This is a genomic window from Aeromonas sp. 2HA2 (assembly GCF_029237345.1).
GTDB lineage: Bacteria > Pseudomonadota > Gammaproteobacteria > Enterobacterales > Aeromonadaceae > Aeromonas > Aeromonas salmonicida.
Genome location: NZ_JAACGB010000001.1, coordinates 1 through 461,373, shown reverse-complemented (window position 1 = coordinate 461,373; position 461,373 = coordinate 1). Strand labels below are relative to the sequence as shown.

The following is a 461,373-nucleotide window of genomic DNA, read 5'->3' as shown; positions in this document are numbered from 1 at the left end:
GGGCTCTGGATTGGTCCATCCCGACCTGCGGTGGCGGGTACCTTGGCGGCCCGGCTTGAGGGGGCACATATTCCCGCCTTCCTCAACGCCATCTGGCTGGTTGAAGATAGAGACGCAGCGCTGGCCCGCCAGCCTGGCCTCCTGGCCGGTGAGTCGGTACTGACCCCGACCGGAGACTGGTTTGGCCCTAACTGGGCCGATCTCGGCCAGGGCGGGGCACTCGGCACTCTGGCCCTGCTCGGTGAACGTGAGCGGTTACACACAGAACTGGCGGCAGGCCAGCAGGCCCTTGGCCTGTTGGATGAACAACTGGGAACTGTCGATGCCGCGCGCGCTCAGCTGCACAGTGCCTTTGAGCTGAGCCAGCGCACAGTGCGCGAGCAGGAACAGCAGTGGCAGCAACTGCGTGAAGCCTGGAGCCTGCGGGAAGGCCAGCGTCAGGAGCGGTTGCAACGGCTCGGTCAGCTTGGCGAAGAGCTGATCCGGCTGGACAAGGAGCAGGCCGACGAGGCGCAGCGGCTGGCAGCGGCATTGCAGCAGCTTGAGCTCGATGAGGAGCGGCTTGGCGAATTGCAGGAACAGGGCGAGCCCTTGACCGAGTCGCTGCAGCTTGCTCAGGAGCGAGTCACCCATGCCGAGCGGGCGGTGGAAGAGGCGCGTCTGCGCCGTGAGCAGCAACAAGCCAGCTGCCAGCGCTGGCAGCTGGAGCAGCAGAATCAGAGCCAGCTCATCAGCCTGCGGGAGCAGGAACTGGCCCGACTCGGGCTGGAATTGGCCGAACTCAAGGAGCCGGGGGCCACGCCGGGTCAGGATCTGTCGCCCCTGCTGGTCGAGCAACGCAACCTCGAAGCATTGCAACTTGCCTGCCATCAAAGGCTGGCAGAGTTGGAGCGACAACTGACCGAACTGGAACAGGCACGCAGCGTTGATCACAAGCAGCTGCTGACCTTGCAGGAGAAGCTGGCGACCCTGAGGCTGGAGCGCGAGCGCAACCTGACCCGCCGTCAGGGGTTGCATGAGCAGTTCGAGGAGCTGGGGGTACGGCTGGTGGATCTCGATCAGGCTGTCTTGATCGCCGCCGATCGCGGCAAGTTGCGTCAGGAGATCCAGACGCTGGAGGCTCAGGTGGAGGCACTTGGCGCCATCAACCTTGCTGCGTTGGAGGAGTATGAAGAGGCGAAAACCCGCTCAACCTACCTGGAAAACCAGTGTCAGGATCTCGAGCAAGCGCTGGAAACCTTGAGCCAAGCCATTAAAAGAATTGATAAAGAAACACAAATACGCTTCCGTGACACTTTCGATAAGGTCAACGAAGATTTAAAATCCCTCTTTCCAAAAGTGTTTGGGGGAGGCAGTGCCTGGCTTGAGCTGACCTCGGATGATCTTTTGGAGGCCGGAGTGAGCATCATGGCAAGACCTCCGGGTAAGAAGAATGCTACCATTGCCCTGCTTTCCGGGGGGGAGAAGGCGTTAACCGCACTTGCGCTGGTTTTTGCCATCTTCAGACTCAACCCAGCACCATTTTGTCTGCTGGATGAGGTGGATGCACCGCTCGATGAAGTGAACGTCGGTCGCTTCTGTTCTCTTGTCAAAGAGATGTCGAGCACAGTACAGTTCGTTTACATCAGTCATAATAAGGTCTCCATGGAGATGGCTGAGCAGCTGGTTGGCGTTACGATGCAAGAGCCCGGGGTTTCTCGCATTGTGTCGGTCGATATCGGTGAAGCCGTCGCTTTGGCTGAGCAAAACTAGAAAGAGAAGCAGCTAATGCAGGAATTGCGTTACATCTTGGTTGCCCTGGGCGGTATTGCTATTGCGGCATTGCTCATTCACGGGTTGTGGAGCAACAGAAAGAATCGTCAGGCACCGATCAAAGAGAAACCTCTGGGCCGGATGGAATCCAAATCACGTGGTCGCGACAGTGACGCCTTCGACAACGATGGTGTCGGTCAGGTGCGTGTGGTCAGCGGTAGCCGTCGTGCCGAGCCCAAGCTCCACAGCGAGGAGGCTCGCCAGCCGGATGTCAGCCGCCGTGCGCCCGTCACCGCTTTCGATGACGAGGATGACGAGGTCGAGCTGCCAACCCCTGTGGTGCGCAAGCCTGTCGCTCGCCCGGTTGCCCCGCCCCCCGTCTACGAAGAAGACGAGGAGGAGTTCGAGGAGCCCATCGCCGAGACAGTAGAGGAAGTGCCTGCCGCCCCGGTGCGCAAGCCCGCCCAGGTGATCCGTCGTACCCCGGTACACCGTTCTCGTTCCCAGCGCGAGCCGCTGCTGCAACAGCTGGATGATGAACCTCTGGTCGAGCCGGCCTACGCGACCGCACCTACCTTCGGTGCCCGCGAACCTGCTCATGTGCCAGCGCCTGAGTACAAGCCGCAGCCCCGTTATGTGGCCCCCGAGCCTGCCTACGAGGAGCCTGTGTATGAGGAGCCCGTTGGTGAGCCGCTGATGGATACCCAGCCGGTCGAGAAGATTTGGCAGGATGTCTATGTCATCAACCTGATGGCGCGCCCCGGTCACGATCTGGAAGGGGCGACTCTGCTGGCTTCCCTGATGGCGCTGGGCTTCAAGTTTGGTGAAATGGATATTTTCCATCGCCACGAGGATCTCAACGGCAAGGGTGAAGTGCTCTTCTCCATGATCAACATGGTCAAGCCGGGCACTTTCAATCCGTACCGGATGGAGCAGTTCAATACCCCGGGTGTCTCCCTGTTCATGCAGCTGCCGCTGCGCAGCAATGCAGCCTTTGCCTTCGAGCACATGCTGCAGGCTGCCGACCAGCTGGCCAGCGATCTTGATGCCATGCTGACTGACATGGATCGCAGCCCGCTGAGCGACGAGACCATAGCCCGTTACCGGCACGAACTGGCCGCCTACGAGGCCAATCGAGACTAAGACTCCAAGGGGTCGAGTACATCAAAAGTGCGGTACCCAGGTGCCGCATTTTTGTTTGTGCGGTTAACTTATTATTCCAACCACAGTCCGAGACTTTTCCATGAGCGAAACCCTCTCCCGCCACCGTCAACTGTGTGATCTGCTGACCGAATACGGTCATCAGTACTATGTGCTGGATAACCCCACCGTCCCTGACGCCGAATACGATCGCCTGATGCGGGAACTGATCGCGATCGAGAACGAGCACCCAGAACTGAAAACCCCTGCCTCCCCCAGTGTTCGGGTTGGTGGTCAACCCTTGACTGCCTTCAGGCAGGTACGTCACGAGATCCCCATGCTGAGCCTGGACAACGTCTTCAGCAGCGAAGAGTTGCAGGCGTTCGAGCAGCGCATGAAGGATCGCCTGAAGCGGGAGGTGAGCTTCACCTTCTGCTGTGAGCCCAAGCTGGATGGCCTGGCGGTGAGCCTGCTCTATGTGGATGGCCAGCTGGTGCAGGCCGCTACCCGGGGCGATGGTGCGACCGGTGAGGAGATCACCGAGAACGTGCGCACCATCAAGGCGATCCCGCTCTCCCTGCGCGGCAGCGACTGGCCCGCCCGGCTGGAAGTACGTGGCGAGGTGTTTATGCCCAAGGCCGGTTTCGAGGCGATGAATGCCAAAGCACTGGCCGCTGGCGAGAAGGTGTTCGTCAACCCGCGCAATGCCGCGGCTGGCAGCCTGCGTCAGCTCGATTCCCGCATCACCGCCAGTCGTCCGCTGAACTTCTACGCCTATGGCGTCGGGGTGGGCGGCGATCAGCTGGGGGATTCCCATTTCGGTCGCTTGTGTCAGCTCAAAGCCTGGGGCCTGCCCATGAGCCCGGAGGTGAAACTCAAGGAAGGCGCGGCCGGATGCCAGGCCTTCCACGACGATATTCTGGCCCGCCGCGGCGAGCTGGCCTACGAGATAGACGGCGTGGTTTACAAGGTCGATGCCATCCCCGTGCAAGAAGAGCTGGGCTTTGTGGCCCGCGCTCCCCGTTGGGCCACTGCCCACAAGTTTCCGGCCCAGGAGGAGATGACACTGCTCGAGAATGTCGAGTTTCAGGTGGGTCGTACCGGCGCCGTGACCCCGGTTGCCAAGCTTAAACCCGTGTTTGTCGGTGGCGTCACCGTCTCCAACGCGACTCTCCACAATGCCGACGAGATTGAACGCCTTGGTGTCATGATCGGCGATACCGTGATCGTGCGCCGGGCAGGGGATGTGATCCCGCAAATCGTTGCCGTGGTGGAGGCCCAGCGCCCCGCGGATGCCCGCGAGATCCTCTTTCCTACCCAATGTCCGGTTTGTGGCTCGGCGCTGGAGCGGCTGGAAGGGGAAGTAGTCACCCGCTGCTCAGGCGGCCTGTTCTGCGAGGCGCAGCGCAAGGAGGCGATCAAGCACTTCGCCGCACGCCGTGCCATGGATGTGGATGGCCTCGGCGACAAAATTGTCGAGCAACTGGTAGACAAGGGGCTGGTGAAGACACCGGCAGACCTGTTCAGCCTCAACGCCATCCAGCTCGCCGGCCTTGAGCGGATGGGGCAGAAATCCGCGCTCAATCTGGTGGCGGCCATCGATGCGGCGCGCAGCACTACCCTGCCGCGTTTCCTGTTTGCCCTGGGTATTCGCGAGGTGGGGGAGGCGACAGCGCTGAACCTGGCCAACCATTTCCTCACCCTGGATGCCCTGCGTGCCGCCACAGTGGATCAGTTGCTGGCGGTGGCGGATGTGGGGGAAGTGGTGGCCAAGCACGTCTATTACTTCCTGCGTCAACCCCATAACGTCGAGGTACTGGAAGCCTTGCTGGCTGCCGGTATCCACTGGCCTGTCATCGAGAAGAAGGAAGCAAGCGAGCAGCCCTTTGCCGGCAAGACCTTTGTGCTGACCGGCACCCTCAACCTGCTCTCTCGCAACGATGCCAAGGCGGCGCTGCAGGCGCTGGGGGCCAAGGTCGCCGGGTCTGTGTCGGCCAAGACAGATGTGCTGGTGGCGGGGGAAGCGGCCGGTTCCAAGCTGGCCAAGGCCCAGGAGCTCGGCATCACCATCTGGACCGAAGAGCAGTTACAGGCAGCCCTTCAGTCATGATCTGGCGATGACGATACGCTGAAAACAACAAACCCGGCCATCCAGCCGGGTTTGTTGTTTCAGGGCGTTAGTCGCGCCACTGGGTTTTGCCTTGCCACTTTTCTGGCACCGTCAGCTGCCAGCGGGCCAGCTCGTGCTTGCTGAACACATACTCGCCCCGCACGGCGGCACGGGGTGCCAGCATTCTGGGCTGGGCGCCCGCCAGTATGGCGTTGACGAGCTCTGCTGCTTTCGCTCCCTGATCGCGGCCATCCAGCACCAGGCCGCCGATGGCCTTGCCTGTACCCACCGAAAATTCCCAGAAGCAGAACAGGGGCACAGGGCTGTGCACACTCGCCCAGGCCAGGACTGTCTGTTCGCTCACATGTTTGCCTGTATCGTCCACCAGCGTGTGGTAGAGACCGATGAAGATGGCGTCGTAGCCATTTTTTTTGGCGTTGAGCACAGCCTCCTGCCAGAGGCTGTAATCGCCGATGAGCTGGCTGTTGACCCGGGTCTGGCCGACCCGCAGATCGGTCTGGGTCTTGAATTCATCTTCAATGGCGGTGAGCGCCACGTTGCTGGAATCAAACAGCACCAGCGCTTTCTTGATGCCGCCCATCAGCTGGCTCATTTCGCTGATGTTGCGTTTGAGCAGGGGGCGCTCCAGCACGCCCGTGACCTTGGGATGGCCGACCAGTCCCTTGTGGCGCGGGTTTTCGTTCATGCCAAGAAACACCACGGGCGTACCGAGGGAGGCGATCTCGTTGGCCAGATAGTTGATGGCGTTGTCGTCGCCGAGCACCACCAGATCGGGCTTGAGCTGCCGGTAGAAGGCCAGTGCCTGCTCGGCCATCAGGTCGAACTCGTCATGGGGGCGGCGCTTGGTATCCATGTAGAAGTGGCTGATGTGATGCTTGCCGTTCAGATGGGTTTGCAGGCTGGCGTTGTAACTCTGATCCCACAGGTATTCGGCGTGATAGCTGCTGATCATCAGGATCTCGGCTGCCCACAACCGGCAGGGCAGGAGGCACAGCAGCAGTAGCAGGGTCTTGGCCATATCGGGTCCCGTCGATAGCAATGATATTCCACTCATTATGCCTGCTTTGTGCCATACGTGCCCTCGTCAGCCACTGTCGCAGGAGGGGATTTTTTTCTGTCACGGTCCCGTCGAACGCCAGCCCGCACCAGGCTTGGGAATGGCCTTGTATGGGGCTGTTTTTCACTGGTCGGGAACTGCGCCACTCGCCTCAAAACCTGTTCTGGATCAAGAAATGAGACCGCGCTTTGGTGCCTAATAGACACCACATATAGGGATGTATTCATATAAAACACCTATATGTTGTGTTATAAAGCTGTGTACAAGCTATTCTCTTCTCATCGTCAGCCTTGGCTTGTCAAGCCTCGGCTGAATTTATTTGCGCCCAGGACGAGGCGTGGAGAAGGGCACCAAACAAGGGTAAGCCGAAGGCGATAGCCTGGCCTTTTAAACGGGGAAAACGCATGAAACCGGTTGTGATCAAACGTGATGGATGTCGCGCACCATTCAATGCCCAGCTGATTGCCGAGGCAGTGGGCCGAGCGGCAGAGGCGGTCAGTCAGGCCAATCCGACCCTGGGTGAGCGCGTTGCCGCCGCCGTTACTCAGGAGCTGGAAGGGCGTGGCGAGGTGGATATCCACGAGATCCAGAACCGGGTCGAGAACCATCTGATGGCTTCCGACGACAAGGCCATCGCCCGTGCCTATATCGAGTATCGTCACGACCGGGATCAGGCTCGCGAGGCCCGCGGCCGGTTGGCTCAGGAGATCCGTGGTCTGGTGGAGCAGACCAACGCGGCCCTGCTCAACGAGAACGCCAACAAGGATTCCAAGGTGATACCGACTCAGCGCGATCTGCTGGCCGGTATCGTCGCCAAGCATTACGCCACCAGCCACATGCTGCCCCGCGACGTGGTGCAGGCCCACGAGAGCGGCGATCTGCACTTCCACGATCTCGACTACTCTCCCTTCTTCCCCATGTTCAACTGCATGCTGATCGACCTGAAGGGGATGCTGACCCACGGCTTCAAGATGGGCAATGCGGAGATAGATACCCCCAAATCCATCAGCACGGCCACCGCCGTGACCGCCCAGATCATCGCCCAGGTGGCGAGCCACATCTATGGCGGCACCACCATCAACCGCATTGACGAGGTGCTGGCTCCTTATGTGACCATCAGCTGGCAGAAACACAGGGAAGTGGCCGAGGAGTGGGGTATTGCCGATGTGGACGCCTACGCCATGGCCCGTACCGAGAAGGAGTGTTACGACGCCTTCCAGTCACTGGAGTACGAGGTCAATACCCTGCACACCGCCAACGGCCAGACCCCCTTCGTCACCTTCGGCTTCGGCCTTGGCGACAGTTGGGAGTCGCGCATGATCCAGGGCGCCATCCTCAGCAACCGCATCGCCGGCCTTGGCAAGAACAGAAAGACCGCCGTGTTCCCGAAACTGGTGTTCGCCATCAAGGATGGCCTCAACCACAAACAGGGCGATCCCAACTACGACATCAAGCAGCTGGCGCTGGAGTGTGCCTCCAAGCGCATGTATCCGGACATCCTCAACTACGACCAGGTGGTGAAAGTGACCGGTTCCTTCAAGACGCCTATGGGCTGTCGCTCCTTCCTCGGGGCTTATGAGGAAAATGGTGAACTGATCCATGAAGGGCGCAACAACTTAGGGGTAGTCAGCCTCAACTTGCCGCGCATCGCCCTGAAATCCCGCGACGAGGCGGATTTCTGGGACAAGCTGGATGCCGCCCTGCGCGTGGCCAAGACGGCACTCATGTACCGCATCAGCCGCCTCGACGGCGTCAAGGCGCGGGTCGCCCCCATCCTCTATATGGAAGGGGCCTGTGGCGTGCGTCTGAAGGCCGACGACAACGTCAGCGAGATCTTCAAGCACGGTCGCGCCTCCATCTCGCTCGGCTATATCGGGGTACACGAAACCATCAATGCCCTGTTTGGCACCGATGTCCATCTGTTCGACAGCGACACCCTGCGCCAGAAGGCCGTCGCCATCATAGCGCGGCTCAAGGCGGCCACCGACGAGTGGAAGGAGGAGACCGGCTACGGCTTCAGCCTCTACTCCACCCCGAGCGAGAACCTCTGCACCCGTTTCTGCCGCATCGATGCCAAGGAGTTTGGCGTGGTGGCTGGTGTGACCGACAAGGGTTACTACACCAACAGCTTCCACCTCGATGTGGAGAAGCAGGTGAACCCGTACGACAAGCTGGACTTTGAGGCGCCCTATCCGCCCATCGCCAGCGGCGGCTTCATCTGCTACGGCGAGTACCCCAATATCCAGCACAACCTGGAAGCGCTCGAAAACGTCTGGGACTACAGCTATGACAAGGTGCCCTACTACGGTACCAACACGCCCATTGACGAGTGCTACGACTGCGGCTTCACCGGCGAGTTCGAGTGCACCTCCAAGGGCTTCACCTGCCCGCGCTGCGGCAACCACGATCCGGCCAAGGTGTCTGTGACCCGCCGTGTCTGCGGCTACCTCGGCAGCCCGGATGCGCGCCCCTTCAATGCGGGCAAGCAGGAAGAAGTGAAACGCCGCGTCAAACATATGTAAAGGCAGCAGCGATAAAGCGCTGGCCCCTGACCCAAGGGGCCATTTTCATTGGAGGGTGGCAGACGTTGCCGTTGTCCCATGAACAAGGCAGGAAACAAGCGATGCACTACCACCAATACTACCCGGTCGATGTGATCAACGGGCCCGGCACCCGCGCCACCCTGTTTGTGTCGGGTTGCGAGCATCAGTGTCCGGGTTGCTACAACCAGAGCACTTGGCGGCTCGATGGCGGCAAGCCGTTTGATGAGGCCATGTGCGATCGCATCATCCAGGATCTCAACGACACCCGCATCAAACGGCGTGGTCTGTCGCTCTCCGGCGGCGATCCGCTCCACCCGGCCAACGTGCCCCAGGTGCTGGCGTTGGTGAAGCGGGTGCGGGCCGAGTGCCCCGGCAAGGACATCTGGTGCTGGACCGGCTATCTGCTCGGCGAACTGTCAGAGGCCCAGCGCGAGCTGGTCGCTCTGCTGGACGTGCTGGTGGATGGCAAGTTCGAGAAGGCGCTGGCAGATCCCGGTCTGCTCTGGCGTGGTAGCAGCAACCAGCAGATCCACGACCTCAAAGTCTGGCGCGAGCAGTTGGGGGAGCGGATCCCCTGTTTGACTCAGGTGTGAGAGCCGCGAGTGGGCCCTTGTTTCGTTTGCAGTTGAGGTCAAGGCTGTTTATGGTGAGTTCATCCCGAACCGTGAAACATCTTTGACGAGGAAGTGCGAGATGAACAATCTGCTCAAGATACTGCTGGCCATCTTTTTGCCTCCGGTATGCGCCTTTATCCAGGTAGGCTTCAGCCTGCACTTTTTGATCAACATAGTACTGACCCTGCTCGGCGGCTTGCCAGGTATGGTGCATGCGCTCTGGCTGGTGGTGAGCGACAAGCGCGCCTGAACGAGGAAAACGGACACAAGTTGCACACCATCGCTGTGCAGATGGTCTCTTGTCTGGATACAGAGGTTAAATAGCAAAATCCCGGCCAGGCCGGGATTTTTCATTACTGCTGTTTGCAGTCGTTGTAGACGCTCTGCCACTCGCCGTTCTTGTCGCGCATTTCGACGAAGCCTTCATTTCCCTTGTTCCACCAGACGGCCTCATGCTCATCGGTATAGCGGGCGCCGGAGGCTGAAATGGTTTGTGGCAGTGTGTAATCCTTGCCATCTGGCAGTGCCAGTTTGATGAAATTCAGGCTCTGGTCGGAAAGGGCAAAGTAGCTTACTTGCACCTTCTTGTTCTGCTCGCACTGATAGGTGATGGGCTCGCCGCCGGTCACGCTCAATGTGGAGGCTCCGCGTTCGCAACCGCTCAGCAGAGCCAGGGTCGTGATGCCCAGCAAGAATATATTGGCGTGTTTCATCTTGAATTCTCCATCGGTGTCATCCGGGCTCGAGCCTAACAGGTTGAGGAGAAGGTTCAATGCTCAATTGTCTCTATTGCGTCTATATGCGTCCCGAGGCGGCGCGCAGGGGGCGAAATACATTCAATGCAGGCCCAGGCTGTGCTCGAAGTCGCGTACCAGCGTCTCATAGGTGCCGTTGTTCTTGATCTTTTGCAGCCCTTCCTCGAAGCGTTTTGCCATGGCTTCTCCCTGGGGATGGGCACGGGAGAAGGCGAGCCAGAAGCCATCGGTGGAGATCTTGCCTACCTTGACGACACGGCCGGTCAGTGCTTTCTGCTGGATCTTGAGATAGCCAGGCATCTCGTTCATCAGTATGTAGTCGACCCGTCCGCGTACCAGCATCTCTATGATCTGGGCATCTGATTTGGCCTGAAAGCGGGTGATCCTGGGGTTATCCATGAAATCGGTGGGATAGGTGTAACCCAGGGTAATGCCCACCGTCTTGCCCTCCAGGGCGGTGAGTTTGAGGTCATGGTGCCCGCCGCCGGCGAGGGCGAAGATGGCGAGATCCTCCTCGAACATGGGGGTCTCGTGCCAGTGGTACTGATAGCGGTTCTCCTCTGTGATGGTGGCATTGAAACACGCCAGCACCTTGTCGCTCTTGGCTTCGTGCATGCAGCGGGCGAAGGGAATGGTACGAAACTCAAGCGCTATGCCCTCAATGGCGAAGACCGCTTTAACCAAGGCCGGTGCCAATCCCTGTGGCTGGCCGCTCTCCTTGTCCAGCGCGCAATAGGGGGCCCAGTCATCTTCGGCTGCGACAAGCACTGGATTGGCCCAGACGCTGCTCATCCCGAGCAAAAGACCAAACGCCAGCCAGCTTCCGGGTACTCGTGCCATTGTGTCTCTCCTGCTGCTATTGCGAACGGCTCTTGCAAGCATAGTGGCTGCAGTCACAAGACCCGCGGGGCCAGCTTGCAAAATGCAGACAAAAAAACGCCCCGGTAGGCATAACGGGGCGAAAAGCAGCACATCCTTGAGCTAACAACAGGGGGTCAATAGCCGAAACGAGTGGCCTCGAAACGGTTAAGCAGTCGGTGAATGAGGTAGCAGGCCAGCAGGGTGGCAACGATGGCAAACAGTATGCTGCTGACCCGGTAGAGTGCGCTGAATACCAGATCGTTGCCCGGCGTTAGGTACTGGCCAAACAGGATGCCGAGGGTGGTAAGGGCGCCAAAGCCGACGCCTGAGCCGCTGGCCTCCTTCACATGGGCGTAGCTGAACAGCATGGCCCCGAGCCAGAGCATGGGGGCGACCAGCAACAGCAAACCTGACCAGTCGTAGAGTACCAGCTGGCTGACGAGACCAAAGCTCACGCCGAGCAGTGTGCCCATGGCCCGTTTGCGGGCATAGCTCAAGGCTCCGTTCCAGTGCATGGGAAACAGCAGCAGCAGTGTGGTGGCCTGAGCAGACATGGAGTCACGCAAGTCGAAGATCTGGAACACCATGAAGGAGAGGGTGGCTATGCTGGCACCGAGCAGGGCCTCGTGTCGCATCCGGTGCGGTGCCTTGGGGGCCGCCGCAGGCTTGGGCCGATCCTCTACATCCGGGATCAGCGCCGTCATCAGGTAGGCGATGAGTACCGACAGTATGCTGGCCCACAGGTTGCTGAAGATGAGGTCGTTCAGATCGGTCTGCGGGTAGCTGGCAAAGTGCAGCATTATGCTCAGACTCAGCACACCGTTGGCCCCGAACAGAAACAGGCTGCCCCGGGACATGGCGGCGAAACGGTAGAGAAACAGCAAAAAGGCGATGGGGATCATCAGGCCGGGATGACTGCCAAACAGCCCGCCCAGCAGACCGACTTCCACCCCGCACATGACGGCGGCAGCGATCAGCTGGCGTGCCGCATGGCCGTTCATCACTGGCACCATGCCCAGCAGCAATACCGGTGTCACTGTGTAGAAGACGCCGTAGTTCCAGCCAAACAACTTGCAGAGCAAAAAGCCGGTGGTGCTGCCAAAGGCGATGCGCAGACATTGACGCAGCTCGTTGGCGGTGAGGGGTCTGTGCCACAGATTCATCGCTGCCACCTTAGTAGATATAGTGCAACAGGCTGAGCAGACGGATCTGGCCGCGGGCAAACAGCGCGCTTAGCGCGTTGTCCGGCAGCAGTTGCACCGTGGCGCGGGCGCCAGCCGGCAGGTGGGCTGGCAACTGCTCAAGGGTCAGATGCAGGCGCAGGCGCTGGGCATCCCGGACCCAGCGATCCGATTCGGTGGGGCTGGCCAGCAGGCCGTTGGCATCGAACTGGCCGGCGCTGACGCCGGCATCCAGGCTGGTGACCCGGGCTGGATAGAGCTTGCCCGGCTCGCCATCGAAGGCGACCAGTGCCTGGCTGTCCGTGTTGACGTGGCGCAGACTCTTCTCGCGAAAATCGGCGATGATGTCTACTTGCTCGGAAACCAGCGCCAGCAGCGGCGCCCCCGCCGCGGCGAAGCTGCCCGGCTTGAGTTGCAGGTTGGTGATGATGCCATCCTGGCTGGCGTGTACCTGGCTGTAGGCGAGGTTGAGCTTGGCCTGGGCCAGGTGATTGCGAGCCTGGCGCAGCAGCAGGTTGTCATCACCGTGCAGACCGCGGTTCACCTGGGCCTGAGTCATGCGGGCCTTGCTGGCCAACAAGTTGGCCTGGGCGGTGCGAAATGCGCTGTCGGCGTCGTCTTTTTGCTGCTCAGAGACCATGTGGCGACGATAGAGGGCGTCGATACGCTCCGCTTCCCGCAGCTTCAGGGAGGCTTGGGTTTGCAGCGAGCTGAAATCGGCGGCGGCGGCGTTGAGAGTGGCGTCGAGCTGGCGGTTCTGCTGCTCGGCCTGAGCCAGCGCGAGGCGGGCCTGCTCCACCGCCAGTTCAAACGGGGCGGGGTCGAGTGAGAACAGCAGATCCCCCTGTTTGACATGCTGGTTGTTGCCAACGGCAACCTGTATCACCTTGCCACTGACCTGGGGTGCCATCTTGGTCACGACACGGGTAGCCATGGCTTGCGGGGTGAGCGGCATCTTGATGTCAGCCAGCAGGAAGTAGCCAAAGACCAGAATAAAGGCGCCCATGGCCCATTTTATCCAGCGTTTGAATTGTTGATCCGGGGTCATCTTATTCTCTCTCTTCACTCTGTGAACCTATCTTGCCGAGGGCGTTGGCACAGATGCGGTGCACTATGTCTTCAAATTGTTCCAGCTCCCGCTGGCTGATGCCGGCGAGCAGGTCACGGCGTACATCCATGATGCGATCTTCTATCTTGTCGAGCAGCGCCTTGCCAGCCGGAGTCAGGGTGACGATGCGGGCCCGTTTGTCCTGGCTGCAGCAATGGCGTTCGACCAGTCCATGCTCCTCCAGCTGACCCAGAGTGCGCATCAGGGACGGCAGCTCTATCTCCAGCGCTTCGGCAAGGGTCTTCTGGCTGAGATGACCACCGAGGCGGCTGAGTTTCCAGAGCGCTGTCCAGCGTGGATGGGTCAGACCCAGGGGCGCCAGTTCCAGGTCTGCCACTGTGCGCCACAGTCGATGCAGTCGTCCGACCCGCTCGGCGAGGGACAACTCGCGCAACATTTCCAGATCCTTCATCATGAGGTGCTCTCCATTTACTTAGCCTGCTAAGCATTGTAGTTATTTAGCAGGCTAAGTAAATAGTGTGATCAAGATCTTGTTTATGAAAATGAGAAATGAGTTTCTTATGAGGCTTTACCTGGTCAGTGAAGGGGATCGCAAGGGGCTGTCTGTGGCCGAAAGACGCACAGGTGTGTCAAATCGGGTGAAATACTCTGGTTGGAGAAATAAACACCGGCTTGCTGGGGAGGCAAAAATAGGGAAGGGATCCTGTGTACTATTATTTTCTGGTCAGCAAGGTGTCATATAAATTCGGCAGTCTGTTTTTTATCCACTAATATTGATGGGTCAGCTAAACAGGGAGACGATAGCTGTGGAACGATATGAATCGGGTGACGCCCATTTCTCAATCGAGAGTCTGCTGGTCGATGTCGAATATAGTGCCGAAATCCATTATGGCTTCAGCCGGGAAGGAAGCGATATCTGTCATGAATTTGACCCTGCCAATATTCCATTGTTATTAGCAGAATAGGCCAACCGAACAGGTTTAAATGAGGCGCTGGCTGTCAAGGTGTGACTGACAGGTGGGCACTCTTTGCCCGTCTGCACAGTCTTGTCAGTTGAAAATACACGCTATGGCGCTGTGTTGATAGTGCATCCCCGTCATGACATACAAGTTGCCAGTCATCCTTGCCTGCCCTGTTATCCACCTGCATACGGGTGGGTCATGTCAGTTGTGCGATCGTCAGGATCATGGCCTCTCTGATATGAATGATCAGCATGAATATGACGCGACTGTCATCAGCCTGCTGCCCGTTTACGCCCTCTCTTTCCATGGATAACACTTAATCTGAGCCTCACCATTGCCAGCCAAGTGAGGATCAAACTTTGTCCGCATTCGTGTATTTCTGTGTGTACCCAATCTTTCAGATGCTGTAAATGGAGAGGCTGTCTTGTATTGAATGACAGCATCCTCGCCATAGCGTTTAAGATTTTAATGTTTTTATATGTCTTTGTAGCGGGGATAACCGACAGGCGAGGGGAGGATCACTAGAGTAGCGCCACCTCACACGCTGGAGCATAACAATGAAAAACCTCTCTACCCCGAAAGCCGCCCCCTGGGGCAGTCAACAAATAGCCGGCATGCCCATGATGATCTTCCTCGGGCTTGCCACCTGCGTGCTTTTCTCCGGCTGGAACGGCTCACTGCCGCTCGGCATGGTCGGGGCATTGGCACTGATGTTCGTGCTGGGCACCCTGCTCTGCGAGCTGGGCGAGCGCATCCCCCCCATACGTGAATACCTGGGGGGCGGTACCATACTCGCCATTTTCGGGGGTGCTGCTCTGTTTGAATACAGGATCCTGCCGGTCGAGGCGGGTCAGGTGATCATCGGCTTCATGAAGGAGGGAGGCTTTCTCAACTTCTTCATCGCCAGCTTGGTGACGGGTTCAGTGTTGGGCATGAGCAGTGCCCTGCTGAAAAATGCCGCCATGCGTTACCTGCCGGTGATCCTGGGCGGTGTTGCAGTGGCGCTGCTGAGTGTCGGTCTGGTCGGCTCCCTGATGGGTTATGGTTTCAAGAATGCCGTGCTGCTCATAGGTTTGCCCATCATGGGTGGCGGCATGGGGGCCGGTGCCGTGCCTCTGGTGGAGATCCTCTCTGGCCCGATGCAGATGTCCAGCGCCGACCTGCTGTCACGCATGGTGCCTGCCGTTGTGATCGCCAATACCCTGGCCATTCTGGTGGGCACTCTGCTGGTACGCCTGGGCCGCCGCTACCCTTCCCTGACTGGCAACGGCCAGCTGATGATCAATCAGAGCAGCCAGAATGTGGCCGAAGAGCAGGTCCAAGCGCCGACGCTGGAGAGTCTCGGCATGGGGCTCTTCATCAGCTCCAGCATGTTCGTGCTGGGTTCACTGCTGGGCAACTTCATCCCCATGCATCCCTTCGCGCTCATGATACTGGCGGTGGCCTTCATCAAGGTGAGTGGCGTGCTGCCACGTCGCTACGAGCAGGCGGCGGCCGACTGGTACCAGTTCGTCGTGACCAATCTGACGCCCTCCCTGCTGGTGGGCATAGGGGTCGCCTATACCAGCATCCCGGAACTCATCAGCGCCTTTTCCGTCAGTTACTTCGTGTTGGTGCTGGTGACTGTGGTCGGCGGCGCTCTGGGGGCGGCCCTGGTGGGGCGCATGATAGGTTTCTATCCCATAGAGGCGGCCATCACAGGCGGTCTGTGCATGGCCAACATGGGGGGCACGGGCGACGTGGCCGTGCTGTCGGCGGCCCAGCGTATGAAGCTGATGCCGTTTGCCCAGATATCTTCCCGTCTCGGGGGCGCCGTCATGTTGATCCTGGCCACCCTGCTCATCTCGCTGCTGGCATAAGGAATCGACAATGAACGACATCATGATGGGCACTAGCCTGCCCTATGCCGAACGCAAGCGACAGGGCCTGATGGGGCGCATGCCCCATAAAGAGGAGTCCCTGGCCCAGCAACGGCGCCGCATCTACCGTCTGGTCTCTGCCATGCAGAGCCCGTTCGACCAGCACCTGCTGTTGCGCCAGCTGCAAGAAGACAACCCTGTGCTGTTTTACGATCTGGTGCGCCACCACCTGCCGGAGCTCTTGCCCATCATTTACACCCCGGTAGTAGGGGAGGCATGCCAGCGCCACAGCGACCTCTATCTGCGCAGCCACGGGCTTTATCTTTCCTGGCATGACAGAGACGATCTGGACGCCATCTTCGCCGCGGTGGAGCAGGAGGTGGACGTCATCGTCATCTCCGACGGTGAGCGGGTGCTGGGGCTCGGCGATCTTGGCATCGGCGGCATGGGGATCTGCATCGGCAAACTGGCGCTCTATTCCGCTGCTGGCGGCATCAACCCGGCGCGCACCCTGCCGCTGTGCGTCGATGTGGGCACCAACAATCCCGAACTGCTGGAGGATGACTCCTATCTCGGCTGGCAGGCCAACCGGGTGGATGGTGAATCCTATTACCACTTCATGGACAAGGTGGTGGCAGCCATTCGCACGCGCTGGCCCCAGGTGGTGTTGCAGTTTGAAGACTTCGCTGGCAAGCATGCCGCCAATCTGCTGGCCCGTTATAGAGATGAGCTGTGCATGTTCAACGACGACATCCAGGGAACGGCTGCGGTGGCTTCGGCCTGCGTGCTGGCGGGCTTGCAGCAGGCGGGTACTACTCTGGCCGACACCCCCGTGCTCATCGTCGGCGCCGGCTCTGCGGGGTGCGGCATCGCCGCCATGCTGGCCCAGCTGGCGGGCAGCCCGGATCGGGTGCAACTGTTTGATCAAGATGGGCTGGTCTGCCTGGATCGCGCCAATCTGACCCAATCCCAACGACCTTTTGCCCGTCCGGCGCAAGAGGCTTGCGCCACCCTGCCCGAGCTCATTGAGCGGCTGCGCCCCGGGGTGCTAATTGGGGTGAGTGGCCAGGGCGGGCTCTTTACCGAGGCGGTGCTCGGGGCCATGGGGGGGGTATGCGAGCGCCCTGTGATCCTGCCGCTTTCCAACCCGACCCGCAGTGCCGAAGCGACGCCGGAGCAGGTGTGGCAGGCCACCGACGGGCGCGCCCTGCTCGCCACTGGCAGCCCCTTTGCCCCAGTCACTGTGGCGGGGGAGGCAAGGGTGGTCTCCCAGTGCAACAACGTCTATGTCTTCCCCGGCATTGGCCTGGGGGCCTGCGCCGTCAAGGCGCGCCGCATCAGTGACGGCATGCTGCAGGCGGCGGTGCGGGCAGTGGGCGCCTATCCGCTGGCAGAGGGGCGATTGTTGCCTCCCATCGAGCAGGTGGGGGAAGTGGCCCGCGCGGTCGCCAGGGCGGTGGCGCTGACTGCCCGTGACGAAGGGCTGGCGGATTTTGACGGCGATCCCGCGCCACTGATTGACCAGACCTGGTGGCGCCCGCACTATTGGTCCGCTTCCTGATGTTGCAAGGCTAATCGATGAAACTGCGCCACCAACTGGTCACCCTCTCTCTGGGGCTGTCACTGCTGCTGATCGTGATCCTGGGCAGTCTGCTCGCCCTCTTTATCCGCCACCTGCTGGAGAGCAATCTGCAGGAGAATGGCGCCGATCTGGCGCGGGTGCTGGCAGCGGACAGCCGGGTGGTGCAAGCCTTGCAGCAGGGCAGCGATCCCGGTTTACGCGACTATGTGGAGGGGATCAGCAATCGCACCGACGCCGCCTACATGGTGGTGACCGACGAACACGCCCACCGCCTCAGTCACCCCTCGCCCGAGCTCATCGGCGGTCTCTTCCGTGGTGAAGATATCTGGCCGGCCCTCCATGACCGGCTCAGCTACTGCTCAGAGGACGAGGGCACACTTGGCCCGGCCATCCGCTGCTTTGCTCCCGTGCTCGGGCCTGATGGCCGTGCCATGGGGGCGGTGGTGGTGGGTTACCTGATGCGGACTGTGGAAGGCATCTATCTGGAGCGGATCGCCCTGCTGGTCAGCGCCATCCTTGCCGTGCTGGGGTGTGGTCTCTTGCTGGCGCTCTGGGTGCAACACCTGTTGCGCCGCACCCTGCTGGACCTGGAGCCCGAGGCCATCGTCAATCGCTTCGTGCTGCAAGAGCTGGTGCTGGAGCATATCTCCGAGGGGGTGATAGCGCTCGACAACAGGGGCAACATCCGCATGCTCAACAGCGCTGCCTTCTATCAGTTGCGTCTGCCGGGCACAGGGCGTCATGCCCTGCTGGGGCAGCCGCTCGCCGAGTTGTCGCCGCCGCTGGCACCGGCCCTGACCCAGGTCGAGACCGAGCTCGGCTTCACGGTGCACGGGGAGTCGTTCGTGGGGCGCTGGCAGGCGGTGGAGGGCAAGGTGCCAGGGCGCCTGCTGATCTTCAGTCGCCCCGAGGTAACTGGCAGCCTCGGCATGCAGGTCACCCATCTGCGGCAGTATGCCGAGATGCTGCGGATGCAGACCCACGAGTTCGCCAACAAGCTGAGCAGCCTCTCCGGCCTGTTGCAACTCGGTCATGTGGATCAGGCGGTGGAGCTCATTCAGCAGGAGAGCGAGGCTTGCCAGACCATGCTGCAGGGGCTGCTGCGGGCCATCGAGGACAAGCCGGTGGCCGGGCTCATTCTCGGCAAGTTCAGCCGGGCGAGAGAGTTGGGGGTGGAGCTGGTGCTGGATCCCGACTCGGCGCTGGCGGAATATCCGGCGGCCGTGTCGGCGGATCTCATCACCCTCATCGGCAACCTGCTGGACAACGGCATTCGCGCCGCCTGGGCGCGGCGCAAGGTCTGTCCACCGCGGGTGCTGATTTCCCTCAACGATTTTGGCCGCCGGCTGGTGATAGAGGTGGAGGACAGCGGTGAAGGGGTGGACGAGGCGCTGGCGGATCATCTGTTTGATTACGGCATCAGCCGCCAGACCGGCGATCACGGGGTTGGCCTCTTCCTGGTCAAGGAGACGGTGGCCAGGCGAGGGGGTGTGATAGAATGGCGCCGCACCGCCGAACAGACAACCTTGTTCGGTATCTACTTGAATAAAAACCAATTGGTGTGATCTATGGAGCCCATTTTCACTCTGGTGATCGAGGATGACGAACGGATAGGATCCATTCTGGCCGAGCTGGTCTCCTCCACCCCCGGATTTTCCCTGCTGGGTCGGGCCGAAAGCCTGACCCAGGCCGATCTCATGATGCGTGCGACCGAACCACAGCTGCTGCTGGTGGATATCTCATTACCTGACGGCTCGGGCCTGGAGTGGGTGAACCGGCTGCGCAGCCACAATCGTGAGGCCTACGTCATCATGGTGACCGCCTCCTGCGACGTTGAGACCATACAGCAGGCCCTCAACCTGGGGGTGCAGGATTACATCATCAAGCCGCTGCGGCTGTTTCGCATCCAGCAGAGCCTGGACGAGACCCTTACCCTGCACAGGCGCATCTGCGAGCGCGGCTCTCTGGAGCAGAGCGATCTGGATCGGCTGATGGGCAAGGGGCGCCCCCAGGCCAGGGAGGTGCGCGATACCCCCAAGGGGATCGACGCCATCACCTTGCGCCAGGTGCTGGAGCTGCTGGCGGGCGAGCCGGATACCGCATTTTCCACCGATACGGTGGCGCTGCGGCTGTCGCTCAGCCGCACCACGGCGCGCCGTTATCTGGAGTATCTGGAGTCCGAAGACAGGGTCGATGTGGACCTCAACTACGGCCAGCGTGGCCGGCCCGAGCGGCGCTACCACTGGCGCCGGGGCAACTGAGCCGGTGGTTTTTGCGCTCAGATGCAAGCAAGAAGGGAGCCTGGGCTCCCTTCTTGCTGTCTGCCTGTCGCCACATGGATTGCAGCCTTTTCCATCCTCCCGGTTCACAGTGCGCCCAGAGGGAAAGGGTGGAGGGCTGATTCGGCCTCTTCAAACAGCTGGATCAGGTGATCCGCGACGGCCCGTACCCGTCTGGAGTGGGCGAGATCTGTGTGGATCACCAGCCAGATCGGCTGATCCACCCCCAGCTCGGGCAGGAGGCAGACGAGGTCCGTCTCTTTGGCCAGATAATGGGGCAGTACCGCCAGCCCGAGACCGGCGGTGGCAGCGGCCAGCTGGGCCGACAGGGTATTGGTCTCCACCCTGCAGGGGCGCCCACGCAGTATGCGCGCAATCCATTTGGCTGCGGGCAAATGGCTGTGGGATTCCCCCCAGCCGATAAAGGCATCCTCATCGAAGCTGGCGGCATCTGTTCCCGGATGACGGCTATCGACATAGCTGCTGGCCCCATAGAGGCCGAAGCCCAGGGTGCCCAGCCGCTTGATGGTGACGTTGCCGGCATCAGGTTTGACCATGCGCACGGCCAGATCGGCATCGCGCCTGTGCAGGTTCACCGTTTGCACGCCTGTGACCAGCTCCACCCTCAGATCGGGATGAATGGCAAACAGCCTGGCCAGGGAGGGAATAATGAGCGGATTGGCCAGATTGTCTGCGGTGGCGAGGCGCACGCATCCTGCCACTTGTCCCTGCTGCTGCCCGGCTTCGCCAAAGGCATGCCCGGCATGTTCCAGTGCCTCGGCCCGCGCCAGCAGGGCATCCCCATCATCGGTCAGTCGATAGCCGTGCTGATGACGACTGAACAGCGGCAGACCCAGTGCCGACTCCAGGCGATCCAGCCGTCGAGAGACAGTGGCAATGCCCATGTCAAGGGCGAGGGCGGCGCCACTCAAGGTACCGCTGCGGGCGATGGCCAGAAAGACCCGGGCGTCATCCCATAGCAAGAGAGCGTTCATGTATCTTCCAAAATCGGAAAGCTGACTACCAATCCAGTCTATACCTGAATCATATTCGGAAGACCATACTGACCTCCATCTTGTAAGGAGAAATGTATGAAACGACGAACACTGGGCACTGATCTGGATGTATCCGCCATGGGCCTCGGCTGCATGGGCATGAGTGAATTTTATGGCCCTCGGGATGATGAGCAGGCGCTGCGGGTGCTGGCCCGGGCCGTCGAGATGGGGATCGATTTTCTCGACACCGCCGACATGTATGGCCCGCACCACAATGAAGCCCTGATAGGCCGCTTCCTGGCGACCCACGGAGCCGGGGTCAAGGTCGCCACCAAGTTCGGCATAGTGCGTCAGAGCGGCGAGTACAGGCGCACCCTGGACAACAGCGTCCAGTATGCACGGCAGAGCTGTGAAGCCTCGTTGCGCCGGCTCGGGGTCGAGCAGATAGACCTCTACTATGTGCATCGTATCGACCCGGCTCACCCCATCGAAGAGACGATGGCAGGGCTGGCGCAGCTGGTGCAGGAGGGCAAGATTGCCCGTATCGGCCTGTGCGAGGTCAGCGCGGCCACCTTGAAGCGCGCCCATGTCGTGCATCCGGTGGCGGCGGTGCAGACGGAGTATTCCCTCTGGACGCGGGATGTCGAAGTCCAGGTGCTGCCAACCTGCCGCGAGCTGGGCATAGGTCTGGTGGCGTACTCCCCCTTGGGGCGCGGCTTTCTGACCGGACGTTTCCAGCAGGATACGGCGTTTGAAGAGGGTGACTTTCGGGCCAGCCTGCCGCGCTTTCAACAGGAAAACATCGCCACCAACCGCTCGCTGGTGGAGGTGATCATGGCCCTGGCGGCGCGCAAGCAGTGCACGACGGCGCAGATCGCCCTGGCATGGCTGCTGGCGCAGGGGGATGACATAGTGCCCATCCCCGGCACAAGGCGGATCCCCCATCTGCTGGACAATCTGGGCGCCCTGTCGGTGCGTCTGGAGGCCGGGGATCTCGCCGCGCTGGACAGTGCCATCAGGGCCTTGCCAGTGGCAGGGGATCGCTATGCCCGTGAAGGCATGAAGGGGGTGAACGCATGAGCGGCTTATCGTCCGAGCGGCGTGAACAGGCCTTCGCGCTGCTGGCCCGGCTCGACCCGCAGGCGCCGGATCAGGTCGCGGCGAACCTGGATGCCCTGTCGCCAGATTTTGCCGAACTGGTGTTGGGATTTGCCTTTGCCGATGTGCTCTCCCGTCCCGGTATTGATCTCTGCACCCGTGAGATGCTCACCGTTGCTGCGCTGATGGCGATGGGCAATGCGCCCGGGCAGCTCGAATTTCATATCCGGGCCGCGTTGAATGTGGGCGTCAGCCGGGAAACCATCATCGAAATCCTGCTCCAGATCGCCGTCTATGCCGGTGTCCCGGCCTGCATGAATGGCATCAGCGCGGCCCGAAAAGCCTTTGCTGCTCATGACAAGGCCCGGCGCGACCCGCACAAGGCGCACCACGAGCAAACCTGAATCACAGTTGTGTCGGGAGGGGGTTACCATTGGCGCCGGGATAACCGAGCCTGTGGTTTTTAGCGAGAAGATGCAAACAAGAAGGGAGCCGAGGCTCCCTTCTTGTTTTGTGCTGCAGTGGCTTGTCTCGCCGGTTTATGCCTCCTCCACAAGGGCGGGGCGTACCCTGGGCTTGAACTGGGAGAGCATGACGCCGCTCAGGATCAGGCCGCCACCCAGCAGGTGATAGCCGTGAATGGGCTCCCCCAGGGTGATGACGGCGATCAGCGCCGTGCACAGCGGCATCAGGTTCATGAACACAGAGGTGCGTTCCGCTCCCATGCAGGCGAGGCCGCGCATCCAGCAGTAGGCCGCCAGCAGGGAGGAGGCGAGCCCGGCAAACAGCACCAGGCCCCAGCCCTCGGCGGGTACCGCCAGGGAGTCTGCGGTGAGGGCGACCGGGATCAACAGCAACACAGCCAGCAGGATCTGCATGTAGAGGTTGAGCCAGGGGCCAAACGGCAGTTGCCAGCGGCGGATCAGCAGGCCATAGAGGGCGTAGCTGGCGGAGCCGAGCAGCATGAGCCCGTCCCCGGGGGTGATGCCGTCGTGCAGCAGGGCCAGCGGCTGGCCCTGGCTCAGCAGCCAGAACACCCCGAACAGGGAGATGCTCATGCCAAGCAGCGCCTGCTTGCCGGGGCGCTGGCCGAAGAAGAGGGCGCTCTGCAGCAGGGTCAGCAGCGGAATGAGCGAACCTATGACCCCCATGTTGGTGGCCGAGGTGGTGTGGGCGGCGTAGTAGGCGAGGCACTGGTAAAGCACCATGCCAAGGGCTGCCAGCACCAGCAGCTTGCCGAGCCAGGGGCGGATTTCGTGACGGCGGCGCCACAGTTGCGGCAGGCAGAAGGGGGTCAGCGCCAGGGCGGCGATCACCCAGCGGTAAAAGGAGATGGCGGCGGGATCCAGCACATCGGCGGCGGCCTTGGACACCACTGTATTGGTGGCCCAGATCAGTACGGCCATCAGCGGGAACATAAGCGGGAAGAAGATACGCATCAAAGGCTCCTTATTATCGAGATGGCCAGTCTACCCTTGTCTTTCTGTTATCAAGTAACGTAAAACTGACAATTCATCCCGCAGAAAGGACAAGTTGCCCTGATATGGCACTACATCACTATCACTCGACGGACATAGCCCTGCCCGAGCCCAACCCCCTCTATCTGCGCTATCAGCAGATCCAGGCCGAGAGCGCCTGCGCGCCCCACAGCCACCCCTGGGGCCAGCTCAGCCTGATAAGCCTGGGGGTGATGGAGATAGTGCTGGACCAGCACCGACTGGTGGCTCCCGCCGACTACCTCATCTGGGTGCCAGCGGATCTGGAGCACGCCTCCTACAACCAGCAGGCCCTCGATTATACCTCCATCTATGTCAATCACGCCCTGGCGGCCAGGCTGCCGGCCGAGCCCTGCCTGCTGGAGATGACGCCGCTCATCCGGGCCATGCTGGCGGATTTTTGCGAGCGCAAGCTGGGCCACATGCAGGATGAATGGGATGTGCGCCAGGCCGAGCTGCTGGTGGAGAAGCTGACTCGCACCCGCTGCCAGGACAGCTACCTGCCCATGAGCCAGGACAAGCTGCTGGCCCCCATGCTGGCGGCGCTGCGCAGCGACCCTGCCGATCCACGCACCCTGGCCCAGTGGGCCGAGCAGTTGCACAGCACGGAGCGCACCCTGGCCCGGCGCTGCGTGCGGGAATTGGGGATGAACTTCGGCCAGTGGCGGGCCCGGCTCAAGCTGCTCAAGGCGCTGGCTTGGCTCAAGGGGGAATTGCCAGTGCAGGAAATTGGCTGGCGGCTCGGTTACGCCTCCACCTCGGCCTTTATCGCCATGTTCAACCGTGAGCTGGGCTGCTCACCCCAGCGCTATCGTCAGCAGCTGGGAGGCATGGGAATAGAGCGGGAAGGGTCGCCTGGCGAACCATAACAACAAGGGCGCCCGCAGGCGCCCTTCTCATGAGTGTGATCGGACTAGAAGAAGCCGAGGGGGTTGATGTCGTGGCTCACCAGCAGGTTCTTGGTGTTCTGGTAGTGATCCAGCATCATCTTGTGGGTCTCGCGGCCTATCCCTGACTTCTTGTAGCCGCCAAATGCCGCGTGGGCCGGATAGGCGTGGTAGCAGTTGACCCAGACCCGGCCGGCCTGAATGCCGCGCCCCATGCGCCAGGCCAGGTTGCTGTCGCGGGTCCACAGGCCCGCCCCCAGGCCGTATTGGGTGTCGTTGGCAATGGCTAGCGCATCCGCCTCGTCCTTGAAGGTGGTGACCCCGAGCGCCGGCCCGAAGATCTCCTCCTGGAACACCCGCATCTTGTTCTGGCCCGAGAAGATGGTGGGCTGGATGTAGAAGCCCCCCTCCAGACCGCTCACCTTGGCCGGGCCGCCGCCTATCAGCATCTTGGCCCCTTCGCCACGGCCTATCTCCATGTAGCTCAGTATCTTGTCGAACTGCTCGCGGGACGCCTGCGCCCCGACCTGGGTGGCGGTGTCCAGAGGGTTGCCCTGCACGATTGTGCGCGCCCGGGCCAGCACCCTGTCCATAAAGTCGTCGTAGATCTTCTCGTGTACCAGCGCGCGGGAGGGGCAGGTGCATACCTCGCCCTGGTTGAAGAAGGTCATCAGCATGCCTTCCACCGCCTTGTCGATATACTGGCTCTCATGCTGCATCACATCGGCAAAATAGATGTTGGGGGACTTGCCGCCCAGCTCGACGGTGGAGGGGATCAGCTTGTCGGCGGCGCAGCGCAGTATATGGGCGCCGACTTCAGTCGAACCGGTAAAGGCCAGCTTCTGGATCCTGTCGCTGGTGGCCAGCGCCTGACCGGCCTCGGCGCCGAAGCCGTTGACCACGTTGACCACGCCGGGGGGCAGTATGTCCTTGATGAGATCCATCATCAACATGATGGTGACAGGGGTCTGTTCGGCGGGCTTGAGCACGCTGCAGCAGCCTGCCGCCAGCACAGGGGCCAGCTTCCAGGCCGCCATTAGCAGCGGGAAGTTCCAGGGGATGATCTGGCCGACCACGCCGATGGGCTCCTTGAAGTGGTAGCTGACGGTGTGCTGATCCAGCTCGGCGGCCGAGCCCTCCTGGGCACGGATGCAGCCAGCGAAGTAGCGGAAGTGATCCACCACCAGTGGCAGGTCGGCGGCCAGGGTCTCGCGCACCGCTTTGCCGTTCTCCCAGGTCTCGGCGATGGCGAGCACCTCTATGTTCTGCTCGATGCGATCGGCGATGCGCAGCAGCAGGTTGCTGCGCTCGGTGACGCTGGTCTTGCTCCAGCTGGCAAACGCCTTGTGGGCGGCATCCAGCGCCAGCTCTATGTCGGCGGCGTCGGATCGGGCCACCTCGCAGAACACCCGGCCATCCACCGGCGAGATGTTCTCGAAATAGCGACCGGCGCGGGGGGCCACCCAGTCGCCCCCGATGAAGTTGTCGTAACGGGACTTGAAGCTGACCAGGGCACCTGCCTGACCGGGAGCGGTATAAATCATCTCATCATCCTTATGTGTGTGAAGGTCCTGCCCGGCTGCACGTGTTGGCTGGCCGGGGTGGTACGCAGGGGGTATCGCAAGGGCCATGCCAAAGGGTCTGACCAGCGCACAAAAAGTTACAAAAATGTTATCAAACTGAGTGCGGCAGCGTATCTTGATTAACCAATGACCCCGGCCGTGACGATGATACTGTGCCGTTTCTGAACAGTGGCCGCGACAGTCGTGCCGTTTGTGAACAGGAGGCGTGATGAGCGAGTTGCCCACATTTGCCGGCCCCATGCGTACCGTTTGTGAACAGGAGGCATGATGAGCGAGTTACTTCAATCCAGCCCCAGTCCGATCCAGCGTTCCTGGCAGCGCTGCCTGCATCAGGGCCTGCTCCGCCAGCAGAGTGCCGAGCTGGATCTGCTGCCCCAGGGGGAGCTGTCGGCCCGCCAGGAGCAGCACAAGACGCTGATCGTCTGCTTCCAGCGCTTCGTGCTGCCGCTGTTTGCACAGTTGCTGGCGGGCAGGCCCTGTCGCCTGCTGCTGTGTGACGGCGAGGGGGCAATACTGGCCGCCAGCGGTGACGACGGCTTCGCCCGCCACGCCGAGCGCATCTTTTTGCGCAGCGGCGCCCGCTGGGGGGAGGCGAGCAAGGGCACCAACGCCATCGGCACTGCGCTGGCCGAGCAGAGCGAAGTGCAGGTGCTGGGGTCCGAGCATTTCTTCGCCCAGCACAGCTTCCTCAGTTGCAGCGCCTGCCCCCTGCTCGGGCCGGACGGGCAATTGCTCGGTGTGCTCGATATCTCCACAGATGCGGCCCACCACGATGGCGACATGCTGGGCACGGTTCGGCTCCTGGCCATGACGCTGGAAAACGCGCTGCTGGCGCGCCAGCCGGGCTGGCTGGTTGATCTCGACCCCCAGAGTCTCTGGTCCGCCCGTTTGCTGCTGGGGGAGGGGGGCGAGCTGCTCGGCGCCAACCGGGCCGGACGACTCTGGCTCGGCCAGCACAGGTTCGATGGCCAGCAGTTGCTGCGCGAACGCCGTGGCCTGCGGCTGGTGTCAGAGCCGGTTGTGGCGCCCCGGCAAACAGTGCAACAAGGGTCGGCACAGGTGCCGCTCAAGATGCTGGAGCGCGGCATCTCGCTGCTCATCGAGGGGGAGACCGGCAGCGGCAAGGAGCACCTGGTGCGTGCCCTGCATCGGGCGTCGAGCCGGCAGGACAAGCCCCTGGTGTGTGTCAACTGTGGCGCCCTGCCGGTAGATCTGGTGGAGGCCGAGCTGTTTGGCTATGTGGGCGGGGCCTTCAGCGGTGCCCGCAGCCAGGGCAGTCAGGGCTATCTGCGCGCTGCCCACGGCGGCATCCTGATGCTGGATGAAATTGGCGAGTTGCCGCTGTTGGCCCAGACCCGGCTGCTGCGGGTGCTGCAGGAGCGCAGCGTTACCCCGGTCGGCAGCCACAAGCCCGAAGTGGTGGATTTCTGGCTGGTCAGCGCCAGCCACCGGGATCTGGCGGCCATGGCGCAGGCCGGGACGTTTCGCGAGGACCTCTATTACCGAGTCTGCGGCTGGCGCCAGCAGCTGACACCGCTGCGGGCATGGCCACAGGGCGAGCGCTTGGGATTGATCCAGCGCCTGCTCTCGGAGATGGACCCGGCCCTGCAGTTGACGCCGGAGGCGGAGCAGCAACTGCTGGCCCATCCCTTGCCCGGCAACGTACGCCAGCTCAAGCAGGCGCTGGAGGTGGCCTGCGTGCTGGCGGAAGGGCTGGGCTGGATTGAGCCCGCTCACCTGCATCTGCCCGCCGCATCGGCAGCGGCCTCGTCGCAGGCGAGTACCGCCACCTTGCGTGAACAGAACCGGCTGCGGGTGCAGCAGACCCTGGCGGCGTGCGGGGGCAATGTGAGCGAGGCGGCGCGCCAGCTCGGCATCAGTCGCACCACCCTCTATCGGGCGCTGCGTGAGGGACCCTGAGGGCTTTGTTGCTCGCCATTCCCCTTGTGCAAGATGAGCCATCAGGGCCCTTTTTATTGATTTCTCTTTATTTTTCATGGCATGGCGTGTTCTATCCTGAGATTCACAATCTGATTGGCAAGCGCGTGGCTTTCCGGGGCGCCAACCTGGTGCCTCCCGCCTGGTGCAGTACGGCTGCGCCTGATCCTGGGGTTGGTCCGAGTCTGTCTGCCGGTACCCGGCTGAAGAAATACGGTATGGCGCCGGTGTCGGCGCGTGTAATAACCACGGGATCCGGGCGTGCGGATCTCGGGGTATGGATTCAGAGCACCTAGTCGGGTGGAGCCTATATGACCTTTTCCTATTCTCGTCTGGCCAATGTGTTGTTCTGGGTGTTGTTGGGGTTGAGTCTGCTGGCGATCCTGCTGTTTGAATTCGGGCCGGATCGGCGGCTCGACATGCTGGCCAATGCCCGCCTGTCGGTGGCGGTGCAGGATGACAGGATCCATGGTGGCGCCTCTGTCACTACCTTGCTGTCTGCCGCCGGCCAGCAAAGCGGTTATCCTGCGCCGACGGACAAGCCAGCCATCGACTGCCAGTTGCGCGAAGGCTATGAGTACCCCTTCTGTGAACTGATCCTGACGCTGAGTCTGCCGGAGCAGGGCATCGATCTCTCCCGCTTTGAGGGGGCGCGCATCCAGCTGCAGGTCGAGGGGCCAGAGCCCCAGTTCTGGCGCCTCTATCTGCGCAACTACCACCCGATTTACTCCCGGGCGGGTGATGCCACCTCCCACAAGTTCAACGAGGTGATCTTTCGTCCCGATGATTACGGGCGGCTGCAGGACGTGCCGCTGCGGGTCTTCACGCCGGCCACTTGGTGGATCCAGCAGTACCGCATTCCGCTGGCCCAGCAGGGGGAGGACCTGCGCCATGTCTATGCAGTGGAAATCGCCTCCGGCATCGGCATGCAGCCAGGCCACTACCGGCTGGTGCTGGAGCGGATGGAGTTCTATGGTCGCTGGGTGCAACCGGGAGCCTTCTATCGTCCCCTGCTGCTGAGCTGGCTGGTTTACGGCCTGCTGCTGTTCATGGTGCAGCACCTGCTGATGCGGGATCGATTGCGCAAGGCCCGTGAGGCCAGACAGGTGGCGGAGGCGCGCAGCCAGAGCCTCTGCGAGCAGACCCGGCGCACCGAGGAGGAGGCCAGGTACGATCCCCTGACCGGCGCCCTCAACCGGTTCGGTGGCAACAAGCTGCTGGCCGAGCTCGGCGATATGCCCCTCTCTTTCATCTATATCGACATAGACCACTTCAAGCTCGTCAACGATGGTCATGGTCACCCGGTTGGGGACGAGGTGCTCAAGCACATGGTGAGCGAAGTCCTGCGCCACTGCGATAGCCTGTGCCGGCTGGTGCGCTGGGGCGGGGAGGAGTTCGTGCTGGTCTGCCTGCACTACGAACAGGCCCGTGCCAAGGCACTGGCGGAGCAGCTGCGAGCAGCTCTGGTGGCTTATCCGCACTGGCCCCTGGCGCTGTCCATCACGGCCTCGTTCGGGGTGGCGGAGCGGCGCGGGGATCCCCTGGAGCAGGTTCTCAAGCGGGCTGATGAGGCGCTCTATCAGGCCAAAAAGCGGGGTCGCAACCGGGTCGAGGTGGAATAGGAGGTGGAATAGAACGCAGGTCTGGTGGCAGGGGAAGGGCTGCTCCTTCGAGCGGGGCATTGCTGCTGGAGCCCAAGACGCCAAGCCGCTATGATGCGCGCCAGCCGGGGCGTTGGCCCCCTTCATTCATCTGCTGAGGTATTCCCCATGGCACAACACATTGGCGCTTTGACCCTGCTGGTGGCCGACTATGACGAGGCCATCGCCTTCTTTACCCTGGGGTTGGGTTTTACATTGCTGGAAGATACTCCCCTCGATGAACCGGGTAAACCGGGCAAGCGCTGGGTGCGGGTTGCGCCTGCCGGCGCGCCCGGCTCGGCGCTCTTGTTGGCTCGCGCCGCCACGCCCGAGCAGCAGGCCGCCATCGGTCAGCAGGGCGGTGGCCGGGTATTTCTGTTCCTCGAAACCGACGATTTCTGGGCCGATTACCAGCGCATGCTGGACTACGGTGTTCATTTTTGTGAACAGCCACGTAGCGAGCCATACGGCATGGTGGTGGTGTTCGAGGATATCAGTGGCAACCGCTGGGACCTGCTGCAACTCACTGCTGCCAACTGAATCTGAAACGTTTATCATCTCGCCTGTCATAAAGTCATAAAAGTGTCACAGAAAATTCTAATAATTGGCGCACCCATCTTCACACAGGAGAGAGAAGGGATATGGCTAAGCGAATTCTGGTGGTCGAGGACGAAGCACCGATCCGCGAAATGCTCTGCTTCGTGCTTGAGCAAAAGGGATACGAAACAATCGAGGCGGAAGATTACGCCGATGGACTGGCGAAGGTGTGTGAACCCTACCCCGAACTCATAGTGCTGGACTGGATGATGCCCGGTGGCAGTGGCATTCAGTTCATCAAGCAACTCAAGCAGGATGAGGTGACCCGCCAGATCCCTGTGGTGATGCTGACCGCCCGTGGTGAGGAAGAGGACAAGGTACGCGGCCTGGAGGCCGGTGCCGATGACTACATCACCAAGCCCTTCTCCCCCAAGGAGTTGACCGCCCGCCTGCACGCCGTGATGCGCCGCGTCTCCCCCACCTCGGTGGACGAGGTGATCGAGGTGCAGGGGCTCAAGCTGGATCCGGTTTCCCATAGAGTCAGTGCCGAAGAGAGGGCGCTGGACATGGGACCGACCGAGTTCAAGTTGCTGCACTTCTTCATGACTCACCCCGAGCGGGTGTACAGCCGCGAGCAGTTGCTCAACAATGTCTGGGGTACCAATGTGTATGTCGAGGACAGAACCGTGGATGTGCATATTCGTCGCTTGCGCAAGGCCATTGAAGAGACGGGTCACGATCGATTGATTCAGACGGTGCGCGGCGCAGGCTATCGCTTCTCAACCCGTCTGTAGAGGAAGTTATGTTGCAACCTTATGCCTGGCGGCGACAGTTGTGGCGGATGGCGTTCTTCTATGCGCCCTTCGTTCTGGTCGGCTGGTTGACGAATACCCTCGCCTTTTGCCTGCTGGCAGCCACTGTGCTGCACCTGGGCTGGCACTATCGCTTCCTGAAGCGGCTGTCGGACTGGCTGTGGCACGATCGCAGCCTGGTTCCCCCCAATGGCAGCGGCAGCTGGGAGTATATTTTCAACGGCATCTACAAGTTGCAGCAGCGTCACCGGGCCCGTCGCCGCGAGTTGGCGGGTCTTATCCGCCGCTTTCGGGAGGGTGCCGAGGCACTGCCCGATGCCGCAGTAGTGTTTCGCACCGACGGCAGCATCCTCTGGTGCAATCGGCTGGCGGAGCAACTGCTTGGTTTTCGCTGGCCGGAAGATGCCGGTCAGCACATAGGCAACCTCATTCGCAGTCCGGCCTTTGGCGCCTATCTGGGCAAGGGGCAGTATGACGAACCGTTCGAGATGAACTCTCCCATCAATGAGGAGAAGTTTCTCGAGTTTCGCATCATGCCCTACGCCGAGGATCAGGCCATGCTGGTGGTGCGGGATGTCACCCGGCTGCGCAGCCTGGAGAAGACCCGCAAGCACTTCGTTTCCAACGTCTCCCACGAACTGCGTACCCCGCTCACAGTGCTCAAGGGTTATCTGGAGATGACGGAGGAGCCACCGCCGCCCGCCATGTGGGCCAAGGCCCACAAGGTGATGATGGAACAGACCATCCGCATGGACAATCTGGTGAATCAGCTGCTTACCTTGTCCCGTATCGAGGCGGCTCCAACCGTGGATCTCTCCCATCTGGTGGACATGCCCGCCATGCTGGGACTGCTGGAGCAGGAGGCACGGGCGCTGTCGGGGGAGCGGGCACACCAGATTGAATTTTTGGTGCAACCGAATCTTTTCGTGCGAGGAGATAATGATCAACTGCGCAGCGCCGTCTCCAACCTGGTCTACAACGCCATTCACTACACACCGGCGGGTCGCAAGATCAGTGTGGCGTGGCGCAAGCAGGGCGCCATGGCGCTGTTTGCGGTGGAGGATGAGGGGGAGGGGATCCCGGCCGAGCATCTGGCGCGGCTGACCGAACGTTTCTATCGGGTCGACAAGGCTCGCTCACGGCATACCGGTGGCTCCGGACTGGGGCTCGCCATCGTCAAACACGCCTTGAGCCATCACGACTGTCAGCTCGATATCGAGAGTCGGATCGGTGCTGGCAGCCGTTTCAGCTTTCTCATCCCTGCCCGTATGGTAGTGGTTAAATAGTCTTTACTGGCAATAAGTTAGCGAAAGAGAGGGCAGCAGACGCTGCCCTCTCTTCATTTGGTCAAAAGCCTTGCCATGTCATTAAAGTGTCACATTAAATCCATAAATTTGTCACTGCCAGGTCAGATACTGGCGCCGTCTTAAGAACGGACCTTCTGTAACTTTGGAGAGATTGGATGAAACTCAACAAACTGGCTGGTGTAATCGGATTTACCGCAGCAACCCTGTTTTCTGTCAGCGCCCTGGCTGCCGGTGTGGATAAAAATCTGCCGGATTACACTCCGACCAGCGGCATCTCGGGCAACCTGTCCTCTGTCGGCTCTGACACCCTGGCCAACATGATGACCTTGTGGGCCGAAGAATTTAAGCGGGTTTATCCCAATGTCAACGTGCAGATCCAGGCTGCCGGTTCCTCAACCGCGCCGACCGCGCTGACCGAGGGTGTTGCCCAGTTCGGCCCCATGAGCCGCGCCATGAAGTCAGGTGAAGAAGAGGCCTTCGAAAAGCGTTATGGCTACAAGCCAACCGCCATCCGCGTCGCGGTCGATGCCCTGGCCGTGTTCGTCAACAAGGACAACCCCATCAAGGGGCTGACCATGCAGCAAGTGGACTCTGTCTTCTCCAGCACCCTCAAGTGCGGCGAAGCCAAGGCTGCCACCAAGTGGTCTGATCTGGGTCTGGATGGCAACTGGTCGTCCAAGGATCTGCAACTGTTCGGTCGCAACTCAGTCTCCGGTACTTACGGTTACTTCAAGGAGCACGCCCTGTGTGATGGCGACTTCAAGAGCAGCGTGAACGAGCAGCCTGGTTCCGCTTCCGTGGTGCAGTCCGTTTCTGCTTCCCTCAACAGCATTGGCTACTCAGGTATCGGTTATGTCACCTCGGGTGTACGCGCCGTGCCGCTGTCCAAAGATGGCAAGACCTTCATCGAAGCGAGCGCTGATAATGCCATCACCGGCAAGTATCCGCTGTCCCGCTTCCTGTACGTTTACGTGAACAAGCACCCGAACAAGCCGCTGGCCCCGATGGAGCAGGAGTTCGTGAAGATGATGCTCTCCAAGGCGGGTCAAAGCATAGTCGCCAAAGATGGTTACGTACCTGTCCCGGCCAAAGTGGTCGAAGCCGACCTGAAGAAACTGGGCATTATGTAAGCCGGTTTTCTTCCTCTCAAAGACGGGCCCCAGCGGGGCCCGTTTTCTTTTTGAGCAAGACTGGAGGGACGCCATGTGACCGCTTTCGCCGAACCTGGCGATTTGTCGACTTGCGCCGGACGCCTGCATTTCCGAAAATAGGGCATCTTTATGGTGAAGGACACCTCCATGACATCTCCCCTGTTCAAGCTCGGCCTGGCGGCGCTCTGCTCTACCCTGCTGGCCAGCTGTGCCCAGTCTCCTACCGGTCGTAGCCAGATGCTGCTGTTTTCGCCCCAACAGATGAGCAAGCTGGGTGCCGACTCCTTCGAACAGATGAAAAAGCAGGAGAAGGTGAGCAAGGATGCCAAGCTCAATGCCTATGTCTCCTGTGTTGCCAAGGCGGTCACCGCCCAGGTGCCCGCCAGTTATGGCATCACCAGTTGGGAAGTGGTGGTGTTTGACTCCAAGCAGGTCAACGCCTTCGCCCTTCCCGGTGGCAAGATAGGGGTCTATAGCGGCCTGCTCAAGGTCGCCAAGAATCAGGATCAGCTCGCCACCGTCATCGGTCACGAGCTGACCCACGTGCTGGCCCAGCACTCCAACGAGCGACTCTCCCGCAGCCAGCTGACCGGTCTTGGTCTGGCGGCGGCGGATATCGCCATGGGCAGCAGCGAATATCGCGGTGCCACCATGACGGCGCTGGGGCTCGGGGTCGAGGTGGGCGTCATGCTGCCCTATGGCCGCGAGCAGGAGAGCGAAGCGGACAGGCTGGGCCTGGACTTGATGGCCCGTGCCGGTTTCAATCCTGCTGAAGCCGTTCACCTGTGGCAGAACATGAGCGCCGCCGCCGGTGGCAAGGCGCCGCCGCAGCTGCTCTCCACCCACCCCAGCAACGAAAACCGGATCGCCGAGTTGCAGGCCCAGCAGGCCGAGGCCCGGCCGCTCTATGAGCAGGCGCGCGCCTCCGGTCTGGTACCCCAATGCAAGGCATAAGCCTGCGCATGGCACGGCTTGATGATGCTCCCGCCATGACGGTGATGCAGCGAGCCAGCTGGCTCGCTGCCTACGGTGAGGTGCTTGGCAACGACATGCTGGCCCAGCTGGCGGTGACCGAGCATCTGCAAATCTGGCGCCGTCGGCTCGCCGAGCCGGGCCCAAGACCCATGCTGCTCTGTCTGGATGAGGTGGTCATCGGCCTGCTCTACTGGCAGCTGGCGCAAGAGGGTGAATATCCCACCGCCTGGATCCGGGCGTTTTACCTCCACCCCGATCATTGGCGCCTGGGTTATGGCAAGCGGCTGTGGCAGGCGGTGGCCATGCAGATGCGGCGCGCCGGTTGTGAAGGCGTCAGATTGTGGCTGCTCGATGGCAATCGGGTTGGCGAGGGGTTTTACCTGCGTCGCGGTTTCGCTTTCGACGGCCAGGAGCGCACCCTGATGAGCCTTGGCCAGGCTTGCCTGCAACGGCAAATGTTCCGTTTGCTTTGATCCGGCTCCCGTTTTTCGCCCTCGGTCACTTTATTTTTTTTGCGAATTAATACAATGTGCCCCTCTGGACAGGCTGAGGTGAGGCAACTCGCCGACAAGGGAGTGTGAGCATGTATTACGGCTTTGATATCGGTGGCACCAAGATAGCGTTCGCTGTGTATGACGGCGGCTTGAATCTCTGTCATGAGGAGCGCATGAGCACTCCCGGCAATGATTACGAGGGGCTGCAGCAGCTGATCTGCCAGCGGGTACTCGAGGCTGACGCCCGCTTCAGTGCAAGAGGCGCCGTGGGCATCGGCTTTCCCGGTATCCTCAATCGGCACGATCACAGCATAGTGGCGGCGAACCTGCCCTCCATCAATGGTCGCCATCTGGGCGCCGATCTGGCCGAGCGTTTGGGTCGTATGGTCAAGGTGGACAACGATGCCAACTGCTTTCTCTGGTCGGAGGTGCACCAGGGCGCGGCGGCAGGGGCCGAGAGTGCGCTGGGGGTCACCATAGGCACAGGCATAGGTGGTGCCTTCTATCTGGCTGGCAAACTCATTCAGGGCCGTAACTGGCTGGCGGGGGAGATAGGTCACTACCCCTTGCCTGCGACCATGCTGATGAAGTATCCCGACCTGCCTCGTCCCCGTTGCGGCTGTGGTCGCCTGGTCTGTTTTGAAACCTATGCGTCCGGCAGCGGGCTGGAGCGGCTCTACCACCATTTTCACGGTCAGCGTGCCAGCGGCCACCAGATAGTGGAACGCTTCGAGGCTCATGAGCCTGATGCGGTGGCCACGGTCGACTGCTGGCTCGAGATTATGGCTGCCGGACTCGCTACCGCCATCTCTGTGGTTGATCCCGAGGTGGTCGTGCTGGGGGGCGGCTTGAGTGGTCTGCCCGCCCTGTACCAACAGTTGCCGCTGCGTCTGCCCGGCCACCTGCTGCCCGGTGTCGCTCTGCCCGCGATCCACCAGGCCCGCTTCGGCGGTGCCGGTGGGGTGCGGGGTGCGGCCCTGCTCAATTTATGAGATCAGATGTGCTGTCTGATCTCTCCAATAAAGGAGTCATCATGACCCGTCTTGAAATTTGTATCGACAACCTGGAATCCCTGTTCACCGCCCAGCAAGCCGGCGCGGATCGCATCGAGCTCTGCTCTGCGCTGGGGCTGGGTGGTTTGACCCCCTCCTATGGTTTCATGCAGCTGGCCGCCCGCCACGCCAGCGTCCCTGTCTATGCCATGATCCGCCCCCGTGCCGGGGATTTCTGCTTCAGCGAAGGGGAGTTCGAGATGATGCTGCAGGATATCGCCGCCGCCCGCGCCGCCGGGTTGCAAGGTGTGGTGGTGGGGCTGCTGGATGAAGAGGGGCGGGTGCCTGCTGCCCAGCTCAGGCAACTGGTCGCGGCAGCCGGTCCCCTTGGCGTCACCTTCCATCGCGCCATCGATCTCTGCTCCGACTGGCGTGCCGATCTGGAGGTCATCATAGCGGCCGGTTGTGAGCGGATCCTCACGTCAGGCCATGCACCGACCGCACTGGCGGGGCTCGAGACCTTGCAGGCCATGCAACAGGCACTGGCAGGCCGAGCCACCCTGATGCCAGGTGCCGGTATCAATGCCGACAATGTGCGCACCATCATCGAATTTACCGGGGTGAACGAGGTGCACATGTCCGGCATGGGCTGGCGCGGCGGTATGGTGCCCCATGGCGTCAACATGGGTACCTCTGATGACGGCCGGGTCAATATCACCGACGGCGCCAAGGTGGCTGCGGTGCGGGCTCTGCTGGACAAGGCCTGATACGGGCCGCGCGGCGGCATGGTGCCTCTCTCTGTGACGCCAACATGGGCACCTCGGACGACGGCCGGGTCAATATCACCGACGGCGCCAAGGTAGCCGCAGTTCGAGCCCTGCTGGATCGCGCTGATGTCACAGCAAGTGAGGTTTGAGTCCAAAGGCTCACAGCGCCATTGTGCCTGACAAGATCGCCGCCGATGGGCGGCGTTCGTACCTGACTGGTGTGAACTCGCTCCCACGGGCGGGGAAATCAGGGCGACCGGCGGCAGCACCTGGCCAAAAAGTCTGATATTATTCCGCCTCTTTATTACTTGGATCTGGAGCAACATCTCAATGTCCCAATACGACTCTATCGAACAGAAGGCCAGCTATGGCATCGGCCGCAACATGGGCGAGCAACTGGCGCAGCAAGCGTTCGCCGGTCTGGATATCCCGGCCCTGCAACAAGGTCTGGCAGATGCCCTGAATGGTCTGGAGTTCGCGGTCAGCCGTGACGATATCAATGATGCCTTCCAGGTTATCACTGCACGCATGCAGGAAGAGCAGGAAGCCGTTGCCAAGGCGGCCGCCGCCGATGGCGAAGCCTTCCTGGCTGACAACGCCAAGCGTGCCGACGTCAAGGTGACCGACTCGGGTCTGCAATATGAAGTCATGGTAGAAGGCGATGGCGCCGTGCCGGTGGCCGGTCAGTCCGTGCGCGTGCACTACCACGGTACCTTCACCCACGGTGGCGTGTTTGACAGCTCGGTCGCCCGTGGCGAGCCGGCTGAATTCCCGGTGACTGGCGTCATCGCCGGTTGGGTTGAAGCCCTGCAACTGATGCCGGTTGGCTCCAAGTGGAAGCTCTATATTCCGCAGGATCTGGCCTATGGTGCTCGTGGTGCCGGTTCCATCCCGCCCTACTCTGCCCTGGTATTCGAAGTGGAGCTGCTGGACATTCTGTGATCCGGCTGGCTTGATGCAAACGGCGACTTACAAGTCGCCGTTTCTTTTTGATGCACCTCTGCCTGGCGGGCCCTTGTCGATAGACAATGTGCCTTTGCAAAAGATTTGGATATAGTCAGGGCTTCTCCTGGGAGACAAGTCATGGCAGTCATCATCGAAGTCGTCGATCTCATCAAGCACTTTCCCGGCGTCAAGGCGGTGGACGGGCTCAGCTTTGCCATTCCAGCCGGTTGCTGTTTCGGTCTGCTCGGCCCGAACGGGGCGGGCAAGACCACCACCATAGAGTTGCTGGAGGGAGTCCTCACCCCGGATAGCGGCCAGATCCTGTTCCATGGCGCCCCCCGCGGCCCCGATTACCGCTCCCGCATCGGCATCCAGTTCCAGCACACTGCGCTGCAGGATTTTCTGACTGTGCGCGATACCCTGCGCCTGTTTGCCAGCCTCTACCCCCATCCTTTGCCCCAGGCGCAGCTCATCGAGCTGTGCGCCCTGGGCGAATTCATCGACCGTGACAGCCGCAAGCTCTCCGGCGGTCAGCGTCAGCGCCTGCTGCTGGCGCTCGCTCTGCTCGGTGACCCCGAGTTGCTGTTTCTGGATGAACCCACTACCGGGCTGGATCCCCAGGCACGCCACCACTTCTGGCAGCGCATCGAAGCGATCAAGGCCCAGGGTAAGACGGTGGTGCTCACTACCCACTACATGGATGAGGCGCAACAGTTGTGCGATCTCATCGCCATCGTCGATCACGGCCACTTGCTCAGCCTGGATACCCCCACGGCCTTGCTGGCCCAGCATTTTGACGGTGTGCTGGTGCGATTGCCGGATCACCCGGCCCTCGCCAGCCTGGGCTATCCGCTCCTGCCCCACGGCGATCAGGTTGAGCTGACCTGTCCCGACGTGGCACTCCTGCTGCCGCAGTTGCTCAGCCTTGGCGTCCCGCTGACCGGCATGCAGGTACGCTCTCCCAATCTGGAGGATCTCTTTTTGCACCTGACCGGCCATAGCCTGAGGAGTGGCGCATGAGCAGCATGACAAGATACCGTGTTGGCACCCACCTCCATACGCGAGACTTGCGGTGGTCGCGCCGCTCGTCAGCTTGGTGCACAAGGAGCGGAGCATGAAAGGCGCCATAAAACGGATCGGTGCGCTTTTTTATGCCCGCAATCTGGAGTTTGTGCGGGACAGGGCGGCCCTGGTGTGGAATCTGGCCTTTCCGCTGTTGCTGGTGATAGGTTTCTCCCTCATCTTCTCCGGCCCGCCCAAGCCGCTGGTGCAGATAGGGGTAGTGGGGGACTTGCCTGCAGCCTATGCGCCCCTGAACGCCATTCCGCTGCTCAAACTCATTCCCTATGACGATGAGCAAAAGGGGCGACTCAAGGTACGCCACCATCAGCTGGATCTGCTGCTCTCGCCTGGTTCGGGTCGCTATTGGGTCAACCCGGATGCCGCCCAGGGGGCGCTGGCCGAATACCTGCTGCGCCAGGCGATTTTTCAGCCACTGGTGAAAGAGACTCTGAGCGGTCAGGCGATCCGTTATGGTGACTGGCTGTTGCCCGGGGTGATCGGCATGAACCTGATGTTTTCCGGCCTGTTCGGGGTCGGCTTCGTCATAGTCCGTTACCGCAAGAACGGTGTGCTCAAGCGATTGAGGGCAACGCCGCTCTCCGCCGCCGAGTTTCTCTGCGCCCAGTTGTTGTCGCGGATCCTGATTACCCTGGTGGTGAGCCTGCTGGTGTTTCTGGTGGCCTACGGCCTGCTTGGTGTGCCCCTGCTCGGCTCAGGCTGGTTGCTGCTTCTTATCGCCCTGGTGGGCGGGGCCGCCATGGCGTCACTGGGTCTGCTCATCGCCGCCCGCATTCAGAACGAAGAGCTGGCAAGCGGCCTGCTCAACGTCATCAGCATGCCCATGATGTTTCTCTCCGGGGTCTGGTTCTCGCTGGAAGGGGCGCCGGTCTGGCTGCAACAGCTGGCGGCCTGGCTACCGCTCAGCCAGATCATCACTGCGGCCCGTGCCGTCATGCTTGAGGGAGCTGGCTGGGCCGAGGTGGCCGCACCGCTGGGCTGGGTTGTGCTGTTTACCCTCTCTTGTCTCACCCTGGGCAGTGCCCTGTTTAAATGGAATAGCCAATGAAACGACCTCTGGATCTGGGAGTCGCCCTGGCCCTGCTGTTGCTGAGCATACCGGCCAGTGCCGATGCCATGCGTTGCAAGAACGCCCTCATCACAGAGGGGGACAGCACCGCCGAGATGCTGCTCAAGTGTGGCGAGCCCATGCTGCGTGAAACCTTGACCCGCAACGAGGTGAACCAGTTTGGCAATCTGGTGCAGGTCACATACGGTGAGCGCTGGACCTACAACTTTGGCAAGAATGCCTTCATGCGCTTCGTCACCGTGCGCAACGGTGTGGTCACCGACATAGAAAATGGCCCGCGCGGCGACTAGCCGGCGGGCAAAAACCAGTATGGAAGCAGACTACAAACAGAAAGGACTATGGAAGTTACCCCAACAGCAGGCTGGTGTGACGCAGGCCGCGAACCTCCAGATTGATCTGCCGGGCCAGACTCAGGGTCTGACGGCAGGTCAGGCTCTGCAGATTGATCTCTCCGCCGCTGAATTCGAATCGCCCCAGCGCCTCCACCATGAAGCTGCCGCGATGGAAGCTCTTGATGTAGCGGGCAATCTGGCGGGGAGACAAGTTCTTGAACACCTTCATCACAAAACACCTGTTGCTTGGACAGGGCACACTATGCCGTCCATGGGTGACACTAATGTGACATTTAATAAAGGTTTGTATGAATCCGTGTGACGGCGGGTATCCGGGGAGCGTGTCTGTACCCATGAGGTGAAAAAGTGCTGCCCTGACCCCTCCTTGCCCCGATATACTGCGGGCAATTGAACGACATGAGCGAAAGGGCCTGCGCGTGGAATGGGTGGATGTGGTTGATGCGGATAACAGGGTGATCGGGGTGGCCGAACGGGCCAGGGTGCGGCGGGAGAACCTGTGCCATCGCGCCAGTTATATTCTGGTGCTCGACCAGACGGATCGGATCCTGGTGCAGCGGCGCACCCTCAGCAAGGATTTCTGCCCCGGCATGCTGGATGCCTGCGCCGGCGGCGTGGTGACCACGGGCGAACAGATGGAGCCCTCTGCCCGCCGCGAGCTGGCCGAAGAGCTGGGCATCGAAGATGTGCCCCTGCAGGGGTTTGGTACCTTCTATGCCGAGGGGGAGGGCTACCGGGTCTGGGGCGGTCTCTACAGTTGCCGTTATCAGGGCCCGCTGCAGTTGCAGGCCGAGGAGGTGAGCGAGGTGCACTGGATGAGCCAGGCCGAGATCGCCGCCCGTGCCACCGAGTTTACCCCGGATTCCCTGCTTGCCATCGCCACCTGGCAGGCGAGGCGGTAAACCTCTTCTTCAGATATTCTCCTCGCCAAATACAAGACGGGCAGCCTGATGGCTGCCCGTTTGCATTTTTTGCATTGGTTACACCAGCCTGAGGCGCCGATTGGTGCGCCCGCACGGACTGGCCCCCGCCAGCCAGTGACCCTGCCATTCGGTGACCAGCCGCAACAGGGGATATTCCAGGTCGAGCCGGGTCACCACCAGCTGGCCGACCGCATCGCCGATGACTGGCTCCGAGGTGGCGAGGTCGATGATCTCGACGATGCAGCTTTCGTTGACGATAAAGCCCTGACCGAGCTGACTCTCGTAGGCGAGCACTCCCAGATCCTGCAACACCAGGCAGTTGAGCGCCCGGATACCGTGGACCGCCTGCAGTGGCGCCGTGTCGGGGTGGGAGGTTTCGCACAAAAGGGCGGAGCGCAGGCTGTCGCTCGGGATCCCGGCCAGCTCCGCCGCTTCCAGCAGATCCAGCAGCGCCGCCAGTGGCCCGACAAAGCCTGTCGGCTCGTAGCGCTGCAGGGCCTCCAATTGACGGCGGGTATCGTGGGGGCCACAAGGCACCACGGGGGCCCCCAGCTGGCGAGCGCCGTTGTCGAAGATGAAGGCGGTGGGGCTGATATGGTAATCGTGGCCGTTGAGCAGCACTTCCCCCGCCTTGAAACCGGCGGCAAACAGGGCCCGTGCCGCGCCCCACCAGTCCGCGCCCGCATATTCGGGAATGGCCAGCTGGCCCGGACAAGCGAAGACCCGCAGCGCCTGACTGGCCGGCCGACCCGTGAGGCCGGCGAAGGGCGGATGGGCCTGCTGGGCGGCAAACAGGTCGGCGGCATCGAGCAGGGGCAGTGTGGCCAGCTCGCCCAACGCCTGCAAACGGCGCTGGCGATAGGCGCTGGAGTAACCGGCGCAATACTGGCCGACATGGGTGAGCAGGTGATTGAGCTGCTCCAGTTGTTGTTGCTCTCGCAAGGGGGAGGGGCGAATTTCCAGTCCGTCGTAATAGTGCTGCATGAGGCCTCCTTGGTCGGCTGATCCTGCTCAAGGTTAGTTCAAATGGCGATGCAGATGGGGGTGTGTTGCCGGCTCACTGGCTGGGGTAGACTGTGGTTCCTTATCTTCATCACGGACGAGATATCATGATTGCCATTGGCCAGACCCTGCCTGCGGGCGAATTTACCTTTATCACCGCCGAGGGCAAGCAGGTGCAGGATAGCCAGGCCCTGTTTGCCGGCAAGACGGTGATACTGTTTGCGGTGCCCGGCGCTTTTACCCCCACCTGTTCCAATGCCCACCTGCCCGGTTACGTGGTAGTGGCCGACCAGTTCAAGGCCAAAGGGGTGGATGCCATCTATTGCCTGTCGGTGAACGATGCCTTTGTGATGAAGGCGTGGCAGGTGGCCCAGAACGCCGACGCCATCACCATGCTGGCGGACGGAGACGGCAGCTGGACGCAAGCCTTGGGCCTTGCCAAGGAGACTGGCGCCTTCGGTGGCTTGCGGGCCCAGCGCTTTGCCCTGATCGCCGTGAATGGTGTGGTCACCCGCCTGTTTGTTGAGGCGCCCGGCAAGTTCGAGGTCTCCGATGCCTCCAGTCTGCTGGCTGCACTTTGAAATCATCAGTCGACGTTTGATTTCCCCTTGAAAAGGCAAGTCGGACCGTTACACTGTGCCCAACTTGGAAGGGAGTCAGGTTCAAAACCTGGCTCCTGTTTTTTCATCTGATGAGATAGAGAAATTATGACTCTGGCTGTTGTTGCCCTGATTGCCGGACTGGCGCTGCTGGTCTGGAGTGCAGACAAGTTTGTGGACGGCGCTGCCGCGACCGCCCGTTATGCCGGCATGCCGCCGTTGCTTATCGGTATGGTGATCATAGGTTTTGGTACTTCGGCCCCTGAAATGGTGGTCTCGGCCTTGGCCTCCATGCAGGGTAATCCGGGTCTGGCCTTGGGCAATGCCTATGGCTCCAACATCACCAATATCGCCTTGATCCTGGGGCTTACCGCCCTCATCAGCCCCATCGCCGTCTCTTCCCAGGTGGTGCGCAAGGAGATCCCGATCCTGCTCGGCATTACCCTGCTCTCCGGTGCCCTGCTGATTGACGGCCATCTGGGGCGCACCGATGCCTTGATCCTGGGGCTGGTGTTTGTGGTGCTGATGGGCTGGTCCATCTGGGCCGGGATCACCGGTAAAGGTGACGCCCTTGACGCCGAAGTCAATGAAGATATCGACAGTGAGGCTATGCCGCTGAAGAAAGCCATCTTCTGGCTCATTGTCGGACTGGTGCTGCTGGTAGGGGCTTCCCGTTTGCTGGTGTGGGGCGCCGTCACCATAGCCCAGGCTTTTGGCATCAGCGATCTGGTGATTGGTTTGACCATAGTCGCCATAGGTACCTCCTTGCCCGAGCTGGCCTCCTCCTTGATGGCCATCAAGAAGAAGGAGCACGACCTGGCCCTTGGCAACGTGCTCGGCTCCAACCTGTTCAATACCCTGGCGGTGGTGGGGATTGCGGCGGGTATCCACCCGCTCGACGTGGCGCCGGAAGTGCTCTCCCGCGACTGGAGCATCATGATGGGGCTGACCCTGCTGCTGCTGGTGATGTGCCTGGGTCGCAAGGGACAGGGGCGGATCAACCGGTTGGAAGGGGGCATACTGCTCGCCATCTTTGTGGCTTACACCGGCTGGTTGCTGACCAGCCAATTTATCTAGCCAGTCTGGATAAAGCGAAATGAGAGAGGGGGAAGCATCGGCTTCCCCCTCTTGTTTTTGACAGGTGCAGGCTCAACAAGCACCCGCTTCCGTTGTTTTCCTCTGGTGCAGGCTCAGGCAGCTGCCACCAGCTTCTGACCTTGCAGGGCGCTGTCCAGGATCAGGATGCTCGCCTTGGGGAAGAAGTTGAAGGTCGAGGCCGACGCCCAGGTGTAGGCACCCATGACCCGGCCCACCACCAGTTCGCCGATCGCCAGATCCGGCAGCATGATCCCCTCGCGGATCACGTCCACGCTGTCACAGGTCGGGCCGGAGAGCACAGAGTTGTGCTGCTCGCCACGGGCATAGGGGGTCGAGACCGGATAGGTGACGTGATCATAGAGCTGACCGTTGTAGCTGCCGTAGAGGCCGTCATCCAGGTAGTACCAGATCTTGTCGCCGCGGTGGGCCTTGCCCATCACGCTGGAGATTGAAGTCATGGCTGGCGCACTGATGAAGCGGCCCGGCTCGGCAATCTTCTGCACTGTGGCGGGGAGCTTGGCAAGCGCCTCGCGGATCGGGGCGCAGAAGCCGTCGATGTCGAACTCGCCGCCATCATAATCCACCGGGAAACCTCCGCCGATATCCAGCACCCAGGGTTTGAGCCCCAGATCCCAGGCCTGCTCCATGATCTCGCGGCAGGCGTCGATGGCCTGCACATGGCGACGGGCGTGGGGCACCTGGGAGCCGACGTGGAACGACAGTCCCATCACCTTGATCCCCTTGGCGTGGGCCAGTTGCAGCAGCGGCAGCGCCTGCTCCGGGGTGCAGCCGAACTTTTTGGAAAGGTCGACCTTGGTCTCGGGGTTCGGGAAGCTGACCCGCAGCAGCAGCTTCACTTCGTCCTTGTAGGGAATGAACTTCTCCAGCTCCAGCGGATTGTCATAGACAAACACTGTGCAGCCGTACTCCAGCGCATAGCGGATATCGCTGTCGCGCTTGATGGGGTGGGTATGAATACAGCGTCCCGGGCGAACCCCCTGGCTGCGCACCAGATCCACTTCGCCATTGGTGGCGAGATCGAAACAGGCCCCCTCTTCCTTCAATACAGAGACCACAGCCTCATGGGGCAATGGCTTGAGTGCATAGTGCAATCGCACATCGGGCAGGGCGGCAACCAGGGCCCGATACTGTTTGCGAACGGCTTCCTTGTCGAGCAGCAGCAGGGGAGAGCCGAATTGTTCAACCAGTTGACGGTAATCTTGTGCGATCAGGGTCTCGTTCATTCTCTTTTGAAAGTCCTTAGGGGGCAGATTTGCCCTAGCCTTGGTTTGTTGAGACGGCAGCGGCCGGCTCAGGCGAGTGGTCCGGAGGGACCAACCAAACACTGTGCATAACTCCATCGCAAAGTGCTTAGTTATGCGCGGGATTATCGGCTTATTGCGTTTCTGTGCAAGCATTTTGATTGGATATGTCGGCAAGTTTTTCTGGTCGAGACGAAAGATCATCTTGATACGCGAGCCGGTCAATGATGTTGATCAGATTGATCCAGCATAGTGCGCGTTAAGCTATTGATAGTTAACGAACAAGTAACATTTATCCCGGAGATGGACTGAACGGAAAAAAAGCCGGGGCCAGGATGGCCGGGTGCGAGACAGCTCACATTTTTTGGATTAACATGCCCGCTTCCTAATCCAAACTAGTTCGGATGAAGGTAGCAGGAGAGCGATGGGGGACCATCCACCGAAGAAGTGAATCTTTCAGGTACCGGGCAACCGGTGTGGACTGCTACTGGACGATACTCTGGAGAGACCCGTTGAATCGGGCGCCGAAGGAGCAAGGCACCATGACTGCACGAAAGCGCAGGCTGGCGCCGGAAACTCTCAGGCAAAAGGACAGAGGGGATGGGATGGTTGTACCTGGGCTTGGCCCGCATCCGATCACCCTCTGGTGATCGCGACTATTTGGGAAGATCATCCTTCTCCTCCTTAATTTTTGTTTTTTAAGGAGGATGCATGTCATCAATTCAATCGGCGTTAACCGCCATCGATAATTTTATCTGGGGTCCGCCCCTGCTGATCCTGCTGGTCGGGACCGGTGTCTATCTCACTCTGCGTCTGGGTCTGCTTCAGGTGGTGCGTTTGCCGCTCGCCTTGCGGCTGGTCTTTGGTCGCGATCAGGGCCAGGGCAAGCAGGGGGACGTCTCCAGCTTCGGCGCTCTCTGTACCGCACTCTCCGCCACCATTGGCACAGGCAACATAGTCGGCGTTGCTACCGCCATCAAGCTCGGCGGCCCGGGGGCCCTGTTCTGGATGTGGATGGCGGCCCTGTTCGGCATGGCCACCAAGTACGCCGAGTGTCTGCTGGCGGTCAAATACCGCGAGCAGGATGCCAACGGCCAGATGGCCGGTGGCCCCATGTACTACCTGGAAAAGGGGCTCGGTTCCAAGCCGCTGGCCAAGCTGTTTGCCCTGTTCGGTATTGGCGTCGCCTTCTTCGGTATCGGTACTTTCCCCCAGGTCAACGCCATCTCCGACGCCATGAGTCTCTCCTTCTCGGTGCCCCGTGAAGCGACCGCCGTTGTACTGACCCTGACAGTGGCGCTGGTGACACTGGGAGGGATCAAGTCCATCTCCAGCGTGTCGAGCAAGGTGGTACCCTTCATGGCGATCTTTTACATCGTCGCCTGCCTCGGTGTGCTGGTGAACAACGCCGGGGCCCTGCCCGAGGCGATTGGTCTGGTGATAAGCAGCGCCTTTACCGGCCATGCGGCCACCGGCGGCTTTGTCGGCGCCAGCATCATGCTGGCGATCCAGTCCGGTGTGGCGCGGGGGGTCTTCTCCAATGAATCAGGCCTGGGCTCGGCCCCCATAGCGGCGGCGGCGGCCAAGACCAACTCCTGCGTGGAGCAGGGGCTGGTCTCCATGACGGGGACTTTCATCGACACCATCATCATCTGCACCATGACAGGTCTGACCCTGGTAGTGACAGGGGTGTGGGGCGGCGATCTCAGCGGCGCCGCCATGACCAGTGCCGCCTTTGCGCAAGGATTGGATGCCCACATCGGCCAGTATCTGGTGAGCATTGGCCTGCTGTTCTTCGCCTTTACCACCATCCTCGGCTGGAATTACTACGGCGAGCGCTGCACCGAGTATCTGTTCGGGGTCAAGGCGATCAAGCCCTATCGCCTCATCTATCTGGTGCTGGTGGCGAGCGGCGCCTTCCTCCATCTGGACATGATTTGGCTGCTGGCCGACATCGTCAACGGCCTGATGGCGGTGCCCAACCTCATCGGCCTCATCGGCCTGCGCCACGTGGTGATCGCCGAAACCCGCGCCTACTTTGGCCGCGACAGCGATACGGAGTCCGAGCCGCAGACGGCCTGACTTTCTGTGGGGCACAATGGCTTGATCGCCGAGTCCCGTGTCCATTGCTTCAGCCGGGACCAGGACAACGAAGCCTAGCCAGAGCCGCAGACGGCCTGATTTCATCTGTACCGAAAAAGCCAAAGCCACGACCCGGGTCGTGGCTTTGTTTTTGGTGCCCTAGTCGTTCTCAGCCTTGGTGAGTGAGATGCCTATTGCTCGGTCAGCAGGGTCTCCAGCCGTCCTCGCACCTTCTCCACCAACGCCTCATCGCTCCCCTGCCATGCAATGCAGCGAGCCAGGGTCGTCGAAGTGCCGGCCATAAAACGCAGCTCCCCGCCCGCCAGCTCGTAGAAACGGCTCGCCATCCGGGTGCCCTCATCCACATCTCCTGCCACCAGCAGCATGGCTTGCGCCAGCACGGCGCCGCCGTGATCCTGACCCGGTGCCAGCCAGCGCTGGGCTGTGCCGGTTATCTTGCGACCCCCGATCACCAGATTGTACTGGCCATCGCAAAAGGAACCGGGCACGAAGTCGTAGCCGCCACTCAGGCCATGGTCGGCCAGCAGGGTCAGCAGGGGGGCGCCCAGCAGCCGGTAGTAGTGGCCAAGATCCGTGGTGGTGCGGGGCAGCAACAGTGACAGGTTGAGAATGCCTGCGCCGTGGGGCACGGCGGTGCCACCGCTGTCGCGCACATGGACTGGCCAGCCTTCGCCGGCGAGCTGTTCGCAGGCGGCCTGATAGCGGGGGAGTCGCGTGTCCTTGCGGGTGACAATCAGGCATTGGGGGGCCTGCCAGAGGTGGGCTCGGGCTTGGCCGTCACGGGCACAGTCGCGCAGCCAGCGTTGCTCTTGCGCCAGTATCAGGTCGGGAGTGTGGGCATCAGCTTGAGGAGGGAGCAGGGCATAGGGCATGACGGCATCCTTGGAAAAAGGCTGCCCAGCACACTACCTGCGGGAACCGGCAAGGTAAAGCCCCGCAGTGCGGGGCCTGGATCATCTACCTGGGTTAGGCAATGTACAGCGTTATCAGCGAAAGGCCACTCATGGGTGAGCCATGCCGCGTTTGGGTAGCAGCAGGTTCATGATGATGGCGGTGAGGCCACCGGTGGCAACGCCATATGAGAGCACGCTTTTGGCCAGCTCAGGTAGATGTTGCAGCACTTCAGGCACCTGCGCGACCCCCAGTCCCATGGCCAGCGACACCGCCAGTATCATGAGGGCGCGCCTGTCCAGCTCCTCACGGGAGATGATGCGCACCCCGGCGGCGGCTATGGTGCCGAACATGACGATGGTGGCACCGCCCAGCACGGGTTCCGGGATCTGCTGCACCAGACTGGCGACAGCCGGGAATAGGCCGAGCAGGGCCAGCATGGCGGCGATAAAGAGGCCGACATGGCGACTGGCCACCCCGGTCAGCTGGATGACACCGTTGTTCTGGCTGAAGGTAGACATGGGAAAGGTAGCAAACAGGGCAGCCAGCATGGAGTTGCAGCCATCGGCCAGTACCCCGCCCTTGATACGTTCCAGATAGACAGGGCCACTGACAGGCTCACCCGAAATGTCCGAGGTGGCCGTCATGTCGCCGATGGCTTCAAGCGCCGTTACCACGAAGATGATGGCCAGCGGCACAAACAGTTGCCAGTCAAAGCCGAGGCCGTAGTGCAGGGGGATGGGCACCATCACCAGGGGACCGTCGAAGGTGGGGGCCGTGACCTTGCCCAGCATCAGTGCTGCCGCATAGCCCACCAGCATGGCGATCATGATGGCGGAGAGGCGCAGCCAGGGGTTGCGGCTGCGCTGCAGCAGCACGATAAGACCCAGCACCAGCAGGGAGAGGAAGAGGTTGCTGTGGCTGGCGAAGCTGCCGTCAGAGAGGGCGGCATAACCGCCTCCCATGCTGATGAGCCCCACCTTGATCAGGGTCAGACCGATCAGCAGCACCACTATGCCGGTCACCAGCGGGGTGATCACCCGCTTGACCAGATGGAGGAAGCGGCTCATCACCACCATGGTGAGGGCGGCCACCAGCATGGTGCCAAACAGGGTACCCAGCAGATCCTCGGTGGGCATGGCTGCCTGTTTGAGGGCTAGGCCACTGGCGATGATGGGGCCGAGGAAGTTGAAACTGGTGCCCTGTACCGAGAGCAGGCCGGAACCGATGGGGCCGAAGCGGTGGGTCTGGATGAAGGAGGCGATGCCGGACATGACCAGCGACATGGAGACGATATAACGGGTGTCGGCGGCAGGGAGGCCGAGGGCATTGGCGATGATGAGGGGCGGGGTAATGATGGCGACAAACATGGCGAGCATATGCTGCAGGGCGGCGAACAGGGTCTGGGGCAGGGGCGGGACATCGTCTATGCCGTAGACCAGTTCGCTATGGGCACGTCTGGGGGGATGGGCCTCTTGGGTTGCGCGCGCGGCGGCAGCCTGTTCCATAAATACCTCGAATGTGTGGGGGGAGGGGGGAGAAAATTGGGCGCTATTTTAGTGATTGAAATCAGACTGACCAGCGCTAATTCGGGCTGAAACCGGTTTATTTTTCCATGGGTTGAAACGTTTGCGCATGGCGTTTATGATCCGCCGGTTTGTGTGACGGTGCTCGCCCTGAAATGGCGTCTGTTACATAGGATTTTGTACTTTCACGGCGTAGAATGAGCCCTCTCTCGTGACTTGGAGGCTCTGGATGCTGAAGCTGTCGGAGTTCTGGAGTGCCCGTGCCCACTCCGAAGATTTTACCCTGACCCGCATGGGTTTTATGACGGTGCGTCTGCGTCTGCTCACTTGTTTACTGATGGTGGGGCTGCCCGCCTGGGCATTGGTGGACTGGTTGACCCTGCCTGCCGCCCAGTTTGATGCGCTCCTTCAGGCCCGGATTTTCTGCCTGCTGGCCCTCTCTCCGCTCATTCCTTTCTCCTATCTCATCCATTTCCAGCGCGAGCGCATGAAGTGGGCGCTGGGCTATCTGATGACGGTGATGCTGCTGTTTGCCCTTATCTGCCTGCACAGCTTTGGCGCGGATCAGGAGCTGCAAGCGGGCTACATGGCCTTTCCCTATCTGCTCATCAGCCTGTTTGCCATCTTCCCCATTCCGCTCTCCCTCAGTTTGCAGCTGACAGGGGGCATTATGGTGACCACGCTGGTGGGGAACTGGCTGCTGGTGGGGCAGCCGCTGTGGAGCATGCAGACCCTCAATCAGGTCTGGTTGCTGGGGTTGTTTGCCATGACCAGCGCCTGGGTGCAGTGTGGTCAGCTCAACATGCTGCTGCAGCTCTACCGGGAGTCCACCACGGACGAACTGACCGGCATGATGAACCGCCGCCTGCTGATGAAGCAGCTCGACCAAGCCAGGGTGACCATGGATCACAAGCACTCCCCCTTCGCCGTCATGCTGCTGGATCTGGACAGGTTCAAGCGCATCAATGACACCTTTGGTCATCTGGCGGGGGATGCGGTGCTGAAAGAGGTTGCGGCGACCCTGGCAGAACAGCTGGAGCCCGGCATGGTGCTGGGCCGCTATGGTGGCGAGGAGTTTGCCATCCTGTTGCCCCGTTGCGGCGAGCTGGCCCAGGCGAAGCGGGTGGCGGAGCGGCTGCGGGTGGCAGTAGAGGCGCGACTGGTGAAGAGCCCCACCTCGGATGAGCTGCTGGAGGTAACAGTGAGTATCGGTCTGACCCTGGCCCAGCGCGGCGAGAGCGTTGAAGATCTGCTCAATCGGGCTGACGAATGCCTCTACATGGCCAAGATGGCGGGGCGCAACTGCGTGGTCGGGGAGCTGGCGGGTGAGCCTGGTCTGAACCCGCCCGCAAAGACAGATGCCGCCTGAGGGCGGCATCTTGCTGGCAGCCTGGTTATCTCAGCTCAGCTGATATTTGCCAGAGAGCTGCTGGGCAAGCAGCTTGAACATGTTGAACACCGCCATTGTCTTGCCGGTTGGAGTGCCATCTTCGGCCAGGAAAAATTCCCCCTTGAACACCAGAATATCCCCTTTCTGTTCCACCGAATCGGCGCGCATGCCGTGGATGAAGTCTTCGTGGCTCTTGATGATGCCGTTGGCCATCTCCAGCAGGGCAGTCTCGGTGATCAGCTCTTTTTGTGGTTGCATGCTCGTCTCCTTAAACGACTACTGGACAGGGCATTGCACCACTTCACACAGTGGCGCCCTGTCTCTGATTGAAGAGGTGGAAAGCATACTGCAAACAGGGTTTTTCTGTCATTGATATGACCCCGTGTTTTGCCCCTTCCCGCTTTACCCCAGCACCAGATTTCTGAGCCAGTGACGCTGGCGGATCCTGCGCAGTACCAGCAACACCTTGCACAGCTCCTCCAGCAGCACCACGGCCACCACCCAGGAGAGGGGCCAGCCGAGCAGGCTGACAGCCACCCAGGCCAGCGGCAGGCCTATGCACCACATGGCGATGATGTCGATGAAGATGCTGTAGTTCACATCGCCGCCTGAACGCAGCACGCCTATGATGCCCACCATGTTGAACACCTTGAGCAGCATGCCCAGACACATGACGGCGAGCACCTGACTCGCTTCTCCCATCAGGGAGCCCGGCAGGTTGCCGACCCATTGCAGCAGATTGGTTTGCAGCAGCCAGACAGCTATCCCCACCAACAGAGCGCCTATGGGAGCCAGCAGCAGGAACAGCTGGGAGTGCTGCCAGGCGGCTTCGTACTCTTCCGCCCCGAGACGGTGGCCGAGCAGGGTGGAGCAGGCCACCGCCAGCCCGAAGAAGAGGGAGATGAGGATGCTCTCCAGCGTCCCCAGCGTGGTCATGATGGCGAGCGAATCCGTGCCAAGATGAGCGTAAAGAAAGCCGTAGATCAGCATGCCTAAGGCCCAGAGCCCGTCGTGAAACAGCAGTGGCAGGGCGATCAGGGTGAAACGCACCACCTCCTTGCGCCGAAAGGCGGCCCGCCAGTCGATTTTACGCGGGATCAGGCGGGGCTCCTGGCGCACCAGATAGAAGAGCAGCAGTGCTGTCTGCAGCAGGCGGGAAATCGTGGTGCCCCAGGCAGAGCCTGCCACGCCCATGGCCTCGAAGCCAAAATGGCCGAAGATGAGGGCATAGTTGAGGATGACGTTGGCAATGATGGCGATGATGCCGATACGGGTCGGCGCCGCCGCGTTGCCCACGGATCGCAGGGCTGCCTCCAGCGGCACTACGATGGCGGTGCAGAGTATGGTGGCGCCAGTGATCATCAGGAACTCATCGGCCAGCAGGCGCAGCTCGGTGTCCTGGCTGGCAAAGCCCAGTACGCTGCCCGGCGCGAGTACATAGATGAGCGCAAACGGCAGGCTCACCAGCAGGGCACCGACCAGCGCCAGCGCCAGGGAGCGGCGCACCCCGGCCAGCTCGCCGCGACCGTAATATTGGGCTGCCAATACAGAGACTCCCCCCGAGAGCCCCGCTATCACCAGCAGATTGAAGAAGAAGACCCGGTTACCCAAGCCGACCGCCGCCACTGCCGTGGTGCCAAGCTGGCTCACCATCATGATGTCGATGAGACCCAGCAGGGAGAACATCATGGACTGCAGTGACACTGGCAGGGCCAGTCGCCACAGTCGGGCCATGAAGTCGCGATCAGTGGTTTGTTTTAAAATCGCTTGCCAATAATTCATTTATGTTAGCCGGGTATGTGAAAAGCAAGGTTTGTCATGGTTATGATAGGGGCTGGTGAGAGATGGTTCACTGTGAGCATCTCTCGGTTTTTTTGTGCAAAACTATCTTGTTGAGGCGTTATGGCATTTGTCAGCGAGTGTCTGGAAATTGCCCCCGGTTGCGAGGAGCGGATGTTGGGGCGCGAAGGGCTGCCCCTGCTCGGTGAGGCGGGGATCTTCCTCAGCGGTCTCTCCCGGCTCAGGGATCACTACCTCATTCGCCGCAACCGGCCCGAGTTCCACATCCTGATGGTGAGCCACGACGAGGGAGGCGCCCTGCTCACCGACGCGGGGGAGCAAGCCATTCCGGCCGGGTCGCTGATTTTCCTGCCCGCCGCCGTGCCCGGTGGCCTCAAGCTGATTGGGGAGCGCTGGCAGATCAGCTGGATTTTGCTCGATGACGTGCCGCGCTGGCAGCACCTGCATCGGCTTGGTCACCGTATCTGGCAAGGGGATGGCGGCGATCAGCTCTACCATCTGCTCAGCCTGATGCAGGGGGAGGGAGTCCGTTCACCCCTGCAACCCCAGTTGCTCAGCCTGTTGTTGGCGCTGCTGGAACGCACTCTGCAAGGGGAAGTACGCGGCACCCCCGAGCTGAGGTTGCAGGCGCTGTTTCGCCGGGTGGAGGCGCGCCTTGACGAGCCCTGGAGCGTGGCCTTGCTCGCTGGCCAGATGGCCTGCTCTGTGCCCCATCTACATCGCCTCTGCCAGCAGGTGTTCGGCATGGGGCCCATGGCCTGGCTTACCCGATTGCGAATGAACAAGGCGCGCCAGTTGCTGCTCTACACCAACTGGCCCCTTGCCGAGCTTGCCAGCCGGGTCGGTTACAGCGATGGCGCCAACTTTGCGAACCGCTTTCGCCAGCTGACTGGTCAGACCCCCGGTGCCTTTCGCCGCCTGGGTCGCAAACCTTTTGCAACGAATGTGCAAACTCTTTGAAATTCGTGGCGCAAGCTCATAGGATCGGCAGGTTCCTTCGTCCAGGCCATCGTTTAGGTACCAGAAACATGTTTGAAGATAATAATCAGAAACGTCCCCTCTACATCCCCTATGCCGGTCCCGCCCTGCTGGAGACACCGCTGCTCAACAAGGGCAGCGCCTTCACCAGCGAGGAGCGCAGCAGCTTCAATCTGGAAGGGCTGCTGCCCCAGAATATCGAGACCATCGAAGAGCAAGCCGAGCGTGCCTACCGCCAGTTCATGGCGTTTGGCAACGATCTGGACAAGCACATCTATCTGCGCAATATCCAGGACACCAACGAGACGCTCTTTTACCGTCTGTTGCACAACCACCTGACCGAGATGCTGCCCGTCATCTACACCCCGACCGTGGGCAAGGCGTGCGAGGAGTTCTCCAACATCTATCGCCGCGCCCGCGGTCTCTTCATCTCCTATCCGGACAAGGACAGGATCGATGACATGCTGCAAAACGCCACCAAGCAGAACGTCAAGGTGATAGTGGTCACCGACGGCGAGCGGATCCTGGGTCTGGGGGATCAGGGGATCGGCGGCATGGGCATTCCCATCGGCAAGCTGTCGCTCTACACCGCCTGTGGCGGCATCTCGCCTGCTTACTGCTTGCCTGTGGTGCTGGACGTGGGTACCAACAACCAGCAGCTGCTCAGCGACCCCTTCTACATGGGCTGGCGCAATCCGCGCATCTCGGGGGAAGAGTATGCCGAGTTCGTCGATGCCTTCATCCAGGCGGTCAAGCGTCGCTGGCCCGATATCCTGCTGCAATTCGAGGATTTCGCCCAGAACAACGCCATGCCGCTGCTCAACCGCTACAAGAACGAGCTCTGCTGCTTCAACGACGATATTCAGGGCACGGCCGCCGTGACGCTCGGCAGCCTGATCGCCGCCTGCAAGGCCTCCGGTGCCAAGCTCTCCGAGAAGCGGGTCGCCTTCCTCGGTGCGGGCAGCGCTGGCTGCGGCATCGCCGAGCAGATAGTGGCGCAGATGAAGGCCGAGGGGCTGACGGATGCCCAGGCCCGTGGCCGGGTCTTCATGGTGGATCGTTTTGGTCTCATCACCGACAAGATCCCCAACCAGCTCGATTTCCAGCGCCGCCTCTCCCAGCCGGTGGATCGCATCGCTGACTGGCCGGTGGGGGACAATATCTCCCTGCTGGAGGTGATGGAGCATGGTCGTCCGGATATCCTGATCGGGGTTTCCGGTCAGCCGGGCCTGTTCACCGAAGAGGTGGTCAAGACGATGCACAAGCACTGCACCCGTCCCATCATATTCCCGCTCTCCAACCCCACCTCACGGGTGGAAGCGACACCGGCGGATCTCATTCGCTGGACTGACGGTCAGGCGCTGGTCGCCACCGGCAGCCCGTTTGCTCCCGTGGAGTACAAGGGTAAGCGTTACGTCATCGCCCAGTGCAACAACTCCTTTATATTCCCGGGGATAGGGCTTGGCGTCATCGCCTCCGGTGCCACCCGGGTGACTGATGCCATGCTGATGTCGGCCAGCCGCGCCCTGGCGGAGTGCTCGCCGCTGGTGAAGGGGGCTGAAGGTTCCTTGCTGCCGGATCTGGCAGACATCCATCAGGTCTCCCGCTACATCGCCAAGATGGTAGCCAAGACCGCCATGCTGCAGGGCAAGGCGGTACAGACCCCGGACGAGGTGATCGATCAGGCCATCGAAGCGAACTTCTGGCGACCCGAGTACCGGCGCTATCGCCGTACCTCCTTCTGATCCTCTCGCTGCGTGCAACAAGCGAAAATGTAAAAGGGATGCCTCGGCATCCCTTTTTTGTGCACGGCTGACGAGTCTGACCTGTTACATCTCGGCTTCTGCCTCCGGTGCTTCGGGAGTACCTTGTACCCCTGTCACCCTGACTTCGACCCGGCGATCCGGCCCAAGGCAATCGATGAGGGCCGCTCTGGCCTTGATGGCATTACACTGGCTGCCGGTGACCGGATTGCTCTCGCCATTGCCCTGAATGCTCACCTTGTCGGCGGGCAAACCTTTGCCGATCAGGAAGTTGGCCACAGTGCTTGCTCGGGCTTCCGACAGCGCCAGATTGTTGATATCCGAGCCGATGCGATCCGTGTAACCCATCACAAGGGCACTGCCATCCTTGGGCTGAACATCCACTATCTGCTGGTAGAGTGCATCCAGTGCCTGCATCCCTTCCGGTTTCAGCTCTGCCTTGCCGAACGCGAACAGCACATCCGAGCTCAGGTTGAAGGTCTGATCCACAGGTTCCGGGGCGGTGGGAGGCGGTGGTAGAACCAGGACGGGGGCGGGAGCTGGTGCGACCGTCTTGCTGCGATTGGGATGGATCACCAGCTCCAGCGTGGCGGTGCTGATGTTGCTCACCCAGCGCTGGGTGCCGCTGCCTACCTTGTCGTTGTCCGAGTCATCACCGACCCGGACCAGATAGCGGTAGCGCGCCTGGATATCGACCCAGTCGTGCAGTTTGGCCGTCAGCCCAAGGCCCGCCAGCGGAGCCAGGTTGTCATCACCACCGTTGATGGATTTGACGTGGTAAATGTAACCGCCGCCCTCGGCAAACACCGAGAAGACGTCACCCAGTGGCAGCCTGCCTATAACAGACAGGGTGGCCCCTTGGCTGCTGAAGTCGGTGCCTTGGACATCCCAGTCACCGGTCGACAGATAGCCGAGCTCCGCCCCCAGATTTTCGGTGAAGTTGTAGCCGCCAAACAAGGTGAGCGCTGTGGCGTCCTTGCTCGCATCCTTGCCAAAATCACCCAGATCGTGGGCGATGGCCCAGCCTCCACCAGCCCCGACATACCAGTCGTTGACCGGTGCCGCCAGCGCCCCCGTGCTCGCCAGTGCCAAAGCAATCCAAACAGGTTTCAGTTTTATGTTCATCGCGTATCCTCGTCGATGCATGGTGTCGTAGGGCTCCTGCCCTGTTATGTACAACCACCACTATTTATAGGCGATAAAGGGTGTTTGACCATGTTGGACGGCAAGGATGGGGAGAGGATCACGAAATGACGCCGGGATGGGGCTGAATGTAGTAAAAACACAATAAAAAAGGAGGCCGTCCGGCCTCCTTCATATGCCTTGAGGGCTTGTTACTGAGTCACTTCCTGAATGCCGGTGACGCGCACTTCAACACGACGATCTGGGGCCAGGCAGGCGATCAGCTGAGCCTTGGCCTTGATGCCGTCACACTGGGTGCCGGTGACGGGCTCGGCCTTGCCACGACCATCGATGGATACCTTGCCAGCTGGCAGACCCTTGCCGACCAGGAAGTCCGCCACAGTGCGGGCACGAGCTTCTGACAGCTTCAGGTTGTAGCCGTCAGAGCCGATGCGGTCGGTGTAACCGACGACCACGGCGCTGCCATCTTTGGGCTGCACGTCGACGATTTGCTGATACAGGGTGTTCAGCGATGCAACCCCTTCCGGCTTCAGAGTGGATTTGCCAAAGGCAAACAGCACGTCCGAGCTCAGGGAGAAGCTCTTGTCGACCACGACAGGCTCAGGTACCGGCTCGGGCGCAGGCGCAGCTACAGGGGCCACATAGGAGGTGCGATTCGGGTGCATCACCAGTTCCAGGGTGGCCACACTCATGTCGGTTTCCCAGGTCTTCTGCTCATCACCCAGGTTCCACATGTAGCGGTAGCGGGCTTGTACGTCGATGAGGTCGGAAAGCTTGGCAGTCAGACCAACACCCGCCAGCGGCGCTGTGCCGTTGTCGCTGTTGCCATTGCCGTTGACGTGGTTGAAGTAGGCACCGCCTTCAGCAAACACGGAGAAGATGTCGCTGAGGGGCAGACGGGCAAGGCCGGACAGGGTGGCACCCTGGGTCTTGAAGTCGACACCGTCGACGCCCGCTTTACCGGTATAGAGATAACCCAGCTCGGCAGCGTAGTAATCATTGAAGTTGTAGCCACCAAACAGGGAGAGCGCAGTGGCGTCCTTGTCGGCGTCTTTGCCAAAGTCGTTCAGGTCGTGGCCATAAGCCCAACCTGCACCGATACCTGTGTACCAATCGTCGGCTGCCTGAGCGGTAGAAGTTCCCATGGCCGCGATGGCCAGAGCAATCAGGGCGGGTGCCATTTTCATTTTCATCGTTTTATCCTCGTTGAGTTTGCCGTGCTAGGGCGTACTGCGCACTCTTCAGTTATACCGGTCGCAAGTGACATTTTTGCGGCGACCTCCGTGGCTGACCACGGGGGGTACGAAGTAAAAAATGGATGGTTCCTGGATACTCATGAAGCCTTGGCTTCATGGACAACTAACCGGGCAAGAAGCACTTTTAATAGTTCATCCAATGCCTTACAAGCGGGGTTACTGTATTCCTTTGACTCGTATTGATCAAGTTTCTGTACAGATATCCAGCGCTGGTGCGGGGTTGCACGAACAGGCGGGCAATGTGATGGGGGAAACGGTTTGACAGAAGGTGACGCGAATTGCTGCGTTCTTAATCAGACTGCGGAAAGTGGATAGACAAAGGGGATGCCGTGGCATCCCCTTTTCGCATTATCTGAACGGTGTCAGATTATTGCTGAACTACTTGTACACCGGATACGCGGATTTCAACGCGACGGTCCGGGGCCAGGCAGGAGATCAGCTGAGCTTTGGCTTTCACGCCATCACACTTGTTGCCGGTGACCGGGTTGGCTTCGCCACGACCTTCAACAGCAACTTTGCTGGCAGCCATACCCTTGCTGACCAGGAAGTTGGCAACGGTACGGGCACGGGCTTCAGACAGCTTCTGGTTGTAAGCGTCGGAACCGATGCGGTCGGTGTAACCAACAACAACGGCGCTGCCGTCTTTCGGCTGGAAGTCAACGATCTGCTGGTACAGGGAGTTGAGCGCTTCGACGCCTTCGGCCTTCAGGCTGTCTTTGCCAAAGGCAAACAGCACGTCGGAGTTCAGGGCAAAGTTCTTCTCAACAATCGGAGCCGGAGCCGGCGCTTCTTCAACAACAACCGGGGCAGGAGCCGGGGCTACGTAGGAAGAGCGGAACGGGTGGTATACGGCTTCCAGGGTCGCAACGCTCTGGTTGGACTTGTAGCGTACGTTGTCGGCGTGCAGATCAGCCACGTCCCACATGTAGCGGTAGCGAGCTTGCAGATCCAGCGCGTCGTTTACCTGGTAGGTCACGCCCAGGCCGGCCAGCGGGGATACTTTGGTATCGCTGGTGCCCATGCCATCGGTGTGAGCCCAGTAGGCGCCGCCTTCAGCGAAGGCAGAGAAGTCGCCGCCCAGCGGCAGACGAGCGATACCGGACAAGGTAGCGCCCTGGTTCTCGTAACGGTTGCCATCGGTGTTACCACGGCCGGCGTACTGGTAGCCCAGCTCGGAACCGAAGTACTCGTTGAAGTTGTAACCTACGAAGGCGTTGGCCGCCGCAGCGTTTTCTTCACCATTTTTCACGCCTTCGATCTTGTTCAGACCGTTGAAGTGAGCAGCACCGGCACCGGCACCGAAGTAGATATCATCAGCGGCGTGAGCTGCAGTTGCACCCATGGCAGCCATGGCGATGGCGATCAGGGAAGGAGCCATTTTCATCATAAAAAAATCCTCGTTGAGATGGCACGTTGGTTACGTGCTTCGCACTTTTTAATTTATGTAAGCTGCAGGCTCTGCCGAACAACAGTGTTGAAGCGGGCAGGGATCCCGGTTCCATCCGAGAGGCACTCATTCCTGGTGCACAAGCGAGCGGTTGGCATCACATGGGATGCAATCAACCCTTCACGAACAGCCAATGTCATTCCGATGACGAGGCGCACTCTATGCCGATTTCAAAACATGATCAAGCTCACAAATAGCCCATATGGCAAATTGTGTCGTGTGGATAACTGGCTGTTTATCCAAATTAATTAGTGATCCAAATAGGCTCTGTGCAGCTTCTTTTCGAGTTTCATATAGGACTGAACCCAGTCAGATTGCGCCATGGCGGTACATTCGCGCGCCTGGAACACCGCCAGATAGTCGGCGTCGGTTGCTTTGCACAGTAAAGGGGTAAAGCTGAGCAGGAAATGACGAGCCAGATAGGGGTCGAGAGGCCAGATATTGAGGATGGCCCGAGCTACGGGCTGCACCGCGGCTGAACAGCGAAAGTGCAGGTGACCCGATTCCAGCCATTGCCCCATTTCGGCGAGCCCGGAGGCGGGTACCAAGCCTCCATCTCCCGGCACCTTGGCAAGGGCGATGCGGTTGCCGTTGCCAAGCAGCAGAGTGTGCGCTTCTTGCACCATGCCATCGTGACTGCGCAGGGGGAGGTCCGCAACGGGCTGCTCAAGAAACAGACTGCATTTGTCATCGAGCGCAGTCAAAACCGCTGCCGCCTGTTCATGCATGCTGGCGGGTAACCAGAACGCTTCGGCGCGTGTCTGCTGGCCTTGCATCAGCTGGCGGGTGAGAGCTTCGGGATCTGAAACTGGGTGTAAACAGGAGATTATGCCGGGAAGCGCCATGAGTTCTTACTCTTTAGGGATAGCTGGCGGATTATACGAGTTATTCTGGCGGCAACAATAAAGGTTTCTTTTCGAGACTGTTTACCTGAGGCGGTTGAGCGATTACCATCCCCGAGGTTTACAAGGGTTGTCGTCGAAAGACGCTGATTAAAGATAGAGGCTCGACCATAACGAGTCCGTTCAAAACTGATACACTTGACTACGAGTCGTCGCGAAAAATAAAGGTGGAGTCAATCCGCCGTACGGAGTATGGAACAATATGAATTCAAATATCGTAACTGTTGGCAAGAAGATCCGTCAGATCCGTGAAGCGGTCGGCCTGAGCCGTCCTAAATTTGCCGATCTGCTGGGCGTTCCCCCCACCACCCTGAAGAACTATGAACTGGGTTATCGTGAAGTAGGTGGCGCCTTCCTGGTGGCACTGGCTCATCACCCGGAACTGCACAAGTTCACCCTCTGGCTGCTGGCTGACAAAAAAGTCGCAGAAATCGGCCAGATCGGTCCGGACGATATTGCCAAGGCTTGATTTAAGTGGGCTTTGACAAAAATGCCGCCTCAATGGCGGCATTTTTTTATCCATCAAATAATGACTCCAATTAATTAAATTTGGCTAATTGTGCTCTCGTCCGGGGTTTTAACGAAAACATCTTGGCAAGCCGGATTAATCCTCAGAAAATTCTGACCCTGAAATTAGGGGGTATCCCTTGCATGATGCGCACAGTGAGACAAGCATGAGTCAAATCCTTCCCAAGGCCAGAGATGGCTTTACCAGCAAATTCGGTGTCCTTGCCGCTACTTTGGGCTCTGCCGTCGGGCTAGGCAATATCTGGAAATTTCCCTACCTGACCGGTGAAAACGGCGGCGCCAGCTTCCTGCTGGTTTATGTCATAGCCACCCTGCTGGTGGGTCTGCCGGTGATGATTTCCGAGATCATGCTGGGCCGCAAGGGCAAAGCCGATGCGGTGACGACCTTGAGCAAGCTTGCACCCAGGGGCCAGCCCTGGTGGTTGATTGCCCTGATGGGGGTGGTTGCGGCCTTCCTCATCATGTCTTTCTATTCCGAGGTCGCGGCCTGGGTGTTTGCCTATATCTTCAAGGCGGCCAGCGGCGAGATACTGTCAACCGATCCTGCGGTCACGGGGGCAGCCTTCAATGCGCTTATCACCAATCCGCTACAGAGTCTGCTCTGGCAGTGGCTGGTGCTGGTGCTGATGGGGGGCATACTGCTGATGGGGGTCTCCAGAGGGATCGAGGCTGTTACCAAGAAGCTGATGCCCGTGCTCTTCATCCTGCTGCTGGTGATCGGCATTCGCAGTCTGACCCTGCCAGGGGCGAGTCAGGGGCTGCATTTTCTGTTCTCGCCGGACTTTTCCAAGATCACCGCCGGTGTGGTGCTGACCGCCATGGGGCTGGCGTTTTTCAAGCTCTCCATCGGCATGGGCTGCATGATGACCTATGGCAGCTATTTTCGGGATGATCAGAACATACCGCTGACTACCTTCCGGGTGATGTGCGCCGATCTGTTCGTCTCCATGCTGGCGGGGATCGCCATCTTCCCGGCTGTGTTTGCGTTCGGCTTCGAGCCAACGGCGGGTCCCTCCCTGCTGTTCATCACGATTCCGGCCGTGTTCGCCAGCATACCCTTCGGTCACCTGTTCATGGTGCTGTTCTTCGTGCTTTCCGCGATTGCGGCGACGGGCGCCATGCTCTCCATTCTGGAAGTCCCTGTGTCCGTGGTGTCCGAGCGTTTTCACATGAGCCGTCCCAAGGCGACCCTGCTCAACTTGCTGGTGCTGGGGGCCGTCGGGTCGACCTGCGCGCTCTCCAACAGCTCACTGGCAGAGGTGCAGATCGCCGGCAAGACCTTCTTCGATCTGTTCGACTTCGTCTCATCCAATGTGTTGATGCCCCTTGGCGGTATCTTCCTCTGCCTGTTCGTGGGCTGGGTATGGGGTTTCGAGCGGATGAAGGCGGCGTTGATCAACGACGGCGAACTGGAGCTGGCCATCCTCAAGCCGCTGTTTTTCATCATCCGTTATGTGTCACCGCTGCTGATCCTGATCGTGATGTTAAAGGGGCTGGGGCTGTTCTGATGGCTTGCCCGCCGCAAGAAAGCAAAAAGAGCGCCGCTGGCGCTCTTTTTTATGGGCTCGTCAGGTTGGCACCTGGCGTCAAATCAAGCCGAGGCGGGAAAGCTCATCCTTGAGTTGCTCCATGTTGCGTTCGACACAGGCTTCCCCTTCGTTGATGGCATCGGAGGCCCGGTGGAAGTCCATGATGGAGAAGCTGCCAAGGCGCGGGCAGAGCTGGATTTCGGGAGGATCCCCCGCCATACGGGCGCGGGTGATGCGTTCCTGCATTATGTTGATGGAACCCGTCATTACGCTCCACATCCCAGGGGTATTGGGGCCATCACCCCGGTTCAGCCACTGACTGAAGCGGTTGCCGGTGACGGGCTCGTCCGGTTCATCTGTCCAGGGCTGGTGCATGTCGGCGTTGAGGTTGACGGCGATCACCACCTCGGCCCCCATGGCGCGGGCCAGCGAAATGGGCACGGGGTTGACCACGGCGCCATCAACCAGCCAGCGATCCTCGACCAGGGTAGGGGTGAGTATGCCAGGCATGCCGCAGGAGGCGCGTACACACTGGCGCAGCGGCCCCTCTTTCAGCCAGATCTCGCGGCCGGTATCAAGCTCGGTGGCAACGCAGGCGAAGGGAAGGGGCAGGCTCTCGATGACGGGGTCGCCCAGGTGATTGGCGGCGATGCCAAACACCTTTTCCCCGCGAAACAGCCCGCCGGAGAGGGCGGGGTCAAGCAGGCTGACCACCTGCAACCGGCTGAAGCCGCGCACCCAGGACTCCAGCTTGTCCAGCTCGCCAGCAGCATAGGCGGCACCGACAAAGCTGCCAATGGAGCAACCCGCCACCAGATCCGGTTTGACGCCCAGGCGCTCCAGCGCCCGTATGATGCCGATATGGGCCCATCCTCGGGCAGCACCACTGCCCAGAGCCAATCCCACGCGGGGTTTTCGTGACACTTTGTCTCTCCTGAGGTGAGTGAGGCTCCCAGCTTACCCCGTGTTTTTGGCGCCGTCATCCTGCCAGCCTTCGCTTCGATTGCGTCCATTGGCTTTGGCTTGATAGAGGGCGAGATCCGCCCGGTGGATAGCCTCCTTCAGTGGAGTCCCGGCACGGCAATGGTGATAGCCCAGACTGATGGTGACCGCAAGATCTGGCGCTATCTCCTCCCATGGATGTTCTGCTATCTGCAGGCGCAGCCGCTCGGTCAGTTGATCCAGCGGCTCGGATCCCTTGGCAACCAGCAGCAAAAACTCCTCGCCACCCCAGCGGATCAGGGCATCCTCTTTCTTCAGCAGAGGCTGGCAGAGTGTGACCAGCCGGATCAGCACCTGATCTCCAACCTCGTGACCGAAGCGGTCGTTGACCTGTTTGAAGTGATCGCAATCGAACATGACAACCCCGACTTCACGGGCTTTGGCTCGCAAATGAAGGCGCTCGAATTCGTCGAAATAGTGGCGATTGTAGGTGCCGGTCAGGGCATCGTGACTGGATAAATAGTCGAGCTGCCGGTTCAGACGACGGGCTTTGAGGCTCGAGAGCGCCGCCCACATCATGAAGAGGATGGTGATCAGGGAAGGGAGTGAATGCCAGAACAGGGCCTGGGTGAGTGCGGTCAGCGGGATACGGTGGATCAGGGTGAGTTGCGTATCAGGAATAGTCTGGACCAGTTGGAGGGCTCCTTGCCGCCACTGGTAACCATGCCTGTCAGTCTGGAACTTTGGGACAAAGTCGGCCCCCTGCGCGCTGCTGGCCAGGATCTGCTGGTATTGGTTGACCAAAAACAGGCTGCCAATGGCGGGGGTGGACTCATGCAGCAGCCGATCGAGTCGCGTGAGCAGCACATCTATACTGATGACCCCCACCAGCGTTTGATCCTTCACTATGGGTTGTGACAGAGAAATCATCTGCCCCATACCGGCAAAATCTTCGTAGGGGCGCGATACGATGGCGCGCTGGCTGGGGTTTTGCTGTTTCAGGGCATCCTGCCAGTAAGATTTCAGATAGATGGCGCGATGAAAGCGAAACTCGTTGGAGGGGATCCAGGGGTAGAGATAGATAAAGTCATCTACCCCGGTGAAATAGACCCAGGCGACTTTGTCCCCCAGCAGCTTGCTGGCGGTGGAGAGCAGGGGTGACAGACTGAGCGCCAGATGCAGTCTGGCTTCTCGCTCGCTGCCCGGGGCGGGCAGTCGGCCCAGTCCGGTCAGATTGCCGCTGAGCCCGGCGGGCAGGTTGGCGGGAACCTTGTCCAGCGAGAATCCCAGCTCGGGATCTGTGTGCAGGGCTTGATAAAGCTGGCGAGTCAGCGCCGATTGCGGATTGCTGCGCAGCCGCTCCTCGGCCTGGCCACGCATGGCCTCGAGCACGGTTTCCATCTGCTGGAATTGGGATCGCAAACGGGCCGCGATGTTGAGGGTATCGCGCTCGTTGAGTTCGGTGACCTGTTTCAGAGTCTGATGGAAGGTGAGGGCAAGCAGCAGCATGACGAGGGAGCCCAGCAGCCATTGCAGGCGGCGTGTGACGATATGGATGCGTTTCTCTGGCATAGGCGGCCTGGCCTGATCTGGACTGGTTCGGTTCATCAGTTTAGGGCAGAACCATCAAGAACGTCTCCTGTGGCGACGATTTCGGTGATCTTCCACCGCTTCTGTTACGTTTTGTCACATTTATACATAGTCACGGCATAGTCAGGGGGTAACATGATGCCCATCATTGATGAAGTGCCTCCTTTTTCCCTAATTTCATGGATTGCTTGATGAAAATGCGTATGTGGCTGTCGATCGCCTGTCTCTCCCTGCTGATGCTGGGTGTCTGGTATTACCGTAACGGTGAAGCCGTCAGCAAACCCCAGCCCAAGCAGGTCAATATCAGGGCGAAAACGGTCAAGCAGAGTCTGGCTGAACCCTCCATCAAGCTGGTGAGCAAGCTGGCCGCCAATCGTTCCGTGGTGATAAGCCCCGAGGTGACAGGGCGTATCGTCAAGATAGCGGTGCGTTCCGGTCAGCAGGTCAAGCAGGGCGATACCCTGATAGCGCTGGATGCGGGCAAGCAGCAGGCGGAGCTCGCCGAGCAGAGTGCCAGTGCGCGCGATGAGGCTCGCAAGCTGCGGGACATGCGCCGGCTGGTGGCGCGCGGCGCCGTGACCCAGTCAGAGCTGGAAGGGCAGGAGGCCACAGTGGCGCAAGTCCAGGCAAGGGTGGATGCCGCACGTTACGAGCTCTCCTTGCGCACCCTGCAAGCGCCGTTTGACGGCTCCGTCAGCCTCATCGACTTGAGTGAAGGGGCCCTGGTCAACAGTGGTGACACCCTGCTCCATCTGGATGAGCTTGCCAGGCTGCGGCTCGATCTGGCGGTGCCCGAGCGATACCTCTCCCTGCTGCGTCCCGGCATGGCGGTGACCGCCACCAGCTCGGCCTGGCCGGAACAATCGTTTCATGGCGTGCTGGAGACCCTCGACAGCCGGGTGTCCAACGATACCCAGAACATCAAGGCCCGTGTCATCATTCCCAATCCTGACGGTCAGTTGCGGCCCGGCATGCTGCTCAATGTGGAGCTCTCCCTGCCGCCCCAGAAGATGACCCTGATCCCTGCCCAGTCGGTGGAGTACGCCGGTGAACAGCGTTTCGTCTATCGCCTCGAGCCCGATGGTCGGGTCAAGCGGGTGGCCGTGGTGCTGGGGGATACCCATGGTGAAGAGGTGTGGGTCACGGAGGGCTTGAAGGTCGGCGATCGCATAGTGGTAGAGGGGTTGGTCAATCTGCGTGACGGCATCAGTGTGCACGATCTGGCGGAGGTCAAAGGCTGATGTGGCTCTCCGATGTATCTGTCCGTCGCCCCTTGGTGGCTGTGGTATTGAGTGCCCTCTTGACCGTGTTCGGTCTGGTGGCTTTCAGCAAATTGACGGTGCGCGAGATGCCGGATGTGCAGACGCCATCCGTCTCCATCACCACCATGTACGAGGGGGCGGCACCCGCCGTCATGGAGAGCCAGGTCACCAAGCCCATCGAGGATCAGCTCTCCGGCATCAGCGGTATCAAGAACATCAACTCGGTGACCCGCAAGGGGCGTTCCGTCATCACGGTGGAGTTCAAGCTCGGCTGGAACATGGTGGAGGGCACCTCGGATGTGCGCGATGCCCTCTCCCGTGCCCGGCCCAGGCTGCCGGACGACGTGGATGAACCCATGGTCACCAAGGACAACGGCAACGGCGATGTCGCTGTCTGGCTGAACTTCAGCAGCACCCAGATGGACCGTACCGCCATGACCGACTACGCCAACCGCGTGCTGGTCGACCCCTTGAGTCTGGTGGACGGGGTGAGCGAGGTGGCCCTCTCCGGCGATCTGACCCAGGTGATGTACGTGCGGCTGCGCCCGGCGGACATGGCGGCCCGTGGCATCACGGTGGCGGACGTGCAGGATGCCCTCAAGCGGGAGAATATCGAGCTGCCGGGCGGCGAAATTCGCAACAACAGCATGACGATGGCGGTGCAGATTGCCCGCCTCTACCACACAGCCGCCGATTTCCAGGCCTTGCAGGTGCGCAGTGCCGACAACGGTCAGAGCATCTATCTGGCGGACATCGCCGATGTGGAGGTGGGCGCCAAGAACGAAGACAGCGCCTATCAGCGCAATGGTCGCGAGAGTCTGGGGATCGGCATAGTCGCCCAGTCCACCGCCAACCCCCTGGCGGTGGCCCAGGGCATCGAGCTGAAGGTCGCCGAGATGCAGCGCTTCCTGCCGGAAGGGGCCAAGCTCGAGGTCGACTATGACTCCACCATCTTCATCAAGCAGGCCATCGACGAGGTGTACGAGACGCTGGCCATCAGCGCCGTGCTGGTGGTGGCCGTGCTCTATCTGTTCCTGGGGCAGGGGCGCACTACCCTGATCCCGGCCATTACGGTCCCTGTGTCGCTGATCTCCGCCTTTATCGGTGCCTGGTATCTCGGTTTTTCCATCAACCTCATTACACTGCTCGCCCTTATTCTCGCCATCGGTCTGGTGGTGGATGACGCCATAGTGGTGGTGGAGAACATTCACCATCACCTGCAACGGGGTGAGCCACCGTTGATGGCGGCCTGGCACGGCACCCGTGAGGTGGGCTTTGCCGTGGTGGCGACCACGGCCGTGCTGGTGATGGTGTTTGTACCCATCGCCTTCATGGATGGCATGGTGGGGCGGCTCTTTACCGAGTTCGCCATCCTGCTCTCCCTGGCCGTGCTCTTCTCCTCCCTGGTGGCACTTACCCTGACGCCAGCCATGGGCTCCTGGCTGATGCGCTCCGTAGACAAACCCAATGTGCTGACGGCGGCGCTCGATCGCGGCCTCGGCTGGGTGGAGAAACACTACCGACGCCTGCTGGGCTGGGTGCTGCGTCGTTCGGCCTGGACGCCGCTGGTGCTCTTGCTCTGCCTTGGCGGCATCGGCGCCCTGTTTGGCCAGTTGCCCACCAGTCTGACCCCCACCGAAGACAGGGGTGTGCTCTATGTGTTCGTGAAGGGGGCCGAGGGCACCAGCATAGAGCGGATGAAGCGCAACATGCAGCAAGTGGAGGCCGCCATCATGCCGCTGCTGGGCAAGGGCGTGGTGCAGGCCATGAGCTTCAGTACCCCGGCCTTCGGTCGTGGCGGCGATCAGACCGGGATGGCGATCATTCAGCTCACCGACTGGGCCGAGCGGGACGAAACCGCCACCCAGTTTGCCCAGTCCCTGAGTGGACGACTGGCGGGGATCCCTGATGTGATGATCCGCACCTTCCAGCCGGGCTTTCGGGGCGGCTCCACCGCGGCCGTCCAGTTCGTGCTGCAGGGCTCCGACTATGCCGAGCTCTACCAGCAGGGGCTGGCTTTGAAAGAGGCGGCGGCCCAGAGCGGCCTGATGTCGATGCCGGATCTCGACTACGCCGAGAAGACCCCCGAGCTGCAAGTGACCATAGAGCGGGACAGGGCCAGCCAACTCGGCATTCCGGTGTCGACCGTAGCCAGCTCGTTGCAGGCCCTGCTCGGCGGCGTGAGCCAGACCACCTATGTGGACAGGGGCGAGGAGTATGACGTCTATCTGCGCGCCAATCAGCACGACTTCAACGGCGTGTCCGATCTCAGCCGTATCTATCTCAAGGCTGCCAGTGGCGAGATGGTGAGTCTCTCCACCCTGGCCACCGTCAAACAGGTGGCAAGCCCGCAGCGGCTCAACCACTACCAGCGGCAGAAGGCGGTGACTCTCACCGCCGATCTGGCGCCGGATCGCACCCTGGGCGAGGCGCTGGACTTCCTCGATGGCTGGGCCAATGCCAATCTGCCGAGCGGCATGACGGTGGATTACGCCGGTGAGTCCAAGGATTATCGCGACAACCAGGGCGAGATGGTGATGGTGTTCGGTCTGGCCCTGCTGGTGGTCTATCTGGTGCTGGTGGCCCAGTTCGAGAGCATGCTGACCCCGGCTGTGGTCATGGTGACGGTTCCCCTTGGCATCTTCGGTGGTCTGCTCGGCCTCTGGCTGACGGGACAGGAGCTGAGCATTTACAGCCAGATCGGCATGATCATGCTGATCGGCATGGTGACCAAGAACGGCATCTTGATCGTGGAGTTCATCAATCAGCTTCGCCAGCGTGGGGAAGCGTTCGATGAGGCCATCATTGCCGGCTCGGTGCGCCGCCTGCGGCCCATTCTGATGACGTCGCTGACCGCCATCATAGGGGCAGTGCCGCTGATGCTCTCCATGGGGGCAGGTTACGAGAGCCGGATGGCGGTGGGGACCGTGGTCTTCTTCGGGCTGTCTCTCGCGACCCTGGTGACTCTGGTGATGGTGCCTGCCATCTATCATCTGCTGGCCAAACGGGCGGGCATGACAGGGGCGCGGGATCTGCTGGTGGACGAGGCGCTGGCAGCCGAGTTGGCGGTGAAAGCCGAGGATAAACCGGCTGCCTGATACCTACACCCATATAGGTGCAAGCCGCAGAAAGCGGATGGTATCACTGCAGCCGGCGGTTAATATGTAACCAGTTTTAACCTTGAGGTGAGCTATGTTGCCATCTGCTATCTATGAGCCGCTGCCTTTTGCCTATATGGGCAGCGGTTTGCTGTTGCTGGGGGTTGCCGAGCAACCGGGTCTGCTGCTGGCCGGACTGGCGTTCTATCTGGCCGGTTCCCTGGCCTGGTTCAGACGTAGTGCCCATAGGCGCATCGACAAGCCACTCCCTGCCCGCAAGCAGGGCTGGCCGCTCTGGCTCTACGAGATCCGCCCGTTCGCGCTGATCCTGCTGGGTTTGCTGATGCTGCGCCTCGCGACCCACCCCATCTTCCTGGCGCCGGCTCTGGTCTGGTGTCTGCTCGGGGGTTATCAGCTGCTGCAGCGCCACTACAGCCGCATTGTGCTGGCCCGCGTCCTGGCCTGATCCCGTTCAACCCCGCGTTATTGAGGCGAGCCTGTCACTGGCTCGCCTTTCCCCCTTGCTCTGTAGGGGCAAAAAGCCATCGCTCCCGCTCTGCTCTGCCGGTATAATGCGCGACCCGAATTGTTCCAGGTGTTCAAAATGCAGCCGGTTACCCACCTTTTCTCCTATCCCCGCTACTGGGCCGAGTGCTACGGCACTGCGCCCTTCCTGCCCATGTCCAGAGCGGAGATGGACAAACTCGGCTGGGACAGCTGTGACATAGTCCTGGTGACCGGTGACGCTTATGTGGATCACCCGAGTTTCGGCATGGCGGTGATCGGCCGCATGCTGGAATCCCAGGGCTTTCGGGTCGGCATCATTGCCCAGCCGGACTGGTCATCGAAGGATGACTTCATGCGTCTGGGCAAACCCAACCTCTTCTACGGGGTGACGGCGGGTAACATGGACTCCATGATCAACCGCTACACCTCCGACAAGAAGCTGCGCCACGATGATGCCTACACACCGGGAGACATAGGCGGCAAGCGGCCCGACCGCGCCACCCTGGTCTATACCCAGCGCTGTAAAGAAGCCTTCAAGGAGGTGCCGGTTGTCATAGGTGGCATAGAGGCGTCGCTGCGCCGCATCGCCCACTACGACTACTGGTCCGAGACCATACGTCGCTCCATCCTGCTCGATGCCAAGGCCGACATCCTCATTTATGGCAACGCCGAGCGGCCGCTCATCGAGGTGGCGCACCGCATCGCGAATGGCGAGACCATCGACACCATGCAGGATATTCGCGGCACCGCCGTGATCCGCAAGGAGCCGCTGCCCGAGTGGCGCGGGGTGGATTCGAGCAAGCTGGATCAGATCGGCCGCATCGACCCCATCATGAACCCCTATATGGAAGGGGCGCCCTGCTCGGATGACGAAGGCACGGCGCCGGTGGAGCAAGAAGCCAAGCCGGTATTGGTGCAGCCGCCCAAGCAGAAGCCGTGGGAGAAAACCTATGTGAAGCTGCCGGCGTTCGAGCGGGTGAAGGAAGACAAGGTGCTCTACGCCCATGCGTCGCGCATCCTGCACCACGAGACCAACCCGGGCTGCGCCCGCGCGCTCTCCCAGGCTCACGGCGATCGCATCGTCTGGGTCAACCCGCCCGCCTTCCCGCTGGAAACCGACGAGATGGACGGCGTGTTCGGCCTGCCCTATCAGCGGGTGCCGCACCCGGCTTATGGCAAGGAGAAGATCCCGGCCTACGAGATGATCAAGACCTCGGTCAACATCATGCGTGGCTGCTTCGGCGGCTGCTCCTTCTGCTCCATCACGGAGCACGAGGGGCGCATCATCCAGAGCCGCTCGGAAGAGTCGATCATCAAAGAAATCGAAGAGATCCGCGACAAGGTGCCGGGCTTTACCGGCGTCATCTCGGATCTCGGCGGCCCCACCGCCAACATGTACAAGCTGCGCTGCAAGAGCCCCAAGGCCGAGCAGACCTGCCGCCGCGCCTCCTGTGTCTGGCCGACCATATGCCCGCACATGGATACCGACCATACCCCGACCATCAACCTCTATCGCAAGGCGCGGGATGTGAAGGGGATCAAGAAGATACTGATCGCCTCCGGGGTGCGTTACGACATAGCGGTGGAAGATCCGCGCTACATCAAGGAGCTGGCCAAGTACCACGTCGGCGGCTACCTCAAAATTGCCCCCGAGCACACCGAGGAGGGCCCCCTCTCCAAGATGATGAAGCCGGGCATGGGCAGCTACTACAGCTTCAAGGAGCTGTTCGACAAGTATTCCAAAGAGGCGGGCAAGCAGCAGTACCTGATCCCCTACTTCATCTCGGCCCACCCGGGCACCACGGATGAAGACATGGTGAACATGGCGCTCTGGGTCAAGACCAACAACTTCAAGCTGGATCAGGTGCAGAACTTCTACCCGTCGCCGCTCGCCAACGCCACCACCATGTATTACACCGAGAAAAACCCCCTCAACAAGGTGAGTCGCCAGGGCGGGGATGTGTTCGTGGTGAAAGGGGAGCGCCGTCGCCGCCTGCACAAGGCGCTGTTGCGCTACCACGATTCTGCCGGCTGGCCCATGATCCGCGAAGCCTTGCTGGAAATGGGCAAGGGTCACCTGATCGGCAACGGCCCCAACTGCCTGGTGCCGCCGGAAGGACGTGGCGAGGCAAAGGCCGAGCGCAGCATCAACAAGGGGCTGAAACCGGCCCTGACCCGCCACAGCAACATAGTCCATCAGCGTGGCAATGGGGCTGGCAACAAGGCGACTGGCGGCAAGCCGGTGGGCTCCCAGCTCAGCAAAGGTGCTGGCGCCAACGGCAAGCCCGCTTCCCAAGGCGCAGGTCAGGGCAAACCAGCAGGGCAGGGGAAACCTGTGCACAAGGGTAAAACCCCGACTCGCGCTGGCTCAGCCAAACCGGCAGCCCAGGGCGGCAAGCCTGCGGCCAAAGGGAATGGCGCCAAGCGACCGGCAAGGTGATATTTCCTGATTGGAAAGTGATAGAAAATAAAAAGGCGACCATCTGGTCGCCTTTGATTTAGTTAACTGAACTCTAATATAGAATTCCACCTCACTTGAGAAACTATGTGTAAACACTGTTGAGTAATAATCAACTTAGGCTATTACGTAAGTTAAATAATTTCCACAATAACATCAATGTATACATTGAAAGAATCGATGATAATATAGTTACAAAACAGTACGCGGTTTTAACTGCATTGTAATTAATAAGTTTTAAGTTATTTTCTTTGTATATTTCGTATGACTCGCTGGCAATTTTAAATGCATCAGGTAAAAATATTGCAGCTATTGAAAGAGCCATCAAACTGACAGGCAATGCCTTACTAAAAAGCACGGAAGTCACTGACTTTTTTGCTGCTACGTTATCCTCTTTATGAGGCTTTGGCTCTATTTCAAGGGCTTTTGAAATGTCGGCATACCAAAGACTGAAAAGAATTGCTGCAATAGCCATAAGCAAGCTTGACGCTGAAAGTAAATCACTCATTGGGGTCACGGATTCGGCTGAACGTTGAATTTTGTGCAAAGACGGTTGTAAGAAGATGGTGGAATTTCATATGTGGATACACTGCCTTTCTTCTTCTTAACTGAAGAGAGACTACCATCAATGTCGGCTAGAGCTTTATTTAATTCATCGACGACGTTCTGGCTATTAATAACTACGGTGTAGTCCTGAGTATTGTTTTGTCTAATCGCGGCAGTTAGCGATGAGCTAAGTGTTCTCTCAACATGAGATTTCAGTTGGTATTGATATTTAGTAATTACCGATCGAATAAGAGAGCGACTTTCCGTCAGTGTTGTTTGAAACAAGTTGCTGACTGTTCGTTCATCAGGGATGACGCCATTGAATGCAGTTTCAATGAGAAGAAGTAATCGGTATTCAAGCATATCGCTTCCTCGCTTGAAAACTTTCTGACCACGGAACATGGCCAAATATTCATTGATTGATGCACCAAGACATAAATTAAGATGATTGTTCAGGTCCGCAGCGTTACATCCTAGAATCGCAGATATTTCGGCTTCTTCAGCTGCTGTCAGAGTGAGGGTTGTGGTTATTTGCATAGTTATTTCCTTGTGGTGTCCGAGTTTATTAGACTACTACAGCCCAATAGGCGCCAATGGCTATAGTAATCCGAACGAAGCCGCTTACGCGAGCACCATAAATGACATAACCATCAGAAAGTTATCGTTTTTTGAACTGCGTCATCAAAGCGCGTAAGCAGGTGCGATAAAGGCGGGCAAGCAGGCGCGGCTTTGCTATCTTGTTCGGTCTATGGATAAGGGGAGGGGCTGAATGGCCGGCTCCCTTGCACAGGAGCAATAGATGGCGGTGAAAGCCAAATCCAGAAGAGAGAAGATTGGCAGCGGGCTGGGTCTGCTGCTCGGGATCCTCATTTTCAATCTCATTGCCTACCAGTTTGTTGAGACAAAAGCGCTCTCCGAGGCAAACCGGATGATAGGGGCCATTGTCAGCGCCCTTATCTGCTCCGAGCTGGGGGCCAGAGTGGGCAAATGGCTGGATCGCAGAGAGCAATCTTAGCGGGATTTCCCGAGTCACCCGGCAAACGGCTGTCACATGGCCATGGGGCAGCAAAGCGTTTCGCTTTATCGCCCCTTATTGCCACACTTCCTGCCCCTTGCCATTGAGCAGGGTGTGAAACAGATAGTGATCGTCCCGATCGTAATAGACGGTGAGGGTATGGCGCTGGGTGTAGTCCGCCGCGACGCCAGCCACCGTCATGGGGATCAGCACCAGCTCCCCCAGCCCCATTGTCACGGCGCTCGCCGTGGCCTGGCCATTGCCGTCACCGCGCTTGTGGATCTTGCCGAGCACGGTAAAGCGATCGCAATCCTGCACATTATCCTCGGTCAGAAAGGCGGCCTGCTGACAAAGCTGGGGATCTCCCAGTTCGGCGCGAATGGTCGTGCGTGTCTCCCCAGGTGCCAGGGTGTTGCGAAAGCGCCCCGAGTAGTGATCGATGGCAGCGGCACATCCACCCAGCAGCAATGGCAGCACGAGCAGTAACGGGCGACAGAAGCGCGTGAGTTGGTTCATAAGGGCAAGACTCCATTATCCCGCAAAGGGTGAGCCATATTCGCTGCGTCGCTCGGGTTCGCTGCGATGCAAAAAGGTGGTCAGGGTATCGCGCGGCGGCGTGATGCCGCACTGCACCAGCATTCGCCCGATCGCTCCCCTGTGATAGCCGCCGTGGGTCACCAGATGGAGCAGCATTTCCTCGCGGCTCATCTGCCCCCTGTCGCCATCGACAAAGCGAAATGAAAGCGAGGTTTCACCCTCTTGCGGGCTCATGGCGGTGACGTACTCTACCAGCCAGTTATCCAGTGCCGTGACCGAGCTGCGCAGCGATGCCAGGGGTGGCGTCTCCGGGGTATTGGTGGCATTGAAGCCGTGGGTCTCCCCCAGCAGATTGGCCTTGAAGATGGCATCGACCACATGGATATGGTTGAAGATCCGAAGGCAGGTGTGGTGGTCTTCGGTATATTGCTGCGAGTCCAGCGTGGCGATCGTATCCAGCAGCTCGCCATCGGCCCAACGTTTGTAGTGAAAGAGGGATTGCAGCGTCTTGTTGCTCATCGGTTCCTTGCCCCTGTGTCTCCTTGAAGTGGGGCATGTTAGCCAAAATGGGTGCAATACGAAACCCGTTTTGCTGGCGATACATATCAGTCCACCTTGTCTCTTGGCAGGGGAGGGAGTAAAGCCACTCCCGCTTGCTCCTCGCCCTTGCGAAGGGGAAGGCTGAGAGAGATGAGGCAGCCGCAGGTTGCGGCAAGGCTGGATCTGCGGGGGAAATCCTGAGATGGTGCGGGCAACTTAGCCGGTTATCCACTTATCCATTTATCCATTGCTCAAGTGACAAGGAGTTCCCATGCGCATTGCCCTGATTGGCCTTGGTGATATCGCCCAGAAGGCCTATCTGCCGCTGCTGGCCAGCGACGAGCGAGTCACCCCGCTGCTCTGCACCCGCAATCCGGCGGTGCTGGGCAAGCTCTCTCGCCAGTACCGGACCCCTGAATGCTTTACCGAGGTGGATGCGCTGCTAGGGAGCCGTCCGGATGCCGTGATGATCCATGCCGCCACCGCCGTGCACTTCGCTCTGGCCCGCCAGTGTCTGCACGCCGGCATCCCCACCTTTGTCGACAAGCCGCTGTGCGACAGCGCGGCCGAGGTGGAGGCGCTCGCCAACCTCGCCCTGGCGCAGGACTGTCCGCTGTTTGTGGGCTTCAACCGTCGCTATCTGCCCGCCATGCGCGCCACCCGTACAGATAATCAGCCGCTCACCGAGCTCAACTGGCAAAAGCACAGACACGCCCTGCCGGGGCAGCCACGCCAGTTCCTGTTCGACGACTTTATCCATGTGCTCGACAGCCTCTGTTTCTATGGCGGCCTGCCTACCGGGGATCTGCATGCTGTGCTGCGGCGCAGCAGTCAGCAGCCCGAGCTGCTGGCCGGAGTGAGCGTCGCCTGGCAAAGCGGGCAGACGGCGGTGAGCGGCAGCATGAACCGCAGTGCCGGCATCACGGAGGAGCGTGTCGATGCTTACGGCGACAACCTCTCCCTGCACCTTGAGAACTGCACCCGGGGCACGATTGCCCGGGACAAAACGCTGCAGACCCTGGCGCCGGATGACTGGCAGCCGGTGCTGGCCCAGCGGGGCTTCGTGGCGATGCTCGATCACTGGTATCGGCAAATCGAGGTGGGCAAGGCCGATGGGACTCTGATCGAGAGCTATCTGCACGGCCATCGACTGGCCGAGCGGCTGGTAGCGCTGGCGAACTGACCCTTTTCCTGCGCCTGCCGTGCCTGATTTGGCGGGCCCGCACGGGTGAAGGAACAGGCAGACCACTGTACAAGATGACGGATCCCTGCGCAGTCAGCCGGCGAGGGCGCCGCCGCGCGAGCCAAGCGGACGCATGTTTGCTATCTTGGCGGCCATGAACTGCCTTCAGAGCAACAGAGTGTCATGAGCATTATTTTGGGCATAGACCCGGGTTCCCGGATCACAGGTTACGGCGTTATCCGCATAGTCGCAGGCAAGGCGGAATACCTGGGCTCGGGCTGCATCCGCACCGACCTGGGCGAGCTGCCGTCGCGCCTCAAGCAGGTGTATGACGGGGTGAGCGAGATCATCACCCAGTTCAAACCCGACGAGTTCGCCATCGAGCGGGTCTTCATGGCCCGCAACGCCGATTCGGCCTTGAAGCTGGGTCAGGCCAGGGGCAGTGCCATAGTCGCGGCGGTCAACGCCCTGCTGCCGGTCAGCGAATACTCGGCGACCCAGATCAAGCAGGCGGTGGTGGGCACGGGTGGCGCCGCCAAGGAGCAGGTGCAGCACATGGTGACCCATCTGCTCAAGCTGTCGGCCACGCCCCAGGCGGATGCGGCGGATGCGCTGGGGGTGGCTATCTGCCACTTCCATACCCGCCAGAGCCTGATCAAGATGGCGGGGCGGGCCACCAGCTCGGTGCGCGGTCGCTATCGCTGAATCCTGCCGACGCTGACTGTGTCTGAGGACCAGTGTGAGAGAAGGGCGCCCGTGCGCCCTTCTCGTTTATCCGCGCCATTTATCCACTCGCATACTGACTTGTTGTCAAAAGAGTCAGCAGGGTCACAAGTTGTCGCATGGCATGGATAAGCTCCGTCTGGTGCAGTTTGCATCTTGACGGCAATCTCCCCAATTAATCAATAACTTGTGACTCTCATCACATTTCAGGAATAAGGCAGGCCCACTTCGCCTTGTTATTTCACACTCCCATAATGTGTCGCCCGTTTAATAACGGCGACCTCATGAGCCCTGGCTCATGTTCCATCCATCATTGGGAGATATAAATGTGAAACCTTTTGCAGCTGAGTTTATGGGCACCTTCTGGCTGGTGTTGGGGGGCTGTGGCAGTGCCGTCTTGGCCGCCGCCTTCCCGAACGTGGGGATTGGCCTGCTGGGCGTGGCGCTGGCATTTGGTCTGACTGTGCTGACCATGGCCTATGCCATCGGCCACATTTCAGGTTGTCACCTGAACCCGGCCGTGACACTGGGGCTGTGGGCCGGTGGTCGCTTCCCGGCATCCGCCGTCTTGTCTTACATAGTCGCTCAGGTCTTGGGCGGGATTGCTGCCGCGGCCGTGCTCTATGTGATTGCCAGCGGTCAGGCCGGCTTTGATGTGAGTGCCGGCTTTGCCTCCAACGGCTATGGCGAGCACTCACCAGGCGGTTACAGCCTGTTGGCGGCCCTGATGTGTGAAGTGGTCATGACCGGCTTCTTCCTGTTCGTCATCATGGGTGCCACCGACAGCCGTGCACCGGCCGGTTTTGCCCCCATCGCCATCGGCTTGTGCCTGACGCTTGTCCACCTCATCAGCATTCCGGTGACCAATACCTCGGTCAACCCGGCGCGCAGCACAGGGGTCGCCCTGTTTGTGGGGGATTGGGCCGTCAGCCAGCTGTGGCTGTTCTGGGTTGCTCCGATCGTCGGTGCCATTCTGGGTGCGTTGGCCTATCGCGTGATTGCAACGAAAGCGTGATCCGTGACGAAAAAGTGTGGTATCGACACGCCCCCGGGCGTGTTTTTTCGTTTCAGGGTGGAGGCATTCAAAGACCCCGAGCGCTCAGCATCTCCTTGTAGCGCAGGTGCAGCAGTTGCACCCGTTCCACATAAGCGCGGGTCTCGGCGTAAGGGGGGATCCCCCCATGCTTTTGTACCGCACCGGCCCCGGCGTTGTAGGCGGCGGTCGCCAGCGCTATGTTGCCGCCATATTGCTTGAGCAGACCTGCCAGGTATTTCACCCCGCCAAAGATATTCTGCTCCGCCATCAGGGCATCACCGACCCCCAGCTCACGGGCCGTGGCGGGCATCAGCTGGGTCAATCCCATGGCCCCCTTACGAGAGATGGCTTGCGGGTTGAAGGCAGACTCTGCGTGGATCAGCGCCCGTATGAGCGCGGGCTCCACCTGATAGGCCTTGGCCGCCGCCTGTATGGTGCTGGCATAGTCATAGAGAAAGAGACCCGTGGTGTGCCAGTTGACCCTGGAGGCTGGGTTGCAGGCGTAGCAGTCGTTGAACAGCAGCAACTCATAGTGACCCTGATCCGGCATCAGGTCGGAATAGCGCACCACGCCATTTTTTTGCACCGATTTGTAGACCTGGATCTGGCGAGTGCCGGATGGCTGCGTGATTTTTGCAGGCGCTGGCACCGGTGCAGAAACAGGGGAGGGTGACACGCCGGGGGCAGGTACCGCCTTGGGAATGTGAAGGGGAGCCTGGGTCTCGGCGGTCAGGATCACCACCTCCGCCGGTGGTGGCGTCCGGCTCCAGCCGGGCGGGGAAAACAGCGGGATCAGCCCCATCAACATCCATGCTTTCAACGGCTTGCTCCTTCAGCCTGATTGGCTTTGTTGAGTAAAGCATCCTGATGGTGGCAGAACAAGCCACCGATGAGCGCCGGGTTGAAATAGGCGGAGTAAACAAGCGGGGCCGCGCAGTGGCGGCCCCTGGCAGAGTGATACTCCTTATTCTTGCAGCCAGAGCCGGGCGCTGCGGGCGGGAATGGCGACCCGCACCCACTGACTCTGCACATTGATGACGGCGTTTTGATCGAGCACATCCCGGTAATTGCGATACCAGTTCATCTCGAATTTGGCGGTATCGAGCCAGTACTCCTGCTCGTACTCGCACTTGTTGACACCAACCAGCCCCTGCTTGCCCCGTTTGAACAGCACGAAGCAGTCGCCGCTGCCGACCAGTTGCATGGGCTGGCCCTGCAGCGCGTTATGGAAGCGGATCATGCCTTTGAGATCCGCGCGCTGGTAATAATCCTGCCAGCGCAGCCCATCCTTGGCCTGGGTCTCGCCGTGATCGGAATAGACCAGCGGCGAGCCACCATCGCGACCGAGCAGGTAGGCATAGGCCAGCTTCTCGTCGGTCTGGTTCAGGATCTGGTAGCGAAAGCCATCGTTGGTGGGAATGTCGTGGGTGATAGCGAAGGTGACGGCGCGGCTGCCCGGCAGGGCCTGACCGTAGGCACCGGGGTCGGCCAGCAGGTTCATGCTGCCGCCATAACCCAGTGCCCCGCGCAGGGAGGCAAACAGCGGAAAGTCATAGGCCCCCTGACCGCTGTTGTCGAGATAGGGTTTGAGGAAGCGCTCGTAATCCGTGCTGCCGGCGCCCCCCGTGGTGATCACCTCGCCAAAGACGTGCATGCCCTGTTTTATCTCGGGGGTGAACACGGCGTTGAGCTGGTAATCGCTCATGTGCTTGACCGCATCGACCCGAAAGCCCTTGATCCCCATCCCCTTGAGCGCCTTGAGATAGGCCTGCTGCTGGCTCACTACCCAGTTGTTGGGATCAAGATCCGGCAGCCCCTTGTCACCGGCGCCGCCACACAGGCGCCAGTACTGGACGTGACCCGGATCGCTCCAGTCGGTGATGCAGCCTTCGGGGTGAAAATCCGATCCGGCCAGCAAGTTCTGGCCCAGATCGCCGAACAGCTTCTGGCGCTCGAAGTAGGCGGGGTTGGCCGCATACTGGCCGAGCAGCTCGCTGCCGGGGTAGTTGAGGTCCTGGCGCTTCCAGCTCTCGTTGGCCATGTGGTTGAGCACAATATCGGCATAGACGGCTATGCCTCGTGCCTGCATGGCGGCAATCAGCTGCTCGAGATCCTGCTTGTTGCCAAGGGGGGTATCGATGAGGCGCAGATCCTGCGGTTGATAGCGTGCCCACCACTCGTTGCCCGATGATTTGAGGGGCGGCGAGATGAGCACCTGCTTGTAGCCGGCGGCCTTGATGAGATCGGCCTTGGCGGTGACTTCGCTGTATTGCCAGTTGAAGGCGTGCAGTATGACGTCGGCGTGTGCCAGAGGGGCGATCAGCATGCCTGCGATCACCCAGATTCCCGCTGTTTTTTTCATTATTGTCTGTCCTTGTTTGGGTGCCCATGTTGGCACCCAGAGCCTCACACCGGCCCTTCGGGCCGGCAATCTCCTTTTGACTGTTTTGTGAGCGTTTTCAAAGCAGACTGTGCGGATCTGTGACGGCTTGCATAAAACCGCCTGGCCCCGTCATTACTGACTTTCCCATCACTGCAGCGGTTGGCTGGCAACTCAGTCGAGGCCGTTGTTGTAGAGTGGCTGCCAGGCACAGAAGCGCTGGCCGTTGCGGCTGTTTTGCAGCCAGAAGCGGTTGCAGTTGTCGTCGTAGTTGCTGGCGCCGACGTTGACGGCATAGCTGCTCAGGCGTTGCCCCTGCAGGGACTGGAACACGCCGTTGTAGAGCAGGGAGAAGTGCAGGTGCGGACCGGTGGAGGAACCTCCCTCGCACAGCGCCTCGTTGCGATTGCTGGCGTAGGTGCCTATGGGGGTGTCGGCGGCCACGTAGTCGCCGCTGCGCACCGAGATGCCGCTCATGTGGTAGTAGTTGGTGGCCCAGCCGTTGGGGGCCGTGATCCGCACCTGGCAGCGGGAGAAGACGGTGACTGTGCCGCTGTTGGCGGCGGTGACCGTGTAGGTGGCACCGCCCCAGCCCGGCCAGTCGTAGGAGACGTCGATGGAGGAGTAGGGGTAGCCCGAACCGGTATGGGAGTGGGCGCCGTTCACCTTCCAGCTGTAGCCCTGGCGCCAGGGCAGCTGGAACTGGCCACCGGCTAGCCGGGCCGAGGGAACCGCAGCAGGGGCTTTGGGCGACGTCATGGCCTCCTTGCCAAACAGGGTCTGCCACTGCTCGCTCAACTGCTGCTGGTCGTGGGGAGTGAGCAGACTGCCCAGGGCGGCCTGATGCGCCGCCAGCGGGGGGAGGGCAGGGACGCTGCGCTGGCTCAGCCGCAGCTGGGCTTTGGCCTGGTAGAAGCGCTCGGAGAGCTGGCGAGCCATCTGTTCGAGCTGGTTATCGAATCCCCGGGCCTTGACCAGCTTGGCGAAGGGAGCCGCCATGGCCTGCTTGGAGGGGGCCGAGATGAGCTGGCTGTTTGCCTCCATCAGGGCCAGCAGCAGCTGGGGGTTGAGGCTGGTAATGCCGCTCCAGTGCAGGATCACCTCCTCCTTGGGCAGCAGGTGAGGCGCCTGTTGCAGCAAAAAATCGTGCAGATCGAACGCCATGGCTGCCTCGCCAAACACGAAGTGGGCCTCGTCCAGTGGCACAGTGATGCCGCCGGTGGCGTTGAGCTGCTGCTGGGTGAAGTGGTAGGGAGCAATCGGGATATGGATGTCGCCGGCCCAGCTGGCGGTGGGCAGCAGTGCCAGCATCAGCAGGGAGGGGATGGGCTTGAACATGGTATCTCCTTGGCAAAGTGGTGAGGTGACAGCGTGGGGGTTGTCCCACTCAGGCAACGACAGCGCTATGCTATGCCAAGGCTTCACCATAGGGTGAAACACCAAGATTGCTATTCGATTGAGGCTTTTTATGGCTGGGGGTAATTCATCTGGCTTGTTAATAAATGTTTACGAAGTGATTTTGATATTTTAAATCATAGGTTTACGTTCGATTAAATATTCCCTTGCCGTAAAATTAATCGCCGCGAGCAAGCCGTGCCCACATTGGGATACCGTGGTAGCATTGCCTGTGATTTATGCGGTCAGCAGTGTGTTAAAAAGTGTACAAACAGGCGCGGTTACTGGCTTTTTTGTTACTAAAAGGCGTGATATCTTGCTGACTTGTCTGGTCGGATCTCTTTCCGGGCAGCCACTGACATTTGAAGACTGGCCGAGCGGCCAAGGATGGAACGGGTGTGATAAGCAAGCGGGCGATGGAACTCACGTTCGAAGAGTACTGTGATGCGGATCTTTCCCTGATCAGGGACTACTACGAAACGACTTTCTCCCATTACGTGCCGGATTTGGCTGAGCGTATCTTCGTGGTGCGCGATGCGAACTGGCTGGTGGGCGCCGTACGCCTGCGCGACGAGCAGGATTACTACCACCTGTGCGGTTTTCGGTTGCTGCCCCACTATCAGTCACTGGGGCTGGGCTCCCGTTTGTTGCAACATGCCTGCAGTGATCTGGTGGACAAGCCAGTGGTGTGTCAGGCATTGCCATTCGAGAAGCCGTTTTACCTCAAGGCCGGTTTTGCTGACCTGCCCCTGCATGAGCTCGATGGCCCCCTCTTTTCTCTCTATGACCAGCAGCGCGAACAGGGTTACCAGATCGAGCTGCTGGTGCGTCAGGCAAACACTCCCGTCTACAACTGAAGACTCACTGCGGCTTGGTCAGCAGGTGGATCTTGCCCGGTGACAACTCAAGCCCCAGCAGATTCTCTTTCAGCCAGGCCTGGTTCGGGTCCTTGTCGTTCAGCCGATAGACGGGCTGGGTCTCCAGCCGTTTCTCCATGCTTTGCAACAGCATGCCCAGCATGAAGCCGAACTTCTGCTGCGCCGCTTCCGGTTCCAGCTTGTACTCAATCAACTTGATGTTGTCGAGGAAGAGGGCGCTCTGAGCCTTGTCATAGCGTGGTCTGGCCTCGTAGGTCATGTTCAGACGCGCATCGTATTCGGTCTGGTCCGGCAGGGCGATCCTCAGTTTTCCCTTGCCATAGACACGGGCGGTATCCGGGCTCTGACGCCCGATCTGGACGTCGCTCTGCTCGAGCTGTACGTGGGCCTTGATGATGCCGGGTAACTCCAGCTGTTTGTTCACTTGTACCTGGGATTGCAGGTACTGATTTATTTGTTGCTCATTGATGTCATATGAGCCTTGACCTAGCATGGCCAGACTGAGCAGCATAGATTGCAGGATCATGCTAACGACCTGATAGAATGGATGTGTTTCACAGCATACCATCCTGGCCCCGTGGGGTCTGCCCACTGCATTTACCCTGATGTAAAAGGAGTCCTCTTGATCAACGGTTTGGAGTACGACATCCAGCTGCTGTTTTCCCGGTTTCTTGGTTGGCTGCTGCTGCTATTTCACACCGTGATCGTGACAGGGATCTCCTTGCGGGTGGTGATGAAGCGGCGCCCCATCGGCGTCTCGCTGGCCTGGCTGGCGCTCATCTATGCCATCCCGTTTGCCGGGGTCGGCTTCTATGTGCTGTTTGGCGAGATCCGGCTCGGTCGCCGCCGCGCAGAACGGGCCAAGGCCATGTACCGCCCCTACGCTATCTGGATCCGGCAGCTGGCCAGGCTCTTTCCCCAGCATTGCTGCGAGGTGGGCAGCAAGGCCCAGCCATTGCACGATCTGATCCAGGGGCGGCTGGCCATGCCCATGCTCTCCGGCAACCGCATGACCCTGCTGAGCCAACCCGAATCGATACTGCGCGAGATAGCGCGCGACATCCGCCAATCCTCCCAGTCCTGCTATCTGGAGTACTACATCTGGCACCCCGGCGGCGATACCGACGATGTGTGCGACGCCTTGATGGAAGTGGCGGCGCGCGGCGTGGATTGTCGTCTGCTGCTCGATTCCATGGGCAGCAAGACGTTTTTCCGCTCGCACTGGCCCAAAAAGCTGCGCAAAGCCGGGGTCAAACTGGTGGAGGTGCTGCCGGTTGGTGCCTGGCGCATCCCGTTCCAGCGCCAGGATCTGCGAATGCACCGCAAGCTGGTGGTGATCGATGACAGGGTGGGTTACACCGGCTCCATGAACATGGTGGATCCCCGCTTCTTCAAGCAGAATGCCGGGGTAGGCCAGTGGGTCGATATCATGATCCGGGTGCAGGGGCCCGTGGTGCCGCTGATGTGGTCCATCTTCGTCTGGGATTGGGAGATGGAGACCGGCGAGCGGCTGCTCGACAGCCTGCAGCATGATCCGGAAGCCTGGCTCCAGAGCAACTACCGGGCCCAGCTGATCCCGTCCGGCCCCTTTGTTGGCGGTGACTGCATCCAGCAGAGCCTGTTGCTGGCCATCTACCAGGCCCGTCACCACCTGGTGCTGACCACCCCCTATTTCGTGCCGGACGATCCCCTGGCGGCGGCGCTCTCCTCGGCGGCGGCGCGAGGGGTGCAGGTGCAACTGGTGTTGCCCGCGCGCAATGACTCCATCATGGCCAACCATGCCTGCAATGCCTTCATGGAGGAGCTGCTGGAGGCCGGGGTTGAAGTCTATCGCTACGATGCCGGACTGCTCCACACCAAGAGCGTGCTGGTGGATGACGACTTCGCACTGGTGGGCACGGTAAACCTGGACAGACGCAGCCTCTGGCTCAACTTCGAGGTGACCCTGCTCATCGACAACCCGCTGTTTGTCGCCGAGATGACCCATCTGGTACAGGGTTATATGACGGAGGCGACACCCATGTCCTTGGCCAAGTGGCGCGATCGCCCCAGGTACAAGAAGGTAATGGAGAACATCTTCTATCTGTTCAGTCCCTTGCTGTGACATTACATAATTGCGATCGATGCTGAATTGGACTTGCCTAGCCCCGATATCGCCCCGTAGAGTGCGGCAATGAGCCTTTGGAGAATCATATAAAAATGCAGAAGCGAGTAACGCTGGCCGTGTGTGCGGCCTTGGTAGTGGGTGGGCTGGGTGCCTGCTGGTACACGGGCAATACGTTTGACCGCATCATGGACGAGCAGATCGCCAAGGTGAAGCAGGAGAGCGGCGTCGAGCTGAGCTGGGTGCCTGGCGCCAGCAACCTGTTCACCCGTGACGGCATCTTGAAGGTGGTGGTCACACCGCAAACTCTGGCCAGCCTGGATGGTCAGCTTGAAGGGAGCGAGCCGGTCGAGGCGCAGTTCATCGTCAACAGTCGCATTCTGCCGCTCTATATCAAGAGCAACATGCTGCTCGACACCAAGCAGGGCACGCTGGCCACTGTGTTCAGCGCCCTCAAGCTGGAGCAGTGGCAGTTTGGCATAGAGTCGGTCAGCAGCCTCTGGACCATGAGCAACAGCAGCCGCTTCTGGGCCAACGAGTTCAAGGTCAAGCAGGGGCTCGACGAGTTCAGTTTCCTGCCGATGACGGGCGACTACCGCGGCGATATGGATGGCAACGGTCACGTCACCTTCCACTGGCAGGGCATGACACTGCATGAAGAGCAAAGCAAGATGGACATGGTGCTGGCCGAGCTCAAGGGCAGCGCCGACATGGCCGAGATCAGCGGGATCTGGCTCTCTCCCCGTAGCGACATGACCCTCTCTGCGCTGTCGGTGCAACTGCCAGACAGCGTCAAGGTGTCACTGCAGGGGCTGACCACGGAAACCCAACTGGAAGGCGATGATGCCCAGACCCTCTCCAGCAGCTATCAGATGAAGGTGGATACTCTCAATCTGGAGAACGAGACCGATAATCTGGCGCTGACCCAGAGCAAGCTGGCCCTGAATCTGAAAGGGCTGGATCTGGAAGGTTATCAGGCACTGCAAGCCTCCAGCGGGCAAGGGGTGGAAGATGAAGCCATCCAGCAAGCCCTGGACAAGCTGCTCAAGCGCGGCGCGACCCTGGAGCTGGTGGACTTGAGCGCCCAGCTCAACGGCGAGCCTGTCTCCATGAAGGGGGACGTCAAGCTGGCATCGACTTCTCTGGAACAGCTGTTCAATAGCGAACAGGGAATGCATGCCCTCTCCGGCCTGATGCATGCCAATCTCAGTGACAAACTGGGCAAGGCGGTGCCGCAGCTGGCCCCCATGCTGGAACAGTTCGCCGCCATGGGGTATCTCAAAGCGGACAAGGCCCGGCTGACCGCCGAGCTGAAGCTCGACAAGGGTGCCATGACCATCAATGGCCTGCCGCTGTAAGTCGGTGGCAGAAACAACAAAGGCTCCCTCGGGAGCCTTTGTTGTTTCTGGCGTGGTGCGGCAGGTGGGTTACTTGAACACCACCGTCTTGTTGCCGTAGACGAACACCCGTTCGTTGAGCACTAGCTCCAGCGCGCGACTCAGTACGGATTTCTCCACGTCACGACCGGCTTTGGCCATGTCATCGGCACTGAAGGCGTGACCGACATGGATCACGTCCTGCTCGACGATGGGACCCTCATCCAGATCGTCGGTGACGAAGTGGGCGGTGGCGCCAATCAGCTTGACTCCGCGATCGAAGGCCTGACGGTAGGGACGGGCACCGATGAAGGCGGGCAGGAAGGAGTGGTGGATATTGAGGATCTTGCGCGGATAGGCTTCGACGAAGCTCGGGGTCAGCACTCGCATGTACTTGGCCAGGATCACATAGTCGGGCTGGTAGCCGTCTATGATGGCACGTACCTGCTCCTCGTGTTCGGTGCGGCTCAGATCCTCATGGCTGACGGTGTGGAACGGAATGTCGAACTTGCCCGTCAATTCGGCGAGCGTATCGTAGTTGCCGATCACCGCCACTATGTCCATGTCCAGCGCACCAGCATAGTTCTTCATCAATATGTCGCCGAGGCAGTGGGTCTCCTTGGTCACCAGGATGACGATGCGCTTCTTGCCCGCCTTGACCAGGCGGCGCTGGGCGCCGGCGGGCAGGGCATCATCCAGATCCGCCAGCAGGGTCTCGTCGTTGAAACGCCCCTCCAGCTCGGTGCGCATGAAGAAGCGTCCGTTTTCATGATCCACGAACTCGTCGTTCTTGTTGATGTTGAGCTGGTGCTTGTAGCAGATATTGGTGATCTTGGCGATGAGGCCCTTGGCGTCCGGACAGTCCGTCAGCAGTATTTTCTTTTCCATCTCTGTCATGATTCCGTTTGTGGTATTGGCGCCTGAGTCTGCGCAGGCAGCGCGTTTTTTCAGGCACTATGCCATAAACAAAATCAGAAAAGACAGCGCGCCGTGCGTCCTTGGGTCAAGTCGTTGTCTGCGGGCGCTGGTCGGTTCCATATTCATCTTTGATGGGTTTTGGGCTGGTATCCTGTGTTTTTTTTCTTTAGGCTGTCTGCGCTTATTCTCAGGGCGGGGTGCAATTCCCCACCGGCGGTATCCCGATCTGACTCGGGGAGCCCGCGAGCGCCCGACTTTGGTGTCACACCTGAGTCGGGGTCAGCAGATCCGGTGAGATGCCGGAGCCGACGGTCATAGTCCGGATGAAAGAGGATAAGACAGATATTGCAGGCATGCCCCCGTTGGGCCGGCCGCTGCATACCTATCTCTGTCTGCCTTTCCATGCCCTGATTCTGGTCCTTGTCTTATTTAGGAGTCTTACCATGAATCAGTCTCTACTCAGTGAATTTGGTGATCCCCTTGCGCGTGTCGAAGCGGCGCTCGCGGCCTTGCGCGCCGGTCGCGGCGTTTTGGTAGCCGATGATGAAGATCGGGAGAACGAGGGTGATCTCATTTTCGCCGCACAAACCATGACCAATGAACAGATGGCCATGATGATCCGCGAGTGTTCTGGCATCGTTTGCCTCTGTCTGACCGATGAGCGCGTTCGCCAGCTGGCGTTGCCCATGATGGTGGAGGCAAACTCCAGCCACTATCAGACCGCTTTCACCGTCACCATAGAGGCGGCGCAAGGGGTCACTACCGGGGTTTCTGCGGCCGATCGCATCACGACCATTCGCGCGGCCATCGCCGATGGTGCCAAACCGTCCGATCTGCATCGCCCAGGCCATGTCTTCCCGTTGCGGGCTCGTACCGGTGGTGTGCTGACGCGCCGCGGCCATACCGAAGCCACAGTCGATCTGATGCAGCTTGCCGGCCTCAAACCGTTCGGGGTTTTATGTGAGCTGACCAAAGAAGATGGCTCCATGGCTCGCCTGCCAGACCTGGTTGCCTTCGGCCGCCAGCATCAGATGCCGGTACTGACCATCGAAGACCTGGTGCAGTATCGTCAATTGCTGTCAGAACGTTCTGCCTGAGCCTCATACGAAATTGTAATAAGTACAAAATTTGGTTACGCTCTGTGCGAACCTCATCCAGAGGCACTCGTTTTTGCTTAAAGTTTGCACATAAAGTGTGCGGCTAAAAAAAAATGAGGGTTTTAATGCATTTATCTGTGATGAGGCCTATCCAAAGTATGATTCTTTTGTGCCATAATCACGCCGCTTGCTAAACGTCTGGCGAGTTAAAGGGAGCTTTTAAAAATGAAAAAATTGTTGTTGGTAGGTGTTGTTGGTCTGTCCGCTCTGCTGGGCGGTTGTGCAAACACCAGCGAACTGGAAACCTCCGTTCAGAATCTGTCTAACAAAGTTGACCAACTGGCTCAAGATGTTAGCGCAGTTCGTGCTGATCAATCCAAGATTGCTGCTGATGTTGCAGAAGCCAAGCAAGAAGCTATGCGTGCTAACCAGCGCATCGACAACATGGCTACTTCCTACAAGAAGTAATCCATGCGAAAAAATGGCGCATTCATGCGCCATTTTTTTTTGCCTGAAATTCGTCAATTCCCCCGCTTTTCTTCCATATCTTCCATATGCGCTCGCCTTGCCAGAGCAATGCCGATCTCTCGGCATCACCCTCACTTATATCCCTTCATTAGTCAGTAGAGCAGGCTGTATAGCTTGCGACGGTAACTCTGCGCGGCCGGATGGGCGCCCATGGTGGTCAGAATGTCCAGATAGGTCTTCTTGGCATCGCCAAAGGCCAGATCGCGTTTGAGAATGGTGAACAGTAGCGCCAGTGCTTCCTCCTGACGGCCCGCCTGGCTGTATTGCACCGCCAGCTCCTGGGTCAGGGCGAAATTGTCCGGCTCCTGTTCGTAACGGGCCTCCAGCGCACGCAGCTCAGGGCTGTCTGCGGCTTGCAGCGCCAGCGCCAGACGAGAGCTGAGGGTCTGGTAGTGGTCATCCTGCGCAGCCATGGGGATCTTGCCGAGCCGCTCCTGGGCTTCATCCAGCAGATTGATGTCCAGCGCCGCCTGAATGAGCCACAGGCTGATGTCGTGGCGATCCGGCGCCAGCTGGTGGGCCTTGGTGAGATGGGCATAGGCCACATCTGCCTGACCATCTGCCAGTGCCTGCTGCCCCTTCTCGAACAGCAGCTCCTCTTCCTTGGGCGCGAAGGCGGTAAAGTAGTGGCGCAAGGTGGCTTCATCCTGCGGCCCTTCCAGAATGGCTTGTTCATCCGGGCGCCCCTGATGGAACAGTACCAGAGCGGGCAGGCCACGCAGGCCGAGCTGGCTGGCCAATGGTTGCAGCTGCGGATCGTTCATGTCGACCTTGGCCAGGGTTACCTGGGGGTTGTCCGGGCCAACCAGTGACTCCACCAGCGGGGTCATGCCCTGACATTCCGGCATCTGGGGGGCGTGGAAATAGATGACGACCGGCTTTTTCATGGAAGCATCGATCAGTGCGGCTTGGAAGTTCTGGGGATTGATGTCGACGATCATGAGGCTGACTCTTGGAAAATGGTGTGAGTTAACATGGGGTTGATAGCCGTGGATTTCAAGTTTTCATCCAGAAGGTAACCGTTGACGGCCAGGGTCGGGGCGGCGAGGCTGAGCCAGCCGCTGCCAATAGGCCAATCCTGCACTTGGTATTCGTGCTCATCGAGCCGGTTATCAAGGCGCCACCCCTCTTGCGGCACAAAGCAAACCTTGTCGAGCCCGGCGGCAATGCCGCCGCCATGGGCCTTCAGTACCGCCTCCTTGCGTGACCAGAGCCGGTAGAAGGCGCCGTCCTGCTCTTCTGCCGGCAGGGCGGCGAGCCACTCATACTCGCTGGTGGCATAGAAGCGTCTGGCCAGTGGCAACGTCTGCCGGCGGCGCCTGCCCATCTCTATGTCTACCCCGAGCGGTCCCGTGGCACACAGTGCGATCACCAGCCAGTCGCCGCTGTGGCTCTGGTTGAACTGCCAGCGCGAGCCACTCAGCGCCGGCTTGCCGTGGAGATGGGTACAAAAAAGCAGTTCGCTGGCCTGGCATTGAAGGCGATCGGCCAGCAAGCACCTTAGCAGTGACCGACTGACCAGAAATTCCTGGCGCCGATCCGGATGCTGGATCTCCTGCCACTGTTGCAGTTCTGTTGGTGAAAGCGTTTCTGGCAGCAAGGCCAACTGAGCGGCGCTGACCCGGGCGGGTTTTAACAAATAGAGATCCACAGAGATCATGATTTTTCACTTTAAAAGAGGACTGAAACAGCGATAAAAGTCAGTTTGATCGAGTCTGCACGGGCGCTTTCGAGATTGTATATTGTTTGGCCATGATCACATTAATCATGAAAAATAATGCATTTCCTTGCGAAAATGTGATGTCGATAGGGATTTTCGCTTGCCTCGATAGAATTCTTGGATATAGTCGGGTGCTGTTGCCTTATAAATTGCCCTTCCGGGCCGTATTTTAACAAGTTTTACTCATTGCGGGGATAAAGGATTGCGCCACCTGATACTACTACTGGTCGCGCTCGGAATGGTGGGTTGTGCATCTGCCCCCCAGCCCGAGGTCGCGAGCAAGATTGAAGTTTCCATGATGGAACCCGTGATTGAACCGGAAGCTTCGCAAACCCCAGATGTGAATGAAATCCTGACAGTGTACAAAGAGTGGCGCGGTACCCCTTATCGTTTTGGTGGTACCAGCGAACGCGGCATAGATTGTTCCGCTTTTGCCCGTGAAGTGTTCCGCAATGCCGTCGGCATCGAATTACCCCGTGATACCCGCTCCCAAGTCCATGAAGGCACTCGCGTTTCCAAACAAGACTTGGTCGAAGGTGATCTGGTTTTCTTCAAGATAAATCGTCGTCTCAATCATGTGGGTATCTATGTGGGCAATGGTGAATTCATCCATGCCTCTACCCGTGCTGGTGTGACGCGCTCCAAGCTGGACAATTCCTACTGGCGCAGCAGATTCTGGCAAGCACGCCGGATCGATATCTGAGTCAGGCTGGACAAACGGCTCGCAGTACGGACTGTTTTTCCAACCTCACTTGAACCGGGCTCCTGAAGCCCGGTTTTTTGTGGCTGCTATTTAGACTTTCTGAGGCCAAATCACTATAGTGTGGGCCCGTTTTCCCTAGGCAGGCCCAGCATGAAGACCCACTCCGACCGCAAATCCGGATTGCACCCACGCAATCGCCACCAGGCTCCCTATGATTTCGATGCGCTATGCCAGCGTACCCCCGAGCTGAGGCCCTTGGTATTCGTCAACGAGCACGGTACCCAGACCCTGGATTTTGCCGATCCTGCCGCCGTCAAGGCGCTGAACAAGGCCTTGCTCGCACTGCACTACGGCATTGCGCACTGGGATCTGCCGGCGGGTTATCTCTGCCCGCCCATTCCAGGACGGGTGGATTATCTGCATCGGGTGGCGGATCTGCTCGCCGAGAGTGCGGGCAGCGTCCCGACCGGCAAGGGCGTGCGGGTACTGGATATAGGGGTGGGGGCGAACTGCATCTACCCGCTGCTGGGAGCTCGCGAGTATGGCTGGCGTTTTGTTGGGTCCGATATCGACCCCGTGTCCGTCAAGGCGGCGGCTCTGCTGGCCAAAAGCAACGGTCTGGGCGGGCAGATAGAGTGCCGCCATCAAGGCAATGCCAAACACGTCTTTCGCGGTATCATAAGCCCGCAGGAGCGCTTCGCCCTGACCCTGTGCAACCCGCCGTTCCATGGATCGCTCGATGAGGCCAGCAAGGGCAGTGAGCGCAAGCTGCGCAATCTTGGTAAAACCGTGCAGGGGCAGCCAGTGCTCAATTTCGGCGGCCAGAAGGCCGAGCTCTGGTGTGAAGGGGGAGAAGCCGGGTTTCTTGCCACCATGATCGTCCAGAGCAAGGAGTTTGCTGCCCAGTGCCTCTGGTTCAGCTCGCTGGTGTCGAAGAAGGAGAACTTGCCGGCGGCGAAGAAGGCACTGGCCCAGGTCGGGGCCCGTCAGGTGCGGGTGATCGACATGGCGCAAGGCAACAAGGTGAGCCGGATCCTCGCCTGGTCTTTCCTGGATGAGGTCGCCTGTGGGCAATGGTGGCAACCCGCGCCTCGTGGCGATGTTTGACAGGGGAGGGGCTGCCTCCTGTCGGTATCCCCCTCTTTATAGCTGTACTCATGGTGGCAAGCACCTGCCATGATAATCGTTTTCCTCCTTGTTCCATCAGGCTTGCCGTACTTGTGTTAGTGACCACTTCTTTGCTTGGTACAGCTGTACGCTGAGATTTTTTTGCACTTGCAGTTGAAACTTTCATAAAATAGGACTGGTTAGACCTCTTTACAGGCTTTGAATTGAATAGGGATCGGTAGATGAAGGTTGTCGATTTTCTGAAGCGCAAGCGCGAAATCCTGGCGCAGCACCCCTTTGAGCTCAAGGATTGGCTCTCTCCGGCGATCCGTGACTACTGGCGTGAGTTTCAGCAAAAGGCACACCTCCACCCTCTGTTGGGGCGTGTGCTGGACCTGCAAGCTGACAGCCAGTCAGTACGGCAAGTGCAGACCGCCAATGGTCAGCCAGTGCAGACTGACGAGACTGCGGTTGAACTGAGTGGTGAGGCGGCGGCCCTGTTTGCTGCGCTGCAGCCGAGCATTGGTGAAGAGACCCATGTGGGAGAGTGGTTGCTGGTCAGTCAGCAGATGATCAATGAGTTTGCCGCCGTGACTGGCGACAACCAGTGGATCCACACAAACCCTGAGCGTGCTGCTGCCGAGTCACCGTTCAAGACCACCATAGCCCACGGGTTTCTGACCCTGGCGCTGTTGCCACGTCTGACGGGCAGTATCAATGAAGCGACCCCCGAGTTTCCGGCTGCCCGCATGGTGGTGAACTTCGGGCTGGATCAGGTGCGTTTTCCGTATCCAATCAAGGTGGACAGTAACATCCGCGCACGTACCAAGCTGCTGAGGGTTACACCGATCAAGGGCGGTCTTGAGCTGCTCAAGGAGATCAAGGTCGAGATTGAGGGCATTCGTCGTCCCGGCTGCGTCATTGAATCCGTCACCCGGATCTACTTCTGATGTCGTGACGGTTGTCACCGCCGTGGCGTAAATCGTATTGAAATAAAACAGGCTCACCTCGGTGAGCCTGTTTTATTTCTGGCGTTGTGCCGCCTGTCTGGGGCTCATCCACTCGCCGAATGGTTTGCCCTGATGACTAGAAGCTGGCTCCCAGGCTGATGAGGTGGCGCCACTCCTTGCCTGCCAGTTGTTGGTGAGTACCCAGGTAGTCCAACCAGACATCATCCCAGTCCAACTCGCTCGACCAGGAGAGTCGCAAGTGATCGTTGAAGTAGTAACGTAGACCCAGGCTTCCTTGCATGGATTGCTTCTGGGTCACATAAGGAGAGGGCTGGGCCAGGTAGCGCTTGTAGCCCCCCTTGCTGAACAGCTCTATGTTCTCCGACCACAAGGAGACAGGCTGGCGGTAGTCCCAGCCCAAGTTGAGGAGAGGGTAGTTGATGATCCTTTCATCAAAGATGTTTACAATGCCGGGCTCATCGAAGACTGCAGGTCTGAGGTAGGAGCGTTCCAGACCGACCTGGGTGATGAGTTCAAGGCGGCGTTTCTTGTCGTTCCAGAACCTGTAACCCGGGCCAGAGGCATAGCTCAACTTCAGGTAGTCTGGGTCAAGCATCTGGTATTGATAGTCGACGGTGGAGCGCACAAACCAGTTCTGGTCGAAGAAGAAGTCCAACATGGGTTTGAGCCGGTACTCATGGCTGTTGGTGACGTTGTTGGCAGTTTCGTAGATGTACTCCCCATCCAGGCTGTATCGCCAGTCGAGATTGGCAACCTCGGTTGTAGCCTTCAGGTTGACGTTGTTGGTTTTCTTCTCGCTGTGTTTCAGCTTCACGTTCAGATCGCTGCTGCCGGTCCAGAGCCAGGCGTGTTCGTCATCCGGAGTGAGCGCAAGCAAGGTGATGCCAGTTTTTACCGTCGGTTTTGGTTTGTCCTGTTTGTCGAGGCGCCAGCGTTTCACCGCCTCGCGCTTGACCGTGACCGGCGAGCTGTAGGGCAGCGCTATGCGCACCTGTTCATTCGTGATCTCCTCTATGGTGCCGGTCAGCCGATCGCCGTTGTGCATCCAGAGGATATCGGCCAGCGCCATCGGGCTGAGCAACAGAGAGAGCAAGAGCCAGAAGCGGTATCTCATGGAAAGTCCTTCATGAACACAGGGTTGCCGTTAGCCGCTGACGGGGCGTGGAATGCCGTTCTTATTGTTCAGCACGGCAGCCACCTTGTCACCGTCGATCTCGGACGCTGCGATAAAGGCCTCTACCTCGGGTGAGAGCAGTAAGGGGGCGCCGTGCACCAGTTCCTGTTCGGTGCGAGAGAGCGGTGAATGCACCTCCAGCCAATGGCTGCCATCGGGTTCGATGGCGGTCTTGACCGGTTGATTGATCACCCGCACTGTCGTGCCAACAGGCACCAGTTTGAACAGTGCCTCTATATCATCAGGACGCAAGCGAATGCAGCCTGCACTGACTCGCAGCCCGACACCAAACTCCTTGTTGGTACCGTGGATGAGGTAATCCCGCTTGCCATAACCGAGGCGCATGGCAAATTTTCCGAGGGGATTGTCCGGACCCGGCGGCACGACGGCAGGTAGGGAGATCCCCTTTTGCTCCAGCCAGGATTTGCGCACCATGGGGCCGGGTACCCAGGTCGGGTTGGGGTTCTTGGCGATCACTGTCGTGGTCATTTCTGGCGTCTCTCTCCCGATATCGCCAATCCCGATGGGCAGCACTATCACCTCATTTTTCCCCTTGGGAAAATAGTAGAGGCGCAGTTCTGGCAGGTTGATGACTATGCCCTCCCGGGGCACATCCGGCAGCAGCATCTGGGTCGGCAGGGTCAGGCGTGTGCCAGGTTTGGGTAAATAGGGGTCAACCCCGGGATTTGCCTCGAGCAGTGCCAAAAAACCAATCTGGGTGTGCTTGCCGATAAGCTCAAGGTGTTCATCTGGCTGGACTATGTAGTCCTCCAGTTCACCGATCAGGCGGCTGCCAGCCGGTGGCAAGGGATAGGTTGTAGCCCAGCTTGGCGCTGTCCAGAGGCTGGCTGCCACCAGCAGCAGTGAGACGATTCGAGCATTGAACATGGTACTTCCTATCAGATCGCGTGAAGGCGGGTCATTACCCACCCAGAAAAAAGAAGTGAAATTGTTAACCAATCCACTCGTGATTACCAGCCTGTCCCGCAAGGGGGGACAGAGGAGTCCGCTCTGGATAAGTCACTATTTTGAGGAATTTTCGCACTTTATTATGACAGTGCCGGATAATGCGACGAATGGGGTCATGTGCAGAGCAGGGCGGTGAACAAGCCGGTATCTGTCATAGCCTGTGTCTGACGACGTGGGCGCCAGTAAGGTACCAGGAGCGTGGGATCACCTGCGCTCGGGCTCAGGACTGTGCCTGCGTGTCGTGCCTCGGGCCATCACAGCAGCCATGGTAACAAACGCAGTAGCATTGTCTTTTTTATCGACAGTCATTTGATCTTTAAAGAGATTCAAGTTGATTTATCAGACCTGGTCCGGTAAAAGTTAAGTCCCGTGGAGAGATGCCGGAGTGGCCGAACGGGATTGACTCGAAATCAATTGTGGCAGCAATGCCACCCAGGGTTCGAATCCCTGTCTCTCCGCCATCTTAAAGACCCAACCAATTGAAAAGGTTGGGTTTTTTATTTTAGTGGTTTTTTCGGTATGCCAGTGAGTGTGCCATTAGGTGTTGGCTGCCCTACTCCTTGATAGCACTCCTTTGGACAGGTCGTTGCCACTACTCCCTTCAAGTTACCCAAAACAAGAGAGGGCCACAGGCCCTAATGCCGATCAGTTAAGGATCCATTGACCGATCCTGCTGATGTGTAAAAATCCGAAACCTGTTGATTTGGTTTCGGATTTTTTATGCGTATCGAACAGGCCCTCGACTTCCTTCACGCCAGCAATGCTGCCCAGTTTGAGTCACTCTCCGACCTCATTCCCCCTGCGCTCATCACTACCCTGCTCGCCGAAGAGGATGTCGTGACCCTGCGCCGTCGCCGCATGCCCATGGAACGTCTGGTCTGGGCCATCATTGGCATGGCCATCTTCCGCCACGTCCCCATGACTCAGCTGGTCAATCAGCTCGATATCCTCTTGCCCGGTGACCGCCCCTTTGTCGCCCCCAGCGCCTTCCTGCAAGCTCGCCAAAAGCTTGGCTACAAGAGCATTGAGCGGCTGTTTCACGACACCGCCGCAGGCTGGCACCAACAGGCCAATCACCCCGGCTGGGCCGGGCTGCAACTGCTCGCCGTCGATGGCGTGATGTGGCGCACGCCCGATACTCCGGACAATGCCGCCGCGTTTGCCAAGCCCGGCACCCAGCATGGCGAGACGGCCTATCCGCAAGTGCGCATGCTTTGCCAGATGGAGCTGACCAGCCACCTGCTTGTTCAGGCTGTCCTGGAGAGCTGCACCGTCAACGAGATGGTGCTGGCCGAGCAGCTTATCGCGCGCACGCCGGACCACTCGCTCACCCTGTTCGACAAGGGGTTTTACTCCCTCGGCTTGCTCCACGCCTGGCAAACTGCTGGCAGCGAGCGGCACTGGCTGCTGCCGCTCAAAAAGGGCACGCAATACGAGGTGGTACGCAAGCTGGGGCGCCAGGATGCATTGGTGCAGCTCAAGACCAGTCCACAGGCACGCAAGAAGTGGCCGCAACTGCCGGACACGGTGGAAGCCCGCTTGCTGACCCGCACTATCAACGGCAAGGAGCGGCAGGTGCTGACCTCAATGGTCGACCCGATGCGCTTTCCGAGCGCCGAGATTGTCGAGCTCTACAGCCATCGCTGGGAAATCGAGTTGGGCTATCGGGAGATGAAGCACAGCCTGCAACAGCACCGACTGACCCTGCGTAGCAAGAAGGCGACGGGGATACGGCAAGAGCTGTGGGGCGTGCTGCTGGCGTACAACCTGCTGCGCAGCCAGATGGTGAAGATGGCGGCGAGTCTAAAGGGATACACGGCAAGCCAGCTGAGCTTTCACATGGCATCGGTGTACCTCATCCATGAACTGAGTTGCATGCCGTACATGTCGCCGGGGACTATCCCGAAGCGGGTGGCGGAGCTGGAGCAGCAGGCGGGGCAGTTTGTGCTGCCGGCACGAAGGGAACGAAGTTACCCCCGCTGCGTGAAGCCAAGGCCACAGAAATACAGTGTAAAAAAAGCCAATAAAAACAATGCCAGTCAGGCTTAACTGACTGGCATTAGGCCACAGGCCCTCTCTTGTTATCTATTTTATTGGTCAGTGCAAACAACACTGTTTGTACTTCTTGCCGCTGCCACAGGGGCACGGCTCGTTGCGGCCAATCTTGATGGGGGCAACGACTGGTTGAGAGCGCTCCGGGCGTTCACTTCGTTGCGCCAGAAAGTGGGCATGAAGGATACGAGCAGCAAAGCGGGCCTTGGTGGCTTGCTCTTGCAGATGTTCATTGCTGAGCGCTTCCAGCGATGTAGGCATCTTCTCCAGTGGTTCAGATATCATCGCCAGTGCGGCAGCTTCAGGGGCCGGTAGTGCTGGCCATGGTGCCAATTCAATCGCCCCCAGGTAACCACCACACCAGTCGTGGATCAGCGGAAGCCACTCACCGTGTCGTTCAAACTCCGGTGCTACCGGGAAATAGTCTTCTGCCGCATAGGTCAGAGTGGTCGCAATGTCGTTGCTGTGGCGCATCACCAGATCGATAAAGCGCTCCAGCTCAGCTTCGCTTTGCCACTCGGGTTGATCCTGCTCGCCACCCCAAATTGCAGGGAGCCAAGAGCTCGGCATGATGAGGTGAGGGCCAGAGACCACAGCTGTCAAAAAGCCATCGAGCATCGACATAGAGGCTATGCTGTTTTCACTGCCGTAGCGCTCCAGCAGCGCCTCCAGCTCATCGAACTCTTCATCACTCAAAATTTCAAAAGGTTGCATCAGAACCCTACCATTCGTTGCACGTTTTGGGCGTAAGAGGTGTAGAACGCGGTGTCGTTGGCAAACAGCTTATACAGTTCAAGGTCTTCTTTTCTGCGCTGTAGCATGACCTCTTTTAGGATCTTCTCAAAGGCAAGGCCTCGGTTGATAGGGTCAGGGTTATTCTGATATTTCGCAGAGAAATCAGGATGTCTTTTGACACTATCAACGATATTCACGAACTTCACCCGCTGCTCTTCCGGTGTCGAGCTCCAGCCCTGGAACCACTTCTCGTTGAAGCTCTTGATGATGAATCGCCCCTGGTTTTCTAGACACTCTGTTGCTGAAAAATAAACTGCCTTTCAAACTCTACCGGCGACAGCCCATCATTGGAACCATGGCGCCTGATTGGGTTGTAAAACATTTCGATATAATCAAATACGTCGCTGCGGGCTTCGTCTCTTGTCGGGTAAATCCTGCGCTTGATCCGCTCCCGTTTGAGTAACTGAAAGAAGCTCTCGGCGACAGCGTTGTCGTGACAGTTACCACGTCGGCTCATACTGCAACTCAGGTTGTGGGCCTTCAGAAAGTCCTGCCATTCCCCACCGGTAAACTGGCTGCCCTGATCCGAATGCACCAGTACAGCCTGCTTGGGCTTGCGCCGCCAGACGGCCATCAATAACGCATCAACCGCCAAGTCTGCCGTCATACGTGGCCTCATCGCCCAACCGATGATCTGGCGAGAGAACAGGTCGAGCACCACCGCCAGATACAGCCACCCTTCTTGAGTGCGGATGTAGGTAATGTCAGTCACCCAGGAGATGTTGGGGGCTGGCACCTTAAACTGACGTGCCAGCGTGTTTGGGGCCGCCTGTGGGCTCTTGCCTCCATAATGCCCCTTACGGCGTTGATAGCCCGTTTGTGAACGCAGCCCCTCCCGCTTCATTAATTTGGCCACACGGTGCTTGCCGCAGGCTTCCCCCAAGTCACGAAGATCGCGATGGATCTTGCGATAACCGTAGACAGCACCACTTTCCAGCCAGGATTGCTTGACCAATCCGGTCAGTCGTTCGTCCTCCTGCTGCCGTGGCGACGCGGGCTGTTTCAACCACGCATAGAAGCCACTTCGGTGAACCCCCAGGGTCTGGCACAGGGTAACGACACTGTACCGGTCGAGTCGGGAGGTTATGAACGCGTACCTTTCCTTGACTCGCTGGCAAAGTACGCGGCGGCCTCCTTTAAAATGTTGCGCTCCTCGGTGACTTGGCGCAGTTCGGCTTTCAGACGGCGTATCTCGGCTTGCAAGGCAGACTCTTCGTGCTGCTGGTCAGCGGGCTTACCGTACTGCTTGAGCCAGGCATACAGACTGTGGCTGGATACCCCGAGGGCTCGTGCAACATCAGCCACAGGCCGCCCGCGCTCGGTGACTTGTTTAACCGCTTCGATTTTGAATGTTTCTGGATAACGCTGACGGGTCATAACACCTCCAATAGTTGCCTCATTTTAAGGCTGTGAGGTGTCTAGGGAACTGGGGGCGATTCAGCCGGACACCCCATTTCAGGGGATGCTGTAACCAAAGCGTTGGAGCGCGTCCGCATGAAATATCTGGCCGAACTTGAGCCATTCAGCCCACACGATCTGCGGCGGAGCGTGGCAACAGGGGCTGCTGAATATCTGGATGCCCCCGAGCGCTTGATCGAGCTGATGCTAAACCATGTGCCGAAAGACAGGCTGATTCGTACTTATCAAGTCGGCACTATGGCTGACAAGCTGAAGGCTCTGTTTCTGCGATGGGGAGACTTCATTGAAGCGAGTGTTGCCCGGCCCTCAGGCAAACCTGATAACGTCATTTCGGTGTCCTTTGGGATACAGAAAGGTGTCAGTTGAGCGCGCTATGGCAATTGAGGAAATGGCAGCCAAGTCATTTTTTTATTGTGAAATGCCGAATCCCCGTCCGTGCGACATGTGGCCAATGGCCCACATTTACCTGCCAACCAATTTAGACTGTACAGTTTGGGGCGTTTTATTTCCTACTGCCCGATGAACCCAGGGCAATCGCTTGGCTAACCTGTAAAAACAAGTGAAGTTGCAGTGCCACTACTAAGAGGTGCTGCACTACGAGTTTGAACCGCTCAAGCTGCGGCTGGCCGACAAGACCTTCTACACCCCGGACTTCATGGTGGTGCGCCGGGATGGGCTGATCGAGCTGCACGAGGTGAAGGGGTTCTGGGAGGATGACGCCCGGGTGAAGATCAAGGTGGCCGCCAAGCAGCACTGGATGTTCACCTTCGTCGGGGTTCAGCGCAAAGGCGCCCACTGGTTACTGGAGGCATTCTGATACGATTCGAATATGCGCTTTCGATAGGGGAACCCCGTTCGGCGATGATCCAGGCTATCCAATCCCGCTCCACCGGGCCCTCTCACCTGACGCAGGCCGATGTGCTGGGTGCGCTGGGGTTGATGCAGAAGTATGAAGGGGTGGGATTGGCGCTGATGATGACGCGCTACACCAAGGATAAGGCCAGCCATCACAAGGCGGTGATCGGGGTGATGGCCGAGTGCAGCAAGCAGGCGCCCAAATATGTTGGGGCCATCAAGGATCGCGGCCAGGGGATGGCTCTGAAGGCGATCGCCGTAGTGGCCGTGCAGCACTATTGCCGCACTGCGGATACGCCGGGTGTAGCTTGTCAGTGTATTCAAGGTGGATGCACCGGCTGAGTTTCCCGTGAACGGCTAAAAATAAGTGAGACAGGGGCCCTTATGCCCCTTTTTTATGAGCAGGGTAGATAGCGACTGGTGGGTGAGTTACCAGTCAGGCCAGCTTTAAGGCGATTCAGACCCTGGGTGATACCGATACGGTGTTCCATGGTAACGGACAGCTTGAATGGATTAAGGGGGGGCGGGATGAGAAGCTACAAGATTAATCATGTGCAAGACGGTGATGGTATGGCTCGCTGGGAAGTGACTCTGTTTGAAGGAGCAAGTGAGGTTGACGGTGCTTTCTATACTTACTCTACCCCAGAGGAAGGTGATTCTGCCCGTGAAGAATGCGAACGTGCTGGGCAGCATTGGGTTGAGGCGGGAGTTAACAAGTTTGAGCTATATCCCCGCATGTTTAGGCAACCACAAGCTAGGTAAAAGGAAGATCGAACCATGGCCAACCAAGAAGATAATGTGGAAGGAATCTATTACATCAAAGGTGAGGCTGGTCGGAGTTTCAGTGAGGCTCAAGCAGCCGGAGACATCAGCCGTGTTGCCACTGGATTAACTATTGACGAATGGGGTCTCGCACAGGTGGTAATCGTCATGAATGAGAATAGCGATGCATTAGAGTGGAGTAAGAGAGGGGGATACATCTGCTGGTTTGACGGTCAAAAGCAATGGTCTTTGAAAGAGATGAAGGACCGGCTTGCCGCTGAGCTCAGTAATTAAGAAGCATTTGTAGTTATCAGGCCTTTCATCAGCGCCTCGCTACGTGAGACCTGTTGCAGCTCGGTAAACAAGTATCCTTGCTGCATGCCTGTGGGGTAAAGCCGGCCAGCATGACGCCGCCCTTCTGATATCGGACATCTTCATAATAAATTCGGCGCAGCAGTGGCTCACTTTGGAGTCCTCTCGCCTGTATGATAAGGCTCTAGTTGAGGATCGCAGTCCGCCTGGGGCCCTCCTCTTGGCGCTTAGCTGAGATGCGCTATCGAGTCGCTGTTGGGTACGTTGAGCTGTATCGAGTGGGTGCGTTCTAGAAAGGGGTTACTCAGGGATAACCAAGAACCAAGTAATGAAAACCTAGCCTACCTCATTGGCTTCATTAGTTTTTTTGATCCGCAACAAACTTCCTCTCAGTTTGATATCGTATGGAATTCATGTTGCAGTATCATGCCCATTCAGTAATTCAGTAATTCAGGTATCAGCCAGATTTCCCATGTTCTACTCATTCTCTCGTCAGCGCCGCTATAAGTAAAAATCAATAGTCATAGCGAGCAAGGCCTAATTAGACAGGAAACAGAAAATGCAATTTGTCACCCACGGCCCCGACATACCGGATGCGCTCCTACAGGCTCACGAAGAAGGTCGTGTGGTGTTCTTCTGCGGCGCCGGCATTTCTTACCCGGCAGGCCTGCCGGGTTTTTCAGGACTCGTGGACAGTCTCTATCGAGAACTTTCTGGTACACCCAATCCAGTTCAGCAGTCAGCAATCAAGGCGGGGCAGTTCGATACAGCAATAGGCTTATTGGAAGCCAATATCGTCGGTGGTCGAGAAACCGTGCGGCGATCGTTAGCGACCATCTTACAGCCGAACCTTACTGCCAATAATGCCACTGCGACACATGAAGCCCTGCTCACACTGTCACAAAACCGCAAGGGTAGCACTCGACTCATTACAACCAACTTCGACCGCGTTTTTGAAGAAGTTATGTTGGCCAAATCACTTTCCATTCCAGTTTTCAAAGCACCACTTCTCCCGGTGCCAAAAAAACGTTGGGATGGCCTGATCTATTTGCACGGTGTGCTACCGGTAACTCCAACTGCAAGCGATCTGGATCGGTTAGTCGTATCAAGTGGAGACTTCGGTCTCGCTTATTTGACCGAGCGCTGGGCTGCCCGATTTGTCAGTGAGTTATTTCGCAACTTTACCGTTTGCTTCGTCGGTTACAGCATCAATGATCCAGTGCTGCGCTACATGATGGATGCGCTAGCCGCCGACCGTTTGCTAGGAGAATCGCCTCCAGAGATGTTTGCTTTTGGTAGTTTTTCTAAAGGTAAAGAATTGGATCGCACAAATGAATGGAAGGCGAAGAACGTAACTCCTATTCTCTATCGCGAACACTCGCGCCATGCTTACTTACATAAGACCCTGTGGGCTTGGGCAGATACGTACCGTGATGGTGTGCTCGGCAAGGAGCAGATCATTATTCGCCACGCCTTGGCGCGCCCATCGGCCAGTACAAAGCAAGATGATTTCGTAGGACGGATGCTATGGGCTTTGTCGGATAAATCTGGCTTGCCAGCGAAGCGTTTTGCCGACTTCAATCCCGCCCCTTCATTGGATTGGCTGCTAGATCCCTTCGCAAAAGATAAGTTCGAGCATTGCGATCTGACACGCTTTGGTGTGCCACCCCAAAGTGAAGTCGACGCTAAACTGCGCTTCAGTTTAATTCGGCGGCCTACGTCCTATGACCGGGCCCCTCTAATGTTACTGGTATCAGGAAGCGTGATTGGCAGTAATTGGGACGATGGAATGTACCATCTTGCTCGCTGGCTTGTGCGCCACCTCGATGACCCTAGGTTGGTCATCTGGATTGCGGAATGTGGTGGTCAGTTGCATGACAGTTGGAAGCGGCTGATTGAATTCGAATTGGATCGGTTTGCTTCTCTGGAGCTTGAGGAGAAGCACTCCGAGCTGGATGAAATACGTTTGAACGCACCTAGTGCTATTCCTGGTCCTCTAATGCGCACTTTGTGGCGACTGCTGCTCAATAGTCGGGTGAAATCGCCACAAATCGATCCCGATGTGTATCGCTGGCAAAACCGTTTTAAATTGGAAGGCCTGACTACTATGCTGCGCTTGGAGTTGCGGGAGTTGCTCGAACCTAAAGTGGTTTTGAAGAGACCATTTCACTGGGGCGATAACGACTCGAACTGCGATGATGAACCAAGGCGAATTAAACAATTGGTTAACTGGGAACTTGAACTGGCCGCAACTCACGTACATTCATCTCTGCATGATTTAGCTGGCGAGGGCTGGACATTTGCCTTGCCGCAGCTGCTGGAAGAATTCCAGCAGCTGTTGCGCGATGCGCTGGATCTGTTATGTGAGTTGGGCGAAGCCGATGACCGTAGCGATAGATCGCATTGGGATCTCCCATCTATCACGCCACACAGACAAAACCGAGGACGGCATGATTGGGTCTGTTTGATCGAATTGCTGCGCGATGCGTGGTTGGTGGTTCACTCCGATGATAGAGCGCGTGCGACACGAATCGCACTGAGCTGGTTTGATGTACCGTATCCTACTTTCAAGCGCTTGGCCTTGTTCTCCGCCAGTCAGGAAGCGGGCATTCAGACTGCGCAGTGGGTTGAATGGCTGTTGGCAGATGATGCATGGTGGCTATGGTCCATAGAGACGGGGCGGGAAGTGCTCAGGCTGTTCGTTTTGCAGGGGCAGCATTTGAAAGGTGCAAGCTTAGAGCGCCTTGAGGAGGCAATCTTGGCTGGCCCCCCGCGTGAAATGTACCAGGACGACCTAGAAGCAGATAAATGGCATGACATAGTGGAGCATTCCGTCTGGCTGCATCTTGCGAAATTGGGTACATCGGGCCTTGAGCTTGGTGCATCTGCAACTGCTCGTTTGGCGGAGCTATCTGCTGCCCACCCTCATTGGCAGTTGGCGACTAACGAACGTGATGAGTTCTCGATCTGGATGAGTGGCACTGGTGAGCCTGATTACGAGGATAGTCGGAATGTCGACATCACTCCCCGTAAGCGAAAGGAGTTGGTGCTGTGGCTAACAAAACCAATGCCAGAACGTATGCCATTCGACGAAGATACATGGCGTGACGTTTGCCGTACTCGCTTCTTTCACAGTCTACTTGCGCTAAGTGATTTGGCACAGGATGGCGTATGGCCCGCCAGCCGATGGCGTGAGGCTCTGCAGGCATGGGCCGGAGAAGGCACATTATTACGCTCCTGGCGTTACGCCGCACCTTTGGTACAGGTTATGCCTGATGCCATCCTTCTGGAAATTGTCCATAGTGTGACTCGGTGGATTGAAGCCATATCCAAGTCTGCCAACCATCATGAAAGTATTCTACTTGAGTTGTGCGAGCGCGTACTTTCACTTCCGCTTGACGCTGGCTCAGGTTCACACACCTTCCGAAATGGTGTCGAAATATATGATCCTGTCGGTTCTGCTATTAACCATCCCATTGGACATATCACTCAGGCGCTCATTAGCGTATGGCTCAGGAGAAACCCTAGTGACAATGATCTGCTTCCAGCTAATCTTAAACCTATGTTCACTGCTCTGTGCGACGTGCAGGTGGAACGATTCCGTCACGGTCGAGTACTTCTGGGCTCGCGACTGATTGCATTTTTCCGTGTTGATCGTCCTTGGACTGAACAGCACCTTTTGTCAGTGTTCGGCTGGATAAACCCCGCCGAAGCAAAAGGAGTATGGGAGGGATTCCTATGGTCCCCTCGCTTATATCAGCCGTTAATGACCGCATTTAAGTCACAATTCTTGGGCTGTGCAAACCACTATGCCGCTCTTGGCGAGCACCGCCAGCAGTTTGCAGCCTTTTTGACGTATGCAGCATTGGGCCCAATCGAGGGGTACACCATTGATGAATTCCGACTTGCAATAGGTGCGCTCCCACCGGAAGGTCTAGAGGAATCCGCGCAGGCACTTTCCCAAGCACTTGAAGGGGCAGGTGATCAGTGTGAGGACTACTGGAATAACCGCGTGCAGCATTTCTGGCAAAAAATTTGGCCAAAAAATCGAGATTTGGCTACCCCGAGAGTAGCCAAGTCATTGACTCGTATGGTAATAGCTGCTAGAGGTGAATTACCGGCAGCCTTGGCCGCAGTACATAACTGGCTTCAACCGATCCAACATCCGAGCAGCGTTATGCATAGTTTGCACGAATCTGGTTTGTGCAAAAGGTTTCCTACGGAAGTATTGCAGTTGTTGAATGCTGTGATTGTCGATCAACAGTGGGTGGGTAGGGAGTTTGGGCTTTGTTTGAGTGAGATCGCACTGGGCTCACCACAACTGGTGCGTGATGCTCGTTACCAGCGGCTCCATGAATATTCGCGTAAACAAGGCATGTAATTCATTTCACTAATGGTAATTCTGTCCATTCAGTGGTGTAGCGGGGGCTGAGCTGTTCCCGCTTCATCGTCCACTCCCTCGTATCCCGGCTCCGGGCGGCAAAGTAGACCTTCCCCAATCTTCCCTGATTGATCTTGTCCATCACCTGCATCAGCGCCTCAGCACGGGGAGCCTGTTGCTGGTCGGTGAATAGCTCCCCCTGCTGGATGCTGGCTGGAGTGAAGTCGGCCAGCATGACCCCTCCTTTCATATAACGGACATCATCTCGCCAGATCCGGTGCAGCAGTGGTTCGATCTGGGCGAGCAGTTCTCGTGTGTCGGCTGTGGGGATTGGCAACCGGGTAGCGATCTGGTTGCTGTAGTGGGTTTCCCGCTCTGAGAAGGGGCTGCTGCGGATAAACAGGGTCACATGGCGGCACCGTTGCCCCTCGGCCCGCAGCTTTTCGGCGGCCCGCTCCATGTAGCCGGCCAGCGCCTGCTGCATAGGGCCAAACGCGGTGATGCGTTCACCAAAGCTCCGGCTGCAGATGATCTGCTGCTTGGCCTGGGCCATCGACTCCAGCTCGGCACAGAGGATCCCCCGCAGCTCCTGCGCGGTGCCATCGACCACCACGCCATACTGTCGGCGCAGACTCTTGGGGTCTGCCGCCACCAGATCAGCCACGGTGTTGATGCCCTGTTTGTTGAGCTTGGCGGTCAATTTGTGCCCTATCCCCCAGACTTCCTCAACCGGGGTGATGGCCATCCACTTGAAGCGGCGCCCCTCATCACGCAGATCCACCACGCCGCCGGTGGCCGGCCACTTCTTGGCGGCGTAGTTCGCCAGCTTGGCCAGGGTCTTGGTCGGCGCAATGCCGACTCCGACGGTGAGGCCAGTCCACTGCTGTACCCGTTCGCAGATCTGGCGGCCATAGGCCAGCAGGTCGCCTGCCCAGCGTTCGCTGAGCTCGACGAATGCTTCATCAATACTGTAGGCCTCGACTGTTGGCTCCAAGCTCTCCAGGGGCGTCATCACGCGGTTCAACATGTTGCCATTTATGTGGAATGGAAAATCAAGCCAGTCGAGTTCGGTCCGCTAACAACCAAGCATTGTTTGTATGATTACGGCGCTTTCAGTCATTTCAGCTTTAATGCTCTTGAACACCAGCCAGCCACTGCGAAGGTCGGCAATGTGCCTCAGCCCGAATACCCTGCCGTTCAAGCGGCATTCCCAGAATCTGCCGTTCGTGGCGTTTTGGTACATCCGATCCATTAGCCGCTTCAGGATAACCGGTGCCGGCATGACTCCAATAAGAACCGTACCATCGGGATGTCGGGCGCTTCAGTCTCCAGCACATAGTCCACATCGTCCTTGCACAATTGCAGGCGCCGCGTGGCAAGCGCCAGCAGGAATTCACTTGCAGCTCCGCCGCGAGGACTCTGGCTGGCAAGGATGACCCGCCTAAACAGCCGGCCCAATTCACGACTCTCAGCGACAGTGTCAGCGAAATTGAGCTCGTAGGGATAAGCAGCGCGCAACAGTGAGGCCTGAATCACATCGTCGTTGAACCGGCCGAAGTTGCCGGGTGCAAGGAGCGTCTGCTGGAACCAGTTGCTGATGATCCGGCGCTCGCTGGGTACGAAAGCATTCGCACGGAGCCGCTGTAGCACCGAAGAGATCGTGAAGTACACGTCCGCCTGCCTGTGTCCGGGCTTTTCCGGCAGGCTTTTGGGCCAGAACACAAATCCTGGCTGGAGACAGAGTTGCTGCTGCGCATTAGCCAAGAACAGGTCATCGCCCATGGGCTGGCTCGCAAGACGCAGGCGGTCAATCCGTGACTCTACGACAGGCAGCAACTGCTCAGGTACCAGCTTCTTGATTTCCAGATCGATCAGCAACTGGAGCTCGGCGGCCCAAGCATGATTATCGTATGAGGCTGGAAGCACGATCTGGTCGACCGTCAGCAACTGATAGGGAAAGAAGTTGTGCGTCTGGATTAGGCTGTTCTCAAGCCTCCCACGCTTTGGTTCGCCTGTGGTCTTCGCCATGCCTACTAGATACATTAGTGGCGCATCGGGCGAGATGCTTCGCAGGTCCCGGCTGATATCAAGCAATGTCCTACCGCTCTCAATGACACTCGCGACAATGACTATTGCTTCGATCGTTTTGGCAGGAATGTCATCGATTTTATCCCGCGCAATCACCGGCGCTGGCGTGGCGAGGTGGGCCGCCACGCGCATTGCAAGCGCCTGCGACTGTTGGTCGGCGGCGATCACATGCGACAAACGCGCCGGTAGCGATCGGCGCAGAGCATAGTCGAGCTTGTCACCAAAATCTGCGCTTTCTAGCAGCTTGTCAGCGTTTATGTGGAACAAGCGCGGCGTCTTCAAACCGCTGCGTCCGAGCCCCACCTCGAAAACCTCGGCGCAGGCGTAGCGGCCCATCAGCGCCGAAAGTCCCTTCGGTGCGTCGGCGAGCCCCACCAGCAGCGCGTCCTGTTGGGGGCCAACGAACTCGAACTGATCGCCCTGTAGCTTGATAGCGTGTGAGCCTCCTGTGCACATTGGGCAATCCGCGGATTCGTTGGCTGAGGGTAACGTCGTGAAGCCGGCGGGATTGACCTGGGCTTCCCGTAAAAGGTCACAGACGACCGGCGTTGTGCTCGTTTTTTGCCCGAGGTACAGCAAATGCACGATCCGCTTCGGCTCGACATTCTTCTCGTCGATGAGGCGAGCAGCGAGAGAGCCGCTGGACGATGCAGAGATCAACACCACTGCATTATCGTCGCTGTCGAACTCGCATTGATCAAAACCGGCATAGGACGAGAAATTGTTAGCGAGAATCCAACGCGCACCCGCAAATGAGCGACGCTGCTCATTGATTGCGGCGACGACGGCATATAGCGAGGGCGTATCAAGGTAAGCCTTTGTTACTGAGGGGGCGATATGAGGCAGGCAGCAGAAACCGATAAATGCGATCTCCGCTCCACGCGTCAATATGTTAGATAGCCGTATGAATCTCTCTGTGTGCCGTCCCGAAGGGTTCTCGAAATGATAAGTGGCGTTTGCCTCGACGAAGCCTCGTCGCTCGTTGAAGATAAAGGTGATTCCGCGGCGCCGCACATCATCGATGGTCATGCCATTGGTAAGTATGGTGCCTGCGACGCAGTGGCGCCTACTCTCGACGCCATTGCTGTCGTAACCGATGAGGGTGACGGTGCTATGGCCGAGCCTACCCAACGTCGAATAATGAAGCGAATTGTTGGTCAGCTCCTCCAGCGTGGCAGCAAACGATGGATCGCGCACAATGATCGCCACCTCGTCGGGCACGAGATTGGTTTCTATTTCCGCCTCCATCATGCTTGCGAACGCTTCTGGGTCTAGTTCTGGCTCCCCCACGAAGACCATCAACGTATCACGTGTGCTGGCTTCCTCTGCCTCGTTCGAACGGTGGAGGTCGAACCTCAAGCTAAATAGTGATTTCACCATCCCCTCCGCAGTGGTAGCAGGACCGTAAGTAGACTTCCTGCGACCGGGGCAAGGATCCCGTCCTCAGGACGGAACACCTGGAGGGCCTCATGGCCCTCACCCACATTCGTATCCGAGAAGTCGGCATGGAGTGATAGGCGTCCTGTTCGCAGTCGCAGGAACCCCCGCTCTTGGCACAGTACCCGCAGCACATGCGGTAACCCCTGTCCAAAGCGCGATCCTCCCTTGGCGCTGAAGGTCGTAAAGCAGTCTCGGACCGCAGCCTCTTCCTCTTCACTATTGAGCTCAACGAGTGTTTTGCCTGCACGCGAGACGGCAAAACCAGGTCCGGAATCGAGGATAGATAGCTCGAACAGGTGAGTCTGGGCAGCACCTTCCGCCGGTTCTAGGGACCGGCAATAATGAGCGAGCGGGGGATAGTCGGCCACGATCTGGGCTAACGTTTCCGGCTTGATAGCATGATGTACGGTCTTGATTGCGCGGATCGACATCGACAGGATATTGCCGAAGGCGTCGGACTGGCCGTGTTCCTCGGTGTTCTTGAACAACTCAAAGATCATGCCACCTAGGGCATCGGGCATTTGTGGCGCGATCCTGTTCTGGTACGCGTTCGGCACGGTTTGCCGCAACAGCCACGAAGCCAACGAGGTAAAAGAGTGTCGCGGCCGCAATTGGGGGGCCTGGCCACTATCGGTCTTGTAGAGGAGATAAGGTGCATTACGCCCAAGATGATCTGCGCAGATAATTTCCACCGACGAGCCGCGATAGGCCGCTTTCGGCTTGGCACTCAGTAAAGTTGTTAGGCGCGCGAGCGCTGCATCCCGCACCTGATGAGTTAGATCTCCCGCTTTGCCACCGCCCATGATGACACCGGCGCAAAGGGCGCCAGTCAGCCCGGGCAGGCGACGGACTAGTTCCCCGATCTGCTCAGGTGTTTCAACGTAAGTTTTCAGAGTAACTGGAGGGCGTGGCTGGGCCCATGTGACCAGCAATTGGTTCAGGGCCGCCTCGCCGCCGCCCCCGAAATGACGCAGGTTCGACGGCAAAGTAAAAGGCTCATTCTCGGGTGCGACGGCAGCTTCACGCAGGGCCTGCTCGATGTTGGCGACACTCGCCTGTGCTGGAATACGCAACACTGTCTCCTTGATCCCTTCAGCTTAGGCCCGGGCCCAGCCGTTAGGAAATGAATACCATCAGCTTCAGCATTGACGCAACGGTTGAGGATCGCCCATCCGAAATTTCATCGACGCAACCGAGACGTTGAAAACATGACGGGAATGTTAATCCGACGATTGGGTTTTCGATAGCCCCAAATGAGAGTTTTCATATGTTCAATAAACCATCCTTTCTGGATGGGCGTCGGTAATAGGTTGACCGACTCACTATCGGCTCGGCGCTCATACGGGTCACGCTACAGACTTTGTTTTTCGCAGCGAATCTCCAAGCAGCTCAATCTGATGGGCGCTGTTGTACCAGCCGGTCTAGGGTGGTGAACTGGGATATTCCACAGTGTCACAAATTGCCACAGCTCAGCTCGTGGGGGAGGTGGGCTGGCAACTTTGGAAAAGTGATTTCACTTACTGGGAATGGAATGAAACTTCGTCGAACTGGCAGCCGACGCGCCCAAATAAAACGTAAAATACGCTGAAATACCTCTTTTATGTGAAAAGGCAATAAATTTTTTCTCCATTCCACAATAGCCTCTTCAAATCATATAAGGTGCCGTTTCGTCGAATGCCGAGAGGTCCCATTGAATGGCACACAAACCCGAAAGACATACCCTTCCGACCGCTGGTTTTATTCGCCAGTCCGTACTTCTCCCCTATCTGGGGTTTTCTGCTTCCACTCTGTGGAGAAAGGTAAAGCAAGGCACGTTTCCAGCACCAGTGAAGCTTTCTCAGCGAGTCACCGCATGGGATGCAGAGAAGGTGTTTGAATGGATCTTGTCAAAAAGCAATGCCGCATGAATGAGAGTGTGATGATGAGTCAAGCAGGGAAAAGTGTAGAGCAACGCATGAGCGGTTTTATGATTCAAGATACTGTAATTTCATCGTGGAAATGTGGATCCACCAAGCAGGAGCTGGTGACCCTGCATCAGGTGGCAAACCCTGTAGACACGAAAGGGGAACTTCGCGCAGCAAGTACCTTGTGTGCAATGCTGACACTTAAGGGGAACGATATCAGTCCCTATGGGCTGAAATTCATGGAACACTGGCTGCGTACTTTAGAGGAGGCTCTTTTGGATTGCGCTGTGCCATACGAATCCAAATACGCTGAGGATAGGGATGACCAGGGGAGGCAGCAGATCATTAAGCGGTGGACCCAGCGTGTAGCCGACGCCTACCGTGCTGCTCATGGTGACTTCAACCGCATTGGTGAAGTGACGATTCATATCAACAATGAGAAGTTTCCTGCCGCCATTAAGGATTTTCTCAGACATTCCCCTCAGGAACATAACGAGGACCACAACCTTGAAAAACGCCGGGGCTTATCCCCTGCCACAAGAGCAAGTAGCACGCTATCTGGTAACTTTCTCCACTCTCATTCCTAACGGCTACCAGCCAGTCAAATAAGAGTTTTCACATGAACTTTGAACAAGAGGGGCTTACCCCCCAGGGCGAAGCCTTGCCCAAAATCAGCCACCCGCTGGCCTACATAGTACCAATCTATGAACATCACATAGGAGGCAAACTGGATCTGACCGTCAGCGCCCGCGAGCTTCATGCCTTCTTTGACACACGATCTCGCTTCAACACCTGGATCAAAATGCGCATTGCTGAGTTGGACATGGCAAATGAGGCCGATTACGTCCAAACCTTTGGCTATCACGGTCGCTTTGAATATTTCTTCACGTTCAACACAGCAATTGGGGTGATACAGGTAGAGAAAGGCGATAAGGCCCGTTGTATGCGCAACTACCTCAGCGCCTGTGAAGAGCCTTTGGTTGTTGCTACGAATGGGGAGCACGATCAATCTGAACCAGACCGGGACTATCACGCCCTGCTGCTCTATGCCCTGAAAGATTACAGTGCCCATCCGGGCATAAAGGCGAATGAGCCGCGTCTTCGGGTCAAACCGCATAAGAATTTACGCAAGGACAGCCACGCCCTGATGTGCGATGCCTTGAAAGAACGACGCGACCGCTTGGGAAAAAAGACGGAGGAAGGCCACTACGGTCGCGAGGCCGACACGCTCAATTGGATCGTATTGGGAATGGATAGCAAATCTTGGCTGGCAATCCGTGGCCTTCAAGGGGAGATGCGTCACCACCTGGACCCCCATCAGCTTGAGCTGCTGGCTTATCTGGAGCGGTGTAACACTACCCTGCTTGATATCGATATGGCCTATCCCGAGCGCAAAGAACATTTAGTCGTACTGCTGATGCGACACATGTTGCGGGGGATCCGTTGATATGAGCCAGCCAACAAGGATTGTCTCTGATGTGCTCGCCGCCGCAGTGGGCCACTGGCCTGATCTGCTGACTGCCGTGGGTATCGACACCCCGCATCATGGCAAGCATGGCCCCTGCCCTGCCTGTGGTGGCAGTGACAGGTTCCGGCTCGATGACAAGGGCGGGCGCGGCACCTTCATCTGTTCACAGTGCGGCAGCGGGGATGGGTTGGATCTGGTGTGCCGAGTGACGAACAAAACCCTTAAGGAGGCCGCCGCACTGGTGGCCCCTCTGGTGGGGTTGTCTGCTGGGGGACTGGCTCCTGCCGAACGGGAGCGCATCCACCAGCAACAACAGGTCAGGGCCGAAGCCGAACGCAAGCAGGACGAGCAGCGATGCAGGAAGGCAGTCCGCCGGGCCGTTACCATCATGCGGGACTGTGAGTCGGGCCAAGCCCCTTATCTGGTACGCAAGCACCTACACTGGCCCCACGGGACGATTAACCGCACCTTGATCCGTGAGGGGGGCGAGAACTTCCCGGCGGAAAGCCTGGTTGTTCCTCTGATCAATGAGGCCACCGAACTGGTGAACGTTCAGCTTATTCGGGATGACGGCACCAAGCGTTACCTGGCAGGTGGCCAGAAGGCCGGAGCCTATCACCGTATTGAGGGCGGGGAGCTGGTGGCCGTGGTGGAAGGCTACGCCACTGGGCTTTCTGTGTATCTGGCTACTGGGGCAACGGTCTATTGCGCCATGGATTGCGGCAACTTGGCTAAAGTGGCCGCAATCGCCTGCCGCCAGCACCCAGAGGCCCGGATCCTGCTTTGTGGTGACAATGACGAAGCGACCAAGGGCAACCCAGGCAGAGCCAAGGCCGAACAAGCCGCCGCCGCGGTGGGTGGGTTAGTGGCTCTGCCGCCTGTATCTGGCGACTGGAACGACCATCACCAAACCCACGGGCTGACCGCAACCAAGGCGGCCATTATTAGCGCCGGCACCACACAGGCCACCAGCCAACCCCAAGAGGCGGGTCAGGAGGAGGGGGCGAACGTAATCCCGCTCCACCCAGAGCTCCTTGCGGATACCCCTAAGCACCAACCACCAACCCCCATGATTGACAAGATGAGTGCCAGTCAACGGGCCGTCCTGCTGGTGGAGCGGTTGGGGCAGGTGGCGATCAACATCGAGGCCGAGCGCGTCTACCACTATGACGGCTGCCTGTGGACGCCGTTGTCTGATACCGAGCTGCGCCGCGAGATGGCCGCCATCTTTACCGCGCATGGAGCCCCGTTCAGCGACAAGGGGATTGGTGCCGCGGTCTCTACTATGAAGCTGATGATCCCGGTCATGGGGCAACCCACCCAAGAGCTGATCGGCTTTGCCAATGGTGTCTATGACATGGCGGCCCGCCGGTTTCGGCCACACTCGCCCGCCGATGGTCTGCTGAACCACAACGGCATCGAGTATGCCACCCCGCACCCTAGTGAATCCATCGAGCAACACGCGCCCAACTTCACCAGGTGGCTGAGTCACGCCGCAGAGGATGATTCCGCCAAGATGGCTCGCATCAAGGCCGCCCTCTACATGGTGCTGGCCAACCGCTATGACTGGCAGCTATTCCTTGAGGTGACTGGCGAGGGTGGCAGTGGCAAGAGCATCTTTGCCCGGATCGCGACTCTGCTGGCTGGTGGGCCGCGCAATACGGGGTCCGGCAATATGGCTTCGCTGGATACCGCCCGAGGCCGAGCCCAGTTCGTGGACAAGCGGCTGATCGCCCTGCCGGATCAGTCCAAATACATCGGCGATGGTAGCGGCATCAAGGCCATCACTGGCGGCGATATGGTCGAGATAGACGGCAAGTATGAGAAGCAATATGGCGCGGTCATTCAGGCGGTGGTGTTGGTCACCAACAACGAACCGATGATCATCACCGAGCGCAACGGGGGCGTATCCCGCCGTCGGGTGATCTTCACCTTTAACCGGGTTGTGGGAGAGACCGACAAAGACCCGCGGCTAGGGGACAAGATAGCCGCCGAGCTGCCCGTGGTGATCCGCCACCTGCTGGCTTTGTTCGCCGAGCCGGAACGCGCCTGCCGCCTGCTGCTGGAACAGCGCAACTCTGGCGATGCCCTGACCATCAAGCGGGCCACCGATCCGGTGATCGATCTGTGCGGGCTGGTGGAATTTTTGGATGAGCCCAGAGGCCTGATGATGGGAGGCAACCCCGAGATCAAGCGGGAGCCCCGCCGCTATCTCTACCACCTCTACCTTGCCTTCATGGATTATCACGGACTGGGCCGCCCGCTATCCGTTCAGGGGTTTACCCGTGCGGTCAAGGCTGCTGCCAAAGAGTACGGCACCCAGTACAGCAGCCGGACGATCAAGGGTAAGGCACAGACGAACGTCACACCGAGCGAGACGGCCGAGCAGTTCATGCCCCAGGCTGCCCATGCTGGGGATGAATGACGCCAGCCAGAAGGAAACGAGGGCTGCCGAGTGTTGTCCTCTGCGTCTACCGCCTCTCTATAGATAGGACTTTTGCAAATGAACCCTACACCCCCTACCCGAACCGCTGAATGCCTTGCTATGTAAGTGATGTATAGAGGTAGGGATAATATTTTTTAACCCTACCCAAACCCTACCTTTTAGCTTATCCCTACCCATAGGGCATGACTCGAATTGGTAGTGATGTTGTATCTGGTCTGATGAGTGACCGAGGTAGGGGGTGGGGTTACAGGTAGGGGTTGGGTAGGGTCTTAATTTTAAGCCCACCCCGCTCAAATCCAGCCATAGCAAGGCTTGCAGCCGAGGTAGGGTGGGTAGAGGTAAAAAGCTGCAAACTTATTCACCGGGGGACATCAGACTACGGATCAGAAGACACCTTTAATGGCAGAGAAGTATATGATCAAGGGCTCCGTCTGATCAGATATACGCCCTGATCAGGAGAGCCCCCTGATCAGATAAGCAAACGAGCCAAGAAAGGCCGTAAAGCAGCGCCAGCCGTGGCTTTAGTGGCAATATCAAGGAAGGCAAAGGGGGGGTGCAGATGTGATCCTGTCCGCCGAAACATACCCTTGACGATTTTCCAGGTTCAAAATCCAACGTGCCAAACAAACGACTGTGACGGTGATCTGATGATTTCGAGATTGGTCGCAATTGACAGATTTGTGCCTTTGCCGCCGCTCGCTGGAATGGGTACTAAATATGTAGATACATAGCCAATTGGGCTCAAAAAAACTCCACACCGATGAAGTGGGGAGTTGTGGATAAGAGACAGGACGCGAGGGTTGGGCTTGTGAGTGAAATTGAGCGATGTTACTGGCGCGGCGATGTCAGGGTTGCAACCTGCATCATTCTCAAGACGCCCGTAGTGTGGTCAGCTATGTGACCAGTTCGTATTTAGTGGTCCTGTTCTGCCAGAGTCCTCGACCCCAATACTTTCTAAGAGCACTCTCACCGTTCCAAGGCTGCGCTATATCAACTCCCCTTCTTGCATCTTCAGTGCTACCTAGTTTGGCTTTGGAATGTCCCCGGCTCCGCATTTTCCAAGTAGTTGGCTTCCCACTTGTCCATGGGTACACTGTGAATCACCAGGGGCGATGCTTGCATCTGTGGTATCGGCGGCGGGTCGGCCGGTACGGAGAAACAGTGGCCGAATCCTGCCATTGCCCTCGACCCGAGCACTTTCAAAGAATACTCACATTGCCCCAGAGGAAAGATAAATCGCCTTTCACCATTGCGTGTTCATCGGTCACCAGTCCCTTGACCGCCGCATCCCGCAACCTGATCCCGATGGCCGCCCCGGCCGACGCCGTGCTCATGCCGCCAGCCGCCGTGGCGGTGGCCACCGGCATGGCAATAAACTGACCATAGAGGCCGCGCAGATCCGCTATCCAGCCCGCGATTTTCAGGCCAAACCAAGCCTGCGTCAGCACGGTCAGCGCCGAGTGTCACTCATAGAGGGTCTGGATCAGCGACTTGAGGGTTTCCCCAAGCGAGATAAAGCCATCAGAGAGGCCTTACGCCCAGACCTGCAGGCGGCCATCCCTGGTCATGGCCTCAAACTCGGCGTTTAAGTTGGCCAGCTGGTTTTTGAGCCAGTTCAGTGCCCCGTTCTCGGCCACCATCCGGTAAAACTTGGCGAGGTTGTCCCGGGCATTGGAGATAAGCCCGGAGAGCAGGCTCATATTGTCCGCCGCCGCCCCCGCCGACTGGGTGGCGATCTCCTTCATCAGGGCGGCGATGGTGTCGCGGCCGAGCTAGCTAGCCCGCCGAGGAGAGCCTCTGCAGCTTCTGCTTGGGCCTGGCCGAGGGCCAGCGAGATGCCCTGCACCTCCTCGACCCCGTCGCCGAGCTTGTAGACCTGATCGACGATGTCCTGCATGGCGCCGTTCATGGGGTCGATGCCAAAGGCTTTCAGGCGCACGAAGACCTGGGTCACCTCGTCGAGCTGTAGCGGGGTGTTCTTGGCGAAGCCCTGGATCCAGGCAGAAGCCTCTTTGCCACCGGCAATCGACCCCCATCACCGCCTTGAGCTGCACATCGAGCCGTTCGGCCTGGTCGCCTGACTGGAACATGGCTATCAGTTGGGTGGTGAAGGTTTGGATACCTAACCAGGTACCGTCCATGGCGACCAGGCGGCCGGTCAGACTGCCGATGGTCCTCAGGGACCCGCCAGCACCTTGCCCCCCTGCACCAAGGAACGTCCCAGCCGCTCTGTCTGGGCCGCGCTCTCACGCAGCTCCCCTTCCAGCTCGATCTCGATGGGCTTGTCGCTCAGGAAGTCCACCGACTTCTTGGGGACCAGGCTAGCACGGGGCTCCGTCAGCAGGATGGACTCCCGCTGATCATGCTGCGCCCATCTAGAGTCAGCTTCGCCTTCACCTCCGGCTGTACGTTGCTGGCGATGCGGGTGCCGGTGATGGCGTTATAGCTGGCAGTGACGGTCACGGGCCCGCCGTCTGCTACCGCCCCCGCCTTGGTGGCCCGCAGCAGTCCCAGGGCATAATTCACCTTGATTGCTTGGTTATGGAGGGTAGCAAATAGCAGAGGAGGGGTATGGGGAGGGGTATGGAGCCATAAAACACAAAAGGTTAGCTTCATAGCGAAGCTAACCTTTTGTTTTAACTGGTGCCGGTAAGGGGAATCGAACTCCTGACCTTCGCATTACGAATGCGCTGCTCTACCAACTGAGCTATACCGGCGTGTGGCAAGATTCCCGAAAATGCAGGTTCAAGTCAATGAGCCTGTCTCACTTTTATGAGTTGGCTCATTGTGTTACGGCCAAACGATCAGAGATCGGCAAACTCCGGGATATGGGCTCGGCCGCGGCTCTCGAGAAAATCGAGCAGGGCACGGGGAGAGCGCGCCAGGATCCTGTCCTCGGGGAAGTGTGCCTCGGTCACCAGTCGGTGACAGTGTTCGAAATTCCCAAGGCTGAACGCAACGTGGGAGTCGGAGCCGAAGGTGAGATAGGCACCGAGGTCGCGCGCAGCTTCAACGATGGCGCGGCAGTTGTTCTCGCTACCCGGACGGGAATGGCTGAACGAGGAGTTGTTGAGTTCGAGCGCCACTCTGTATTGCGCGGCGGCCTTGACCACGGCCTGGATGTCGATGGGGAAGGCGGGATTGCCAGGGTGGCTTATCATGTCGACCCGACCGCTCCTGATGGCGTTGATCATGGCCTGGGTATGAGTTGCCTGATCGCAGGGGGGAAACACCGGTTCGTGGAAGCCTGCCATTATCATGTCTAGTCGTGACTCGTAACGTTCGGGGAAGTCGATCTCGCCATCAATGTTCTTGATGTTGGCTTCTATGCCGCGCAGTATGCCGACCCCGTCGACTACCCGTGGCAACACATGCAGATTGACGAAGTGCCAGAAGTGAGGTGCATCGGCCATGTCGGGGCCGTGATCAGTGGTGGCAAACAGCTTGATCCCTCTCGCGCGAGCGATGGGCAGATAGTCGTGAATGGTGCTGTAAGCGTGGGTGCTGGCGACGGTATGGGTGTGGGTATCGACCGTATACTTCATCTTCTCTCCCCTTCTGGCGTGAGGCGCCAGCATAACAAAGGTGGCGGGTCGAGACCATGTTGTGGCTTGTCATACTTTGTCACAAATTGCGGGGGCGCTGACAAAGTTTGAACACGCTTGGCCGCCATGATGGGCAAATCGATGAAAGCCTGAACTCGCATCGATGGGTTGGATCAGGATGGTGCAACCTCTTTTCCCCGCCGTCGCTCCCAGCGACGGTTTTTTTTGCCCGTGCATCGGCACCAATACCAGCAGTGCAAAAAAATGCCCAACTAGCATGGAGCAGGTTGGGCGAGACTTAATGTTTAATTGCAGTGGCATAGATATAGAGTGCTGTTTGTCAGCTAAGTTCCCGCCTTGTTTCTCCTTTTTAGCAAAAACATTTCACTAACACATGTTCACATTCTCTTGACACAAATGGTTGTGAAACGTACTTTTTAAACATTCGTTTTAAGTGAGGTGTCCTGTGAGTAAAATCGATACCAAAAACCGTATTCTTGATGCCGCCGAGGTCTTGTTTGCCGAGCGGGGATTCGCCGATACCTCTTTGCGTCTGATCACCAGTGAAGCCAATGTCAACCTCGCCTCGGTCAACTATCACTTCGGCTCAAAAAAGGAGCTGATCCAGGCTGTGCTTGATCGCTATCTGAGCTTGTTTATGCCGGATCTGGATGCACGACTGCATACCCTGATGGAGCAGGAGCAGTTGACCCTGCTGCAGGTATTTGAAAGCTTTGTCGATCCCTTGATGAAGCTGGTTGCGGTGCGAGCCAATGGCCCCGCCATCTTCATGCAGCTGCTGGGACGTGGCTATATCGACAGCCAAGGTCACCTGCGCCGCTTCATTACGGCTCACTATGGCCCCATCTTGTTGCGGATCACTCAGGCGATTTCCAAGGCCAATCCGGCTCTGTCACCGGCAGACCTCTTCTGGCGGCTGCATTTCACTCTGGGCACAGTGGTGTTCACCATGGCCTCCGCCGATGCCCTGCGCGACATCGCCCTGGCCGACTTTGGCCAGCAGCTCGATGTGGAAGGGCTGGTGCGCAATGTAATTCCTTATCTGGCGTCTGGTGTCGGGGCGCCCGTGGAGTCGACCAGGCTCTCCCTGGCCGTGTAAAAACCAACAATAAATCAACGGAAACAGTGAAATAGAAGGAACTTCGGTATGATCACATTGCTTATCCTGCTGGTGCTGGCGATAGCCGTCGTGCTCGGCGTGCCCTCCATCCGTAAAAAGGTGGTAACCCGTCCTGTGTTCGGCATCTTCAAGAAGATATTGCCGCCCTTGTCGGCCACCGAGCGGGAGGCCATGGAGGCCGGCTCCGTCTGGTGGGATGGCGAGTTGTTTCGCGGCAACCCCGACTGGAAAAAACTGCACGGTTACGGCAAGGCCGAACTGAGCGCCGAAGAGCAGGCCTTTATCGACAATCAGGTCGAGACCCTGCTCGCCATGGTGGATGACTTCAAGATCGTCAACGAAACCAAAGATCTGCCGGAGCCGGTGTGGGACTATCTGAAGAAGGAGGGCTTCTTCTCCCTGATCATCCCGAAATCCTATGGCGGTCGCGAGTTTTCGGCCATTGCCAACTCCACCATAGTGACCCGCATTGCCACCAAGAGTCTGAGCGTGGCGGTCACCGTCATGGTGCCGAACTCCCTCGGCCCGGGCGAGCTGCTGATGCACTACGGCACCCAGGCCCAGAAAGATTTCTGGCTGCCGGGGCTGGCCAATGGCAAGGAAGTACCCTGTTTTGCCCTGACCGGCCCGGAAGCCGGTTCTGACGCTGGCGCCATCCCTGACAAGGGGATCGTCTGCAAGGGTCAGTACAAGGGTGAGGAAGTGCTTGGCATCCGCCTGAACTGGAACAAGCGTTACATCACGCTGGCGCCGCGCGCTACCGTGCTGGGGTTGGCGTTCAAGCTGTTTGACCCGGAAAAACTGCTGGGTGACAAGGAAGATCTCGGCATCACCTGCGCGCTCATCCCGACCAGTCACCCTGGGGTGCGGGTTGGCGATCGTCACTATCCAATGGGGCTGGCATTCCTTAACGGCCCGACCTTCGGCAAGGATGTGTTCATTCCGCTCGACTGGATCATCGGTGGTCCGGATTACGCCGGCCGTGGCTGGCGCATGCTGGTGGAGTGCCTCTCCGCCGGTCGCGGCATCTCGCTGCCCGCTCTTGGCACCGCCTGTGGTCACATGGCGAGCCGCACAGTGGGGGCTTACTCCTACGTGCGCAAGCAGTTCGGCATGTCCATCGGCAAGTTTGAAGGGGTGCAGGAAGCGCTGGCCCGCATCGGTGGTCTTACCTATCAGCTGGAAGGGGCCCGTCGCATGACCGCAGGTTCGCTGGATCTCGGTCAGGCTCCGGCCATCGTCACTGCCATTTCCAAGTACCACATGACCGAAATGGCGCGCCAGATCATGGATGACTCCATGGACATCCACGCCGGTCGCGCCATTCAGCTGGGTCCGAAAAACTACACTGGCTATGCCTACATGGGCATTCCGGTGGCCATCACGGTGGAGGGGGCCAACATACTGACCCGCAACCTGATGATCTTCGGGCAAGGGGCTACCCGCTGCCACCCTTATGTGTTTGGCGAGATGGAGGCGGCGGCCGATCCTGATTTTGAGCGTGGCCTCGAGAAGTTCGACGACCTGCTTCTCAAACATATCGCGTTTGGTGCCGGTAACTTCTTCGGGGCCCTGTTCCAGGGGCTGACCCTGGGTCAGTTCAATGGCTCCCCGGTAGGGGGCGAGACCGCCCGTTACTACAAGCAGCTCGCTCGCATGAGTAAAGGGCTGGCCCTGTGCGCCGACGTCTCCATGCTGATGCTGGGTGGCGATCTCAAGCGCAAGGAGATGATCTCCGCCCGCCTGGGTGACGTGCTGAGCCACCTCTATCTGGCTTCTGCCACCCTCAAGCATTACGAAGATCAGGGCCGCATGGTCTCCGATCTGCCGTTCGTGCAGTATGCGGTGGAGCGTAACCTCTACCTGATTGGCAAGGCGTTCGAGGGTTTCTTCCAGAACTTCCCGAACAAGGTGGTAGGTGTCGTGCTCAAGCGGGTCGTCTTCCCGTTCGGCGTCGGCTACCAGATGCCGGCTGATGATCGCTGTCATGCCATCTGCCTGGCCATGATGAAGCCGGGTGAATTCCGCGATCGTCTGACGGCACTGTGCTACGTGGGCAAGGATGACGCGGATCCCGTCGGTCTGATGGAGCGTGCCTTCCTGGCCATGGTGGCGGTGCAGCCCTACGAGAAGAAGCTGGTACAGGCCCAGAAAGAGGGCAAGCTGCCCCGCAAGATGGCGTTGCCCGAGCTGGTCGATGCTGCCTTGTCCCAGTCCATCCTGAGCAAGGATGAGGCCGACAAGCTGCTGGCCGCCGATGCCTTGCGTTATGAAGCCATCCAGGTGGACAACTTTGCTCCTGGCGAGCTGGAAGGTCTGTCTCAGCCGAACCCTGTGGTGCATGCCGCCTGACTGCGTCGCTGGCACTGAACTTGATGAGAAACCGGCCAATCTGGCCGGTTTTTTTGTTTGTTAACCATGCATTTACAACCTGGATTAATTCCAGTTTAATGCAATGGCCCCCACCCTTGGGGCAGGAAGCAAGGCCAGCGGAATGGCCGATAACAACAACTCAGGAAGAGTGAATGAACCTCGCCAAAACGGCGATCGAACGCCCCATCTGGGTGGCTGTGTCGATCGTGCTGATTTTTCTGCTGGGCCTGCTCAGCATTCGGGGGCTGCCCATCCAGCTGTTCCCCGACATAGACCGCCCGCACCTCAATATCTCGGTGGATTGGCGCTCGGCCTCCCCTCAGGAGATGGAGTCGGAAATCACCGATCCTATCGAGCAGGAGATGCAAGGGGTGCAGGGACTCAAGAACCTCACCAGTAACAGCTTTCCCGGCTTCACCGAGATCGATCTGGAGTTTGCCCTCGGCACCGACATGCAGCGGGCCCAGCTTGACGTCATCTCCCGCCTTAACCGGGTGTCCGGGTTGCCGGACAACATAGGTGGCCCCTACGTCAACAACTACAGCAGCAACGACACCCTCACCTTCTTTTTTATCCAGCAACTGCCCGGTGCCAAGGGGCAGATTGACGATCATCAGGCGCTGATCGAGGCGCGGGTCAAGCCTGAGCTTGAGCGGATCCCCGGGGTATCGACCGTGGTGGTGGAGGGGATCAACGAGCGCCAGATCCAGATACGTTTCGACCCCTATCGTGCCGCCGAGCTGGGGGTGGAGATCCCCGTGCTCGCCAGCCGGGCCAGTACCGGCTGGGATGTGTCTGCGGGCACCCTCGACATAGGCCGTTGGGAATACAAGTTGCGCTTCGCCGGGCGTTATGACGTCGATACCTTGGGGGACAAGGTGGTGGACTGGCGCGATGGTCTGCCCATCTATCTGCGTGATGTAGCGGAGGTAAGGCTGTCCCGGGAAGATAACCCGGTACTGCGCATCCAGAATGGCAATACCGCCATCGCGGCGCAGATCTTCAAGGAGAGCGGTGCCAATGCCCTGGCGGCGCTGGAGGCGATCAAGGTCAAAGTGAGCGATCTCAACCACGACGTGCTGGAGCCGGTCGGGCTGCACATGGAGCAGTCGTTCGATGCCTCTCTCTACATCAATCGGGCTGTGGGCATGGTGACGGCCAACCTGGGGCTCGGCGTGCTGCTCTCCTGCGCCATCCTCTGGCTGTTTCTGCGCCAGCTCAAGGCGACCCTGATGATAGCGCTCGCCATTCCCATCAGCATCATGCTCACTTTCTGTCTGCTCAAGGTACTGGGCAGGACCCTCAACGTCATCTCGCTGGCGGGCATCGCCTTTGCGGTCGGCATGGTGCTGGATGCCGCCATAGTGGTGCTGGAAAGTATCTACCGGCGCCATGAGCGGGGTGATTTGAGCAAGGCCGAGGCGGCGCTGGAGGGTACCCGACAGGTGTGGACGGCGCTGGTGGCTTCCACCCTCACCACTGTGGCCATCTTTTTGCCGGTACTGCTGCTCAACGACGTAGAGGGTCAACTGTTTGCCGATCTGGCGCTGACCATCGCCTGCGCCGTGACCGTCTCCATGCTGGTGGCGGTCACAGTACTGCCTGCGGTAGCGGCGCGCTGGATGGGGCGAGAGCGACTGGTCGATCCCTATGACTCACTGTGGCAGCGCACGACCCGCCATGTGATCCGCTGGACTGGCACTGCGCCCCGCCGCTGGAGCATCATCATCGTGATGATGAGTCTGCCAGCCCTGGCGACCTGGGCCCTGCTGCCCAAGATGGATTACCTGCCGGATGTAAAACGCGATGCGGTGGATGTCTGGATGAGCTTCACCCCGGGTTTTAATCTCAAGGCCCAGCGGGAAGAAGTGATCGACACCCTGATTGCCCGGCTCGCTCCCTACATGAAGGGGGAGAAGGAGCCGGCCCTCAAGAACTACTACATAATGCGCTACCCGGGCGGTGCCCAGATTGGGGTGCGGCCCAAGGATGAGAACCGCATCAAGGAGCTGGAAAGCCTGCTGATGAAGCAACTGCTGGTGGGCATTCCCGATACCCAGACGTTCGGTGGCCAAGGCTCCTTGTTCGGTGGCTTTGACAGCGAGAACGGTATTTCTCTCTTGCTGCAGGGAGGCAATTTGCCTGAGCTCTATCAGGCAGCCCGGGAGAGCATGGCCATCGTGAAGCGGGATTTGCCGGGAGCCCAGGTCCGGCCCGAGCCGGATCTCGACTTCACCGCCCCCGAGCTGCGGCTGGTGCCCCAAGACCGGCGCCTCGCCGAGGTGGGTTGGGATCGCACCCCCATGCCTGCCATCATCCAGACCTTCGGCGACGGCCTGCGGGTCGGGGAGTATTTTGATGGGGAGGAGCGGCTCGACATCATGTTGATGGGGCAGACATCCGCCAACCCCGATGAGCTCAAGGCGGTGCCGCTGGCGACGCCGTCCGGCCGGATCGTCCCCCTGGATGAGTTGCTGCGGGTGGAACACGACATGGGGCCGGCCAGCATACTGCGGGTCGATGGACGGCGCAGCATCAGCCTGCAGATCACCCCGCCTGAGGGGATGAGCATGGAGCAGGTGCTCGACACCCTTCAAGGCAAGAGCTTCGCCGCCATCCGCCCGCTGCTGCCCGTCGGTGGGGAGTTGCGGATTGCTGGCAACGCCGACAGTCTGCAACAGGCGCTGGACAATCTGGGTGCCATTTTCCTGTTCGCCGTGGTCATACTGCTGATCCTGCTGTGGGGCGTGTTTGCCTCTCTCAAGGATGCCGTTCTGGTGTTGCTGACCTTGCCGCTCGCCTCTGTCGGCGGTGTGCTGACGCTGCACCTGAGCGGCCTGCTGGTGCCGCTGCCGATGGATCTCTTGACCATCATCGGCTTCGTCATTCTGCTGGGATTGGTAGTCAATAACGCCATCTTGCTGGTGCACCAGACCCGCTCGGCCGAGCGGGACGGCATGAGTCGCCAATGTGCGGTAGCCGATGCGCTGCAAAGCCGGATGCGACCCATCGCTATGACCAGCCTCACCAGCATCTTTGGCATGTTGCCGCTGATGCTGAGCCCGAGCGAGGGCAGCGAAATCTACCGGGGACTGGCCACCGTCATCGTCGGCGGCATGAGTTGCAGCGCCCTGTTTACCTTGATCCTGTTACCCGCCTTTCTGCGGCTGGGGGAGCAGACTGAACAGCCACCGCTCGCCCTGCGGCAGCGGGCCTGAGCAAGGAGCTCATCAATGAAACGAATTTTCACAAGGATGGTACTGGGCGCGGCCCTGCTGGTGGGGGGGGTACTTCCCGCCCTGGCACAAGGCAAGATGGTGACCCTTGCCGACGTGACCCAAGGGGATGCGGCGGCCAGCATCTGGGTCAGTGGCACTGTGGCAAGCCGTCAGCAGGCGGCATTGAGTGCCGAGGTGAGCGGACGGGTGGAGTGGATTGCCGAGTTCGGCAGCCGGGTCAAGGCGGGGGACGAGCTGCTGCGTCTCGACAGCGCTGCGTTGCAGCTATCGCTGGAACAGGCTAGGGCCGAGCAGGCCAAGTGGGCCAGCAATGTGCGTTATGCCAAGGCCGAGTTTGTGCGTCTCGACCGACTGCACCAACAGAAGAGTGCCTCAGCCAGCCAGTATGACAAGGCCGGTTACGAGGTGGAGCAGGCAGAGCTTGCCGAGCGGCTGGCGAGGGTGCAGGTACGCCAGATCGAGGAGCAGTTGCGTCGTAGCCATATCTTCGCCCCGTTCGATGGGGTGGTGAACAACCACTTCATCCAGCCGGGGGAGCATGTGGATGCCGGCGAGCAGGCGCTGGAGCTGGTCAACCCGGATCAGCCTGATATCCACCTGCAGGCCCCCATCGTCTGGGCTCAGCGCCTGGAGCCCCGGACCCGATTGCGGGTTGAGGGTGATCAGCTCAGCGGCCATGGCATTTATTACCAAAGGGCGGCGAGTGCCGATCCCAAATCCCGTCTCATCGAGCTGCGCCTCAAGCCAGAATCGGCCAGCTTCATCATAGGGTCGCCGGTGCGGGTGGCGTTGCCGCTGGGTGAGCAGCACACCATGCTGCTGCCGCGGGATGCCCTTGTGCTCAACACCGAGGGGAGTGTTGTCTATCAGGTGGAGCAGAGCGGCAAGGGGCTCAAGGTCAACCGGGTGCCGGTGACAGTGCTGTTTGGTGACAGTCAGCAGGTGGCGGTGAGCGGGGCGCTCAAGCAGGGAGACAGGGTGGTGGTGCGTGGTGCAGGTAGCCTGCGCCATGGTGACAAGGTCGAACTGTTTCGCGGTTGAGGTCCAGACCAGTCCATTAAAAACGGCTCCCGCGGGAGCCGTTTTTGTTGATGGGGGAAGTTACTCGACCATCATCACCTTGCAGGTGTTGGTACTGCCCACGGTTTCCATCTTGTCGCCGTGGGTCAGCAACACCATGTCGCCGCTCTGGACTAGCCCCTTGGCTTTAAGCACATCCAGCGCGTCGCGGCACACTTCGTAGACCGGCTTGGTCTCGTCGCCGTCGAACAGCACAGGGGTGACGCCACGGTAGAGATTGGTCCAGGCCAGTGTCTTGTTGTGGGGAGACATGGCGAAGATAGGCAGGCCCGAACTGATGCGGGACATCAGCAGCGGTGTGGTGCCGGATTCGGTCAGCGCCACGATTGCCTTGACCCCTTCCAGGTGGTTGGCGGCATACATGGTGGACATGGCGACTGCCTCTTCCACCGAGGTGAAGGTGTAGCTCATGCGGTGATTGGAAACGTTCAGACTTGGGTGCTTCTCGGCGCCCACACAGACGCTGGCCATGGACATGACAGTCTCGATGGGGAACTGGCCGGCGGCGGTCTCGGCGGAGAGCATCACAGCGTCTGTGCCATCCAGCACGGCGTTGGCCACGTCCATCACTTCGGCACGGGTCGGCAACGGGGCGTTGATCATGGACTCCATCATCTGGGTCGCCGTGATGACGACGCGGTTCAGACGGCGGGAGTGACGGATCAGCTTCTTCTGCACGCCGACCAGCTCGGGATCGCCGATCTCGACGCCCAGATCGCCACGGGCCACCATGACGGCATCGGAGCCGAGGATGATGTCTTCCATCGCCTCGTCGGTGGCGACGGTTTCGGCGCGCTCGACCTTGGCGACAATCTTGGCGTTGGAGCCGGCTTCGCGGGCCAGTTCACGAGCATAGCGCAGGTCATCGCCACAACGGGGGAAGGAGACGGCCAGGTAATCCACGTTCATCAGGGCGGCAGTCTTGATGTCTTCCTTGTCTTTCTCGGTCAGGGCAGGGGCGGAGAGACCGCCGCCTTTCTTGTTGATGCCCTTGTTGTTGGAGAGCGGGCCCGCCACCGTCACTGTGGTGTGGATGCGGGTGCCTTCGACCAGCTCGACTCTCAACTGCACGCGGCCATCGTCCAGCAGCAGTATGTCACCGGCGATCACGTCGTCGGGCAGGCTCTTGTAGTCGATGCCGACCTGTTCCTGGCAGCCTTCACCCTTGCCGAGCGCCGCATCGAGAATGAACTTGTCACCGATGGCCAGGTAGACCTTGCCATCCTTGAAGGTGGAAACGCGGATCTTGGGGCCTTGCAGGTCACCCATGATGGCGACGTGGCGGCCGAGCCTGGCGGCAATGTCACGCACCTGATTGGCGCGCAAGATATGGTCTTCAGCGGTGCCGTGGGAGAAGTTCATCCGCACCATGTCGGCGCCGGCACGAATGATCGCCTCTAGGATCCCTTCGCGATCGGTCGCCGGACCGAGTGTGGTTACAATCTTTGTACGTCTTGGCATGAAAGACTCCAGTTTGAAGTTGATATGACTTGAGATACTGCCCCGGCAAGCGCATGACCCATAGCACCCGCTTGCAAGCCATCTGGGTGGCTTCTGTTACTAAGTTACAATACTACACCAAGGTGGGTGGCATAGACAGCCGGGGGCCGGGGCCCCCGTTGCCTCAGGAGGAGTGGGGAGTATCAAAGCGGGATTCGCGCAAACCTTCTTTGACTTTCTTCAGGTTTTCGCGAAATTTCATGCCACGGCGCAGGGTAAAACCGGTCGCCAGTACATCCACCAGCGCCAGCTGGGCGATGCGTGACGCCATCGGCATGTAGACGTCTGTATCTTCCGGCACATCCATGGAGAGCACCAGATTGCACTCACGGGCCAGCGGCGAGTCTTTGGCGGTGATGCCGATCACTGTGCCATCGTTCTCGCGGGCCAGCGCGGCTATCTCCACCAGCGCCTTGGTGCGGCCGGTATGGGAAATCAGCACCACCACATCCCCTTCGCTGCTGTTGATGCAGCTCATGCGCATCATGACGATGTCATCGAAGCTCACTACCGGAATATTGAAGCGGAAGAACTTGTTCTGGGCGTCACGCGCCACGGCGGAGGAGGCGCCCAGGCCAAAGAAGCTGATCTTGTTGGCCTGGGTCAGAATATCGACGCAGCGATTGATGGCGGAGATATCCAGGCTGTTCTTGGCGGCATCCAGACAGGCCATGGTGGATTCGAAGATCTTGGCGGTATAGGTCTCGGGACCGTCTTCCGCTTCCACGTGGCGATTCACGTAAGGCGTGCCATTGGCCAGACTCTGGGCCAGATGCAGTTTGAAATCGGGAAAGCCTTTGGTATCGAGACGGCGGCAGAAACGGTTGACGGTCGGCTCGCTGACGTCAGCCATCTTGGCGAGGGTGGCGATACTGGAGTGGATGGCCGTCTGTGGCGAGGCCAGAATGACCTCGGCCACTTTACGCTCTGATTTACTGAAACTTTCCAAATTGTTAGTAATTTTATCAAGGGTATTCATCATCACCACCAGGCATTTTTGTAATTTAGCTTCAGTGTCTTTGCACTAAATTCACGGCTAAGCATGTTTCCAATCAACTGGATGACTATACAAGACAAGCTCTTATTGAAACTAATCTCGGCCCTGCAAAGTATGACTCATGTCTAATTATTTCGTCTTTTTGGTTACAAACTTCCATCCACTCCATGAAAACGCTTACAAATGTTGCAAAGCAACAACACTGTGAGCGGGCGCACAGTTGCATTGATCAAACACGCCGCCGGGGGAGGGGCTCGGGTAGAATTGCTGCCAAATAATAATTGCGGGACGGTAAGCGCCGCCCCGACCCAAGTAACGAAGGAGTTATGTTATGCAGCATACCCATGCGCTGGTCGGTGACGTCGGTGGCACCAATGCACGGCTGGCCCTGTGCGAGCTGGCGACCGGCACCATTTCCCGGGCCAAGACCTATTCCGGGCTGGCTCATCCCAGCCTCGAAGCCGTGGTGCGCCTCTATCTGGACGAACACGCTGCGCAGGTGAGCCAGGCTTGCATCGCCATCGCCTGCCCCATCAACGGCGACTGGGTCGCCATGACCAACCACAGCTGGGAGTTTTCCATCGGCGAGATGCAGGCCAATCTGGGCCTGACCCGCTTGCAGGTGATCAATGACTTTACCGCCGTCTCAATGGCGGTGCCCGTGCTGGCAGAAGCCGATCGCATCCAGCTCGGGGGCGGGGCCCCTGTGGCGGACAAACCCATCGCCATTTATGGGGCGGGGACCGGCCTTGGTGTCGCCCACCTGGTGCAGGCGGGTGAGCAATGGCTGAGCCTGCCGGGCGAAGGCGGTCACGTGGATTTTTCCGCCAACAGCGAAGAAGAGGATGCGGTGCTGCAGGTCATGCGCGCCGAGCTTGGTCATGTCTCGGCCGAGCGGCTGCTCTCCGGCCCTGGTCTGGTGAACATCTATCGCGGTCTGGTGAAGTCCGATGGGCGCGAGCCAGAGGCATTGGCCCCCAAAGACATCACTGAGCGGGCGCTGGCGGGGGATTGCCTGGATTGCCGCCGTACCTTGAGCATGTTCTGTGTGCTGATGGGTCGCTTTGCCGGTAACCTGGCGCTCAACATGGGCACCTTCGGCGGCGTTTATATCGCAGGCGGCATCGTACCGCGTTTTCAGGAGTTCTTTATTGGCTCGGGCTTTCGGGTGGCGTTTGAAGACAAGGGGCGTTTCAAATCCTATCTGAAGGATATCCCCGTCTTCCTCATTACTCACGAGGGGCCGGGTCTGCTCGGCGCCGGTGCCTATCTGCGCCAGTCGCTCGGCATCAAGTTGTAAGCAGAAACAGGGAGGGAATGCCAACTGCGTCATGGTTCAGCCTTGATTCAGTGACCATGGCATAAAGTGACTGCACGTACTCAAGAGGCCAGGGCTCCACAGGGAGTTGGAACTTGTCTTCATCCGCTGGGTACGTTTGTCACCTGACAAGCCTGAACTGTTTCACCGGCCCTTGAGGCCGGTTTTTTTTATCTTCTGATCTGCATCCTGCTTTTGTGTGTCGCTTCCTTGCTGATATGTGATCGATATGACGAGGGTTGCGGGTGTCTATCTGGGCATCAAGAGAAAGGCAACAGCAAGCACGCCTGCGAAAGGGCAGGCGTGCTGAATGGGCTGGCGTGTTGGCGTGAGACGGCATGAGCCGAGTAGCTTAAGGCAGGTCCAGGGTAAAGCGGGCGCCCCCCAGCGGGGACTCATCCACCATGATCTGGCCGCCGTAGCTGTGTACTATCTCGGTGACCACCGCCAGGCCTATGCCCTGGCCGGGTGAGCTGTCGGCCCTCACCCCGCGCTGGAAGATCTGTTGTGATCTGTCCGGGTCTATGCCGGGGCCATCGTCCTCAATCTCTATGCGCAGCCGATCCAGGCGGCGACTCACAGTGACCTGGATTTCGCTGATGGCGAACTTGAAGGCGTTATCCAGCAGGTTGCCCATCAGCTCCATCAGATCCCCCTGTTCACCGGCAAAGAAGACGTCGTCATCGAACTTGAAGCGGGTTTGCAATTTCTTGTGGCGATAGACCTTGGCGAGGCTGGCCAGCAGCTTTTCGATGAGCGGCACCGGCTCTGTGCCCTTGCTGGCGAGGCGCTGGCGGCCGGTGACGGCGCGGCGAAGCTGGTACTGGATGATCTGATCCATAGTCAGGATCTGCTCATTGATGTTGTCGTGGATGTCGTGCCCCAGCTTGACCTCCTGCGCCGTTATCTGGATCAGCGCCAGCCGGGTTTTCAGGCTGTGGGCCAGATCGTTCAAGGCGTGCTGATAGCGCTGGCTTTGCTGGCGTTCGTTCTCCAGCAACTGGTTGACCGACTCGGTCAGTGGCGTCAGCTCCCGCTCGTAGTCATTGGAGAGGGCCTCCCGCTTGCCCGCCCTGATCTCGTCTATCTGGCGCGCCATGGTGCGCAAGGAGGTGAGGCTCCAGAAGCTGGTGAGCAGCAAGAGGGCACCGAGCAGTGAGTAAGCCAGCAGTGCCTGACGAATGCATTGGTAGAGGTAGTTGCGGGTCTGGGCCAGATAGCGCTTGGCCGAATCGACCATCACCACATAGTAGGTGGTGGGGCCATCGCCGTGATTGCGCAGAAAACGCAGGCTGTAGATGAAATAGCTCTCGCCGTTCTTGATGGTGTGGCGCTTGAAGAAGTAGTCCTGATCCAGTCCGCCCAGGTAATTCATCAGATCCTGACAGATGGTGTCCCTGGCCTGGACCACCTCTGGCATGTGCAGGCTGGACCAGCTCAGCTGGCCATCCGCCCGGCAGATCAGGGTATCCAGATTGGGGTCGATGGCATCCGGCGTTATCTTGCCAAGATCGGTTGTGGAGTGGGGTTCCGGCAACTTGGAAGAGAACAGCTTGGAGAGGTTCTCCTGCATGCGGGTGCTGGCCTTCTGGGCCTGCTCTTCGGTGTGACCCAGATAGAGGATATAGACGGAGAAGGCCATGATGAGCGCTATGACCAGCATGGCGCTCAGCATCAGCTTGATGTGGAGCGAGCGCTGCAGCAGCTGCATGGGGCGTGACAACAAGCGAAGACCCATCAGTTGCACGAGAGGTTGAAGATGTAACCCTGGCGCCGGATGGTGGAGATGGGCTGTATGTTCCCCTCCGGGTCCAGCTTCTTGCGCAGTCGGCTCACCATCACCTCTATGGTGTTGGGATCACCCTCGCCATCGCCATAGAGCTGGTCCAGCAGTTGCTGCTTGGAGACCACCTGGCGGGCGTTGCGCATCAGGTACTCGAGGATCAGGTATTCAAAGCTGGTGAGCACCACAGGCTCGCCGCCAATGGTCAGCTCCTTGCGGGAGAGATCCAGTTCATAGTCACCCGCCTTGACCCTGGGGGAGATGAAACCGGCGCTGCGGCGAACCAGGGCATTGAGGCGAGCCAGCAACTCATCCTTCTGGAAGGGCTTGACCAGATAGTCGTCCGCACCGGCCTCCAGTCCTTCCACCTTGTCCTGCCAGTTGCCACGGGCGGTCAACACTATGATGGGGAAGGGGATCTGCCGCTCGCGCAACTGCCTGATGAGTTGCAGGCCGTCCATGTCAGGCAGCCCCAAGTCTATGATGGCTACGTCTATGGGGTAATCGGTGGCGTAATGCAGGGCCACCTGGGCGTTGTCCGTGCTGTGGACCTGATTCTGGGCCTCGGTCAGCAGGGTAGCAAGGTGGTGATTGAGCAGCTTGTCGTCTTCGACCAACAATATTTTCATTAGGTGCGCGATCATGGGGATCCAGGCTGTCAATTAGAGGGTTTATGCCAGGGCGAGTCAATCCGGATCCTAGCAGGCGCGCCTGTATCGGGACTGAATCGGGGGGAACTTTTATTGACTTGCTAGTCACTATCTGGGCGAGATTGCGGCTGACTCGGCCTGGTCTCCGGTTTGCTGACGCCACAATCGGGCATAGAGCCCCTGTTGTGCCAGCAGCTCATCATGGCTACCGGACTCCACTATCTGCCCCTCATCCATTACCAGAATGCGGTCAGCATGGCGGAGTGTATTGAGGCGATGAGCGATGCTGATCAGGGTGCGGCCACGGCGAATGGCAGCCATGTTGGCCATGATGGCAGCCTCGGATTCGTAGTCGAGGGCCGAGGTGGCCTCGTCGAGCAGCAGTATCCTGGGGTTGGCCAGCAGGGCGCGGGCCAGGGCGATCCGCTGGCGTTGTCCGCCAGACAGGCGGGCACCCTTCTCGCCCACCTGTTGCTCAAAGCCCTGGGGCAGCTCGCGAATAAAGCCGAGTGCGCCGGCCAGCTGCGCCGCCTGCTCCACCTCGGCCTGGCTGGCATCGGGGCGACAGATGCGGATGTTGTCGACGATCGAGCCACAAAACAGAATGCTCTCCTGCAGCACCACGCTCATGTTGCGGCGCAATGAGACGGGGTCGGCGATGGCGAGATCCATGTTGTCGATCAGCACCTGGCCGTGCTGGGGCACGTAGAGCCGTTGCAGCAAGCGGGTGAGGGTGCTCTTGCCACAGCCGGAAGGGCCCGTGATGCCGATGAACTGCCCGGGCTCGATGGAGAGGGAGAGATTGGCCAGCACCTCGGGGGCATCCGGCTGGTAGCGAAAGCGGATGTGGCGAAATTCGATGGCCCCCTCGAGAGCGGGGACGGAGGCGAGTCCGCCATTGCCGTGCTCGGGCGCCTCATCGAGTATGTCCCCCACCCGGCGCAGGGCGATCAGAGTGTGCTGGAAGTCCTGCCACACCTGGGCCAGCCGCAGCACCGGCTGGGTGACATGGCCCGCCAGCATGTTGAAGGCCACCAGTTCCCCCGGACTCAGCCGGCCGTGCAACACCTCGCCGACCCCGAGCCAGAGCAGCAGGGCGGCGGTGAGCTTTTGCACCAGATCTATCCCCTGTCCCGCAGCAAGCCCCACCTTTCTGGCCTGAAATCCCCGCCGTAACTGGCGTGCCAGCAGACGCTGCCACTCCTGATAAAAGCGTGGCTCTGTGGCCGTGGTCTTGATGGTTTCGATGCCGGTGACGGCCTCCGTCAGGAAGCTGGTAGCATCGGCATCTGCCTGATACTCGGCCTCGACCCGCTTGCGCACCAGGGGGCCAATCAGCAGCCACAGCAGAAAATAGATGAGCAAGGAACCCAGCACGCAGCCGGTCAGCACGGGGGCGTAATGGAACATGACGCCGACAAACAGCAGGATGAACACCAGGTCCAGCACCAGCATCAGGGTGGAACCGGTGAGGAACTGGCGGATCTGGGCCATCTCCTTGACCCGTGCGATGATCTGGCCGGTCTGGCGCGCCTTGAAATAGTCGATGGGCAGGCCGACCAGATGGCGATAGAGCTTGCCGGACAGCTCGGCGTTGACCTGGTTGGCCAGATGGCCGAACACCTGGCCGCGCAGAAAGCTGTAGAGCGGCTCGGCGCAGGCCAGCGCCAGCATGGCCAGGGCCAGCACCTGCAGGCTGCCGAGGCTGCGCCCTACCAGCACCTTGTCGATGATGTTTTCAAAAAGTAGCGGGCTGGCAAGGGCTATGAGCTGCAGCACGATGGCGAAGCAGAAGACGTCTCGTACCTGCTTCTGCTGGCGCAGTACCGCCGGGCTGAACCAGCCCAGCCCGAACTTGACCTCGGCCGGGGTGAGATCCTGCTGGGCCAGCAATAGATAGTGCCACTGTGCCGCCTGTGTGGGGTTCGGCAGCGGTTGCAGGCTGCTGGTGCCGGTCGCCGGATCAAACAGCTGCCAGCCCTCAGGCTCTATTGCTGTGATGGTGTACCAGCGCCCCTCCCGCTTGAGCAGGGCCGGCAGTGGCAGCGCCGCCAGCGGGCAGCCCGGCCCCTGTGACAGGGCGCTGCGCAGGCCGAGCCGGGCGGCGGCCTCGCGCACTGTCAGATCTTCCGGCGCCAGATCGCAACCCATGGCGTGGGCCAGTTGCCCGGCATCCGCGGCCATCATCAGCTGATGGGCCGCGTGGGCGAGGGCGGCGAGGGCGCCATTGGCGATGGGGGCTGGCTCGTTCACGGGGGCCTCGAAGGCCGGCAAAGCCTGTGTCATTGTCATCGCTCCCGCAGTGCCTCGGCCTGGTACTCACGGATCGGGCTCAGCAGGTAGTCGATCACCCGGCGCCTATCCGTCTTGACCTCGGCCACCACCGACATGCCCGGGGTGAGCCGCACCGGCTGATTGTCTATCTGCATCTCGCCCCGGCTCAGCTTGACCCTGGCGGGAAAGACCAGCCCCAGTTGCTCATCCGTGGTGGCATCGCGCGACACGCTGACCAGCTCGCCGTCTATGGTGCCGTAACGGGTATAAGGAAAGGCATCCACCTTGATGCTGACCGTCTGCCCTTCGTGCACGAAGCCTATGTCCTTGTTGAGGATCTTCACCTCGGCGTACTGGACTCCCTCGTTGGGCACTATGACCAGCAACTGCTGGGCCGGCTGTACCACGGCGCCCTGGGTGTGGATGGCCAGCTGCTGCACTGTGCCCGCCACCGGGGCGCGAATGACTTCCAGGTGCTCCCGCTCGCTCAGCTTGGCGAGCTCCTGCTCGATGGCGGTCAGTTGCAGCTGGGCCTGCTGGCGTTTCTCGACCCACTCCCGCTGTTTCTGCGCCTTGAAGCCGGCCAGCCGCTCCTGCAGGCTCTGCTGCTGGGATTGCAGCACCTCGAGCTCGGCCCGCTGCTGGGCGAGCTGGCGCTGGGTTTCCAGCAGCTCCTTCTCCTGCTCCAGATACTCCACCCGTGAGATGGCCTGGGACTGGCTCAGGGTCTGGCGCGCCTGCAGGCGGGGCCGGATGTTGGCCAGCAGGATAGTGAGGGAGGCCATGTCCCCCCGTCGGGCGGCCTGATTGGCCTGATTGACCCCAAGCTCGGCCTGCAGGTTGTTGAGGGTGCTCCGGTATTCGTGCAGCTCGCTCTGGTGGTTCTCCGCCAGCGCCTGTTGCTGCGCCGGTGTGAGCCTGGCGTAGTCGGGGTGCTGGGTGACGGTTTCGTTGCCATAGAGCGCCTGATAACGGATCAGGGTCTGGTACTGGAATGCCTGTTGCTCGCGCAACCGGCTCAGATCCTGGCTGACCCCCAGGGTGTTGAGGGTCAGCAGCGGCGCGTTGGCGGCGACCGCCTGGCCATCTTCCACGTGAATGGTGATCACCCTGGCCTGCTCGTAGGACTGGATCATCTGGCTGCGGCCAAATACCAGCAGGCGCCCGCTGGCGGTGGCCTGGATGTCGAGCTGGCCCCAGCAGGCCCAGAGCAGGGTGAGCAGCACACCGGCGCTCAGGGTGAGCGCCGTGATGCGGGCAAAGGGGGAGGGCGGCGTCTCGGCCAGCGCCAGATGGGCGGGCAGGAAGCCGTAGTGGGTCTCCTGCTGCCGGGCTGGACCGGGTCGGCGCCAGCGGTTCAGCCAGGTGCGCAGATTCATGGGGTCTCCTCGTGCAAGTCTTGTTGCAGATGCCACAGGCGGGCGTAGTGCTGCCCCAGTGCCAGCAGGCTGGCGTGGTCGCCCTGCTCCACTATCTTGCCGCGCTGCAGGACTATGATGCGGTCGCAGTGGCGCACTGTGGAGAGGCGGTGGGCTATGGTGATGACGGTGCGGCCGCTGGCGATGTGGCGCATGTTGTGCTGGATCAGCGCCTGGGATCCGTCATCCAGGGCGCTGGTGGCCTCGTCAAAGATGAGGATCCTGGGGTCGGCCAGCAGGGTGCGGGCTATGGCCAGCCGTTGGCGCTGACCGCCGGAGAGCGAACTGCCCCCTTCCGCCAGCACAGTGTCGTAGCCAAGGGGCAGTCGCAAAATGAAGTCGTGAGCGCCAGCCAGGGTAGCGGCTCGGATGATGTCGTCCAGGCTGGCGTGGGGCACTGACTGGGCTATGTTGTCGCGCACCGACTTGTTGAACAGATGGTTTTCCTGCAACACCACCCCCATTTGCTGGCGCAGGTGGTGGAGGGGGATCTGCTGGATGGGCTGGCCATCGATGAGGATCTGCCCCCGCTCCGGCTGATAGAGCCGCAGCAGCAGACGGGCCAGGGTACTCTTGCCCGAGCCCGAGCCGCCGACAATCCCCAGCGTCTCGCCGGGCGCCAGGGCGAGGGAGAGATCGTCGATGATGAGAGGGGCATCCGGTTGATAGCGAAAATGCACCCGCTCGAGCACTATGGCGCCGGCGTGGATGCGGCCATCCCCATCGCGCTGATGTTCCGGGGGGAGGTTGAGCATGTCGCCGAGTTTGTCTACCGCGATCCGGGTCTGGATGAACTGGCCCCACAACTCGACCAGGCGCGATAGCGGCTGCGCCACGTGACTGGCCATCATATTGAAGGCGATGAGCTGGCCTATGGTCAGCTGCAGCGCGATCACCTCGCTGGCACCGAGCCAGAGCACTATGACTGTCACCAGTTTTTGCAGCCACATGACCCCGTGCTGGGAGGCATTGTTGAGTTGCTGCACCTGGTAGCCGGCCTCCACCATCTGGCGGGTCTGCTCATCCCAGCGCCGCACGAAACGCGGTTCCAGCGCCAGGCTCTTGAGGGTCTCGGCCCCGGCGACCGTCTCGTTCAAGAAAGCGGTATTGGTGGCCGCATGGCCGAACTGCTGCTCGACCGCCTGTTGCATGCGCGGCGTGATCCACCAGGCGATCAGCACATAGGCGGGAATGGAAAGCAGGATCACCAGGGTCAGCATGCCGGAGAGGCTGGCCATGACGGCCAGGAAGACAAACATGAACAGCACGTCCACCGTCAGGGTGAACAGGGTGCCGGTCAGAAATTCGCGTATGGTGTTGAGCTCCTGCACCCGGGTCACAATGGCGCCCACCTGGCGACTCTTGAAATAGAGCAGAGGCAGTGCAAACAGGTGCTGCACCATGCGCAGCCCGAGCTGGATATCGATCCGGTTGGCGGTATGGGCATACTGGTATTCCCGCAGCCCCCGCAGACAGACCTCCACCAGGGCCGTGATCAGCAGCCCGAACACCAGCACATCCAGGGTTGCCCAGGCCTGATGCACCAGCACCTTGTCCATCACCACCTGAAAGAAGAGCGGTGAGATGAGCGCCAGGATCTGCAACACCAGCGAGAACAGCAGTATCTCGCCGAGCAGGCGTTTTTGCTGCAAGAAGGCGGGGATGAACCAGCGGATGTCGAAGCGACTCTGCCGTTTGCCGACCTCGAGCAAGCGGCCATCCCAGCGTGCCAGCAGTTCGTCTTGTGCTATGACTTGCGGCTTGCCCACGGCTGGATCCAGGATCAGCGCCTGTTCACCCTGGCGCTGGGCCAGCACGAGCGCCTTGCCAGAGGGGCTCAGCAGTACCGCTGGCAGAGTCAGTTTATCGAGTTTTCGAGATGGGATATGACGCTGACGAATGCGGGTTCCTGTCTGTTGCTGCAGCGTATCGATAATATTGTCAAAGGTGTCGTCTGGCGTGGGTGCTATATCTTTAGAGGGACAACCCAGCATCCCGATAATAATATTGATACACGCTAAAACAGACTCTTCACTCGCCGTCATAATAATATCCGTTTGCCGCTGTGACACCCCTCCTGTTTATATGGGGCAAGGTGGCCTGTTGCAGGCAGGGCGCGCATACTAGCGAGCCATTATTTTACTGTCAAATATTATGTTGGCTGACAAATCTCATAATAGAAGGGCCGGGTTGAGTACTGCATCAGGCTAATCTTTAGATATGGATGTATTAACCTTGACGATTGAGTTGATATCTCTATTGACGTATTTGCTCTATTTTTAGGTCATTGTTTAATTGAACATGATAATAATTTCAAATATGGTAAATATAGTGAAATGCGAAATGTTAAGCCCATGTTGTATTGCTTGTGGTGTTATTTTTCATTTTTGTTTTTCTTTATATTTATTGATAATGGAATTTATATGACAGAGCAGTTTGTACAGACAGTATCCAGCGTCAACTATAACAAGGGGATCTTCTCCCTCTATTTCGTCGGACAAGATCCGCTGAAGATGGCGCAAGGGGTCATGGCAGAAAGTGACAACGAGTTGGCACTGAAACAGACGGTCCATATGCCTGCCGCTGGCTTTATGTATATGGTTTCAATGATAAAAAATATGCTTGAAGATCCGCGAATGGCCGCCGAGTTTGACAAGTTGATCGCCGCAGGCCTGATCCCGTCAGCCCCTTCTGACGAGCAACAAGCCGCACCGGCTGCCACAGCACAGGCCGCGCCGCGCAAGAAAAAATAATGTTCCGGTTGGGGATCCAATGAGCTTGGTATTGCAATCAACGGAACCGAACTGGCAACAAAATCAACATATTCTGGGGGGAGTCATGCTGCTGAGTCAGCACTCCTCCCTGCACCGGCGTTATTCCGTCGCCGAGTGGCAGCAGCGAATATTGCCTGCCTTCGAATTGAACCAGTTCAGCTATTATGAAGACTCACACGGGCGCCCGGTTGCATTTTGCAACTGGGCGTTTGTCTCTTTATCCATTCGTGACACCTTGCTGGCCGCGGAGCGGGAGCTGATCCGTGAGGATTGGCAATCCGGCGACCATATTTTTATTCCGGAGATGATAGCGCCATACGGACATGCCCGCACTGTGGTGAGCGATCTGCGTCGCCGGATATTTCTGCCATGGAAAGGGCAGCGGGTCTGTACCGTGCGCGGTCATGTTCATGCCGAACTTGGCCATTGTGTGCGCAGGGTGCAGTGGTTTTCCATTTAATCATAATGAGCTAATACATGGGAAAGAGTGTATGGAGAAGTATTGAGTACTTCTTTACCGGTAATTACACGGCAGATGATGGCAATAATGACATCAATGCCTTTGGCTTCGGCGGCGTCATCCGTGCCTATGGCGGTGACGACACCATCAAGATCGGCTCCATTGGCGCCACCGTCTATACCGGCACGGGCAATGACAGCGTGTACGGCGGCGCCGCCTACCTCAAGGTGGTCGACGACTCCGGCAACCTGACCGTCAAGGGGGCGGCGGGCTACGCGGACATCAGCAAGTCCGAGTCAGGCAATATCCACTTTGCCGGCGCCAGCGGCGGCACCAATATCGATCACCGGGGGCGCGAGGGCGACATCCGCTATCAGGGGGCGGCTATTGCCAACTTCCTGACCCGCAAGGGGATCAGTGGCAACGTCAGCTTCGAGGGGGCCGGGGGTTACAACAAGCTCTGGCACCAGACCGACAGGGGCGATCTGACCTTCAGCGGTGCCGGTGCGGCCAACAAGATAGATCGTACCTGGCACAGCCAGTATCAGGGATCGCACGGCAACATCAGCTTCTATGGCGCTGGTGCGGCCAACATCATCAGCTCCCTGGTGGAATCCGGCAACATATCCCTGAACGGGGCCGGCGCCTACAACAAGGTGTTCCGCAAGGGACGCGAGGGGGATGTCGCCTTCAACGGCGCCGGTGGCTGGAACGAGATCTCCCGTTTGCGCCATGAGGATGATGCCTATCTGCAGACCCGTGGCGACATCCGTTTCAACGGCGCCGGGGGTTACAACCGCCTGTTGTCCGATGTGGCCGAGGGCAACATTCACTTCAAGGGAGCCGGGGGATACAACCACCTTTCCCGCAAGGGGTCTGGCAGCGACAGCTCGCCCTTTGCGGGTGCCAGTGCCGACGAGATAGTGCTGACCACGGCCACCATGGGCGGTAGCTGGATTCAAAAGTCCCAGGCGGTCACGGCCATCAAGTCGACCCTGCAACCCAATACCTACCTGTTTGCCTTCTTCGATGGCATGTACACCAAGATAAATCGGGTCGAACTCTCCAACGAGGGCGAGCAGGGTCCCCTGCGTTACCTCTCCACCTCCTGGTACAAGGAAGGTGATCACCTCGCCAGCCTGGCCAGCCGCCAGATCAATGAACAGCAAGGGTTTACCTCGACCCGGACCGACGGCGCCTATCGCCTGACGGATCTGGTGTTTGAACGGCGTCAGAGCATCACACTGCAGGCGGTGGAAGCGGATCTGACCGAAAACAGCTGGATCAACTACGGCGGTGGCGTGACTGTGGCCGCCGCCGATGTCACCCTCTCCACGGCCAACATGAGTGGTCATGCCATCTATAAAGATGGGACCAAGGTCGCTGTCAGCGCGGTGAAATCCCGGGTACAGGCCAACACCTATGTGTTTGCCAAGCAGCTTGGCCCCTACACCAAGATAGTGGTGGTGGAGCTGGCCAACGACAGGGAAACCGGTGCGCTCAAGTACCTGGCCAGGGCCTGGTACAAGGAGGGCAACCACATTGCCAGCCTGGCCGATCAGGTCATCTCGGAGCAGACGGGTTTCAGCGCCATGGGCACGGGGGGCTACTCCCTGAGCGAGGTGCACTACCAGCTCGACACAGTGACCGCTGTGTCGGATCGGCTGCCTGCCACCCGGGAGTTTGACTCCCAGCCGTTGCTCCCCCGCCAGCAAGGCGGCGGCAAGAGCAAGGGCGACATCTTCTTCGACGGCGCCGGTGGCGGCAACGTGATCGAGTCCGACGTGACCGAGGGCAACATCCACTTCAACGGCGCCGGGGCCGCCAACGTGCTGATCAAGCGCGGTCAGCTCGGCGATCTGGTGTTCCGTGGCGCCGGTCTTGCCAACGTGCTGGTACATCAGGGCGCGCAGGGGAAGATGGATGTCTATGCCGTTGGCGCGGCCAACGTGCTGGTACGCAGCGGGGACGGGGAGTATCTGGCCCGCCTGCTGGCCTATGGCAACATCTCGGTGCAGCAGGGGCGTGGCGACAGCCAGGTTGTGATGCTGGGTGGTTACAACACCCACACCCAGATCGGCGATGGCAATGGTCTCTGGCTGGCTGGCGGTGGGGCAAACGTGCTGACCCAGGCCGGTGAGGGGCAGCTCGATGCCATGCTGGTCGGCGGTGCTAACGTGCTGACCAAGCTGGGTGCCGGCCAGCTGACCGCCGGACTGCTGGGGGGCGCCAACGTGCTCACCCACATCAGTCAGGGGGACGAGGCTGCCGATACCCGCGCCGTGCTGCTGGGGGGCGCCAACGTGCTCACCAAGAAGGGCAACGGCAAGGTGCAGGCCATCCTGGGGGGCGGCGTGAATGTGCTGACCCAGATTGGCCGGGGTGATACCCAGGCGCTGCTGCTGGGGGCGGCCAACGTGCTGACCCGGGTCGGTGACGGCGATCTCTCTGCCGTGATGCTGGGGGCGGGCAACGTGCTGACCCATGTCGGCGATGGCGCCACCCTGGGGGTCATGGGTGCCGTTGGCAACCTGTTCACCAAGGTGGGTGACGGCACGGCCATTGCCGCCATGATAGGCGCGGGCAACCTGTTTACCCAGATAGGCCAGGGCGACGCCTGGGCCCTGATGGGCGGGGTAGCCAACGTCTTCACCAAGGTGGGGGATGGCAATGCCCTGGCGCTGATGGTGGCCAAGGCCAACGTCTTCACCCATGTCGGTGACGGCCTGACCGTCGCCCTGATGCTGGCCCAGGGCAACCTGGCGACCAAGGTGGGCAACGGCATGACGCTGGCTGCCATGGTGGGCAATGCCAACGTCTTCACCCATGTCGGCCTTGGTGAGACCTTCGCCGCCATGCTGGGGCAGGCGAACCTGATGACCAAGGTGGGCGATGGCCTGACCGCTGCGCTGATGATTGGCAAGGCCAACATCTACAGCCACATCGGCAACGGCACCAGTCTGGGGTTGTTCGCCGGCGAGCTGAATGTGATGACCAAGGTGGGTGATGGCACCACACTGGCGGCCCTGTTTGGCAAGGCCAACATAGTGACCCATGTGGGCAGCGGTCTGACAGGGGTACTGGCGCTGGGCAAAGCCAACATCATCACCAAGGTCGGGGATGACTTCCTCGGCGTCATCGCCAAGGCCGATGCCAACGTGCTGACCCACGTGGGCAATGGCACCACGGCTGCGGTGTTGTGGGGCAAGGGCAATCTGCTGACCAAGATAGGTGACGGTACCACTGTGGGCCTGCTCATCTCCGAGGTAGGCAACGTCATGACCCATGTCGGTGGCGGCAGCACCATAGGCCTGGCCAAGGGCCGCGCCAACCTGATCACCAAGGTGGGCGACGGCCTGGTGGTGCAAGGGGCCTGGGGGGATGTCAACCTGCTGACCCAGGTCGGTGACGGTGACCGTTACAGCTTCGCCAAGGGCCGCGCCAACGTGCTGACCAAGGTCGGCGATGGCCGCGAGCTGGCTGTGCTGCAAGGGGAGGCCAACCTGGTCACCCAGGTCGGTGACGGTGACAGTTACACAGGTGCCTGGGGTCGCGCCAACATCATCACCAAGGTGGGGGATGGCCGTCAGGTCGTGCTGGCCAAGGGGGATGCGAACATAGTCACCCAGGTGGGGGATGGCGAGAGCTACCAGGCCCTGCTCGGCAAGGCCAACGTCGTCACCCGGGTGGGGGACGGCATCCAGGTCACCCTCGCCAAGGGGGAGATCAACCAGACCACCACAGTGGGGGATGGCCTGAGCGTCACCGCCGCCTACGGCAAGTTCAACAACAACATCAAGGTTGGCGATGGCACCTCCATCAACCTGGCCTGGGGTGATTATAACCTCAACACCAAGGTGGGGGACGGGCTCAACGTCGCCGTCATGAAGGGCAAGGGCAATGCCAATGTCCAGATCGGTGACGGGCTTGACGTCACGGCGGCCTATGCCCGCCACAACGTGGCCATCAAGATAGGCAACGGCGACTTCTACAGCCTGGCCATCGCCAGCAGCAACACCAGCAGCAACAAGCTCGGTACCCTGTTTGACAACATCAAGCAGACCCTGTTCGGTGCGGCAGGCAACCAGGCGATCAACTATCTGGTACAGGGCGATGAAGAGGGCCCGGTCAAGGCGCCACAAGCGGCCAGTCTGGGGGATGTTCAGGCCCTGAGCGGCTTTGGTCTGGACGAGATTGGCGAGGTGAAATCCTCGCTGGCGAACGGCCTGACCGGTCAGGTGAGCCAGACCGGCGAGCGGGATGAGCAAGCCATGAACAAGGCGTTGCAGCTCGATGAGCAAGGCCTGGCCAGAGGGGGCGAAAACCACATCGTCAACGGCGATTTCGAACAGGGCGCCCACGGCTGGCAGCATGCCGGTGACGGGATCGAAGCAGATCATTCCGCCAGCGCCTACGGGCTGGCCACCGAGGCGCACGGCGCTCGCGTCAGCGAACTCTCTACCGACAGAAATACCCAAATCTCCCAGGATCTTGCCGGCCTCAAGGCGGGCGAGACTGTCACTCTGAACTTCGATTTTGCCCGTCGGGCCAACATCTCGCTGCAGCATGGCATCGAAGTGCTGTGGAACGGCGAGCGTGTCTTTGCCAGCGAAGGCGACGCCGACAGCTGGCAGACCAAACAGTTGACCCTGACTGCCAGAGAGGGCCGCAATAGTCTGGCGTTCCGGGGCACGGGGGAGAACAACGGCCTTGGTTATCTGCTCGACAACGTGGTCGCCACTGCGGCTGGCAAGGCCGAGATAGGCCAGGTGAGTGCCCAGCTGGCGCAAGACGGCAACGCCGCCCAGGCCCAAGCCGATCGGGCCAGTGCCGATGCCGACAAACAGCGGCTGGAGCAGGAGAAGGCGCAGCAGCTCGCCGCCATTTCGGGCACTCAGGCCCAGCTGGAGGCTACCGACCAGCAGAAGCTGGCGGAGAATGGCCAGCAGCAGCGTGCCACCATCGAGGCGGAAGCCCGCGACATGACGGCCCAGCTCGACACCCTGGCCCGCCAGTTTGAACAGCTCAAGCAGCCCGAAGCGGCCACCATCCCGTCCGGCCAGCACTGGCGCAATGGTTTTGCCGACCGCTTGTTGACCGATGCACAGGAAGATCTGGAAGAGGCCAGCGGCAGGGCAGGCGAGGCGATCGCGGATGCCAAAACCCGCCGCGAGCAGCAGAACCAGCAGGTCGAGGCCGCCCTTGCCCAGTCCAAATCTGGCCAGCAGCGCAGTGAACAGTTGCAGGGCGAGGCCTTGGCGCAGGGGCAGAGCCGGACCGAGCAGGCCGAGCAGCGTCGTCTCGATGCCCTGACCCGCGAGGCCGATGCCCAGCAGCGGCAGCAAGAGGGCGAGTCGAGCGCGAGCCAGGCCCAGGCCGTAGGCGAGCAGGCCAGCAGCCAGGCCAGCCAGCAGGCAACACAGGCCAGGCAGAATGCGGCAAGCCTGAAACAAAGCGGCGACAAGCCGAGCCGTCAGGAAGCGAATAACGGCCAGAGCCCGATGGCGGCACCCCGGTTGCCACAGGCCGGTGAGCTTGATGTGCCGGATGCCAGCGGTCTGTCGACCGACGTCTCGGCCAGCGCCCAGCCATCGGCCATCGATGCCGCCAATGGTTTGAGCGAACAGGAGCAGTCCGCCCTCGATGGCGCCCTGGCTGCGGTCAACCGCCTGCAGATCAATGCCGGGGTCCGGGCTAATGGTACACCCACCATCACACTGCCCGATATGGTCGGTGAGCACGAGTCGGGTGCCACTGTGCCGACGAGCCATGCGTCTTCGCGCCGCAGCGCCGAGCTGGGCCTGTCCGGGGTCTTCCTGGCCGGGCTGGGAAGCCCGGTGCGAGGCCCGGCCGTAGCCGTCCCCGAGACCGCCGGTTTTGCCTTCCAGCTGCTCAAGCGCGAAGACAGTGACTTCATTGACTCTACCCGTCGCCAGCTGGGCAAGCTCTCGACCGACTTGCCAAGCGATCGACTCAAGGCGGTACGCGAGGCCGTGGTTCGGGTGCAACAACAGCCATCGGAGGCGAATCTGGGGCTGCTGGAGCAAAGCCTGTCCCAGTGGCAGGTTCGCGACCCCAAAGAGTTTGCCCTGCGCGGTGAACAGGTGAAGGCGCTGCGCTTCGAGGTCGCCTCCTTGCTGAGCCACACCTTCGCCTTCAGGGCCAAGGCTGCCGGTGTGCATGGTCTGGCACTGCCGCCTGAACAGAGAACCCGCTTTGAACATCAGCTGGTGTTCGACGGCATAGGCCGGATCACAGGAGTAGTGGGTGAGTTGAGTGCCACCGACATAGCCCGGGTGACCGAGCTCAGCATTCGTCCGCTCACCGACACCAACTCCAACGCCGAGCGGCAGGCGCCCCGTACCGAGCATGACAGTCTGATCGCGTTTGCCCATCAGCTGGGTCAGTTCGACACGCCGCAAACCCGCCAGCTGGCCGCAGAGGTCAAGGCGCTCTGGCTCTCTGGCGAGGTGAATGGACCTAGTACCATCGCCTTGTTTGAGACTGCCTGCAAGACGCTGTGGGATCAGCCGCAGCTGCAGGTGCTGGCACAAGCCTTGCTGGCCGATGCGAACAAGAGCAAGGCGACCGGCCAGTACATAGACAACCTGTTTGGCCGTCGTTTCGACTCAGAGATTGCCCATGCGCTGGTGACCTCACCGTCGCAGGCGGCGATCGATACCTCGGCGCAACTGGGCGCCAGGCTGGTGAAGGAGTTCGGCGACTGGATCCAGACACTGCAGCTGGACGAAGCCACCCAGAGCCAGCGCATCGACAAGAAGATGGCGGCATTCGCCGAGGCCATCAAGAAAGACACCCGTCCCTGGTTCAGCCGGGTGCCCAGCCTGACCGATTTCCTGGCCGAGCCGAATCTGGCCAACTTCAAACAGATGATGACCCGGGTCGACAACGGCTTCGATGTCATCAAGGTGCCCTTCCTGGCGGTGAAGATGGCCACCCATCCCGAGCTCGGCATGGACACGGCCGACTGGAAGAGAGAGGGGGATCGCTTCTATGGCAGCGTCATTACCAAGGCGCGCTCGACCAGCACCGAGATCGCCTCTGCCAAGGACAGTCTGCTGCAAGTCGACTTGCCGGGTCGCACCACCAGCGACTACGGCACGGGTCTGCACTATCAGCCAGGCGGCGACAAGTACGACGACTTCCTGAGCGGGCGCAGCGTGGCCGATGGCCGCATACTGACGCCGGGCAAGGAGACCACCTTCGAGCGCAACGCGCTGGACAAGGGTTTGCCCGTGGTGACCGGTGCTTCCGGCTCCACCAACATCATGGTGCACCTGAACAACTATCTGGCGGCGAAAGACCCTGCTTACTCCCCGAGTCAGGCCTACCTCAACACTCTTGCCTTCCTGGTATTTGATGGTGGTCACTCGGTGAACGAGAGTCTGGCGGTCTATCAGGCGTTGCAGGCGAGCGGGGATGCGCGCAAGCAGGTGCTGGAGAGCTATACCGCCAACTACCGGGATCTGGTAGAGCTGGCTGGCGAAGACAGCAAGGCGTCGGTGCAGGCTGCACTCGATGGTGCCTTCGGCCGCACCCTCGAGTTCTATCAGCAGCATGCCTATACGGCGCAGCTCGATGAGCTGGCCGCACTCGGGACACCGCGCAAGGTCAGTGCCCCTGTCGAGGTGGTTGAACCCGCCTCATCCGGCAAGCCCGTCTCCATGGAGAACGACGGCTCGGCACCGGTAGACAGGCAGCCGCTCAACCCTCTGACCCGTTTTCTCAACGACAACCTGTATGGCACCCGTGATGAGCGCCGCCAGGTGGGCGACATCACCCGGCAGCTGCTCGACCATGCGGTGAGCAAAGGGGAGGCTGCACAAGTGACCCTGCAAGGGGACGCCGGCCGCCTGTCCGGTTACCTGCACAAGGGGACCGAACGGCAAGGGACGCAGGAAGATGGCAAGCCCGAGGTGGTGCTGTTCCTGCATGGCTCAGGCTCTTCTGCCGAGGAGCAGGCCGATGCCGTTCGCAGCCATTACCAGAAACAGGGCATCGACATGCTGGCGGTCAACCTGCGCGGCTATGGGGCCAGCGATGGCGGTCCCAGCGAGCAGGGGGTCTACCAGGATGCCCGCACCATGTTCCGCTATCTGATGGAAGAGCGTGGGGTGGCGCCTGGCAAGATCCTGATCCACGGCTACTCCATGGGCGGCCCCATCGCCGCCGATCTGGCCCGTTATGCCGCCGAGCAGGGCAAGCCGGTGGGCGCCCTCTTGCTCGATCGCCCCATGCCCAGCATGAGCAAGGCGATCACGGCCCATGAGCTGCCCAATCCGGGCGGTCTGGTCGGGGCTCTTGCCAAGGCGGTCAACGGCCGTTTCTCGGTAGAGAAAAACCTCGACGGCCTGCCCAAGAGCACGCCCATCATGCTGCTGACCGACAACGAAGGGCTTGGCAGCGAGGGTGAAAAACTGCGGGCCAAGCTGGCCGTGGCCGGGTATCAGGTCAGCGGTGAGCAGACCTTCTATGGCCATCTGGCCAGCAACCACTTGATGGGCCAGTATGCCGAGCAGATAGTCGGCGATCTGTTCAACCGCAGTCAGTCAGAGGCGGGTGCCGAGGCGCCGCTCAAGGGCATCGATGGCATCAAGCGCGATCTCAATCGCTACCAGGAGGCGCTCGCCCCGCAAGTGGGCAGCAACGGCGTGGCCAAGGACATACGTACCACCAAGGCGTTCCTCGCGGGTTACCAGCAGGGGCTGGCCGGCAAGGTGGTTGACGGCTTCCAGCCCGACATGAGCATGACCCAGCTGGTTGATCTGTTCACCCAGCCGACCCTGACGCCACAGCAGCAGGGGGCACTCGCCTGGGAGATCGAGAACCGGGCGCTCAAGAGCACCATCAAACCCAAGGTTGAACAGTTCAACCGCCTGTTCCGTGACGTGGCCTCGCAAGGGGGCGCAGATCCGCTGGCAAGGGAGCACCTGGCACCCCAGTTGCTGTTGCTGAACCTGGCGGATGACGGTTTTGGTGGCCGCTGCGATCCCCTCTCCAAACTGGTGCTGGTCGCCAAGCAGCTGGAGAGCGAGGGGCAGCCGGATCTGGCGCGGCACATGATGGAGAAGCTCTACTCTGCGGCCGCCGTCATCAACAATCCGGATCGCTACTCGGCCGCCGAGCTGGACAACGCCCGCAAGCTGGTGGGCAGTCTGGCCGAGATCCACAACAACACGCCGGCGTCCTACAACTACGACAGCCTGCGCAGCATCAAGTACGACATCGTCAAGGAGAAGTGGGAAGGCAAGAGCGCCATCTCGCTCGATAGCGTGCTCGGCAAGCTGACCGCCAAGGGGAACGCTGCCCCCGTCTTGCTGGAGCTGGATGCGCCGGGCCACGCCATGGCCGCCTGGTCCAAGCAGGGGGAGTCGGGCCGAGTCTACGGTTTCTACGATCCCAATGTGGGCATAGTCGAGTTCTCCTCCGCCGAGAAATTCAGTCGTTACATGACCCGCTTCTTTGGCAAGGAGGGGCTCGACATGGCGAACGGCTACCACCTGACGCCGGGAGCGGATGGCAAGCCGCTGTTCTTCCGGGTGACCGAGATGAACGGGGACGCGCTTGCCCGCTTCAAGCCGTCCAAGGATCTTGCCAACAAGGTCACGCTGCAGGAGATCCTGCAGTTGCCGGTGTTTGACGAGAGCCCGATGACAGGGCTGCCGGGCAAAGTGGTGACGCAGGAGCGGGCAACCAGCCTGTTTACCGATGCCTACAGCCCGGATGAGCTGAAAAAAGCCGCCCAGGTATTTGCCAAGCCCATTGGCGAGTCTTATCAGGGGATCCTGGATCAGCTCGCCGTGCTGCACGGCGCCACCGGGCAGGCGCAGGTGGAGGCCGCATTGCGGCTGAACAAGCTGATCGACGACTACCAGACCAGGCACGAAGGCTCCGGCAGAAATCCGGTGCTGAGCAAGCTGCAGAGCCAGCTCAACGGCGGGCTCTATCGCGGTGAGCTGGCGTCGCTGCAAGCCGATGTCGCGACACTGGCCAAGAGTCGCCCCGATCTGGCAGCGCTCGTCATCGGCAAGGCTGCCGAGGAGGCGAATGGCAAGCACCCGGGTCTTACCCAGATGTTGCTGCGCTGGGTGTCACAAGATCCCTATCTGGCGGCCAAGGAGGGATACCAGGGGCAAGCGCCTGCGGATCTGCCGTTTGATGCCAGCTTCCATGTCGCGCTCGGCGAGCAGTATGGCGAGCTGAAGACGTGGCTGGCAGATGCCCAGTCGAAGGGGCTGCTGAGCAAGACCGTGCTGGACGAGACCGGCAAGGTGCTGCACCTGGGCTACTCCTACCAGGAGTTGCAGGACATGACGGGGGATCAGTCTGCCCAGATGACTGTCTACTTCATCAAGGAGGCAGCCAAGCAGGCGGCGCCCGGCTCCGAGCTCTCTGCCGAGATGATCATGCTGGACAAGTTTGCCGACCGCCGCTATCTCGGCGAGCTGGAGTCACGCCGTATCGCGCAGGTCGAGAACATCTATCACAGCAGCAAGCAGACCGATGTGGCGGCCTGGGATGCCCGCTATGCCGGGAACGCCCTGCGGGATCTGAACGATCAGGTGGCGCAGGAGAGCACGCTGGCGGGACAATTGTCACGCCTGCTGGAGAACCGTAACGGCCTGCTGATCGGGGAAACCCATGGCAGCGATGTGAATGGTCTGCGCTTCGTCAACGAGCAGATGGATGTCCTCAAGGCGCAGGGGGTGACCGTCATCGGTCTGGAGCACCTGCGCGGCGAGCTGGCGCAGCCGCTGATAGACCGCTATCTGGCGGGGGGAGACATGTCTCCCGAGCTGGCAACCATGCTCAAGAGCAAGCACCTGGAGCCCTCCCTGTTCGAGCGGGCCCGGGAGCGGGGGATGCGGATCGTGGCGCTGGACGATGGCAGCACCGCCAGACCCGTCATCGCCGGCACCGAGCATGGTCTGATGTATCGCGCCGGGGCAGCCAACAACGTCGCCGTCGACGTGTTGGGCAAGTTGCCGGCTGGCGAGAAGTTCGTCGCCATCTACGGCAGTGCGCACCTGGCGTCCCACAAAGGGATCGAAGGCTTCGTGCCGGGCATTACCCACCGTCTGGGGCTGCCGGCCCTGAAGGTGGATGGGGACAATCGCTTCCACCTGCAGGCGGACGATGTCAGTCAGCGGGTCGAGTACTCCGATGTCGCCAAGAAGTGGACGCCGGTGGCGGCGCTGGATGGCGATGATCTGCCGGTTCGCAACCAGCGGGTCAACCAATGGCAGCAACCTGACGTGACGCCGGGCAACCAGGGGGGCGAGACCCGCTTCGATGGCCAGATCATCATCCAGACCGAAGATGATCCGGTTGCCGCCAAAGCGGCGGCCAGTCTGGCGGGCAAGCACCCCGATCGCAGCCTGGTGGTGCAGCTGGATGCGGATGGCAACTATCGGGTGGTGTATGGCGATCCTGCTCAGCTGGCTGGCAATATTCGCTGGCAGGTGGTGGGTCACGGTCGTGACGGTGACGAGCAGAACAACAGCCGACTCAGTGGCTACAGTGCCGATGAGCTGGCCGGGCGTCTGCGCCGGTTCGGCGAGCGTCTGCAAGAGGCGGGTGTGGCGAGCAAGCCGAGCTACGTCAGCCTGGTGGGTTGCTCCCTGGTGAGCGACGACCAGCAGACAGGGTTTGCGAGCCGCTTCATCAAGGCATTGAAAAACGAGGGGATCAGTGCCCAGGTATCGGCCCGCAGCAGCGAGGTGGCGGTCGATCTGGCTGGTCGCAAGCACACCCGTGGTGAAGATGATGTCTGGGCCCGCAAGGTGGCCGGCAACAAGGTGGTGCTGACCCTCAACGAAGCCGGCGAGCCTGTGGCGCACACCGAGCTGGTGCGCGGCGGCGTGGCCGAAGGGGATATCGATCTGGCCAACGTGGGCCGGGGTGACGGCGAGAGTCGTGCCCGCGGCGCCATCGCCGACAATGACGAGACCTTTGTCGCCCCCGAAAAACAGCGTCAGTCCGAGCCTGCCGCTGGAAAGGCCGACAATGCGGTCAGCTACTCGGGCAACATCCAGGTCGACGTGGGGGATGGCGAGTTCACCGCCCTCAACTGGGGGACCACCAACCTGGGGGTCAAGGTAGGCACGGGCGGCATGAAGTCACTGGCCTTCGGCGACAACAACGTCATGGTGCACATCGGGGATGGCGACAGCAAACACAGCGTCGACATCGCCGGCTACCGGGCGCTGGAAGGGGCCCAGCTGTTTGTGGGGCAACGCAACGTCAGCTTCAACCTGGGGCGCAGCAACGATCTCATCGTGATGCTGGAAAAATCCATCCCCACTCCGCCGCTGGTCAATCCGTTTGACGGGGCCGCCCGTATTGCCGGTGCCCTGCAGCAGATCGCCGGTGACGGCGCCAAGCCGGATTGGGTTGCCAGCCAGTGGGATCAGTGGACCCTGGCCGGCGCCAACAAGTTCGTGGCCGACATGGCCGGTCTGGATCAGACCAGCAGCGTCGAATACGGCTCGCTCACCACCCTGGACAGCGGCAACGAGCGCAGCAGTCACGGGCTCAAGAGCGACCTGGAAGCGACCCTCAACAAGGAGTTCAACAAGCGCATTTCCGGCGGTGGCCTGAGTGCGCAGGGCCCTCTGGACCGGGCAGGCAAGTTGCGCCAGGCCAACGAGAAGCTGGTCTTCAACTTTGCCGTTGCCGGTCAGGGGGCCGATATCCAGGTCACCACGGGCAACTGGAACTTCGTGTTCGGTGACAACATCCAGGCGATCCTGGACACCAACCTGGGCTCCCTGTTCGGGTTGATGACCCAGGAGTTCACCGCAAGCGGGCAGGCCAAGACCACCTTTACCTTCACCCCGACCGATCTGCCGCGCCAGCTGCAGAACCGGTTGCTGGGACGACTGGCCGGGGTCGGGGCCGATACCACGCTGGCGGATATCTTCGGCGTGGATTACAACGCCCGTGGTGAGCTGGTGGCCCGTGATGGTGCGGCCATCGATGCGCCGGCCCTGTTGCAGGAGATGCTGGGGGTCATCGCCGAGTTTGGCGGCGATCAGCTCAAGAGCCTGACCGATCCGGCCAAGTGGCGCGATCAGCTCAAGGCCGGGCTGGATTTGGGGGAAGATGCCCTCAGCAGCTTTGCCCGTACCCACGGCCTGCAGGATGAGGCCCCCGATGAGGCCAAATCCGGGGCCGTGACGGCGCAGCAGGGTAACGACGCCAAGCCAGCGGCGCTGCCGGCCGCCACCGAGGAGCGGGCCTTCGGCTTCAACGCCCTGAGCCTGCCCAACCTGTTTGCCACCCTGTTCAACCGGGACAAGCAGGCAGAGGTGGTGGCGCTGGCCAAGAACCTCAAGCAGAACCTGACGGCGGATCTGCTCAACATGAAGGAGCAGACCTTCGACTTCCTGCGCAACAGTGGCCACTTGCAGGGGGATGGCGACATGCATGTCTCCCTTGGCAACTACAACTTCAACTGGGGGGGCGACGGCAAGGATCTGGGGGCCTACCTCGGCGACAACAACAACTTCTGGGGTGGTCGCGGGGACGATGTCTTCTATGCCACCGGTACCTCCAACATCTTCACCGGCGGTGCCGGTCAGGACACTGGCATCATGATGGGACGGGAGAACATGATGTTTGGCGGGCAGGGTGACGATGTCGCCGTGCTGGCCGGCCGTGTCAACCGCGCCTTCATGGGCGAGGGCAATGATCAGGCCTTCATTTTCGGAGAAGAGGGGATAGTGGAAGGGGGCGCTGGCCAGGATTATCTGGTCACCTCCGGCAACTACAACCAGATCGATGCCGGTGCGGATCAGGACTTTGCGGTGACCATAGGCCATCACAACCAGATCCGGCTGGGTGAGGGGGATGACGTTGCCATTGTGTTCGGCAACCACAACCGCCTGCTGGCGGAGCATGGCAACAATCAGGTCAAGCTGATGGGTTATCACGCCAGTATCCGGGGCGGTGACGGCCGGGATCGGCTGATCGCCGACCGGGTCGCCAAGTTCAGCCAGCTTGATGGCGGGGACGGCGATGATCTGCTGGTGCTGGGGGGGTATCAGAACCGCTTCAGTGGCGGCACCGGTGTCGACAGCTTCGTGTTCAGTGGCGAGGTGATAGAGAACCTGGTGCAGGACATCGGCAAGGAGGACTTCATCGTCTTCAACGACGTCAGCTGGCGGGATCTCTGGTTCAAGCGCAGCGGCTACGACTTGCAACTGCTGGTCAACCGTCACACCGACGGGGCGAGCGAGCAGGGCAAGTTCGAGCAGCTGGGCAGCGCCACCTTCAGCAACTACTTCGCCGACAACCGGGCCCAGCTGGTCATAGGTCTTGGCGAGCAGCAGGCAGAGGGCGAGCGCGCCTACACGGCGCTCTCTCACCATGCGGTCGACAGCCTGATCCAGGCCATGAGCAGCTTCGCCCCCGAAGCGGGCGACATGGGACTGATCAATCGCCTCGACAGTCAGGCCAACAGCCTGGTGCAGTCTGCCTGGGGGGATGTGATACAGGGTCGGGCGCACGTCGCCTGAGCGACCTGAAACCAACCCAATGACATGCAAAACCTGCTCTTCGGAGCAGGTTTTTTTATGGGAAAACGGTGGGCGTGAGCTTCCTTGCCGGTGCGTGACGGCGGGAAAGTGCGCCTTGGCTCCCTGCTCCTTCGTACAGCCTGCTCGCGGTCCATTTCAGGCTTGACCAATGGATGGGGCTGCACCTGCCTTTCCAGCCATAGGCGCCTTCCACTCTCAGGCTGGTTATGATATCCATTCGATAACCTGGTCTGGAGCAAGCGGGTCCATGGGGACGCGCTGCCAGCGGCCAGGGCGCCGCCTGTCGGCGCTACCCGGGGCTTCGCCTCGCCGTGTTCATTCCTCCCTGCAGGTCATGGGTTATACGCAAAAGAGGCTTTATGGAGTTGTTGTTACTGGCGGATGCGCCATCTGCCGCAGGCGTGGTTGCCTCATGGTATTTTGACGAATGGTGCCGCGACAGTGGTCGCTTTACTCAAGAGCAGGTGCTGGCCAAGGTCATGGCGGCCACCCAGGTTGACCGGGCTCCGCTGATGGTACTGGCCCGCCAGGCCGGTGAATGGGTGGGGTCTGCGGAGCTCAAGATCCGTGAAATGGCGATGTTTCCCGAGTACGAATATTGGTTGGGTGGGGTATATGTCGTTGAAAAAGCGCGCGGGCAGGGTGTCGCCTCCTTGCTGGTAACAGAGATCCTCAGCCGTGCTCGCAGGGCGGGGATCAGCAAGCTGTACTTGCAAACCGAGAACCTGAGCGGTGGCGTTTATTGCCGCCATGGTTTCAAGGCCCTTGAGGAGGTCAATGATAAAGGCGTTCATGTTCTGGTGATGGTGGCGGATACCGGCATCTAATCCTCGTCAGAAGCGCTGATCTGGTGACGCCTGGCACAGCAGCTTGCTCCCCGCTTCAGCGCGCATAACCATTTTGTGCGATCAATAAAAAAAGCCAGTCAGGGTCACTGACTGGCTTTTTTATTGGCGCCTGCCGGGCAGGTGCCGTCATGGACTGCTGGCTTAGCCTATCAGGCTGGCCCACAGGTCGTATTCGTCCGCTTCATCGATGCGGACCTTGACCAGATCGCCGGGCTTCAGATCGGTTTCACCGTTCAGGTAGACCAAGCCGTCGATCTCGGGGGCATCGGCGAAGGAGCGGCCGGTGGCACCCTCTTCGTCCACCTCGTCGATCAGCACTGTCATCTCTTTGCCGACCTTGCGAGCCAGCTTGCGGATGGAGACCTGCTGCTGCAGCTCCATGAAGCGCTGGAAGCGCTCTTCCTGAACGTCTTCCGGTACCGGATCCGGCAGCTCGTTGGCCTTGGCGCCTTCGACCGGGCTGTATTTGAAGCAGCCGACCCTGTCCAGCTCCGCCTTGTCGATGAAGTCCAGCAGCATCTGGAACTCTTCTTCGGTCTCGCCGGGGAAGCCGACGATGAAGGTGGAGCGCAGGGTGATCTCGGGGCAGATCTCGCGCCACTTCTGGATGCGCTCCAGGGTGCGCTCGACGGTACCCGGGCGCTTCATCAATTTGAGGATGCGCGGGCTGGCGTGTTGCAGCGGTATGTCGAGGTAGGGCAGCACCTTGCCATCGCGCATCAGCGGGATGACGTCATCCACGTGCGGGTAGGGGTAGACGTAGTGCAGGCGTACCCAGATGTCGAGCTTGGCCAGCTCTTCGCACAGGGCGACCATGCTGGTCTTGACCGGCATACCGTCGTAGAAACCGGTGCGGTGCTTCACATCGACGCCATAGGCGGAGGTGTCCTGGGAGATCACCAGTATCTCTTTGACGCCGGCTTCTTTCAGGCGCTTGGCCTCGGCCAGTACCTCGCCGATGGGACGGCTCACCAGATCCCCGCGCATGGAGGGGATGATGCAGAAGGTGCAACGGTGGTTGCAGCCTTCGGAGATCTTGAGGTAGGCGTAGTGACGGGGGGTCAGCTTGACGCCGTGGGCCGGCACCAGGCTGGTGAAGGGGTTGTGGGTCGGCTTCGCCACGTATTTGTGGACGTGGCCCAGCACCTCTTCATAGGCGTGGGGGCCGGTGATCTCGAGCACCTTGGGGTGGATCTCGCGGATCTGGTTCTCTTTGGCGCCGAGGCAGCCGGTGACGATCACCTTGCCGTTTTCGGCCAGGGCCTCGCCGATCGCTTCCAGCGACTCTTGCACCGCGCTGTCGATAAAGCCGCAGGTGTTGACCACCACCAGCTCCGCATCGTCATAGCTGGGCACCACATCGTACCCTTCGGTACGCAGCTGGGTCAGGATGCGCTCGGAATCGACCAGGTTTTTGGGGCAACCCAAGGAGACGAATCCTACTTTGGGGGCCTGTTTTGTGTTGGACATCGCTCAATCACTCTTAGGTGGCTCTCTTATAAGGGCGCGGATTTTACCGGAATGGCTAACCAAAAACTATACAGCCAGCACGGTAGAACGGAACAATATCTCTGGCGGAGGCCGATTCCCCTACACAGCACCCAAGTACTGCGCCAGCCAGGCTACCCCTTTTGGGTGCGTCTCGACGGGGTCAGCCGAATCGTCGACCCGCTCACATCTTGTTGAGTTTTCAGTTAACGAGATGGGGGCTGCTGATGGGCGTCACTATACTCCCAACAGGCACACCAGCAGGGAGGACGGGATGGAAAGCTCATTTGGCGAGAGAATGCAGCATGTGCATGCCACGCTCAGGCAGCGCTTTGACAAGTTGAGCCGGGTGGCCATCGCTATCTATGACCCGCATACGGACAGGCTCAAGACCTTTGCCCACAGCTCTGAGGGGAGCTCTCCTCTGGTGCAGTACGAGGTCAAACTGAGCGAGGTGCCCTCCCTGCGCTATCTGGCGGAACACAAACAGCCCAGGGTGCTAGACAGCCTGGACTCCCTGCTGGGGTCGAGCTCGGAGCACAGCCGCAAGCTGCTGGCGGCGGGGTATGCCTCCAGCTACACGGAGCCGCTGCTGTTCAACAGCAAGCTGTTCGGTTTTCTGTTTTGCGATGCCAGGGAGCCCGGTTATTTCGATGCACCCATTCGCACCGAGCTGGCGACCTATGCCCAGATGCTGGCAGCCATCATAGCCGTTGAGTTTTTCTCCATTCAGACCCTGAGTGGCGCCCTCACCACGGCGCGGGAGTTCAGCCGTTATCGGGATGAGGAGACCGCCAACCACCTGCGCCGGATGTCGGCCTACTCCCGGCTGATCGCCCGCTCTGTGGCGACGCGCCATTCGCTGAGCGACGAGGAGGTGGAGTTTATCTACCTCTTTTCCGAGCTGCACGACATCGGCAAGATTGCGGTGCCCGATGCCATCTTGCTCAAGCCGGGCAAGCTGACACCGGAGGAGTTCGAGATCATGAAGATCCACCCCGGCAAGGGGCGGGAGATGATTGCCCTGATGATCAGTGAATTTGGCCTCGATGGCATTCATCACACCGACATGTTGAAAAACATCATCGCCTGCCATCATGAGCGTTTTGACGGCACCGGTTACCCGCAGGGGCTGGCGGGGGAGGCTATTCCGCTGGCGGCGCGTATCGTTGCGGTGGCAGACGTGTTCGATGCCCTTACCAGCGAGCGTCCCTACAAGCAGGCTTGGCCGTTTGACAGGGCGTTTGCCTATCTGGAGGAGCATGCCGGCAGCCAGTTTGACCCCGTCTGCGTGGAAGCCGCGCTTCGCAACAAGGAGGCGTTTCGCACCATACATCAGCAGTATCAGGAGCCCGCCACCAGCCAGGTCGGCAGCGATCTTTCGAGACCTAGCCGCGGTTCAAGCCACTGATGTCAGCAATTTTCCCCAGTATTGCCGGTTCTCACCTTTCTACTTGGGCCCTGGTTCGCTTATCTGGTAGAGGTGATCGGTGCAGGTGCTCGCGCAGCCACAGGGGCGCACCGCTTTATCCGCGCGCTTTTGCGCCAGCCTGTACTGGCGCCACCAGAGCAGGGAGCCCATGGCGACGATCAGCACAAAGGCGGCCAGTATGGTGATCAGCAGCAGTGACATGAGTTTGCCTCCTTGGTGTTGTGGCACCCTGCGTTCCCTTCGCCGTCGCAGTCTCCCTGACAAGGGGGACGCTCAGCGCCGTCATGGCCATCGCGTCTGATGGCGTGGATGACGGGTTTGCCAGCCTGGCGCTGTGACCTGCGGCCCTGGCTTGGCTCGGTCAGAGGTTGCAAATTGCCCTCAGCCAGCAGTGCCGGCCACGGCAGTCGCGCCGAGCGACACTGCACCACCTGCATGCCGCCGGTCAACAAGCGTCCCAGCATTCGCTCACCGATATTGCGTACTACTACCTGGTTGACTTGATGAGCCTTGAGGGTGACCAGCAGCGCCTGTTTGCCGCCACAACCCTCACCGGCTGCCGGGTTGGGCAGGGTGGCGAGCACAGTGCCCTCGGGGCTGACTATTTGCAGCTGTTCGGCGCGGGTAAAGTGACTGGCCAGCTGGCCCCGGGTCAGCATGACGGCGCGGTTGGCTGCTGGCGCCATCATCAGGCCATGTTCTGTATTCATAGGGATATGTCTCCACTGGTGTCGGGCTCGCTCGCCTGCATCATCAAGGCTTTGCCCTGGCTCAGACAGTCCACCACCTTGTAGCGGGCTTTTTTAAGGATGTTGGCCAGGGTCTGACGGGATACCCCCATCACGACGGCGGCCTCCTGTTGCTGCATGCCTTCCAGGTCCACCAGGCGCAGTGCCTCGAATTCGTCGGCAGCGAGGGCGACCTGTTCCAACTGGTGCATGGGGCGGCCATTGGGCTTGAAGCAGCTGTTGGCGGGGCGGCCACAGATCTGGCGGGCAATCTTGGGTCTGGGCATAAGCACTCCTATTTGGCATATGCCATTTATACGCCGGACAATCAGGGTATGCAAATGAATAAAACATGTGTTTTCATTGCATATCAGGGATGAAGGCCCTGTTACAGTGCGCTGGTCGCAAGATGGTTGGGTCTGGCTGTGCAACGATTAGTGCTCGTTCCCGGGAGGGACGAGCTGCTTGTCTCACGTATGTTAATCGTACGTATCTTGCTGAAATAATGAGTTATTGATGAAAATTCAAGGTGAATGACATGAACAAGGCGATAGCCACCAAGGTGTTTGAATCCCTCTCCTCCGGCATTCGGCTCGATGTCTGGCGTCTGCTGGTGAAAGCGGGTCTGGAGGGACGGGTGGCCGGGGAGCTTTCCAGCAGTCTCGATATCGCCCCCAACACGCTGTCATTTCACCTCAAGGCCATGTTGCACGCCGGCTTGCTGTCGGTGGAGCAAGAGGGTCGCTTCCTGCGTTATCGCGCCAACATCCCTCTCATGCTGGCATTGATAGGCTACCTCACGGAGGAGTGCTGCGCCGGTCACCCCGAGGCATGCGGCATGATGCGTGCCGAGTCCAGTTGTTCCCCTCATGTTCTGCCTGCCAACGCCTGCTGCGACAAGGAATAACGCCAGCGCCGTCATGGGGTAACTGACCCTTTCAACCAGGCTTGCCGGGCATCTCGGATACCGGATTGGGTGCTCAGGTGTTCATATGAGGTCAGGCCGTGCGTCATCCACTGACTGGTGTTGTGGGCCTCACACTTATCCGGCGGTCCCTTATTCTGCTACTGTGAGGGTCAGCTCATCACAGATGGTGGAGAACCCATGAAGATTCGATTCCTGGTATTGGCAACGACATTGGCGCTGGCCTCGACCCCCATCCTGGCCGATTGGGCCAAGGTAAAGGAGGCCGCCGCCGACCTCGGCACGGCTGTGAGCGACACCAGCAAGGAGGCGTGGCGGAGCGTGACCGATTTCTCCAAGGCGACCTGGGCGTCCGTCTCCCAGTGGGGCTCGGAGGCGTTCAATACCGCCGGGGCCTGGACCGACAAGAGCATAGCAACCGGCAAGGAGTGGCTGGTGGTCGCCGACAAGAAGCTCGACGAGATGCGTGAGCCCAAGACGGCCGACGAGGCGCGGCTTGCCCTCGATACCATGGCCGATACCGCGCTGGTGCGACTGTTCAACGAACAACCCTCTGCCAAGTTGTTGTTTGACCGGGCGTATGGCTATGCGGTGTTCGATTCACGCAAGTTCTCCCTGATGTTGCAAACCAATCAGGGGGCAGGGGTGGCGATCAATCGCGGCAGCGGCCAGCACACCTACATGAAAATGCTGGGCGCTGGCCTCTCGGCCGGCCTTGGCGGCAAGTTCTACCAGCAGGTGATCCTGTTTGAAGACAAGGCCAGGTTCGATGCCTTCGTGACCAAGGGCTGGGAGGCGACCTCTGAGGTGGGGGCGGTAGCGGGCAAGGAGAGCGCCGGGCTCACCGCCAAGTACAATGGCGGCATGGCCATCTATCAGATCGGCGAGACGGGGCTGCTGCTCGATGCCAGCATCTCGGGATCCAAGTACTGGGTGGACAAGGATCTGACTGAAAAAAGCCGATAATCGAGTCGTTATCAGCTGGTCACAGCAGGTAATGGTTTTGCCATGACCTATTCATGAAGGCCCGCATAGTGGGCCTTTTTCCGCTCTCTGGATTAGAGGGCCTGATAGACCCGTTTGCCTTTGAACATGGTCCACAGCACCTTGGTATCCTTGATCTGCTCGCTCGCAACCTGCTCCAGATTGCGATCCAGCAATACCAGATCAGCACTCTTGCCTACGCTGATTGATCCTGTCTGTTTCTCCTGTCCAATCACCTTGGCGGCGTTGAGCGTGTAAGCCTGCAAGATAGCCTGGCGGCTGATCTGCTCGCTGGCAGGGGGCAGCAAGCCAAGTTCGCCCTGGCGGGTGATCGCGGTATATATCGCAAGGAAGGGGTTGGGGCTGGATACCGGCCAGTCACTGGCACCGGCGAGAATGGCGCCGCTTTGCAGCAGGCTGCCTGCCGGATAGAGACGGGACAGCAGGGCAGGGGGCACTTTCCCCTCCAGCAGCATGGTGGTCGCCACGTTTTTCCCGGCCCATAGCAGTTGCATTGAGGCAGCCACATTGAGTGGTTTGAAACGGGCAATGCTGGCCGGGCTCACCACTTCCAGGTGGGTGATGCTGTGCAGCAGGCGGCGATCTTCATTGTGGGCCCGAGCATAGGCGATGGCATCGAGGGATTCACGGACGGCGCGATCGCCGATGGCGTGGAAATGAGCGATCAGTTGATGGGCATCCGCCGTGCGGATCAGCTCGTTGAAGCGCTGCTTGTCCAGATCGTCTCTGCCGCTGTAACCGGGGCGGTTGAGATAGGGCTCGCTCAACTTGGCGGTCTGGGATGGAAACTCGATGACTCCATCTTGCAGGATCTTGATCCCCACCAGTTTGACATCCGGGGCATCTTGGAACTGCCGCTGGAGCGCCAGGACGTCATCAATGATGGCGGGCGATGCGTGGATCCCCACCAGTGCCAGCGCGGATACATGCCCGGTCAGCTTGCCTTCCCGGGATAGCATGCTGTATGCCGGCAACAGGCCGGTGTCACGGCGATCCGGCTCGGCGTTGAAGATGGGCGCGAGGGGGCGAATATTGCTGATAGGGTCCATCCAGGCGGTAATGCCCACCTGATTAAGTTGCTTGGCAGCAGTCATGATGGCATTGGCAATCGTCTCGTCGCTGACGGGTGGCAGCGCCTTGAGGATGGCATCCCAGCCACCTTCCGAGGCAAAGCCATTCAGCTTGCCGGATGGGGTGAGGCCAAAATTGCCTTTCAATGGGGCATAGCGACCGGCAAGGGACTCGCCATCAATGCCTGCCTTGCGCAGCATGGCCTGATTGGCCCAACCTGTGTGGGCATCCGATCCGGCCAACACTACGGGGATTTGCCGGTATTGCGGGCCATTGAACACCTGATCGAGCAGGGGTAACTGATGCCAGTAATCGAGCGAGACATTGCTGTATAGCTGCACGTCACCGAGTGTCAGACGGGGGTCATCCTGGCTGCTGGTCAGAAATTGTTGTAGTTGCTTAACCTGACTCATGGCATCGGGAAAGTTCACCGTCATGGCCTGAAATCCGGCAAAGGCCGCATGCACATGACTGTCGATGAGCCCCGGCATCAGATACTTTCCTTTCAGATCAATCTGGTTGGCATGGCTGCCGAGCCGGGCACTGACCTCCTGGTAACTGCCGACCGCCACGATCTTTTTACCTTCAATACCGACCGCCTCCGGGTGAGGGTTCGCCGGATCGCCGCTGTAGATGGTGCCGCCAAAGATCAGGGTCTGGCTCTGTGACTGGGCATTGGCTGCCATCGGAAGGCTCACCAGCAGGCTGGCAAGAAACAGCGTTTTGACATTCATGGGCATGACTCCGTCGCTTCGGCGCTCGAAGGCACCGAAGAGGGTGAATGGAAATGGGGTATCGGCTTATGGGTTGATAAGCGGGATACAGATATCAAACACGTAATGATCCCGGTCGGGGTCAGTGCCCGCGTGGTATTGCTCGTAACACGGACGGTCGTCGCAGCTCAGCCCTTTGCTCACCAGCCAGCCAAACGCCATCTCCCAAGTGGTGACCAGCTGATCGCCGCGAGCGATAAACTGGCATACCGCATAGGGGCCAGCGGCGATGGTCTGGGTGGTTAACTGGCGCCCTGCGTGGATCTCGGGATCCAGCTCAATGCAGACGTCAGTACGGCAGCGCGTCTCATCGGTGATGTCAGGAATATCCCAATAGAGACTCAAAGTGCCTGCCGGTGTCATCGCCTCGTCTGACACGAACAGTGCGAGTAAATCCCGATGGGCTTGCTCGCAGGTCTCCTTGCCATAGGGCCCCATTCGGCGCATATATGCAACGCGCCGGGCGGGCATCTGCTTGATGTTCGCCCCCTGCAGCAGACCCTGGTGTTCAGTGACCGGGTGCATGACCAGGCCATCATAGGTTTCAAAGGGAAGGGGATCGTTTCCAATCTTGCTTTTCCAGTTTCCCCCTTGTTGCTGGCGGTATTCCGAGGGGCTCATGGCGAAGTGCAGGCGAAAGGCTTTGGCGAAATTCTGGGAGCTGGAGAACCCGGCTGCGATCGCAAGGGTGGTGATATCGCTCTGCGGTGCGGCCAGCAAGCGACGGGCCGCACGTTCCATGCGCAGGCGCCGGGTAAAGCCGGCGATAGTCTCTCCGACCATCGTCTTGAAAATGCGGTGAAAGTGAAAGGTGGAGATGGCGGCCGCCGTCGCGACCTCATCCAGACTGGGATTGTCATCCAGATGCTGGCTTATGTAGTCCATCGCCTTGAACACAGGTTTGCGATAATCCAGAGATGACTCCTTGCCAACCATCAAAAGTGGGCGTCAACACCGGATTTAATCAGAGCCATCAGTCCTTGTCGAATCCGCCTGCTCTGGTCTGGCCACGTATCCTCACGCCACTCCTAACGTATTGGCACTCTAATTGCTTATTGGATGCCAGCGTCAATGATTTGTCTGGGGATGAGATATGGAAATTAGTGCAAGCAGCCTGATGCAAGAGATGCAGGCTCTCAAGGTTGAAGCTGGCGCCACGCCGCTGACTCAGCCCGGTCGTCAGGTCACCTCTGACTTTGGTCAGTTGCTGCAGCAGGCGCTCGGCAACGTCAACGAACTGCAAGGCGCCGCCAATGATCTGCGCACCCGTTTCGATATGGGCGACAAGTCCGTTGATCTGTCCGATGTGATGATCGCCGGCCAGAAATCCTCTATCGCCTTCGAGGCAACGGTGCAGGTGCGCAACAAGATGGTCGATGCCTACAAGACCATCATGAACATGCCGGTATAAGAGATTACTGAATATCATGCACATGTCAGCAATAAGGACATAAATCGTGGCTACTGACCAAAATGGCGAACTGCTGATCAACGAGGAGAGCTCCGCTGCCCTCGATGAGAACGAGCAAAAGAGTTCAGCTCTCGGCTTCCTGTCCAACACGGATGTGCTGCGGCAAATTACCCTGATCCTGGGGCTGGCCATCTGTCTGGCGATCGCCGTTTTCATCCTGTTGTGGGGCAAGGAGCCGGACATGCGTCCCCTTGGCACCTACAGCACCCAGGAGCTGGTCAAGACCCTGGACTACCTTGACGCCCAGAAGATCCCCTATGAGGTGGATGGCAAGAGCGTGCTGGTCAGCGCCGAAAGATATGCCGATATCCGCCTGCGCCTGACCCGCGCCGGCCTTGCCACCAATACCGATGCCAGCAACGATGGCGAGTCCATCCTGCTCAAGGACTCCAGCTTTGGCGTCAGCCAGCGCATGGAGACGGAGCGCCTCAAGTTAAGCCGCGAGCGCCAGCTGGCGAGCGCCATCGAGCAGTTCCAGAACGTGGCCAAGGCCCAGGTGCTGCTGGCCATTCCCAAGGACAACGTGTTCGCCCGCAACGAGCGCAAACCCAGTGCGACCGTGGTGCTGAGCCTCAAGGGCAATGCCCTTGGTCAGGGGGAAGTGGATTCCATCGTCGACATGGTCGCCTCCGCCGTACATGGCCTGGAGCCGACCCGTGTCACTGTGACCGATCAGAACGGTCGCCTGCTCAATTCCGGTTCGCAAGATCCTGTCTCTGCCCAGACCCGCAAGGAGTTTGCGATGCAGCAGAAGCAGGAAGTGGAATACAAACAAAAAATTGACGCCATCCTGATACCCGTACTGGGCGCCGACAATTATACGGCGGAGGTTGACCTCTCCCTCGACTTCTCCCAGCAGGAGCAGACCCGCAAGACCTATAACCCGGACCTGCCTGCCGTGCGTTCCGAGATGACGCTGGAAGAGAACAGTGCCAGCGGCAGCAACGGCGGTGTGCCGGGTGCTCTCACCAATCAGCCACCCGCTGCATCGAATATTCCCGAGGAAGCCGCAGGCGGGGATGGCGGAGCCGCCTCTTCCTCTGGTCGTTCCCGCAAGGAAGCAACCCGCAACTTCGAACTGGATACCACCGTCAGCCATATTCGCCGCCAGATGGGGGGCATTCGCCGCATGACAGTCTCGGTAGCCGTGGATTACAAGTCCATCGCCGGTGCCGATGGCGCCGTCACCCGTGAGGCCCGTTCCCAGGCCGAACTCGATACCCTGCGTCGTCTGTTGAGCGGCGGGCTTGGCTTTGATGTGACCCGCGGTGATACTCTGGAAGTGGTCGCCATTCCGTTCAACCGTCCCGAGCTTGAAAATGTGGCCGACGCGCCCATCTACGAGCAACCCTGGTTCTGGCGTGCGGTGCGCATAGCAGCGTCAGTGCTGGTGATTATCGTATTGATTGTCACAGTGGTACGCCCCATGCTCAAGCGTCTGCTTTACCCGGATGCACGACCGGAAGGGGATCTGGATCTGGACAACAGCATAGTGCTGGGTGGGGATGACGAGCTCAGTCTGCTGGCCGCTCAGGCCGAGTCCGAGCCGGTATTCGGCGTACGTGACGGCCATTTGAAACTGCCGGATCTGCACCGTGACGAGGATCTGCTCAAGGCGGTACGTGCGCTGGTGGCGAACGAACCGGATCTGGCCGCACAGGTCATTAAAGAATGGGTAAGCAACAAAGATGCCTGAAGAAATTAAGACCCAAGTCACCGGGAATGACATTACCGAGGGACAGCGCCTGATCCTGGATCAGATGAGCGGGATGGAGATGGCGGCCGTATTGATGCTGAGCCTCAATGAAGAGGATGCCGCCCAGATCTTCCGTCACCTCGAGCCCAAGCAGGTACAGCGACTCGGTATGTCGATGGCCTCCATGTCTGACTTCAGTCACGATCGGGTGGCGGCGGTGCATCGTCAATTCATCGACGATATCCAGAAGTACACCAACATCGGCATCGGCAGCGAAGACTTCGTGCGCAAGGCGCTGGTGGCGGCCCTTGGCGAAGACAAAGCCAGCAACCTGGTGGATCAAATCATATTGGGGTCGGGCTCCCGCGGCCTCGACTCCCTCAAGTGGATGGATGCACGCCAGGTGGCCAGCATCATCCTGAACGAACACCCGCAGATCCAGACAATCGTATTGTCCTATCTGGAGCCTGAGCAGTCGGCCGAGATCCTGAGCCAGTTCCCGGAGCAGGTGCGCCTGGATCTGGTGATGCGGATCGCCAACCTGGAAGAGGTGCAACCGGCGGCGTTGCAAGAGTTGAACGACATCATGGAGAAACAGTTCGCCGGTGCGGCGGGTGCCCAGGCAGCCAAGATGGGCGGCCTGAAGGCGGCAGCCAACATCATGAACTACCTGGATACCAACATCGAAGGCCAGCTGATGGACTCCATCCGCGAGTCGGACGAAGAGATGAGCCAGCAGATCCAGGATTTGATGTTCGTGTTCGAGAACCTCATCGACGTGGACGACCGCGGCATCCAGACCATGCTGCGGGAAGTGCCGGGCGAGCTGCTGCAACGGGCGCTCAAGGGCTCGGACGATCAGATGCGCGAGAAGATTTTCAAGAACATGTCCAAGCGGGCCGCCGAGATGCTGGCGGACGATCTGGAGGCCATGGGGCCAATCCGGGTCTCCGAGGTGGAAGCTGCCCAGAAAGAGATCCTCTCCATCGCCCGCCGTCTGGCGGATGCTGGCGAGATCATGCTGGGCGCCGGTGGTGGCGAGGAGTTCCTCTAAACCATGAACCATCAAGTGTTCGGTTTCGTTGGCCCGTATCTGACCGTGGCGAGGGGCGCATTTAAAGCATGAACAACAAGCTGCGTGGTTATGTTCGCCCTGACGGGGATGATACCCGGGTCGAGGCATGGGGTTGGCCGGAGATGGAAGTCGAGGCTGCGGTCGAGACCAATGCACTGGGTTATTCTCCCGACTGGTATCAGCAGGAAGAAGAAGTGCCGGTGGAAGAACCGGTTCCCGAACCCACCCCCAGCATAACGGCAGAAGAGCTGGAAGCCATCCGCCAGGCCGCCTGGGATGAAGGCATGGCCGAAGGTCAGGCCACCGGATTCGCCAAGGGACTGGAGGAGGGCAAGCTGGAAGGCTTGCAACAAGGCCACCAGGCCGGGCTCGAGCAGGGCAAGGAGGAGGGGCTGGCTCTGGCCCGCGAGCAGGTGGAACAGCAGATGGCCCATTGGCAGTCGCTGATTGACCGCCTTGCCAATCCTCTCCATGAGCTGGATCAGGCGGTGGAGCAGCAGCTCATCTCGCTGGTGATGCAACTGGCCCGCACCCTCATGCGGCACGAGGCAGAGACCTCGCCCCGTATCCTGCTGGAAGCGCTCAAGCAGGGGCTGGCCTTGTTGCCGGCCGCCGAGCAGGGCGTCACCCTGATGCTGCATCCTGATGACATTGCCCGAGTCGAGCAGGCGTTTGGGGTGGAAGAGTGCGCCAAGCGTCACTGGCGGTTGCAAAGCGATCCCACTCTCTCCCCCGGTGATCTGCAACTGGCGACCGAGCTTTCCAGCGTCGATTTGACCCTGCAGGGGCGTATCGATCAGCTGCTGCGCAGTTTCTTGCGAGACAATGCGTCTCGGGACTTGCCGAATAATTGACACCGGGCTGGCGCCAGCGGGCCCGGTTGACCTTTTTCTCTCTCAGGAGGCCAGATGAGCGGCTCGTTACTCACTCGGTTGCAAGGGTATCGGGTCCGCGATACCGCGCCCAAGCCGCCCGTTGCCGGTAAATTGACCCGGGTGGTGGGACTCACGCTGGAGGCCATTGGCTGCCGCGCCGCCATTGGCGCCCTCTGTCGAATCGATACCCAGGATGGCGAGTTGGAGGCCGAGGTGGTGGGCTTTTCTGGCGACCGTCTGTTCCTGATGCCAAGCGAACAGCTCAAGGGGGTCATTCCTGGCGCCCGTGTGGTGCCCATGACCGAAGAGCACGGCATTCCGGTCGGCATGAACCTGCTCGGGCGGGTCATCGACGGCATAGGCCAGCCGCTGGACGGGCTTGGTCCCATCCTCTCGTCCCAGACGGTGCAATTTGCCCAGCACCGTATCAACCCTCTCTCCCGACGCCCCATCCATCAGCCGATGGACGTAGGGGTGCGCGCCATCAATGCCGTGCTGACGGTAGGGCAGGGCCAGCGGATGGGACTGTTTGCCGGCTCCGGCGTCGGCAAATCCGTGTTGCTCGGCATGATGACACGCGGCTCGGTGGCGGATGTGGTGGTGGTGGGCCTCATCGGTGAACGGGGCCGGGAAGTGAAAGAGTTTATCGAGGACATATTGGGGGAGGAGGGGCGCGCCCGCTCCGTGGTAGTGGCGGCGCCGGCCGATGCCTCGCCCCTGATGCGCCTCAAGGGGTGCGAGACGGCGCTCGCCATCGCCGAGTATTTTCGCGATCAGGGCCTCAATGTGCTGCTGCTGATGGACTCCCTTACCCGCTATGCCCAGGCCCAGCGTGAAATCGCACTGGCGGTGGGTGAGCCGCCGGCGACCAAGGGCTATCCGCCATCGGTCTTTGCCAAATTACCGGCGCTGGTGGAGCGAGCGGGCAACGGTAGCGACGGTCAGGGCTCCATTACGGCGTTTTTCACCGTCTTGACCGAGGGGGATGACTTGCAAGATCCCATCGCCGATGCGGCGCGGGCCATCCTAGACGGCCACATAGTCCTGTCGCGGGAGCTGGCCGATGCAGGCCACTATCCGGCCATCGATATCGAAAAATCCATCAGTCGTGTCATGCCCATGGTTACCTCACCCGAGCACATGGATTTGGCGCGCACCCTAAAGCAGTTTTACTCCCTCTATCAGCAGAACCGGGATCTCATCACCATAGGCGCTTACAGCCAGGGGTCTGACCCTCGCATCGACCGTGCCATCGTTCACAAACCTTATCTGGACCAGTTCTTGCAACAGGGTATGCGCGAGGTCATTCACTATGATGAGGGCCTGCAATCCCTGCAACTGGTGGCCATGCCACTGATGCGTTGACGATGTAGTAAGGGTGGAGCGCGCTCATGAGTAAAGGGTTGGTGATGTTGTCCGAGCGGTTGCTTGAGGCCGAACAGCAGGCGGGGTTGGCACTGGCCAAGGCCCAGCAGGATCTGAAAATCTTCATGGAGCAGCAGGAAGCGCTCAATCAGTACCGCCAGATTTACCATCAACAGTGGACCGACCGTGGCTTGCAGGGCATAGGTGCCCAGCAGAATGCCCAGTATCACGCTTTTATCAGCAAGCTCGAACAGGCGGCTACCCAGCAGTATGAAGGGGTGAGGCAAGTGCGTCAGGCGCTGGAACTGCGACGGCAAGAGTGGCTGTCAGCCCAGCAGAGGCGCAAGGCGGTGGAGTTGTTGCTGGCCAAGCAGGCCGGGCGTGAGCAGCAGAAGGCTCAGCGTCAGGAGCAGAAGATGCTGGATGAGTACGCCATGCTGCGCCGTTTTCATCATTCTGGCCTGTAACTTGCTTTATTCTGACCATCCAGTGTGCGCCTCACCCCTCTCTTTCGCGTGAGGGCTGCACCCGAACCCGATTGCCGTCAGGGACCTTCATCATGATGCAGACATTGTTAACCAATACCCCCTCCGCTTCGGCTGCGCCCTCTGCCGATAAAAACGCGTCGCTCATCTCATCGTCCGATAAAGGTGATCAGGCCTCGCAGAGCGATCTGAAGGGGGGCTTTTCCGATGAGATGGTCAAGGCTCAGCAGGCGGATAAGGCAACAGGTGCCAGGCAGGGCAGCAAAGTGGCTGCCGGTGAGCAAGTCGCCCCCGATCCGCTGGTCAAGGAGACGGTCGTCACTGACAAGGGGGAAGGTCGCAAGCATGGTGATGCCAAATCTTTGGCGGATACCACAGGGGAGACAGCCGCCACGGACGACAAGGAGAAAAAAATGGACGAGGCTGAGAGCAGTGCCTCTCCCATTGATTTCTTGCAGCGTCTGCAAGACGCCCTCAAGCAGGATACCAGTCTCGTCTCCCCCGCCGTTCTCTACCTTGCCCCGGCTGTGGAAGGTGACGGCAATATGTTGCCGCAAGAAGATGAGGCCACCGCATCTGCCGATGCGCTGGCGCTTGACGGCAAACAAGGTGATGGCAAGCAGGCCGCGCCCGGTGAGGCCGCCTTGCTGGCGCAACAGGCGGCCAGCCTGCTCAAGGGGGCTGATGCAGGGGCCGCGGCTGCAAACGATGAAACGCCAGCCACCGAAGCCGTGGATGGGGATACGTCCGCGGCCATGGCGGTTGAGCTGAAGGGTGATGAAAAGGGCAAAGACACGGCGAGTGCCGACAAGGGCGGCAAGGCCGCACTTTCCGATGCTGAACGGACAGCCTTGTTGAGCAAGGTGTTGCCGACCGAAGGGGTGGATAAAGCCCCTAAAGGCGAGGGGAACAATCCTGTCGAAGCTGATGGCAGCCCCAAACCCGCCATCCCCCCTATGGGTCACAAGGAGGGGGCTGAAAAGCCATCTCCCCTGCACACCATGAATCAGGCCGTGCCTGCTCAGGCGGGCGCCACCAGGGCGTTTGAAGAGGGATTGGGCCGGGCCGACAGTGACACTACAACCTCGACCGATGCCGCACAGACCCAGGCTGTCACTGAAGAGGGTGAGCAAGCCAAGGCTGCCCCTGCCGCCAAATCAGATAGCCAGACTGTTGTATCCAGCATGGTGACCGCTGCTCAGACGACACTGGTTGCACACGCTGCCGAGCCTGTACTGACGGCGCCGCAACAGGCGCTGGCCAGCAGTGAATCACAAGGGCCGCAAGCATCATTGAACGCTTTGTCGGCCGGTCTCAAGCAGATGGAAGCCAGCGATGCGCCCAAGACCAAGGCGGACGTCAAACTTGATGTGAAGCAGAAGGTGGCCGAGCTTGGCAGAAACAGCGCTCTGGGCACAGAGTCCACTACCCAGGACAACAACCACAGCCAGCAGGTGCAGCAAAACAGTCAGCCCCAGGCCGTGAACAATGACAGCAAGTCGACCACAGACATATCGGCGCGGCGGGATCCCCAGCATTTGGCTCACCTCAAGCTGGCCAGTCCGGAGACCCCTGCCCAGTTGCATCAGAAGGTAAACCTGATGCTGACGGACAAGTTGCAGCAGGCGGAGATCCAGCTCGATCCCCTGGGTCTTGGCAAGATGAAAATCCAGATCCAGATGGGATCCGACAACCAAGCCAACGTGCACTTTGTGGTGCAGCATGGGCAGACTCGCGAAATGCTGGAGCAAGCCATGCCCCGCCTGCGTGATATGCTGGCCGGACAGGGCATCCAGCTTGGTCAGACTCTGGTACAACAACAGCCACAGCAGCAGTCTCAGGGACAGTCCGCTTTTTCCGGCCAGGGCCAGTCAGGTCAACATGGCAGCGGATCGTTTTCCGAAACAGGCCAAACTGAGGCAGAGGTCACGGCGGCAGGCAGTCGTTTGTCGATGGAATCGACAAACGATGCCGGAATTGATTTCTATGCTTGATGCCAGCCTGAGTAAGTTTATGATATCGAACAAGTTTGAGACTAGGGTGGACAAGGGATGGCAGATGACAACGAACTGACGCTTAAAGATCCGGCGGCAGGCAAGAAAAAGAAGCTGATCATAATCATCGCCCTGGCCGTGATAGTGCTGGCGGGCGGCGGTGCTGGTGCCTGGTTCATGCTCTCCGGCTCCGACAAGCCGGCGGCTGACGCTGCGGCCGAAGGGGCAGATGCCAAGCCGAAAGACGCGGCACCGAAACCTTCGCTCTATGTGGGCATGCCGCGTCCCTTTGTGTTCAACGTCTCGGGCGCACAGCGGGATCGACTGGTGCAGATCAAGGTGCAGTTGATGGTGCGTGGCACCGCCGACGAGAACCTGGCCAAGCAAAATATCCCCCTGATTGAAGGCACCTTGCTGCGGATCTTCAGTGCCGCCACCAGCGAGCAGCTGATGACTTTCGAAGGCAAGGAGAAGCTGCGCAAGGATTCACTGGAAGAGTGCCGTCGGGTGCTGGGTGACCTGGTCTCTTCCCCCGTTATCGAACAAGTGCTGTTTACCGGCTTTGTAATGCAATAAGGGTGAAGCGTGAGCGATCTGTTAAGTCAGGACGAAATTGATGCCCTCTTGCACGGTGTCGATGATGTCGAAGAGGAAGAGATAGGCGCAGCGGGGGATCCCGGTGTTGCCCAGTTTGACTTCTCCTCCCAGGACCGCATCGTCCGTGGCCGCATGCCGACCCTGGAGCTGGTGAACGAGCGCTTTGCCCGTCACATGCGGATCAGCCTGTTCAACATGATGCGCCGCACCGCCGAGGTTTCCATCAACGGCGTGCAGATGCTCAAATTCGGCGAATATGTACATACACTGTTCGTACCGACCAGCCTGAACATGGTGCGTTTTCGTCCGCTCAAGGGCACGGCACTCATCACCATGGAGGCCCGACTGGTCTTCATCCTGGTGGAAAACTTCTTTGGCGGCGATGGTCGCTACCACGCCAAGATCGAGGGTCGCGAGTTCACACCCACCGAGCGCCGCATCATACAGATGCTGCTCAAGCTGGTGTTCGAGGATTACAAGGACGCCTGGGCCCCCGTCATGGACGTGGGCTTCGAATACCTCGACTCCGAGGTGAACCCTGCCATGGCCAACATCGTCAGTCCCACCGAGGTGATAGTGGTGAGCTCCTTCCACATCGAGCTTGATGGGGGCGGCGGTGACTTTCACGTGGCCATGCCTTACTCCATGCTGGAGCCCATCCGCGAACTGCTGGATGCTGGTGTGCAGAGCGACAAGGGTGACACGGACGTACGCTGGAGCAAGGCGCTGCGCGACGAGATCATGGACGTCAAGGTCGAGCTCAGAGCCAAACTGCTGGAGACGGACTTGACACTGCGCGAGCTGATGGAGCTCAAGCCCGGTGACATAATCCCGGTGGAGATGCCTGAGAACCTGCTGGTCTATGTGGAAGATTTGCCCACCTTCCATGCCAAGATGGGGCGGACCAAGGATAACGTGGCCCTCAAGATTACCGACAAACTCAAGCGCCCTGAAGGGGTCAAGACAGAAATGCATCTGGTGACCCGGGGCGGCATACGTATCGATGGTGAGGCCGAGCTGGAAGAGCTCGAGCGCAGCATCGAAGATCAACAGCGATAATCGACAGTCTGTCACGACAGATGGTCACGAATGAGCATAAGGAAGCAAGATGAGCGGAACTGATGAAGAGGATCTGATGGCGGACGCCTGGGCAGCCGCACTGGAAGAGCAGGTGATTGCCGAAGCCAAACCCGCTCCCCTCGAGGAGCTCACCGATGACGCCCCCATCAGTGCCGAGGAGCGGCGCAAACTCGACACCATTCTGGATATTCCGGTCACCATCGCCATGGAAGTGGGCCGCAGCCAGATCAGCATCCGCAACTTGCTGCAACTGAACCAGGGATCTGTGGTGGAGCTGGATCGGGTGGCGGGTGAGCCGCTGGACGTGCTGGTCAACGGCACCCTGATCGCCCACGGCGAGGTGGTGGTAGTGAACGACAAGTTCGGTATCCGTCTGACCGATGTCATCAGCCAGATTGAAAGGATCAAGAAACTCAAATGACCTGCACCATTGCGCTGACCGATGTCATCATCACTCAGGCCGACAGGATCCAGAAACTCACATGATCCGCGCGCTCCCGTTACTCTTGTTATCCTGCCCTGTACTGGCCAATCCGGGGGCGGGAGCCAATCCTCCCAGCCTCACCTCCTGGTTGCTCTCCAGCCTGATGGTGATCGGCCTCATCCTGGTGCTGGGCTTTCTGCTCAAGAAGAGCAAGATAGCCAACGCCATGGGGGGCGGTCAGATGCGTGTCATCGCCAGCCTGCCGGTGGGTTATAAAGAGAAGCTGCTGGTGGTCAAGGTGGGTGAACAGCAGTTGTTGATCGGGGTGACACCGCAGCAGGTCAATTTTCTCTATCGCCTGGATACGCCGCTGGACGAGAGCCAGCCCCAGGCGTTTTCCCAGCAACTTGGCAAACTGATGGGCAAACATGAAAAAAGCTGACGGCTTGAGGTTACCAATGGGGCTGCTGGTCGGCCTGTTATCAACGCTGGCGCTGTTCTCGCCGCTGGCGTTGGCCCAGGATGGCATGTCGGCCGTGACCATCAAGACCCTGGCGGATGGCAGTCAGGAATACAGCCTGACCCTGCAAGTGCTGGCGCTGATGACGGCGCTATCTTTCTTGCCTGCGGTTGTCATCATGATGACCTCGTTTACCCGCATCATCATAGTGCTTGGCATATTGCGCCAGGCGATCGGTTTGCAGCAGAGCCCCTCCAACCAGGTGTTGATCGGCATTGCCCTCTTCATGTCGTTTTTCATCATGTCCCCCGTGCTGGATCGGATCAACGACGAGGCGCTGCAACCCTATCTGGCCGAGACCATTCAGGCCAGGGAGGCGCTGGAGAGGGCCGAACTGCCCATCCATCAGTTCATGCTCTCCCAGACCCGGATCAAGGATCTCAATACCTTCATGGAAATCGCCGACGTGCAGGTGGATAAACCCGCCGAGGTGCCACTGCGCGTGCTGATCCCGGCGTTTGTGACCAGCGAGCTGAAGACGGCATTCCAGATAGGCTTCATGTTGTTTTTGCCCTTCCTGGTGATCGATCTGGTGGTGGCCAGTATCCTGATGGCCATGGGTATGATGATGCTGTCACCCATGCTGGTTTCCCTGCCATTCAAATTGATGCTGTTCGTCATGGTGGATGGCTGGAACCTGATACTGGGCTCTCTGGCCAACAGTTTCGGCCTGGGCGCCGGTGGTTAAGTCGGACAAACGCAAGGAGCAAGGAGCATGAGTCCGGAAACCTTTGTCGACGTATTCCGTGAGGCACTCTGGCTGGTGACCATCATGGTGTGCGCCGTGATTTTACCGAGTTTGATGATAGGTCTGGTGGTGGCCATCTTTCAGGCCGCTACCTCCATCAACGAACAGACCTTGAGCTTCCTGCCGCGTCTCATCGTCACCCTGTTTGCACTGGGGGCGGGGGCGCACTGGGGCTTGCAGAGCCTGATGGATTTCTTCCTGCTGATGGTGAGTCAAATTCCCCAGGTGGTGGGATGATGCACTCCACGGCGTTGCCAGGATTACCGTCTGACAGCCTGCTGCTGATGGCGGTACCTTGCGATAGTCCCAAGGTGGCGGTATGACCTACACGACCGCTCTTATCATGGAGTGGTTGTCTTCCATCCTCTGGCCGTTGGCGCGGGTGAGCGGCCTCTTGATGGTGATGGCGGTGTTCGGTAGCCGCCTGACGCCGGCCCGGATCCGTATCGGGCTGGCGCTGGCACTGACCTTCATGATCGCCCCCTTGTTGCCTCCCATGCCCAAGGTTGAGTTGTTCTCCGTCGGCAGTTTTCTGGTATTGACCCAGCAGCTGCTCATCGGCATTGCCCTCGGCCTCATGACCCAGTTTCTGATGGAGAGTTTCGTGATGGCCGGTCAGGTCATCGCCATGCAGACCAGTCTGGGTTTTGCGACCCTGGTGGACCCCATGAATGGCCAGTCGGCCCCTGTGGTAGGCCAGTTCTACCTGATGCTGGCAACCCTGGTGTTTCTGGCGGTGGATGGTCATCTCATCATGCTGCGCATGGTAGTACTGAGTTTCGAGACCTTGCCGGTCTCCGATACCGGGCTCACCCTGCCTGCCATCCGCAGTCTGGTCGGTTTTTTGGGGGTCATGTACCAAGCTTCCCTGGTGATGGCGCTGTCGGCCATAGTCGCGCTGCTGCTCATCAACTTTTCGTTCGGTGTCATGACCCGGGCGGCACCCCAGCTCAACATCTTCAGTATCGGTTTTGCGGTCAGCATGATGTCCGGCCTCTTTATCCTCTGGCTCACCATAGGCGGTTTTCTCGGTCACTTCGATTCCATGTGGGAGCGGGTGCAGGAGACCAGCTGCGAGCTGATTAATGTCCAGTGCTTCGGTGATCAGAATGGTTGATTGCGCGTGGCTTGGTACCAAAGTGCTTCACTTCCTCTGGAGGCGATTGCTGCTGAGCCGCGTCCGGTGTTGCGGAGGTCAGCAAGATGGCTGATACCGATCAGGAACGTACCGAACAACCCACGGGCAAACGACTGCAACAGGCCCGGGAAAAAGGGCAGATTGCACGCTCCAAGGAGCTGGGTACCGCCAGCGTCCTGCTGGCAGCTGTTTTCGGTCTGCTGATGGTCAAGGAGAGTCTGGCCGGCGCCATGGTCAAGATCCTCACCATTGGCTTTACTCTGGACCGGGATCAGGCTTTTGATCCCAATGCCATGGGCGCCATGTTGCCGGCCTTGCTAAGGGAGCTTGTCTATCCGCTTGGCTTGCTGTTCATGCTGGTGGCCATAGCGGCTTTCGTCGGCAATACCCTGCTGGGGGGGATGAACTTCTCCTCCGAGGCCATGATGCCAAAGTGGAGCAAGCTGAGCCCGCTCAGCGGCATCAAGCGGATGTTCGGGGTGCAGTCACTGATCGAACTGGTCAAGTCCATTGCCAAGGTGGTTTTCATCAGTTTGTTTGCCTGGTGGATGTTGTCGAGCCAGTTCACCCATCTGCTTAATCTCTCCATGGAGGGGTTTCCCGGTGGCATCATAGATGCGCTGGACCTGCTGCTGTGGATGCTGATCATCCTCTGTTGTGCCCTCATCCCCATAGTGGCCATAGATGTACCCTTCCAGACCTGGAACCACACACGCCAGCTCAAGATGACCAAGCAGGAAGTGAAAGACGAGTTCAAGGACAGCGAAGGTAAACCCGAGGTGAAGGGACGGATACGGCAGTTGCAGATGCAGATGGCGATGCGACGCATGATGGGAGATGTGCCAAAGGCTGACGTCATCATCACCAACCCGACCCACTACTCGGTGGCGCTCAAATACGACATTGCCAAGCCGGGTGCCGCGCCCAAGGTCGTTGCCAAGGGGACAGATGAGATCGCAATGAAGATCAGGGAGATAGCCAGGGAGTACGAGATCCCCATCATGCCGTCCCCGGCACTCACCCGCGCCATTTTTCACTCCACCGAGATTGGGCACGAGATCCCGGAAGGCCTGTTTGCCGCCGTGGCCCAGGTGTTGGCTTATATTTATCAGCTCAAAAAATTCCGTCGTGGCAGCGGCCGGCGCCCCAATCCGATCGCCCGTGATCTGCCCATTCCGCCCGAATTTCGAAAATGACAAACTTCTGACGCAGTCAAAATAAAATCATTTAAAATCAATGCATTGAATTGTTGGCTTGATGTTTGCTTTAATCGGACACCAGCGGTTTAAGATTGAGAAAAACGATGAAATTCCAGGCATCATTGGGCCGATTGAAAGAGCACAGGGGATTGCTGACCAAGGGGGTGGGGACACCGCTGCTGGTGCTTGGCTCCCTTGGCATGGTCGTGCTGCCCATACCGCCAATGCTGCTGGATGTCCTCTTCTCCTTCAATATTGCCCTATCCATCGTGGTCTTGCTGGTGGCCATCTATACCCGCCGCCCCCTTGAATTCGCCGCCTTCCCGACCGTCCTGCTGATTGCAACCCTGCTGCGGCTGGCGCTCAACGTGGCGTCAACCCGGGTGGTCTTGCTGGAAGGCCATAATGGCAGCGCGGCGGCCGGTCATGTGATCGAGGCCTTTGGTAACGTGGTGATCGGCGGCAACTATGCGGTCGGTATCATCGTCTTCACGATCCTGATGATCATCAACTTTGTGGTCATCACCAAGGGCGCCGGACGTATTGCTGAGGTGAGCGCCCGTTTCACCCTGGATGCCATGCCCGGCAAACAGATGGCCATCGACGCGGACTTGAACGCTGGTCTCATCAACCAGGAAGATGCCAAAAAACGTCGGCAAGATGTGACTCAGGAAGCCGACTTCTACGGCTCCATGGACGGTGCCTCCAAATTTGTGAAAGGGGATGCGATAGCAGGCATCATGATCCTCTTTATCAACATCATCGGCGGCTTCATCATTGGCATGATGCAGCATCAGCTCACATTCGGTGAGTCGGCCGAAATATATACCCTGCTCGCCATCGGTGACGGTCTGGTTGCCCAGATACCCTCCCTGCTGCTCTCCATCGCTGCCGCCATTATCGTTACCCGCCAGAACACGGAACAGGACATGGGCACGGCGGTGCTGGGTCAGTTGTTTGACAATCCCAAGGCGCTGATTATTTCGGCAGGTATTCTGCTGTTGATGGGGATAGTGCCAGGCATGCCGCACTTTGCCTTCCTGAGCCTGGGAGCCATTTCAGCCACCGGTGCCTGGTGGCTGCTGCGCCGTGAGAAGCGTGCTGCGGCCAAGGCCGCCAAGGGCGAGCTGATGCCTGCCACGACCGACCAACCCCATGAGCAGAAAGAGCTGAGCTGGGACGATGTGATGCCGGTGGATATTATCGGTCTGGAGGTGGGCTATCAGCTCATCCCTCTGGTGGATCGCAATCAGGGCGGGGAACTGCTCAGCCGGATCAAAGGGGTGCGCAAGAAACTTTCTCAGGAGCTCGGCTTTCTGGTACCTGCCGTACATATTCGGGACAATCTGGATCTGGCGCCCAATCAATACCGCATCACCTTGATGGGGGTCAGTACCGGCGAGGCCAATGTTTACCATGATAAGGAGATGGCCATCAACCCGGGCCAGGTGTTCGGCCAGATCCAGGGCATTGCCACCCGGGATCCCGCCTTCGGGCTGGAGGCGGTGTGGGTTGCCAAGGAGCAGGTCTCCCAGGCGCAGACTCTGGGTTACACAGTGGTGGATACCGCCACCGTGGTCGCTACTCACTTGAGCCAGATCCTCTCCAACCATGCCGCCTTGCTGCTGGGGCATGACGAGGTGCAGCAACTGCTCGACATGATAGGGAAGCACCAGAGCAAACTGGTGGAAGGATTGGTTCCCGAGGTCATCAGCATGGGTAACCTGGTGAAGGTATTGCAGAATTTGCTCAATGAAGGCGTGCCAATCCGCGATATGCGCACTATCCTGCAGACCCTGGTGGAATATGCCCCGCGCAGCCCGGACCCGGAAGTGCTCACGGCCGCCTGCCGTATCGCCCTGCGCCGCCTGATAGTGCAGGAGATTGCCGGCCCGGATCCCGAGTTACCGGTGATCACATTGTCGCCAGAATTGGAACGTATATTGCATCAATCCCTGCAGGCAGGGGGTGGTGATGGTGCTGGCATAGAGCCGGGCCTGGCGGAGCGGATGCAGCGCTCATTGGTGGAAGCCACTCAACGACAAGAACTGGAAGGCCAACCGGCCGTGCTTCTGACATCAGGGATACTGCGCAATACCCTGGCGAAATTTGTCAAGAATGCCATTCCTGGATTGCGCGTTCTGTCTTATCAGGAAGTGCCTGATGACAAGCAAATCCGCATCGTCAGTGCGGTAGGACAGAACTAGTTAGCGGAGATGACGGGTGAAGATTAAGCGGTTTTTTGCCAAGGATATGAGAACGGCGCTGGCTGAGGTCAAGGAGACTCTCGGGCCCGATGCCGTCATCATGTCCAACAAGAAAGTCACCGGAGGGGTGGAGATAGTCGCCGCTGTCGATTATCAATCCCAAGTTCCGGGACCCAAAGATGCGCCGGTTCGCCGTCAGTTGAACGATGAGAGCGTCAATATCTCGTCTGCCGGGCGGCAGATGACGCGCCCTGTGCCCACCCCGGCCAAGGAACAGAACGAACACTATGCCGATACCCTGGCCGCGCTGCTGGCACGCCAGCAGAAGCTGAATCCATCCAACCCGGCCGGTCTCAACGGCGGGGCACCGATGGCGGCTGCCGGATCTGCGCCTCGCACCCTGGCAGAACAGGGCCAGTGGGGAGCGGCCCCCGAGCCTGCCAAGCCCAAAGCCAGAGTGGCGACCCCGGGTCGCGCTCCCCAGCCTGCGCCGCGAGAGCAGGAGATGGAAGGGATGCGCAAGGAGATGGCCAGCATTCGCAAGCTGCTTGAGCACCAGATCTCCGGACTGATGTGGCAGGAAGTGGAACGCCGTGAACCTATGCGGGCCCTGCTCATCAAGGAACTCAAGAAGATAGGCTTTGACGATGCGTTTGCCGATCAGCTGGCGGGCCTTATCCCTGAGGATATGTCCATCCATCAGGCCATGGCCCAGTTGGCCGAGGTGCTGACCGCCCAGCTCAAGATCAGCGAAGACGACATTTTACGACAGGGTGGGGCCGTTGCCCTGCTCGGACCGACCGGGGTGGGCAAAACCACCACCATCGCCAAATTGGCGGCGCGATTTGCCATGAAGTATGGCGCCGAGCAGGTGGCGCTCATCACCACGGACAACTACCGGATCGGTGCCCATGAACAGTTGCAGACCTATGGTCGCATCATGGGGTGTCCGGTTCGGCAGGTCAGGGATGCAGAAGAGCTGGCCAATGCCCTCTATCAGTTCCGCCATCGTCGGCTGGTACTCATCGATACCGCAGGGGTCGGGCAGCGGGATATACGGTTGACCGAGCAGCTCGATACCCTGGTGAAAAATGCCAAGGTTCGCATCCGCAGCTACCTGGTGATGTCAGCCACTTCCCAGCGTCGGGTGATGCAGGAGGCGGTGGACCATTTCCGGCGTATTCCATTAAGCGGCTGCATACTTACCAAATTGGATGAGAGTCTGAATCTGGGCGAAGTGATTAACGTGTGTATCCAGAATGCATTGCCTATCAGCTATATCACTGATGGACAAAGGGTTCCGGAAGATATTCAAGTTGCCAATGCGGCGCAGCTCGTCGGGGCTGCCATGGGCTCGCTGGAGCAGGAAACAGAAGAACCCTATTTCTGGGGGGCAGGCTTTGGCGAGGCCGAAGATTCGGAGTTTTATGAGTAACATACATATGGATCAGGCGAGTGGTCTGCGCAAAATGCGTCAAAACAATCGAGTAAAAGTGATCGCCGTTTCCGGTGGCAAGGGTGGCGTGGGCAAGACCAACGTGACCCTGAACGTGGCGGGTGCCATGGCTGCCCAAGGCAAACGCGTGATGGTGCTGGACGCCGACCTTGGCCTTGCTAACGTTGACGTCATGCTGGGGCTGCGGGTACACCGCAACCTCTCCCATGTGCTGGCCGGCGAGTGCACCATAGACGACATCATAGTCGAGGGACCTTACGGCATGATGATAGTGCCGGCGACATCCGGCACCCAGTCCATGGTGGAGCTCTCTCCGGTGCAGCATGCCGAACTTATCCGCGCCTTCAGCGAGATGAAGACCCAGGTCGACATCCTGATGGTGGATACGGCGGCGGGCATTTCCGAGATGGTGCTGAGTTTCACTCGCGCCGCTCAGGACATCATGATAGTGGTGTGCGACGAGCCAACCTCCATCACGGATGCCTACGCCCTCATCAAGATCCTCTCCAAGGATCACGGTGTGTTTCGCTTCAAGGTGGTGGCCAATATGGTGCGCAGCCTGCGCGAAGGGCAGGAGCTCTATGCCAAGCTGACCCGGGTAACTGACCGGTTTCTGGACACCTCGCTGGAGCTGGTGGCTTGCGTGCCTTACGACACCAACCTGCGGGCTGCCGTGCGCAAGCAGAAGCTGATCGTCGAAGCCTTCCCCAAGTCGCCTGCAGCGCTGGCGTTTCGCGCCCTCGCCAACAAGGCGGCAAGCTGGCCCATTCCTAACCAACCCGGCGGGCATCTCGAATTTTTCCTGGAAAATTTGCTGCAAAAGCCGGTCATAGCACAGGAAGGTTCCCGTGAATAAAGCCCAAGCGTACTTGCGTCATCAGGATTCCTATGTGCTGGTCGAGCGTCATGCTCCACTGGTGAAGCGGATTGCCCAGCATTTATTGGCTCGCCTGCCAAGCAGTGTCTTGCTGGATGACCTGATCCAGGCAGGTATGATTGGGCTGCTCGAAGCTTCCCGCAACTTTGACGGCAGCAAGGGCGCCAGCTTTGAAACCTACGCCGGGATCCGCATCCGTGGCTCCATGCTCGATGAGATACGGCGGGGCGACTGGGTGCCGCGTTCCGTGCACCGCAACAGCCGTGCCATCGCCGAAGCCATCGAAAATGTTGAACAAGCGCACGGCCGTGATGCCCGCGATACCGAGGTGGCGGTCCAGATGGGGGTCAGTCTCGGCGAGTATCACACCATGCTGCAGGATGTCTCCTGCGGCAAGATAATCGGCATCGAGGACCTGGGGGTCAGCGAGGATGTGATTGGTCATCCCGACGATGCTGGAAGCAACAGTGGTTTTGACGAACTGGCAGCCGAGCGTTTTCAAGGTGCTCTGGCCGAACACATTGGACGCTTGCCGGAACGGGAAGCGTTGGTACTCTCCCTTTACTACGATGAAGAACTGAACTTGCGTGAAATAGGCGAGGTATTGAACGTAAGCGAGTCTCGTGTGAGCCAGATACACAGTCAGGCAATGCACAGATTACGCGCTCGTTTAAGAGATTGGCATGTATAAGTGTTTGTACTAGCTACACTGAAACAAAACTCTAAGGCATAATCCGCAAAACAAAACCTGCGATCTGCATCATGTAAGTGAGCCGCTATGGCGGCTATTTAGGAGGGAATTTTGGACAAGAACATGAAAATCCTCATTGTTGACGATTTTTCAACGATGCGCCGGATTATCAAGAACTTGCTGCGTGACTTGGGATTTAACAATACCCACGAAGCAGATGACGGCAACACGGCCTTGCCAATGTTGAAAAATGGTGATTATCAGTTCGTGGTCACCGACTGGAACATGCCCGGTATGCAAGGTATCGACTTGCTCAAGGCAATTCGCGTCGATGACAAACTCAAGCATCTGCCGGTGCTGATGGTAACGGCTGAAGCCAAGCGCGAACAGATCATTGAAGCCGCCCAAGCGGGCGTCAATGGCTATATCGTCAAGCCTTTCACCGCTGCAACGCTCAAAGAGAAACTCGACAAAATCTTTGAACGAATCGGCTAAGGAGCAGCAGGGATGAAGGCCAAAACGAGTGCAATGATTTCGCTCGATCAGGCAAGGATGCTTGTTGCCCATCTTGAGCAAGGCGAATTTGAACAGGCTGATACCATCATTGCTGATGCATGTGCCCCCAATGCCGCCGCTCTGTTTGACAAAGTGGGTCAACTGACCCGACAACTGCACGATTCCCTACAGGATTTCCGGCTGGATCCGCGGATCCCCGACCTGGCGACCCATGATATTCCCGATGCCCGGGAGCGTCTCAGCTACGTTATCGACATGACTGACAAGGCAGCCAACCGCACCATGGATGCGGTGGAAGCCAGCCTGCCGATTGCTGACCGACTCAATGACAACATTCAGCTGGTTCTGCCTAACTGGAATGCCCTGATGAGCAGGGACATGAATGTCGGACAATTTAAGTCTTTATGTCACCAACTGGATGATTTTATTAAGGCTTCTGAATCTGATGCCGATAAATTACGGCAACTGCTGACAGAAATCCTGATGGCGCAAGATTTTCAGGATTTGACTGGCCAGATGATCCGCAAGGTCATCAAGCTGGTTCAGGAAGTTGAAACAAAATTAATAGAAATGCTGACTATGTTTGGTGAGGCTGCGGCTGAGCATTCATCTCAACGCCTTCCTGTAAGCGGGATTGAAGCCGAAGGCCCCATCATGAACCCTGAGACGCGTTCCGATGTGGTCAATGGTCAGGATGATGTGGACGATCTGCTGTCTAGCCTGGGATTCTAATGGAGTGACGCATGGCCTTCGAAGTTGATGAAGACATACTGCAAGACTTTTTGGTCGAAGCATCCGAAATATTGGAACAGTTGTCCGAACAACTGGTCGACTTGGAAAAGCGACCCGATGACAAGAATCTGTTGAATGCCATATTTCGAGGCTTTCATACCGTTAAAGGCGGCGCCGGTTTTCTCTCTCTGGGGGAATTGGTAGACGTCTGTCACGGTGCCGAAAACGTGTTCGACATCTTGCGCAATGGCAAGCGAACCGTCACTGCCGAGTTGATGGATGTCATTTTGCAGGCACTGGACGCCATCAATGTGATGTTCGCCCAGGTGCAGAATCGCGAACCACCCAGCCCTGCATCCGCCGAAATCCTGCATGATCTGCATGAGCTCTGCAAGCCCGAGGGGCAAGAGCAGCTGCTGACTGCCTCCGCTGGTAATAATGCCCCTGCCCAGGGGGAAGAACCGATTGAGACTGCTGCCGTGGCTTCCGAACCCGAGACGGTTGCTACACCATTGCCCGTCAATGGTGGCGGCTCCATCGATGAAATCTCTGCCGATGAGTTTGAGCGTTTGCTCGATGAATTACATGGTGCTGGCGGCGCGCCGACCCCGGTTGCCAATTCCATATTGACCGGCACCGGTGACATCACCGATGACGAATTCGAAGCCTTGCTCGACCAGTTGCATGGTCAGGGTCAGCATAGCGGTGCCCTCGAGGTCAACCCCTTGACGTCGGTACAAAAAGAAGTCGACGAACTTATCGATGACGATGAGTTCGAACGTCTGCTTGATGAGCTGCATGGTCGTGGCCAGGGACCGAAAACCAGTATCACGCCACCTGCAGCACCGGTAGCAACCGCCCCAACACCAGCAGCTCCGGTGAGCGCTGCCCCCGCGGCCAAGCCGACGCCTGCGCCGGCACCAAAACCCGCCGCCGCGCCGGCTGCTGCCGCAAAACCGGCACCAGCCCCCGTCAAACAACCGTCAGCACCGGCAGAAAATGCAGTGCAAAGCGATACCACGGTTCGGGTAGATACCAAGACATTGGACGTCATCATGAACATGGTGGGTGAGCTGGTGCTGGTTCGTAATCGTCTGGTGAGCCTCGGCATCGCCAGCAACGATGAAGACATGTCAAAAGCGGTTGCCAATCTGGACGTGGTGACGGCCGATCTGCAAGGCGCGGTAATGAAAACTCGCATGCAGCCCATCAAAAAAGTATTTGGTCGCTTCCCGCGCGTCGTGCGCGATCTGGCTCGCACTCTCAAGAAAGACATTGAGCTGGTGATGGTCGGGGAAGAGACTGATCTGGATAAAAACCTGGTCGAGGCCCTGGCTGATCCGCTGGTTCACTTGGTGCGCAACTCCTGTGACCATGGGGTCGAGATGCCGGATGTGCGTGAAAAAGCGGGCAAGCCACGTCAGGGCACCATTACCCTGAGTGCCTCCCAGCAGGGTGACCACATCCTGCTTTGTATCGAGGATGATGGTGCCGGCATGGATCCGGAGAAGCTCAAGTCCATCGCTATCAGTCGTGGTGTGCTGGATGCAGACAGTGCGGCTCGTATGAGTGACAACGATGCCTACAACCTGATTTTTGCGCCTGGTTTCTCTACCAAGTCAGAGATATCCGATATCTCAGGCCGTGGTGTCGGTATGGATGTGGTGAAAACCAGTATTGTGAGCCTGAATGGCTCCGTCTATATCGATTCTACCTGGGGTAAAGGGACCCGCCTCGAGATCAAGGTGCCTTTGACGCTGGCTATCTTGCCGACGCTGATGGTGGAAGTGGGTGAACAGACGTTTGCCTTGCCGCTGGGGTGTGTGAACGAGATTTTCCATCTGGACCTCAAAAAGGCCAATGTGGTGGATGGTCAGCTCACTATCATAGTGCGTGACAAGGCCATTCCGCTCTTTTACCTGCACAAGTGGCTGGTGAAAGGGACGAACAAGAAATCACGGCAGGATACGGGCCATGTGGTGATAGTGCAGATTGGCACCCAGCAGATAGGTTTTGTCGTGGATAACCTGATTGGCCAGGAAGAGGTGGTGATCAAGCCGCTGGACAACCTGTTGCAAGGAACCCCTGGCATGGCCGGGGCCACCATCACCAGCGATGGTGGTATCGCACTCATTCTGGATGTGCCGAGTCTGCTCAAAGCGTATGCGCGTAGACATTGATAGCTCAGGCCCAAGGAGTTAGAAAAATAACAATGGCAGTCAAGGTACTAGTTGTCGACGATTCGAGCTTCTTCCGCCGCCGGGTCAGTGAAATCATCAATCAGGATCCCATGCTGACGGTGATAGACACGGCCCAGAATGGACGGGAGGCAGTAGACAAAGCGCTGGCTCTGCGACCTGATGTGATCACCATGGACATAGAGATGCCCGTGATGGATGGCATCAGCGCCGTACGCGAGATCATGGCCAAGTGTCCCACTCCGATCCTGATGTTCTCCTCTCTGACCCATGAAGGGGCCAAGGCCACGCTCGATGCGCTGGATGCTGGTGCCCTCGACTTTCTGCCCAAGAAATTTGAAGACATTGCCCGTGACAAGGACGAGGCGATCCGGCTGTTGCAACAACGGGTCAAGGATATTTCGCGCAAGCGCTTCCTGATGGCGGCACCGGCTCGAGCCAAAGCGCCGGAACCTGCTGCTCGCAGCCCATTGGGCAGTTCGCTGTCACGTCCTGGTGATCGTCAGGCCGAGCCACAGCGGAGTGTGCCGTCGGCGGCGTTCAAGCGCAGTGGCAAGACTTATCAGTTGGTGGCTATCGGTACCTCCACCGGCGGTCCGGTTGCATTGCAAAATGTGTTGACCAAGCTGCCCGCTGATTTTCCTCACCCCATATTGCTTATCCAGCATATGCCGGCGACCTTTACCGCCGCCTTTGCCGCTCGTCTCAATGGCCTGTGCCAGATCGGGGTCAAGGAGGCGGAAGATGGTGATGTACTCAAACCCGGTCATGCCTATCTGGCGCCCGGTGGCAAACAGATGCTGCTGGAAGGGCGTGGTGTCGGTGCCCGTATCCGGATTGTCGAGGGTAACGACAAGGTCAACTACAAACCTTGTGTCGATATTACCTTTGCTTCAGCAGCTAAAACCTATGCCGACAAGGTGCTTGCTATCGTATTGACCGGCATGGGGGCCGATGGCCGGGATGGCGCTCGCCTGCTCAAGGAGCAGGGCTCTACCATCTGGGCTCAGGATGAAGCGTCCTGTGTCGTATATGGTATGCCGCAAGCCGTTGCCAAGGCGGGTATCGCCACTGAGTCACTGCCGCTGGATCGGGTGGCACAGCGTATTCTGGTTGAGCTGGGTCGCTAAAGATGGGCATGTTCGGCCTGATCCTGGCGCTGGGAGCGATTGCCATTGCCCAGTTGTGGCATGGCGGCACCCTGCTCACCCTGCTCGATGGCCCTGCCTTTGTCATCGTGGTGGGTGGCACCTGGGGCGCGGTCATTTTGCAGACACCGCGCAAGTATCTGCTCGAAGCAATCAGGCAGTTGCGCTGGATGTTGATCCCTCCTGCCTGGGATCTGCCCAATCAAGCCGAGCGGCTGCAGGGATGGGCGGTATTCGCCCGCCAGCAGGGACTGCTGGCACTGGAAAATCAGGCCGATCAGGAGAGTGACGAGTTCACCCGTCAGGGCCTCACCATGATAGTGGACGGGGTATCGATAGAGGATATCCGCATGTTGCTGGAAGCGGACATCGATATCGAGCAGGAGCGCAACGAGCACTCCGCCCGGGTCTTTGAGGCCATGGGGGGATATAGTCCGACCATTGGCATCATAGGTGCAGTGATTGGTCTGATCCAGGCCATGTTCAATCTGGAAGATCCCGCTGCTCTTGGGGCTGGAATTGCCGTTGCCTTTGTTGCCACCATCTATGGGGTTGGCTTTGCCAACCTCTTTTATCTACCGATTGCCAATCGTCTGCGCGCCTTTCACTATCATTACGCTCTGTTTCAGGAGATGACGCTGGAAGGTTTGATGGCGATTGCTCACGGCGAAAATGGCCCGCAGGTTGAACGGCGGTTGAAGGCTTATCTGAAAGGAGAGTAGCCATGCGCAAGCGCTATCGTTTGCACCTGCAAGGTCGAGAGCACCTCGATCGGTGGCTGGTTTCCTATGCCGACTATATGACGCTGATCTTTGCTCTGTTCGTGGTGCTCTACTCGGTGGCGCTGGTCAACAAGGACAAGTATCGCGCCGTCATTGATGGCATGACTCAGGCTTTCAGCGTCATGCCGCCACTCAGTGATGGCTTGCTGGAAGGGCAGGGGACATCCCTGTTGAACGGCGAGGTCTCTGCCACATCTGCAGTGCTGGAGAGTGCCAGACAAGACTCCCCTTCGATTGCTCCCATCTCTGGTGTCCCCATCAAGCAAGATGGTACGACTCTTGCGACGATAGATACCCAATTGCAGGAAAACATGGGCTCACTGGTGGAGGCGGGCGTAGTCAAGCTCACGCTGGATGACAACTGGTTGACGATAGAGCTGAGCTCTGGACTCTTGTTTGGCAGTGGCAGTGCCTTTATGAGTACTAATGCCGAGCCTGTGCTCAATACTCTTTCAAGTATTCTCAAACCGGTCGATAACTATGTGAGAGTGCGGGGCTACACAGATAACCAGCAGATAAATAATGAAATTTTCCGTTCCAACTGGACGTTGTCAGCGGCAAGAGCGGAGGCCGTGCTCACGGCTCTCATCGCCAAGGGGGTTGCCCCCCAGCGGCTTGCTTACGAGGCCTACGGCGAGTTTTCTCCCTTTACCGGGAATGACAGCGAGCAGGGACGTTTACAGAATCGCAAGGTGGTGGTCGCTATTTCCAAGTTCGCCTGGGTGCCACCCGCCCCCGCTCCCGTCAAGCCTGTGACGGTGGAGCCGGTTCCCGCAGTGCAACAGGCAGTCGAGGCAGGCGAGGTCAAGGTGATCACTCTGCCAGGTGGTGGCATACGTATAACAACAAGGCAGGATTGATACAGTGATTGTTTGGACGGTTGCCAACCAAAAAGGTGGGGTCGGTAAAACCACCACAGTGGTCTCGTTAGCCGGTATTCTGGCTCAGCGTGGACAGCGTGTGCTATTGATTGACACTGACCCCCATGCTTCCTTGACTGCATATCTCGACTTTGATTCAGACCGGCTGGACGGCACTCTCTATGAGTTGTTTCAGGCTGCCAAACCTACTGCCGAGCTGGTCAATAAACTGACGCTGAGAACCAAATTCGACAATATCCATCTTCTGCCGGCTTCCATCACATTGGCTACCCTGGATCGGGTGATGGGCAACCGGGAAGGGATGGGATTGGTGATCAAGCGTGCCCTGCTGCGTATTCAGGATCAGTATGACTATGTGCTCATCGATTGCCCGCCGGTGTTGGGCGTCATGATGGTCAACGCTCTGGCGGCCTGTGATCGTATTCTGGTACCGGTACAAACCGAATTCCTGGCGCTCAAGGGGCTGGAGCGGATGATGAAAACTTTCGAAATCATGCAACGCTCCAAGCGGGAGAAGTTCCGCTTCACCGTGATCCCCACCATGTTTGACAAGCGAACCCGCGCCTCCCTGATGACCCTGAAGTCCATCAAGGAACAACATGGCGATGCCGTATGGAACGCCGTCATCCCCATCGATACCAAGTTTCGGGATGCCAGTTTGCTCCACATTCCCCCTTCTATTTATTCGCCGAGCAGCCGCGGCACTTATGCCTATGAGACTTTGCTCAACTATCTTGATGCCCAGGAGCGTCAACGTGCTCATGAGGTGACATCATGAGAGACACAACTCAAGTGAGGGCAATGGATGATTACTTCCATTCCCTGTTGCTGGATGAGGTCCTGCTGACGGAGCCGTCAGAAGCGCTTGAACCTGCGCCCGTGATCTTGTTGCAACGCCAGCCTCTTGCTGCTCCCGAGGTAGTCGTTCAACCCTATCTGGAAGCGGATGAACGGCTCGAACAGCTGAGCGAGTTGCTCGCCCAGGTGGGTCAGGTGCAGTTTGAAATGGATGCCCTGAGCCATGAAGAGGTCGTCAGCGAGCCCTTGCAGATCGAGGCTGAAGATGCCTTGTTGCCGGTTGAGCCTGTCTGGCCAGAGGAGATGCCGGCCCCGGCGGTGGTCGAACCGTCAACGCTGGTGATGACAGAAACGACGGTAGAGCTGGCGCCTCAAGAAGAGGTGGCACCATCGACTTGGGAAAACATCGATACCGGCAAGGAGTTTCAGGCGCTGTTCTTCGAAGTTGCCGGCGTCACCTTTGCAGTGCCCCTGACCGAGCTCGGCGGGATCCATCAGATGGGCGAAGTCTCGTCGCTATTTGGTCAGCCCGACTGGTATCGTGGCATCATGACTTCCCGCGAGCAGAAGATGAACGTGGTGGATACCGCGCAGTGGGTGATGCCGGGTCAGCATCTGGAGATACCGGATTACAAGTATCTGATCATGTTGGGTGAATCTCCCTGGGGGCTCGCCTGCCATCATCTGAAAGGCACAGAGTTATTGCATCGTGATCAGGTCAAATGGCGCCATCAGGAGGGTAAACGCCCCTGGCTAGCTGGCATGGTCAAGGAGAAGATGTGCGCCCTGCTGCATGTCAGGGAATTGCTCCTGCTGCTGGAGCGCGGGGTCAACATAGAAGGTCGCTGATAACTTCTGCACTTGTGCTGTTTTATTGCTAGTTTTACCAGTAGACGTTTTCATAAAAGGAATAAAAACATGACAGAAAAGCGCAATATTGCACAGAATCTGGCCGAAGATGAAGTGCTGCAATGGGTCACCTTCCAGCTGGAAAATGAAACCTACGGCATCAACGTGATGCAGGTGCAGGAGGTGTTGCGCTACACCGAAATCGCCCCTGTGCCGGGTGCGCCCGAGTATGTGCTGGGTATCATCAACCTGCGCGGCAATGTGGTGACCGTCATCGACACCCGTTCCCGTTTCGGCCTGCCTTCCGGCGATGTGAGCGAGAACTCGCGCATCGTCATCATCGAGGCGGAGAAGCAGGTGATTGGTATCATGGTCGACAGTGTGGCCGAGGTGGTCTATCTGCGTTCCTCCGAGATTGATGCCGCCCCTGCGGTGGGTACCGAAGAGAGCGCCAAGTTCATTCAGGGTGTCAGCAACCGTGATGGTCAACTGCTGATTCTGGTCGATCTGAACAAGCTGCTCTCCGATGAAGAGTGGGAAGATATTGGTTCCCTCTGATAGAAAGGTGATGTTTTGATTATTGAAATAGCTGCCTTGGGGGTGTCCTTGTTGGCGTTGGTGCTGGCCCTGTACGGGGTGATCAGCAGCCGACGTGGCCAACGAGAGTCCGAGGCCAGGGTGGAGACGCTGCAAGGCCAGCTCGAGAGTCTGCGCAAGCAGATGATGGAACTGCACACGGGGGCCATCGGCATGGGCCAGCGTTTGCAGTCGGTCGAAGGGGCTATGCAGCAGGTCAACGATCGCCAGCAGGAGCTGACCCTGCAGGATCCGGAACGCCGCCTTTACAGCCGTGCCGCCAAGATGGTCGAGCTTGGTGCCGACCTCGACGAGGTCATGAATGAGTGCGAATTGCCAAAGGCCGAGGCTGAACTCTTGATTTCATTGCGAAAAGGCCGCTCATAAATCATCGGGAAGGCGCTCGCCTTCCTGATTTTCATCTCCCGCTTTGCGCGCCGAAAAGGCGGGATCTTCCCCACAAATCCTGCTGATAATTGGCATCTTTGAAAAGACGCATTCTAATACTGTGTTAATATGCAGGCCGCCTCTTTTCATCTGATTACATCCTCATGCTGCTTCAAGTTAACAATCTGAGCTGCGTGCGTGAAGATCGCACTCTGTTTGAACACCTCTCCTTTGCGGTGGCTCCCGGCGATCTGGTGCAGATTGAAGGTCCCAATGGCGTGGGCAAGACCAGCCTGTTGCGCCTCTTGACGGGTCTGTCCCAGCCGTTTGCCGGTGAAGTGTGCTGGAATGGCGAAAATATCCGCCACTGTCGCGATGCATATCATGCCAACCTGCTCTATCTGGGCCATCAGCCCGGTGTCAAGGCGGCGCTGACACCGCTCGAAAATCTCGCCTTCTATCAGAAACTGCATCATCCGACCCAAACCGGGGTGGATCTGTGGCGAGTGCTGGCCCAGGTCGGGCTTGCCGGTTTCGAGGACAATCCCAGCGGGCAACTCTCCGCCGGTCAGCAGCGCCGGGTGGCACTGGCAAGGCTTTGGCTCAGTGATAAACCGGCGCTCTGGATCCTGGATGAGCCCTTTACCGCCATCGACAAGCAGGGGGTCAAGGTACTGGAACGCCTCTTCCTGGACCACGCCGAGCGGGGAGGTATGGTGATCCTCACCACCCACCAGGACATGACTCTGATGCAGGGACGGTTGAAGACCCTGTCGCTGACCCCTTTGCTGCAGGAGTAGCTTGATGTTGCGCGCCGTAATCCAGCTTATTCACCGCGAGTTGCTGATGGCTCTGCGCCAGCGCTCCGACATTTTAAACCCGCTCTGGTTTTTCCTGATCGTCATCACCCTGTTTCCCCTCGGCATAGGCCCTGAGCCCAAGCTGCTGGCTCGCATTGCCCCTGGTATCATCTGGGTGGCCGCCTTGCTGGCGGCCATGCTCTCCCTTGAGCGGCTGTTTCGGGATGATTTCAGCGATGGGGCGCTTGAGCAGATGATGCTGATGCCTCATCCCCTCGGGCTGTTGGCGCTGGCAAAAGTGATTGCTCACTGGTTGCTGACAGGGCTGCCACTGCTGCTGATCTCACCGCTGCTTGCCATCCTGTTGTCACTGGACATGAACTCCTATCTGGCCGTGGTCGCGACCCTGGCGCTGGGAACCCCTGTGCTGAGTCTGCTCGGGGCCGTCGGCGTCGCCCTGACGGTGGGGCTGCGCAAGGGCGGTGTCTTGCTGAGCCTGCTGATCCTGCCGCTCTATATTCCGGTACTCATATTTGCCACCTCTGCCATCGATGCGGCGGGGATGGGCTTGCCCTATGCTGGCCAGCTCGCTATTTTGGCCGCCATGCTGGTGGGAGCTTTGACCCTGACCCCGCTGGCGGTATCGGCGGCGCTCAGGGTCAGCCTGAACTGACGATGGACATGAGCACAGGGCTCCTGATGGGTCATTGTGGAAAAATAATGTTGCGATGGATCAAGAAGAGGGTCGCTTATTGCTTTCGGGGTATTTGATGTCACCCCGAGGTCAGTATGGTAGGCCTCGCCAAACAATTAATAACAAAAAGGTTTTGTGAGCTATGTGGAAATGGTTGCACCCTTACGCTAAACCCGAGCGAGCCTATGGGCTGGCAGGGACCTTGCTGCCCTGGTTTGCCGTGACAAGTCTGCTGTCATTTATCATCGGTACTGTCTGGGGGCTGGCCTTTGCGCCGGCCGACTATCAGCAGGGTGACTCCTTCCGGATCATCTATATCCATGTGCCCTCCGCCATTCTCTCCATGGGGGCCTACTCCACCATGGCGGTGGCCGCCTTTATTGGGCTGGTGTGGCAACTGCGAATGGCCGACATGACGGTGGCGGCCATTGCGCCGGTCGGTGCCGTGTTCACCTTTATTGCGCTGTTTACCGGTGCTGCCTGGGGCAAACCCATGTGGGGCACCTGGTGGGTATGGGATGCGCGCCTCACTTCCGAGCTTATTCTGCTGTTTCTCTATCTTGGTGTGATCGCGCTTTACAACGCTTTCAGCGACAAGGTGGTGGCGGGCCGCGCCGCTGGCATTCTGGCACTGGTGGGGGTGATCAACCTGCCCATCATTCACTACTCGGTTGAGTGGTGGAACACCTTGCACCAGGGCGCCAGCATCACCAAGTTTGACAAACCCTCCATTTCCCCCGAGATGCTGTGGCCGCTGCTCATCATGATACTGGCGTTTGCCGCCTTCCTTGGAGCCTTGACCCTGATGCGTTTTCGAAACGAGCTCTTGATGCGGGAGTGGCATCGCCCCTGGGTCATCGATCTTGCCAAGCAGGAGAAGTAAGCATGCACTTTGCCTCTTTCAGTGACTTCATGGCGATGGGCGGTTACGCCTTCTATGTCTGGCTCTCTTTTGGTCTGACCCTGATCTGCTTGGTTGGCATCGTCATTTCCACCCGTATAAAAACCCGCAGCCTGCTTGGCGAGTTGCGTAGCAAGCAGGCGCGAGAGGCCCGCCGCAAGGCGGCCCAGCAGATGGAGAACACCCTATGAACCCGAGACGCAAAAAACGCCTCACCATCATACTGGCGATCAGTGCCGGTTTGGCCGCCGTGATCGGCCTGGTGCTCTACGCCCTCAGCCAGAACATCGATCTCTTCTACACCCCGAGTGAGCTGGTAGAAGGCAAGGGACCGGACAAGATAAAGCCCGAAGAGGGGCAGCGTCTGCGTATTGGTGGGCTGGTGGTACCGGGTTCCGTGCTGCGAGATCAGCAAAGCCTCAAGGTAGCCTTCAAGCTGGTGGATAATGGCGGACATCTGGTGACCGTCGAGTTTGACGGCATACTGCCGGACTTGTTCCGGGAAGGGCAGGGCATAGTGGCCCAGGGTACTCTCAAGAACGCCACTACGGTGGAGGCGTTCGAGGTGCTGGCCAAGCACGATGAAAACTACATGCCGCCGGAAGTGGCCGATGCCACCAATGGTATGCATTTCAAGCCGGAATATACCGAGGCGCAGTTGAAAGGAACCAAACAATGAGTCTGGCTACCCGCTCACCGTTTTCATCGTTTCTCACCCGCGCACAGGTGTGTGCTGTCACTCAACCTGAAGGAACTCTGAAATGATCCCGGAATTAGGGCAGTTTTCACTGATCCTGGCCTTTGCCACCGCCATCTTGCTGGGGGTTTATCCCTTGCTTGGCGCTCAGTGGGGGCGCCTTGGCATGATGTCGACCGCCCGTCCGCTGGCCTATGCCCAGTTTTTGCTGCTGTTGCTGTCGTTTCTGTGCCTGACCTGGGCCTTTATCGACCACGACTTTACCGTGCAGTATGTGGCCACCAACTCCAATACCCTCTTGCCGCTGGCGTATCGGATCTCTGCCGTCTGGGGGGCCCATGAGGGCTCCTTGCTGCTCTGGGTACTGACGCTGGCAGGCTGGACGGCGGCGGTGGCCCTGTTCAGCCGCAGCCTGCCGCTCGATGCGGTAGCGCGGGTACTCGGGGTTCTGGGGCTTATCTCGGTTGGTTTCACCGCCTTCGTGCTCTTTACCTCCGACCCTTTCACCCGGACCCTGCCTTACTTCCCTGTGGATGGCCGCGATCTTAACCCCTTGTTGCAGGATCCGGGTCTTATCTTCCATCCGCCCATGCTCTACATGGGGTATGTGGGCTTCTCGGTCGCCTTTGCCTTTGCCATCGCCTCCCTGATGACGGGGCGTCTCGACGCCACCTGGGCGCGCTGGTCCCGTCCCTGGACCATGGCGGCCTGGGTCTTCCTTACCTTGGGCATAGTGCTTGGCTCCTGGTGGGCTTATTACGAGCTCGGCTGGGGTGGCTGGTGGTTTTGGGATCCGGTAGAAAACGCCTCCTTCATGCCTTGGCTGGCAGGTACTGCCCTGCTGCACTCGCTGGCGGTAAGCGAGAAGCGGGCCACTTTCAAGGCCTGGACAGTGCTGCTGGCACTCTCCGCCTTCTCATTGAGCCTGCTCGGCACCTTCCTGGTGCGTTCCGGCGTATTGGTGTCGGTGCATGCGTTCGCCTCCGACCCGACCCGAGGCCTGTTCATTCTGGGCTTCCTGCTGGCGGTGATCGGCAGTTCGCTCCTGCTGTTCGCCTTCAAGGGCTCGCAGGTGAAGAGTCACGGCAAGCATGAGCTGTGGAGTCGCGAGACCCTGCTGCTCGGCAACAACATCATGTTGGTGGCGGGTCTGTTGACCGTGTTGCTCGGCACCCTGTTGCCGCTGGTGCACAAGGAGCTGGGACTTGGCAGCATCTCCATCGGCACTCCCTTCTTCAACCACATCTACAGCTGGCTGATTATTCCGTTTGCCCTGCTGATGGGGGTTGGCCCGCTGTTTCGCTGGCGCCGTCAGGGGCTGGGCGAACTCAAGGGCAAGGTGATCCTCGCCCTGGTTCTGAGTCTGGTCTCCGCCATCTTGCTGCCACTGTGGCTGGCCGAGGAGTTCAAGCCCTGGGCTGCTGTGGGAATTGGGCTGGGGACCTGGATCATCATCACCAGCATCCAGGAGACCTGGGTACGCGCCACCCACAAGCACTCCTTCGCTACCGGGGTGCGCAAGTTGGGCAACAGCCATTGGGCCATGATCCTGGGTCACGTGGGGCTGGCCGTCAGCATCATAGGTATCGCCTGTACCCAGAACTACAGCATCGAAAAAGATCTGCGCATGCAGGCCGGTGACAGGGTGCAGTTTGCCGATTACGAGTTTGTTTTCACCGGCATTCGGGAAAAGAATGGCCCCAACTACGACGGCTTCAAAGGTGTGCTGGAAGTTCACAAAGATGGCAAGCAGGTGGCCCTGCTCAAACCCGAGAAGCGGATGTACACAGTGAGCCGGATGCCGATGACGGAAGCGGCGATTGACGCCGGTTTTACCCGGGATCTCTATGCGGCGCTCGGCGAGCAGCTGGACAACGGCGCCTGGGCGGTACGGATTTATTACAAACCCTTCGTGCGCTGGATCTGGTTCGGTGGCGTCTTCATGGCCATTGGCGGCGTGCTGGCCATGCTGGACAAGCGTTACCGTTTTGGCCGTCGTGAAGAGGAGGCCAAGGCATGAACAAGAAGACCTGGCTGTTTCTGATCCCCTTTATTATTTTTCTGTTGGGTGCTGTCTTCCTGTTCAAAGGGCTCTATTCCGACCCCACCAAGCTCGAGTCAGTGATGGTGGACAAGGAAGTGCCCGTGTTCACCCTGCAGGACATCTACGACCTGAACAAGCTGCATGATCGCAGCATCCTCAAGGGGCGCCCCATGCTGCTCAACGTCTGGGCTACCTGGTGCCCGACCTGCTACGGCGAACACACCTACCTCAAGCAACTGGCGGAGCAGGGCATCCCCATTGTCGGCATGAACTACAAGGATGAGCGGGACAAGGCCATCCGCTGGTTGACCGAGCTTGGCAATCCCTATCAGGTCAACCTGTATGACCCGGATGGCATGCTGGGGCTGGATTTGGGTGTCTATGGGGCACCCGAGACCTTCTTTATCGACAGTCAGGGCATCATTCGCTATCGCCATGTGGGGGATGTGAATCCACAAGTCTGGGCCACTACCCTCAAGCCCATCTTCGAGTCCATGAAATGAGAAGGCGCCTGATGAAAACACTGATTGCCTCCCTGCTGTTACTGGCGGGATTGGGTGGCGCAGGACCGGCCCTGGCTGCGATTGATGTCTATACCTTTGACACTCCCGCGCAAGAGCAGACTTTTCGCGAGCTGACCCGCGAGTTGCGCTGCCCCAAGTGTCAGAACCAGGACATCGCCGATTCCAATGCAGGGCTTGCCAAGGACTTGCGGGACAAGACCTACCAGATGGTGCGCGAGGGCAAGGAGAAGCAGGAAGTGGTGGACTACATGGTCGCCCGCTACGGCAACTTCATTTTGTATAACCCGCCGCTGATGGCGTCGACCCTGATCCTCTGGCTCGGCCCGCTGCTGGTCATCGTCATTGGCGCCGTCACTGTGGTGGTGCGCAGTCGCCGTCGTCCCGTCATGGCCAAACAGGCGGATAGCGCCCTGAGCGCACAGGAGCAGGAACGTCTGGCTGCCCTGCTCAAAGAGGAAGAGAAACAATGACCGCATTTTTGATTGTGATCGCGGCCTTGCTGGTGTTGGTGAGTCTGACTCTGGCGATGCCGCTGTGGCGTGGAGAGGGCAAGCAGAGCATCAGCCGTTCGGCTCTCAACAAGCAGCTTTATCGTCAGCGTTTGCTGGAAATCGGCGAAGAGCGCGAGCAAGGAATATTGGCGGAGGAGCCGGAATCCCTGGTCGAGCTGCAACGCAGCCTGCTGGATGACATCCCCGATGTGGAGCAGAGCGCCCGTGGCGGCAAGAGCCTGATCTGGATCCCGGGTGTGCTGGTGCTGGTGCTGGTGAGTCTGGGGCTCTATTACAAGCTGGGTGCCTGGCAGGAAGTCCAGCGCTGGCAGGATGCCAGCAGTCGACTGGGTGAACTGAGCAACCGCATTCTGGTCGAACGGGATGCCCAGGTGACCGAGCAGGACCTGCTGGACTTCATGCTGGCGTTGCGCACCCGTCTGAAAGACGAGCCGAATGATTACCGTGGCTGGCTGCTGCTGGGTCGTTTGTCGCTGGATGGCAATGATCCTGATATGGCCCGCGAGGCCCTTGAGCGCGCCTATGATCTGGCGCCACAGAAGACCATGGTAGCCGTGCCCTACGCCCAGGCGCTGATGATGACTGGGGATGACGCCCAGGCCGATGAGCTGCTGCGTAGCGCCATCGCGCTGGATCCGGCCAACATAGAGGCACGCTCCGTCTATGCCTTCATGGCGCTGCAAAAAGAGGACTTCAAGACAGCGCTGATGCGCTGGCGCGAGATGCTGCCGCTGATGGAGAAGGGCTCGACCCGCTACGCCATGGTGGAGCGCTCCATCGACTATGCCGAGCAGCAGTTGAAACAGCGTGGCATAGCGGTGACGACCCCTGGTGCAGCCAACAAGAGTGATGAGCAGGGGCAACAGCTGGAGGTGAAGAAAGGGGAGTTTCCGATCCATGTCACCCTGGCTGCCGGCATTCAGATGCCGGAAGATGCTCATCTGTTCGTTTTTGCTGTGGTGCCCAATGGACCGCCCATGCCCATTGCCGTGAAGCGCATCGCAGGACCCACTTTGCCTGTCACCCTTTCCCTGGGGGATGGTGATGCCATGATGGAGGGCAGCAAGCTTTCCGCCTATCCGCAACTGCAGTTCAAGGCACGGCTTTCTCGCGGCGGCAACGTGATGAACAAGGAAGGGGCGTTCGAAGGGGTATCGACATCTATCCCGACGGATGCGATTCCTTCAGCGCCGATTGACATCCGTATCGATCACGCCCTCTAATACCCCTTTGCCCCGCCCCTCTATGGGGCGGGTGCCTATAATTCGGATTAATCACAATAAGAAACTAGGACTTCCATATGTATGTGCGTTCAGTGGCATTGATGGCGGCATTGTTGTTGGGAGGCTGTGCGGGTGGCCCACCCAAGCCGGGCCCCGAGAGTCTTGATCTCAATGAAGCACCGGGTCGGCCCGAGGCGACCAGCACTGCCAGCGATGGCCGCGACCCCTTCCAGGGGGCAAACCGGGCCATGTGGGTGGTCAACTACGATGTGCTGGAGCCCTATGTGGCCCGCCCCGTGGTGCATGGCTATGCCCGCTATATTCCGCAAGGGATGAAGGATGGCATCGAGAACCTGGTTGAGAACTTCAACGAGCCGAGCAGCATGGTCAACCACCTGATCACCGGTGACTTGCAAGGCGCGGGAACCAACCTCGGCCGCTTTACCCTCAACACCACTATCGGTTTGCTGGGTATCTTCGATGTGGCCAAGCATGCCGGGCTCGAACGCGACAAGCTGGAACTCAATACAGTACTGGGTCGTGCCGATATCGGCGATGGTGCCTATCTGATGGTGCCCGTCTACGGTCCTACCACGACGCGCAAGCTGGTGGGGGATACCATAGATACCATCTACTTCCCCTATGCCCTGTTGACGCTGCCGCTGCGAGTCACCCACTGGATGCTGGATGGATTGGGTACCCGATCCAAGCTGATCGATCAGGAGAGGATCATCGACAACGCGCTCGATCCGTATGCCCTGACCAAGGATTTCTATCTGCAGCACAACCAGAACAAAGTGACCGGTCGTCAGACCGAGTTCAAGCAGACGCCGGCGGAGAAAGCCGACGATGCCAATCTGGATGACTATCTGGACGAGATAGACCAGTGATGCCACTGGCTGTCGATAACAGGCGCCTTCGGGCGCCTTTTTCATATCTGCTGCCGGCTCATTTCTGCCATAAAAAAACGCCCCGCAGTGCGGGGCGTTTTGGCAAGAAGCGGCTATCAGGCAGCTAGGTTCTTGGCCACGAATTCCCAGTTCACCAGGGTCCAGAAGGTTTCCATGTACTTCGGACGCAGGTTGCGGAAATCGATGTAGTAGGCGTGTTCCCACAGGTCGACGGTCAGCAGCGGTGTAGTACCGGCTTCGGTCAGCGGGCAACCGGCGTTGGAAGTGTTGACGATGGCCAGGGAGCCGTCGGCTTTTTTCACCAACCAAGTCCAGCTGGAACCGAAGTTGCCGATGGCAGACTTGGTGAAGGCATCCTTGAACTCGGCGAAGGAGCCAAACGCCTTGTTGATGGCATCAGCCAGGGCGCCGGTCGGCTCGTTGCCACCGTTCGGGGAGAGGCAATGCCAGTAGAAGGTGTGGTTCCAGATCTGGGCGGCGTTGTTGAAGATGCCGCCAGTGGAGGTCTTGATGATCTCTTCCAGAGACTTGCCTTCAAACTCGGTACCTGGCACCAGGTTGTTCAGGTTGACCACGTAGGTGTTGTGGTGCTTGCCGTGATGATATTCCAGAGTTTCCTGGGAGATGTGCGGTTCCAGGGCATTGATTGCGTAGGGCAGAGCGGGAAGTTCGAAAGCCATTTTCTACTCTCCATTGGCTGGCCGTGCGAAGGCGACGGTTGCAAGACATTGCGTACTCTTTTCTATTTTGAAAAGAATTGTTCTTGAAATGATGGGGCCAGATGGCCCAAAGCCCGTCGATTGTACCAGCATCAAAGATGGGCTAACAACTCTTGATTCTCGCCATGATCCGGATCAAGCTACGGCGTATTGATTCATCACTTCTTGCATCCAGGACGGTTTGTCAGTTTGTGGTCTGCAAGGATTGCAGTAGAATGGCCGCCGAAATCGCTCTAGTGAGGCACCTATGGAAACTATTGAAAAGATCAAACAGCAGCTGGCTGACAATCCCATCATCCTGTACATGAAGGGTTCCCCCAAGCTACCCAGCTGCGGTTTCTCTGCCCAGGCCTCCCAGGCTCTGATGTCCTGTGGCGAGCCGTTTGCTTATGTCGACATACTGCAAAATCCGGACATCCGCGCCGAGCTGCCGAAGTTCGCCAACTGGCCCACCTTCCCGCAACTGTGGGTAGAGGGTGAGCTGGTCGGTGGCTGCGATATCCTGATCGAGATGTTCCAGGCTGGCGAGCTGCAGACCCTGATCAAGGAAACTGCCGCCAAGCACAAGCAGGATGACGTTGCTGCCGAATAAGGTCGCATCTGCATCATGCAAAAAGGGGAGCCAATGGCTCCCCTTTTTTTATCACGGCAGACAGGATCAGCTGATGCGCTCGATCCGCGCCATATAGAAGCCGTCAAAGCCGGTCGCGGACGGGCTGACGGTGTGGTCATCCCGCAGACGATAGTTGTCGTTGGCAGCCAGGAATTTGTCCACTTGCTGACGGTTCTCTTGGGGCAGGATGGAGCAGGTTGCATAGACCAGCAGACCCCCCACCTTCACCATCTGGCTGTAACGCTGCAGTATCTCCTCTTGCAAGGCAACCAGCACCGGCAGTCGCTCGGCGGTGTCACGCCATTTGGCATCCGGATTGCGCTTGAGCACGCCAAGACCGGAGCAGGGCACGTCCAGCAGTACGCGATCGGCAGTGCCTTTGAGGCGCTTGACAGTCTTGCTGCTCTCGATGACACGGGTTTCCACGTTGTGGGCACCGGCACGGCGGGCGCGCTGCTTGAGGTTTTCCAGCTTCCACTCTTCCACATCCATTGCCAGCAGACGGCCCTTGCCTTCCATCATGGCGGCGATGTGCAGGGTCTTGCCGCCGGCACCGGCGCAGGCGTCGATGACTCGCATGCCAGGGGTGACTTCCAGCGCCGCTGCAACCAGCTGGGAGCCTGCGTCCTGCTGCTCGAACCAGCCGTCGGCAAACGCCTTGGTGCGAAACAGGGCCGCATCAGAGGTGACCTGCAGGGCGGTAGCGACCCCTTCAACCGGAATAGTGTTGACCTGCTCCTTGGCCAGTGCGGCTTGCAGCTGTTCCCGCGTGCATTTGAGGGTGTTGACCCTCAGGTAACGTTTGGGCATCCAGGCCAGGGCGGCGCGCTCTGCAGGCCAGGCCTCTCCCAACTGCTCGCTGCCCAGCTTTTCCAGCCAGGCAGGGCAACCATCCATCAGCACCGGATTTTTCTTCGCTTCTGTCAGGCGGCGGCGGAATGCCTCTTCGTTGAAGCGATCCAGGGTCGGGTGGTTGGACTGAACTATCTTGTGGAAGGCGTGCCAACTGTGCAGCAGTGGCCAGACGTTTTTTTCGGCCTGACGCACCTGAATACCTGTCAGGGCGCAGTAGAGGCTGAGGCGACGCAGCAGGTCGCCGGTGACCAGGGCAATCCTTGCCTGTTCTTGTGGTTTGATTTCGATGCCGGAGAAGTGGCGTGCATAGGCTCTGTCCAGGGTGAGACCCTGGCCTAATACATCGTCAACTATGGCAACGACCAGATCCCCGGAACGGGGCAACAGTGGGGACTTGAGCATGAGATTAACCTTGGCCAGATAAAGATGAACCGCCTCCCTATCGAGCGCGGTTCTAAAACTGATAAATCCGCGCAATGATAGGGGTTAGACAGGGTTGGCGCAACACTCCCCATTCGGGGAATGTACAGACGATGGCGCTGGACTAATCGGACCAGCAGGAAAATGATGCCGATGGTTGTTCAGCTGAGTGCATTTAAAAGGACTAAAAAGATGCAGTTGATGAAATATTCGCCCCTGGCGCTGGTTGTGGCCAGCCTGATGAGCTCTGGTGGCCTTGCGGCCAATGAGTGGAGCACTGTAGCGGCGCGCGCCACTGTGACTGACGGTTATGACGTGCGGGCGAACCAGTTTCGAGTGGCCAAGGTGCCCCTCGATTACTTTGCCGGACTGCAGGCCGGGGGACGCCAGCTGACCTTGCCCCTGCCTGACGGAGGGGAAGTGACCTTCGCGCTGCAGGCCTATGACCTGCTGCCCGCCGATCTTGTCGTCAAGTATCCCGATATCCTGACCTTCAAGGGTCATAATCCGGCTGCGCCGGTAGAGACGGGCCGTTTCGATCTTGGTCCGCAGGGCTTCCACGCCATGTTCAGCCATCAGGGCAAGATGGTGTTCGTCGATCCGCTGCCCAATGCCGAAGGCTATGCCGTCTACTACCAGCAGGATGCCTACAGCCGGCTGGAAGAGGAGGCCGACAAGGTGATCGGCCGTGACGCCAACACTCTGGCCCGCAAGGTGCAGGTGGATGGCAACGAGCGCAAGCGCTATACCATCGCCATCTCGGCAGCCGGGGAATATACCCAATTCCACGGTGGCTCCAAGGTGCTGACCATGGGGGCGATTGCCACCCTGCTCAACCGGGTGAACGAGGTATATCAGCGCGACGTGGGGGCCGAGTTCCAGCTGGCCAGCGGCAATGACGCCATCATCTTTACCGATCCGGCGAGCGATCCGTTCAGCAATGACGACACGGATTTCAATGTCAACGGCCTGGTACAGGCCACTGCGCAGACCTTGCCCAGCGGGGCGCTGGGGCCATTCGACATAGGTCATGTGGTCAATACCGGCGGTGGTGGTCTGGCCGGATTGGGTGTGCTCTGTACTGCCACCAAATCGAACGGCATGACAGGCTCATCCAACCCTGTGGGAGATGCCTTCTTTATCGACTATGTGGCACACGAAATCGGCCACCAGTTCGGTGCCGACCACACCTTCAACGGTACCACCAACAGTTGCGGCGGTGGCAACCGGGTAGCCAACCAGGCCTGGGAACCGGGCAGCGGCACTTCCATCATGGCCTATGCCGGTATCTGTGGGGATGAAAACATCCAGCGGCAAGGTGATCCCTATTTCCACAGCAAATCCATCGAGCAGATGCGTGCGCACATGGCCACTGTGCCGACCTGTGGCACCACACTGAGCCTCAGCAACAACGCACCTCAGGCCGCAGCGGGTGCCAATTACGCTATTCCTGCCAATGTCCCTTTTGTGCTCAGAGGGGCAGGGGCGGATCTGGACAAGGATCCCCTGACCTACACCTGGGAGCAGATCGATCTGGGCACAGAGTCCAGCAGTACCCTCGACATGATCGACGATGGTACCCGCCCGCTGTTCCGGTTCGTCTCGCCCACCAGCTCGCCAGAGCGGATCCTGCCCAGCTTGCCCTCCCTGCTGACCGGTACCCTGGCCAAGGGCGACGCCTGGCCCACCACCAACCGGGAGCTCAACTTCCGGCTCACTGTGCGTGATGGCCAGGGCGGCGTCGCCAGCGATGATATGAAGGTGCAGGTGGTCAACACCGGCAGCGCCTTCCGCCTGACCAGTCCGTTGGGCGTGACGGTGACGCCGGGGGCCAGCCAGGCCGTCAGTTGGGATGTGGCTGGCACCCATGCTGCGCCTATCAACTGCAGCAAGGTAGACCTGTTCGTGACTCAGGATGAAGGGGCAAACTGGTCGACCCTGGCTAGCAGCCAGCCCAACAGTGGTTCGGCCACCGTGACTCTGCCGACCAACCTCACCAGCAGCGTCAGGCTGAAGGTGGCCTGTAGCGACAACATCTTCTTCGCCATCAGCCCGCTCAAGTTGTCGGTCGCGCAAAGTGGCGGCAGCTCGGGTGGTGGTGGCGGTGGTGCTCTTGGCTTCTGGGCACTTGCGCTGGCCCTGCTCGGCTGGCAACGGAGGCGGGCATGAGAGCCACCGGCTTGCTGCTGCTTGCTCTGCTTGGCGGGTGTCAGGCGGATGCCGACACCCTGGAGCAGACGGTCAGCGCCAGCCTTGCCAGGCAGGATTACCGGCTGATTGTGCGGGCCGGGCGCGGTGAAGTGGCGCCCGGCATTGCGGCAAGTGAGCAGGAAGCCGCCAAGGCGCGTTGTGGCGTGCGCTACCTCGATGGACTGGGAGATGTCATCAGACCCGGTCAGGAAGAGGCTCAGGCCAGGCTGAGGGCCTATGCGGCCGAGTATAACCAGCGCATGCTGGCCCATTGTCCATCGGCTGTCGGCAAACAATAAGTCCGCAGCCGGGTGTGGGCAGAAAAGGGGAGGCGCAAGCCTCCCTTTCTTTTTTGGCGCTGGCATTTGACCGCCCCGAGGCTTGTACCCATGGCGTGCTCGTCGCACAATGCCAGCACGCATGGCCGCATCGGCGGCAAAAAGAGAGAAGGAAAATCAAGATGATGGATGTGGCTGATCTGCGCCGTGAATACACCCGGGGCGGATTGCACCGGGCCGATCTGCCGGCCGACCCCCTGGCCCTGTTCGAGAAGTGGCTGGCCCAGGCCTGCGAGGCCAAGTTGACCGATCCCACCGCCATGGTGGTGGCGACCGTGGATGCCGAGGGGCAACCCTGGCAGCGCACCGTGTTGCTCAAACACTACGATGCCCAGGGTATGGTGTTCTACACCAACATGGGCAGCCGCAAGGCACACCAGCTGGAAGGCAACCCGCGTATCAGTCTGCTCTTCCCCTGGCACACCCTGGATCGCCAGGTGCACGTCACCGGCCGGGTGGAGAAGATGAGCACCTTCGAGGTGATGAAGTACTTCCACAGTCGCCCCAAGGATAGCCAGATAGCTGCCTGGGTTTCCAAGCAGTCGACCCGCATCTCGGCCCGCGGCGTGCTGGAGGCCAAGTTCCTCGAGCTCAAGCAGAAGTTTGCCAATGGCGAAGTGCCGCTGCCAAGCTTCTGGGGCGGCTATCGGGTGGTGATCGACACGGTAGAGTTCTGGCAGGGAGGCGAGCATCGCCTGCACGATCGCTTCTACTACACCCGCGAGGGGAATGGCTGGCACATAGAGCGGCTGGCACCCTGAGAGTCTGTTTTATCCCGTTCAATCTCCTGCGCTGACAAGGAGTCTGTATGCGTCTGTATGGCGACCTGAGATCCGGCAACTGTTACAAGGTGTGGCTGCTGGCCCGTTGGCTCGAGCTGCCTCTGACCTGGGTACCGGTGGATATACAGGCCGGTGATACCCAAACCCCGGCCTTTCTGGCCATGAATCCCAACGGCAAGATCCCCGTGCTGGCCATCGATGAAGGGGATGCGTTGGCGGAATCCAATGCCATCCTCTTCTATCTGGCGCAGGGCTCGGCGCTCTGGCCGGCAGATCCCCGCCAGCAGGCCGAGGTGCTCAAGTGGCTGTTCTTCGAGCAGTACAGCCACGAGCCCTACATAGCCGTGGCGCGCTTCATCGTCCACCATCTGGGGCGGCCGGAAGCCCAGGAGGCACGGCTCGATGGCCTCAAGGCCGGTGGCGAGCAGGCGTTGGCGGTGATGGAGCAGCAGTTGAAACAGAGTCCCTACCTGTGCGGCGAGGCACCGACCATCGCCGACATGGCTCTCTATGCCTACACCCATGTGGCGGAGGAGGGGATCTTCTCCTTGCAGGGCTGGCCTGCCATCCGGGCCTGGATCGCCCGCATTGAGGCCCATCCCCGCCATCTGAGCCTGCCTGCAGCCTGTCAGGCAAGCTGATGGAGCTGCTTATCGAGCGGGCGCTGTGGCAACCCCATTGGTCTCCTGTGCTGCAAGCCTGGCAGCGGCAGGGTCATTGCTGGAAACTGCTGCTGTGCAAAGAGAGTGAGTTCCATCTGGGGCAGGTGGCGGACCTCTGGTCTGGCTGCCCCCCTGATGGCATCTTGTCCGCCAGCGGGCTGCTGGCGGTCTGGCTCGACGGCGATCTGAGCGCGGATCTCTATGTCGATCCCAGCCGTCAGATCCTGATCAGCGCGTCCCCCTCTCTGCTGACCCTGGCCAAGGAGAGCGGCCTGCTCACCCTGGGGCCGCTCGGGGCCGATCTGGTGCTGACCGCGGATGACGACATGGGCGCCGTGCTCAAGCGCCTGCTTGCCCGCCGCTTGACCGTGCCCCTGCTGCGTGAATCCGGTCTGGCGTCACCCTCTGGCAGCCCCCTGGTGTTGCGGCCATTGCTGGCCGACGACGAGGCCGAGGTGGTGCGCTACTGCGCCGACGAGGCGCTCTCCCGCTATACCCTCAATATTCCTCACCCTTACCCGCCGGAAGGCGCCCGTGACTGGCTCGCCAGCAGTGGGCGCAAGGGCGCGCTGGGGCTTGGCTGGAGCTGGGCCATGACGCTGCCGAAGGGGGCTGAAGTGGCCCCGCTGGTCGGGGTGATTTCGCTGCACTGGAACGGCGAGCTGGCCTGGTGGGTCGGTGTTCCCTGGCAGAACCGGGGGCTGGCTACCCGGGCTGCGCAGCTGGTCAAGTCATTTGCGTTCGACACCTTGCAACTGCCGGCGTTGACCGCCCGTCACATGCCGGGCAACCTCGCCTCCGGTCGGGTGATGGCCAAACTCGGCATGCACTATCGCGGGCTGCGCGCCCGAACTGCCCAGCAGCCGTGCGAGGTAAGCTATTGGCGACTGGACAGGGCCATCCCCCTGCCCGAGCCAGTGATGCAGCAACTGGCGCCCTGGCTGGCGAACGAGCGGGTGGCCGTGGCTATTTTGCATGGTGCCGATGCACAGGCCGGGTTGGATCATGACGGCTCGTTGCAGCTCACCCTGTTTCTGGATGACAAGTGCATACCCACCTTGCCCGGTGCAGCACCCTATGATGGGGCCCTGTTCGACATTGTGTGCCATCCGCTCAGTCAGCTGGAGCAGGTCGAGCCTGAGCAGTTGCATCTGCTGGGTGGTTTGCTGCTAAAAGACAGGGACGAGCAGGGGCTTGCCTGCCTGCTGCAACTGACCAGTCTGCTGCGCCAAGGGTCCGTTCTGCTCACCCGCACGCAGCGGCAGCAGCGGCTCGACTGGATTGACAAGATGGTGCGCCGCACAGGTCTGCCCGCGGCAGGGGGGCGTGATGGGGCTTCGGTCGCGGGGCGTTATCATCAGCTTTGGCTGCTGGTGGAGCTGCCAGAGCTTATCGATGAGCTGGCCGGGCGCTGGCATCAGGGACCCGAGCTTGCTCTGGCAAGGTTGGAACAGGACGATGCCGAGCTGTTCGCGGCCTACGGTGAGGCCATCACGGCCATGACGCCGGTGGCCTTGCAAGGGGTACTGCGGCTGCTTGCGGCTCGCTTTCCTGAGTCCACCCTCCCATTTCTGGACAAAGGTGCTCAGGCCGACCGGCACTTTGTGGAATAATGCCCGCTCTGCTGTACGAGGAGTAACGCTGTATGCTGAGAACCGAGCGCCCCGGCGACATGCTGCCGGTCTATGAACTGGTGAGCGCCGCCTTTGGCCGTTCCGATGAGGCCGAACTGGTCAACCGCCTGCGCGAATGTGGCGCTGCCGTGGTGACCATGGTTGAAGAGGAAGAGTACGAGTTCATGGGGCACCTGATGCTGAGCCCGATCACCATTAACGGCATGGAAGGGCCCTGGCTCGGTCTGGCGCCTGTTGCCGTCCATCCGGACTGGCAGGGGCAGGGTATCGGCTCGGATCTGGTGCGTGAGGGGCTGGATACTGCGCTGGAGATGGACTGGAAGGCGGTGGTGGTGCTCGGCGATCCGACCTACTACGGTCGCTTCGGTTTTCGTCCCGCCAGCGAGTTTGGTCTGCACTGCATCTATGAAGTTCCCGCCGACTGCTTTCTGGCGATGGAGCTGCAGGAAGGTGGCCTGGCAGGCATGGCCGGCGAAGTGCTCTACCACCCCCTGTTTGACGAACTCCCCGAAGACGAGTCCGAAGAGGTTGGCGAGGCATAAGCCGCCGCTCATGAAAAAGGCGCCATCAAGGCGCCTTTTTCGTCTTTGTCAGCCAGCCCGATTAGCTGAAGAACCAGTAACCGCGATTGACCAGACGGGTCAGCAGCTGCAGGAAACTGGCCTGATCGGTAAGCTCCACCATGTCGGCCTGGGTGATGATGTCCTTGTCACACAACAGGGAGATGGCGGCCGCATCATCGCTCGGCAGGGTCCAGGCCTCGCCGTCGATATAGCAGGTACGGCTCTCGCCGCTGAACCAGACGGAGCGCAGGCCCGGCACCTTGATGACGGGTTCGCCCTGAGTCAGCAGGTCGGCCACTTCCTCGGCGCTGTAGTCAGGTTCCATGGGGCTGACGTCCAGATCGTGCTTGGCCTCGGAGATCATGGTGCCAAACCACTCCTTGAACAGGGTCTCGTCGTCCAGAGCCTGCTGCATCAGTTCGCGCAGGCGGTGCAGCTCATGGGGCTGGATCTCGCCGTGACGGACGCGGGGCTTGAGATCCCCATCGCCGTAGCGCTCGGTACGCATTTCGTTGTCGATCAGGTGATCGGCAAAGGAGGAGATGAGTGCCTTGGCATCCGGCGCGCGGAAGCCTACCGAGAAATTCATGGAGGGTTCGATGGCGTAGCCTTCGTGAGGGAATCCGGGCGGAATGTAGAGGATGTCGCCCGGCTCCATGATGACGTCGATGATCGCCTCGAACGGCTCGCAATGCAGCAGGGCGGCGTGGGCGGCAAACTCGTTGAGCGGCTTGGCATCGCCCACTCGCCAGTGACGCTTGCCCTGGCCCTGGGTGATGAAGACGTCGTAGTTGTCGATGTGGGGGCCGACACCACCATGAGGGGTGGAGAAGCTCACCATCACATCGTCAAAGCGCCAGCCCGGAATGAACTGGAACGGCAGTGCCAGCTCGTGCACCTCGGGGGCCCAGTGGTTGCAAGCCTGCACCAGCACAGTCCAGTTCTCTTCCCCCAGGTGATCGTAAGATTCGAAGGGGCCATGAGCCGCTTCCCACTTGCCGTCGAAGCGGGTCACCAGACGGGATTCGATGACCTCTTCCATGGCCAGACCCGCCAGCTCGTCCGGGCTGATGGGATCCTGAAAGTCGGTGAAGCCGCCTTTTATAAGGAGGGGGCGTTTCTGCCAGTAGTGCTCGAGGAAGTGAGCGATATCCAGATTGAGTTCGTACATAGTGCTTCTCGTCAAAAGATCAGAAAGAGTCAGGAGAGGTCTTGCCCAAGATGGCTGCGGGCCTTGGGCAAGGCCTCTTGTATGGCAAAACGTATGGCTAGACGTATGGCCGTCAAAAATAACAGGGGCCCTGTTGCGCAATGTGCACAGGGCCCCTGATATATCAGGTTATCGGCTTATTTCAGCAGATCCACCAGACGCTGGGCCTGACCGATATAGTTGGCCGGGGTCAGCTTCTTCAGCTCGACTTTCACGTGCTCGGGGAGCTCGAGGGTGTCGATAAAAGTACGCATGCCTTCGGCATCGACGCGGCGACCACGGGTCAGCTCTTTGAGCTTCTCGTAGGGCTTCTCGATGCCGTAGCGACGCATCACTGTCTGGATGGGCTCGGCCAGCACTTCCCAGTTGGCGTCCAGATCGGCTGCCATGGCACCGGCGTTGGCTTCCAGCTTGGAGATCCCCTTGAGGGTCGCCTGATAGGCAATCAGGGAGTAACCGACAGCCACACCCAGGTTGCGCAGCACGGTCGAGTCGGTGAGGTCTCGCTGCCAGCGGGAGATGGGCAGCTTGGAGGCCAGGTGCTGGAACACGGCGTTGGCCAGACCCAGATTGCCTTCGGAGTTCTCGAAGTCGATGGGGTTGACCTTGTGCGGCATGGTGGAGGAGCCGATTTCGCCCGCCACAGTGCGCTGCTTGAAGTGACCCAGAGAGATATAACCCCACACATCGCGATCGAAGTCGATGAGGATGGTGTTGAAGCGGGCCATGGCGTCGAACAGCTCGGCAATATAGTCGTGGGGCTCGATCTGGGTGGTGTAGGGGTTCCAGTTCAGGCCCAGGGAGGTGACGAACTCCTCGGAGAACTGGTGCCAGTCCACTTCCGGGTAGGCGCTGACGTGGGCGTTGTAGTTGCCCACGGCACCGTTGATCTTGCCGAGGATCTCCACCGCCATGATCTGCTTGAACTGGCGCTCCAGGCGATAGGCGACGTTGGCCATCTCCTTGCCCATGGTGCTCGGGGTGGCCGGCTGACCGTGGGTGCGCGACAGCAGCGGCATGTCGCGGTACTCGTGGGCCAGACGCTTGAGCTCGCTGATCAGCTTCTCGCAATAAGGCTTGATGACCTCGTCACGGGCTGTTTTCAGCATCAGGCCGTGGGAGTTGTTGTTGATGTCTTCCGAGGTGCAGGCGAAGTGAATGAATTCGCTGACGGCGGCCAGCTCAGGGTTCACTTCCACCTTCTCTTTGAGGAAGTACTCCACCGCTTTCACATCATGGTTGGTGGTGCGCTCTATCTGTTTGATACGGGCGGCGTCACTCTCGTTGAAGTTGCTGACAATACCGTCGAGCAGGGCGTTGGCGGCCGCGCTCAGGGCTGGGACTTCCGGGATCCCGACGTGGCTGGCCAGTTTTTGCAACCAGCGCACCTCAACTTCGACGCGAAAACGCAGCAGACCGAATTCGGAGAAGATAGGGCGCAGGGCATCGGCCTTGTCGCCATAACGACCGTCAATCGGGGAAACAGCAGTCAGCGCGGACAGCTCCATGGGGTGAACTCCTGATGATTGGTGTGGGGGATTCTCATCAACTCGCGCTCCTGTTACGAGACCGTTATCAAGGCTCATGTGCTGCTCGGCATCCTTATTTATCGACATAAACTCCGGTACCTGCGCTGCTCTTCACCTTGCTTCCGGCCTCTCACTACGGAGCTCGAGCCGATTCTTAGAAACGTTTGGCCAGTTCGACCATTTTCTTGCGAGCGAAAATGATCTGGGTACGGCTGCCGCCAAGCTGGCGCCACAGCACGCAGGCACGGATGCCTGCCAGCAGCAGGGCGCGCACCTTGTGCTGCACCAGGGGCTGCTGCAGGAACAGCGGGGTACCCGCTATCTGGATGCGCGGCCCTATGGGGCTGATGAGATCGCTGTAGATGCTCGCCATGTTGGCCAGGATCTGCTCGTCGAGAAGATCGAAATGCTGTTGCTGGCGGCCGATCTGGCTGATCCGCTCCCCCAGCATGTTGAGAATGTCCTTGCGCTTGGCCAGCTTGCGCTCCAGCGCAATCAGGCTCACCACGTAACGGGTCAGCTCGGCATTTTTCTGGCTGCCGTCGGATCCCAGTTGCTCGACCAGGGCGCGGTAGCCATCGCGAATGGCCAGATGGTTGCCAAACACCTCCAGCGGCTGCTTGGGATCGGTCACCAGCACGCTTTGCAGGCTCTCGCGCAGGGACGCTTCATCGCAAGTGCCATCACGGGCCACTTTTTGTACCAGATAGGCCGCCTGGCAGATGCCGGCAAAGGCCATGGTTCTGTCTTGAAATTTGTCGCTCATCGTTTCACAGCCCTGTTATGTTGGTTCACCGGCTGATGCCGCAGCAGGCCATGATCCGGCCCTGGAATTGGTCGCTCACGTTCGCTGCCTTCTTTGTTGGCCCAAACCGCATGGCTGACGCACTGTTTCAGCGTGCTTGCAAAGGCCATGGTTCAGCTCTGGTATTTGTCGATCATCGATGTCACTGCCGTCAGGATTTACACCGGATGGCTGAAACGCTGCTCGATGATGCCGCCGCCCAGGCACACTTCCCCGTCATAAAAGACGGCGGATTGACCCGGGGTCACGGCTGCCTGTTTCTCGTCGAAGATGACCCGTATGGTCTCGTCATCGATGGTCTGAATGAGGCAGGGGATATCCTGCTGGCGATAGCGTGTCTTGACGGTGCAGCGACGCGGTGCGCGGATCGGGGTGCGATCCACCCAGTGCAGCTGGCTGGCAATCAGGCCGTCTGAGTAGAGACGCGGGTGCTCGCCCTGCGCCACCACCAGGGTATTGCGCTCCACCTCTTTGTCCACCACGTACCAGGCCTCTTCGGTGGCGTCTTTGCGACCACCAATGCCGAGCCCCTTGCGCTGACCCAGGGTGTGATACATCAAGCCCTGATGCTCGCCGATCACCTTGCCGTCCACGGTTTCGATGGGGCCGGGCTGGGCGGGCAGGAACTTGGCCAGGAAGTCCTTGAATTTGCGCTCACCGATAAAGCAGATACCGGTGGAGTCTTTCTTCTTGGCGGTGATGAGATCCAGTTGCTCGGCGATGCGGCGCACCTCCGGCTTCTCCAGATCCCCGACCGGGAACAGGCTCTGACCCACCTGGGCTTCGCTCAGGGTGTAGAGGAAGTAGCTCTGATCCTTGTTGGTATCGAGACCGCGCAGCAGGCGCGGGTGGCCTGTGCTGTCGTCACGGCGCACATAGTGGCCGGTGGCGATGTAGGTGGCACCCAGCTCTTCGGCGGCAAATTCGAGGAACGCCTTGAACTTGATCTCCTTGTTGCACAGGATATCCGGGTTCGGCGTGCGCCCTGCCTTGTACTCTTCCAGGAAGTGCTCGAACACATTGTCCCAGTACTCGGCAGCGAAGTTGATGGTATGCAGCTTCATACCCAGCTTGTCGCAGACGGCCTTGGCATCAGCCAAATCCTGGGAGGCAGAGCAGTACTCGTCCGTGTCGTCTTCTTCCCAGTTCTTCATGAACAAGCCTTCGACCTGATAACCCTGCTGCTGGAGCAGGTAGGCCGAGACGGAAGAATCCACGCCGCCGGACATGCCGACGATCACCTTGATTTGGCTGTTGTCTGTCATTAGTCGAAGTTACCAGTTCGTTTAAACGGGGCGTATTCTACCAGAGTTTTGCGCCCTCGGTCACATCTCCCTGTCCGCTTCCCCTTGAGGGGTAGCAAGGCAGGAAATCGTTTTTCTGTCAGCTGGCACGCCAGCAATAAATCGGTGCCAAATGGCCTCAGATAAAGGCCTTGAGCGCCGACAGCGGCAGGCGGGTGCCCCCCAGATAATCCTGAATGCACTGCCACACCAATGGGCTACGCAGGGCCGGTTTGCACTCGGCTATCTCCTCCAGGGTGAGCCAGTGGCAGGCCAGCACATCGCCGTCAGGATCCTCTGGATGGTGCTGACCCGGCGCCTTTTCAAGGTCGAAGATGACGGCAGTGCGCACAAAGGTGGCCTCGCTGTCGGCCGGTTTGTAGAGATAGACCCCGAGCCAGGCGCTGGGCGTGGCGGTCAGTCCTGTCTCTTCTTTGAGCTCGCGGCAGGCCGCTTCAATCAGGTTTTCACCCGGTTCCACATGGCCGGCAGGCTGATTGAAACGGCGCTGGCCCTTGATCTCCTCTTCCACCAGCAGGAAACGACCCTGCCAGTGCACCAGCGCCGCCACCGTCAATCTGGCCGGCATTCTCTCTTCCATCGGCGGGCGATCCATCATGATGACTCCTTGTCTGTGGTGTGACGGGCAGGACGGCGGGCCGTGCCGCGACCGCTGCTACGGGGCTTGCTCTCGGCAGGGGGACGAGAGCCAGCCTGTTCGATGGCTGGTTTGCCTGCGCTGCGTGGCGGGTTTTTCCGATTGGACTGGGCCGCTCTGCGTGGTCTGTCGCCCGCAGGTTTGGCGGCGCTACTGCCGGTTTGAGGCTTGCGCGGACGAGCAGGCGATACCGGTGCTAGCTCGGGGGCAGGCAGGCTGTGGCTCTGCCCGGGGGCCAGCCCGTCTTCTTGCCAGTTACCCAAGGTCCAGTCGCCGATGGCGTAGCGGATCAGGCGCAGTGTGGGGTGGCCGATATGGGCCGTCATGCGCCGTACCTGACGGTTGCGCCCCTCTACTATCTTGATCTCGAGCCAGCGGGTGGGGATCTCCTTGCGCTCGCGGATCGGCGGATTGCGTGGCCACACATTAGGCTCATCCATGAGCCTTGCCTCGGCGGGCAGTGTCAGGCCGTCGTTGAGTTCAACCCCGGCGTGCAGGGCGGCCAGTTTCTCTTCGCTCGGTATGCCTTCCACCTGCACCCAGTAAGTCTTGGGCGTCTTCTCTCCCGGCTGGGTGAGGCGAGCCTGCAACTTGCCGTCGTTGGTGAGCAGCAAGAGCCCCTCGCTGTCACGGTCCAGCCTGCCGGCGGCATAGATGCCGGGCTCCTTGATGTAATCCTTGAGGGTCTCCCGTCCCGCCTCGTCGGTGAACTGGCACAGCACCATGTAGGGCTTGTTCAAGAGCAGCAACTTGCGATCGGCGGGTGCCACCTGCGGTTTCTGCCCGGCCTGTTCAGCTGCCTGTGCATGCCGGGTGCCGGGCCGTGAGCGTGTCAGACCAGGCCGGTTGGCGTCCTCTTGTGGGGGGCGCTCAGCGGCGGTCGTGCGACCTTGGAGGGAGAGACGGGGGCGGGCAGATTTCATCGCATGCATACCAAAAACAGGGGATGCCGGAGTGTATCACAGGGGGCCGCCGCCATGGGGCATGTGGGGCTTGTTAGCCTAACTCAACAGTCCTTCGATGACGATGGCCTGACGGGCGGGGGCCGAGCTTGCGTGCAAGAGCGCCGTGCTGACCACCTCGTCCATCATGGCGCGAGCCAGTCGGGTGAGGGGGCGCAATTGCTCGGGGGCGAGCCCGGCCGGGATCGCCAGCAATATGATGGTCCGTACCGGCCCGAGCGCCGATCCCCACTCGATGGGCTCGGCGCAACTGAGCAGCGAGAGGGCGGGCTGGCGGATGGCGGGGCAGATCACGTGGGGCATGGCGAGGCCGGGCCGTATGATGGTGGCGGCGATCTGCTCGCGCTTGGCGATGGCCTGCTCAAGCGCTGGCCTGTCGCGTACCAGCTCGGCGGGCAAGAGATCGACCAGCACCCTCAGGGCTAGGGATTTGTCCAGCGATGCCGCTGCGTGCCCCAGTTGGGCGAGGGAAAAACAGTAGTCGGGCTGGGCGAGGCCAAGGCGCTGCTCGGCCGGGGCAGCGCTTCCCGGTCGGCCAAGGGGCTGGCCCAGCTCCACACACCAGCAGGTGAAGGCCATGTGGGCCAGTTCCGCATCCAGCCCTTCGATAAGCAGCAGACAGAGATCGCCGGGCTGGGTGGCCAGGGTGAGCAGGGAGAGCTGGCTGGTCGCCTCCACGCGTTGGCGGCGGGTGACATTGATAAGCTGGATATGGGATTTGAACAGCCCGGCCAGTCGACTCAGCTGCTTGGCCTGGGTGATGGTCAGCCCCAGCCGGCAGAAAAAGGTGAGCTCGCGGGTGAGCATTCAGACGCCGACGGTGGCGGTTTTGAGTACGGCGCTGGCATTGAGCAGCACGGATTCCAGCGATACCTGGCGAACCGTGCAACCAAGGAAGCGATCCTTCTGCTCTATCTCGATGTCGGAGGCGATCAGCACCAGGTCGGCGCTGGCGATGTCCCGCGCGGTGAGAATGTTCTCCAGTCCCATGGCGCCCTGGGTTTCAACCTTGATCTTCAGCCCCAGCTTGTCGGCGGCTTTTTGCAGCGCCTCTGCGGCCATATAGGTGTGGGCTATGCCGGTGGGGCAGGCTGTGACGGCGAGGATCTTCATCGGTTCTCGAAGCAAATGGCGGTGGGGCAACAAGATAGCGCCAAGGGGCGGCTTTTGCCAAAGGCGTGGGGCAACAATGGGATCTTGGCGGCGCACTGGTGCTGGCTTGCACAGGGATGGCGAGAATCTGGATTCATCTGCTGACGGCGGGCGTGGCAATAAAAAACCGGCCCTGCCAGAAGGCGGGGCCGGTTGTATTCAGTTAACGCGGGTTCAGACGGATTGGGTAGCCAAGGTGGCGGCTTTCAGTTCACGCTTGATACGGCGGATCTTGCGCTCCTCGGCCACGGCCACGCAGGCCATCAACACCAGACAGGCGGCGGCGGCCATGTCCAGCGCCGCGAAGGTACCGGCCCAGCCGGTCAGACCGAAGATGGGGGTGCCATCGGCGATCATACCCAGACCCAGCTTGGCGAAGCTGTCACCGATGAGGTAGGCAAAGGTGCCCTTGACGCCATCGGCCACGCTGATGCCCTGCTTGGGCACAAAGCCCACGGCGGCCACGCCGATCAGCAGTTGCGGACCAAACACCAGGAAGCCCAGCAGGAACAGGGAGCCCAGGAACATGAACTGGGTGGTGGCATGCTGGTAGAGACCCAGAGTGGCGATAATCAGCGCCAGTGCCACACAGGCCACCAGACCGCGACGACCGTTCGCCAGATCCGAGAGGTAGCCCCACATCAGGGTGCCGACCAGGGCGCCCACTTCGAAGAAGGTAAAGCCCTGGATGGCGATCTCCTTGGAGAAGCCCAGCTCCTGGTGAGCGTACACGGTGGACCACTGGTCGATACCGATGCGCACCACATAGAGGAAGATGTTGGCAAAGCAGAGCAGCCAGATCACCTTGTTCATCAGCACGTACTTCACGAAGATCTGACCCTTGGTCAGCTTCTGCTCTTCGGTGGCGATGTCTTCTTCACTGGCCACTTCGTCAAACAGCTCTTCCACCTTGCCCAGACCATAGGCTTCCGGTGAATCGCTGCCAAAACGCAGGCCGATAAAGCCGACCACCAGCGCGATCATGGACGGGAAGATGAACATGCCGAGCACATTGCCATCGAACAGGTAGTTGGCACCGAACAGCGCCACACCGGCCGCACCGGCACCGCCCACGTTGTGGGAGAGGTTCCACATACCGAGGTAGGTGCCGCGCTTGTTGCGAGGTGTCCATTTGGTGATGGTGGAGTAGCTGCAGGAGCCACCACAGCTCTGGAAGAAGCCGCTCAGGGCATAGAAGAAGATCATGAAGTAGAGGCTGAAACCCGTGCCGCCCATGCTGGCACTGAAGCCCAGCATGCACAGGGCGGAGAGGATCAGCATCAGCGGCAGGAACTGCTTGGTGTTCTTGCCATCGGCATAGTAGGAGACGACCGTCTTGCCCACCCCGTAGGTGATGGAGAAGCCAAGGCCAATCATGCCAAGCTCGGTCATGGAGAGACCGTACTCCTGGATCATGTCGTTCTGCGCAATGTTGAAGTTCTTGCGGATCAGGTACATGGTTAGATAGCCAATAAATACAACCAGATAAGATTGCATAAACGGCTTGAACCAGAGCTTGCGCCGGGCTTCGACCGGCAGTTCCAGGGTCGGCACCCGGACCTGTTGGAGAAATTTCAACATCTTCGTTCATCCTCTGCGAGATAGACGGTATTTCCGCCGCGCCCCTCATTTTTTGGTTGGTGTCAGAGGTCACGCCACGGAAAGGACAACAGAAAGAGGTTGGACTGTGCACCTCGCTCCCCTGTCGATTGAACCCATGCCCGAACCTGCGCCACTGCGGGGATCGGGTCACTACATCAGGTAGCGTGACTTTAATGAGGCGCGGTGCAAATGGCGTGAGAGCCATCCCTAGTGGCATTAGGAAAATTTCCTAGTTTGACGGGATCCGGCCATGAAGCGTGAAGAGGATCACACAGTGACGGCCCACGGCGGGGCCATGCTACGAGAAGAGTGGCAGCCAGACAGGGCTGGGGGCGTGAGGTTGTGCTATGGGGTGAGCAGGCTATCGTCAGCAGGATTGGCGGATATCTGACGCCATAAAAGAGGCCACCCGCAGGTGGCCTCTTGTCGTATCAGTGCGAGAAGGGGATCAGGCCGCCTTGGCCAGTGCCACTTCATCGGTTTTCTTTACCCGCAGCTTTTTCAGGGCAACCGCCACCACGCCGGTGACGATGGCGCCACAGATCATGCAGAGCAGGGCCAGCAGCGGCTTGTTGACCGCACCCAGCAGGGCGACGATGGGGCCGCCGTGGGCGACGCTGTTGGTGATGCCAAACAGGAAGGCCATCACCGCAGCTGTCATGCTGCCCAGCACGTTGGCGGGGATGACGGCCAGCGGGTCACGGGCGGCGAACGGAATGGCACCTTCAGAGATACCCACCAGGCCCATGGCACCGGCGGCTTTGCCCGCTTCGATTTCGGAGGCATCGAAGATACCCAGCTTGCGGCCGAGCACGGTCGCAAGCGACATGCCGAGCGGCGCCGCTGGTATGGCGCAGGCCATGGCACCCATAAACTGGGTCTGGCCGGAGGCTATCATGCCCACCGAGAACAGGAAGGCCACCTTGTTGACCGGGCCGCCCATATCAAAGCCGGCCATGCCCCCCAGCACTATGCCCAGCAGCACCAGACTGCCGCCGCTCATGGAGAGCAGCATTGCGTTCAGGCCAGTCATCATGTCGGCAATGGGCGCACCTATGATGAAGATGAAGACTGCGGCGATAAACAGCGACCCGACGATGGGGGCGATAAGGATCGGCACCAGCGGCTGCACCATCTTGTGGTAGTGACGGGTGGCAATCCAGCGCACCAGATAACCGACCAGCAGGCCCGCTATGATGGCACCGATAAAGCCGGTCCCGGCATCGGCGCCGTAGAAGCTGCCGTTGTTGGCGATCCAGCCGCCGATAAAGCCCGGGGCCAGTGCCGGACGGTCACCGATGGCGTAGGCGATATAGCCCGCCAGTATGGGGATCATCAGGGTGAAGGCGGCCACGCCCACGTTGAGGATCTGATTCCACATGCTCCCTTCCGGGATCTGCATGCCGCTCGGGGTCGGGTTGCCGCCGATGGCCAGCGCCAGCGCGATCAGCAGACCACCGGTCACCACGAACGGGATCATGTGGGAGACGCCGTTCATCAGGTAGCGATAGAGATCGGAACTGCCGCCCGTGCTCTTATCCTCTCCCTTCTTGTCCTCTTTGCCTGCCACATAGGCTGGCGCCTTCAGCGCTTGCTCAATGAGACCCTTGCCATCCTTGATGGGGGCTTTCACCCCAGTCTTGATGAGCGGCTTGCCGTTGAAGCGGGCCATGTCCACCTGCTTGTCGCAGGCGACGACGATGGCGCTGGCACGGGCAATCTCGGCCGCGGTCGGGCTGTTCTTGACACCGATGGATCCGTTGGTCTCCACCTTCACCTCATAACCCAGCTCGCGAGCGGCGCGTTCCAACGACTCGGCCGCCAGATAGGTGTGGGCGATGCCAGCCGGGCAACCGGTGACACCTATGATGAAGCCCTTGCTGGTGGTCGGGGCAGCGGTTTGCTCCTCCTTGCGCTCCAGCAGCAGCGCCAGCGCGGCAGCCGAGGTTTTGGCGGCCAGCAACTTGGCAATGAAACCTTCTTCAATCAGCTTGGCGGAGAGCTCGGCCAGCACCTCGATATGGTGGTTGGCGCCACCGGCCGGGGAGGCAATCATGAAGAACAGCCGGGACGGCTTGCCATCCTCGGCGCCGTAATCGATACCGCTGCGGCTGATGCCGATGGCCACCGCCGGTGTGCTCACAGCCGTACTCTTGGCGTGGGGCAGGGCAACACCTTCTTCAAAGCCGGTGTTGTCCAGCTCTTCCCGGGCCCACAGGTCCTTGATGAACTGCTGCTCATCGCTGACCTTGCCCTGCGCGACCAGCAAGCGGGCCATCTCGCTGAAGACCTCCTCCTTGCTCGTCGCGTTCAAATCGAGATTGATCAGATGTTCGTTGATCAGTGTGGTGATCATGGCGCTCTCCCGCTCCCGTGAGGGAGCCTGTTGGCATGCCGCCCGTGCTGGCACGGCATGCAGACAAAATTGACCTCACTATTATCGCGCTGGTAGGCAAGCCTCCCTATCGGACAAATGTGCGAATGACTGGATTTTTGTGCGATATCGTCCCGAGTGTGACCCCGATCTCACAGCAGACCTGCTGACAAAATAGATCTGAATGGAATCGAGATATGATTTTATATCGTTAAAAATCAATTGTTTGCGATGTAGCGCGCCGATGCGTATCAGCCATGGCGCGGGCCTCCCCTTGGACGAGAGTCGCCGCCAACCTGTAAATTTGTGAGGTAAAAACGGGCTGCAGGGTGTGAGCCAACGCACACAAATGGCAGTGACTGGGGAAGAAATGAGAGGGGATCAAGAGAAGGAAAACACTGGAGAAATGGGTTTGGCACCTGGTCTGGATGCCGCTGGGCTGTGCCTTTTGCGGCTGAGTGTTGCCCCCTGAGGGAGCCAGCCAGGCGTAAATCAACGGCAACAGTTTATTGCATATGCCACAAACAAGGCGTATACATGGCATATGCCACTTACTTCACCACCAGTTAAAGCACCGCATTAGCGGATGTGCTGTGAGTAAAACAGCCAGCAAGCTTTCATTCGACACTTTCGATGGGTGGTAGCAAGGGGTAGAAAGCAGGGTCATGTCAATCTGGATCCTCCGGTGTTGTTATCGGATGGGGAATCGGACTCACAAGTGGTGATAAATGGCATGGTCTGACAATTAACCGTAATAGCAGGAGATCTTATGACCACCATCACCGCCATTCCCATGAAGGATGACCATATCGCAGGGCATTTTGCCAAGGCAGAACGCTTCGTTTTCATTGATGAGCAAGGCACCACACTAAAGGAGATTTCCAATCCGGTAGCACCCAATGAGTGCAAGGGCATGTTGGCTGATCTATTCCAGACCCATGGTGCAAACCGTGTGGTATTGAAAAATATTGGCAAGAAGATGCTCAAGAAGCTGTTGGATAACGGCTTGTCCGTCTATCAGGCACTGCAGGGACGCCTTGCCATATCAGAGATGCTGAAAAATGATTCCACCAGCCTGATCCAGCTTGTCTCTGCAGATCAGGGTCAGGAATCTGCCTGTTCCCATGGCCAGCGTCATCAGAGAGAGAGCGCCAATAGCTGTGGCGAGCATGAACATGGCCACTCAGGAAAAAAAGGGTGTGGCAAAGTCGGTTCAGCCCAACGACACCAGTGTCAGGGCGCTGCTCAACCCCATGCACATAAAAGATGCTGTGAAGAATAAACGCGATAAATAAGTAAAGTTGGAGGGTATATGTCTAATGAAAGCCTGAACATGGAGGGGGTGACATTACCCTCTATCAGCAGGATTGCCTATATGCCGGTGACGCTCTTTTCGATCATCATGGGGCTGACGGGGGCCGCCATTGCGTGTAGAAAAGCCTTTCCTGATTCGGTGATGATGCACTCTGCGGGTTTCTTTTTGGGCGTCATGTCTTCAGTTTTGCTGACTGTGTTTGTGGCAATGTATGTCTTCAAAATGCTCAAATACAGGGATGAGTTTCTGCATGAATTGAGGCATATGGTCAGGATTAATTTCTTTCCGACCATCTCGATCAGCCTGTTATTGCAGTCAGCATATTGGTCTGGGTGGCATGATATCTCGCTATATCTCTGGTCTGCCGGCGCCATGCTGCAGCTGATGTTTACCTTGTTCATCATGAGCAGCTGGATCCATAGAGAGCATTTTAATATTGCCCATACCAACCCTGCATGGTTTATTCCTGTCGTGGGGAATATTGTCGTGCCACTTGCAGGGGTAGGGCTGGGTTTTCATGAAACCAGTCTGTTCTTTTTCAGTATCGGCTTGATATTCTGGTTCTGTTTGTTGACCATAGTATTATACCGTTTGTTCTTTCATGAAAGTCTGCCTGACAAGCTGATGCCCACCATGTTTATATTGCTGGCACCCCCCTCGATAGGATTTATTGCTTACACTGACATCATAGGCTCGACAGACTTGTTTGCACACATCATCTATTATTTTGCACTGTTTGTATTTATTTTGTTGATGTACAACACACTCACCTTTATGAAGCTGAAATTTTATCTCTCTTCATGGGCTTATTCGTTCCCGCTGGCCGCATTTTCAGCCGCGTCGGCCAAGTTTGCCGATAGCACAGGCAGCGTCATTCCGTACTTTCTGGCCAAAATAGTGGTCTGTGCCCTGATCGGATTGATAGTGTGGTTAATCAGCATGACGGTGCTCTCGTTCTACAAAGGTGAATTATTCATCCCGGAGAAATAGCTATCCATGAAACATTACAAAGAGATCAACAAGGAGCAGCATCAGCTTGGGTCTGCCTATAGAAAAAGCAGCCCGGATACCATGAATGCGTTTATTGCCCTGCACAAATCGGTGATGAAAGACGATAAGGTGTTGGCGCTGAAATACAGAGAGATGATCGCCCTGGGGATCGGCATTGCATCAAGATGCGACGGCTGCATTGCAGCCCATGTTGCTGGCGCCTTGCAGGCCGGGGCCTCCAGAGAGGAACTGGTCGCAACCATAGACGTGGCCGTACTCATGGGGGGCGGGCCATCCATCATCTATGGCACCCAGGCCCATGCCGCCATTGAAGAGCTGTTGTCGTAATGGACCGTTATCAGCAGGCCATGAGATCACATGCCAACTGCATGGTATGTGGCATCGACAACCAGAGCGCTCTGGGCATCGGCTTTCACCAAACGGGAGAGCACTCGACAGAGGGTGTCTTCTTGACTGATGAAAGATACCAGGGTTATACCGGCATACTCCATGGTGGCATGACCAGCACACTGCTTGATGCTGTCATGACGCACTGCCTGTTGCAGCAAGGCATCAAGGGCTTGACTGCCGAATTGACCATTCGTTTTGTTGTACCGATTAATATCGGAAGCAAAATATATCTTTCGGCACAAATAGTAGACCAAGGTCACGGTATTTACCGGTTGAATGCCGTAGCGTCGGTCGATGGGGTTGTTGTTGCAAAAGCGTCAGCAAAATTCATTGAGAAAAAAGTGAATGACAGGAGTTTTATTAATGAAGAATGACATCATGGTTTTACCAGAAATGGATATAGGCATCTCAACCGCCGATCGCCAAAAAATTGCAGATGGTCTGTCGGCACTGCTTGCAGACAGTTATACCTTGTATCTGATGACGCATAATTTCCACTGGAACGTGACCGGCCCCCAGTTCAATAGTCTGCACAACATGTTTATGGACCAGTACACGGAGCAGTGGAATGCACTGGATATTATCGCAGAGCGGATCCGCGCCCTGGGATTTCCGGCACCGGGTACTTACAAGGAATTTGTACGGCTCTCGTCCATCAAAGAAGTGGAAGGGGTGCCTTGTGCCAATGAAATGATCAAGCATCTGGTGCTGGCACAAGAGGCCACGGCCAGAACCGCCAGAAAGTTGTTCAATCTGGTGGATAAGGCCAACGATCAGCCCACCGCCGATGTGCTGACCCAGCGCATCGATATTCATGAAAAAACCGCCTGGATGCTAAGAAGCATGCTCTCCTGACACAGTGTGCCTTGGCCTTGTGTGGCCAGCTGCAACGAGATCAATAAAAAGGAGCCCATTGGGCTCCTTCGTTTTTTGGGGTGGTAATTTCCTGTCAGCTGTCTCTTGGTCCATCCTCTCAAGTTGGCGGTTAGCTCACCGCCACAGGTCAGGCGGTGAGCCTCGCGGAACTGCCACAGGGCTACCCTGGCCCTGTCTCCCCGAGTCTGGGATTGAGGGAGAGGATGCGGGTCTTGCTGACCCTGTGGCGATAGATCTCCCGCAGATAGAGCAGTGCCTTTTTCACCGACTCGCGGCTGAGGCGAATGTCGTTGATGGAGACGAACTTCTCTTTCTCGCGGATGAGCTCCCGGTACTTCTTCTCGTACATGGGCTTGATTGCGTACCAGTTGGTATCGAGGATCTTGGCCGGGTTCTCGAACTCGTTGAGCATGCTGTCGAGCAGCTCTTCGTTCCACTCCTCGTTGCAGATCATCTCGATCACCACCTTGTCGAGGTGATCGTCGAAGCGATAGTGATCCTTGGCAAAGCAGCGCTTGATAAAGGCCACTATCAGGGTCAGGAAGTCATCGCTCAGGCAGGGGCTCTTGACGATCAGGGTGGTGAGGGAGATGTTGGCCGACGCACCTATGACCAAGGCATAACGCTTGAGAGTGGTATTGGGAAAGAGCCCGTTGAGGTGTGACTTGAGCCGGTTGAGATCCATATAGGAGAGCTTGTACTCCTTGGGCAGGGAGATGATCGACACCACAGAGGAGCAGTTCTTGAAGAAGTGCAGCTCGTTGAGGTGGGCCGGGTCATGGCCGCTTTTCACATAGTCGTCCAGATACTCCCGATAGTTGCCCGCCTCGATGGGCAGCAGGCTGATCCCCTCTATGGCCTGGGTCATCTTGTTGAAGTGGGGCAGCTCGATGGATCGAATGAAGAGGTCGTCCACATTGAGCCCGCCCTCCTTGTCAAACATGCCGCCGGGGGGCGAGATGGATTCGGCATACGCCACCGCCACCGGCCCCGCCAGACTCATGAACAGATCGTTGGCATCGAGGCGAATGGTCTCGCTGATGTCGATGCCCGCCCGGCGAAAGTAGTTCTCGTCGTAGTCGGTGGTGACGGCCTGGGCGGTGAGAATGTTGAAGATCTGCTGGGAGATGTACTGGTTGGCGTACTTCTCCATGGTGTTGACGTCAACGTGCTGGATCTCGCCATCGTCGCTCTCTTCGGCGTAGCGCATGATGTCGTTGGAGATCAGCATCATGGCATTCCAGGGCCTGATCCGCTTGAGCATGCTGGCGTCGCACGCCTGCTCGTTGTCGAAGTGATAGGAGAAGTCCCACTCCTCGGCCAGGTACTTGCACAGCAGGCGCCCGGCATTGATGTGCAGCGCTTCGGAAATCTCGATGCCCCGATCACAGATATTGGGCAGTATGCAGATGCCACTGGTGAAGATGGGATCGAACATGAAGTGCTCCCCGAGGGAGAGGTGCTCCTCCTCTTCTGACGGGGGCGAAAAGGTCTTGCTCATGTAGGAGTACTGCTGGGCCAGCCCGAATTCGGAGGCCATGCCGGAGCCGGTGCCGCCCCCGGCACTGAAGATATAGAAATAGAGGCGTGACTGGTTGGCCTTGATGCCGCAGGAGTCCACCAGATAGGTATGGATCGCCTGCCACTCGGAGTTGGCGAAGTAGTGGGGGCTCTTGTTGAGAATGATCTTGGCCAGATACTGACCCAGTATGGGGGCGTTCCCCGCGCCCCCGGCATGGATCTCCGACAAGTCCATCACCCGCATCTTGGCGTAGTCGCGCAAGGAGCCACCTTCGCCGCTGCGATTGGAGTGGCGGATACGGCCATCTATGTCCTTGTCCAGGTCCCCCAGCATCACCATGGGTTCGATCAGAAAGACAGGGCGGGCGCCATTACTGGGCAGTCGCAGGTTGCGGCGGATCCAGCTCAAGGGGCCAAACTCCTTTTCCCGCTTGCGCTGCTCCTCGCTGTTGAACTCGTTCATGTAAAAGCTGCGGGCGTTGTAAACCAGCGAGGCGACATCCTGGGCGATGTTGGAGCCGCAGCGCCCCAGCCCCACCAGGCAGACGGACGGAAAATTGTGCGGCACTGTGGTGCCGGTTTCGTTATCCCCCGGGGCGGTGGGGAATACAGCACTGCGAAGCTGCTCAAGATTGTCGAGAATGCGGGCCAGGTCCCCCTCTGTGTAGTAGAGATAGCGGTTGCCGGCGCTTTGCTCATCATCCGTGCTGGTGGGCAGCAGATCAGTATGCTCTGTCATGAAACAAGATCCCTCTTTGGCGGCGAATGTATATAAATCAGCAGCTTTTGCACTGCCTGGTAACTCTAGATGATAAAAAGCAAGGGGGCGGTGAGAGGGAAGTGAGAGTTGTCACTGTGTGATCATGGGCACAGCAACTGGCCGCAAATCCGTGAGTTCGTTTGCCAAGCGTGCAGCAAGAGTTGGGCTGGTTGGGAGAGTGACCTGCCTCCATGGTCTGGTGACAACTGCTGATTGGGCCACGGTGCAGCCTGTGCCTGGCAATGGTGGCAAGGGCGCTCAACCTTGTTTCGGTAGCGTGCCAGATAGCCCAGCTCGGCGGGATGGTCTGTCTCACCATGACGATGGCGGCATCTGTATGCTGTTTTAACTCGCTGTAAAGTCTCACATTGGCCTGGTCGTACCGAACAACCAAACGTGTACGATGGTGCACTTCTGATGGTCTTGGTGCTGGTTGCGAGAGAAAGGTGTAGAGGGAGTCACTTTTTTAGAAAAGGAAGATGATGAGGAAGGGACTGATCTGGCTTGCAGAGTCGTGCGGCACTTCATGTTCACTTCACCGAGCGGGGGTAGGGTAGGCGCCAGTTTTCAGTTGGAGCTTTTCGTTATGCCCACCATCGTCACTCACGCCGCCGTACCGCTCTGCCTTGGGCTCGGGCTTGGCAGCCGGATCATCCCACCGCGCCTGCTGTTGGCAGGAGTTGCCATCGCCATGCTACCCGATGCCGATGTGCTCGCCTTCAAACTGGGGGTCGCTTATGGCCATGTCTTTGGCCACCGCGGCTTTACTCACTCCCTGCTGTTCGCCTTTGCTCTGCCCACTCTGGTCATGCTGTTTTACCGCCAACTTAGAGCCAGCGCCGCCACTGTCTGGTCGTTCCTGCTGGTGTCGCTGCTTTCCCACAGCCTGCTCGACTCGCTCACCACCGGCGGCAAGGGGGTGGGCTGGCTCTGGCCGTGGCGTGACGAGCGCTTCTTCGCCCCCTGGCAGGTGATCCGGGTTGCCCCCTTCAAGCTGGAGGCCTACCTCACCGCCAGAGGGGAAGCGGTGATCCTCTCCGAGCTCTACTGGGTCTGGCTGCCGGGGTCTGTATTGATGCTGATATTGATGGGATGGCGGGTGTGGAGCAGGGGTCCTAGGGGATGCTGAGACTGGCGGCCAGGTGATGAAGATAGTTATAACTGTGCCACTGCACGGCACAGAGGGCGAGTAGGGCTGAGGCTCCCAAGGCCCCTTGATCCCAGTGCCGGAGTAATATCCACAGGGCATGCAGTATGCAGAGACCCAGACTCACCAGATATATGAGTGCTAACGCCACTTCAATTAAATCCGATATACCGTAGGGATCATTTGGATTGTGATAAAACAGGTCATAGCCAAAGGCGCGAAGTCCAAGTCTGAGTAGAAACAGGGAAAAGCAGAGGGTAGCCAGTCGTTTTGTTCTTCGGCTGATTTCTGTCATGCAACCACTCAAATCTTCCAACGCTAACTTTTAGGGCTGAGATGCAGCAGAGCTGGGACACCCATCATTTTGAATATTGGCTATGCCATGTCTGCGTCAGAAAGGTGGGTGTCCCAGGTTTGTGTTCTGACAAAGATCCCAAATAAAAATAAGGACGAAGTGTCAGTAATGCTTCAGCAACTGACCTCAAATAAGCGCTATCATTTCAATAAATGAGCTTTCATATTTCCTAGTTAATAAATAACGTCCGCATTTGCTGCTGGTTTAGATCGCAGCGGAACACCAGTCCGGCAACATGCGCTTGTTTAGTGCTACCCTAATTAAACTCCGTTTCAATATTTTCATTTGACCATGACGTCTTTGTTTTATGTTCGGTAACAGTCCATGAGCTAAAAATGCAGCCATAAGAAAGAGCCACATCGTGCATGAACTCTACCCAGCCTAAATGTTGCTCAGTGGATAAATTCACAGCATATGGTCGAGAGGTGCCTGAAATTTTCCAGTATTCGCCATCCTGATACATCGACATTTCATAGTTTTCACTAAGCTGCTCTTTTATACCTTTGGCACCTTCTTTATCTTGAGTGAATAAATTGAAGTCTAGTATTAGAACGGTTTCTGCAGTGATGCCATTGCTGCCAAGTTCAGAATTTATAATTTTCGCTTCTGCAAGGCGGCGCATTTTTATTCTTTCATGGTACTCGTCCCAAGTTTTTTTGGCTTCTTCTTGAACCATTGATTTGTCCTCTGCATTTAGGTTGCAGCAAATCATCAGTAATAGAGCAATGATGCTGACGATTCTCATAGGCGCTTAACGCCGTCAACAGCGGCCGAGCATAGCGAGGTCCAGCCCCAAGGGGGCGATGCTGCTTGGCCTTGTTAAGTGTTTTATTCTGAAGCCCATCGCTCTAAATTCTCAACTGTGTTTGGCAATCGACCAATTAACCACTCTGCACAAGTGCCGAGCCTAAAATCTGGATTATGACACTCTGTTACCTAGGATAAATATTCATCTGGGCCACCATTCATATAAGGAGGTGGAGATACAGGATGAAAAGATGTTGGCAATCGTTCGTTGACAGACATGTAATTTAAAACATGCCCAAATTCTTGGGCTGTATGCCAAGCAAACTGGTGATGAATGTCGATTTCAAACTTCACCCACCAGCGACCATCCTCATCAACCCCCTTTCCGATGGCACCATTAATCGCTGGAACTTTTTCAGAAATTAAATTAACTTCGTAAATGCTCGTTCGTCCATAATTACACTTAACGTTTGAATTCAGTGGGCCAGCTAGCGCAGCTCCACTTCGATGAAGGGTTATGCCGCTTGGCTCAGCCATTCATGGAACCATTCCGTCGAAATCCGCACTTGCTCAAAATTACCGGATCTTAATTCGTAAATTGAATAGGTATTGGCCAAGTACAAGTCCCACTGTGTTTCGACCTCGGTGAGGCTCGGAAGTAGCTTCTCAATTTCAGGCTCCGCATCGACCTCAACCGATCACACCACTCCGCGATTGCCTTATGAGAGTAAGGAGACGACTCGGGCATCGCTCCCCACTTCAGCATTTGAATCGCGGCCTCCCTAGTGAAAGGCATCTCCGCTGGCTGGCTCACGTTCACTTCGCTTGTCCTCTATTCATACGGCATAACGTTTGGTTAAGGGGTGGGCTTTAGCCCGTCCCAAGCGATTTGAACCATTTGTTATAGGACTTGCCCCTCAAGCGCCATTTTTATGAAGCACTGGAGCAAGCCTTCATCTTCATAAAGCTCTCGATACTCTGCGAAAGGCAGGTTTCCTTCGTTGTATTGTTTTTCAAAGAATACTCGTAGGTGCCATTCATCTGGATCTATTTTATTGAAATCGAAATCAATTCCGCCTGCATCTGCGGTTCGATATATGTCTACGCCAACTCCATGAGTTCGATACATCCAGTTCGTCCCGGGGATTGGGTTATTGCCTCGGTTTTCTGGTTTTAGTATTTCCTCAGCGGATTTCAAATAAAATGCACGGACAAGAAGCTCCTCGGCCCATTTTCTTTGGGCATGCCACAGCGGTATGAGTTTTCGGATCTTGTCGAGGTTATCCATGTTTGCCCTATAACGTTCGGTTAAGGGGCGGGCTTTAGCCCGCCCCAGCGAGCGATTTGAACCATTTGTTATGCCTCTTGTGCTCTGGGTCAATGTATTATTTAGCCGTATTAAAAACGCATAAAACCACTCTTTATGAACAGATGAATCGTTAGTTTCTGTTTATGCATTTTTTACTTCCCCGTTACTATTAACGGTAGGATTTTTTTGCAGATTTTGAGTGTGATTATTTTGATAGTGGTTCTAATATCTCCCAAGCAGAATCTTTAATAAATTCTTGGGAATCTATAGCTTTATTTATAAAATCATGTTGCGCTTCACGTAAGCAGCTAACATTAGCTCCACCTTCATAATCAGGCTCTGAGTTTTGTACCAAGTCATCTTCCCAGCCACAAAGCTCACAAATATCGAACGTACCTATAGCAGGCTCATCCAAAGTCTTATAGCCACAGCAAGGGCAGGTATATTTCAACAGTCTCTCCATAATGTATAACGCTCAAAGCAGCTGCGCGGTACGCGTCGGCTGCCTTTGCTTGCTATGTTTTTAATACCACCCCAACGTTGAGGTAGTATTGGTTAATTAATTTCCAGCGTTGTTCAGCTGCTTGCGAAAACTCTTCGCGCCAGTCAGCACATTCACTAAAATATTTATCCGATGCAAAACACAAAAACTTGTCTATTTCAGTCGCTTCGAAGTCGACGCCAAAGCTTTCAAAGTGCTTTCGATAATTATCAATAATTTTCAGCGAGTTGAAATCACCTGCAAGCTTTAGAGCCCTTAAGACTAGAGGATACCATTCCATACTGTGTGTAAAAAAGTGATCCCAGCCTTCCATATCAGCTATTGATTCTAAGTACGCCACCGCGAAAATGGGCCACTCTTGTTCCGAAAGTTTGGTTTCATCGCTAATCCCTTTATCAAGAATTTCATCAACAGTTAGAGATTTCATAGCACCTCAAACATAATGTCCGCATTTGCGGAAAATAGAAGCGAAGCGGAAATTTGTCCGAAACATGCGCTTGTTATACATTTAAAGACGCTGCCTTATTTTCCCTAACGATCTTATGTAAGAGCTCAGCAAGATTGTCTTCATATTTGTAGAATTCGGTATCTAAATTTTCTAAATCTGCTTCATAGTTTTCATCATCTTTATAACGTGCAAGTTGCTTCCATCTCGTCTCTCGGTCTAACGAGGGTTTAGACTCTGGAAACCAGCGCATTGCCTTTTCAAGTAGTCCATAAGACTTGATGGCATTGACTTTTTTGAGCCCCGCTAAAATCTCCAAACAATGATCGCCAAGTGAATTAAAAAAGAACTGGTCAAAGCCGCCGTTATGGACTTCACCATCAAAACACCACAGCAAATAAACTAACCTTGCTTCTGGGCTGATTCGTTCTAGATATTCAGTATTTCCATCACTGCCCGCAAAAACTATTTCATGGCAGGCATTGAAGACATAAAATGCCGGTTCTTCATTATCTGAAAAGTCTGAGAAGTGCATTCATTTCCTCACTTATGCATAACAGTGATTAGATAGAAGGCTGCACTAATCCGATAGCAGTGCCTTCCATATAACTCCACTTTGCCTCTGACACTGAACGTATTCGCTTGGCTTCTTCGTCGGTGATGGCAAGTGTCGGCATGGCTACCGCCCCTGAGTTTCAGCCCCCAGTCCGCTGCTTTTCACCCGTGAGATAGCAACAATCGCTACCACTGCGCTCTCCCGAGAGCTGGATTGTCGTTTGGCTATTTTAAGGGGTCTGATTGAGACATTGAAAGAAGATGTTGATAGAAATCTGAGCTGGTTCAATCAATTAGGGAAAACTGTTGCTCAAGTGAGCTGCCGGATTCGCAGAGAGTGCGGAAATACCCTCACCCCAACCCCTTCCAGAGGGAGCTTGTTTGCGGTTAGACGGGAGCTGAGGGCTGGCACTGTCTTGATCCCCCTCCAAGCCGCCGAGTCGAGCTCAATGGGTCAGGGGCGCCGTCAGGGATGACGGCGCAGCCGCAGTTGGTACAGGGATGTACCATCTGCGGCGTACCGTCCAACCCAGAGAGCGAGATGAGGGAAACCGCCGAAGGCGGGCGGCTTGGCGGGGGAGAAGACCTTTGGTGACTTTGGGTCTTTCCAAAGTCACTCGCCCCTGCCCGAAGGGCGGGCGAAACCCCGTCGAGGGCAGGGCCCTCGCATCCTGCGTGGCAAAGCCATGCCATCAGGAATATCCGCTAGCTCGGGCGTTCGGATTAACTCCGCCCGGATCGCGAACGTCCGAATACGCTGCGCTATTCGAACCTACGATTCGATAACGCCGGGGGATTATGGGTTCCCTCACCCTGACTCTCTCCCAAAGGGAGAGGGGACAAAGACGCCGGAAGTGGCAACAAGCAGGAAAGAGGAAGGGAGCCGGTCAGGCTCCCTTTGATATGGCGATGCAACGATGCAGTGATTGCCGCTATGCGTGATGTGGACACGCGGCCCCTCACGGCCAATGGCATGTAACCAATGCCGGCCCTTATCGATTTGTCGCGGCCTTCATCCCTTCTACAAACTCTTTCAGACGAGTGAGCATATGCTCCGGGTTCTGGTGGTGGGTCTCGATGATCTTCACCACGGCGGAGCCGGAGATGGCACCGGCGGCGCCAGCGGCAATCGCTTCGCGTACCTGAGTCGGTTCGCTGATGCCAAAGCCGAGCAGGGTGGGGGGCGCCTTGAACTCGCGCAGGGTATTGATCAGCCCATCCACCGGCATGCCGGCCTTGGTCTCGGCACCGGTGACGCCAGCGCGGCTCACCAGATAGGTGTAACCACTGCCCAGCTCCGCCACCTGTTTCAGGGTCTCGGCATCGCCATTGGGCGGGGCGATAAAGATGCTGTCGATGCCGAACTTGTCGGCGGCCGCCTTGTAGGGGGCGCACATCTGCACCGGCACGTCGGCGACCAGCACCGAATCCACGCCCGCCTGCTGGCACTTCTCATAAAAACCGTCGATCTGGCGCACATAGACCAGATTGGCGTAGACCAGCAGGCCAATGGGCAGTTGCGGGTACTTGGCGCGGATCCGGCCGAGCAGCTCGAAGCAGTCGTCCGGGGTGGTGTGGCTCTCGAAGGCGCGCAGAGCTGCGCCCTGAATGGTGGGGCCGTCCGCCACCGGATCGGAGAAGGGAATGCCGAGTTCGAGGGCATCGGCGCCCCCCTCGACCAGGGCATCGACGATGGCCAGGGAGAGTTCGGGGGTGGGGTCACCCAGCATCACGAACGGCACGAAGGCGCCCTGATTGACCGCATCCAGACGGGAGAAAAGTTGTGCGTAACGGTTCATGACAAGGTTCCTTCTTTTTCAAAGATGTCGGCAACGGTGAAGATATCTTTGTCGCCACGGCCGGAGAGGTTGACGATGAGCACCTGCTCTTTTTCCGGTTCACTGCGGGCCATCTTGAGGGCGTGAGCCAGCGCGTGGGAGGACTCCAGCGCAGGGATAATCCCCTCGGATTTGGCCAGCTCCTGGAAGGCGTCCAGCGCCTCCTTGTCGGTGATGGAGACATACTCGGCGCGGCCGATGGAGGCCAGATGGGCATGCTGCGGGCCGACGGAGGGGAAGTCGAGCCCCGCCGAAACGGAGTAGGACTCCTGAATTTGCCCCTGCTTGTCCTGCATCAGGTAGGAGTGCATGCCAAAGAAGACCCCCTTGCTGCCGTGACCCAGCGGCGCACCGTGCTCGCCACTCTCGATGCCGTGACCACCCGGCTCGACCCCGATAAGACGCACCTCCTTGTTGTCGATGAAGTCGGCAAACATGCCGATGGCATTTGACCCGCCGCCGACACAGGCGATCACCGCATCGGGCAGCCGCTCCTCTTTCTTGAAGCACTGGGCCTTGGCCTCTTCGCCAATCATCTTCTGGAACTCCCGCACGATAGTGGGGAAGGGGTGCGGACCGGCGGCGGTGCCGAGCAGGTAGTGGGCGGAGTCGTAGTTGGCAGCCCAGTCACGCAGCGCCTCGTTGCAGGCATCTTTGAGGGTGGAGGAGCCGGAGTGCACCGGAATGACGGTGGCGCCCATCAACTTCATGCGAAATACGTTGGGCTTCTGGCGCTCGCAATCCTTGGCGCCCATATAGACCCGGCACTTGAGGCCGAGCAGGGCGCAGGCCAGTGCGGTGGCCACGCCATGTTGACCGGCACCGGTCTCGGCGATGATCTCGCTCTTGCCCATCCGCTTGGCCAGCAGCGCCTGACCCAGTACCTGGTTGGTCTTGTGGGCGCCGCCGTGCAGCAAGTCTTCGCGCTTCAGATAGAGGCGAGTCTTGGTGCCCTTGGTCAGGTTGCGAGTCAGGGTGAGCGGGGTCGGGCGACCGGCATACTCGGTCAGCAGCTCCTGAAATTCGGCGATAAAGGCCGGATCCTCCTTGGCATCGACGAAGGCTTTTTCCAGCTGAAGCAGGGCGGGGATGAGGATTTGGGGCACATACATGCCGCCAAATTCACCAAAAAACGGGTTGAGCAGGGTCATGGTTTCTTCCTTATACCTTGAATCAAAAAGACAATATTAAATTCGGTGTTATCGCTCTGCGCTTTCAAAGAGGCGAAGGGCATTGTTACAAGCCGCGCAGGGCGCTAAAGGCCGCAGCTAGCTTGTGTGGATCTTTCTGGCCCGGGGCGCTTTCCACCCCGGAGTTGAAATCAAGGCCGAGGCAGCCGACCTCTGCCGCCTGCAGGGCGTTGTCGGGGTTCAGGCCGCCTGCCAGCATCAGCTTGGCTTTGTCGAGATTGGCCAGCATGGCCCAGTCGAATGCCTGACCGGTGCCGCCGCTCTGGCTGCCCACTTTTGTATCCAGCAGCAGACGATCCGCCGGATAGTCGAGGGCGGGCAGCGGCTCGCCACTTTTGATGCCGACTGCCTTCCAGACTTGGCAGGTCGCCGGCAACAGGGGACGCAGGTTGTCGATATAGGCGGCGTCTTCATCCCCATGCAGTTGCACCGCGGCCAGTCCCAGCGCCTCCACCGTCTGGACTATGGTGGCGGGCATGGCGTTGCGAAATACCCCGACATAGGCGAGCGGCGCACCCGCCATCACGGTACGGGCGGTGGGAATGTCCACATAGCGCGGGCTTTTGGAAACAAAGATCAGGCCGCCAAACACGGCGCCTGCCTGATGGGCGGCGGCGGCATCGTCGGCGCGGGTCAGGCCGCACACCTTGTTCTGGCCCAGAACAAGTTTACGTACCGCGGCCTCCAGATCGGCTTCCTCCATCAGGGAGGAGCCCACCAGAAAGCCCTTGGCATGGTGGCGAAGGTCGGCCACCTGGGTGCGATCCTTGATGCCGGATTCGCTGATCACGACCCGATCGGCGGGAATGTCTCTGGCAAGCAGCTTGGTGCGGTTGAGATCCACGCTCAAGTCCCGTAGATCCCGGTTGTTGATGCCGATGACCGGCGCCCCCAGCGCGATGGCGCGGGTCAGCTCTTCCTCATTGCTGACCTCGGTCAGCACGCCGAGGCCCAGCTCCTTGGCGACCGCGAACAGGGCGCGATAGCCCTCGTCGGTGAGCACGGAGAGCATCAGCAGTATGGCGTCCGCCTGATAGTGGCGGGCCAGATAGACCTGATAAGGGTCAATCATGAAATCCTTGCAGAGCACCGGCTGCTGGACGCGGGCGCGCACTCGCGGCAAAAAGGCGAAATCCCCCTGAAAGAATTTCTCGTCGGTCAGCACAGAGATGGCGGTGGCGTATTTGCCATAGATATCGGCGATGGCCTCTGGGCTGAAATCATTGCGGATCAAGCCCTTGGAAGGGGAGGCCTTCTTGCACTCCAGAATAAAGCGGGTGGAGCCCGCCTTGAGCGCACCGACAAAATCCCGATCGCTTTGGGTCAGTTCGTTCTTGAAACTTTCAAGAGGCTGGGCCAGCTTGCGGGCGGCAACCCATGCCTGTTTGGCTGCCACGATTTTGCCGAGAATGGTCTGGTTGATGGAGGCCATGTTCAGGTAGGCATGGGGGGCAATGGGGTCTGACATCTCGTTATCCTTGCGAAACTGGGTACTGCCCTGCGGGCGATCTGAGCTAGTGCCTGAGTGAGTGCCGTGCTGGTTCGTGGCTGACATCATGCCTCCTGATGGCTCAGGGTGGCGAGGCGGGCGGCGAGCTCGGCCGCCTTGCCGCTCGCCAGCACTGCCAGCACCTCGGCCGCCGCGCTCTTGAGATCCGCGGCCTTGCCCGCCATCAGCAGCAGCGGGGCCACGTTGGCGGCGATGGCGGCGTTGTGGGCCGGGGTGCCACGCCCTTCCAGAATGTCGGCGGTGATGGCGCTGTTCTCTTCGGGCTCGCCCCCCTGAATGGCGCTGACCGGATAGGTTTCCAGGCCAAAGTCAGCCGGGGTGATCATGAATTCGCGGATCTCGCCGTCACGGATCTGGGCCACCTGGGTCGGGCCGTGGATGGCAATCTCGTCGAGCCCGGCGCCGTGAACCACCATACCGGTTTTCAGCCCCAGTGCCAGCAGGGTTTCTGCGATGGGGCGCACCAGCTCGGGGGCATAGACCCCCATCAGCTGATAGGTGGGGCGAGCGGGGTTGATGAGCGGCCCCAGCACGTTGAACAGGGTGCGGGTCTTGAGGGCCTGACGCACCGGCATGGCGTGGCGCACGCCAGCGTGGTACTGGGGGGCGAACAGGAAGCAGATGCCAAGCTCGTCCAGGCAACGGCGTGCCTGCGCCGGGCTCATGTCGAGCTTGATGCCCATCTTGTCGAGCAGATCGCTTGAACCCGACTTGCTCGATACCGAACGGTTGCCGTGCTTGGCCACTTTCAGGCCGCAGGCGGCTGCGACCAGCGCCGAGGTGGTGGAAACGTTGATGGTGTTGAGGCCATCGCCACCGGTACCGACTATGTCGCAAAACTCATAATCCGGACGCGGGAAGTCGCGCGCCTCCGCCAGCAGGGCTTCGGCGGCGCCGGCGATCTCCTCCGGTGTCTCCCCCTTGATCTTGAGGGCGGTCAATAAACTGGCGAGCACGATGGGATCCACTTCGCCACGTACCACTTGCCCGAAGGCGTCACGGGTACTTTCACGGCTCAGAGACTGACCCTGATAGAGGGTGTTGAGATGATGATGCATGTTGGTCTCCTTACCGCGCGTCGCTTCGTGAAAAAAGGCTATCTGGACGACAGATATGGGCGAGCGCCTGGGTCAGCAGACGGGCCCCTTCCGAGGTCATGATGGATTCCGGGTGGAACTGGAAGCCCAGCACCCGCTCATCCTGCTGCTCTATGGCCATGGGCATGCCTTGATAGTGGGCAATCACCGTCAGCTCTTCCGGTACATAGGTGGCGACCAGCGAGTGGTAGCGGGCCACCGGCAGCGGGCTCGGCAGACCGGCGAAGGCGCCGTGGCCGTTGTGCTCAATCAGGGAGCGCTTGCCGTGGACGATTTCACCCGCCGCGCCGACGGTGCCGCCGTAGGCTTCGCACAGGGCCTGATGACCGAGGCAGATGCCGAGGATGGGCACCTGACCACGGGCCAGCTTGATCAGATCAATCAGGCAACCTGCTTCATGGGGGGCGCCCGGCCCAGGGGAGAGCACCAGCACTGCATCCCCTTCGCAGGCGGCAATTTCGCTCATGATGCGGCTCGCGGGCAGGCTGTTGCGGTAGATCCGTACCGGATAGCCGAGGGAGCGGAACTGGTCGACGAGGTTGTAAGTAAACGAGTCGAAGTTATCGAGCAGGAAGATATCAGTCATGGCTCACGTCCTTATGTTGCTCCTGCTGGGCGCTCAGGGCTTGCAGTGAGGTGCCATGGCTGGCGGCGATAGCGGCCAGCACGGCGGCCGCCTTGGCGCGGGTTTCATCCGCTTCGGCCTGGGGTTTGGAGTCATAGACCACACCGGCACCGGCCTGCACATGGGCCATCCCATCTTTGACAAACGCCGAGCGAATGACGATGCAGGTATCCATTTCCCCTGCGCCGTTGATGTAGCCGACGGCGCCGCCGTAGCTGCCACGACGCTTGCCTTCCACCATGCGAATGAGCTCGCTGGCGCGGATCTTGGGGGCGCCAGTGAGGGTGCCCATGTTCATGCAGGCCTGATAGGCGTGCAGGGCGTCAAGGTCGGAGCGCAATGTGCCCACTACCTTGGAGACCAGGTGCATCACGTGGCTGTAGCGATCCACCTTGAGCAGCTCCTTGACGTAGCGGGTGCCCGGCTCCGAGATGCGGGCTATGTCGTTGCGGCCCAGATCCACCAGCATCAGGTGTTCGGCCACCTCTTTTTCATCCTGGCGCAGCTCCAGCTCGATGCGACCATCGAGATCCCGGTTGATGCTGCCATCCGGGTTGAAGCCGCGGCGGCGGGTACCGGCGATGGGGTACATCTCGACGTCGCGGCTGGCGGCGCAGAATTTCACCGCGCTCTCCGGCGAGGCGCCAAACAGGGTGAAATCCTCATCCTGTACATAGAACATGTAGGGGCTGGGGTTGGTCTGCTTGAGGCGGCGATAGGCGGCCAGCGGGCTCGGGCAGGGCAGCGAGAAGCAGCGCGACGGCACCACCTGGAAGATGTCACCCCGGCGGATGAAGCCCTTGAGCTTCTCCACCTCGGCGCAGAACTGCTTGTCACCCTTGTCCACGCTCATGCCGCCGGTCAGGGGCTGGGTGGTCAGCTCGGCGCTCAGGGGTTGCTGGCAAATCTGTTTGAAGTCGGTGAGTCGTTCAGTCAGGCGGGTATATCTGTCATCCACATTGCTCTCGTTACTGTCGCCGCCAAAGATGCAGGCGAGCAGTTGAGTGGTGCGCTCGATATGGTCGATGGTGATCAGGGTTTCTGCCACATAGAAGCAGTAGTCGGGGCAGTTGTTGCTCCCCTCCGGCACCTCTGGCAGATCCTCGAAGGAGGCGATCAGGTCATAGGCGAAGCTGCCCGCCATAAACAGTGCCTCTTTACCCAGCTGGCACTGCAGCTCCTGTTGCAGGGTGCGCAGCACGTCCAGCACGCTGGTTCCCTTGAGGCGGCTGTCTTCATCCAGTGCCCGATCGGAGGCGGGGAAGTCGAGCTGCAACTCGCCATCCACCAGTGTCTGGCTGATGACGGCGGGCAGACGCTCGGCCAGCAGGCTCTGCAACTGGGCGCCGTTGTCGTTCAGGGTGCGAACCCGCACAGTGCGGCCACGGCATTCGATGCGCAGGCAGGCATCGACCAGCAGCAGGCTCTGCTTGCCGGCCTTGGAGTCGATCTCGACCGATTCCAGCAGCAGGTTGTTGGGGCGCCCTTGGCAGAGCTGGGTATAGAGCGCCAGCGGGTCAGCCACATAGGGGGCATTGAGCTTGAGGGTATCGAATTCACCCAGGGGCAAGCGAGTCGTATTGACGGTCATAGTGCGTTCCCTTGCGTGTGATGCGTTTTACCGATGTTCATGACGTTGAATACCTTGAAAAAATGCCTTGGAAATTACGTTGGTTTGGCAGCTTCAGTAGGGTTGCCATCGCCATGTCAGTGTTCTTGTCTGAATTCTCGGTTTCATCACAGGTCCATTTGCCGGATAATAAAAAAGCCCGCTGGGGTCAGCGGGCTTTTTCTTTGGGTTCTTAATTTGCTGTCAGATTACAGATACAGCAACGACCACACGCCCGCATGTCAGGGAGTGTGCCACCACCAGATGGTCAGGATGGAAGTCGTTTGCATGATAAAGTCCTGTAAAAAGATGTTTGCAATGAAGTGCCTACAGAAAACGATAAAGCCGCGGCCAAGTCAAGTCGCTTTTTTGCCTATCTATCCCGATGGGGACCTGACCATGAGAGCGGAATAACCTGATGAGATTCGATCTTCACTGCCATACCACTGCCTCCGACGGCGTGCTGAGCCCCGCCGATCTGGTGCGCCGCGCCGCCGAAAAACAGGTCGAGGTGTTAGCAGTCACTGACCATGACACCCTTGACGGGCTTGATGAAGTACGCCGTACCATCGAAGCCGAGCAGCTGCCGCTGCGACTGGTAAGCGGGGTCGAGATCTCCACCGGCTGGGAGCACCACGAGATCCATGTGGTGGCGCTGGGGGTGGATGAAAAAAATCCGCAGCTGGTGGCGTTTTTGGCGGGTCAACGGGCTCGCCGCGAGACGCGCGCGCTGGAAATAGGGCGCCGTCTGGAGAAGTGCCTCATCCCCGGCACCTATGAAGAGGCCAAGGCGCTGGCCGGTGATGCTGCCGTGACCCGGGCCCATTTTGCCCGTGTGCTGGTGGCGCGCGGTGTGGCCGACAACATGCAGAAGGTATTCAAAAAGTACCTGAGCCGTGGCAATAAAGGGTATGCCCCGGCCGAATGGCCCGAGATGAGCGAAGCCATCACCGCCATTCACGCCGCCGGTGGGTTGGCGGTACTGGCTCACCCCAGCCGTTACGATCTCACCGCCAAGTGGATCAAGCGGCTGCTGGTGGCCTTCAAGGCGGCCGGTGGCGATGCCATGGAGGTGTCACTTCCCCAGCAGAGTCCGCAGGAACGGGCCAATCTGGGCCAGTGGGCCAAGGATCACGACCTCTATATTTCGGTGGGGTCTGATTTTCATTTTCCGTCCAGCTGGACCGAGCTGGGCCGCCACCTCTGGCTGCCAAAAGAAGGCATGCCGCTCTGGCTGGCCTATCCGGACCACTTTGGTCTCACCACCGAGCAGCACGCTACCCTGCTGGCCAGTCGCTAGCACAGGGTCTGCCGGTTGGCCCTCTGTTGCATGGGAGGGTAAACCGGCGTCAAACAGGTTAAGGTAGCGTCATGGGTCTGGAACCCGTGACCATACGAGCGGGCAGGCATTGCCGCCCCCATTGCGAGAACGAGCTATGAGTCAGCATTTTTACGTACACCCGGAAAACCCCCAGGCCCGCCTGATCGGTCAGGCGGTGCAGATCATCCAGAACGGCGGCGTCATTGCCTATCCGACTGATTCCGGCTATGCGCTCGGTTGCCAGATGGGTGACAAGGGCGCGCTGGAGCGCATCTGCCGCATCCGTCGCATTGACCCCACCCACGATTTCACCCTGGTGTGCCGGGATCTCTCCGAGATCTCCACCTATGCCAAGGTGGACAACACTGCGTTTCGTCTGGTCAAGGGCAACACACCCGGGCCCTACACCTTCATCTTCAAGGCGACCAAGGAAGTGCCGCGCCGCCTGATGAACGAGAAGAAGAAGACCATCGGCATCCGGGTGCCGGCCAACAACATAGCGCTGGCCCTGCTGGAAGCGCTCGGTGAGCCGCTGCTCTCCACCACCCTGATCCTGCCGGGTTCGGAGATGGCGGAGTTTGATCCGGAAGAGATCTTCGACAAGCTGGGCAAACAGCTGGATCTGGTGGTCAACGGTGGCTATCTGGGCGAGCAGCCCACCACAGTGGTGGATTTCTCCGACGACGAGACAGTACTGCGTCGTCGCGGTGCCGGGGATCCCACGCCGTTTGAGTGATACTGCCGACCCGGCACCTGTGATGGCCACGCCAGCACAGGTCACCATGGGGGAGGGGCTTGCCCCATCCCCCATCGCGAAAGTGCTGGGGCAGCCCTATCATGAGCTGCCCCAGGATCTGTTTATTCCGCCCGATGCGCTGGAAGTGTTTCTCGATACCTTCGAGGGGCCCCTCGATCTGCTGCTCTATCTCATTCGGCGTCAGCAGCTGGATATCCTGAACCTGCCGATCCTGCAGATCACCGCCCAGTACATGGAGTACGTGGAGCTGATGCAGGGGCTCAATCTGGAGCTGGCGGCTGAATATCTGCTGATGGCGGCCTGGCTCGCGGAGATCAAATCCCGTCTTTTGCTGCCCAAAGCCCCCGAACTTGAGGACGAAGAGGAGGGAGAAGATCCCCGCGTCACCCTTATTCGTCGACTGCAGGAATATGAGCGCTTCAAGGTGGGGGGCGAGCGCCTCAATGCCTTGCCACGAGTGGAGCGGGAGATTTATATCGCCGCCGCCCTGCCGCCGGATTTCGGCTCTCTCAAGCCACTGACTCCCGATGTTTCACTGGTTGAGCTCGCCCTTTACATGCAAAGTGTGGTAAAACGCGCGACTCATTTCGAACATCACCAGATCCGCCGTGAGCAGATCCCGACCCGGGTGCGCATGGCGGAGATCTTGGCCATGCTCTCTCTGGGCCAGACATTGCGGCTGGAACAGGTACTCAAAATGGAAGAGGGACGCATGGGGGTACTGGTGACGTTTCTGGCGCTGCTGGAGCTGTGCAAGGAGTCCCTGATCTGGATCCTGCAGGCTGAACCCCTGGGTCCGATCCATTTTGCCCTGGCGAGCCAAGAGGAGACCGGGGAGCGTGAACATGCGCACTGAGTTGTTTTCTTTGTCATTTCCTCGCAGCCAATTTGCCGGGGGTTACGTGCATTTCCCGTTGCCCAGCCAGCCTGACGTCATGAGCAAGGAGGGTGACCGTGGCACTGCCTGCTGAACGACTCAAGACGCTAGTCGAAGCCGCGATTTTTATTGCCGGGCGCCCCTTGACCGTGAGCGAGCTGAAAAGCGGTGTGCTGGCTGATTACCCCGTCACCGGCCGCTATATTCAGCTGCTGCTGGCCGAATTGCGGCAGGATTACAGCGAGCGGGGAGTGGAGCTTAAAGAAGTTGCTTCCGGCTGGCGCTTTCAGGCGCGCCAGGAGTATGCCGAGGAGCTTTCAAGGCTCTGGAGTGAACGGGCTCCCCGTTATTCGCGCGCCGTGATGGAGACGCTGACACTGATTGCGTATCGTCAGCCCATCACCCGGGCCGAGATCGAAGCCATCCGCGGGGTGGCGGTGTCGAGCCAGATCGTGAATACCCTGAAAGACCGTGGCTGGGTGCGCAGCGTCGGTCACAAGGAGGTGGTGGGTCGCCCGGAGCTGCTCGCCACCACCCGGGAATTTCTGGATTATTTCAATCTGCAGAGCCTGGAGCAGCTCCCCGAGCTGGATCCTGAACTGCAAACCCCCCTGGCCGTTATGCCGGCTGAGGGCCGTGAAACCTGATCCATGTTGTTGGCATTTGCCAAGGCGTGGGCCAGGTCTCTTAATGATCAAAGTGGTGCCGGATTGCCCTGACGGGATCTGGCACAGTAGTCAACGTTGCCCGTTATGCTGGCGGGCAGCGATCAACAATCAGGTAACCCCGATGAGTGAAAAACTGCAAAAAGTGTTGGCCCGCGCGGGTCACGGCTCCCGTCGTGAGATGGAGGCCCTGATCACCGCAGGTCGGGTCAGTGTGGATGGCAAGGTCGCCACACTGGGAGATCGCGTCGAAGTGAACGCCGTGATCCGTGTCGATGGCCATACGGTCAAGACCCGTGCCGAGGAAGAGATGATCTGCCGTGTGCTGGCGTATCACAAGCCCGAAGGGGAGATGTGTACCCGTCATGATCCGGAAGGTCGTCCGACCGTGTTCGATCGTCTGCCCAAGCTGGACAGCGCCCGCTGGATCGCGGTTGGCCGTCTCGACGTCAATACCTCAGGCCTGTTGCTGTTCACCACAGACGGTGAACTGGCCAACCGCCTGATGCACCCGAGCCACGAAGTGGAGCGCGAATACGCGGTGCGCGTGTTTGGCGAGATCACCGAAGCCATGTTGCAGCGCCTGCGCAAAGGCGTGCAGCTGGAAGATGGCATGGCCAAGTTCAACAAGATCAAACCGGCCGGCGGTGAAGGTCTGAACCAGTGGTTCAACGTCACCTTGACCGAAGGTCGCAACCGTGAAGTGCGCCGCCTGTGGGAATCCCAGGAAGTGCAGGTGAGCCGCCTGATGCGGGTGCGCTACGGCGATGTCACCCTGGATCGTGGCATCCCCCGCGGTGGTTGGCAGGAGCTGAAACTGCCGGAAGTGAACTACCTGCGCGGCCTGGTCAACATGCCGCCGGAGACCGAATCCAAGGTCGACCTGCAGCAGGATGGCAAGAGCACCCGTCACAAGCAGGCTGCCCAGATCCGTCGTGCCGTCAAGCGTCACAAGGACATGCAGGGTATGGAGCCGCGCGCCCGCAGCACCACGGCCCGTCGCAAGCCGACTTCCTCTACCCGCAACTCGGGTACCGGCAGCAAGTAAGCATTGCGCTGAGCCTCATGGGTTCATGCAACAAAAAGGCCCGCCTCTCAGGCGGGCCTTTTTGTTGCTGATGTTTGCCGCTTATTATTCCAATCCCCTCCTTGCTGAATTAAACCACCCGACGGACCCGCTGGGGGAGAGGGGCAAGGTTGCTCTGCCAGAGCGGGCTTGTTAGCCTTTGCGGCACTGATACAGGAGATAATAATGAGCAAGGTATTGGATGAGCTGCTGGCCCTGCTGGCGCTCGAGAAAATCGAGGAGGGCCTGTTTCGGGGCCAGAGCCAGGATCTCGGTCTGCGGGCCGTGTTTGGCGGACAGGTAATGGGGCAGGCCTTGTCAGCCGCCAAACAGACGGTGGCCGCCGATCGTCAGGTGCACAGTTTTCACTCCTACTTCCTGCGCCCCGGTGATGCCAATCGTCCCATCATCTACGACGTGGAGAATATCCGTGACGGTCAGACCGTCTCTACCCGCCGGGTCAAGGCCATCCAGGGTGGCAAGCCCATTTTTTATCTCAACGCCTCGTTTCAGGTCGAGGCCGAAGGGTTCGAGCATCAGATCAGCATGCCGGCGGGGATCACCCCACCCGAGCAGCTCAAGAGCGAACTGGAGCTGGTGCGTCCCTACGAGCATCAGATCCCGCCCGCCCTGCGCGACAAGATCATGTGCGAGAAGCCCATCGAAATTCGCCCTGTGACCCTGGTCGACCCGATCCGTCCGGATGTACACGAGCCGCTGCGCCATGTCTGGTTCAGGGCCAACGGCCAGATGCCGGACGATCAGCGGGTCCACAAGTACCTGCTGGCCTATGCCTCCGATTTCCACTTCCTGTTTACCGCCCTGCAGCCCCATGGCGTCTCTTACTGGGAGCCGGACATGCAGGTGGCCACCATAGATCACTCCATGTGGTTCCACCGGGACTTCAGGCTGGATGACTGGCTGCTCTACGTGGTGGACAGCCCCAGTGCCAGCGCAGGCCGTGGTCTGGTGCGCGGCCAGTTCTTTACCCGCGATGGGGTGCTGGTGGCGAGCACGGCGCAGGAAGGGGTGATCCGCCGACGCGGTTGACCTCAGATGCCAGCCATAAAAAACGGGAGCCAGTGGCTCCCGTTTTGTTTTCCGAACCGGCAGTCAGGCCGTTTCACGCTCGGGGGCGAGCTGCGCTTCCCCACCCTGGGCGAAACGGTCGGCCCACAGGGCGATGACGCCGTCACCTGTGACGTTGCAGGCGGTGCCGAAGCTGTCCTGCGCCAGGTAGAGGGCGATCATCAGGGCGATAGAGGCTTCCCCGAAACCCAGCATGGAGGTGAGCAGACCCAGGGCCGACATGACGCCGCCACCCGGTGCGCCCGGTGCGGCTATCATGATGACGCCCAGCATCATGATGAAGGGCAGCATGGTGCCATAGCCGGGAATGGCCAGGTGCTCGGAGAGGAACATGACGGCGGTGGCGCAGGTCACCAGCGTGATGGTGGAGCCACACAGGTGGATGGTGGCGCACAGCGGCACTGTGAAGTTGGCGATGCCATGGCTCACGCCGTTGTTCTTGCTGGCCTGCAGGGCAACCGGAATGGTGGCGGCGCTGGACATGGTGCCGAGAGCGGTGAAGTAGGCGGGCAGCATGTTCTTGATGAGCATGGCGGGTGAGCGACCGAGCGCCAGACCCGTGCCGACGAACAGCACGCTGAGCCAGAACCAGTGCATGACGATGGCCATCACCAGCACCACGCCGAAGGTCTTGAGGGTGGCGAAGACGGTGCCCTCCACCGTCATCTCGACGAAGACTCCGGCGATGTAGAGTGGCAGCAGCGGAATGATCACGCGGGCCAGCAGGCGGTCTATGATGTCACGGCCCTGATCGGCGACCCGGCGCAGGTCGGTGGCCTGGGTGGCGCTGATGCCGATGCCGAACACGAAGGCGGCGGCCAGGGCAGACATGACCCCGAACAGCGGTGGTATCTCCAGACTGATGTAGGAGCTGAGCTTGACGGCGGTTTCCGTGGTGGGCTCGGCGGCTGTGGTCAGCAGCGGGATCAGATGGCTTGCCACTGTGAAGGCGAACAGACCTGCCAGTATGGTGGAGCAATATGAGAGCGCCACCGTCTTGCCCAGCAGCTTGCCGGAGTTCTTCGGCAGGCTGGCGATACCGCTCATGATGAAGAACAGAATGATGAGCGGAATGGTGAAGGTGATCAGCTGACCTATGACTGTCTTGGCCGTAAACAGCAGGCGTGCAACCCATTCCGGGGCGTAGAGACCGAGCAAGAGACCGGCAAGAATACCGGCAACCAGTTTGAGGACAAGTTTCATAAGGAAATCCAGGTGTTAGTGTCTGATTTGTTATTTAATTCTGATTTTAATGCCGCTTTTTAACACAAGCGCCGCATCTTGTCTTCCAACACCTGGTTAATTCAGGGTTAAATATTGTTAGCTGGATGGTGAATTGCGGGGGATGGGCCCCTTGAAGCGACGGCGGCGATACTGATTCGTGGTGGGGGGGAAATCGGGTAGCCGGATCAGCAGGGCATGCAGCCAGCGGCCGTGCTCGGCATCCTCGCTGCACCAGCACTGATGCAGCTCAAACGGCAGGGGGGCGATCAGTTGTTGCAGGCGGGCTTCATCGAGCCGGGTCTGCAGCGGGTATTCGTCCTGTGAGGATGCCACTGGGTTGCCGGGTTTGCCCTCGTCATAAGGGAAGGAGCAGTAGAGCTGCGCCCGGGGTTTGAGCAGGCTGGCGAGATGCATCAGGGTGGGTGCAAGCTCCTCCTTGACCAGGCAGGGCAGGGAGCCGCTGGCCCAGATGCCGTCAAAGGGCAGGACGTTGTGCATCTGCTCGAAGCGGCAGACCCGCACCGGCTGGCCGCAGCGGCGCGAGGCCAGCTTGGCCTGGGCCAGGCTGGCATCAAAGGCGGTGACCATGAACCCCTGCTGCCGGAAAAAGAGCAGATCCTCGCCCGCTCCGCAGCCCGCTTCCAGCAGATGGGCGCCTGCCGCCAGCGGTTTCAGAAAACGCTGACGGGCTGACAGTGTGCTTGAATCCACCACAGATGGCAGACTGGAGGAGGCATCATGACTGGGCAGTGGCGATATGGACATGGCAGGCACCTTCTTTCGGGGGCGCTACTCTAGCAAATTTGGCGGCGCGCTACCAAAGGCTCAGGTAAGTGAAATAATACCGCCTGGGTGGACACTGATCCGTGACGCTGTGACGACCTCCTGGCTGGGCAAGAAGCTGGGCAAGATCCCGTTGCGCCTTGCCAGCAAGGAATGCGGGCCAGCTCGGGGCTGGCCCATGCAGATCAGGGGCGGCAGGTGGCCGGGCCGTTTGGCAGGGCTATCAGGGTAAACAGGCTGTCGAGCAGGAAATCGGCCTCGCGGGTCAGGTTGATACGCTCAGGGAAGTGCAGCCAGTTGATGATGTAGCCATCCAGGGTGCAGTGCAGCAGGGTGGCGGCGCGCTGGGTATCCAGCGTCTTGGGGAGTTGACCCTGGCGGATGGCATTGGTCAGTGTGATCTCAAGATCCCGGAAAAAGTTGGCGGCCTGGCCGCGCATATGTTCGCGCAGGGAGATGGCTTCCCCTTCCAGCGATTCCAGATTGAACATGATGGTGAACATCTGCTGATGAGCCGGATTGGTACTGATCTTCACCAGCACCTCCTTGAGGAAGCTGCGCAGCTTGCCGAGGGGGTTGGGCTCCTGCTCGGCAACGCAGGCATCGAGCTGGTGGGAGAGCGGCTGGCACAGCTCCTCCCATAAGGAGACGAACAGCTCTTCTTTATTCTTGAAGTGCCAGTAGATGGCGCCACGGGTCAGGTCGGCGGCCCTGGCAATATCGGTCAGGCTGGTCTTGGCCAAGCCGTGTGAACAGAACAGATTAAGGGCCGTACTCATGATGTGGCAGCGGGTCTGCTGCGCCTCTTCTTTGGTTCTTCTGGCCATCGATATCTGCGCCTTGTAAAAGTAAAAAAAGTCACTTACATACATTTATGAATGTATGTATATTGCCTCATCTTTCCGATTTTACCAACAGGGACCTGTAAACCCTGTGGTTATTCATTGACTGACAAAGGTTAAGGTTCTCCATGCATAAACATATTCTCGCACGTTCGGTTGGCCTTGCCCTGCTGGCAGGTGGTCTGCTGGCAGCTTGTGGCGAACAGGGCGGTGCCCAGCAAGGGCCGGGTGACATGCCACCCGCCGCCGTGGATGTGGTGACCCTGCACACGGCACCGCTGCAACTCACCTCTGAGCTGACCGGTCGCAGCGCGCCGCTGCGGGTCGCCGAGGTGCGTCCCCAGGTGAGTGGCATCATTCTCAAGCGTCTGTTTACCGAAGGCAGCGACGTCAAGGCCGGGCAACTGCTCTATCAGATCGACCCTGCGGTTTATCAGGCCAACGTGGCCAGTGCCAAGGCCAATCTGGCGAAGGCGCAGGCCAACGAGCAGAGCGCTCGCCTCAAGGCCAAGCGTTATGCCGAACTGGTGAAGGTGAAAGCCATCAGCAGCCAGGAGTATGACGACGCCGATGCCGCCTGGAAGCAGCAACTGGCCGAGATAGGCGCTGCCAAGGCGGCCTTGCAGAGTGCCAACATCAATCTGGCCTATACCCGCATCACGGCCCCCATCAGCGGTCGCATCGGCAAGTCAGCTGTGACCGAGGGTGCCCTGGTGACAGCCCAGCAGGCTGACAGCCTTGCCTCCATCCAGCAGCTCGATCCCATGTATGTGGATGTGCGTCAGTCCACCGCCGACCTGCTGCGCCTCAAGCGCCAGATCGCCGATGGCAAGCTCGTTCAGGACGAGAACAAGGGCGCCAAGGTGCGCTTCCAGCTGGAAGATGGCAGCAGCTACAGCGAAGAGGGCTCATTGCAGTTCTCCGACGTGACCGTGGATGAGACCACCGGCATGGTGACCCTGCGGGTGATAGTGCCGAACCCTCATCAACTTTTGCTGCCCGGCATGTTCATGCGCGCCACTCTGCAAGAGGGCGAGCGTGCAAAAGGGCTGCTGGTGCCGCAAACCGCCGTGACCCGCACCCCCAAGGGGGGCGCTACCGTCATGGTGGTGACGGCGGACAACAAGGTCGAGCTGCGCGAGGTGCAGGTGAGCCGCATCGTTGGCAGTGACTGGGTAGTGGAATCCGGTCTCAAGACGGGTGAGCGGGTGATCGTCGCCGGTCTGCAAAAGGTACAACCCGGGGCTGTCGTCGCGCCCACTGAACAGGCGGCCACCGCGCCGTCTGAACAGACCCCGGCCAACAAGTAGGATGGAGTAGTCGCCTCATGGCACGATTTTTCATAGACAGACCCATTTTCGCCTGGGTAATTGCCCTGGTGATCATGCTGGCAGGGAGCCTGGCCATCATAGGCCTGCCGATCGCCCAGTATCCCAGCATTGCACCGCCCGCCGTGGGCATCTCTGCAAGCTATCCGGGAGCTTCTGCCAAGACGGTAGAAGACTCTGTGACCCAGATCATCGAGCAGAACATGACGGGGCTGGATCACCTGCTCTATATGTCTTCTCAATCTGATTCCTCCGGCAATGTGTCGGTGACCCTTACCTTCCAGGCGGGGACAGATCCCGATATCGCCCAGGTGCAGGTGCAGAACAAGCTGCAGCAGGCGATGTCGCTGTTGCCGCAAGAGGTTCAGCAGCAGGGGATCCGGGTTCAGAAGACCTCCAGCAGCTTCCTGATGGTGGCGGCCTTCATCTCCGGTGACGGCAGCATGAACAACGATGACCTGGCCGACTATGTGGTGGCCAACATCAAGGAGCCGCTGAGCCGTCTGGACGGGGTAGGGGACATCACACTGTTCGGCAGCCAGTACTCCATGCGTGTCTGGCTCGATCCGAACAAGCTCACCCGGGTACAGATGACCCCGATGGACGTGCAGAACGCCATCAAGGCGCAGAATGCCCAGGTGGCGTTTGGCAAGGTGGGGGGCACGCCCTCGGTCGAAAGTCAGCAGTTTACTGCCACCATCATGGGGCAGACCCGTCTTTCCACCGTGGAGGAGTTCAACAATATCCTGCTGCGGGTGAATCAGGACGGCTCCAAGGTACGCTTGCAGGATGTGGCACGGGTTGAGCTGGCGGGTGAAAACTACGACGCCGATGCGCTCTACAACGGCCAGTCTACCGCGGCGGTTGCCATCAAGCTGGCGACCGGTGCCAACGCGCTGGATACCGCAGAGAAGATCCGCGGCAAGCTGGACGAGCTCTCCGCCTACTTCCCAGCCAACATGAAGGTGGTCTATCCGTACGACACTACCCCCTTCGTGCAGATCTCCATCGAGGAGGTGGTACAGACCCTGATCGAGGCGATCTTCCTGGTGTTCTGCGTCATGTATCTGTTCTTGCAGAACTTCCGTGCCACCCTGATCCCGACCATAGCCGTGCCGGTTGTGTTGCTTGGGACCTTTGGCGTCATGTCGGCGTTCGGCTTCTCCATCAACACCCTGACCATGTTTGGTCTGGTGCTGGCCATAGGCCTGCTGGTGGATGATGCCATCGTGGTGGTGGAGAACGTGGAGCGGCTGATGAGCGAGGAGGGGCTCTCCCCGCTGGAGGCGACCCGCAAGTCCATGACCCAGATCACCGGTGCCCTGGTGGGGATCGCTCTGGTGCTCTCTGCGGTCTTTGTGCCCATGGCCTTCTTTGGTGGTTCGACCGGTGCCATCTATCGCCAGTTCTCTCTCACCATCGTTTCGGCCATGGTGTTGTCTGTGCTGGTGGCCCTGATCCTGACGCCTGCTTTGTGTGCCACCTTGCTCAAACCGATCAAGCATGGCGAGCATGGTGTCAAACGCGGCTTTTTTGGCTGGTTTAACCGCGTCTTTGATTCAGGCGCAAACCGTTATCAAAGCGGTGTGCGCAAAGTGCTCAAGCAGGGGGTTCGCTACGGCATCATCTATGCGGCCATGTTGGCAGTGCTGGCAGTGCTGTTTATGCGCATGCCCACCTCCTTCCTGCCGGAAGAGGATCAGGGGGTCATCATGTCCATGGTGCAACTGCCGGTCGGTGCCACCAAACAACGTACCGAAGTAGTACTGGCTGATATGCGTGACTACTTCCTGAAAAATGAAAAGGACAACGTTGAAGCCGTGCTGACGGTGGCGGGCTTCAGCTTCGCCGGTAGCGGCCAGAACAGCGGCATGGCGTTTATCAAGCTGAAAGACTGGAAAGAGCGCAGCAGCCCGGATCGCAGCGCCAATGCCATCATAGGCCGCGCCATGGGTTATCTGTTCAGCATCAAGGAAGCCCAGGTGTTCGCCTTCAACCTGCCTCCCATTCCTGAACTGGGCACGGCCACCGGCTTTGACTTCTACCTGCAAGATCGCGCAGGGCTGGGTCACGAGAAGCTGATGGATGCCCGTAACCAGTTGCTCGGCATGGCGGCGCAGGACCCCAATCTGGTGCGGGTGCGCCCGAACGGGATGGAAGACACGCCCCAGCTCGACGTCAAGATCGACTACGAGAAGGCGCTGGCGCAGGGCCTCTCCATCAGCGACATCAACAGCACCCTCTCTACGGCCTGGGGTTCTTCTTACGTGAATGACTTCGTCGATCGGGGTCGGGTCAAGAAGGTCTACCTGCAGGCGGATGCCCCCTTCCGGATGAACCCGGAAGATCTCAAGCTGTGGTATGTACGCAACAGCACAGGCCAGATGGTGCCCTTCTCTGCCTTTGCCAGTACCGAGTGGAGCTTTGGTTCGCCCCGTCTGGAACGCTACAACGGCGTCTCGGCGATGGAGATAGTAGGTGAGGCCGCACCTGGCAAGAGTACCGGTGATGCCATGGCCGCCATCGAACAGATGGTGAAGCAGTTGCCGGAAGGGATAGGTATCGAGTGGACCGGCCTCTCCCTGCAGGAGCGGCAAGCGGGATCCCAGGCACCGGCCTTGTACGCCATCTCCCTGCTGGTGGTGTTCCTCTGTCTGGCGGCGCTGTACGAGAGCTGGAGCATTCCCTTCTCCGTCATGCTGGTGGTGCCGCTTGGCATCCTGGGCGCCGTGTTGGCGGCGACCATGCGGGGCTTGGAGAACGACGTCTACTTCCAGGTGGGCTTGCTCACCACCATAGGGCTGTCGGCCAAGAACGCGATACTTATCGTCGAGTTTGCCAAGGAGCTGTACGACAAGGGAATGGGCTTGGGTGAAGCCGTGGTTGAAGCTGCGCGTCTGCGTCTGCGTCCCATCCTGATGACCTCTCTCGCCTTTATCCTGGGTGTACTGCCGCTGGTGATCAGCTCGGGTGCCGGTGCCAGTAGCCGTAACGCCATCGGGACCGGCGTGATGGGGGGGATGATCAGTGCGACCGTGCTGGCCATCTTCTTCGTGCCGCTGTTCTTCGTGCTGGTGACTCGCTATTTCACCAAACACAATTCACGGGAAGAGCGGGCCGCCCTTGCCAAGGAGACCCATCATGACTAAGACACTGGTCGCCTTGAGCGTGACGCTGCTGCTGGGGGCCTGTTCCATGGCCCCTGATTATCAAAGACCCGAATTGCCCCAAGGCGCCTCATGGCAGAGCAATCAGACAGCAGGGGAGGCGGCCGTCTCCCCCTGGCAGCAACAGTTTCTCGACCCGACGCTGCAAAGGCTCATCGACACCGCACTGGAGAATAACCGGGATCTGCGGATCGCGGCGCTCAACGTCGAGGCGTATGAAGCCAGGTACCGTATTCAGCGGGCGGCACAACTGCCGACCCTGGCAGCGAACGGCTCGGGCACCCGCCAGCAGGGATCCGACGATCTCAGCAGCACGGGGCAGGGGACTATCAGCAGCCAGTACGATGCCAATCTCGGCATCACCGCCTATGAGCTGGACCTGTTTGGCCGGATCCAGAGCCTCAAAGATCAGGCTCTGGAGACCTACCTTGCCGAGATTGAGACCCGGCGCAGCACCCAGATTGCACTGATAGCGTCGGTGGCCAATGCCTATCTCACCTTGCTGGCGGATCAGGAGTTGCTGGCGCTGAGCGAGGCGACTCTGTCGACCGAGCAGGAGAGTTATGGCCTGACCGAGCACAAGTATCGCCTGGGCGCCGCCTCAGAGATGGAGCTTGCCCAGGGGCGTACCGCACTGGAAAGCGCCCGTGTCAGCCTGGCCCAGTACCAACGCCAGGTGAAGCAGGATCGCAATGGTCTGGCACTGCTCCTTGGCACCCAGGTTCCTGTGCTGGACAGCCAGCCAGTGACCCTGGCCGAGGTAAAACTGGCGGCGATCCCGGTGGGCGCGCCTTCGAGCTTGCTGCAACAGCGCCCGGATATTCTGGCCGCCGAGCACAGTCTGAAGGCGGCCAATGCCAATATAGGCGCGGCGCGCGCCGCCTTCTTCCCCTCCATCTCGCTCACCGCGACGGCGGGGACGGCCAGCAACCAGCTGAGCGGCCTGTTTGACGGAGGAACCGGCACCTGGTCGTTTATCCCCCAGATCAACCTGCCCATCTTCGACGGTGGGAAACGTATCGCCGATCTTGATGTGGCTGAAGTGAGTACCCGGCAGGCGGTGGCGAGCTACGAGAAGAGCATCCAGACCGCCTTCAAGGAGGTTGCGGATACCCTCGGTGCCCAGTCGGACTATCAGCAGCAGTTGCAGGCACAGCAGGCTCTGGTCGAAGCCAACCAGACCTATTTCAAGCTGGCGGAGTTCCGTTATGAGCAAGGTGTGGACAGTTACCTGACCCGGCTCGATGCCCAGCGTTCGTTGTTCAGTGCCAAGCAGGGCCTGATCAGCACCCGTCTGGCCCAGCTGACCAACCAGGTGGCGCTCTACAAGGCCATAGGTGGTGGTTGGCAAGCCCCCGGCACGACGACGGAGCAGCAGTAGCGATTACCTCCCACTTTGGGTTATCGTATAGCCACAGGGCGAACCATCCGGTTCGCCCTGTTTTTTTGAGCAAGATCATATGCATATGGCACCTTGATGACATAATGCGTCGTGCTTTATCAAGTTGGGACCCCTGTTTCCGATGTCCAGCTCATTGAGCAGTATGTGAATGGGCTGCAACACCGCAAAATGGTACTTGAACAGTGTTCGGAAGATAGGTAAGACCCTTTCAGGACCATACATATTAGTGCTTGCCGCAAGACCTGGTGAGTAAAAAATTCATTTTTGCGTTTAAGATCAAAGAAATAGTAACTCAACAAGCGAAAGACTAGCCGCAACTGTCCTCGCCTTATATAAGCAAAGAGCAGGAACGGAAAGAGAGTGAGCCAGGATGACGCATTAACCAGATCAAGGGTCAGATCTGACGGTGCAACAGATCGCTAAAGGCGTTAGAATCCATCGCTATCGTTGAAATGGAATAGCTCAATAAGATAGGTTCGAACATCAACGTCTCATCGAACCTTATTAAGCAAGTAGTTGGCAAGGGTAGTAGCCGCTACATCACAAGCTGGAGGGCATGATGGCCAACAGCACACTCATTCTGGTTAAAATCAGCGAACTGGGAGCTGTAACTCAGGGGCGGTAGCCATTGCACTTTTCCCCTTGATAGTCAGAAATCTGCCGGTCAGACAAGTTTATCCTTGTCTCCAGTCTCATTGTTGCAACTCGTTTTACCTTCATTTTTTATATTCATTTCAAGAGCATACCTATGAAAATCCTTGTCACTGGTGGCGCTGGCTTTATCGGGTCGGCGGTTGTTCGTCATATTATTCGAAACACGCAGGATGCCGTGGTCAATCTCGACAAACTCACCTATGCGGGGAATCTGGAGTCCCTGGCCGACGTGGCTGCCAGTGAGCGTTATGTTTTCGAGCAGGTGGATATCTGCAACCGTGGTGAACTGGATCGGGTGTTTGCTCTGCATCAACCGGATGCCGTGATGCATTTGGCGGCCGAGAGCCATGTCGATCGCTCCATCACGGGGCCTGCCGATTTCATCGAAACCAATATTGTTGGCACCTATACGTTGCTGGAAGCGGCGCGCGCTTACTGGAACGAATTGAACGATACACGCAAAGCGGCTTTCCGCTTCCACCACATCTCCACCGACGAGGTGTATGGCGATCTGCCCCATCCGGATGAGGTGAGTGCCGGTCATCCCTTGTGGAATAAGCCACTGCCGCTCTTTACCGAAACCACTCCTTACGCCCCCAGCAGCCCCTATTCGGCCTCCAAGGCCTCCAGCGACCATCTGGTCCGCGCCTGGCGCCGAACTTACGGCCTGCCGACCCTGGTCACCAATTGCTCCAACAACTATGGCCCCTACCACTTCCCCGAGAAGCTGATCCCGCTGGTGATCCTGAATGCGCTGGATGGCAAGCCACTGCCGGTTTATGGCAAGGGTGACCAGATCCGTGATTGGCTCTACGTAGAAGATCATGCTCGCGCGCTCTACAAGGTGGTGACTACTGGCTTGGTAGGGGAGACCTACAACATCGGCGGTCACAACGAGAAGCAGAATCTGGATGTGGTCCACACCATCTGCGATTTGCTCGACGAGATGGTCCCCAAGGCTGGTTCTTACCGCGATCAAATTACCTATGTGGCGGATCGCCCCGGTCACGATCGCCGCTATGCCATCGACGCCAGCAAGATGAGCGCCGAGCTGAACTGGCAACCGCAAGAGACCTTCGAGTCCGGCATCCGCAAGACGGTACAGTGGTACTTGGATAACCAGCTGTGGGTTAATAACGTGAAGAGCGGTGCCTATCAATCCTGGATTGAGCAGAATTACGATGGGCGTGCCTGATGCATGTCCTGTTATTTGGTAAAAATGGCCAGGTGGGCTGGGAGCTTCACCGAGCATTGGCGCCACTAGGACATATTACAGCGGTGGATTTTGACTCCACCGATTATTGCGGTGATTTCGCTAATCCTGCCGGTGTCGCCGAGACGGTACGTCTGCTCAAGCCGGATATGATTGTCAATGCTGCCGCTTACACTGCGGTTGATAAGGCCGAGAGCGAGCGGGCGCTGGCCCAATTGCTCAATGCCACCAGTGTTGCTGCGATTGCCAAAGAAGCAGAGGCACTGGGTGCTTGGTTGGTGCACTACTCCACTGACTACGTATTTGATGGCAGTGGCGAGCGCTCCTGGGTCGAGAGCGATCAGACCGCACCGCTCAACGTCTATGGTGAAACCAAGCTGGCAGGGGAACACGCAGCTGTGCTTTGCACTCGTCATCTTATCTTCCGCACCAGCTGGGTGTATGCCGCCCGTGGGGCAAACTTTGCCAGGACCATGCTGCGCTTTGGCAAAGAGCGTAGCGAAATGTCGATTATCAATGACCAGTTTGGCGCCCCGACCGGTGCAGAGTTGCTGGCCGATTGCACGGCCCATGCGATCCGTATTGCGCAGTACAAACCAGAGGTGGCGGGGCTGTATCATCTGGTCGCCTCCGGTACCACCACCTGGTTTGACTATGCCCAGCTGGTGTTTGCCAAAGCTAGAGAGGCAGGGGTTGAACTGTCGGTCACGCAACTCAATGCTGTGCCGGCCAGTGAATTTCCGACGCCTGCCAAGCGGCCTCATAACTCACGCCTGGATACGAGCAAGTTCCAGCGAACATTCAGTCTGGTGCTACCAGACTGGACTGTTGGTGTCGAGCGGATGCTGGTAGAGATCCTGAGTCAATATGAGGATGGCAAGCGAGACAAGGGGATTTCGTGTCTTGTCGATAGTAATAAAGGGTAAAAGAAGTGGCGCTTGGCCACACTTTTTCATGGTTAAATAATTCAAATATAAGAAATGAAGCATTATGACCAAACGTAAAGGTATTATTCTGGCCGGTGGGTCAGGCACTCGTCTCTACCCCGTCACCATGGCAGTCAGCAAGCAGCTGCTACCCATTTATGACAAACCAATGATTTACTACCCACTCTGTACCCTGATGCTGGCGGGAATACGGGATATCTTGATAATTAGTACGCCACAAGATACCCCCCGTTTTGAACAGCTGCTGGGTGATGGCAGTCAGTGGGGGTTGAATTTGCAATACAAGGTACAACCGAGCCCGGATGGTTTGGCACAAGCGTTTATTTTGGGTGAAGAGTTTATTGGTTCAGATGCATGTGCTCTGGTCTTGGGCGATAATATATTTTACGGCCACAATTTGCAGAGACAGTTGGTGTCAGCCGCAGACACTCCCAGTGGAGCGACCGTATTTGCCTACCATGTATATGACCCAGAGCGGTATGGTGTAGTAGAGTTTGATGACGAGGGGATTGCCATTTCCCTGGAAGAGAAACCGCAAGAGCCGAAGAGCAACTATGCGGTAACGGGTCTCTATTTTTATGACAACAATGTTGTGGAAATAGCCAAGAACTTGAAGCCATCTCTTCGCGGCGAACTGGAAATTACAGACATCAATCGAATTTATCTTGAGCAAGGAAATCTGTCGGTGGCCATGATGGGTCGTGGCTATGCCTGGCTTGATACCGGTACTCACGAGAGCATGATTGAGGCGAGCAACTTTATTCAGACCATTGAAACTCGACAAGGACTAAAAGTCTCTTGTCCGGAGGAGATAGCCTACCGTCAGGGATTTATTGATGCTGCTCAAGTGAAGCTATTAGCTGCGCCATTGATAAAGAATGCTTATGGCCAATACTTGATGAGATTGGTTTCCAAGGTGAAATAACAAGTATTTTTTAGGTTCGGGTTCACTTTTTTCATTTAAGTGTTTTAGTAACTACGCCGTATATTATGCAGATCTCCTTTTAAAGGTTTATTGGTCATTCTCAAATTAAGTCTTCAAGCCATTATCCTGACTTTGAACCATTTTATTATTTTATTTTTATATTCTTTTGGAGTAAAGATGCAAAACAAGAAAGTGGCCATTATTGGGCTAGGTTATGTTGGGTTGCCTTTAGCCGTAGAGTTTGGGAAATACCGTTCCGTACTTGGATTCGATATTAACCAATCTCGCATCAATGAACTGATGAGTTTTCAGGACAGTACTCTTGAAGTCACCCCTGAAGAACTGAAACAGGCGACAAGGCTGACCTATAGCAGTGACCAGAATGCCTTGAAAGATTGTGACATCTTCATCGTTACCGTCCCAACGCCTATTGATGGAGCTAACCGTCCTGATTTAACGCCATTGGTGAAAGCTAGCGAGACAGTGGCTAAGGCACTGAAACAGGGGGCTATCGTTATCTATGAGTCCACTGTTTATCCAGGTTGCACTGAGGAAATATGTGTACCTGTGCTGGAGAAGTTCTCAGGCCTTAAGTTCAATGAAGGCTTCTATTGCGGCTACAGCCCGGAGCGCATAAACCCTGGTGACAAGGTCAACACTCTGACGAAAATCAAGAAGATCACTAGTGGTTCAACTGCTGAAATTGCTGTAGAGGTAGATGCGCTTTACAACTCTATTATTTCAGCCGGCACCTTCCCAGCTACCAGTATCAAGGTTGCGGAAGCTGCAAAGGTGATCGAAAATAGTCAACGTGACCTCAATATTGCCTTCGTCAATGAACTCTCCATCATTTTTGATCGTATTGGCATCGACACCATAGAAGTATTAGAAGCCGCTGGTAGCAAATGGAATTTTCTTCCTTTCCGTCCTGGTATGGTTGGTGGCCATTGTATAGGTGTTGATCCTTATTATCTGACGCACAAGGCCGAAGAGTTGGGATATCATCCTCAGGTAATTCTTGCAGGTCGTCGCATCAACGATAACATGGCACGTTATGCTGCCAGAAATGTCATAAAGCTGATGCTGAAAAACGGTATTGATGTTGCTCGCAGTGTTGTTGGTGTGATGGGTATTACCTTCAAAGAGAACTGTCCCGATATTCGTAATAGCAAGGTAATTGACCTGATTACTGAACTGAAAAATTGGGGGTTGAATGTGGTCGTAATAGATCCTTGGGCTAATACTGACGAAGTGCAACATGAGTATGGTATTGAATTGGGTGTCATTAGCGAGCAATCTCCAGTCGATAGCCTCATTGTCGCCGTAGGTCATCAGGAGTTTCGAGAGCTCTCTCCACAACAGTTACGCAAGTTCTGTCGTACTGATCAACCTGTGCTGGCAGATATCAAGGCTCTCTATACACGGGAGGCCTGTGACAAGGCTGGGTTTACGCTTTTCCGTTTCTAATCTCCGGTGCAATTGTAGAGGCTGCAATAAGATACCTCTTGCAATTTTCAATGAACTATTGGAATGACTGAATACACTAAAAATTTAGCCATTAAAACTGTGATGATGTGCCATATTGGCGACTAATTTTTTCTTGTTGGTCGTTAGTGTGAGCCATAAACGGTTTTCACAATCCTGCGAGGATATGTGATGGGGCGAGTGAATGCAGTCAACCATCGGCACTCCAGGAAAAACGAACATATAGACAAACCGAGTAAACACTCTCCGTCTGGTGTTAAACAAATAAGGGAATTATTGTGCTAATTCAAAGCTACCCTATCATCAAAGATCGCAAGATCAGAATCGCCATTGTTGGCTGTGGCCGCATTTCCAAAAACCATTTTGGTTCCATTGCCCAACATGCAGATCACTTTGAGCTAGTTGCGATTTGCGATATCAATCCGACTACGCTCGTTGAGCACCAGCAGCAATATCAGGTCCCAGCCTATCAAAAGCTGCAAGAAATGTTGGAAAAAGAGCAGATCGATATTGTAAGTCTTTGCACCCCCAGTGGCTTGCATGCTGATCAGGCAATACTCGCTGCTGAGCATGGGGTACATGTCATTACAGAAAAACCTATGGCGACTCGTTGGCAAGATGGTCAGCAAATGGTCAAGGCATGTGACAAAGCAGGAGTGCGCCTCTTCGTTGTCAAACAGAATCGTCGTAATACCACTCTACAACTGTTGAAGCGTGCCATCACTGAGAAGCGTTTTGGCAAGATCCATATGGTCAATATCAATGTGTTCTGGACTCGTCCCCAATCCTATTACGATGTTGGCGGTTGGCGCGGTAATTGGGAGTTTGATGGTGGTGCCTTCATGAATCAGGCGAGCCACTATGTCGATCTATTGCACTGGCTGATTGGTCCTGTCGAAAAAGTTCAGGCGATGATGACCACGACTCGGGATATTGAAGCCGAAGACACTGGTGTGCTGAACATCAAGTGGCGTCATGGTGCAGTAGGTTCTATGAGCGTTACCATGCTTACTTATCCGCGTAATCTGGAAGGTAGTATTACCATCCTTGGTGAGCAGGGTACGGTGCGAATTGGCGGGCTTGCAGTCAACGAAATTCAGCAATGGCAGTTTGCTGAAGAGAAAGATTACGATGCCCAGATCAGCGAGGCAAACTATGAGACCACTTCTGTCTACGGCTTTGGTCATCCTCTCTACTACAAGAATGTAGTGGATGTTATGCGTGGCGAAGCTGAGCCAGAAACTGATGGTCGTGAGGGCTTGACCTCACTGGAACTGTTGATTGCCGCCTACCTGGCAGCCCGCGATGGCCGTCAAGTTGGTTTGCCGCTGGAGTATTAAGCATGAACTATCTGGTGCATGAAACCGCGATCGTTGATGTGGGTGCGCAGATTGGGGCTGACTCCAGAGTGTGGCATTGGGCCCATGTCTGTGCAGGGGCAAAGATTGGTGCAGGAGTTTCTCTTGGTCAAAATGTCTTCGTTGGCAATAAAGTAGTTATTGGTGATCGCTGCAAGATACAGAACAATGTTTCGGTATACGATAATGTCATTTTGGAAGAGGGGGTCTTCTGTGGTCCCAGCATGGTCTTCACCAATGTCTATAACCCAAGAGCCTTGATCGAACGCAAAGCTGAATATCGTGACACCCTTGTCAAAAAAGGAGCAACCCTGGGAGCCAACTGTACCATTGTTTGTGGTGTTACCATTGGCGAGTACGCTTTCATCGGTGCCGGGACAGTAGTGAACAAAGAGGTCAAACCCTTTGCTCTTATGGTGGGCGTACCCGCCAAGCAAATAGGTTGGATGAGTGCCTACGGTGAAAAGCTCGATCTCCCTCTTTATGGCCAGGCCACAACAGTTTGCCCTTTCACTCAAGAAACCTATGTTCTAGAGGGTGACACCCTCAGTAGATTGGAAAGATAATCATGCAATTTATTGACTTGGCTGCCCAATACCAGCATCTGAAACAGAAGATTGACCAACGAATTCAGCAAGTGCTCGAACATGGTCATTACATCATGGGGCCTGAGGTGGCCGAATTGGAGGCCAAGCTGGCTGACTATGTCGGTGTTAAACATGTCATTACCTGTGCCAATGGTACCGATGCTCTGACACTGGCGATGATGGCGATGGGGGTCAAACCTGGCGATGCTATTTTTTGTCCAACTTTCACCTTCTTTGCTACAGCAGAGACCATCGCTTATGAAGGTGCTACCCCTGTTTTTGTAGATTCCGATCCCGATACCTTCAACATCTCACCTCAAGACTTGGAAAAGCAGATTCAACGGGTTCTAGCCGAAGGCAAGCTCAATCTCAAAGCGATTATCACTGTTGATCTCTTCGGGTTGCCCGCCAATTATCCAGAGCTGGAAATTATTGCAAAGAAATACAATATGAAGCTCCTCGAAGATTCAGCTCAGGGTTTTGGCGGTGAATTGAACGGAAAACGGGCCGGTAGCTTTGGTGATATTGCAACTACCAGTTTCTTCCCAGCCAAGCCACTGGGGTGCTATGGCGATGGTGGCGCTATCTTCACCAATAGCGATGAATATGCCGAGCTTATCAAGTCTTACCGGGTTCATGGCAAAGGAGCAGACAAATACGACAATGTTCGTATTGGTATGAACAGTCGACTTGATACTATCCAGGCGGCAATTTTATTAGAGAAACTGGCCGTCTTCCCAGAGGAGTTGATTGCTCGTAATAAAGTGGCTAAAAACTATGAGCAGGCATTGGCAGGGAAATATAAAACACCCATGGTGCCGCCTGGTTATTTAAGCTCATGGGCACAATATACCATCATTACTCAGGATCGAGACGCTACCATGGCTGAATACAAGGCCAAAGGAATACCAACCATGATCTATTACGCAACTTGTCTGCATCAGCAGAAGGCGTTTGCTTATCTTGGTTATAAAGAAGGTGATTTGCCAGTGGCTGAGAAACTATCAAAGCAAGTGGTTAGTTTGCCAATGCACCCATATATGTAGGTGTCCCACTCTGATAGTTTTTTCTATTCAGTTAGGCGATTATAATTACTTTTAGTATATTGAACGGAAATTGTTTCGATAAATTAAAGGAATTATTCTAGGTTCGTTATTTATATGTAATAGTGCTGGGCGTCATTTTAGCTGTAAGAGGATGACATATGTCTAAAAAAATTGTGCATATAGGCCATGCATGCACGTTCATGTCTCCATTTATTGAACTTGTCAAAAGTGACTTTGATTTTGAGTCTCATCTTTTTTATTTAACATTAGGGGCCACAAAGTATAAAACGTTTCCCTCCCCAAACATTAAGCTCGCAAAGCGAACATTTTTTGGTAGAGCCAAATATTATCTTGGTATCTCAATTAAAATGCATCAAGCAGAAAAAATAATGCTGCATGGACTTTTTGATTATAAAACGATTACGCTGTTATTTTTTATGCCTTGGCTGCTTAAGAAATGCTACTGGGTGATATGGGGCGGGGATCTGTATTGCTATCAGTTAAATGAAAAAAGCTGGGGCTGTAGAGTTAAAGAGTTTTTAAGAAAAAAAGTAATAAAAAAAATAGGGCATCTTGTTACTTATATTAAAGGTGATTATAAATTAGCTCAACAATGGTATGGTGCACAGGGTCAATATCATGAATGCTTTATGTATCCTAGTAATTTATATCAAGAGTATACTATCCCTGATAAAGTCCATGAAGGAATAAACATTCAAGTTGGGAACTCGGCAGATCCAAGTAATAATCACCTGGATATTTTTAAGCGACTTGAAAAATACCATAAGCATAATGTGACTATATATGTCCCACTAACCTATGGTGGTGATGCTTATGCAGATGAAGTAATTAAAGAAGGTAGAAAGATATTTGGCGACAAGTTCATCCCTCTGACTGAACATGTACCATTTCACCAATACTTGGCATTTCTTGGTAGCGTCGATATTGCTATATTTAATCATAAGCGACAACAGGCCATGGGTAATACAATAACTCTGTTAGGCTTAGGAAAGAAAGTATATATGCGTAGCGATGTGACCCAATGGGATTTTTTTAAAGATCATGATATCGTAGTGTATGATATTGAAAATATAAATATCTATGATTTAGATGAAAAAGTTTTGGCTGAAAACAGAGGGAAAATAAAAAACTATCTTTCTTATGAAAACTATAAAAATCAGCTTGAATGTATATTCAATCAATGATGAAACTGCGAGTATATTAATGCATGCACTTATACCAATGATCTATTGGCTAAGTTTTTCGTTCTGACTATCACGCATTCAATATAAAAGTTTATATTCGTCATTTTTTGGGAAGGAGCGTTAGAATGAAAAAAGTCGCATTCTATGTGATGAACTCTAAAGGCTTTTATGTGCTGGATGAGTTTGTTAAAAAATTTGGTAGTGAAGCTATAGAATATGTAGTCAGTGAAAAAGATGATGCGGTTAAAGATGACGCCTACAATAAAATAATGAAGCTGACATCAAGTTATAATATTAAAGCATTCAATCGAAAAGAATTAGATTTAAATAAAGAGACTGTTTTTGATGGAATAAAATTTGCTATCGGTTGGCGATGGTTGATTGAGAATGAAAGAAATTTGATTGTTTTTCATGATTCAAAACTACCAAAATATAGGGGGTTTGCTCCTCTGGTAAATTCATTGATAAACAAAGAGAGTGAGTTGTCTGTAACAGCATTATATGCCAGCGAAAAATACGATTGTGGTGATATCATTGATCAGCTAACGGTAAGTGTTAAGTATCCCATAACAATATATGATGCAATAAAAAAAATAGAGCCATTATATTTTAAATTGATAGAGAATTTATTTATTGCATATAGTTCTAATCAAGCTCTGTCTAGAGTACCGCAAGATGAATTTCAAGCAAGCTATAGCCTGTGGTTGGATAAAGATGACTATTATATTGACTGGGAGTGGCCGGCAGAAAAAATAAAATTATTTGTTGATGCTGTAGGATTCCCCTTTGATGGGGCAAAATGTCTTTTAAATAAAGAGATAGTGATTTTTGAAGATGTTGATATATATCATGACGTGATAGTTGAGCATCGAGAAAGGCATATTGGAAAAATAATTTTTTTTGAATGTGGTGCTCCTGTAATTGTTTGCAAGAAAGGGCTTTTGAAACTAAACAGAGTTCTAGATGCAAATAAAGAGCCAATGAAACTTAAATTCAGAAGCAGGTTTTATTAATTATGTTGGTATTTAACAAACCCCCTTATACTGGTAATGAAGAAAAATATGTTCTTCAGGCAATGCAGAGCCCCAAAATGTGTGGCGATGGCGATTTCTCAAAGCGTTGCCAGCAATGGTTTGAACAGCAGTTTCATTGTCCGAAAACACTCCTGACTCCTTCATGTACAGCCGCTCTGGAAATGGCCGCTATCCTGATTGATATTAAGCCTGGCGATGAGGTGATCATGCCAAGCTTTACTTTCGTTAGTACAGCTAATGCATTTGTGTTACGCGGTGCCAAAATAGTTTTTGTTGATATTCGTCCAGATACAATGAATATTGATGAGACCTTGATCCAAGCAGCGATCACCCCTAAAACGAAAGCCATTGTTCCGGTACATTACGCGGGCGTCAGTTGTGAGATGGATTCCATCATGGAAATTGCCAACAAGCATAACCTGTATGTGATCGAAGATGCAGCTCAAGGTGTAATGTCTACTTATAAAGGCAAGGCATTAGGTACAATTGGTCATCTATCTGCATTTAGCTTTCATGAGACCAAAAATTATACTAGTGGTGGTGAGGGAGGGCTATTGCTGATTAATGATCCCAAATTTATGGAACGCGCGGAAATAATTCGTGAAAAAGGGACTAATCGTAGTCTATTTTTCCGCGGTATGGTGGATAAATACAGCTGGGTTGATTTGGGTAGCAGTTATTTACCTTCTGATATACAAGCTGCGTATCTTTGGGGTCAGCTAGAAAAAGCTAAAGAAATAAATAGCAATCGTTTGCAAACATGGTTGAGTTACAAAGATGGATTAAAAAAATTGGCCGAAGATGGAAAAATTAAACTGCCAATAATTCCAGATGGGTGTGTTCACAATGCTCATATGTTTTATATAAAATTAGCAGATATAGATGAACGTACAGCTATGTTAGAGCATTTAAAGAAAAAAGGGATAATGGCGGTGTTTCATTACATCCCGCTCCATTCATCTATTGCAGGTAAAGAGTTTGGTTGCTTTCATGGGGAGGATAATTACACCACCAAGGAAAGTGAATGCCTGATTCGTCTTCCACTCTATTACGGTATGACTTGTTCGGAAATAGAAGTTGTCAAGATAGGTATTTATGAGTTCTTTGCATGAATATAAAAAAAATTATGGGATTTGCTATCGGTCCTATTGGCGCGGCTGCTCTTGGATTTATAACTCTTCCAATCACGACTTGGTTTTATAGCCAAGAGGATATTGGAAAGATCTCAATGCTCCAAGTTGCAGCTAGCTTCTGCGTGCTAATTTTCAGTCTGGGTCTAGATCAGTCGTATGTTCGAGAATATCATGAGTCTGAAAATAAAACGGCATTATTAAAGATGGCTGTACTCCCAGGGTTGGTGTTATTGATATTGTCAATAGCTGTGGTAATGATAACCCCTACTTTTTTTTCAGAATTACTTTTTAATCTTCCCAGTGAGCATCTTAGTATTTTAGTTGTGGTATGCATCCTGGCTGCTTTCCTATCGCGCTTCCTTTCGTTGATTTTACGTATGCAGGAAAAAGGATTTGCTTATTCAATCAGCATGATTTTGCCTAAACTGATTTTTTTATTGGTAATAGGTTTTTATTACTTAATATCGATTGGTTTTAACCTGCCAGACTTGATTCTTGCACACACTATTTCAATGCTATCAGTTACTTTAATATATGGATGGAATACGAGAACTGAGTGGCTAGGAGCACTAAAAGAAAACATTGATTTAGAAAAACTGAAGGTTATGTTGAAATTTGGAGCCCCGTTGATAGTTGGTGGTGCAACGTTTTGGGGGCTGACTGCTATGGATAAAATATTTCTAAGAAATTTATCTACATTTGAAGAGTTAGGCATTTATTCTGTTTCGGTGAGTTTTGCTGGTGCGGCTGTTATTTTTCAAAGTATCTTTTCAACGGTCTGGGCGCCAACCGTATATAAGTGGGCGGCAGAGGGAATTAATACGGAAAAGATAGATCAGGTTACAGAACATACACTTGCTATAGTTGTGTTCTGTTTCATATTTATTGGTTTATTTTCTTGGGCGGTAACATACATATTGCCTGCTGAATATTCGCGCATTCAATACATCATTTCTGCCTGTATGGCCTATCCACTTTTTTACACACTATCAGAAACTACGGTCGTCGGATTAGGTGTCACTCGGAAGAGTAATTATGCAATGCTCTCTGCTATTGTGGCTGCGTTAATTAATCTGGTTGGTAATTACTTGTTAGTGCCAGAGTATGGTGCTACCGGTGCAGCGGTATCTACTGCATTATCTTTTTGGTTTTTCTTGTTTTTACGGACAGAGAGTTCGTGTGTTGCTTGGCGGAAGCTAAAAAGAACCAAGATGTATTGTATGACTTTGAGTTGCTTATTCTTATCGATAGTGAGCGCATTTCTTGGTGATTTGATATATCAATATCTCGTGATTACATGGTCTATATTAGGTATTTTTAGTATCTTCATATTTAAACGGTCATTAATGGCAGCAGTGAATTTTATATTTCCATAGCGAAGCATATTCATCTGTTATGATGAGGTTTTAGTTTTTTCTTGTTTCTATATGTATTTCACAGAGATAACATCAATGAGGTACTGTTCTTGTTCTGGCTTTATAGTGTGGATTATGTGTTCTATTATGTCTTTAGGACTTATGTTCTATTTTCCTGGTAGACCACTAGAGTTCATGTTCATATATATGTCATTTATATCTGTTTTGTTTTTTTTAATAACAAATAAAGATATATTTGAACCATTTTACTTGTTTTCTCTTTACTATCTATCTCTCATTGCTTCCTCTTTTATTTTGAGACTGTATGGGTTTGAGAATAATAACTTCATGTCCACTGTCTATTTTTACAATGATGTGGATGATTTGTATTTTATTGGGGTCGTTTCAGTATTTATATCTTATCTGTCAGCCTGGGCTGGTTATTCTATTTTTAATAGTAAAAATGAAATGCCTAAACCTATAGAAGTAAAAGCTATAGGGTCAAATTATGTATTCTTTATCGCTGTGGCATTTTATGCTATTGGAGTGTGTAACTTCGTTTTGAATATAGTGATACTATACGATGGAGATCTTCTTGCATACTATAAGAACATATCAATGCGTGCTTATGATTTTCAAAAATCAGTTACCACACTGGGCTATCAGTTTATGTATGTAGGGACCTACATACTTTTCATTTCCTCTCTACAGAAGAATAAAACAAGTGTGTTGGTCTTTTTGGCAATCATAATCTCATTCTTAATCTCTATATCTAACGGTAGAATCTCTCAATCTATTTTCTATATGGCAACATTTTTTATAATAAATTACTACTATAATGGAAAATCAAAACTTAATAGAAAATATGTACTCTTTGGTGCTATTGGTGTGCTGGTTGGAATATCCATGTACATTGTTAGGTTTGCCAGTAGTTTGTATGTCAATGCGGTGAATGACGACTTCTTGCTGTCTGAATTTATCAATAATGCAATCAATGTGGACTTTTTAATTGGTGCCCTGTTTGAAAGAGGAAATTTACCTAATTTCCCAGTTTTTCTGAAAGTCATTGATTCTTGGTCCAAGGATATCGGCCATATGTATGGGGTGACAATATTGCATCCTCTATTTAGTTTTATTAGTCCAAATGTTTTTGGCTTGGTTGAAATGCCAGCGAACTTGGCAAAGGAACAGTGGTATCTACATTTACCAACGGGCAGTTTGCCGGTAACTGGGCTAGGTGAAATGTTTGTAAATTTTTCATATGCCGGTTTTATATTTGGTATGTTTTTATTCGGTGCATTGGGTGCATTTATCAGAAATCTAACTATTAAATCAAGAAGCGGCATCTTCTTGATATTTTATGCAAAGTTTTCAATTGGATTTTACATGCTCTATCCAAAAGGAGAGCTAAATAATCTGTCTCTTTTTTGGATGTTATTTGCAAGCCTGGTTATATATATAATTATTAATTTAAAGTCGCTGCTAAGCTCTAGGCATCCTCATAGTTGATTCGATCTCTCAGGGTAAATTATCACTAATTTTTGAATGTAAAATTAACTAAAGTTGGAATGATATATGAAACGTATCCTTACGATTATTGGTGCTAGACCTCAGTTTATCAAAGCAAGTGTTGTCTCCAAAGCTATTAAAGAAAGTAATACACTGAGCGAAATCGTATTACATACTGGTCAGCACTTTGATGCAAATATGTCAGATGTATTTTTTGAACAACTAGGTATTCCACGCCCGGATATTCAGTTAAATATTCATGGTGGTAGTCATGGTGAAATGACTGGGCGTATGCTGATTGAAATTGAAAAAGCTTTATTGAGCTATAAACCTGATATGGTGATGGTGTATGGCGATACAAATTCAACCTTGGCGGGCGCCTTGGCTGCTGCAAAATTACATATTCCAGTGGTGCATATTGAGGCGGGACTACGTAGTTTTAATATGAAAATGCCTGAAGAGATAAACCGTATTCTTACTGATCAAATCAGTGACTGGCTTTTCTGCCCTACGGAGACTGCGGTGACAAATCTCACGAGGGAAGGTTTTTCAGATAAACCGGTCAAAATGATGCAGGTCGGCGATGTAATGCAAGATGCGGCACTGCTATTCGCTAAAAATGCTATTGCTCCCGTGGCAGTACTACCAGAAAAGTATGTTCTTGCGACGTTACACCGTGCTGAGAATACTGATGACCCCCAGCGCCTTGCTGCGATTGTGCTGGCATTAAACGAATTACATAAAAATGTTTCTCCAATAGTTCTGCCTCTGCATCCACGGACTCGTAAATTGATTGCTCAGCTTGGCCTGCAGCTAAATGTTAAAGTGATCGATCCTGTTGGGTATTTTGAAATGCTCTGGTTGTTAGATCATTGCCAGTTGGTATTAACGGATAGCGGTGGGGTGCAAAAAGAGGCATTCTTTTTTGGAAAAGCCTGTGTCACTATGCGTGATCAAACCGAGTGGGTAGAGCTTGTTGAGATTGGCGCGAATGAACTTGTCGGTGCTAATACAGATATAATAATCGATGCTGTAAAGAGAAATATTAACCGTAAAGTGAGCGATCCGGATAAATTATATGGCGGTGGTATTGCTGCTATAAAAATAATTGAGCAGCTAAGTTAACAAATATTGCAATAGTTTTCTTAAAAACCCACTCTAGAATAGATATAAATTAATTTAGGTATGATATGAAGCATATTGTTCACATGACATCTGTTCATCAGCGATATGATGTCAGAATTTTTCTAAAAGAGTGTACGTCTTTAGCTGAAGCTGGCTATAAAGTAACGCTCATTGTAGCGGATGGTCTTGGTGATGAAGTTAAAAATAACGTCAATATTATTGATGTTGGGGGTAAGCAACAACATGGCCGGATTTGGCGCATGTTGAACTCTACAAAGCTTATATATAAAGCCGCTGTTGATTGTAATGCCGATGCTTATCATTTTCATGATCCAGAGTTAATCCCTATTGCTTTAAAAATTAAAAATTCAGGCAAGGTTGTTTTCTTTGACTCTCATGAGAACTTTGCTGATGATATAAAGGATAAGCCATATCTTCATCCACTTATCAGTGGCGCCGTATCTTGGGCATATAGACGTTATGAAAAGTACGCCGTTAATAACTTCGATGGTGTTATAGCAGCCACACCATCTATTCGGGATTACTTTAGAGGGATGCAAGTTAACTCTATTGATATAAATAACTATCCATTTCAAGAGGAGTTTTGTTTTGATTCATCCCAAGAGGATATCGATTATAAGTATGATGTGGCATATATAGGCGCTATTTCTAGAATTAGAGGCGTTTATGAATTAGTTGATTCCTTATCTTATTCTACCAAGTACTCAATGGTAATGGCTGGCTCTGTCAATGAGCCTAATTTTATGACACTCCTTGAGTCATCACCAGGATGGCGTCAGGTTGATTTTAAAGGACAAGTGAGTCGCCAAGAGATAAAAGAGATTCTTTCAACATCAAAGGTTGGCGTTGTTACATTTCTACCTGCTCCAAATCATATTGAGTCACAGCCCAATAAAATGTTTGAGTATATGAGTGCTGGATTACCCATCGTAGGCTCTCATTTTCCTTTGTGGAAAATAATTATTGAAGGGAATGAGTGTGGTATCTGTGTTGATCCATCCTCACCCAAAAGCATCTATGATGCTATTGATTTTATTTTATCCAATCCAGAAAAGGCCAAGGTTATGGGGGAGAATGGTCGAAGAGCGATCATTGCAAAATATAATTGGTCTGCGGAATCAAAGAAATTAATTGACATTTATAATTCTCTGACGTGGTAATAAAATGCAATTTCACCCGTTGATTACTGTTGTTATTCCTTCATATAATCACGCGCACTATATTGAAAAAGCAATCAATAGTGTCTTTTCTCAAACATATAAAAACCTAGAAATAATAGTAGTGGATGATGGTTCTAGTGATACCTCCGTTGAATTAATTAAGAAGCTTTCATCAGAGGTTGGATTTACTTTTATTGAGCAGTCTAATGCCGGGATATCAAAGACTCTGAATAAGGCTATCCGGGACTATTCCAATGGGGAGTATATATGTATCTTGGCATCAGATGACTATTTTCATCCAGAAAAAATAGAAAAACAGATAAAAGCAATTGCACAGCATCCAAGCTCCGAGTTTTGTTATACCAAGGCGAGAGAGTTTGACTCTGAAAGTGGGGCGGCTATACGCGAGTTTCCTAAAAAAATTATTCAGGGTAAAGTTCTTGGAAGTGTTTTTTTTCATCAGCCTTATGCTGCCGGAACAATCATGTTTACTCGGTCGCTATTTGATCGGGTGGGTGGTTTTGATGAGGGATTGAAAATAGAGGACTGGGACTTTTCTATCCGATGCGCAGCTGAAACTAGCTTTAGCGTTGTGGATGAACCTCTGTTTTTTTATCGTTCACATCAGAATAATACGATTAAAAAATTGGATAGACGTATTGTTTTTAAAAATAAAATGCAAACATTAACCAAAAATTATATGCTTATATCCCCTTCTCGTTGGATATGGATTGTTATTGTTCACTTTGTTTTTGATCACTATTTGTTTAACTTTAAAAGAGCTATTCAGTCTATAATGAAAAAGTAATATTGATGTATTTTTGATACAGTTGGGGTAGTCTTATGAGTTTAATAAAAACTATTGATTTTGATATTCTTGGTGATGCGAGAGGATCCCTGGTTAGCTTAGAAGGCAGTAAGAATATCCCTTTTGACATTAGGCGAGTGTACTACATATTTGGTACGCAAAAGGATGTGGCACGAGGTTTTCATGCACACAAGCAACTGAAGCAGGTTGCTGTTTGTGTTAAAGGTAATTGCCGTTTTATATTAGATGATGGGCATCATAGGGTGTCTGTATTGCTAGAGTCACCCAGTAAAGGATTGTATATAGATGGAGTGACTTGGCGAGAAATGCATGATTTCAGTGAAGACTGCGTGCTAATGGTCCTTGCTAGTGAAAATTATGATGAAAGTGACTATATTCGGGATTATCAGGAATTTTTAGAGGTTACTCGCAATGTTTCTTCATCCCCTCAGTGATGTGCAAACGTCTGATATCGGTAAAGATACTCGAGTTTGGCAATTCTCGGTTATTTTAAAACAGGCTAAAATTGGTTCGGATTGTAATATCTGTGCACATACTTTGATCGAAAACGATGTCATTATTGGAAGTCGTGTTACGGTAAAGTCAGGTGTTTATCTTTGGGATGGTATAACTGTCGAAGATGATGTTTTCATCGGGCCTTGTGCAGCATTCACCAATGACAAACATCCTCGTTCAAAAATATATCCTGACTGCTTCTTGAGAACTGTATTAAAAAAAGGCTGTTCTATCGGTGCCAATGCGACGATATTACCTGGTATTATATTGGGTGAGTACTGTATGGTTGGCGCTGGTGCCGTAGTTACAAAAGACGTCCCTCCTTATGCTGTGGTCATAGGGAATCCGGCAAAAATAGTAAAGTTTGTGAATGAAGATTAAAATTCCCAATTAATTATCTGGCAATCCGGTGATGACAATGATTCCCTTTCTTGATCTAAAATCCATCAATGCACGATATCAAACTGAATTAAAGATTGCATGTGCTCGCGTTATCGATTCTGGTTGGTATGTCATGGGCAATGAGCTAGCCCAGTTTGAAAGCGAATTTGCGACCTTTTGTGGCACCAAGCATGCCATTGGTGTGGCCAATGGATTGGATGCATTGATTCTTACGCTAAGGGCCTGGAAAGAGCTCGGTATGTTGCATGCAGGTGATGAGGTTATTGTGCCGGCCAATACTTATATTGCGTCGATTCTGGCGATTACCGAAAATGACTTGGTTCCGGTATTGGTTGAACCTGACCCCTCTACTTATAACTTTGACCCTGCAACCGTGAGTGCTGCCATCAGTCACAAAACAAAGGCCATGCTGCCAGTTCATCTCTACGGTCAGCTTTCACCTATGCCGGAGTTAATGGCTATTGCCAAAAAATTCAACCTGTTGGTATTAGAAGATTGCGCGCAAGCGCATGGTGCCGAGCTTAACGGCAAGCGTGCTGGTAACTGGGGTGATGCTGCTGGTTTCAGCTTTTACCCAGGTAAGAATTTGGGGGCGTTGGGTGATGCGGGTGCAATCACCACTAATAATGATGAGTTAGCGCAGACTCTGAAAGCATTACGTAACTACGGTTCCCACCGTAAATATGAGAATTTATATGAAGGTGTCAACAGTCGCCTGGATGAGATTCAAGCTGCGATGCTGCGGGTTAAACTGCAGTATCTTGAAACTGATACTGCTCGTCGTCAGCAGATAGCTGCTCGTTATTTATCAGAAATAAATAATGAAGCCATTTATCTTCCACACCTGACAGAAACCAAGGCGCATGTATGGCATCTTTTTGTCATTCGTAGTGAAAATAGAACTACACTGCAGTCATATCTAACAGAACAGGGTATTCAGACTCTTATCCACTATCCAATCCCTCCCCATAAGCAGCAAGCATACTCTGAGTGGAGTAAGCTCTCATTGCCTCTAACCGAAGAAATTCATGAGCAGGTACTCTCGCTGCCTTTAGATCCAACAATGTCAGAAGAGGCCATCAGCAAGGTCATTTCAGTAATTAATGAATTTAAATAGCCCATCTAATGGGGATTATAAATAGCCAGAGGGCGTCTATGAGCAAGGTGATTTTAACCGGTTCCAATGGCTTTGTCGGTCGTGCGCTGTTAGGCCAGTTATTGGCCAAAAGTCATCGGGTGACGGCACTGGTTAGAAATGATAATTATGTCCCTGTGGGTAGTGAACAAGTCATATTCGGAGAGCTGTCAGCATTGTCAGTTGACACTGCAGCATTTGAACATGTTGATGTCATTATCCATTGTGCGGCAAGGGCCCATATTTTAAAAGATGACCAGCAAGATCCGCTCGCTGCTTTTAGGCAAGTTAACGTCGATGGTACCTTGGGTCTTGCAAAAATGGCAGCGACCAATGGGGTAAAGAGGTTCATATTCATCAGTTCGATAGGAGTTAATGGAAATTTAACACAGTCCCCTTTTACCATCGAGGATCAACCGGCCCCTTGGGATGATTACTCTCGCTCCAAGCTGGAGGCCGAAGAGGGGTTGAAGGCTCTCTGTTCAGCCACTGGCATGGAGTATGTGATACTCCGCCCTCCATTGGTTTATGGTGCTAATGCACCAGGGAACTTTGGCAAATTGGTAAAGGCAATAATGAAAGGCTTACCTCTACCCCTGGGAGCCATTCACAATCAGCGGAGTCTGGTTGCGTTGGATAACCTGATTGATTTGATAATGAATTGTCTCGAGCACCCCAAGGCTGCAAACCAAATATTTTTGGTTAGCGATGATCAGGATGTGTCGACAACTGAGTTGTTGCAAAAGGTCGCCCATGCCTTTGGTAAGAAAACAAAACTGCTGCCAATACCTATGAGCTGGATCCAGAGAGTGGCAAGTCTGCTAGGTAAAAAGGCGGTGGCGGATAGGCTATGTGGTTCATTGCAAGTGGATATTACCCACACCAAGGAGATGCTTGGATGGAAGCCACCGGTGACGATGGATCAGCAATTGGCTAAGATAGCCGCCTCAATGCAATCATCAGTACGGGATGTATAGAATATGACCACGTTTCTCATTCGCACACTTGACATTATTTTTTCTCTATTAGGATTGATGTGTGCATCACCAGTGATCTTGGTGCTGATTTTGATCGGTTTATTTGAAACAGGCTCACCGATTTTTTGTCAAGTTAGGGTCGGACGACATAAAAAACCTTTCACTCTCGTTAAACTACGTACCATGAAAGTAGGTACGGCTTCCGTTGCCAGCCATTTAGCCAGTGCGTCAGCCATTACCCCTTTTGGCAATTTCTTACGTAAAAGTAAACTTGATGAGCTCCCACAACTTTGGAATGTTTTGAAAGGCGAAATGAGCTTGGTAGGGCCGCGTCCCTGTCTGTTTAATCAGGAGGTGCTGATTTCTGAGCGTGAAAAGCACAACGTATTTGACGTTAGGCCAGGGATTACCGGTTTGGCTCAGGTTAATTCTATTGATATGTCAACCCCTCAGTTGCTGGCGGAAACAGATGCAAAGATGATTGAGTCTTTAACTCTGAAAAGTTATTTTACATATATTCTGCAAACAGTAACTGGTAAAGGGAGCGGTGATCGAGTGAAACACTGACTATTACTTTATGGTTGTCCCTCATGATTTCTGCATGGATATTATTATATGCTGACATTTTTTCTAGGATTATCTCGGCCATTCAAGCGCATTATTTCTGTTATTATAGATGCGGTTTTGCTTAGTATTGCTTTTTGGGGAGGGTATTGGGTAAGATTGGATACGGCAATGCCCGTTAAAAGTCTCCTGCACTGGGAGCTTTTGGCCATTCTCGTGCCCTTCACTGTTTTTGTTTTCGTCAAACTGGGTCTCTACCGTGCCGTATTGCGCTATGTCGGATTTAAAGTCTTATGGACTGTAGCGTTGGGTGTTTTTTGTTCAACCATATCTCTGGTCATGTTGGCATTTTTTATGGAAGTGGCCTTGCCAAGAACTGTATCTGTTATTTATTTTGCCTTTGCAGTACTGCTTGTTGGTAGTGTCAGATTATTTTTCAGAATGTTGGTGAATCAGGGTAAGCATAATCGTACACCTGTATTGATATATGGTGCTGGTTCATCAGGTCGTCAGTTACAGTTGGCCCTCAATCAGGGGCACGAGTTTTTTCCGATTGCGTTTGTAGATGACGATCCCGCGATTCGTAAAGCCGTGATCCAAGGCATAAATGTTTATAGCCCAGACTTGATTGGTGATTTGGTTTCTCGCTTTGACATCAAGAAAATTTTGTTGGCAATGCCCAGCGCGTCACGAGCTGTACGCCAAGATGTTATTCATCGTCTGGAACATTTCCCCTGTGAGGTACTATCCATTCCAGGAATGGTTGATCTTGTTGATGGCAAAGCACATATCGACGAATTGAAGGAAGTATCTATTGAGGATTTATTAGGTCGAGATGCTGTCAATCCTATACCTGAGTTAATGAACGCCAACATTAATGGCAAGCGTGTTATGGTCACAGGTGCCGGTGGATCTATTGGTTCTGAACTTTGTCGTCAAATACTTCGTTGTAAACCAGAAAAGCTAATATTATTTGAGCTCTCCGAATATGGTTTGTATGTCATCGATAAGGAGTTAAATGAGCTCTGTCGTATGGAGAGTATAGAAGTTGAAGTCATTCCATTGCTTGGATCTGTGCAGCGTCAACATCGTCTTAAAGCTGTGATGAGTAATTTTAATATTCAAACAGTTTATCATGCCGCGGCTTATAAACATGTTCCCTTGGTCGAATATAATGTTGTTGAAGGTGTTCGCAACAACGTTTTTGGTACATTGTATTGTGCACAAGCTGCAATAGAATCTGGTGTCGATACGTTCGTCTTGATTTCAACGGATAAGGCTGTTCGTCCAACTAATACCATGGGGGCAAGCAAGCGCTTGGCTGAATTGGTCTTGCAGGCGTTGGCTGCAGAGCAAAGCCATACTCGCTTTTGTATGGTTCGTTTTGGTAATGTGTTGGGATCTTCAGGGTCTGTCGTGCCATTATTCCGTCAGCAGATCAGAGATGGGGGGCCACTTACTGTCACGCATCCCGATATTATTCGTTATTTTATGACTATTCCCGAAGCATCTCAGTTAGTTATCCAGGCAGGTGCCATGGGCATGGGGGGCGATGTTTTTGTGCTTGATATGGGTAAACCGGTAAAGATTCTGGATCTTGCACATAGGATGATCAGACTAAGCGGGCTGGACTTTAAGAGTGAGCTGAACCCTGATGGCGATATTGAGGTTAAAATAACTGGTTTACGACCTGGTGAGAAATTATATGAAGAGTTATTGATTGGTGAGCAGGTAGAAGGCACTGAACATCCAAGAATTATGAAGGCTACCGAGCAAATGTTGGTCTGGTCAGAACTTCGTGCATTTCTGGTCGAGTTAGACGCGGCTTGCCATGGCTTTGATCATGAGAAAATTAGACAATTACTCTTGAGTATTCCTGCGGGCTTCACTCCGACAGATGGTATATGTGATTTAGTTTGGAAAGCCAGAGTGGCCAGGCAAGGAACACCAGTATTACCAGCTGTTACTGACATTGATTTTTTGACATCAGAGGCTGACTTGCCAATACATTGATAAGAGCCATTTTTTATACAGGAAAGCAAGACATTTAACACTCACTGGCTTTTAAGTTGGTTGAGCTTGAGTTATCAGATTGGTGGTAAATGACAGGAAATTCTTTGTCACTCTTGCTGAAGATCTGAACCTTGTCATGGTCAGGTAGATATTAATTTCGACCCGGCTCTACGATGGGCAGGGAACAATAATGAGTTTTTATATGCAATACCGTGCTACTGATATAGCTGATGTGATGATCCTCACGCCACAAATATACTGTGACCATCGTGGCGAATTCATGGAGTGTTTTCGTCAGAGTGAATTTGAGCTGCATTGTGGGGCGTACGATTTTGTACAAGACAATTTGAGCCGTTCCTGTGGGGGAGCCTTGCGAGGGTTACATTATCAGCAACGTCATCCACAGGGGAAGTTGGTACAGGCAATAACGGGCACCATTTTCGATGTTGCAGTAGATATCAGGGTTGGCTCTCCTACTTATGGCGCTTGGGTGGGGCATATATTGAGTGCCGAACAAGGGGAGTTGATGTGGATCCCCCCCGGTTTTGCCCATGGTTTCTATGTGATGAGCGAGATGGCAGATGTTTTTTACAAGTGTACCGATTATTATCAGCCTGGTGATGAGCATTGCATCCGCTGGGATTCTTCCTCATTGGCAATAAATTGGCCACTGTCGGATAAGTACCCTCTGTCTTTGTCTGATAAGGATCGTCAGGCGGCAGAGTTAGTCATCATGATGTGAGCTTGGATAAGACACCAGATCTTTTGAGTTTTAATGGATAAGAGATAACACATGAAAGAAAAAACGCCAGATGTGCCAGCACAGTGGGTGCCACCCACTGGCTCTGATGAGATTGATCTGCGTGAGTTGGTCTTGGTGTTGTGGAGCCAGAAGCTGTTGATCCTCTTGGTCGCAGGTGTGTTCTCCATCGCCGGGATTGCCTATGCACTATTGGCCCCGCAGACTTGGTCAGCCAATGCAGTCATACAACCGCCTCAGAAAAGTGATCTGCTCCCCATGTTGCGGGTTGCGAGCCCGGCTAAATTGCTCGGGATAACCGATTTTCCCGATAGCAAAACCATCTATGATGAGTTTGTTCGCGAGTTTAATACATATGAAAATCGCCGCGATTTTTTGAAAGGTAGCCCATTTTTTAAAGAGCATGTCCAAGGTGCCAAGCTGGATGAGCGAGGTCAGCGTCTATGGATCCGCGAATGGTCCAAGTTTATTACCGCCAACACTGTCGATAAAAATCGGGACAAGCCTGACGTCACACTATCTACCAGTGCGGATAGTGCAGGTCAGGCATTGACCATGCTGGAATCCTACATCCAGTTCATCATTGCAAAGCAACAGCAACGTTTGATCAGTGAACTGACAGAGCAACAGTCTATGCAACTTGATACCTTGATGACGAACTTGAGATTAACCAAGGAAGATGCCGAGCGTTCTTTGAAGAATGAGATCGAGAATATAGTGTTGACAATTTCCGTAGCTACTGCCGCCGGAGTTGAACGACCCCTCGAAAATTACAACAACGGCGAACGTTTCTCGATCACTCTGGGTACCAAAGGGCTGGAAGCAAAACTGAAAGTACTCAAGGCTATCGACTTGAGTCTTTATCAGCCGAAACTTGCGGATCTGCAGGCACAGATAGATCGTCTCAAGCAAGTGAAGCTTGATGACATCAGCTTCAGACCCTTCTCGTATCTTGATGCGCCGGAAGAGCCTCTGAGTCGCGACAAACCCAAGCGCGCCATGATAGTTGTGTTGGCTACCCTGCTCGGTGGCATGCTGGGCATCGGCATCGTGCTGGTACGCCATGCTTTCCGTCGGCCTGAACAGGCATAATATGTTTACCAAGTAAGTAATGGGGGGCTTTGCCCCCTTTCTTTTTTTGGGGTTGGTGATTGTGTTCAAAAGCATGAAAGCAAGGGGTCAGGGCCGATGAGGGTGACAACAAGGATCTTTGGGGTGGTCAGCGTGCTGTATTGGCTGCTGGCCATGCATTTTTTCATGCACAACCCCGGTGGGGCCGGGCTCTATCTGCCATTCAATGCCTGGGGCTGGGTCTTTGCCAGCCTCGTCATCGGCCTGGGGTTGTGGCAGGTCACCCTGCAACAGCGGTTGATATTCTCGTCTTTGCAGGCCTGGCTATGGCTTGGTGGATGCCTGTTGTTGCTACCCATGGCGTATCCCGGTTTTGAACTCAAGGACTATGCCATTCCCCGGCTGCTTGGGTTGTTTGCCGGTCTGCTGTTTCTGTTTTGTCTGTACCAATGGCAACTGGCTCGTCAGGCCCGTGATCAGTTGCTCTATCTGTTGTTGGGGGCAGTAGCGATAGAGGCCTTGCTCGGGCTGGTGCAGTATTACCTGCTGACCCCAGGCAACTGGCTCGGTTATGACACTCGGGCCAATCGCCCTTATGGCATCTTTCAGCAGCCCAATGTGATGGCGACCTTTATGGCGACCGGACTTTCCCTCGCCATCTGGCTTGAGCTGCGCGGCAATGCCAATGTCTGGCTACGAGGGCTGCGCTATGGGGTGATCCTGGCGGCCAGCTTGCTGCTGGTCGTGTTGCAATCCCGGGTGGGACAACTGGGTGGCTTGCTGGCCCTGATCCTGATTGCGCCACAGTTGCATCGTCAGCATCAACTGGCCCGTATTCTGGGCCTGGTTTCGCTCGGTGTCGGCCTGGGGTTGGCGTCTCAGTACGGGATCAGCGGCGTCAAGCGTGGGCTTGAGGTGTATCAATCCGGTGGCATGCGCTCCGTCTACTGGCCTTATGCCGCCAGGCTGATTGCGGAAGCCCCCTTGGCCGGTTGGGGCTATGGCAGCTTTGAGACCACCTTCCTGCATCACTACATGGCCGACAAGGCGCTGAACCCGGCCATGGTGCAGATTGAATACAACCTCGATCACCCCCACAACGAGTTTCTCTACTGGGCGGTGGAGGGCGGGCTGGCCCCCATGATCGGCATGGCGCTGATGGGCGGCGCTCTGTTGTGGCGAGTGACCAAGGCCGGTTGGGTCAAGGGATCGGCGCTGCTGGCACTAGTGACCCCCATACTGTTGCACACCCAGACTGAATATCCGCTCTATCACGCCATTGCCCTGTGGTGGGCCCTGCTGCTGCTGATCCATGTGCTGGATGCGGAAGTGGAGGAGGGGATGCAGACAGCCAGCTGGCGTGAATATGTCTATCGCCCCTGGTTGCTGCTGCGCTTCCTGGCTATCGCCATCCCTGTGCTGGTTGTGCCCTTCATGCTCACCGCCATTCATACCGCATGGGTGGTCACCAAGTACGAGCGCGGCGGTTACAAGGATCCAACCCTGCTGCTTGGTGTCGTCAACCCCATGGCCTGGTTGACCCGGGTGGAGTTTGACGTGAACTCAGTGCGCTTGATGGTGGGCTTGCAGACTGATAACAAGGTGGAGCTGGAAGCCTATCTCGACTGGGGTCAGGCATTTGTACGCCATACCCCCAGAGCCAATATTTACGCGAATATGGTGATCGCACTCGGTGCGCTTGGGCGACAAGAGGAGGCGCAGGCGCTACGAACGCAAGCCTTGATGCTCTATCCGGGTGATCCCTTGCTAACTGGCTCGGCCGCCAAATCCGTGGCCACTACGCTGGAGGATAAACCCTCCTCCTGATGCCCGGCGGCAGGTGCAAAGCAGGGCGGCAAGGTTGCGCGATGTTTCACCAACCGCACTACTGCTTCGCAAAAATAGGCGCCTTTGCTGGACGGCAGAGGCGCCATGGCTAAGATAGTGGCCTCAACGTCTTGTTTTAGAAAGGGAGTATGAAATGGAGTTAGTGCTAGGCCCATTGGAAGCCCGCGTGATCGGCGCTCTGATAGAGAAAGAGATCTGCACGCCGGATCAATACCCCCTCTCCCTCAATGCCCTGGTCAATGCCTGCAACCAGAAGAGCAACCGTGAACCTGTGCTGGATCTCTGTGAGCTGGATATCCGCGCTGTTGTGGATGAGCTGATCCGCAAGCGTCTGGTCGTCAACACTGCCGGTTTCAATGCCCGGGTACCCCGTTACCAGCACCGCTTCTGCAATACCGAGTTTGGCACCCTCAAGTTCAGCGAGCAGGAGCTTGGTATCGTCTGCGAGCTGCTGCTGCGCGGCCCTCAGACTCCGGGTGAGTTGCGCTCTCGCACCAACCGCCTGTGCAGCTTCGATGATGTTACTCAGGTGGATGCTGCCTTGGCCGCTCTGATTGAGCAGGGGCCTTATGTGGTCAAGTTGCCCCGCGAACCGGGCAAGCGTGAATCCCGCTATGCCCATCTGTTCAGCGGTGAGGTGGATCTGCAGGCGCTGGCCGAGGCATCCCCTGCCAGCAGTTATGCCTCCCCGGCGGCGGACAGGTTGAGCGCGCTGGAAGAAGAGGTCGAAACCCTCAAGTCACAGTTGCAGGCTCTGGAAGCCCGTCTGGCGCAACTGGAGGGCTGACATTTCGGCACGTTTCACCCTAAAGAGGCGCTCCGGCGCCTTTTTTATTGTCATTTCGCCGAGGTTCTCCCCTCTTGGCATGTCTTCTTCCATCCTTTGTGATCCTCCGTGCTCCTTGGTTTATATGAGCCAGTCGGCTTTTTTTGAGTTATTTCGCGGTTAAGGGTCGAGCCGCCGCCGCTTTCCCGTTAAAATTCCGCTTTTGCACCTGCCCGTGAGTCTTGATGTCTGCGTTCACCCTCTCTTTCGATTGTTATGCCCTGCTCAGTGAGCTGCAGTTGCAGCGCACCGCCAGTACCCGCTATTTGCAAGAACAGCTGCAAGCGCAGATGCCGCTCGGGCGGGCGTTGATCGACAAGTTGGAGCAGTTGCAGCAGCAGGGACTGGTGCGCCTGCGCGGGGAGCAGCAGTGGAGTCTGAAGGCAGAGGGAACCCTGGCGCTGATCCTGGCGGTACGTTCGGGTGCATGCCCCATGCCGAACTGGGCACGGGTGCCCTCGGTCACCGGCCAGGAGATGGCGCAGGCGCTGGTACGGGAGCTCTGTCTTGGTGAGGCGGGTCAGGTGCCGACCTACTATCTTGCGGCCGATTTGCTTGGCCTGCTCGACGTGACCGATGCCCATCGCCTGCTGCCGGGCTCTAGCCCGCAATGGCAGCAACTGATGTTGATGCACTTCTCCCTGCAAACGCTGCTCGATGCCGAGCCCAGGGCGCAGTGGCCGCTCGCATCGGTTGCCAGCGCCTGTGCTCCCGAGCTGAAAAGCGTGAGCGAAGGGTTCGCCGCCGAATGGCAGTGGCTCTGTGGCGACCTTGCCGGCGAGGTCACCACACACTGGCCCGCCTTGCAGCAGTTGGCGGAGCAGGGGGAAGATCAACCCCTCGCCGAACGGCTGCTCGGTGCCTTGGGCCAGTGGCAGGCAGAGGGTGCCAAGGGGCAGTGGCCGCTGATGTTCAGTGCTCTGCTCTGGCTCGGTTGGTTGCAACAAGCTGACCCCGTGATCGCCAGCGAGCAGCGCAAGAAGTGGCAACGCAGTCTGGGTAATCAGTTTCCGTTGCTGGCGGATCTGCTGGGTCAGTGGGCCGGTGATCGTCATGGTCAGGCGGTCGGTCTGTTCGACACCCTGCAACTGCCGTTGGAGGAGTTGCACTGGGGTTACCTCTGGCTCGATCTCTGCGCCCTTGCCCGGCACGGGGAGCAAAGCCCCCAGGTTGCCATACTGCACAAGTGGGATCTCTCCCATGTGCTGGAGGCGCAACCCCATCACAGACTGATGGCCTTTTGCCAGGATCTGCTGCGACTCCTGTTGGGGCAGGGGGCGCAGCGCGCACCGCTGCAGCAACTGCGAGCCGCCAACGGGGATGACGCACCCGCAGACCAGGACGAAGACGACAAGACGCCCGCCTCGGCCAGCTGGCTCAACTGGCTGCAGGGTTTGGGGCGTTCCAGCGGTGTGCGAAAGGCGCAGGAGCGGCTGGTCTGGCTGCTGCACGCCGAAGGGCCAGAGCTTGAGTGCAAGATCCAGAAGCAGAGCACCAAGGGGGAGTGGACCGCCGGTCGCCGGGTCGATCCCGCTCTGCTCTCGACTCAATATGCCGCCCTGCTTGACGAAGAGGACTGGGCGCTGGTGCGCACCCTGCCCCGGGTCATGGGCCAACTGCCACGAGAGGCCTGGGCGCCCCTTGCCACTCATCCGCGGCTGTTCAATGCCAAGGGGCAGAAGTTGCAACTGGCCGTCAGTGCGCCCCTGTTGCAGATTGTCGCCACCGAGCAGGGCATGAGTGCCTTGCTGAGCCCGTCCGCCGCCGCGCGCGGTGCCCATATACTGCCGCTGGCACAGGATTTGTGGCAGCTCATCCTCACTCCCCAGGCGCTGCTCGATCGCCTGCCTGCACTGGAATCTATCCCCCTGTTGCCCGCTGAGGGCTTAAGCGAATTGCAGCGCACCCTGGACGCCATCCCCGATCTGCCCTGGCACAGTCAGGTGGCAGGTCTGCAAGGCAATGCCGAACTGGCCCCCTGGCCCGGTATTCCCTCGGTACAGCTGGATTGGCAGGATGGTCAGCTGGCGGTCAAGCTGGTGACCCGGCAGGGTGAGTTGCCGCCACTTCCCCTTGGCAAGGGGGAGGCCATAGTGCGCCAGGGGAGCAAGGATTATCACTACTGGCAGCGAGATCTTCTCGCCGAGAAGGGGCAGGCCCAGCAACTGCGCAATTCACTGCCCATAGGGCTGCCAGGGAGTGAGTGGCTACTTCAGGGGGAGCAGGCGCTGGCACTGGTCAATGCCCTGCCCGAGCTGGTGGATGCCGGTGTGGTCATTCACTGGCATCAGGACAGCGCCCGCCTCAAGAGTCTGGACGAAGCGGCCCTGAGTCTGCGTATCGAGCGGCGCCAGGACTGGTTCCAGGTGGAGGGGGCACTGGCCCTCGATGAGCACCAGATCCTCGATTTGCGTCTCATCCTGCGCCAGATGACGCCAGGTCAGCGCACCGTCCAGCTCGACGAGAAGACCAGCCTGATGTTGAGTGACAAGCTGGTGGAGCGGCTCACCATGCTGGGCGCCATGCTGGATGAAGAGCAACGCATCAACAACAAGCTGGCCTATCCGCTCACCCGCCTGCTCTCCGTCATCACCACTGAGGGGGATGACGCCTGGCACTCCCTGCAACAGGAATGGCAGCAGGAGGTGGAGTGCCCCGCCGAACTGTTGACCCCGCTGCGGGATTATCAGAAGGACGGGGTACGCTGGCTGGCGACTCTGGCCCATCATGGCTTCGGCGCCTGTCTGGCCGATGACATGGGCCTGGGCAAGACCCTGCAGGCGCTCATAGTGCTGCGCATGCGCCAGCACCTGGGCCCGGCACTGGTGGTGGTGCCAAAGTCAGTGGTCACCAACTGGCAGGAAGAGGTCGCACGTTTCGCCCCCGAACTTGAGGTGGTGGTATTCGAGAACCCTTCCGAGCGGGAAGGGGTGATCCGCGATGCCAGGGCCGGTCAGGTGATCCTGCTCAACTACGGCATGCTCGGCAGCCTGGCGGAGGCGCTCAAGTCCCGCCGCTGGTCGAGCATGGTGCTGGATGAAGCACAGCAGATCAAAAATGCCGGCACCCAGCGTGCCAAGCTGCTGTTCCAGCTCGAAGGGGATTTTCGCCTCGCCCTCTCCGGTACCCCCATCGAGAACCACCTTGGGGAGCTATGGAGCCTGTTTACCTTTATCAACCCGGGTCTGCTTGGCAGCCTGGGCGAGTTCAAGCGCCGCTTCGGCAAGGCGGTAAAAGATCCCCAGCACATGGCCCTGCTGCGGGCCGTGATCAGCCCCTTTATCCTGCGTCGTCTCAAGCAGCAGGTGCTGACCGAGTTGCCGGACAAGACAGAGATCATTCATCACATCAGTCTCTCCCCCGAGGAGCGTCAGTTGTATGAGGCAACCCGGCGCGAAGTGGTGCAGCAGGTGCAAAGTGCCGATGGCCGCGCCCTGATGCACGTGCTGAGCGGTCTGACCCGGCTGCGCCGGCTCTGCTGCTCCCCCGAGCTGGTGATGCCCGAGTGGTCCCAGACCAGCAGCAAGCTGGACGAGGCGATGGCGCTGCTGGACGAGGCCATCGGCAACGGTCATAGGGTGCTGGTGTTCAGCCAGTTCGTCGATCTGCTGAGCCTGCTGCGCGCGCGCATTGAACAGAAAAAATGGGATTACTGCTATCTGGATGGTGGCTGCTCCGCCAAGTCCCGCCAGGACTCCATACTGCGCTTCCGGCACGAGCCGGTGCCGCTGTTCCTCATCAGTCTCAAGGCGGGGGGCACGGGCCTCAACCTGACCCAGGCCGATACGGTGCTGCACCTGGATCCCTGGTGGAACCCGGCTGTAGAAGATCAGGCAAGCGATCGGGCCCATCGCATGGGGCAGACCCAGCCGGTGACTGTCTATCGGCTGGTGTGCGAGCAGACGGTGGAAGAGAAGATAGTCGCCCTGCACGACGAGAAGCGTGCACTGGCCGATGGCCTGCTCAGCGGCCAGTCCGAAGTGCGCGGACTGGATGTGGAGAGCCTGCGCGCCCTGCTGATGGGCTGATCAGGCTGACGCTGTGTACAAGGGGGGATCGCCAGCAGGCGATCCCCCCTTTGTTTATGTCTGTGTCTGCAAAGGAGATCCCGTCAAAGAGGTGGTCGCTCAGCCAGGGCTGCGGAGCGGCGAATTGGCATCTTGCCGCACCATCAGGAGAGGGGGAGTCTGCCGGTTCGCAGCTACCCCTGATAGAGGTAGAGGTGCAGCCGTTCTATGATGGGCTCACCGCCAATCTTGCGATCTCGCCGCGCCTGCCGCTGCTTGGGCGGGTAGTGGCCAAGGTGGGTGACGCAGGGCTGGGTATCCGAGCAGAGCAGCAAGGGCAGGCTCGCCTTGAGCTGCTGCTTGCGGGGTTCCCTGTCCTGCCAGAGCAGGTTGATCATGGGGTGAGTCTTGACTGGTCGCCGGATCCTGAGCTCGGCATCGGCAGGCAGACGGCGAAGGTCATAGACTTCCTGATCCACCATCTTGCTCCACTCCTCATTGTTGGAGAGCGCTGGAATATAGCGGCGGCTGCGTTCCAGCATCTCCAGCACCTGCTCCCGGCTGAGGCGGTTGATGCTTTGTTTGTCGGCCCAGGTAAAGCCGAGGGAATGCAACTCACCCTCCAGCAGGGTCAGCTTGCGGTAGACCTGCAAGGTGATCACCCCGGGCAGGGCCCTGTGTACCAGCTCGAATTTCTCATCCCGCCCACCTGCCTGTTGCACCAGCCCCTTGAAAGCGAGTTTGCGGGTGTTGATCTCCTCGATCAGTGGGCGCAGCTGGCTGGCGCTGGCGGCAGAGAAGCGCAGCCAGCCCGGCAGGCGGTGGGTAGCCTTGGTGGAGCAGCCGGGGCGAGTACTGTGATCCTGATAGGCCGCCAGGGTGGCCGCCAGAGCTTCCTCTGCGCCCAGATAGCCCACTTCTATCTGCTCGATGGGCTCGTGTTCCTGCCCCTGGGGTACGGCAGGAAGGGGATAGACGTGAGCCTCCAGCAAGGGTAGCTGACCCAGCTGTCGGGCCAGGCGGGCCAGCGCCTCTTCGAGCGCGTCCATCTGTTGACGCAGGGCGGCAGTCGGAGTAAATGTGTCCATCGGCATGTCCTGTGGTCGCCCCTGTCACATCCTCTGAAGAGAGTTGGCAGGGGGTTGGCTGAACTACTGTATAAATAACCATACCAGTATGCCGGAAGTGAGCCAAGTGCCTCCTTTTTGATGCCCTTGGCGAGCATCAGAAGTGATAGCCATTTGGGTGTGTTGTTTTTGTATCTCTCTGTTAAATAAGGATCAATAAAAGATCTCTTGTTTAACAACTGGATGTAAACACCAGGTTGCCTGCCTCGCCTTTAGATCCGGTGACTGCATAGCCAAGGCAGGAAACTGCATAGTTAGAGGTGTGCCACGCAGGAGAATATGCTGTCGGGTTTTCATGCGGAATAAAATGGTTATTTAATAGTTAAAAATCAATTGGTTATATTTTAATGGCTGACGATATGCAGCATTAGCTTTACTAATGTGTTGTATCAAAATTCGTCAATTGAGTCGGTTGTCCCTCCTGACTAAGCTTTGCGCAACAAATGTGCACCTGCGCAGACATTATCAAGAGGAGCCACATCATGGCCAACATGACTTATACCGAAGCCGGTTACCAGCATTCCAGCCAATCGAATCTGGCTGCTCGCGTCAAAATGACAGTACTGACCTGGCTGGAACGCAGCCGCAGCCGTCGCCAGCTCTCCGAGCTGCCCGAGTACCTGCTCAAGGACATCGGCCTGAACGAATCTGATCGTTATCAAGAGACCACCAAGCCCTTCTGGCGTGGTTGATCTGCCGGGCATGGATGCCTTGTTTTTCTGCTGATCCTGATTGCTTCATCCCGACTTGGCCCGTGCCAGCGTGTGAATGACTGCCTGATATTATTGCTTCCCCGCAGTGCTGTTTTACTTCCCGTGATTACCCCATACCTTGTCGATTTGTCACTATCTGTCGCCAGCTTTGTATCCTTACTGTTTGAATTTGTTTAAAAACTGATTTTAAGCCCACACGCCTTGCGTATAATCCGCCCATAGCGTTCCTGACAAAAGGGTGAGATGGATGATTCCCCAGCATGATTTTTTGGCCCTGACCCGCCACCACGAGTGGCAGCTTGAGCCCTTCGCGTTTGACCTGCCCGATGGCTCCCGGGTGAGCGTCTGGGATACGGGAGTGCTCTGCCTGGAGCCTGCCAGTGGCGCGGGCGATCAGCCCGGGGGACGCAAGGATATCGTCCTCTCCTGCGGTATTCACGGCAACGAAACCGCCCCCATCGAGATCTGCAACCAGCTGCTGACCCGGCTGCTCAGCGGCGAGCTTAGCGCCCGTCATCGGGTGCTGTTCCTGTTTGGCAACCCGGCCGCCATGAACCTGGGGTTGCGGGAGGTGGAGGAGAACATGAACCGGCTCTTCTCCGGTGCCCACAGCAAGGGGGAGGGGCTGTGCAATCAGGAGCGCATTCGCGCCATGCGCCTCGAGCAGTATGTGAGTCGCTTTTTTGCTGATCCTGCCCGGCCCCGTTATCACTACGACCTGCACACCGCCATTCGCGGTTCGCGTCACGAGAAGTTTGCTGTCTACCCCTTCCCCCATGAGCGGCCGCACTGCAAGGAGCAGGTGCAGTTCCTCGGTGCTTGCGGGGTGCGTACCATACTGCTCTCCAGCGGCCCCACTACCACCTTCAGCTATTACAGCTCGCACAGCCACGGTGCCCATGCCTTCACGGTGGAGCTGGGCAAGGTGCGCCCGTTTGGCGAGAACGACATGACCCGCTTCATCGAGACCCGTCAGGCGCTGCAGGAGCTGGTAACTCGGGATGAGGTGACGCTCGAGCCTTGGCGCGCGGATGACTTCACCATTTTTGCCATCGACCGGGTGATCAACAAGCGTTCGGAGCAGTTTCGCTTCCTGTTTGCCAGCGATGTGGACAATTTCACCGAGTTTCCCCAGGGATTCGTGCTGGCCGAGGATGGGGAGCTGCGCTACACGGTAGAAAAGACGCGGGAGGCGGTGGTCTTCCCCAACGCCAATGTGGCCATAGGTCAGCGCACCGTGCTGCTGGTGGTGCCGACCCGCTTGTGGGGGTGAGCCGAACCCGTCTTCTGTGCCATAGACCTGCGCGTCGTCCGGTTGGTGACGCGAATCCATTAATGTGGGAGTGATCCCGCATCCACCCAAAAGGGAGCCCGAAGCGGCTCCCTTTTTCGTCTCTGCTCAGCCGAAAAGTTCAGTGTCTTTCTGAAATTAAAGAAGTTTCTACTGGTCTTACCTGGTTAAATCACATTGCTCTTTGGTTAACATCTTATTTACATTCTAAGGGTCACCTCATGGTGGTGACGTTGACAACGGCAAGGAGCCAGTTATGACCCATGTCGACATCCCTTTCCTTCGTTACCTCGATGAGGAAGGGCGCCCGGTCGCGACACTACCGACCTGGCTGGACAAGGCGATACTGCACACTTTCTACCGCAACATGGTGATGGTGCGCAGCTATGACAAGAAAGCAATCGCGCTGCAGCGAACCGGCAAGCTCGGCACCTTTCCCTCCCATCTGGGAGCCGAGGCGGTCGGGATAGGCGTCGGTCTCGCCATGCAGGAGCAGGATGTCTATGTGCCCTACTACCGGGACATGCCCACCCTCTATGTGCGGGGCGTGCCCATGGAGAAAAACCTGCAATATTGGGGTGGGGACGAACGGGGTAGTGTTTTTTACAAGGCCGACGGCGAGCTGTCGGAGGACTTGCCCATCTGCGTGCCCATCGCCACCCAGATCACCCATGCCGCCGGCATAGCGGCGGCCTTCAAGTTGCGCAACCAGCCCAGAGTGGCCGTGGTCACCATAGGTGACGGCGGTACCTCCAAGGGGGACTTCCTGGAGGGGCTCAACTGCGCCGGAGTCTGGCATCTACCCATGGTGATGATCATCAACAACAACCAGTGGGCCATTTCTGTGCCGCGCAAGTTGCAGTCGAGCGCACCCACCCTGGCCCAGAAAGGAGTTGGCGCCGGGGTACGCAGCATCCAGGTTGACGGCAACGACGTGGTGGCTGTTTATGATGCCACCCGCATCGCCGTCGAGCGTGCTCGCAGTGGCAAGGGGCCGACGCTCATAGAGGCAATCAGCTATCGGCTGGGGGATCACACCACGGCCGACGATGCGACCCGCTATCGGGATGCTGCCGAGGTGGAAGCCGCCTGGGCCAAGGAGCCGGTCAAGCGGTTGCGACAATTCATGTTTGAACAGGGCTGGTGGGACGAGCATCAGGAGCAGGCGCTACTGGCCGAGGCGAGCCGGGAGGTCGATCGCGCCGTGGCTGCCTATGAAAGCACGGCCCCGCAGGCGCCGGAAACCCTGCTCGACTATCAGTTTGCCGAGTTGCCCAAGGATTATCGCGGGCAGCGCCAGCGCATCATCGCCAAGGGCATGCAGCGTCACGCCGGGGAGGAACGCTCATGATCGATGAGATGAGACTGCAGGATGCCATCAAGCCTGCCTGGTGTGACGACATGACATGCCACGGGAATGCGGTGGCTGATGACGCCGAGTGGGGGAGGACGCATGAGTGAAATGACACTGCTCGAAGCCATCAATCTGGCACTGCACCATGAGATGGAACACGACCCTGATGTGGTTGTTCTGGGGGAGGATGTCGGGGTCAATGGCGGGGTGTTTCGGGCCACTGTTGGCCTTCGCGACAAGTTTGGCTTCAAGCGGGTGATAGATACACCGCTGGCCGAGGGGCTGATCGCCGGGGTGGCGGTGGGGATGGCAACCCAGGGGCTCAAGCCGGTGGCCGAGTTCCAGTTTCAGGGCTTCATCTTCCCCGGCATGGAGCAGATCATCTGCCAGGCGGCGCGGATGCGTAACCGCACCCGTGGCCGTCTCTCCTGCCCCATCGTCTATCGCTCTCCCTACGGCGCCGGCATTCACTCGCCGGAGCACCACAGCGAGAGCGTTGAAGCCCTGTTTGCCCATATTCCGGGCCTGCGGGTGGTCATTCCCTCCAGCCCGAGGCGCGCTTATGGCTTGCTGCTATCGGCCATTCGTGACCCGGATCCCGTCATGTTCTTCGAGCCTGATCGTATCTATCGCTCCATGAAGTCGGACGTGGTGGATGACGGTGTCGGTCTGCCGCTGGACGTCTGCTTCACCCTGCGGCCGGGGCGGGACGTCACCATGGTTGCCTGGGGGGCCTGTATTCAGGAGGTGATGCGGGCGGCGAGCCTCTTGGCGGAGCAGGATATCCAGTGCGAAGTGCTGGATTTGGCGACCATCAAGCCGCTCGACATGGAGAGCATTCTGGCGTCGGTGCGCAAGACAGGCCGTCTGCTGGTGGTGCACGAGGCGTGCGGCAGCTTCGGGGTGGGCGCCGAGATAGTGGCGCGGGTGACCGAGGAGGCGTTGGCCTCCCTCAAGGCGCCGCCCAAGCGCCTCACTGGGGTGGATGCCGCTGTACCCTATTATCGCAACGAAGAGTATTACCTCATCACAGAGCAGGATATCGCGGATGCGGCTTACCAGCTGATGGAGAACAAATGGCTATGACATTTTTCAAATTTTGGCGCTTCAGCAGCCGAGCAAAAAATAGCCATGGAATCTTCCAACGTTTGGTGATTGCCCCGCAGATGGAGAACTGGTCATGAAATTTTTCAAATTACCGGACCTGGGCGAAGGGTTGGCCGAGGCCGAGATCGTCGAATGGAAGGTGAGTACTGGCGATACAGTGAGTGTCGATCAGGTGCTGTTGTCGGTAGAAACCGCCAAGGCGCTGGTGGATGTGCCCTCGCCGGTGGCAGGGGTTATTGCCAGGCTTTGTGGTCAGGAGGGCGACATTCTCCACATCGGCGCGCCACTGGTGGAATTTGAAGGGGGTGAAGATGACGGAACTGTGGTGGGCAAGGTCAGCGCTCACCAACAGCATATCGAGGATCACTTCGTGGTGGGGGCCATAGCCCCGGGGGGTAGCCTGGTGCAAGCCATGCCTGCGGTGCGGCTGCTGGCACAGAAACTGGGTCTGGATATCGATCGGATCAAAGGCAGTAGCAGCGCCGGCATGGTGACCGAGCAGGATGTGCAGGCGGCATTCGAGGCGCAGCAGAGCAGCGGCAACGAGTTCCTCAAGGGCTCGCGCCGGGCCATGGCCAAGGCGATGGAGCTTTCTCATCAGACAGTGGTGCCGGTCAGCATCACCGACGAAGTGGATCTGCGTCACTGGCGCCCAGACGAAGATGTGACAGTACGGCTCATCAAGGCCATCGGTGTCGCCTGTCGTGCCGAACCTTCCATGAACGCCTGGTTTGACGGAGATACGCTCTCAAGGCGGCTGTTCAACGAGGTCAACGTGGCCATTGCGGTCGACTCCAGGCATGGGCTCTATGTGCCCGTGATGGAGAACGTAGCCGAGCGGGAGGGAGCCGACATCCGGCAGGGGCTGGATCGGATGATCGCGGATGTGAAGGCGCGCGCTGTGCCGCGCGAGATGCTGCAGGGGGCGACTATTACTCTCACCAACTTCGGTGCCATCGCGGGTCGTTATGCCAGCCCAATCGTGACGCCACCGCAGGTGGCCATCATAGGTGCGGGCAAGTTGTTCGAGAAGGTGGTGTTCATCCATGGGGAAGCTCGCCCGGTCAGAGTGCTGCCTCTGTCGATGACCTTTGATCACAGGGCCTGTACCGGCGGCGAGGCGGCTCGCTTCCTCAAGGTACTGGTTCAGGCACTGGAATCGCCTGCACTATAAACGGCTGTGCCCTGCCATTGGCAGGGCACAAATTTGTTTGCGTAATCCCCAAAGCCACGTATAATCTAAATCAGCTTGAAAGGGCCAAAGTTATGTCAATGAATATGATGTTTTACATCTTTTCCTGTTGTTCATAAGTTAATCCCGTTTTTGAGCTTTATCCGCTGAAAAGCATAAGTAATTATTTAGAATACAGGTTAAAGATATGTCTAACATGATCACCGGTACCGTTAAGTTTTTCAACGAAACCAAAGGTTTTGGCTTCATCCAGCAAGAAAACGGCCCGGACGTTTTCGTTCACTTCAGCGCTATCAGCGGTAACGGTTTCCGTACCCTGGCTGAAGGTCAGCGCGTACAGTTTTCTGTGACCCAAGGTCAGAAAGGCCCGCAGGCTGAGAACGTAACTGCTCTGTAATTCTTACAGAATTTAAGAAAGCCGTGGTGCCTCTGGTTCCACGGCTTTTTGTTTATGGGCCATCTTCACTGTTTTCAGCATCATCTTTGACCTTGAATTTCACCATGACCCCATCACTTCTTCTTGCTGCCAGCCTGCTGACCATTGCCAATCTTCAGACACAGAGTACATCCGCTACAGAAGCGAAAGCCGTATGCCGGCAGTTTGTTCAGGTACGTCTTGGGAATGGTAGTCAGCCTGATGAGATCAAGGCTCAGCCTTTGCCAAAGCGGGAAGGGGAGTGGATGGTCGATGGCAAAGTAAAAGGACCCGAAGGTCCTTTGCTGTTTGCCTGTTTGCCTGTTTGCTGCGCCAGGGCTTGCGCTGGGAGTTGATCAACTTTTCGCTCTGGGCCCCGCAGGCGATCAAAGCGGTTTGAGTGCGACTATCAGATGCTGCAGATGCTCAACCATTGTCATGCCAAAAGGAGTCAGGTAGCCGCCATCTTCTGCGCTGATGAGCCCCTGCTGATGCAGACGTACAGCCGCTTGACACAGCTCGTCGGACATGTCACTGCGCAACTTGATCCCCAGGCTCATGTTGGCCGGATCAAAGCATGCCAGTATTTTCAAGTCGTTTACAAAGTCGTTAGAAATCTGGTCGATCCCAATCATGAATGCACTCCTTACGCTAAAGATGTATGCAAACTAGCATTCCCGGATCCACTTTAGTGGGCGCTGGTTCAAACTATTGGGCTTTATCCGTGCGGGGAGTGCTTGAACGCTGTTTTTTTGGGCGCAGCTATCCGAGTTGAGCTGTGAAAATGTGAGTCCGCTCGCCAGCGTTCAAACATGATAGGATAAGGCTCTCCTTTGTCTTTCTGGCCGAGCACTGAATATCGGCCTTCCAGTTCAAGGCGCCCCTCATGGTAAAGATCACGCTAGTATCACTGCTTCACACTCTCGGCCCCCGTTTCCCTGTCTATCCCGCCTCTCTGCTGCTACCTCTGCTCGACAAGCATCAGGGCGATGTCTGGCTGCCAGCCATAAAGGGGGGGGATGTGGCCGTATTGCGTCAGCATGGCAAGGGTGCGGCTGCGCAAACCCTGGCGCCGCTGACGGCTGGCTGGTGTGATTTTGCTGCCAGCGATGTCGGAGCGACGCCCGAGCTGGATGCCCTTGCCAACTACGACAGCGAGATGATGGACAATCTGCTGATGTATTGGCACAGCCCGGCCAAGATAAACAGCCCGATCACCGATAACCTGTTCGAGCTGCGCCGCGAGGTGGTGGACGAAGCCCATGGATCCAAACTGGCCAACGCCTGGGAGCAACAACAGGTGCTGCGATTCGAGCAGATCATGGGTGGCGCATTGGCTGGACGGGATCAGCTCTGCTTCGTCGAGGTGGAGTCCGCCTACTGGCTGCGCCAGCGTTGTTGCGAGACGTCGGAGATCTCCCTGGTGACGCCTGAACTGGGCTGATATTGCCGAAAAATAGGTGACCGATCTCTCATACTGGACAAGCTGTCAGCAAGATGTGAACATGGCGCCCTTTATTGAAAGAGAGACTTGGCCAATGAGCTATGAACTGAGCGAAACCGAGCGCAATGCTGCGCTGCAACTGAATGCCGACTACCGTTACGAGCACTTCATCAGCAAGCTGGTCGAGTACGAAGAGCTGTTTGTCCTGACCGACGAGCACGGCGTCATGATGCTGACCACAGACGATGAAGATTGCATCCCGGTATGGCCACACCCTGAGTACGCCCAGGCGTGGGCCGAGGGTGAATGGGCCGAATGCAAGCCGCAGTCCATCACCCTCAAGGTGTGGCTGGAGCGCTGGGTTGACGGCATGGAGCAGGACGAGCTGTGTGTCGCCGTGTTCCCGACGCCGGATCAGGAAGGCATAGTGCTGTCGCCGGCCGACGTGGCTGACGCCATTGCCGAGAAGCAGGCCAAGCGCGCTTAATCGCCCCTCGCGTCAAGGCTGCAACCACGGTTGCAAACAAAAAAGACCCCGTCACCTCTGGTGCGGGGTCTTTTGTTTGATATGTACTTTGGTCTCAAGGTTGCCGATAAGTGGTGTCTATCTTCATGACGGCAGGAAAGGTCTTGCCGTTTTTGATGGCGGCTTTTGTCTCGGTTTTTAGCTGGTCGTCGATCCAGAGCAGACCGCCGTAGCTGTAGCCGCTACTTCCGCCATCGAGTGGCCAGTAAAGCAGGTCACTTTTGGGTGTGGCGGGCAGCTTGGGCAATTTTATCCAGCGCCAGGCCCCTTCCCGGGTATAGGGCACCTGATAGGCAGGGACAAAGCTGGCCAGTTCATACAGACGCTGCTGGATCTGCCGCGACAGCGCCGCTTTTTTGGCGAAGTCGAACTCCTTGTCGTACTGCTCCACCAGGGCAGTGATGGCGTCATCATCGATGTTCATGATGTTGTTGGTCTGGGGCTTGTTGGCATTGACCTTGTGGAAAAACTCCCAATAAGCGGGATAGCGACCGCCGCTCCATGCCATCCAGGCACTCTGGTGTTTTTTCTCCAGCATGGACTTGAAACCCGAAGAGGCATCCATCAGGTTGAGCTCGAGATTGAGCCCCGCCTTCTTGGCCTCCTCCCGCAGCAAAGTGAGCCGCTGGGCATGTTCTGCCGTGGTGTAGGTGATGGTCAGCGTCAGTGGCTGCCCCTTGTCGTTTTGCAAAATGCCCTGTGGCCCCACCTTGTTGAAACCAGCCTTGGCGAAATAGCTGCGCGCAAGTTTGGGATCAAACGGGCGTGCCTTTATCTCTGTGTTGGTAAAATCCCCTTGGCCCGACCCGTAGCTGTTGAGTCGCTGGTAATCCCCTCGAAGCAAGGTGACGAGCATCTTGTCTAGGTTGAGGGAATGCTGGATGCCGAGCCGTACATTGAGCTCGCTGAGCAGCGGGTCTGCTGTATTGAGATAGAGTCCCATGGGGGATTGGGGGGTCTGGTTGTAGAACCAGAGCCGCTCGATATAACCCTTCTCGAATTCTGCGGTTTTGGTCTTGTCATGCCACCAGTTGGGCATGACCAGCGGGAAGGTATCCAGATCGCCGCGCAAGAAGTGTTGCCAGGCGATGTTCTGATCCCGCAACACCTTGATCTCAATCCTGTCCGGGTTGAATCGGTGCTGAAAGTAGCGCTCCTCGTCTCCCCACCAATCTTTGATCCGCTTGAAGCTAACCGACTTGCCCTTTTTTACCTCGCCGAGCTGATAGGGACCTGTGACTGGCAGTATTTTCCAGTTGTACTCCTTGACCCAGTTGGCCGTGAGCTTGATGGCGTGGCTTGGCTCAGGGGTGAATGGCAGGGATTCCAGCAGATCTTCCCGACTCTTTTCGCTGCTGCTGGTGATAGATAGGGTGTGGTCATCGAAGCGTGTCACGTCTGCGATCTGGGTGCTGTAGTAGTTGTTGTACCAGGGGTCGTTTATTTCCTTGCTGCGCATCATCTTGAGGGTAAACACCCAGTCATCGGCGGTGACGGGCTGGCCATCTGACCAGCGAGCCTTGGGGTTGATGCGAAAATAGAGGGTCTTGTGATCGGCGCCAAAGGCCCACGCGTTTGCCAGCATGGGCATTGGGTTGCCTGTGACGGGATGGGTGCTCAGCAGCGGCAGGTTGCTTTCCCTGACATAGCTGGCAAAGCTGCCGTTGGAATCGGGCCCGAATTTGCGCAGGGTCAACGGAAAGCTGGTGACAAATCCGCGAAAGGTGCCGCCCCGTTTCGCGGCCTGGTCGGCGTAGACAGGGTCCGCATTGTTGCTCTCCCACTTGAGATCCGCAGGCAGGCCGGCGCCCCAGCCAAACTGACTCCAGCACAGGGTCAGGGTGATGGCGGCGGTGTAAGCAGTGGTGCGAATAAGGGTCGGGACGGGGCTCACCCCGGCTGAGGCTGTCGATGGCATATCCTTGCTCTCTCCTGATGGTCTGCATCCTGCAGACACGGTCTGGTGACATCAGTCCCGATAGGGACTGGCTCATGATGGAAATTTTTGCCAGTTGGGTCAATGGCGATGGGCAAATAACGCCCTGGTCATCAAGGAGCCGTCTGTGGCTTGAACCAGCTCAGCCGGCCACCCAGCAGATGGACCACGAAGCCGAGCAGCACCAGGCCAGAGCCCAGCCACTGCAACCTAGTGGGGTGCTCATCAAGCAGGACGGCAGCCGCCACCATGCCGACGCAGGGCACCAGCAGGGAGAGCGGTGCCACCTGGGCCACCGGATAGCGCATCAGCAGGCGGCCCCACAGACCGTAACCGAGCCAGGTGGCGACCAGTGAGAGGTAGAGCACACAGAGCAGCCCCTGCCAGCTGAAATTCATCAAGCTGGCAGCAATGCGCTCCGGCCCTTCGAACAACCAGGACAGGGCGAAGAAAGGCAGTATGGGCACCAGGCCGCCCCAGGCGATGAGGCTGGGCAGGGAAGTTTGATAGCGCAGGCCAATCTGGCGATTGATGACGTTGCCAAGGCCCCAGCAGGCGGCTGCGCAGAGCGTCAGCACGAAGCCGAGCAGGGTCAGGTTACCCTCGCCATGGGTGGCGATGAGATAGAGTCCTGCGCCCGCCAGTGGCAACGCTACCCAGTGATGGGGCTGCCAGCGCTCCCCCAGCCAGAGCATGGCGAACAGCAGGGTGAACACCACCTGGGATTGCAGTACCAGCGAGGCCATGCCCGCCGGCATGCCGAACTTCATGGCACTGAACAGGAAGGCAAACTGTCCCAGGCTGATGGCGCCACCATAGGCCAGCAGCCAGCGCCAGGGCATGGTGGGCCTGGGCACCAGCAAGATGGCGGGGAAGACCACGCCGACGAAGCGCAGCGCTCCCAGCAACAGCGGCGGTATTCCCTCCAGCCCCCACTTGATCGCCACGAAATTCAGCCCCCAGCAGAGGATGACCAGGGCGGCCAGACACTTGTCCTTGGTTTGCATTCAGCTTCCTTGTATGACTGCCTTGTAAAAGAGGTACGGCGATCCCGCTGCCAGCGGGACGGGTCGGCAAGAGGACGAGCATACCCTTGACAGGGTGGCTGGCGTCAAGTCGCCAGACCGGCTTGCACCAAAGGACGGATCACTTGCTGGTTGCCGGCCACTCTTGTGGCCAAGAGGCGGCAGGGCAGTGGTCAAGGCATCTGTGGTGGATAGGGCGTTTGCCTGCCTTGATCTCGGTTTTTTGTCTGCGGCAAGATGGAGGGGGAGATCGAGAAGGGGCGGCGAACGGTCTACGCTATACAAAGACAGCCCGACAGTGCGGCTGGTGCCAATGGCTTAACGGAGGTATCCCCCATGAGCGACCACACTCTGCTGCCCCATGGCGAAGATCTGCGCCGCGCCGTACGCTGGCTCAGCGAGCATCATCAACACGATATCCGTGCCATTGAAGAGGCCAGCATCCGTTTTGATCTGTCACCGCTGGATGAAGAGTTTTTGATCCAGCACTGTGTCGAACGGGAAGGGGGCGCCAACTAGACGAAGTTGGCGAGGCTGATGCCAAACTCTTTGGGATCGACCGTGCTTTCTATGCTCTCCTGTACCCCGGACTTCGCCAGATCCAGCCACTGCACCTCGAGGTAGTGGCGCTGGGTCGCGTGATAGATCACCTTCACCACCGGCTTGAGCGGCTCTTGCGGATTGCGCTGCATGACGATGGCCAGTCGCTGGTTGGAAAGTTGTACCAGGGTGCCCACCGGATAGACTCCCATGCATTTGATGAACTTGGTCACCAGCAGCCGATCAAAATGGTGGTCTGCCCCCTTGAGCAGGATCCGGAATGCCTGGGTCGGCTGCATCCCCTGCTTGTAGACCCGATCCGCCGTCACTGCGTCGTAGACATCGACGATGCCGCTCATGCGGGTGTAGAGAGACAGCTGGTCACCCTTGAGGTGGCGGGGATAGCCGGTGCCATCGAGCCGCTCATGGTGATTGGCGGCGACTTCCAGCATGGTGGCTGTGATGCCCGGGGTGCTGCTCAGAATGTCATGGCTATGTACCACGTGCTGGCGCATTACGGTGAACTCTTCATCGGTCAGCTTGCCTGGTTTGTTGAGCACCTCATCCGGGGTCATGATCTTGCCCACATCGTGCAGCAGCCCCCCCAAGGTCAGCTCCTTGAGCACGCTGCGCTCCAGCGCCAGATAACGGCCGAAGTTGGCCAGCAGTATGGCCACGTTCATGGAGTGCTCCATCAGGTAGGCATCCTTGGCACGAATGCGGGCCAGACAGAGCATGGCATCGCCGTGGGTGAACATGGTGTCCACCATCTCTTCGGCCACGGTTGCCAAGGGGGTAATGTCGATGGGCTCACCCGCCTTTAGCTGGCGAATGAATTTGCCTTGCAGCTCACGGGCCTCCTGATACAGGCGGCGGATCTTGAGCTCACGCCCCTCGCCGTTGGCGCTGCCTGTCGGGCGTTGTGACGCAATTGAAGAGGCTGCAGGGTCGGGAAAGATAATCTGCTCTATGCCAGCCAATTTGCTGCGGGCGAGATCGACGCGCACCGTGAGCACGCCGCGCCGGATCAGGTCATCAATTTGCTGACGAGTCGTCACCAGCCCCATCTGGGCGATCTCCATGCCGCCGGTCTGGCTGGTGATGGCGATCACATACATGCCTGCTTGTAGCTGGTTGACGGGAATGACGGGATGAGGAGTGTGTGACTTCATACGGCTTCCTGACTTTATTATTATGCGTAATGTTAGGCCCTCAGCAGGCAGTCTAACATCCGCGCCATGCTTCGTCATTGTGGTACGGTTTACGCCAGCACTGCTTATTGCTGGAGTTGTTGGCCTTGGCCTATATAATGGCGCCCCTTTATTGATGGACTCTGAGGTTGTGCATGCGGCTCGATAAATTTCTTTGCGATTGTTCCGATTTGACCCGTTCCCTGGCGGGCAAACTGATCCGGCAGGGAGAGGTCACTGTGGATGGCATAGTGGTCAAACAACCCGCCTTTCACATCAACGAGCAGAGCCAGGTTGAATTTGACGGCGTCATTTTGACGCTGGATCAGCGCAATCGCTACTTCATGCTGCACAAACCGGAAGGGTACGTCTGCTCCAACGAGGATCCGGATCACCCGACCGTTTTCTTCCTGATGGATGAACCCGCCATGGGCAAGCTGCACGTAGTTGGTCGACTCGATCTCGATACCACGGGTCTGGTGCTGGTCACCGATGATGGCAAATGGTCCCACCGCATCACCTCGCCGCGCCATGAGTGTGCCAAGACCTACCATGTCTGGTTGGCTGATCCCGTGCATCAGGACGCCATATCGCTGTTTGCCGATGGCGTGTTTCTGCGCAACGAGACCGAGAAGACCCGTCCCGCCCAGCTGGAAATTCTGGCCGAGTGCGAGGCGCGACTCACTATCCATGAAGGCAAGTATCATCAGGTGAAGCGGATGTTTGCCTCCATCGGCAACAAGGTGGTGGGGCTGCATCGGGAGCAGATCGGTACACTGGCGCTGGATGAAGCGTTGGCACCGGGCGAATACCGCGAGCTGACGGCAGAGGAAATCGCCCAGTTCTAAGCCGCTGACCCCCAGCACCATGGCCGTACCCAGGGTCGCCAGCAGGGCGCCCGCCCAGGCCGCAAGGGAGGGGCGCTGGCCCGAATGCCACCACAGCAGGGGTAGCAGAATGACAGGGGTGGTGGAGGAGAGGATCGCCACCATGCCGACTTCTCCCTGGCGCAGGGCGACCAGGATCAGTGTCATCCCCATGGCCATGGCCAGGAAACCGTTGATGCCAATCAACCCCAGCACCTGACGGTTGATGGGGTTGTGGGGCATGGCGAGCGGTACTCTCAGCACTCGTAAGGTGCAGTGAGCCAACAGGGCACTGCCCATGCGGATGCCGGAGGCGCTCACAGCGTCGACATTGCCACTCATCATCACTGGCTTGGCGATGATGGCACCCAGGCTCTGACAGAAGGCGGCGGTCAGCCCCAGGCCGATGCCGATGGCAAGGTGTCCACGCACCTGCTCCCACTCGTTGTGCTGATTGCCGCCACGCCGGCCGAACAGGATGGCGAGCATGACACCGGCAAACACCAGCAGCGCTCCCACCAGTCGCCAGCCGCCGAGCTGCTCACCAAACAACCAGAGACCGAGCAGGGCGGAGAAGAGTGCATGGCAGGAGAACAACAGGCCGCTGCGCCTGGGGCCCAGCCGGTTCATACAGGCAAACAGTGCTGTATCCCCGACAAAGATACCGATCAGGCCCGACAGCGCCAGCAGGGGAAGGGCGCTCTCGCTAAGGGATTGCCAGCCTCCGGTGGCGATGCTGGCGGTGCCCAGCATCAGACTGACCAGAAACATGCGCCAGCGACTGTAGGCAAATGCCCCCAGGTGGCGGGCCGGTTTGACGGAAATCAGGGCCGCCACTGCCCACAAACTGGCCGCTGCCAGCGCCAGCCACTCGTACCCCATAAAAACTCCTGAGAATGTAGCCAGAGCGAAAGACGTGCCAGGCCGTTACCAGCGACAGCCACTCGCATTTCATAAAAAACTACGGAAAAAAATAGCCCGAAAGACTCCATCTCTTGGGCAAGCCCGATACAATACGAGGCGTCTTCGGGGATAACAAGCGCAGCATCATGCATTCGTATTCAGGCGCGCTGCCGGCCTTCCCCCTTCTTGAAATAAAGTGAATTGAACGAGGTTTATGTCATGGTTTACCGCCCCGCTGTTTATCAGCCGGAACGCCGGCCAGCCCGTCGCTGGCTTTCTCCCTTGCTGCTGGGCCTGCTGATGGCCCCGTCGCTGCAAGCAACCACTGTTACCCAGGAGACTGTGCTGTCGGATCGCCAGACGCTGGTCAAGGGCAACGGTGATGAACCTGAGTCCCTCGATCCTGCCCAGATCCGCTCCGGTTTTCCGGGGGAAGTGGTGCTGGTGGATTTGTTTGAAGGGCTGGTGAGCGAAGATGGTCAGGGCAAGATAGTGCCGGCTCAGGCCCAGCGCTGGGAGACCAGCGAAGATGGGCTGGTGTGGCGCTTCTTCCTGCGACCCCAGCTCAAATGGTCCAACGGCGAGCCGCTTACCGCACAGGATTTCGTCTACGCCTGGCGTCGGCTGCTGGATCCGGCACAAGAGTCCCCTTCCGCCGGATTGCTGCTGGCGACCGGTATCAACAATGCTCAATCCATTTATGCCGGGGCTCTCGAGCTCACGTCGCTGGGAGTGGAGGCCGAGAGCAGCCAGATCCTCAAGGTGACACTGGAGCGGCCCGTACCCTATTTCCTGCAACTGGTCAGTCAACGCCCCTTTGTTCCCGTCAATGAGCAGGCGATCACCCGGTTTGGCAAAGAGTGGACCCAGCCCAGCAAACTGGTCAGCAATGGGGCTTACAAGTTGGTGAACTGGGCGCCCAATGAGCGTATCGAGGCTGAGCGCAACATCCATTATTGGGATGACTTGCACACCCGGATCAAGCGGGTGACCTATCTGCCGCTCTCCTCCCAGCATGCTGAACGGCTGCGCTATGAGGCAGGGGAGATCCAGCTCACCAACAAGGTGGCACTGGAGTATTACCAGAAGACCAAACAGACGACGCCAGAGCGGATCTGGGGTCTGCCGCTGCTTGGCACCTATCTCTATACCTTCAATCTGCGCCGTCCCGAGCTGCAGGATGTACGGGTGCGCCAAGCACTGGCCATGACCATAGACCGCCACGTGCTGACCGAACAGGTCAGTGGTCAGGGGGAGCGGCCTGCCTGGTCTCTGCTGCCTGGCATGCCAGGCTATGAGGTACTTGGCTCACCGCTGGCTCTGCAGGATCAGCCGACACGGCTGGCCAAGGCTGCCGCCTTGATGGCGCAGGCAGGTTACAACAGTGCCCGTCCCCTCAAGCTGACGTTGACCTACAACACATCTGAGAGCCACAAGAAGCTGGCGCTGGCGGTGGCCGCCATGTGGAAACCGCTGGGGGTGGAGGTGTCGCTCAACAACATGGAGTGGAGCGCCTATCAGGTGGCAAAAGACAGTGGTGATTTCCTGCTGGTCCGCTCCTTCCTGTTTGGAGATTATGTGGAGCCCTCATCCATGCTCAACAGCTTCCGCTGTCAGGACCCCCAGAACGAGAGCGGCTATTGCAATCCGGCCTTCGATGGCTTGCTGCAGCAGGCATCGGACACCCTGGATGGTAGTACCCGGACCGGACTCTATCGCCAGGCCGAGCAGCTGCTGATGGACGAAATGCCCGCCATTCCCGTGTATCACTACAACCAGATGCGGCTGGTGGATCCCACACTGCGAGGGTTGCCGAGCCAGAACCTCAAGGGGGCTATCGCCACCAAGGATCTCTATTTCAGCAAGCAGTAAGGGAGTTCGCGATGAAGATTGCCATCATTTCAGACCTGCACGGCAGCCTGAGCGCACTGGAACAGGTGCTGGCCCAGCTTGCTCCCTGGCAGCCCGATCACTATCTGCTGCTCGGCGATCTGCTCAACCATGGCCCTCGCAATCCGGTGCCGCCGGGTTATGCCCCCGCCGCCGTGGCGGAGCGGCTCAATCAGCTGGCGCCGCACATCATGGCGGTGCGTGGCAACTGTGATTCGGAAGTGGATCAGATGTTGCTGAACTTCCCCATGACAGCACCTTATAACCAGTTGCTGGTGGATGGACGGCGCTGGTTTGTCAGTCATGGTCATCTCTATCGCCCGGATGCGGTACCGCTGCCCCCCGGCAGCCTGTTTATCAGCGGCCACACCCATCTACCCGTGCTGCAGCGAGAAGGGGAGCTGGTGCTGATGAATCCGGGGTCCATCTGTTTTCCACGGGGAGATCTGGCGGCAACCTATGGCCGGTATGAGACGGGCGTGTTGAGCATCCATGCCTGTGCGGACAGCGAAGAACTGTTGAGGCTGGTGTTATAGGTTGGCGACGGGCAGAGCTTGCGCGAGGGGAAGCGGAAAGGGATCAGGCCTTGATGCCGAATGAGCGTGTGCCGGAGCGGGTGTTGCCCTTGGCGTCATAAGTCAGGGAGTTGCGATCCCGCAACTGGCTCAAAAAGCTTGCCAGGCGGCGGTTGGAGACGATGCTGAGCTCGAGCAGGCGACCATTCACATCGTTTTGTTCCTGACAGGCATCGAGTTTTTCACGCAGGGCATTCATCTGCTCTGGAAAGGCAGACAGCTGCTGTTGCAGTTCGGGCAGCCGCGCAAGGGTCTGGTCCAGCACTTCAATATCGGCAAGCAGTTTCTGCTTGCGCTCTGCCAGCTCGGGCAGCGCCAGTGCCTGGTGCTGCTTGAGCAGGTTGAATTCCTCCTCCAGCAAACCTTGCATCCGGGAGAGGTATTCGTCTTGGGTGTGCAGCAGCGAAGGTAAATCCATCATCCGAGCAGCTTGTCCAGAGTGGATTCAAAGCTGAACATCTTTTTGGCTACCGCCTCGCTGTTGACCTGGTATTCACCATTGGCCACGGCTTTCTTCAGACTCTCGACCCGGCTTTCATTGCCGGTGGAGGCTGAGTTGAGGTTTTTCTGCATCTGTTGCAATTGCTGCGCCTCATTGGTCAAGGAGACGGAGTCTGTCTTGACAGTCGCCGCACGGTTGTCGGGAGACGAGGTCGCTTGTTTGGTGTTGGCACCCTGGCTGTTACCGGTGTTTTGCAACCGATTATTCGCCAAGTTGTTGATATTGTTAATAGCCATAGTGTTTACCTTCGTCTGCTTTGCTGTTCGCTTACCTGTTTATCGGTGACCGTCGTCAGAACTTTAGAAAAAAATAACCTGAAAAACGTATCAGAAGGTGACCACCACAGAGCCGACTGCGCTGACCTTCCCTTGCACTGTTTTTCCTGAACGAATATTGACGAGGCTGATCATGTCTCCGAAGCTGCCATCTTGCAAGGCTCGGGCCATGGTTTTGATTTGCATGCTGCTGTTTTCTGCACTGAGTGTGACCTGGTCGCCTTTGCAAACCACGCAGACTTGGCTGAGCCGTATGGGCTGACCCGGCTTGAGTTCCCGTTTGCTGCGTACCCCTATCAGGGGGGCCGGATCGCTCAGATAATCACCGCGGATCTGGGTCTGATCTTGATAGGCCAGCGTCAAGACACTCTCACTGAGTATGTCGCCCTTGGCTACCGGGGTGGCCACGGTCACATAGGGTTTCTGGATGCTGACGCGCACCGGCAAATAGAGGTCCCAAGGTTTTTCTTCCTCACATTTGAGGTAGACGGTGGTGTTACGGCGCACTTCCATCCTGGCGGGAAGGCTGATGGTAAGATGCTGCTCGCAGCGGCTCAAAGGTAGCCTGTCATCAATGGAGGCAGCTTGCACGTGAGCCTGGGCATCGAGTGGAATATCGAGCTGGCCGAGCACAAACTCTTGCGCCATTTCTTGCAGATAACTGGTCACCTCGGATGCCGTGGCGTGAGATATGCCGCAAAACAGCAGTAAGATGAGGAAAAGTCTACTAATCATTTTCTCTCGCAGGCCGATAAGTTGTTCACGCATATCACCATATTTAACTATGCTTGCTTCAGAATTCGTTTGTAGTGACATCGATAGTCTGACGCAAGCCAATACGCATGCATGATTAATGCCAAGCGTTTTTAGGGAGTGTTTATGGCCAGTATTATGGACTCGGTCAACCAACGTACCCAGCTGGTGGGACAAAACCGGTTGGAGCTGCTGTTGTTTCGTCTCAATGGACGTCAAAGATTTGGCATCAACGTATTCAAAGTGCGTGAAGTGCTGCAATGCCCTCCCTTGACCGTCATGCCCAAGCTCAACTCCTGTATTCGTGGCGTTGCGCACATACGTGGCCAGACCATTTCGGTGATTGATCTCAGCATGGCGGTGGGCAAACGTCCCATCGAGGACCTGAGCAAGTGTTTCATTATTATTTCCGAGTACAACCGTTCAGTTCAGGGCTTCTTGGTGCATTCGGTTGAACGCATCATCAACATGAACTGGGAATCCATTCTGCCGCCACCCAAAGGGGCAGGGCGCATCAACTACATGACTGCGGTCACAGAGGTAGACGGCGAGCTGGTGGAGATCCTGGATGTTGAACGTATCCTCAACGAAATCTCCCCGGTGTCGACCGAAGTAAGTGCCGAGTTGGTGGATGCCAGTATCGAGCACAATACCCATGGTCGTCCCGTGCTGGTAGCAGATGACTCTTCTGTTGCTCGCAAGCAGGTGCAGCGAGCCCTCGAGGCGATTGGCGTGCAATGTGTGCTGGCCAAGGATGGGCGTGAGGCACTCAACATGTTGCTGGAGATGGCCAAGAATGGCCCCATCAAGGATCAGATTGCCTTGGTGATCTCGGACATCGAGATGCCGGAAATGGACGGTTATACTTTTACCGCCGAGATCCGTAACAATCCCAATCTCAAGGACTTACATGTTATTCTGCACACATCCCTCAGTGGGGTGTTCAATCAGGCCATGGTGCAGAAAGTCGGTGCGAACAATTTCATCGCCAAATTCCAACCGGATGAGTTGGCCAAAGCCGTACAAGGCGCACTCTAATCAAGAAGAACAAACTGCATGAAGACACTTTCGGACGACTTATACAAACAATTCAGCAACTTTCTGGCAGTACAGAGCGGAATCGTGCTGGGTGACAACAAACAGTATCTGGTCAAGAGTCGGCTTTCACCCTTGATGACTCAGTTTGGTATTGAGAGTCTGTCTGATCTGGTTACTCGAGCGATGAGTGTGCGTGAGCGTGACCTGAAAATGGCAGTGGTTGATGCCATGACTACCAACGAGACCCTCTGGTTTCGCGATACTTATCCCTTTCAACTACTCAGTGACAAGCTTTTTCCCGAACTGGGCAAGAGTGGCCGTCCGATCAAGATCTGGTCGGCTGCCTCCTCGTCCGGGCAGGAGCCCTATTCCATCGCCATGACGGCGCTGGAACAGCAGGTCAAGAAGCCTGGTACCTTGCCCGGTGGCGTGCAGATTGTGGGCACAGATATTTCCAGCACCATGCTCAATCAGTGCAAGGAAGGGGTGTACGACAGCCTGGCGCTAGCCCGTGGTTTGTCACCTGAGCGCAAAAAGTTGTTCTTCGAACCTTATGGTGACAACAAGATGCGGGTGGTGGAACGTGTCAGAAAATTGACCACGTTCCGGCCACTGAACCTGCTGGAGAGCTACAGCCTGCTCGGCAAGTTTGACATCATCTTCTGCCGCAACGTGCTCATCTACTTTGCGCCGGAAGTGAAGTCGAAGATCCTCAATCAGTTCGCAGCCAGCCTCAACCCTGGCGGTTATCTGATGCTGGGGGCCTCAGAGTCACTGGCTGGTCTGACCGATCGGTTCGAAATGGTCCGTTGTAATCCTGGCATCGTCTACAAAGTCAAATAACCCCGCTTAAAATCCCTCTTTGGCACACCTCTTGCTAATAATTTATCAAGCAGGAGGTGTGCTATGGCAATTTCATTCGACAAGGCATTCGGGATTCACCAATACACGCTGGGCGTTCGTTCCAAGCGTGCCGAGGTGTTATCCAGCAACATTGCCAACGCAGATACCCCGGGTTTCAAAGCCAGGGATATCAACTTCTCAGAGGCATTGGCGCAGGCCCAGCATCAGCAAGGGTTTGGTATGGCCACCACCAGTGAGAAGCACTTTGCCTTGCAATCGGATGCCCCTGGTCTGATGCAGTACCGTAATCCCCTGCAGCCGGATACCGGCGATGGCAACACGGTTGACGTGCAGCAGGAGCGCAGCGAGTTCTTGCGCAATAGCCTTGAGTACCAGACCTCCCTTGAATTTATGAACGGCAAGATCAGTGGCCTGTTGAAGGCTTTGAAAGGAGAACAGTAATGAGTTTGTTCAAGGTCTTTGACATTGCAGGCTCGGCCATGAGTGCACAGTCTGTTCGACTCAACACTGTGGCCAGCAACATGGCCAACGCCGACAGCGTCAGCTCCAGCGTGGAAAAAACTTACCATGCCAGGCGGCCAATCTTTGCCGCTCAACTGGATCAGGCGATGTCAGACAAGCAATCATCGGTCGGGGTCGAGGTGAAAGGGATTGTCGAGAGCAAGGCCCCCTTGCTCAAGGAGTACAACCCCAACCATCCCATGGCGGACAATGATGGCTATATTTTCAAACCCAACGTCAACATGGTTGAAGAGATGGCGGACATGATCAATGCCTCGCGCAGCTATCAGACCAATGTGCAGGTTGCCGATTCTGCCAAAAAAATGTTGCAGCAGACTCTCAACCTCGGCAAGTCCTGATAGGGGTAAGCACAGATGGCAGATACAAGTAGTGTGAACGGCATCAGCCGTACCACGACCCAGACCACTGATACGACGACGGCTCCGAAGAAAGAGCTTGATCAGGCGTCTTTTCTGAAGTTGCTGACCATGCAGCTTTCCTATCAGGACCCGTTCAAGCCGGTGGATAATGCCCAGATGTTGTCCCAGATGACGTCCATGTCTACTTCGGAGGGGATCAATAGCCTGTCAACCCAGATGGGTAATCTCAATACCCTGATGACCTCCAGCCAGGCGCTGCAGGCCTCTGCGCTGGTTGGGCAAAATGTGCTGTTGCAGAGCAACGTCGGATTTTTGGAGAAAGACGGCTCCCTTGGCGGTGTTGTGGCTGTCGGCGTCGAGAACAAGTACAAGAATGTCAAAATTACCGTAGAAGATGAGAACGGACAGGTTATCAGAGAGTTCCCTCTGGAAGGTGATCAGCGCGGTAACGTTGAATTCACCTGGGATGGCAAAGACAAGAACGGTAATCCCGTCGCGTCAGGCAAATATGTCCTGAAAGCCAACGGTAACAATGTGGAAGGTAAACCAGAAAGCATCGCTACGTTTGCTTATGGGAAGGTTGATAGTGTGGTTTTGGGTAATGGAACCAACCCGACACAGCTCAATCTGAAAGGCCTTGGCACAACAACCCTGAACAGTATCCTGCAGATTGCAGGAGCGACAACCACACCACCAACCACCACGCCTACAGCATCGATCTAAGGAGCTGGATATGTCATTTAACAATGCCTTGAGCGGTGTCAACGCGGCACAAAAAGATTTGAACGTTACCGCCAACAACATTGCCAACGTCAATACCATGGGCTTTAAAGAGTCCCGTGCCGAGTTTGCGGATGTTTATGCCAACTCGATCTTTGTCAATGCCAAGACGCAGGTCGGTAATGGTGTGGCCACCGGGGCTGTTGCCCAGCAGTTTCATCAGGGAGCGTTGCAATTTACCAACAACGCCCTGGATCTGGCGATCCAGGGCAATGGTTTTTTCGTCACCTCGGACGGTCTGACCAATCTTGACCGTACCTACACTCGGGCCGGCGCCTTCAAGCTCAATGAAAACAGCTATATGGTCAATAATCAGGGCCACTATCTGCAAGGTTATGAAATTAACACGGATGGGACGCCCAAGGCGGTCAGCATCAACGCCACCAAGCCGATTCAAATACCGGATCGGGCGGGCGAGCCAAAAATGACCGAACTGGTGGAAGCAAGTTTTAACTTGAGTATTGAGTCGAAAACAACGCCAACGGCACCCGCTGCGTTTGATCCCACCAACTCAGCCACCTTTGCACACTCAACTTCCGTGACGATCTATGATTCGCTTGGTGCCCCCCATGTGATCACCAAATATTTTGTCCGCCATGAGGATCCGCTTGTTCCTGGGACGCCAATGACGCCTGGGACCTGGAGCATGTACATGTATGAGGGGGACAAGCCCATTGATATCGCTAGTGGTGCACCCAGCCCGGGCCCGGGCATCCCCACAGGTGTTCAGATGACGTTTACCTCCGGTGGCAAATTGGACACAACTATTCCACCTGCCCCGATCAAAACCGTCACGCTGGGCACAGCGGCCGGGATTATTAACAACGGTGCAGACCCCACCCAGGAACTGGAAATTCGTCTCAGTGATGTGACTCAATACAACTCTCCTTTCAACGTCACCAAGCTGACCCAGGATGGCGCCACTGTGGGTAATCTGACCAAGGTGGAGATTACGCCGGACGGTATTGTTTCTGCCACCTACAGCAATGCGACGACGTTAAAGGTTGCCATGGTTGCGCTGGCCAAGTTTGCCAACTCGCAAGGACTGACTCAGGTTGGCGATACCTCCTGGCGCCAGTCTCTGCTTTCTGGAGATGCGCTGCCCGGCACACCTAATTCGGGCACCTTGGGCAGTATCAAGTCTTCGGCGGTGGAGCAATCCAACGTGGACTTGACCTCCCAACTGGTGAATCTCATCACGGCCCAGCGTAACTTCCAGGCCAACTCCCGTTCGCTGGAAGTGAACAGTTCGTTGCAGCAGACCATACTGCAGATCCGTTAATAATGACGGTGGTACAGGGGGCGCTTCGGCGCCCCTTTTTATTTTCCACACCTTCAGTTTTTCTTCCGTGCGTATTTCTTCAACAGACGTTGGCACCTAAATTGCAGTTATCTGATCAGAGTCATCGGTTTGACGGAGGATCTCATGGATCACATGCTTTACATCGCCATGTCAGGGGCCAAGGAAAACATGAATAGCCTGGCTGTTCGTGGCAACAACCTGGCCAATGCCAATACAGTCGGTTTCAAGTCTGACTTCGAGCAGGCGCGCAGTATGCAGGCGTTCGGTGAAGGGCTGCCATCCCGGGTGTTTGCCATGACGGAACGGCCCGGTCAGAACTTGCAGCACGGTATGTTGATGACGACAGGGCGAGATCTTGACGTGGCCGTTGACGGTCAGGGCTGGATTGCGGTGCAGGATCCCAAGGGTGGCGAAGCCTATACCCGCATGGGCAACCTGCAATTGAGCGCGACCGGCAACCTGCAGACCTCAACCGGTCTGAACGTGGTGGACGATGGTGGCCAACCCATAGTGCTGCCGCTGCCGATGGAAAAGATCGAGATCAACCGGGATGGCACCATCAGCGGTCGTCCTGAAGGGGCTGCCGCCAACCTGCCGGAAGACTTCCAGCGCATCAAGCTGGTAAAACCTGCGGCTGACGCCGTGGAGAAGGGCCAGGACGGACTGTTTCGTCGCAAGGATGGCCAGAATGAGGCGGCCTCGGCCACTGTGGGCCTGATCGCAGGCTCTCTGGAGGGGAGCAACGTCAACGTGGTCGACGAGATGACCAATCTAATCCGGTTGCAACGTCAGTTTGAAACTCAGGTCAAAATCATGAAGACCGCCGAGGAAAATGACGAAGCCCAAACCCAATTGCTGCGCATCAGCTAATCAAGGAGTTTTACATGAACCCTGCACTTTGGATCAGCAAGACCGGCTTGGATGCACAGCAGACCAACATCTCGGTCACCTCGAACAACCTGGCGAACGCCAGCACTGTGGGTTACAAGAAATCCCGTGCCATCTTCGAGGATCTGCTCTATCAAAACATTAACCAGCCCGGAGGTCGCTCTTCGGCGGATACCGAACTGCCGTCCGGTTTGATGCTGGGTGCCGGTGCCAAGGTAGTGGCCACCCAGAAGAACCACAGCCAGGGCAATGTGCAGACCACGGACAACTCGCTGGATCTGATGATCAGCGGCCGCGGCTACTTCGAAATTCAGTTGCCCGACGGCAGTGCGGCATATACCCGTAACGGCCAGTTCACCCTCAATGATGAAGGGACCATAGTGACCCCGGGCAACGGTTATCCGCTGCAGCCGGAGATCCAGATCCCTGAAAATGCCCAGAGCGTGACTGTGAGCACGGATGGTCAGGTATCGATCCAGCTCAAAGGGGATGGCGCTTCCCAGGTGGTGGGACAGATCAACCTTTCCGATTTCGTCAATGCCTCTGGTCTGCAGCCCATGGGTGAAAACATGTTCCTCGAAACCCAGTCCAGCGGCGCGCCTATCGGAGGTGTGGCCGGTGCAGACGGGCTCGGGGTCATCAAGCAGGGTATGCTGGAGACCTCCAACGTCAACGTGACCGAAGAGCTGGTCAATCTTATTCAGGCACAACGAGTCTACGAGATGAACTCCAAGGTTCTCTCGGCGGTGGACGGCATGATGTCCTTCCTGATCCAGCGTACATAAGTTGGCAGTGGACGGCATGAGCTCACTTTTGATCCCGCGCACATCAGTAGGAGGCGCATGATGAAAACCATATGGATGCTGGGACTGCTGGCGCTGGGAGGTTGCAGTAGCACTCTCAATACCGCCAAGCCCGATGATCCCGAGTTTGCCCCCGTTTACGGGGAGTCGGATCCCGTGTCGGTCAGGCCTACAGGAGCTATTTTCCAGCCCGATCAGGTCAACGGCATCTACTCGGACATCAAGGCGCACAGAGTGGGGGACATCATCACCATAGAGTTGGCAGAGTCCACCTCTGCCTCCAAGAAAGCCAACACCCAGAGTGGCAAGGATAACAAGCTGAGCATGGAGCCCGTTACGCTGGGCGGAGTGCCGGTCACGGCAGGTCCTTATGATCTGTCGGCGTCGCTGGGCCAGAACAGCACCTTCAAGGGGCAGGCCAAGGCGGACCAGAGCAACAGTCTGCAGGGCAATATTTCGGTGAGCGTGGCCAAGGTGCTGCCCAACGGCAATCTGGTGGTGCGCGGCGAGAAGTGGATCATGCTCAACAATGGCAACGAATACATCAGGATCACCGGCATGATCCGGCCCGAAGATGTGACGTCCGAAAACAGTGTGTCGTCACAGCGGGTCGCCAATGCCCGTATCCATTACGGTGGTACCGGTGATCTGGCCAACAGCCAGGAGCAAGGGTGGCTTACCAGCTTTTTCAATGGCCCCTGGTGGCCGCTTTAGGAGATGTTATGACGTCACTCCGTCTTGTGACCCTGATCTGCTGCCTGATGCCTTTGGGAATGGCCCACGCCTCCCGAATCAAGGACATCAGCTCGGTGGAAGGGGTTCGTAACAACCAGTTGATTGGTTACGGTCTGGTCGTTGGCTTGCCCGGTACTGGCGAGAAGAACAACGCCTTCACCGAACAGACGTTTCGCACCATGCTCAACAACTTCGGTATCAAGGTGCCGGACAACATCAAGCCCAAGATAAAAGACGTGGCACCGGTCGCCATCCATGCAGACTTGCCCCCCTTCTCCAAGCCGGGCCAGACCATAGATGTGACCGTATCGGCCATCGGTGAGGCCAAGAGTCTGCGGGGCGGCACCCTGTTGCAAAGCTTCCTGAAGGGGTTGGACGGGCGTGTCTATGCGGTGGCGCAGGGCAGTCTGGTGGTGGGGGGCCTCGGAGCCGAAGGGGCCGACGGCTCCAAGGTGGTGATCAATACGCCGACCGTGGGCCGTATCGCCAACGGTGCGACCGTGGAGCGGGAGGTACCGAATTCCTTCGGCCAGGGGGATACCATCACCTTCAACCTGAATCGGCCGGACTTTACCACTGCTCGTCGCCTGGCGGATGTGGTCAATGATCTGGTGGGGCCCAACACGGCGCAGGCACTCGATGCCACCTCGGTCAAGGTCTATGCACCGCGGGATCCAGGCCAGCGGGTCTCTTATCTGGCGACCATAGAGAATCTGGAAGTGGATCCCGCCAGTGAGTCGGCCAAGATCATCGTCAATTCCCGTACTGGCACCATTGTCATAGGCAGCAAGGTGCGGCTCAAGCCTGCGGCTATCAGCCATGGCGGCTTGACGGTTACCATCGCCGAGAACCAGCAGGTCTCCCAGCCCAATCCACTGGCGGGAGGAAATACTGCGGTGACCAACAACTCGACCATCAATGTCCAGCAAGAGCCGGGGCGCATGTTCAAGCTCGATACTGGCGCGACGCTGGATGATCTGGTCCGGGCGGTGAATCAGGTCGGGGTGGCTCCCGGCGATCTGATGGCGATCCTGGAGGCGTTGCAACAGGCAGGCGCCATCGAAGGTCAGCTGGTCATACTGTAACAAGCGGCAAGGGGTTGCCACGGGCGGCAATGAGGTAAGCAAAATGGCAGAGTTTGACACCAACAGCGGCATGAACATGGGCATGGTGCAGGATATCAAGAACCTGGATCGCCTGCGTCAGTTGAGCCAGAGCAAGGATGGGCAGGCTGCCGCACTGCAAAGCGCAGCTCGCCAGTTTGAATCCATCTTTACCCAGACCCTGTTCAAGGGGATGCGCCAGGCCAATCAGGTGCTGACCCAGGACAATCCCATGAGCAGCAGCTATACCCAGTTCTATGAAGGCATGCTGGATGAGCAGCGTGTGTCCGACATGGCCAGCAAGGGTGGCATGGGGCTGGCCGACATGGTGATCAAGCAGTTCTCCCCCGAGACTTTTACCCGTCACGATGGCCGCGTACTCAAGCTGCCGCAGCGTACCGAACGGGTCTATAAACCCTACCAGCCACCCACCTCGGCAGCCAACGATCTCATCTCGGCTTCAAAAGTTGGCAAAGATTTTGCTGATAAAGAGATGGGTGAGACTGCCCAGCCGTTGGCCTCATCGCATCGCATTCATCGCACCGTCCCCCCCATGGGGCTGGTACAAGAGGGTCGTGCTGTACGGGGACCCAAGGCGCTGGACAAGACGACGAAGGTGTTCGAGACCCCGGAAGAGTTCGTCAATCGGCTTATGCCCCTTGCCAAAAAGGCGGCGGACAAGTTGGGCCTGAGCCCGGCGGTGCTGGTGGCCCAGGCGGCACTGGAAAGCGGTTGGGGCAAGCGGGTGATCAAGGATGGGGAGGGGCAGATAACCCACAACCTGTTCGGCATCAAGGCGGATCCGCGTTGGCAAGGCCCAAAGGCGGTGGTCAGCACCCTGGAGTATGAACAAGGGGTTGCGTCACGTCAGAAGGCGGCGTTTCGCTCTTATGAGTCGTTTGAGGAGAGCTTCAACGATTATGTGGATTTCCTGACCTCGGGCACTCGCTACAAGGGGGCCTTGGCCAAGGTGGACAGTCCGGATCGCTATTTCGAAGCCTTGCAACAGGCGGGCTATGCCACGGATCCCCAGTACGCCAGGAAACTGAAACAGGTGTTGCGCAGTGATGCCATTGCTGGCTACTCCGCTACCACCAACACAGAAATGGAGCTGTAAGTCATGGCAAGCGATCTGCTTGGAATTGGTACCTCGGGTGTGTTGGCACAGCAACGCTTGCTGCAGACCACCAGCAACAACATAGTCAACGTCAACAGCCAGGGCTATGTGCGTGAGCGTACGCTGATCTATACCAATTCCGTCGGTATGGGCACGGGTGACATGCTGACCGATCGGGTCATCAATACCTACGCCCAGGGTGAGGTGCGCCGTGATACGTCCGCCTATTACGCCTCGGCCAGTCGCTACGAGCAGCTCTCCAATACCGACATTTTGCTGGGGGATGCCAGCAACAGTGTCGGTGCAGCCGTTACCTCCTATTTCAAGGCGTTCCATACCGCCAACGAGGCTCCCGCCGACATCGCCGGCCGCAAGACCACCCTGAGCGAGCTCAGCGGCATGGTAAACCGCTTTCATACCCTGTCAGCCCAGCTGGACAAGCAGACCGACACCATCAACACCACCATAGGTGACGAGACCAAGAAGGTTAACAACCTCATCAACAGCATCAATGATCTGAATCAGGCCATCCTCCGCACCCAGGGAACGCCGGAAGAGAATCTGATGCTGTTCGATCAGCGGGATGAAGCCATTCGCCAGCTCTCCGAAAAAATGGAGATCAGCACAGTGCCTCAGGCCAATGGCAGCATGCTGGTCAACATGAGAACGGGCCACTCGCTGGTCCTCAATGGCGGGGTCGCCCAGTTCAGCGTTGTGTCGGGTAACCCGGATTCTCGGGAGTCCGAGCTGCAGCTGACTCTGGGGGCCAATAAAACCACCATCAATGACAAAGACATAGGTGGCGGGGTGGGGGGCTTGTTTTCCGCTCGCAATGATCTGGAGCCGAGCAAGCGTGAGCTCGGTCAGTTGGCGGCGGCCATGGCCGATGCCATGAACCGGCAGAACCGGTTGGGAATGGATCTGGATAACGAGCTGGGGGGGGATCTCTTCTCTCTTACCTCCAGCGATGGGCTGACCTATGAGCAGAACACCGGCACCGGAGCCGCCAAAGTCAGCTTCGTGCCCGGGAAAGGCACCGAGGTCACCACCTTTGATTACGAGGTACAGTTCAGCAGCGCCACCGGTTACGAGGTGTTCTCGCTGGACAAGGATGGCAATCGCACCTCGCTGGCAACTGGCAGCACACCACCGGCTACCTTCGAGGTTGCCGGGCATGGCATTCAGATCGACCTCTCTGGTACGCCCGCTGCAGGGGACAGGATCCTGCTGCAACCGACCAAACATGCTGCCGCTGGCTTGGGCCAGCTGGCCACCCGCCCGGAGGATCTGGCGCTGGCATCCCCCCTCAAGGTTGACAAGCACAAGGACAACTTCGGTTCTGCCGAGATCAAGCTTGGCGGCGTCTTCAATACAGGCACGGGTTCGGGTTTTGGCACTAATACGCTGGATCCGGCAGCGCCCCAGGTGGTGAAGATAGATGGCAGCGGCAACTACGAAGTCTATGCGGCAGATGGCACTACCCTCATCGGTGTGGCGCCGGCCTCAAGCAAGGGACAGGATCTGATGGCTGCCATCGAGAGCCCGTTGGGGGGACCCAAGGTATATGCCGATCCGACCCAGTCGCCTGGCTATGAGTTCAGCATCACAGGTACGGTAAGGGCCAATGACAGCTTCACCCTGAGCTACAACAAGGATGGTTTTGCCGACAACGCCAACGGGTTGGCTCTGGCGGAGCTGCAAAACAAGGACTTGGTGCGCAAGAGCACCAACGCCGGCACCAGCAATGACAAGATGACCTTCAACGAGGCTTACTCGGGCCTGGTGACAGGGATAGGCAACCAGACCAACCAGGCCAAGACCTTGCTCAAGGCCAACGAAACAAAATTGAGCCAGAGCACCAGTATTTTCGAGAGCGTCTCTGGCGTGAGCCTGGAGGAGGAAGCGGCCAACCTTATCCGCTACCAGCAATCTTATGCGGCATCGGCCCAGGTGGTCAGCACCGCCAAAACCATCTTCGATACCCTGTTGTCTTCAGTGAGGTAAGTGCATGCGTATTACCACCAACATGGTCTATAGCCGGAATATCACCTCGCTGAACAATGCCAACGAAAGGTTGAGCACGGCTTATGAACAGCTGCAGAGCGGGGACAAGTTCAAGACCTCGGGGGAAGACCCCTCCGGCATGAGCCAGAAGATGGCGTTGACCAAGGAGATCGATCTATTCAAGCAGTATGGCGTCAATGGCAGCCTGCTTGAGAACAGCCTGGGTCATGAAGAGACGGTGTTGACCGCGCTCAACACCGCCATGACCAGTGCCCAGACCCTGATCCAGAAATCCAACGATTCCGCGGTGAGCGCAGATGACCGTCTGGCGATTGCCAGTGAGCTGGAAGGGTTGCAAAAACAGATGTTTGACCTGATGAACAGCAAGAACTCTCAGGGCGAGTTTATTTTTGGTGGCAACCAAAGCAAGACCCAGCCATTTATCAAAGATGCCAGCGGGAATTATCTGTTTCAGGGAGATACCGGCCAGCGCAATATTCAGGTGTCACCGACGGTGCAAATTGCAGCCAATGATTCTGGCTTCAATTTGTTTGAGGTGGTGCCTACGCGCAGAACCGGCAGTGCTGCCAGTGCCAATATTCAAGTCGGGGTGGCCGATCAGGGAAACTTCGACAGTTTTTATCGCAATAATTATGATCCAGCCCTTGCCAGCAACCAATATACGGTAACCACGGCCGCGGGTACGCCGGATACGTATGAAATACGGGATGGCGGCGGCACCCTGTTGCAAAGTGGTGATTATGTCGCGGGCAACAAGATCCCCTTCAATGGCCTGGAGCTGACCCTGGATCTGCCTGCAGGCGGTGCGGCACAAGACTTCGTACTGGATCCCCCCCAGAACAACAATATTCTGGATGGTATGTCCGACTTTATTACTGCGCTGCGTGATCCGAATATTTCAGCGGACGATTTTCAGATAAAAGTCGCGGATGCGACGTCCCATATGAAGAATGCCCGCTTGAATGTCGATCAGGGGTTGGGCGAGATCGGCGGCAGAATGAACAGTTTGGAGCAGGTACTTGGCTCTAACGACGGTTTGAGTACCCTCAATCAACAAGCCAGGGCCAAGGTATCCGAGGCGGATTTGTATGAAGTGATCGCCACCCTGTCGAAAGAGGATGCGGCATTGAGTGCCTCCCAGCTCTCTTTCAGCAAAATAAGCAAACTGACGCTGTTTGATTATATTCGTTGATATTTTCACGGGCCCTGTCACCGCAATTTCATTGCCAGGTGACAAGGCCCATTTGCTGAATACCCACTGCTAACTCCCATATGAATCCACTTCAGCCCTAATTGTAACAAGATATTGCAGCAGGCCAATTACCCTGTCCTGGTGGCTTGACTCGTATTGAGCATTCGATAATTATGCAGCCCGCACAACAAAGGGTTGTGCGTACTTTTTGCAGCATCTCGTTAGGCGAGGCTCCTGTATAAACAAAGGCCACTGATCTCACGACGTCCAGAGACGCCCAAGATCAGGACAGTTTTCATCGGATTAAGGTGTAAACCCAAGTGGCTTCCGGCATGCCGGATACGTTATGCAGTGCTAAAGCTGGTACGTGGGGATGATGACACGCCGGACGGCGTCATTTCCTGCCTATTACTCGTCAATCAAATTGCTGTTTTCTTTCAGACGGCGACCGGATATCCGATCGCGCTCAGGCCCTGCCTGAAATCACATGAGGTCACTTGTGATGAAGAAAACACAGACTCTACTCAATCGTCATCAACTGCTCGATCTGGCCGCTCTGCAGGGCTGGCTGGAGAATAATCTGGATCCGGTTCAGCGCGCCGATCAACTGCTGACCCTGCGTCCGGAAGAGCTCAACTGTATCTTCGATACCCTGCCCACTGAACAAGGCGCGGCCCTGCTGAGCTCACTGTCGGCCGACGTTGCCGGCCGTCTGCTGCTGCGCTTGCATGCCAGCCTTATCGGTGTGTTGCAAGGGGCTGTCCCTCGTCGTGACATGCTGGACATACTGCGCCGACTGGGCAGCAGCGAGCGCACCATGCTGCTTTCTCGCTTCCCGGAGCCGGCTCAGTCCACCTTCTACTCCCTGCTCGACTGGCCACCCGAATCGGTTGGCGCCAACATGCGCCATGAGTTTCTGGCCATCAGCGATCAGCAGACGGTGGGCAGTGCCAAGCAGTTGATCCACGATGCCTGGGACAATGCCCAGTTGTTCCAGAACCTGTATGTGGTCAACGCTGAGCATCGTCTGCTCGGCAGTATCGCGCTCAAATCCTTGCTGATTGCCGATCCCCAACTGCCCGTCAGCGACCTGATGGACAGGGATACGGTGCGCATCAATGCGCGTGCGGATCAGGAGATGGCTGCCCGTTTGCTGATTGACCGCGATATCTCGACGCTACCGGTAGAGGAGAAGGGCAAGCTGGTGGGTATCTTCCACGTGGACGATGCTGCCGACATCCTGGAGCTCGAATCCACAGAGGATGCCGAGATGCAGGGTGGCTCCTCGCCGCTCGATACGCCCTATCTGCAGGCGACTCCCTGGCAACTGTGGCGCAAGCGGGTGGGCTGGCTGCTTATCCTGTTTGTGGCAGAAGCCTATACGGGAACAGTGCTGCGGGCATTCGAAGAGCAGCTTGAAGCCGCCATTGCGCTGGCCTTCTTCATACCGCTGCTGATCGGTACCGGTGGTAACAGTGGTACCCAGATCACCACTACCATAGTGCGGGCCATGGCGGTGGGGGAGGTGAGCATGCGAAACCTGGGGACCGTCTTGAAAAAGGAGCTCTCCACCGGTTTGCTTATCTCGGCAGCGATTGCGGTTGCGGCATGGATCCGGGCCTGGAGCCTGGGTGTCGGCCCCGAGATCGGCATGGTTGTGACCTTGACCATCATCGCCATCGTGCTCTGGAGCGCTACCGTTGCTTCCATCATTCCCATGGTGCTGCGTCGTTTCCGGATTGACCCGGCTGTTGTTTCTGCTCCTTTCATCGCCACCCTGGTGGACGGTACCGGCCTCATCATCTACTTCGAGATGGCCAAGTGGTTGCTGCCCGAGCTGCAGTAAGCCGCCGTTAAAATGAGTGGATAACAGCAAAAAGGCAGCCTGGGCTGCCTTTTTGCTTGTCTGTTTACGGGGTGGAGAAAGGGGATCAGCTCAGCTGGAACAGCAGCGGCCACCCCTGCTCCTGACAATAACGGTGCTCTTTCTCCAGGTTCTGCATCAGCAGGCGGTTCTCGTCGCACCAATCGATCGGCAGGGTGACCACCAGCTGATCTTCGGCTGCCTGCACCTTCCATTCCGGCAACAGGTTGTCTTGGCGCCTGTGGTGCGCCGCCACGGCGAGGCGAAGGATGCGAATGCAACGCAGCACGGTCTGCTCGTCGTGGTTGGGCAGGGGAGGGAGCTCGGAGAGCTTGAGCCCCTTGCGCTGAAACCGCACCAGCGCCGCCAGCAGTGCCTGATCGTCCTGGTTGAAGCCGGGCAGATCCGTGTGCTGCAAGATATAGGCGGAGTGGCGATGGATGCCGCTGTAGTTGATGGCCAGACCAATCTCGTGCAGTCGCGCCGCCCAGCCGAGGATGGCGCGATAGGGCTCCTCCGGCATCTCCCAGGGACCGCTCAGCGCATCGAACAGGGTCAGTACGCTCTGCTCGACCCGATTGGCCTGGCGCTTGTCGATGCGATAGTGGGTGGAGAGGGCCAGGGCGGTACGCTCGCGAATGTCGTGGTGCTGCAAGCGCTCCTCGAATTCATACAGCAACCCTTCGCGCAGTGCACCGTCCGAATACTCCATTCTCTCTATGGGCAGAGAGGTAAAGAGTCCAAGCAGTATGGCCACAGCGGCGGCAAACACCTCCTGGCGCTCCTCGGTCAGGCCGGCGAGTTTCAACTGATCGACCCGCTTGTGGTCGAGCATCTCTCGCTTGAGACGCTCCAGTCCCGCCAATGTGATGCTGCCATCAGTCCAGCCTTCGCCCTGCAGCACGTCGCGCACGGTTCGAATGGAGCCGGAGCTGCCCAGGCAGCTCTGCCAGCCCAACTTGCGATACTGGTTGATGATGGGGGCGAGCTGATGTTGGGTCTCCAGCACGGCGGCGTTGAAGGCCTTCTCGCTCAGCTTGCCGTTGGCAAAGAAATGCTGGGTGAAGCTGACACAGCCCATCTTGCGGCTGGTGAGTGCCTTGCTGTCGAACCCCTCACCTATGATGAGCTCTGTGCTGCCGCCGCCGATATCCACCACCAGAACTTGTCCTTCAATGTGCTGGGTGTGGGCGACGCCCTGATAGATGAGACGCGCCTCCTCCTGGCCACTGATGATCTCGATGGGATGGTTGAGCACAGTGGCCGCCTCGCGCACGAACTCGCGGGCATTGCTGGCGCGGCGCAAGGTATAGGTGCCGGCGATACGGATGTGATCCGGCTTGATGTTGGTCAGTCGTTCGGCAAACAGGGCGAGACAGTCGAGGCCACGTCCCATGGCCTCTGCCGACATGCGACGTTGCTCATCCATCCCCTCCGCCAGCCGAACCCGCTCCTTGATGCGATCAACTATCTGCATACGCCCCTCGTTGAGGCGGGCGATCACCATATGAAAACTGTTCGAGCCAAGATCCACGGCGGCGTACAGGCTATTGTCCATTGTTTGACTCTATGCGTTTGAGGTAGTCGTAAATCGCGACCTGGGAACGGATCTTGCGGCGGTTACCCCGCTTCACATATTCGTTCTTCTGATCCGCATCGATGACGCGAGCCTTGCAGGTGTCGCTCAGTTGCAGCTCGAGAATGTCCATGATGCGCTGTTTGAGGCGCTCGTCATAGATGGGCGTGGCCACCTCAATTCGGCCGTCGATGTTGCGGCTCATCCAGTCAGCGCTGGAAATATAGAGCTGGGGGTTGCCCTTGTTGTGAAACACCATGACCCGCGGGTGTTCGAGGAAGCGGTCTATGATGCTGATCACTTTGATGTTTTCGCTCAAGCCCGGCACGCCGGGACGCAGGGCGCACATGCCGCGGATGATCATCTGGATGGGTACCCCCGCTTGACCGGCGGCATAGAGGCGGTTGATGAGATCCCTGTCCACCAGGTTGTTGATCTTGAGAATAATGCCGCTGGGCTGTCCCACCTTGGCGTTGGTGAGCTCGTTGTCGATCAGCCGATAGAGCTGACGGCGGCTGTTGATGGGGGAGACCAGCAGGTGGTTGAACTTGTAACGCTTATAGGGGTACTCGATGTATTCAAACACCCCTTCCACTTCGGCCGTGATATCCGGATGGCGGGTCAACAGGGAGAAGTCGGTGTAAATCTTGGCCGTCTTCTCGTTGAAGTTGCCGGTGCCGATATGGGCGTAGCGCACCGCCTCGCCATTTTCGTGGCGGGTAATGAGACAGAGTTTGGAGTGGATCTTGAGGCTCGGCACCCCGAACACCACCTTGACCCCGGCGTCAGTGAGAATGTTGGCCCAGTCGATGTTGGCCGCTTCGTCAAAACGGGCCCGCAGCTCCACCACCACTGTCACCTTCTTGCCGTTGTTGGCGGCATCGATGAGGGAGTGAATGATGCGCGACTTCTTGGCGACCCGGTAGATATTGATGCGAATGGCACTGACCGCAGGATCGAACGCCGCCTGGCGCACCAGCTCGGTGAAGTGATGAAACTTGTGGTACGGGTAGTAGAGCAGTATGTCCTGCTTGGCGATGGCATCAAAGGCATTGACGAAGCCGTCAAAGTCGCGGCATTCGAGGGCAGGCAGCTTGGGGTTTTCCAGATAGTCCCGGCCCACGTTGGGGAAGCCGATGAAATCCTTGAAGTTGTGATAACGCCCGCCCGGCATGATGGCGTCGTAGGAGCTGATCTGCAGCTTGAGCTTGAGGAAGCTTATCATGGCGGCGGGCATCTCCCGCTCGTAGACGAAGCGCACCGGCATGGCGGTGAGACGCTGCTTCAAGCCGTCACTCATCTTGTCCACCAGGCTGAGATCCAGCTGATCGGAGAGGTCATACTCGGCATCCCGGGTCAGCTTCACCGCGTAGGCGGCAATCTCGTCATAGTCGAAGAAGCCCTTGAAGATCTCGTCGAGACAAAAGCGGATGACGTTATCCAGAATGATGATCTGCTTCTTGCGGCGGGTGCCTTCCGGAGGCAGCTGGAAGAAGCGGGGCAGATCATCGGTCGGTACCTCCACCAGAGCGTACTGGATCACCTGGCCATTCTTCTTCATCTCGATGGCCAGATAGGTGTACTCATCCTTGAGGAACTTGACCGGGTTGACCTCTTTGTTGAGCAGGATAGGAATGATGTGGCGCAGTACCTTCTCTCTGAAAAAGACCCGCAACCACTGATGGATTGACTCGGAGATCTGGGTCTCGTTGACCAGGAAGATGTTGTGGCGGGCCAGGGCGATCAACAGCTCCTTGTAGGTGTTGTCGAACGCTTCGCCGAGCGCCATCACCTTCTGCTGGATGGCGCGCAGCAGCACTTTGGCTTCGTCACCGCCGCCGTGTACTTCATTGATGAGAATACGGCGCTTGACGTCCGACACCCGCACCTTGAAGAACTCGTCCTGGTTGGAGGAGAAGATCCCAAGAAAACGGACCCGCTCTATGAGGGGCACCGTCTTGTCCATCGCCTCTTGCAACACCCGTTCATTGAATGAGAGCCAGCTCAGCTCTTTTTCTTCATACTGCTTGTCGGTGCTCATCTAATGCCTCTGTATCAGGTCGCGTCTGCGCGGCAGTTATGGCGTGTGAATATGACAGATTGATGACAATCCGCTCAGTCGGTGAAAGCCTGGTCGATATCGACGACAAGATCGTCAGATAGAGATTCAAGTGCCGCCACAAGATCGTCCAGCTCCAGCTGGGGTGGCAGGGCCACCAGGGCGTGAGCATAGAAGAGTGGGGCGCCCGAGTGGGGCGCAGGTTCGCAACCCGTGGTGAGATCGGCCACGTTGATGTTGAGCTGGCGCAGTATGCTGGCCACTTCGTGCACTATCCCTGCTCTGTCGTTGCCGGTGACGCTGAGCATGACCTGGCGTTCCGGTTCCTGGCCGAGCTGGCCTTCGGCAAAGCTGACGGTGAGGCCGGGCAACATTACCAAGGCCTCACACAGGCTGCGGTAGTGCTCATCGGGCACAGTGACGTGCAGGATGCCGGCAAATTGCCCGGCCAGCTCGCTCATGGAACTGCCCAGCCAGTTGCCCTGTTGCTGTGTGATGACATCCGCCAGACTCTCGACTATGCCGGGTTTGTCTGTACCTATCACGGTCACGACCAATTGCTTCTGCATCCTGCTCTCCTTGGAATTGGGTTTCTGTAGCATTGTGCCTGCTGTGGCAGGCCATATGAAGCCCCGTTCGGCCTAAACAGGCCGAAAAAAACCAGAGGGGAGGTTTGTGCCACGTTTCAGCGCTGCCGGGTATCTGACCCCTGTGGTAGAGTGATGCCCTCTTTCGTTTTGTGAACTGGATAGTGCATTCATGAATACCCTTGTCGTATCGGGATTGGTGTTGTTGGTGCTGCTCCTGCTGGTGGTCTTCTGGACCAGGAGCAAGAGAGGCAAGGCGTTGCCCTATGATCTGCAGGAGGCCCTGTTCAGCCCGGCCGAGCGCTCCTTCCTCGGTGTGCTGGACTTGGCAGTCGGTGACAAGGCCCGGGTCTTTGCCAAGGTGAGGGTGGCCGATGTGCTGACGCCACAGGCAGGGCTTGGCAAAAGCAAATGGCAGCAACACTTCAACAAGATCAGCGCCAAGCACCTGGATTATCTGCTCTGCCACCCGGCCGATCTCTCCTTTATTTGCGCCATCGAGCTCGATGACAGTTCTCATCGACATCAGAAACGCAAGGCCCGCGACCTTTTCCTGAAAACTGCCTGCGACAGTGCCGGTTTGCCGTTGCTGCAGATCCCGGCGAGTGCCCATTATCAGGTGGAAGAGCTGCGCGAGCAGATCCTGCCGCTGCTGGTCAAGACAACTGCACCGCTGGTCGACAATGTGATGCCGGGTGAGCGCCGCGAGCCAACCTTCAGCCCCTTGCTGCTGGACGGTGTCGACATGGACGAGACCCGCCATGGGGGACGCTCGCCTTCAAGCTCGTCCCCTGTGATCACCACGCCGGTCAGGAGTGCACTGGTCTCGACCGCCGACAGCGAGCTGGTGGATAACTTGTTTGCCGAAGTGGAGGACGAAGAGGACTCGCATTCGCACCAGGCACCCCATTGTCCTCGCTGCGATGCGCCGCTGGTGGAACGGGAGGCCAAAAAAGGTCCCCATGCCGGTCGCCTGTTCATGGCGTGCAGCCGCTTCCCCGAGTGTCGCTACGCCGCCCCCCACACCAACGCCCGTCACTGATCCCTTGTTGCATGTTCCCGGCCTGTCACTGGGCCGGAAACATGCAGTCAATATCCCTGCCTCGCGGTAGCGCCCCATGCCTCATCAAAAAAGAGGCGACAAAATTTATCTTATTACGCAGTTGCGTCGATAAACTTAAGTCAAATGCGACAAATTTTGACAATGCGTCGGAATTTTGGCACTTTGTGCGACCTGCATAAGGTGCGTGGCTTGACCACAGAAGCACATTAAAACAATAAGTTACGTCTATTATAAGAGGGATGGATATGATGGCGATGGGAGTATTGATTGTTGATGCCGATGCGCAGCGGCGCCAACAGTTGGGCACTGTGCTCTCGTTTATGGGGATCCCTTGGCAGGAGATTGCCGAGAGCGAGCTGGATGTGGCCATCGAAACGTCCGGCCCGCTGCAAGGGGTGCTGGCCGGTGCCTTGACCGGTCGTCCGTTGGACGAATTGCTGACCCTCTTTCCCCGCATTCCGTTTTTGTCGCTGGTTCCGGCTGATTTTCCCAACAGCAACTTCATCGGTGTCGCCGAAGCTCCCTTCACCTACGAATCCCTCACTCGGTATCTGCATTTCTGTCAGGCATTTGTCTCCTTGCATCCTCGCCAGCAGACCCATGACAAGGGCCAGGCCCTGCTGCGTCTGCTGGTGGGCAAAGGGCGTGGCATCCAGGAGGTGCGCCGCCTCATCAGTCAGGTGGCCGAAACCGACGCCAACGTATTGATCCTGGGTGAGTCCGGGACGGGTAAAGAGGTGGTCGCCCGCGCCATTCACGAACTCTCTTCACGCTGTGCCGGTCCTTTTGTGCCCATCAACTGCGGCGCCATCCCGGCCGAATTGCTGGAAAGCGAACTGTTCGGTCATGAAAAAGGGGCCTTCACCGGCGCCATCGCCTCCCGTCGCGGTCGCTTCGAGCTGGCACAGGGTGGCACCCTGTTCCTCGACGAGATCGGTGACATGCCATTGCCGATGCAGGTCAAGTTGCTGCGGGTGTTGCAGGAGCGGCTGTTTGATCGGGTCGGCGGTGGCAAGCCGATCCAGGCGGACGTGCGCATCATAGCGGCGACCCACAGGGATCTGGAGGTGATGATCCGCACCCAGGGCTTTCGCGAGGATCTCTACTATCGCCTCAATGTCTTTCCCATCGAGACGCCGCCGCTGCGGGAGCGGGTCGACGACATTCCGCTGTTGCTGCAGGAGCTGCTCAACCGTCATGCCGAGCAGCATCATGGCATCATTCGCCTGACCCAGCGCGCCATGGAATCCCTGATGCAATACCCCTGGCCCGGCAATGTGCGCGAGCTTTCCAACCTGCTGGAGCGGCTGCTTATTCTCTATCCGCAACAGATCGTCGATGTGGCCGACCTGCCGAGCCGCTATCGTCTGCTGCCGTGCGAACCGAGGGATGAGCGGTTGACCGAAATGGACGAGCGCGATGCGCTGGCCGCCGTGTTCCAGGATCCGCCCGAGCTGGATATGCACAACAGTCACGCCCGCGCCATGCAGCTGCCGGAGGAGGGGGTCAATCTCAAGGAGATGCTGGCCGATCTGGAGGTGGAGCTGATCCGCCAGGCGTTGGAGTCCCAGGATGGTGTCGTGGCCCGCGCCGCCGACTTGCTCGGCATGCGTCGCACCACATTGGTGGAGAAGATGAAAAAGTACGGGATGAGCAAGGAAGTCTAAAGGTCAAAGCCTTGACGCTTATATTCAAGGATTTGATTTATAATGATATTTTTAGTGGCATGGAAATTGAATAACCTGACCTAATCGCCAGTTTGAGGTCAGGTTTATGACAGCCCAGCAGCAGGACAACCCACTCCAGTCTCACGAGGTGAGCCAGCTTTATGCCATCTTCACGGCGTTGCCGACCGGTGTATTGCTGCTCGATGGCGAGGGTCGCATCACCCGTGCCAACCCGGCAGCCCTGGCACTGTTGGGGGAGCCGCTGGAAGGTCAGGCCTGGCGCCAGATCATCGACCGCTGCTTCCAGCCCCGTGAGGATGACGGTCACGAGATCTCCCTGCGTGACGGACGGCGGGTGCAGCTCTCAACCCAGCCGCTGCCGGATCAACCTGGCCAGTTGGTATTCATCACGGATCTGACCGAAACCCGCAAATTGCAGGATAGAGTCAACCACATGAAGCGGTTGTCTGCCCTTGGCAATATGGCGGCCTCGCTGGCCCACCAGATCCGCACACCGCTCTCTGCCGCCATGCTCTATGCGGCCAATCTTGCCAACCGCACCTTGAAACCTGAGTCCCGCAGCCAGTTCCAGCAAAAGCTGATGGCCAGGTTGCAAGATCTCGAGAAACAGATCAACGACATACTGCTGTTCGCTCGCAACGGTGACAACCAGGTGGTGACCCCCATCTCGGTACAGGGGTTGCTGGCAGAGGTACAGGCCGGTGCCGAGGCATTTTGCAACCAGCAAGGCTGCGAGTTGCACATGGAGGCGCCGGAGCCGGATCTGTGCCTGCTTGCCAACAGCAGTGCACTGGCGGGGGCCATCAACAATCTGATCGCCAACGCCCAGCAGGCGGGGGCCACCTCCTTGCTGGTGAGTGCGGTGCGCAGCGGCGCCCGGGTGGAGATGCGCATCCTCGACAATGGCAAGGGGATGCCCGCCCACCTGCTCAACCAGATTTTCGAACCCTTCTTCACCACCCGCTCCCAGGGCACTGGCCTGGGTCTGGCGGTGGTGCAATCTGTGGTGCGTGCCCATCAGGGGGAGGTCAGTGTGGCCTCAGTGCCCACTGAAGGCACCTGCTTTACTCTGTCGTTCCCTCTGCATCAGCAACCGATGCAGCTTGGAGGTGTCGCATGACTCAGGCCCGTATTCTGGTCGTAGAAGATGACAATGGCCTGCGCGAAGCGCTGGTGGATACACTCTTGCTCGGCGGCTACGAGTGTCGTGAAGCGGACAGCGGCGAACGCGCCCTGTTGGCTCTGTCGCGCCAAAGCTTTGATATGGTGATCTCCGATATCCAGATGGGGGGCATGGATGGCCTGACCCTGCTGGCCGCTATCCGCCAGCAATATCCGCAGATCCCCGTGCTGCTGATGACGGCCTACGCCAACATCGACGGTGCCGTGCGCGCCATGCGGGAAGGCGCCATCGACTATCTCGCCAAGCCGTTTTCTCCCGAAGTGCTGCTCAATCAGGTCAGCCGCTATGTGCCGGCCCAGAAAGTGGAGAAGCGCGCTGTGGTATACGGGGATCCAAAGACCGCCGAACTGTTCCAGCTGGCGACCCGGGTGGCCAGAAGCGAAGCCACTGTCATGGTGACTGGCCCGAGCGGTACCGGTAAAGAGGTGCTGGCTCGCTACATTCACGACAACTCCAGCCGCGCCGAACAAACCTTCGTCGCCATCAACTGCGCCGCCATCCCGGAAAACATGCTGGAGGCGACCCTGTTCGGCTACGAGAAGGGTGCCTTCACCGGTGCCGTGCAGGGTTGTCCAGGCAAGTTCGAGCAGGCCCAGGGCGGTACCTTGCTGCTCGACGAGATCACCGAGATGGATCTGGGGTTGCAAGCCAAGCTGCTGCGGGTATTGCAGGAAAAAGAAGTAGAGCGGCTCGGCAGTCGCAAGATGATCCCCCTCGATGTGCGGGTCATCGCCACCAGCAACCGGGATCTCAAGAAGGCGGTGCAGGACGGCCTGTTCCGCGAGGATCTCTACTACCGTCTCAACGTCTTCCCCCTGCGCTGGACCGCGCTCTGGGAGCGGCCCGGCGACATACTGCCGCTGGCAGAACACCTGCTGGCACTGCATGCCAGCCAGCAGGGGCTGCCGACGCCGCAGCTGGCAGAGAGGGCTCGCGAACGTCTGTTGGCCCACGCCTGGCCCGGTAACGTGCGCGAGCTGGACAACGTGGTACAACGTGCCCTGATCCTGAGTCCGGATGGCCTCATTGGCTGCGAGCACCTGATCCTGGAAGAGGTGGACGAAGAGGAGATCCGCTTCACTGGCAGCGACCGTATCAGCGGCAGCGAGCATCTGGGCAGTGAGCTCAAGCAGCAGGAGCATCAGATCATCCTCGACACCCTGCAAGACTGCAACGGCAGCCGCAAGGCGGTAGCCGACCGGCTCGGCATCAGCCCGCGCACCCTGCGCTACAAGCTGGCCCAGATGCGGGAGGCGGGGATAGATCTTCCCGCCTGAGTATGGGGTCGACCCCGTGGCGGCCCTGGTTGCTTGGCCTGGTTATCAGGTGGCCGGGAGCCCCTCTGGGTTGCAAGGTGGTGTGGAAACTGTCGTGACCCTCATGGTCTGACCCTGTTGCCCAAAAGGAAGGGGTCGCCTGTTTGCGGGAAGGTGGGGGTGAGCAATACTCTTGTCCCTGGCTGCCCGGCTTGGTTATCAGTGCAGTCAGGGTGGCGTTGCGTTCGAGTGCCGAGGGTGGGAACTGTCATGGTCTTGGCGGCCTGGCTCGATTATCATGGGGTCCTTGGCGTTTGAGCCTGGCCCCTGCCGTATCGTTGATGCAGGGGACCGAGCCTTTATAAGGGACCCCTATGATCTCTCATCGAAAACTCGAAACCGTACTCAACCATCTACTTGAACCCCACGCCATCAAGGATTACTGCCCCAATGGGTTGCAGGTGGAAGGGCGCGCGCGCATTCGCAAGGTCGTGACCGGCGTCACCGCCAGTCAGGCTCTGATCGATGCGGCCGTGGCTCTCGACGCCGATGCCATTCTGGTCCATCACGGTTACTTCTGGAGCGGCGAGCCGGCCCAGATCACCGGCATGAAGCAGCGTCGCCTCAAGACCCTGCTCACTCACGACATCAACCTGTTTGCCTACCATCTACCCCTGGATGTGCATCCCGAGGTGGGTAACAACGCCCAGCTTGCCAAGCTGCTGGATATCAAGGTGCGCCGTGGCCTGGAGCCCTGGAACAGCAAGAGCGTCGCCATGGTGGGCAAGCTGGAACAGCCGATGAGCGGTCGCGATTTTGCAACGCGCATCGCCGAACGACTCGGCCGTGAACCCCTTTATTGTGGTGACACAGGCCCCGAGCTTATCCGCTCCGTGGCCTGGTGCACTGGCGGTGGCCAGAGCTATATCAATCTGGCGGCGGAGCAGGGGATCGATGCCTTCATCTCCGGCGAAGCCTCCGAGCAGACCATCCACACCGCCCGCGAGATGGGCATGCATTTCTATGCGGCCGGGCACCATGCTACCGAGCGCTACGGCATCAAGGCGCTGGGAGAGTGGCTGGCGACCGTACACGGGCTGGATGTGACCTTTATCGATATCGACAATCCGGTGTAAGTTCGATTAGCCGCGTAGCGGCGTAATCGGACATGACTGCAGCAATTGAGCGAGTAGATAGAAATGACAAGGGAGGCCTGAGCCTCCCTTGTTACATTTTGCATGCTGCGCTTAGCGGTTACTCGCAGGCATGACCTGCGGGGCCAAGGGCGGCACCGTCCAGCAGGACGGTATCGCCCTGCATTCTTAACCTTCCTTCGCAGAACCACTGCACCACCAGCGGGTAGATGCTGTGCTCCTGGACCTGCACCCGGGCCGCCACTTCCTCGACATCGTCACCTTCGAAGATGGGGACGCGAGCCTGCAGGATCACGGGACCGCCATCCAGCTCTTCGGTGACGAAATGGACGCTGGCACCGTGCTCGCTATCACCGGCATCAATAGCCCGCTGGTGAGTGTGCAAGCCCTGATACTTGGGCAGCAGTGAAGGGTGGATGTTGATCATCCGCCCTGCAAAGTGACGCACCAGATCGGCACTCAGGATCCGCATAAAGCCAGCCAGTACCACCAGATCCGGCTGATAGTCATCCATCAGCGCCTGCAGGGCGACGTCATACTCCGCCCGGCTGGCAAACTGCTGCTGGGCCAGAATGGAGGTCGCCACCCCGGCCGTTTGCGCACGCACCAAGCCGTAGGCATCGGCCTTGTTGCTGATGACGCCGACCACTTCGCCGGCAATCTTGCCGCTGGCGCAACTGTCGAGAATAGCCTGCAGGTTGCTGCCGCTGCCGGAGACAAGCACCAGGATGCGTTTCATGGGGGAGGTCATTTGGCTGTTGATCCGGTCATTCATTGAATGATGACCTGCTCCTCACCCTCTGCCGCCTTGGCGATATGGCCTATGTGCCATGCATTCTCGCCTTCAGCCTTGAGCAGGGTCAGCGCTTTTTCAAGCTGATCCGCCGGCAGGGCGATGATCATGCCGACACCGCAGTTGAAGGTACGGTACATTTCGTGGCGGGTGACGTTGCCGGCCTGTTGCAACCAGCTGAACACCGCCGGCCACTGCCAGCTCTGCTCGTCGATCACCGCTTGGGTGTTGGCGGGTAGTACGCGTGGGATGTTTTCCCAGAATCCGCCGCCGGTGATGTGGGACAGAGCGTGGATCTCGCACTCCTTGATGAGCTTGAGCACCGGCTTCACATAGATGCGGGTCGGCTCCAGCAAGGCGTTGGCCAGGGTGGTATCACCTAGCGGCTGGTGCACATCGGCCTTGGAGACCTCAAGGATCTTGCGGACCAGAGAAAAACCGTTGGAGTGGGGGCCACTGGCAGCCAGGGCGATCAGGGCATCGCCGTCACCCACTTTGCTGCCGTCGATGATCTCGCTCTTTTCCACCACACCGACGCAGAAACCGGCGATGTCGTAGTCTTCCCCTTCATACATGCCCGGCATCTCGGCGGTTTCGCCGCCTACCAAGGCACAACCTGATTGCTCACAGCCGACACCGATACCGGTGACAACGGCCGCGGCCGTGTCCACGTCCAGCTTGCCGGTGGCATAGTAGTCGAGGAAGAACAGGGGCTCAGCACCCTGTACGATCAGGTCGTTGACGCACATGGCCACCAGGTCGATACCGACGGTATCGTGCTTTTTCAGATCGATGGCGAGACGCAGCTTGGTGCCCACACCATCGGTACCGGAGACCAGTACCGGTTCCTTGTAGCCCGCAGGGATTTGACACAGGGCCCCAAAGCCGCCAAGACCACCAAGGACTTCAGGACGACGAGTGCGTTTTGACACGCCCTTGATACGTTCAACCAGTGCATTGCCAGCATCGATATCTACGCCAGCATCCTTGTAGCTCAGTGAGGTTTTGTCAGTCACGCGTATTCCCCGTCATATGAAGAAGTGGAGGGTAAAATTCGGGGCGTATTCTAACAGTGGCCGAGTAAAAGCAGAAAGGAAATCGTTTGCGCGTTTTTGCGTGGAAAAGCTCTACAAGCCGTGGCTTTTGTTGTATGATTCCGCGATTTTTTTCGCGGCAGTTAGAGGAGATAATAATGAAAGTCGTTGAAGTCAAACACCCCCTGGTCAAACACAAAATCGGGTTGATGCGTGAAGGCGATATCAGCACCAAGCGTTTCCGTGAACTGGCCAAAGAAGTGGGCAGTTTGTTGACCTACGAAGCGACCTCTGACTTCGAAACCGAGAAGGTTACCATCGACGGCTGGAACGGACCAGTGGAAGTTGACCAGATCAAGGGCAAGAAGGTCACTGTCGTGCCCATCCTGCGTGCCGGTCTTGGCATGATGGATGGCGTGCTGGAGCACATGCCGAGCGCCCGCGTCAGCGTGGTCGGTATCTACCGCGATGAAGAGACTTTGCAACCGGTTCCCTACTTCGAGAAGATCGTCAGCAACATCGAAGAGCGCCTGGCGCTGGTCATCGACCCCATGCTGGCCACTGGCGGCTCCATGATTGCCACCATCGACCTGCTGAAAAAGAAAGGCTGCCAATCCATCAAGGTGCTGGTGCTGGTCGCCGCGCCCGAAGGCATCAAGGCGCTGGAAGCCGCTCACCCCGACGTTGAGCTCTACTGCGCCTCCGTCGATCAGGGCCTGAACGAGAAAGGCTATATTGTCCCGGGTCTGGGGGATGCTGGCGACAAGATCTTTGGTACCAAGTAATTCCTGATGCCTTGACCACCTTCTCTGTATGAGGGGTGAGAATGGAGCCGGCGCCTTGCCGGCTCTGCTGTTTATGGCATCCTCTGTCTTGCTGCAATGCGCGCCTTGCCGCTACCATAAGCAGCATCTCCCATTTCGAGACTCCTCTCATGCTCAAACGTGTTGTGACCGCCCTCTGCTGCGGCTTGTCATTCATGGTCTCGGCCGCTCAGGTGACCGATCTCTATCAGGGCAAGGCGCCCACCAGCGGCGACATGGTGGCTGCCCAGTCCCAGGCGCTGGGGGATGTGCTCGTCAAGGTGACCGGCAAACGGGACATCCTCACCCAGCCTGACGTGGTCAAGGCGCTGGCCGCCCCCGGCGACTATGTGCAGCACTATGGCTATCAGGATGTGGGGCCGGTCAAGTTTCTGAAAGCCGACTTCAACGTGGCCAAGGTCAATGCCCTGATCTCCCAAAGCAAGTTTGCCCTGCTGGGGCCTGCAAGGCCACAGATGGCGCTCTGGCTGGTGATCAATGAGGGGGAGCGCCGCATCCTGCCGGATCAATCCAGCGATGGCTGGGCCAGCGCACTGCGAACCCAGAGCCAGGCCATGGGACTGCCGGTCAGCATTCCTTTGATGGATCTCGATGACAACATGGCGGTCAACGCCACTGACGTCTGGGGTCGTTTTGCCGCTCCCATACTGCAGGCGAGCCAGCGTTATGGCGCCGAGATGGTGGTGCTGGGCAAGCTGACACCGGAAGGTGACAAGTGGAGCATGGACTGGGGCCTTTATGGACCCAAGGCCGGTAGCGAGCTGTCCGAACTCACCCGTGGCAGCAGCAGTGGTACCCAGGCCGAGGTGGCGCAGCATTTTGCCGATGAGCTGGCTGCCTGGCTGGTACAGAACTATGGCGCGCGCATTTCGGGTGTCGCTTCCAGTCAGACACTGGTGGTGGAAGGTTTGTCTGGTATTGATGGCATGATCACGGTGCAGAAGATGCTGCAGGGGATGGCCAGCGTGACCAAGGTGACTATCGGCAAGCTGGAGGGGGACAAGGTGACCTTCGATCTCTCGTTGCAGGGCGACAAGGCCGAGCTCATCCGCGGCCTGCAACTGGAGAGCCGGTTGCGCCAGATTGATGATAATGACAGCGGTTTGCGTTACCAATGGTCGCAGCCCTGATCATTTCATCGTGTTCCCGACCGCCCGGCCAAGTCCGGGCGGTTCTCTATCTGCCTTTGCGATGGTACACTCTGGCACAAATGTCACAGTCAAAGCCTAACGAGTGAAGCAACCGGCCCAACTGTCTTTAGCCGTACAACTACCGGATGATGAAACCTTCGTCAGTTTTTATCCCGGCAACAATGCTCATCTGATCACCGCCCTCAAGAATGCGGCCATTGGTCAGGGATCGCCTTTCCTCTATTTCTGGGGCGCCAAGGGATCGGGACGCTCCCATCTGCTCCATGCAACCTGTGCCGAGGTCAATGCCCGCGATGCGGCGGCGGCCTATCTCTCCCTCGATCAATTTGAACAGCTGGATCCCAGCATGCTCGACGCCCTCGAAAGCTTGCCACTGGTCTGTCTCGACAGCCTGGAAGCCATCGCCGGCAATGCGCAGTGGGAACGTGCCCTGTTCGATTTTTACAATCGCTGGCAGGAGAAGGGGGAAGGTACCCTGGTGGTCACGGGTTGCAGCGCACCGCGCAAGCTGGGGCTGCAACTGCCGGATCTCGCCTCCCGCCTCGACTGGGGGGTGAGTTTCCATCTCGACGAGCTGGATGATGAAGGCAAGCTCAGTGCCCTGCAGCTGCGTGCCGAGCTGCGGGGCTTCAAATTGCCCATCGATGTGGGCCGCTTCCTGCTCAACCGACTCTCCCGCGACATGCGCACCTTGCTTACCACCCTCAATCAGCTCGATAACGCCTCATTTCGCGCCAAGCGCAAACTCACCATCCCCTTTGTGAAAGAGATCCTCGAACTTTGAGCGGGCTGTGGCTGCGTGTGCGGGTAAACCCGGATTGAAACCAAAAAGAAACCCCGGCACCAGGCCGGGGTTTTTGTCTGTGCGATTGTCGTCATCAGTGGAACTGATCTTCTTCGGTCGAACCTGTCAGTGCTGTCACTGAAGATTGTCCACCCTGAATGACGGTAGTGACTTTGTCGAAGTAGCCTGTGCCCACTTCCTGCTGGTGGGCAACGAAGGTGTAACCACGGCTGGCGGCGGCAAATTCCGGCTCTTGCACCATCTCGACGTAGTGCTTCATCCCCTCGCCACGGGCGTACTGGTAAGCCAGTTCGTACATGTGGAACCACATGTTGTGGATGCCAGCGAGGGTGATGAACTGGTACTTGTAACCCATGTCGGACAGCTCCTGCTGGAAGCGGGCGATGGTGGCATCGTCCAGGTTCTTCTTCCAGTTGAAGCTGGGGGAGCAGTTGTAGGCCAGTATGGTGTCCGGGTACTGCGCCTTGATGGCTTCGGCAAACTTGCGCGCCTCGTCCAGATCCGGCTTGGCGGTTTCACACCACACCATGTCGGCATAAGGGGCATAAGCCAAGCCACGGGAGATGGCCTGCTCGATACCCGCCTGCACCTTGTAGAAACCTTCGGCGGTACGCTCACCGGTCAGGAAGCCTGAATCGTACGGATCCGCATCCGTGGTCAGCAAGTCCGCCGCGTTGGCGTCGGTACGGGCGATCACCAGGGTGGTGGTGCCACAGACGTCGGCTGCGAGGCGTGCTGCAACCAGCTTCTGCACCGCTTCCTGAGTCGGCACCAGCACTTTGCCACCCATGTGGCCGCACTTCTTGACCGATGCCAGCTGATCTTCGAAGTGTACGCCGGCGGCGCCCGCTTCAATCATCCCCTTCATCAGCTCGAAGGCGTTCAGCACGCCGCCGAAACCGGCTTCGGCATCCGCCACGATCGGCAGGAAGTAGTCGATGAAACCGGCATCCTGCGGCCCCACCTTGTTGGCCCACTGGATCTGGTCGGCACGGGCAAACGAGTTGTTGATGCGCTCAACCACCGAGGGGACGGAGTTGGCCGGGTAGAGAGACTGATCCGGATACATGGTGGAGGACAAGTTGTTGTCCGCCGCCACTTGCCAGCCGGAGAGGTAGATGGCCTCTATACCTGCCTTGGCCTGCTGCACTGCCTGGCCGCCGGTCAGGGCGCCGAGGCAGTTGACGTAGCCTTTCTTGGCGCTGCCGTGGATCAGCTCCCACAGTTTGTCGGCGCCGCGCTGAGCCAGGGTGTGCACCGGCTGCAAGCTGCCGCGCAGATTCACCACGTCTTCGGCGCTGTAGCCGCGCTTGATCCCTTTCCAGCGGGGGTTTTCTGCCCAGTCTTTCTCGATAGCCTGGATCTGTTGCTCACGGGTCAGTGCCATATCAGTTCCCTCTTTCATTGATTTCACGTTTCCATTGACTTGTTATTGGCGGGCTCCGCTGGGGAGACCCGAAGTTCAGAGCCGCTCGTAACCGGGCAGCGTCAGAAAATCGATCAGGGTATCGGCGCAGGTGATCTGCTCCATCAACTCGCTCGCTTCGGCAAAGCGTCCTGCTTGCCAGCGGGCGGCGCCCACCTCATGTTTGACCACCTCCTGCTCCTCGGCCAGCATCTGGCGAAACAGCGCCTTGGTCACCACCTTGCCGTTGGAGAGGCTCTTGCCGTGGCGGATCCATTGCCAGATGGAGGTGCGGGAGATCTCGGCGGTGGCCGCATCTTCCATCAGGCCATAGATGGGCACACAGCCATTGCCACCAATCCAGGCTTCCAGATATTGCAGGGCGACCCGGATATTGGTGCGCATGCCCGTTTCGGTACGTTCGCCTTCACAGGGAGCCAGCAGGTCGGCCGCTGTGATGGGCGCATCCTGCTCACGCAATACGCCGATCTGGTTCTTGGCGCCTGCCGGTATGGTGGCGTTGAATACCGCCATGGCGGTGTCGGCGAGGCCGGGGTGGGCGACCCAGGTGCCATCGTGGCCATTGCTTGCTTCCCGCTCCTTGTCTGCCTTGACCTTGGCAAAGACCTGCTCGTTGACGGCGGCATCCTTGGCCGGGATAAAGGCGGCCATGCCGCCCATGGCAAGAGCGCCCCGCTTGTGACAGGTCTTGATCAGCAGGCGTGAATAGGCTGAGAGGAAGGGTTTGTCCATGGTGACCACCTGACGATCAGGCAGTACCCGATCCGGATGGTTCTTCAACGTCTTGATGTAGCTGAAGATGTAGTCCCAGCGGCCGCAGTTCAGCGCGACTATGTGATCCTTCATCTGATAGAGCAGCTCATCCATCTCGAATACGGCCGGCAGGGTTTCGATCAGCACGGTGGCCTTGATGGTGCCGCGGGGCAGACCGAACTTGTCCTCGGTCCAGGCGAACACTTCGCTCCACCAGCGCCCTTCCAGATGGCTCTGCAACTTGGGCACGTAGAAGTAGGGGCCCGAGCCTTTAGCCAGCAGCGCCTGATAGTTGTGCAGGAAATAGAGGGCAAAATCGAACAGACCGCCGGGGATGGGCTCACTATCGAAGGTGACATGTTTTTCCGGCAGGTGCAGGCCACGCACCCGGCAGATGAGCACGGCCGGATTGGGATTCAGGGTATAGGCCTTGCCTTCCGGACTGGTGTAGGAGACGGTGCCATTGACCGCATCGCGCAGGTTGATTTGACCCTCGATCACTTTATTCCAGGCAGGAGCCAGGGAATCTTCGAAGTCCGCCATGAAGACTTTGACATTGGCGTTGAGGGCGTTGATGACCATCTTGCGCTCAACTGGCCCCGTTATCTCTACCCGGCGGTCTTGCAAGTCGGCCGGGATACCGCGCACCGTCCAGTCGCCTGCACGGATGTGTGCTGTTTCCGGCAAAAAGTCCGGCAGCTCGCCGCCATCGATACGGGCCTGGCGTGCCACACGTTGTTTCAACAATTCGCCCCGTTGGGGAGCAAAGCGTTCCACCAGTTCGGATACCAGGGCCACCGCATCCGGCGTCAGAATTTGCGCGTATTCGGGAAGCATCTCGCCCTGGATGCGCAGACGGGCGCTACAGTGGGTCTGGGCCGGTGCCGACATAGGGTTCACTCCTTTGAGAATTACATTTTGAACTAATTAACTACGACTAAAGTCGATCCCTGTTCTTTCAAACTTCCCGTAACAACGGGATAACACGATTCATAAGGTGCGAAATATTGCCCTCTCCGTCAACCACTTTTTTAAAACGCCCGTTTCTGATACATAGTTAAGGTTATGTTTTTAATGGAATTATGTGATTAGCGCAAATGCTCTATGCAGATGGATATGCTCTTGGTTTCCCACCCCCTGTGGTGGTGTGAGCCTGCGGTGTTTTGAATACCTGGAATGTAACTAATTACGTAATAAAATTACAAATGCAAAAACAAATCCCGACCTTACTCCAAGCTTTCAGAAAACGGTTGTATGAAATGAAATTTGGGATCTCGGTGAATACTCAGCTCTGGCCAGTGTTGGCTATTGAACGTTTGTTTAAAACTTGAATAGGGAAGAGGGGCAGAATGGGGTTTATCTCGTCAGCAGGGGAAAAGTGACGAGCAATAACGTAGGTTTGTATCACCTTGGCTTGCTATTTGGGGTGATGAGGGGAGGAGGTTGGGGAGTGGATAAAACTGATAAGTCGTAGTTACGCAGCATTTTATTGTTATTTGTGTCAGTGGGCCTTCCTGGCACCCGGGGAAGGTAAAAGGGTGGCGAAACCCAAGGGTTCAGCGGCCACTTTTCCTCTTCTACTCTATCTTGAGCGGGATCAGTATTCGTCGTCCGGCGCCGCCAGATCGACCACATCCAGATGCACTATAGTGCCGTATTCATGCTCGCCGAGTTCGATGTCGGCTTGTGGCAGGGGGGCTGGGTGGGGCTGTGATTCAACTGCTTGCGTCATGGGTGCTTGCCTCATTGGATTGCAAGCCGGTCGGTGACTCCATCACCCGGATTCCCACCTCCCTGTTTCATTGCCGGCGGAAAAGTCGCGTATCCTAGCGACACTCGCCACAGGTTTCAAGTGATTCTGAATAAAAAATATACCACCAATGTGTGATGGCTCTGTGGTGGCGCCTGCCGGACAGAGTACTGCCAGGGTCATAAGGAGGGTGAAGGGGCTGGAGTGAAATGGAGGTAAAAAAATAGCCCAGTCGTTTGACTGGGCTATTTCTCGGGGATAATGGTCGGTGTGAGAGGATTCGAACCTCCGACCCTCTACACCCCATGCAGATGCGCTACCTGGCTGCGCTACACACCGACGAGGTCAGTTCGAGCTGACGGAAGGGAGTCTAATGATATGAATCTGTTGGTGCAACTCCTTTTTTATCAGTGAGATGTCGATTGCTTCTTTATTGCTCAGTCAAGATGCTGCTTGGGCCGGCCACGGAGATTTGGCATAATCGCCGCCCCGTATTGCGGTGGAAAAATTGCGCCGCAGGCCTAGCTTGGCGACTGTGGTCAAGGCGCCAGCATCCACAGGCGTGGTGCCTGTCCCTGGTGCAGGCAAGCGCTGATGAGCGCAGTCACATGCAGGGCAAGCCGTCATGAACAACCAATCGGTCATGAACAACCAATCGAGAGAGGAGCAAGGGGTGGAACCATCAGCAGCCGCAGTATCCCTGAGCCAGACAGCGCAGCAAGCAGAGCAGGATGAGCGCTGGATGCACCATGCCATGGCACTGGCAGCCCGGGCCGAGGGGATCGGCGAGATCCCGGTCGGTGCCGTGCTGGTGCTGGGGGACGAAGTGGTCGGTGAGGGGTGGAATCGCTCCATCAGCGAGCATGATGCGTGTGCCCATGCGGAGATCATGGCGATCCGCGCAGCCGGTGCCCGACTGGAAAACTACCGTCTGATCGATACCGTGCTGTATGTGACACTGGAGCCTTGCTGCATGTGCGCCGGTGCCCTCATTCACAGCCGAGTCAAACGGGTGGTGTTCGGGGCGCGGGATCTCAAAACGGGAGCGGCAGGTTCCGTATTCGAGATTTTGCAGGACCCCCGCCACAACCACAGAGTGTCGTTGACGGAGGGGGTGCTGGCAGATGCCTGCTCGGCCCAGCTCTCGGCCTTCTTCAAGCGCCGCCGCGCCGAGAAAAAGGCCGCCAGACAGGCATTGCAGCAAGCGACCGACTCTTCTTCTTGATGCAAGTGGGGGAGACTTTTGCCGCTCCCGCTTCTCACCATCCAATGTATTTTCATATAAAACAGTTGGTTGAATCTGTTTCTTGCCGAAAAGTGCCGCCATTTCCTTCTTCGAAAATAAGCTCTGCTCAAGGGGCTTTGATGTAACAAAACTGTCATGCAACCGCCATATAATGCCGCCAAGCCTAGCTCACATTGAGGTCTTGCATGTCATCGGAATCGATCAACCTGGTCATGGCGGGCAGTAGAAAACGCCGGATCAAGGATAAGTTGGCCAAGTTCGGGGTCACCACAGGCGGTGCCCTGGTGCTGGTGGCCTTGTTGCTCATTTTTTTCTATCTGCTGTATGTGGTGAAACCTATTTTCAATGGCGCCACCATGGAGCCGACCGCATCGTTTACCCTGCCCATTGCGGGCAAGACTGCCTGGCTCGGGATGGAGGAGCAGAACGAGATTGGCTATCGCTTCAGCAATAAGGGGCTGGTCAACTTCTTTGCTCTTCAGGGAGATGGCAAGGTCAAGGTGGGACAAGCCATTGGTCAGGCCCAGGTTGCCGGTGACATCACGACTGTCACCAGCCCGGCGCCGGGTCAGAAGCTCATCGCCTACGGTTTTGCCGATGGCAAGGCTCTGGTCATGGAGCCCCATTTCAAGGTGTCCTACCCCAATGACGTGCGGGTCATCGAGCCCAGCCTGAGATATCCCTTCGGCGAAGAGCCGGTAGTGATCGATCCCCAAGGCAAGGCGCTGCAGTTCATGGTATTCGAAGCCACCAAGGACAAGATGGCCACCGCCGCCGTGACCGAAGATGGTCGCGGCGTGATGACGGTGATGAGCGGCGAGGAGAACTTCATTTCCGGCGACGTGGAGTGGAGCGCCCAGAACTACAGCATTCCTTCTCTGCCGAGCCATGTGGATCAGATGCTGCTGACCCCCAACTTGCGCATCCTGTTTGTGCGTGAGGGCAACCGCCTCTCTGTCTACGACATCCACAATCTCAATGACATCGCCCTGCGCAACGTGTTGGAGATCAACGCCCCCAATGCCAATGTGACCCGGATTGAGCTGCTCGCCGGTGCCTCCTCTTTGCTGGTGGGCAACGACAACGGTGTCATCTCCCAGTGGTTCGAAGTGGCCAAGGATGGCAAGCGTCAGTTCACCCAGATCCGTGACTTCAAGAGTGATGGTTCTGTGGATCTGCTGACCCCGGAGCACTTTCGCAAGGGCTTTGTCAGCGCAGGCAAGGATGGCACCATCAGCTTCTTCCACGCCACCGGCGAGAGCAAGCTGCTGAGCGAGAAGATAGAGGGGGGCGCACTGTTGGCGCTGGCCATCTCGCCCCGCCACAACGTGCTGCTGATGCAGCAGGACGATACCTTCAAGCTGTTTGCGGTCGAGAATGACCACCCTGAAGTGACCTGGTCTGCCCTGTGGCAAGAGGTGTGGTATGAAGGCTACCCGGAGCCCATGTATGTGTGGCAATCCACCTCTGCCAGCAACGATTTCGAAGCCAAGCTGAGCCTGATCCCCATTTCGTTCGGCACGCTGAAGGCGGCATTCTACGCCATGATGTTTGCGGTCCCGCTGGGGGTCGCCGGCGCCATCTATACCGCTTATTTCATGTCCGCCGGCATGCGCAAGTTCGTCAAGCCGACCATAGAAATCATGGAGGCACTGCCAACCGTCATACTCGGTTTTCTGGCTGGTCTGTGGCTGGCACCCATTGTCGAGGATTACCTGCCAGGGATCTTCATGATGCTGGTGATGCTGCCGATGGGGATGTTGCTGGCCGCCCTGGCCTGGCATCTGCTGCCGGGCAAGCTCAAGCAGTGCGTGCCGGAAGGGAGCCAGGCTGTCTTGCTGATCCCCGTGGTGCTGTTGGTCGGCTGGTTGTCATTGACCCTGAGTCCTGTGGTGGAAAATGCCTTCTTTGGCGGGGATACCCGTAGCTGGCTGACCCATGAAATGGGGATCAAGTTTGACCAGCGCAACTCCCTGGTGGTTGGTATCGCCATGGGCTTTGCGGTCATTCCCACCATCTTCTCCATCGCCGAAGACGCTGTCTTCTCCGTGCCCAAGCATCTGACTCAAGGATCGCTGGCACTGGGTGCCACTACGTGGCAGACACTGAGCCGTGTGGTGATCCTCACCGCCAGCCCGGGCATCTTCTCGGCAGTGATGATGGGTCTTGGCCGCGCCGTGGGCGAGACCATGATAGTGCTGATGGCGACCGGCAATACCCCCATCATGGACTTCTCCATGTTCCAGGGACTGCGAACCCTGGCTGCCAACATAGCGGTGGAGATGCCGGAATCGGAAGTGGGCAGCTCCCACTACCGGGTACTGTTCCTCGCGGCCTTCGTACTGTTTGTGTTCACCTTTTTCTTCAACACCCTGGCCGAGTTCGTGCGTCAGCGGTTGCGTGAAAAATACAGCTCCATGTAACGGGCAAGGAATCGACAATGGGTAAGTGGTTTAAGTCAGGGGCCCCCTGGATCTGGATGACAGGCGGTGCAGTCAGCCTGAGTCTGGTGGCGGTACTGGGTCTGTTGCTGCTCATCGGCTGGCGTGGTCTGATCTATTTCTGGCCTCACCCCATCTATGAGTGGCAGATCCAAGATGTCAGCGGCAACAAGAGCGTCTTGATCGGTGAAATCAATGACAGCGAACTGGTGCCGGTGGAGCGGCTGCGGGCTGCGGGTATTCCGCTGGAAGGTGAAGATCGCGAGGTGTTGACCCGCTATCTGGTCAAGACCGGCAACCGTGAGTTCGTCGACCTCGATTTCCGCTGGGTGCTGGAGACTGACATCAAGTCCCAGTCACTGCCTGCCGAGATGGCGGTGATTGAACGTACCACCAATGGTAACTTCTATGGTTATGTGGTGCAGGCCAAGGAAGATGGCGTGGTCCATGAGCAGGATCTGCACAAGGTACTCAAGAGGATGCTGGCTCGCAGCAACGGCCTCTCCGAGCAGGCCAGCAAGCTGCAAAAAGGTGCCATAGGATCAATCAACTACCAGTTGGAGAAGTTGCGTCTCAAAGAGCGCAAGGCCGAGCTCAATGATGAGCTGACCGATCAGCTTAAAGCCGAGCTGGTCGAAGAGCGCAAGGCACTCAACGACCGCTATCAAATATTGGAAAAGGAACTCTTTTCCCTGCGTGCCCAAGCGGATCGTGATGCCATCACAGTCAAGGACATGCGTGGCGAGCTGGTGACCATGCCCATGTCCAAGGTACTGGATGTGACCTGGCCCAACGCCATGGGATTGCCTGCCAAGGTGGGCCACTGGTTCCATCAGATAGGCAAGTTCGTCACGGGTGAGCCTCGCGAGGCCAACACGGAAGGCGGTGTGTTCCCGGCCATCTTCGGCACCGTCTTCATGGTGATCCTGATGGCGATCATCGTCACGCCCCTCGGCGTGGTGGCGGCGGTCTACCTGCACGAGTATGCGGGCAAGAATAGCCTGACCAAGCTTATCCGCATCGCTGTGATCAACCTGGCGGGTGTGCCCTCCATCGTCTATGGCGTGTTTGGTCTGGGCTTCTTTGTCTATACCCTGGGTGGCTCGCTGGATCAGCTGTTCTACCCGGAGGCGCTGCCAAGCCCGACCTTTGGCTCACCCGGTGTCATCTGGTCGGCACTGACCCTGGCCATCCTGACCCTGCCTGTGGTGATCGTCTCCACCGAAGAGGGACTGTCCCGTATTCCCAGCACCATCCGTCAGGGTTCACTGGCGCTGGGGGCCACCCAGGCCGAAACCCTGTGGCGTATCGTGCTGCCCATGGCGAGCCCGGCCATCATGACCGGCCTTATCCTGGCGATAGCCCGGGCCGCCGGTGAAGTGGCTCCGCTGATGCTGGTGGGGGTGGTGAAACTGGCGCCGACCCTGCCGATGGATGGCAACTTCCCGTACCTGCACGTGGAGCGCAAGTTCATGCACCTGGGCTTCCACATTTACGACGTGGGATTCCAGAGTCCGAACGTCGAAGCAGCGCGGCCGCTGGTGTATGCCACCTCCTTCCTGCTGGTGACGGTGATCGTTGGCTTGAACCTGACGGCCATCGGCATTCGTAACCACTTGCGTGAAAAATTCCGCTCTTTGGAACATTGATGCGGCAGTCCAGACGGATGTTGAGACAATGGATGAACAGCATGAACCTGACCGACATCACAGGCATTCGCAACCACTTGCGTGAGAAATTCCGGTCGCTGGAGCATTAATCCGGCGTCCTTGAGACAAGATCGAGAAAACAGATGCGCGGTTCAGAGAGTGCCGCCATCTGTCAGCAGCAATCATGGCGGTCGCTGGCAAGAGTCCGGCCACTCCAGACTGATTTTGAGGTAACAGATGATCAACGTAACGACCACATCCATTCAGCACACAGCGCTGGACCTGCTCAACCTGACCCCGGAGCAGACAGCGCTGGAGGTGAAGGATCTCAACCTCTACTACGGCAACAAGCAGGCGCTGTTCAACGTCAACATGAAGATCCCGAAAGGGCAGGTGACGGCCTTCATAGGCCCGTCCGGCTGCGGCAAGTCAACCCTGCTGCGCTGCATCAACCGGATGAATGATCTGGTGGAGATCTGCCGCATCGAAGGTGAAATCCAGCTGCACGGCCACAACATTTATGACAAGGGAGTGGATGTCTCCGCTCTGCGTCGTCAGGTCGGCATGGTGTTCCAGCGTCCTAACCCCTTCCCCAAATCCATCTACGAGAACGTGGTCTATGGTCTGCGCCTGCAGGGCATCAACGACAGACGCACCCTGGACGAGGCGGCCGAGCGTTCACTGCGTGGCGCGGCCCTATGGGAAGAGGTGAAGGATCGACTGCATGACAATGCATTTGGTCTCTCCGGTGGCCAGCAGCAGCGTCTGGTGATTGCCCGGGCCATCGCCATCGAGCCGGAAGTCTTGTTGCTGGATGAACCCACCTCGGCCCTCGACCCGATTTCGACGCTTACCATCGAGGAGCTGATCAACGAGCTCAAGAGCCAATTCACAGTGGTGATCGTGACCCACAACATGCAGCAGGCTGCGCGAGTGTCGGATCAGACGGCGTTCATGTACATGGGCGAGCTCATCGAATATGCGGACACCAACACCATCTTCACCACACCGGCCAAGAAAAAGACCGAAGATTACATCACTGGTCGCTACGGCTAAGGCATGGTTGGTGCAATAAGGTGATTGATATGAACAGCAAGAAACAGATTACCGGCCAGTTCAACGGCTAAGGCATAATCGGAGCATCAAGGATTATTTGTATGGACAATATGAACCTCAATAAACACATCTCCGGTCAGTTCAATGCCGAGCTTGAGAATGTGCGCAATCAGGTGCTGGTGATGGGCGGTCTGGTGGAGCAACAGCTTACCGACGCCATCGCCGCCATCCACGATCAGGATCTGGACGCGGCGCGCAAGATAGTGGCCAATGACCACAAGGTCAACGCCATGGAAGTGGCCATCGACGAAGAATGCACCCGCATCATCGCCAAACGCCAGCCCACAGCGTCCGACTTGCGTCTGGTGATGGCCATCATCAAGACCATCACGGATCTGGAACGCATCGGCGACGTGGCGGACAAGATAGCCCGCATGCTGACCGACAACGCCAACAAGCCACAGCCGCCGCTGGTGTCCCTCGAGAACATGGGGCGCCGCACCATCAAGATGCTGCACGACGTGCTCGATGCGTTTGCCCGCATGGATCTGGAGGCGGCCATCGCCGTCTACAAGGAAGATGACAAGGTAGATCGGGAGTACGAGTCCATCATCCGTGAGCTGATGACCTACATGATGGAAGATCCGCGCACCATCCCCCAGGTACTCAACGTACTGTGGGCGGCGCGTGCCATCGAGCGGGTCGGCGATCGCTGTCAGCACATCTGCGAGTACATCGTTTACTACGTCAAGGGCAAGGACGTTCGCCACACCAAGGTTGACGAGCTGAGCGATCTGCTTGGCAAGAGCTGATGAAATGAATAAAAAGGCGCGTTTCGCGCCTTTTTTGTTGCACTGCGTGTCAGAGCAAGATATAGCCACCCGGATGGCGGTTTTCTGCTAGAATATGCCCCCTGTGTGAGTCTCGGATGGACTCACGGTCTGGTCTCCCAGGCCCAGTTTGCCGTCTTGTGCTAAGGCGGGTGTAGCAATAGGTTAATCATGAGTTTTGCCGATAGTATATTTCTTCTGATGCTGCTGGTTGCCGGCAGTGTGTTCTTCTCCCTTTCCGAGATCTCCCTCGCCGCCTCCCGCAAGATCAAATTGCAGGTGATGGCCGATGAGGGGAACCGCCATGCCGCCAAGGTGCTGGCGCTGCAGGCCCAGCCGGGTAATTTCTTTACCGTGGTGCAAATTGGCCTCAACACTGTCGCCATCCTGGGCGGTATCCTGGGCGAGTCTGCCCTGAATCCGGCCATCAAGGAGTTCATCTTCAGCTTCTATCAGGGCCCCTGGCTTGGCCAGATAAGTTCTGCCGCCTCCTTCGTGTTCGTCACCGGCATGTTCATCCTGATAGCAGACCTGATGCCCAAGCGCCTGGCCATGACCATGCCGGAGCGGATCGCCGTTGTGGTGGTACGCCCCATGCTGCTGTGCGTGACCCTGCTGATGCCGCTGGTGTGGTTCTTCAATGGCATGGCGAATGCGTTGTTCCGTCTGCTGCGGGTCTCCATGATACGCAACGACGAGATCACCTCCGACGATATCTATGCGGTGATGGATGCGGGCGCCGAGGCGGGCGTTATTCAGCGCGAAGAGCATCAGCTCATCGAGAACGTGTTCGAGTTGCAGTCCCTCGGCGTCACCTCCGCCATGACGGCGAGAGAGAGCCTGATTTACTTCACCCTGCAAGAGGGTGAAGAGAGCATCAAGGCCAAGATCGCCGAGCACCCCCACAACAAGTTCCTGGTCTGTGACCACAACCTCGACAGCATCAAGGGCTTCGTCGATGCCAAAGAGTTGCTGATCCGCGTCATCAGCGGCCAGAGCATAGATCTCAACAGCGGCTCCCTGGTGCAGAACGTCATCATCATTCCCGATACCCTCAACCTCTACGAGGCAATGGAATACTTCAAGAACCACAGGGGTGACTTCGCCGTTGTGATGAACGAGTACGCCCTGGTCGTGGGGATAGTCACCATGAACGATCTGATGAGTACCGTCATGGGTGAGTGGGCCACCCACGTAGTGGAAGAGCAGATTGTGCAGCGGGATGAAAATTCCTGGCTGGTGGATGGCGTGACCCCCATCTCTGATGTGATGCGTGCTTTCGACATAGAGGCGTTTCCGGATAGCCAGAACTACGAGACCATCGCCGGTTTCATCATGTTCATGCTGCGCAAGATCCCCAAGCGTACCGACTCGGTCAAATACGCGGGCTACAAATTTGAAGTCGTGGATATCGACAGCTACAAGATCGACCAGCTGCTGGTCACTCGGGTTGAACCCATAGTGATCGACAAGTCCGCTCAGGAATCGTAAAGGAGCTACCAAGGAGTCATGAAGATGCAGTCTCATTCCCGTGCGCTGGCCTGTGTGGCGCTTGCCCTGGCGCTGGGCGCTTGCAGTCAGAGCGCCCCCCGCAAGGCGGTTGTCGTTGCCCAACCGGTTGCCGCCAAGGCAGAAGTTGTGCCGCAATCCGATCCCGATGCCGTGGTACAAAGCGCCGTAGTGGAGCCAAGTCCGGTCTTTGATGAGGAGTACCACGGCCCGGATCAGGGATCCCTGGAGTCGGTAACCGCCCTGTTTGCCCGTGGTTACATCGAATCAGCCATGCGTGAAACCATGCTGGCGGCGGTGCATAGCGACTATCCGCTGCTCGGCATGCGGGATGTGCGATTGACCGATCCTGTCTCCAAGTTTCTCACCTCGACCCAGGCTGCCACCACGGCCCACGACTATCTCTATGCCGGTGTGCAGCGTCGTCTCGGTCGCCCTCTGAGCCCGGCCCAGTGGGCGCAGATCTGGCAGGGATTGCCCCAGCAGGGGCGGGTCTCTGACTGGACCAAGCAGATCAAGCGAGTGCTGGCAGGGCGTTAAACCGCCAGCTAACCAGACAGCAGTGAGGCCACCCTTGGGTGGCCTCACTCATTTCTATCTTTCCTCATCTTTGTGTTCTGATTTCTGTTGATACCGATTGCCGCCTGCATTGCTTTGCTTTATCTTATTTTGGCCATCTAAACATCTATATGTTTTTATGGCTGATATTGATAGGGATGCCTCACCACGATGAGGCCCGGCGACGCACAGCCGCAGAGCAACGCTAAAGAGTGCATGGCAGCGCAAAAAAGCTGCAAATCGACAAAACAGACAAGCACAGAACAACAAAGAGACACGACAGATGGAAACACAGGCATTGTGGGTACTGGATGGTGGCATGGGACGCGAGCTGGCACGGCGAGGGGCGCCATTTCGCCAACCTGAATGGTCGGCGCTGGCGCTGATGGAGGCACCACAGACGGTGCGCGAAGTACATCAGGCCTATGTGGCGAGCGGTGCCCGTGTCATCACCACCAACAGTTATGCCCTGGTGCCGTTTCATATCGGTGCCGAGCGATTTGCCGCCGAAGGGGAAGCGCTGGCCGCGCTGGCTGGCCAGCTGGCCCGTGAGGTTGCCAATGAGCAACCGGGCTCGGTGCAGGTCGCAGGATCCTTGCCGCCGCTGTTTGGCTCCTACCGCGCCGACCTGTTCGAGGCGGATAGAGTGGGCGAGCTGGCCACACCGCTCATTCGGGCGCTGACGCCCCATGTGGATATCTGGCTGGCCGAGACCATGAGCCTGATTGCCGAGCCGCTGGCCCTCAAGGCGCTGTTGCCACAGGATGGCAAGCCGTTCTGGGTTTCCTTCACGCTGGAAGATGAAGCGCCGGGCTGCGAGCCTGCGCTTCGTTCCGGTGAGCGGGTGGCGGATGCCGTCACTGCACTGGCATCGGCCGGGGTGGATGCCATCCTGTTCAACTGCTGTCAGCCCGAGGTGATCGAGGCCGCGCTGACGGTGGCCGGTGACAGCTTGCAGGCGCTGGGTCGAGGGGATATTCGCCTCGGCGCCTATGCCAATGCGTTTCCTCCCCAGCCCAAGGAGGCGACCGCCAACGACGGGCTGGACGAGATCCGTGCCGATCTTGGGCCGCTGGATTACCTCGGCTGGGCCGAGCGCTGGCGCGCCGTGGGGGCCTCTCTCATTGGCGGCTGCTGCGGCATCGGCCCCGAGCATATTCAGGCACTGGCCAGCCGGCTGCGCTAAGGAGAGCATATGAAAGAGAGCAAAATAGGCCTCTGGTCCCTCACTGCGCTGGTGTTCAGCTCCATGGTGGGGGCGGGCATCTTCAGCTTGCCCCAGAACATGGCCGAGGTGGCCGGTGCCCGCGCCGTGCTGATCGGCTGGGGCGTGACCGGAGTGGGCATACTGGCACTCGCCGCGAGTTTTCTCTACCTGTCGCGGCTAAGACCGGATCTCGATGGCGGCATCTACAGCTATGCCCGCGCAGGCTTTGGGGAGCTGGTGGGTTTTTTCTCCGCCTGGGGCTACTGGCTGTGCGCCACCATAGGTGTGGTGGGTTACCTGGTGATCGCGTTCGCCGCCCTTGGCAGCTTCGTCGATACCCCTGAACAGATTTGGTTTGGCGATGGCAATACCCTGGCGGCTTTTATCGGCGAGTCCTTCATCCTCTGGGCGGTGCATCTGCTGGTGGCCCGTGGCGTGCAGCAGGCGGCCCTGTTCAATCTGGTGGCAACCCTGGCCAAGAGCCTGCCGCTGCTGCTGTTCATCCTGTTCGCCTGCTACTGGTTTGACCCTGTGACCTTTGCGGCGGATCAGGGGGGCAGCACGCTTGCTGTGCCGGTCTCCGAGCAGGTGCGCAACACCATGCTGATCACCCTCTGGGTCTTTACCGGCATCGAAGGGGCCGCCGTCCTGTCGGCCCGTGCGAGAAACAAGCGGGACGTGGGCACGGCCACAGTGCTCGGGGTAGTGCTGGCGTTGCTGCTTTATGTGCTCATCTCGGTACTGGCGCTGGGGATATTGAGTCGCCCCGAGCTCGCGGCCCTGCCCAATCCCTCCATGGCGGGGCTGATGGCCCAGATGACAGGCTCCTGGGGCAAAGTGCTGATCAGTGTCGGCCTCATTGTCTCTGTGCTTGCTTCTTACGTGAGCTGGACCCTTTTCTCGGCCGAGGTTCCCTTCAGCGCTGCCCGCCACGGCGCCTTCCCGGCCATCTTCCGGCGCCAGAATCGCAACGGCACCCCCATAGCGTCGCTGTGGCTCACCAGTCTGACGGTGCAGGGCTGCCTGCTGCTGGTGTGGCTGCTCGGCAAGGGGTACACCAACCTGCTGCTCATCTCCACCTCCATGATACTGGTGCCCTACCTGCTGATCGGCCTCTTCCTGCTCAAGCTTTCCTTGAGTGGCGAGGGCAATGGCCTGATGCGGACAGTGGCGCTGGTGTCGAGCGGTTATGGCCTCTGGCTGCTCTATGCCGCCGGTGTGGAATACCTGCTGCTCTCCTTGCTGCTTTACGGGCCGGGCCTGCTGCTGTTTCTCTACAGCCGCCGACAGCTTGGTGATCATCAGCGGCTCAGTGGTCGCGAGCGGCTGCTGGCCGGGATAACCCTGGTGAGCCTCATTCCCGCACTCTGGTCATTTGCCTCTCCATGAAGGGGATAAATGATCCTTGTAAAATGAGAAAGCGCCCTGGTGGCGCTCTCTTTTTTTGCTTTGTTCCCTGGCTCAGGCGCTGCCGGGGCCGGCCGGTTTGCCAAACAGCACCTTGAGCTTCTCTGACCAGGGGAGATCACGGGCCTCGCGCAGCATGTCGCGCCACTCGTGGAAGGTGAGGGTGAGCGGATTGAAGCTGCGAACCGGTTTGGTGATGCCAAAGCGGCATGGCTCGGCGGGATCCTCTTCCACAAAGGTGCCAAACAGCCGATCCCAGATGATCAGCACGCCGGCGAAGTTGCGGTCTATGTATTTGGCGTTGCTGGCGTGGTGCACCCTGTGGTGGGAGGGGGTATTGAAGACCCACTCAAGCCAGCCCAGCTTGCCCACCACTTGGGTGTGAACAAAGAACTGGAAACCCAGGCTGAGCAGCACGGTCGCCACCACGGCCTGGGGCGGGAAGCCGATGAGGATCATGGGGATCCAGAACAGCCACATGCCCGAGACGGGGTACATCAGGCTCTGGCGAAAGGCGGTGGAGAGGTTGAGTCGCTCCGAGCTGTGATGCACCACGTGAGAGGCCCACAGCCAGCGCACATGGTGGCTGGCAAAGTGGAACAGCCAATAACAGCAATCCTGCAGCAGGAACAGCAGCAAGATGCTCCAGAGATTGAGTTCTATGTCGAACAGGCGCCAGCCCCACAGGGCGTCATACAGGTAGGCGATGGCGATGGCCGTCAGTGCGTCACCCCCCTGATGCATCAGAGCCAGGGTGGCGTTGGCGAACAGGTCTCGCCACTGGTAGGTGGCGGTGGGAAAGGCCGCCCCGTGCTTGCGCAGGTAAAGCATCTCCCAGCCGACAAATGCCAAAAAGACGGGGGAGAGATAAAGCAGCAGCAGTTGCACATCCATGTCGAGCATCCGGTTTGACCAGTTGTGTTCCAGCATACCGAATGAATTTAAAATTTCATTAACATATTGCACCGCCATCTGGTGACTGGCCTGAATTTCAATTCAATGTAACCTGTTGTTTTTATATGGTTTAAGAGGTGGTTATGCAGTTGGTGAAAAGAGGGGTAGTCATTGCCCTGCTGTGGAGTGGCTGTGTGTGGGCCGATCCTGCTCAGGATCTGGTCAACCTGATCAACAGTGAACAGCAAGCGGAGCAGTTGCAGGCCCAGCTGCAGGCACAGTTGATCCCGCTGATCATTCGGGGGGCAGGCGAACATGCGCAGGAATTGGCCAAGCATCGCGATGTACTGGAGGCCTGGTTTGGCCGCTATCTCTCCTGGCCGGCCATGAGTGCCGAGGTGGCCGCCATCTATCGCAACCATTTCACCGACGCCGAGCTCAAGGAGCTGATCGCCTTTTATCAGAGTCCGGTCGGGAAGAAATCCCTGGATACCATGCCGGCTATCTTTCAGGAGAGCTCGCTGGTGGGTAAATCCATGGCCGAGCGCAATATGCCGGCACTGCAAATCATGCTGGATGAAGCAAAACGCCAGGCGACAAAATAGATGCGACGGGCTGAGCCTGTGTCAGCGTGAAGAGGGAGCCATGGCTCCCTCTTCTGCTTTCTACGGCTGTCAGCGTCAGAGCACCTGACTCAGGAACTGGCGCAGGCGCGGGGAGGGAGGATTGTCAAAGAAGTCGGTGGGCTTCTCATCCACCAGCAGCTCGCCGTTTTCCATAAACAGTACCCTGTCCGCCACCTCGCGGGCGAAGCCCATCTCGTGGGTCACCACCACCATGGTCATGCCCTCGCGAGCCAGCCCCTTCATGACGTCCAGTACCTCGCCCACCATCTCGGGGTCCAAGGCGCTGGTGGGCTCGTCGAACAGCATGATGCGCGGCTGCATGGCAAGCGCCCGAGCGATGGCCACCCGCTGTTGCTGGCCGCCGGAGAGCTGGGACGGATAGCTCTCGGCCTTGTTCGACAATCCCACTTTCAGCAGCAGGGCCTTGGCCCTGTCCCGCGCGTCATTGCGCGACAGCCCGCGCACCTTCTGTGGCGCCAGGCAGATGTTGTCCAGTACGTTCAGGTGGGGGAAGAGGTTGAAGGACTGGAACACCATGCCCACCTCTTCCCGCAGCTTGTTGACGTCACCCGGTTCGGTCAGGCAGATGCCATCGACCACTATGTTGCCGTCGTTGATGGTTTCCAGCTGGTTGAGGGTACGCAGAAACGTGGATTTTCCCGAGCCGCTCGGCCCGACGATCACCACCACTTCCCCTTCGGCGACTTCCGTGCTGACGTTCTTCAGGGCGTGCACACCACCGGCGTAGATCTTCTCCACTCCGCTGGCTTTTATGATGGGATCAGGCTTAGTTGCTGCGTGCATATTTCACCTCCAGACGACGCACCAGAAAAGAGAGGGTGCCGGTCAACACCAGATAGAGCAGGGCCACGGTGAACCACACCTCGAACGGGCTGAAGGTGGAGCTGACCACCTCACGCCCCGCCTTGGTGAGATCCGTGATGGAGATGACAGACACCAGGGAGGAGTCCTTGATGAGGTTGATGAACTGACCTGCCAGCGGTGGCAGCACCCGCTTGAAGGCTTGCGGCAGAATGACGTAGCGCATGGTCTGGGCCGAGGTGAGCCCCAGGCTGCGGCCCGCTTCCATTTGTCCCTTGTGGATTGAACTGATGCCGGCGCGCACGATTTCGGCCACATAGGCGCCGGTAAAGACGGCCAGTGCCGCCACCCCAGCGGTGAACCTGTCCAGGTTCAGCACAGTGCCGATAAAGAAGTAGACGATGAAGATCTGCACCAGCAGTGGCGTGCCGCGAATGAGCTCCACATAGGTGACCGCCAGATTGCGCAAGGCCGGATTGGGGGAGAGGCGGGCCAGCCCTGCCAGGGTGCCGAGCAGGATGGCAAATACCCCTGCCACCAGGGAGAGCTTGACCGTGACCCAGACACCCCAGGCGATGGGGCCCGCGGTCCAGGTGAGTTCGGTATCCAGGGTATCGCCCCGGAAAATGGTGTCCCCTTCGGTGACCTTCACCCCTGTGCTGGCGATGGCCTGTCGCTGATTGGGGTCGAGATCATTTTGCAGGAACAGTTTGCCCTGCTCGGCGCTGGTGGTGCCGGCGATCACTGTGCCGTCAAATTCGGCCAGGTTGTTCTGCTCCGCCTGGTAGGCGATGTATTGGGGAATTCGCTCCCAGCGCCAGGTGTAATCCACGGACTGAACCGCTTTATAGATGCCGAATACGGCAGCCAGCAGCATCAGCAGGAAGACGCCGTGCCAGAGCAACTGGTTGGGTTGTTTTTCCATCTGTCTTGTTGGGTTGTGCACTGTCGCAACCTCTTTGTAGTTATTGTGTGGGGATCTGCGTGAAGGGGCGGCAGGCCGCCCCTTGCGAGGTTACTTGAGCTGATTCAGCCAGGCGTTGGATTCGAACCACTTCTTGTAGAGGCGGTCGTAGCTGCCATCGCCCTTGATCTGGCGCAGGTAGTTGTTGAACCAGTTGAGGGTGTCCTGATCGCCTTTGCGGATGGCCCAGGCCAGGGGTTCGAAGGTAAACGGCTTGTCCAGGTGCACAACGGCACCGGTATTCTGGGAAGCGAAGATGGCGTTGTAGGGCAGGTCGTAGACGAAGGCGTCAACCTTGCCGTTGATCACTTCCAGCTTGGCGTCATCCTGGGTTTCAAACTGCAGCAGGGTCGCTTTGGGGATCAGACGTTTGACCGCCTGCTCGCCAGTGGTGCCGAGCTTGACCGCGATTTTGTACTTGGGATCGTTCAAATCGCTGAAGGATTTGATCTCGCCGGCCTTGTCCTTGCGCAGCACTATGGTCTGGCCCACGACTATGTAGGGATCGGCAAAGTTGACCCTCAGGTTGCGCTGGGGGGTGACTGTCATGCCGCCCATGATGACGTCGAACTTGTCGGTCAGCAGCGCAGGTATGATGCCATCCCAGGCGGTGTTGACGAACTCCACCTTGACGCCCATCTCCTTGGCGACCATCTTGGCGAGATCCACGTCAAAGCCGATGTACTGGCCCTGCTTGTTGGTCATTTCAAAGGGTTGATAGCCGGCGTCGAAACCGACTCTCAGCACGCCGCGATCGAGCACGGCATCCAGGGTGGAGGCAGGGGCGGCGGCGTTGGCGAGCCCGCACAGCAGCAAGGTAGAGAGAATGAATTTTTTGATCATAAGTGACGTCTCTGTCGGTGGTGTGTTCGGCCTTGAACCTGATCCCGTGCGACTCCGTGGCACAAGAGACTGCTGCATCCGGCAACAGGCAAGACAGGATTATTGTCTTGGTTGAGGCAAAAGCCCCATATGAGATTCCATTTTCTGTGTGCTGAGTGAAAAATGTACCAAATTCCGATTGTGCCAGATGACTCAACAGGTTAGTGACGCTTTTCCCCCGTGACTGCACTCATAAAATCACACGAAAACAACATATCTATCTAATGGGGCGGGTTCAAGTCCAAAATGCCAGCGGGACACTTTGTTACATCCGGCCTCGTCATCGGCAGTGCCAAACGTTACTCACTTTCTCAACTGCGACACGAGAGGGATTCCAATGGAGCATATTTAGCGGATTTTTATGCAATACGTAAACTTTTATTGAGGATTTAGTCAGACACCACTGGGTCTTGTTTTGCGCTTCAAATATACTCAGTTACCTTCGTTTAGTGGCACGGGTATGGACGCCTCAATACTGCTCAAGCTGGATGTATTCACCCTCATGGTCATGGCCCTGGGTGGCTACAGCCTCGGTTTTATCACCCTCTCCATCATATGGTTGACCCACAGGGAGATCCCCGGACTCGGATTCTGGTGGTGGTCGAGCCTGTGCGCCCTGGCGGCCCAGAGTCTCTTCTCCCAGCAGGCCTTCATGCCCAATCTGGCGGGGATCTGGCTGGCCAATCTGCTGATCACCGTCTGTATCGCCCTGATGCCGCTGGCACTGCAGCGCTTCTTCGGCAAGCCGCTCAGCTGGGGTGCAAGCGCGCTGTTCATGCTGGTCTATGTGCTGATCCTGAGCTGGAGCATCTTGTTCAACGACCATATGGCGCCCCGGGTATTGCTGGCCTGTCTGAGCTACATGGTTTTGGGGGCCGTGATCGTCTTTCTCATCTGGCGACACGGCTATCCCGCCTACCTGCCGGCTGTGCTGGTGTTCACCGTGGTCAATATCCTGCTTTATGGCTTCAACCTGATGCGGATGGGCTTCCTGTTGGAAGGGGATGCCAGGGTGCTGATGGATCAGAGCGGGGTCAACGTGCTGCCCTTTCTCTCCATGTTGATGGGCAGTTACCTCTCCACCTTCGGGGTGTTGCTGCTCTGTACCCAGTATCGGGCGCTTGCCCTGCGTCAGCAGGCCAGCCATGACTCCCTGACAGGTCTGTTGAACCGGCGCGGTTTCATGGAGCAGATGGGCACGCGGCGGATTGGCGAGTTCGGCGCGCTGGCTGTACTGGATCTGGATGACTTCAAGCAGGTCAATGATCGTCATGGCCACGAGATAGGGGACAGGGTGCTGGAGGCAGTCGGCGCCTATCTCGGCGCTCAGCCTGAGCTGGTGGCCAGCCGTTTTGGTGGGGAAGAATTCGTCTTGCTGCTACCCAGAGAGGATGAACAAGCCCAGCAGGCACGCTGCGAACGGATATTGCAGGATCTGGCGGCGCTGGATCTGAGCGGGATCCACATCACGGTCAGCATGGGGCTGGCGCGCTGCCAGCACGACTGGCATTTCGATACCCTGTTCAGCCAGGCCGATAGCGCCCTTTATCAGGCCAAGCGAGAGGGCAAGAACCGCATCTGCCGACTGGCCTGAAGGGACTGGCTCATACTGCTTCTGCGGCGAGAGGGCGTGGTGCCTGGGCCTTGAGGAAGGGGAGCAGCAACAGGGCCGAGACCCCTGCCGCGACCGAGATCACCACGAAGAAGCCGTTCCAGTGCCAGATCTCCATCACCTTGGCCAGCGGATAACCCGACAGCGCCGCCCCCATGTAGGCAAACAGGCCGACGAAGCCGGTGGCGGCCCCCGCCGAGTTTTTATGGGAGCACTCGGCCGCCGCCATGCCGATCAGCATCTGGGGGCCGAACACGAAGAAACCTATGGTGAAGAAACAGGCTGCCTGCATCACATAGCTGAAGAAGGGCATCAGCCACAGCGACCCCACCGCCAGCAGTATCCCCACCGCGAAGATGAGGTTCATCGGCCCGCGATTGCCGTTGAACAGCTTGTCCGATCCCCAGCCCGCCACCAGGGCACCGATAAAGCCCCCCACCTCGAACATCGAGATAGCCGAGTTGGCGCTCATCAGATTGAAGCCGCGCTGCTCCGTCATGTAGAGATTGCCCCAGTCATTGATGGCGGTGCGCACCACATAGACCAGCACGTAGCAGCAGGCAAGCAGCCAGATGTAGGGATTGCCAAGCACGTATTTGCGCAAGATCTGGCGATGGGAGAGGCCAGCATCCTGAGTCTGCTGGGCCAGCTCCATGGCATCCTGGCGCCACTCCCCGACCGTGGGCAGCCCCATGGCGCTCGGGGTATCTCGCAGTCGCCAGCACAAGAACAGCCCGGCCAGAATGGCGATGACGCCGGGCACTATCATGCCGTAGCGCCAGCCGTGCTGCAGAGCTATGGTGCTGACGATGAGGGGAATGAGCGCCCCACCCACGTTGTGGGCCGTGTTCCAGGCCGACCACCAGACCCCCCGCTCGCTGCGGGAATACCAGCTGGTGAGCAGCTTGGAGCAGGGGGGCCAGCCCCAGCCCTGAAAGAAGGCGTTGGCGACCCAGAGCGTTGCAAACAGCCAGAGGGATGATGACAGGCCGAACAGTATATTGATGACACCGGTGGCCATCAGCCCCAGCCCCATGAAGTAGCGGGGGTTGGCCCGGTCGCTGATGATGCCGGAGAAGAACTTGGAGCAGCCGTAGGTGATGTAGAACAAGGTCCACAAGATGCCGATGTCGGACTTGTCCAGCATGCCGTCCGCCAGCATGTCCGGCATGGCGAAGTTGAAGCTCTTGCGGGTGAAATAGAAGACAGCGTAGCCCAGGTACATGGTCAGCAGAATATGCAGTCGCCAGTGACGGTAGCTGGCATCGATCTCGGCCTGGTCACGGATGAGCGGCAGTGGCGGTGCGCTCCTCATAAAGCTCAACATAAGACGGTCTTCTCCCGGGATGGCGCGTCAGTCACGGGGATCTTCCCGTTTGCGATTGGGCAGGTGTACGGTCAGCTGGGTGCCGTGGATGCAGGAGAGCTGCAGGCTGCCACCCAGTGCCTGCACCCGCTCGCGTATGCCGAGCAGGCCATAACCCTGGGGAGATCTGTGCTCCGGCAAGCCGCAGCCGTCGTCTTCCAGCAACAGCAGCAAACGCTCGGCCTGGCGATGGGCGCGAATGGTGACCGAGCTGGCGTTGGCATGCTTTACCACATTGTTGAGCCCCTCCTGACAGACCCGGAACAGGGTGACCCGCTGGGCGTCGGAGAGCCCCTCGTCCGTCAGCTGCCACTCGAGCCGGGTGACGATGCCGTGGCGTTCCAGCTCCAGCTCCCGCAGCAGGCCGCGCACCGCCTGCTCCAGACTCATGTCGTCGAGCTGGCGGGGGCGCAGGCGGCCGAGCAGGCCGCGCACCGCATCATAAATACCCAGGGAGAGCGTCTCTATGAGGGCGCTGCTCTGGCCGACCCCGGCATTGTCCGGCGCGAGACGCCGTACTATGCCGGCCTGGGTGCGAATGGCCGTGATGGTCTGGCCTATGTCATCGTGCAGCTCGCGGGCCACTTCCTTGCGGATGCTCTCCTCGGTTTCCAGCAACCGCTCTGTGAGTTGACGGTTATGGGCGAGCTGGCGGGTCAGTGCCTGATTGAGCTCACGCTGGCGCTGGATGCCGGCCCCCAGCAGCAGGCCGGTCAGGCTCTGGGCCAGCAGGGAGAGCAGCAGATCCAGCGGGTGTTCGTGCCAGGCCTGCCCTGCCATCAGGGCGACCGTGTTCATCAGGGTGGCGAGCAGGGCCCCCTGCCAGCCGTAGCGCCAGGCCATGGCCATGATGGGAATGGCCAGACAAAACGGGGTGAAGCGCACCAGCGAGTCCGGCAGGCCGAGCTGCAACCAGAGGCTCAATACAAACAGCAGCAGATACCAGACCAGATGGCGAAAACGCCAGTCCACCGGTTGATCCACCAGAGCGGGTCCCAGCGGCACCCAGGTGGCGCGGGTGAGGTAGTGCCAGATCAGCATGCAGGTGGAGGTGAGGGTCAGGCCGCCGGTCAGGGTGAGCAGCAGGGCGGTGAGGCCATCTTCCCCGGCCAGATGCCAGAGCAGGGATTGCAGCAGCGCCGCCACCGTCACGGTGGCGAGTAATACCAGCAGTTGTTGCCAGTCGTTGCGCACCTGCTGGCGGCGGGCGATGAGCAGTGGCAGCAGGGTGAGCAGGCTGCCCGCCTGAACAAGTGGCCAGGATGGCAGGCCGACTTCGCTGTCGAGCCAGTAGAGCAGCAGGGATTCACTGAGCAGCAGCGGCGGCCAGTAGGCGATCGGGCTTTGCAGCAAGAGGCCCAGGCGCAGACCAAACGGGAACAGCAGCACCGCCAGTATGGGGGACCCCGCCAGATGCAGGCTGATGCTCCACAGGCAAAACCAGCCCGCGGCAAAGATGAAGCAGGCCGCCAGCGAGATGGCGACATAGCTGGCAAACCGGGAGATCACCAGCTGTCCAGCATGCGGTGGGCCAGCTCCACGTTGTTGCTGACTTTCAGTTTGTCCATCAGGTTGGCGCGGTGCACGTGGACCGTCTTGGGGGAGAGTCCCAGCTGCTCGGCGATGGCCTTCACTTCCAGCCCCCGCGCCAGCAGCTGCGCCACTTCCCGCTCCCGGTTGGTGAGGGGATCCTGACTGTTGCAGGCCAGCTTGTGGGCTATGTCCGGGGTTAGATAACAGCCACCGTGGGCGGCGGTGCGCACAGCGGCGATCAGCTCGTCCGGGCTGCAACGCTTGGAGAGAAAGCCCTTGGCGCCGGCCTGCAACGCCTGCTCGATCAGCGCCGGGCTGTCGTGCACCGACAGCATCACCACGGCGAGGCCGGAAGGCAGTCGCTTGAGCAGGTCCAGCCCGGATTGATCCGGCATTGAGATGTCGCACACGCACAGCTGCACGCCGCTGCCCGGCAAACCGGCCAGGGCGTCGGCGGCGCAGCCGAATTCGGCCACCACCTTGAGGTCTGGCTCGAGATTGAGCAGTTGCGCAAAGCCGGAGCGGACGATCTGGTGATCGTCGATGAGGGCAATCTTTATCATGATGTCAGCCTGAAATCTGCGGCCAGGGTGCTGGCGCGGCCAACAAGATACCTGCCGCTTTGCCCGGGCTCAAGGGGAAGCACAAATTGTGGTCAAGATAGGGGCAGATCCCGTCCTAAAGCTTGATCGGGATCAGGGGAGGGGATAGCTCAGAGCTTAGGGGGGACCGGGAGCAGACAAGAGCAAGCGCCGCCGCCGAAGGCTGTCGGCGCATGCCCGTGTTGGCAGCTAGCTAGCGGTGCAGCTCTCCCGCTCGTTCCGGCTGATAGACCACTTCCAGGATCTCGACCTGGATGGTGCGACCGGCGGGGCCCGGCCAGGCGATGCTGTCGCCCACCTTCAGCCCCAGCAGGGCGCTGCCGACCGGTGCCAGCACGGAGATCCTGGACTCATCCCCCTGTACATCCTTTGGATAGACCAGGGTCAGGCAAAATTCGTTTTCGCTGTTTTGCATCTTGAAGCGCACAGTGCTGTTCATGGTGACCACGTCCGGCGGCATGTCGGCCGGTTCGCGCATCTCGGCGCGATCCAGCTCCTCTTGCAGTGCCAGGTGTTGGGGGTGGTTGCCGAGCAATTGTTCGATACGATCCAGGTCCAGGCTGGAAATCACAAGATTAGGTTTTTGCATAAGATATTCCTTATCAATGGGTTATATGACCAGGATGGCAGGCAAGCTGGTCGCAAAAAGAGTATTGGATACGAAAAAACAGATCGGGAAGGCGATGCCCCCGAACGACTCGCTGTCAGGGGCGAGGGCGGGGGCTCAACGGGGTGTGAGCTGGCTTGGAAAAATCTTGAACGCTTTCATGGGGATACCATAACCATTCTGGACTGCTTTGGCAATTATCCTGATAGGGTTGTCAGGGGGCCTGATAATCGTACTGCTTGAGGATGCGGGCCAGGCTGCCATCGTCGTGCATGGCCAGAATGGTTGTGCGCCAACGCAGCGCGTCGGCAGGGGGAAAACGGGGGCTGGCGGCAAGATAGAGGGTGCTCTCTTGCAGAGTATCGCCACGCACCAGATCCGTCAGTGGCAAGCCCGCCTGCTGCTGGTTGTAACGGGCCGTATTCCAGGCAACGGCCCAGCCCTGAATGCGGTTTCGGGCCAGCTTGTTGGCATTGCTGACCTCGTCGGTGACCGGGTCCTGCTTCACCCGACCAAGCGGCTGGATCAGGTTCTGACCGTGGGAGCCACGCATCACCCCTATGGTCAGGCCTGGCAATGTTTTGACAGTGAGTGGCGCCGGGTGGAATTGGCGATGGCCCACCAGCACGAAGGCTTCGTCCAGCAGGGGGGCAACCCAGAGAAGCAGGGGTTCACGCTGGGGGGTTCTGGCCGGTGGCAGCAGCAGCACATCCTGGCGATAGTGAGTCTGGCTGAGGGCGCGGGCCAGCGGCATCAGCTCTATGGTCAAGGGCTCCTTGAGGCGACGGGCTGCTTCTTCCAGTACCTCTATGGCCATGCCGCTCGGAGCTCCCTGGTTGGAGCGAATGACATAAGGGGGGATCTCGGCTGCAAGGACCACGACGGCGTGGGCCTGAGCGCCAGCGAAGAGGGTGGTGCAGAGCAGCAGGAGCAAAACGGGAATGCGCATAAGAGGCCGGATCCGGGATGAGTACACAGAGTGTAACATCCCGTTACCGCAAGTCAGCTCACCCCATGCAGGGGAGCGCGTCAGTCGAAGAAGTCCCGCAGATCCAGGATCTGATAACCGTCCAGTTGCAGCCAGGGCAACTGCTTTGGCAAGGATTTGAGAGTGACCTCCATCCGGTAGCTGCGATAACCGTCCAGGCTGGCGGATTCCACCACCAGGGGTATCTGCCATCGGCTGGACCAGAGGATGCGGGTGCGCTGTTTGCCCTCGCGTTTTTCATACCAGCGTGCCTGCTCGGGAGCCGCCTCATCGAGCGGGGTCATCTCTTGCAACAGGGCCGGGTTGATGAGGTAGCGGATCCGCTCCCAATCCGGTTTGAAGGCCACCTGACCATACTCTTCCACCGGCACCTCCACCAACTGGTTGTGCCAGGCGTCGGCGTAGCGCAGTTGCAGCTCACCGCGCGTGTCGCGGGTTACCCAGCGGGCCGCCATCTGGTGGGTGAAGTGTTTGTGGCCAGGGGTAGCATCGTGGGTGGCGTGATAGGCACGGGCCAGGGGCAGGGGGATCAATCGCTGGCTCCACACCTGGTTGTCGACCCGTATCCATTTTTCCTGCCAATGGTTCTCCCGGGCTATGCCATCGCTGCTGGTGACCCTGTCCTGATAGCTGATCCGGGCGGCGAGATCCGGGGGCGTGTCATCGGCATGGACATGAAAAGAGAAGGTGCTGCCGAGCAGCAATAAAGGAAGCAAGCATCGCATCATCATCTGTCGCTCGAAAGAGCCGGGGCCCGGGCTCAGGGTGAAGCCGGGCCCCCGCTGCTTACAGGCCGAGCGCCTCCCGCAGTTTGCCGAACACCTTGGTATTGTCCAGGGTGCCCTTGAAGCGGCTGCTGCCGGCGCCATCGGCGAACAGCATGACGTCACCGCCACCGTGGGTCTCGGAGCCCAGCTTGACGCCTGTCTCCTGCAGGTAGTCGTTACCCATCACCTCGTCGCTGGTGAGGGTCGGGCGCACATCGGGGCGGTTGGGGCCGTTGCCAAACACCAGGGTCGTGAAGGGTTTGCCATCCACGTCGTTCTGGGTCGAGCCATCACCGCTCTTGACCAGATCCAGCACAGGGTTGCCCTTGGCGGAGTAGCCGTTGATGGTCATGGTGTGGTCATGGTCGGCAGTCACTACGACCAGCGTATCTTTCAGATCCACCTTGCCCAGCGCCGTCTTGACCGCTTCATCCAGTGCCACCGCATCGGTGAGGGCACGCTTGGCGTTGGTGCCATGCAGGGCGTGATCGATACGGCCCCCTTCCACCATCAGGAAGTAACCCTGACTGTTCTGGCTCAAGAGATCGATCGCCTTGGCGGTCATTTCGGCCAGGGACGGCTGGGTATTGGCATCCCCCTTGGCGACGCGGTCCAGCTCGTAATCGAGGTGGGATTTGGTGCTGAACAGACCCAGCACCTTGCCGCTGCTGACCTTGGCCAGCTCGCTCTGGGTGGTGACATAGTTGTATCCTTGAGCGGCCAGCTCGGCGGTGAGATCCCGACCATCGGCGCGGCCACCTTTATTGCTGGCGCTGTAAGGGGTCCAGTGATTGGCACCGCCCCCCATCAGCACATCGACCCCATCCCCGAGGGCGGTGTTGAAGCCGGCGCCGCCCGGCACCGCCTGTTCGGCGATGGCATAGGCCGCATCTCTGTGGCAGATGTGGGAATAGGTGGCCGCCGGGGTGGCATGGGTCAGCTCTGTGGTGGTGACGGCGCCAACCGACTTGCCGGCCGCCTTGGCCAGCTCCAGTATGGTGGGCGCCGGCTTGCCGTTGTCGGCGGTGCAATTGTTGATGCCCTTGTTGCCGTTGGCATCCTTGCCGGGCGCCACGGCCAGGGTGTCGCTGCTCATGGCGATCACCTCGTTGTTCATCTTGACACCCGTGGTATAGGCCGCCATGGAGGGGGCCGAATCCGTGGTCTGGGCATCGTTGGAGAAGGTTTTGATGCGGGCCGTGCGCGGCAGCTTCATCATCTCCAGGTTGCCCTCTTCCCCCACCTTGAACAGGCGGGTGGCGGTGAGCACTGTGGGGCCCATGCCATCACCGATAAAGAGAATGACGTTTTTGGCGTCACCGGCCTGTGCCTGGGTGGTTGCGCCCAGCGCACTGAACAGGGCTGCGCAGACCAGCGTGTGCTTGATGGATGTATTCATCTGTTTGCTCATGAAAGTGCTCCTTACAGCTTGGCTGCAGCCTTGACCTTGCCAAAGACGGCCGTGTTATCGAGAGAGCCGTGGAAGCTGTCCGCTCCCTGGCCGATGGCGCCGAGGAAGACGTCGGTACCGCCGTGGGTTTCGTTGCCAATGTCGCCGACCTTGACCACGACCTCCTGGTGATAGTCGTTGGCGGAGACGGTGGCATCGTCCAGCGGTGCCACGCTGCTGCGCGGGCCATCCACCCGGTTGTAGCCGTTGCCAAAGCCGATGATGGTGTAAGGCATGCCATCGGCATCCTTGCTGGGTTCACCGGTTTGGTAGTTCTTCACCAGCCCGAGCACACCCGGGTTGCCTGTGGTGGTCTTACCGGTGCGTTTGGCATAACCGTTGAGCACGAGCGTATGGTCATGGTCGGCGGTGACCACTATCAGGGTGTTCTTCAGCTCGGGGTCGGTTTTTTTCACCTCATCGATGGCGGCCTTGATGGCGTTGTCGAAGGCGAGGGTATCTTGCAAGGCACGCTTGGCGTTGGTGTCGTGCAGGGCGTGATCGATGCGGCCCCCTTCCACCATCAGGAAGTAACCCTTCTCCTTGTCCTTGAGCTGCTTGATGGCGGCAAGCGTCATCTGGGCCAGTGAAGGCTCATCGGCCGGGCGGTCCAGTTCATATTTCATGTGGCTCGAACCGAACAGTCCCAGCAGCGGCTTGCCCGCCTCGGCCTTGTTCAACTCGCTCAGGTTGCTGGCAAACTGGTAGCCCTTGGCCTGCATCTCGCTGATGAGATTGCGGCCATCCTCCCGCTTGCCCTTGTCGGCTTTTGGCAGGAAGAAGCCGCTGCCACCGCCGAGCACCACATCCAGCCCCTCTTTCAGGGCGCCGTTGTAACCGGCGCCGCCCGGCACCAGCTGGACGGCGATGTCATTTTCCAGATCCCGGTTGCAGATATGGGCATAGGTGGCAGCCGGTGTGGCGTGGGTGACCCGGGTGCTGGTGACGACACCGGTACCGCGACCGTCGGCCTTGGCCAGCTCCAGCAGTGTGGTGACCGGCTTGCCGGCACTCTTGCTGCAGTCGTTTTCATAGGTGGCATCGCCGTCCATGCTGATGACGCCGTTGTTGCTCTTGACCCCTGTCATGTAGGCCGCCATGGAAGGAGCGGAATCTGTGACCTGGGCATCGTGGGAGAAGGTCTTGATAAAGGCCGTCTCTGGCAGGGTATCGATGGTGAGACTGCCCTCTTCACCGACACCGTAGATGCGGGCAGCCGTCAGGGTATTGAGGCCCATGCCGTCACCGAGAAAGAAGATGACGTTCCTGGCGCTGGGGTCGGGTGTGGTGCTGTCGTTGTTGGAGTTGCAGCCGGCAGCCAGGGCGGCGCCGATCATCAATGCAAGTCCTGCCATTTTTCTCATTGGGGTTCGCTCCTTGTAAAACCTGAGCGCAGCCTAGAGGCAGGAGATGACACTTTTACTGATTATCGGTGACGGTTGTATGAAAAGATGAAATAAATGTTACATTATATCAGTGTGTTATGTGTCAATTGCTGAGGGAGATTGGTACCGGGCCGCCATCCTTCTCCCTTCATGGCGGCTTGGTGGTTTTATGGCCTGATGGCTAGAATGACCTGTCAAATCGGGGCGCCAGCAGGTAAAATGCGCCCCCTTGCGACGCCTGACGTCTGCCATCGCCCGCCGCTCGTTCCATAGCAAGCCAGCGCCCGCAGCCCCTATTTAGAGAGTAACGGATATGTCCATCAACTGGTTCCCCGGCCACATGCACAAGGCCCGCAAAGAGATTGCCGAGGTCATGCCACAGGTCGATGTCATCATAGAGATGCTCGATGCCCGCATCCCCTTCTCCAGCGAAAACCCGCTGGTGCCCGAGCTGCGTGGCGATACCCCTGTGATCAAGGTGCTGAACAAGGCGGATCTCGCCGACCCCGAGATCACGGCGCTGTGGGTGGCCCACATGGAAAAGGAGAAAGGGATCAAGGCCCTGCCGCTGACCCAGCAGGAGCCCGAGAAGATCAAGCAGCTGCTGACCCTGTGCCACGAGATGCTGCCGGAGCGCAACCTGGAGCTGCGCGGCGTGCGGGCCATGATCATGGGGATCCCCAACGTGGGCAAATCCACCCTGATCAATACCCTGGCGGGTCGCATCATAGCCCGGACGGGCAACGAGGCAGGGGTGACCAAGTCCCAGCAGCGGATCAAGCTGGACAACAACGTCGTCCTGACAGATACCCCCGGTTTCCTCTGGCCCAAGCTCAACCCGCCCTCCTGCGGTTATCGTCTGGCGGTCACGGCGGCCATCAAGGACACGGTATTTGACTATGCCGACATCGCCATGTTCGCCGCCGACTACTTTATCAAGGCCTATCCGGAGCGCATCAAGGCGCGCTACCAGATTAGCGAACTGCCGGAAACCGAGATCGAGCTGCTGGAGATGATCGCCCGCCAGCGCGCCTTCATGCGCAAAGGCGGCCTGGCCGACCTGCACAAGGCGTCAGAAATCCTGGTGAACGAGTTCCGCTCCGGCCTGCTGGGCCGCATCTCGCTGGAAACTCCCGAGATGGTGAGTGTCGAGATAGTCGCGGCCGAAGAGGACGCGGCGCAAAAGGCCAAGGAGAAGGCCGAGCGGGAAGATGAGCGTCAGGCGCGCGCCCGTCGCAAGTACGCCAGGAAGCGTCAAAAGTAGGTTCAACGTTATCCCGCCAAGGCAGGTTCGCGAAGCGTGAGCGGACCGTTTGACGCCTGTGTGGTTGAGGTAAAGAGACAAGATAATAAAGAAGAGGCGACCCAAGGGGTCGCCTCTTCTTTTTATGAATCCTGGTACACGGCAGGCATGCTGGTTTGGCCAAAGCGCTTGCGCGCTTCCTCAAACAGCGTCATGTGCAGCGGGATCAGCTGTTGCCATTCCCGACGGTAACCACCACCGGGCACAGCGGCGACAGGCAACCCATGCTTGATTGCACAGTCAAATACCATGGCATCCCGCTGGCGAATGCCTTCATCACTCAAGGCCAGATAGCCGAGCTCGTCGGCATGGTGCACATCGACCCCAGCCTGATAGAGGACGAGGTCGGGATTGTACAGGCGCAGCGCCAGAGTGAGTGCCTGCGCCAGGGTGTCGAGATAGGCATCGTCCTGCATGCCGCTTGGCAGGGCAAAGTCCAGATGAGAGGCCGGCTTGTGGCGGGGAAAGTTGTGCTCCCCGTGCAGCGACAGCGTGATGATGTCACGCCGCCCGGCACAAAGGGCGGCGCTGCCATCCCCCTGATGGACATCGAGGTCCACGATCAGCACCTGATCGCAGCGTCCCTCGTCCAGGCAGGTTTGCGCAGCAATCACCAGATCGTTGAACAGACAAAAACCGCTGCCATGAGCCCGGTGGGCGTGGTGATAGCCGCCGGATATCTGCAGTCCGCAGCCCTGTTCGAGAGCGTGGCGGCTGGCGGCCAGGGTAGCCCCGACCGAGAGCAGGGTGCGCTCGATGAGCCGTGGCGACCAGGGAAAACCGAGCTGGCGAATGGCGTTATCATCAAGCTGGCCTGCAAGTGCGGCACTCACATAGTCACTGTCGTGAACCCGGCAGATCTGCGCTCGGGTTGCGGCTTGTGTCTCTTGAAGCGGATAGCCCCTGGTGCTGAGCGTCTGAAACAGGGCCTGGTATTTTGCCAGGGGAAAGCGATGGCGTGCGGGCAGCGCCAGAGAGGAGTAATAAGGGTGATGGAAGATGCGCAGTGACATGGGTGTCAGACCGGATGGGGTATGAAAAAGGGGAGCCAGGCTCCCCTTTTTGCACGATACGCCATTACTGCTGCTGGATAATCCAGATCTGGAAGGCTTTGCGGGTTTCTGCGTCGGCCTTGTTGTACCAGCTCTGCAGCTGGGTCAGGGCTTCCGGATTGCTCTGAGCCTTGCTCGGGGCAACCTGTACCGGCGCGCTGGCGGCGGCCATGACGGCGGCGGTAGAAACGGCGACTGTGGTCGGCTGGTTGAAGGCTTTGCCCATGCCCAGCAGCTCTTGCTGATAGTCACGGGTCAGCTGGAAGCCTTCGACCTTTGGCATCACGAACTGCTCGCTGGCAACGATTTGGCCGCTGTTCTTGTCTTTCAGAACGACTTTTTGATCCTTTACAAACTGCTTGGCTTCGCTTTCGTTGCGCGGCTTCTTGAAGTCCAGTACCAGTTTCTGGTTGTCGGCTGCGGTGAAGTTGATCACCAGCGGCTCGGCGGTCACCAGTTTGATGTCGCTACGGCTGGAGTAGTTGCCTTCGAAGGCGACGACCAGTTGATGGTCACCCGCCTTGATGGGGTAGGTGTTGCTCTTGTCGAGCAGCTTGGGATTGATGGGTTGGCCATCGATCAACTGGGCAACATAAGGATTGGTGACTTCCAATTGGGCATCGGCCAGGGCACTACCTGCCCACAAAAGACCAGCCAGAGCCGGCACCAGAACAGTCAGTTTCATTTCATCTCCTTGAACAGTCAGGCGATTGCCCACTGAAAAACAGGGGCTCATTTTTACAGGTTTGCCCAAGGGCGGCAATAGGCGTTTATGGTGCCTCATATTTACCCTGCTGCTCACTTTGCTATGAAACAGTGGTCATGCCAGTGGGCCATGCTGGCCAGTTCAGAGCTGGCCCTATTCAATCCGGCGACTGAAGGGGGGCAATGCATCGAGCAGTCCCTTGCCATAGCGCTTGGTCAGCAGACGCCTGTCGAGGATGGTGACCCGGCCCCGATCCGCCTCTTTGCGAATGAGGCGGCCGCAGGCCTGGATCAGCTTGCGAGAGGCTTCCGGCACCGTCAGTTGCAGGAAGGGGTTGCCACCCCGTTTCTCTACCCACTCGGCGGTGGCCTCTTCCACTGGCGAGTTGGGCACCGCAAACGGCAGTTTGGTGATCACTAGGTTGGTGAGGTAGTGACCGGGCAAGTCCAGCCCTTCCGAGAAGCTGCCGGTGCCAAATAGAATGCTGGGCTGACCGCCATCGCATTTTTGTTTGTGCAGAGTGAGCAGTGCATTGCGGGATGCCTCACCCTGTACCAGCAAGGAGAGTCCCTTGGCCCTCAGCCCTGCCACTACTTCGTTCATCTGCCGATAGGAGGAAAAGAGCACCAGGCTTGCCTCCTTGCCTGCCAGTATGCGGGGCAGCACGCTGATGAGCTCCTCGGTAAAGGCGGGGGAGCTGGGCTCATGTTCCATCTTGGGCAGATAGAGCTCGGCTTTTTGGTAGTCAAACGGGGAGCGCAGGCGCAGATAACGGGTGCCGTCATGCTCTTTCAGTCCCACCTGATGGCGAAAATAGCTGAAAGAGGAGAGGGCTGTGAGGGTGGCTGACACCAGCACGGCACCGAGGCATTTGGACCAGAGCCACTCCTCCAGCAGATAACCCACCTCTATGGGGGAGGCGTGCAACCAGATGTCGCCATCATCGCTCTTGGCCATCCAGCGAGCGAGCGGTGTCTTGCCCTCGGGCACATGGCGCCCCAGCATCTCCCACAGGGCGCAGAAACTCTCCAGCCGTTGCAGGTAGAAGCCGCTCTCCGCCAGCAGGAGCTCGGCCTCCTTGCGCCGGATCTCGCCATCCTTCAAGGCTTCGCCAATGGCACCCTGCATCCTGTCCAGTGCCCGCAGCGCCTTCTTGCTCGCCTCTTTCAGATTTTCCGCCAGCATGGGCAGGGGATCGGGCAACACGCCTTCGGCGAATCGATAATGTGCCTCGCCATTGAACAGCTTGTCGTTGGCACCCAGCCACTGATCCAGTGCCTTGAGATCCGGTTGCAGTGAGGCCAGCGCATCCTGCAGCTTCAACTGGGGATCGAGCAGGCTGTCCTTGTTCAGCGTTCTGGCCAGTTTGCCTGCGCTTTGCGTCAACTTTTCCAGCCAGCGGCGGGAACCCTTGACGCTCGCCGAGGCGGCGCCGTGATCCCGGGCTATGGTGGGCAGGTGGTGGGCTTCATCCAGTACATAGAGGCACTCATCGGGTGGCGGCAAAATGATGCCGCCACCCATGGTGAGATCCGAGAGCAGCAGGGCATGGTTCACCACCAGCACATCGGCGGCATCCATGTCGTTGCGGGCGCGATGGAAGGGGCAGTGCTGATGATGGCTCAGCGCCTTGTTGCAGGTATGGCGGTCGGCAGCGATGCGATTCCAGCAGAGATCGGGAATGGGCGTTGGCCAGTTGTCCCGATCGCCGTCCCATTTTCCGTCTGTATAAGCTTGCCACAGCGCCTGATAGCGTTCCTTGTCAGAGTCGGATGGCTTGTGTTTGCTGAGTGCGTCGAAGTTGAATTCGAAGTTGGCCATTTCGGTACCGCTGGCAGCTTGCTCCAGCAGATGCTCGCAGCAGTAACGTTGACGGCCCTTGACCAGCATAAAGCGAAATGGCAGTTCGCTGTGGCGGTGATAAAAGGGCAGGTCCTTGTGGATCAACTGCTCTTGCAGGGCGACAGTGGCGGTGGAGATCACCAGCTTCTTCTGGGTCAGCCGTGCCACCGGAATGGCGCCCTGGGCATAGGAGAGGGATTTACCGATACCAGTGCCCGCTTCGGCCACCAGAATACGGCGCTGCTTGTCATATTCCCCGGTCAGGGTCTTGGCGATCTCCGCTACCAGAAAATTCTGCTCCTTGCGCGGTACAAAACCGGGTAAACCATCGGCAATTTGACGATAGGTATTGCGAATGGCGGCTTTGAGGCGGGTAGAGAGCATGAAAGAAAGGACCGTTTCGGGGAGTGAAGGGAGACAGGATACCTGTAACTGCCAACCCGGGTCGAGGCATGGCTCAGCGCACAAATTTGACCTCTTCTTCTATTTATAAGGCGCGCCGTCGCCATTGTGCGATAAATCACCAAAGTGGCCTGATAAAGCCAGCGATTATCGCTGTAAACGTTTTCCCTTGGCATGCAAATAATATGAGATTCAGATCACACTTTTTTCGCTAAGACCATGTGTTTGGTAGAAAGTTCCAAGTTTTTTCATTGCGGTTCAAAAAATCCGGTGCTAGTCTCGGCTGCATAGTGATGCAAAGAACATCGCTAACACAGGGAATAACAACAACTTAGTGTTTAATTACAGTAGGCATTGGAAACTATGAAAAAGACAATTCTGGCTATTGCTATCCCGGCTCTGTTTGCATCCGCCGCTAACGCCGCAGTGATCTATGACAAAGACGGTACCACCTTTGACGTATATGGCCGCGTACAGGCTAACTACTACGGTGACCACAACACCGCCGACGCTACCGCAGCATCCGGCTACAAGGATGTTGACGGTGAGCTGGTTGGTTCTTCCCGTCTGGGTTGGTCCGGCAAAGTTGCGCTGAACAACACCTGGTCTGGTATCGCCAAGACCGAGTGGCAAGTTTCTGCCGAGAACTCTGATGGTTCCAAGTTTGATACTCGTCACCTCTACGTAGGTTTTGATGGCACCCAGTACGGCAAGATCATCTTCGGTCAGACCGATACCGCTTTTTATGACGTGCTGGAACCGACCGACATCTTCAACGAATGGGGTGATGCCGGTAACTTCTACGACGGTCGTCAAGAAGGCCAGGTGATCTACTCCAACACCTACGGTGGTTTCAAAGGCAAGCTGTCCTATCAAACCAACGACGACAAGGCTGTTAAAGTCACTGACGTCGGTCAAGGCATCAAAGAAACTGCCGTTTATGGCCCGAATGTAAAGCGTAACTACGGTTATGCCGCTGCCGCTGGCTATGACTTCGACTTCGGTCTGGGTCTGAACGCTGGTTATGCTTACTCTGACCTCGAAAACTCTGTCACCAATCGCAACGGTGACAAGAAAGAGTGGGCACTGGGTGCACATTATGCAGTCAATGGTTTCTACTTCGCCGGTGTTTACACCCAGGGCGACCTGAAATATGACACCACCACTAGTGGTGACAAGGACAAGGGCCGTGGCTACGAGCTGGCTGCTTCTTACAATGTTGACGCCTGGACCTTCCTGGCCGGTTACAACTTCACCGAAGCTAAGGTCAACTCCAATTCCGCTGGTTCCGAGTACAAAGATCAGATTGATGAAACCCTGCTGGGTGTTCAGTACAACTTCACTTCCAAGCTGAAAGCCTATACCGAGTACAAAATCCAGGGTATCGACAAGAAGGACGACGAGTGGACTGTCGCCCTGCAATACAACTTCTAATCTAGCCTTGGCGTAGATTGAGTTGATAAACGGCCAAGCTTGCTTGGCCGTTTTGCTTTATCCGATCCTGACGTGTTTTCTGCCTGCTTCATTTATTCTTCCCCATTTCCGCCTGCGCCAGTTCACGTTGTCTCTTTTTTGCCCTTGGCTCTCTGCCAGTGAATCGCTAGATTATTCCACTCGTTGAAGGATGCTCGACAAACAGGGAAGGGCAACGCTTGATTGACTTCAGTCACCCGCAATGGCGGCAACTGGCCCGCCAGTTACTGGACCACTCTCCTGTGGTGGTCCGGGCTCGTCAGTACCTGCCGTTGGTGGGTTTGCTCAAGGACAACCAGTTGCTGCTTGCCCTTGGCAATCACAGTTATGAGCTGACCCCGGCCGGACGGCGTTACCTGACTCGCGAGCTGATGCTGGCCGAGATTGCCACCGCGCCCCCTGAGCCTGAAGAGTGGCTGCAGGCCCATGGCTGGCAACTGGGGGAGCGAGTCAACGATCGGGTACTGGCAGCACTCTATCGTAAACCTGAGGCTACCTTCAGTCCGGTCGAGCAGATCGATTTCGAGGACAAGGGAATTCGGCTCTGTGCCGATCAGCTGCTGCGGCTGCGAGCGCCTGTGCCTTTCAGCCTGTTTTTCAGCGGTGGCACCCTGCTCGATGCAGCGCCCTGGTTGCAGGCGCTGGGGGAAGTGGCTGTGCCGGAGCGCACACTGTCAGGCCTTGGCAAGATACTGTGGGGGGAGGGGGAGATTGAGCGGGTGATCACCACCGACAGTGTAGGTGCCTTTGCTGAGCTAAGCCTTTGTGCAGGAACCCTGCTGGTATGGGCACCCGCTACTGCCCAGCTCGCCTTGCAGCAGATGGTGGCGGCGTTGCCGCCCAAGGTACAGTGGAGCCACCTCACCTCCCTCGACCCTGCCGGAGTGGATCGGGTATTGGCACTGGCCCAGCGGCTCGGTCGTCCTGCCAGCTGGTGGTTGCCAACCGGCTTGCCCCCCATAATGGCAGCCTATGCCCAGCCGCTGACCGATTCCCGCCCCTGGGAACCGAGCCGTATTCCCAAGCCTTTGTTAGCAGTTTGTAGCGGTTTGGTTGAGTCCAATGGTGGCTTGTCTGCCGAGGTGTGCGCCCTGGCGCCAGCATGGCATGCCATCGGTTGATATTGCCGCAGATGCCGTTGAGAAAGCGGTTTTCCCCCATTGAGCGCAGTGATATAAAGAGTTGACGAAGCGCTCGTCAAACGGGCGCTTTTGTCTGCCACGTTTTTGCGTGCGACAGACGGTTTACCAACACGCTTTGCCACCAACGAACTCAACGGAATACAGGGAATACCATGTTTGAAAAGGTTGTTGCCGCCCCGGCGGATCCGATCCTGGGCTTGACCGAAGCCTTCCGCGCTGACTCTCGCAGCCACAAGATCAATCTGGGGGTCGGGATCTACAAGGATGAGACCGGAGCTACCCCAATCCTTCACTGTGTCAAGAAAGCAGAACAGAAGCTGCTTACCGACGAGAAGACCAAGAACTACCTCGGTATTGAAGGCAATATCGAATATGGCCGCATCGTGCAGCAACTGCTGTTCGGGCAAGATTCAGCGCTGGTCGCCAGCGGTCGCGCCAAGACAGCTCAGGCGCCGGGCGGTACCGGTGCCCTGCGCATCGCCGCCGAGTTCGTGGTGCGCAACGGTCTGGCCAAGACCATCTGGATCTCCGATCCCACCTGGGCCAACCATGTGAGCGTGTTCCAGGCTGCCGGTCTGACCGTCAAGTGGTACAAATACTATGATGCCGCTACCAAGGGGCTCGACTTTGCCGCCATGCAGGCCTCGCTGGCCGAGGTTCAGCCAGGTGAACTGGTGCTGCTGCACGGTTGCTGCCACAACCCGACCGGCATCGACCCCACCTGCGATCAGTGGCGCGCCCTGGCCAAGCAGAGCGCCGCCGCTGGCTGGTTGCCGCTGTTTGACTTCGCCTATCAGGGCTTTGCCCGTGGTATTGAAGAAGATGCCGAAGGTCTGCGCATCTTTGCCGAGTGCCATGACGAGTTGCTGGTGGCGAGCTCTTTCTCCAAAAACTTCGGCCTCTACAACGAGCGGGTCGGCGCCTTCACTCTGGTCAGCGCGCGCAAAGAGATTGCCGATGTGGCCTTTACCCAGGTCAAGACCGTTATCCGTGCCAACTATTCCAACCCGCCGTCACACGGTGCCGCTGTCGTCACTGCCGTGGTGAGTGATCCGGCCCTCTACGCAGAGTGGGTAGAAGAGGTGGCGGCCATGCGGGTGCGCATTCGCGAGATGCGCGAGCTGCTGGTAGAGAAGCTGGCGGCCCTCGGCGTGAGCCAGGACTTCAGCTTTATCCGCGAGCAGAACGGCATGTTCTCCTTCTCCGGTCTCTCCAAGGATCAGGTTGAACAGCTCAAGAGCGAGTTTGCCATCTACATCGTCGGTTCAGGCCGGATCAGCGTGGCCGGGATCACCCGTGCCAACATAGATCCCCTGTGCGAGGCCATCGCCAAGGTGCTGTAAGCGAGCCCTCGTTGTTCGGTGATGTATTCGCTCAGTAAAAAGCCCGCCAGGATCTCTGGCGGGCTTTTTCGTTCCTGCTGTTTGCACCTCAGCGACGTCGCTTGTTCCCCCCCAGCAGAGAGCCGAGCACCCCGCGTACCAGCTGGCGCCCCACTTCGTTGCCTATGGTGCGGGCCACGCTCCTGGCTGCGGTCTGCACCACACCGTCATGCTGGCCTCCTCGCGGGCCTGTGCGGCCAAACAGAATGCCGTTGAGGGTATCGAGCAGACCTCCCGCCGCTGGCGGCGTTTCTTTTGGGTCAGTCAGCGAGCCTGCATTTTCCCTCTTGCCGTCATTGAGTCGCTCGAAGGCCGATTCGCGATCCTCGCGGGTCTCGTATCTGCCGTATAGCAGGGATCCCCGGATCAGCGCCAGCCGCTCGGCCTCGCTCAAGGGCCCGATACGGCTGGCTGGCGGGGCGATAAAGGCGCGTTCCACTACGCTCGGGCGACCCTTCTCATCGAGCAGGGAGACCAGGGCTTCGCCCACCCCCAGTTCTGTGATGACGCCAGCTGCGTCGAAGGCCGGATTGGCGCGTAGCGTGTTTGCGGCGGTCCGCACCGCTTTCTGGTCACTCGGAGTAAAGGCGCGCAGGGCATGCTGTACCCGATTACCCAATTGCCCCAGCACGCTGTCGGGAATATCGGCCGGGCTCTGGGTCACGAAATAGACGCCCACTCCTTTCGAGCGGATAAGGCGCACCACCAGCTCTATTTTTTCGAGCAGCGCCTTGGGGGCATCGTTGAACAGCAAATGAGCTTCGTCGAAGAAGAACACCAGCACGGGTTTGTCCGGATCGCCCACTTCGGGCAATTGCTCGAACAGCTCGGACAGCAGCCAGAGCAGGAAGCAAGCATAGAGGCGGCTGGACTGGGTCAGTTTGCTGGCCGCCAGCACATTGATATGGCCGTGGCCGACCCCGTCGGTTTGCAGCAAGTCCTGAATGTCCAGCATGGGCTCACCGAAGAAGTGATCACCCCCCGCGCTCTCCAGGGTAAGTAGATTGCGCAAGATGGCGCCGATGGAGGCGGTCGACACATTGCCGTAGCGAGTGGTCAGGGATTTGGCGTTCTCACCGGTAAATTGCACCATGGCGCGCAGGTCTTTCAGATCGAGCAGCAGCAAGCCCTCGTCGTCCGCCACCTTGAATACCAGCTCCAGCACCCCGCTCTGGGTGTCGTTGAGGCCGAGCAAACGGGCCAGCAGCAAGGGACCCATGTCGGAGACGGTGGCGCGCACCGGGTGCCCCTGCTCGGCGAACAGATCCCAGAAAAGGGTCGGGCTGGCGGCAAAGGCGGGGGCTGGGATACCGAGCTGGGCAAGTCGGGCATCCAGCTTGCTCGACCTGGCACCGGCGGCGCCCAGGCCGCTGAGATCTCCCTTTACATCGGCCAGAAAGACCGGCACCCCGAGGCGGGAAAATCCCTCCGCCAGTACCTGCAGTGTGACGGTTTTACCCGTGCCGGTGGCGCCTGTGATGAGACCATGGCGATTGGCCATGGCGGGCAGCAGGGAGAGCGGTTGGCCATTGGCATAGGCCAGTGTCAGTGGTGCGGCCATGGTGGACTCCTTGTCCTGGCAGGTGGTGTGGGGCAGCTAGCTACAAGGAGTGTGGCGGCAGAGCCAAATGATGGCAAGCGGGGGCAGGCAAGGGATAAGGGGAAGCAAGGGGATAGCCCCCTTGTCAGGACAAGCTCTGTCTTGACAAGGGGTTGCCGGGTCAGCGGGGACGGATCAGCTTGCCCAGTTGCAACAACAGTAGCGTCAGCACAGCCCCCAGAATGGCCGTCAGTACCGCCAGCAAGAGGCTGCCGAGCAGGAAAGGGGGCACCAGAGTTGCCGCTTCGTGCTCAAGCCAGTGCAGGGACCAGGCGAGATGGAACGGTTCCGGCGTCTTGTGCAGCACCAGACAACCGGTGCGGTAGGCATAGAGATACATGAAGGGGAGCGTTACCGGGTTGTTGAACCAGACCGCCAGCAGGGCCAGTGGCAGGTTCAGACTGAACGCCAGCGCCAGAGCGACGGCGATCAGCGAGTGCATGGGGACCGGGATCCAGCAGGCGAAGATACCGGCCGCCACGGCGCCGCTCAGGGCGCGACTGCCACCTTGCCACAAGGCAGGTGCCAGCAGGCGATCGCCAAACAGCGCAAACCACTTCTGCTGGCGCAGGGTATCGGGGTCGAGTTTGAGACGGGGCAGTTTCATGCACGGGCCTTGCGGCGGCGCCATTGACGAATGATGCTCAAACGCCACATCAGGCGGATCGTGACATAGCCGAGCACAGAACTCAGCATCGCCAACGCCAGTGACCCCAGCAGCAGGGGCGGTGCCACGGTTTCAAACACAGAGCTCAGCCAGTGCCAGGTAAACTCGATGTCGACATGCTGGGCGGGGTGGCCGAGCAGCAGGCAGCCAACCCGATAGGCGGCATAAAACAGGGGAGGCATGGTAATGGGATTGGTCAGCCAGACCAGGGCGACAGCCAGCGGCAGATTGACCCGGCAGGCGATGGCGCCGCCAGCCGCCAGCAGCATCTGGCAGGGCACGGGGATCCAGGCCATAAAGAGGCCGACCCCGAAGGCGCCAGCGGCGGAACGGCGATTGAGGTGCCAGAGGTTGTTGTCGAGCAACAGGTTACCAAACAGCTGCAAGCGCTTGTTTTCTTTGAGCGTCTTCTGATCCGGCATCCAGCGTTTGATGATTCGTTTGGGCATATTGAAACCTTGCTAAATACTTGCACCATGGATCTGCGCTTGTTGTCGTTTGCCCTGGGGGCAAGCTCCTCGTTACTCTGGCCATGGTTGCCTTCCATCGCATGGGGGGGCGTCATGCTCTGCCTGCTGGTTCCCCTTGCATATTATCGTGCCTGGCGGCTGCTGTTTCTCCTGCTCGGCATCCTCTGGATGCAGGCCAATCTGTCATATCGACTCGCCTGGTTGGATCAACTGGGAGCGCAGGGGAGCCACATCATAACCGCACGGCTGCAAAGTGCAGAGCCTCAGGGTGATAAATTTGTCCGGCTGCTGCTGCGGGTGACCTCCCTCGATGAGCGAGAGGTGACGCCTGAGCCCCTGATCCGGGTCAACGCCTATCAACAGTTGCCAGCCATGCCGGCGGGCAGCTCAGTGACCCTGGTGACGTCGTTGAAACCGGCCCATGGTCTTGCCAACGAGGCGGGGATGGATGGGCGACGTCTGCTGCTTGGCAAGGGGATCACCGCCACCGGCAACCTGCGCCGGGTCATCGAGATAGACCTTGCTTCCCCGGGATTGCGTGATCGCTGGCTGGCAAAGGCCACCGCCAGTTGGCAGGGATTGGCCCAGGCTCCCTTGCTCGCGGCCCTCACCTTTGGCGAGCGCAACGGTATCAGCGATGAGCAGTGGGATCTTTTTCGTGGCGGTGGTCTGACCCATATCATCGCCATCTCCGGCCAGCATATCGCATTGGTCGCCGTGCTCGGCTGGTGGCTTGGGCGGCTGTTCGGGCTGAGGGGGGGCATTGTGGTCGCCCTGCTGTTTGCCGCCATTTACAGCTGGCTGGCAGGGTTTGCAGTGGCCACAGAGCGTGCCCTCATCATGGTGCTGGTGTGGAGCCTGTTGCGCTGGAGCAAGCGGGATTGGCCCGCCTATCGGGTCTGGTTGTGGGCGTTTGTGGTGCTTTGCCTGTGGGATCCTTTTGCTCTCTTTTCGGCTGGATTCTGGCTCTCGTTTCTGGCAGTCGCCATCTTGCTGTTGGTGGGCTATCTCAATGCCAAGCCACGGTTGTGGCAGCTCCAGTTATGGTTGTTACTCGGTCTGTTACCCCTGCAACTGGCGCTGTTCGAGGGCGTAGCGCCATTGGCCATGATGATCAACCTGCTGGCGTTGCCGCTGTTCTGCATTGTCATTATTCCGCTGGCCTTGCTCGGTGTTCTCTGTTCGCTGCTTTCACCCGCAGTGGGCCATGGGCTCTTCTGGGTGGCAGATCTGGGTCTCGGTTGGGTGACGGGCCTGCTCGGCTGGTTGGCTGCCAGATTCCAGCTCTGGTGGCCACTTCCCGGCTGGTGGGTACCGCTGTGCGCCCTGCTGTTATTGCTCTGGCTCGGTTGGCGCTGGTATCAGGCGCGCTGGATCTGGTTGCCAGGTGGTGTCGCTCTGTTATTGGCTTTTTGGCCTGTTTCCGAAGGGTGGCAGTTGCGTGTGCTGGATGTGGGGCAGGGGTTGGCTGTGCTGATCAGCCGAGGTGAGCGGGCCATCCTCTATGATACCGGCGACAGTTATCCCGGCGGCTACAACATGGCGCAAGCGGTGATCTTGCCTGTGTTGGGTCATCTTGGGATCAAGCAGCTGGACCGGCTCATTATCAGCCATAAAGACAGGGATCATGCCGGTAATCGCCAACTCTTGCTGAAGGCATTGCCGGTGCGGGGGGAGTTGTCCTCGTTTGCATTCGAGCCGGCAGTGTTGCTATGCGAGCGTGGCCAGCAGTGGCGCTGGCAAGGGTTGACGTTTGCGGTGCTGTGGCCGAAACGCCCGGGGCATGGCCGCAATAACGACAGTTGTGTGGTGCGCATCAGCGATGGCCAACACAGCGTGCTGCTCAGTGGGGATATAGAGCAGCGTGCAGAGCAGCGCCTGGTGTTGCTGGAGGGAGAAGGGCTGGTCAGCACCCTGTTGGTGAGTCCTCATCACGGCAGTCGCACCTCATCCACTGTGCCCTTTGTCGAGGCTGTGGGGGCGGGCTATGTGGTACACAGCGCAGGGTATCTCAATCAGTGGGGTTTTCCTCGCCCCGAAGTGGTTGCCAGGTATGGACAGGCTCGCCAATGGGTGACCGGACAGGATGGCGCCATCCTGATTGAACCCGCGTCTGGCGGGCTCAATATCCGCGCCGAGCGCGACTTGGGACCCTGGTATCGACGAGGTGGCAGCTGGTGGATGCCCAAGCTTTGGCCTGGGCATTAATCCGTCATTTCCCCCTTGGGTTGCGGGTATCGAGATGGCGGCGCTTGGTGGATGCCCAAGCTTTGGCTAGAATACCCCGTCATTTCCCTTATTAACGGCTATTCATGCAACAAGAAACCTCACAAGACAGCTGGCCTGTCTTCAAGCGTCTGCTCGGTTATGTCCGGGATCGCAAGTTGGGTCTGGTCGGCGGCATCATAGGGATGCTGGGCTATGCCGCCGTGGATACCACCTTCGTCTACTCCATCAAGCCGCTGATCGATCAGGGCCTCAATGGCAATGACAGCAGTGTGCTGACGTGGATGCCTTTCTTCGTGCTTGGCATCGTTGCCCTGCGTGGCTGTGCCACCTTCCTCTCCAACTATTGCATGGCCTGGGTCGGCAACCATGTGGTGATGCGGCTGCAACAGCAGGTGTTCAGTCACCTGATGGCCATGCCCATGAGTTTCTTCGACCGCCAGAACACCGGCAACCTGCTGGCCAAGGTAACCTATGACGCGGGTCAGGTCTCCTCTGCTGCCAGCTCCACCCTGGTCTCGCTGGTGCGGGAAGGGGCGACCGTGATCGGTCTGCTCGGTCTGATGTTCTGGCACTCCTGGCAGTTGTCGGTGATCTTCCTGGTGGTAGGCCCGGTCGTCGGGATCCTCATTGGTCTCATCAGCCGCCGTTTTCGCAAGATCAGCCGCCACATACAGCAGGCGGTGGGCGACATCACCACCTCGACCGAGCAGATGCTCAAGGGTCACAAAGAGGTGCTGATGTTTGGCGGTCAGCAGGTCGAAGAGAAACGTTTCTTCCGCGTCAGCAACCACATGCGTCAGCAGACCATGAAGATGGTGGCTGCCGATGCCATCGGCAGCCCCATCGTCCAGATGGTGGCCTCCGTTGCGCTGGCCGTCTTCCTTTACGTGGCGACCATCGACAGCGTCAAGGCGACCCTGACAGCCGGTACTTTCACCGTCATGGTCACCTCCATGATGATGCTGCTCAAGCCGCTCAAAAGCCTGACCGACGTGAACAACCAGTTCCAGCGCGGCATCACCGCCTGTCAGAGCCTGTTTGGTCTGCTCGACTCCACCCCTGAAGAGGATACAGGTACCCGTACCCTGGATCGTGCCCGTGGCGAGATCGAGTTTCGCAATGTCACCTTTACCTACCCGACCAAGGACACCCCTGCGCTGCACAACGTCAGCTTCAAGGTGGAGGCGGGCAAGTCCGTGGCCCTGGTGGGACGCTCCGGCTCCGGCAAGAGCACCATCGCCAGCCTGCTGACCCGTTTTTACGACGTGGAGCAGGGCGAGATCCTGCTGGATGGCGTCAACATTCGCGAGTACCGTCTGAGCGAGCTGCGCAAGCAGTACGCCCTGGTCTCCCAGCACGTGCATCTGTTCAACGACACGGTCGCCAGCAACATCGCCTATGCGGCGGAAGAGCGTTACAGCCGGGAAGAGATCCAGCAGGCGGCACGCATCGCCCATGCCGACGAGTTCGTCAGCAAGATGACCCAGGGTTACGATACCGTGGTCGGCGAGAACGGGGCTTCGCTGTCCGGTGGTCAGCGTCAGCGTATTGCCATCGCCCGCGCCCTGCTGCGCGATGCCCCCGTCTTGCTGCTGGATGAGGCGACCTCGGCACTCGATACCGAGTCCGAGCGTCACATCCAGGCTGCCATCGACGAGCTGTGCAAGGCGCGCACCTCCCTGGTGATCGCCCACCGTCTCTCCACCATAGAGAAGGCGGACGAGATCCTGGTGATCGACGAGGGTCATATCGTCGAGCGTGGCAATCATGAGGCCCTGATGGCCAACCAGGGGACATATGCCCAGCTGCGCGCCATCCAGTTCGGTAACACTTCCGTGGGTAACAAGGGCTAATGCTGCAGCAACTCTGGTACGGCAAGAGCGGCTGGCGCTGGTTGCTGGCCCCTTTTGCCCTGTTGTTTGCCATTCTTAGCGGCTCGCGCCGCTTCGCCTATCGGCGTGGTTGGTTCAAAGCCTATCGTGCCACTGTCCCTGTGGTGGTGGTGGGCAATATCTCGGTGGGCGGCAACGGCAAGACCCCTGTGGTGATTTGGCTGGTGGAGCAGCTGCAAGCTCGCGGATTCAGGCCCGGAGTGGTGAGCCGTGGTTATGGTGGCAAGGCGCCCCATTACCCCTATCGGCTCGATGCCGCCAGCACGACCGCGCAGGCGGGGGATGAGCCAGTGCTGATCGCCCGGCGCTGTGGTTGCCCCGTGGTGGTCGCCCCCAAGCGAGCCGATGCGGTGCGGCTGCTGGAGCAAAGCGGTGAGGTGGATATCATCATCACCGACGACGGCCTGCAGCACTATGGGCTGTCCCGCGATATCGAGCTGGTGGTGGTGGATGGGGTACGCCGCTTTGGCAATGCCTGCCTGCTGCCCATGGGGCCATTGCGCGAACCGGTAACTCGGCTGAAGCGGGTCGATGCCATCATCTGCAATGGCGGTGAGCCTGCCAAAGGGGAGTATGCCATGCGCCTGGTGGCCGATGTGCCGCGCCGGGTGCGGGATGATGCCCAGGCCACCGAGCCCTTGCCCCGTGCGGTGGATGCCCTGGCCGGGATAGGTCATCCTCCCCGCTTTTTTGCTACCTTGGCCGGACTTGGGTATGAGTTGCACCAGCAGGTTGGTTATGGGGATCATCATGCGTTTGATCGTGATGAGCTGGTCGCCCGTTTCGGGCAACGTCCGTTGCTGATGACAGAAAAAGACGCGGTCAAGTGCCGGACGTTTGCGCTGGATAGCTGGTGGTATCTGCCGGTCAGTGCCGAGTTGCCGGCCTCCTTGCTCGATACCTTGCTGCAAAAACTGCCATTGCTGACAGTGCCGCGTTCAGGCTCCGGATTGTGACGCGACATCATAGGGGCCTGGTTATATCACCCGCTCGACATGGTTGAAGGGGGGTATTTCGGCCCGGAATCGAATATTGAATAGCTCGACATCATAAGGGCCTGGTTGTCTTGCCCGCTCGACATCGTTGAAGGAGTTTATTTTGGCATTGGACATTAAATTGCTCGACATCATTGCTTGCCCTGTTTGCAAGGGGAAGCTGCATTACAACAAGGCCGTGCACGAGCTGGTCTGCCGCTTCGACAAGCTGGCCTATCCGCTGGAAGAGGGGATCCCTGTGCTGCTGGAAAACCGTGCTCGCCAGCTCAATAGCGATGAGATGCCGTCATGAGTTTCGTGGTGGTCATTCCTGCCCGCTACGCCTCGACCCGTTTGCCGGGCAAGCCGCTGGCAGATATCCATGGCAAGCCCATGGTGCAGCACGTGGTGGAAAAAGCCCTGCAATCCGGCGCGGATCGGGTGATCGTCGCCACCGATGACGAGCGGGTGCACAGCGCCCTGGCATCTTTTGCCGAGCAAGCCGGTGTCGAGGTGTGCATGACATCGCAGGATCACCAGTCCGGTACCGAGCGACTGGCGGAAGTGTGCCGTCACTATGGCTTCTCTGCCGACACTATCGTGGTCAACGTGCAGGGAGATGAGCCGCTCATTCCCCCCGCCATCATTCGTCAGGTGGCCGACAATCTGGCCGCGGCGACGGCGCCCATGGCTACCCTCTCTGTGCCCATTGTGGATGCGGAAGAGGCGTTCAATCCCAATGCGGTCAAGGTCGTGACGGACAAGGATGGTTACGCCCTCTACTTCAGTCGCGCTTGCATTCCCTGGGACAGGGATCGCTTTGCTGCCAGTGATCGCCCTGCTGGGAGCCACGAGCAGATTGGCGATCACTACCAGCGTCACATCGGCATCTACGCCTATCGCGCCGGTTTCATCCAGCGTTACGTGGACTGGGCGCCGAGCGTGCTGGAACAGGTCGAAGCCCTGGAGCAACTGCGGGTGCTCTGGTACGGGGAGAAGATCCACGTGGCCCAGGCGCTGCAAGCGCCGCCGGTCGGGGTGGATACCCAGGCAGATCTGGACAAGGTACGCGCACTGCTGGCGAACTGATGCCAGCGCAATCAATGTGACCCTCTGAACGGTGCCTGCAGGCACCGTTTTTTGTGTTGAATCTTTATATAATTATTTGATTACAAACACCATTTACGAGCACTTTCAAACTTTTCCCGCCCATGGTTTGCCAAATGAACGAGTTTGGTTATGATGCAAGACGCCGTGTTAACCCTAACTGGCGTATAACGAGATAAAAAACGGGGTGTTTGGGTGATTAATGTATTCCTGGTCGATGATCATGAGTTGGTGCGTACAGGGATAAGACGCATTTTGGAAGATGTCCGCGGGATCAAGGTAGTGGGTGAGGCACAGAGCGGGGAAACCGCCGTCACGTTTTGCCGTCAGCACCATCCTGATGTGATCCTGATGGACATGAACATGCCGGGCATCGGCGGCCTGGAGGCGACCCGCAAGATACTGCGGATCCGGCCCGATGTGCGCATCATAGTGCTGACCATTCATTCAGAAAATCCGTTCCCAACCAAGGTGATGCAGGCGGGCGCCGCCGGTTACCTGACCAAGGGAGCCGCGCCGGATGAGATGATCCACGCCATTCGCCTGGTGCATTCAGGCCAGCGTTACATCTCCCCCGAGATCGCCCAGCAGATGGCCCTCAGTCAGTTTGCCTCGGCGGACGAGAATCCCTTCAAGTCCCTCTCCGAGCGCGAGCTGCAGATCATGATGATGATCACCAAGGGACAGAAGGTGACTGACATCTCCGAACAGTTGAACCTGAGCCCCAAGACGGTCAACAGCTACCGCTACCGCCTGTTCAGCAAGCTCGACATCAATGGCGATGTGGAGCTGACCCATCTGGCCATTCGCTATGGCATGCTGGATGCCGACACCCTGTAACCGGCTGTCGTGTGGCAAGCAAAGGCGGCCCGGCCGCCTTTTTGCATTTCGCTGGCCTGGCGCAGTATGCTCTCCCCGTTGATGCTGACTTCTATCGTTTTCGCCCCTTTGTGTTGAGTCGAGTAGCCTGATGACTTTTTCTCCCGAGCCCCTTTTTGACTGCAAAGCCTTTTTGAGTGCCGTGACGCGCCGGATCGACGTCTGTTGCCGGAGCCATCATGACGACTTCTGAACCTCTCTTTGACAGCAAGGCTTTTTTGAGTGCCGTGACGCACCAGAGCGGCGTTTACCGCATGTATGACAGCGGCGGTACCGTCATCTATGTGGGCAAGGCCAAGGATCTGAAAAAGCGGCTCGCCTCCTATTTTCGTACCAATGTCGACAGCATCAAGACCCGTACCCTGGTGCGCCAGATCGCCGACATTCAGGTCATGGTGACCCACACGGAGACAGAGGCGCTGATCCTCGAGCACAACCTCATCAAGCAGTACCAGCCGCGTTACAACGTGTTGCTGCGGGACGACAAATCTTACCCCTGGATCATCATCACGGCGCACCAGCACCCCCGCATCGGCGTACATCGCGGTGCCCGTAAGATTAAAGGGGAGTACTTCGGTCCTTACCCTTCCGGCGGCGCCGTGCGCGAGAGCCTGCACCTGATGCAGAAAATCTTTCCTGTGCGCCAGTGCGAAGACGCCGTCTATGCCAACCGCACCCGCCCCTGTCTGCTCTATCAGCTCAAACGCTGCGCCGGTCCTTGTGTCGCCGGTCTGGTGAGCGAGGCTGAGTATGCCCAGCAGGTGGGGCTGGCCAAGCTGTTTCTGGCGGGCAAGAACCAGCAGGTGATAGGTGAGCTGGTAGGCAAGATGGAGTCCGCCAGCGGCGATCTGCGCTTCGAAGAAGCGGCCCGCTATCGGGATCAAATCCAGGCGCTGCGCCGGGTAACAGAGCAGCAATCGGTGAGCGGCAACGTGCTGGACGACCTGGACGTCATCGGTGTCGCGTTCGAGCAGGGCGCAGCCTGTATCCATGTGCTCTTTATCCGCCAGGGCAAGGTGCTCGGCTCGCGCAGCTACTTCCCCAAGGTCCCGAGTGACACGCCCCTCGAAGAGGTGGTGCAATCCTTCCTGTTGCAGTTCTATTTGTCGGGACAGGGGGGCAGGCAGATCCCGAGCGAGGTGCTGCTGGACGTCGCCCTCGAGGATGAAACCCTGATCGCCGACACCCTGAGCCAGACTGCTGGTTACAAGGTGCGGGTGGTGAGCCGTACCCGTGCCGAGCGGGCTCGCTTCATCAAGCTCGCCTCCATCAATGCCGAGACTGCGCTACGCTCGCGCCTCGCCCACAAGAGCACCACCACGGCCCGCTTCAGCCAGCTGGAAGAGCTGCTGGAGCTGGAGCGCCCCATCGCCCGCATGGAGTGTTATGACATCTCCCACACCATGGGGGAGCGCACCGTGGCCTCTTGCGTGGTGTTCAACCGGGAGGGGCCGCTCAGCTCCGAGTATCGTCGTTTCAACATCGACGGCATCACAGGGGGTGATGACTACGCTGCCATGGAGCAGGTGCTGGAGCGGCGCTTTGGCAAGCAGCAAGAGCCGGACAAGGTGCCGGATGTGCTCTTTATCGACGGCGGCCTGGGTCAGTTGCGCCGCGCTGAGGAGATCCTGGCCCGTCAGCAGGAGTTTCTCGGCGGCAAATACCCGCTGCTGGTGGGCATTGCCAAGGGGGTAACCCGCAAGGCGGGGCTGGAGACCCTGATCATGGGGGAGAGCCACGAAGAGCTGCACTTGCCGGCAGATATGCCCGCTTTGCACCTGATCCAGCATATTCGCGATGAATCCCACCGTTTTGCTATTACCGGCCACAGAGCACGGCGCGCCAAGGCCCGTACTAGCAGTACCCTGGAGGACATTCCGGGGGTTGGGCCCAAACGTCGTCAAGCCCTGCTCAAGTATCTGGGGGGCTTGCAGGAGGTGAAAAAGGCAGGAGTGGACGATCTCGCCAAGGTGCCGGGTATCAGCCAGGAGCTGGCCCAGTCGATCCACGATGCACTGCGTTCGCTCTGAACATAGCTCCCAACCCCGCATCCTGATGCACAAGAGCCGTGACGCAAGGGGGCTGAAAATGCCATAATGGCCCGCATCCTGAGGTTATTGATGGATTAATAGACCAAGGCGGGCGCCTGTCCGGTTGCATCCGTGATCGGCTTGGGGCTACCATGTAGCGGCATACAAGAAGTGGCTGAAAATAATGACAAATATTCCTAACCTGCTGACGTTTTTTCGGATTTTGCTCATCCCCGTCTTCGTCATCCTGTTTTATGTTCCCTACCAGTGGTCCTATCTGGCGGCGGCTGTCGTCTTCATTCTTGCGGCTGCGACCGACTGGTTTGATGGCTATCTCGCCCGCAAGCTGAATCAGTCCACCGCCTTCGGTGCCTTCCTCGATCCGGTCGCTGACAAGATCATGGTGGCCGCGGCCCTGGTGGTCATAGTCGAACACTACAACACCATCTGGGTCACCATCCCCGCCATGACCATGATTGGCCGCGAGATCATCATCTCGGCCCTGCGTGAATGGATGGCTGAACTTGGCAAGCGTTCCGCGGTTGCAGTCAGCTGGATTGGTAAATGGAAGACCATGATCCAGATGGTGTCGCTCACCGGCCTTATCTGGCAATACGACATCTGGATGGTGTGGCTCGCTTACGTGCTGCTGTATGTGGCGACCGTGCTCACCTTCTGGTCCATGTTCCAGTACATGAAAGCGGCCTGGGGCGATCTGACCTACCACTCCCGCTTCTAGTTTCTGCCTTGGCAGAAAACGGTGTTTCCCTGTCGTTGGGGCAGGGAAACGCTCATGAGTGGTAAAAGTGCAGGAAAAGGGTAAAAAACACCCGAACGATCAGGGTATTAAATATTTTTGGTTGACTGAGCGAGGAACATCGCTAGAATGCGTCCTCGTAGTCAGGCAGTCAGCCAGACCAATGCGGGAATAGCTCAGTTGGTAGAGCACGACCTTGCCAAGGTCGGGGTCGCGAGTTCGAGTCTCGTTTCCCGCTCCAAATTCAGACAATAGAGAGCCAACTCTCTTTTGCATGGCGCGTTAGCAAAGCGGTTATGCAGCGGATTGCAAATCCGTTTAGTCCGGTTCGACTCCGGAACGTGCCTCCATATTGACAAGCCCGCCACGCGGACTTGATACCGATTGCGGTGCCCGAGTGGTGAAATCGGTAGACACAAGGGATTTAAAATCCCTCGACGTTCGCGTCGTGCCGGTTCGATTCCGGCCTCGGGCACCATTAAAATCAAAGACTTACGAAGGCCACTAGCAATAGTGGCCTTTTTGTTTTCCTCCCAGTGTCCACATTGAGATCACCCCCCGAATCTTGTGCTCCATGCTTTACCGCGCTGCGACCACGATTAATCGTGCTTACTTAACAGAAGGCCGCATTCTGCGCGGTCAGGCTGGCAGATAGAACAAAGGGGGGCGGATGCCCCTTGATGATTTCACAACCAGGCCAGACATCATTTATCTGTACAGATCTATTCATCACCTTTGCTTATGCGCAAGGCATTGACGCACTGGAAATCTGAACTGTGTCATATGACGTTGTTTCCGTGCCGGTTCAAAACGGCAAGCGGAAGCAATCGATCACAGCTTTTAGTGCCGCAGGTAGCTGCCTGTGGCCGGGATAATAGAGAAAGAAGCCGGGGTAGGTGATCGACCAGTCTGCCAGAACCCGTATCAGTCGGCCGGTTGTCACCAGGTCATCGTGTTCGGTGCTTTGCGCTGTATAGACCAGTCCTATGCCGTCCAGCGCGAGGCGAGTCATCATGCTGACGTTGTCGACCGTCACCGGACCATTAACCGGAACCGCGATTTGCCTGCCATCTTTTTCGAATTCCCAGCGGTATAAAGACCCTCCTGTGATTTCCCGACGTCCGATGCACAAGTGATGCTGTAAATCGGCGGGGGTCAGCGGGATGGCGTGCCGTTCGAAGTACGCCGGTGAGCCATACACCGCAGAATGGAAATCTGCCGTCAGACGAACCGCACTCATATCTTGCTGAACATCGCTGCGAATGCGTACACCGGCATCAAAACCTTGGCTGATGATATCCACGAAGCCGTCGTTGGTAGCCAGCTCCAGCTGAACATCAGGATACTGATGGCAAAATTTCTGCAACTGCGGCAGAAATATCATGTCAGCTGCGATCCTTGGCGTGTTGATCCGCACCCTTCCCTGGGGGCTTTCCCTGAACGCATTTACTTTCTCGACGGCATTCGCAATAACGTTGAATGCCGGGGCTATCTCTGCCAGCAGGGCCAGACCTGCCTGGGTCGGCGAAACGGTACGGGTGGTACGGTTCAGCAATCTGACGCCGAGCCGCTCCTCCAGCGCACGCAGGGAATGGCTGAGCGTTGATGCCGTCAAATTCAGGCGTGCCGCTGCTTTGCGAAAGCTTTTCTCTTCCGCAACCGCAACAAATGCAGTCAGTTCTCCAAATTCATTTGTTCGCACTGCGTTTCCCATTGCTGAATACAGGCCAGTACATCATGCGATATAAAGTGGCTTATTCATGACAATAAAGCCACCTATAGTCTGACCTCCATCGAGTTCTTTCATTAACGAGGTACAGAGATGTTTCAATCATTACGTCTGCAAGATAGTGTCGCGCTGGTTACGGGGGGCGGAAGTGGAATTGGTCGGGCAGCGGCGCTGGCGTTTGTCCGTGATGGTGCAAGAGTCGTGGTCGCCGGACGACGGGAGCTTGAACTGCTGGAGACTGTCGATTTGATCCGCGCCCAGGGCGGGGAAGCGCTTGCGGTGCAAACAGACGTAACGGACAGTGCTCAGGTGAAGGCGCTGATTGCTATGACGCTGGCTCATTTTGGGCGCCTTGATGCGGCCTTCAATAACGCAGGGGTGGAGGGGTTTGCGCCGATCAGCGAGATGACGGAAGTTGAATTTGATCGCGTGATCGCCACCAATCTGAAAGGGGTCTGGTTGTCAGTGAAATATGAGCTGGAAGCGATGACGGCCGCCGGTTGCGGTGGCGCTATCGTCAATACGTCATCTTGGCTGACTCAAGGCGCGAGTGTTGGCTCGGCGGCGTATTCCGCCAGCAAGGGCGGGCTGGATGCCATGATCCGCGCCCTTGCGCTGGAAGCCGGCCCTCATGGCATCCGCATCAATAACGTCAATCCCGGCATCATCAACACGCCGATGGCACAACGGATGGGGGCGAATGAAGAGACGCTCAAGCCTTTTGTGAGACTGACACCGGCCGGGCGTATCGGTGGAGCTGACGATGTTGGCGACGTGGTTGCCTGGCTGTGCAGCGACGAAGCCCGATTCATCACAGGTCAGAGTCTGCTGGTCGATGGCGGTTTCACCATTGCCGGATTGCGTTAAGCCAGGATGCGTGCTGGCCTGATGCGCTCGACCTTGGTCCGCTGTGAGCCTGTGTCCGTGCCGTGATCCTTCGCCTGACTGAGCATGATGGCGATGACCCATGCAAAAAGCCCCTCGCGGGGCTTTTTCAGCGGATTACCATTTCTCGAATGGCTACTTCTTGAGGTGTTTTCGGATGGCCTTGCCCGAGGTGCCGACGGCTTTCACCGCTCTTTTCAGCTGTACTTCGGTGCACTCGAAGGTCTTGATCCACAGCTTCATCTCATAGGGGTCGTTGACGTTGATGCTCTTGGCGTCAAGGGGATGGGCTAGGGTGTTGTTGTCAGGCATACGAACCTCAACTGATGGAAATGGCTGGCGAGAAAGAAGTTTCTGCCTGGTCGCCATCATCCCCCATATACCCATTCCGCATGGTGACGAGCTTCACACAACCCTGTACCCGTTCAAGATAAGGGTGGGGAGGGTTAGCTGCGGATCTTGTTGAACACGAACAGCACTATCAGTGCCCCCATGGTCGCGATGGCGATGCTGGAGAGGTTGAAACCTGTCACTGAGCCCAGGCCCAGCAGGGTGCCGACATAGCCGCCCACCATGGCGCCGATGATCCCCAGCAGTACCGTCATGAAAAAGCCGCCGCCATCACGGCCCGGCATGATCCACTTCGCCAGAATACCCACCAACAGCCCCAACACGATCCAGGTGATAAATCCCATGGCCAACTCCTCGTTATCTATGTGAGCTCACATTATAGGGGAGGGGGCGACGGTGCGAAGGGCTGGCGATGGTCGGCTGGTCACAGATTGTCGGACTCATGGGCCCCGGCAGGATTGAGCGATGACAAGGAGCGCTGCTCCAGCCGCTGTTCGCCCGGGCGGCATACCAGCACGGATCCCTGCTCGAACCAGTCTCCCAGCACAATACGGCGGGCAGCTTGACCGTCGAGCGTGAAATCGTGAATGGCGGGTCTGTGGGTGTGACCATGGATCAGCATCCGGCAGCCGTGCTGGCGCAGCAGTGCGTCCACCGCCGCTGGCGTCACATCCATGATGGTCTGGCTCTTTTGAACATTTTCCATCTGGCTTTGGCCACGCATCTTGCAGGCGATGGCAAGGCGATGAGTGAGGGGCAGGCGCAAGAAGAGCCAGCGCAGCCATTTGAGCTGGGTGATGCGGCGAAGTTTCTGATAGCCCAGATCCAGGGTGCAGAGCAGATCGCCGTGGCTCAGCAGCACCCGCTCCCCATAGAGGTCGATCACGCTAGGATCAGCCAGCAGTGTCATGCCTGATCGCTTGGCAAACTGCCGGCCCAGCAGAAAGTCGCGGTTGCCGTGGATAAAGTAGATGGGCACGCCGCGCTGGCGCAGGGCTGCAAAGGCATCGGCGATGGCGTGATGAAGCGGATTGGGGTCATCGTCGCCAATCCAGAATTCAAACAGATCCCCCAGCACATAGAGGGTATCGGCACCGGGAGCGTCGCGCTCCAGAAAGCGCACCAGGGCGGCCGTCATGTCGGGCCGATCGCTGCACAGGTGAATGTCACTGATAAAGAGGGTGCTCATGATGGTGTGCAAGGGGCCCTGATAACTGTATGGCTGGAAAAAGTGGCTGGCTGAGCAGAGGGTGCCTGTGCCTGAGGCTGCCAGTCAAGCTGGTCAAGGTCACGCCCCTCCAGCGTCAACAGCGCCTGATAAGGGTCGCCGGGCAACTTCAGCAGGCGGCAGATGGCCGCTTCCCCTTTCAGCCCTTGTTGCAGGCGCAAGGTGCGCAGTGTCTGGTAAAAGTCGTGGCCAAAGTGTTCTATCAAGGCGGCCATCAGGCTGAGGTGGCGCCAGCCGTTGAGGGTATCGACCCGCGCCGGGGTCACATAGAGCTCGATGGGCCAGGGGGTGCCCTCACCATCGATCAGGGTCTGCTCCAGCAGCCAGATGTCGCTGCCAAGGGCGCGGCTCTGCCACTGACGTTGGGCGAACAGGTCGGCAAGGGCGGCGGGATCGCTATGCTGGCAGAGGATGTCGAGATCGCTGCCTGGCCGGTCGAGCCCTATGGCCAGGGTGCTCACCAGCGCCACATCCAGACACAGGCTCTGCAACTCACCCCACAGGGGGGTGTCGTTCAGCAGGGCATGGGCCGCGCGCTGGCGAGGATTGCCCCGGGCCAGATAGTCGAGGCGGCGCCAGTTCGGGCCGGCGGTCAAGCGCGCAGATGGAAAAACTGCGGCCGGGGCCGCAGTCAGTTCATCTCGCAGAAGGCAGAGATCAGTCTGCAAGGGTCACCTTGGTGATCACCACATCTTCTACCGGTACATCCTGGTGCATGCGGCCGGAGTTGCCGGTCTTGACGGCTTTGATCTTGTTGACCACGTCCATGCCGGCGGTCACTTCACCAAATACGCAGTAGCCGAAGCCCTGGGTGGTGGCGGATTTGAAGTCGAGGAAGTCGTTGTTGCTCACGTTGATGAAGAACTGGGCACTGGCAGAGTGCGGCTCCATGGTACGGGCCATGGCGACGGTGCCGACCTTGTTGGACAGGCCGTTGGCCGCTTCGTTCTTGATGGGAGCGCGAGTCTCTTTCTCTTCAAAACCGGGGGCATAGCCGCCGCCCTGGATCATGAAGCCGTCGATGACACGGTGGAAAATGGTGTTGTCGTAGTGACCGTCACGGCAGTATTGCAGGAAGTTGGCCACGGTTTCCGGGGCTTTTTCGGCGTTCAGGGTGAGGGTGATGTCGCCGTGGTTGGTGTGCAGAGTAACCATGATATGTCCTTTCAAATGTGGCGCGGGCGCGAAGGTGGCTCGCGGCTATGGCATAAAGTGGTGGCAATTCTAGCCCATCAAGGGGCTGCGGCATAGATGGCACGCAGGATCCGGCCTGTTTTCTGCCTCGTTTTCTCCACCGGATGCGGGTAGAATGGCAGGCCATTTTACTCACAGGCAGTGGTCATAAGATGCTGAAGATATACAACACACTCACTCGTCAAAAAGAAGAATTCAAACCTATCCACCCGGGCAAGGTGGGCATGTATGTGTGTGGCGTCACTATCTACGATCACTGTCATATCGGCCACGGTCGCACCTTCGTCGCCTTCGACGTGGTGGCCCGTTACCTGCGTTACTGCGGTTATCAGCTCAACTATGTGCGCAACGTCACCGACGTGGATGACAAGATCATCAAGCGCGCCGCCGAGACCAACGTCACCTGTGACGATCTGACCGAGCGCCTGATCGGCGACATGCACCAGGATTTTGATGCCCTCGGCATGGTGCGCCCGGACGTCGAGCCCCGCGCTACCCAGCACATCAGTGAAATCATCGAACTGGTAGAGAGCCTGATCGCGCAGGATCACGCCTACGTGGCCGACAACGGCGATGTCATGTTCATCGTCGACTCCTACGCCGACTACGGCAAGCTCTCGGGCCAGGATCTGGAGCAGCTGCAAGCCGGTGCCCGGGTCGGCGTGGTGGATGCCAAGCGCAACCCGCTCGACTTCGTGCTGTGGAAGATGTCCAAGCCCGGCGAGCCGACCTGGGAAAGCCCCTGGGGCCCGGGTCGTCCTGGCTGGCACATAGAGTGCTCCGCCATGAACTCCAAGCACCTTGGCAACCACTTCGACATCCACGGTGGCGGTTCCGATCTGCAGTTCCCGCACCACGAGAACGAGATTGCCCAGTCCTGCTGCGCCCACGGTGGCGACTACGTCAACACCTGGATGCACAGCGGCATGGTGATGGTAGATAAAGAGAAGATGTCCAAATCCCTTGGCAACTTCTTCACCATCCGAGACGTCTTGGCCCACTACGATGCCGAGAGCGTGCGTTACTTCCTGATGTCCGGCCACTACCGCAGCCAGCTCAACTACTCGGAAGATAACTTGAAGCAAGCTCGCGCTGCCCTGGAGCGCATGTACACAGCCCTGCGCGATCTGCCGGTGGCTGCTGCCGCCGGTGGTGACGAGCAGGTGGCCCGCTTCAAGGAGGCCATGGACGACGACTTCAACACCCCGGAAGCCTATTCCGCCCTGTTCGATCTGGTGCGCGAGATCAACCGCCAGAAAGCGGAAGACATGAGCGTGGCCGCAGGTCTGGGTGCCCGTCTGCGCGAACTGGGCGCCGTGCTCGGCATCCTGCAACAGGATCCGGACGCCTTCCTCAAGGGCAATGACGCCGATGACGAAGTGGCCGAGATAGAGCAACTGATCGCCCAGCGCAATCAGGCCCGTGCCGACAAGAACTGGGCCGCCGCCGACGCCGCTCGCAACCGTCTCACCGAGATGGGCATAGTGCTGGAAGACAGCGCCGGCAAAACCAGCTGGCGCCGTGCCTAAGGGCGTTTGCCCTGTTGGTGCCAACAGCTTGACCCAATAAAAAACCGCAGCCTTTAGGGCTGCGGTTTTTTTTGTGGCCTGTCTGAGGGCTGGCACCTTCCCTCTCTCCTGATTGGCATGGCTTCGCCATGCAGGACGCGAGGGCCTTGCCCTCGAAGGGGTTTCGCCCGCCCTTCGGGCTGGGGCGAGTGACTTTTGAAAGACCAAAAGTCACCAAAAGTCTTTTCCCCCGGCAAACCGCCCGCTTCGCAGGTTCCCTCGTCTCGTCCAACGGGTCGGACGGAGCGCCGCAGACGGCACATCCCTGTGCCGGCTGCGGCTGCGCCATCATCCCTGATGGCGCTCCTGACCCGTTGAACTCTCGACTCGGCGGTTTGCAGGGGGAACCAATACCGTGCCCGCCAGTGGCTTTAGTTTTAATATTGACCGCCTATCCGGCCGCAGGGGGAGAGCAGGGCAAGGGGTTGGCGAAATAGCCTTTTGGTTTGGGTAAAAAGTGTCTGAGAAATACAAATAAAAACCGCAGCTCAAGGCTGCGGTTTTTATTTGTTGGATGACAGAAATTAATTTAATTTTTGTTTCCGCCAGTTATCAACGGCAGTTTCGAGACGTGAAGGAGAAACATCTTTTTGCCATTCTTGCCAAAATGCTATAGTACCACTATTCGGTTTGTTAATAGGTTCATCTATGCGAATGCGGCTAGGTAACAAGCTCGCATCACCGACAACTAAAGCCTCACCAGTATCTAATGTAGGTAAAATATCACTAAATCCGCCAAGACTATCAGGAAGTAACTTTTTGATTACAGACTGATCATCTGAATTCGTTAGTCGCATTGCTACGAAATTACTACATTGACTAAGAATAGTTTTGTTTACTTCTGATGGTCGTTGACTAATTACGACAAGGCTTAGTCCATATTTCCTCCCTTCTTTTGCAATTCGCTCAAATATTTTAATTGATATTTCATCAGCAGAGTCAGCAATGTTTCTGTTCGGTATGTATAGGTGAGCCTCATCGCACATTAACGCTATTGGGTGTCTTTTTTCTGACGAGGTCCATTGCTGAATGGAAAATGCTAATCTTGCCACTAATGATACTATTAGCGGTAGGACGTCAGATGGGACTTCTGAGAAATCAATGATTTTAACGCCGCCATGCCCATTTTCTACAGTGCTCCCTAATAAGCATGTAGCCAATCGTTCAAGATAATTAAATTGCAATGTTTCGGAATTTCCTTGGAAGAGAAATCCTAACCGCCTATCAGAGGTTTTGTTCTCTAATCTAGAGATCATTCGGCTTAATTTTCCATTAAACTCACCTACTCTAGTGGTTCCTGCCCTTGCCCCTTCAACTTGCTCAACGTTAATTTCATTAAGGCTATTCAGTAATGATGACAGATCAAATGGAACTGGGCTATCGATTGTGAAATTATTTAATACATCGTTGTATTTGCCAGCTTTTAAATACCTTGCCTTTGCAGCATTTATTTCCCTTGATATTATCATTGCTTGGTTTGGCGCATTCTGGTCACTCCTGTCAACGAATAATGATACCAGTGCTTCGTAAGACAAGAGCCAATATGGTAGATATATAGCTCCATCAGATATATTTTTTCCTAAATCTACATCACTTGGCCCTGCGATTTTATAATGCTTTATCCCATTGTGTTTTAGCGGCGAGTATTCACCATGCAAATCAAAAATTATTGCGTTTGCACTTTTTAATTCAGCAACTTGCTCGATTATTTTTGCAGTTGTCCAAGACTTTCCTGCTCCCGTACTACCACCTATGAAAGCATGGCGTTGGAAAAATTTATTTCCATTAAGTAAGGCTACAGCATGTTCATCTAGAGTATATTTACCTAAAACTAAAGAGTTCCCATCAACTTCGGCATGGGAAATAACTCGCATGAATGCAGTTAAGTGCTCCCCCTCAAGAGCAAAGCAATTTGCATCAATTTCAGGAACGCTCTCCAGAGTCCTTCTGAATACATTTCTTTTAACGCCTTCGGCGTCTAGTAATGAACCAATTAGTGCAACCTTACAAAGGTTTTGTTCGTTAGGCTCATCTTCGCTTTCATCATGGTTTGTAATTAATTTCTTTCTGGTTACTTGGCTAATAAGGCCTATAAGGTGCTGCCCTGGCTTACTGCTTTGTAAAACGGCTAATCTATTAACCTGTAGTCTTTTTAATTTTTCGCAATCGTCAATGTCAATTATCACAGTTGACGTATCTACGGAAGATACCTTACCTAAGGCATCACTGTCAGAGAAGTTAAAAATAGTCATTGAAACTCCTACATAATTAATTTAATGAAACCACCCAGAGACCAGAAATCACCATCAATTACCACTGGCTCTTGAAGCTCTGAACTGAACACTCTGCTGTTAATATTGTCATCACTTGATTCTATGGCTAAGTATCGCCCACAATTTCCTTCAAATAAAAATCTCTTTGCCTGATCAGATAATTTATATGTAACTACAATAATTGATGCATCGTTTTTAGAACATCGATTTATTAATTTTTCCTGAATATGTATGTCATTAAATCCAAAGCCAACACATAAGTAGGAAGATGCTTGGTCTATGATGTCATCTGCCTCGTGGATTGTTGTTTTATATGGCTCTTTGTGTGTGCTTCTGTACTTTTCTATGCCGGGTGTAACAATTAATGGAGTCAAGCCATCCGGAATTTCTTTCACATTAGTTAGGGCACATATAACTTGACTATGATTAGTAAACCATCCGAGAGAACCATGAACTTTCCATATGTTCACTTGCCTTGTGCACTTTAGATAATCTTTTTTAACTAAGTTTCCACGATAGCCATGTGAGAAGCCAGTATAGTGGTGGAGATATTCTTGTTCGCAGGCATACTCTGCAAGTCGATCATAATTAGGTGTGATTATATTTATCTGTGGTATTGTACTTCTCAGCATGTGTTTTAATAGCTTTCCTAGTGGGAATAGACTTGTATTATTAAGCGATTTTTCGAAGATAGCTAAATCTTGTGGTACGAGAAGTGACCATATAGCTAAAACTACTTTTTTGGTTAATGCATCAGATAAAGTAATCTGATGTAATGCACTTTCAAGATCAGTACCCTCGTTTAATAGTTTACAAAAAGCCTCCCATGCTGATAATTCAGCAGGCGATAAATCACCCTTTGGGACTGCCTTAGTTAAATGCTGAGATAAGTCCCACATGCCAGCCATACCATATGCAGCTGATGCACCACTACCTAGAATAATTACAGGTGTTGTTTTATAATATTCCTGTGCCTGTTTTGAAATGACATCTAATATCTTATCGCCCATTGTTAGACCTTATTTATTATTTTAAATGAATTTGCTGGAATATTATTGCTAGGTAAGTTGCTGAATTATGATATGACCGCGCTGTCTCACAGATAAATACTCAATATCTGACCTTCAATATATAACCATTCCCCGATAGGGATATGTGCAGCTTGCTGTTGTACTCACAATGATTTTTTCACTTATGCAACCATGTCGATGATACCTGTTACATAGGGGCGGCAATCTGATCTCGCCATAAGGGGACAAGGGGCCGGATTAGAGATAACCCCCCTCCCGAACATTGCCCCGAATAGATAAGGGGGCTGTTAACTGGCCTCGGGGCTGCGGGTTGGGTGTTGCCCCCTGTTGTTCGCCGAGGTGAGCCCGTTTGTCCAGGCCGCGAGGCAGGACTCCGAGCGAGCGCCGCTGGGCCAGGGATGGCCCATCGGCGCGTGTCGTAGGACAAACGGGTGAACCGAGGGAACCCGACGCAGGAGGGCGAACAAGTGGGGGAGTAGACCTTTGGTGACTTTGGGTCTTTCCAAAGTCACTCGCCAAGCCGCGCAGCGGCGGCGAAACCCCGTCGAGGGCAGGGCCCTCGTGTCCTGCATGGTGCAGCCATGCCATTCAGACGTTGGGCGACATTCCGCCGTGGAATGATGTTAGTCCCCCTCACCCTAACCTTCTCCCGCAAGGGGAGAGGGTACTGTTGCCGCGGACGATTACGCTTCGCTAATCGACCCTACACGCTTATTGGCACCCTACCTGTCTCCCGCAAGGGAAGAGGGGATTGTTGCCGCGGACGATTACGCTCCGCTAATCGACCCTACAGGCTTATTGCACCCTGCGCCACATCCCGTGGTGGGAGAGGCGCACTCCCGTTGCTTGGTGCCCCATCCCTCTGGATGCTAGGATGCCGAACTTTCCTCTTATCCAACCCTTATCAGTTATGGCAAACCGGTTCGTCAGCAGTAAAAACAGGATCACTCGGGCAGGGCGCTGGCTCGCGACCCGCGGGGCCGCGCTCTTTGCCGAACTCTCGGAGTTTCAGCAGCGCATCTGGGTGGTCAGCATAGTGAACGACACCTACACGGATACCTTTATCGTCAATGAAGGCAGCTTCGAGGAGCCCATGCAGTGGATGCGGCGCAAGCAATACGATGCCGATATGCTGCGGCGGGTCGAGGCCATGCAGCGCTCCCAGGTGATCCAGTTCGAGCTGGGCGATACCCGTCATCGCCTGATGCGGGTCAAATAACCTGATAGCCCCGAGTCGTATCGGGCGTTGGGCCTGGCGGCGGCTGCATCCGGTCAGCCTGTGGTCAGGTGATGGGCGTGCGACACGCATCCTGGCCAGACGCCGGCGTTGAATTCCTCTCTTGTTCGCTGAGATAACACTCCGTCGAAGAGAGCGTCCCCGCGTATCGCCGCAGGCGCGGGAGTCCGGCTGGACTGCGCAATAATTGCTACCGCCCCTGGCTGTCGCTACCACAATGCGCTGTTGACCATCAGAGGGAACAAGGGGGCCAACAGGCACCGTCCACCATATTACGGAGCCATCTCGGCCCAATCCATGGAATTGATGATGCAACTGTCAGAATTGCATGGTTTTTTGCGCCAGTTCAAAGTTATGGCCGCGAGGTGGCTGCCAATCGGGGTCGCCGGGCTTGGCAGGTTCCTCCATGCAGGGGATTGGCCGGGATAGATGGGCAATAAACGGGAAAGGTCGAGCCACGATCCGGGTGAGAAAGTCTGGGGTTGCGAGCCGGGAGCCCCTTGGGCCGCTGTGGCAGCAGCCGGATCGGCGCCGCCGCCGATCAGGTGACTCGCCTGAGTGCCGTCCATCGACTGCCGGGATAAAAATGGCGGTATTTTGCCTGATTGGCCCCCTGCTTGCTTGTGGAGGGGCTCTGGGGTTGGCTATCGTTTCAGGACAAGACATGCAAGCTAAGAGGTGTGCATGGACACAATATTGCAGGCTCTGTCAGTGCAAGTGACAGCGGCGCGGGATCTGGAGAGCCTGACCCGCCCTCTCCTTGAAATGCTCGAGACTGTCACTGGACTGGAGTCGACCTATCTGACGCAAATCGACCTCGAACAGAGCGCACAACATATCCTGTATGCCCGTAATAGTGCCGCCTTGCAGATCCCGGAAGGGGTAAGCGTTGACTGGAGCGATACCCTGTGTCGACGGGCGCTCGATGAAGGGCGACTGTATGCCGCCGACGTTGCCGACTGCTGGGGTGATTCGGCAGCGGCCAGGGCGATGGGGATCCGCACCTATATGAGCAGTCCGGTGCGGACCTCTTCCGGTTCACTCTATGGCACCCTGTGCGGCGCCAGCGCCGAGCACAAACCCCTGGTGACAGGTTCTGAGCATCTGATCGCCTTTTTCGCCCGGCTGATTGCCGAGCATGTGGAGCGGGAGCAGTTGCTGCAGCAACTGCAACAGGCCAACAACGAGCTGTCGCGCCAGGCATTGAGCGATCCCCTGACCGGCCTGCCCAATCGTCGGGCGCTGATGCTGGAACTTCATCGGCTGTTTTCGCTGTTGAAACGTACCGGACATCCCCTGCTGATCTCTTTTATCGATCTCGACGGCTTCAAGGCGATCAACGACACCCATGGTCATGATGCTGGCGATCTGCTGCTGCAAACCATGGCGCAGCAGCTGGCGGGGGCCCTGCGCAGCGGCGATCTGCTGGCGCGGGTTGGCGGGGACGAATTCGTTGCCGTGGGTATGGGGCCACTGAGCGGTGAGGAGACGGTCGAGGCTGCTGTGCACTCTTTTCAGCGCCGCCTGTTCGCGCAGAGCCAGGTTCAATTGCCCCTGGCGTCCCAGGTGCTGAACTATCCCGGCGCCAGCGTGGGGGTGGTGGCCGTCGATCCGGCCAGCATCAGCATTGACGATGCGCTGCGCCAGGCAGATGCCTGCATGTATGCGGTCAAGCGTCAGCGTCGCGCCCAATCCTGAGGCGTCTGGATCAAACCTGCCGAACCTGTCGATCTCGATGCAAGCCGCAACAGTGGTCGCTGGCTGCGAAGGGGCAACAAGGGGAGGGGACTCGCCCGTTGGCGGCTGGCACGCCTGGCTGCATCGCGGCGGCTGGCTGATCCAGTTGGCTTCGGCACTGCCGCTATACCAGCAATAAATCGGGGCCCTGTTGGGCCCCGATTTACGCCATGATGCGGTCAGGGCACGGGAAAGTATTTGTGCTGGATCTGCTGAAATTCACTGCTGGCCAGCACCTGGGTCAGGCCATTCTGGAACTCCTTGACCAGCTCGTCGCTGACCGGGTGGCTGAAGGCGAAGCAGAACTGCTCCGAGCTCAACATCCAGAATACCTTGAACTGGGCGGGATCCAGCTGCTGGGAGGCAATGAGATCCATCAGTGTGGTCTTGTTGGTGGAGATCAAGTCGACCCTGCCGGAGGTGAGCATCTTGAGTGCCTGGGGCAGGCGGTTGGCGGCCATGATTTTTTGCTCGTCAAAGCCGTTGTTGAGCAGCAGTTGCTCCCCCACATCGGCGCGCACCGCCCCTATGGTGTGCTGCTGGGCATCTTCAAGCTTGGTGAGGGTGAGCGGGTTCTTGGCCAGCCCTATCAGCACGATTTCGGCATATCCGATGGGGCATGCCCATTTGAACAGCGGCTCCCGCGCCTCGGTACGGGCGGTGGCGAACAGCACCACATTGGGTTTTTGGGTCAGCAGGTAATAGCCGCGAGCCCAGGGCATGATGGTGATGGTTTGCGGCGGCGTATTGGTCTTTTTCCACACCTGATGCAGCAGTTCGACGGCGAGGCCGGTCGGGGTACCGGCGCTGTCTGTGTAGTTATAGGGTTTGTACTCTTCGCTGAGGTAGTGCAGCTTGCCAAGTTCCTGGCTGGCCTGGGTGATGGCTGCAAACAGCAGCGCGGCAAATCCAATCCATTTTTTCATGCTGGCCATCCTGATGAGGTGCTCTGTCATCCTCAAGTGTTACCACATAGCGATAATTCGCCAATAAAACCGGTGCTAAATCAAGGGTTCAAGCGGGCTCCCTCTTGCACAGACTCAAGGGACTGGCAGGTATCTTTGCCGCAGCGCTTGGTATTCCGGCGATGCCAGTGCCTGGGTCATGGCGCGCTGAAACTGTTTGACCAGGTCGTCATCCACCTGGCGGCTGAAGGCGTAGCAGAGCTCTTCGGCATCCAGCACGAAGGCCACAGTGAAGTCGTCGGCATTGAGCTGCAGTGCCTTGATGGCGTCATAAACCGCCAGCTTGCTGGTCGCCAGCAGGTCGGCACGGCCCGACACCAGCATCCGCAAGGCCTGGCTCAGCCGGTTGGCCGGTATGATGCGGGTCTCATCCATGCCCCGGTTGAGCAGCAACTGCTCGGCGGCATCGGCTCGCACTGCGCTTATCCGGTAGTCGTTCATCTGCTCGACGGTACCGAGCTGTATAGATTTGCTTTTATGGGCCAGCAGTATGTATTCGGAATAGCCGATGGGGCAGGCCCATTTGAACAGGTGAGTGCGGGTGTCGGTGCGGGCGGTGGAGAAGAGCACCACATTGGGTTTCTGGGTCAGCAGATAGTAGCCCCGCGCCCAGGGCAGGATGCGAACGGCTTGGGCGGGGGTGCCGCTGCGCTGCCAGATGAGTTGCAACAAGTCGACCGCCAGTCCGGTGGGCTGGCCTGCCTCATTGCTGAAATTGTAGGGAGGATACTCCTCGGTCAGGTACTCCAGTTTGGTCAAGCCAGCATGAGCCGTGCCAAGGCACGACATCAGCAGCAGACAACAGCACAACCTTATCCTCATGGGTACGTCCTTGGCGTGATTCCTGCAATCCTTTTGCGCAAGTGTGGGCAAAAAAGCCTGATATTGCCAGCAGTTACCAGCGGGCTCTGGGGTTGCCAACGGGTTTGAACTGCTCGTCCCTCAGCCCGACCAGCAACGCCTTGCCATCCCCCTGCAGGCGAAACTCCCCATAGCGTGCCACTTCAAACTGTTCACCCGTGCCCTCTTCAAAGAAGAAGGCATCGGGCCCGAACAGCCACTGGTTGTCGCTCTGGCGCACTTGCAGCAGACGCTCATTCGATACCAGTTGTTCCGGCTTGCCATCGGCGACCCAGTTGGCCACCTGATGCTCATCGAGCCGGATCACCAGGGTATCGCTGCCATTGATGCGCTCGCTGTAACGGCTGGCACCCAGCTGGCGGGCGATGTCGTAGTTGAGGCGCATGTAATCCCCCTGCATCAGGGAGCGGGGATCCACCGGCGCCAGCCTGAGCAGTACTACCTCGCCGCTGGTCATGGCGGCTTCGTAACGCCAGACGGTGAAGTTGATGCCTGCCAGTATGGCTAGGCCGGTCAGCAAGAGGGCAAGCTGTCTCATGACGGCCTCCTGGCGTTGATCACATGCAGTAACTGGCGGGCACCGAGCAGCAGGGCGCCCGAGCCTAGCAGCAGCCAGGATTTGGTCATCAGGGTCAGCCCCAGGTCGTAGTAATAGAGGGAGCCAAAGCCGAGCAGCAGCAGGCCCGCCAGCGTCATCAGCCCCATGCTGCCAGCATGGAAACCGAGTACCAGCACCAGGGCGCCCGCCCCCATGCCGGGGATGAAAGCGCTGATCAGCACCAGTGGCAGCCCATATAGCAGTGGCAGCTTGAGCCGGATCATGACCCCGAGCAGCAGGGCGGCGCAGAGCAGGGGATTGAGCCAGAGCGGCAGGCGAGAGAGGCCAAGCTCGTCGAGCATGCTGGCCCCCTCGCTCCACAGCGGATGGTGCAAGCGCCCAAGCACCAGCAGGGAGAGTGCCAACCCCAGGGTCAGGGATTCATACAACTGATGGTGGGCCGGTTGACGTTCTGCCTGCAGCCAGCAGAAGGCAAGCGTCACCATGACCAGCGGCAGGGCCAGCAGTTGCAGGCCAAGGCAGGCAAGGCCCAGGGTAAGCAGTATGGCGGCGGCGAAGCTGTGAAACAGCCGGATCAGCCAGTGTTCGAACAGGGCGGCAATAAAGAGAGAGAGGGCGGCGAGCCCCAGCCAGAGTGGCGCCGAGTGGAGATCAATCTGATCGATGAGGCCATAGAGCAGCCAGGCATCGGCGGCCAGCGCCAGCGCCAGCACGAACTGATCCCACAGATCGCTGCGCTGGGCGAAGCGGTTGAGGCCAAAGGCGATGGCCATCAGCACGGTACCCATCATGAGAGCGCTGTTGGCATCCCGGGTGAGCTGTGAAAAGGACATGAACAGGAAAAACAGCAGGAAGAGAGCGGCAACCCAGCCCACCATGCCGAGCAGAAAGCGGCTGGACCAGTGAGGTTGGGTATCATGGGGGGCTTCCCCTTCAACCAGATCAGCCTGTTGCAGCCGTTGCCAGGGGGTCAGATCAGCCATGTTGCCTCCTTTTGACGGGCTTGCCAGATACCTTGCTTATGCATGGGACCTCCGTTGTTGTTGCAGCCAGCGGCTGGCGGCGACCGAGAGGCCGATGGCGATCAGGCTCAGCAGCAGGAAGCCGTCCACGTCGGGATCCATCCACTTGCCAAGGGCTGTCAGGATAACGGCGATGAGGCTCAGGCACCCCATGGCGAGCCCGGCGATAAATTTGTGGTGCCAGAGGGCGTAGGCGGCGGCGAGCCAGCCCAGCCAGGCGGGCCACACCCAGGGGGAGGCGGCATCAAACAGCGCCAGCAGGGTCAGCAGTGTGACCCCCAATCCCGCGGCGAGCCCGGCTAGCCAGGCGGGCATCAGCTTGAGGCGGGTGGGGGCCAGCAAGAGGGCGCCCCACAAGGCGGCATTGAGCAGGGTCAGACACCAGCCCAGCCCCTCTTCATCGAAGCCAAAAAAGAAGCTGAACAGGCCGAGTCGCCAGTAGAGCATCAGTGCCAGCTGGCCGAGCAGCCAGCTCGTGGTCCACAGCAAGGGGCTCTGGCCGAGCGCCGCCAGCGGCAGCAGCATCAGGGCCCAGGTGGCGAACAACTGCCAGGGATCGGCACCCGTCTGGTAGGTCTGACCCACCAGGGCCAGCAGGGCGCCAATATTGAGCGCCATGGCCAGCAGCAGTGCCTGGCGGGGTGTGTCTGTCATGGGTTTTCGCCACAGCAGCACCAGCATGGCGAGCAGGGGCAGCTCCAGCAAGGCGAGGCGAGAGACACGGCCCAGCTCCTGCCAGTTGAAGGCGACGAAGAACACCAGACCGGCGCCGAGGCAGAGACTGCCGAGCCAGAGCAGCAGGCGATCAAACAACCATTGCCAGCGGGCACTGGCAGGGGGCAAGTCGCACAGGGCGAGGGCGGCGGGCAGGTGCGTCTGGGCGAGGCGTCCGCGTCTGACCCAGTCGAGCAGCGTCTGTCTTGAGGTGAAGTGCATGGGATGCTCCATGAGGTTTGCCGCATTATGCCACTGTCTTGGCACTGCGGGACACTCCCTGTCTGTGCGTGGGCGACAGCAGGCTGCGTCTCCGTATGATGGCAGGTAACAAATGTCAGGTAACAAAAAGCCCCGCCTGGTTGAATAGAGGCGGGGCTGGCTTGTGATGGCACGACATCATTGCCGGCATGGGAGCGGGGTAGGCAAGTGCTCACGTTTGCCTCGCCGCCTTCTGGTCATGTCGGCGGTTTGTCAGGCGAAGATGAGAGTACTCACCCCCAGCCCTGCAAACAGGATGGCGCAGGCGATGCGGATCCCCTTGAGCGGCAGCTTGTCGGCGCCCAGCTTGCCGAGCAGTACCACGGGCACGTTGGCCAGCATCATGCCGAGGGTGGTACCGGCGATGACTTGCGTCAGCGAGTCATACTTGGCCGCCAGCAGCACAGTGGCTATCTGGGTCTTGTCACCGATCTCGGCGATGAAGAACAGCACGAAGGTGGCCATGAAGGGGCCGTACTTGTCGAGCGGACTCTCTTCGTCATCCAGCTTGTCAGGTACCAGGATCCAGGCCGCCATCGCAATGAAGGAGCCTGCGACCAGATAGGTCATCACTTTGGGGTCCAGCCAGCGGCTGATCAGCTCGCCAAGCCAGGCGGCGCCGGCGTGGTTGAGCAGGGTCGCCGCCAGCATGCCGGCTATGATGGGCCAGGGCTTGCGAAAACGGCAGATGAGCAACAACGCCAGCAGCTGGGTCTTGTCGCCGATCTCGGCGATAGCCACGCTCAGGGTTGAGGTTAACAAGGCTTCCATAAAAATGACCGGGGGACGGAATTGTTATACCTGAGACAAGCCTGCGCCATCCGTCCCCGGTATTGGCACTGGCCCGTCAAAGGTCTTGTCAAATCCACGTATTAGATGGATCACCCTGACCATGGTGAGTTGGCACCAAGCATGTTGATCAGGGTCGCAAACCGGTTTGGGTCGGGCTGCGAGACTACTCCCCCTCGATGGGAGCGGGCATTCTAGGGAAAAACCATCCGCGAGACAAGGGACTCAACCACCGACCAGCTTGACGCTGAAACCGGCCTTCTCCAGCTCGGTCTTGATCAGGTCCCGTTTATCCCCCTGGATCTCGATGATCCCCTCTTTCAACCCGCCGCCGGTGCCGCATTTCTTCTTGAGCAGGGTGGCGATGGTTTTCTGCTGTTCCGCCGGTACACCGTGGATGGTGATGACGCCGGCGCCCTTGCGCCCTTTGGTCTCGCGCCGGATGCGCACAGTACCATCCTGCGGAAAAGGGGAGGCGGATTGGGGCTGGGTTTGTTCCTTGATCATGCCGCCATCCGTGCTGTAAACCAGGTGGCTGTTGTTGTCGTGACTCATGGCAGTTATTTGTGAGTTAGCTAAGCGGAGTTTGATTTTACTCAAATCAGCGCGGGAAACACGGATTATAATGCCCCGAGTAAAAGCGAATTATTATTGTTTAACTTCAGGAGTCAGTCATGGTACTCGCGCAGTTGTCACCGGGACAGAGTGCTCGCATCAAGCACATGAACCATCTTGAACGTACATTGCGGCGCAAACTGATGGTGATGGGCCTGCTGCCACAGACCGAAGTTCTCTTCCTGCGCGCGGCCCCGCTGGGTGACCCACTCCAGATCCAGTGCCAGGGGATCTGTCTCTCCATGCAAAAAAGCCTTGCCCTGCAAATCGAGGTTGAACTGGTATGAACTACTCCCTCGTGACCGTCGGCAATCCCAATAGCGGCAAGACCTCACTGTTCAACGCCCTGACCGGTGCCCGCCAGCAGGTGGGCAACTGGAGTGGCGTGACCGTCGACAAGAAGATGGGCGAGTTTTCTGCCCAGGGACATGACTACAAGCTGATGGACCTGCCTGGCATCTATAGCCTGGCCAATCAGGAAGGGAGCCTGGACGAGCAGATCGCCAGCCGCTTCGTGCAGGGTCAGCAGCCGGACCTGCTGCTCAACGTCATCGATGCCGCCAACCTGGAACGTTCCCTCTACCTCACGCTGCAACTGCGCGAGCTGGGGCTGCCCATGGTAGTGGTGCTCAACAAGATGGATATCCTGCAAAAGCGACGGGTGACCATAGATGAAGCCCTGCTCGCCAAGGCGCTCGGTTGCCCTGTGGTGCCCCTGTCGGCCCACAATCGCCAGCAGGTCGCCGCCTTCAAGCACCAGATCCAGCAGTTTATCGGCAAGCCCCAGCCGGCGCTGATACTCGATTACGGCAGCACTCTTGAGAAAGACTTGGCGGAGCTGGAGACACTGCTCGCCCCCCATCACCTCACCGCCCGTGGCCGCGCCTTGCGCCTGCTGGAAGAGGATGAGGCGATGCAGGAAACCCTGCAGGCGGGGCAACAGGCCGCCGCTACCAATGTGGTTGCCCGTGCGCACCATGCTCAGGACATAGATCTGCAACTGGCGGATATCCGCTATGGCCACATTCATCAGTGGACCAGCCAGGCGTGCCAGCAAAAGGGCAAACTCACCGTTGCCCAGAGTGAATGGCTGGATCGGGTACTGCTCAATCGCTGGGTCGGCATCCCCTTCTTCCTGCTGATGATGTACCTGATGTTCCTGTTTGCCATCAATGTGGGCAGCGCCTTCATCGACTTCTTCGACATCATGGGCGGCGCCCTGTTTGTGGACGGGGTACATCACCTGCTGGGGCTGGTCAATGCCCCCGAGTGGGTTGGCGCCATACTGGCGGGCGGCTTCGGGGTCGGTTTGCAGACGGTCGCTACCTTTATCCCCGTGATCGGCTGTCTCTACCTGTTCCTGGCTGTGCTGGAGAGCTCAGGCTATCTGGCGCGGGCGGCCTTCGTGGTGGATGCCCTGATGCGCCGCCTCGGCTTGCCGGGCAAGGCGTTCGTGCCCATGCTGATGGGCTTTGGCTGTACGGTTCCCTCCGTGATGGCGACTCGCACCCTCAATTCGGAGCGCGAGCGGCTGATGACCTCGGCCATGGCGCCCTTCATGTCGTGTGGTGCCCGCCTGCCGGTCTATGCCCTGTTCGCGGTGGCCTTCTTCCCCGAATCCGGTCAGAACCTGGTGTTCGGTCTCTATCTCGTCGGCATTCTGGTGGCCGTGCTCACCGGCCTCTTGCTGCGCAGCACTCTGCTGCCGGGCAAGAGTGATTCCATGCTGATGGAGATGCCCGATTACGAGTGGCCGCGCCCCATCAACGTGGGGATCAAGACCTGGCAGAAACTCAAATCCTTCGTGTTCGGTGCCGGTAAAACCATAGTGCTGGTGGTTGCCGTGCTGAGCGTACTCAACTCGCTGGGGACTGATGGCAGCTTTGGCCACCAGGATCAGGAGAGCTCGGTGCTGAGCAAGGTCAGTCAGGCGGTCACCCCTGTGCTGCACCCCATAGGTGTGCGCGATGACAACTGGCAGGCCACGGTCGGCATAGTGACCGGCATCTTCGCCAAAGAGGCGGTGGTCGGTACCCTCAACAGCCTCTATGCCGGCGGTTCCGGTGATGGGGAGGAGAGTGAATACTCCCTCGTTGCCAGCTTCCACGAGGCCATCGCCGCCGTTGCCGCCAATCTGGCGGAGATCAACCCGAGCGATCCCATGGGGATCTCCGTCGGTGAGCTCGATGACAGACAAGCCGCCGCCGAAGCTCAGGAAGTGGACGTGTCCACCTACGGCAACATGCAGACTCACTTCGACGGCGCGGCCGGTGCCTTTGCCTACCTGTTGTTTGTGCTGCTCTACATGCCTTGCGCCGCCGCCATGGGCGCGCTGGTGCGGGAAACCGGTCGCCAGTGGGCGCTGCTGACCGCCGCCTGGTGCAACTACACCGCCTTCCTGTGTGCCACCGTCTTCTATCAGGCGGCCACCTTTGCCGCTCACCCCGAGCAGAGCCTGTTCTGGATTGGCAGCTATGGTTTCTCCCTGCTGCTGCTCTGGTGGCTGGGCCGCCGTCACGGTGACATAGTCGCCCGCAAGGTGGTGGCCTTATGATACTGCGAGAGCTGGGGGATTATCTCGCCGTGCAGCGCAAGGTGAGTCGGCGGGATCTGGCGCGTCACTTCCATACCTCGGAAGATGCGGTGGAGGCCATGCTCGGCGTCTGGATGCGCAAGGGCCGAGTGGCCAAGCGGGAGACTCAGGTGTGCGGTGGCAGCTGCTGCGGCAAGAGCCAGGAGGTGATGTTCGAGTGGTGTGAACCCGGCCAGATTGGTTTGGTACAAAAGCGCTAGCGCGCTTGTCGGGTCCCTCATCCAATCATGCAATAAACAAGACCCGCTATCGGCGGGTCTTGTTGTTTCTGCGGCTGGCCGCCTATGCTGTGTTCTCAAAATTAGGCTCGGGCGTTAACGCCCGGGCCAGCGCTGGCCCACGTCGGCGTGGTGATACCAGGCCATCAGGGCCTGCTGGCCCTCGATGTCATCCACGGCCGGTGACCAGGGGGCAAAGTCTTCCTCCCGGAAAGGGGCGTAGGGGCCGTGCTTCACCTCGAAGATGACGGCGCGAGGATCGAGGGAGAGCACCGCATGCCAGGTGGCGACCGGGGTTTCCAGTACCGAGGTCTCTTCCCCCAGTACGGCGCGAGCAACTACAGTGCCTTCATCGTCAAAGTTGAGCACCACGAAGCGCCCGCACAGGGCGGTGAGCAGCTCCCAGGTTTGCTGGTGGCGATGGGGGCGAATGTAGGTATCCGGCTCCATGGCGATGGCGAGGCGCTGGATGGGGTCGGCCAGTTGGTCGTGCAGATTGTGATTCATGCGCTGGCGCGGAGAGTGGGCGGCCTCGGTGGCGAGACTGGCAAGGCGTGCGACGTCCAGTTTTTTCATGTGCAGTTCCATCATAAGGCAAAGGCAGAAGTGTCGGCAGAGTAGCATGCCCGAGGGGCTGACAGGCAAGGGACGAGCCGTAAGGAAATGTAAACAAGGGAGCCGGTCGGGCTCCCTTGTTCAGTGGCTGCTGTGTACCAACTCGCTTACAGCTTGGCCAGCATCTCTTTGGTGACCAGCACTATGCCCTGCTCGGAGCGGTGGAAGCGGCGGGCATCTTCACAGGCGTTTTCCCCCACCACCAGCCCTTCTGGCAGTATGCAACCCTTGTCGACCACTACACGGCGCAGGCGACAACCGGCTCCTATCTCGACCCCGGGGAAGATCACCGCCTGATCCAGGGTGCAGAAGGAGTGCACGCGCACATTGGTGAACAGCACCGAACTCACGATGAAGGAGCCGCTGACGATGGTGCCACCGGAGAACATGGAGTTGATGGTCATGCCGTGCTGGCCGTTTCTGTCCTGCACGAACTTGGCGGGTGGGGTCATGGTCTGGCTGGTCCAGATGGGCCACTCCTGATCATAGATATCGAGCTCGGGAGTGACGGAGGCGAGATCCATGTTCGCTTCCCAGAACGAATCCACAGTCCCCACATCACGCCAGTAGGGGCGTTTTTGCGGGCAGCAGCCGACGCAGGACATGCTGAACGGATGGGCGTAGGCGGATCCCTCCTTGACCACCCGCGGGATCACGTCCATGCCGAAATCGTGGTGGGAATCCTGGTTGGCCAGATCCTCTTCCAGCAACTGGTAGAGATACTCGGCTTCGAAGATGTAGACCCCCATGGAGGCCAGCGCCATGTCGGCCTTGCCTGGCATGGCGGGCGGATTGGCCGGCTTCTCGACGAAGGCGTTGATCTTGCGATCCTCATCCACCGCCATCACCCCAAAGGCGCTGGCCTCTATGCGCGGCACCTCGATGCAGGCCACTGTGACCTTGGCCCCCATGTTGACGTGATCGAGCAGCATGGCGGCGTAATCCATCTTGTAGATGTGATCCCCCGCCAGCACCACCACGTATTTGGGGGCGTGATCGCGAATGATATCCAGATTCTGATACACGGCATCGGCAGTGCCGCGATACCAGTTGACCTCGTCCACCCTTTGTTGGGCAGGCAGCAGGTCGATGAATTCGTTCATCTGGTAGCGCAGGAATGACCAGCCCGATTGCAGATGGCGCAGCAGGCTGTGGGATTTGTATTGGGTGACCACGCCGACCCGGCGGATCCCCGAGTTGATGCAATTGGAGAGTACGAAGTCGATGATGCGGAATTTACCGCCAAAATGAACTGCCGGTTTCGCCCTGTTGTCCGTCAACTGCTTGAGGCGACTGCCCCGCCCTCCTGCGAGAACCAAGGCCATGGTCTCGTTCAGCAATTGTCTGGATTTTGCTGTATTGGCAGGTTGTAACAACATTGAATACCCCTTTGTTGATAGAATCTCTTGATACTGCCTCCTTTGAGGCCTGTATGAAAGGGCTTTCAACGACATTTTTTGCAAGCAGGGGGCTCACATTGATTTTTTTGTCATTTATGTGAGCAAACGCCATGGCCGGGGACGGGTGTTAACCAAATAGCAACATGGCGAGAAGAGGCGGGGGCTAGGACAATGATGGGTGGCTGGCGTTTTTTTGAACCGTCATCTGCCATGGCGGATGACGGTTCAAGGGGAATGGGGCAGGGGGCGGACTAGAAGGGATCGTTACTTTCGTCCTTGGTGGGCTCCAGACTCCAGCCGGTGGCATCCGCACTGTTGGCGATCTGGCCCTTCTCTTTCCACAGCTTGATCTTGAGGCGCAGGTTGTTGGCCGAGTCGGCGTTTTTCACCGCCTCTTCCTCCTCTATCACCCCTTCCACCACCAGATCGAACAGGGCGCTGTCGAAGGTGACCATGCCGAGCGCTCTGGATTTCTCCATCACCTCTTTCAGGCTGCCAAACTCACCGCGTTTGATCATGTCGCGGATGGTGTGGGTGCCCAGCATGATCTCCACCGCCGCCCGGCGGCCACCGTCTGTGGTTTTCACCAGTCGCTGGGAGACAAAGGCCTTGAGGTTGTTGCCAAGATCGTTGAGCAGTTGCGGCCGGCGCTCCTCCGGGAAGAAGTTGATGATGCGATCCAGCGCCTGGTTGGCGTTGTTGGCGTGCAGGGTGGAGATGGCCAGATGCCCGGTCTCGGAGAAGGCAAGGGCATGCTCCATGGTCTCGCGATCGCGAATTTCACCGATGAGGATCACGTCCGGTGCCTGGCGCAGGGTGTTCTTGAGCGCGGCGTGGAAGCTGCGGGTATCTACCCCCACCTCCCGCTGGTTGATGATGCTCTTGCGGTGACGATGGACGAATTCCACCGGATCCTCGATGGTGATGATGTGGCCGCCGCTGTTGCGGTTGCGATGGTCGATGAGGGCTGCGAGCGAGGTGGATTTGCCCGAGCCTGTTCCGCCCACAAACAGCACCAGGCCCCGTTTCTCCATTATGGTGTCGAGCAGCACGGGGGGCAGTTTGAGATCTTCAAAGCGGGGGATCTCTGTCTTGATGTTGCGGGCCACCAGGGAGACTTCATTGCGCTGCTTGAAGATGTTGATCCGAAAACGGCCTATCTGGGGCAGGGAGATGGCGAGGTTCATTTCCAGCTCCCGCTCGAACTGCTGCTTCTGCTCGCCATCCATGATGTCGGCGGCGATCTTGGCTACTTCACCCGGTTCGAGCGACGTCTCGGACAGGGGGCGCAGCCCACCGTTGAACTTGGCACAGGGAGGGGCGCCGGTCGACAGATAGAGGTCTGAGCCGTCCTGCTTGGCCAGGATCTGTAGCATGTCTCGCAATTCCATGGTTTTGCCTCGTCTATCAAGGAGATGCCGTTACTTGGGATGTTATTGAGTGTACAGCCTCAGGCGCCGGTGAGTTTCTCGCGAAACACAAAAAACACCGCGCCCATGATGCAAAGGCCGGCCCAGAGGTAATCCCACTTCAGATCCTCTTTCAGATAGAAGACCGAGAAGGGGACAAACACGGTAAGGGTGATCACCTCTTGCAGTATCTTGAGCTGGCCAACGCTCATCACTGTATGGCCGATACGGTTGGCGGGCACTTGCAACAGGTATTCGAACAGGGCTATGCCCCAGCTCACCAGGGCGGCGATGATCCAGGGTTTGTGGTTCATGCTCTTGAGGTGGGCATACCAGGCGAACGTCATGAAGACGTTGCTGCACAAGAGCAGACCGATACTGGCGAAAATCGGGTTCATTGGGTTCTCCTTGAAAGTCCGGCGCATTTTATCCCTGAACCTCGGGTTTCCATAAGTGGCACGGCAGGGTATTTTTAACCCATCAAGGGTGGATGATACAGGGATCAGTGGATGGGGAAGAGAGGCTGGGGAGTGTTTGGTCTGCTGCTGGCCTGTCAGGCACAGGGTGCACCAACCCTGACGGTAGCCACCGATGTCTGGCCACCGTTTCGAGTCTTGCAACCGGATGGTCAGTTTCGCGGGTTGGACATGGATATTCTGCAGCGGCTGCAGAGCCGTAGCGGCATACAGTTCGAGGTGAAGCGGGTCCCCTGGGGACGGGCCCTCAAGCAGATGCAGACCGGTCAGGTTGACCTCATGATAGGGGTGGCGATGACGCCGGACAGGGCACAGTTCATCGATTATCTGCAACCCGCCTACTACCAGTGCGGTTCTGCCTTTTATGGCAAACCGGCAGTGGTGTCATCCCTTAACACCTATGCCGACCTGCAGGGGCGCAAGGTCGGTCATGTGCTCAACTCCGCCTACTTCGAGCCGTTTGATTCGGACACCCGGCTCGACAAGCACGGCGTACCCACCGAGGATCAACTGCTGCGCATGGTGCAGCGGGGCCATCTATCGCTGATGATAGGCACGGATTGCCAGGTGGATTATGCCCTGAGCCAGCACAATGAGGCCGGGCTCATCAAGGCCGCCTATCTGCCACCCAAGCCGGTCATGCTCTATCTGGGCATGAGCAAGCGCTCCCCTCACCACGCACTGCGGCAGCCGCTGGCGCTCGCGTTGCAGGAGATGGTGGCGAGCGGCGAGATAGGTGCCCTTGCTAAACCTTACCAGCCTTGACCTCGGGTGGTAACGCACTGTTATCATGCGCTTTTCATCCTTGTGCGCCGGGCTGGTCAATACAGCATCGGCGCCGGGCCTTGTACACGTTCGGGGAGCTTCTGTGTATCTCTCTTTGCTCGCCCGCCAGCAACGCTGGCAGCGGGGCTGGTTGTTTTGCCTGACGCTGCTGACCCTGCTGCTCTTTTTCTTCTCCCTTATCTGGGGCGAATTCCTGCTGCTGCCCTGGCAGCCCATGGGCGATCTTGAACAACGCATCCTGCTGGAATTGCGGTTGCCCCGTGCCTTGCTGGCCCTGCTGGCGGGGGCGGCGCTCGCCTGCGGCGGCGCCGTGCTGCAGGTGATGCTGCATAACCCGGTGGCCGAACCCGGCCTGCTCGGCGTGTCGAGCGGTGCTGGCCTCGCCGCCATGGTGGCGATGGCCGTGGCCAAGTCCCTCGGTATCTATCTGCCGGGCTGGGGCTTGTCGCTGGCAGCGTTTGGTGGCGCCCTTGCGGTGACCATGCTGCTCATTCGGCTGGCGCGTCGGGCCAGGCTCGGCCATACCCGTCTGCTGCTGTTCGGGGTCGCCATCGGCATCCTCACCAATGCGGCCATGACCTGGCTGATGTACTTTGCCGATGACGGCTCTCTGCGCGAATACATGTTCTGGATGATGGGCAGTCTCTCCTATGGCAGCCAGCAACTGGCCTGGTGGTGGCTGGTGCTGCCGCTGACCCTCGGCTGGCTTTGCTGGCAGGGCAGGGCCTTGCAGCAACTGCTGCTGGGGGAGACCCAGGCCCGTCTGATGGGGCTGGACGTGGACAGGATGCGGGTGCGACTGGTGCTGGCGGTCTGTCTGCTCACCGGCATTGCCGTGTCGCTATGCGGTGTCATCGGCTTTGTCGGGCTGGTGGTGCCCCATCTGCTACGTCTGTGTGGCGGCAGCGATCAACGCTTCCTGTTGCCCGCCTCGGCGCTGGGGGGCGGCGCCCTGCTGCTGGGGGCCGATCTGGTTGCACGCTCTGCATTAAGCGCCGGTGAGCTGCCCATCGGTGTCATCACCGCCTCGGTCGGCGCCCCGCTCTTCATCTATCTGCTGCTGAGGCAAGATGCCAATGCTACCGCATAAATACCGGCCCGAATGCCGACATGCTCAAGCTGTCTACCTGCTGTTGAGGCAAGATGCCGATGCTGCCCGCTGATCCCTCTTCGCTTGAGTCAGCCTCCCTGATCGAGGCGCGAGCCCTTGCCATCCCGGAGCGACTGGCTGCGCTGGATCTCGATTGGCAGGGCGGTCAGCTGGTGGCCCTGCTCGGCCCCAACGGCAGCGGCAAATCCACCCTGCTTGGCGCCCTGGCCGGTATTTTGCCTGCCGCGGGCACAGTGCGGCTTGGCGGGGTGGCGATCCACGATCTGAGCTGGCCGGAGCTGGCCCAGCGCCGCGCCATGCTGCCCCAGCGCCAGCCCCAGCTGTTTCATATTCCTGTGTTTCAGGTGCTGGCCATAGGGCTGGATGAGCGGGTGCAGGCCAGGCAACCGGGCGATGTGAAGCAGGCCCAGAGCGATGCCGTCGACGCCCTGTGCGATGCACTGGAGCTGAGCTCACTATTGGCGCGGGACTTCAGTCGTCTCTCCGGCGGGGAGCAACAGCGGGTGCTGATTGCCCGTACCCTGCTGCAGGTGTGGCCCGGCCTCAATCCGGCGGGGCGAGTCTTGCTGCTGGACGAACCGCTGGCGGGGCTGGATCTGCACCATCAGCTGGCGCTGTTGCGGCTGCTGAAATCGTTGGCACGGCAGGGGCTGCTGGTGGTGCTCGCCATCCACGACATCAATCTGGCCATCGACTGGGCGGATCGGATCCTCTGTCTGCAGCAGGGGCGCGTGGTGAGCGAGGGGGGCGTCGATGTCATCGACGAAGCCTTGCTGGAGCGGGTGTTCCAGATCAAGACCGACCGCATTGAGGCGGCCGGTCGGGTCTGGTTTATGCCCAGCTTGTAAGCGGGGTATAGAGGAAAAAGTGCGCGTGTAGGGTCGATTAGCGAAGCGTAATCGACCGACTGCAAGAGGAAGGTGCCGGTATCAACAATACCGGCCCCTTTGGTTTTATTCGCAGTTCAAGCCTGTTTGCTCAGGCGTACCTGGGCGGCCTCGGCCAGCATGGCCAGCAGCGTCTCTGTGTCGCTCCACGACAGGCAGGCATCCGTGATGCTCTGGCCGAAGGTGGCAGCGCAGCCATTCTCCACATCCTGACGACCTTCCACCAGGAAGCTCTCGGCCATGATGCCGGCGATGCCGGTACGGCCGCGGCGCAGCTGATCGCAGATGTCCTGGGCCACCAGCAGCTGACGGCGGTGATCCTTCATGCTGTTGCCGTGGCTGAAATCCACCACCAGGCGCTCCGGCAGGCCCACGTCGGCCAGGGCTTCGCACGCCTCGTCGATGCTGGCGGTATCGTAGTTGGGTCTGTGGCCGCCACGAAGGATCACGTGGCCATAGGGGTTGCCGGCGGTGCGGTAGATGGTCATCTTGCCGTCCTTGTCCGGGGAATAGAAGATGTGGCTGTGGCGGGCGGCGCGCACCGCATCGATGGCGATGCGGGTGTTGCCGTCGGTGCCGTTCTTGAAGCCGACCGGACAGGATAGGGCTGAGGCCATCTCGCGGTGTACCTGGGATTCGGTGGTACGTGCGCCTATGGCACCCCAGGTGATGAGATCGCTGATGTACTGGCCGGTCACCATATCGAGAAACTCGGTGGCGGTGGGCATGCCGATCTCGTTGATGTTGACCAGCAGCTTGCGGGCCAGTTTCAGCCCTTCGTTGACATCGAAACTGCCATCGAGGCGCGGATCATTGATCAGCCCCTTCCAGCCGACGATAGTGCGCGGCTTCTCGAAGTAGGTGCGCATTACGATGCAGAGGCTCTCTTTGTACTGCTCGCGCAGGGCATTGAGGCGACGGGCATACTCGTGGGCGGCAGCCGGATCATGGATGGAGCAGGGGCCGACGATGACCAGCAGGCGCTGATCCTCACCGGCCAGAATGGCTTCCACTTCGCGGCGGGCATCCAGCAGGTTCTGGGCAACGGTGTCGTTTAACGGGAAGGCGTGCGCGAGCTCGCTTGGAGTGATCAGGGACTCCAGGCGACGGGTGCGCAATTCATCGGTGTGAATGGACATACGACTCAATTCTCGAGTGGGTGGCGTGGGCTGTAGCGTTGACCGCGTGCCGAAATTGCAAGGGGATAAAATAAAGCAAAATGCCCCTGATGGAAACCTCGAGGGGCTCTGATAGGATGTGAACCCCAAAACGACGCCAAATGAGGTAGATAGCGTGGCAAAGCCAGGAGCAACCGGGGTTACCCGCATCATCAACGCAACCGGTTACAGCATGAAGGGGCTCAAGTCAGCCTGGGTCAACGAGGCGGCCTTTAGGCAGGAGCTGATGTTGATCCTGCTGCTGATGCCGTTGGCCTTCTGGCTCGGGGATTCCCTCAACCAGATCCTGCTGCTGGTGGCCATCAGCTGGCTGGTGGTGATCGTCGAGGTGCTCAACTCTGCCATCGAGGCAGTTGTAGACAGGGTGGGCTCGGAGCATCACGAGCTGTCGGGCCGCGCCAAGGATCTTGGCTCCGCCGCCGTCTTTATCGCCCTGGCGCTCAATGCCCTGGTATGGGGCGCTCTGGTAGGGCGCAACCTGCTCGGCTGGTGGTAGCATTTTCGGTACCAAGAAAAGCCCGGCGGGGCATAACCCAGCTGGGCTGGTGGTAGGTTGCGACAGCAACCTTTCTCGTGGCTAAGAGACAGGGGCGTCCGAATACGCTGTGCCAATCGAACCGATGCTCTTAGGTGACTGAACCACAGTACCCGGCCATAAAGAAACCCGCCATTCGGCGGGTTTCTTGTTTATTGCATTTTGTCAGTTGGGTTAGTCGCTTGGCGGCATAGCCCGACGGCTCAATGCAGGATCCGCGCACGTATGGTGCCGTTGATCTCCTTGAGCTTGGCGAGTGCCTTCTCGCTGTGCTCTGTCTCCACGTCGATCACCACATAACCGATATGGCTGCTGGTTTGCAGGTACTGACCGGCGATGTTGATCCCCTCTTCGGCGAAGATCTGGTTGATCTTGTTCATGACGCCCGGCTGGTTGCGGTGAATATGCAGCAGGCGGCTGGAGCCCTTGTGCCCCGGCAGCGAGACTTCCGGGAAGTTGACGGCGGAGAGGGTGGAGCCGTTGTCAGAATACTTGACCAGCTTGTTGGCCACTTCCAGACCAATGTTCTCCTGGGCTTCCTGAGTGGTGCCACCGATATGGGGAGTGAGGATCACGTTGTCCAACCCGCGCAGCGGGCTCAGGAACTCTTCGTCGTTGGACTTGGGCTCAACCGGGAAGACGTCGATGGCGGCACCGGAGACATGACCGCTCTTGATGACGTCGGCCAGGGCATCGATATCCACTACTGTACCGCGGGCGGCGTTGATGAAGATGGCGCCCGGTTTCATCATGCGCAGCTGCTCGGCGCCGATCATGTTCTTGGTGGAGGCGGTCTCCGGCACGTGCAGGCTGATGACATCGGACATGTTGAGCAGTTCGACCATGCTCGGCACCTGGATGGCGTTGCCCAGGGAGAGCTTGTTCTCGATGTCGTAGTAGTAGACCTTCATGCCGATGCTCTCGGCTATGATGCCAAGCTGGGTACCGATATGGCCGTAGCCTATGATGCCGAGCTTCTTGCCACGGGCTTCCACCGAGCGATTGGCCAGTTTTTCCCATACGCCGCGATGGCACTTGGCGTTTTTCTCCGGGATGCCGCGCAGCAGCAGCAGTATCTCGCCCAGCACCAGCTCTGCAACGGAACGGGTATTGGAAAAGGGGGCGTTGAAGACGGGGATGCCACGCAAGTGGGCGGCGTCGAGGTCAACCTGGTTGGTGCCGATGCAGAAGCAGCCGATGGCGACCAGCTTGCTTGCGGCATCCAGCACCTTTTCGGTGAGCTGGGTGCGCGAGCGCAGGCCCACAAAATGCACATCACGAATGCGCTTGATCAGATCCTCTTCCGACAGGGAGGTCTTGAGGTACTCCACGCTGGTATAACCTGCTGCACGAAAGGTCTCTACCGTGTTGGGATGCACTCCCTCCAGCAGCAGTACCTTGATCTTATCCTTGTCCAGCGAAAACTTGGCAGTCATGACGATCCCTCTATGTATGCAAAGAATGAGTGCAGATATGGTCTGTGAAGAAAACCGTAAAGTAGCAAAAACGATTGTGAGAGGGAATATTTGTGACGAAAGTCAAATTCTTTGAAGTTTTCAACGATAGTTGTAAATCACAGTTTGCAACTCATTGAGTGATAAATGAAAACGGCGCCATCAGGCGCCGTCATCGATTTGCAGAGCAATGATGTTGCCGAGGCGGCCTTATTGGGTGATTACCCCGTCAGGTGTGCCGATCAGTACCACGTCCGCGCCACGGTGGGCAAACAGGCCGTTGGTGACCACGCCCACTATGCCATTGAGCTGTACTTCCAGCGCCTTGGCATCCTTGATGGCCATGCCCTTGACGTCCAGTATGATGTTGCCGTTGTCGGTGACCACACCTTTGCGCCACTCGGGGTTGCCACCCAATTTGCGGATCTCGCGGGCCACGTATTCACGGGCCATGGGGATCACCTCTACCGGCAGCGGGAACTGGCCCAGCACGTCCACGGTTTTGGTGTTGTCGATGATGCAGATGAACTTGTCAGCCACGGCTGCCACTATCTTCTCGCGGGTCAGGGCCGCGCCACCACCCTTGATCATGTCGCGGGTGGCATTGATCTCGTCGGCGCCATCCACGTAGACGGAGAGGGCATCGATATCGTTGAGGTCATAGACATTGATACCCAAGGCTTTGAGGCGCTCGGTGGAGGCGATTGAGCTGGATACTGCCCCTTCAATCTGGTCCTTCATGGTCGCCAGCGCATCGATAAAGTGGTTGACGGTAGAGCCTGTGCCTACCCCGACTATGGTACCGGGCACCACGTATTTGAGCGCAGCCCAACCAGCCGCCTTCTTCATTTCATCTTGAGTCATGATCGATCCTCTGGGAAAAAGCGGGCGCATTATATCCAAGCATCCCCCCCAGAGCGACTACAGAGGTCACGTTCCGGTCCAAAAATCCCCAAGATGTAAATCGTTTGCCTGTTTATTGAGCCTTCTGGATGGCATCTGGCGTGGCGGGCACGAAAAGGGGGCGGTACTGAGAGGGGGGATGGCAAAAAAACAGAGACGGCAGCACAGCCAACGGGGGCTGTCACAGGCAGTCGGCACAGGCCGACTGCCTGTGCGGTCATGCAAATTGCCAGCAGCGGCTCGGGGTGATGATCTGCGGTAGCGGCACGTCCCATTGCTCCTGTGGCACGGCATCCACCTGTTGGCAGTCATGGGCGAGACCCAGCGGCTTGGGGCCCAGCTTGTGTTCGTGCCAGCAGGCGAGGGTGCGATCGTAATAGCCGCCCCCCATACCGAGCCGGTTGCCCTCGGCATCGAATGCCACCAGCGGGGTACAGATAAGGTCCAGGGTGCTATGAGGCACCACCTGGGACATATCCAGCTCAGGCTCGGCGATGCCGTAGCGATTGCGGGTCATGGGGCTGGTGGCTGTGTAGCGCAAGAAGAGCAGGTGACCCGGAGTGAAGGGGTGCAGCACCGGCAGGTAGACCTCTTTTTGCTGGGCCCAGAGCCAGTGGATGGCGGGCAGGGGGTTGAGTTCGCCATCGTTGGCCAGGTAGAGGGCGATGCGTCTGGCGGCCAGGATCTCGCTGTGCTGCTTGAACTGGGCAACCAGCTGCTGGGCTGCCTCCTGTTGCTCGGCCTGGCTCAGGCTTTTTCTGCGCAGACGAATGAGCTGGCGCAGGGTTTGCCGCTCATGGGCTTGCTCGGGTTGGGTATCCGGCATGGGGGCTCCTGTATTGTGCACCTGGGTGAGCAGGGAGTTGGCCGCAAAGGCCTGGTTACCTTAACAAGGCCGGCGAGGGATGAACAGGGTGACAAGCCCGGCGGGGATGGGCTGCCAGGCCGGGGGCAATGCCCGGTCCGGCTGCCGTCCCGGTTATTTGTCCGATGTCTTGCCCATCTGATGCTTGATGAAGACAGCCACTATCGCCGCCAGTGCCAGGGCCATGGGATAGAAGCTCATACTCACCACCGCCAGCGGCGACAGTGCGAAGATGGAGCCCAGCAGCAGCGCCTGTGCGCCCCAGGGGATGAGTCCTTGTACCACGCAGGAGAAGATATCCAGCATGGAGGCGGCGCGGCGCGGGGTGACGCCGTGATGCTCCGCCAGCTCCCGCGCTACCTTGCTGGCCACTATGATGGCCACTGTGTTGTTGGCGGTGCAGAGGTTGGTCAAGCCCACCACGCCGGCGATGCCGAGTTCGGCCGCCTTCTCGTTCTGCTCGCCATCGTGCTGGCGGGTAAAGCGGGCAATCAGGGCGCTGATGCGGGCGCTGATCCAGGCCAGCCCGCCCTGGCGTTCCATCAGGGCGCCGAGACCGCCGATCAGCATGGAGAGCAAAAAGATCTCCTGCATGCCGGTAAAGCCCTGATAGATGTCCTTGCTGAACTGGCCCAGCGGGTAACCGCTGATCATGCCAGCCGCGCCCGCGGCCACAATGCCAATCCCCAGCACCATGAAGACGTTCATGCCGGATAGCGCCAGTACCAGGATCAACAGATAAGGCATCACCTTGAACAGGTCCGCGCTGGCGGTGGTGGCAGGAGCTTCTCCCACTGAACCCAGGGTCAGATAGAGCAGGATCACTGCGATGGCGGCAGGGGCCGCAATCTTGATGTTCTCGCGAAACTTGTCCTTCATTTCGCAGCCCTGGCTGCGGGTCGCCGCTATGGTGGTGTCCGAGATGATGGAGAGGTTATCGCCGAACATGGCGCCGGAGAGAATGGTGCCCGCCATCAGCACGGGGTCGATACCGGCTGCCTGGGCGACGCCGAGCGCTACCGGCGCCACGGCGCCGATAGTGCCCATGGAGGTGCCCATGGCGGTGGCAATAAACGCAGAGATGAGGAACAGGCCCGGCAGCAGGAACCAGCCCGGGATCAGCGACAGACCGAGCGCCACGGTGGCATCGACCCCACCGGTGGCCTTGGCCACGGTGGCGAAGGCGCCAGCCAGCAGATAGATGATGCACATTGCCATTATGCTGCTGTCACCCACCCCCTTGAAGAAGGTTTCAAGGTTCTTGTTGAACCCCTCTTTTCCCAGCGTCAGTGCCAGCATGACGGCAGGCAGTGCAGCCACGGGGGCTGGCAGTTGATAGAAGGCGAATTCCACCCCTTGCAGGGTGAGCCAGGTGCCGGTACCGATAAAGAGAGCAAGAAAGACCAGAAGAGGCAGCAGGGCTCTGGCGCTGGGTTGGGTCTGGATCATGTATTCCTCTGTGGTTGAACATGACCTCCCTGTCGTCACCAGCCCGGGTTGATGGGATGAGCGTGGCGGGCATCCTGCCGCTGTGGGGCGCCTACAGTAGTGAGTCGGGGGCATTCGGTCAAGATAGACGTCCAGACGGATAGGGCTTTTTATCGGTCAATTCTGACGCCATTGAAATATCAAAAGTATGTTCGGAAAAATTAATCAATACTGTCAATTGTTCGGCGTCGTCTTGAGACATGCAGGGCGCTTTTCACAGACATGTCATTTGGCTGACGGGCTGATGGTACTGAATATCCAGGTTATCTGCGTCTGGGGTAGGCCGCCGACGCCGCCTTGCGCGTGCTGGGCATGGCACCTGCGTCTGCAGGCAATGAGGCGGCCTTGATACTCGGTGAGGGCGGCGCTGTTACTGGGTCATTTTCTCCACGGCCTGAACGGCGGCAGCCAGGGCGTGGCTATCGAGAATCAGGGGAATATGGCTGATACCCGGCACTAGGGTGACGGGCCATTGAATGCCGATCGCTCTTAACTCGGGTGCCAGTTGGTCGGTTTTAAACGTTTCGTCATCGGTGCCCGCGATCACGGCGCAGGGGCGCTGTACATTGCGCAAATTCTGCCGGTAGTCGCGCCCTGGCTGGAAATTCGAAGCGAGGTTGAAGGAGTAGGAGGGGGTCAGGAGTGCTTTCGCTTCGTCATTGAGCGCAAAGTTCAGCACGGTCAGATGGTTGAGTGCTGAAATATGGAAACCGTTGAGGATGCTCAGGGCAATGAGGCGAGGAAGGCCGACACGCACCCAGCCGCCGCTGTTTGGTCGGTAGTTGGCGGCAGTGGGGCCCAGATACGGAGAGAGGAGCAGGTAGTTGTCAAACAGGACTTGCCGTGAGCCACCGGCGACGCGCAGCACAAAGCCACCCCCTGACGAGAAGCCTGCGAGGGTGGCGGGTTTGCTCGGAGCCACTGCTGCGGCGAAATCTTCCAGATCGTCTTCCAGTTGCCCTATGTAGGCTATCGTGCCTCTCTGGCCCGACTCGCCATGGCCGCGGATATCGAGGGTGTAGGCACCATAACCGGCTTGCGAGAAGGCGCTCGCCAGTATGTGCATGCTCTGGCTGCTGGCCGAGGAGCCATGAACCAGCACAACGCTACCCCTGACATCCTTGCCTGCGGGGGCATAGTGTCGGTAACCCAACTGCGCGCCGTCACGGGCCGGGTATCTTGAGAGCGGCGGCAGGCCGCTCCAGTCAAGGGTTTTGAAGGGGTTGCTGATACTGGCCATCTCCGGCGCCGGGCCTGGCCCGCCAAACAGCAGCGCCGCCACAAGGGTGACAAGGCCGAGGGACAGCAGGCCCAGTACGCACAGCAATTCCGTATTCATATGTTTACTTCCTAGTTGCGGGTGTCAATTGCGGCTTTTTATCGGCGTAAACCTATCATGCGGCGCCGTCTCTGCCAAACCCCAGACCGCCAGTCTGCGGGGTTGGAATGGCAAGGGGTGGATCAGCCATTTTGAGCGGTTCACCGTCGCGCCCGAACCGAAGAGGGTGTCTCACGGCTTTTCAAAGCCGGCGCAGGCTGGTAAAACGGTCTCTTTCCATAAAACAGATGAGAGGGTGGAGATGGACAATCCGATCCGTGTGGCCGTGATGGGCTGTAATGGTCGTATGGGCAAGGTGCTGCTGGAAGCCATCACCAACGCCGAGGGCGTGGTGGTCGGGGCGGCGCTGGAGCGACCTGGCTCTGCCGTGATCGGGCTGGATGCCGGTGAGCTCAACGGTCTGGGCAAGCTGGGTGTGATGATCAGCGACAGCCTGGACAAGGTTCGGGATGAGTTTGATCTCATCATCGACTTCACCCGTCCCGAGGTGACCCTGGCCAACCTGGCCTTTGCCCTGGCCCACAACAAGCAGATAGTGATCGGCACCACAGGTTTTGATGACGCAGGCAAGGCGGCGCTGAAAGAGGCGGGCAAGCAGATCGGCATCGTCTTCGCCTCCAACTACTCGGTCGGCGTCAACCTGGTGTTCAAGCTGCTGGAGCAGGCCGCCAAGGTGATGGGGGATTACACCGACATCGAGATCATCGAAGGACATCACAGACACAAGGTGGATGCACCGTCCGGCACAGCGCTTTCCATGGGGGAAGTGGTGGCCAAGACCCTGGGCCGCGATCTCAAGGAGTGCGCCGTCTATGGCCGTGAAGGGATCACCGGCGAGCGGGATCGCAACACCATCGGCTTTGCCACCATTCGTGCCGGCGATCTGGTGGGGGAACACACCGTCATGTTTGCCGACATTGGCGAGCGGGTGGAGATCAGTCACAAGGCCTCCAGCCGCCTCACCTTCGCCAATGGCGCTGTGCGCGCGGGCAAGTGGCTTGGCCAGCAGGGTGCCGGTCTTTACGACATGCAGGATGTGCTCAGTCTGAAATAAGCTGCCTGACGTTCTGGGTGTCATCGCTCCCCCTGCGAGGGGCACCCACTGCCTTGCCAAACCCCGGTTCGCCGGGGTTTTTCGTATTTTCTTGTATAAATGGTGATTACGCCGCGTTTTTTCACCCAAACCATCCAAACTACCTCTTTCTAGAACGGTGGCCTGGCCCCCTTCTGTCAAATGTCATCAAAGCGTAACGAGATTGGGCCTCTACACTCCCTGCGGTCGCATTTTTTCACATGTCACAAAAAAGACTAAAAATTCAAAACAAGAAAAACGTTTTCTATTTTTGCAAGTCACTTATCTGTCATTAAATGACTCCTTTCATGTCTGGTTAGTTTTTTTTATAAATCACACTTGCTTGTTTTTAAAGGGTTAAATGTTGGTTTTTGTGCTTTGAGTGGCACAAGGTGCCACTTTTGTCGCGGGTTCTGGCTTTTCTTTCGCTGGAGGGGGTTGCAAAGCGATTGAGTGCATAGATAATGGGTAATGTTGCTTGTTTATTGAATTTAGATGCATTTAAAACGAGAAAAGACGTTGAAATGCGATCATTTTTAAGTAGAATGCGCCCAATTTGCCAGAAATCTGCCGGGTTTGAGCCCTGTTTCAAACAGCGTCCGGACCCGCAACACCCAGGTAAATTGCTGAATTTAAAGCTAAATAACTGGAGGTTGTCTTGAATCACACTGCATTGCTAGTGCTGGAAGATGGAACTGTGTTCAAAGGCGTGTCGATAGGCGCCGAGGGATGTTCCGTTGGTGAAGTGGTTTTCAATACGTCGATGACGGGCTATCAGGAAATCCTTACCGATCCCTCTTATTCCCGTCAGATAGTCACCCTCACTTACCCCCATATAGGCAACACCGGCACCAACAGCGAAGATGAAGAGTCCAGTCAAATCCATGCACAGGGATTGATCATCCGGGACCTTCCGATACTTGCCTCCAATTTCCGCAATCAGCAATCCCTCTCCGATTACCTCAAGTCTCACAACATCGTTGGCATCGCCGACATCGACACCCGCAAACTGACTCGCATTCTGCGCGAGAAAGGCGCCCAGGCTGGCTGTATCCTGACGGGCAAGCAAGTTGATGAGGCATATGCCCTCGAACAGGCCCGCGCCTTCCCCGGTTTGAAGGGGATGGACTTGGCCAAAGAGGTCACGGTTGGCGAGGCATACAACTGGACCGAAGGTAGCTGGCAGCTTGGCAAGGGGCATGTCACCCCGGCGGCCGATGAACTCAAATACCACGTGGTAGCCTACGACTTTGGCGTCAAGCGCAACATTTTGCGGATGCTGGTGGACCGTGGTTGCCGCCTGACAGTGGTGCCGGCCAAGACACCGGCCGCCGAAGTGCTGGCGATGAATCCCGATGGCATCTTCCTCTCAAACGGCCCCGGTGACCCCGAGCCGTGTGACTATGCCATCGACGCCATCAAGGCTTTTCTCAACACCAACACGCCGGTATTTGGCATCTGCCTGGGTCACCAGCTGCTCGGTCTTGCCTCCGGCGCCAAGACCATCAAGATGAAGTTCGGCCATCACGGCGCCAACCATCCGGTGAAGAGCCTGGATGACAACACCGTCATGATCACCGCCCAGAACCACGGCTTTGCAGTGGACGAGAGCTCACTGCCGGATTGCCTGCGCCCCACCCACGTCTCTTTGTTCGACGGGTCCTTGCAAGGCATCCACCGCACCGACCGTCCGGCCTTCAGCTTCCAGGGTCACCCCGAAGCGAGCCCGGGCCCGCACGACTGTGCCGGTCTGTTCGACCACTTTATTGAATTGATCAAGCAGTATCGCGCTTAAGAGGAAAAGAGAAGCCATGCCAAAACGTAACGACCTACAGAGCATCCTGATCCTCGGCGCCGGCCCCATCGTCATCGGTCAGGCCTGCGAATTTGACTACTCCGGCGCCCAGGCCTGCAAAGCCCTGCGCGAGGAGGGATACCGCGTCATCCTGGTGAACTCCAACCCGGCCACCATCATGACCGACCCCGAGATGGCCGATGCCACTTACATAGAGCCCATCACCTGGGAAGTGGTACGCGAGATCATCAAGAAAGAGCGCCCGGATGCCGTGCTGCCCACCATGGGTGGCCAGACTGCACTCAACTGCGCGCTGGATCTGGAGAAGCATGGCGTGCTGGCCGAGTTCGGTGTCGAGATGATCGGTGCCACCGCCGACGCCATCGACAAGGCCGAAGATCGCCGTCGCTTTGACATCGCCATGAAGAGCATTGGCCTCGAGTGCCCGCGCGCCGGCATCGCCCACAACATGGAAGAGGCGTGGGGCGTGCAGCAGATGGTCGGCTTCCCCTGCATCATCCGCCCCTCCTTTACCATGGGTGGCTCGGGCGGCGGCATTGCCTACAACACCGAAGAGTTCGTCGAGATCTGCGAGCGCGGTCTGGACTTGTCGCCGACCAAGGAGCTGCTCATCGATGAGTCGCTGATCGGCTGGAAAGAGTACGAGATGGAAGTAGTGCGGGATCGCAACGACAACTGCATCATCGTCTGCACCATCGAAAACTTCGACCCCATGGGCATCCACACCGGTGACTCCATCACGGTCGCGCCAGCCCAGACGCTGACCGACAAGGAGTTCCAGATCATGCGCAACGCCTCCATGGCGATACTGCGCGAGATCGGCGTCGAGACCGGCGGCTCCAACGTCCAGTTCGGCATCAACCCGAAAGATGGCCGCATGGTCATCATCGAGATGAACCCGCGGGTGTCCCGCTCCTCTGCACTGGCCTCCAAGGCGACCGGTTTCCCCATCGCCAAGATCGCCGCCAAGCTCGCCATCGGTTACACCCTGGACGAGCTGATGAACGATATCACCGGCGGCCGCACTCCGGCCTCCTTCGAGCCAGCCATCGACTACGTGGTCACCAAGGTGCCGCGCTTCAACTTTGAAAAGTTCGCCGGTGCCAATGACCGCCTGACTACCCAGATGAAGTCGGTCGGCGAAGTGATGGCCATTGGCCGCAACTTCCAGGAGTCCCTGCACAAGGCGCTGCGCAGTCTCGAGACGGGCAAGACCGGCTTTGACCCTATAGTTGACCTCAATGCCCCTGACTCCCTGACCCGCATCCGCCACGAGCTGCAGGACGCTGGCTGCGACCGCATCTGGTACATCGCCGATGCGTTTCGCGCCGGTCTTTCCATGGACGGCATTTTCAAGCTGACCAAGATAGACCCCTGGTTCCTGGTGCAGATAGAAGATCTCATCAAGCTGGAAGAGCAGGTGAGAGAGCGCGGCATGGCCGGTCTCGACGCCGACTTCCTGCGCGCCCTCAAGCGCAAGGGCTTCGCCGACGCGCGTCTGGCCAAGATCCTCGGCGTGGCAGAGGGCGAGGTGCGCAAACTGCGTGCCCGCCACAACATCTTCCCGATCTACAAGCGGGTCGATACCTGCGCCGCCGAGTTCGCTACCAACACCGCCTACATGTACTCCAGCTATGACGAAGAGTGCGAGGCCAACCCGACCAATCGTGACAAGATCATGATCATCGGCGGCGGCCCGAACCGTATCGGTCAGGGCATCGAGTTTGACTACTGCTGCGTGCACGCGGCACTGGCCCTGCGCGAAGACGGTTACGAGACCATCATGGTCAACTGCAACCCGGAAACCGTCTCCACCGATTACGACACCTCGGATCGCCTCTACTTCGAGCCGGTGACCCTGGAAGATGTGCTGGAAATCGTGCGCATCGAGAAACCCAAGGGCGTCATCGTGCAGTACGGCGGCCAGACCCCGCTCAAACTTGCACGGGCATTGGAAGCCAACGGCGTGCCGATCATAGGTACCAGCCCGGATGCCATCGACCGCGCCGAAGACCGCGAGCGCTTCCAGTCAGCCGTTGAGCGTCTGGGCCTCAAGCAGCCGGAAAACGGCACAGTCACCAACCTGGAGCAGGCTGTGCTGACCGCCGAGCGGATCACTTACCCGCTGGTGGTGCGCCCCTCCTATGTGCTGGGTGGCCGCGCCATGGAGATCGTCTATGACGAGACCGACCTGCGTCGCTACTTCGCCGAGGCGGTGAGCGTTTCCAACGAATCGCCGGTACTGCTGGACCGCTTCCTGGACGATGCCACCGAGCTGGACGTGGATGCCATCTGCGACGGCACCGATGTGGTTATCGGCGGCATCATGGAGCATATCGAGCAGGCCGGTATCCACTCCGGTGACTCCGGCTGCTCCCTGCCACCTTATACCTTGTCCAAGAAAATTCAGGACGAGATCCGCGAGCAGGTGCGCAAGCTGGCACTGGAACTCGGTGTGGTCGGCCTGATGAACGTGCAGTTTGCGGTCAAGGGCGATGACATCTACCTCATCGAAGTGAACCCGCGTGCTGCCCGTACCGTGCCCTTCGTCTCCAAGGCGACCGGTGCGCCGCTGGCCAAGATTGCCGCCCGCGTCATGGCCGGCCAGAGCCTGAAAGATCAGGGCTTTACCACCGAAATCATCCCGCCTTACTACTCGGTGAAAGAGGTGGTTCTGCCGTTCGCCAAGTTCCCTGGGGTTGACCCGCTGCTGGGGCCAGAGATGCGCTCTACCGGTGAGGTGATGGGGGTGGGCAGCAGCTTTGCCGAGGCCTATGCCAAGGCCCAGCTGGGTGCCAGCCATGCGGTGCCGAAAGAGGGTCGCGCGCTCTTGTCGGTGCGTCACAGCGACAAGGCGCTGGTGGTCGATTTGGCTGCCAAGCTGCTGGAGCTGGGCTACGAGCTGGATGCCACCCACGGCACCGCAGTGGCATTGGGGGAGGCGAGCATCAACCCGCGCCTGGTCAACAAGGTGCACGAGGGTCGCCCGCACATTCTCGACCGCATCAAGAATGGCGAGTACACCTACATCGTCAACACCGCCGAAGGGCGAGTGGCGATCCAGGACTCCAAGCAGTTGCGCCGCGCCGCCTTGCAGCACAAGGTGGCTTACACCACCACCATGAATGAGGCGTTTGCCACCTGCATGGCCATCAGCATGGATGCCACTGCCAACGTCAACTCGGTGCAGGAGCTGCATCAAAAGGTGAAAAACCGCTAAGCATTGCGTAACAAGGGTAGGGGAGTCTTTCTCTCCTTCTTTGCACAACACTTGCGAACCCTGAAAAACCCCGCCAGCGATGGTGGGGTTTCTGTTTTTTGGCGTCAGCACTGAGTAAAGAGTATTGGCCTGATTTCACATGGATAGGGATAGATAATCCCTTAAAGTTAACTAAATATGACAATAATTGCGCAATGTTCGATTTATACCGCAATCTTTGCAATCACTCACCCGACCCGCCTCTATATACTGGTTTCTCATCACATAAGGTCGTCTGCGCCTGCAACAGCGGGGTGCGAGGATCAGGGCCAGTTGCTTATCCGGTAGCCGAGGCCGTCCCCTTTTACCCAGAGGGGCCACAGGAAACCGGTTGTGGGGTTACCACCTGCGCAACCGTCAGGGCCAGCGTTACCGCGCAAGCCAGCTTCCCCCTCCTTACCCCGTTTGTTTGCCTGCCCAGTCGCGTCGTTGCTCACCTTCATTGCCCGCAACGGCGCCGCGCCTCAAGGACATCAGCCAAGGGAATCTGAATATGAGCTTCGATCATCGCAAATACCGCCCCGCCCCCGTTATTGCACTGGCGGACCGTCAATGGCCCAACCAGGTGATGACGCGGGCGCCGCTCTGGTGCGCCGTGGACTTGCGCGACGGCAATCAGGCGCTGGTCGAACCCATGACGGTGGCCCAGAAGCTGCAAATGTGGGCGCTCATGGTCCATGTCGGTTTCAAGCATATAGAGGTGGGGTTCCCCGCCGCCTCCCAGCCTGATTTCGACTTCGTGCGCGAGCTTATTGAGCGCAATCTCATTCCCGATGACGTCACCATACAGGTGCTGGTGCAGGCCCGCGAAGATCTGATCGCCCGCACCTTTGAATCGCTCAAGGGGGCCAAACGCGCCATCGTCCACGTCTACAACTCGGTCAACCCGACCCAGCGCAACTATGTGTTCAACACAGGGCGCGAGGGGGTCAAGGCCATCGCCGTGCAGGGCGCGCGCTGGGTGCGCGACCATGCGGCGCGCAACTCTGGCACAGAGTGGAGCTTTCAGTATTCGCCGGAGAGTTTCAGCAGCACAGAGGTGGAGTTCGCGGTAGAGGTGTGCGACGCCGTCATCGACGAGTGGCGCCCTGCTGGCCGCCCCATGATCCTCAACCTCCCTGCCACGGTCGAGGTGAGCACTCCCAATGTGTTCGCGGATCAGGTGGAGTGGTTCTGCCGCCACCTCAAGGCGCGCCCCGAGGTGAGCATCTCCATCCACACACACAACGACAGAGGCTGCGGGGTGGCCGCCGCCGAGCTGGCTGTGCTGGCGGGGGCCGATCGCATCGAGGGCACCCTGCTTGGCAACGGCGAGCGCACCGGCAACATGGACATAGTCACCATGGCCATGAACCTCTACAGCCAGGGGATTGATCCCGAGCTGGATCTCTCCGACATGGACGCCATAGTCGCGACCGTGGGGGCCTGCACCCAGATAGCCCTGCACCCGCGCCACCCCTACGCGGGCGAGCTGGTCTACACGGCGTTTTCCGGCAGCCACCAGGATGCGATTCGCAAATCTCTGGCGGCTGAGAAACCCGATGCCTACTGGGACGTGGCCTATCTGCCCATCGATCCCGCAGACCTTGGCCGCAGCTACGAGGCGGTGATCCGCATCAACAGCCAGTCCGGCAAGGGGGGCGTCACCTATCTGCTGGAGCGCGACCTTGGCCTGCAACTGCCGCGCTGGCTGCAAATCGACTTCAGCCGTCGGGTCCAGGCACAGGCCGAGGCAAGCAGCAGCGAAATTAGCCCGGAACAGATCCGTGCCCTGTTCGAGCAGCATTACCTCGAGCCGGTACACGGCTATCGCATCGGTCGCTTCCAGCTTGGTCACGACAGTCAGGAGAGTCTGCGCCTCGAGTTGCAGACCCCGAACGGCACCTTGCACCTGAGCGGCGAAGGGGAGGGGGCCATCACTGCGCTGGTCAACGGCTGGGAGCGCCAGACCGGGATGCACATCGATGTGCTCGATTACTCGGAACATGCCCTCTGCGCCGGTACCGAATCTCGCGCCGCCGCCTATGTGCTGCTCAGCGTCGATGGCCAGCGCATGTGCGGGGTCGCCATCGGCCGCGACGTGGTCAATGCCTCCCTGCAGGCGGTGATCAATGGTGCGGCGCAAATTGAGGCCCTGCGCCAAACGGCTTGAGTGCATGTCGCCAAAGAGCCCATCCGCTTGCAGCAGCCCCGCCCATCCGGCGGGGCTGCTCGATTGCGCCAGCGGGTGGTGCGTCAAGGCATCTGCGCCTTCAGATCCGCCTGTCAATCCTCTACAATAAGCGCCTGTTTGCGTTCGGAGCCGCTCCGTTCGCGTGACTCTCGTGTGCCGGGCGCCCAGCGCCTTGCCCCTGCATCGGAAGCCTTGATGATATTTTCCTCACCCCTTGTTCCCACTCGGCTCGCCATCCTGCCTCTCTTTGCAATCCTGTTGCTTGCCGGGTGTGCCAGCGACCCGACGGCGCCCAAGCAAGATGTCGCCATGAGCGCCCAGCAGGCCAAACAACCTATCGCTATGCAGCCACGCAAACCGGCAGACATGAAGAGCCGCATAGTGCGGTTCTTGCCGCGTCAGGTGCCAGACAAGCAGGGCTGGGCCAATGATGTGGTGACGGCGCTCTCGACGCAGGGAGTGACGGTAAGCGATCACAATGTCTGCACTGTGCTGGCGGTGGCCGAGCAGGAGGCCACCTATCAGGCTGACCCAGTGGTGCCGGGCCTTGGCAAGATTGCCTGGAAGGAGATAAATGCCCGCGCCGCCAAGCTGTTGATCCCGGAATTCGTGGTGCGCACGGCCCTTGGCATCAAGTCCCCCACCGGCAAGAGCTATGCCGAGCGCATCGACAAGCTTCGCACCGAGCGGGAGATGAGCGAGATCTTCGAAGACATGATCAGCATGGTGCCCATGGGCAAGACGCTGTTTGGCAACCTCAACCCGGTGCATACCGGCGGCCCCATGCAGGTGAGCATCGCCTTTGCCGAGGCAAATGCCCGTGGCTATCCCTATCCCGTCAAGAATTCCATTCGCCATGAGGTGTTCAGCCGTCGTGGCGGTATCTGGTTCGGCACCAGGCACCTGTTTGGCTATCCCGCCGACTACCCGGATACCCTCTATCGCTTCGCCGACTTCAATGCGGGCTGGTACGCCAGCCGCAACGCCGCCTTCCAGGCTGCCGTCAGCCGACTGAGCGGCAAAACCCTGGCGCTGGATGGTGATCTTGTCCGCTATGACTCAGACCTGCCGGGCAAGACTGAGCAGGCTGTCTATACCCTCGCCAGTCGGGTCAATATGAGCAAGCAGGCGATCCACCAGAGCCTGCGCAAAGGGAATACCGCCGAATTTGCCCAGACCGACCTCTATCACAGGGTCTTTACCCTGGCCGACAAGCAGGCCGGCAAGCGCCAGCCCCGCGCCGTGCTGCCCGGCATTCAACTCAAGAGCCCCAAGATCACCCGCAACCTCACCACCGCCTGGTTCGCCAAGCGGGTGGATGACAGGGAGCAGGCCTGCGTCAGGAAGCTGGCGACCATTCGCTGACAGTCAGAGACAATAAGGGCGGCCAAGTGGCCGCCCTTGTTTCACTCCCAACTGCATGTTCAGGGGTCAGGCCCTGTTGTTCTGCATCGCCGTCCCAGGGGGCGTCTTCGCAAGGGGCAGCATCCCCCTGCATGTCGGGTATCCGCGGCATCCCCAGAACTGATTGCCTCTGTTTTCTCGCCGGCTGGCGGTACGCAAGATCATGGCATTGCCACATCTGGGGCAAGTCGGATTTTGGTCACCGAGCGGTTGGGCGGTGACAGGGGAGGGCGCGGTCCTCTTTTCGTCAGCGGATAACTGCTTGCGAGGCGCTTCGCTGTGACGCGCCTTCAGCTGGGCCACATGCTGCCTGTGGGTCTGCCAGTTGGCTGCTAGCCGTCCCTGCTGGATGGTCTCGACCACTTGCGTGACCTCGGCCGGGGTCAATACCTGGGTGGTTTTTCCTTTGATATGGCGGATCAACCCGCGGTTCATCACGTTGTCCGGCATGGGGGTCTTGAAGGTGCAGTCGCCAATGAAATAGATGACGGAGTGGAGTTGATGATCCGCCACCCCCCGCAGGGACTTGAGGGTTATCATGTGCAGGTGGTTCTGGTGCAGGGGATTCTGGAAGCTGTGTTTGCGGCGATAGATCTGCTGGGTCCAACTCTTATGGGCAGGATTGCCGAATATCCACCCCTTGATGTTTTTGGTCTCTATCACGAAGACCCCGAAGCGTGACACCAGCACATGGTCGATCTGGGTCGTGCCCTGCGGGGTAGGCAGGGTCACGCCCTTAAGCAGGTGATATTCCTGCTTGTCGAGAAAGAGACGGAGGCTGAGATTGATAAACCACTCCCCGATCATCCCCTTGAACCAGGGTGTTTTGATCAGGGTGGCAATCAACAGCAGTGGCAGGAGAAACCAGAGCTGGTTCAGCAGCGGCGCTATGACAGCAGTGATATCCATGTGATTTAGCCTTCACAGACCTGGGTCAAGGATGTGTCTCGATGGGGATGATGCTGCGGCATTTGGGATAGCTGGGGCAGCCCCAGAAGCTGTTGCCCTTGGTATCTCCCCGTTTGCTGGTCCTCAGTACCATGGTTGTACCGCATTTGGGACAAACCGGTGCCGGACCTGTATGGGCGGCCACGCTGTCCTGCTGGTCACTGTCGCTTGCGACGCGCTCCAATGTGATGCGCACCTCCTCGCTCACTCGGATAATGCGCTGGGCTTCATCGTAGGCATCGCGGTACAGGTCGCTGTCTTCCGAACGCTGGATCAATACCCCCATCTCGTTGTTATTCACCTGGCTGAACTCATAGAGGTTCAGGCTGGTGATGATGCACATCTCTTCATTGAGGTAGCACTTGGCATGGAGGTTCTTGCAAAAGCTGGTGCGGATATAGGTGAGCTCCTTGAGCCAGCTGATCTCTTCCGGCTGAAGCTCACTTTTGCCATAGACGATCCGCACATCGATCTTGAGGCGGTTCTTGTCGGTCAGCAGCTCCTTGATCCTGTCATTGAGCTTGAGGAAGGGACTGATCAGGATCAGTCGTTCCTTGGCGTCCTTGATCAGCTCTTCAAGGAAATAGTTGGTTGCGCTGGTATTCAGAAATTTGGCCATAACAAGCTCCCTGTCCTTGGAAATGTCATGTGTTCTCTGGTCACGGTAGGCAGTAAGACCGACCTCCATCCTTGGCACAGCACAGCGTCACAGTATCCATCGCCGCCCCATGCCCACATGCTAGGAGATACAGGTGGGACCTGATAGTGGCAATTGAGTCAAATGTGCGTCCAGTCAGAGATTTTGCTGTCGAGGCGGGTCATGTCGCCATGCCAAGGCACTAGAAACTCATCGCCAGCCCGACGCCGTAGCCGCTGGTGTTGTGGCTGAACAAATAGCGGGCTACCAGCCGGGTGCGGGTCACTATGATGTCGTACTTGCTGCTGTCGAGTTCTATCCCGAGCCCCAGCGAGTTGAGGGAGTTGAAACCGAGCAGGCCCCGTTGCTCGCCGAGATATTCGGTGCGAGCCCCTTCCATCACGTAGCGCAGCGGCTTGTCCAGCAGTGTGAAATTGCCGATGGGGGCGCGGCGGCGCAGGTAGAGGCCGAGGTTCTTCGCATTGGCCTGACCGGTTACGCTGGCCGAGGTGCCGCCGAAGCTTTGCAGATGCTGGTAGGAGTAGCGCAGCTCAACGTCGATATCCTGCTGTGCAGAGAAGAGTTCATAGTCGAGCATCATGGCGCCACCCAGGCCGTAGACATCGAGCCTGCCGCCATCGAGAAAGTCGAGGTTCTTGCCTGTGTATTGGCCCAGCAGCCAGTTGCCGATGCGCAGATCGCTTGCCACAGTACCCAGCGTGACGTTGCCGATGGGGCGCAATACCCAGTTGCCGCCGTGACGATCCTGATGCAGATGAAGATCCCAGCCGATGCCACCCGTGGCGGTGAGACTGTTCCATCGGGTGGGGATAGTGCGACTCTCGCTGCCGTTGCTCACCACGAATTTGGGATCGTAGCGGCTAAAACCCAGGGTCCCTTCCAGATAGATGGGCACACTCTCGCTCATGGTGGCGCCGCCGCCCATCTGGGTCATGTTGAGCGCCGACGATGCCGTTGTGCTGGTGTTGCTGCCGATGTCGAGGTTGCTGGCTGTGATGTCGGGCACCACAGTGAAGGTCATCAGCGACACCACTGCGTTGGCACGTTTTTGTATTAGTGACGACTCTTCAGCCATGGCGCCATGGCTGAGCAAGGGGGTGATCAGCAGGGGTAGGGTAGTGCGAAGGGTTGTGTGTGTGGGCATGCCTTGTTCCCCCGAAGCCGGTTGTGATGATGCGCCGTTTGACTGTAGCGACTTTTTCTCATCTTGGCAGCCCAAGGGTGAGCCGGTTGAAGCTTATACATCGCCGAGCATATCGCCGAGCCGGAGGGCTCGTTCAACCCTTGTCCTGCCATTCGCTTTTTGTATTGATTGCTGACTTTGTGCCAGACATTAATTTTTTGTTCACTTGCGCGGGTGTATAACAAGAACCCCTTCAAGGAGGGAAAGGGGATGGCGACAGGGAGTGTCAGCCGCAGCGGGGGCCATCGGGTCCCCCGGGATAGATGCTCACTGACGTTGATGGGAGTCACCAGATGCAGGATATGCTGCTTGCCATATGGCAACAGGACTTTGACCAATTGATCCAGATGCAGGCGGCGGGCCTGCTCGTCACCTGTCTGGTGGTTATCCTCTTTCTCGAGTCGAGCTTCGTGTTTTTACCCCTGCCCGGTGACAGTCTGGTGCTGCTGGCCGGTGGCCTGGTGGGGATGGGAGTGCTCGGCCCCGAAGTGACCCTTGTCTACATGCCGCTCGCCGCCGGGATCGGCAGCCTGGTCGCCTATCTGCAGGGCCATGCGCTGCACGGCACCTCCTTTATGGGCCATGTGGAGCGGATGATCCCGGACGGCAGTCTGCCACGGGCCTCGCGTCTGCTGCACAACTACGGCTTCTGGGCCCTGTTTTCCTCTCGCTTCGTGCCCTTCGTCAGGGTGCTGACGCCCATGCTGATGGGGGTCTCCCGCCTGCATCTGCCCCGGGTGGTGATGGCCAGTTTTGCCAGCGCCTTCCTCTGGGCCCTGCTGCTGAGTCTGGTGGGCAAGTTCGTGATGGCGGCGCCGGCGTTCGTCCAGTATCACGAATTGATGACCAAGTGCCTGCTGGTGACCTCCCTCGGTCTGTTCGTTATCGCAATGGCGGCCATCGCCATCCGGTTGTTCAAGCGCCCGACCAATCGCATTCGCTGAGTGATATCCGGGGGAGCGCAGGCTGGCCCCGGGTTCTCCATTGATTCACCAATGGCATTGGCCGGGCCCAGACGGGCCGCCAATGCCGCCCATCAACCATCAAGCAGGTACTTTATGCCATGTCGTGACACCCTGAGCCTTCGTCCCCTCGAACGAGAGGATTTGAAATTCGTACATCAGCTCAACAACAACGCCAGCATAATGCGTTACTGGTTCGAGGAGCCTTACGAGGCTTACATGGAGCTGGCCCAGCTCTATGACAAGCACATCCACGATCAGCAAGAACGCCGTTTCATCCTGGAGGTGGAGGGCACCAATGTTGGCCTGGTGGAGCTGGTGGATATTCGAAGCATCCACCGCCGCGCCGAGTTTCAGATCATCATAGCCCCCGCCTATCAGGGGCTGGGCTATGCCAAGACTGCGACCCTGAAGGCGATGAAGTATGCCTTCAACGTGCTGAATCTGCACAAGTTGTATCTCATCGTCGACAGTGACAATGCCAAGGCGCGCCACGTTTATCAGTCGCTGGGGTTCGCGCCGGAGGGGGAGCTGAAAGAGGAGTTCTTCATCGATGGCAAATATCGCACCGCCATTCGCATGTGTCTGTTTCAGCGTGATTTTCAGGAAAATGTTGCCAACAGGGTCTAACGTTTCCTGACATTCTGGTGCCGATGGGGGCAGGGCTGCGCTGGCCGATGCCAGTGATGCGGCTCTCTTTGTCGGCACCTTTCTCGTGACAGGATAAAAACTCAGGCCATTTGAGGCAGAATTTGTGATGCCTATCTGTTACACTTCGCGCCCGCCATTTTCCGGCTCATTTTCTGACTTGATGTCGGACGCAGCCACCGGTGGTATCAACCTCCGCCTCGCCTACGCCGAGCCGCAAGCCAAACACAGTCCAGCTGGAACACAGGAACCCATTATGAGATTTGAATCGTTCGATTTTTCCCCCGAGATTTTGCGTGCTGTCTCAGATTGCGGTTATCAGGAGATGACCCCTGTGCAGCGCCAGGCGATCCCGACTATCCGTCGCGGTCTCGATGTGTTGGCCAGCGCCCAGACAGGTACCGGCAAGACTGCCGCCTTCGCCCTGCCGATATTGCAGCGCCTGGTGGACAAGCCGGCCGAGCTGCAGCCGTCCAATGCCCGCGTGCTGATCCTGACCCCGACTCGCGAGCTGGCGGCCCAGGTGGCGAGCAACATCAATGATTTTGCTAAGTACCTGGATGTCACCGTACTCACGCTCGTTGGCGGCGGCAAGCAGGATGTGCAGGCCAAGAAGCTGAAAGCGGGTGCTCACATCATAGTGGCGACCCCGGGTCGTCTGCTGGAGCACCTGACCGCCTGCAACCTCAGCCTGTCCGGCGTCGAGTGTCTGGTGCTGGACGAAGCGGATCGCATCCTCGACATGGGCTTTAGCGCCGATGTGCAGCAGATCCTGCAAGCGGTCAACAAGGAGCGCCAGAACCTGCTGTTCTCCGCCACTTTCTCCGACGGGGTGAAGAAGCTGGCCAACGTCATGCTGGACAAGCCGCAGATCATCAGCGTCAACAAGCAGAACTCCACCGCCGATACCGTTACTCACACCGTCTATCCGGTGGAGCAGAAGCGCAAGCGCGAGCTGCTCTCCGAGCTCATCGGCAAGCAGAACTGGCCGCAGGTGTTGGTGTTTGCCAGTACCCGCGAAAGCTGTGACGAGCTGGTGGCCGAGCTGAACCTGGATGGCATCAAGTCCGCCGTTGTGCATGGTGACAAGGCCCAGGGCAGCCGTCGCCGTGCCCTGCGCGAATTCACCGAAGGCAAGCTGCGGGTGCTGGTCGCCACCGAAGTGGCCGCCCGTGGTCTGGACATCCCGGATCTGCAGTACGTGGTCAACTACGATCTGCCGTTCCTGGCCGAAGATTACGTGCACCGCATCGGTCGTACCGGCCGTGCCGGCAAGAGCGGCATGGCCATCTCCTTCGTCAGCCGCGAAGAAGAGCGCACCCTGCTCGAGATCGAGGCGCTGATCGGCCAGAAGATCCGCCGTGTCATGGCGAAGGGCTACGAAGTGGGCAACCGTGACGAGCTGATCAAGCAGTTGCAGGAGCGTCGTCGCTTCGGCAAGCGTCCCCAGCGTGAAGACAACGCCGCCGCCCAGGCCATGGCCGAAGCCAAGTTGCAGGGTCAGCGCCTCAAGCGTCTGGCGGCAATGAAGAAGCCGCGCCAGCCGAAATAAGCGCGCCCAACCCCATCCGGGCCTTCCCCTTGTCAGGGCAGGCCCGGACGGGCGATTTTGTATTTAAAGGCGCCACTGGCGCCTTTATGCTGTTGATGACCCGGCCCCTGGCCCGCCCGTCTCTCTGAGGACTCGTGATGACACCTCCCAACTACAATCAGGCCCTGCTCGACATGGCCACCCAGAGCCTTGCCGAGCTGGCGCGCACCGCCGAGCAGAAGGCGGGCAAGCGTACCCCGGCCCAGGAGAGCCATTTTCTCTGCACCTGGATGGCGGACTCCCTCAAGGAGAAGCGTTTCTCCCGTCTGGTGATGGAGGATCTGAAAGGCTGGATCCAGCAGGGCCGCACCCTGGGAGCCGGTGCCGATCTCAAGGGCCTGCTGGAGCGCATCGCCTTCCAGTACGCCCGGGTGCAAGCGGACTCACAACAGCTCGGCACCAGGCTTGCCGCCCTGCTGGCCGAGCTGGAAGCCGCGGGTTGGTTGGTGTTTACCGACAGCGAGGTGAACGCCAAGCTGCGCTTGCAGGGACAGGGCCAATCCAGTCTGGTGATCTCCAGTTGCGAATATGGCGAGCACATAGTGCAGGGTGAGTTGATCAAACCGTTGACCCTGTACGTGCGCGGTGATGAAACCAGGCTGGCGCAAGCGGCCTTTCACCATGGTCTGCTGCTGAGCCAGGGCAACAAGAAGGTCACTCTGGTCAAGCACCACAAGGCGTACCGTCTGGTGCCCGCCAACTTGCAGCCCGCGCTGGCGCTGTTGGCCGAGGCGAAAGCCTGACGGCGAGCCTCTTCCCCTGTTGTTCCCAAATATTGTTCCCAAACCCCGGCCTGGCGCCGGGTTTTTTTATGCGCCAGTGATGGTGCTGGCGGGCTTGGTCGGGTGAGGCGAGAGCAAGCGAAATTTTTACAGGAACCTTTTTACAAGCACCTTTTACAGGAACCTTTTACAAGAACTAAAGGGGCCGCGTGATACGGCCAGCGGGTTCCCGTTTTGTCGTTCGAAATGTGTCGCATGGCAGCGTGCCTGCATCTTGCCCCCCTCTGATGGGGGGCGTCCCCCATATGGTGGGATGGTGGTGGAAAATTTCTGCTCTAGGGTGAGTGAGCCCCAAAGAGGGCCTTAAGGAAGCAAACCGCCTGATGGCGACACTCAATGAATGAGGAAACATGATGAAAGTGACTCCAATAGCCTTGCTGCTGGCCGGTGTGCTGGCTTCCCCGCTCTGCGCCGCCGGGCTCGATGCCCAACTCACCCTGGTGGATGGCAGCACAGACGACGTGCGCGTCAACCTGACATTGACCAACACGGGTGACAAGCCTATCCGTCTGCTCAAGTGGCAACTGCCGGGCAGCGACGATGCCCCCCTGTTTTTGGTGGAGCGGGATGGTCAACCGGTCAGCTATGAGGGGGCGCTGATCAAGCGTGCGGCGCCAACCGACAAGGATTTCCAGCTGCTCAAGGCTGGTCAGAGTCTGACGGTGCAGGCGGAAGTGTCGGGTCTCTATGACATGAGTGCACAGGGTCAGTACAGCATCCGCTATCAGCTGCCGACTCTGCCAGGGACGACGAAAGCGGCCAAGGCCAAGCAAGCCCAGGCGAGCGAGTCCAACGCCATCACCCTGTGGGTGGAGGGGGTGAACGATGAGCGGGTTCAGGCCAAGGTGGCCGCCGCCGAGCCCCAGGCTGTTGCCGGTTCTGTCAGTTTCAGCGGACGCTGCACCAACACCCAGAAGAGCGATCTGTTGACGGCGCTGGATGCCGCCAGTGGCATCAGCAACAACGCCAGCAGCTATCTGGCGGTCGACAAGCCCGATGGCCAGCGCTATCGCAGCTGGTTCGGGGCCTATAGCAGTGCCCGTTGGGATCAGGCCGAGACGAACTTCAGCAAGATCAAGGATGCCATCGACAACAAGCCGCTCACCTTTGACTGCAGCTGCAAGCAGAGCTACTTCGCCTATGTCTATCCGGATCAACCCTACAAGGTCTATCTGTGCAAGAGCTTCTGGACGGCGCCCGTCACCGGGACCGATTCCCGTGCCGGCACCATAGTCCATGAGCTGAGTCACTTCAACGTGGTGGCAGGCACCGACGATCTGGGTTACGGTCAGGCCAATGCCCGCAATCTGGCGAAGACGGATCCGGTCAAGGCGCTCAACAACGCCGACAATCATGAATACTTCGCTGAGAATACCCCGAGCGAAAACTGATCCGCTGACAGGGGCCGCAAGGCCCCTTTTTGATGCTGAAGGAGGCTCCATGATGACACTCTTGCTCACCACCCTCGCGCTCGCTCCCCTGCAGTGTGAACTGTCGGTCAAGGCACACAGCCGGGTGAACGAGCCCTTGCCCCTGGTGATGACCTTGACCAACAAGGGGGAGGGGCCGCTCGAGGTGTTGAGCTGGTTCACCCCGTTCGAAGGCTGGTTCGCCGATGCCATCGATCTCACCCTCGACAATCAGCCGCTGGTTTACAAAGGACCGCTCGCCAAGCGTGGCGAACCCGGTGCCGATGACTTCTTCATTCTGGGGGCGGGTCAGCAGAGCCAGGCGGATGCAGATCTGACCCAGGTCTACGATTTGTCCCGGCCAGGCCTCTATCACCTCAGCTATCGCGCCCAGCCCTTGACCCTGACCCAGGGGGTCGCCCCCAGCTGCTCCGCCATCAGTTTCACCAGGTTGGCGGCACCCTAAGCGGCGTCACGCCCGTTTGCTGCGTTCAGCAGCCCCACAGCGCGGGCCGCGACTGCCAGATAGCGGGATGCATCGCCGGGTCTGCTTGCCTGTTCCCGCCAGCAGCAGTGCACCAGCTTGATCACATGATCGTCCAGACTGGCGAGCGCTCGTTCCAACACTTGCTGCCAGGATAATCCGTTGCAGGCAGGCCATGTCTGGGAGCGCAGGTGCGGAGCCCCGACCGTGATATAAGCCGCCGCCACCGCCTGCCACATCAAGGTCTGCCACTGCCCTTGCCACTCGCTGGGCAACTGCGTTGCGACAATGGCTGCGGCCCGGCTGCCGGTCACCATGTGGAGCACGGTGAAATTGCTGGTTTGCCAATAGAGCGGCAGGGCCACCTCGGCCAGTTGTGTCAAAACAGACGATGACTCGGCGAGCGTTTGCGGCAGCGTGCCTGGCCAGCGCGGCGCCTCTGCCACCTGCTGCAAGCGTTCCGAGATCCACTCGCCCTGCCAGCGTCTCCCTTCCCACTGTGCTGATAGTCCGGCCAGCAGACTGGCGACATCCCGGGCCGGTGCGCCTTCCCCGACAGGCAGTATCAGGGGACTGCACTGCCAGGCGGCCAGTGCCGCAGCCTGCTCTCCCACATGACCATTTTCCAGGGCACAGGCGAAGCGAATAAGAGGATGGAAGGCGCCGCCCGCCGGTGAGAAGCACCGGGCCAGCAGAGTCTCGAAGAGAGGCAACCAGCCCTCGGCGGCAATCCGGTCTGCCAACTGCTGACGCAGTCGTACGAAACGGATTTCATCCTCGTCCTGACTTGTTTCCCCGCTCGGCAGCGCATGGGTTGCCTGCCAATGATCGAAGAAATGCTGCAACTGGCGGGGGCTTGCACCCATCTCATGCAGGGCGTGCAGCGCCATGGGGCAGTGGTTGGTGGTGCCTTTGCCGTTGAGGGCAAAAGCCCGGTTGGCATCGAGCAAGTGGTGAAGATGGTTCATAATCATTTGACTCCTTTTGCGAGGGGAGACAGGATTGTGCAAGTTAAAGCTAACTTGAGGTCAAGGGTGAAAACGGATCGCAAGTGGTTAGCCATAGGTCAGATAGCGAAGCGCGCCGGGGTCAATGCCAGTGCCTTGCGTTTTTACGAGCAGAAGGGATTGATCAGCAGCGTGCGCAGCGATGGCAGCCAGCGCCTCTATCCGCAGGATGCGCTGCGCCGGATAGCCTTCATCCGGGTGGCGCAGGGGATGGGTTTGAGCCTTGGCGAGATTGCCGATGCCCTCGCTGGCTTGCCAGATGGCCGCACGCCGGATCGCAGCGATTGGGAGCAGATAGCCAGCCAGTGGCAGGGCCTGCTTGATCAGCGCATCGAGGCTTTGGTGCAGCTCAAAGGCAAGCTCACCTCCTGTATTGGTTGTGGTTGCCTGTCCCTTGAGCACTGCGCCCTTTACAACCCGGATGATCAGGCTGCCGGACAGGGCGCCGGCCCCCGTTATCTGCTGGGGGATGTGCCGCCATCCGACCCGGGATCAGAAGAACAATGAACATGAGAGTCGACCTGGCATGCCATGCACTGGGCGACCTGAGTAATGAGCAAGGAGGAGACATGGCATTGCAACAGCTTAAACGGGAGTTGGAACAGTTTGGCGAGCGCAACGATGATGCGCAGCCGACCCGTGGCAGCAAGATGCTCAATATCACCCGCGATACCGGCGAGTTGTTGGCGGTACTGGTACAGACGCGGGGGGCTGAGGCCGTACTGGAGATTGGCACCTCCAACGGTTATTCCACTCTCTGGCTGGCCGAAGCGGTGCAAAGGCTCAATGGCCGAGTCACCACCATAGAGCGGGATGAGGGCAAGCGTGAACTGGCTGATATCAACTTTCAGCGTGCCGGCCTGAGCCCCTGGATCACCCAGTTGGCGGGGGAGGCTGAAACCCTGTTGCCCACTTTGCCAGAGGCCGGTTATCAGCTCATCTTCCTGGACTCGGATCGCCAGCGCTATCGTGTCTGGTGGCCACAGGTCCAGCGCCTGCTGGCCCCTCGTGGTCTGCTGGTGGTGGACAATGCCATCTCCCATCGGGATGAGTTGGCAGAGTGGATGGGAGAGGTGCAGCGTGATCCGGCCTTTGCGACTTCGCTGGTGCCTGTTGGCAAGGGGGAGTGGCTGGTGGTGAGTTTGTCGGGAGAGTGAGCATGGAGTTCAGAACCATGGAACCAAAAGCAGTGGTAGAGGCCTATTGGCAGGCCATGCAAAGCAATGATTTTTCGAGGGCGGCCCGCTGGCTCGGCGATGATTTTATCTGCGACTGGCCGCAGTCGGGGGAGCGCATCGAGGGGCGCTGCAACTTTGTCGAGATCAACCGCCGCTATCCGGCGGCAGGCCCCTGGAATTTTGACGTGGTCCGGCTACTGGAGCAGGGCGGTGAAGTCGTGACCGAGGTGTTGATAACCGATGGTGAGGTGCAGGCTCGCGCCATTACCTTTCACACAGTGCGCGGCAATGTCATCTCGCGCCAGACCGAGTTCTGGCCCGATCTCTACGAGGCACCCCGCTGGCGTCGCCCCTGGGTGACCCCCATTCCCCGGGAGCCGCAACCGGCCTGATGCATCCGTCAGCTGGCGCGCGTATGTCACCTTAAAAACAGCCCCGCAGATGCGGGGCTGTTTGTTGGCACAAAGGCGATGACGGACGGCGGATCAGACAGCCAGATAGTCCATGATCCCTTCGGCAGCCTTGCGACCCTCGTAGATGGCAGTCACCACCAGGTCGGAACCGCGCACCGCATCGCCACCGGCGAATACCTTGGGGTTGCTGGTCTGGAAGGGGTAGTCCGCCTGCTCGCTGGCCTGGATGCGATCCCGGTTGTCGAGCGCTATGCCAAACTCCTGCATCCAGGGCTGGGGGTTGGGCTGGAAGCCAAACGCCATCACCACGGCATCGGCAGCCAGCACCTGCTCTGAACCCTCTATCACTACCGCATTGCGACGGCCATTGGCATCGGGCGCACCGAGTTCAGTGCTCACCATCTTGATGCCACAGGTCTGGCCATCAGCATCCAGCTCGACGCCGATGGGCTGCAGGTTGAACATGAATTCGACCCCTTCCTCCCGGGCATTTTTCACTTCCCGCTTGGAGCCCGGCATGTTCTCGGCATCGCGGCGATAGGCGCAAATGACGTTGGCGGCACCTTGACGGATGGCGGTACGCACGCAGTCCATGGCGGTATCGCCACCACCGAGTACCACGACTTGTTTGCCGGCGAAGTCGATGTAATCGGCCTGCGCCTTCTCAAAGCCCAGCAGCCGGTTGGCGTTGGAGATGAGATAGGGCAGGGCATCGTATACACCGGGAGCCGTCTCATTCTCGAAGCCACCCTTCATGTACTTGTAGGTGCCGACCCCGAGGAAGACGGCGTCGAACTCGCCCAGCAGATCGGAGAAGGTGACGTCTTTGCCCACCTCGGTCTCGAGGCGGAACTCTATGCCCATGTCCTCGAAGATCTCGCGTCTGCGCTGCATCACCTCTTTTTCCAGCTTGAAGGAGGGAATGCCGAAGGTGAGCAGGCCGCCAATTTCCGGATACTTGTCAAACACCACGGCGCTGACGCCACCCCGTGCCAGCACATCGGCACAGGCGAGCCCGGCCGGGCCTGCACCTATGATGGCGACCCGCTTGTCGGTTTTCACCACATTGGAGAGATCCGGGCGCCAGCCCATCTCGAATGCCTTGTCGGTGATGTATTTCTCGATATTGCCTATGGTCACGGCGCCGAAGCGATCGTTCAGGGTACAGGCACCCTCACACAGCCTGTCTTGCGGGCAGACGCGGCCACACACTTCCGGCAGGCTGTTGGTCTGGTGGGAAAGCTCCACCGCCTCCAGGATGCGCCCCTCATTGGCCAGTTTCAGCCAGTTGGGGATGTAGTTGTGGACCGGGCATTTCCACTCGCAATAGGGGTTGCCGCAGTCGAGGCAGCGATCCGCCTGCATGCCGACCTGGGCCTGGTTGAAGGGCTCGTAGATCTCCACAAACTGGATCTTGCGGATCTTGAGCGGCTTCTTGGGCGGGTCGACCCGCTGGACATCGATAAACTGGAATACGTTCTGGCTCATAGGGTTCCCTCCTTATTGCGCCTGGATTCTGAGTTCTGCACTGGAACGGCTGGTGTGGCCAAGCAGGGACTTGACGTCGCTGGACTTGGGTTTGATCAGCCTGAACTTGGGCACATAGGAGTCGAAGTTGGCCAGGATCTCCTCGGCGCGCGAGCTGCCGGTCTCATTGAGGTGCGCCGTTATGATGCCGCGCAGGTGCTCCTGATGGATGGCGAGTGTCGCCACGTCCAGCAGTTCGACCAGCTCGGGGTTGGTGCGTTTGGCAAAGTTGCCGCACTCATCCAGCACGTAGGCAAAACCACCTGTCATGCCCGCCGCGAAGTTGACGCCGGTGGTGCCGAGTATGGTGACGATACCGCCTGTCATGTATTCACAGCCGTTGTCGCCTATCCCCTCGACCACGGCCAGAGCCCCTGAGTTGCGCACCGCGAAGCGCTCGCCCGCCGTACCGGCCGCAAACAGCTTGCCGCCGGTGGCGCCATAGAGGCAGGTGTTGCCAATGATGGCGGCTTCGTGGGACTTGAATGCCACGCCGACGTGGGGTTTGACCACCAGTTTGCCGCCAGTCATGCCCTTGCCCACGTAGTCGTTGGCGTCACCCGTGAGTATCATCTCGAGGCCACCCGCGTTCCAGACGCCGAAGCTCTGGCCCGCTGTGCCGTTGAAGTGAACCTTCACCGGATCGGCCGCCATGCCCTGGTTGCCGTGACGCTTGACGATCTCGCCCGACAGACGGGCCCCCACAGAGCGGTCTGTGTTGCGGATGTCGTAACGGAACTCGCCGCCCGACTTGTGCTCCACCGCCTCCAGCAGATCGTCCACCATCCGCAAGTTGAGCGGTCCCTTGTCAAAGGTGGGGTTGTGCTGCTGGCTGAACAGGCTGGAGCCCGCCGGAGCCACCGGACTTGCCAGAATGCCGGAGAGATCCAGCTTGGCCTGACGGGCGGTGAGGCCTGGCAGGGCTTCCAGCAAATCGGTACGACCGATGAGATCGGTCAGCTGGGTGACCCCCAGCTGAGCCATGAGTTCGCGCGTCTCTTCTGCGATGAACTTGAAGTAGTTCATCACCATCTCCGGCAGGCCGGTGAAGTGCTCGCGGCGCAGCTTCTCATCCTGGGTGGCGACGCCGGTGGCGCAGTTGTTCAGGTGGCAGATGCGCAGGTATTTACAGCCGAGCGCCACCATGGGGCCAGTGCCAAAACCGAAGCTCTCGGCACCGAGGATGGCGGCCTTGATGATGTCGAGGCCGGTTTTGAGACCGCCATCCACCTGCAGCCGCACCTTGTGGCGCAGGCCATTGGCAACCAGCGCCTGCTGGGTTTCCGCCAGGCCCAGCTCCCAGGGGGAACCGGCATACTTGACCGAGGTCAGCGGGCTTGCGCCCGTGCCACCGTCATAGCCTGAGACGGTAATGAAGTCGGCATAGGCTTTGGCCACGCCGCAGGCGATGGTGCCGACACCGGGCTCGGAGACCAGCTTGACCGACACCAGACAGCCCGGGTTGATCTGCTTGATGTCGAAGATGAGCTGGGCCAGGTCCTCGATGGAGTAGATATCGTGGTGCGGCGGCGGCGAGATCAGGGTCACGCCAGGCACGGAATAGCGCAACTTGGCAATCTGGGCGGTGACTTTGTCACCGGGCAGCTGACCCCCTTCACCGGGCTTGGCGCCCTGGGCCACCTTGATCTGCACCACGTCCGCGTTCATCAGGTAGTGGGGGGTGACGCCAAAGCGCCCCGATGCCACCTGCTTGATACGGGAATTTTTCTCGGTCCCAAAACGCTTGGGATCTTCGCCGCCTTCGCCGGAGTTGCTCTGACCGCCGAGGCGGTTCATGGCCACTGCCAGCGCTTCGTGCGCCTCAGGGCCCAGGGCGCCGATAGACATTGCAGCGGAGTCGAAGCGGGGGAACAGCTTGGCTGCCGGCTCCACTGCGCTGATGTCCACCGGATTGTCGACCTTCTTCAGAGCAAGCAGATCGCGCAGGGTAGAGACAGGGCGCTCGTTCACGAGCCGCGCATACTCCTTGTAATCGGCATAGTTGCCGGAGCGCACCGCGGTTTGCAGGGTCTGCACCACATCCGGATTGTAAGTGTGATACTCGCCGCCGTGGACAAACTTGAGCAGGCCACCCTGAGTGAGGGCCTTGCGTTGCAACCAGGCCTGACGGGCCAGATTGAACTGATCCTGCTGGATATCGGTAAAATCGGCGCCCTGGATACGGCTGGAGACACCACGGAAGCACATGGCGACCACGGCACTGGAGAGGCCCACGGCTTCAAACAGCTGGGAGCAGCGATAGCTGGCGACCGTGCTGATGCCCATTTTGGACATCACCTTGTAGAGGCCCTTGTTGATGCCGTTGCGGTAGTTGAGCATGGCCTGGCGCAGGCTCATCTTGAGCACGCCTTCCTCGACCTGTTTGGCGAGGGTTTCATAAGCCAGATAGGGGTAGATGGCGGTGGCGCCAAAGCCCAGCAGCACCGAGAAGTGGTGCGGGTCGCGGCAGCTGGCGGTCTCCACCAGGATATTGGCGTCGCAGCGCAGATTGTTGTCCACCAGGGTGCGCTGCACCGCGCCTACCGCCATGGCGGCTGGAATGGGTAGGGTGTCGGCACTGACGTCCCGATCCGACAGGATCAGCAGCACTGTACCGTTGCGGGCGGCAGTCTGGGCCTCTTCGCAGATGCGCACCAAGGCTGCTTCCAGTCCCTCTTCGGGCCTGAAGTTGAGGCTGATCACCTGATGGCGATAGTGCTCCCCTTCCAGCGCAAGCAACTGGTGGAAGTCGGAGTAGAGCAGGATCGGCGACTGGAACAGTACCCGGTGGGCGTGGCCGAAGGTCTCGTTGAAGACGTTCTGCTCGCGACCGATACAGGTAGCCAGCGACATGACGTGGTTTTCCCGCAGGGGATCGATCGGCGGGTTGGTCACCTGGGCGAACATCTGGCGGAAGTAGTCATACAGGGTGCGCTGGCTGGAGGAGAGCACAGCCATCGGGGTGTCATCCCCCATGGAGCCCACCGCTTCCTGACCGTTCTCGCCGAGCACGCGAATGATCTGATCCAGCTCCTCGTAGGAGTAGCCGAACAGTTTCTGATAGGTCTTGAGCTGATCGTCCGAGAACTCGCGGGCTCCCGTGCTGGCGTCATCCATCTGCTCGAACGGCACCAGCCGCTTGCAATGGGAGTCCATCCACTGTTTGTAGGTGTGACGGCTCTTGAGATCGTCGTCGATCTCGAAGCTGGTCCACACCTTGCCGTTGCTGGTATCCACCACGAACAGCTCGCCCGGGCCGACACGGCCCTTCTCCAGTACTTCATCCGGGGTGTAGTCCCAGGTGCCGACCTCAGACGCGAGCGTGATGAACTTGTCCTTGGTGATGACATAGCGGGCCGGACGCAGGCCGTTACGGTCCAGTGCGCAGGTGGCATAGCGGCCATCGGTCATGACGATGCCGGCCGGACCATCCCAGGGCTCCATGTGCATGGAGTTGAAGTCATAGAAGGCGCGCAGGTCGTCATCCATGTTCGGGTGTTTTTGCCATGCAGGCGGGATCAGCAGGCGCATGGCACGGAACAAGTCCATGCCACCGGCCAGGAAGAGATCCAGCATGTTGTCGAGGCTGGAGGAATCCGACCCTGTGGTGTTGACGAAGGGCGCCGCCTCTTGCAGATCCGGAATGAGCGGGGTCGCGAACTTGTAGCTGCGGGCTTTGGCCCACTGGCGGTTGCCAGCAATGGTGTTGATCTCGCCATTGTGGGCGAGATAACGAAACGGCTGCGCGAGCGGCCAGCGCGGGCTGGTGTTGGTGGAGAAACGCTGGTGGAACACGCAGATGGCCGATTGCAGGCGAATGTCGGCAAGATCCAGATAGAAGTGGGGCAAATCCACCGGCATGCACAGTCCTTTATAGACGGTGACCAGGTTGGAGAGGCTGACCACGTAGAAGTAGTCGTCGCTGATGCGCTTTTCGATACGGCGACGCACTATATAGAGGCGGCGCTCAAGATCCTTGTCGACCCAGCCTGGCGGCGCATTGACAAAGACCTGTTCAATACTGGGCAGGGAGGCTTTGGCGATGGGACCGAGCACATTGGTATCGATGGGCACCTTGCGCCAACCGACCAGACTCAAGGTCTCTCTTTCCAGCTCCTCGTCGATGATGTCGCGAGTCTGCTGGGCCAATACGGGGTCCGGGTTGAGAAACAGCATGCCGACCGCGTATTTGCGGCCCAGATGCCATCCTTTCTCTTCGGCGACGGCTCTAAAGAAGCTATCCGGTTTTTGCAGCAACAGACCGCAACCATCGCCGGTCTTGCCATCGGCGGAGATACCGCCGCGGTGCTGCATGCGAGCCAATGCTGACATCGCGAGACGGACAAGCTTGTGGCTGGCTTCACCTTCCATGTGGGCCAACAGGCCGAAGCCACAGTTATCCCTCTCCAGCTTTGGATCATATAGTGACATTGCATTTCTCCCTTGCTCGGCCTTGCATCGCAAACTGCATAAATTGCGATTGGCTCTTGTGGTTCCGTCCGCCTGACGTGGCGAATCTCCAAACTAATGGGATTTTTCGGCAAGGTCAATTGAACATCCCGGCTGTTTTCATTATTACAATGTCATAACAAAATGTTGGAGTGCGGGTATATATGGGGCTTTAATTGGTGATTGCTCTGGAAGTTTTTATTTTTACAGCATTTAATGTTGATATGTGGGCTTTTGTTGGTTGACTCAGTGGGGGAGGGGATTTGTAGTAATTTTACCAATTCATCAGGCAAGTGGCGGGGAGAGATCACAATTACGGACCACGAGTCTTGCTTTTGTCGTCAGTGAGTCTATGCGTGAATTTTCATTGCCTAACAGGTGGTTAGCTAACTGTTATTTATCAGGATTGCGCATGCAGTGTTTGGTGTAAGGGTTTCGAAAGCATCAACAACGACCCGCTTGCTGATATTTATCCAGATATTGGTGAATATTTATATGTTTTCTGACCTTCCCCTCCCTTGATCCAGCTCAGCGCCCTGTTTTTACAAGCTCGTACAATGACGCTCCTTTAGCGGAGGTGTCATGCAGTTACACGAACTAGTCAATACATTCGGTCAGGATCTCAAGCAACGCCACGGCCAGAAGATCCATAAGCTCTCTATTCACGGCGCTTTCACCTGCCCCAACCGGGACGGCACCCTGGGCCGTGGTGGCTGCACTTTTTGCAATGTCTCCTCTTTTGCCGACGAGTCGGCCCAGCAGCTTTCCGTGGTGCAGCAACTGTTGGCGCGCCGGGATGAAGTGACCCGTGCCAAACGTTATCTCGCCTACTTTCAGGCCTATACCAGCACCTATGCCGAGGTCGAGTACCTGCAACGCATGTATGAAGAGGCATTGTCAGTCAGCGACATGGTGGGTTTGTGTGTCGGTACCCGACCCGATTGCGTGCCGGATGCGGTGCTGGACCTGCTGGCGGCGTATCAGGCCCGTGGCTATGAGGTGTGGCTGGAGCTGGGGCTGCAAAGTGCCAATGACAAGACCTTGCAGCGCATCAATCGCGGTCATGGTTACGCCGCCTATGCCGATGCGGTTGCGCGGGCCCATCAGCGCGGCATCAAGGTCTGTGCCCATCTGATCGTCGGCCTGCCGGGCGAGGTGCCGATGGATAGCCTCGATACCTTGCATCGCATCGTGGCGACCGGGGTCGAGGGGATCAAGCTGCATCCGCTCCATGTGGTGGAGGGGAGCACCCTCGGCAAGGCGTGGCAGGCAGGGCGGCTGGAGGTGTTGTCGCTGGATCAATATGTTGAAGCGGCAGTGGCCATGATCCAGCACACCCCTCCCGAGGTGGTCTATCATCGCATCTCTGCCTCTGCCCGCCGACCGACCCTGTTGGCACCGGCCTGGTGCGAAAATCGCTGGACAGCCATGGCCGGGATTGCTAGTGAACTGGCCCGTTCCGGTGCTCAGGGACACAGTCTGGGACGGCCTTTCTCCCTTCCTGACCATATAGAGTAAGCAATCAAATTTCGTCAAAAAAACAGAGGGTTATTAGATGAAATTCAGTCTTTGCGGTATAGTTTCGGTAAAATTGTCTTGATATAGTATTCCGCTTGGAAAAGATATCATTATCAATAAGCGTGTATTGTTTCCAATTTGGGCGGGATATATCAGACATGGCGCCATCTTGTGTCGCTATCAAGCACTTTCATGCCGTACCGTCTTTGGGCGTAATGCCTCTCAGGTCTGATGATGATATCCAGTGTCATTTACCTGTGCTTAACGTTTATCAGGCTGTTGATCTCCATGCTGTGGGATCCTGATGTGTATTCCACGAGCGTGCGCGCGTCATGCAACCATGTGTGACCACAGATGCGCGATGATGACGGCCGACCTATTCAAGCAGTGACAGGATGCTATGCAAGCAGAAACGAACCGTATTGATGAGCTGTTGGAATGTCTGGTCTTTTTGACCCGCTTTTATGGCGTGCCCAACAGCAAGGATGCCCTGACGACGGGACTGCCGCTGGTCTCCGGCTTGCTGACTCCGAACCTGTTCAGCCGCGCAGCAGAGCGGGGGGGGCTTTCCGCACGGGAAGTGATCCAGCCCCTTGCCGACATCTCATCCTTGTTGCTGCCTTGCGTATTGCAGATGCGAAACGGTGGTGCTTGCATACTGCTGGAGTGGAACGAAGACAGAACCCAGGGCAAGGTGATTTTTCCTCAGGCGGGTGATGCCGCCCAGTGGCTCGGCGTTGCCCAGCTGGGTGACGAATATCTGGGCAGGCTCTTCTTTGTCAAAAAGCAGTTCAAGTTTGATGATCGCTCTCCCAAGGTACTGGAGACCCGTGATGGTCACTGGTTCTGGAGCACACTGTTTGAATCCCGCGGCATCTATCGGGATGTGCTGATTGCCTCCATTTTGATCAACCTGTTTGCGGTGGCCAGTCCGCTGTTCACCATGAACGTCTATGACAAAATCGTGCCCAACCTGGCGTTCGAGTCACTCTGGGTGCTGGCGGTAGGCGCCATGGTGGTGTTTACCTTTGATTTTGTGATGCGCCAGATGCGCAGCTATTTCATTGATATTGCGGGAAAAAAATCCGATGTATTGCTGTCGGCCAAGATCTTCGCCAAGGTGATGGGCATGCGGATGGAGTCGAGACCGGCTTCCACCGGCGCTTTTGCCAAACACCTGCAAGAGTTCGAGTCCGTACGGGAGTTTTTCACCTCAGCCACTGTCTCGACTCTCATCGATCTGCCGTTTGCGGTCTTCTTCCTCTTCATTATCTGGTTGTTTGCCGGCGTCATGGTGGTAGTGCCCATCGTCGCCATGCTGATCCTGATTATTTACAGCTTCTATATTCAGGCGCCGCTCAAGCAATCCATCGAAGAGGGTTCTCGCCTCGCCTCCCAGAAGAATGCCAACCTCATCGAGAGTATTTCCGGACTGGAGACCGTCAAGATCTTCGGCGCAGAGAGCATGTTCCAGCATCGCTGGGAACAGGCTGTATCCCACATCTCTACCTGGGGCGTGCAGACTCGCCGCATCACCAACTCCATGTCCTCCCTGGCCAGCTATATCCAGCAGGTGGTAACCGTGGGTCTGGTGATCGTCGGTGTCTACCAGATATCGGAAGGGCTGGTCACCATGGGGGGCATGATTGCCGCCGTCATGCTTTCCAGCCGCGCCATCGCCCCCATGGTGCAACTCTCCGTGCTCTCCACTCGTTACAATCAGGCCAAGTCCGCGCTGGAGATCCTGGAGAAAATAATGATGACACCGGGTGAGCAGGAGGAAGGGAAGCAGTACATTCACCACCCCATCATCTCCGGGCGCATTGAATTTGATAATGTGTCGTTCAAGTATCCGGGGATGGAGACGAGCACGCTGCACAATATCAATCTGCGTATTGAGCCGGGTGAGAAGGTGGCCATCATAGGTCGGATCGGGGCAGGCAAGACCACTCTCGAAAAGATTCTGATGGGGTTGTATCGACCCACCGATGGTTCGGTCCGTCTCGACGGGTTCGAACTGGATCAGCTGCCCGCATCTGTGATCCGGCGAAACATAGGTTGTGTCCCTCAGGATGTGACCCTGTTTTTCGGCTCTGTGCGTGACAACATCATGCTGGGCAATCCGCTGGTGGACGATGCGCGTGTGCTGCGTGCGGCCAAACGGGCCGGTGTCACCAACTTTACCAACCGTGACCCGAACGGTCTGGACAGACAAATAGGGGAAGGGGGACGTCAGCTCTCCGGCGGTCAGCGTCAGGCGATCCTGCTGGCACGTGCTTTGCTCAACGATCCCCCCATTCTGGTGATGGACGAACCCACCTCCAACATGGATAACCAGTCAGAGATGCAGGTCAAGCATGAGCTGGCACGACTGGGACCGGAAACCACCCTGATCCTCATTACTCACAAGACCTCCATGCTTGATGTCGCATCGCGGGTCATCGTCGTGGAGCAGGGGCAGATAGTGGCAGATGGACCCAAAGATGTAGTGTTGCAACAGTTGAAGGAAGGCAAGGTGCGAGTGCAGGAGGCGTCCAATGGCTAAATTTGGCCTGTTCAAGAAGTCGCCGTCCGATACAGTGCTGCCCGCACCCGAACATCTGGAGTTTGTCGATGATGGCGCTGCTGCCGTCCTGCTGAGTACTCCGACCCGGGCCAGAGTATTGTTGTGGGCCTGTTTTCTGTTCTTCATGAGCGCCATCGTCTGGGCTGCCTGGGCCGAGCTGGATGAAGTGACGGTCGGGCAGGGCAAAGTCATCCCGTCCCGTCAGTTGCAGGTGATCCAGAACTTGGAAGGGGGGATCGTCAAGGAGATCTTCGTCAGGGAGGGGGACATAGTCGAAGAGGGGCAGCCGCTGCTGCGTATCGATGACACCCGTTTTCGCTCTGATTTCCGTGAGCGTGAACAAGAGCTGGTGACCCTCAAGGGTGGTATCGCCCGGCTAAGGGCCGAGATTAAGAGCGTGGTGGTCAAGACAGGGCCGAACCTGAGCTGGCGTGAGCAGGTGCTCATCGACAAACAGCCCATCGACTTTCCCGAGGGCTTTGAAAATGTCTTTGCCGAATATGCTGCCCGTGAAAAGTCGGTTCAGGATGAACGACTTAATAGCCTGAATAACCAGCTCTATATACTTGGCCAGCAGATCGAGCAGAAAGAGCAGGAGCTGATCGAGCTCAATGCCAAGATAAGAACCGTCGGGCGCAGTGTTGATCTGGCCCGGCAGGAATTGAACATCAGTCGTCCACTGGCCAAAGAAGGGATAGTCCCCCAGGTAGAGCTCATCAAGCTGGAACGCCAGGTCAACGAGATGCAGGGAGAGCTGGAGAGCAACCGGCTTATTATTCCCAAACTCAACTCTGTGCTGAGAGAAAGCATTTCCAAGCGCAACGACATTGCATTGAAATTCCGGGCTGACTCACAGACCGAGCTCAACGAACTTCAGGGCAAATTGAGACAGTTGTCGGAAGGGCAGGTCGGGTTGCGAGACAGGGTCGACAGGACCAGCGTCATTGCGCCCCTCAAAGGCACCATCAAGAAACTCAAGATCAATACGCTGGGTGGGGTGGTGCAACCGGGTATGGATTTGATGGAAATCGTGCCGCTGGAAGACACCTTGCTGGTAGAGGCCAAGGTTTCCCCGAAAGACATCGCATTCTTGCGGCCAGGGCTTGATGCCGTGGTCAAGATCACTGCTTATGACTTCACCGTTTATGGAGGACTACATGGAAAGGTCGAACAGATAAGTGCTGACTCGATCCAGGATGAGGAGGGGAACTCCTTTTATCTGGTTCGTGTCCGCACCGAGAAGAGTTACTTGGGCGATGAGCTTAACGCACTTCCCATCATCCCCGGTATGTTAGCCAGTGCAGATATTATTACTGGTAAAAAAAGTGTCCTAGACTATTTGCTTAAGCCGATATTACGGGCGAAACAGTCGGCACTGAGAGAACGATAAGCCAACAATCTAAAAACAACATGACTGGAGATACCATGAAGAAGACGATTGTTGCCATGTTAGCAAGTGGCGCCGTGCTGTTCCCGGGCCTTACCCAGGCTCAAACGCTGGAACAGTCAGTGGCACAGTCACTGGCTACCCATCCGAAAATCAAGGAAGCTTTTGATCTCTATCAGGCACGACTGTATCAGCATGATGGAGCCAAAGGTGGTTACTACCCCACTATCGATCTGCGCGGTGGTGTCGGTTATGAAAAGACCGATAGCCCCTCCACCCGTGCCGCGGGTGCCAATAGCAATATTGACGACTCCATGACCCGTAAAGAGGCCGGGCTCAGTCTGCGCCAGATGCTGTTCGACGGTTTCAATGTCAGCAGCAACGTGGCCCGGACCGATGCCGAAGCCAGCGCCCAGCGTCTGGCCATGATCTCCGAGGCAGAGAACACGGCGCTGCGCGTGGCTGAGGTATACCTCAACATGTTGCGTCAGCAGGAGATTCTGGAGCTGTCCAAGCAGAACCTGGAAACCCATGAGCAGATCCGCAGCGACATCAGCAAGCGGACCGACTCTGGCCTGGGCTCGACTGCGGACCAGACCCAGATCGATGGTCGGGTTGCCAGAGCCTATGCCAACCAGGCTGCTGCCGAGAACAACTATCGCGATGCCGAGAGCGAATTCATTCGCGTCGTCAACGAGATGCCCAAGGATCTGGTACAACCGGTTCCCGATGGACAGTTCATTCCAGCCAGTCTGGATGCCGCGCTGAAAACGGCCACCGAAGTACATCCGACCCTGCTCTCTTCCCTGCAGGATATCGAAGCGGCCAAGTATCAGCATGAAGGCTCCAAATCCGGCTTCTATCCGAACGTCACGTTCGAAGTGGATCAGAACTGGAATGAGGATATCGATGCGGTCAAGGGACGCAACGATGATCTGACGGCCATGGTTCGGATGCGTTACAACCTGTTCCGCGGTGGTTCTGATCTGGCAGAGAGCAAGGCTGCTTCATCCCTGTACTCCCAGGCGAAAGACATTCACCTGAATGCCTTCCGTCAGGTTGAAGAGGGAACGCGTTTGGCCTGGAACGCCAAAGAGTCTTTGACCAAGCAGAAGACCTTCCTCAAAGAGCACGTTGACGCCAGCTATGACACTGTACAGGCGTACAAGAAGCAGTTTGGTCTGGGTCAGCGTACCTTGCTGGACGTGTTGAACACCGAAAACGAACTGTTCGAGGCGCGCCGCAGTTACATCACGGCCGAGTATGACGCCCTGCTGGCGGATTACCGCATCCTCAACGCGACAGGCAGTTTGCTCAACGCGTTTAACGTGCAGCAGCCGGCCGAATGGCAAGCTAAACGGTAATGGAGAACGCATCAGGTTTGATGCGAGTGAAAGGGATGGTCGCAGCTGTGCTGCCACCATCCCTTGTCTCTAACGGTCTGATGCTTGGCCGGTGCAGTGACAGTCATTGGATGCCCATGGGATGAGTGTGACGGTGTGGTGGAAGGCAAGCGGTTTCAGCAGGGCGTCAGCCTCGGGGTTGGGTCTGCTTTTGCGCGCTCGCTGGCTGCGTTACTCACTGTGGTTGTTGCTGGTTTCGCTTCCGCTCCTCCTCTCCGCCAGTCAACCTTTGACACCCGAAGACCTCAAGCTGGTCCAGCGCGCCGAGGAAACCTATGGGGCCAGGGCAGGCAAGCGCGTGACAAGCTGGCGTACGCTGGTCATGCAGAATCGTGCAGCCGGGCTGAATGAACGCCAGAAACTGGAGAAGGTAAACCAGTTTTTTAATCGAATGCGCTTCATTGATGACATCAAGTTGTGGCGCAAGAAAGATTACTGGGCCACCCCGTTGGAATTTCTGGGGGCGGCCGGCGGTGATTGCGAAGACTTCAGCATTTCAAAATACTTTACCCTGCTGGAGCTTGGCATTCCCGATGAGAAAATGCGGATGGTATATGTCAAGGCATTGGATTATAACCAGTTTCATATGGTTGTTGCCTACTATGACACTCCGTCCTCCGAACCTGTGATTTTGGATAATTTGATCGGCTCGATCCGTCCTGCCAGCCAGCGCAGGGATCTGGTGCCGATATACAGCTTTAACGGTAGTCACTTGTGGTTGATGAAGGCGCGTGGTCAAGGGGAACTGGCTGGGCAGTCGTCACGCTTGGGATTATGGACTGATTTACGCAATCGCATGACTTCCGGGCGATTGGCTCGGCCTGTGGTGAATTTGGATGATTAACCTATGACGCTCTACAGACAATTATTGGCAACCATGTTGATCCTGTTCGGCTTGTTGTTTGCAGCCACCTATTGGGTGCAGTTCAATTCGACCCGAACCTATCTGGCCCAGCAGCAGGAAACCACCGTCATCAATACCGCCACCTCGCTCGGGTTGGCGCTGACCCCGTATTTGGAAAACGGTGACAAGGTGGGAGCTGAGTCTGTCATCCAGGCCATATTCGATGGCGGCTATTATCAGTTGATCCGACTGGATCTGCTGGCGTCCAAAGATGTTATCGAGCAAGAGAACACCAGCAACATTCAGGGCGTACCACAGTGGTTTATCGGCTTGGGGTTGTTTCCCGAAGTATCCAACGAGTCAATTCTGACATCCGGCTGGCTGCAACTGGGCAAACTGAAAGTGGTGGGCCACCCGGGACAAGCCTATTACGAGCTGTGGCGAGGTATGAGCGAACTGGCAAGCTGGTTCCTGATCGGTTTTTTAATCACCACCATTTTGCTGATGAGGGCACTGAATTATCTGCTCAAGCCACTCAAGCAGATTTGCGAGCAGGCGGTGGAGATTGAACTTCACCATTTCGGTCACGCCATTCCAGAGCCCAAGACCCACGAATTGAAGCAGGTAGTGCAGGCCATCAATACCCTCTCCAGCAAGTTGGCACTGCAGTTTAAAGAGCAAGCCGATGAAGCTGAAAAGCTGCGGGAGCGGGTCTATGTGGATGCGGTTTCCGGGCTTGGCAACAGGGCCTATTTTGTCGGTCAGGTCAACGCCTGGATTGCCGAGGCAGGACAAGGTGGTGTCATGCTGGTGGCGGTCGACATGCTCGATGATTTGTACCGCGAAGAGGGGTTTGCCGCGCGGGACAACATGGTCAAGTCCATCGCCCAGACCTTGAAGGATCAGCTGAAGGGGTGGGATGGTGCGGCTCTGGCGCGGATCTCTGCGACTGAATATGCACTGCTCTGTCCAACCGATGATCTGACCCAGTTGAAAGATCTGGCGGAGGTTATCAACAGCCGGATTGCCGACCTGGTCGTTAATCCGATGGGTGAAGGAGATGCCCTCTCCGTCATCGGTATTGCGGGCCGTGATGGCAATGACGATCTCTCCGCCTTGCTGACCAAAGCCGATAACGCCCTTGGCAAGGCCCGCAACGAACGCCGTGGCGCCGTGGTCATGGAAGGGGGCACAGATCAGGGAATGATGGGGCGCCTGGCTTGGCGCGATCTGGTGCAAGATGCCATTTCACGGCACTTGTGGCGCTTCAAGGCTCAACCGGCCTGCCGATTCGACAATGGGGTGCGGTTGCATGCCGAGTTGTTTGCCTCTATTTCGCGGGATGGAACCGACTACTTTGCGGGCCAGTTCTTGCCAGCCATCGAACAATTCAAGTTGGGGAGTGAATTTGATCAGGCGGTATTGGATGCCTGCGTTCCTTTGCTTAAACAGCAATCAGACTTGGTGCTGGCCATCAATATCACGGTAGGTTCCCTCTGCTCTGACGAGTTTCTGACCTGGCTGACGGAGTACCTGACAGCCCAAGCAGAGTTAAAGGATCGTTTGCTGTTTGAAATACCGGAAGCCGCCATCATGAAGCATAAGGAACATGTGACCGCGCTGGTGAATACTTTGCAGGAGCATGGATTTCAGTGGGGGGTTGACCATTATGGTCGTCACTTCCAGTCTCTGGGTTATCTGGAAGAGCTGGCTCCGGCGTATGTCAAGGTCGACCATGGTTATACCAGTCAGGTCATGGAGCCGGGGGCAGACACCTCTTTCCTGGCCGCGGTTTGTCGCGCCGCCCACAATGCGGGTGTGACGACCATCGCAACCCGTGTTGAGGATCAGCATCAGGTCGAGCTGCTTTCCAAGCTGCATATCGACGGTTATCAGGGCTTCGTACACCCTGCATTTCCCTTGCCCTGAGCAATCGATATTCACAGTGAGGCCCCATAGGGGCCTTTTTTTATGCGAAATATAAATAAGCATGGAGGTTTTTTAATGGCAAATCTGCTAAGGCTTTACTCGAATCCCAATTAAGTGATTGATTCAATAATATAAAAAAGACCCTTCGATTTAATGGGTGGCATTGCTCTTGGTTTGAACCAACCTTATACATTTTTGCAACGGAAGCCAGGGGGACGGGTATCTATGGTGTAGACATCAAGATCTGTCATGTTGGAGCAATGGATATGCGTACTCAAGTGATCGACAAAACCGTGGTGGTGTCTTCTATTGAAGGCAATGTTCAAATTTTGCTGGCTGATGGTAGCAGCCGCCCGCTGCAGAAAGGTGAAATTCTGCAGCCTGGTGCCAGGCTCAACATCGCAGATGACGCCAAGCTGTTATTGGCTTCCTATGACGATTCTCCTACGGCCACCACGCCAGACTCCTCCGCCCCGGATGTGCCTGTACCGGGATTGCAACAAGTGCCAGATGATGGCACAGCTACCTCCCCTGAAATCGCGGCATTGCAACAGTCGATCTTGCAAGGTATCGATCCGACACAAAACTTTGAGGCTTCTGCTGCCGGTGGGGCGCCCGCTGCTGGTGGGGGCGGTGGCATTGGTGGAGTCGCCGGTGCCAGTGGTAATGGCGGTTTTGTCACCATTGATAGAACGGGTGATGCAACCATTGCCGCAGCCGGATTTGACACCACTTATCAAACTGAGCCTGTGGTGGATACAGAGCAACTCGCAGAGCCACTGCTGACCAATGAATTGAGTGATGAGGGAGAGCAGCTGACAGTTTCTGAGGGTGGAGTGCTCAATGGCAATGTGCTCACCAACACCGTCAATACGGATGGCCCTGAAGCTGCATCGGTGCCGATCTTCAGTTGGGGGGACAATATCAATGTGACTGCCGGTACGAGCGTCACGATTGATGGTATCGGCAGCCTCATCGTCAACTCCGATGGCAGTTTCACCTTCACGCCTGCACCCAACTATGATGGTGCGGTTCCGCCTGTTAGCTATGTGGTAACCGACGGAGTAGATACGGTGACCTCTACGTTGACCTTGACCATAGACCCGATAAATGACCTAAGTGATGGTGATGAGGCGTTCTCCATCGCAGAAGACACATCTGTCTTGGGTAATGTATTGAGTAATTCAGTGAATCCCGATGGGCCGCAGGGGGCCAGCGTAGTGAGTTATAGCTGGGGGGATGTGCTTGGTATTGCGGCAGGAACAACCACGGCTCAAGAAGGGATTGGTACGCTGATTATTAACAGCGATGGCAGTTTCTCGTTTACTCCCTCTCCTGATTTTTCCGGCGCTGTTCCACCGGTTAGCTATCTGGTAACCGATGGAGAAGACACAGTTACCTCAGTGCTGACCATCAATGTTACCCCTTTGGGAGACATCGACTTCAATGCGCAGACACTGAACGTGGTGAGTACCGAGACTGATGCCGGGCTGCAGGTGGAGTTGACCAACACAGTGACCCTCAGTGACAGCGATGGCTCCGAGAGCTGGACCAGTCTGGTGTACACCTTTGACAACCTGCCGGCGGGGACCACGGCGGTGGGAGGCACCCTGGTGGGTAACGTGCTGACGGTGACGGTCACCGGCGGGGCCTTGCCGGGTGCGTTTGGGCTGGTGTTCCCGGCGGACTACTCCACGACCGGGGTAGCGGGCAGCGCGACCAACAGCGGAGCGCCGATAGGCTACACGGTGGTGGCGACCACCAACGAGGGCAGTGCCAACAGCAGCGGAACTGTCACCATCAACGTGGAAGGGGACATCAGTGTCAGTGCGACCAGCCTGGTGCTGGGTGAAACGGATGCGCCGGTGGCGGTGTCGCTGGCGGCGCAGTTGAGTGTCAATGCAACGGATACGGATGGCTCGGAAGAGGTGACCGGCGTGACGGTGACCCTGAGCAATGTGCCGGAAGGTGCGGTGATGGGGGCTGGCTGGGTGGCTGGCGCAGTGGGCAGTTACAGCTGGAGCGGTGCGAGCGTGGCGGGTGTGCCGGGCTTTACCTTGCCGGCGGACTGGAGCGGGGTAGTGAATGGCAATGTGGCGGGGACCACGGACGAGGGCGGGGCTGCCAATCAGGACTTCACCGTGACGGTCACGGCTGGCCATGACATCGACTTCAATGCGCAGACACTGAACGTGGTGAGTACCGAGACTGATGCCGGGCTGCAGGTGGAGTTGACCAACACAGTGACCCTCAGTGACAGCGATGGCTCCGAGAGCTGGACCAGTCTGGTGTACACCTTTGACAACCTGCCGGCGGGGACCACGGCGG

General features: G+C 58.1%; 406 protein-coding genes, 6 tRNA genes, 3 pseudogenes and 3 riboswitches (1 of these 418 only partly in view). Of the genes and pseudogenes, 258 read left to right on the top strand and 157 right to left on the bottom strand.

The genetic code is table 11. From position 1 onward, the window contains the following. The 3 genes from GWQ29_RS02075 to ligA form a co-directional block, all read left to right on the top strand. Positions 1-1,752, top strand: partial view of an AAA family ATPase gene (locus tag GWQ29_RS02075; RefSeq protein WP_275918655.1) — the 3' portion only. The gene continues 1,623 nt to the left of window position 1, outside the view; the window shows 1,752 of its 3,375 coding nt (coding positions 1,624-3,375); its start codon lies beyond the left edge, outside the window; it ends in the stop codon at positions 1,750-1,752. A 15-nt stretch (positions 1,753-1,767) separates the two neighbouring features. After that, the gene (gene zipA, locus GWQ29_RS02070) at positions 1,768-2,895 is read left to right on the top strand and encodes a cell division protein ZipA (protein ID WP_058393863.1); all 1,128 of its coding nucleotides are present in this window, start codon (positions 1,768-1,770) and stop codon (positions 2,893-2,895) included. A gap of 100 nt (positions 2,896-2,995) precedes the next feature. Further along, positions 2,996-5,002 (top strand): NAD-dependent DNA ligase LigA, encoded by a 2,007-nt coding sequence (gene ligA / locus GWQ29_RS02065; RefSeq protein WP_099994032.1) that lies wholly within the window; start codon positions 2,996-2,998, stop codon positions 5,000-5,002. Between the two features lie 67 nt (positions 5,003-5,069). Here ligA and GWQ29_RS02060 read toward each other — a convergent pair whose 3' ends face one another. Further along, a complete protein-coding gene (locus GWQ29_RS02060) occupies positions 5,070-6,041 on the bottom strand; it encodes an ABC transporter substrate binding protein (protein WP_275918654.1) in 972 nt (323 codons plus the stop codon). A 443-nt stretch (positions 6,042-6,484) separates the two neighbouring features. Here GWQ29_RS02060 and nrdD point away from each other — a divergent pair, with 443 nt between their 5' ends. The 3 genes from nrdD (at position 6,485) to GWQ29_RS02045 (ending at position 9,487) form a co-directional block, all read left to right on the top strand. Continuing rightward, the gene (nrdD, locus tag GWQ29_RS02055; protein ID WP_275918653.1) at positions 6,485-8,602 is read left to right on the top strand and encodes an anaerobic ribonucleoside-triphosphate reductase; all 2,118 of its coding nucleotides are present in this window, start codon (positions 6,485-6,487) and stop codon (positions 8,600-8,602) included. Between the two features lie 101 nt (positions 8,603-8,703). Next, on the top strand, positions 8,704-9,216 hold the full coding sequence (nrdG, locus tag GWQ29_RS02050) for an anaerobic ribonucleoside-triphosphate reductase-activating protein (RefSeq protein ID WP_005316900.1): 513 nt from the start codon (positions 8,704-8,706) through the stop codon (positions 9,214-9,216). Positions 9,217-9,316: 100 nt separating this feature from the next. Continuing rightward, complete coding sequence (locus GWQ29_RS02045) at positions 9,317-9,487, top strand: YqaE/Pmp3 family membrane protein (RefSeq protein WP_010673454.1); 171 nt, start codon at positions 9,317-9,319, stop codon at positions 9,485-9,487. 103 nt (positions 9,488-9,590) lie between these two features. Here GWQ29_RS02045 and GWQ29_RS02040 read toward each other — a convergent pair whose 3' ends face one another. From GWQ29_RS02040 to slyA, 5 genes are all read right to left on the bottom strand, one after another. Beyond that, positions 9,591-9,950 carry an MliC family protein gene (locus tag GWQ29_RS02040; protein ID WP_005316896.1) on the bottom strand — a complete coding sequence of 120 codons (360 nt, stop codon included), beginning with the start codon at positions 9,948-9,950 and terminating at the stop codon, positions 9,591-9,593. A 123-nt stretch (positions 9,951-10,073) separates the two neighbouring features. Further along, complete coding sequence (locus GWQ29_RS02035; protein WP_238156042.1) at positions 10,074-10,784, bottom strand: transporter substrate-binding domain-containing protein; 711 nt, start codon at positions 10,782-10,784, stop codon at positions 10,074-10,076. Between the two features lie 203 nt (positions 10,785-10,987). Then, positions 10,988-12,016, bottom strand: coding sequence for a DUF2955 domain-containing protein (locus GWQ29_RS02030; RefSeq protein WP_275918652.1), 1,029 nt, complete (start codon positions 12,014-12,016; stop codon positions 10,988-10,990). 10 nt (positions 12,017-12,026) lie between these two features. Then, complete coding sequence (locus tag GWQ29_RS02025) at positions 12,027-13,082, bottom strand: HlyD family secretion protein (RefSeq protein ID WP_219597612.1); 1,056 nt, start codon at positions 13,080-13,082, stop codon at positions 12,027-12,029. A 1-nt stretch (position 13,083) separates the two neighbouring features. Next, a complete protein-coding gene (gene slyA, locus GWQ29_RS02020) occupies positions 13,084-13,557 on the bottom strand; it encodes a transcriptional regulator SlyA (RefSeq protein ID WP_265422662.1) in 474 nt (157 codons plus the stop codon). A gap of 319 nt (positions 13,558-13,876) precedes the next feature. Here slyA and GWQ29_RS02015 point away from each other — a divergent pair, with 319 nt between their 5' ends. From GWQ29_RS02015 to GWQ29_RS01995, 5 genes are all read left to right on the top strand, one after another. Then, positions 13,877-14,068, top strand: coding sequence for a hypothetical protein (locus GWQ29_RS02015; RefSeq protein ID WP_081045609.1), 192 nt, complete (start codon positions 13,877-13,879; stop codon positions 14,066-14,068). A gap of 554 nt (positions 14,069-14,622) precedes the next feature. After that, entirely contained in the window at positions 14,623-15,924 is a 1,302-nt protein-coding gene (locus GWQ29_RS02010; RefSeq protein WP_275918651.1) for a 2-hydroxycarboxylate transporter family protein, read from the top strand. A gap of 10 nt (positions 15,925-15,934) precedes the next feature. Beyond that, on the top strand, positions 15,935-17,485 hold the full coding sequence (locus GWQ29_RS02005) for an NAD-dependent malic enzyme (RefSeq protein ID WP_111587420.1): 1,551 nt from the start codon (positions 15,935-15,937) through the stop codon (positions 17,483-17,485). A gap of 17 nt (positions 17,486-17,502) precedes the next feature. Next, entirely contained in the window at positions 17,503-19,071 is a 1,569-nt protein-coding gene (locus GWQ29_RS02000) for a sensor histidine kinase (RefSeq protein WP_275918650.1), read from the top strand. A gap of 3 nt (positions 19,072-19,074) precedes the next feature. Continuing rightward, a complete protein-coding gene (locus GWQ29_RS01995; RefSeq protein WP_159166893.1) occupies positions 19,075-19,767 on the top strand; it encodes a response regulator in 693 nt (230 codons plus the stop codon). Between the two features lie 104 nt (positions 19,768-19,871). On the opposite strand, the gene GWQ29_RS01990 is transcribed toward GWQ29_RS01995, so the two are convergent. After that, the gene (locus tag GWQ29_RS01990) at positions 19,872-20,780 is read right to left on the bottom strand and encodes a LysR family transcriptional regulator (RefSeq protein WP_275918649.1); all 909 of its coding nucleotides are present in this window, start codon (positions 20,778-20,780) and stop codon (positions 19,872-19,874) included. A 96-nt stretch (positions 20,781-20,876) separates the two neighbouring features. Between GWQ29_RS01990 and GWQ29_RS01985 the strand changes: the two genes are divergently transcribed. After that, on the top strand, positions 20,877-21,860 hold the full coding sequence (locus GWQ29_RS01985; RefSeq protein ID WP_275918648.1) for an aldo/keto reductase: 984 nt from the start codon (positions 20,877-20,879) through the stop codon (positions 21,858-21,860). Continuing rightward, positions 21,857-22,282: a carboxymuconolactone decarboxylase family protein gene (locus GWQ29_RS01980; protein ID WP_059111542.1), complete on the top strand. Its 426-nt coding sequence runs from the start codon at positions 21,857-21,859 to the stop codon at positions 22,280-22,282. The genes GWQ29_RS01985 and GWQ29_RS01980 overlap by 4 nt, the downstream gene beginning before the upstream one ends. A gap of 135 nt (positions 22,283-22,417) precedes the next feature. On the opposite strand, the gene GWQ29_RS01975 is transcribed toward GWQ29_RS01980, so the two are convergent. Continuing rightward, positions 22,418-23,317 (bottom strand): DMT family transporter, encoded by a 900-nt coding sequence (locus GWQ29_RS01975; protein WP_059111543.1) that lies wholly within the window; start codon positions 23,315-23,317, stop codon positions 22,418-22,420. A 104-nt stretch (positions 23,318-23,421) separates the two neighbouring features. On the opposite strand from GWQ29_RS01975, the gene GWQ29_RS01970 reads away from it, so the two are divergent. Then, positions 23,422-24,243 (top strand): helix-turn-helix transcriptional regulator, encoded by an 822-nt coding sequence (locus GWQ29_RS01970; RefSeq protein WP_275918647.1) that lies wholly within the window; start codon positions 23,422-23,424, stop codon positions 24,241-24,243. 44 nt (positions 24,244-24,287) lie between these two features. Here the strand turns inward: GWQ29_RS01970 and GWQ29_RS01965 are convergent, their stop codons facing one another. Beyond that, positions 24,288-25,805, bottom strand: coding sequence for an aldehyde dehydrogenase family protein (locus GWQ29_RS01965; RefSeq protein ID WP_021138779.1), 1,518 nt, complete (start codon positions 25,803-25,805; stop codon positions 24,288-24,290). 306 nt (positions 25,806-26,111) lie between these two features. On the opposite strand from GWQ29_RS01965, the gene GWQ29_RS01960 reads away from it, so the two are divergent. From GWQ29_RS01960 to GWQ29_RS01890, 15 genes and pseudogenes are all read left to right on the top strand, one after another. Beyond that, positions 26,112-27,764 (top strand): sigma-54-dependent Fis family transcriptional regulator, encoded by a 1,653-nt coding sequence (locus GWQ29_RS01960; protein WP_275918646.1) that lies wholly within the window; start codon positions 26,112-26,114, stop codon positions 27,762-27,764. Between the two features lie 329 nt (positions 27,765-28,093). Next, complete coding sequence (locus GWQ29_RS01955) at positions 28,094-29,404, top strand: GGDEF domain-containing protein (RefSeq protein WP_275918645.1); 1,311 nt, start codon at positions 28,094-28,096, stop codon at positions 29,402-29,404. Positions 29,405-29,551: 147 nt separating this feature from the next. Beyond that, positions 29,552-29,962, top strand: coding sequence for a VOC family protein (locus GWQ29_RS01950; protein ID WP_265422655.1), 411 nt, complete (start codon positions 29,552-29,554; stop codon positions 29,960-29,962). 101 nt (positions 29,963-30,063) lie between these two features. Beyond that, positions 30,064-30,753, top strand: coding sequence for a phosphate regulon transcriptional regulator PhoB (gene phoB / locus GWQ29_RS01945; RefSeq protein WP_005316860.1), 690 nt, complete (start codon positions 30,064-30,066; stop codon positions 30,751-30,753). Between the two features lie 8 nt (positions 30,754-30,761). After that, entirely contained in the window at positions 30,762-32,057 is a 1,296-nt protein-coding gene (gene phoR / locus GWQ29_RS01940) for a phosphate regulon sensor histidine kinase PhoR (protein WP_275918644.1), read from the top strand. A gap of 176 nt (positions 32,058-32,233) precedes the next feature. Further along, a complete protein-coding gene (locus GWQ29_RS01935; RefSeq protein ID WP_265461502.1) occupies positions 32,234-33,208 on the top strand; it encodes a phosphate ABC transporter substrate-binding protein PstS family protein in 975 nt (324 codons plus the stop codon). Positions 33,209-33,376: 168 nt separating this feature from the next. Then, positions 33,377-34,183 (top strand): M48 family metallopeptidase, encoded by an 807-nt coding sequence (locus GWQ29_RS01930; RefSeq protein ID WP_265422654.1) that lies wholly within the window; start codon positions 33,377-33,379, stop codon positions 34,181-34,183. Next, entirely contained in the window at positions 34,171-34,677 is a 507-nt protein-coding gene (locus GWQ29_RS01925) for a GNAT family N-acetyltransferase (protein ID WP_275918643.1), read from the top strand. Before GWQ29_RS01930 ends, GWQ29_RS01925 begins: the two co-directional genes overlap by 13 nt. Before the next feature lie 110 nt (positions 34,678-34,787). Beyond that, positions 34,788-35,690, top strand: a complete 903-nt coding sequence (locus GWQ29_RS01920; protein ID WP_265461503.1) for an ROK family protein — start codon at positions 34,788-34,790, stop codon at positions 35,688-35,690. A gap of 41 nt (positions 35,691-35,731) precedes the next feature. After that, a complete protein-coding gene (locus GWQ29_RS01915) occupies positions 35,732-36,457 on the top strand; it encodes a copper homeostasis protein CutC (protein ID WP_159166884.1) in 726 nt (241 codons plus the stop codon). A 41-nt stretch (positions 36,458-36,498) separates the two neighbouring features. Next, positions 36,499-36,606 (top strand): annotated as a pseudogene (locus GWQ29_RS01910) (copper homeostasis protein CutC); the annotation flags it as partial. A gap of 181 nt (positions 36,607-36,787) precedes the next feature. Further along, a complete protein-coding gene (locus tag GWQ29_RS01905; protein ID WP_021138790.1) occupies positions 36,788-37,399 on the top strand; it encodes an FKBP-type peptidyl-prolyl cis-trans isomerase in 612 nt (203 codons plus the stop codon). Positions 37,400-37,540: 141 nt separating this feature from the next. Beyond that, positions 37,541-38,422: an ABC transporter ATP-binding protein gene (locus GWQ29_RS01900; RefSeq protein WP_275918642.1), complete on the top strand. Its 882-nt coding sequence runs from the start codon at positions 37,541-37,543 to the stop codon at positions 38,420-38,422. Between the two features lie 94 nt (positions 38,423-38,516). Then, positions 38,517-39,530, top strand: coding sequence for an ABC transporter permease (locus tag GWQ29_RS01895; RefSeq protein ID WP_275918641.1), 1,014 nt, complete (start codon positions 38,517-38,519; stop codon positions 39,528-39,530). Further along, a complete protein-coding gene (locus tag GWQ29_RS01890) occupies positions 39,527-39,841 on the top strand; it encodes a DUF2845 domain-containing protein (protein WP_265461504.1) in 315 nt (104 codons plus the stop codon). The genes GWQ29_RS01895 and GWQ29_RS01890 overlap by 4 nt, the downstream gene beginning before the upstream one ends. 55 nt (positions 39,842-39,896) lie before the next feature. Here the strand turns inward: GWQ29_RS01890 and GWQ29_RS01885 are convergent, their stop codons facing one another. Further along, complete coding sequence (locus GWQ29_RS01885; protein WP_021138793.1) at positions 39,897-40,112, bottom strand: DUF1107 domain-containing protein; 216 nt, start codon at positions 40,110-40,112, stop codon at positions 39,897-39,899. A 208-nt stretch (positions 40,113-40,320) separates the two neighbouring features. Here GWQ29_RS01885 and yfcD point away from each other — a divergent pair, with 208 nt between their 5' ends. Next, positions 40,321-40,803, top strand: a complete 483-nt coding sequence (gene yfcD / locus GWQ29_RS01880; RefSeq protein ID WP_131729722.1) for an NUDIX hydrolase YfcD — start codon at positions 40,321-40,323, stop codon at positions 40,801-40,803. A gap of 78 nt (positions 40,804-40,881) precedes the next feature. On the opposite strand, the gene GWQ29_RS01875 is transcribed toward yfcD, so the two are convergent. After that, positions 40,882-41,808, bottom strand: a complete 927-nt coding sequence (locus GWQ29_RS01875) for a phenylacetate--CoA ligase (RefSeq protein ID WP_275918640.1) — start codon at positions 41,806-41,808, stop codon at positions 40,882-40,884. A gap of 125 nt (positions 41,809-41,933) precedes the next feature. Here GWQ29_RS01875 and GWQ29_RS01870 point away from each other — a divergent pair, with 125 nt between their 5' ends. Further along, positions 41,934-42,407, top strand: coding sequence for a redoxin family protein (locus GWQ29_RS01870; protein ID WP_275918639.1), 474 nt, complete (start codon positions 41,934-41,936; stop codon positions 42,405-42,407). A 126-nt stretch (positions 42,408-42,533) separates the two neighbouring features. Then, complete coding sequence (locus GWQ29_RS01865; protein WP_275918638.1) at positions 42,534-43,502, top strand: calcium/sodium antiporter; 969 nt, start codon at positions 42,534-42,536, stop codon at positions 43,500-43,502. 113 nt (positions 43,503-43,615) lie between these two features. Here GWQ29_RS01865 and GWQ29_RS01860 read toward each other — a convergent pair whose 3' ends face one another. After that, entirely contained in the window at positions 43,616-44,767 is a 1,152-nt protein-coding gene (locus GWQ29_RS01860; RefSeq protein ID WP_021138798.1) for a type III PLP-dependent enzyme, read from the bottom strand. Positions 44,768-45,274: 507 nt separating this feature from the next. Next, a riboswitch (glycine riboswitch) is annotated at positions 45,275-45,390 on the top strand. A gap of 106 nt (positions 45,391-45,496) precedes the next feature. On the opposite strand from GWQ29_RS01860, the gene GWQ29_RS01855 reads away from it, so the two are divergent. Beyond that, positions 45,497-46,867 carry a sodium:alanine symporter family protein gene (locus tag GWQ29_RS01855; protein WP_271774446.1) on the top strand — a complete coding sequence of 457 codons (1,371 nt, stop codon included), beginning with the start codon at positions 45,497-45,499 and terminating at the stop codon, positions 46,865-46,867. A gap of 191 nt (positions 46,868-47,058) precedes the next feature. Here the strand turns inward: GWQ29_RS01855 and GWQ29_RS01850 are convergent, their stop codons facing one another. Together GWQ29_RS01850 and GWQ29_RS01845 are read right to left on the bottom strand one after the other, a co-directional pair. Further along, the gene (locus tag GWQ29_RS01850) at positions 47,059-47,760 is read right to left on the bottom strand and encodes a protein ligase (protein ID WP_271774447.1); all 702 of its coding nucleotides are present in this window, start codon (positions 47,758-47,760) and stop codon (positions 47,059-47,061) included. Between the two features lie 129 nt (positions 47,761-47,889). Next, a complete protein-coding gene (locus GWQ29_RS01845) occupies positions 47,890-49,287 on the bottom strand; it encodes a nucleobase:cation symporter-2 family protein (RefSeq protein WP_275918637.1) in 1,398 nt (465 codons plus the stop codon). A 247-nt stretch (positions 49,288-49,534) separates the two neighbouring features. Here GWQ29_RS01845 and GWQ29_RS01840 point away from each other — a divergent pair, with 247 nt between their 5' ends. Continuing rightward, on the top strand, positions 49,535-50,674 hold the full coding sequence (locus tag GWQ29_RS01840; RefSeq protein ID WP_275908488.1) for a GGDEF domain-containing protein: 1,140 nt from the start codon (positions 49,535-49,537) through the stop codon (positions 50,672-50,674). A 30-nt stretch (positions 50,675-50,704) separates the two neighbouring features. Here GWQ29_RS01840 and GWQ29_RS01835 read toward each other — a convergent pair whose 3' ends face one another. Together GWQ29_RS01835 and GWQ29_RS01830 are read right to left on the bottom strand one after the other, a co-directional pair. After that, positions 50,705-50,953, bottom strand: coding sequence for a YciN family protein (locus tag GWQ29_RS01835; RefSeq protein WP_005316818.1), 249 nt, complete (start codon positions 50,951-50,953; stop codon positions 50,705-50,707). A 144-nt stretch (positions 50,954-51,097) separates the two neighbouring features. Beyond that, positions 51,098-52,477, bottom strand: a complete 1,380-nt coding sequence (locus GWQ29_RS01830; protein ID WP_275918636.1) for an MATE family efflux transporter — start codon at positions 52,475-52,477, stop codon at positions 51,098-51,100. 120 nt (positions 52,478-52,597) lie between these two features. On the opposite strand from GWQ29_RS01830, the gene GWQ29_RS01825 reads away from it, so the two are divergent. Both GWQ29_RS01825 and GWQ29_RS01820 read left to right on the top strand, forming a co-directional pair. Beyond that, entirely contained in the window at positions 52,598-53,455 is an 858-nt protein-coding gene (locus tag GWQ29_RS01825; RefSeq protein WP_275918635.1) for an AraC family transcriptional regulator, read from the top strand. A gap of 68 nt (positions 53,456-53,523) precedes the next feature. Further along, positions 53,524-55,218: an NAD-dependent malic enzyme gene (locus tag GWQ29_RS01820; protein WP_058393415.1), complete on the top strand. Its 1,695-nt coding sequence runs from the start codon at positions 53,524-53,526 to the stop codon at positions 55,216-55,218. Between the two features lie 84 nt (positions 55,219-55,302). Here GWQ29_RS01820 and GWQ29_RS01815 read toward each other — a convergent pair whose 3' ends face one another. From GWQ29_RS01815 to GWQ29_RS01800, 4 genes are all read right to left on the bottom strand, one after another. Then, a complete protein-coding gene (locus GWQ29_RS01815; RefSeq protein ID WP_275918634.1) occupies positions 55,303-56,361 on the bottom strand; it encodes an OmpA family protein in 1,059 nt (352 codons plus the stop codon). A gap of 209 nt (positions 56,362-56,570) precedes the next feature. Then, positions 56,571-57,572 (bottom strand): porin OmpAII, encoded by a 1,002-nt coding sequence (gene ompAII, locus GWQ29_RS01810; protein ID WP_111587442.1) that lies wholly within the window; start codon positions 57,570-57,572, stop codon positions 56,571-56,573. A 430-nt stretch (positions 57,573-58,002) separates the two neighbouring features. Then, positions 58,003-59,022, bottom strand: a complete 1,020-nt coding sequence (ompAI, locus tag GWQ29_RS01805) for a porin OmpAI (RefSeq protein WP_256684786.1) — start codon at positions 59,020-59,022, stop codon at positions 58,003-58,005. A 308-nt stretch (positions 59,023-59,330) separates the two neighbouring features. Beyond that, the gene (locus tag GWQ29_RS01800) at positions 59,331-59,927 is read right to left on the bottom strand and encodes a hypothetical protein (RefSeq protein ID WP_275918633.1); all 597 of its coding nucleotides are present in this window, start codon (positions 59,925-59,927) and stop codon (positions 59,331-59,333) included. A 259-nt stretch (positions 59,928-60,186) separates the two neighbouring features. Between GWQ29_RS01800 and GWQ29_RS01795 the strand changes: the two genes are divergently transcribed. After that, a complete protein-coding gene (locus tag GWQ29_RS01795; protein WP_005298604.1) occupies positions 60,187-60,453 on the top strand; it encodes a helix-turn-helix transcriptional regulator in 267 nt (88 codons plus the stop codon). A 205-nt stretch (positions 60,454-60,658) separates the two neighbouring features. Next, entirely contained in the window at positions 60,659-62,020 is a 1,362-nt protein-coding gene (locus tag GWQ29_RS01790; RefSeq protein ID WP_275918632.1) for a sodium-dependent transporter, read from the top strand. 78 nt (positions 62,021-62,098) lie between these two features. Here GWQ29_RS01790 and rssA read toward each other — a convergent pair whose 3' ends face one another. Both rssA and GWQ29_RS01780 read right to left on the bottom strand, forming a co-directional pair. Next, positions 62,099-62,965: a patatin-like phospholipase RssA gene (gene rssA / locus GWQ29_RS01785; protein ID WP_011898481.1), complete on the bottom strand. Its 867-nt coding sequence runs from the start codon at positions 62,963-62,965 to the stop codon at positions 62,099-62,101. 33 nt (positions 62,966-62,998) lie between these two features. Then, positions 62,999-64,555 carry a sensor domain-containing diguanylate cyclase gene (locus tag GWQ29_RS01780; RefSeq protein ID WP_275918631.1) on the bottom strand — a complete coding sequence of 519 codons (1,557 nt, stop codon included), beginning with the start codon at positions 64,553-64,555 and terminating at the stop codon, positions 62,999-63,001. Positions 64,556-64,764: 209 nt separating this feature from the next. On the opposite strand from GWQ29_RS01780, the gene GWQ29_RS01775 reads away from it, so the two are divergent. From GWQ29_RS01775 to GWQ29_RS01760, 4 genes are all read left to right on the top strand, one after another. Next, positions 64,765-65,814, top strand: a complete 1,050-nt coding sequence (locus GWQ29_RS01775) for an efflux RND transporter periplasmic adaptor subunit (protein ID WP_181455183.1) — start codon at positions 64,765-64,767, stop codon at positions 65,812-65,814. Further along, a complete protein-coding gene (locus GWQ29_RS01770; protein WP_275918630.1) occupies positions 65,814-68,933 on the top strand; it encodes an efflux RND transporter permease subunit in 3,120 nt (1,039 codons plus the stop codon). The genes GWQ29_RS01775 and GWQ29_RS01770 overlap by 1 nt, the downstream gene beginning before the upstream one ends. Before the next feature lie 94 nt (positions 68,934-69,027). Further along, positions 69,028-69,399 carry a hypothetical protein gene (locus GWQ29_RS01765; protein WP_021138812.1) on the top strand — a complete coding sequence of 124 codons (372 nt, stop codon included), beginning with the start codon at positions 69,028-69,030 and terminating at the stop codon, positions 69,397-69,399. 138 nt (positions 69,400-69,537) lie between these two features. Continuing rightward, complete coding sequence (locus tag GWQ29_RS01760; RefSeq protein ID WP_275918629.1) at positions 69,538-71,880, top strand: YgiQ family radical SAM protein; 2,343 nt, start codon at positions 69,538-69,540, stop codon at positions 71,878-71,880. Between the two features lie 130 nt (positions 71,881-72,010). Here GWQ29_RS01760 and GWQ29_RS01755 read toward each other — a convergent pair whose 3' ends face one another. Both GWQ29_RS01755 and GWQ29_RS01750 read right to left on the bottom strand, forming a co-directional pair. Then, positions 72,011-72,406 carry a hypothetical protein gene (locus tag GWQ29_RS01755; RefSeq protein ID WP_275918628.1) on the bottom strand — a complete coding sequence of 132 codons (396 nt, stop codon included), beginning with the start codon at positions 72,404-72,406 and terminating at the stop codon, positions 72,011-72,013. A gap of 5 nt (positions 72,407-72,411) precedes the next feature. Further along, positions 72,412-72,981, bottom strand: a complete 570-nt coding sequence (locus GWQ29_RS01750) for a hypothetical protein (protein ID WP_275918627.1) — start codon at positions 72,979-72,981, stop codon at positions 72,412-72,414. Positions 72,982-73,243: 262 nt separating this feature from the next. On the opposite strand from GWQ29_RS01750, the gene GWQ29_RS01745 reads away from it, so the two are divergent. Continuing rightward, entirely contained in the window at positions 73,244-73,459 is a 216-nt protein-coding gene (locus GWQ29_RS01745; RefSeq protein ID WP_111587453.1) for a hypothetical protein, read from the top strand. Positions 73,460-73,534: 75 nt separating this feature from the next. Here the strand turns inward: GWQ29_RS01745 and GWQ29_RS01740 are convergent, their stop codons facing one another. Next, positions 73,535-73,975: a hypothetical protein gene (locus GWQ29_RS01740; protein WP_275918626.1), complete on the bottom strand. Its 441-nt coding sequence runs from the start codon at positions 73,973-73,975 to the stop codon at positions 73,535-73,537. Between the two features lie 15 nt (positions 73,976-73,990). Next, entirely contained in the window at positions 73,991-74,515 is a 525-nt protein-coding gene (locus GWQ29_RS01735) for a DinB family protein (protein WP_275918625.1), read from the bottom strand. A 292-nt stretch (positions 74,516-74,807) separates the two neighbouring features. Here GWQ29_RS01735 and GWQ29_RS01730 point away from each other — a divergent pair, with 292 nt between their 5' ends. From GWQ29_RS01730 to aqpZ, 3 genes are all read left to right on the top strand, one after another. Then, a complete protein-coding gene (locus GWQ29_RS01730) occupies positions 74,808-75,719 on the top strand; it encodes a Gfo/Idh/MocA family oxidoreductase (RefSeq protein ID WP_275918624.1) in 912 nt (303 codons plus the stop codon). 183 nt (positions 75,720-75,902) lie between these two features. Next, positions 75,903-76,424, top strand: coding sequence for a crossover junction endodeoxyribonuclease RuvC (gene ruvC / locus GWQ29_RS01725; RefSeq protein WP_017412842.1), 522 nt, complete (start codon positions 75,903-75,905; stop codon positions 76,422-76,424). 346 nt (positions 76,425-76,770) lie between these two features. Beyond that, positions 76,771-77,457, top strand: a complete 687-nt coding sequence (aqpZ, locus tag GWQ29_RS01720; protein ID WP_275918623.1) for an aquaporin Z — start codon at positions 76,771-76,773, stop codon at positions 77,455-77,457. 67 nt (positions 77,458-77,524) lie between these two features. On the opposite strand, the gene GWQ29_RS01715 is transcribed toward aqpZ, so the two are convergent. The 3 genes from GWQ29_RS01715 to GWQ29_RS01705 all read right to left on the bottom strand — a co-directional run bounded on the left by GWQ29_RS01715 (position 77,525) and on the right by GWQ29_RS01705 (position 81,196). Continuing rightward, positions 77,525-78,286: a lytic transglycosylase domain-containing protein gene (locus GWQ29_RS01715; protein ID WP_275918751.1), complete on the bottom strand. Its 762-nt coding sequence runs from the start codon at positions 78,284-78,286 to the stop codon at positions 77,525-77,527. Positions 78,287-78,442: 156 nt separating this feature from the next. Further along, positions 78,443-79,840 carry an alpha-amylase family protein gene (locus tag GWQ29_RS01710; protein WP_275906606.1) on the bottom strand — a complete coding sequence of 466 codons (1,398 nt, stop codon included), beginning with the start codon at positions 79,838-79,840 and terminating at the stop codon, positions 78,443-78,445. Between the two features lie 192 nt (positions 79,841-80,032). Continuing rightward, a complete protein-coding gene (locus GWQ29_RS01705) occupies positions 80,033-81,196 on the bottom strand; it encodes a M23 family metallopeptidase (RefSeq protein ID WP_275918622.1) in 1,164 nt (387 codons plus the stop codon). A 473-nt stretch (positions 81,197-81,669) separates the two neighbouring features. Between GWQ29_RS01705 and GWQ29_RS01700 the strand changes: the two genes are divergently transcribed. Continuing rightward, the gene (locus tag GWQ29_RS01700; protein WP_159166855.1) at positions 81,670-82,110 is read left to right on the top strand and encodes a GNAT family N-acetyltransferase; all 441 of its coding nucleotides are present in this window, start codon (positions 81,670-81,672) and stop codon (positions 82,108-82,110) included. A 4-nt stretch (positions 82,111-82,114) separates the two neighbouring features. On the opposite strand, the gene GWQ29_RS01695 is transcribed toward GWQ29_RS01700, so the two are convergent. Further along, the gene (locus GWQ29_RS01695) at positions 82,115-82,657 is read right to left on the bottom strand and encodes a DUF1439 domain-containing protein (protein WP_005316771.1); all 543 of its coding nucleotides are present in this window, start codon (positions 82,655-82,657) and stop codon (positions 82,115-82,117) included. 96 nt (positions 82,658-82,753) lie between these two features. Between GWQ29_RS01695 and cls the strand changes: the two genes are divergently transcribed. Both cls and GWQ29_RS01685 read left to right on the top strand, forming a co-directional pair. Then, positions 82,754-84,235 carry a cardiolipin synthase gene (gene cls / locus GWQ29_RS01690; RefSeq protein ID WP_275918621.1) on the top strand — a complete coding sequence of 494 codons (1,482 nt, stop codon included), beginning with the start codon at positions 82,754-82,756 and terminating at the stop codon, positions 84,233-84,235. A 95-nt stretch (positions 84,236-84,330) separates the two neighbouring features. Next, positions 84,331-85,593: a DUF945 family protein gene (locus GWQ29_RS01685; RefSeq protein ID WP_058393397.1), complete on the top strand. Its 1,263-nt coding sequence runs from the start codon at positions 84,331-84,333 to the stop codon at positions 85,591-85,593. Between the two features lie 69 nt (positions 85,594-85,662). Here GWQ29_RS01685 and purU read toward each other — a convergent pair whose 3' ends face one another. Next, complete coding sequence (purU, locus tag GWQ29_RS01680) at positions 85,663-86,499, bottom strand: formyltetrahydrofolate deformylase (RefSeq protein WP_059113012.1); 837 nt, start codon at positions 86,497-86,499, stop codon at positions 85,663-85,665. 209 nt (positions 86,500-86,708) lie between these two features. Further along, a riboswitch (FMN riboswitch) is annotated at positions 86,709-86,868 on the top strand. 104 nt (positions 86,869-86,972) lie between these two features. Here purU and ribB point away from each other — a divergent pair. Then, positions 86,973-87,626, top strand: coding sequence for a 3,4-dihydroxy-2-butanone-4-phosphate synthase (gene ribB, locus GWQ29_RS01675; RefSeq protein ID WP_111587458.1), 654 nt, complete (start codon positions 86,973-86,975; stop codon positions 87,624-87,626). Positions 87,627-87,851: 225 nt separating this feature from the next. After that, a complete protein-coding gene (locus tag GWQ29_RS01670) occupies positions 87,852-88,094 on the top strand; it encodes an Lpp/OprI family alanine-zipper lipoprotein (protein WP_005334342.1) in 243 nt (80 codons plus the stop codon). Positions 88,095-88,246: 152 nt separating this feature from the next. Here the strand turns inward: GWQ29_RS01670 and GWQ29_RS01665 are convergent, their stop codons facing one another. Both GWQ29_RS01665 and GWQ29_RS01660 read right to left on the bottom strand, forming a co-directional pair. Then, positions 88,247-89,095 (bottom strand): tetratricopeptide repeat protein, encoded by an 849-nt coding sequence (locus GWQ29_RS01665; protein ID WP_275918620.1) that lies wholly within the window; start codon positions 89,093-89,095, stop codon positions 88,247-88,249. Then, a complete protein-coding gene (locus tag GWQ29_RS01660; RefSeq protein ID WP_275918619.1) occupies positions 89,092-89,814 on the bottom strand; it encodes a 4'-phosphopantetheinyl transferase superfamily protein in 723 nt (240 codons plus the stop codon). Before GWQ29_RS01660 ends, GWQ29_RS01665 begins: the two co-directional genes overlap by 4 nt. Positions 89,815-90,112: 298 nt before the next feature. Here GWQ29_RS01660 and GWQ29_RS01655 point away from each other — a divergent pair, with 298 nt between their 5' ends. The 3 genes from GWQ29_RS01655 (at position 90,113) to GWQ29_RS01645 (ending at position 92,634) form a co-directional block, all read left to right on the top strand. Continuing rightward, positions 90,113-90,577, top strand: coding sequence for an NlpC/P60 family protein (locus GWQ29_RS01655; protein WP_042468626.1), 465 nt, complete (start codon positions 90,113-90,115; stop codon positions 90,575-90,577). Positions 90,578-90,727: 150 nt separating this feature from the next. Then, positions 90,728-91,684 (top strand): 23S rRNA (adenine(1618)-N(6))-methyltransferase RlmF, encoded by a 957-nt coding sequence (gene rlmF, locus GWQ29_RS01650; RefSeq protein WP_275918618.1) that lies wholly within the window; start codon positions 90,728-90,730, stop codon positions 91,682-91,684. Positions 91,685-91,926: 242 nt separating this feature from the next. Next, positions 91,927-92,634, top strand: a complete 708-nt coding sequence (locus GWQ29_RS01645; RefSeq protein ID WP_021138405.1) for a MaoC family dehydratase — start codon at positions 91,927-91,929, stop codon at positions 92,632-92,634. Between the two features lie 136 nt (positions 92,635-92,770). Here GWQ29_RS01645 and GWQ29_RS01640 read toward each other — a convergent pair whose 3' ends face one another. Then, positions 92,771-93,769 (bottom strand): DUF481 domain-containing protein, encoded by a 999-nt coding sequence (locus GWQ29_RS01640; protein WP_265463305.1) that lies wholly within the window; start codon positions 93,767-93,769, stop codon positions 92,771-92,773. 30 nt (positions 93,770-93,799) lie between these two features. Next, complete coding sequence (locus tag GWQ29_RS01635; RefSeq protein WP_265463306.1) at positions 93,800-94,717, bottom strand: L,D-transpeptidase family protein; 918 nt, start codon at positions 94,715-94,717, stop codon at positions 93,800-93,802. 452 nt (positions 94,718-95,169) lie between these two features. Between GWQ29_RS01635 and GWQ29_RS01630 the strand changes: the two genes are divergently transcribed. Both GWQ29_RS01630 and GWQ29_RS01625 read left to right on the top strand, forming a co-directional pair. Next, positions 95,170-95,259 (top strand) — tRNA-Ser (locus GWQ29_RS01630). Positions 95,260-95,518: 259 nt separating this feature from the next. After that, entirely contained in the window at positions 95,519-96,847 is a 1,329-nt protein-coding gene (locus GWQ29_RS01625; RefSeq protein WP_275918617.1) for an IS4 family transposase, read from the top strand. Positions 96,848-96,895: 48 nt separating this feature from the next. On the opposite strand, the gene GWQ29_RS01620 is transcribed toward GWQ29_RS01625, so the two are convergent. The 3 genes from GWQ29_RS01620 to GWQ29_RS01610 all read right to left on the bottom strand — a co-directional run bounded on the left by GWQ29_RS01620 (position 96,896) and on the right by GWQ29_RS01610 (position 99,022). Then, complete coding sequence (locus GWQ29_RS01620) at positions 96,896-97,564, bottom strand: UPF0149 family protein (RefSeq protein ID WP_275918616.1); 669 nt, start codon at positions 97,562-97,564, stop codon at positions 96,896-96,898. Beyond that, positions 97,564-97,782, bottom strand: coding sequence for a hypothetical protein (locus tag GWQ29_RS01615; RefSeq protein ID WP_275918615.1), 219 nt, complete (start codon positions 97,780-97,782; stop codon positions 97,564-97,566). The genes GWQ29_RS01620 and GWQ29_RS01615 overlap by 1 nt, the downstream gene beginning before the upstream one ends. 89 nt (positions 97,783-97,871) lie before the next feature. Next, a protein-coding gene (locus tag GWQ29_RS01610; protein WP_275918614.1) for an IS3 family transposase occupies positions 97,872-99,022 on the bottom strand; the annotation gives its coding sequence in 2 pieces (ribosomal slippage) (positions 97,872-98,794 and positions 98,794-99,022; 1,152 coding nt in all). A 117-nt stretch (positions 99,023-99,139) separates the two neighbouring features. Between GWQ29_RS01610 and GWQ29_RS01605 the strand changes: the two genes are divergently transcribed. From GWQ29_RS01605 to dsr1, 6 genes are all read left to right on the top strand, one after another. Continuing rightward, a complete protein-coding gene (locus GWQ29_RS01605) occupies positions 99,140-99,430 on the top strand; it encodes a hypothetical protein (protein ID WP_275918613.1) in 291 nt (96 codons plus the stop codon). A gap of 220 nt (positions 99,431-99,650) precedes the next feature. Continuing rightward, positions 99,651-99,881, top strand: a complete 231-nt coding sequence (locus tag GWQ29_RS01600) for a hypothetical protein (protein WP_275918612.1) — start codon at positions 99,651-99,653, stop codon at positions 99,879-99,881. Between the two features lie 44 nt (positions 99,882-99,925). After that, on the top strand, positions 99,926-100,261 hold the full coding sequence (locus GWQ29_RS01595) for a hypothetical protein (protein WP_275918611.1): 336 nt from the start codon (positions 99,926-99,928) through the stop codon (positions 100,259-100,261). Between the two features lie 186 nt (positions 100,262-100,447). Further along, positions 100,448-100,681: a hypothetical protein gene (locus GWQ29_RS01590; protein WP_275918610.1), complete on the top strand. Its 234-nt coding sequence runs from the start codon at positions 100,448-100,450 to the stop codon at positions 100,679-100,681. Between the two features lie 15 nt (positions 100,682-100,696). Then, the gene (locus GWQ29_RS01585; protein ID WP_275918609.1) at positions 100,697-100,975 is read left to right on the top strand and encodes a hypothetical protein; all 279 of its coding nucleotides are present in this window, start codon (positions 100,697-100,699) and stop codon (positions 100,973-100,975) included. A 577-nt stretch (positions 100,976-101,552) separates the two neighbouring features. Continuing rightward, positions 101,553-105,374, top strand: a complete 3,822-nt coding sequence (gene dsr1, locus GWQ29_RS01580) for an anti-phage defense-associated sirtuin Dsr1 (protein WP_275918608.1) — start codon at positions 101,553-101,555, stop codon at positions 105,372-105,374. A gap of 1 nt (position 105,375) precedes the next feature. Here the strand turns inward: dsr1 and GWQ29_RS01575 are convergent, their stop codons facing one another. From GWQ29_RS01575 to GWQ29_RS01565, 3 genes are all read right to left on the bottom strand, one after another. Then, positions 105,376-106,401: a DUF4113 domain-containing protein gene (locus GWQ29_RS01575; RefSeq protein WP_275918607.1), complete on the bottom strand. Its 1,026-nt coding sequence runs from the start codon at positions 106,399-106,401 to the stop codon at positions 105,376-105,378. A gap of 233 nt (positions 106,402-106,634) precedes the next feature. Further along, on the bottom strand, positions 106,635-108,839 hold the full coding sequence (locus tag GWQ29_RS01570) for a hypothetical protein (protein ID WP_275918606.1): 2,205 nt from the start codon (positions 108,837-108,839) through the stop codon (positions 106,635-106,637). After that, the gene (locus GWQ29_RS01565) at positions 108,836-109,975 is read right to left on the bottom strand and encodes a hypothetical protein (RefSeq protein ID WP_275918605.1); all 1,140 of its coding nucleotides are present in this window, start codon (positions 109,973-109,975) and stop codon (positions 108,836-108,838) included. The genes GWQ29_RS01570 and GWQ29_RS01565 overlap by 4 nt, the downstream gene beginning before the upstream one ends. Positions 109,976-110,778: 803 nt before the next feature. Here GWQ29_RS01565 and GWQ29_RS01560 point away from each other — a divergent pair. The 3 genes from GWQ29_RS01560 to GWQ29_RS01550 are packed head-to-tail and all read left to right on the top strand — an operon-like array spanning position 110,779 to position 114,699. After that, positions 110,779-111,393: a hypothetical protein gene (locus tag GWQ29_RS01560; RefSeq protein ID WP_275918604.1), complete on the top strand. Its 615-nt coding sequence runs from the start codon at positions 110,779-110,781 to the stop codon at positions 111,391-111,393. A 32-nt stretch (positions 111,394-111,425) separates the two neighbouring features. Then, a complete protein-coding gene (locus tag GWQ29_RS01555) occupies positions 111,426-112,253 on the top strand; it encodes an antA/AntB antirepressor family protein (protein ID WP_275918603.1) in 828 nt (275 codons plus the stop codon). Position 112,254: 1 nt separating this feature from the next. Further along, positions 112,255-114,699, top strand: coding sequence for a primase-helicase zinc-binding domain-containing protein (locus tag GWQ29_RS01550; protein ID WP_275918602.1), 2,445 nt, complete (start codon positions 112,255-112,257; stop codon positions 114,697-114,699). A 1,220-nt stretch (positions 114,700-115,919) separates the two neighbouring features. Here the strand turns inward: GWQ29_RS01550 and GWQ29_RS01545 are convergent. From GWQ29_RS01545 to GWQ29_RS01515, 7 genes are all read right to left on the bottom strand, one after another. After that, complete coding sequence (locus GWQ29_RS01545) at positions 115,920-116,168, bottom strand: hypothetical protein (protein WP_275918601.1); 249 nt, start codon at positions 116,166-116,168, stop codon at positions 115,920-115,922. Between the two features lie 84 nt (positions 116,169-116,252). Next, on the bottom strand, positions 116,253-116,465 hold the full coding sequence (locus tag GWQ29_RS01540; protein ID WP_275918600.1) for a hypothetical protein: 213 nt from the start codon (positions 116,463-116,465) through the stop codon (positions 116,253-116,255). Next, the gene (locus GWQ29_RS01535; protein WP_275918599.1) at positions 116,465-116,674 is read right to left on the bottom strand and encodes a hypothetical protein; all 210 of its coding nucleotides are present in this window, start codon (positions 116,672-116,674) and stop codon (positions 116,465-116,467) included. The genes GWQ29_RS01540 and GWQ29_RS01535 overlap by 1 nt, the downstream gene beginning before the upstream one ends. A 222-nt stretch (positions 116,675-116,896) precedes the next feature. Continuing rightward, a complete protein-coding gene (locus GWQ29_RS01530; RefSeq protein ID WP_275918598.1) occupies positions 116,897-117,022 on the bottom strand; it encodes a hypothetical protein in 126 nt (41 codons plus the stop codon). A gap of 35 nt (positions 117,023-117,057) precedes the next feature. After that, positions 117,058-117,246, bottom strand: a complete 189-nt coding sequence (locus tag GWQ29_RS01525) for a hypothetical protein (RefSeq protein ID WP_275918597.1) — start codon at positions 117,244-117,246, stop codon at positions 117,058-117,060. 115 nt (positions 117,247-117,361) lie between these two features. Beyond that, positions 117,362-117,437: transfer RNA gene (locus GWQ29_RS01520), tRNA-Thr, on the bottom strand. An 87-nt stretch (positions 117,438-117,524) separates the two neighbouring features. Continuing rightward, positions 117,525-118,265: a phosphatase gene (locus GWQ29_RS01515; RefSeq protein WP_096118130.1), complete on the bottom strand. Its 741-nt coding sequence runs from the start codon at positions 118,263-118,265 to the stop codon at positions 117,525-117,527. A 466-nt stretch (positions 118,266-118,731) separates the two neighbouring features. Here GWQ29_RS01515 and GWQ29_RS01510 point away from each other — a divergent pair, with 466 nt between their 5' ends. The 4 genes from GWQ29_RS01510 to GWQ29_RS01495 all read left to right on the top strand — a co-directional run bounded on the left by GWQ29_RS01510 (position 118,732) and on the right by GWQ29_RS01495 (position 126,059). Further along, the gene (locus GWQ29_RS01510) at positions 118,732-119,385 is read left to right on the top strand and encodes a TetR/AcrR family transcriptional regulator (protein WP_021138409.1); all 654 of its coding nucleotides are present in this window, start codon (positions 118,732-118,734) and stop codon (positions 119,383-119,385) included. Between the two features lie 48 nt (positions 119,386-119,433). Continuing rightward, entirely contained in the window at positions 119,434-121,758 is a 2,325-nt protein-coding gene (locus GWQ29_RS01505) for an acyl-CoA dehydrogenase (RefSeq protein ID WP_275918596.1), read from the top strand. Positions 121,759-121,931: 173 nt separating this feature from the next. Beyond that, the gene (locus GWQ29_RS01500; protein WP_275918595.1) at positions 121,932-124,997 is read left to right on the top strand and encodes an efflux RND transporter permease subunit; all 3,066 of its coding nucleotides are present in this window, start codon (positions 121,932-121,934) and stop codon (positions 124,995-124,997) included. A gap of 15 nt (positions 124,998-125,012) precedes the next feature. Beyond that, positions 125,013-126,059: an efflux RND transporter periplasmic adaptor subunit gene (locus GWQ29_RS01495; protein ID WP_275918594.1), complete on the top strand. Its 1,047-nt coding sequence runs from the start codon at positions 125,013-125,015 to the stop codon at positions 126,057-126,059. A 60-nt stretch (positions 126,060-126,119) separates the two neighbouring features. On the opposite strand, the gene pyk is transcribed toward GWQ29_RS01495, so the two are convergent. After that, the gene (gene pyk / locus GWQ29_RS01490) at positions 126,120-127,559 is read right to left on the bottom strand and encodes a pyruvate kinase (RefSeq protein ID WP_017412636.1); all 1,440 of its coding nucleotides are present in this window, start codon (positions 127,557-127,559) and stop codon (positions 126,120-126,122) included. 163 nt (positions 127,560-127,722) lie between these two features. After that, positions 127,723-128,577, bottom strand: a complete 855-nt coding sequence (locus tag GWQ29_RS01485) for a MurR/RpiR family transcriptional regulator (protein WP_165484139.1) — start codon at positions 128,575-128,577, stop codon at positions 127,723-127,725. Between the two features lie 349 nt (positions 128,578-128,926). On the opposite strand from GWQ29_RS01485, the gene glk reads away from it, so the two are divergent. Continuing rightward, complete coding sequence (gene glk / locus GWQ29_RS01480) at positions 128,927-129,895, top strand: glucokinase (RefSeq protein WP_275918593.1); 969 nt, start codon at positions 128,927-128,929, stop codon at positions 129,893-129,895. A gap of 370 nt (positions 129,896-130,265) precedes the next feature. On the opposite strand, the gene GWQ29_RS01475 is transcribed toward glk, so the two are convergent. From GWQ29_RS01475 to GWQ29_RS01455, 5 genes are all read right to left on the bottom strand, one after another. Further along, complete coding sequence (locus GWQ29_RS01475) at positions 130,266-131,651, bottom strand: ATP-binding protein (protein WP_034523497.1); 1,386 nt, start codon at positions 131,649-131,651, stop codon at positions 130,266-130,268. Continuing rightward, positions 131,651-132,325 carry a response regulator gene (locus GWQ29_RS01470; protein WP_005319361.1) on the bottom strand — a complete coding sequence of 225 codons (675 nt, stop codon included), beginning with the start codon at positions 132,323-132,325 and terminating at the stop codon, positions 131,651-131,653. Before GWQ29_RS01470 ends, GWQ29_RS01475 begins: the two co-directional genes overlap by 1 nt. 129 nt (positions 132,326-132,454) lie before the next feature. Next, positions 132,455-134,632, bottom strand: a complete 2,178-nt coding sequence (locus GWQ29_RS01465) for a type I secretion system permease/ATPase (RefSeq protein ID WP_275918592.1) — start codon at positions 134,630-134,632, stop codon at positions 132,455-132,457. Between the two features lie 2 nt (positions 134,633-134,634). Next, on the bottom strand, positions 134,635-135,999 hold the full coding sequence (locus tag GWQ29_RS01460; RefSeq protein WP_275918591.1) for an HlyD family type I secretion periplasmic adaptor subunit: 1,365 nt from the start codon (positions 135,997-135,999) through the stop codon (positions 134,635-134,637). After that, positions 135,996-138,083, bottom strand: coding sequence for a peptidase domain-containing ABC transporter (locus GWQ29_RS01455; protein ID WP_275908465.1), 2,088 nt, complete (start codon positions 138,081-138,083; stop codon positions 135,996-135,998). The genes GWQ29_RS01460 and GWQ29_RS01455 overlap by 4 nt, the downstream gene beginning before the upstream one ends. 378 nt (positions 138,084-138,461) lie before the next feature. Between GWQ29_RS01455 and GWQ29_RS01450 the strand changes: the two genes are divergently transcribed. The 4 genes from GWQ29_RS01450 (at position 138,462) to GWQ29_RS01435 (ending at position 154,660) form a co-directional block, all read left to right on the top strand. Continuing rightward, positions 138,462-138,791: a peptide chain release factor 1 gene (locus GWQ29_RS01450; protein ID WP_275918590.1), complete on the top strand. Its 330-nt coding sequence runs from the start codon at positions 138,462-138,464 to the stop codon at positions 138,789-138,791. Positions 138,792-138,876: 85 nt separating this feature from the next. Beyond that, entirely contained in the window at positions 138,877-139,272 is a 396-nt protein-coding gene (locus tag GWQ29_RS01445) for a toxin-activating lysine-acyltransferase (RefSeq protein ID WP_275906663.1), read from the top strand. Between the two features lie 17 nt (positions 139,273-139,289). After that, entirely contained in the window at positions 139,290-153,812 is a 14,523-nt protein-coding gene (gene rtxA / locus GWQ29_RS01440) for an MARTX multifunctional-autoprocessing repeats-in-toxin holotoxin RtxA (protein ID WP_275918589.1), read from the top strand. A gap of 380 nt (positions 153,813-154,192) precedes the next feature. Beyond that, positions 154,193-154,660 (top strand): GNAT family N-acetyltransferase, encoded by a 468-nt coding sequence (locus GWQ29_RS01435; RefSeq protein ID WP_275918588.1) that lies wholly within the window; start codon positions 154,193-154,195, stop codon positions 154,658-154,660. Positions 154,661-154,822: 162 nt separating this feature from the next. Here the strand turns inward: GWQ29_RS01435 and rimO are convergent, their stop codons facing one another. Further along, positions 154,823-156,151 carry a 30S ribosomal protein S12 methylthiotransferase RimO gene (rimO, locus tag GWQ29_RS01430; protein WP_005319357.1) on the bottom strand — a complete coding sequence of 443 codons (1,329 nt, stop codon included), beginning with the start codon at positions 156,149-156,151 and terminating at the stop codon, positions 154,823-154,825. A 292-nt stretch (positions 156,152-156,443) separates the two neighbouring features. Between rimO and GWQ29_RS01425 the strand changes: the two genes are divergently transcribed. After that, positions 156,444-157,580 carry an HD domain-containing phosphohydrolase gene (locus GWQ29_RS01425; RefSeq protein ID WP_275918587.1) on the top strand — a complete coding sequence of 379 codons (1,137 nt, stop codon included), beginning with the start codon at positions 156,444-156,446 and terminating at the stop codon, positions 157,578-157,580. A gap of 39 nt (positions 157,581-157,619) precedes the next feature. Here GWQ29_RS01425 and GWQ29_RS01420 read toward each other — a convergent pair whose 3' ends face one another. Genes GWQ29_RS01420 through GWQ29_RS01410 form a run of 3 tightly spaced genes read right to left on the bottom strand, consistent with a single transcriptional unit; the run spans position 157,620 to position 158,616 of the window. Further along, entirely contained in the window at positions 157,620-157,802 is a 183-nt protein-coding gene (locus GWQ29_RS01420; RefSeq protein WP_005319352.1) for a hypothetical protein, read from the bottom strand. Beyond that, complete coding sequence (locus tag GWQ29_RS01415) at positions 157,787-158,311, bottom strand: NifB/NifX family molybdenum-iron cluster-binding protein (RefSeq protein ID WP_275918586.1); 525 nt, start codon at positions 158,309-158,311, stop codon at positions 157,787-157,789. The genes GWQ29_RS01420 and GWQ29_RS01415 overlap by 16 nt, the downstream gene beginning before the upstream one ends. Beyond that, positions 158,308-158,616, bottom strand: coding sequence for a DUF134 domain-containing protein (locus GWQ29_RS01410; RefSeq protein WP_234578054.1), 309 nt, complete (start codon positions 158,614-158,616; stop codon positions 158,308-158,310). Before GWQ29_RS01410 ends, GWQ29_RS01415 begins: the two co-directional genes overlap by 4 nt. Positions 158,617-158,867: 251 nt before the next feature. Between GWQ29_RS01410 and GWQ29_RS01405 the strand changes: the two genes are divergently transcribed. Together GWQ29_RS01405 and GWQ29_RS01400 are read left to right on the top strand one after the other, a co-directional pair. Beyond that, complete coding sequence (locus GWQ29_RS01405) at positions 158,868-159,236, top strand: helix-turn-helix domain-containing protein (protein ID WP_059167595.1); 369 nt, start codon at positions 158,868-158,870, stop codon at positions 159,234-159,236. 198 nt (positions 159,237-159,434) lie between these two features. Next, a complete protein-coding gene (locus tag GWQ29_RS01400) occupies positions 159,435-160,220 on the top strand; it encodes a hypothetical protein (RefSeq protein WP_275918585.1) in 786 nt (261 codons plus the stop codon). Positions 160,221-160,312: 92 nt separating this feature from the next. Here GWQ29_RS01400 and GWQ29_RS01395 read toward each other — a convergent pair whose 3' ends face one another. Then, positions 160,313-162,064: an amidohydrolase gene (locus tag GWQ29_RS01395; RefSeq protein WP_275918584.1), complete on the bottom strand. Its 1,752-nt coding sequence runs from the start codon at positions 162,062-162,064 to the stop codon at positions 160,313-160,315. 66 nt (positions 162,065-162,130) lie between these two features. Next, complete coding sequence (locus tag GWQ29_RS01390) at positions 162,131-163,039, bottom strand: AraC family transcriptional regulator (RefSeq protein ID WP_275918750.1); 909 nt, start codon at positions 163,037-163,039, stop codon at positions 162,131-162,133. A 157-nt stretch (positions 163,040-163,196) separates the two neighbouring features. Between GWQ29_RS01390 and fliE the strand changes: the two genes are divergently transcribed. The 29 genes from fliE (at position 163,197) to GWQ29_RS01245 (ending at position 190,868) form a co-directional block, all read left to right on the top strand. Further along, positions 163,197-163,514: a flagellar hook-basal body complex protein FliE gene (gene fliE / locus GWQ29_RS01385; RefSeq protein ID WP_011898507.1), complete on the top strand. Its 318-nt coding sequence runs from the start codon at positions 163,197-163,199 to the stop codon at positions 163,512-163,514. Between the two features lie 46 nt (positions 163,515-163,560). After that, a complete protein-coding gene (gene fliF, locus GWQ29_RS01380) occupies positions 163,561-165,270 on the top strand; it encodes a flagellar basal-body MS-ring/collar protein FliF (RefSeq protein ID WP_275918583.1) in 1,710 nt (569 codons plus the stop codon). Continuing rightward, positions 165,263-166,324, top strand: coding sequence for a flagellar motor switch protein FliG (fliG, locus tag GWQ29_RS01375; protein WP_017412370.1), 1,062 nt, complete (start codon positions 165,263-165,265; stop codon positions 166,322-166,324). Before fliF ends, fliG begins: the two co-directional genes overlap by 8 nt. Positions 166,325-166,392: 68 nt before the next feature. After that, positions 166,393-167,199 (top strand): flagellar assembly protein FliH, encoded by an 807-nt coding sequence (fliH, locus tag GWQ29_RS01370; protein ID WP_021138435.1) that lies wholly within the window; start codon positions 166,393-166,395, stop codon positions 167,197-167,199. 54 nt (positions 167,200-167,253) lie between these two features. Then, positions 167,254-168,585, top strand: a complete 1,332-nt coding sequence (gene fliI / locus GWQ29_RS01365; protein WP_005319328.1) for a flagellar protein export ATPase FliI — start codon at positions 167,254-167,256, stop codon at positions 168,583-168,585. 26 nt (positions 168,586-168,611) lie between these two features. Next, entirely contained in the window at positions 168,612-169,052 is a 441-nt protein-coding gene (gene fliJ, locus GWQ29_RS01360; protein ID WP_005319326.1) for a flagellar export protein FliJ, read from the top strand. Positions 169,053-169,144: 92 nt separating this feature from the next. Further along, positions 169,145-171,064 (top strand): flagellar hook-length control protein FliK, encoded by a 1,920-nt coding sequence (locus GWQ29_RS01355; protein WP_275918582.1) that lies wholly within the window; start codon positions 169,145-169,147, stop codon positions 171,062-171,064. Between the two features lie 57 nt (positions 171,065-171,121). Continuing rightward, on the top strand, positions 171,122-171,640 hold the full coding sequence (gene fliL / locus GWQ29_RS01350; RefSeq protein ID WP_021138437.1) for a flagellar basal body-associated protein FliL: 519 nt from the start codon (positions 171,122-171,124) through the stop codon (positions 171,638-171,640). Between the two features lie 9 nt (positions 171,641-171,649). Continuing rightward, positions 171,650-172,720: a flagellar motor switch protein FliM gene (fliM, locus tag GWQ29_RS01345; protein ID WP_005319319.1), complete on the top strand. Its 1,071-nt coding sequence runs from the start codon at positions 171,650-171,652 to the stop codon at positions 172,718-172,720. Positions 172,721-172,769: 49 nt separating this feature from the next. After that, the gene (gene fliN / locus GWQ29_RS01340) at positions 172,770-173,162 is read left to right on the top strand and encodes a flagellar motor switch protein FliN (protein WP_017412373.1); all 393 of its coding nucleotides are present in this window, start codon (positions 172,770-172,772) and stop codon (positions 173,160-173,162) included. 61 nt (positions 173,163-173,223) lie between these two features. Continuing rightward, on the top strand, positions 173,224-173,607 hold the full coding sequence (gene fliO / locus GWQ29_RS01335) for a flagellar biosynthetic protein FliO (protein WP_005319315.1): 384 nt from the start codon (positions 173,224-173,226) through the stop codon (positions 173,605-173,607). Next, entirely contained in the window at positions 173,594-174,373 is a 780-nt protein-coding gene (fliP, locus tag GWQ29_RS01330; protein ID WP_034523503.1) for a flagellar type III secretion system pore protein FliP, read from the top strand. Before fliO ends, fliP begins: the two co-directional genes overlap by 14 nt. Before the next feature lie 27 nt (positions 174,374-174,400). Next, positions 174,401-174,670 carry a flagellar biosynthesis protein FliQ gene (gene fliQ, locus GWQ29_RS01325; protein WP_021138440.1) on the top strand — a complete coding sequence of 90 codons (270 nt, stop codon included), beginning with the start codon at positions 174,401-174,403 and terminating at the stop codon, positions 174,668-174,670. Positions 174,671-174,752: 82 nt separating this feature from the next. Next, the gene (fliR, locus tag GWQ29_RS01320; protein ID WP_265421135.1) at positions 174,753-175,550 is read left to right on the top strand and encodes a flagellar biosynthetic protein FliR; all 798 of its coding nucleotides are present in this window, start codon (positions 174,753-174,755) and stop codon (positions 175,548-175,550) included. Between the two features lie 86 nt (positions 175,551-175,636). Next, positions 175,637-176,767 carry a flagellar biosynthesis protein FlhB gene (flhB, locus tag GWQ29_RS01315; protein WP_265462458.1) on the top strand — a complete coding sequence of 377 codons (1,131 nt, stop codon included), beginning with the start codon at positions 175,637-175,639 and terminating at the stop codon, positions 176,765-176,767. 107 nt (positions 176,768-176,874) lie between these two features. Further along, complete coding sequence (gene flhA / locus GWQ29_RS01310) at positions 176,875-178,977, top strand: flagellar biosynthesis protein FlhA (protein WP_275918581.1); 2,103 nt, start codon at positions 176,875-176,877, stop codon at positions 178,975-178,977. Positions 178,978-178,993: 16 nt separating this feature from the next. Then, positions 178,994-180,412: a flagellar biosynthesis protein FlhF gene (gene flhF / locus GWQ29_RS01305; protein WP_021138444.1), complete on the top strand. Its 1,419-nt coding sequence runs from the start codon at positions 178,994-178,996 to the stop codon at positions 180,410-180,412. Continuing rightward, positions 180,405-181,289, top strand: a complete 885-nt coding sequence (locus GWQ29_RS01300) for a MinD/ParA family protein (RefSeq protein ID WP_034523505.1) — start codon at positions 180,405-180,407, stop codon at positions 181,287-181,289. The genes flhF and GWQ29_RS01300 overlap by 8 nt, the downstream gene beginning before the upstream one ends. Then, a complete protein-coding gene (locus GWQ29_RS01295) occupies positions 181,282-182,001 on the top strand; it encodes an RNA polymerase sigma factor FliA (protein WP_021138445.1) in 720 nt (239 codons plus the stop codon). Before GWQ29_RS01300 ends, GWQ29_RS01295 begins: the two co-directional genes overlap by 8 nt. Positions 182,002-182,112: 111 nt before the next feature. Next, on the top strand, positions 182,113-182,496 hold the full coding sequence (gene cheY, locus GWQ29_RS01290) for a chemotaxis response regulator CheY (RefSeq protein ID WP_005319295.1): 384 nt from the start codon (positions 182,113-182,115) through the stop codon (positions 182,494-182,496). Between the two features lie 12 nt (positions 182,497-182,508). Beyond that, complete coding sequence (locus tag GWQ29_RS01285) at positions 182,509-183,249, top strand: protein phosphatase CheZ (protein ID WP_005319293.1); 741 nt, start codon at positions 182,509-182,511, stop codon at positions 183,247-183,249. Positions 183,250-183,260: 11 nt separating this feature from the next. Then, complete coding sequence (locus GWQ29_RS01280) at positions 183,261-185,429, top strand: chemotaxis protein CheA (protein ID WP_275918580.1); 2,169 nt, start codon at positions 183,261-183,263, stop codon at positions 185,427-185,429. A 32-nt stretch (positions 185,430-185,461) separates the two neighbouring features. Then, positions 185,462-186,577, top strand: a complete 1,116-nt coding sequence (locus tag GWQ29_RS01275) for a chemotaxis response regulator protein-glutamate methylesterase (RefSeq protein ID WP_265421139.1) — start codon at positions 185,462-185,464, stop codon at positions 186,575-186,577. A gap of 2 nt (positions 186,578-186,579) precedes the next feature. Beyond that, the gene (locus GWQ29_RS01270) at positions 186,580-187,317 is read left to right on the top strand and encodes a flagellar motor protein (protein WP_275906672.1); all 738 of its coding nucleotides are present in this window, start codon (positions 186,580-186,582) and stop codon (positions 187,315-187,317) included. A 2-nt stretch (positions 187,318-187,319) separates the two neighbouring features. Continuing rightward, positions 187,320-188,237: a flagellar motor protein MotB gene (locus GWQ29_RS01265; RefSeq protein WP_275906673.1), complete on the top strand. Its 918-nt coding sequence runs from the start codon at positions 187,320-187,322 to the stop codon at positions 188,235-188,237. 4 nt (positions 188,238-188,241) lie between these two features. Beyond that, positions 188,242-189,036, top strand: coding sequence for a ParA family protein (locus GWQ29_RS01260; RefSeq protein ID WP_275906674.1), 795 nt, complete (start codon positions 188,242-188,244; stop codon positions 189,034-189,036). Further along, positions 189,033-189,905, top strand: coding sequence for a chemotaxis protein CheW (locus tag GWQ29_RS01255; RefSeq protein ID WP_034524369.1), 873 nt, complete (start codon positions 189,033-189,035; stop codon positions 189,903-189,905). Before GWQ29_RS01260 ends, GWQ29_RS01255 begins: the two co-directional genes overlap by 4 nt. Positions 189,906-189,974: 69 nt before the next feature. Then, complete coding sequence (locus tag GWQ29_RS01250) at positions 189,975-190,463, top strand: chemotaxis protein CheW (protein ID WP_005298836.1); 489 nt, start codon at positions 189,975-189,977, stop codon at positions 190,461-190,463. A gap of 18 nt (positions 190,464-190,481) precedes the next feature. Beyond that, complete coding sequence (locus GWQ29_RS01245; RefSeq protein WP_043134707.1) at positions 190,482-190,868, top strand: DUF2802 domain-containing protein; 387 nt, start codon at positions 190,482-190,484, stop codon at positions 190,866-190,868. Here the strand turns inward: GWQ29_RS01245 and GWQ29_RS01240 are convergent. Beyond that, positions 190,863-191,018, bottom strand: a complete 156-nt coding sequence (locus tag GWQ29_RS01240; RefSeq protein ID WP_155601922.1) for a hypothetical protein — start codon at positions 191,016-191,018, stop codon at positions 190,863-190,865. The two genes, GWQ29_RS01245 and GWQ29_RS01240, sit on opposite strands and share 6 nt — an antisense overlap. Before the next feature lie 14 nt (positions 191,019-191,032). Between GWQ29_RS01240 and ccmA the strand changes: the two genes are divergently transcribed. The 10 genes from ccmA (at position 191,033) to GWQ29_RS01190 (ending at position 199,153) form a co-directional block, all read left to right on the top strand. After that, on the top strand, positions 191,033-191,668 hold the full coding sequence (gene ccmA, locus GWQ29_RS01235; protein ID WP_275918579.1) for a cytochrome c biogenesis heme-transporting ATPase CcmA: 636 nt from the start codon (positions 191,033-191,035) through the stop codon (positions 191,666-191,668). Between the two features lie 4 nt (positions 191,669-191,672). Next, complete coding sequence (gene ccmB / locus GWQ29_RS01230) at positions 191,673-192,341, top strand: heme exporter protein CcmB (protein WP_021140844.1); 669 nt, start codon at positions 191,673-191,675, stop codon at positions 192,339-192,341. 163 nt (positions 192,342-192,504) lie between these two features. Continuing rightward, a complete protein-coding gene (locus GWQ29_RS01225) occupies positions 192,505-193,245 on the top strand; it encodes a heme ABC transporter permease (protein ID WP_005319261.1) in 741 nt (246 codons plus the stop codon). A 2-nt stretch (positions 193,246-193,247) separates the two neighbouring features. Continuing rightward, the gene (gene ccmD, locus GWQ29_RS01220; RefSeq protein ID WP_005319258.1) at positions 193,248-193,454 is read left to right on the top strand and encodes a heme exporter protein CcmD; all 207 of its coding nucleotides are present in this window, start codon (positions 193,248-193,250) and stop codon (positions 193,452-193,454) included. Next, the gene (gene ccmE / locus GWQ29_RS01215) at positions 193,451-193,942 is read left to right on the top strand and encodes a cytochrome c maturation protein CcmE (protein WP_275906678.1); all 492 of its coding nucleotides are present in this window, start codon (positions 193,451-193,453) and stop codon (positions 193,940-193,942) included. Before ccmD ends, ccmE begins: the two co-directional genes overlap by 4 nt. 82 nt (positions 193,943-194,024) lie before the next feature. After that, complete coding sequence (locus tag GWQ29_RS01210; RefSeq protein ID WP_096118151.1) at positions 194,025-195,980, top strand: heme lyase CcmF/NrfE family subunit; 1,956 nt, start codon at positions 194,025-194,027, stop codon at positions 195,978-195,980. After that, the gene (locus GWQ29_RS01205) at positions 195,977-196,507 is read left to right on the top strand and encodes a DsbE family thiol:disulfide interchange protein (protein WP_275918578.1); all 531 of its coding nucleotides are present in this window, start codon (positions 195,977-195,979) and stop codon (positions 196,505-196,507) included. The genes GWQ29_RS01210 and GWQ29_RS01205 overlap by 4 nt, the downstream gene beginning before the upstream one ends. Before the next feature lie 11 nt (positions 196,508-196,518). Continuing rightward, the gene (locus tag GWQ29_RS01200; protein WP_059112934.1) at positions 196,519-196,998 is read left to right on the top strand and encodes a cytochrome c-type biogenesis protein; all 480 of its coding nucleotides are present in this window, start codon (positions 196,519-196,521) and stop codon (positions 196,996-196,998) included. Continuing rightward, positions 196,995-198,263 (top strand): c-type cytochrome biogenesis protein CcmI, encoded by a 1,269-nt coding sequence (ccmI, locus tag GWQ29_RS01195; protein WP_125596659.1) that lies wholly within the window; start codon positions 196,995-196,997, stop codon positions 198,261-198,263. Before GWQ29_RS01200 ends, ccmI begins: the two co-directional genes overlap by 4 nt. Positions 198,264-198,340: 77 nt before the next feature. Next, a complete protein-coding gene (locus GWQ29_RS01190; protein ID WP_181455187.1) occupies positions 198,341-199,153 on the top strand; it encodes an MlaA family lipoprotein in 813 nt (270 codons plus the stop codon). A gap of 116 nt (positions 199,154-199,269) precedes the next feature. Here the strand turns inward: GWQ29_RS01190 and sodB are convergent, their stop codons facing one another. Further along, entirely contained in the window at positions 199,270-199,854 is a 585-nt protein-coding gene (sodB, locus tag GWQ29_RS01185) for a superoxide dismutase [Fe] (protein ID WP_005319233.1), read from the bottom strand. A gap of 286 nt (positions 199,855-200,140) precedes the next feature. On the opposite strand from sodB, the gene GWQ29_RS01180 reads away from it, so the two are divergent. Next, positions 200,141-200,485, top strand: coding sequence for a Grx4 family monothiol glutaredoxin (locus GWQ29_RS01180; RefSeq protein WP_005319230.1), 345 nt, complete (start codon positions 200,141-200,143; stop codon positions 200,483-200,485). Between the two features lie 66 nt (positions 200,486-200,551). Here the strand turns inward: GWQ29_RS01180 and GWQ29_RS01175 are convergent, their stop codons facing one another. Next, complete coding sequence (locus tag GWQ29_RS01175; protein WP_058395689.1) at positions 200,552-201,763, bottom strand: RsmB/NOP family class I SAM-dependent RNA methyltransferase; 1,212 nt, start codon at positions 201,761-201,763, stop codon at positions 200,552-200,554. Between the two features lie 210 nt (positions 201,764-201,973). Between GWQ29_RS01175 and GWQ29_RS01170 the strand changes: the two genes are divergently transcribed. The 6 genes from GWQ29_RS01170 to GWQ29_RS01145 all read left to right on the top strand — a co-directional run bounded on the left by GWQ29_RS01170 (position 201,974) and on the right by GWQ29_RS01145 (position 207,929). Beyond that, entirely contained in the window at positions 201,974-203,950 is a 1,977-nt protein-coding gene (locus GWQ29_RS01170) for a reprolysin-like metallopeptidase (RefSeq protein ID WP_275918577.1), read from the top strand. Then, positions 203,947-204,270 carry a hypothetical protein gene (locus GWQ29_RS01165; RefSeq protein ID WP_275918576.1) on the top strand — a complete coding sequence of 108 codons (324 nt, stop codon included), beginning with the start codon at positions 203,947-203,949 and terminating at the stop codon, positions 204,268-204,270. The genes GWQ29_RS01170 and GWQ29_RS01165 overlap by 4 nt, the downstream gene beginning before the upstream one ends. A gap of 161 nt (positions 204,271-204,431) precedes the next feature. Then, positions 204,432-205,070, top strand: coding sequence for a pyridoxamine 5'-phosphate oxidase (gene pdxH, locus GWQ29_RS01160; protein ID WP_059113935.1), 639 nt, complete (start codon positions 204,432-204,434; stop codon positions 205,068-205,070). 47 nt (positions 205,071-205,117) lie between these two features. After that, positions 205,118-205,732: a glutathione S-transferase family protein gene (locus tag GWQ29_RS01155; protein ID WP_275918575.1), complete on the top strand. Its 615-nt coding sequence runs from the start codon at positions 205,118-205,120 to the stop codon at positions 205,730-205,732. Continuing rightward, positions 205,732-207,366, top strand: a complete 1,635-nt coding sequence (locus GWQ29_RS01150; RefSeq protein ID WP_275918574.1) for a GNAT family N-acetyltransferase — start codon at positions 205,732-205,734, stop codon at positions 207,364-207,366. The genes GWQ29_RS01155 and GWQ29_RS01150 overlap by 1 nt, the downstream gene beginning before the upstream one ends. A gap of 32 nt (positions 207,367-207,398) precedes the next feature. After that, positions 207,399-207,929 (top strand): N-acetyltransferase, encoded by a 531-nt coding sequence (locus GWQ29_RS01145; protein ID WP_058395693.1) that lies wholly within the window; start codon positions 207,399-207,401, stop codon positions 207,927-207,929. Between the two features lie 61 nt (positions 207,930-207,990). Here the strand turns inward: GWQ29_RS01145 and GWQ29_RS01140 are convergent, their stop codons facing one another. From GWQ29_RS01140 to GWQ29_RS01095, 10 genes are all read right to left on the bottom strand, one after another. Next, positions 207,991-209,121, bottom strand: coding sequence for a cupin domain-containing protein (locus tag GWQ29_RS01140; RefSeq protein WP_275918573.1), 1,131 nt, complete (start codon positions 209,119-209,121; stop codon positions 207,991-207,993). A 176-nt stretch (positions 209,122-209,297) separates the two neighbouring features. Next, positions 209,298-210,668 (bottom strand): adenylosuccinate lyase, encoded by a 1,371-nt coding sequence (gene purB / locus GWQ29_RS01135; protein WP_021140595.1) that lies wholly within the window; start codon positions 210,666-210,668, stop codon positions 209,298-209,300. A 175-nt stretch (positions 210,669-210,843) separates the two neighbouring features. Beyond that, the gene (gene hflD / locus GWQ29_RS01130; protein WP_017412872.1) at positions 210,844-211,455 is read right to left on the bottom strand and encodes a high frequency lysogenization protein HflD; all 612 of its coding nucleotides are present in this window, start codon (positions 211,453-211,455) and stop codon (positions 210,844-210,846) included. 197 nt (positions 211,456-211,652) lie between these two features. Continuing rightward, the gene (gene mnmA / locus GWQ29_RS01125) at positions 211,653-212,759 is read right to left on the bottom strand and encodes a tRNA 2-thiouridine(34) synthase MnmA (protein WP_275918572.1); all 1,107 of its coding nucleotides are present in this window, start codon (positions 212,757-212,759) and stop codon (positions 211,653-211,655) included. 157 nt (positions 212,760-212,916) lie between these two features. Further along, positions 212,917-213,396, bottom strand: a complete 480-nt coding sequence (locus GWQ29_RS01120; RefSeq protein ID WP_034524276.1) for an NUDIX hydrolase — start codon at positions 213,394-213,396, stop codon at positions 212,917-212,919. Next, a complete protein-coding gene (locus tag GWQ29_RS01115; protein ID WP_275918571.1) occupies positions 213,393-214,367 on the bottom strand; it encodes a pseudouridine synthase in 975 nt (324 codons plus the stop codon). Before GWQ29_RS01115 ends, GWQ29_RS01120 begins: the two co-directional genes overlap by 4 nt. Before the next feature lie 69 nt (positions 214,368-214,436). Then, a complete protein-coding gene (locus GWQ29_RS01110) occupies positions 214,437-215,204 on the bottom strand; it encodes a PTS sugar transporter subunit IIA (protein WP_275918570.1) in 768 nt (255 codons plus the stop codon). Further along, a complete protein-coding gene (locus GWQ29_RS01105; RefSeq protein ID WP_005319168.1) occupies positions 215,205-215,510 on the bottom strand; it encodes a PTS fructose transporter subunit IIB in 306 nt (101 codons plus the stop codon). It lies immediately after the preceding gene. A gap of 213 nt (positions 215,511-215,723) precedes the next feature. Next, positions 215,724-217,130: a hexose-6-phosphate:phosphate antiporter gene (gene uhpT / locus GWQ29_RS01100; RefSeq protein ID WP_059113923.1), complete on the bottom strand. Its 1,407-nt coding sequence runs from the start codon at positions 217,128-217,130 to the stop codon at positions 215,724-215,726. A 469-nt stretch (positions 217,131-217,599) separates the two neighbouring features. Then, on the bottom strand, positions 217,600-219,507 hold the full coding sequence (locus GWQ29_RS01095; protein WP_111587506.1) for a fructose-specific PTS transporter subunit EIIC: 1,908 nt from the start codon (positions 219,505-219,507) through the stop codon (positions 217,600-217,602). Between the two features lie 787 nt (positions 219,508-220,294). Between GWQ29_RS01095 and GWQ29_RS01090 the strand changes: the two genes are divergently transcribed. The 5 genes from GWQ29_RS01090 to GWQ29_RS01070 are packed head-to-tail and all read left to right on the top strand — an operon-like array spanning position 220,295 to position 223,096. Further along, positions 220,295-220,807 (top strand): NifB/NifX family molybdenum-iron cluster-binding protein, encoded by a 513-nt coding sequence (locus GWQ29_RS01090; RefSeq protein ID WP_275906689.1) that lies wholly within the window; start codon positions 220,295-220,297, stop codon positions 220,805-220,807. A gap of 30 nt (positions 220,808-220,837) precedes the next feature. Then, positions 220,838-221,830 carry an SLAC1 anion channel family protein gene (locus GWQ29_RS01085; protein ID WP_113720199.1) on the top strand — a complete coding sequence of 331 codons (993 nt, stop codon included), beginning with the start codon at positions 220,838-220,840 and terminating at the stop codon, positions 221,828-221,830. A gap of 6 nt (positions 221,831-221,836) precedes the next feature. Continuing rightward, complete coding sequence (locus GWQ29_RS01080) at positions 221,837-222,178, top strand: carboxymuconolactone decarboxylase family protein (RefSeq protein ID WP_021141222.1); 342 nt, start codon at positions 221,837-221,839, stop codon at positions 222,176-222,178. Then, a complete protein-coding gene (locus GWQ29_RS01075) occupies positions 222,178-222,615 on the top strand; it encodes a PaaI family thioesterase (protein ID WP_275906690.1) in 438 nt (145 codons plus the stop codon). Before GWQ29_RS01080 ends, GWQ29_RS01075 begins: the two co-directional genes overlap by 1 nt. Continuing rightward, on the top strand, positions 222,605-223,096 hold the full coding sequence (locus GWQ29_RS01070) for a Dps family protein (protein WP_021141220.1): 492 nt from the start codon (positions 222,605-222,607) through the stop codon (positions 223,094-223,096). Before GWQ29_RS01075 ends, GWQ29_RS01070 begins: the two co-directional genes overlap by 11 nt. Positions 223,097-223,277: 181 nt before the next feature. Here GWQ29_RS01070 and GWQ29_RS01065 read toward each other — a convergent pair whose 3' ends face one another. Continuing rightward, on the bottom strand, positions 223,278-225,377 hold the full coding sequence (locus tag GWQ29_RS01065; protein WP_021141219.1) for a hypothetical protein: 2,100 nt from the start codon (positions 225,375-225,377) through the stop codon (positions 223,278-223,280). A 607-nt stretch (positions 225,378-225,984) separates the two neighbouring features. Here GWQ29_RS01065 and GWQ29_RS01060 point away from each other — a divergent pair. Then, positions 225,985-226,527, top strand: a complete 543-nt coding sequence (locus GWQ29_RS01060) for a metal-dependent hydrolase (protein WP_275918569.1) — start codon at positions 225,985-225,987, stop codon at positions 226,525-226,527. Between the two features lie 629 nt (positions 226,528-227,156). Here GWQ29_RS01060 and GWQ29_RS01055 read toward each other — a convergent pair. From GWQ29_RS01055 to GWQ29_RS01000, 12 genes are all read right to left on the bottom strand, one after another. Beyond that, entirely contained in the window at positions 227,157-227,576 is a 420-nt protein-coding gene (locus tag GWQ29_RS01055) for a hypothetical protein (RefSeq protein ID WP_275918568.1), read from the bottom strand. Between the two features lie 260 nt (positions 227,577-227,836). Continuing rightward, on the bottom strand, positions 227,837-228,184 hold the full coding sequence (locus GWQ29_RS01050; RefSeq protein WP_275918567.1) for a hypothetical protein: 348 nt from the start codon (positions 228,182-228,184) through the stop codon (positions 227,837-227,839). A gap of 364 nt (positions 228,185-228,548) precedes the next feature. Next, positions 228,549-228,935 carry a hypothetical protein gene (locus GWQ29_RS01045; RefSeq protein WP_275918566.1) on the bottom strand — a complete coding sequence of 129 codons (387 nt, stop codon included), beginning with the start codon at positions 228,933-228,935 and terminating at the stop codon, positions 228,549-228,551. A gap of 226 nt (positions 228,936-229,161) precedes the next feature. After that, positions 229,162-229,407, bottom strand: coding sequence for a CPCC family cysteine-rich protein (locus tag GWQ29_RS01040; RefSeq protein ID WP_275918565.1), 246 nt, complete (start codon positions 229,405-229,407; stop codon positions 229,162-229,164). A gap of 64 nt (positions 229,408-229,471) precedes the next feature. Then, positions 229,472-229,885 carry a hypothetical protein gene (locus GWQ29_RS01035; RefSeq protein WP_275918564.1) on the bottom strand — a complete coding sequence of 138 codons (414 nt, stop codon included), beginning with the start codon at positions 229,883-229,885 and terminating at the stop codon, positions 229,472-229,474. A gap of 73 nt (positions 229,886-229,958) precedes the next feature. Continuing rightward, positions 229,959-230,438 (bottom strand): DMP19 family protein, encoded by a 480-nt coding sequence (locus tag GWQ29_RS01030; RefSeq protein ID WP_275918563.1) that lies wholly within the window; start codon positions 230,436-230,438, stop codon positions 229,959-229,961. 1,012 nt (positions 230,439-231,450) lie between these two features. Continuing rightward, positions 231,451-232,257 carry a tryptophan synthase subunit alpha gene (gene trpA, locus GWQ29_RS01025; RefSeq protein ID WP_159166802.1) on the bottom strand — a complete coding sequence of 269 codons (807 nt, stop codon included), beginning with the start codon at positions 232,255-232,257 and terminating at the stop codon, positions 231,451-231,453. Next, the gene (gene trpB / locus GWQ29_RS01020) at positions 232,254-233,447 is read right to left on the bottom strand and encodes a tryptophan synthase subunit beta (protein WP_131729796.1); all 1,194 of its coding nucleotides are present in this window, start codon (positions 233,445-233,447) and stop codon (positions 232,254-232,256) included. The genes trpA and trpB overlap by 4 nt, the downstream gene beginning before the upstream one ends. Before the next feature lie 85 nt (positions 233,448-233,532). Continuing rightward, complete coding sequence (gene trpCF, locus GWQ29_RS01015) at positions 233,533-235,041, bottom strand: bifunctional indole-3-glycerol-phosphate synthase TrpC/phosphoribosylanthranilate isomerase TrpF (RefSeq protein WP_275918562.1); 1,509 nt, start codon at positions 235,039-235,041, stop codon at positions 233,533-233,535. Continuing rightward, complete coding sequence (gene trpD / locus GWQ29_RS01010; RefSeq protein WP_275918561.1) at positions 235,041-236,054, bottom strand: anthranilate phosphoribosyltransferase; 1,014 nt, start codon at positions 236,052-236,054, stop codon at positions 235,041-235,043. Before trpD ends, trpCF begins: the two co-directional genes overlap by 1 nt. 10 nt (positions 236,055-236,064) lie before the next feature. Then, positions 236,065-236,679, bottom strand: a complete 615-nt coding sequence (locus GWQ29_RS01005; RefSeq protein ID WP_275908432.1) for an aminodeoxychorismate/anthranilate synthase component II — start codon at positions 236,677-236,679, stop codon at positions 236,065-236,067. Beyond that, on the bottom strand, positions 236,672-238,309 hold the full coding sequence (locus GWQ29_RS01000) for an anthranilate synthase component 1 (protein WP_275918560.1): 1,638 nt from the start codon (positions 238,307-238,309) through the stop codon (positions 236,672-236,674). The genes GWQ29_RS01005 and GWQ29_RS01000 overlap by 8 nt, the downstream gene beginning before the upstream one ends. 11 nt (positions 238,310-238,320) lie before the next feature. Here GWQ29_RS01000 and GWQ29_RS00995 point away from each other — a divergent pair, with 11 nt between their 5' ends. The 7 genes from GWQ29_RS00995 to tesB all read left to right on the top strand — a co-directional run bounded on the left by GWQ29_RS00995 (position 238,321) and on the right by tesB (position 244,063). Continuing rightward, positions 238,321-238,524: a hypothetical protein gene (locus GWQ29_RS00995; RefSeq protein ID WP_146612888.1), complete on the top strand. Its 204-nt coding sequence runs from the start codon at positions 238,321-238,323 to the stop codon at positions 238,522-238,524. A 221-nt stretch (positions 238,525-238,745) separates the two neighbouring features. After that, a complete protein-coding gene (locus tag GWQ29_RS00990) occupies positions 238,746-239,627 on the top strand; it encodes a PHP domain-containing protein (RefSeq protein WP_087755304.1) in 882 nt (293 codons plus the stop codon). Between the two features lie 136 nt (positions 239,628-239,763). Further along, positions 239,764-240,384, top strand: coding sequence for an L-threonylcarbamoyladenylate synthase (locus GWQ29_RS00985; RefSeq protein WP_005319127.1), 621 nt, complete (start codon positions 239,764-239,766; stop codon positions 240,382-240,384). Further along, positions 240,377-241,261, top strand: coding sequence for a ScpA family protein (locus tag GWQ29_RS00980; protein WP_170946482.1), 885 nt, complete (start codon positions 240,377-240,379; stop codon positions 241,259-241,261). Before GWQ29_RS00985 ends, GWQ29_RS00980 begins: the two co-directional genes overlap by 8 nt. 98 nt (positions 241,262-241,359) lie before the next feature. Beyond that, positions 241,360-241,929: an SMC-Scp complex subunit ScpB gene (gene scpB, locus GWQ29_RS00975; protein WP_005319123.1), complete on the top strand. Its 570-nt coding sequence runs from the start codon at positions 241,360-241,362 to the stop codon at positions 241,927-241,929. 142 nt (positions 241,930-242,071) lie between these two features. Continuing rightward, positions 242,072-242,995, top strand: a complete 924-nt coding sequence (rluB, locus tag GWQ29_RS00970) for a 23S rRNA pseudouridine(2605) synthase RluB (protein WP_021139995.1) — start codon at positions 242,072-242,074, stop codon at positions 242,993-242,995. Positions 242,996-243,199: 204 nt separating this feature from the next. Next, positions 243,200-244,063 (top strand): acyl-CoA thioesterase II, encoded by an 864-nt coding sequence (gene tesB / locus GWQ29_RS00965; protein ID WP_125607511.1) that lies wholly within the window; start codon positions 243,200-243,202, stop codon positions 244,061-244,063. 63 nt (positions 244,064-244,126) lie between these two features. Here tesB and GWQ29_RS00960 read toward each other — a convergent pair whose 3' ends face one another. The 3 genes from GWQ29_RS00960 to GWQ29_RS00950 form a co-directional block, all read right to left on the bottom strand. Then, complete coding sequence (locus GWQ29_RS00960; protein ID WP_275918559.1) at positions 244,127-245,305, bottom strand: dicarboxylate/amino acid:cation symporter; 1,179 nt, start codon at positions 245,303-245,305, stop codon at positions 244,127-244,129. A 117-nt stretch (positions 245,306-245,422) separates the two neighbouring features. Continuing rightward, entirely contained in the window at positions 245,423-246,091 is a 669-nt protein-coding gene (locus GWQ29_RS00955) for a class I SAM-dependent methyltransferase (RefSeq protein ID WP_275918558.1), read from the bottom strand. Between the two features lie 203 nt (positions 246,092-246,294). After that, positions 246,295-246,936, bottom strand: coding sequence for a TetR family transcriptional regulator (locus tag GWQ29_RS00950; RefSeq protein WP_155603867.1), 642 nt, complete (start codon positions 246,934-246,936; stop codon positions 246,295-246,297). A gap of 143 nt (positions 246,937-247,079) precedes the next feature. Here GWQ29_RS00950 and GWQ29_RS00945 point away from each other — a divergent pair, with 143 nt between their 5' ends. The 29 genes from GWQ29_RS00945 (at position 247,080) to GWQ29_RS00805 (ending at position 284,553) form a co-directional block, all read left to right on the top strand. After that, complete coding sequence (locus tag GWQ29_RS00945; protein WP_275918557.1) at positions 247,080-248,261, top strand: efflux RND transporter periplasmic adaptor subunit; 1,182 nt, start codon at positions 247,080-247,082, stop codon at positions 248,259-248,261. Between the two features lie 17 nt (positions 248,262-248,278). Further along, positions 248,279-251,428: an efflux RND transporter permease subunit gene (locus tag GWQ29_RS00940; protein ID WP_275908425.1), complete on the top strand. Its 3,150-nt coding sequence runs from the start codon at positions 248,279-248,281 to the stop codon at positions 251,426-251,428. Next, the gene (locus tag GWQ29_RS00935; protein WP_265462436.1) at positions 251,421-252,827 is read left to right on the top strand and encodes an efflux transporter outer membrane subunit; all 1,407 of its coding nucleotides are present in this window, start codon (positions 251,421-251,423) and stop codon (positions 252,825-252,827) included. Before GWQ29_RS00940 ends, GWQ29_RS00935 begins: the two co-directional genes overlap by 8 nt. Positions 252,828-253,596: 769 nt before the next feature. Continuing rightward, entirely contained in the window at positions 253,597-254,697 is a 1,101-nt protein-coding gene (gene rfbB, locus GWQ29_RS00930; RefSeq protein WP_265421175.1) for a dTDP-glucose 4,6-dehydratase, read from the top strand. Next, positions 254,697-255,641 carry a dTDP-4-dehydrorhamnose reductase gene (gene rfbD, locus GWQ29_RS00925; RefSeq protein WP_275918556.1) on the top strand — a complete coding sequence of 315 codons (945 nt, stop codon included), beginning with the start codon at positions 254,697-254,699 and terminating at the stop codon, positions 255,639-255,641. The genes rfbB and rfbD overlap by 1 nt, the downstream gene beginning before the upstream one ends. A 64-nt stretch (positions 255,642-255,705) precedes the next feature. Further along, the gene (rfbA, locus tag GWQ29_RS00920) at positions 255,706-256,587 is read left to right on the top strand and encodes a glucose-1-phosphate thymidylyltransferase RfbA (RefSeq protein ID WP_265421177.1); all 882 of its coding nucleotides are present in this window, start codon (positions 255,706-255,708) and stop codon (positions 256,585-256,587) included. 177 nt (positions 256,588-256,764) lie between these two features. Continuing rightward, positions 256,765-258,054: a nucleotide sugar dehydrogenase gene (locus GWQ29_RS00915; RefSeq protein ID WP_265421179.1), complete on the top strand. Its 1,290-nt coding sequence runs from the start codon at positions 256,765-256,767 to the stop codon at positions 258,052-258,054. Between the two features lie 296 nt (positions 258,055-258,350). Then, positions 258,351-259,412 (top strand): Gfo/Idh/MocA family oxidoreductase, encoded by a 1,062-nt coding sequence (locus GWQ29_RS00910; protein WP_271774549.1) that lies wholly within the window; start codon positions 258,351-258,353, stop codon positions 259,410-259,412. 2 nt (positions 259,413-259,414) lie between these two features. Then, complete coding sequence (locus tag GWQ29_RS00905; protein ID WP_265421180.1) at positions 259,415-259,996, top strand: acyltransferase; 582 nt, start codon at positions 259,415-259,417, stop codon at positions 259,994-259,996. Positions 259,997-259,998: 2 nt separating this feature from the next. Next, the gene (locus GWQ29_RS00900) at positions 259,999-261,063 is read left to right on the top strand and encodes a DegT/DnrJ/EryC1/StrS aminotransferase family protein (RefSeq protein ID WP_265421181.1); all 1,065 of its coding nucleotides are present in this window, start codon (positions 259,999-260,001) and stop codon (positions 261,061-261,063) included. Between the two features lie 158 nt (positions 261,064-261,221). Next, positions 261,222-262,268 (top strand): TDP-N-acetylfucosamine:lipid II N-acetylfucosaminyltransferase, encoded by a 1,047-nt coding sequence (locus GWQ29_RS00895; protein WP_275918555.1) that lies wholly within the window; start codon positions 261,222-261,224, stop codon positions 262,266-262,268. 125 nt (positions 262,269-262,393) lie between these two features. Beyond that, complete coding sequence (locus GWQ29_RS00890) at positions 262,394-263,281, top strand: formyltransferase family protein (RefSeq protein ID WP_265421183.1); 888 nt, start codon at positions 262,394-262,396, stop codon at positions 263,279-263,281. 2 nt (positions 263,282-263,283) lie between these two features. Then, positions 263,284-264,414, top strand: coding sequence for a dTDP-4-amino-4,6-dideoxygalactose transaminase (rffA, locus tag GWQ29_RS00885; RefSeq protein ID WP_275918554.1), 1,131 nt, complete (start codon positions 263,284-263,286; stop codon positions 264,412-264,414). Next, the gene (locus tag GWQ29_RS00880; RefSeq protein WP_275918553.1) at positions 264,411-265,811 is read left to right on the top strand and encodes an oligosaccharide flippase family protein; all 1,401 of its coding nucleotides are present in this window, start codon (positions 264,411-264,413) and stop codon (positions 265,809-265,811) included. The genes rffA and GWQ29_RS00880 overlap by 4 nt, the downstream gene beginning before the upstream one ends. A gap of 51 nt (positions 265,812-265,862) precedes the next feature. After that, positions 265,863-267,299 (top strand): O-antigen polymerase, encoded by a 1,437-nt coding sequence (locus GWQ29_RS00875; RefSeq protein WP_345893266.1) that lies wholly within the window; start codon positions 265,863-265,865, stop codon positions 267,297-267,299. Between the two features lie 66 nt (positions 267,300-267,365). Then, positions 267,366-268,424: a UDP-N-acetylglucosamine 2-epimerase (non-hydrolyzing) gene (wecB, locus tag GWQ29_RS00870; protein ID WP_275918551.1), complete on the top strand. Its 1,059-nt coding sequence runs from the start codon at positions 267,366-267,368 to the stop codon at positions 268,422-268,424. A 65-nt stretch (positions 268,425-268,489) separates the two neighbouring features. Then, entirely contained in the window at positions 268,490-269,605 is a 1,116-nt protein-coding gene (locus tag GWQ29_RS00865; RefSeq protein WP_275918550.1) for a glycosyltransferase family 4 protein, read from the top strand. 4 nt (positions 269,606-269,609) lie between these two features. Next, positions 269,610-270,413: a glycosyltransferase gene (locus GWQ29_RS00860; RefSeq protein ID WP_275918549.1), complete on the top strand. Its 804-nt coding sequence runs from the start codon at positions 269,610-269,612 to the stop codon at positions 270,411-270,413. A gap of 35 nt (positions 270,414-270,448) precedes the next feature. Beyond that, on the top strand, positions 270,449-270,868 hold the full coding sequence (locus GWQ29_RS00855; RefSeq protein WP_265421189.1) for an FdtA/QdtA family cupin domain-containing protein: 420 nt from the start codon (positions 270,449-270,451) through the stop codon (positions 270,866-270,868). Next, positions 270,846-271,310 carry an acyltransferase gene (locus GWQ29_RS00850; RefSeq protein WP_275918548.1) on the top strand — a complete coding sequence of 155 codons (465 nt, stop codon included), beginning with the start codon at positions 270,846-270,848 and terminating at the stop codon, positions 271,308-271,310. The genes GWQ29_RS00855 and GWQ29_RS00850 overlap by 23 nt, the downstream gene beginning before the upstream one ends. A gap of 31 nt (positions 271,311-271,341) precedes the next feature. Continuing rightward, positions 271,342-272,448, top strand: a complete 1,107-nt coding sequence (locus tag GWQ29_RS00845) for a DegT/DnrJ/EryC1/StrS family aminotransferase (protein ID WP_275918547.1) — start codon at positions 271,342-271,344, stop codon at positions 272,446-272,448. A 38-nt stretch (positions 272,449-272,486) separates the two neighbouring features. Then, positions 272,487-273,443 carry an SDR family oxidoreductase gene (locus tag GWQ29_RS00840; RefSeq protein ID WP_265421192.1) on the top strand — a complete coding sequence of 319 codons (957 nt, stop codon included), beginning with the start codon at positions 272,487-272,489 and terminating at the stop codon, positions 273,441-273,443. Between the two features lie 3 nt (positions 273,444-273,446). After that, complete coding sequence (locus tag GWQ29_RS00835; protein WP_275918546.1) at positions 273,447-274,010, top strand: sugar transferase; 564 nt, start codon at positions 273,447-273,449, stop codon at positions 274,008-274,010. A 48-nt stretch (positions 274,011-274,058) separates the two neighbouring features. Next, complete coding sequence (locus GWQ29_RS00830) at positions 274,059-276,020, top strand: nucleoside-diphosphate sugar epimerase/dehydratase (RefSeq protein WP_275918545.1); 1,962 nt, start codon at positions 274,059-274,061, stop codon at positions 276,018-276,020. 190 nt (positions 276,021-276,210) lie between these two features. Further along, the gene (gene rfbC / locus GWQ29_RS00825; RefSeq protein WP_275918544.1) at positions 276,211-276,762 is read left to right on the top strand and encodes a dTDP-4-dehydrorhamnose 3,5-epimerase; all 552 of its coding nucleotides are present in this window, start codon (positions 276,211-276,213) and stop codon (positions 276,760-276,762) included. A gap of 51 nt (positions 276,763-276,813) precedes the next feature. Next, positions 276,814-277,872 carry a Wzz/FepE/Etk N-terminal domain-containing protein gene (locus tag GWQ29_RS00820; protein WP_275918543.1) on the top strand — a complete coding sequence of 353 codons (1,059 nt, stop codon included), beginning with the start codon at positions 276,814-276,816 and terminating at the stop codon, positions 277,870-277,872. A 96-nt stretch (positions 277,873-277,968) separates the two neighbouring features. Then, positions 277,969-279,678 (top strand): Wzy polymerase domain-containing protein, encoded by a 1,710-nt coding sequence (locus GWQ29_RS00815; protein ID WP_275918542.1) that lies wholly within the window; start codon positions 277,969-277,971, stop codon positions 279,676-279,678. Between the two features lie 154 nt (positions 279,679-279,832). Then, complete coding sequence (locus GWQ29_RS00810) at positions 279,833-280,486, top strand: DUF480 domain-containing protein (protein ID WP_256684504.1); 654 nt, start codon at positions 279,833-279,835, stop codon at positions 280,484-280,486. Positions 280,487-280,710: 224 nt separating this feature from the next. Continuing rightward, complete coding sequence (locus GWQ29_RS00805; RefSeq protein WP_265421198.1) at positions 280,711-284,553, top strand: DEAD/DEAH box helicase; 3,843 nt, start codon at positions 280,711-280,713, stop codon at positions 284,551-284,553. A gap of 173 nt (positions 284,554-284,726) precedes the next feature. On the opposite strand, the gene GWQ29_RS00800 is transcribed toward GWQ29_RS00805, so the two are convergent. Beyond that, positions 284,727-285,620 (bottom strand): DNA replication terminus site-binding protein, encoded by an 894-nt coding sequence (locus tag GWQ29_RS00800; RefSeq protein WP_265421199.1) that lies wholly within the window; start codon positions 285,618-285,620, stop codon positions 284,727-284,729. 521 nt (positions 285,621-286,141) lie between these two features. On the opposite strand from GWQ29_RS00800, the gene GWQ29_RS00795 reads away from it, so the two are divergent. The 7 genes and pseudogenes from GWQ29_RS00795 to GWQ29_RS00765 all read left to right on the top strand — a co-directional run bounded on the left by GWQ29_RS00795 (position 286,142) and on the right by GWQ29_RS00765 (position 292,131). Next, positions 286,142-286,351 carry a DUF1127 domain-containing protein gene (locus GWQ29_RS00795; protein WP_099993867.1) on the top strand — a complete coding sequence of 70 codons (210 nt, stop codon included), beginning with the start codon at positions 286,142-286,144 and terminating at the stop codon, positions 286,349-286,351. Between the two features lie 268 nt (positions 286,352-286,619). After that, entirely contained in the window at positions 286,620-287,645 is a 1,026-nt protein-coding gene (gene astE / locus GWQ29_RS00790; RefSeq protein WP_265421200.1) for a succinylglutamate desuccinylase, read from the top strand. A gap of 274 nt (positions 287,646-287,919) precedes the next feature. Continuing rightward, positions 287,920-289,014: a pyruvate dehydrogenase (acetyl-transferring) E1 component subunit alpha gene (pdhA, locus tag GWQ29_RS00785; protein ID WP_005320262.1), complete on the top strand. Its 1,095-nt coding sequence runs from the start codon at positions 287,920-287,922 to the stop codon at positions 289,012-289,014. Between the two features lie 102 nt (positions 289,015-289,116). Further along, a complete protein-coding gene (locus GWQ29_RS00780; RefSeq protein WP_265421201.1) occupies positions 289,117-290,103 on the top strand; it encodes an alpha-ketoacid dehydrogenase subunit beta in 987 nt (328 codons plus the stop codon). A gap of 94 nt (positions 290,104-290,197) precedes the next feature. Then, positions 290,198-291,298: a dihydrolipoamide acetyltransferase family protein gene (locus GWQ29_RS00775; RefSeq protein WP_275918541.1), complete on the top strand. Its 1,101-nt coding sequence runs from the start codon at positions 290,198-290,200 to the stop codon at positions 291,296-291,298. Positions 291,299-291,503: 205 nt separating this feature from the next. Next, positions 291,504-291,713 (top strand): cold-shock protein, encoded by a 210-nt coding sequence (locus GWQ29_RS00770; protein WP_005331438.1) that lies wholly within the window; start codon positions 291,504-291,506, stop codon positions 291,711-291,713. Positions 291,714-291,817: 104 nt separating this feature from the next. After that, positions 291,818-292,131 (top strand): annotated as a pseudogene (locus GWQ29_RS00765) (hypothetical protein). Here GWQ29_RS00765 and GWQ29_RS00760 read toward each other — a convergent pair. Next, on the bottom strand, positions 292,118-292,366 hold the full coding sequence (locus GWQ29_RS00760; protein ID WP_005320240.1) for a TIGR02647 family protein: 249 nt from the start codon (positions 292,364-292,366) through the stop codon (positions 292,118-292,120). The pseudogene GWQ29_RS00765 and the gene GWQ29_RS00760 sit on opposite strands and share 14 nt — an antisense overlap. Positions 292,367-292,617: 251 nt before the next feature. Here GWQ29_RS00760 and GWQ29_RS00755 point away from each other — a divergent pair, with 251 nt between their 5' ends. Both GWQ29_RS00755 and GWQ29_RS00750 read left to right on the top strand, forming a co-directional pair. Beyond that, positions 292,618-293,175: a hypothetical protein gene (locus tag GWQ29_RS00755; protein WP_125607448.1), complete on the top strand. Its 558-nt coding sequence runs from the start codon at positions 292,618-292,620 to the stop codon at positions 293,173-293,175. A 94-nt stretch (positions 293,176-293,269) separates the two neighbouring features. Continuing rightward, complete coding sequence (locus tag GWQ29_RS00750; RefSeq protein ID WP_005320236.1) at positions 293,270-293,662, top strand: DUF2750 domain-containing protein; 393 nt, start codon at positions 293,270-293,272, stop codon at positions 293,660-293,662. Positions 293,663-293,756: 94 nt separating this feature from the next. Here the strand turns inward: GWQ29_RS00750 and GWQ29_RS00745 are convergent, their stop codons facing one another. Next, positions 293,757-295,619 carry an extracellular solute-binding protein gene (locus GWQ29_RS00745; RefSeq protein WP_265421205.1) on the bottom strand — a complete coding sequence of 621 codons (1,863 nt, stop codon included), beginning with the start codon at positions 295,617-295,619 and terminating at the stop codon, positions 293,757-293,759. A gap of 131 nt (positions 295,620-295,750) precedes the next feature. After that, complete coding sequence (locus GWQ29_RS00740) at positions 295,751-296,644, bottom strand: EamA family transporter (protein WP_275918540.1); 894 nt, start codon at positions 296,642-296,644, stop codon at positions 295,751-295,753. Between the two features lie 354 nt (positions 296,645-296,998). Here GWQ29_RS00740 and GWQ29_RS00735 point away from each other — a divergent pair, with 354 nt between their 5' ends. Beyond that, entirely contained in the window at positions 296,999-297,181 is a 183-nt protein-coding gene (locus GWQ29_RS00735; protein ID WP_005320234.1) for a hypothetical protein, read from the top strand. Here the strand turns inward: GWQ29_RS00735 and GWQ29_RS00730 are convergent. Continuing rightward, positions 297,178-298,374: an HD-GYP domain-containing protein gene (locus GWQ29_RS00730; protein ID WP_058394211.1), complete on the bottom strand. Its 1,197-nt coding sequence runs from the start codon at positions 298,372-298,374 to the stop codon at positions 297,178-297,180. The two genes, GWQ29_RS00735 and GWQ29_RS00730, sit on opposite strands and share 4 nt — an antisense overlap. A gap of 173 nt (positions 298,375-298,547) precedes the next feature. Here GWQ29_RS00730 and rsuA point away from each other — a divergent pair, with 173 nt between their 5' ends. Continuing rightward, positions 298,548-299,240, top strand: coding sequence for a 16S rRNA pseudouridine(516) synthase RsuA (rsuA, locus tag GWQ29_RS00725; RefSeq protein ID WP_275918749.1), 693 nt, complete (start codon positions 298,548-298,550; stop codon positions 299,238-299,240). Here rsuA and GWQ29_RS00720 read toward each other — a convergent pair. After that, positions 299,241-300,140 (bottom strand): annotated as a pseudogene (locus tag GWQ29_RS00720) (DMT family transporter); the annotation flags it as partial. Positions 300,141-300,380: 240 nt separating this feature from the next. Here GWQ29_RS00720 and GWQ29_RS00715 point away from each other — a divergent pair. Together GWQ29_RS00715 and yfcE are read left to right on the top strand one after the other, a co-directional pair. Beyond that, the gene (locus GWQ29_RS00715) at positions 300,381-302,033 is read left to right on the top strand and encodes a peptide ABC transporter substrate-binding protein (protein ID WP_275918539.1); all 1,653 of its coding nucleotides are present in this window, start codon (positions 300,381-300,383) and stop codon (positions 302,031-302,033) included. An 11-nt stretch (positions 302,034-302,044) separates the two neighbouring features. Beyond that, positions 302,045-302,587: a phosphodiesterase gene (gene yfcE / locus GWQ29_RS00710; RefSeq protein ID WP_005320225.1), complete on the top strand. Its 543-nt coding sequence runs from the start codon at positions 302,045-302,047 to the stop codon at positions 302,585-302,587. A 43-nt stretch (positions 302,588-302,630) separates the two neighbouring features. On the opposite strand, the gene GWQ29_RS00705 is transcribed toward yfcE, so the two are convergent. The 3 genes from GWQ29_RS00705 to flgA form a co-directional block, all read right to left on the bottom strand. Next, on the bottom strand, positions 302,631-303,047 hold the full coding sequence (locus tag GWQ29_RS00705; RefSeq protein ID WP_059112635.1) for a flagellar protein FlgN: 417 nt from the start codon (positions 303,045-303,047) through the stop codon (positions 302,631-302,633). After that, the gene (gene flgM, locus GWQ29_RS00700) at positions 303,044-303,364 is read right to left on the bottom strand and encodes a flagellar biosynthesis anti-sigma factor FlgM (protein WP_005320221.1); all 321 of its coding nucleotides are present in this window, start codon (positions 303,362-303,364) and stop codon (positions 303,044-303,046) included. Before flgM ends, GWQ29_RS00705 begins: the two co-directional genes overlap by 4 nt. Before the next feature lie 90 nt (positions 303,365-303,454). Further along, positions 303,455-304,060, bottom strand: coding sequence for a flagellar basal body P-ring formation chaperone FlgA (gene flgA / locus GWQ29_RS00695; RefSeq protein ID WP_265178495.1), 606 nt, complete (start codon positions 304,058-304,060; stop codon positions 303,455-303,457). Positions 304,061-304,282: 222 nt separating this feature from the next. On the opposite strand from flgA, the gene GWQ29_RS00690 reads away from it, so the two are divergent. From GWQ29_RS00690 to mgtE, 14 genes are all read left to right on the top strand, one after another. After that, a complete protein-coding gene (locus GWQ29_RS00690) occupies positions 304,283-305,194 on the top strand; it encodes a chemotaxis protein CheV (protein ID WP_275918538.1) in 912 nt (303 codons plus the stop codon). Between the two features lie 18 nt (positions 305,195-305,212). Continuing rightward, positions 305,213-306,037: a protein-glutamate O-methyltransferase gene (locus tag GWQ29_RS00685; protein ID WP_265421213.1), complete on the top strand. Its 825-nt coding sequence runs from the start codon at positions 305,213-305,215 to the stop codon at positions 306,035-306,037. A gap of 63 nt (positions 306,038-306,100) precedes the next feature. Continuing rightward, a complete protein-coding gene (gene flgB / locus GWQ29_RS00680; RefSeq protein ID WP_005320212.1) occupies positions 306,101-306,499 on the top strand; it encodes a flagellar basal body rod protein FlgB in 399 nt (132 codons plus the stop codon). Beyond that, positions 306,499-306,918, top strand: a complete 420-nt coding sequence (gene flgC / locus GWQ29_RS00675; protein ID WP_265462406.1) for a flagellar basal body rod protein FlgC — start codon at positions 306,499-306,501, stop codon at positions 306,916-306,918. The genes flgB and flgC overlap by 1 nt, the downstream gene beginning before the upstream one ends. A 15-nt stretch (positions 306,919-306,933) precedes the next feature. After that, on the top strand, positions 306,934-307,662 hold the full coding sequence (locus GWQ29_RS00670) for a flagellar hook assembly protein FlgD (RefSeq protein WP_111587566.1): 729 nt from the start codon (positions 306,934-306,936) through the stop codon (positions 307,660-307,662). A 10-nt stretch (positions 307,663-307,672) separates the two neighbouring features. Then, complete coding sequence (gene flgE, locus GWQ29_RS00665; RefSeq protein WP_159166758.1) at positions 307,673-309,001, top strand: flagellar hook protein FlgE; 1,329 nt, start codon at positions 307,673-307,675, stop codon at positions 308,999-309,001. A 144-nt stretch (positions 309,002-309,145) separates the two neighbouring features. Beyond that, positions 309,146-309,892, top strand: a complete 747-nt coding sequence (gene flgF, locus GWQ29_RS00660; protein WP_005320205.1) for a flagellar basal-body rod protein FlgF — start codon at positions 309,146-309,148, stop codon at positions 309,890-309,892. Between the two features lie 14 nt (positions 309,893-309,906). Then, positions 309,907-310,695: a flagellar basal-body rod protein FlgG gene (gene flgG / locus GWQ29_RS00655; RefSeq protein WP_265462405.1), complete on the top strand. Its 789-nt coding sequence runs from the start codon at positions 309,907-309,909 to the stop codon at positions 310,693-310,695. A gap of 60 nt (positions 310,696-310,755) precedes the next feature. Continuing rightward, positions 310,756-311,427 carry a flagellar basal body L-ring protein FlgH gene (flgH, locus tag GWQ29_RS00650; protein ID WP_275918537.1) on the top strand — a complete coding sequence of 224 codons (672 nt, stop codon included), beginning with the start codon at positions 310,756-310,758 and terminating at the stop codon, positions 311,425-311,427. A gap of 8 nt (positions 311,428-311,435) precedes the next feature. Continuing rightward, a complete protein-coding gene (locus GWQ29_RS00645; protein ID WP_265462404.1) occupies positions 311,436-312,533 on the top strand; it encodes a flagellar basal body P-ring protein FlgI in 1,098 nt (365 codons plus the stop codon). A gap of 43 nt (positions 312,534-312,576) precedes the next feature. Continuing rightward, positions 312,577-313,668: a flagellar assembly peptidoglycan hydrolase FlgJ gene (flgJ, locus tag GWQ29_RS00640; protein ID WP_275908400.1), complete on the top strand. Its 1,092-nt coding sequence runs from the start codon at positions 312,577-312,579 to the stop codon at positions 313,666-313,668. A 3-nt stretch (positions 313,669-313,671) separates the two neighbouring features. After that, the gene (locus GWQ29_RS00635; protein WP_275908399.1) at positions 313,672-315,672 is read left to right on the top strand and encodes a flagellar basal body rod C-terminal domain-containing protein; all 2,001 of its coding nucleotides are present in this window, start codon (positions 313,672-313,674) and stop codon (positions 315,670-315,672) included. Positions 315,673-315,676: 4 nt separating this feature from the next. Beyond that, positions 315,677-316,885, top strand: coding sequence for a flagellar hook-associated protein FlgL (gene flgL, locus GWQ29_RS00630; RefSeq protein ID WP_087755349.1), 1,209 nt, complete (start codon positions 315,677-315,679; stop codon positions 316,883-316,885). A gap of 210 nt (positions 316,886-317,095) precedes the next feature. Then, a riboswitch (M-box (ykoK) riboswitch) is annotated at positions 317,096-317,265 on the top strand. Positions 317,266-317,387: 122 nt separating this feature from the next. Next, positions 317,388-318,731 carry a magnesium transporter gene (gene mgtE, locus GWQ29_RS00625; RefSeq protein ID WP_275918748.1) on the top strand — a complete coding sequence of 448 codons (1,344 nt, stop codon included), beginning with the start codon at positions 317,388-317,390 and terminating at the stop codon, positions 318,729-318,731. 85 nt (positions 318,732-318,816) lie between these two features. On the opposite strand, the gene ppx is transcribed toward mgtE, so the two are convergent. From ppx to GWQ29_RS00610, 3 genes are all read right to left on the bottom strand, one after another. Next, entirely contained in the window at positions 318,817-320,307 is a 1,491-nt protein-coding gene (gene ppx, locus GWQ29_RS00620; protein ID WP_265462400.1) for an exopolyphosphatase, read from the bottom strand. After that, a complete protein-coding gene (ppk1, locus tag GWQ29_RS00615; protein ID WP_265462399.1) occupies positions 320,297-322,366 on the bottom strand; it encodes a polyphosphate kinase 1 in 2,070 nt (689 codons plus the stop codon). Before ppk1 ends, ppx begins: the two co-directional genes overlap by 11 nt. A gap of 74 nt (positions 322,367-322,440) precedes the next feature. After that, positions 322,441-322,953 carry an ACT domain-containing protein gene (locus tag GWQ29_RS00610; protein WP_021139235.1) on the bottom strand — a complete coding sequence of 171 codons (513 nt, stop codon included), beginning with the start codon at positions 322,951-322,953 and terminating at the stop codon, positions 322,441-322,443. 190 nt (positions 322,954-323,143) lie between these two features. On the opposite strand from GWQ29_RS00610, the gene GWQ29_RS00605 reads away from it, so the two are divergent. The 5 genes from GWQ29_RS00605 to GWQ29_RS00585 all read left to right on the top strand — a co-directional run bounded on the left by GWQ29_RS00605 (position 323,144) and on the right by GWQ29_RS00585 (position 329,297). After that, positions 323,144-324,013, top strand: coding sequence for a DUF2726 domain-containing protein (locus tag GWQ29_RS00605; protein ID WP_005320184.1), 870 nt, complete (start codon positions 323,144-323,146; stop codon positions 324,011-324,013). A 266-nt stretch (positions 324,014-324,279) separates the two neighbouring features. Beyond that, a complete protein-coding gene (locus tag GWQ29_RS00600; protein ID WP_034523731.1) occupies positions 324,280-325,701 on the top strand; it encodes a sigma-54 dependent transcriptional regulator in 1,422 nt (473 codons plus the stop codon). A gap of 106 nt (positions 325,702-325,807) precedes the next feature. After that, the gene (locus GWQ29_RS00595; RefSeq protein WP_059168693.1) at positions 325,808-326,842 is read left to right on the top strand and encodes a sensor histidine kinase; all 1,035 of its coding nucleotides are present in this window, start codon (positions 325,808-325,810) and stop codon (positions 326,840-326,842) included. Further along, positions 326,839-328,182, top strand: a complete 1,344-nt coding sequence (locus GWQ29_RS00590) for a sigma-54 dependent transcriptional regulator (RefSeq protein WP_265421222.1) — start codon at positions 326,839-326,841, stop codon at positions 328,180-328,182. Before GWQ29_RS00595 ends, GWQ29_RS00590 begins: the two co-directional genes overlap by 4 nt. A 353-nt stretch (positions 328,183-328,535) precedes the next feature. Continuing rightward, the gene (locus tag GWQ29_RS00585) at positions 328,536-329,297 is read left to right on the top strand and encodes a Nif3-like dinuclear metal center hexameric protein (protein ID WP_276560681.1); all 762 of its coding nucleotides are present in this window, start codon (positions 328,536-328,538) and stop codon (positions 329,295-329,297) included. A gap of 118 nt (positions 329,298-329,415) precedes the next feature. Here GWQ29_RS00585 and purN read toward each other — a convergent pair whose 3' ends face one another. Beyond that, positions 329,416-330,054, bottom strand: a complete 639-nt coding sequence (gene purN / locus GWQ29_RS00580; RefSeq protein ID WP_201302874.1) for a phosphoribosylglycinamide formyltransferase — start codon at positions 330,052-330,054, stop codon at positions 329,416-329,418. A gap of 32 nt (positions 330,055-330,086) precedes the next feature. Further along, the gene (gene purM / locus GWQ29_RS00575) at positions 330,087-331,124 is read right to left on the bottom strand and encodes a phosphoribosylformylglycinamidine cyclo-ligase (protein ID WP_059112624.1); all 1,038 of its coding nucleotides are present in this window, start codon (positions 331,122-331,124) and stop codon (positions 330,087-330,089) included. Between the two features lie 176 nt (positions 331,125-331,300). On the opposite strand from purM, the gene upp reads away from it, so the two are divergent. The 3 genes from upp to hda all read left to right on the top strand — a co-directional run bounded on the left by upp (position 331,301) and on the right by hda (position 333,901). After that, the gene (gene upp, locus GWQ29_RS00570; protein WP_005320172.1) at positions 331,301-331,927 is read left to right on the top strand and encodes a uracil phosphoribosyltransferase; all 627 of its coding nucleotides are present in this window, start codon (positions 331,301-331,303) and stop codon (positions 331,925-331,927) included. 149 nt (positions 331,928-332,076) lie between these two features. Next, positions 332,077-333,096 carry a DUF2066 domain-containing protein gene (locus GWQ29_RS00565; protein ID WP_275918536.1) on the top strand — a complete coding sequence of 340 codons (1,020 nt, stop codon included), beginning with the start codon at positions 332,077-332,079 and terminating at the stop codon, positions 333,094-333,096. A gap of 103 nt (positions 333,097-333,199) precedes the next feature. Continuing rightward, positions 333,200-333,901, top strand: a complete 702-nt coding sequence (gene hda / locus GWQ29_RS00560; RefSeq protein ID WP_005320168.1) for a DnaA inactivator Hda — start codon at positions 333,200-333,202, stop codon at positions 333,899-333,901. Between the two features lie 94 nt (positions 333,902-333,995). On the opposite strand, the gene aceA is transcribed toward hda, so the two are convergent. The 4 genes from aceA to GWQ29_RS00540 all read right to left on the bottom strand — a co-directional run bounded on the left by aceA (position 333,996) and on the right by GWQ29_RS00540 (position 338,190). Next, on the bottom strand, positions 333,996-335,309 hold the full coding sequence (gene aceA / locus GWQ29_RS00555; RefSeq protein WP_021139226.1) for an isocitrate lyase: 1,314 nt from the start codon (positions 335,307-335,309) through the stop codon (positions 333,996-333,998). A 75-nt stretch (positions 335,310-335,384) separates the two neighbouring features. Continuing rightward, positions 335,385-336,992 (bottom strand): malate synthase A, encoded by a 1,608-nt coding sequence (gene aceB, locus GWQ29_RS00550; protein ID WP_275918535.1) that lies wholly within the window; start codon positions 336,990-336,992, stop codon positions 335,385-335,387. 706 nt (positions 336,993-337,698) lie between these two features. Next, positions 337,699-337,833 carry a hypothetical protein gene (locus GWQ29_RS00545; RefSeq protein ID WP_005320161.1) on the bottom strand — a complete coding sequence of 45 codons (135 nt, stop codon included), beginning with the start codon at positions 337,831-337,833 and terminating at the stop codon, positions 337,699-337,701. Positions 337,834-338,113: 280 nt separating this feature from the next. Beyond that, positions 338,114-338,190: transfer RNA gene (locus tag GWQ29_RS00540), tRNA-Pro, on the bottom strand. 304 nt (positions 338,191-338,494) lie between these two features. Here GWQ29_RS00540 and tadA point away from each other — a divergent pair. From tadA to GWQ29_RS00495, 9 genes are all read left to right on the top strand, one after another. Next, positions 338,495-339,076, top strand: coding sequence for a tRNA adenosine(34) deaminase TadA (gene tadA, locus GWQ29_RS00535; RefSeq protein ID WP_139039509.1), 582 nt, complete (start codon positions 338,495-338,497; stop codon positions 339,074-339,076). A 206-nt stretch (positions 339,077-339,282) separates the two neighbouring features. After that, positions 339,283-341,520, top strand: coding sequence for an ABC transporter permease subunit (locus tag GWQ29_RS00530; RefSeq protein ID WP_275918534.1), 2,238 nt, complete (start codon positions 339,283-339,285; stop codon positions 341,518-341,520). A gap of 17 nt (positions 341,521-341,537) precedes the next feature. Beyond that, the gene (gene pstA, locus GWQ29_RS00525; RefSeq protein WP_265463230.1) at positions 341,538-343,187 is read left to right on the top strand and encodes a phosphate ABC transporter permease PstA; all 1,650 of its coding nucleotides are present in this window, start codon (positions 341,538-341,540) and stop codon (positions 343,185-343,187) included. A 237-nt stretch (positions 343,188-343,424) separates the two neighbouring features. Then, positions 343,425-344,243 carry a phosphate ABC transporter ATP-binding protein PstB gene (gene pstB / locus GWQ29_RS00520; protein ID WP_159166747.1) on the top strand — a complete coding sequence of 273 codons (819 nt, stop codon included), beginning with the start codon at positions 343,425-343,427 and terminating at the stop codon, positions 344,241-344,243. Positions 344,244-344,344: 101 nt separating this feature from the next. Then, a complete protein-coding gene (gene phoU, locus GWQ29_RS00515) occupies positions 344,345-345,055 on the top strand; it encodes a phosphate signaling complex protein PhoU (protein ID WP_111587581.1) in 711 nt (236 codons plus the stop codon). A gap of 189 nt (positions 345,056-345,244) precedes the next feature. Beyond that, the gene (locus tag GWQ29_RS00510) at positions 345,245-346,564 is read left to right on the top strand and encodes a hemolysin family protein (RefSeq protein ID WP_275918533.1); all 1,320 of its coding nucleotides are present in this window, start codon (positions 345,245-345,247) and stop codon (positions 346,562-346,564) included. A gap of 18 nt (positions 346,565-346,582) precedes the next feature. Next, entirely contained in the window at positions 346,583-347,122 is a 540-nt protein-coding gene (locus tag GWQ29_RS00505; RefSeq protein WP_192896032.1) for a hypothetical protein, read from the top strand. Positions 347,123-347,423: 301 nt separating this feature from the next. Further along, entirely contained in the window at positions 347,424-348,326 is a 903-nt protein-coding gene (locus GWQ29_RS00500; RefSeq protein WP_113720034.1) for a homocysteine S-methyltransferase family protein, read from the top strand. A gap of 9 nt (positions 348,327-348,335) precedes the next feature. After that, positions 348,336-349,736, top strand: a complete 1,401-nt coding sequence (locus tag GWQ29_RS00495; protein ID WP_265422370.1) for a basic amino acid/polyamine antiporter — start codon at positions 348,336-348,338, stop codon at positions 349,734-349,736. A gap of 72 nt (positions 349,737-349,808) precedes the next feature. Here the strand turns inward: GWQ29_RS00495 and GWQ29_RS00490 are convergent, their stop codons facing one another. Next, positions 349,809-350,648, bottom strand: a complete 840-nt coding sequence (locus GWQ29_RS00490; protein WP_265462281.1) for a sterol desaturase family protein — start codon at positions 350,646-350,648, stop codon at positions 349,809-349,811. A gap of 143 nt (positions 350,649-350,791) precedes the next feature. Here GWQ29_RS00490 and GWQ29_RS00485 point away from each other — a divergent pair, with 143 nt between their 5' ends. Further along, a complete protein-coding gene (locus GWQ29_RS00485; RefSeq protein ID WP_275918532.1) occupies positions 350,792-351,253 on the top strand; it encodes a DUF2059 domain-containing protein in 462 nt (153 codons plus the stop codon). A 75-nt stretch (positions 351,254-351,328) separates the two neighbouring features. Here GWQ29_RS00485 and GWQ29_RS00480 read toward each other — a convergent pair whose 3' ends face one another. From GWQ29_RS00480 to GWQ29_RS00470, 3 genes are all read right to left on the bottom strand, one after another. Continuing rightward, the gene (locus GWQ29_RS00480) at positions 351,329-352,078 is read right to left on the bottom strand and encodes an amino acid ABC transporter ATP-binding protein (protein WP_005320136.1); all 750 of its coding nucleotides are present in this window, start codon (positions 352,076-352,078) and stop codon (positions 351,329-351,331) included. Next, positions 352,062-353,021 carry an amino acid ABC transporter permease gene (locus tag GWQ29_RS00475; RefSeq protein WP_005320135.1) on the bottom strand — a complete coding sequence of 320 codons (960 nt, stop codon included), beginning with the start codon at positions 353,019-353,021 and terminating at the stop codon, positions 352,062-352,064. Before GWQ29_RS00475 ends, GWQ29_RS00480 begins: the two co-directional genes overlap by 17 nt. A gap of 90 nt (positions 353,022-353,111) precedes the next feature. Then, positions 353,112-353,903: a transporter substrate-binding domain-containing protein gene (locus GWQ29_RS00470; RefSeq protein ID WP_169045781.1), complete on the bottom strand. Its 792-nt coding sequence runs from the start codon at positions 353,901-353,903 to the stop codon at positions 353,112-353,114. Positions 353,904-354,402: 499 nt separating this feature from the next. On the opposite strand from GWQ29_RS00470, the gene GWQ29_RS00465 reads away from it, so the two are divergent. Beyond that, positions 354,403-355,536, top strand: coding sequence for a GGDEF domain-containing protein (locus GWQ29_RS00465; RefSeq protein ID WP_275918531.1), 1,134 nt, complete (start codon positions 354,403-354,405; stop codon positions 355,534-355,536). A gap of 10 nt (positions 355,537-355,546) precedes the next feature. On the opposite strand, the gene GWQ29_RS00460 is transcribed toward GWQ29_RS00465, so the two are convergent. From GWQ29_RS00460 to GWQ29_RS00425, 8 genes are all read right to left on the bottom strand, one after another. Next, complete coding sequence (locus tag GWQ29_RS00460) at positions 355,547-356,881, bottom strand: MFS transporter (RefSeq protein ID WP_275918530.1); 1,335 nt, start codon at positions 356,879-356,881, stop codon at positions 355,547-355,549. A gap of 27 nt (positions 356,882-356,908) precedes the next feature. Continuing rightward, on the bottom strand, positions 356,909-358,429 hold the full coding sequence (gene uhpB, locus GWQ29_RS00455; RefSeq protein ID WP_096118236.1) for a signal transduction histidine-protein kinase/phosphatase UhpB: 1,521 nt from the start codon (positions 358,427-358,429) through the stop codon (positions 356,909-356,911). Further along, entirely contained in the window at positions 358,426-359,016 is a 591-nt protein-coding gene (gene uhpA / locus GWQ29_RS00450; RefSeq protein ID WP_021139640.1) for a transcriptional regulator UhpA, read from the bottom strand. Before uhpA ends, uhpB begins: the two co-directional genes overlap by 4 nt. A gap of 232 nt (positions 359,017-359,248) precedes the next feature. Next, the gene (rnk, locus tag GWQ29_RS00445) at positions 359,249-359,644 is read right to left on the bottom strand and encodes a nucleoside diphosphate kinase regulator (RefSeq protein WP_005320129.1); all 396 of its coding nucleotides are present in this window, start codon (positions 359,642-359,644) and stop codon (positions 359,249-359,251) included. 232 nt (positions 359,645-359,876) lie between these two features. Then, positions 359,877-360,611, bottom strand: a complete 735-nt coding sequence (locus tag GWQ29_RS00440; protein ID WP_275918529.1) for a transporter substrate-binding domain-containing protein — start codon at positions 360,609-360,611, stop codon at positions 359,877-359,879. Between the two features lie 80 nt (positions 360,612-360,691). Then, positions 360,692-361,378 carry a hypothetical protein gene (locus GWQ29_RS00435; protein ID WP_265452839.1) on the bottom strand — a complete coding sequence of 229 codons (687 nt, stop codon included), beginning with the start codon at positions 361,376-361,378 and terminating at the stop codon, positions 360,692-360,694. A gap of 58 nt (positions 361,379-361,436) precedes the next feature. Then, positions 361,437-362,828, bottom strand: coding sequence for an alkaline phosphatase (locus GWQ29_RS00430; RefSeq protein WP_275918528.1), 1,392 nt, complete (start codon positions 362,826-362,828; stop codon positions 361,437-361,439). Between the two features lie 11 nt (positions 362,829-362,839). Then, the gene (locus tag GWQ29_RS00425) at positions 362,840-364,231 is read right to left on the bottom strand and encodes an alkaline phosphatase (RefSeq protein WP_011898561.1); all 1,392 of its coding nucleotides are present in this window, start codon (positions 364,229-364,231) and stop codon (positions 362,840-362,842) included. A gap of 334 nt (positions 364,232-364,565) precedes the next feature. On the opposite strand from GWQ29_RS00425, the gene ylqF reads away from it, so the two are divergent. Continuing rightward, positions 364,566-365,516: a ribosome biogenesis GTPase YlqF gene (ylqF, locus tag GWQ29_RS00420; protein ID WP_058394178.1), complete on the top strand. Its 951-nt coding sequence runs from the start codon at positions 364,566-364,568 to the stop codon at positions 365,514-365,516. A gap of 122 nt (positions 365,517-365,638) precedes the next feature. On the opposite strand, the gene GWQ29_RS00415 is transcribed toward ylqF, so the two are convergent. From GWQ29_RS00415 to dinG, 3 genes are all read right to left on the bottom strand, one after another. Continuing rightward, on the bottom strand, positions 365,639-366,568 hold the full coding sequence (locus GWQ29_RS00415) for a histone deacetylase (RefSeq protein WP_275918527.1): 930 nt from the start codon (positions 366,566-366,568) through the stop codon (positions 365,639-365,641). Positions 366,569-366,632: 64 nt separating this feature from the next. Further along, positions 366,633-367,292 (bottom strand): DUF2057 domain-containing protein, encoded by a 660-nt coding sequence (locus tag GWQ29_RS00410; protein ID WP_265462262.1) that lies wholly within the window; start codon positions 367,290-367,292, stop codon positions 366,633-366,635. A 174-nt stretch (positions 367,293-367,466) separates the two neighbouring features. Then, positions 367,467-369,539 carry an ATP-dependent DNA helicase DinG gene (dinG, locus tag GWQ29_RS00405; RefSeq protein WP_275918526.1) on the bottom strand — a complete coding sequence of 691 codons (2,073 nt, stop codon included), beginning with the start codon at positions 369,537-369,539 and terminating at the stop codon, positions 367,467-367,469. A 381-nt stretch (positions 369,540-369,920) separates the two neighbouring features. On the opposite strand from dinG, the gene GWQ29_RS00400 reads away from it, so the two are divergent. The 3 genes from GWQ29_RS00400 (at position 369,921) to GWQ29_RS00390 (ending at position 373,515) form a co-directional block, all read left to right on the top strand. After that, positions 369,921-370,991 carry a porin gene (locus GWQ29_RS00400; RefSeq protein WP_275918525.1) on the top strand — a complete coding sequence of 357 codons (1,071 nt, stop codon included), beginning with the start codon at positions 369,921-369,923 and terminating at the stop codon, positions 370,989-370,991. 218 nt (positions 370,992-371,209) lie between these two features. Beyond that, the gene (locus GWQ29_RS00395) at positions 371,210-372,151 is read left to right on the top strand and encodes a hypothetical protein (RefSeq protein WP_275918524.1); all 942 of its coding nucleotides are present in this window, start codon (positions 371,210-371,212) and stop codon (positions 372,149-372,151) included. Between the two features lie 173 nt (positions 372,152-372,324). Beyond that, complete coding sequence (locus tag GWQ29_RS00390; protein WP_265462260.1) at positions 372,325-373,515, top strand: amino acid aminotransferase; 1,191 nt, start codon at positions 372,325-372,327, stop codon at positions 373,513-373,515. Between the two features lie 88 nt (positions 373,516-373,603). Here GWQ29_RS00390 and GWQ29_RS00385 read toward each other — a convergent pair whose 3' ends face one another. From GWQ29_RS00385 to GWQ29_RS00375, 3 genes are all read right to left on the bottom strand, one after another. After that, positions 373,604-375,115, bottom strand: coding sequence for a helicase HerA-like domain-containing protein (locus GWQ29_RS00385; RefSeq protein ID WP_275918523.1), 1,512 nt, complete (start codon positions 375,113-375,115; stop codon positions 373,604-373,606). Positions 375,116-375,275: 160 nt separating this feature from the next. Next, positions 375,276-375,761: a DUF2062 domain-containing protein gene (locus tag GWQ29_RS00380; RefSeq protein WP_275918522.1), complete on the bottom strand. Its 486-nt coding sequence runs from the start codon at positions 375,759-375,761 to the stop codon at positions 375,276-375,278. Further along, positions 375,758-376,270: a DUF2062 domain-containing protein gene (locus GWQ29_RS00375; protein ID WP_021139626.1), complete on the bottom strand. Its 513-nt coding sequence runs from the start codon at positions 376,268-376,270 to the stop codon at positions 375,758-375,760. The genes GWQ29_RS00380 and GWQ29_RS00375 overlap by 4 nt, the downstream gene beginning before the upstream one ends. Positions 376,271-376,297: 27 nt before the next feature. Here GWQ29_RS00375 and GWQ29_RS00370 point away from each other — a divergent pair, with 27 nt between their 5' ends. The 11 genes from GWQ29_RS00370 to GWQ29_RS00320 all read left to right on the top strand — a co-directional run bounded on the left by GWQ29_RS00370 (position 376,298) and on the right by GWQ29_RS00320 (position 386,637). After that, positions 376,298-378,499, top strand: coding sequence for a DNA internalization-related competence protein ComEC/Rec2 (locus tag GWQ29_RS00370; protein ID WP_275918521.1), 2,202 nt, complete (start codon positions 376,298-376,300; stop codon positions 378,497-378,499). Positions 378,500-378,603: 104 nt separating this feature from the next. After that, a complete protein-coding gene (gene msbA, locus GWQ29_RS00365) occupies positions 378,604-380,373 on the top strand; it encodes a lipid A ABC transporter ATP-binding protein/permease MsbA (protein ID WP_275918520.1) in 1,770 nt (589 codons plus the stop codon). Continuing rightward, positions 380,373-381,368: a tetraacyldisaccharide 4'-kinase gene (gene lpxK / locus GWQ29_RS00360; protein ID WP_275918519.1), complete on the top strand. Its 996-nt coding sequence runs from the start codon at positions 380,373-380,375 to the stop codon at positions 381,366-381,368. Before msbA ends, lpxK begins: the two co-directional genes overlap by 1 nt. Before the next feature lie 142 nt (positions 381,369-381,510). Beyond that, entirely contained in the window at positions 381,511-381,699 is a 189-nt protein-coding gene (locus tag GWQ29_RS00355) for a Trm112 family protein (RefSeq protein WP_005320086.1), read from the top strand. Then, positions 381,696-382,475 carry a 3-deoxy-manno-octulosonate cytidylyltransferase gene (gene kdsB / locus GWQ29_RS00350; protein ID WP_275918518.1) on the top strand — a complete coding sequence of 260 codons (780 nt, stop codon included), beginning with the start codon at positions 381,696-381,698 and terminating at the stop codon, positions 382,473-382,475. The genes GWQ29_RS00355 and kdsB overlap by 4 nt, the downstream gene beginning before the upstream one ends. Before the next feature lie 213 nt (positions 382,476-382,688). Beyond that, the gene (gene uvrY / locus GWQ29_RS00345) at positions 382,689-383,333 is read left to right on the top strand and encodes a UvrY/SirA/GacA family response regulator transcription factor (protein WP_005320080.1); all 645 of its coding nucleotides are present in this window, start codon (positions 382,689-382,691) and stop codon (positions 383,331-383,333) included. Positions 383,334-383,551: 218 nt separating this feature from the next. Next, a complete protein-coding gene (gene uvrC / locus GWQ29_RS00340; protein ID WP_125729335.1) occupies positions 383,552-385,402 on the top strand; it encodes an excinuclease ABC subunit UvrC in 1,851 nt (616 codons plus the stop codon). Between the two features lie 184 nt (positions 385,403-385,586). Next, on the top strand, positions 385,587-386,141 hold the full coding sequence (gene pgsA, locus GWQ29_RS00335) for a CDP-diacylglycerol--glycerol-3-phosphate 3-phosphatidyltransferase (protein ID WP_059113890.1): 555 nt from the start codon (positions 385,587-385,589) through the stop codon (positions 386,139-386,141). Positions 386,142-386,324: 183 nt separating this feature from the next. Next, positions 386,325-386,400 (top strand) — tRNA-Gly (locus tag GWQ29_RS00330). Positions 386,401-386,435: 35 nt separating this feature from the next. Beyond that, positions 386,436-386,509: transfer RNA gene (locus GWQ29_RS00325), tRNA-Cys, on the top strand. A gap of 41 nt (positions 386,510-386,550) precedes the next feature. After that, positions 386,551-386,637 (top strand) — tRNA-Leu (locus GWQ29_RS00320). A 327-nt stretch (positions 386,638-386,964) separates the two neighbouring features. Here the strand turns inward: GWQ29_RS00320 and GWQ29_RS00315 are convergent. Further along, positions 386,965-387,861 (bottom strand): LysR family transcriptional regulator, encoded by an 897-nt coding sequence (locus GWQ29_RS00315; RefSeq protein ID WP_275909769.1) that lies wholly within the window; start codon positions 387,859-387,861, stop codon positions 386,965-386,967. 120 nt (positions 387,862-387,981) lie between these two features. Here GWQ29_RS00315 and GWQ29_RS00310 point away from each other — a divergent pair, with 120 nt between their 5' ends. Next, positions 387,982-388,755, top strand: coding sequence for a glucose 1-dehydrogenase (locus tag GWQ29_RS00310; protein WP_275909768.1), 774 nt, complete (start codon positions 387,982-387,984; stop codon positions 388,753-388,755). Positions 388,756-388,908: 153 nt separating this feature from the next. Here the strand turns inward: GWQ29_RS00310 and GWQ29_RS00305 are convergent, their stop codons facing one another. The 5 genes from GWQ29_RS00305 to GWQ29_RS00285 all read right to left on the bottom strand — a co-directional run bounded on the left by GWQ29_RS00305 (position 388,909) and on the right by GWQ29_RS00285 (position 391,507). Next, positions 388,909-389,085: a DUF3606 domain-containing protein gene (locus GWQ29_RS00305; RefSeq protein WP_005314534.1), complete on the bottom strand. Its 177-nt coding sequence runs from the start codon at positions 389,083-389,085 to the stop codon at positions 388,909-388,911. 134 nt (positions 389,086-389,219) lie between these two features. After that, the gene (locus tag GWQ29_RS00300; protein ID WP_017413027.1) at positions 389,220-389,468 is read right to left on the bottom strand and encodes a GlsB/YeaQ/YmgE family stress response membrane protein; all 249 of its coding nucleotides are present in this window, start codon (positions 389,466-389,468) and stop codon (positions 389,220-389,222) included. Positions 389,469-389,548: 80 nt separating this feature from the next. Then, positions 389,549-390,313: a UDP-2,3-diacylglucosamine diphosphatase gene (locus GWQ29_RS00295; protein ID WP_275918517.1), complete on the bottom strand. Its 765-nt coding sequence runs from the start codon at positions 390,311-390,313 to the stop codon at positions 389,549-389,551. After that, positions 390,310-391,020, bottom strand: coding sequence for a DUF4269 domain-containing protein (locus GWQ29_RS00290; RefSeq protein ID WP_275918516.1), 711 nt, complete (start codon positions 391,018-391,020; stop codon positions 390,310-390,312). The genes GWQ29_RS00295 and GWQ29_RS00290 overlap by 4 nt, the downstream gene beginning before the upstream one ends. After that, positions 391,010-391,507 (bottom strand): peptidylprolyl isomerase, encoded by a 498-nt coding sequence (locus GWQ29_RS00285; RefSeq protein ID WP_059113897.1) that lies wholly within the window; start codon positions 391,505-391,507, stop codon positions 391,010-391,012. Before GWQ29_RS00285 ends, GWQ29_RS00290 begins: the two co-directional genes overlap by 11 nt. Before the next feature lie 191 nt (positions 391,508-391,698). Here GWQ29_RS00285 and cysS point away from each other — a divergent pair, with 191 nt between their 5' ends. Continuing rightward, on the top strand, positions 391,699-393,075 hold the full coding sequence (gene cysS, locus GWQ29_RS00280) for a cysteine--tRNA ligase (RefSeq protein ID WP_275918515.1): 1,377 nt from the start codon (positions 391,699-391,701) through the stop codon (positions 393,073-393,075). A gap of 563 nt (positions 393,076-393,638) precedes the next feature. Here cysS and GWQ29_RS00275 read toward each other — a convergent pair. Then, the gene (locus GWQ29_RS00275) at positions 393,639-395,366 is read right to left on the bottom strand and encodes an ATP-binding protein (protein WP_275918514.1); all 1,728 of its coding nucleotides are present in this window, start codon (positions 395,364-395,366) and stop codon (positions 393,639-393,641) included. A gap of 8 nt (positions 395,367-395,374) precedes the next feature. Beyond that, positions 395,375-396,397, bottom strand: a complete 1,023-nt coding sequence (locus GWQ29_RS00270) for an SIR2 family protein (protein WP_275918513.1) — start codon at positions 396,395-396,397, stop codon at positions 395,375-395,377. Positions 396,398-397,328: 931 nt separating this feature from the next. Between GWQ29_RS00270 and GWQ29_RS00265 the strand changes: the two genes are divergently transcribed. After that, the gene (locus GWQ29_RS00265; protein WP_125601823.1) at positions 397,329-397,637 is read left to right on the top strand and encodes a hypothetical protein; all 309 of its coding nucleotides are present in this window, start codon (positions 397,329-397,331) and stop codon (positions 397,635-397,637) included. Between the two features lie 702 nt (positions 397,638-398,339). Then, positions 398,340-399,353 (top strand): GGDEF domain-containing protein, encoded by a 1,014-nt coding sequence (locus GWQ29_RS00260; protein ID WP_275918512.1) that lies wholly within the window; start codon positions 398,340-398,342, stop codon positions 399,351-399,353. 218 nt (positions 399,354-399,571) lie between these two features. Here GWQ29_RS00260 and GWQ29_RS00255 read toward each other — a convergent pair whose 3' ends face one another. From GWQ29_RS00255 to GWQ29_RS00225, 7 genes are all read right to left on the bottom strand, one after another. Then, the gene (locus GWQ29_RS00255) at positions 399,572-400,318 is read right to left on the bottom strand and encodes a transporter substrate-binding domain-containing protein (RefSeq protein ID WP_275918511.1); all 747 of its coding nucleotides are present in this window, start codon (positions 400,316-400,318) and stop codon (positions 399,572-399,574) included. Between the two features lie 114 nt (positions 400,319-400,432). Next, positions 400,433-401,179 (bottom strand): transporter substrate-binding domain-containing protein, encoded by a 747-nt coding sequence (locus GWQ29_RS00250; protein WP_275918510.1) that lies wholly within the window; start codon positions 401,177-401,179, stop codon positions 400,433-400,435. Positions 401,180-401,252: 73 nt separating this feature from the next. Further along, on the bottom strand, positions 401,253-401,756 hold the full coding sequence (locus GWQ29_RS00245; protein WP_275918509.1) for a GDYXXLXY domain-containing protein: 504 nt from the start codon (positions 401,754-401,756) through the stop codon (positions 401,253-401,255). After that, entirely contained in the window at positions 401,753-402,760 is a 1,008-nt protein-coding gene (locus GWQ29_RS00240) for a DUF4401 domain-containing protein (RefSeq protein ID WP_275918508.1), read from the bottom strand. Before GWQ29_RS00240 ends, GWQ29_RS00245 begins: the two co-directional genes overlap by 4 nt. A 36-nt stretch (positions 402,761-402,796) precedes the next feature. Then, positions 402,797-403,735 carry a DUF2157 domain-containing protein gene (locus GWQ29_RS00235; protein WP_275918507.1) on the bottom strand — a complete coding sequence of 313 codons (939 nt, stop codon included), beginning with the start codon at positions 403,733-403,735 and terminating at the stop codon, positions 402,797-402,799. Positions 403,736-403,987: 252 nt separating this feature from the next. Next, positions 403,988-404,545 (bottom strand): TMEM165/GDT1 family protein, encoded by a 558-nt coding sequence (locus GWQ29_RS00230; RefSeq protein WP_234595776.1) that lies wholly within the window; start codon positions 404,543-404,545, stop codon positions 403,988-403,990. 243 nt (positions 404,546-404,788) lie between these two features. Then, complete coding sequence (locus GWQ29_RS00225) at positions 404,789-405,118, bottom strand: translation initiation factor (protein WP_005314581.1); 330 nt, start codon at positions 405,116-405,118, stop codon at positions 404,789-404,791. 119 nt (positions 405,119-405,237) lie between these two features. Here GWQ29_RS00225 and GWQ29_RS00220 point away from each other — a divergent pair, with 119 nt between their 5' ends. The 3 genes from GWQ29_RS00220 to GWQ29_RS00210 are packed head-to-tail and all read left to right on the top strand — an operon-like array spanning position 405,238 to position 407,971. Continuing rightward, entirely contained in the window at positions 405,238-405,465 is a 228-nt protein-coding gene (locus tag GWQ29_RS00220) for a FeoA family protein (protein WP_005314583.1), read from the top strand. Further along, positions 405,462-407,732 (top strand): Fe(2+) transporter permease subunit FeoB, encoded by a 2,271-nt coding sequence (feoB, locus tag GWQ29_RS00215; RefSeq protein ID WP_275918506.1) that lies wholly within the window; start codon positions 405,462-405,464, stop codon positions 407,730-407,732. Before GWQ29_RS00220 ends, feoB begins: the two co-directional genes overlap by 4 nt. Continuing rightward, positions 407,729-407,971, top strand: a complete 243-nt coding sequence (locus GWQ29_RS00210) for a FeoC-like transcriptional regulator (protein WP_021140137.1) — start codon at positions 407,729-407,731, stop codon at positions 407,969-407,971. The genes feoB and GWQ29_RS00210 overlap by 4 nt, the downstream gene beginning before the upstream one ends. 114 nt (positions 407,972-408,085) lie before the next feature. Here GWQ29_RS00210 and GWQ29_RS00205 read toward each other — a convergent pair whose 3' ends face one another. From GWQ29_RS00205 to GWQ29_RS00190, 4 genes are all read right to left on the bottom strand, one after another. Then, the gene (locus GWQ29_RS00205) at positions 408,086-408,565 is read right to left on the bottom strand and encodes a WbuC family cupin fold metalloprotein (RefSeq protein WP_275918505.1); all 480 of its coding nucleotides are present in this window, start codon (positions 408,563-408,565) and stop codon (positions 408,086-408,088) included. Between the two features lie 146 nt (positions 408,566-408,711). Continuing rightward, the gene (glgC, locus tag GWQ29_RS00200; protein WP_125601806.1) at positions 408,712-409,983 is read right to left on the bottom strand and encodes a glucose-1-phosphate adenylyltransferase; all 1,272 of its coding nucleotides are present in this window, start codon (positions 409,981-409,983) and stop codon (positions 408,712-408,714) included. Between the two features lie 272 nt (positions 409,984-410,255). Then, entirely contained in the window at positions 410,256-411,395 is a 1,140-nt protein-coding gene (gene tapW, locus GWQ29_RS00195; protein WP_011898593.1) for a type IVa pilus ATPase TapW, read from the bottom strand. 59 nt (positions 411,396-411,454) lie between these two features. Further along, positions 411,455-411,811 carry a DMT family protein gene (locus tag GWQ29_RS00190; protein WP_005314602.1) on the bottom strand — a complete coding sequence of 119 codons (357 nt, stop codon included), beginning with the start codon at positions 411,809-411,811 and terminating at the stop codon, positions 411,455-411,457. 111 nt (positions 411,812-411,922) lie between these two features. On the opposite strand from GWQ29_RS00190, the gene GWQ29_RS00185 reads away from it, so the two are divergent. The 3 genes from GWQ29_RS00185 (at position 411,923) to GWQ29_RS00175 (ending at position 414,634) form a co-directional block, all read left to right on the top strand. Beyond that, entirely contained in the window at positions 411,923-412,654 is a 732-nt protein-coding gene (locus GWQ29_RS00185; RefSeq protein ID WP_265462241.1) for a transporter substrate-binding domain-containing protein, read from the top strand. 103 nt (positions 412,655-412,757) lie between these two features. Further along, the gene (btuC, locus tag GWQ29_RS00180; RefSeq protein ID WP_265433876.1) at positions 412,758-413,765 is read left to right on the top strand and encodes a vitamin B12 ABC transporter permease BtuC; all 1,008 of its coding nucleotides are present in this window, start codon (positions 412,758-412,760) and stop codon (positions 413,763-413,765) included. Between the two features lie 59 nt (positions 413,766-413,824). Further along, positions 413,825-414,634, top strand: coding sequence for an ABC transporter ATP-binding protein (locus GWQ29_RS00175; protein WP_275918747.1), 810 nt, complete (start codon positions 413,825-413,827; stop codon positions 414,632-414,634). Positions 414,635-414,750: 116 nt separating this feature from the next. On the opposite strand, the gene GWQ29_RS00170 is transcribed toward GWQ29_RS00175, so the two are convergent. After that, positions 414,751-415,812: a 3-deoxy-7-phosphoheptulonate synthase gene (locus tag GWQ29_RS00170; protein WP_275918504.1), complete on the bottom strand. Its 1,062-nt coding sequence runs from the start codon at positions 415,810-415,812 to the stop codon at positions 414,751-414,753. A 154-nt stretch (positions 415,813-415,966) separates the two neighbouring features. On the opposite strand from GWQ29_RS00170, the gene GWQ29_RS00165 reads away from it, so the two are divergent. Then, entirely contained in the window at positions 415,967-416,347 is a 381-nt protein-coding gene (locus GWQ29_RS00165; RefSeq protein WP_005314618.1) for a diacylglycerol kinase, read from the top strand. A 242-nt stretch (positions 416,348-416,589) separates the two neighbouring features. Here GWQ29_RS00165 and serA read toward each other — a convergent pair whose 3' ends face one another. The 5 genes from serA to GWQ29_RS00140 all read right to left on the bottom strand — a co-directional run bounded on the left by serA (position 416,590) and on the right by GWQ29_RS00140 (position 422,435). Beyond that, positions 416,590-417,822, bottom strand: coding sequence for a phosphoglycerate dehydrogenase (gene serA, locus GWQ29_RS00160; protein ID WP_275918503.1), 1,233 nt, complete (start codon positions 417,820-417,822; stop codon positions 416,590-416,592). Positions 417,823-418,050: 228 nt separating this feature from the next. After that, a complete protein-coding gene (gene rpiA / locus GWQ29_RS00155) occupies positions 418,051-418,704 on the bottom strand; it encodes a ribose-5-phosphate isomerase RpiA (RefSeq protein WP_111587643.1) in 654 nt (217 codons plus the stop codon). 256 nt (positions 418,705-418,960) lie between these two features. Beyond that, positions 418,961-419,569, bottom strand: coding sequence for a 5-formyltetrahydrofolate cyclo-ligase (locus GWQ29_RS00150; protein ID WP_005314624.1), 609 nt, complete (start codon positions 419,567-419,569; stop codon positions 418,961-418,963). Between the two features lie 153 nt (positions 419,570-419,722). Next, on the bottom strand, positions 419,723-421,057 hold the full coding sequence (locus tag GWQ29_RS00145) for a Na+/H+ antiporter NhaC family protein (protein ID WP_275918502.1): 1,335 nt from the start codon (positions 421,055-421,057) through the stop codon (positions 419,723-419,725). A gap of 409 nt (positions 421,058-421,466) precedes the next feature. Next, positions 421,467-422,435 carry an alpha/beta hydrolase gene (locus GWQ29_RS00140; RefSeq protein WP_265462238.1) on the bottom strand — a complete coding sequence of 323 codons (969 nt, stop codon included), beginning with the start codon at positions 422,433-422,435 and terminating at the stop codon, positions 421,467-421,469. Positions 422,436-422,676: 241 nt separating this feature from the next. Between GWQ29_RS00140 and dapB the strand changes: the two genes are divergently transcribed. The 5 genes from dapB to GWQ29_RS00115 all read left to right on the top strand — a co-directional run bounded on the left by dapB (position 422,677) and on the right by GWQ29_RS00115 (position 432,120). Beyond that, positions 422,677-423,489, top strand: a complete 813-nt coding sequence (gene dapB / locus GWQ29_RS00135; RefSeq protein WP_275918501.1) for a 4-hydroxy-tetrahydrodipicolinate reductase — start codon at positions 422,677-422,679, stop codon at positions 423,487-423,489. Between the two features lie 676 nt (positions 423,490-424,165). Further along, positions 424,166-425,302, top strand: a complete 1,137-nt coding sequence (carA, locus tag GWQ29_RS00130) for a glutamine-hydrolyzing carbamoyl-phosphate synthase small subunit (protein ID WP_169045859.1) — start codon at positions 424,166-424,168, stop codon at positions 425,300-425,302. Positions 425,303-425,318: 16 nt separating this feature from the next. Further along, a complete protein-coding gene (gene carB, locus GWQ29_RS00125; protein WP_275918500.1) occupies positions 425,319-428,543 on the top strand; it encodes a carbamoyl-phosphate synthase large subunit in 3,225 nt (1,074 codons plus the stop codon). A gap of 532 nt (positions 428,544-429,075) precedes the next feature. Next, complete coding sequence (leuA, locus tag GWQ29_RS00120; RefSeq protein ID WP_275918499.1) at positions 429,076-430,734, top strand: 2-isopropylmalate synthase; 1,659 nt, start codon at positions 429,076-429,078, stop codon at positions 430,732-430,734. Positions 430,735-430,950: 216 nt separating this feature from the next. Continuing rightward, on the top strand, positions 430,951-432,120 hold the full coding sequence (locus tag GWQ29_RS00115; protein ID WP_275918498.1) for a DUF1615 family protein: 1,170 nt from the start codon (positions 430,951-430,953) through the stop codon (positions 432,118-432,120). A gap of 66 nt (positions 432,121-432,186) precedes the next feature. Here the strand turns inward: GWQ29_RS00115 and GWQ29_RS00110 are convergent, their stop codons facing one another. The 3 genes from GWQ29_RS00110 to GWQ29_RS00100 all read right to left on the bottom strand — a co-directional run bounded on the left by GWQ29_RS00110 (position 432,187) and on the right by GWQ29_RS00100 (position 434,909). Beyond that, positions 432,187-433,068, bottom strand: a complete 882-nt coding sequence (locus GWQ29_RS00110) for an NERD domain-containing protein (RefSeq protein WP_275918497.1) — start codon at positions 433,066-433,068, stop codon at positions 432,187-432,189. Positions 433,069-433,093: 25 nt separating this feature from the next. Continuing rightward, complete coding sequence (locus GWQ29_RS00105; RefSeq protein ID WP_265452445.1) at positions 433,094-433,726, bottom strand: topoisomerase DNA-binding C4 zinc finger domain-containing protein; 633 nt, start codon at positions 433,724-433,726, stop codon at positions 433,094-433,096. Positions 433,727-433,946: 220 nt separating this feature from the next. Then, on the bottom strand, positions 433,947-434,909 hold the full coding sequence (locus GWQ29_RS00100; protein ID WP_275918496.1) for a hypothetical protein: 963 nt from the start codon (positions 434,907-434,909) through the stop codon (positions 433,947-433,949). A 332-nt stretch (positions 434,910-435,241) separates the two neighbouring features. Here GWQ29_RS00100 and GWQ29_RS00095 point away from each other — a divergent pair, with 332 nt between their 5' ends. From GWQ29_RS00095 to GWQ29_RS00070, 6 genes are all read left to right on the top strand, one after another. Then, a complete protein-coding gene (locus tag GWQ29_RS00095; RefSeq protein WP_005314658.1) occupies positions 435,242-435,892 on the top strand; it encodes a DedA family protein in 651 nt (216 codons plus the stop codon). Between the two features lie 114 nt (positions 435,893-436,006). Further along, positions 436,007-436,540: a spermidine N1-acetyltransferase gene (speG, locus tag GWQ29_RS00090; protein WP_275918495.1), complete on the top strand. Its 534-nt coding sequence runs from the start codon at positions 436,007-436,009 to the stop codon at positions 436,538-436,540. A 274-nt stretch (positions 436,541-436,814) separates the two neighbouring features. After that, a complete protein-coding gene (locus tag GWQ29_RS00085) occupies positions 436,815-438,110 on the top strand; it encodes a DEAD/DEAH box helicase (RefSeq protein ID WP_275918494.1) in 1,296 nt (431 codons plus the stop codon). A gap of 137 nt (positions 438,111-438,247) precedes the next feature. Continuing rightward, a complete protein-coding gene (locus tag GWQ29_RS00080; RefSeq protein WP_275918493.1) occupies positions 438,248-438,892 on the top strand; it encodes a DUF2913 family protein in 645 nt (214 codons plus the stop codon). A gap of 389 nt (positions 438,893-439,281) precedes the next feature. After that, positions 439,282-440,322: a M35 family metallo-endopeptidase gene (locus tag GWQ29_RS00075; RefSeq protein ID WP_034524516.1), complete on the top strand. Its 1,041-nt coding sequence runs from the start codon at positions 439,282-439,284 to the stop codon at positions 440,320-440,322. A gap of 49 nt (positions 440,323-440,371) precedes the next feature. Then, positions 440,372-440,806 carry a protease gene (locus GWQ29_RS00070; protein ID WP_275918492.1) on the top strand — a complete coding sequence of 145 codons (435 nt, stop codon included), beginning with the start codon at positions 440,372-440,374 and terminating at the stop codon, positions 440,804-440,806. Here GWQ29_RS00070 and GWQ29_RS00065 read toward each other — a convergent pair. Then, positions 440,803-441,798, bottom strand: coding sequence for a questin oxidase family protein (locus GWQ29_RS00065; protein ID WP_275918491.1), 996 nt, complete (start codon positions 441,796-441,798; stop codon positions 440,803-440,805). The two genes, GWQ29_RS00070 and GWQ29_RS00065, sit on opposite strands and share 4 nt — an antisense overlap. A gap of 60 nt (positions 441,799-441,858) precedes the next feature. Between GWQ29_RS00065 and soxR the strand changes: the two genes are divergently transcribed. The 3 genes from soxR to GWQ29_RS00050 all read left to right on the top strand — a co-directional run bounded on the left by soxR (position 441,859) and on the right by GWQ29_RS00050 (position 443,401). Further along, on the top strand, positions 441,859-442,338 hold the full coding sequence (gene soxR / locus GWQ29_RS00060; RefSeq protein WP_265422567.1) for a redox-sensitive transcriptional activator SoxR: 480 nt from the start codon (positions 441,859-441,861) through the stop codon (positions 442,336-442,338). A 62-nt stretch (positions 442,339-442,400) separates the two neighbouring features. After that, complete coding sequence (locus GWQ29_RS00055; RefSeq protein WP_265422568.1) at positions 442,401-442,988, top strand: class I SAM-dependent methyltransferase; 588 nt, start codon at positions 442,401-442,403, stop codon at positions 442,986-442,988. 2 nt (positions 442,989-442,990) lie between these two features. After that, positions 442,991-443,401: a nuclear transport factor 2 family protein gene (locus GWQ29_RS00050; protein WP_034524486.1), complete on the top strand. Its 411-nt coding sequence runs from the start codon at positions 442,991-442,993 to the stop codon at positions 443,399-443,401. A gap of 93 nt (positions 443,402-443,494) precedes the next feature. Here the strand turns inward: GWQ29_RS00050 and GWQ29_RS00045 are convergent, their stop codons facing one another. After that, complete coding sequence (locus GWQ29_RS00045; RefSeq protein ID WP_265433887.1) at positions 443,495-444,910, bottom strand: FAD-dependent oxidoreductase; 1,416 nt, start codon at positions 444,908-444,910, stop codon at positions 443,495-443,497. 12 nt (positions 444,911-444,922) lie between these two features. Then, entirely contained in the window at positions 444,923-449,380 is a 4,458-nt protein-coding gene (gltB, locus tag GWQ29_RS00040; protein WP_275918490.1) for a glutamate synthase large subunit, read from the bottom strand. A 600-nt stretch (positions 449,381-449,980) separates the two neighbouring features. Here gltB and GWQ29_RS00035 point away from each other — a divergent pair. From GWQ29_RS00035 to GWQ29_RS00005, 7 genes are all read left to right on the top strand, one after another. Further along, entirely contained in the window at positions 449,981-450,916 is a 936-nt protein-coding gene (locus tag GWQ29_RS00035) for a TIGR01212 family radical SAM protein (RefSeq protein WP_265422570.1), read from the top strand. A gap of 400 nt (positions 450,917-451,316) precedes the next feature. Next, positions 451,317-453,461, top strand: coding sequence for a type I secretion system permease/ATPase (locus tag GWQ29_RS00030; RefSeq protein WP_265422571.1), 2,145 nt, complete (start codon positions 451,317-451,319; stop codon positions 453,459-453,461). Beyond that, complete coding sequence (locus GWQ29_RS00025) at positions 453,454-454,872, top strand: HlyD family type I secretion periplasmic adaptor subunit (RefSeq protein WP_059113185.1); 1,419 nt, start codon at positions 453,454-453,456, stop codon at positions 454,870-454,872. The genes GWQ29_RS00030 and GWQ29_RS00025 overlap by 8 nt, the downstream gene beginning before the upstream one ends. A 35-nt stretch (positions 454,873-454,907) precedes the next feature. Beyond that, positions 454,908-456,233, top strand: coding sequence for a TolC family outer membrane protein (locus tag GWQ29_RS00020; protein WP_265462228.1), 1,326 nt, complete (start codon positions 454,908-454,910; stop codon positions 456,231-456,233). Positions 456,234-456,354: 121 nt separating this feature from the next. Beyond that, complete coding sequence (locus GWQ29_RS00015) at positions 456,355-457,116, top strand: transglutaminase-like cysteine peptidase (RefSeq protein WP_265462227.1); 762 nt, start codon at positions 456,355-456,357, stop codon at positions 457,114-457,116. A 3-nt stretch (positions 457,117-457,119) separates the two neighbouring features. Beyond that, positions 457,120-459,045 (top strand): EAL domain-containing protein, encoded by a 1,926-nt coding sequence (locus GWQ29_RS00010; RefSeq protein ID WP_275918489.1) that lies wholly within the window; start codon positions 457,120-457,122, stop codon positions 459,043-459,045. 266 nt (positions 459,046-459,311) lie between these two features. Then, the coding region (locus GWQ29_RS00005; RefSeq protein ID WP_275918488.1) for a retention module-containing protein at positions 459,312-461,373 on the top strand (2,062 nt) is incomplete at its 3' end.

What these genes read in the sequence shown, in the direction of transcription:
- trpCF (WP_275918562.1), bottom strand. Translation starts at nt 235,041, where the DNA reads ATGTCAGCCACGAACCAGCACGGCACTCACTCAGGCACTAGCTCAGAT.
- GWQ29_RS00095 (WP_005314658.1), top strand. Translation starts at nt 435,242, where the DNA reads ATGCAGGATATGCTGCTTGCCATATGGCAACAGGACTTTGACCAATTG.
- GWQ29_RS00045 (WP_265433887.1), bottom strand. Translation starts at nt 444,910, where the DNA reads ATGAGCCAGAACGTATTCCAGTTTATCGATGTCCAGCGGGTCGACCCG.
- GWQ29_RS01425 (WP_275918587.1), top strand. Translation starts at nt 156,444, where the DNA reads ATGGAAAGCTCATTTGGCGAGAGAATGCAGCATGTGCATGCCACGCTC.
- GWQ29_RS01435 (WP_275918588.1), top strand. Translation starts at nt 154,193, where the DNA reads ATGGAGTTGTTGTTACTGGCGGATGCGCCATCTGCCGCAGGCGTGGTT.
- tadA (WP_139039509.1), top strand. Translation starts at nt 338,495, where the DNA reads ATGAACAACCAATCGAGAGAGGAGCAAGGGGTGGAACCATCAGCAGCC.
- GWQ29_RS01540 (WP_275918600.1), bottom strand. Translation starts at nt 116,465, where the DNA reads ATGAAGGAGATCGCCACCCAGTCGGCGGGGGCGGCGGCGGACAATATG.
- GWQ29_RS00585 (WP_276560681.1), top strand. Translation starts at nt 328,536, where the DNA reads ATGATCTCTCATCGAAAACTCGAAACCGTACTCAACCATCTACTTGAA.
- flgG (WP_265462405.1), top strand. Translation starts at nt 309,907, where the DNA reads ATGAACCCTGCACTTTGGATCAGCAAGACCGGCTTGGATGCACAGCAG.
- GWQ29_RS01890 (WP_265461504.1), top strand. Translation starts at nt 39,527, where the DNA reads ATGAAACGACCTCTGGATCTGGGAGTCGCCCTGGCCCTGCTGTTGCTG.
- GWQ29_RS00435 (WP_265452839.1), bottom strand. Translation starts at nt 361,378, where the DNA reads ATGATGCGATGCTTGCTTCCTTTATTGCTGCTCGGCAGCACCTTCTCT.
- feoB (WP_275918506.1), top strand. Translation starts at nt 405,462, where the DNA reads ATGAACTACTCCCTCGTGACCGTCGGCAATCCCAATAGCGGCAAGACC.
- GWQ29_RS00530 (WP_275918534.1), top strand. Translation starts at nt 339,283, where the DNA reads ATGTCATCGGAATCGATCAACCTGGTCATGGCGGGCAGTAGAAAACGC.
- GWQ29_RS00670 (WP_111587566.1), top strand. Translation starts at nt 306,934, where the DNA reads ATGGCAGATACAAGTAGTGTGAACGGCATCAGCCGTACCACGACCCAG.
- GWQ29_RS01445 (WP_275906663.1), top strand. Translation starts at nt 138,877, where the DNA reads ATGCTGCTGAGTCAGCACTCCTCCCTGCACCGGCGTTATTCCGTCGCC.
- GWQ29_RS00010 (WP_275918489.1), top strand. Translation starts at nt 457,120, where the DNA reads ATGACGCTCTACAGACAATTATTGGCAACCATGTTGATCCTGTTCGGC.
- GWQ29_RS01555 (WP_275918603.1), top strand. Translation starts at nt 111,426, where the DNA reads ATGAACTTTGAACAAGAGGGGCTTACCCCCCAGGGCGAAGCCTTGCCC.
- GWQ29_RS01250 (WP_005298836.1), top strand. Translation starts at nt 189,975, where the DNA reads ATGACAGAAAAGCGCAATATTGCACAGAATCTGGCCGAAGATGAAGTG.
- GWQ29_RS00110 (WP_275918497.1), bottom strand. Translation starts at nt 433,068, where the DNA reads ATGGATATCACTGCTGTCATAGCGCCGCTGCTGAACCAGCTCTGGTTT.
- GWQ29_RS01405 (WP_059167595.1), top strand. Translation starts at nt 158,868, where the DNA reads ATGAACAAGGCGATAGCCACCAAGGTGTTTGAATCCCTCTCCTCCGGC.
- GWQ29_RS00800 (WP_265421199.1), bottom strand. Translation starts at nt 285,620, where the DNA reads ATGGACACATTTACTCCGACTGCCGCCCTGCGTCAACAGATGGACGCG.
- flgC (WP_265462406.1), top strand. Translation starts at nt 306,499, where the DNA reads ATGAGTTTGTTCAAGGTCTTTGACATTGCAGGCTCGGCCATGAGTGCA.
- GWQ29_RS01155 (WP_275918575.1), top strand. Translation starts at nt 205,118, where the DNA reads ATGCGTCTGTATGGCGACCTGAGATCCGGCAACTGTTACAAGGTGTGG.
- GWQ29_RS00175 (WP_275918747.1), top strand. Translation starts at nt 413,825, where the DNA reads ATGCTGCCCGCTGATCCCTCTTCGCTTGAGTCAGCCTCCCTGATCGAG.
- aceA (WP_021139226.1), bottom strand. Translation starts at nt 335,309, where the DNA reads ATGGCACTGACCCGTGAGCAACAGATCCAGGCTATCGAGAAAGACTGG.
- GWQ29_RS01800 (WP_275918633.1), bottom strand. Translation starts at nt 59,927, where the DNA reads ATGGCGCTTCCCGGCATAATCTCCTGTTTACACCCAGTTTCAGATCCC.
- leuA (WP_275918499.1), top strand. Translation starts at nt 429,076, where the DNA reads ATGAGCTTCGATCATCGCAAATACCGCCCCGCCCCCGTTATTGCACTG.
- GWQ29_RS00295 (WP_275918517.1), bottom strand. Translation starts at nt 390,313, where the DNA reads ATGAGCACCCTCTTTATCAGTGACATTCACCTGTGCAGCGATCGGCCC.
- GWQ29_RS00795 (WP_099993867.1), top strand. Translation starts at nt 286,142, where the DNA reads ATGGCCAACATGACTTATACCGAAGCCGGTTACCAGCATTCCAGCCAA.
- slyA (WP_265422662.1), bottom strand. Translation starts at nt 13,557, where the DNA reads ATGATGAAGGATCTGGAAATGTTGCGCGAGTTGTCCCTCGCCGAGCGG.
- GWQ29_RS01895 (WP_275918641.1), top strand. Translation starts at nt 38,517, where the DNA reads ATGAAAGGCGCCATAAAACGGATCGGTGCGCTTTTTTATGCCCGCAAT.
- GWQ29_RS00505 (WP_192896032.1), top strand. Translation starts at nt 346,583, where the DNA reads ATGAAGATGCAGTCTCATTCCCGTGCGCTGGCCTGTGTGGCGCTTGCC.
- GWQ29_RS00015 (WP_265462227.1), top strand. Translation starts at nt 456,355, where the DNA reads ATGAGTGTGACGGTGTGGTGGAAGGCAAGCGGTTTCAGCAGGGCGTCA.
- GWQ29_RS00025 (WP_059113185.1), top strand. Translation starts at nt 453,454, where the DNA reads ATGGCTAAATTTGGCCTGTTCAAGAAGTCGCCGTCCGATACAGTGCTG.
- GWQ29_RS00830 (WP_275918545.1), top strand. Translation starts at nt 274,059, where the DNA reads ATGCTGACATTTTTTCTAGGATTATCTCGGCCATTCAAGCGCATTATT.
- GWQ29_RS01795 (WP_005298604.1), top strand. Translation starts at nt 60,187, where the DNA reads ATGAATTCAAATATCGTAACTGTTGGCAAGAAGATCCGTCAGATCCGT.
- GWQ29_RS00860 (WP_275918549.1), top strand. Translation starts at nt 269,610, where the DNA reads ATGCAATTTCACCCGTTGATTACTGTTGTTATTCCTTCATATAATCAC.
- pdhA (WP_005320262.1), top strand. Translation starts at nt 287,920, where the DNA reads ATGACCCATGTCGACATCCCTTTCCTTCGTTACCTCGATGAGGAAGGG.
- GWQ29_RS01060 (WP_275918569.1), top strand. Translation starts at nt 225,985, where the DNA reads ATGCCCACCATCGTCACTCACGCCGCCGTACCGCTCTGCCTTGGGCTC.
- GWQ29_RS01460 (WP_275918591.1), bottom strand. Translation starts at nt 135,999, where the DNA reads ATGAATCTGCGCACCTGGCTGAACCGCTGGCGCCGACCCGGTCCAGCC.
- GWQ29_RS00460 (WP_275918530.1), bottom strand. Translation starts at nt 356,881, where the DNA reads ATGTTGAGCTTTATGAGGAGCGCACCGCCACTGCCGCTCATCCGTGAC.
- flgM (WP_005320221.1), bottom strand. Translation starts at nt 303,364, where the DNA reads ATGGCTATTAACAATATCAACAACTTGGCGAATAATCGGTTGCAAAAC.
- rfbC (WP_275918544.1), top strand. Translation starts at nt 276,211, where the DNA reads ATGAGTTTTTATATGCAATACCGTGCTACTGATATAGCTGATGTGATG.
- GWQ29_RS00820 (WP_275918543.1), top strand. Translation starts at nt 276,814, where the DNA reads ATGAAAGAAAAAACGCCAGATGTGCCAGCACAGTGGGTGCCACCCACT.
- GWQ29_RS00410 (WP_265462262.1), bottom strand. Translation starts at nt 367,292, where the DNA reads ATGAAACTGACTGTTCTGGTGCCGGCTCTGGCTGGTCTTTTGTGGGCA.
- phoB (WP_005316860.1), top strand. Translation starts at nt 30,064, where the DNA reads ATGGCTAAGCGAATTCTGGTGGTCGAGGACGAAGCACCGATCCGCGAA.
- GWQ29_RS01640 (WP_265463305.1), bottom strand. Translation starts at nt 93,769, where the DNA reads ATGAGATACCGCTTCTGGCTCTTGCTCTCTCTGTTGCTCAGCCCGATG.
- GWQ29_RS00235 (WP_275918507.1), bottom strand. Translation starts at nt 403,735, where the DNA reads ATGCACTTCACCTCAAGACAGACGCTGCTCGACTGGGTCAGACGCGGA.
- GWQ29_RS01845 (WP_275918637.1), bottom strand. Translation starts at nt 49,287, where the DNA reads ATGGAACAGGCTGCCGCCGCGCGCGCAACCCAAGAGGCCCATCCCCCC.
- GWQ29_RS01620 (WP_275918616.1), bottom strand. Translation starts at nt 97,564, where the DNA reads ATGCAACCTTTTGAAATTTTGAGTGATGAAGAGTTCGATGAGCTGGAG.
- GWQ29_RS00715 (WP_275918539.1), top strand. Translation starts at nt 300,381, where the DNA reads ATGGTTTACCGCCCCGCTGTTTATCAGCCGGAACGCCGGCCAGCCCGT.
- phoU (WP_111587581.1), top strand. Translation starts at nt 344,345, where the DNA reads ATGGACAATATGAACCTCAATAAACACATCTCCGGTCAGTTCAATGCC.
- flgJ (WP_275908400.1), top strand. Translation starts at nt 312,577, where the DNA reads ATGGCAGAGTTTGACACCAACAGCGGCATGAACATGGGCATGGTGCAG.
- nrdD (WP_275918653.1), top strand. Translation starts at nt 6,485, where the DNA reads ATGAAACCGGTTGTGATCAAACGTGATGGATGTCGCGCACCATTCAAT.
- ompAI (WP_256684786.1), bottom strand. Translation starts at nt 59,022, where the DNA reads ATGATGAAAATGGCTCCTTCCCTGATCGCCATCGCCATGGCTGCCATG.
- GWQ29_RS01470 (WP_005319361.1), bottom strand. Translation starts at nt 132,325, where the DNA reads ATGAAAATATTGTTGGTCGAAGACGACAAGCTGCTCAATCACCACCTT.
- GWQ29_RS00475 (WP_005320135.1), bottom strand. Translation starts at nt 353,021, where the DNA reads ATGGAAAAACAACCCAACCAGTTGCTCTGGCACGGCGTCTTCCTGCTG.
- GWQ29_RS01200 (WP_059112934.1), top strand. Translation starts at nt 196,519, where the DNA reads ATGAAAACACTGATTGCCTCCCTGCTGTTACTGGCGGGATTGGGTGGC.
- GWQ29_RS01815 (WP_275918634.1), bottom strand. Translation starts at nt 56,361, where the DNA reads ATGAACATAAAACTGAAACCTGTTTGGATTGCTTTGGCACTGGCGAGC.
- GWQ29_RS01225 (WP_005319261.1), top strand. Translation starts at nt 192,505, where the DNA reads ATGTGGAAATGGTTGCACCCTTACGCTAAACCCGAGCGAGCCTATGGG.
- GWQ29_RS01075 (WP_275906690.1), top strand. Translation starts at nt 222,178, where the DNA reads ATGGACCGTTATCAGCAGGCCATGAGATCACATGCCAACTGCATGGTA.
- GWQ29_RS00100 (WP_275918496.1), bottom strand. Translation starts at nt 434,909, where the DNA reads ATGCCCACACACACAACCCTTCGCACTACCCTACCCCTGCTGATCACC.
- GWQ29_RS01960 (WP_275918646.1), top strand. Translation starts at nt 26,112, where the DNA reads ATGAGCGAGTTACTTCAATCCAGCCCCAGTCCGATCCAGCGTTCCTGG.
- GWQ29_RS00770 (WP_005331438.1), top strand. Translation starts at nt 291,504, where the DNA reads ATGTCTAACATGATCACCGGTACCGTTAAGTTTTTCAACGAAACCAAA.
- flgE (WP_159166758.1), top strand. Translation starts at nt 307,673, where the DNA reads ATGTCATTTAACAATGCCTTGAGCGGTGTCAACGCGGCACAAAAAGAT.
- GWQ29_RS01285 (WP_005319293.1), top strand. Translation starts at nt 182,509, where the DNA reads ATGAAGGCCAAAACGAGTGCAATGATTTCGCTCGATCAGGCAAGGATG.
- GWQ29_RS01450 (WP_275918590.1), top strand. Translation starts at nt 138,462, where the DNA reads ATGACAGAGCAGTTTGTACAGACAGTATCCAGCGTCAACTATAACAAG.
- GWQ29_RS01850 (WP_271774447.1), bottom strand. Translation starts at nt 47,760, where the DNA reads ATGCCCTATGCCCTGCTCCCTCCTCAAGCTGATGCCCACACTCCCGAC.
- cysS (WP_275918515.1), top strand. Translation starts at nt 391,699, where the DNA reads ATGCTGAAGATATACAACACACTCACTCGTCAAAAAGAAGAATTCAAA.
- GWQ29_RS00745 (WP_265421205.1), bottom strand. Translation starts at nt 295,619, where the DNA reads ATGCCATCGACAGCCTCAGCCGGGGTGAGCCCCGTCCCGACCCTTATT.
- GWQ29_RS01885 (WP_021138793.1), bottom strand. Translation starts at nt 40,112, where the DNA reads ATGAAGGTGTTCAAGAACTTGTCTCCCCGCCAGATTGCCCGCTACATC.
- GWQ29_RS00850 (WP_275918548.1), top strand. Translation starts at nt 270,846, where the DNA reads ATGTTTCTTCATCCCCTCAGTGATGTGCAAACGTCTGATATCGGTAAA.
- GWQ29_RS01695 (WP_005316771.1), bottom strand. Translation starts at nt 82,657, where the DNA reads ATGATCCTGCAATCTATGCTGCTCAGTCTGGCCATGCTAGGTCAAGGC.
- GWQ29_RS01090 (WP_275906689.1), top strand. Translation starts at nt 220,295, where the DNA reads ATGACCACCATCACCGCCATTCCCATGAAGGATGACCATATCGCAGGG.
- GWQ29_RS00810 (WP_256684504.1), top strand. Translation starts at nt 279,833, where the DNA reads ATGGAGTTAGTGCTAGGCCCATTGGAAGCCCGCGTGATCGGCGCTCTG.
- gltB (WP_275918490.1), bottom strand. Translation starts at nt 449,380, where the DNA reads ATGTCACTATATGATCCAAAGCTGGAGAGGGATAACTGTGGCTTCGGC.
- GWQ29_RS01645 (WP_021138405.1), top strand. Translation starts at nt 91,927, where the DNA reads ATGAAGGTTGTCGATTTTCTGAAGCGCAAGCGCGAAATCCTGGCGCAG.
- GWQ29_RS00115 (WP_275918498.1), top strand. Translation starts at nt 430,951, where the DNA reads ATGATATTTTCCTCACCCCTTGTTCCCACTCGGCTCGCCATCCTGCCT.
- ccmI (WP_125596659.1), top strand. Translation starts at nt 196,995, where the DNA reads ATGACCGCATTTTTGATTGTGATCGCGGCCTTGCTGGTGTTGGTGAGT.
- GWQ29_RS01055 (WP_275918568.1), bottom strand. Translation starts at nt 227,576, where the DNA reads ATGGTTCAAGAAGAAGCCAAAAAAACTTGGGACGAGTACCATGAAAGA.
- GWQ29_RS01755 (WP_275918628.1), bottom strand. Translation starts at nt 72,406, where the DNA reads ATGAGTGATTTACTTTCAGCGTCAAGCTTGCTTATGGCTATTGCAGCA.
- yfcE (WP_005320225.1), top strand. Translation starts at nt 302,045, where the DNA reads ATGAAGATTGCCATCATTTCAGACCTGCACGGCAGCCTGAGCGCACTG.
- flgF (WP_005320205.1), top strand. Translation starts at nt 309,146, where the DNA reads ATGGATCACATGCTTTACATCGCCATGTCAGGGGCCAAGGAAAACATG.
- GWQ29_RS02035 (WP_238156042.1), bottom strand. Translation starts at nt 10,784, where the DNA reads ATGAGCAGCGTCTGGGCCAATCCAGTGCTTGTCGCAGCCGAAGATGAC.
- GWQ29_RS01030 (WP_275918563.1), bottom strand. Translation starts at nt 230,438, where the DNA reads ATGCACTTCTCAGACTTTTCAGATAATGAAGAACCGGCATTTTATGTC.
- GWQ29_RS00240 (WP_275918508.1), bottom strand. Translation starts at nt 402,760, where the DNA reads ATGGCTGATCTGACCCCCTGGCAACGGCTGCAACAGGCTGATCTGGTT.
- GWQ29_RS01105 (WP_005319168.1), bottom strand. Translation starts at nt 215,510, where the DNA reads ATGAAGATCCTCGCCGTCACAGCCTGCCCCACCGGCATAGCCCACACC.
- tesB (WP_125607511.1), top strand. Translation starts at nt 243,200, where the DNA reads ATGAGCAAGGTATTGGATGAGCTGCTGGCCCTGCTGGCGCTCGAGAAA.
- hflD (WP_017412872.1), bottom strand. Translation starts at nt 211,455, where the DNA reads ATGAGCGACAAATTTCAAGACAGAACCATGGCCTTTGCCGGCATCTGC.
- GWQ29_RS01585 (WP_275918609.1), top strand. Translation starts at nt 100,697, where the DNA reads ATGGCCAACCAAGAAGATAATGTGGAAGGAATCTATTACATCAAAGGT.
- GWQ29_RS01210 (WP_096118151.1), top strand. Translation starts at nt 194,025, where the DNA reads ATGATCCCGGAATTAGGGCAGTTTTCACTGATCCTGGCCTTTGCCACC.
- GWQ29_RS00050 (WP_034524486.1), top strand. Translation starts at nt 442,991, where the DNA reads ATGGAGTTCAGAACCATGGAACCAAAAGCAGTGGTAGAGGCCTATTGG.
- carB (WP_275918500.1), top strand. Translation starts at nt 425,319, where the DNA reads ATGCCAAAACGTAACGACCTACAGAGCATCCTGATCCTCGGCGCCGGC.
- GWQ29_RS00250 (WP_275918510.1), bottom strand. Translation starts at nt 401,179, where the DNA reads ATGAGGATAAGGTTGTGCTGTTGTCTGCTGCTGATGTCGTGCCTTGGC.
- GWQ29_RS00590 (WP_265421222.1), top strand. Translation starts at nt 326,839, where the DNA reads ATGACTCAGGCCCGTATTCTGGTCGTAGAAGATGACAATGGCCTGCGC.
- ppx (WP_265462400.1), bottom strand. Translation starts at nt 320,307, where the DNA reads ATGGACAATAGCCTGTACGCCGCCGTGGATCTTGGCTCGAACAGTTTT.
- GWQ29_RS00145 (WP_275918502.1), bottom strand. Translation starts at nt 421,057, where the DNA reads ATGATCCAGACCCAACCCAGCGCCAGAGCCCTGCTGCCTCTTCTGGTC.
- GWQ29_RS02025 (WP_219597612.1), bottom strand. Translation starts at nt 13,082, where the DNA reads ATGACCCCGGATCAACAATTCAAACGCTGGATAAAATGGGCCATGGGC.
- flhB (WP_265462458.1), top strand. Translation starts at nt 175,637, where the DNA reads ATGGCTGATACCGATCAGGAACGTACCGAACAACCCACGGGCAAACGA.
- GWQ29_RS00730 (WP_058394211.1), bottom strand. Translation starts at nt 298,374, where the DNA reads ATGAAGTCACACACTCCTCATCCCGTCATTCCCGTCAACCAGCTACAA.
- GWQ29_RS00855 (WP_265421189.1), top strand. Translation starts at nt 270,449, where the DNA reads ATGAGTTTAATAAAAACTATTGATTTTGATATTCTTGGTGATGCGAGA.
- zipA (WP_058393863.1), top strand. Translation starts at nt 1,768, where the DNA reads ATGCAGGAATTGCGTTACATCTTGGTTGCCCTGGGCGGTATTGCTATT.
- GWQ29_RS00480 (WP_005320136.1), bottom strand. Translation starts at nt 352,078, where the DNA reads ATGCACGCAGCAACTAAGCCTGATCCCATCATAAAAGCCAGCGGAGTG.
- GWQ29_RS01860 (WP_021138798.1), bottom strand. Translation starts at nt 44,767, where the DNA reads ATGAACGAGACCCTGATCGCACAAGATTACCGTCAACTGGTTGAACAA.
- GWQ29_RS01275 (WP_265421139.1), top strand. Translation starts at nt 185,462, where the DNA reads ATGGCAGTCAAGGTACTAGTTGTCGACGATTCGAGCTTCTTCCGCCGC.
- GWQ29_RS01110 (WP_275918570.1), bottom strand. Translation starts at nt 215,204, where the DNA reads ATGCTCACCCGCGAGCTCACCTTTTTCTGCCGGCTGGGGCTGACCATC.
- GWQ29_RS01240 (WP_155601922.1), bottom strand. Translation starts at nt 191,018, where the DNA reads ATGAAAAGAGGCGGCCTGCATATTAACACAGTATTAGAATGCGTCTTT.
- GWQ29_RS00305 (WP_005314534.1), bottom strand. Translation starts at nt 389,085, where the DNA reads ATGCCTGACAACAACACCCTAGCCCATCCCCTTGACGCCAAGAGCATC.
- GWQ29_RS01745 (WP_111587453.1), top strand. Translation starts at nt 73,244, where the DNA reads ATGGCGGTGAAAGCCAAATCCAGAAGAGAGAAGATTGGCAGCGGGCTG.
- GWQ29_RS00990 (WP_087755304.1), top strand. Translation starts at nt 238,746, where the DNA reads ATGAGATTCGATCTTCACTGCCATACCACTGCCTCCGACGGCGTGCTG.
- fliJ (WP_005319326.1), top strand. Translation starts at nt 168,612, where the DNA reads ATGAGTAAAGGGTTGGTGATGTTGTCCGAGCGGTTGCTTGAGGCCGAA.
- rfbD (WP_275918556.1), top strand. Translation starts at nt 254,697, where the DNA reads ATGCATGTCCTGTTATTTGGTAAAAATGGCCAGGTGGGCTGGGAGCTT.
- GWQ29_RS01500 (WP_275918595.1), top strand. Translation starts at nt 121,932, where the DNA reads ATGAACCTCGCCAAAACGGCGATCGAACGCCCCATCTGGGTGGCTGTG.
- GWQ29_RS01705 (WP_275918622.1), bottom strand. Translation starts at nt 81,196, where the DNA reads ATGTTCAAGCCCATCCCCTCCCTGCTGATGCTGGCACTGCTGCCCACC.
- GWQ29_RS00020 (WP_265462228.1), top strand. Translation starts at nt 454,908, where the DNA reads ATGAAGAAGACGATTGTTGCCATGTTAGCAAGTGGCGCCGTGCTGTTC.
- GWQ29_RS01280 (WP_275918580.1), top strand. Translation starts at nt 183,261, where the DNA reads ATGGCCTTCGAAGTTGATGAAGACATACTGCAAGACTTTTTGGTCGAA.
- GWQ29_RS01935 (WP_265461502.1), top strand. Translation starts at nt 32,234, where the DNA reads ATGAAACTCAACAAACTGGCTGGTGTAATCGGATTTACCGCAGCAACC.
- GWQ29_RS00275 (WP_275918514.1), bottom strand. Translation starts at nt 395,366, where the DNA reads ATGACTATTTTTAACTTCTCTGACAGTGATGCCTTAGGTAAGGTATCT.
- GWQ29_RS01625 (WP_275918617.1), top strand. Translation starts at nt 95,519, where the DNA reads ATGCGTATCGAACAGGCCCTCGACTTCCTTCACGCCAGCAATGCTGCC.
- GWQ29_RS01140 (WP_275918573.1), bottom strand. Translation starts at nt 209,121, where the DNA reads ATGTACGAACTCAATCTGGATATCGCTCACTTCCTCGAGCACTACTGG.
- GWQ29_RS01930 (WP_265422654.1), top strand. Translation starts at nt 33,377, where the DNA reads ATGACATCTCCCCTGTTCAAGCTCGGCCTGGCGGCGCTCTGCTCTACC.
- purN (WP_201302874.1), bottom strand. Translation starts at nt 330,054, where the DNA reads ATGAAACGCATCCTGGTGCTTGTCTCCGGCAGCGGCAGCAACCTGCAG.
- GWQ29_RS01770 (WP_275918630.1), top strand. Translation starts at nt 65,814, where the DNA reads ATGTGGCTCTCCGATGTATCTGTCCGTCGCCCCTTGGTGGCTGTGGTA.
- GWQ29_RS00545 (WP_005320161.1), bottom strand. Translation starts at nt 337,833, where the DNA reads ATGACGCAAGCAGTTGAATCACAGCCCCACCCAGCCCCCCTGCCACAA.
- fliQ (WP_021138440.1), top strand. Translation starts at nt 174,401, where the DNA reads ATGAGTCCGGAAACCTTTGTCGACGTATTCCGTGAGGCACTCTGGCTG.
- GWQ29_RS00190 (WP_005314602.1), bottom strand. Translation starts at nt 411,811, where the DNA reads ATGAACCCGATTTTCGCCAGTATCGGTCTGCTCTTGTGCAGCAACGTC.
- GWQ29_RS01095 (WP_111587506.1), bottom strand. Translation starts at nt 219,507, where the DNA reads ATGATCACCACACTGATCAACGAACATCTGATCAATCTCGATTTGAAC.
- rfbA (WP_265421177.1), top strand. Translation starts at nt 255,706, where the DNA reads ATGACCAAACGTAAAGGTATTATTCTGGCCGGTGGGTCAGGCACTCGT.
- GWQ29_RS00840 (WP_265421192.1), top strand. Translation starts at nt 272,487, where the DNA reads ATGAGCAAGGTGATTTTAACCGGTTCCAATGGCTTTGTCGGTCGTGCG.
- GWQ29_RS01115 (WP_275918571.1), bottom strand. Translation starts at nt 214,367, where the DNA reads ATGCATGCGATGAAATCTGCCCGCCCCCGTCTCTCCCTCCAAGGTCGC.
- GWQ29_RS01995 (WP_159166893.1), top strand. Translation starts at nt 19,075, where the DNA reads ATGGAGCCCATTTTCACTCTGGTGATCGAGGATGACGAACGGATAGGA.
- dsr1 (WP_275918608.1), top strand. Translation starts at nt 101,553, where the DNA reads ATGCAATTTGTCACCCACGGCCCCGACATACCGGATGCGCTCCTACAG.
- GWQ29_RS01665 (WP_275918620.1), bottom strand. Translation starts at nt 89,095, where the DNA reads ATGATCGTCGACATCAATCCCCAGAACTTCCAAGCCGCACTGATCGAT.
- GWQ29_RS01465 (WP_275918592.1), bottom strand. Translation starts at nt 134,632, where the DNA reads ATGACACAGGCTTTGCCGGCCTTCGAGGCCCCCGTGAACGAGCCAGCC.
- GWQ29_RS02010 (WP_275918651.1), top strand. Translation starts at nt 14,623, where the DNA reads ATGAAAAACCTCTCTACCCCGAAAGCCGCCCCCTGGGGCAGTCAACAA.
- ompAII (WP_111587442.1), bottom strand. Translation starts at nt 57,572, where the DNA reads ATGAAAATGAAAATGGCACCCGCCCTGATTGCTCTGGCCATCGCGGCC.
- GWQ29_RS01710 (WP_275906606.1), bottom strand. Translation starts at nt 79,840, where the DNA reads ATGAAAAAAACAGCGGGAATCTGGGTGATCGCAGGCATGCTGATCGCC.
- GWQ29_RS00905 (WP_265421180.1), top strand. Translation starts at nt 259,415, where the DNA reads ATGAACTATCTGGTGCATGAAACCGCGATCGTTGATGTGGGTGCGCAG.
- GWQ29_RS00900 (WP_265421181.1), top strand. Translation starts at nt 259,999, where the DNA reads ATGCAATTTATTGACTTGGCTGCCCAATACCAGCATCTGAAACAGAAG.
- GWQ29_RS00205 (WP_275918505.1), bottom strand. Translation starts at nt 408,565, where the DNA reads ATGAAAAAACTGGACGTCGCACGCCTTGCCAGTCTCGCCACCGAGGCC.
- GWQ29_RS00645 (WP_265462404.1), top strand. Translation starts at nt 311,436, where the DNA reads ATGACGTCACTCCGTCTTGTGACCCTGATCTGCTGCCTGATGCCTTTG.
- uhpA (WP_021139640.1), bottom strand. Translation starts at nt 359,016, where the DNA reads ATGATAAAGATTGCCCTCATCGACGATCACCAGATCGTCCGCTCCGGC.
- GWQ29_RS00425 (WP_011898561.1), bottom strand. Translation starts at nt 364,231, where the DNA reads ATGAGAAAAATGGCAGGACTTGCATTGATGATCGGCGCCGCCCTGGCT.
- GWQ29_RS00265 (WP_125601823.1), top strand. Translation starts at nt 397,329, where the DNA reads ATGGCAAACCGGTTCGTCAGCAGTAAAAACAGGATCACTCGGGCAGGG.
- speG (WP_275918495.1), top strand. Translation starts at nt 436,007, where the DNA reads ATGCCATGTCGTGACACCCTGAGCCTTCGTCCCCTCGAACGAGAGGAT.
- GWQ29_RS00245 (WP_275918509.1), bottom strand. Translation starts at nt 401,756, where the DNA reads ATGAGACAGCTTGCCCTCTTGCTGACCGGCCTAGCCATACTGGCAGGC.
- GWQ29_RS00985 (WP_005319127.1), top strand. Translation starts at nt 239,764, where the DNA reads ATGAGTCAGCATTTTTACGTACACCCGGAAAACCCCCAGGCCCGCCTG.
- ccmD (WP_005319258.1), top strand. Translation starts at nt 193,248, where the DNA reads ATGCACTTTGCCTCTTTCAGTGACTTCATGGCGATGGGCGGTTACGCC.
- rsuA (WP_275918749.1), top strand. Translation starts at nt 298,548, where the DNA reads ATGCGGCTCGATAAATTTCTTTGCGATTGTTCCGATTTGACCCGTTCC.
- glgC (WP_125601806.1), bottom strand. Translation starts at nt 409,983, where the DNA reads ATGTTGTTACAACCTGCCAATACAGCAAAATCCAGACAATTGCTGAAC.
- GWQ29_RS01505 (WP_275918596.1), top strand. Translation starts at nt 119,434, where the DNA reads ATGATCACATTGCTTATCCTGCTGGTGCTGGCGATAGCCGTCGTGCTC.
- GWQ29_RS01905 (WP_021138790.1), top strand. Translation starts at nt 36,788, where the DNA reads ATGTCCCAATACGACTCTATCGAACAGAAGGCCAGCTATGGCATCGGC.
- aceB (WP_275918535.1), bottom strand. Translation starts at nt 336,992, where the DNA reads ATGTCGGCACCGGCCCAGACCCACTGTAGCGCCCGTCTGCGCATCCAG.
- GWQ29_RS00375 (WP_021139626.1), bottom strand. Translation starts at nt 376,270, where the DNA reads ATGCCCAAACGAATCATCAAACGCTGGATGCCGGATCAGAAGACGCTC.
- GWQ29_RS00485 (WP_275918532.1), top strand. Translation starts at nt 350,792, where the DNA reads ATGCAGTTGGTGAAAAGAGGGGTAGTCATTGCCCTGCTGTGGAGTGGC.
- GWQ29_RS01750 (WP_275918627.1), bottom strand. Translation starts at nt 72,981, where the DNA reads ATGCAAATAACCACAACCCTCACTCTGACAGCAGCTGAAGAAGCCGAA.
- pstB (WP_159166747.1), top strand. Translation starts at nt 343,425, where the DNA reads ATGATCAACGTAACGACCACATCCATTCAGCACACAGCGCTGGACCTG.
- GWQ29_RS01145 (WP_058395693.1), top strand. Translation starts at nt 207,399, where the DNA reads ATGCTGAGAACCGAGCGCCCCGGCGACATGCTGCCGGTCTATGAACTG.
- GWQ29_RS00775 (WP_275918541.1), top strand. Translation starts at nt 290,198, where the DNA reads ATGAAATTTTTCAAATTACCGGACCTGGGCGAAGGGTTGGCCGAGGCC.
- GWQ29_RS01065 (WP_021141219.1), bottom strand. Translation starts at nt 225,377, where the DNA reads ATGACAGAGCATACTGATCTGCTGCCCACCAGCACGGATGATGAGCAA.
- pyk (WP_017412636.1), bottom strand. Translation starts at nt 127,559, where the DNA reads ATGCCAAGACGTACAAAGATTGTAACCACACTCGGTCCGGCGACCGAT.
- GWQ29_RS00735 (WP_005320234.1), top strand. Translation starts at nt 296,999, where the DNA reads ATGAGCGACCACACTCTGCTGCCCCATGGCGAAGATCTGCGCCGCGCC.
- GWQ29_RS00260 (WP_275918512.1), top strand. Translation starts at nt 398,340, where the DNA reads ATGGACACAATATTGCAGGCTCTGTCAGTGCAAGTGACAGCGGCGCGG.
- GWQ29_RS00370 (WP_275918521.1), top strand. Translation starts at nt 376,298, where the DNA reads ATGGATCTGCGCTTGTTGTCGTTTGCCCTGGGGGCAAGCTCCTCGTTA.
- GWQ29_RS00755 (WP_125607448.1), top strand. Translation starts at nt 292,618, where the DNA reads ATGGTAAAGATCACGCTAGTATCACTGCTTCACACTCTCGGCCCCCGT.
- GWQ29_RS01205 (WP_275918578.1), top strand. Translation starts at nt 195,977, where the DNA reads ATGAACAAGAAGACCTGGCTGTTTCTGATCCCCTTTATTATTTTTCTG.
- GWQ29_RS01660 (WP_275918619.1), bottom strand. Translation starts at nt 89,814, where the DNA reads ATGATCTCTGTGGATCTCTATTTGTTAAAACCCGCCCGGGTCAGCGCC.
- GWQ29_RS00495 (WP_265422370.1), top strand. Translation starts at nt 348,336, where the DNA reads ATGAAAGAGAGCAAAATAGGCCTCTGGTCCCTCACTGCGCTGGTGTTC.
- fliL (WP_021138437.1), top strand. Translation starts at nt 171,122, where the DNA reads ATGGCAGATGACAACGAACTGACGCTTAAAGATCCGGCGGCAGGCAAG.
- GWQ29_RS00600 (WP_034523731.1), top strand. Translation starts at nt 324,280, where the DNA reads ATGATGGCGATGGGAGTATTGATTGTTGATGCCGATGCGCAGCGGCGC.
- phoR (WP_275918644.1), top strand. Translation starts at nt 30,762, where the DNA reads ATGTTGCAACCTTATGCCTGGCGGCGACAGTTGTGGCGGATGGCGTTC.
- GWQ29_RS01300 (WP_034523505.1), top strand. Translation starts at nt 180,405, where the DNA reads ATGAGTAACATACATATGGATCAGGCGAGTGGTCTGCGCAAAATGCGT.
- GWQ29_RS02030 (WP_275918652.1), bottom strand. Translation starts at nt 12,016, where the DNA reads ATGAATCTGTGGCACAGACCCCTCACCGCCAACGAGCTGCGTCAATGT.
- GWQ29_RS01035 (WP_275918564.1), bottom strand. Translation starts at nt 229,885, where the DNA reads ATGAAATCTCTAACTGTTGATGAAATTCTTGATAAAGGGATTAGCGAT.
- GWQ29_RS01740 (WP_275918626.1), bottom strand. Translation starts at nt 73,975, where the DNA reads ATGAACCAACTCACGCGCTTCTGTCGCCCGTTACTGCTCGTGCTGCCA.
- trpB (WP_131729796.1), bottom strand. Translation starts at nt 233,447, where the DNA reads ATGACCCTGCTCAACCCGTTTTTTGGTGAATTTGGCGGCATGTATGTG.
- GWQ29_RS00030 (WP_265422571.1), top strand. Translation starts at nt 451,317, where the DNA reads ATGCAAGCAGAAACGAACCGTATTGATGAGCTGTTGGAATGTCTGGTC.
- GWQ29_RS00955 (WP_275918558.1), bottom strand. Translation starts at nt 246,091, where the DNA reads ATGTCCATATCGCCACTGCCCAGTCATGATGCCTCCTCCAGTCTGCCA.
- GWQ29_RS00185 (WP_265462241.1), top strand. Translation starts at nt 411,923, where the DNA reads ATGGGGAAGAGAGGCTGGGGAGTGTTTGGTCTGCTGCTGGCCTGTCAG.
- GWQ29_RS00500 (WP_113720034.1), top strand. Translation starts at nt 347,424, where the DNA reads ATGGAAACACAGGCATTGTGGGTACTGGATGGTGGCATGGGACGCGAG.
- GWQ29_RS00385 (WP_275918523.1), bottom strand. Translation starts at nt 375,115, where the DNA reads ATGGCCGCACCACTGACACTGGCCTATGCCAATGGCCAACCGCTCTCC.
- GWQ29_RS01455 (WP_275908465.1), bottom strand. Translation starts at nt 138,083, where the DNA reads ATGACGGCGAGTGAAGAGTCTGTTTTAGCGTGTATCAATATTATTATC.
- dinG (WP_275918526.1), bottom strand. Translation starts at nt 369,539, where the DNA reads ATGCTCTCTACCCGCCTCAAAGCCGCCATTCGCAATACCTATCGTCAA.
- GWQ29_RS00285 (WP_059113897.1), bottom strand. Translation starts at nt 391,507, where the DNA reads ATGGTTACTCTGCACACCAACCACGGCGACATCACCCTCACCCTGAAC.
- GWQ29_RS00070 (WP_275918492.1), top strand. Translation starts at nt 440,372, where the DNA reads ATGATGACACTCTTGCTCACCACCCTCGCGCTCGCTCCCCTGCAGTGT.
- GWQ29_RS00300 (WP_017413027.1), bottom strand. Translation starts at nt 389,468, where the DNA reads ATGGGATTTATCACCTGGATCGTGTTGGGGCTGTTGGTGGGTATTCTG.
- GWQ29_RS00465 (WP_275918531.1), top strand. Translation starts at nt 354,403, where the DNA reads ATGGACGCCTCAATACTGCTCAAGCTGGATGTATTCACCCTCATGGTC.
- GWQ29_RS00835 (WP_275918546.1), top strand. Translation starts at nt 273,447, where the DNA reads ATGACCACGTTTCTCATTCGCACACTTGACATTATTTTTTCTCTATTA.
- GWQ29_RS01395 (WP_275918584.1), bottom strand. Translation starts at nt 162,064, where the DNA reads ATGAATGTCAAAACGCTGTTTCTTGCCAGCCTGCTGGTGAGCCTTCCG.
- ccmA (WP_275918579.1), top strand. Translation starts at nt 191,033, where the DNA reads ATGCTGCTTCAAGTTAACAATCTGAGCTGCGTGCGTGAAGATCGCACT.
- flgL (WP_087755349.1), top strand. Translation starts at nt 315,677, where the DNA reads ATGCGTATTACCACCAACATGGTCTATAGCCGGAATATCACCTCGCTG.
- GWQ29_RS01180 (WP_005319230.1), top strand. Translation starts at nt 200,141, where the DNA reads ATGGAAACTATTGAAAAGATCAAACAGCAGCTGGCTGACAATCCCATC.
- GWQ29_RS01985 (WP_275918648.1), top strand. Translation starts at nt 20,877, where the DNA reads ATGAAACGACGAACACTGGGCACTGATCTGGATGTATCCGCCATGGGC.
- GWQ29_RS01485 (WP_165484139.1), bottom strand. Translation starts at nt 128,577, where the DNA reads ATGAATACCCTTGATAAAATTACTAACAATTTGGAAAGTTTCAGTAAA.
- GWQ29_RS00915 (WP_265421179.1), top strand. Translation starts at nt 256,765, where the DNA reads ATGCAAAACAAGAAAGTGGCCATTATTGGGCTAGGTTATGTTGGGTTG.
- GWQ29_RS02045 (WP_010673454.1), top strand. Translation starts at nt 9,317, where the DNA reads ATGAACAATCTGCTCAAGATACTGCTGGCCATCTTTTTGCCTCCGGTA.
- GWQ29_RS00210 (WP_021140137.1), top strand. Translation starts at nt 407,729, where the DNA reads ATGATACTGCGAGAGCTGGGGGATTATCTCGCCGTGCAGCGCAAGGTG.
- rfbB (WP_265421175.1), top strand. Translation starts at nt 253,597, where the DNA reads ATGAAAATCCTTGTCACTGGTGGCGCTGGCTTTATCGGGTCGGCGGTT.
- GWQ29_RS01735 (WP_275918625.1), bottom strand. Translation starts at nt 74,515, where the DNA reads ATGAGCAACAAGACGCTGCAATCCCTCTTTCACTACAAACGTTGGGCC.
- ccmE (WP_275906678.1), top strand. Translation starts at nt 193,451, where the DNA reads ATGAACCCGAGACGCAAAAAACGCCTCACCATCATACTGGCGATCAGT.
- rimO (WP_005319357.1), bottom strand. Translation starts at nt 156,151, where the DNA reads ATGTCCAACACAAAACAGGCCCCCAAAGTAGGATTCGTCTCCTTGGGT.
- GWQ29_RS01415 (WP_275918586.1), bottom strand. Translation starts at nt 158,311, where the DNA reads ATGAATACAGAACATGGCCTGATGATGGCGCCAGCAGCCAACCGCGCC.
- trpA (WP_159166802.1), bottom strand. Translation starts at nt 232,257, where the DNA reads ATGAACCGTTACGCACAACTTTTCTCCCGTCTGGATGCGGTCAATCAG.
- astE (WP_265421200.1), top strand. Translation starts at nt 286,620, where the DNA reads ATGATTCCCCAGCATGATTTTTTGGCCCTGACCCGCCACCACGAGTGG.
- GWQ29_RS00895 (WP_275918555.1), top strand. Translation starts at nt 261,222, where the DNA reads ATGTCTAAAAAAATTGTGCATATAGGCCATGCATGCACGTTCATGTCT.
- GWQ29_RS01635 (WP_265463306.1), bottom strand. Translation starts at nt 94,717, where the DNA reads ATGTTCAATGCTCGAATCGTCTCACTGCTGCTGGTGGCAGCCAGCCTC.
- fliI (WP_005319328.1), top strand. Translation starts at nt 167,254, where the DNA reads ATGAGCGGCTCGTTACTCACTCGGTTGCAAGGGTATCGGGTCCGCGAT.
- GWQ29_RS00430 (WP_275918528.1), bottom strand. Translation starts at nt 362,828, where the DNA reads ATGAGCAAACAGATGAATACATCCATCAAGCACACGCTGGTCTGCGCA.
- fliO (WP_005319315.1), top strand. Translation starts at nt 173,224, where the DNA reads ATGATCCGCGCGCTCCCGTTACTCTTGTTATCCTGCCCTGTACTGGCC.
- GWQ29_RS01925 (WP_275918643.1), top strand. Translation starts at nt 34,171, where the DNA reads ATGCAAGGCATAAGCCTGCGCATGGCACGGCTTGATGATGCTCCCGCC.
- rpiA (WP_111587643.1), bottom strand. Translation starts at nt 418,704, where the DNA reads ATGACTCAAGATGAAATGAAGAAGGCGGCTGGTTGGGCTGCGCTCAAA.
- GWQ29_RS00760 (WP_005320240.1), bottom strand. Translation starts at nt 292,366, where the DNA reads ATGATTGGGATCGACCAGATTTCTAACGACTTTGTAAACGACTTGAAA.
- GWQ29_RS01715 (WP_275918751.1), bottom strand. Translation starts at nt 78,286, where the DNA reads ATGTTGATGGGGCTGATCCCGCTGTTTTCCCCGCCCGGCTGGAGCCGG.
- trpD (WP_275918561.1), bottom strand. Translation starts at nt 236,054, where the DNA reads ATGCATCATCATCTCAACACCCTCTATCAGGGTCAGTCTCTGAGCCGT.
- mgtE (WP_275918748.1), top strand. Translation starts at nt 317,388, where the DNA reads ATGAAGAAAACACAGACTCTACTCAATCGTCATCAACTGCTCGATCTG.
- GWQ29_RS01150 (WP_275918574.1), top strand. Translation starts at nt 205,732, where the DNA reads ATGGAGCTGCTTATCGAGCGGGCGCTGTGGCAACCCCATTGGTCTCCT.
- GWQ29_RS00380 (WP_275918522.1), bottom strand. Translation starts at nt 375,761, where the DNA reads ATGAAACTGCCCCGTCTCAAACTCGACCCCGATACCCTGCGCCAGCAG.
- flgH (WP_275918537.1), top strand. Translation starts at nt 310,756, where the DNA reads ATGAAAACCATATGGATGCTGGGACTGCTGGCGCTGGGAGGTTGCAGT.
- GWQ29_RS00940 (WP_275908425.1), top strand. Translation starts at nt 248,279, where the DNA reads ATGGCACGATTTTTCATAGACAGACCCATTTTCGCCTGGGTAATTGCC.
- GWQ29_RS00440 (WP_275918529.1), bottom strand. Translation starts at nt 360,611, where the DNA reads ATGCGCATTCCCGTTTTGCTCCTGCTGCTCTGCACCACCCTCTTCGCT.
- GWQ29_RS01270 (WP_275906672.1), top strand. Translation starts at nt 186,580, where the DNA reads ATGGGCATGTTCGGCCTGATCCTGGCGCTGGGAGCGATTGCCATTGCC.
- flhA (WP_275918581.1), top strand. Translation starts at nt 176,875, where the DNA reads ATGAAATTCCAGGCATCATTGGGCCGATTGAAAGAGCACAGGGGATTG.
- GWQ29_RS00635 (WP_275908399.1), top strand. Translation starts at nt 313,672, where the DNA reads ATGGCAAGCGATCTGCTTGGAATTGGTACCTCGGGTGTGTTGGCACAG.
- GWQ29_RS00220 (WP_005314583.1), top strand. Translation starts at nt 405,238, where the DNA reads ATGGTACTCGCGCAGTTGTCACCGGGACAGAGTGCTCGCATCAAGCAC.
- pdxH (WP_059113935.1), top strand. Translation starts at nt 204,432, where the DNA reads ATGATGGATGTGGCTGATCTGCGCCGTGAATACACCCGGGGCGGATTG.
- GWQ29_RS01080 (WP_021141222.1), top strand. Translation starts at nt 221,837, where the DNA reads ATGAAACATTACAAAGAGATCAACAAGGAGCAGCATCAGCTTGGGTCT.
- GWQ29_RS01775 (WP_181455183.1), top strand. Translation starts at nt 64,765, where the DNA reads ATGAAAATGCGTATGTGGCTGTCGATCGCCTGTCTCTCCCTGCTGATG.
- pgsA (WP_059113890.1), top strand. Translation starts at nt 385,587, where the DNA reads ATGACAAATATTCCTAACCTGCTGACGTTTTTTCGGATTTTGCTCATC.
- GWQ29_RS00890 (WP_265421183.1), top strand. Translation starts at nt 262,394, where the DNA reads ATGAAAAAAGTCGCATTCTATGTGATGAACTCTAAAGGCTTTTATGTG.
- GWQ29_RS01420 (WP_005319352.1), bottom strand. Translation starts at nt 157,802, where the DNA reads ATGTCACTGCTGCTGATCACCATACTGGCCGCCTTTGTGCTGATCGTC.
- GWQ29_RS00805 (WP_265421198.1), top strand. Translation starts at nt 280,711, where the DNA reads ATGTCTGCGTTCACCCTCTCTTTCGATTGTTATGCCCTGCTCAGTGAG.
- GWQ29_RS00565 (WP_275918536.1), top strand. Translation starts at nt 332,077, where the DNA reads ATGCTCAAACGTGTTGTGACCGCCCTCTGCTGCGGCTTGTCATTCATG.
- GWQ29_RS01730 (WP_275918624.1), top strand. Translation starts at nt 74,808, where the DNA reads ATGCGCATTGCCCTGATTGGCCTTGGTGATATCGCCCAGAAGGCCTAT.
- GWQ29_RS00400 (WP_275918525.1), top strand. Translation starts at nt 369,921, where the DNA reads ATGAAAAAGACAATTCTGGCTATTGCTATCCCGGCTCTGTTTGCATCC.
- GWQ29_RS00075 (WP_034524516.1), top strand. Translation starts at nt 439,282, where the DNA reads ATGATGAAAGTGACTCCAATAGCCTTGCTGCTGGCCGGTGTGCTGGCT.
- pstA (WP_265463230.1), top strand. Translation starts at nt 341,538, where the DNA reads ATGGGTAAGTGGTTTAAGTCAGGGGCCCCCTGGATCTGGATGACAGGC.
- GWQ29_RS01560 (WP_275918604.1), top strand. Translation starts at nt 110,779, where the DNA reads ATGGATCTTGTCAAAAAGCAATGCCGCATGAATGAGAGTGTGATGATG.
- ccmB (WP_021140844.1), top strand. Translation starts at nt 191,673, where the DNA reads ATGTTGCGCGCCGTAATCCAGCTTATTCACCGCGAGTTGCTGATGGCT.
- GWQ29_RS00685 (WP_265421213.1), top strand. Translation starts at nt 305,213, where the DNA reads ATGAAGACACTTTCGGACGACTTATACAAACAATTCAGCAACTTTCTG.
- glk (WP_275918593.1), top strand. Translation starts at nt 128,927, where the DNA reads ATGCAGCATACCCATGCGCTGGTCGGTGACGTCGGTGGCACCAATGCA.
- GWQ29_RS00595 (WP_059168693.1), top strand. Translation starts at nt 325,808, where the DNA reads ATGACAGCCCAGCAGCAGGACAACCCACTCCAGTCTCACGAGGTGAGC.
- GWQ29_RS01990 (WP_275918649.1), bottom strand. Translation starts at nt 20,780, where the DNA reads ATGAACGCTCTCTTGCTATGGGATGACGCCCGGGTCTTTCTGGCCATC.
- rtxA (WP_275918589.1), top strand. Translation starts at nt 139,290, where the DNA reads ATGGGAAAGAGTGTATGGAGAAGTATTGAGTACTTCTTTACCGGTAAT.
- GWQ29_RS01825 (WP_275918635.1), top strand. Translation starts at nt 52,598, where the DNA reads ATGGCATTTGTCAGCGAGTGTCTGGAAATTGCCCCCGGTTGCGAGGAG.
- GWQ29_RS01765 (WP_021138812.1), top strand. Translation starts at nt 69,028, where the DNA reads ATGTTGCCATCTGCTATCTATGAGCCGCTGCCTTTTGCCTATATGGGC.
- GWQ29_RS01575 (WP_275918607.1), bottom strand. Translation starts at nt 106,401, where the DNA reads ATGTTGAACCGCGTGATGACGCCCCTGGAGAGCTTGGAGCCAACAGTC.
- GWQ29_RS00085 (WP_275918494.1), top strand. Translation starts at nt 436,815, where the DNA reads ATGAGATTTGAATCGTTCGATTTTTCCCCCGAGATTTTGCGTGCTGTC.
- purB (WP_021140595.1), bottom strand. Translation starts at nt 210,668, where the DNA reads ATGGAGCTGTCCGCGCTGACTGCTGTTTCCCCGATTGACGGTCGTTAT.
- upp (WP_005320172.1), top strand. Translation starts at nt 331,301, where the DNA reads ATGAAAGTCGTTGAAGTCAAACACCCCCTGGTCAAACACAAAATCGGG.
- GWQ29_RS01265 (WP_275906673.1), top strand. Translation starts at nt 187,320, where the DNA reads ATGCGCAAGCGCTATCGTTTGCACCTGCAAGGTCGAGAGCACCTCGAT.
- GWQ29_RS00610 (WP_021139235.1), bottom strand. Translation starts at nt 322,953, where the DNA reads ATGCAGAAGCAATTGGTCGTGACCGTGATAGGTACAGACAAACCCGGC.
- GWQ29_RS00865 (WP_275918550.1), top strand. Translation starts at nt 268,490, where the DNA reads ATGAAGCATATTGTTCACATGACATCTGTTCATCAGCGATATGATGTC.
- ppk1 (WP_265462399.1), bottom strand. Translation starts at nt 322,366, where the DNA reads ATGAGCACCGACAAGCAGTATGAAGAAAAAGAGCTGAGCTGGCTCTCA.
- GWQ29_RS02000 (WP_275918650.1), top strand. Translation starts at nt 17,503, where the DNA reads ATGAAACTGCGCCACCAACTGGTCACCCTCTCTCTGGGGCTGTCACTG.
- GWQ29_RS01550 (WP_275918602.1), top strand. Translation starts at nt 112,255, where the DNA reads ATGAGCCAGCCAACAAGGATTGTCTCTGATGTGCTCGCCGCCGCAGTG.
- GWQ29_RS00780 (WP_265421201.1), top strand. Translation starts at nt 289,117, where the DNA reads ATGAGTGAAATGACACTGCTCGAAGCCATCAATCTGGCACTGCACCAT.
- GWQ29_RS01085 (WP_113720199.1), top strand. Translation starts at nt 220,838, where the DNA reads ATGTCTAATGAAAGCCTGAACATGGAGGGGGTGACATTACCCTCTATC.
- tapW (WP_011898593.1), bottom strand. Translation starts at nt 411,395, where the DNA reads ATGGAATTGCGAGACATGCTACAGATCCTGGCCAAGCAGGACGGCTCA.
- GWQ29_RS00415 (WP_275918527.1), bottom strand. Translation starts at nt 366,568, where the DNA reads ATGTCACTGCGCATCTTCCATCACCCTTATTACTCCTCTCTGGCGCTG.
- GWQ29_RS01045 (WP_275918566.1), bottom strand. Translation starts at nt 228,935, where the DNA reads ATGGATAACCTCGACAAGATCCGAAAACTCATACCGCTGTGGCATGCC.
- GWQ29_RS01840 (WP_275908488.1), top strand. Translation starts at nt 49,535, where the DNA reads ATGCTGAAGCTGTCGGAGTTCTGGAGTGCCCGTGCCCACTCCGAAGAT.
- GWQ29_RS01120 (WP_034524276.1), bottom strand. Translation starts at nt 213,396, where the DNA reads ATGATGGATCGCCCGCCGATGGAAGAGAGAATGCCGGCCAGATTGACG.
- GWQ29_RS01970 (WP_275918647.1), top strand. Translation starts at nt 23,422, where the DNA reads ATGGCACTACATCACTATCACTCGACGGACATAGCCCTGCCCGAGCCC.
- GWQ29_RS00960 (WP_275918559.1), bottom strand. Translation starts at nt 245,305, where the DNA reads ATGAAACTTGTCCTCAAACTGGTTGCCGGTATTCTTGCCGGTCTCTTG.
- fliE (WP_011898507.1), top strand. Translation starts at nt 163,197, where the DNA reads ATGGAAATTAGTGCAAGCAGCCTGATGCAAGAGATGCAGGCTCTCAAG.
- GWQ29_RS01670 (WP_005334342.1), top strand. Translation starts at nt 87,852, where the DNA reads ATGAAAAAATTGTTGTTGGTAGGTGTTGTTGGTCTGTCCGCTCTGCTG.
- GWQ29_RS00080 (WP_275918493.1), top strand. Translation starts at nt 438,248, where the DNA reads ATGACACCTCCCAACTACAATCAGGCCCTGCTCGACATGGCCACCCAG.
- GWQ29_RS01050 (WP_275918567.1), bottom strand. Translation starts at nt 228,184, where the DNA reads ATGGCTGAGCCAAGCGGCATAACCCTTCATCGAAGTGGAGCTGCGCTA.
- GWQ29_RS01950 (WP_265422655.1), top strand. Translation starts at nt 29,552, where the DNA reads ATGGCACAACACATTGGCGCTTTGACCCTGCTGGTGGCCGACTATGAC.
- ruvC (WP_017412842.1), top strand. Translation starts at nt 75,903, where the DNA reads ATGAGCATTATTTTGGGCATAGACCCGGGTTCCCGGATCACAGGTTAC.
- GWQ29_RS01400 (WP_275918585.1), top strand. Translation starts at nt 159,435, where the DNA reads ATGAAGATTCGATTCCTGGTATTGGCAACGACATTGGCGCTGGCCTCG.
- kdsB (WP_275918518.1), top strand. Translation starts at nt 381,696, where the DNA reads ATGAGTTTCGTGGTGGTCATTCCTGCCCGCTACGCCTCGACCCGTTTG.
- GWQ29_RS00310 (WP_275909768.1), top strand. Translation starts at nt 387,982, where the DNA reads ATGTTTCAATCATTACGTCTGCAAGATAGTGTCGCGCTGGTTACGGGG.
- GWQ29_RS01915 (WP_159166884.1), top strand. Translation starts at nt 35,732, where the DNA reads ATGACCCGTCTTGAAATTTGTATCGACAACCTGGAATCCCTGTTCACC.
- GWQ29_RS00875 (WP_345893266.1), top strand. Translation starts at nt 265,863, where the DNA reads ATGTATTTCACAGAGATAACATCAATGAGGTACTGTTCTTGTTCTGGC.
- GWQ29_RS01255 (WP_034524369.1), top strand. Translation starts at nt 189,033, where the DNA reads ATGAGAGACACAACTCAAGTGAGGGCAATGGATGATTACTTCCATTCC.
- GWQ29_RS00705 (WP_059112635.1), bottom strand. Translation starts at nt 303,047, where the DNA reads ATGATGGATTTACCTTCGCTGCTGCACACCCAAGACGAATACCTCTCC.
- GWQ29_RS01830 (WP_275918636.1), bottom strand. Translation starts at nt 52,477, where the DNA reads ATGAATTATTGGCAAGCGATTTTAAAACAAACCACTGATCGCGACTTC.
- mnmA (WP_275918572.1), bottom strand. Translation starts at nt 212,759, where the DNA reads ATGACAGACAACAGCCAAATCAAGGTGATCGTCGGCATGTCCGGCGGC.
- GWQ29_RS00750 (WP_005320236.1), top strand. Translation starts at nt 293,270, where the DNA reads ATGAGCTATGAACTGAGCGAAACCGAGCGCAATGCTGCGCTGCAACTG.
- fliG (WP_017412370.1), top strand. Translation starts at nt 165,263, where the DNA reads ATGCCTGAAGAAATTAAGACCCAAGTCACCGGGAATGACATTACCGAG.
- GWQ29_RS00815 (WP_275918542.1), top strand. Translation starts at nt 277,969, where the DNA reads ATGAGGGTGACAACAAGGATCTTTGGGGTGGTCAGCGTGCTGTATTGG.
- rnk (WP_005320129.1), bottom strand. Translation starts at nt 359,644, where the DNA reads ATGCAAAAACCTAATCTTGTGATTTCCAGCCTGGACCTGGATCGTATC.
- GWQ29_RS00390 (WP_265462260.1), top strand. Translation starts at nt 372,325, where the DNA reads ATGTTTGAAAAGGTTGTTGCCGCCCCGGCGGATCCGATCCTGGGCTTG.
- GWQ29_RS01760 (WP_275918629.1), top strand. Translation starts at nt 69,538, where the DNA reads ATGCAGCCGGTTACCCACCTTTTCTCCTATCCCCGCTACTGGGCCGAG.
- GWQ29_RS01170 (WP_275918577.1), top strand. Translation starts at nt 201,974, where the DNA reads ATGCAGTTGATGAAATATTCGCCCCTGGCGCTGGTTGTGGCCAGCCTG.
- GWQ29_RS00035 (WP_265422570.1), top strand. Translation starts at nt 449,981, where the DNA reads ATGCAGTTACACGAACTAGTCAATACATTCGGTCAGGATCTCAAGCAA.
- GWQ29_RS01835 (WP_005316818.1), bottom strand. Translation starts at nt 50,953, where the DNA reads ATGCAACCACAAAAAGAGCTGATCACCGAGACTGCCCTGCTGGAGATG.
- GWQ29_RS00470 (WP_169045781.1), bottom strand. Translation starts at nt 353,903, where the DNA reads ATGATCAAAAAATTCATTCTCTCTACCTTGCTGCTGTGCGGGCTCGCC.
- rluB (WP_021139995.1), top strand. Translation starts at nt 242,072, where the DNA reads ATGAGTGAAAAACTGCAAAAAGTGTTGGCCCGCGCGGGTCACGGCTCC.
- fliP (WP_034523503.1), top strand. Translation starts at nt 173,594, where the DNA reads ATGAAAAAAGCTGACGGCTTGAGGTTACCAATGGGGCTGCTGGTCGGC.
- sodB (WP_005319233.1), bottom strand. Translation starts at nt 199,854, where the DNA reads ATGGCTTTCGAACTTCCCGCTCTGCCCTACGCAATCAATGCCCTGGAA.
- uhpT (WP_059113923.1), bottom strand. Translation starts at nt 217,130, where the DNA reads ATGTTGAAATTTCTCCAACAGGTCCGGGTGCCGACCCTGGAACTGCCG.
- GWQ29_RS01590 (WP_275918610.1), top strand. Translation starts at nt 100,448, where the DNA reads ATGAGAAGCTACAAGATTAATCATGTGCAAGACGGTGATGGTATGGCT.
- GWQ29_RS00690 (WP_275918538.1), top strand. Translation starts at nt 304,283, where the DNA reads ATGGCCAGTATTATGGACTCGGTCAACCAACGTACCCAGCTGGTGGGA.
- GWQ29_RS00255 (WP_275918511.1), bottom strand. Translation starts at nt 400,318, where the DNA reads ATGAAAAAATGGATTGGATTTGCCGCGCTGCTGTTTGCAGCCATCACC.
- GWQ29_RS01605 (WP_275918613.1), top strand. Translation starts at nt 99,140, where the DNA reads ATGAAATATCTGGCCGAACTTGAGCCATTCAGCCCACACGATCTGCGG.
- GWQ29_RS01790 (WP_275918632.1), top strand. Translation starts at nt 60,659, where the DNA reads ATGAGTCAAATCCTTCCCAAGGCCAGAGATGGCTTTACCAGCAAATTC.
- GWQ29_RS00150 (WP_005314624.1), bottom strand. Translation starts at nt 419,569, where the DNA reads ATGCCGGATACCCAACCCGAGCAAGCCCATGAGCGGCAAACCCTGCGC.
- GWQ29_RS01355 (WP_275918582.1), top strand. Translation starts at nt 169,145, where the DNA reads ATGATGCAGACATTGTTAACCAATACCCCCTCCGCTTCGGCTGCGCCC.
- GWQ29_RS00270 (WP_275918513.1), bottom strand. Translation starts at nt 396,397, where the DNA reads ATGGGCGATAAGATATTAGATGTCATTTCAAAACAGGCACAGGAATAT.
- msbA (WP_275918520.1), top strand. Translation starts at nt 378,604, where the DNA reads ATGCAACAAGAAACCTCACAAGACAGCTGGCCTGTCTTCAAGCGTCTG.
- serA (WP_275918503.1), bottom strand. Translation starts at nt 417,822, where the DNA reads ATGACTGCCAAGTTTTCGCTGGACAAGGATAAGATCAAGGTACTGCTG.
- GWQ29_RS01495 (WP_275918594.1), top strand. Translation starts at nt 125,013, where the DNA reads ATGAAACGAATTTTCACAAGGATGGTACTGGGCGCGGCCCTGCTGGTG.
- GWQ29_RS00170 (WP_275918504.1), bottom strand. Translation starts at nt 415,812, where the DNA reads ATGTCCATTCACACCGATGAATTGCGCACCCGTCGCCTGGAGTCCCTG.
- GWQ29_RS01875 (WP_275918640.1), bottom strand. Translation starts at nt 41,808, where the DNA reads ATGCAGCACTATTACGACGGACTGGAAATTCGCCCCTCCCCCTTGCGA.
- dapB (WP_275918501.1), top strand. Translation starts at nt 422,677, where the DNA reads ATGGACAATCCGATCCGTGTGGCCGTGATGGGCTGTAATGGTCGTATG.
- GWQ29_RS01900 (WP_275918642.1), top strand. Translation starts at nt 37,541, where the DNA reads ATGGCAGTCATCATCGAAGTCGTCGATCTCATCAAGCACTTTCCCGGC.
- GWQ29_RS00880 (WP_275918553.1), top strand. Translation starts at nt 264,411, where the DNA reads ATGAATATAAAAAAAATTATGGGATTTGCTATCGGTCCTATTGGCGCG.
- GWQ29_RS01190 (WP_181455187.1), top strand. Translation starts at nt 198,341, where the DNA reads ATGTATGTGCGTTCAGTGGCATTGATGGCGGCATTGTTGTTGGGAGGC.
- GWQ29_RS00740 (WP_275918540.1), bottom strand. Translation starts at nt 296,644, where the DNA reads ATGCAAACCAAGGACAAGTGTCTGGCCGCCCTGGTCATCCTCTGCTGG.
- GWQ29_RS00605 (WP_005320184.1), top strand. Translation starts at nt 323,144, where the DNA reads ATGAATACCCTTGTCGTATCGGGATTGGTGTTGTTGGTGCTGCTCCTG.
- flgB (WP_005320212.1), top strand. Translation starts at nt 306,101, where the DNA reads ATGGCAATTTCATTCGACAAGGCATTCGGGATTCACCAATACACGCTG.
- GWQ29_RS01685 (WP_058393397.1), top strand. Translation starts at nt 84,331, where the DNA reads ATGCAGAAGCGAGTAACGCTGGCCGTGTGTGCGGCCTTGGTAGTGGGT.
- GWQ29_RS01965 (WP_021138779.1), bottom strand. Translation starts at nt 25,805, where the DNA reads ATGATTTATACCGCTCCCGGTCAGGCAGGTGCCCTGGTCAGCTTCAAG.
- ylqF (WP_058394178.1), top strand. Translation starts at nt 364,566, where the DNA reads ATGTCCATCAACTGGTTCCCCGGCCACATGCACAAGGCCCGCAAAGAG.
- lpxK (WP_275918519.1), top strand. Translation starts at nt 380,373, where the DNA reads ATGCTGCAGCAACTCTGGTACGGCAAGAGCGGCTGGCGCTGGTTGCTG.
- GWQ29_RS00105 (WP_265452445.1), bottom strand. Translation starts at nt 433,726, where the DNA reads ATGGCCAAATTTCTGAATACCAGCGCAACCAACTATTTCCTTGAAGAG.
- rffA (WP_275918554.1), top strand. Translation starts at nt 263,284, where the DNA reads ATGTTGGTATTTAACAAACCCCCTTATACTGGTAATGAAGAAAAATAT.
- GWQ29_RS02060 (WP_275918654.1), bottom strand. Translation starts at nt 6,041, where the DNA reads ATGGCCAAGACCCTGCTACTGCTGCTGTGCCTCCTGCCCTGCCGGTTG.
- GWQ29_RS01070 (WP_021141220.1), top strand. Translation starts at nt 222,605, where the DNA reads ATGAAGAATGACATCATGGTTTTACCAGAAATGGATATAGGCATCTCA.
- ligA (WP_099994032.1), top strand. Translation starts at nt 2,996, where the DNA reads ATGAGCGAAACCCTCTCCCGCCACCGTCAACTGTGTGATCTGCTGACC.
- fliN (WP_017412373.1), top strand. Translation starts at nt 172,770, where the DNA reads ATGAGCGGAACTGATGAAGAGGATCTGATGGCGGACGCCTGGGCAGCC.
- GWQ29_RS01165 (WP_275918576.1), top strand. Translation starts at nt 203,947, where the DNA reads ATGAGAGCCACCGGCTTGCTGCTGCTTGCTCTGCTTGGCGGGTGTCAG.
- GWQ29_RS01595 (WP_275918611.1), top strand. Translation starts at nt 99,926, where the DNA reads ATGATCCAGGCTATCCAATCCCGCTCCACCGGGCCCTCTCACCTGACG.
- GWQ29_RS01870 (WP_275918639.1), top strand. Translation starts at nt 41,934, where the DNA reads ATGATTGCCATTGGCCAGACCCTGCCTGCGGGCGAATTTACCTTTATC.
- GWQ29_RS00055 (WP_265422568.1), top strand. Translation starts at nt 442,401, where the DNA reads ATGGCATTGCAACAGCTTAAACGGGAGTTGGAACAGTTTGGCGAGCGC.
- ribB (WP_111587458.1), top strand. Translation starts at nt 86,973, where the DNA reads ATGAATCAGTCTCTACTCAGTGAATTTGGTGATCCCCTTGCGCGTGTC.
- GWQ29_RS02005 (WP_111587420.1), top strand. Translation starts at nt 15,935, where the DNA reads ATGAACGACATCATGATGGGCACTAGCCTGCCCTATGCCGAACGCAAG.
- GWQ29_RS01475 (WP_034523497.1), bottom strand. Translation starts at nt 131,651, where the DNA reads ATGGGTCTTCGCTTGTTGTCACGCCCCATGCAGCTGCTGCAGCGCTCG.
- nrdG (WP_005316900.1), top strand. Translation starts at nt 8,704, where the DNA reads ATGCACTACCACCAATACTACCCGGTCGATGTGATCAACGGGCCCGGC.
- GWQ29_RS01655 (WP_042468626.1), top strand. Translation starts at nt 90,113, where the DNA reads ATGGTGGGTTGTGCATCTGCCCCCCAGCCCGAGGTCGCGAGCAAGATT.
- fliH (WP_021138435.1), top strand. Translation starts at nt 166,393, where the DNA reads ATGAACAACAAGCTGCGTGGTTATGTTCGCCCTGACGGGGATGATACC.
- uvrC (WP_125729335.1), top strand. Translation starts at nt 383,552, where the DNA reads ATGACGACTTCTGAACCTCTCTTTGACAGCAAGGCTTTTTTGAGTGCC.
- GWQ29_RS01975 (WP_059111543.1), bottom strand. Translation starts at nt 23,317, where the DNA reads ATGCGTATCTTCTTCCCGCTTATGTTCCCGCTGATGGCCGTACTGATC.
- GWQ29_RS01700 (WP_159166855.1), top strand. Translation starts at nt 81,670, where the DNA reads ATGGAACTCACGTTCGAAGAGTACTGTGATGCGGATCTTTCCCTGATC.
- GWQ29_RS01390 (WP_275918750.1), bottom strand. Translation starts at nt 163,039, where the DNA reads ATGGTTGGCAAGGAGTCATCTCTGGATTATCGCAAACCTGTGTTCAAG.
- GWQ29_RS00945 (WP_275918557.1), top strand. Translation starts at nt 247,080, where the DNA reads ATGCATAAACATATTCTCGCACGTTCGGTTGGCCTTGCCCTGCTGGCA.
- GWQ29_RS01920 (WP_265461503.1), top strand. Translation starts at nt 34,788, where the DNA reads ATGTATTACGGCTTTGATATCGGTGGCACCAAGATAGCGTTCGCTGTG.
- GWQ29_RS00140 (WP_265462238.1), bottom strand. Translation starts at nt 422,435, where the DNA reads ATGAATACGGAATTGCTGTGCGTACTGGGCCTGCTGTCCCTCGGCCTT.
- GWQ29_RS00230 (WP_234595776.1), bottom strand. Translation starts at nt 404,545, where the DNA reads ATGGAAGCCTTGTTAACCTCAACCCTGAGCGTGGCTATCGCCGAGATC.
- fliR (WP_265421135.1), top strand. Translation starts at nt 174,753, where the DNA reads ATGACCTACACGACCGCTCTTATCATGGAGTGGTTGTCTTCCATCCTC.
- GWQ29_RS00510 (WP_275918533.1), top strand. Translation starts at nt 345,245, where the DNA reads ATGAGTTTTGCCGATAGTATATTTCTTCTGATGCTGCTGGTTGCCGGC.
- GWQ29_RS00225 (WP_005314581.1), bottom strand. Translation starts at nt 405,118, where the DNA reads ATGAGTCACGACAACAACAGCCACCTGGTTTACAGCACGGATGGCGGC.
- GWQ29_RS00490 (WP_265462281.1), bottom strand. Translation starts at nt 350,648, where the DNA reads ATGGATGTGCAACTGCTGCTGCTTTATCTCTCCCCCGTCTTTTTGGCA.
- rlmF (WP_275918618.1), top strand. Translation starts at nt 90,728, where the DNA reads ATGAAGACCCACTCCGACCGCAAATCCGGATTGCACCCACGCAATCGC.
- GWQ29_RS01820 (WP_058393415.1), top strand. Translation starts at nt 53,524, where the DNA reads ATGTTTGAAGATAATAATCAGAAACGTCCCCTCTACATCCCCTATGCC.
- GWQ29_RS01515 (WP_096118130.1), bottom strand. Translation starts at nt 118,265, where the DNA reads ATGAAGTATACGGTCGATACCCACACCCATACCGTCGCCAGCACCCAC.
- purU (WP_059113012.1), bottom strand. Translation starts at nt 86,499, where the DNA reads ATGGAAAAGAAAATACTGCTGACGGACTGTCCGGACGCCAAGGGCCTC.
- GWQ29_RS00065 (WP_275918491.1), bottom strand. Translation starts at nt 441,798, where the DNA reads ATGATTATGAACCATCTTCACCACTTGCTCGATGCCAACCGGGCTTTT.
- GWQ29_RS00950 (WP_155603867.1), bottom strand. Translation starts at nt 246,936, where the DNA reads ATGGCCAGAAGAACCAAAGAAGAGGCGCAGCAGACCCGCTGCCACATC.
- GWQ29_RS01955 (WP_275918645.1), top strand. Translation starts at nt 28,094, where the DNA reads ATGACCTTTTCCTATTCTCGTCTGGCCAATGTGTTGTTCTGGGTGTTG.
- GWQ29_RS01005 (WP_275908432.1), bottom strand. Translation starts at nt 236,679, where the DNA reads ATGACTGATATCTTCCTGCTCGATAACTTCGACTCGTTTACTTACAAC.
- GWQ29_RS02040 (WP_005316896.1), bottom strand. Translation starts at nt 9,950, where the DNA reads ATGAAACACGCCAATATATTCTTGCTGGGCATCACGACCCTGGCTCTG.
- GWQ29_RS01175 (WP_058395689.1), bottom strand. Translation starts at nt 201,763, where the DNA reads ATGCTCAAGTCCCCACTGTTGCCCCGTTCCGGGGATCTGGTCGTTGCC.
- GWQ29_RS00935 (WP_265462436.1), top strand. Translation starts at nt 251,421, where the DNA reads ATGACTAAGACACTGGTCGCCTTGAGCGTGACGCTGCTGCTGGGGGCC.
- GWQ29_RS01000 (WP_275918560.1), bottom strand. Translation starts at nt 238,309, where the DNA reads ATGACCGTCAATACGACTCGCTTGCCCCTGGGTGAATTCGATACCCTC.
- GWQ29_RS01980 (WP_059111542.1), top strand. Translation starts at nt 21,857, where the DNA reads ATGAGCGGCTTATCGTCCGAGCGGCGTGAACAGGCCTTCGCGCTGCTG.
- wecB (WP_275918551.1), top strand. Translation starts at nt 267,366, where the DNA reads ATGAAACGTATCCTTACGATTATTGGTGCTAGACCTCAGTTTATCAAA.
- GWQ29_RS01410 (WP_234578054.1), bottom strand. Translation starts at nt 158,616, where the DNA reads ATGCCCAGACCCAAGATTGCCCGCCAGATCTGTGGCCGCCCCGCCAAC.
- GWQ29_RS00845 (WP_275918547.1), top strand. Translation starts at nt 271,342, where the DNA reads ATGACAATGATTCCCTTTCTTGATCTAAAATCCATCAATGCACGATAT.
- GWQ29_RS01780 (WP_275918631.1), bottom strand. Translation starts at nt 64,555, where the DNA reads ATGCCAGAGAAACGCATCCATATCGTCACACGCCGCCTGCAATGGCTG.
- GWQ29_RS01855 (WP_271774446.1), top strand. Translation starts at nt 45,497, where the DNA reads ATGTCATCAATTCAATCGGCGTTAACCGCCATCGATAATTTTATCTGG.
- GWQ29_RS01865 (WP_275918638.1), top strand. Translation starts at nt 42,534, where the DNA reads ATGACTCTGGCTGTTGTTGCCCTGATTGCCGGACTGGCGCTGCTGGTC.